At 60.7% G+C, this 461373-nt stretch carries 376 protein-coding genes, 1 tRNA gene, 6 pseudogenes and 1 riboswitch (1 of these 384 only partly in view); of the genes and pseudogenes, 179 read left to right on the forward strand and 204 right to left on the reverse strand.

Annotated elements, in window-relative coordinates:
• The first annotated feature begins 598 nt into the window (after positions 1-598).
• Positions 599-803: riboswitch (cobalamin riboswitch) on the forward strand.
• A 97-nt stretch (positions 804-900) separates the two neighbouring features.
• From ICY20_RS14670 to cobM, 4 genes are all read left to right on the forward strand, one after another.
• A complete protein-coding gene (locus tag ICY20_RS14670) occupies positions 901-1089 on the forward strand; it encodes a CbtB domain-containing protein (protein ID WP_033902252.1) in 189 nt (62 codons plus the stop codon).
• Between the two features lie 11 nt (positions 1090-1100).
• On the forward strand, positions 1101-1805 hold the full coding sequence (locus ICY20_RS14675) for a CbtA family protein (RefSeq protein ID WP_159962381.1): 705 nt from the start codon (positions 1101-1103) through the stop codon (positions 1803-1805).
• Positions 1802-2194 carry a cobalamin biosynthesis protein gene (locus ICY20_RS14680; RefSeq protein ID WP_159962382.1) on the forward strand — a complete coding sequence of 131 codons (393 nt, stop codon included), beginning with the start codon at positions 1802-1804 and terminating at the stop codon, positions 2192-2194. The genes ICY20_RS14675 and ICY20_RS14680 overlap by 4 nt, the downstream gene beginning before the upstream one ends.
• Positions 2195-2263: 69 nt before the next feature.
• Positions 2264-3010 carry a precorrin-4 C(11)-methyltransferase gene (gene cobM / locus ICY20_RS14685; protein WP_194937812.1) on the forward strand — a complete coding sequence of 249 codons (747 nt, stop codon included), beginning with the start codon at positions 2264-2266 and terminating at the stop codon, positions 3008-3010.
• Between the two features lie 209 nt (positions 3011-3219).
• On the opposite strand, the gene nfuA is transcribed toward cobM, so the two are convergent.
• Together nfuA and ICY20_RS14695 are read right to left on the reverse strand one after the other, a co-directional pair.
• Positions 3220-3804, reverse strand: coding sequence for a Fe-S biogenesis protein NfuA (gene nfuA, locus ICY20_RS14690; RefSeq protein ID WP_032887092.1), 585 nt, complete (start codon positions 3802-3804; stop codon positions 3220-3222).
• Between the two features lie 94 nt (positions 3805-3898).
• A complete protein-coding gene (locus tag ICY20_RS14695; RefSeq protein WP_194937813.1) occupies positions 3899-6190 on the reverse strand; it encodes a fatty acid cis/trans isomerase in 2292 nt (763 codons plus the stop codon).
• Between the two features lie 166 nt (positions 6191-6356).
• Between ICY20_RS14695 and metH the strand changes: the two genes are divergently transcribed.
• From metH to ICY20_RS14715, 4 genes are all read left to right on the forward strand, one after another.
• The gene (metH, locus tag ICY20_RS14700; protein WP_194937814.1) at positions 6357-10067 is read left to right on the forward strand and encodes a methionine synthase; all 3711 of its coding nucleotides are present in this window, start codon (positions 6357-6359) and stop codon (positions 10065-10067) included.
• 52 nt (positions 10068-10119) lie between these two features.
• Positions 10120-10338, forward strand: a complete 219-nt coding sequence (locus ICY20_RS14705) for a DUF2970 domain-containing protein (RefSeq protein WP_194937815.1) — start codon at positions 10120-10122, stop codon at positions 10336-10338.
• 471 nt (positions 10339-10809) lie between these two features.
• On the forward strand, positions 10810-12468 hold the full coding sequence (locus ICY20_RS14710) for a nitrite/sulfite reductase (protein WP_159962386.1): 1659 nt from the start codon (positions 10810-10812) through the stop codon (positions 12466-12468).
• On the forward strand, positions 12452-12946 hold the full coding sequence (locus ICY20_RS14715) for a DUF934 domain-containing protein (protein ID WP_048727764.1): 495 nt from the start codon (positions 12452-12454) through the stop codon (positions 12944-12946). The genes ICY20_RS14710 and ICY20_RS14715 overlap by 17 nt, the downstream gene beginning before the upstream one ends.
• A 40-nt stretch (positions 12947-12986) precedes the next feature.
• Here the strand turns inward: ICY20_RS14715 and ICY20_RS14720 are convergent, their stop codons facing one another.
• Positions 12987-13391, reverse strand: a complete 405-nt coding sequence (locus ICY20_RS14720) for a MerR family transcriptional regulator (RefSeq protein ID WP_159962387.1) — start codon at positions 13389-13391, stop codon at positions 12987-12989.
• A 71-nt stretch (positions 13392-13462) separates the two neighbouring features.
• Between ICY20_RS14720 and ICY20_RS14725 the strand changes: the two genes are divergently transcribed.
• A complete protein-coding gene (locus ICY20_RS14725) occupies positions 13463-14695 on the forward strand; it encodes an NADH:flavin oxidoreductase/NADH oxidase family protein (RefSeq protein WP_159962388.1) in 1233 nt (410 codons plus the stop codon).
• 77 nt (positions 14696-14772) lie between these two features.
• Positions 14773-16497 (forward strand): ubiquinone-dependent pyruvate dehydrogenase, encoded by a 1725-nt coding sequence (gene poxB, locus ICY20_RS14730; protein ID WP_194937816.1) that lies wholly within the window; start codon positions 14773-14775, stop codon positions 16495-16497.
• Between the two features lie 115 nt (positions 16498-16612).
• Here the strand turns inward: poxB and ICY20_RS14735 are convergent, their stop codons facing one another.
• A complete protein-coding gene (locus ICY20_RS14735; RefSeq protein WP_159962390.1) occupies positions 16613-17170 on the reverse strand; it encodes an NADPH-dependent FMN reductase in 558 nt (185 codons plus the stop codon).
• Positions 17171-17386: 216 nt separating this feature from the next.
• Between ICY20_RS14735 and ICY20_RS14740 the strand changes: the two genes are divergently transcribed.
• Positions 17387-17623 (forward strand): hypothetical protein, encoded by a 237-nt coding sequence (locus ICY20_RS14740; protein ID WP_159962391.1) that lies wholly within the window; start codon positions 17387-17389, stop codon positions 17621-17623.
• 61 nt (positions 17624-17684) lie between these two features.
• Here ICY20_RS14740 and ICY20_RS14745 read toward each other — a convergent pair whose 3' ends face one another.
• Positions 17685-18029 (reverse strand): hypothetical protein, encoded by a 345-nt coding sequence (locus tag ICY20_RS14745; RefSeq protein ID WP_194937817.1) that lies wholly within the window; start codon positions 18027-18029, stop codon positions 17685-17687.
• A gap of 109 nt (positions 18030-18138) precedes the next feature.
• Between ICY20_RS14745 and ICY20_RS14750 the strand changes: the two genes are divergently transcribed.
• Positions 18139-19032, forward strand: a complete 894-nt coding sequence (locus ICY20_RS14750) for a LysR substrate-binding domain-containing protein (RefSeq protein ID WP_159962393.1) — start codon at positions 18139-18141, stop codon at positions 19030-19032.
• Here the strand turns inward: ICY20_RS14750 and ICY20_RS14755 are convergent.
• From ICY20_RS14755 to ICY20_RS14775, 5 genes are all read right to left on the reverse strand, one after another.
• A complete protein-coding gene (locus ICY20_RS14755) occupies positions 19029-19598 on the reverse strand; it encodes a GNAT family N-acetyltransferase (protein WP_159962434.1) in 570 nt (189 codons plus the stop codon). The genes ICY20_RS14750 and ICY20_RS14755 overlap by 4 nt on opposite strands.
• Before the next feature lie 20 nt (positions 19599-19618).
• Positions 19619-21874, reverse strand: coding sequence for an Orn/Lys/Arg family decarboxylase (locus tag ICY20_RS14760; RefSeq protein WP_159962394.1), 2256 nt, complete (start codon positions 21872-21874; stop codon positions 19619-19621).
• 204 nt (positions 21875-22078) lie between these two features.
• Positions 22079-22819 carry a DNA polymerase III subunit epsilon gene (dnaQ, locus tag ICY20_RS14765; RefSeq protein WP_194938072.1) on the reverse strand — a complete coding sequence of 247 codons (741 nt, stop codon included), beginning with the start codon at positions 22817-22819 and terminating at the stop codon, positions 22079-22081.
• Between the two features lie 70 nt (positions 22820-22889).
• Positions 22890-23342, reverse strand: a complete 453-nt coding sequence (gene rnhA, locus ICY20_RS14770) for a ribonuclease HI (RefSeq protein WP_135288289.1) — start codon at positions 23340-23342, stop codon at positions 22890-22892.
• A gap of 29 nt (positions 23343-23371) precedes the next feature.
• Entirely contained in the window at positions 23372-24130 is a 759-nt protein-coding gene (locus tag ICY20_RS14775) for a class I SAM-dependent methyltransferase (RefSeq protein ID WP_159962396.1), read from the reverse strand.
• Positions 24131-24195: 65 nt separating this feature from the next.
• Between ICY20_RS14775 and gloB the strand changes: the two genes are divergently transcribed.
• The 18 genes from gloB to ICY20_RS14865 all read left to right on the forward strand — a co-directional run bounded on the left by gloB (position 24196) and on the right by ICY20_RS14865 (position 48746).
• Positions 24196-24963, forward strand: a complete 768-nt coding sequence (gene gloB / locus ICY20_RS14780) for a hydroxyacylglutathione hydrolase (protein ID WP_159962397.1) — start codon at positions 24196-24198, stop codon at positions 24961-24963.
• Between the two features lie 98 nt (positions 24964-25061).
• Positions 25062-26471 (forward strand): transglycosylase SLT domain-containing protein, encoded by a 1410-nt coding sequence (locus ICY20_RS14785; protein WP_159962398.1) that lies wholly within the window; start codon positions 25062-25064, stop codon positions 26469-26471.
• Between the two features lie 210 nt (positions 26472-26681).
• Positions 26682-28511 carry an extracellular solute-binding protein gene (locus tag ICY20_RS14790; protein WP_194937818.1) on the forward strand — a complete coding sequence of 610 codons (1830 nt, stop codon included), beginning with the start codon at positions 26682-26684 and terminating at the stop codon, positions 28509-28511.
• Positions 28508-30346 carry an extracellular solute-binding protein gene (locus ICY20_RS14795; RefSeq protein WP_159962400.1) on the forward strand — a complete coding sequence of 613 codons (1839 nt, stop codon included), beginning with the start codon at positions 28508-28510 and terminating at the stop codon, positions 30344-30346. The genes ICY20_RS14790 and ICY20_RS14795 overlap by 4 nt, the downstream gene beginning before the upstream one ends.
• Complete coding sequence (locus ICY20_RS14800; protein WP_159962401.1) at positions 30347-31423, forward strand: microcin C ABC transporter permease YejB; 1077 nt, start codon at positions 30347-30349, stop codon at positions 31421-31423. It begins immediately after the preceding gene.
• 1 nt (position 31424) lies between these two features.
• Complete coding sequence (locus tag ICY20_RS14805; protein WP_194937819.1) at positions 31425-32444, forward strand: ABC transporter permease; 1020 nt, start codon at positions 31425-31427, stop codon at positions 32442-32444.
• Position 32445: 1 nt separating this feature from the next.
• Positions 32446-34047, forward strand: coding sequence for an ABC transporter ATP-binding protein (locus ICY20_RS14810; RefSeq protein ID WP_159962403.1), 1602 nt, complete (start codon positions 32446-32448; stop codon positions 34045-34047).
• A 145-nt stretch (positions 34048-34192) separates the two neighbouring features.
• A complete protein-coding gene (locus ICY20_RS14815; protein ID WP_194937820.1) occupies positions 34193-34474 on the forward strand; it encodes a peptidylprolyl isomerase in 282 nt (93 codons plus the stop codon).
• Positions 34475-34605: 131 nt separating this feature from the next.
• Positions 34606-36453, forward strand: a complete 1848-nt coding sequence (locus tag ICY20_RS14820) for an extracellular solute-binding protein (protein ID WP_194937821.1) — start codon at positions 34606-34608, stop codon at positions 36451-36453.
• Positions 36453-37517 (forward strand): microcin C ABC transporter permease YejB, encoded by a 1065-nt coding sequence (locus tag ICY20_RS14825; RefSeq protein WP_159962405.1) that lies wholly within the window; start codon positions 36453-36455, stop codon positions 37515-37517. Before ICY20_RS14820 ends, ICY20_RS14825 begins: the two co-directional genes overlap by 1 nt.
• Positions 37517-38539 carry an ABC transporter permease gene (locus ICY20_RS14830; RefSeq protein ID WP_194937822.1) on the forward strand — a complete coding sequence of 341 codons (1023 nt, stop codon included), beginning with the start codon at positions 37517-37519 and terminating at the stop codon, positions 38537-38539. Before ICY20_RS14825 ends, ICY20_RS14830 begins: the two co-directional genes overlap by 1 nt.
• A gap of 10 nt (positions 38540-38549) precedes the next feature.
• On the forward strand, positions 38550-40121 hold the full coding sequence (locus ICY20_RS14835; RefSeq protein WP_194937823.1) for an ABC transporter ATP-binding protein: 1572 nt from the start codon (positions 38550-38552) through the stop codon (positions 40119-40121).
• Between the two features lie 138 nt (positions 40122-40259).
• Complete coding sequence (locus tag ICY20_RS14840; protein WP_194937824.1) at positions 40260-41669, forward strand: sigma-54 interaction domain-containing protein; 1410 nt, start codon at positions 40260-40262, stop codon at positions 41667-41669.
• Positions 41670-41941: 272 nt separating this feature from the next.
• Positions 41942-43333 carry a GntP family permease gene (locus tag ICY20_RS14845; protein WP_194937825.1) on the forward strand — a complete coding sequence of 464 codons (1392 nt, stop codon included), beginning with the start codon at positions 41942-41944 and terminating at the stop codon, positions 43331-43333.
• 7 nt (positions 43334-43340) lie between these two features.
• Entirely contained in the window at positions 43341-44114 is a 774-nt protein-coding gene (locus ICY20_RS14850) for a 3-hydroxybutyrate dehydrogenase (RefSeq protein ID WP_194937826.1), read from the forward strand.
• 98 nt (positions 44115-44212) lie between these two features.
• Positions 44213-46165: an acetoacetate--CoA ligase gene (locus tag ICY20_RS14855; protein ID WP_194937827.1), complete on the forward strand. Its 1953-nt coding sequence runs from the start codon at positions 44213-44215 to the stop codon at positions 46163-46165.
• Between the two features lie 141 nt (positions 46166-46306).
• Positions 46307-48427 (forward strand): PAS domain-containing hybrid sensor histidine kinase/response regulator, encoded by a 2121-nt coding sequence (locus tag ICY20_RS14860; protein WP_194937828.1) that lies wholly within the window; start codon positions 46307-46309, stop codon positions 48425-48427.
• A 43-nt stretch (positions 48428-48470) separates the two neighbouring features.
• Positions 48471-48746, forward strand: a complete 276-nt coding sequence (locus tag ICY20_RS14865) for a peptidylprolyl isomerase (protein ID WP_003174397.1) — start codon at positions 48471-48473, stop codon at positions 48744-48746.
• A 122-nt stretch (positions 48747-48868) separates the two neighbouring features.
• Here the strand turns inward: ICY20_RS14865 and ICY20_RS14870 are convergent, their stop codons facing one another.
• From ICY20_RS14870 to ICY20_RS14905, 8 genes are all read right to left on the reverse strand, one after another.
• Complete coding sequence (locus tag ICY20_RS14870; RefSeq protein WP_194937829.1) at positions 48869-49774, reverse strand: sugar kinase; 906 nt, start codon at positions 49772-49774, stop codon at positions 48869-48871.
• A gap of 134 nt (positions 49775-49908) precedes the next feature.
• The gene (locus ICY20_RS14875; RefSeq protein WP_194937830.1) at positions 49909-51117 is read right to left on the reverse strand and encodes an amino acid deaminase; all 1209 of its coding nucleotides are present in this window, start codon (positions 51115-51117) and stop codon (positions 49909-49911) included.
• 9 nt (positions 51118-51126) lie between these two features.
• Positions 51127-51891 (reverse strand): IclR family transcriptional regulator, encoded by a 765-nt coding sequence (locus ICY20_RS14880; protein ID WP_194937831.1) that lies wholly within the window; start codon positions 51889-51891, stop codon positions 51127-51129.
• Positions 51892-52059: 168 nt separating this feature from the next.
• A complete protein-coding gene (locus tag ICY20_RS14885) occupies positions 52060-52449 on the reverse strand; it encodes a RidA family protein (RefSeq protein WP_078742925.1) in 390 nt (129 codons plus the stop codon).
• Positions 52450-52464: 15 nt separating this feature from the next.
• Positions 52465-53247, reverse strand: a complete 783-nt coding sequence (locus tag ICY20_RS14890) for an amino acid ABC transporter ATP-binding protein (RefSeq protein ID WP_159962415.1) — start codon at positions 53245-53247, stop codon at positions 52465-52467.
• The gene (locus ICY20_RS14895; RefSeq protein WP_122488056.1) at positions 53244-53906 is read right to left on the reverse strand and encodes an amino acid ABC transporter permease; all 663 of its coding nucleotides are present in this window, start codon (positions 53904-53906) and stop codon (positions 53244-53246) included. The genes ICY20_RS14890 and ICY20_RS14895 overlap by 4 nt, the downstream gene beginning before the upstream one ends.
• A gap of 11 nt (positions 53907-53917) precedes the next feature.
• On the reverse strand, positions 53918-54580 hold the full coding sequence (locus ICY20_RS14900; protein WP_122488055.1) for an amino acid ABC transporter permease: 663 nt from the start codon (positions 54578-54580) through the stop codon (positions 53918-53920).
• 46 nt (positions 54581-54626) lie between these two features.
• Positions 54627-55475 (reverse strand): transporter substrate-binding domain-containing protein, encoded by an 849-nt coding sequence (locus ICY20_RS14905; protein WP_194937832.1) that lies wholly within the window; start codon positions 55473-55475, stop codon positions 54627-54629.
• Between the two features lie 333 nt (positions 55476-55808).
• Here ICY20_RS14905 and ICY20_RS14910 point away from each other — a divergent pair, with 333 nt between their 5' ends.
• The 3 genes from ICY20_RS14910 to ICY20_RS14920 all read left to right on the forward strand — a co-directional run bounded on the left by ICY20_RS14910 (position 55809) and on the right by ICY20_RS14920 (position 57614).
• Complete coding sequence (locus ICY20_RS14910; protein WP_122488053.1) at positions 55809-56057, forward strand: hypothetical protein; 249 nt, start codon at positions 55809-55811, stop codon at positions 56055-56057.
• 72 nt (positions 56058-56129) lie between these two features.
• Positions 56130-56465 carry a thioredoxin family protein gene (locus ICY20_RS14915; protein WP_159962417.1) on the forward strand — a complete coding sequence of 112 codons (336 nt, stop codon included), beginning with the start codon at positions 56130-56132 and terminating at the stop codon, positions 56463-56465.
• A gap of 69 nt (positions 56466-56534) precedes the next feature.
• Positions 56535-57614 (forward strand): GGDEF domain-containing protein, encoded by a 1080-nt coding sequence (locus tag ICY20_RS14920; RefSeq protein WP_194937833.1) that lies wholly within the window; start codon positions 56535-56537, stop codon positions 57612-57614.
• On the opposite strand, the gene ICY20_RS14925 is transcribed toward ICY20_RS14920, so the two are convergent.
• A complete protein-coding gene (locus ICY20_RS14925; protein ID WP_159962419.1) occupies positions 57595-59151 on the reverse strand; it encodes a TerC family protein in 1557 nt (518 codons plus the stop codon). The genes ICY20_RS14920 and ICY20_RS14925 overlap by 20 nt on opposite strands.
• Positions 59152-59576: 425 nt before the next feature.
• Positions 59577-60602 (reverse strand): protease SohB, encoded by a 1026-nt coding sequence (gene sohB, locus ICY20_RS14930; RefSeq protein ID WP_194937834.1) that lies wholly within the window; start codon positions 60600-60602, stop codon positions 59577-59579.
• 196 nt (positions 60603-60798) lie between these two features.
• Between sohB and ICY20_RS14935 the strand changes: the two genes are divergently transcribed.
• Both ICY20_RS14935 and ICY20_RS14940 read left to right on the forward strand, forming a co-directional pair.
• Entirely contained in the window at positions 60799-61509 is a 711-nt protein-coding gene (locus tag ICY20_RS14935) for a histidine phosphatase family protein (protein WP_194937835.1), read from the forward strand.
• A 55-nt stretch (positions 61510-61564) separates the two neighbouring features.
• The gene (locus ICY20_RS14940) at positions 61565-61879 is read left to right on the forward strand and encodes an SCP2 sterol-binding domain-containing protein (RefSeq protein WP_065880674.1); all 315 of its coding nucleotides are present in this window, start codon (positions 61565-61567) and stop codon (positions 61877-61879) included.
• Positions 61880-61944: 65 nt separating this feature from the next.
• On the opposite strand, the gene ICY20_RS14945 is transcribed toward ICY20_RS14940, so the two are convergent.
• From ICY20_RS14945 to ICY20_RS14960, 4 genes are read right to left on the reverse strand one after another with little or no spacing between them, the layout of a single operon-like run.
• Positions 61945-62439: a periplasmic heavy metal sensor gene (locus ICY20_RS14945; protein WP_194937836.1), complete on the reverse strand. Its 495-nt coding sequence runs from the start codon at positions 62437-62439 to the stop codon at positions 61945-61947.
• On the reverse strand, positions 62436-62867 hold the full coding sequence (locus tag ICY20_RS14950; protein WP_194937837.1) for a hypothetical protein: 432 nt from the start codon (positions 62865-62867) through the stop codon (positions 62436-62438). Before ICY20_RS14950 ends, ICY20_RS14945 begins: the two co-directional genes overlap by 4 nt.
• Positions 62864-63442, reverse strand: coding sequence for an RNA polymerase sigma factor (locus ICY20_RS14955; RefSeq protein WP_194937838.1), 579 nt, complete (start codon positions 63440-63442; stop codon positions 62864-62866). The genes ICY20_RS14950 and ICY20_RS14955 overlap by 4 nt, the downstream gene beginning before the upstream one ends.
• A gap of 37 nt (positions 63443-63479) precedes the next feature.
• On the reverse strand, positions 63480-63791 hold the full coding sequence (locus tag ICY20_RS14960; RefSeq protein WP_159962425.1) for a YXWGXW repeat-containing protein: 312 nt from the start codon (positions 63789-63791) through the stop codon (positions 63480-63482).
• Positions 63792-64016: 225 nt separating this feature from the next.
• Here ICY20_RS14960 and ICY20_RS14965 point away from each other — a divergent pair, with 225 nt between their 5' ends.
• Positions 64017-64157 carry a hypothetical protein gene (locus ICY20_RS14965; protein WP_194937839.1) on the forward strand — a complete coding sequence of 47 codons (141 nt, stop codon included), beginning with the start codon at positions 64017-64019 and terminating at the stop codon, positions 64155-64157.
• On the opposite strand, the gene ICY20_RS14970 is transcribed toward ICY20_RS14965, so the two are convergent.
• Positions 64154-64402: a DUF1652 domain-containing protein gene (locus ICY20_RS14970; protein ID WP_159962426.1), complete on the reverse strand. Its 249-nt coding sequence runs from the start codon at positions 64400-64402 to the stop codon at positions 64154-64156. The two genes, ICY20_RS14965 and ICY20_RS14970, sit on opposite strands and share 4 nt — an antisense overlap.
• A gap of 246 nt (positions 64403-64648) precedes the next feature.
• Between ICY20_RS14970 and ICY20_RS14975 the strand changes: the two genes are divergently transcribed.
• On the forward strand, positions 64649-65593 hold the full coding sequence (locus ICY20_RS14975; RefSeq protein WP_159962427.1) for a sensor domain-containing diguanylate cyclase: 945 nt from the start codon (positions 64649-64651) through the stop codon (positions 65591-65593).
• A 303-nt stretch (positions 65594-65896) separates the two neighbouring features.
• Here ICY20_RS14975 and ICY20_RS14980 read toward each other — a convergent pair whose 3' ends face one another.
• On the reverse strand, positions 65897-66946 hold the full coding sequence (locus ICY20_RS14980; protein ID WP_194937840.1) for an AbrB family transcriptional regulator: 1050 nt from the start codon (positions 66944-66946) through the stop codon (positions 65897-65899).
• Positions 66947-67055: 109 nt separating this feature from the next.
• Between ICY20_RS14980 and ICY20_RS14985 the strand changes: the two genes are divergently transcribed.
• Positions 67056-67955: a LysR family transcriptional regulator gene (locus ICY20_RS14985; RefSeq protein ID WP_194937841.1), complete on the forward strand. Its 900-nt coding sequence runs from the start codon at positions 67056-67058 to the stop codon at positions 67953-67955.
• Positions 67956-67959: 4 nt separating this feature from the next.
• Here ICY20_RS14985 and ICY20_RS14990 read toward each other — a convergent pair whose 3' ends face one another.
• Together ICY20_RS14990 and ICY20_RS14995 are read right to left on the reverse strand one after the other, a co-directional pair.
• Entirely contained in the window at positions 67960-68289 is a 330-nt protein-coding gene (locus tag ICY20_RS14990) for a hypothetical protein (protein WP_159962430.1), read from the reverse strand.
• Between the two features lie 80 nt (positions 68290-68369).
• On the reverse strand, positions 68370-70865 hold the full coding sequence (locus ICY20_RS14995; protein WP_194937842.1) for a TonB-dependent siderophore receptor: 2496 nt from the start codon (positions 70863-70865) through the stop codon (positions 68370-68372).
• 253 nt (positions 70866-71118) lie between these two features.
• On the opposite strand from ICY20_RS14995, the gene ICY20_RS15000 reads away from it, so the two are divergent.
• Together ICY20_RS15000 and ICY20_RS15005 are read left to right on the forward strand one after the other, a co-directional pair.
• Complete coding sequence (locus tag ICY20_RS15000) at positions 71119-75741, forward strand: RHS repeat-associated core domain-containing protein (RefSeq protein ID WP_194937843.1); 4623 nt, start codon at positions 71119-71121, stop codon at positions 75739-75741.
• A complete protein-coding gene (locus ICY20_RS15005; RefSeq protein ID WP_194937844.1) occupies positions 75738-76148 on the forward strand; it encodes a DUF6896 domain-containing protein in 411 nt (136 codons plus the stop codon). The genes ICY20_RS15000 and ICY20_RS15005 overlap by 4 nt, the downstream gene beginning before the upstream one ends.
• Before the next feature lie 37 nt (positions 76149-76185).
• Here the strand turns inward: ICY20_RS15005 and ICY20_RS15010 are convergent, their stop codons facing one another.
• Entirely contained in the window at positions 76186-76623 is a 438-nt protein-coding gene (locus ICY20_RS15010; protein ID WP_194937845.1) for a DUF3995 domain-containing protein, read from the reverse strand.
• A gap of 93 nt (positions 76624-76716) precedes the next feature.
• On the opposite strand from ICY20_RS15010, the gene ICY20_RS15015 reads away from it, so the two are divergent.
• Both ICY20_RS15015 and ICY20_RS15020 read left to right on the forward strand, forming a co-directional pair.
• The gene (locus tag ICY20_RS15015; protein ID WP_194937846.1) at positions 76717-77106 is read left to right on the forward strand and encodes a DUF2946 domain-containing protein; all 390 of its coding nucleotides are present in this window, start codon (positions 76717-76719) and stop codon (positions 77104-77106) included.
• A 94-nt stretch (positions 77107-77200) separates the two neighbouring features.
• A complete protein-coding gene (locus tag ICY20_RS15020) occupies positions 77201-79327 on the forward strand; it encodes a TonB-dependent receptor (RefSeq protein WP_194937847.1) in 2127 nt (708 codons plus the stop codon).
• 139 nt (positions 79328-79466) lie between these two features.
• On the opposite strand, the gene ICY20_RS15025 is transcribed toward ICY20_RS15020, so the two are convergent.
• Both ICY20_RS15025 and ICY20_RS15030 read right to left on the reverse strand, forming a co-directional pair.
• Positions 79467-80471 carry an ABC transporter substrate-binding protein gene (locus tag ICY20_RS15025; protein WP_194937848.1) on the reverse strand — a complete coding sequence of 335 codons (1005 nt, stop codon included), beginning with the start codon at positions 80469-80471 and terminating at the stop codon, positions 79467-79469.
• A 114-nt stretch (positions 80472-80585) separates the two neighbouring features.
• Positions 80586-81035 carry a hypothetical protein gene (locus tag ICY20_RS15030; protein WP_194938073.1) on the reverse strand — a complete coding sequence of 150 codons (450 nt, stop codon included), beginning with the start codon at positions 81033-81035 and terminating at the stop codon, positions 80586-80588.
• 398 nt (positions 81036-81433) lie between these two features.
• Here ICY20_RS15030 and ICY20_RS15035 point away from each other — a divergent pair, with 398 nt between their 5' ends.
• The 3 genes from ICY20_RS15035 (at position 81434) to ICY20_RS15045 (ending at position 82355) form a co-directional block, all read left to right on the forward strand.
• Positions 81434-81709, forward strand: coding sequence for a hypothetical protein (locus ICY20_RS15035; RefSeq protein WP_159959829.1), 276 nt, complete (start codon positions 81434-81436; stop codon positions 81707-81709).
• 110 nt (positions 81710-81819) lie between these two features.
• Positions 81820-82050 carry a hypothetical protein gene (locus ICY20_RS15040; RefSeq protein WP_159959827.1) on the forward strand — a complete coding sequence of 77 codons (231 nt, stop codon included), beginning with the start codon at positions 81820-81822 and terminating at the stop codon, positions 82048-82050.
• A 68-nt stretch (positions 82051-82118) separates the two neighbouring features.
• Positions 82119-82355: a DUF2789 domain-containing protein gene (locus ICY20_RS15045; RefSeq protein WP_159959825.1), complete on the forward strand. Its 237-nt coding sequence runs from the start codon at positions 82119-82121 to the stop codon at positions 82353-82355.
• Positions 82356-82358: 3 nt separating this feature from the next.
• Here ICY20_RS15045 and ICY20_RS15050 read toward each other — a convergent pair whose 3' ends face one another.
• From ICY20_RS15050 to ICY20_RS15105, 12 genes are all read right to left on the reverse strand, one after another.
• Complete coding sequence (locus ICY20_RS15050; RefSeq protein WP_200846434.1) at positions 82359-84041, reverse strand: methyl-accepting chemotaxis protein; 1683 nt, start codon at positions 84039-84041, stop codon at positions 82359-82361.
• Positions 84042-84137: 96 nt separating this feature from the next.
• Positions 84138-84542: a TraR/DksA family transcriptional regulator gene (locus tag ICY20_RS15055; protein WP_010564800.1), complete on the reverse strand. Its 405-nt coding sequence runs from the start codon at positions 84540-84542 to the stop codon at positions 84138-84140.
• A gap of 436 nt (positions 84543-84978) precedes the next feature.
• Positions 84979-86001: an ABC transporter permease gene (locus ICY20_RS15060; RefSeq protein WP_159959821.1), complete on the reverse strand. Its 1023-nt coding sequence runs from the start codon at positions 85999-86001 to the stop codon at positions 84979-84981.
• Between the two features lie 27 nt (positions 86002-86028).
• The gene (locus tag ICY20_RS15065) at positions 86029-87582 is read right to left on the reverse strand and encodes a sugar ABC transporter ATP-binding protein (protein WP_159959819.1); all 1554 of its coding nucleotides are present in this window, start codon (positions 87580-87582) and stop codon (positions 86029-86031) included.
• 64 nt (positions 87583-87646) lie between these two features.
• The gene (locus ICY20_RS15070; protein ID WP_159959817.1) at positions 87647-88582 is read right to left on the reverse strand and encodes a sugar ABC transporter substrate-binding protein; all 936 of its coding nucleotides are present in this window, start codon (positions 88580-88582) and stop codon (positions 87647-87649) included.
• 49 nt (positions 88583-88631) lie between these two features.
• The gene (locus tag ICY20_RS15075; RefSeq protein ID WP_159959815.1) at positions 88632-88817 is read right to left on the reverse strand and encodes a hypothetical protein; all 186 of its coding nucleotides are present in this window, start codon (positions 88815-88817) and stop codon (positions 88632-88634) included.
• A gap of 128 nt (positions 88818-88945) precedes the next feature.
• On the reverse strand, positions 88946-89974 hold the full coding sequence (locus ICY20_RS15080; protein ID WP_194937849.1) for a Gfo/Idh/MocA family protein: 1029 nt from the start codon (positions 89972-89974) through the stop codon (positions 88946-88948).
• A 158-nt stretch (positions 89975-90132) separates the two neighbouring features.
• Positions 90133-91143: a Gfo/Idh/MocA family protein gene (locus tag ICY20_RS15085; RefSeq protein ID WP_194937850.1), complete on the reverse strand. Its 1011-nt coding sequence runs from the start codon at positions 91141-91143 to the stop codon at positions 90133-90135.
• Positions 91144-91162: 19 nt separating this feature from the next.
• A complete protein-coding gene (gene iolD / locus ICY20_RS15090; RefSeq protein ID WP_194937851.1) occupies positions 91163-93094 on the reverse strand; it encodes a 3D-(3,5/4)-trihydroxycyclohexane-1,2-dione acylhydrolase (decyclizing) in 1932 nt (643 codons plus the stop codon).
• Between the two features lie 10 nt (positions 93095-93104).
• Complete coding sequence (gene iolB / locus ICY20_RS15095; protein ID WP_159959808.1) at positions 93105-93893, reverse strand: 5-deoxy-glucuronate isomerase; 789 nt, start codon at positions 93891-93893, stop codon at positions 93105-93107.
• Positions 93890-94783 (reverse strand): myo-inosose-2 dehydratase, encoded by an 894-nt coding sequence (iolE, locus tag ICY20_RS15100; RefSeq protein ID WP_194937852.1) that lies wholly within the window; start codon positions 94781-94783, stop codon positions 93890-93892. Before iolE ends, iolB begins: the two co-directional genes overlap by 4 nt.
• Positions 94784-94948: 165 nt before the next feature.
• Entirely contained in the window at positions 94949-96886 is a 1938-nt protein-coding gene (locus ICY20_RS15105) for a bifunctional 5-dehydro-2-deoxygluconokinase/5-dehydro-2-deoxyphosphogluconate aldolase (protein WP_194937853.1), read from the reverse strand.
• 283 nt (positions 96887-97169) lie between these two features.
• Between ICY20_RS15105 and ICY20_RS15110 the strand changes: the two genes are divergently transcribed.
• A complete protein-coding gene (locus ICY20_RS15110) occupies positions 97170-98078 on the forward strand; it encodes a MurR/RpiR family transcriptional regulator (RefSeq protein WP_017735816.1) in 909 nt (302 codons plus the stop codon).
• Positions 98079-98155: 77 nt separating this feature from the next.
• Here the strand turns inward: ICY20_RS15110 and pdxR are convergent, their stop codons facing one another.
• A complete protein-coding gene (pdxR, locus tag ICY20_RS15115; RefSeq protein WP_194937854.1) occupies positions 98156-99574 on the reverse strand; it encodes a MocR-like pyridoxine biosynthesis transcription factor PdxR in 1419 nt (472 codons plus the stop codon).
• A gap of 92 nt (positions 99575-99666) precedes the next feature.
• On the opposite strand from pdxR, the gene ICY20_RS15120 reads away from it, so the two are divergent.
• Positions 99667-100905, forward strand: coding sequence for a multidrug effflux MFS transporter (locus ICY20_RS15120; protein ID WP_194937855.1), 1239 nt, complete (start codon positions 99667-99669; stop codon positions 100903-100905).
• A 136-nt stretch (positions 100906-101041) separates the two neighbouring features.
• Here the strand turns inward: ICY20_RS15120 and ICY20_RS15125 are convergent, their stop codons facing one another.
• On the reverse strand, positions 101042-101947 hold the full coding sequence (locus ICY20_RS15125) for a hypothetical protein (RefSeq protein WP_194937856.1): 906 nt from the start codon (positions 101945-101947) through the stop codon (positions 101042-101044).
• Between the two features lie 411 nt (positions 101948-102358).
• On the opposite strand from ICY20_RS15125, the gene ICY20_RS15130 reads away from it, so the two are divergent.
• Both ICY20_RS15130 and ICY20_RS15135 read left to right on the forward strand, forming a co-directional pair.
• The gene (locus tag ICY20_RS15130; RefSeq protein ID WP_003219726.1) at positions 102359-103042 is read left to right on the forward strand and encodes a response regulator transcription factor; all 684 of its coding nucleotides are present in this window, start codon (positions 102359-102361) and stop codon (positions 103040-103042) included.
• The gene (locus ICY20_RS15135) at positions 103020-104414 is read left to right on the forward strand and encodes a sensor histidine kinase (RefSeq protein WP_194937857.1); all 1395 of its coding nucleotides are present in this window, start codon (positions 103020-103022) and stop codon (positions 104412-104414) included. Before ICY20_RS15130 ends, ICY20_RS15135 begins: the two co-directional genes overlap by 23 nt.
• Before the next feature lie 61 nt (positions 104415-104475).
• Here ICY20_RS15135 and ICY20_RS15140 read toward each other — a convergent pair whose 3' ends face one another.
• The 5 genes from ICY20_RS15140 to ICY20_RS15160 all read right to left on the reverse strand — a co-directional run bounded on the left by ICY20_RS15140 (position 104476) and on the right by ICY20_RS15160 (position 109559).
• Positions 104476-104886: an SRPBCC family protein gene (locus ICY20_RS15140; RefSeq protein ID WP_159959794.1), complete on the reverse strand. Its 411-nt coding sequence runs from the start codon at positions 104884-104886 to the stop codon at positions 104476-104478.
• 26 nt (positions 104887-104912) lie between these two features.
• Entirely contained in the window at positions 104913-105710 is a 798-nt protein-coding gene (locus tag ICY20_RS15145; RefSeq protein WP_159959792.1) for an SDR family NAD(P)-dependent oxidoreductase, read from the reverse strand.
• An 89-nt stretch (positions 105711-105799) separates the two neighbouring features.
• Entirely contained in the window at positions 105800-107092 is a 1293-nt protein-coding gene (locus ICY20_RS15150) for an NAD(P)/FAD-dependent oxidoreductase (protein WP_194937858.1), read from the reverse strand.
• On the reverse strand, positions 107089-108177 hold the full coding sequence (locus ICY20_RS15155) for a polyamine ABC transporter substrate-binding protein (protein ID WP_194937859.1): 1089 nt from the start codon (positions 108175-108177) through the stop codon (positions 107089-107091). The genes ICY20_RS15150 and ICY20_RS15155 overlap by 4 nt, the downstream gene beginning before the upstream one ends.
• Positions 108178-108200: 23 nt before the next feature.
• On the reverse strand, positions 108201-109559 hold the full coding sequence (locus ICY20_RS15160; RefSeq protein WP_159959786.1) for a glutamine synthetase family protein: 1359 nt from the start codon (positions 109557-109559) through the stop codon (positions 108201-108203).
• A gap of 143 nt (positions 109560-109702) precedes the next feature.
• Here ICY20_RS15160 and ICY20_RS15165 point away from each other — a divergent pair, with 143 nt between their 5' ends.
• Positions 109703-110590 (forward strand): helix-turn-helix domain-containing protein, encoded by an 888-nt coding sequence (locus ICY20_RS15165; protein WP_194937860.1) that lies wholly within the window; start codon positions 109703-109705, stop codon positions 110588-110590.
• A 258-nt stretch (positions 110591-110848) separates the two neighbouring features.
• A complete protein-coding gene (locus ICY20_RS15170; protein WP_159959782.1) occupies positions 110849-112999 on the forward strand; it encodes a TonB-dependent siderophore receptor in 2151 nt (716 codons plus the stop codon).
• On the opposite strand, the gene ICY20_RS15175 is transcribed toward ICY20_RS15170, so the two are convergent.
• The gene (locus tag ICY20_RS15175; RefSeq protein WP_194937861.1) at positions 112989-114119 is read right to left on the reverse strand and encodes an MFS transporter; all 1131 of its coding nucleotides are present in this window, start codon (positions 114117-114119) and stop codon (positions 112989-112991) included. The two genes, ICY20_RS15170 and ICY20_RS15175, sit on opposite strands and share 11 nt — an antisense overlap.
• A 100-nt stretch (positions 114120-114219) precedes the next feature.
• Here ICY20_RS15175 and ICY20_RS15180 point away from each other — a divergent pair, with 100 nt between their 5' ends.
• On the forward strand, positions 114220-114990 hold the full coding sequence (locus ICY20_RS15180) for an AraC family transcriptional regulator (RefSeq protein WP_194937862.1): 771 nt from the start codon (positions 114220-114222) through the stop codon (positions 114988-114990).
• Between the two features lie 4 nt (positions 114991-114994).
• On the opposite strand, the gene ICY20_RS15185 is transcribed toward ICY20_RS15180, so the two are convergent.
• Positions 114995-115432: a carboxymuconolactone decarboxylase family protein gene (locus tag ICY20_RS15185; protein WP_105523698.1), complete on the reverse strand. Its 438-nt coding sequence runs from the start codon at positions 115430-115432 to the stop codon at positions 114995-114997.
• Between the two features lie 97 nt (positions 115433-115529).
• Entirely contained in the window at positions 115530-116000 is a 471-nt protein-coding gene (locus tag ICY20_RS15190) for an Lrp/AsnC family transcriptional regulator (RefSeq protein ID WP_194937863.1), read from the reverse strand.
• A 123-nt stretch (positions 116001-116123) separates the two neighbouring features.
• On the opposite strand from ICY20_RS15190, the gene ICY20_RS15195 reads away from it, so the two are divergent.
• The gene (locus tag ICY20_RS15195) at positions 116124-117377 is read left to right on the forward strand and encodes a methionine gamma-lyase (protein ID WP_194937864.1); all 1254 of its coding nucleotides are present in this window, start codon (positions 116124-116126) and stop codon (positions 117375-117377) included.
• Here the strand turns inward: ICY20_RS15195 and pvdP are convergent.
• Positions 117347-118975 carry a pyoverdine maturation tyrosinase PvdP gene (pvdP, locus tag ICY20_RS15200; RefSeq protein WP_194937865.1) on the reverse strand — a complete coding sequence of 543 codons (1629 nt, stop codon included), beginning with the start codon at positions 118973-118975 and terminating at the stop codon, positions 117347-117349. The two genes, ICY20_RS15195 and pvdP, sit on opposite strands and share 31 nt — an antisense overlap.
• A 142-nt stretch (positions 118976-119117) precedes the next feature.
• On the opposite strand from pvdP, the gene pvdM reads away from it, so the two are divergent.
• The 5 genes from pvdM (at position 119118) to ICY20_RS15225 (ending at position 127051) form a co-directional block, all read left to right on the forward strand.
• Positions 119118-120467, forward strand: a complete 1350-nt coding sequence (gene pvdM, locus ICY20_RS15205; protein WP_159959770.1) for a pyoverdine-tailoring dipeptidase-like protein PvdM — start codon at positions 119118-119120, stop codon at positions 120465-120467.
• Positions 120468-120484: 17 nt separating this feature from the next.
• Positions 120485-121765: a pyoverdine-tailoring periplasmic protein PvdN gene (pvdN, locus tag ICY20_RS15210; RefSeq protein ID WP_159959768.1), complete on the forward strand. Its 1281-nt coding sequence runs from the start codon at positions 120485-120487 to the stop codon at positions 121763-121765.
• A 31-nt stretch (positions 121766-121796) separates the two neighbouring features.
• A complete protein-coding gene (pvdO, locus tag ICY20_RS15215) occupies positions 121797-122669 on the forward strand; it encodes a dihydropyoverdine dehydrogenase (protein WP_159959766.1) in 873 nt (290 codons plus the stop codon).
• Between the two features lie 110 nt (positions 122670-122779).
• The gene (locus ICY20_RS15220) at positions 122780-124432 is read left to right on the forward strand and encodes a cyclic peptide export ABC transporter (RefSeq protein WP_159959755.1); all 1653 of its coding nucleotides are present in this window, start codon (positions 122780-122782) and stop codon (positions 124430-124432) included.
• Positions 124433-124633: 201 nt separating this feature from the next.
• On the forward strand, positions 124634-127051 hold the full coding sequence (locus tag ICY20_RS15225; RefSeq protein ID WP_200846433.1) for a TonB-dependent siderophore receptor: 2418 nt from the start codon (positions 124634-124636) through the stop codon (positions 127049-127051).
• A gap of 50 nt (positions 127052-127101) precedes the next feature.
• Here ICY20_RS15225 and ICY20_RS15230 read toward each other — a convergent pair whose 3' ends face one another.
• From ICY20_RS15230 to ICY20_RS15245, 4 genes are read right to left on the reverse strand one after another with little or no spacing between them, the layout of a single operon-like run.
• On the reverse strand, positions 127102-128049 hold the full coding sequence (locus tag ICY20_RS15230; protein ID WP_194937866.1) for an alpha/beta hydrolase: 948 nt from the start codon (positions 128047-128049) through the stop codon (positions 127102-127104).
• A gap of 55 nt (positions 128050-128104) precedes the next feature.
• Positions 128105-139900, reverse strand: a complete 11796-nt coding sequence (locus ICY20_RS15235; RefSeq protein ID WP_194937867.1) for a non-ribosomal peptide synthetase — start codon at positions 139898-139900, stop codon at positions 128105-128107.
• Positions 139900-146298: a non-ribosomal peptide synthetase gene (locus ICY20_RS15240; RefSeq protein WP_194937868.1), complete on the reverse strand. Its 6399-nt coding sequence runs from the start codon at positions 146296-146298 to the stop codon at positions 139900-139902. The genes ICY20_RS15235 and ICY20_RS15240 overlap by 1 nt, the downstream gene beginning before the upstream one ends.
• Before the next feature lie 13 nt (positions 146299-146311).
• Complete coding sequence (locus ICY20_RS15245; RefSeq protein WP_194937869.1) at positions 146312-158539, reverse strand: non-ribosomal peptide synthetase; 12228 nt, start codon at positions 158537-158539, stop codon at positions 146312-146314.
• Positions 158540-158748: 209 nt separating this feature from the next.
• On the opposite strand from ICY20_RS15245, the gene ICY20_RS15250 reads away from it, so the two are divergent.
• The gene (locus ICY20_RS15250; protein WP_194937870.1) at positions 158749-159000 is read left to right on the forward strand and encodes a type II toxin-antitoxin system HicA family toxin; all 252 of its coding nucleotides are present in this window, start codon (positions 158749-158751) and stop codon (positions 158998-159000) included.
• On the forward strand, positions 158997-159362 hold the full coding sequence (locus tag ICY20_RS15255) for a type II toxin-antitoxin system HicB family antitoxin (protein ID WP_159959743.1): 366 nt from the start codon (positions 158997-158999) through the stop codon (positions 159360-159362). Before ICY20_RS15250 ends, ICY20_RS15255 begins: the two co-directional genes overlap by 4 nt.
• Here the strand turns inward: ICY20_RS15255 and ICY20_RS15260 are convergent, their stop codons facing one another.
• Positions 159363-160535 (reverse strand): MFS transporter, encoded by a 1173-nt coding sequence (locus ICY20_RS15260; RefSeq protein WP_194937871.1) that lies wholly within the window; start codon positions 160533-160535, stop codon positions 159363-159365.
• A gap of 140 nt (positions 160536-160675) precedes the next feature.
• On the opposite strand from ICY20_RS15260, the gene ICY20_RS15265 reads away from it, so the two are divergent.
• Entirely contained in the window at positions 160676-161263 is a 588-nt protein-coding gene (locus ICY20_RS15265; protein WP_194937872.1) for a TetR/AcrR family transcriptional regulator, read from the forward strand.
• Here ICY20_RS15265 and ICY20_RS15270 read toward each other — a convergent pair.
• From ICY20_RS15270 to ICY20_RS15285, 4 genes are all read right to left on the reverse strand, one after another.
• The gene (locus ICY20_RS15270; protein ID WP_194937873.1) at positions 161247-162602 is read right to left on the reverse strand and encodes an MATE family efflux transporter; all 1356 of its coding nucleotides are present in this window, start codon (positions 162600-162602) and stop codon (positions 161247-161249) included. The two genes, ICY20_RS15265 and ICY20_RS15270, sit on opposite strands and share 17 nt — an antisense overlap.
• 96 nt (positions 162603-162698) lie before the next feature.
• Entirely contained in the window at positions 162699-163046 is a 348-nt protein-coding gene (locus tag ICY20_RS15275; RefSeq protein WP_159959735.1) for an FmdB family zinc ribbon protein, read from the reverse strand.
• Positions 163047-163048: 2 nt separating this feature from the next.
• Positions 163049-164278 (reverse strand): formamidase, encoded by a 1230-nt coding sequence (gene fmdA, locus ICY20_RS15280; protein WP_122673366.1) that lies wholly within the window; start codon positions 164276-164278, stop codon positions 163049-163051.
• Between the two features lie 88 nt (positions 164279-164366).
• Positions 164367-165098, reverse strand: coding sequence for a GntR family transcriptional regulator (locus ICY20_RS15285; protein ID WP_194938074.1), 732 nt, complete (start codon positions 165096-165098; stop codon positions 164367-164369).
• A gap of 113 nt (positions 165099-165211) precedes the next feature.
• Between ICY20_RS15285 and ICY20_RS15290 the strand changes: the two genes are divergently transcribed.
• The 3 genes from ICY20_RS15290 (at position 165212) to ICY20_RS15300 (ending at position 169462) form a co-directional block, all read left to right on the forward strand.
• Positions 165212-166567, forward strand: a complete 1356-nt coding sequence (locus tag ICY20_RS15290) for a class-II fumarase/aspartase family protein (RefSeq protein WP_159959731.1) — start codon at positions 165212-165214, stop codon at positions 166565-166567.
• Between the two features lie 172 nt (positions 166568-166739).
• Positions 166740-168044 (forward strand): cation:dicarboxylate symporter family transporter, encoded by a 1305-nt coding sequence (locus tag ICY20_RS15295; protein ID WP_194937874.1) that lies wholly within the window; start codon positions 166740-166742, stop codon positions 168042-168044.
• A gap of 11 nt (positions 168045-168055) precedes the next feature.
• Positions 168056-169462 carry a class II fumarate hydratase gene (locus tag ICY20_RS15300; protein WP_194937875.1) on the forward strand — a complete coding sequence of 469 codons (1407 nt, stop codon included), beginning with the start codon at positions 168056-168058 and terminating at the stop codon, positions 169460-169462.
• Here ICY20_RS15300 and urtE read toward each other — a convergent pair.
• The 5 genes from urtE to urtA all read right to left on the reverse strand — a co-directional run bounded on the left by urtE (position 169440) and on the right by urtA (position 174376).
• Positions 169440-170129 (reverse strand): urea ABC transporter ATP-binding subunit UrtE, encoded by a 690-nt coding sequence (gene urtE / locus ICY20_RS15305; protein WP_048731452.1) that lies wholly within the window; start codon positions 170127-170129, stop codon positions 169440-169442. The genes ICY20_RS15300 and urtE overlap by 23 nt on opposite strands.
• Before the next feature lie 10 nt (positions 170130-170139).
• Positions 170140-170898 (reverse strand): urea ABC transporter ATP-binding protein UrtD, encoded by a 759-nt coding sequence (gene urtD / locus ICY20_RS15310; protein WP_194937876.1) that lies wholly within the window; start codon positions 170896-170898, stop codon positions 170140-170142.
• Positions 170895-172046, reverse strand: a complete 1152-nt coding sequence (gene urtC / locus ICY20_RS15315; protein ID WP_194937877.1) for an urea ABC transporter permease subunit UrtC — start codon at positions 172044-172046, stop codon at positions 170895-170897. Before urtC ends, urtD begins: the two co-directional genes overlap by 4 nt.
• A 10-nt stretch (positions 172047-172056) precedes the next feature.
• The gene (gene urtB / locus ICY20_RS15320; protein ID WP_060755338.1) at positions 172057-172974 is read right to left on the reverse strand and encodes an urea ABC transporter permease subunit UrtB; all 918 of its coding nucleotides are present in this window, start codon (positions 172972-172974) and stop codon (positions 172057-172059) included.
• A gap of 193 nt (positions 172975-173167) precedes the next feature.
• Positions 173168-174376: an urea ABC transporter substrate-binding protein gene (gene urtA, locus ICY20_RS15325; RefSeq protein ID WP_159959724.1), complete on the reverse strand. Its 1209-nt coding sequence runs from the start codon at positions 174374-174376 to the stop codon at positions 173168-173170.
• Between the two features lie 313 nt (positions 174377-174689).
• Between urtA and ICY20_RS15330 the strand changes: the two genes are divergently transcribed.
• A complete protein-coding gene (locus tag ICY20_RS15330) occupies positions 174690-178067 on the forward strand; it encodes an ATP-binding protein (protein ID WP_194937878.1) in 3378 nt (1125 codons plus the stop codon).
• Complete coding sequence (locus ICY20_RS15335) at positions 178048-178713, forward strand: response regulator (RefSeq protein ID WP_159959720.1); 666 nt, start codon at positions 178048-178050, stop codon at positions 178711-178713. The genes ICY20_RS15330 and ICY20_RS15335 overlap by 20 nt, the downstream gene beginning before the upstream one ends.
• Positions 178714-178833: 120 nt before the next feature.
• Here ICY20_RS15335 and nadE read toward each other — a convergent pair whose 3' ends face one another.
• From nadE to ICY20_RS15350, 3 genes are read right to left on the reverse strand one after another with little or no spacing between them, the layout of a single operon-like run.
• Positions 178834-179646, reverse strand: a complete 813-nt coding sequence (gene nadE / locus ICY20_RS15340; RefSeq protein ID WP_194937879.1) for an ammonia-dependent NAD(+) synthetase — start codon at positions 179644-179646, stop codon at positions 178834-178836.
• 1 nt (position 179647) lies between these two features.
• Positions 179648-180865, reverse strand: a complete 1218-nt coding sequence (gene pncB, locus ICY20_RS15345) for a nicotinate phosphoribosyltransferase (protein WP_159959716.1) — start codon at positions 180863-180865, stop codon at positions 179648-179650.
• An 11-nt stretch (positions 180866-180876) separates the two neighbouring features.
• A complete protein-coding gene (locus ICY20_RS15350) occupies positions 180877-181524 on the reverse strand; it encodes a nicotinamidase (RefSeq protein WP_194937880.1) in 648 nt (215 codons plus the stop codon).
• 146 nt (positions 181525-181670) lie between these two features.
• On the opposite strand from ICY20_RS15350, the gene ICY20_RS15355 reads away from it, so the two are divergent.
• A complete protein-coding gene (locus ICY20_RS15355) occupies positions 181671-182363 on the forward strand; it encodes an NUDIX hydrolase (RefSeq protein WP_194937881.1) in 693 nt (230 codons plus the stop codon).
• 139 nt (positions 182364-182502) lie between these two features.
• Here ICY20_RS15355 and ICY20_RS15360 read toward each other — a convergent pair whose 3' ends face one another.
• Together ICY20_RS15360 and ICY20_RS15365 are read right to left on the reverse strand one after the other, a co-directional pair.
• The gene (locus ICY20_RS15360; RefSeq protein WP_194937882.1) at positions 182503-183276 is read right to left on the reverse strand and encodes an L-iditol 2-dehydrogenase; all 774 of its coding nucleotides are present in this window, start codon (positions 183274-183276) and stop codon (positions 182503-182505) included.
• A gap of 18 nt (positions 183277-183294) precedes the next feature.
• Positions 183295-184554, reverse strand: a complete 1260-nt coding sequence (locus tag ICY20_RS15365; RefSeq protein ID WP_407692626.1) for an ABC transporter substrate-binding protein — start codon at positions 184552-184554, stop codon at positions 183295-183297.
• A gap of 262 nt (positions 184555-184816) precedes the next feature.
• Here ICY20_RS15365 and ICY20_RS15370 point away from each other — a divergent pair, with 262 nt between their 5' ends.
• The gene (locus ICY20_RS15370) at positions 184817-185707 is read left to right on the forward strand and encodes an AraC family transcriptional regulator (RefSeq protein WP_194937884.1); all 891 of its coding nucleotides are present in this window, start codon (positions 184817-184819) and stop codon (positions 185705-185707) included.
• Positions 185708-185921: 214 nt separating this feature from the next.
• Here the strand turns inward: ICY20_RS15370 and ICY20_RS15375 are convergent, their stop codons facing one another.
• Positions 185922-186377, reverse strand: a complete 456-nt coding sequence (locus ICY20_RS15375) for a DMT family transporter (protein ID WP_194937885.1) — start codon at positions 186375-186377, stop codon at positions 185922-185924.
• Positions 186378-186381: 4 nt separating this feature from the next.
• On the reverse strand, positions 186382-186870 hold the full coding sequence (locus tag ICY20_RS15380; protein WP_194937886.1) for a DMT family transporter: 489 nt from the start codon (positions 186868-186870) through the stop codon (positions 186382-186384).
• 117 nt (positions 186871-186987) lie between these two features.
• Here ICY20_RS15380 and ICY20_RS15385 point away from each other — a divergent pair, with 117 nt between their 5' ends.
• The 3 genes from ICY20_RS15385 (at position 186988) to ICY20_RS15395 (ending at position 188774) form a co-directional block, all read left to right on the forward strand.
• The gene (locus tag ICY20_RS15385; protein WP_159959700.1) at positions 186988-187920 is read left to right on the forward strand and encodes a LysR family transcriptional regulator; all 933 of its coding nucleotides are present in this window, start codon (positions 186988-186990) and stop codon (positions 187918-187920) included.
• 120 nt (positions 187921-188040) lie between these two features.
• Positions 188041-188400, forward strand: coding sequence for a type II toxin-antitoxin system Phd/YefM family antitoxin (locus ICY20_RS15390; protein WP_159959698.1), 360 nt, complete (start codon positions 188041-188043; stop codon positions 188398-188400).
• Entirely contained in the window at positions 188397-188774 is a 378-nt protein-coding gene (locus tag ICY20_RS15395) for a type II toxin-antitoxin system VapC family toxin (protein WP_159959696.1), read from the forward strand. Before ICY20_RS15390 ends, ICY20_RS15395 begins: the two co-directional genes overlap by 4 nt.
• Here ICY20_RS15395 and ICY20_RS15400 read toward each other — a convergent pair whose 3' ends face one another.
• From ICY20_RS15400 to ICY20_RS15410, 3 genes are all read right to left on the reverse strand, one after another.
• On the reverse strand, positions 188775-190094 hold the full coding sequence (locus ICY20_RS15400) for an Nramp family divalent metal transporter (RefSeq protein WP_122486451.1): 1320 nt from the start codon (positions 190092-190094) through the stop codon (positions 188775-188777). It lies immediately after the preceding gene.
• Between the two features lie 38 nt (positions 190095-190132).
• A complete protein-coding gene (locus ICY20_RS15405) occupies positions 190133-191689 on the reverse strand; it encodes a DUF726 domain-containing protein (RefSeq protein WP_194937887.1) in 1557 nt (518 codons plus the stop codon).
• 87 nt (positions 191690-191776) lie between these two features.
• Positions 191777-192559 (reverse strand): AraC family transcriptional regulator, encoded by a 783-nt coding sequence (locus ICY20_RS15410; RefSeq protein WP_194937888.1) that lies wholly within the window; start codon positions 192557-192559, stop codon positions 191777-191779.
• Between the two features lie 103 nt (positions 192560-192662).
• On the opposite strand from ICY20_RS15410, the gene ICY20_RS15415 reads away from it, so the two are divergent.
• Positions 192663-193586 carry an EamA family transporter gene (locus tag ICY20_RS15415; protein ID WP_159959690.1) on the forward strand — a complete coding sequence of 308 codons (924 nt, stop codon included), beginning with the start codon at positions 192663-192665 and terminating at the stop codon, positions 193584-193586.
• On the opposite strand, the gene ICY20_RS15420 is transcribed toward ICY20_RS15415, so the two are convergent.
• Together ICY20_RS15420 and ICY20_RS15425 are read right to left on the reverse strand one after the other, a co-directional pair.
• Positions 193534-193839: an XRE family transcriptional regulator gene (locus ICY20_RS15420; protein ID WP_159959688.1), complete on the reverse strand. Its 306-nt coding sequence runs from the start codon at positions 193837-193839 to the stop codon at positions 193534-193536. The two genes, ICY20_RS15415 and ICY20_RS15420, sit on opposite strands and share 53 nt — an antisense overlap.
• Positions 193832-194197, reverse strand: a complete 366-nt coding sequence (locus ICY20_RS15425) for a type II toxin-antitoxin system RelE/ParE family toxin (protein ID WP_194937889.1) — start codon at positions 194195-194197, stop codon at positions 193832-193834. Before ICY20_RS15425 ends, ICY20_RS15420 begins: the two co-directional genes overlap by 8 nt.
• 243 nt (positions 194198-194440) lie before the next feature.
• On the opposite strand from ICY20_RS15425, the gene ICY20_RS15430 reads away from it, so the two are divergent.
• Entirely contained in the window at positions 194441-196249 is a 1809-nt protein-coding gene (locus ICY20_RS15430) for a monovalent cation:proton antiporter-2 (CPA2) family protein (protein ID WP_194937890.1), read from the forward strand.
• Between the two features lie 73 nt (positions 196250-196322).
• Positions 196323-196877, forward strand: coding sequence for a DcrB/PsbP domain-containing protein (locus ICY20_RS15435; RefSeq protein ID WP_194937891.1), 555 nt, complete (start codon positions 196323-196325; stop codon positions 196875-196877).
• Positions 196878-197009: 132 nt separating this feature from the next.
• Here the strand turns inward: ICY20_RS15435 and ICY20_RS15440 are convergent, their stop codons facing one another.
• From ICY20_RS15440 to ICY20_RS15455, 4 genes are read right to left on the reverse strand one after another with little or no spacing between them, the layout of a single operon-like run.
• Entirely contained in the window at positions 197010-197729 is a 720-nt protein-coding gene (locus ICY20_RS15440; RefSeq protein WP_194937892.1) for an alpha/beta hydrolase, read from the reverse strand.
• Positions 197730-197740: 11 nt separating this feature from the next.
• Positions 197741-198496, reverse strand: a complete 756-nt coding sequence (gene cobF / locus ICY20_RS15445) for a precorrin-6A synthase (deacetylating) (RefSeq protein WP_159962633.1) — start codon at positions 198494-198496, stop codon at positions 197741-197743.
• The gene (locus tag ICY20_RS15450; RefSeq protein WP_159962634.1) at positions 198493-199080 is read right to left on the reverse strand and encodes a histidine phosphatase family protein; all 588 of its coding nucleotides are present in this window, start codon (positions 199078-199080) and stop codon (positions 198493-198495) included. The genes cobF and ICY20_RS15450 overlap by 4 nt, the downstream gene beginning before the upstream one ends.
• 47 nt (positions 199081-199127) lie before the next feature.
• Positions 199128-199676, reverse strand: a complete 549-nt coding sequence (locus ICY20_RS15455; protein WP_194937893.1) for a DUF4865 family protein — start codon at positions 199674-199676, stop codon at positions 199128-199130.
• Between the two features lie 93 nt (positions 199677-199769).
• Here ICY20_RS15455 and ICY20_RS15460 point away from each other — a divergent pair, with 93 nt between their 5' ends.
• Complete coding sequence (locus tag ICY20_RS15460; protein ID WP_194937894.1) at positions 199770-200636, forward strand: LysR family transcriptional regulator; 867 nt, start codon at positions 199770-199772, stop codon at positions 200634-200636.
• A gap of 81 nt (positions 200637-200717) precedes the next feature.
• On the opposite strand, the gene ICY20_RS15465 is transcribed toward ICY20_RS15460, so the two are convergent.
• The 19 genes from ICY20_RS15465 to gspG form a co-directional block, all read right to left on the reverse strand.
• Positions 200718-201689 (reverse strand): LysR family transcriptional regulator, encoded by a 972-nt coding sequence (locus ICY20_RS15465; protein ID WP_194937895.1) that lies wholly within the window; start codon positions 201687-201689, stop codon positions 200718-200720.
• A gap of 51 nt (positions 201690-201740) precedes the next feature.
• Complete coding sequence (locus tag ICY20_RS15470) at positions 201741-202682, reverse strand: peptidylprolyl isomerase (RefSeq protein ID WP_159962638.1); 942 nt, start codon at positions 202680-202682, stop codon at positions 201741-201743.
• Positions 202679-203152: a YbjN domain-containing protein gene (locus ICY20_RS15475; protein WP_194937896.1), complete on the reverse strand. Its 474-nt coding sequence runs from the start codon at positions 203150-203152 to the stop codon at positions 202679-202681. Before ICY20_RS15475 ends, ICY20_RS15470 begins: the two co-directional genes overlap by 4 nt.
• 20 nt (positions 203153-203172) lie before the next feature.
• Entirely contained in the window at positions 203173-203799 is a 627-nt protein-coding gene (locus ICY20_RS15480; RefSeq protein ID WP_194937897.1) for a DNA repair protein, read from the reverse strand.
• A 19-nt stretch (positions 203800-203818) separates the two neighbouring features.
• Complete coding sequence (locus tag ICY20_RS15485) at positions 203819-205519, reverse strand: putative porin (RefSeq protein WP_159962640.1); 1701 nt, start codon at positions 205517-205519, stop codon at positions 203819-203821.
• Positions 205520-205562: 43 nt separating this feature from the next.
• Positions 205563-206264, reverse strand: coding sequence for an energy transducer TonB family protein (locus ICY20_RS15490; RefSeq protein WP_194937898.1), 702 nt, complete (start codon positions 206262-206264; stop codon positions 205563-205565).
• A 3-nt stretch (positions 206265-206267) separates the two neighbouring features.
• Positions 206268-206693 (reverse strand): ExbD/TolR family protein, encoded by a 426-nt coding sequence (locus ICY20_RS15495; protein WP_065905942.1) that lies wholly within the window; start codon positions 206691-206693, stop codon positions 206268-206270.
• An 11-nt stretch (positions 206694-206704) separates the two neighbouring features.
• Positions 206705-208504 carry a DUF2341 domain-containing protein gene (locus tag ICY20_RS15500; protein ID WP_194937899.1) on the reverse strand — a complete coding sequence of 600 codons (1800 nt, stop codon included), beginning with the start codon at positions 208502-208504 and terminating at the stop codon, positions 206705-206707.
• Positions 208505-208528: 24 nt separating this feature from the next.
• Complete coding sequence (locus tag ICY20_RS15505) at positions 208529-210115, reverse strand: ShlB/FhaC/HecB family hemolysin secretion/activation protein (RefSeq protein WP_159962643.1); 1587 nt, start codon at positions 210113-210115, stop codon at positions 208529-208531.
• 59 nt (positions 210116-210174) lie between these two features.
• A complete protein-coding gene (locus ICY20_RS15510; RefSeq protein ID WP_159962680.1) occupies positions 210175-210768 on the reverse strand; it encodes a transposase in 594 nt (197 codons plus the stop codon).
• A gap of 721 nt (positions 210769-211489) precedes the next feature.
• Positions 211490-224053: a filamentous hemagglutinin family protein gene (locus tag ICY20_RS15515; RefSeq protein WP_194937900.1), complete on the reverse strand. Its 12564-nt coding sequence runs from the start codon at positions 224051-224053 to the stop codon at positions 211490-211492.
• Positions 224054-224239: 186 nt separating this feature from the next.
• Entirely contained in the window at positions 224240-225412 is a 1173-nt protein-coding gene (locus ICY20_RS15520; protein ID WP_159962645.1) for a substrate-binding domain-containing protein, read from the reverse strand.
• Between the two features lie 378 nt (positions 225413-225790).
• Positions 225791-227002: a type II secretion system inner membrane protein GspF gene (gspF, locus tag ICY20_RS15525; protein WP_159962646.1), complete on the reverse strand. Its 1212-nt coding sequence runs from the start codon at positions 227000-227002 to the stop codon at positions 225791-225793.
• Positions 227002-228420, reverse strand: coding sequence for a type II secretion system ATPase GspE (gspE, locus tag ICY20_RS15530; RefSeq protein WP_194937901.1), 1419 nt, complete (start codon positions 228418-228420; stop codon positions 227002-227004). Before gspE ends, gspF begins: the two co-directional genes overlap by 1 nt.
• Positions 228421-229186: 766 nt before the next feature.
• Positions 229187-231472, reverse strand: a complete 2286-nt coding sequence (gene gspD / locus ICY20_RS15535; RefSeq protein WP_194937902.1) for a type II secretion system secretin GspD — start codon at positions 231470-231472, stop codon at positions 229187-229189.
• Complete coding sequence (gspM, locus tag ICY20_RS15540; protein WP_159962649.1) at positions 231469-231981, reverse strand: type II secretion system protein GspM; 513 nt, start codon at positions 231979-231981, stop codon at positions 231469-231471. The genes gspD and gspM overlap by 4 nt, the downstream gene beginning before the upstream one ends.
• Positions 231974-233020: a type II secretion system protein GspL gene (gene gspL, locus ICY20_RS15545; RefSeq protein WP_194937903.1), complete on the reverse strand. Its 1047-nt coding sequence runs from the start codon at positions 233018-233020 to the stop codon at positions 231974-231976. The genes gspM and gspL overlap by 8 nt, the downstream gene beginning before the upstream one ends.
• Positions 233017-233886 (reverse strand): type II secretion system minor pseudopilin GspK, encoded by an 870-nt coding sequence (gspK, locus tag ICY20_RS15550; RefSeq protein ID WP_194937904.1) that lies wholly within the window; start codon positions 233884-233886, stop codon positions 233017-233019. The genes gspL and gspK overlap by 4 nt, the downstream gene beginning before the upstream one ends.
• 8 nt (positions 233887-233894) lie before the next feature.
• On the reverse strand, positions 233895-234344 hold the full coding sequence (gene gspG / locus ICY20_RS15555; protein ID WP_122486423.1) for a type II secretion system major pseudopilin GspG: 450 nt from the start codon (positions 234342-234344) through the stop codon (positions 233895-233897).
• Positions 234345-234492: 148 nt separating this feature from the next.
• Between gspG and gspI the strand changes: the two genes are divergently transcribed.
• Positions 234493-234858 carry a type II secretion system minor pseudopilin GspI gene (gene gspI / locus ICY20_RS15560; protein ID WP_194937905.1) on the forward strand — a complete coding sequence of 122 codons (366 nt, stop codon included), beginning with the start codon at positions 234493-234495 and terminating at the stop codon, positions 234856-234858.
• On the opposite strand, the gene ICY20_RS15565 is transcribed toward gspI, so the two are convergent.
• Complete coding sequence (locus tag ICY20_RS15565) at positions 234845-235276, reverse strand: type II secretion system protein N (RefSeq protein ID WP_159962653.1); 432 nt, start codon at positions 235274-235276, stop codon at positions 234845-234847. The genes gspI and ICY20_RS15565 overlap by 14 nt on opposite strands.
• 93 nt (positions 235277-235369) lie before the next feature.
• On the opposite strand from ICY20_RS15565, the gene gspH reads away from it, so the two are divergent.
• Together gspH and ICY20_RS15575 are read left to right on the forward strand one after the other, a co-directional pair.
• Positions 235370-235822, forward strand: coding sequence for a type II secretion system minor pseudopilin GspH (gene gspH / locus ICY20_RS15570; RefSeq protein WP_159962654.1), 453 nt, complete (start codon positions 235370-235372; stop codon positions 235820-235822).
• A complete protein-coding gene (locus ICY20_RS15575) occupies positions 235819-236415 on the forward strand; it encodes a type II secretion system protein GspJ (protein ID WP_159962655.1) in 597 nt (198 codons plus the stop codon). Before gspH ends, ICY20_RS15575 begins: the two co-directional genes overlap by 4 nt.
• A 12-nt stretch (positions 236416-236427) precedes the next feature.
• Here ICY20_RS15575 and ICY20_RS15580 read toward each other — a convergent pair whose 3' ends face one another.
• The 3 genes from ICY20_RS15580 to ICY20_RS15590 are packed head-to-tail and all read right to left on the reverse strand — an operon-like array spanning position 236428 to position 238578.
• Complete coding sequence (locus tag ICY20_RS15580) at positions 236428-237354, reverse strand: FecR family protein (protein WP_159962656.1); 927 nt, start codon at positions 237352-237354, stop codon at positions 236428-236430.
• A 37-nt stretch (positions 237355-237391) separates the two neighbouring features.
• Positions 237392-237937, reverse strand: a complete 546-nt coding sequence (locus ICY20_RS15585) for an RNA polymerase sigma factor (protein ID WP_159962657.1) — start codon at positions 237935-237937, stop codon at positions 237392-237394.
• Positions 237934-238578, reverse strand: a complete 645-nt coding sequence (locus ICY20_RS15590) for a secretin and TonB N-terminal domain-containing protein (RefSeq protein ID WP_159962681.1) — start codon at positions 238576-238578, stop codon at positions 237934-237936. The genes ICY20_RS15585 and ICY20_RS15590 overlap by 4 nt, the downstream gene beginning before the upstream one ends.
• Before the next feature lie 217 nt (positions 238579-238795).
• Between ICY20_RS15590 and ICY20_RS15595 the strand changes: the two genes are divergently transcribed.
• Positions 238796-239107, forward strand: coding sequence for a hypothetical protein (locus ICY20_RS15595; protein ID WP_159962658.1), 312 nt, complete (start codon positions 238796-238798; stop codon positions 239105-239107).
• A gap of 5 nt (positions 239108-239112) precedes the next feature.
• On the opposite strand, the gene ICY20_RS15600 is transcribed toward ICY20_RS15595, so the two are convergent.
• From ICY20_RS15600 to ICY20_RS15635, 8 genes are all read right to left on the reverse strand, one after another.
• On the reverse strand, positions 239113-240357 hold the full coding sequence (locus ICY20_RS15600; protein WP_159962659.1) for an OprD family porin: 1245 nt from the start codon (positions 240355-240357) through the stop codon (positions 239113-239115).
• Positions 240358-240435: 78 nt separating this feature from the next.
• Positions 240436-241821 (reverse strand): tripartite tricarboxylate transporter permease, encoded by a 1386-nt coding sequence (locus ICY20_RS15605; protein ID WP_194937906.1) that lies wholly within the window; start codon positions 241819-241821, stop codon positions 240436-240438.
• The gene (locus ICY20_RS15610; RefSeq protein WP_194937907.1) at positions 241821-242306 is read right to left on the reverse strand and encodes a hypothetical protein; all 486 of its coding nucleotides are present in this window, start codon (positions 242304-242306) and stop codon (positions 241821-241823) included. Before ICY20_RS15610 ends, ICY20_RS15605 begins: the two co-directional genes overlap by 1 nt.
• Positions 242307-242357: 51 nt before the next feature.
• On the reverse strand, positions 242358-242753 hold the full coding sequence (locus ICY20_RS15615; protein WP_194937908.1) for a hotdog family protein: 396 nt from the start codon (positions 242751-242753) through the stop codon (positions 242358-242360).
• A gap of 2 nt (positions 242754-242755) precedes the next feature.
• Positions 242756-243211, reverse strand: coding sequence for an FAS1-like dehydratase domain-containing protein (locus ICY20_RS15620; protein WP_159962663.1), 456 nt, complete (start codon positions 243209-243211; stop codon positions 242756-242758).
• A complete protein-coding gene (locus ICY20_RS15625; protein WP_159962664.1) occupies positions 243208-244434 on the reverse strand; it encodes a CaiB/BaiF CoA transferase family protein in 1227 nt (408 codons plus the stop codon). The genes ICY20_RS15620 and ICY20_RS15625 overlap by 4 nt, the downstream gene beginning before the upstream one ends.
• A gap of 17 nt (positions 244435-244451) precedes the next feature.
• Complete coding sequence (locus ICY20_RS15630) at positions 244452-245348, reverse strand: hydroxymethylglutaryl-CoA lyase (RefSeq protein WP_159962665.1); 897 nt, start codon at positions 245346-245348, stop codon at positions 244452-244454.
• Positions 245349-245350: 2 nt separating this feature from the next.
• Positions 245351-246637 (reverse strand): hydroxymethylglutaryl-CoA reductase, degradative, encoded by a 1287-nt coding sequence (locus tag ICY20_RS15635; protein ID WP_194937909.1) that lies wholly within the window; start codon positions 246635-246637, stop codon positions 245351-245353.
• A gap of 135 nt (positions 246638-246772) precedes the next feature.
• On the opposite strand from ICY20_RS15635, the gene ICY20_RS15640 reads away from it, so the two are divergent.
• Positions 246773-248149: an aminotransferase-like domain-containing protein gene (locus tag ICY20_RS15640; protein WP_159962667.1), complete on the forward strand. Its 1377-nt coding sequence runs from the start codon at positions 246773-246775 to the stop codon at positions 248147-248149.
• 225 nt (positions 248150-248374) lie between these two features.
• Here ICY20_RS15640 and ICY20_RS15645 read toward each other — a convergent pair whose 3' ends face one another.
• Positions 248375-249442, reverse strand: coding sequence for an NAD(P)-dependent alcohol dehydrogenase (locus ICY20_RS15645; RefSeq protein ID WP_194937910.1), 1068 nt, complete (start codon positions 249440-249442; stop codon positions 248375-248377).
• 147 nt (positions 249443-249589) lie between these two features.
• On the opposite strand from ICY20_RS15645, the gene ICY20_RS15650 reads away from it, so the two are divergent.
• Positions 249590-250408: an alpha/beta fold hydrolase gene (locus tag ICY20_RS15650; RefSeq protein WP_122486415.1), complete on the forward strand. Its 819-nt coding sequence runs from the start codon at positions 249590-249592 to the stop codon at positions 250406-250408.
• Positions 250409-250456: 48 nt separating this feature from the next.
• Here ICY20_RS15650 and ICY20_RS15655 read toward each other — a convergent pair whose 3' ends face one another.
• The 3 genes from ICY20_RS15655 to ICY20_RS15665 all read right to left on the reverse strand — a co-directional run bounded on the left by ICY20_RS15655 (position 250457) and on the right by ICY20_RS15665 (position 252833).
• Positions 250457-250843 (reverse strand): DoxX family protein, encoded by a 387-nt coding sequence (locus ICY20_RS15655; RefSeq protein ID WP_159962669.1) that lies wholly within the window; start codon positions 250841-250843, stop codon positions 250457-250459.
• Positions 250844-250897: 54 nt separating this feature from the next.
• Positions 250898-251881: an MBL fold metallo-hydrolase gene (locus ICY20_RS15660; protein ID WP_159962670.1), complete on the reverse strand. Its 984-nt coding sequence runs from the start codon at positions 251879-251881 to the stop codon at positions 250898-250900.
• Positions 251882-251957: 76 nt separating this feature from the next.
• Positions 251958-252833, reverse strand: coding sequence for a LysR family transcriptional regulator (locus ICY20_RS15665; protein WP_194937911.1), 876 nt, complete (start codon positions 252831-252833; stop codon positions 251958-251960).
• Between the two features lie 112 nt (positions 252834-252945).
• Between ICY20_RS15665 and ICY20_RS15670 the strand changes: the two genes are divergently transcribed.
• Both ICY20_RS15670 and ICY20_RS15675 read left to right on the forward strand, forming a co-directional pair.
• Positions 252946-254178 (forward strand): YbfB/YjiJ family MFS transporter, encoded by a 1233-nt coding sequence (locus ICY20_RS15670; protein WP_194937912.1) that lies wholly within the window; start codon positions 252946-252948, stop codon positions 254176-254178.
• A complete protein-coding gene (locus ICY20_RS15675) occupies positions 254175-255161 on the forward strand; it encodes an NAD(P)H-quinone oxidoreductase (protein WP_194937913.1) in 987 nt (328 codons plus the stop codon). The genes ICY20_RS15670 and ICY20_RS15675 overlap by 4 nt, the downstream gene beginning before the upstream one ends.
• Before the next feature lie 115 nt (positions 255162-255276).
• On the opposite strand, the gene ICY20_RS15680 is transcribed toward ICY20_RS15675, so the two are convergent.
• The 3 genes from ICY20_RS15680 to ICY20_RS15690 all read right to left on the reverse strand — a co-directional run bounded on the left by ICY20_RS15680 (position 255277) and on the right by ICY20_RS15690 (position 257781).
• Complete coding sequence (locus tag ICY20_RS15680) at positions 255277-256398, reverse strand: alkene reductase (RefSeq protein WP_194937914.1); 1122 nt, start codon at positions 256396-256398, stop codon at positions 255277-255279.
• A gap of 79 nt (positions 256399-256477) precedes the next feature.
• Positions 256478-257155 carry a type 1 glutamine amidotransferase domain-containing protein gene (locus ICY20_RS15685; protein WP_194937915.1) on the reverse strand — a complete coding sequence of 226 codons (678 nt, stop codon included), beginning with the start codon at positions 257153-257155 and terminating at the stop codon, positions 256478-256480.
• Positions 257152-257781 carry a TetR/AcrR family transcriptional regulator gene (locus tag ICY20_RS15690; protein ID WP_194937916.1) on the reverse strand — a complete coding sequence of 210 codons (630 nt, stop codon included), beginning with the start codon at positions 257779-257781 and terminating at the stop codon, positions 257152-257154. Before ICY20_RS15690 ends, ICY20_RS15685 begins: the two co-directional genes overlap by 4 nt.
• A 174-nt stretch (positions 257782-257955) precedes the next feature.
• Between ICY20_RS15690 and ICY20_RS15695 the strand changes: the two genes are divergently transcribed.
• Positions 257956-258900: a GlxA family transcriptional regulator gene (locus ICY20_RS15695; protein ID WP_194937917.1), complete on the forward strand. Its 945-nt coding sequence runs from the start codon at positions 257956-257958 to the stop codon at positions 258898-258900.
• Here ICY20_RS15695 and ICY20_RS15700 read toward each other — a convergent pair.
• From ICY20_RS15700 to ICY20_RS15720, 5 genes are all read right to left on the reverse strand, one after another.
• Positions 258878-259384: a GNAT family N-acetyltransferase gene (locus ICY20_RS15700; RefSeq protein ID WP_194937918.1), complete on the reverse strand. Its 507-nt coding sequence runs from the start codon at positions 259382-259384 to the stop codon at positions 258878-258880. The two genes, ICY20_RS15695 and ICY20_RS15700, sit on opposite strands and share 23 nt — an antisense overlap.
• 274 nt (positions 259385-259658) lie before the next feature.
• The gene (locus ICY20_RS15705) at positions 259659-260477 is read right to left on the reverse strand and encodes a sugar phosphate isomerase/epimerase family protein (RefSeq protein ID WP_159963437.1); all 819 of its coding nucleotides are present in this window, start codon (positions 260475-260477) and stop codon (positions 259659-259661) included.
• A 1-nt stretch (position 260478) separates the two neighbouring features.
• Positions 260479-261678 carry an NAD(P)/FAD-dependent oxidoreductase gene (locus ICY20_RS15710; RefSeq protein WP_194937919.1) on the reverse strand — a complete coding sequence of 400 codons (1200 nt, stop codon included), beginning with the start codon at positions 261676-261678 and terminating at the stop codon, positions 260479-260481.
• A gap of 2 nt (positions 261679-261680) precedes the next feature.
• Positions 261681-262001 carry a MocE family 2Fe-2S type ferredoxin gene (locus tag ICY20_RS15715; RefSeq protein ID WP_194937920.1) on the reverse strand — a complete coding sequence of 107 codons (321 nt, stop codon included), beginning with the start codon at positions 261999-262001 and terminating at the stop codon, positions 261681-261683.
• Positions 262002-262029: 28 nt separating this feature from the next.
• The gene (locus tag ICY20_RS15720; RefSeq protein WP_159963440.1) at positions 262030-263124 is read right to left on the reverse strand and encodes a fatty acid desaturase family protein; all 1095 of its coding nucleotides are present in this window, start codon (positions 263122-263124) and stop codon (positions 262030-262032) included.
• A gap of 162 nt (positions 263125-263286) precedes the next feature.
• On the opposite strand from ICY20_RS15720, the gene ICY20_RS15725 reads away from it, so the two are divergent.
• A complete protein-coding gene (locus ICY20_RS15725; RefSeq protein WP_194937921.1) occupies positions 263287-264336 on the forward strand; it encodes a LacI family DNA-binding transcriptional regulator in 1050 nt (349 codons plus the stop codon).
• A 128-nt stretch (positions 264337-264464) separates the two neighbouring features.
• On the opposite strand, the gene ICY20_RS15730 is transcribed toward ICY20_RS15725, so the two are convergent.
• Complete coding sequence (locus ICY20_RS15730; RefSeq protein WP_194937922.1) at positions 264465-266426, reverse strand: sigma-54 interaction domain-containing protein; 1962 nt, start codon at positions 266424-266426, stop codon at positions 264465-264467.
• A 185-nt stretch (positions 266427-266611) separates the two neighbouring features.
• Between ICY20_RS15730 and ICY20_RS15735 the strand changes: the two genes are divergently transcribed.
• The 5 genes from ICY20_RS15735 (at position 266612) to ICY20_RS15755 (ending at position 271297) form a co-directional block, all read left to right on the forward strand.
• A complete protein-coding gene (locus ICY20_RS15735) occupies positions 266612-267616 on the forward strand; it encodes a Gfo/Idh/MocA family oxidoreductase (RefSeq protein WP_194937923.1) in 1005 nt (334 codons plus the stop codon).
• A complete protein-coding gene (locus ICY20_RS15740) occupies positions 267613-268392 on the forward strand; it encodes a TIM barrel protein (protein ID WP_194937924.1) in 780 nt (259 codons plus the stop codon). Before ICY20_RS15735 ends, ICY20_RS15740 begins: the two co-directional genes overlap by 4 nt.
• 19 nt (positions 268393-268411) lie before the next feature.
• Positions 268412-269338 (forward strand): sugar ABC transporter substrate-binding protein, encoded by a 927-nt coding sequence (locus ICY20_RS15745; protein ID WP_194937925.1) that lies wholly within the window; start codon positions 268412-268414, stop codon positions 269336-269338.
• Positions 269339-269595: 257 nt separating this feature from the next.
• Positions 269596-269964 (forward strand): response regulator transcription factor, encoded by a 369-nt coding sequence (locus ICY20_RS15750; protein ID WP_159963125.1) that lies wholly within the window; start codon positions 269596-269598, stop codon positions 269962-269964.
• A 133-nt stretch (positions 269965-270097) separates the two neighbouring features.
• The gene (locus tag ICY20_RS15755) at positions 270098-271297 is read left to right on the forward strand and encodes an NAD(P)/FAD-dependent oxidoreductase (protein WP_194937926.1); all 1200 of its coding nucleotides are present in this window, start codon (positions 270098-270100) and stop codon (positions 271295-271297) included.
• A gap of 236 nt (positions 271298-271533) precedes the next feature.
• Here the strand turns inward: ICY20_RS15755 and ICY20_RS15760 are convergent, their stop codons facing one another.
• The 3 genes from ICY20_RS15760 to ICY20_RS15770 all read right to left on the reverse strand — a co-directional run bounded on the left by ICY20_RS15760 (position 271534) and on the right by ICY20_RS15770 (position 274280).
• Positions 271534-272718, reverse strand: a complete 1185-nt coding sequence (locus ICY20_RS15760) for a sugar transporter (RefSeq protein ID WP_159963123.1) — start codon at positions 272716-272718, stop codon at positions 271534-271536.
• 123 nt (positions 272719-272841) lie between these two features.
• Positions 272842-273195 (reverse strand): type 1 fimbrial protein, encoded by a 354-nt coding sequence (locus ICY20_RS15765; RefSeq protein WP_194937927.1) that lies wholly within the window; start codon positions 273193-273195, stop codon positions 272842-272844.
• 86 nt (positions 273196-273281) lie between these two features.
• On the reverse strand, positions 273282-274280 hold the full coding sequence (locus ICY20_RS15770) for a bile acid:sodium symporter family protein (protein WP_194937928.1): 999 nt from the start codon (positions 274278-274280) through the stop codon (positions 273282-273284).
• Positions 274281-274365: 85 nt separating this feature from the next.
• Here ICY20_RS15770 and ICY20_RS15775 point away from each other — a divergent pair, with 85 nt between their 5' ends.
• The gene (locus ICY20_RS15775) at positions 274366-275154 is read left to right on the forward strand and encodes an AraC family transcriptional regulator (RefSeq protein ID WP_194937929.1); all 789 of its coding nucleotides are present in this window, start codon (positions 274366-274368) and stop codon (positions 275152-275154) included.
• Positions 275155-275297: 143 nt separating this feature from the next.
• On the opposite strand, the gene ICY20_RS15780 is transcribed toward ICY20_RS15775, so the two are convergent.
• The 7 genes from ICY20_RS15780 to ICY20_RS15810 all read right to left on the reverse strand — a co-directional run bounded on the left by ICY20_RS15780 (position 275298) and on the right by ICY20_RS15810 (position 281871).
• Positions 275298-276533: a Zn-dependent hydrolase gene (locus tag ICY20_RS15780; protein WP_194937930.1), complete on the reverse strand. Its 1236-nt coding sequence runs from the start codon at positions 276531-276533 to the stop codon at positions 275298-275300.
• On the reverse strand, positions 276526-277005 hold the full coding sequence (locus tag ICY20_RS15785; RefSeq protein WP_159963119.1) for an L-2-amino-thiazoline-4-carboxylic acid hydrolase: 480 nt from the start codon (positions 277003-277005) through the stop codon (positions 276526-276528). The genes ICY20_RS15780 and ICY20_RS15785 overlap by 8 nt, the downstream gene beginning before the upstream one ends.
• A gap of 154 nt (positions 277006-277159) precedes the next feature.
• Entirely contained in the window at positions 277160-278299 is a 1140-nt protein-coding gene (locus ICY20_RS15790; protein WP_194937931.1) for a branched-chain amino acid ABC transporter substrate-binding protein, read from the reverse strand.
• Between the two features lie 63 nt (positions 278300-278362).
• Positions 278363-279079, reverse strand: coding sequence for an ABC transporter ATP-binding protein (locus tag ICY20_RS15795; RefSeq protein WP_194937932.1), 717 nt, complete (start codon positions 279077-279079; stop codon positions 278363-278365).
• Positions 279072-279845, reverse strand: a complete 774-nt coding sequence (locus ICY20_RS15800; RefSeq protein WP_194937933.1) for an ABC transporter ATP-binding protein — start codon at positions 279843-279845, stop codon at positions 279072-279074. The genes ICY20_RS15795 and ICY20_RS15800 overlap by 8 nt, the downstream gene beginning before the upstream one ends.
• Positions 279842-280927 carry an ABC transporter permease subunit gene (locus ICY20_RS15805; protein ID WP_159963116.1) on the reverse strand — a complete coding sequence of 362 codons (1086 nt, stop codon included), beginning with the start codon at positions 280925-280927 and terminating at the stop codon, positions 279842-279844. Before ICY20_RS15805 ends, ICY20_RS15800 begins: the two co-directional genes overlap by 4 nt.
• Positions 280924-281871, reverse strand: coding sequence for a branched-chain amino acid ABC transporter permease (locus tag ICY20_RS15810; RefSeq protein WP_159963115.1), 948 nt, complete (start codon positions 281869-281871; stop codon positions 280924-280926). Before ICY20_RS15810 ends, ICY20_RS15805 begins: the two co-directional genes overlap by 4 nt.
• Before the next feature lie 172 nt (positions 281872-282043).
• Here ICY20_RS15810 and ICY20_RS15815 point away from each other — a divergent pair, with 172 nt between their 5' ends.
• Positions 282044-282940, forward strand: a complete 897-nt coding sequence (locus ICY20_RS15815; protein WP_194937934.1) for a LysR substrate-binding domain-containing protein — start codon at positions 282044-282046, stop codon at positions 282938-282940.
• A gap of 116 nt (positions 282941-283056) precedes the next feature.
• Positions 283057-283482, forward strand: a complete 426-nt coding sequence (locus tag ICY20_RS15820) for a hypothetical protein (protein WP_194937935.1) — start codon at positions 283057-283059, stop codon at positions 283480-283482.
• An 87-nt stretch (positions 283483-283569) separates the two neighbouring features.
• Here the strand turns inward: ICY20_RS15820 and ICY20_RS15825 are convergent, their stop codons facing one another.
• Positions 283570-285687 carry a TonB-dependent siderophore receptor gene (locus tag ICY20_RS15825; RefSeq protein WP_159963112.1) on the reverse strand — a complete coding sequence of 706 codons (2118 nt, stop codon included), beginning with the start codon at positions 285685-285687 and terminating at the stop codon, positions 283570-283572.
• Positions 285688-285967: 280 nt separating this feature from the next.
• Entirely contained in the window at positions 285968-287059 is a 1092-nt protein-coding gene (locus tag ICY20_RS15830) for an NADH:flavin oxidoreductase/NADH oxidase (protein WP_159963111.1), read from the reverse strand.
• 79 nt (positions 287060-287138) lie between these two features.
• On the opposite strand from ICY20_RS15830, the gene ICY20_RS15835 reads away from it, so the two are divergent.
• The 4 genes and pseudogenes from ICY20_RS15835 to ICY20_RS28425 form a co-directional block, all read left to right on the forward strand.
• On the forward strand, positions 287139-287450 hold the full coding sequence (locus ICY20_RS15835) for an ArsR/SmtB family transcription factor (RefSeq protein WP_194937936.1): 312 nt from the start codon (positions 287139-287141) through the stop codon (positions 287448-287450).
• An 89-nt stretch (positions 287451-287539) separates the two neighbouring features.
• On the forward strand, positions 287540-288430 hold the full coding sequence (locus ICY20_RS15840; RefSeq protein WP_194937937.1) for a bestrophin family protein: 891 nt from the start codon (positions 287540-287542) through the stop codon (positions 288428-288430).
• Positions 288431-288574: 144 nt separating this feature from the next.
• A pseudogene (locus ICY20_RS28420) lies at positions 288575-289654 on the forward strand (HAMP domain-containing protein); the annotation flags it as partial.
• Between the two features lie 327 nt (positions 289655-289981).
• Positions 289982-290518 (forward strand): annotated as a pseudogene (locus tag ICY20_RS28425) (methyl-accepting chemotaxis protein); the annotation flags it as partial.
• Here the strand turns inward: ICY20_RS28425 and ICY20_RS15850 are convergent.
• Positions 290456-291787: a dicarboxylate/amino acid:cation symporter gene (locus tag ICY20_RS15850; protein WP_194937938.1), complete on the reverse strand. Its 1332-nt coding sequence runs from the start codon at positions 291785-291787 to the stop codon at positions 290456-290458. The pseudogene ICY20_RS28425 and the gene ICY20_RS15850 sit on opposite strands and share 63 nt — an antisense overlap.
• A gap of 88 nt (positions 291788-291875) precedes the next feature.
• The gene (locus ICY20_RS15855) at positions 291876-292931 is read right to left on the reverse strand and encodes a tartrate dehydrogenase (RefSeq protein ID WP_159963106.1); all 1056 of its coding nucleotides are present in this window, start codon (positions 292929-292931) and stop codon (positions 291876-291878) included.
• A gap of 136 nt (positions 292932-293067) precedes the next feature.
• Between ICY20_RS15855 and ICY20_RS15860 the strand changes: the two genes are divergently transcribed.
• Positions 293068-293988, forward strand: a complete 921-nt coding sequence (locus ICY20_RS15860) for a LysR family transcriptional regulator (protein ID WP_159963105.1) — start codon at positions 293068-293070, stop codon at positions 293986-293988.
• Positions 293989-294035: 47 nt separating this feature from the next.
• Entirely contained in the window at positions 294036-294857 is an 822-nt protein-coding gene (locus ICY20_RS15865; protein WP_194937939.1) for a DeoR/GlpR family DNA-binding transcription regulator, read from the forward strand.
• Positions 294858-294992: 135 nt separating this feature from the next.
• Here the strand turns inward: ICY20_RS15865 and otnI are convergent, their stop codons facing one another.
• From otnI to ltnD, 5 genes are all read right to left on the reverse strand, one after another.
• Complete coding sequence (otnI, locus tag ICY20_RS15870) at positions 294993-295778, reverse strand: 2-oxo-tetronate isomerase (RefSeq protein ID WP_194937940.1); 786 nt, start codon at positions 295776-295778, stop codon at positions 294993-294995.
• 15 nt (positions 295779-295793) lie between these two features.
• The gene (locus ICY20_RS15875) at positions 295794-297254 is read right to left on the reverse strand and encodes a GntT/GntP/DsdX family permease (protein WP_194937941.1); all 1461 of its coding nucleotides are present in this window, start codon (positions 297252-297254) and stop codon (positions 295794-295796) included.
• A 91-nt stretch (positions 297255-297345) separates the two neighbouring features.
• Positions 297346-297990 carry a 3-oxo-tetronate 4-phosphate decarboxylase gene (gene otnC / locus ICY20_RS15880; RefSeq protein ID WP_159963249.1) on the reverse strand — a complete coding sequence of 215 codons (645 nt, stop codon included), beginning with the start codon at positions 297988-297990 and terminating at the stop codon, positions 297346-297348.
• Positions 297987-299279, reverse strand: coding sequence for a 3-oxo-tetronate kinase (gene otnK / locus ICY20_RS15885; protein ID WP_159963250.1), 1293 nt, complete (start codon positions 299277-299279; stop codon positions 297987-297989). The genes otnC and otnK overlap by 4 nt, the downstream gene beginning before the upstream one ends.
• Before the next feature lie 10 nt (positions 299280-299289).
• Positions 299290-300195 carry an L-threonate dehydrogenase gene (gene ltnD / locus ICY20_RS15890; RefSeq protein WP_159963251.1) on the reverse strand — a complete coding sequence of 302 codons (906 nt, stop codon included), beginning with the start codon at positions 300193-300195 and terminating at the stop codon, positions 299290-299292.
• Positions 300196-300424: 229 nt separating this feature from the next.
• Here ltnD and ICY20_RS15895 point away from each other — a divergent pair, with 229 nt between their 5' ends.
• The 6 genes from ICY20_RS15895 to ICY20_RS15920 all read left to right on the forward strand — a co-directional run bounded on the left by ICY20_RS15895 (position 300425) and on the right by ICY20_RS15920 (position 305301).
• Complete coding sequence (locus ICY20_RS15895; RefSeq protein ID WP_159963252.1) at positions 300425-301015, forward strand: amino acid synthesis family protein; 591 nt, start codon at positions 300425-300427, stop codon at positions 301013-301015.
• A 43-nt stretch (positions 301016-301058) separates the two neighbouring features.
• The gene (locus tag ICY20_RS15900; protein WP_159963253.1) at positions 301059-301892 is read left to right on the forward strand and encodes an alpha/beta fold hydrolase; all 834 of its coding nucleotides are present in this window, start codon (positions 301059-301061) and stop codon (positions 301890-301892) included.
• Positions 301889-303370, forward strand: a complete 1482-nt coding sequence (locus ICY20_RS15905; RefSeq protein WP_194937942.1) for an aldehyde dehydrogenase — start codon at positions 301889-301891, stop codon at positions 303368-303370. The genes ICY20_RS15900 and ICY20_RS15905 overlap by 4 nt, the downstream gene beginning before the upstream one ends.
• Positions 303371-303382: 12 nt before the next feature.
• Positions 303383-303868, forward strand: a complete 486-nt coding sequence (locus ICY20_RS15910; RefSeq protein ID WP_194937943.1) for a flavin reductase family protein — start codon at positions 303383-303385, stop codon at positions 303866-303868.
• Positions 303869-303982: 114 nt separating this feature from the next.
• Positions 303983-304735, forward strand: coding sequence for a GntR family transcriptional regulator (locus tag ICY20_RS15915; RefSeq protein ID WP_159963256.1), 753 nt, complete (start codon positions 303983-303985; stop codon positions 304733-304735).
• Positions 304736-304737: 2 nt separating this feature from the next.
• On the forward strand, positions 304738-305301 hold the full coding sequence (locus ICY20_RS15920; RefSeq protein ID WP_194937944.1) for an NUDIX hydrolase: 564 nt from the start codon (positions 304738-304740) through the stop codon (positions 305299-305301).
• A 1012-nt stretch (positions 305302-306313) separates the two neighbouring features.
• Here ICY20_RS15920 and ICY20_RS15925 read toward each other — a convergent pair.
• Positions 306314-306604 carry a DUF1330 domain-containing protein gene (locus tag ICY20_RS15925; protein WP_194937945.1) on the reverse strand — a complete coding sequence of 97 codons (291 nt, stop codon included), beginning with the start codon at positions 306602-306604 and terminating at the stop codon, positions 306314-306316.
• Positions 306605-306674: 70 nt separating this feature from the next.
• Here ICY20_RS15925 and ribBA point away from each other — a divergent pair, with 70 nt between their 5' ends.
• From ribBA to ICY20_RS15950, 5 genes are all read left to right on the forward strand, one after another.
• Positions 306675-307784, forward strand: a complete 1110-nt coding sequence (gene ribBA, locus ICY20_RS15930; protein WP_194937946.1) for a bifunctional 3,4-dihydroxy-2-butanone-4-phosphate synthase/GTP cyclohydrolase II — start codon at positions 306675-306677, stop codon at positions 307782-307784.
• A gap of 226 nt (positions 307785-308010) precedes the next feature.
• The gene (locus ICY20_RS15935; RefSeq protein ID WP_194937947.1) at positions 308011-309036 is read left to right on the forward strand and encodes an ABC transporter substrate-binding protein; all 1026 of its coding nucleotides are present in this window, start codon (positions 308011-308013) and stop codon (positions 309034-309036) included.
• Positions 309033-309938 carry an ABC transporter permease gene (locus ICY20_RS15940; protein WP_194937948.1) on the forward strand — a complete coding sequence of 302 codons (906 nt, stop codon included), beginning with the start codon at positions 309033-309035 and terminating at the stop codon, positions 309936-309938. The genes ICY20_RS15935 and ICY20_RS15940 overlap by 4 nt, the downstream gene beginning before the upstream one ends.
• 6 nt (positions 309939-309944) lie before the next feature.
• Positions 309945-310754 (forward strand): ABC transporter permease, encoded by an 810-nt coding sequence (locus ICY20_RS15945; protein ID WP_159963261.1) that lies wholly within the window; start codon positions 309945-309947, stop codon positions 310752-310754.
• Between the two features lie 17 nt (positions 310755-310771).
• Complete coding sequence (locus tag ICY20_RS15950; RefSeq protein ID WP_159963262.1) at positions 310772-311926, forward strand: ABC transporter ATP-binding protein; 1155 nt, start codon at positions 310772-310774, stop codon at positions 311924-311926.
• A 143-nt stretch (positions 311927-312069) separates the two neighbouring features.
• On the opposite strand, the gene ICY20_RS15955 is transcribed toward ICY20_RS15950, so the two are convergent.
• The 5 genes from ICY20_RS15955 to glnT form a co-directional block, all read right to left on the reverse strand.
• The gene (locus tag ICY20_RS15955) at positions 312070-313380 is read right to left on the reverse strand and encodes an ammonium transporter (protein ID WP_194937949.1); all 1311 of its coding nucleotides are present in this window, start codon (positions 313378-313380) and stop codon (positions 312070-312072) included.
• A 195-nt stretch (positions 313381-313575) separates the two neighbouring features.
• Complete coding sequence (locus tag ICY20_RS15960; protein ID WP_159962544.1) at positions 313576-314898, reverse strand: FMN-binding glutamate synthase family protein; 1323 nt, start codon at positions 314896-314898, stop codon at positions 313576-313578.
• Positions 314899-314914: 16 nt separating this feature from the next.
• Positions 314915-315589, reverse strand: a complete 675-nt coding sequence (locus ICY20_RS15965; protein WP_194937950.1) for a GltB/FmdC/FwdC-like GXGXG domain-containing protein — start codon at positions 315587-315589, stop codon at positions 314915-314917.
• A gap of 11 nt (positions 315590-315600) precedes the next feature.
• Positions 315601-316506 carry a class II glutamine amidotransferase gene (locus ICY20_RS15970; protein ID WP_194937951.1) on the reverse strand — a complete coding sequence of 302 codons (906 nt, stop codon included), beginning with the start codon at positions 316504-316506 and terminating at the stop codon, positions 315601-315603.
• Positions 316507-316528: 22 nt separating this feature from the next.
• On the reverse strand, positions 316529-317863 hold the full coding sequence (glnT, locus tag ICY20_RS15975; RefSeq protein ID WP_159962546.1) for a type III glutamate--ammonia ligase: 1335 nt from the start codon (positions 317861-317863) through the stop codon (positions 316529-316531).
• A 267-nt stretch (positions 317864-318130) separates the two neighbouring features.
• On the opposite strand from glnT, the gene ICY20_RS15980 reads away from it, so the two are divergent.
• The gene (locus ICY20_RS15980) at positions 318131-318727 is read left to right on the forward strand and encodes a helix-turn-helix domain-containing protein (protein ID WP_194937952.1); all 597 of its coding nucleotides are present in this window, start codon (positions 318131-318133) and stop codon (positions 318725-318727) included.
• 4 nt (positions 318728-318731) lie between these two features.
• Here ICY20_RS15980 and ICY20_RS15985 read toward each other — a convergent pair whose 3' ends face one another.
• The 3 genes from ICY20_RS15985 to ICY20_RS15995 form a co-directional block, all read right to left on the reverse strand.
• Complete coding sequence (locus ICY20_RS15985; protein WP_194937953.1) at positions 318732-319094, reverse strand: hypothetical protein; 363 nt, start codon at positions 319092-319094, stop codon at positions 318732-318734.
• Between the two features lie 2 nt (positions 319095-319096).
• Positions 319097-320092, reverse strand: a complete 996-nt coding sequence (locus tag ICY20_RS15990; RefSeq protein WP_194937954.1) for a hypothetical protein — start codon at positions 320090-320092, stop codon at positions 319097-319099.
• Positions 320093-320252: 160 nt separating this feature from the next.
• Entirely contained in the window at positions 320253-321659 is a 1407-nt protein-coding gene (locus ICY20_RS15995; RefSeq protein WP_194937955.1) for a purine-cytosine permease family protein, read from the reverse strand.
• Between the two features lie 323 nt (positions 321660-321982).
• Here ICY20_RS15995 and ICY20_RS16000 point away from each other — a divergent pair, with 323 nt between their 5' ends.
• Complete coding sequence (locus ICY20_RS16000; protein ID WP_159962549.1) at positions 321983-322468, forward strand: flavin reductase family protein; 486 nt, start codon at positions 321983-321985, stop codon at positions 322466-322468.
• Between the two features lie 294 nt (positions 322469-322762).
• Here the strand turns inward: ICY20_RS16000 and ICY20_RS28430 are convergent, their stop codons facing one another.
• Positions 322763-323530: a methyl-accepting chemotaxis protein gene (locus ICY20_RS28430; protein WP_407692627.1), complete on the reverse strand. Its 768-nt coding sequence runs from the start codon at positions 323528-323530 to the stop codon at positions 322763-322765.
• A 138-nt stretch (positions 323531-323668) separates the two neighbouring features.
• Positions 323669-324709 (reverse strand): annotated as a pseudogene (locus ICY20_RS28435) (cache domain-containing protein); the annotation flags it as partial.
• Between the two features lie 187 nt (positions 324710-324896).
• Here ICY20_RS28435 and ICY20_RS16010 point away from each other — a divergent pair.
• From ICY20_RS16010 to ICY20_RS16020, 3 genes are all read left to right on the forward strand, one after another.
• Positions 324897-325940, forward strand: a complete 1044-nt coding sequence (locus tag ICY20_RS16010) for an LLM class flavin-dependent oxidoreductase (RefSeq protein ID WP_159962551.1) — start codon at positions 324897-324899, stop codon at positions 325938-325940.
• Positions 325941-326188: 248 nt separating this feature from the next.
• Positions 326189-328597: a glucose/quinate/shikimate family membrane-bound PQQ-dependent dehydrogenase gene (locus ICY20_RS16015; protein ID WP_159962552.1), complete on the forward strand. Its 2409-nt coding sequence runs from the start codon at positions 326189-326191 to the stop codon at positions 328595-328597.
• Positions 328598-328650: 53 nt separating this feature from the next.
• The gene (locus tag ICY20_RS16020) at positions 328651-329916 is read left to right on the forward strand and encodes a carbohydrate porin (protein WP_194937957.1); all 1266 of its coding nucleotides are present in this window, start codon (positions 328651-328653) and stop codon (positions 329914-329916) included.
• Between the two features lie 312 nt (positions 329917-330228).
• Here the strand turns inward: ICY20_RS16020 and ICY20_RS16025 are convergent, their stop codons facing one another.
• The gene (locus ICY20_RS16025; protein WP_194937958.1) at positions 330229-331401 is read right to left on the reverse strand and encodes a XylR family transcriptional regulator; all 1173 of its coding nucleotides are present in this window, start codon (positions 331399-331401) and stop codon (positions 330229-330231) included.
• Positions 331402-331540: 139 nt separating this feature from the next.
• On the opposite strand from ICY20_RS16025, the gene xylA reads away from it, so the two are divergent.
• The 4 genes from xylA (at position 331541) to ICY20_RS16045 (ending at position 336621) form a co-directional block, all read left to right on the forward strand.
• Positions 331541-332857 carry a xylose isomerase gene (gene xylA, locus ICY20_RS16030; protein ID WP_159962555.1) on the forward strand — a complete coding sequence of 439 codons (1317 nt, stop codon included), beginning with the start codon at positions 331541-331543 and terminating at the stop codon, positions 332855-332857.
• An 81-nt stretch (positions 332858-332938) separates the two neighbouring features.
• A complete protein-coding gene (xylF, locus tag ICY20_RS16035; protein ID WP_159962556.1) occupies positions 332939-333931 on the forward strand; it encodes a D-xylose ABC transporter substrate-binding protein in 993 nt (330 codons plus the stop codon).
• Positions 333932-333936: 5 nt separating this feature from the next.
• Positions 333937-335484 carry a D-xylose ABC transporter ATP-binding protein gene (gene xylG, locus ICY20_RS16040; RefSeq protein ID WP_194937959.1) on the forward strand — a complete coding sequence of 516 codons (1548 nt, stop codon included), beginning with the start codon at positions 333937-333939 and terminating at the stop codon, positions 335482-335484.
• Complete coding sequence (locus tag ICY20_RS16045) at positions 335485-336621, forward strand: sugar ABC transporter permease (RefSeq protein ID WP_194937960.1); 1137 nt, start codon at positions 335485-335487, stop codon at positions 336619-336621.
• 80 nt (positions 336622-336701) lie between these two features.
• Here the strand turns inward: ICY20_RS16045 and ICY20_RS16050 are convergent, their stop codons facing one another.
• Positions 336702-339128, reverse strand: a complete 2427-nt coding sequence (locus ICY20_RS16050) for a hypothetical protein (protein ID WP_194937961.1) — start codon at positions 339126-339128, stop codon at positions 336702-336704.
• Between the two features lie 333 nt (positions 339129-339461).
• Positions 339462-340961 (reverse strand): CoA-acylating methylmalonate-semialdehyde dehydrogenase, encoded by a 1500-nt coding sequence (locus tag ICY20_RS16055; RefSeq protein WP_159962560.1) that lies wholly within the window; start codon positions 340959-340961, stop codon positions 339462-339464.
• Between the two features lie 109 nt (positions 340962-341070).
• On the opposite strand from ICY20_RS16055, the gene ICY20_RS16060 reads away from it, so the two are divergent.
• From ICY20_RS16060 to ICY20_RS16075, 4 genes are all read left to right on the forward strand, one after another.
• A complete protein-coding gene (locus ICY20_RS16060) occupies positions 341071-342009 on the forward strand; it encodes a LysR family transcriptional regulator (RefSeq protein ID WP_194937962.1) in 939 nt (312 codons plus the stop codon).
• A gap of 68 nt (positions 342010-342077) precedes the next feature.
• A complete protein-coding gene (locus tag ICY20_RS16065) occupies positions 342078-343022 on the forward strand; it encodes an ornithine cyclodeaminase family protein (protein WP_159962562.1) in 945 nt (314 codons plus the stop codon).
• Positions 343019-344152 (forward strand): NAD(P)/FAD-dependent oxidoreductase, encoded by a 1134-nt coding sequence (locus tag ICY20_RS16070; protein WP_159962563.1) that lies wholly within the window; start codon positions 343019-343021, stop codon positions 344150-344152. Before ICY20_RS16065 ends, ICY20_RS16070 begins: the two co-directional genes overlap by 4 nt.
• Positions 344152-344781, forward strand: a complete 630-nt coding sequence (locus tag ICY20_RS16075) for a helix-turn-helix transcriptional regulator (RefSeq protein WP_159962564.1) — start codon at positions 344152-344154, stop codon at positions 344779-344781. The genes ICY20_RS16070 and ICY20_RS16075 overlap by 1 nt, the downstream gene beginning before the upstream one ends.
• Before the next feature lie 141 nt (positions 344782-344922).
• On the opposite strand, the gene ICY20_RS16080 is transcribed toward ICY20_RS16075, so the two are convergent.
• Both ICY20_RS16080 and ICY20_RS16085 read right to left on the reverse strand, forming a co-directional pair.
• Positions 344923-345699 (reverse strand): ABC transporter substrate-binding protein, encoded by a 777-nt coding sequence (locus ICY20_RS16080; RefSeq protein WP_194937963.1) that lies wholly within the window; start codon positions 345697-345699, stop codon positions 344923-344925.
• A 102-nt stretch (positions 345700-345801) separates the two neighbouring features.
• The gene (locus ICY20_RS16085; protein WP_159962566.1) at positions 345802-346824 is read right to left on the reverse strand and encodes a LacI family DNA-binding transcriptional regulator; all 1023 of its coding nucleotides are present in this window, start codon (positions 346822-346824) and stop codon (positions 345802-345804) included.
• 199 nt (positions 346825-347023) lie between these two features.
• Here ICY20_RS16085 and ICY20_RS16090 point away from each other — a divergent pair, with 199 nt between their 5' ends.
• The 8 genes from ICY20_RS16090 to ICY20_RS16125 all read left to right on the forward strand — a co-directional run bounded on the left by ICY20_RS16090 (position 347024) and on the right by ICY20_RS16125 (position 358236).
• The gene (locus ICY20_RS16090) at positions 347024-347983 is read left to right on the forward strand and encodes a sugar phosphate isomerase/epimerase family protein (protein ID WP_159962567.1); all 960 of its coding nucleotides are present in this window, start codon (positions 347024-347026) and stop codon (positions 347981-347983) included.
• 108 nt (positions 347984-348091) lie between these two features.
• Positions 348092-348589, forward strand: a complete 498-nt coding sequence (locus ICY20_RS16095; RefSeq protein WP_159962568.1) for an RNA polymerase sigma factor — start codon at positions 348092-348094, stop codon at positions 348587-348589.
• A gap of 53 nt (positions 348590-348642) precedes the next feature.
• Positions 348643-349602, forward strand: coding sequence for a FecR family protein (locus ICY20_RS16100; protein ID WP_194937964.1), 960 nt, complete (start codon positions 348643-348645; stop codon positions 349600-349602).
• Positions 349603-349691: 89 nt separating this feature from the next.
• Positions 349692-352076: a TonB-dependent siderophore receptor gene (locus ICY20_RS16105; protein ID WP_194937965.1), complete on the forward strand. Its 2385-nt coding sequence runs from the start codon at positions 349692-349694 to the stop codon at positions 352074-352076.
• Between the two features lie 144 nt (positions 352077-352220).
• Complete coding sequence (locus ICY20_RS16110) at positions 352221-353921, forward strand: AMP-binding protein (protein ID WP_194937966.1); 1701 nt, start codon at positions 352221-352223, stop codon at positions 353919-353921.
• Positions 353922-354213: 292 nt separating this feature from the next.
• Positions 354214-354669, forward strand: coding sequence for a (2Fe-2S)-binding protein (locus ICY20_RS16115; protein ID WP_159962572.1), 456 nt, complete (start codon positions 354214-354216; stop codon positions 354667-354669).
• Complete coding sequence (locus ICY20_RS16120; protein WP_194937967.1) at positions 354669-356888, forward strand: xanthine dehydrogenase family protein molybdopterin-binding subunit; 2220 nt, start codon at positions 354669-354671, stop codon at positions 356886-356888. Before ICY20_RS16115 ends, ICY20_RS16120 begins: the two co-directional genes overlap by 1 nt.
• Before the next feature lie 16 nt (positions 356889-356904).
• Entirely contained in the window at positions 356905-358236 is a 1332-nt protein-coding gene (locus ICY20_RS16125; protein WP_194937968.1) for a c-type cytochrome, read from the forward strand.
• A 535-nt stretch (positions 358237-358771) separates the two neighbouring features.
• Here the strand turns inward: ICY20_RS16125 and ICY20_RS16130 are convergent.
• Positions 358772-360829 (reverse strand): TonB-dependent receptor, encoded by a 2058-nt coding sequence (locus tag ICY20_RS16130; RefSeq protein ID WP_159962575.1) that lies wholly within the window; start codon positions 360827-360829, stop codon positions 358772-358774.
• A 555-nt stretch (positions 360830-361384) separates the two neighbouring features.
• Here ICY20_RS16130 and ICY20_RS16135 point away from each other — a divergent pair.
• Genes ICY20_RS16135 through ICY20_RS16175 form a run of 9 tightly spaced genes read left to right on the forward strand, consistent with a single transcriptional unit; the run spans position 361385 to position 370385 of the window.
• Positions 361385-362623 (forward strand): urea ABC transporter substrate-binding protein, encoded by a 1239-nt coding sequence (locus ICY20_RS16135; protein ID WP_122486353.1) that lies wholly within the window; start codon positions 361385-361387, stop codon positions 362621-362623.
• Positions 362624-362633: 10 nt separating this feature from the next.
• Positions 362634-363503: an ABC transporter permease subunit gene (locus ICY20_RS16140; RefSeq protein WP_159962576.1), complete on the forward strand. Its 870-nt coding sequence runs from the start codon at positions 362634-362636 to the stop codon at positions 363501-363503.
• On the forward strand, positions 363503-364528 hold the full coding sequence (locus ICY20_RS16145) for an ABC transporter permease subunit (protein ID WP_159962577.1): 1026 nt from the start codon (positions 363503-363505) through the stop codon (positions 364526-364528). The genes ICY20_RS16140 and ICY20_RS16145 overlap by 1 nt, the downstream gene beginning before the upstream one ends.
• Complete coding sequence (locus ICY20_RS16150) at positions 364525-365247, forward strand: ATP-binding cassette domain-containing protein (protein ID WP_194937969.1); 723 nt, start codon at positions 364525-364527, stop codon at positions 365245-365247. The genes ICY20_RS16145 and ICY20_RS16150 overlap by 4 nt, the downstream gene beginning before the upstream one ends.
• Positions 365240-365944, forward strand: a complete 705-nt coding sequence (locus tag ICY20_RS16155; RefSeq protein WP_159962579.1) for an ABC transporter ATP-binding protein — start codon at positions 365240-365242, stop codon at positions 365942-365944. Before ICY20_RS16150 ends, ICY20_RS16155 begins: the two co-directional genes overlap by 8 nt.
• 10 nt (positions 365945-365954) lie before the next feature.
• Entirely contained in the window at positions 365955-367469 is a 1515-nt protein-coding gene (locus tag ICY20_RS16160; RefSeq protein ID WP_194937970.1) for an amidase, read from the forward strand.
• Positions 367466-368590 carry a transporter substrate-binding domain-containing protein gene (locus ICY20_RS16165; RefSeq protein WP_159962581.1) on the forward strand — a complete coding sequence of 375 codons (1125 nt, stop codon included), beginning with the start codon at positions 367466-367468 and terminating at the stop codon, positions 368588-368590. Before ICY20_RS16160 ends, ICY20_RS16165 begins: the two co-directional genes overlap by 4 nt.
• Positions 368587-369195: an ANTAR domain-containing response regulator gene (locus tag ICY20_RS16170; protein ID WP_194937971.1), complete on the forward strand. Its 609-nt coding sequence runs from the start codon at positions 368587-368589 to the stop codon at positions 369193-369195. The genes ICY20_RS16165 and ICY20_RS16170 overlap by 4 nt, the downstream gene beginning before the upstream one ends.
• A gap of 38 nt (positions 369196-369233) precedes the next feature.
• Positions 369234-370385 carry an iron-containing alcohol dehydrogenase gene (locus ICY20_RS16175; RefSeq protein WP_194937972.1) on the forward strand — a complete coding sequence of 384 codons (1152 nt, stop codon included), beginning with the start codon at positions 369234-369236 and terminating at the stop codon, positions 370383-370385.
• Between the two features lie 243 nt (positions 370386-370628).
• Here ICY20_RS16175 and gbdR read toward each other — a convergent pair whose 3' ends face one another.
• Positions 370629-371702 (reverse strand): choline metabolism transcriptional regulator GbdR, encoded by a 1074-nt coding sequence (gbdR, locus tag ICY20_RS16180; RefSeq protein WP_194937973.1) that lies wholly within the window; start codon positions 371700-371702, stop codon positions 370629-370631.
• Positions 371699-373108, reverse strand: coding sequence for a GABA permease (gene gabP, locus ICY20_RS16185; RefSeq protein ID WP_159962585.1), 1410 nt, complete (start codon positions 373106-373108; stop codon positions 371699-371701). Before gabP ends, gbdR begins: the two co-directional genes overlap by 4 nt.
• A 269-nt stretch (positions 373109-373377) precedes the next feature.
• Here gabP and ICY20_RS16190 point away from each other — a divergent pair, with 269 nt between their 5' ends.
• The 3 genes and pseudogenes from ICY20_RS16190 to ICY20_RS16200 all read left to right on the forward strand — a co-directional run bounded on the left by ICY20_RS16190 (position 373378) and on the right by ICY20_RS16200 (position 374712).
• The gene (locus tag ICY20_RS16190; RefSeq protein ID WP_194937974.1) at positions 373378-373623 is read left to right on the forward strand and encodes a type II toxin-antitoxin system ParD family antitoxin; all 246 of its coding nucleotides are present in this window, start codon (positions 373378-373380) and stop codon (positions 373621-373623) included.
• Positions 373616-373907: pseudogene (locus ICY20_RS16195) on the forward strand (type II toxin-antitoxin system RelE/ParE family toxin). The gene ICY20_RS16190 and the pseudogene ICY20_RS16195 overlap by 8 nt, the downstream one beginning before the upstream one ends.
• A gap of 214 nt (positions 373908-374121) precedes the next feature.
• Positions 374122-374712 (forward strand): glutathione S-transferase family protein, encoded by a 591-nt coding sequence (locus ICY20_RS16200; protein ID WP_194937975.1) that lies wholly within the window; start codon positions 374122-374124, stop codon positions 374710-374712.
• Here the strand turns inward: ICY20_RS16200 and ICY20_RS16205 are convergent.
• The 4 genes from ICY20_RS16205 to galB form a co-directional block, all read right to left on the reverse strand.
• Positions 374693-378214: an NACHT domain-containing protein gene (locus tag ICY20_RS16205; RefSeq protein WP_194937976.1), complete on the reverse strand. Its 3522-nt coding sequence runs from the start codon at positions 378212-378214 to the stop codon at positions 374693-374695. The two genes, ICY20_RS16200 and ICY20_RS16205, sit on opposite strands and share 20 nt — an antisense overlap.
• A 95-nt stretch (positions 378215-378309) precedes the next feature.
• A complete protein-coding gene (locus tag ICY20_RS16210; RefSeq protein ID WP_194937977.1) occupies positions 378310-379365 on the reverse strand; it encodes a 4-oxalomesaconate tautomerase in 1056 nt (351 codons plus the stop codon).
• The gene (locus ICY20_RS16215) at positions 379362-380072 is read right to left on the reverse strand and encodes a 4-carboxy-4-hydroxy-2-oxoadipate aldolase/oxaloacetate decarboxylase (protein ID WP_194937978.1); all 711 of its coding nucleotides are present in this window, start codon (positions 380070-380072) and stop codon (positions 379362-379364) included. The genes ICY20_RS16210 and ICY20_RS16215 overlap by 4 nt, the downstream gene beginning before the upstream one ends.
• The gene (gene galB / locus ICY20_RS16220) at positions 380069-380803 is read right to left on the reverse strand and encodes a 4-oxalmesaconate hydratase (RefSeq protein WP_194937979.1); all 735 of its coding nucleotides are present in this window, start codon (positions 380801-380803) and stop codon (positions 380069-380071) included. Before galB ends, ICY20_RS16215 begins: the two co-directional genes overlap by 4 nt.
• A 170-nt stretch (positions 380804-380973) precedes the next feature.
• Between galB and ICY20_RS16225 the strand changes: the two genes are divergently transcribed.
• Positions 380974-382200, forward strand: a complete 1227-nt coding sequence (locus tag ICY20_RS16225; RefSeq protein WP_194937980.1) for a LysR family transcriptional regulator — start codon at positions 380974-380976, stop codon at positions 382198-382200.
• Here the strand turns inward: ICY20_RS16225 and ICY20_RS16230 are convergent.
• The 3 genes from ICY20_RS16230 to ICY20_RS16240 form a co-directional block, all read right to left on the reverse strand.
• Positions 382179-383426 carry an OprD family porin gene (locus ICY20_RS16230; RefSeq protein ID WP_194937981.1) on the reverse strand — a complete coding sequence of 416 codons (1248 nt, stop codon included), beginning with the start codon at positions 383424-383426 and terminating at the stop codon, positions 382179-382181. The genes ICY20_RS16225 and ICY20_RS16230 overlap by 22 nt on opposite strands.
• Positions 383427-383516: 90 nt before the next feature.
• Positions 383517-384779, reverse strand: coding sequence for a gallate dioxygenase (locus tag ICY20_RS16235; protein WP_194937982.1), 1263 nt, complete (start codon positions 384777-384779; stop codon positions 383517-383519).
• Positions 384780-384801: 22 nt separating this feature from the next.
• Positions 384802-386139: an MFS transporter gene (locus tag ICY20_RS16240; protein ID WP_194937983.1), complete on the reverse strand. Its 1338-nt coding sequence runs from the start codon at positions 386137-386139 to the stop codon at positions 384802-384804.
• Positions 386140-386436: 297 nt separating this feature from the next.
• Between ICY20_RS16240 and ICY20_RS16245 the strand changes: the two genes are divergently transcribed.
• The 5 genes from ICY20_RS16245 to ICY20_RS16265 all read left to right on the forward strand — a co-directional run bounded on the left by ICY20_RS16245 (position 386437) and on the right by ICY20_RS16265 (position 393182).
• A complete protein-coding gene (locus tag ICY20_RS16245) occupies positions 386437-387276 on the forward strand; it encodes a helix-turn-helix domain-containing protein (RefSeq protein ID WP_194937984.1) in 840 nt (279 codons plus the stop codon).
• A gap of 133 nt (positions 387277-387409) precedes the next feature.
• Positions 387410-388741, forward strand: a complete 1332-nt coding sequence (locus ICY20_RS16250) for an MFS transporter (protein WP_194937985.1) — start codon at positions 387410-387412, stop codon at positions 388739-388741.
• A 35-nt stretch (positions 388742-388776) separates the two neighbouring features.
• Positions 388777-390345 (forward strand): alpha-L-rhamnosidase-related protein, encoded by a 1569-nt coding sequence (locus ICY20_RS16255; RefSeq protein ID WP_228758451.1) that lies wholly within the window; start codon positions 388777-388779, stop codon positions 390343-390345.
• 163 nt (positions 390346-390508) lie between these two features.
• Positions 390509-391759: a maltoporin gene (locus ICY20_RS16260; RefSeq protein ID WP_194937986.1), complete on the forward strand. Its 1251-nt coding sequence runs from the start codon at positions 390509-390511 to the stop codon at positions 391757-391759.
• A 61-nt stretch (positions 391760-391820) separates the two neighbouring features.
• Positions 391821-393182 (forward strand): MFS transporter, encoded by a 1362-nt coding sequence (locus ICY20_RS16265; RefSeq protein WP_194937987.1) that lies wholly within the window; start codon positions 391821-391823, stop codon positions 393180-393182.
• Positions 393183-393224: 42 nt separating this feature from the next.
• Here ICY20_RS16265 and ICY20_RS16270 read toward each other — a convergent pair whose 3' ends face one another.
• Positions 393225-394634 (reverse strand): amino acid permease, encoded by a 1410-nt coding sequence (locus ICY20_RS16270; protein WP_228758452.1) that lies wholly within the window; start codon positions 394632-394634, stop codon positions 393225-393227.
• A 94-nt stretch (positions 394635-394728) separates the two neighbouring features.
• Between ICY20_RS16270 and ICY20_RS16275 the strand changes: the two genes are divergently transcribed.
• The 10 genes from ICY20_RS16275 to ICY20_RS16320 all read left to right on the forward strand — a co-directional run bounded on the left by ICY20_RS16275 (position 394729) and on the right by ICY20_RS16320 (position 404622).
• The gene (locus tag ICY20_RS16275; protein WP_194937988.1) at positions 394729-395859 is read left to right on the forward strand and encodes a succinylglutamate desuccinylase/aspartoacylase family protein; all 1131 of its coding nucleotides are present in this window, start codon (positions 394729-394731) and stop codon (positions 395857-395859) included.
• A gap of 86 nt (positions 395860-395945) precedes the next feature.
• Positions 395946-396716 (forward strand): ABC transporter substrate-binding protein, encoded by a 771-nt coding sequence (locus tag ICY20_RS16280; protein WP_194937989.1) that lies wholly within the window; start codon positions 395946-395948, stop codon positions 396714-396716.
• A gap of 37 nt (positions 396717-396753) precedes the next feature.
• Positions 396754-397710 (forward strand): ornithine cyclodeaminase family protein, encoded by a 957-nt coding sequence (locus ICY20_RS16285; RefSeq protein WP_194937990.1) that lies wholly within the window; start codon positions 396754-396756, stop codon positions 397708-397710.
• A 29-nt stretch (positions 397711-397739) separates the two neighbouring features.
• On the forward strand, positions 397740-398858 hold the full coding sequence (locus ICY20_RS16290) for an aminotransferase (protein WP_194937991.1): 1119 nt from the start codon (positions 397740-397742) through the stop codon (positions 398856-398858).
• A 136-nt stretch (positions 398859-398994) separates the two neighbouring features.
• The gene (locus ICY20_RS16295; protein WP_194937992.1) at positions 398995-399615 is read left to right on the forward strand and encodes a helix-turn-helix transcriptional regulator; all 621 of its coding nucleotides are present in this window, start codon (positions 398995-398997) and stop codon (positions 399613-399615) included.
• 127 nt (positions 399616-399742) lie between these two features.
• Positions 399743-400900 (forward strand): GGDEF domain-containing protein, encoded by a 1158-nt coding sequence (locus ICY20_RS16300; RefSeq protein WP_194937993.1) that lies wholly within the window; start codon positions 399743-399745, stop codon positions 400898-400900.
• Between the two features lie 253 nt (positions 400901-401153).
• The gene (locus ICY20_RS16305) at positions 401154-401840 is read left to right on the forward strand and encodes a 3-oxoacid CoA-transferase subunit A (RefSeq protein ID WP_159960189.1); all 687 of its coding nucleotides are present in this window, start codon (positions 401154-401156) and stop codon (positions 401838-401840) included.
• 3 nt (positions 401841-401843) lie between these two features.
• A complete protein-coding gene (locus ICY20_RS16310; protein WP_194937994.1) occupies positions 401844-402497 on the forward strand; it encodes a 3-oxoacid CoA-transferase subunit B in 654 nt (217 codons plus the stop codon).
• Positions 402498-403023: 526 nt separating this feature from the next.
• Positions 403024-403617: a hypothetical protein gene (locus ICY20_RS16315; RefSeq protein ID WP_194937995.1), complete on the forward strand. Its 594-nt coding sequence runs from the start codon at positions 403024-403026 to the stop codon at positions 403615-403617.
• A gap of 159 nt (positions 403618-403776) precedes the next feature.
• Entirely contained in the window at positions 403777-404622 is an 846-nt protein-coding gene (locus tag ICY20_RS16320; RefSeq protein ID WP_194937996.1) for an aldo/keto reductase, read from the forward strand.
• 27 nt (positions 404623-404649) lie between these two features.
• Here the strand turns inward: ICY20_RS16320 and ICY20_RS16325 are convergent, their stop codons facing one another.
• Together ICY20_RS16325 and ICY20_RS16330 are read right to left on the reverse strand one after the other, a co-directional pair.
• Positions 404650-406458 carry an ABC transporter ATP-binding protein gene (locus ICY20_RS16325; protein ID WP_194937997.1) on the reverse strand — a complete coding sequence of 603 codons (1809 nt, stop codon included), beginning with the start codon at positions 406456-406458 and terminating at the stop codon, positions 404650-404652.
• Between the two features lie 31 nt (positions 406459-406489).
• A complete protein-coding gene (locus tag ICY20_RS16330) occupies positions 406490-407413 on the reverse strand; it encodes a LysR family transcriptional regulator (RefSeq protein ID WP_194938077.1) in 924 nt (307 codons plus the stop codon).
• Positions 407414-407581: 168 nt separating this feature from the next.
• Here ICY20_RS16330 and ICY20_RS16335 point away from each other — a divergent pair, with 168 nt between their 5' ends.
• The 4 genes from ICY20_RS16335 to ICY20_RS16350 all read left to right on the forward strand — a co-directional run bounded on the left by ICY20_RS16335 (position 407582) and on the right by ICY20_RS16350 (position 413461).
• A complete protein-coding gene (locus tag ICY20_RS16335; protein ID WP_194937998.1) occupies positions 407582-408592 on the forward strand; it encodes a zinc-dependent alcohol dehydrogenase family protein in 1011 nt (336 codons plus the stop codon).
• Positions 408593-408743: 151 nt separating this feature from the next.
• Positions 408744-411296, forward strand: coding sequence for a PAS domain-containing protein (locus tag ICY20_RS16340; RefSeq protein ID WP_194937999.1), 2553 nt, complete (start codon positions 408744-408746; stop codon positions 411294-411296).
• 48 nt (positions 411297-411344) lie between these two features.
• Positions 411345-412916: a sensor domain-containing diguanylate cyclase gene (locus ICY20_RS16345; protein WP_159960177.1), complete on the forward strand. Its 1572-nt coding sequence runs from the start codon at positions 411345-411347 to the stop codon at positions 412914-412916.
• Positions 412917-412948: 32 nt separating this feature from the next.
• The gene (locus ICY20_RS16350) at positions 412949-413461 is read left to right on the forward strand and encodes a GNAT family N-acetyltransferase (RefSeq protein WP_159960175.1); all 513 of its coding nucleotides are present in this window, start codon (positions 412949-412951) and stop codon (positions 413459-413461) included.
• 6 nt (positions 413462-413467) lie between these two features.
• Here the strand turns inward: ICY20_RS16350 and ICY20_RS16355 are convergent, their stop codons facing one another.
• Entirely contained in the window at positions 413468-414373 is a 906-nt protein-coding gene (locus tag ICY20_RS16355) for a tetratricopeptide repeat protein (RefSeq protein WP_194938000.1), read from the reverse strand.
• Between the two features lie 169 nt (positions 414374-414542).
• On the reverse strand, positions 414543-416066 hold the full coding sequence (locus tag ICY20_RS16360) for an SEC-C metal-binding domain-containing protein (RefSeq protein WP_194938001.1): 1524 nt from the start codon (positions 416064-416066) through the stop codon (positions 414543-414545).
• Positions 416067-416336: 270 nt separating this feature from the next.
• Between ICY20_RS16360 and ICY20_RS16365 the strand changes: the two are divergent.
• From ICY20_RS16365 to ICY20_RS16395, 7 genes and pseudogenes are all read left to right on the forward strand, one after another.
• A pseudogene (locus ICY20_RS16365) lies at positions 416337-416474 on the forward strand (aldo/keto reductase); the annotation flags it as partial.
• Positions 416474-417064: a flavodoxin gene (locus ICY20_RS16370; RefSeq protein ID WP_194938002.1), complete on the forward strand. Its 591-nt coding sequence runs from the start codon at positions 416474-416476 to the stop codon at positions 417062-417064. The pseudogene ICY20_RS16365 and the gene ICY20_RS16370, both read left to right, overlap by 1 nt.
• A gap of 30 nt (positions 417065-417094) precedes the next feature.
• The gene (locus ICY20_RS16375; RefSeq protein ID WP_194938003.1) at positions 417095-417559 is read left to right on the forward strand and encodes a (R)-mandelonitrile lyase; all 465 of its coding nucleotides are present in this window, start codon (positions 417095-417097) and stop codon (positions 417557-417559) included.
• Positions 417560-417627: 68 nt separating this feature from the next.
• Positions 417628-418398 (forward strand): carboxymuconolactone decarboxylase family protein, encoded by a 771-nt coding sequence (locus tag ICY20_RS16380; protein ID WP_159960163.1) that lies wholly within the window; start codon positions 417628-417630, stop codon positions 418396-418398.
• Positions 418399-418525: 127 nt separating this feature from the next.
• Entirely contained in the window at positions 418526-419470 is a 945-nt protein-coding gene (locus ICY20_RS16385) for an alpha/beta hydrolase (protein WP_194938078.1), read from the forward strand.
• Between the two features lie 49 nt (positions 419471-419519).
• A complete protein-coding gene (locus ICY20_RS16390; protein ID WP_194938004.1) occupies positions 419520-420575 on the forward strand; it encodes an alpha/beta hydrolase in 1056 nt (351 codons plus the stop codon).
• Positions 420576-420656: 81 nt separating this feature from the next.
• The gene (locus tag ICY20_RS16395) at positions 420657-421550 is read left to right on the forward strand and encodes a LysR family transcriptional regulator (RefSeq protein WP_159960159.1); all 894 of its coding nucleotides are present in this window, start codon (positions 420657-420659) and stop codon (positions 421548-421550) included.
• Between the two features lie 54 nt (positions 421551-421604).
• Here ICY20_RS16395 and ICY20_RS16400 read toward each other — a convergent pair whose 3' ends face one another.
• The gene (locus ICY20_RS16400; RefSeq protein ID WP_194938005.1) at positions 421605-422708 is read right to left on the reverse strand and encodes an alkene reductase; all 1104 of its coding nucleotides are present in this window, start codon (positions 422706-422708) and stop codon (positions 421605-421607) included.
• 184 nt (positions 422709-422892) lie between these two features.
• Here ICY20_RS16400 and ICY20_RS16405 point away from each other — a divergent pair, with 184 nt between their 5' ends.
• Both ICY20_RS16405 and ICY20_RS16410 read left to right on the forward strand, forming a co-directional pair.
• Positions 422893-423795, forward strand: coding sequence for a LysR family transcriptional regulator (locus ICY20_RS16405; protein ID WP_194938006.1), 903 nt, complete (start codon positions 422893-422895; stop codon positions 423793-423795).
• Positions 423796-423899: 104 nt separating this feature from the next.
• On the forward strand, positions 423900-424889 hold the full coding sequence (locus ICY20_RS16410) for a zinc-dependent alcohol dehydrogenase family protein (protein ID WP_194938007.1): 990 nt from the start codon (positions 423900-423902) through the stop codon (positions 424887-424889).
• Positions 424890-425339: 450 nt separating this feature from the next.
• On the opposite strand, the gene ICY20_RS16415 is transcribed toward ICY20_RS16410, so the two are convergent.
• From ICY20_RS16415 to ICY20_RS16465, 11 genes are all read right to left on the reverse strand, one after another.
• Positions 425340-426281 (reverse strand): sugar-binding transcriptional regulator, encoded by a 942-nt coding sequence (locus ICY20_RS16415; protein WP_159960151.1) that lies wholly within the window; start codon positions 426279-426281, stop codon positions 425340-425342.
• A 105-nt stretch (positions 426282-426386) separates the two neighbouring features.
• Positions 426387-428051: a glucose-6-phosphate isomerase gene (gene pgi, locus ICY20_RS16420; RefSeq protein ID WP_194938008.1), complete on the reverse strand. Its 1665-nt coding sequence runs from the start codon at positions 428049-428051 to the stop codon at positions 426387-426389.
• Positions 428052-428087: 36 nt separating this feature from the next.
• Positions 428088-428843, reverse strand: coding sequence for a GolD/DthD family dehydrogenase (locus tag ICY20_RS16425; protein ID WP_194938009.1), 756 nt, complete (start codon positions 428841-428843; stop codon positions 428088-428090).
• A 17-nt stretch (positions 428844-428860) separates the two neighbouring features.
• Positions 428861-429778, reverse strand: a complete 918-nt coding sequence (locus ICY20_RS16430; RefSeq protein WP_194938079.1) for an ABC transporter permease — start codon at positions 429776-429778, stop codon at positions 428861-428863.
• Between the two features lie 55 nt (positions 429779-429833).
• Positions 429834-431336 carry a sugar ABC transporter ATP-binding protein gene (locus ICY20_RS16435; protein ID WP_194938010.1) on the reverse strand — a complete coding sequence of 501 codons (1503 nt, stop codon included), beginning with the start codon at positions 431334-431336 and terminating at the stop codon, positions 429834-429836.
• Positions 431337-431416: 80 nt separating this feature from the next.
• Entirely contained in the window at positions 431417-432331 is a 915-nt protein-coding gene (locus ICY20_RS16440; protein WP_194938011.1) for a substrate-binding domain-containing protein, read from the reverse strand.
• Between the two features lie 90 nt (positions 432332-432421).
• Positions 432422-433774, reverse strand: coding sequence for a D-tagatose-bisphosphate aldolase, class II, non-catalytic subunit (locus tag ICY20_RS16445; protein WP_159960140.1), 1353 nt, complete (start codon positions 433772-433774; stop codon positions 432422-432424).
• Positions 433767-434717 (reverse strand): sugar kinase, encoded by a 951-nt coding sequence (locus tag ICY20_RS16450; protein WP_159960138.1) that lies wholly within the window; start codon positions 434715-434717, stop codon positions 433767-433769. The genes ICY20_RS16445 and ICY20_RS16450 overlap by 8 nt, the downstream gene beginning before the upstream one ends.
• A 25-nt stretch (positions 434718-434742) precedes the next feature.
• Positions 434743-435519, reverse strand: a complete 777-nt coding sequence (locus tag ICY20_RS16455; protein WP_194938012.1) for an L-iditol 2-dehydrogenase — start codon at positions 435517-435519, stop codon at positions 434743-434745.
• Between the two features lie 209 nt (positions 435520-435728).
• Positions 435729-436889: an MFS transporter gene (locus ICY20_RS16460; RefSeq protein ID WP_194938080.1), complete on the reverse strand. Its 1161-nt coding sequence runs from the start codon at positions 436887-436889 to the stop codon at positions 435729-435731.
• A gap of 157 nt (positions 436890-437046) precedes the next feature.
• The gene (locus ICY20_RS16465) at positions 437047-438207 is read right to left on the reverse strand and encodes a metallophosphoesterase (RefSeq protein ID WP_194938013.1); all 1161 of its coding nucleotides are present in this window, start codon (positions 438205-438207) and stop codon (positions 437047-437049) included.
• A 126-nt stretch (positions 438208-438333) separates the two neighbouring features.
• Here ICY20_RS16465 and ICY20_RS16470 point away from each other — a divergent pair, with 126 nt between their 5' ends.
• The gene (locus tag ICY20_RS16470) at positions 438334-439254 is read left to right on the forward strand and encodes a LysR family transcriptional regulator (RefSeq protein WP_194938014.1); all 921 of its coding nucleotides are present in this window, start codon (positions 438334-438336) and stop codon (positions 439252-439254) included.
• Between the two features lie 227 nt (positions 439255-439481).
• Here ICY20_RS16470 and ICY20_RS28160 read toward each other — a convergent pair.
• A pseudogene (locus tag ICY20_RS28160) lies at positions 439482-439606 on the reverse strand (AAA family ATPase); the annotation flags it as partial.
• Positions 439607-439935: 329 nt separating this feature from the next.
• On the opposite strand from ICY20_RS28160, the gene ICY20_RS16475 reads away from it, so the two are divergent.
• The 3 genes from ICY20_RS16475 (at position 439936) to ICY20_RS16485 (ending at position 444090) form a co-directional block, all read left to right on the forward strand.
• A complete protein-coding gene (locus ICY20_RS16475) occupies positions 439936-441912 on the forward strand; it encodes a flavin monoamine oxidase family protein (protein WP_194938015.1) in 1977 nt (658 codons plus the stop codon).
• An 80-nt stretch (positions 441913-441992) separates the two neighbouring features.
• On the forward strand, positions 441993-442880 hold the full coding sequence (locus ICY20_RS16480; protein ID WP_159960128.1) for a nitrilase family protein: 888 nt from the start codon (positions 441993-441995) through the stop codon (positions 442878-442880).
• Positions 442881-442893: 13 nt separating this feature from the next.
• Positions 442894-444090, forward strand: coding sequence for a hypothetical protein (locus tag ICY20_RS16485; RefSeq protein ID WP_228758454.1), 1197 nt, complete (start codon positions 442894-442896; stop codon positions 444088-444090).
• Between the two features lie 22 nt (positions 444091-444112).
• Here ICY20_RS16485 and ICY20_RS16490 read toward each other — a convergent pair whose 3' ends face one another.
• The 7 genes from ICY20_RS16490 to ICY20_RS16520 form a co-directional block, all read right to left on the reverse strand.
• Positions 444113-445024: an ADP-ribosylglycohydrolase family protein gene (locus ICY20_RS16490; protein ID WP_194938017.1), complete on the reverse strand. Its 912-nt coding sequence runs from the start codon at positions 445022-445024 to the stop codon at positions 444113-444115.
• A 134-nt stretch (positions 445025-445158) separates the two neighbouring features.
• Positions 445159-445404 carry an Arm DNA-binding domain-containing protein gene (locus ICY20_RS16495; protein WP_194938018.1) on the reverse strand — a complete coding sequence of 82 codons (246 nt, stop codon included), beginning with the start codon at positions 445402-445404 and terminating at the stop codon, positions 445159-445161.
• A gap of 214 nt (positions 445405-445618) precedes the next feature.
• Positions 445619-445694, reverse strand: a tRNA-Gly gene (locus tag ICY20_RS16500).
• A gap of 60 nt (positions 445695-445754) precedes the next feature.
• Positions 445755-446315: a CDP-diacylglycerol--glycerol-3-phosphate 3-phosphatidyltransferase gene (gene pgsA / locus ICY20_RS16505; protein WP_034119069.1), complete on the reverse strand. Its 561-nt coding sequence runs from the start codon at positions 446313-446315 to the stop codon at positions 445755-445757.
• A gap of 32 nt (positions 446316-446347) precedes the next feature.
• Positions 446348-448171: an excinuclease ABC subunit UvrC gene (gene uvrC / locus ICY20_RS16510; protein WP_159960089.1), complete on the reverse strand. Its 1824-nt coding sequence runs from the start codon at positions 448169-448171 to the stop codon at positions 446348-446350.
• A gap of 1 nt (position 448172) precedes the next feature.
• A complete protein-coding gene (gene gacA / locus ICY20_RS16515) occupies positions 448173-448814 on the reverse strand; it encodes a response regulator transcription factor GacA (protein ID WP_032886613.1) in 642 nt (213 codons plus the stop codon).
• 150 nt (positions 448815-448964) lie between these two features.
• Positions 448965-449330, reverse strand: a complete 366-nt coding sequence (locus ICY20_RS16520) for a helix-turn-helix domain-containing protein (RefSeq protein ID WP_159960087.1) — start codon at positions 449328-449330, stop codon at positions 448965-448967.
• 81 nt (positions 449331-449411) lie between these two features.
• Here ICY20_RS16520 and ICY20_RS16525 point away from each other — a divergent pair, with 81 nt between their 5' ends.
• On the forward strand, positions 449412-449651 hold the full coding sequence (locus ICY20_RS16525) for a DNA-binding protein (RefSeq protein WP_159960085.1): 240 nt from the start codon (positions 449412-449414) through the stop codon (positions 449649-449651).
• A gap of 23 nt (positions 449652-449674) precedes the next feature.
• Here the strand turns inward: ICY20_RS16525 and ICY20_RS16530 are convergent, their stop codons facing one another.
• On the reverse strand, positions 449675-450127 hold the full coding sequence (locus ICY20_RS16530) for a GNAT family N-acetyltransferase (protein ID WP_194938019.1): 453 nt from the start codon (positions 450125-450127) through the stop codon (positions 449675-449677).
• Between the two features lie 655 nt (positions 450128-450782).
• Here ICY20_RS16530 and ICY20_RS16535 point away from each other — a divergent pair.
• Together ICY20_RS16535 and dkgB are read left to right on the forward strand one after the other, a co-directional pair.
• Positions 450783-451862: a 3-deoxy-7-phosphoheptulonate synthase gene (locus ICY20_RS16535; RefSeq protein ID WP_194938020.1), complete on the forward strand. Its 1080-nt coding sequence runs from the start codon at positions 450783-450785 to the stop codon at positions 451860-451862.
• Between the two features lie 255 nt (positions 451863-452117).
• Positions 452118-452936 (forward strand): 2,5-didehydrogluconate reductase DkgB, encoded by an 819-nt coding sequence (dkgB, locus tag ICY20_RS16540; RefSeq protein WP_194938021.1) that lies wholly within the window; start codon positions 452118-452120, stop codon positions 452934-452936.
• 8 nt (positions 452937-452944) lie between these two features.
• Here dkgB and ICY20_RS16545 read toward each other — a convergent pair whose 3' ends face one another.
• From ICY20_RS16545 to mgtA, 5 genes are all read right to left on the reverse strand, one after another.
• A complete protein-coding gene (locus tag ICY20_RS16545) occupies positions 452945-453367 on the reverse strand; it encodes an ANTAR domain-containing protein (protein ID WP_159960077.1) in 423 nt (140 codons plus the stop codon).
• A 133-nt stretch (positions 453368-453500) separates the two neighbouring features.
• Complete coding sequence (locus ICY20_RS16550) at positions 453501-457118, reverse strand: transporter substrate-binding domain-containing protein (protein ID WP_194938022.1); 3618 nt, start codon at positions 457116-457118, stop codon at positions 453501-453503.
• 1 nt (position 457119) lies between these two features.
• The gene (locus tag ICY20_RS16555; RefSeq protein ID WP_159960073.1) at positions 457120-457749 is read right to left on the reverse strand and encodes a response regulator transcription factor; all 630 of its coding nucleotides are present in this window, start codon (positions 457747-457749) and stop codon (positions 457120-457122) included.
• Positions 457750-458050: 301 nt separating this feature from the next.
• Entirely contained in the window at positions 458051-458767 is a 717-nt protein-coding gene (locus tag ICY20_RS16560) for an MgtC/SapB family protein (protein WP_122488225.1), read from the reverse strand.
• Between the two features lie 16 nt (positions 458768-458783).
• Positions 458784-461373, reverse strand: the 3' portion of a protein-coding gene (gene mgtA / locus ICY20_RS16565; protein ID WP_194938023.1) for a magnesium-translocating P-type ATPase. Its footprint extends 116 nt past the window's final position; the window shows 2590 of its 2706 coding nt (coding positions 117-2706); its start codon lies off the right edge, out of view; the stop codon is at positions 458784-458786.

Below are 461373 nucleotides of genomic sequence, written 5' to 3' on the forward strand. Positions count from 1 at the left end.
CACCATACTGGCTGCCTTGAGTTTGAATTCACTGGAATAAGATTTGCGCATATTCAAAACACCTCAAATTTAGGCGCCATCATAGCGCCCGATTAAAGTGTCCAAAATCATTAGGCCAGATCAGCTTACCCGCGAATGCAGTGGGCCAGTGGATGCAGGTGTTGGCTGACCCACCGCTTTCGCAGGCAAGCCAGCTCCCACATTTGAATTGTGAACGACCTGAAATACCGGTCGGCTCTAAGGCCGCCGCGCTCTTGCTGTTGATCTGGGGCGCCCCGTCAAACACGCTGGCCGAACGCAGGCTTGAATCCGTGGGTAACCCGGCAGGACGCCGGGTTAGCCGCCCCGCGCCATGGATGGCGCGTGGCGGCGGCCCACGGATTCAAGCCTGCGTTCGGGCACACCGAGCCTAAGCGAGGTGCCGAGTGTTGGGGCGAAGGCCTTTTGCTTACTTTTGGGCCTTTCCAAAAGTGAGTCGCTGTAAGAGCGAAACCCTAAGCGGCCGTTACCGCAGCAACGGATATGTACACCACCACCACCACAACAACACTAACCAAAAACCACATCCCAATTGACTCCCCACCAAACCCCATGCTCTCCTACACATCTTGTTTCGGGTGCCCTGCAAAGGGTGAAACGGGAAACCGGTACGTCATAGCGATATGACCAGTCCGGTGCTGCCCCCGCAACGGTAAGCGAGCGAAGCGTCAGATCCACTGTGCCTGCAGGGCATGGGAAGGCGATGCTTTATAGACCCAGTGTCCCTCGCAAGCCCGGAGACCGGCCCGAAAAAATCAGATAACAAACCCGCGGTGGGCGGGCGCTGTTTAAAACCCTGCGTGCCCGGCTCGCGGGGTTTTTATGCGCTCGTTTCACCCTGACACCTGAAAGGGACGCGCCATGTCGATCATCAGCAGCACTTCGCACTCCGCCAGCAACACCTCCACCTTGAGCCAACGCCTGACCGCCGCCATCGGTGCGTCGATCCTCGGCGCGTGCCTGGTGTATTTCGCCGGGTTCTCGCATATCGAGGCCGTGCACAACGCCGCCCACGATACCCGCCACAGCGCCGCGTTCCCGTGCCACTGAGACCTGCCGACATGATCAAGCGTATTGCGCAAACCGCAGGTTTCACTGGCCTTGCGGCCGCCCTGCTGCTGACCCTGCTGCAAAGCTTCTGGGTGGCACCGCTGATTTTGCAGGCGGAATCCTTTGAAAAAGCCCCGGCTGCCACCGAAGTGGTGCATGAGCACGCCGCTGGCGCCGCAGCCCACACTCACGACGCCGAAGCCTGGGAGCCGGAAGATGGCTGGCAGCGTGTGCTGTCGACCACCGGGGGCAATCTGGTGGTTGCCGTCGGCTTTGCGCTGATGCTGGCCGGTCTCTACACCCTGCGAGCGCCCACCCGCACAGCTCAAGGGCTGCTGTGGGGCCTGGCCGGTTATGCGACCTTCGTTCTGGCGCCCACGATGGGCCTGCCACCGGAGTTGCCGGGCACGGCCGCCGCTGATTTGGCCTTGCGCCAGACCTGGTGGATTGGTACTGCCGCGTCCACTGCGGCCGGTATCGCGCTGATCGTGTTTGGTCGCAACTGGCTACTCAAAGTGCTAGGCGCCGCGATCCTGGCCGTGCCACACGTGATCGGCGCACCGCAACCAGAAGTGCACTCGATGCTGGCCCCGGAGGCACTGGAAGCACAGTTCAAAATCGCTTCGCAGCTGACCAACGTCGCGTTCTGGCTGGCCCTGGGCCTGATCAGTGCCTGGCTGTTTCGCCGCAATCGTGATGATCAATACTCGGCATGACGCTGGTCGTCGGCCTGGGCTGCCAGCGGGGCTGTGATGTTCACACCCTGCTGGCCCTGTTTGAGGCTTCCCTCGCCGAGAGCGGCATCGAACGCCAGCGCATCACTGCGCTGGCCAGTCTCGACCTCAAGCAAGATGAACCAGGGTTGTTGGCACTGGCTGCGATGTTGCGCCTGCCGTTGCACTGCTTCAGCGCCGCGCAATTGGCAGCGTTTGAAGACCGCCTGAGTCACAAATCCGAAGTCGCCTTCGCCCACACTGGCTGCTACGGCATCGCCGAAAGCACCGCCCTGGCCTTGGCCGAACACCTCACCGGCAGCCCTGCTCGCTTGCTGATCCCCCGCAAAAAAACCACCCAGGCCACCTTTGCATTGGCGTGTGCCGACTGAAAACCCGATAATCGCCCTTCCCGATCATGAGCAATCTTCATGCTCGCCCGCTTTTCAACAGGAATCCCCATGACCGTCTACTTCATCGGCGCAGGCCCCGGCGACCCGGAACTGATCACCGTCAAAGGCCAGCGGCTGATCCGCAGTTGCCCGGTGATCATCTACGCGGGCTCGTTGGTGCCGGCGGCGGTGTTGGAAGGTCATCAGGCGCTAACGGTGGTCAATAGCGCCGAGCTGCATCTGGAGCAGATCATTGACCTGCTCAAGGCCGCACACGCCAAGGGCCAGGACGTGGCTCGGGTACATTCGGGCGACCCAAGCCTGTATGGAGCCATTGGCGAGCAGATCCGCCATCTGCGTGAATTGGGCATCCCCTTCCAGATTATCCCCGGTGTCACCGCCGTGGCGGCGTGTGCGGCGCTGCTTGAGACTGAACTGACCCTGCCGGATATCGCCCAAAGCGTGATCCTGACCCGTTATGCGGATAAAACCAGCATGCCCGCCGGCGAAGATTTCAACAGTTTGGCGCAGCACGGCACCACGATGGCGATTCATCTGGGGGTTAACCACCTGGAGAAAATTGTCGCCGAACTGCTGCCGCACTACGGCGCCGATTGCCCGATTGCCGTGGTGCACCGGGCGACGTGGCCGGATCAGGATTGGGCGATTGGCACGCTGAGTGATATCGCTGAAAAGGTCGCCGCCAAGGGGTTTCGGCGTACGGCGTTGATTGTGGTGGGTCGGGTGTTGGCCAGTGATAGTTTTAGCGAGTCTTCGTTGTATCGGGCAGGGCATGCTCATCTTTACCGCCCCTGACGGAACGCGGTAAGAAATGTGGGAGGGGGCTTGCTCCCGATGACGGTGTATCAGCCAAAGATGTATCAACTGACACTCCCTCATCGGGAGCAAGCCCCCTCCGACAGTTAATCTGCTGTGCTAGGTATATAGTGCAAGACATTGAATTTTAAGCATAAAAAAACGGCGCTCACGGGGCGCCGTTTTTTTGTTCGCAGTGAACACCTTACTCAGTAGTAGGCGTTTTCTTTCTGCGTGTGGTCAGTCACGTCACGTACGCCCTTGAGCTCTGGAACACGCTCCAACAGAGTGCGCTCGATGCCTTCACGCAAGGTCACGTCCGCCTGGCCGCAGCCCTGGCAGCCGCCGCCGAACTTGAGCACGGCGATGCCGTCATCCACCACGTCGATCAAACTGACCTGGCCGCCATGGCTGGCCAAACCGGGGTTGATCTCGGTTTGCAGGTAGTAGTTGATACGCTCGTTTACCGGGCTGTCAGCGTTGACGCTCGGCACTTTGGCGTTCGGTGCCTTGATGGTCAACTGGCCGCCCATACGGTCGGTGGCGTAGTCGACGACCGCATCGTCAAGGAAGGCTTCGCTGAAGTGGTCGATATACGCGGTGAAGCTTTTGAGCCCCAGCGCGGTATCTTCAGGTTTTTCTTCACCCGGCTTGCAGTAGGCAATGCACGTCTCGGCGTACTGGGTGCCGGGCTGGGTGATAAAGACGCGGATACCGATGCCTGGGGTGTTCTGCTTGGACAGCAGATCAGCCAGGTAATCGTGGGCGGCGTCGGTAATGGTTATGGCAGTCATGGAAACTCCTCACAGGCTTGCCGGCAGTTTACGCCAAAATATTACGCAGGTACAAAGTCCGAGTAATTTTGTCGGAAAAGACTTATTCACCCTGTCAGAGGTTTTCATAGCGATTCATATCCAGCACGCCCTCTTCCACCGGCGTGGTTTCGTGGATGTATTGCGATAAATCGTGGAAGTACTGCCAGAACAGCGGATGACTGCGGCGTACGCCCCAGCGATCAACGATCTGCTCAAAGCGCTTGGCGTCCTTGGCCTGCTCCATTTCGGCGACAAACGCCGGCACTTCCTGCGCCGGGATATTGAACATGAAGTTGGGGTAGCTGCTGAGCACGCCAGGGTAAATGGTCACGGTGTCCAGGCCCGGTTGGTAGCGATAGGCCTCACCCAGCAAAAACGCCACGTTACTGTGGGCACGGTTGCGCAGCATGCTGTAGACCTCACGCTTGCCTCGGGGGGTTTCGATACGCAGCATCGTCGCTTCGGGCAATTGGTCGATAACCTTGAGCCCCGCTGCTGGCCGTGAAGTCAGGCGGCTCAGTGCCTGCTCCGCGTCTTGCAGTGCCGGGTCGATGCCGTCGCGGGAGCAATAAGCACCCGTGCAACGGTTGATCGGGTCGGGGCTGGCATTCAAATCGCCGTAACGGGCGAGCAACTGGTTGGCAAAGTCGCGTTTCGGGTCTTGCTCGTTGAGGTGCAGGCCGGTGGGTTTGTCATCGTCGACGGCTTCATAGTCCAGCCACAGCTTGAGTTTGCCGCTGTTCTGGTACCAATCATCCATAAAGTCTTCGCGACTGTCGGCCGGCATCAGGCGCAGGAAGTTCTGCTCGGCGCCATTGCGGATCAGGTCAAAGTACAGTCGCGTCTGGGCCTGGTGCGAGACGTTGCCAAAAACGTCGAAGTTCACCGCCAGTTGATAGTAGGTGCGCTCCAGCAACGGGTAATCGAACAGCCACATCGTTTGCGGCACTTCACCGATCAGGCCCTTGCTCACCGAGGCGCTGTCGAAGTGACGAAAAATGCTCAGCAGCGCGTTGTCATTACCAGCCCACAGCGATGACCAGCTTGGCGCGGGCACATCCGCATAGTTGTCGCGGCGCAGGGCCTCGTAGGCGTTGCGCTTGTCACGATAGGCCAGCCACAGGCTCAGCACGCTGCCCACATCGTCATTCTGCCCCGGCATCGCCAGCAGCGGCGTGGCCTGGCCGCGATAACGCGCATCGGTGATGTAGAGGTCGTGGTCCGGGTCTTGGAACAGCGTCCAGAAGTTGTCACGGATCACGTCCGTGGCAATCTGGCCACGGCACACGGGCCCGCGAATAAAGGTGCGCACGAAATACTCGGCGTTATCCAGCATGAACTGGTAGCGCGCCTTGGCCGGGATGGCTTCGAAGGTCTCGAACGGGTTGGCACGACGGCCTGGGCCATAGCCTGGCAAGGCGTTCACCTGCCAGTTACCGGCGTAAAACAGGTCTTTGATACGCGCCATTTTCGCGGCGCTGAAGGGGTACGTGATGTGGGTTTTATGCACGATCACGCCCTGCACCGGCCATAGGCGGTAGTAAATCCGGGTACCTGGGTCGTCATTCGGACGGCGGGTGGCGATCAGGTCGATAGGCTGGCCGCTTGGCGTGCGCGAACGCACCCATTGAAAGTAATGCCCCGGTTCGCCGTTCTCGAAGTAGATATGGGCCAGGAACAGATGTTCGAACAACCATCGCGCCACCAGGCTTTCCCGTGCGCCGGGTTGGTTGAGCAGGTTTTCCCACTGCTGAACCTGCAAGGCTTCCTTCGCGCTTGGCGCCAAACCTTGCTCATCGATAGGTGCGCCGGACGCCAGCCAACGTTGCAACGTCTGGTATTGCTGGTCGGTCAGGCCCGTCACCGCCAGCGGCATGCCTTCTTTGGGATGAGCACCGGCGTAGGCCGTGAACTCACCGGGGGTGGCGCACATGTTTTCGCGGTTCAAGCCCAGCACAATGTTGTCGGGCAGCTTGGCATTAGGTTGCAGCGGTGCGGTGTGACCCAACTCCAGCATGCGCGCCATCAACGCAGCCTGGCTGCCTTGTGCGTCCAGCACCGAATAGAAGCCCTTCTGCTGCCAGGCGTGCTGGCCAAAGGCGTCATAGAACAAGCGTGTCGTCGGTGTAGCCTGGCCACGCTCGCCGTCATAGACCGGCACTTTGCTCGCACCACGGGCCGCGCCTTCGCCACTGCCCAGGTTGAGCTGGCAGGCGGAGTCGTAGCAGGCGTGGCAGGCCACGCACTTCTCGGTGAAGATCGGTTGGATATCGCGGGTGTAGGAAAGCGCGGGGGCAGCGCTTTGTGCCTGGAGAGTGCTGGCAATCAATAACAGCGCGGCGCTGAAAATAAGGCGAAGTGACATGTATCCGGTTCCAATCCGATGCGTACGCTGAACATTTGCCGGTGATTCTACCGGGCCATACCCCGCAGCAACATGAACGATATTCATGCAAAACCTGCACATGCTCTAAATCGGCACAGGTTTGTTATGATTCACGCCCTCCGAAATGCCTGACCAGAGTAGTCCCATGTCCGATCGTAGCGTTCGTCTGCAAGCCCTTCATCAAGCCCTCAAGGACCGTATCCTGATCCTCGACGGCGGTATGGGCACGATGATCCAGAGCTACAAACTGGAAGAAGTCGACTACCGTGGCAAACGCTTCGCCGACTGGCCAAGCGACGTCAAGGGTAACAACGACCTGTTGGTAATCACCCGTCCCGACGTGATCGGCGGCATCGAAAAAGCCTATCTGGATGCCGGCGCCGACATCCTCGAGACAAACACCTTCAACGCCACGCGCATTTCCATGGCCGACTACGGCATGGAAGAACTGGCCTACGAACTGAACGTAGAGGGCGCACGCCTGGCGCGCAAGATCGCCGACGCCAAGACCGCCGAGAACCCAGCCAAGCCACGCTTCGTTGCTGGCGTGCTCGGCCCCACCAGCCGCACCTGCTCGCTGTCGCCAGATGTGAACAACCCCGGCTACCGCAACGTGACCTTTGATGAGCTGGTAGAAAACTACACCGAGGCGACCAAAGGCCTGATCGAAGGTGGCGCCGACCTGATCCTGATCGAAACCATCTTCGACACCCTCAACGCCAAGGCGGCGATCTTCGCCGTACAAGGTGTGTTTGAGGAGTTGGGGTTCGAACTGCCGATCATGATCTCCGGCACCATTACCGACGCCTCCGGCCGTACCCTGTCGGGCCAAACCACCGAAGCATTCTGGAACTCGGTGGCCCACGCCAAACCGATTTCCGTGGGCCTGAACTGCGCCTTGGGCGCCAGCGAACTGCGCCCGTATCTGGAAGAGTTGTCCAACAAGGCCAACACCCACGTATCGGCGCACCCCAACGCCGGCCTGCCCAATGAATTCGGCGAATACGACGAGCTGCCATCGGAAACCGCCAAGGTCATCGAAGAGTTCGCCCAGAGCGGCTTCCTTAATATCGTCGGCGGTTGCTGCGGTACTACGCCAGGCCATATCGAAGCCATCGCCAAGGCCGTGGCCGGTTACGCACCGCGCCCGATTCCAGATATCCCCAAGGCTTGCCGCCTGTCGGGCCTGGAGCCGTTCACCATCGATCGCAGCTCGTTGTTCGTCAACGTCGGCGAGCGCACCAACATCACCGGTTCCGCCCGCTTCGCTCGCCTGATCCGTGAAGACAACTACACCGAAGCCCTGGAAGTCGCCCTGCAGCAGGTGGAAGCCGGCGCCCAGGTGATCGACATCAACATGGACGAAGGGATGCTCGATTCGAAGAAGGCCATGGTGACCTTCCTCAATCTGATTGCCGGCGAGCCCGACATCTCCCGCGTGCCGATCATGATCGACTCCTCCAAGTGGGAAGTCATCGAGGCCGGCCTCAAGTGCATCCAGGGCAAGGGCATCGTCAACTCCATCAGCATGAAGGAAGGCGTGGAGCAGTTCATTCACCACGCCAAGCTGTGCAAGCGTTATGGCGCTGCCGTGGTGGTGATGGCCTTCGACGAAGCCGGCCAGGCCGACACCGAAGCGCGCAAAAAAGAAATCTGCAAGCGCTCCTACGACATTCTGGTGAACGACGTTGGCTTCCCGCCGGAAGACATCATCTTCGACCCGAACATCTTCGCGGTCGCCACCGGTATCGAAGAGCACAACAACTACGCCGTCGACTTCATCAACGCGTGTGCCTATATCCGTGACGAGCTGCCGTATGCGCTGACCTCCGGCGGCGTGTCCAACGTATCGTTCTCGTTCCGTGGCAACAACCCGGTGCGTGAGGCAATTCACTCGGTGTTTTTGCTGTATGCGATCCGCAACGGCCTGACCATGGGTATCGTCAACGCCGGCCAGTTGGAGATCTACGACCAGATCCCGGCCGAGCTGCGCGACGCGGTGGAAGACGTGGTGCTCAACCGCACCCCGGATGGCACCGACGCCCTGCTCGCCATCGCCGACAAGTACAAGGGCGACGGCAGCGTCAAGGAAGCCGAGACCGAAGAGTGGCGCGGCTGGCCGGTGAACAAGCGCCTGGAACACGCGCTGGTCAAGGGCATCACCACCCATATCGTCGAAGACACCGAAGAATCGCGGCAGTCGTTTGCACGCCCTATCGAAGTGATCGAAGGCCCGTTGATGTCTGGCATGAACATCGTCGGCGACCTGTTTGGCGCGGGCAAAATGTTCCTGCCTCAGGTGGTTAAGTCCGCTCGGGTGATGAAACAGGCCGTGGCCCACTTGATCCCGTTCATCGAGCTGGAAAAAGGCGACAAGCCCGAAGCCAAGGGCAAGATTCTGATGGCCACGGTCAAAGGCGACGTGCATGACATCGGCAAGAACATCGTCGGCGTGGTGCTGGGTTGCAACGGCTATGACATCGTCGACTTGGGCGTGATGGTGCCGGCAGAGAAGATCCTGCAGGTGGCCAAGGAGCAGAAGTGCGACATTATCGGGCTGTCCGGCCTGATCACCCCGTCGCTGGATGAAATGGTGCACGTGGCCCGCGAGATGCAGCGCCAGGACTTTCACCTGCCGCTGATGATCGGCGGCGCTACGACGTCCAAGGCTCACACGGCGGTGAAGATCGAGCCGAAGTACAGCAACGATGCCGTGATCTACGTAACTGATGCCTCCCGTGCGGTGGGCGTGGCCACGCAGTTGCTGTCCAAGGAATTGAAAGCCGGCTTCGTCGAGAAAACGCGCCTGGAATACATCGACGTGCGTGAGCGCACCTCCAACCGCAGCGCCCGCACCGAGCGCCTGAGCTATCCGGCGGCCATCGCCAAGAAGCCGCAGTTTGACTGGAGCAGCTACACACCGGCGGTGCCGACCTTTACCGGCGCCAAGGTGTTGGACAATATCGACCTCAAAGTGCTGGCCGAGTACATCGACTGGACCCCGTTCTTTATTTCCTGGGACCTGGCGGGCAAATTCCCACGCATCCTCACCGATGAAGTGGTAGGTGAAGCCGCCACTGCGTTGTACGCCGACGCCCAGGAAATGCTCGCCAAACTGATCGACGAAAAGCTCATCAGCGCCCGTGCGGTGTTTGGTTTCTGGCCAGCCAACCAGGTGAAGGACGATGACCTGGAAGTCTACGGTGACGACGGCCAGCCCCTGGCAACCCTGCATCACCTGCGCCAGCAGATCATCAAGACCGACGGCAAGCCCAACTTCTCCCTGGCCGACTTCGTCGCACCTAAAGACAGCGGCGTGACCGACTACGTGGGTGGCTTTATCACCACCGCCGGCATCGGCGCCGAGGAAGTCGCCAAGGCCTACCAGGACGCGGGCGACGACTACAACTCGATCATGGTCAAGGCCCTGGCCGACCGCTTGGCCGAAGCCTGCGCCGAATGGCTGCACCAGCAAGTGCGTAAAGACTACTGGGGTTATGCCAAGGACGAAGTGTTGGATAACGAGGCGCTGATCAAAGAGCAGTACAGCGGCATCCGCCCTGCCCCTGGCTACCCGGCCTGCCCGGATCACACCGAAAAAGGCACCTTGTTCCAACTGCTCGACCCGCAAGCTCGTGAGATGGAAGCCGGCCGCAGCGGCGTGTTCCTCACCGAACACTACGCGATGTTCCCGGCGGCGGCCGTTAGCGGCTGGTACTTCGCCCACCCGCAGGCGCAGTACTTTGCCGTGGGCAAGATCGACAAGGACCAGGTGGCGAGCTACACCGCGCGCAAGGGCCAGGACCTGGCCGTGACCGAGCGCTGGCTGGCGCCAAATCTGGGTTACGACAACTGAGGCCTGGTGGATTGTCTATGCTGTCCCTGACACATGTCGTGTGGAGGGACACATGGACGATCCAGCCAATAACAAGCCCCCAACCTTCTGGCAGATGCTGCACAGCGTGATGGCGGCGGCGTTTGGCGTGCAGAGCGGGAAGAATCGCGCACGTGACTTTACCCACGGCAAGCCGAGTCACTTTGTGCTTCTGGGCATCGTGTTTACCACGGTGTTTGCCCTGACGCTGTTCGGCATCGTCAAGCTGGTATTGCACCTGGCCGGGGTGTAAACCCAATCAAAAATGTGGGAGGGGGCTTGCCCCCGATGACGGAGTGTCAGTCAGTGAAATATTGACTGATCTGCCGCTATCGGGGGCAAGCCCCCTCCCACATTGAGTTTCCTATTGTGCCTGCTTACTGGTGGCTCACCCAGAACACAGCAGTCCCCACCACCAAAATAATCAAGAACAGAATGGCCCAGGCGTCCACGGTACTGTCGGGTTTACGGGCTTTTGTCGGATTGCTCATCGCATCGCCTCTTGTCGGTTTTATAGGTGATTGCACTAAGACTCGACCTCATTAAAGTCGATGATTGTCCGTATGACAAATAGGGTTATCGCAAGAACCAGTCTCATTAGTCATTTTGGTTATTTGCATATACTCAAACATCACTTTTGCGCATAAACGCAAACTGGTATCGTGCGCCGGCTCCGTTGGGAGTGCGCGGCCGTGCGCGCAGATTTGCCGAGAACAGGACCTATATGTACGTATACGACGAATACGATCAGCGCATCATCGAGGACCGCGTCAAGCAGTTCCGTGATCAGACCCGACGCTACCTAGCAGGTGAACTGAGCGAAGAAGAGTTCCGCCCTCTGCGCCTGCAAAATGGCCTTTATGTTCAGCGCTTTGCGCCGATGCTGCGGGTAGCCGTGCCTTACGGCCAACTGACTTCGCGCCAGATGCGCATGATGGCCAAGATTGCCCGCGACTTCGACAAAGGCTACGCCCACATCAGTACCCGCCAGAACGTACAGTTCAACTGGCCGGCCCTGGAAGATGTGCCGGACATCCTGGCTGAGCTGGCGACCGTGCAGATGCACGCCATTCAGACCAGCGGTAACTGCCTGCGCAACGTGACCACCGACCAATTCGCCGGCGTCGCCGCTGACGAACTGATCGACCCGCGCCCCTGGTGTGAAATCGTCCGTCAATGGACCACCTTCCACCCGGAATTCGCCTACCTGCCACGTAAGTTCAAGATCGCCATCAATGGCTCGACCTCGGACCGCGCGGCCATCGAAGTACACGATATCGGCCTGGAGCCGGTGTACAACGAAGCAGGCGAGCTGGGCTTCCGTGTACTGGTAGGTGGCGGTTTGGGCCGTACCCCGGTCGTCGGTGCGTTCATCAACGAGTTCCTGCCGTGGCAAGACCTGTTGAGCTACCTCGATGCCATCCTGCGGGTCTACAACCGCTATGGCCGTCGTGACAACAAATACAAGGCCCGGATCAAGATCCTGGTCAAGGCGCTGACCCCTGAGGTGTTTGCCCAGAAAGTCGACGCCGAGATGGAACACCTGCGCGGTGGCCAAACCACCTTGACCGACGCCGAAGTGCATCGCGTCGCCAAGCACTTCGTCGACCCTGAGTACAAGGCCCTGAGCAATCAGGACGCCGAGATCGCAGCGCTTGATAAAGAGCACCCAGGTTTCGCCCGCTGGCGCGGCCGCAACACCCTGGCCCACAAGAAGCCAGGCTACGTGGCCGTGACCCTGTCGCTCAAACCGACCGGCGTTGCACCGGGCGACATCACCGACAAGCAGCTGGACGCCGTCTCTGACCTGGCCGACCGCTACAGCTTCGGCCAGCTGCGCACGTCCCACGAGCAGAACATCATTCTGGCCGACGTTGAGCAGAGCCAACTGTTCACCCTGTGGGGCGAGCTGCGCGAAGGCGGTTTCGCCACGCCGAACATCGGCCTGCTGACCGACATCATCTGCTGCCCGGGCGGCGATTTCTGCTCCCTGGCCAACGCCAAGTCGATCCCGATTGCCGAATCGATCCAACGTCGTTTCGACGACCTGGACTACCTGTTCGACATCGGCGAGCTGGACCTGAACATCTCCGGTTGCATGAACGCCTGTGGTCACCACCACGTCGGCCACATCGGCATCCTGGGCGTGGACAAGAAAGGCGAAGAATTCTACCAAGTGTCCCTGGGTGGCAGCGCCAGCCGCGATGCGAGCCTGGGCAAGATCCTCGGCCCGTCCTTCGCCCAGGAAGCCATGCCCGAGGTGATCGGCAAGTTGATCGATGTGTACATCGAACAGCGCACCGAAGATGAGCGTTTCATCGACACCTACCAGCGCATCGGCATTGACCTGTTCAAGGAGCGCGTCTATGCAGCGAATCATTAAGAACAACGAAGTCCTCGACGAAACCTGGCACCTGCTGCCCAAGGACGCGAGCTTCGACGGCATCTCCAACTGCGACGACCTGATCGTGCCGTTGGCGCTGTGGCGCGAACATGGCCACGCCCTCAAGGCTCGCGATGGCGGCCTGGGTGTGTGGCTGGACGCCGATGAAGAAGCTGAAGAGATCGGTGATGACGTGGAGCACTTCCAGGTTATCGCGCTGAACTTCCCGGCCTTCACCGACGGTCGCAACTACTCCAACGCGCGCCTGCTGCGTGACCGCTACGGTTACAAGGGCGAGTTGCGGGCGATTGGCGATGTGCTGCGTGACCAGCTGTTCTACCTGCGTCGCTGTGGGTTCGATGCCTTCGCCTTGCGCGCCGACAAAGACCCGTACGAAGCGCTGGAAAGCCTCAAGGACTTCTCGGTGACGTACCAGGCTGCAACGGATGAGCCGCTGCCGCTGTTTCGTCGTCGCTAAGTCTGCGTGAATAAAAAAACCCTGGCCTGCCAGGGTTTTTTTATGGGTTGGTTTTGATCGACGCCAACACCTGCTTCTGCCCCATGCTGCACGGCACTCCTTCCGGCTGCGCCCGTACCGCTTCAATCACCCCCAGCAACTGCGCCTTGCTGTGGGCGAGCTGCGCCTGCATCTCTTCGATCTGCGCCACCTTGCGCTCCAACGCGTCGATCAGTTCCTCGCGCTTGTGCTCCCCCGGCGCAGGCATCAACGCCTTGAGCTCCTGCAAGGTGAAACCTGCCTGCTGCGCGCTCTGGATCAACTGCAAGGTCATCAGTGCTTCGGGCGCATAGCGTCGATAACCGTTGGCCTGACGCCCGACCTGGCTGATCAGCCCCTCGGCCTCGTAAAACCGGATACGCGACGCCGCCAGCCCGCTCTGTTTTGCCAACTCACCAATATTCATCGCTGCGCCTGCTTGACATTAAAGTTAACTTTAAGCTTAGCCTGACGCCTCCCCCGCTCAGGAGTCAACCCATGTCACCCTTTGAAGCCTTGCAACTGCCCAATGGCCAAGTCATTTCCAACCGTGTCGCCAAGGCTGCGATGGAAGAGAACATGGCAGACATCCATCAGGCTCCGTCCCGAGAATTGAAGCAGTTGTACAAGGCCTGGGCAGAAGGCGCGCCTGGCTTACTGATCACCGGCAACGTGATGATTGACCGTCGTGCCATGACAGGCCCCGGCGGTGTGGCCCTCGAAGACGAACAGCATCTGGACAGTTTTCGCGAATGGGCGGACGTGGCCCGTGCCAACGGCGTGCATTTCTGGGTACAGCTCAGCCACCCAGGCCGCCAGACGCCGGCCAACCTGCGCCAGCAAGCCTTGGCGCCTTCCGCTGTCGCCCTCGACCTGGGCGGCTTCTCGAAGATGTTCGCCAAGCCCAAGGCCATGACCGAAGACGACATCCAGGACGTGATCAGGCGCTTCGCCACCAGCGCCCAATTGGCCGAGAAAGCCGGGTTTACCGGCGTGCAGATCCATGGAGCCCATGGTTATCTGATCAGCCAATTCCTGTCGCCATTGAGCAATCAGCGCACCGACCGCTGGGGCGGCTCGCTGGAAAACCGTGCACGCTTGCTGCTGGAAGTGATCGCCGCCGTGCGGGCCAGCGTCAGCCCGTCATTCTGTGTAGGGCTCAAACTCAACTCGGCAGACTTCCAGCGCGGCGGCTTTGCCGAGGCGGATGCCCGTGCCGTGGTCGAGATGCTTAACCCGCTGCCCATCGACCTGCTGGAATTGTCCGGCGGCAGCTACGAAGCACCGGCCATGCAGGGTGAAGCACGAGACGGCCGCACCCTGGCCCGCGAAGCGTACTTCCTGGACATGGCCAAAGAACTCGCCAGCATCGCCAAGATGCCGGTGATGGTCACCGGTGGCATACGTCGCCTCCCCATCGTGCAACAGGTGCTCGACAGCGGCATCGCCATGGCCGGCATCGCTACCGCCCTGACCCTGGAACCGCACCTGATCAAACACTGGCGCGAAGGCCGCGACCCCAACCCGCAACTCAAGCCCATCGACTGGAAGCGCAAACCCCTGGCCTCACTCGCCATCCTCGCCGTGGTGCGTTACCAGATGCACCGTTTGAGCCGTGGCCACTTACCCAAAGCCAAGGTCGCGCCGTGCATGGCCCTGGTACGTGACCAATGGTTCATTGCCCGGCGTACCCGCCAATACCGCGCCGCCATGACGCAATCTTCACAATAAGGGCGGAGCATTCGCCATGATCGAAGTGTCCCCTATTGATCAGCAGTTTTTAACCTCACTGACGATTGGAGTTCTTCATGGCGAAAATCAACCTGGCCCAACAGCTGGCGACCACCCTTGAACAGGCGGGCATCAAGCGCATCTGGGGCCTGACCGGCGACAGCCTCAACGGCCTGACCGACGCCTTGCGCACCATGGACAGCATCGAGTGGATGCATGTGCGCCACGAGGAAGTCGCCGCCTTCGCCGCCGGTGCCGAAGCCGCTGCCACCGGGGAACTGACGGTGTGCGCCGGCAGTTGCGGGCCGGGCAACCTGCATTTGATCAATGGTCTGTTCGACTGCCATCGCAACCATGTGCCCGTGCTGGCGATTGCTGCGCAGATTCCCTCGACCGAAATCGGCCTGAATTACTTCCAGGAAACCCATCCCCAGGAACTGTTCAAGGAGTGCAGCCACTTTGTCGAACTGGTCACCAGCCCGGAGCAGATGCCGCACGTGCTGCACCGCGCCATGCGCTCGGCGATCCTCAATCGCGGCGTGGCGGTGGTAGTGATTCCGGGGGATGTGTCACTGCTGGAAGTAGATGCCAAGCTCAAGCCCTGGCCCGTGCTCAACGCGCCGCGCACGTTGCCGGCGGAGCACGATTTGCAGCGCCTCACCGAGATCCTGGACGGCAGCCAGAAAGTGACCCTGCTGTGTGGCAGCGGTTGCGCGGGCGCCCATGACCAAGTGGTGGCCCTGGCCGATGCCTTGGGCGCGCCCGTGGTACACGCCTTGCGCGGCAAGGAACACGTGGAGTGGGACAACCCGTTCGACGTGGGCATGACCGGCCTGATCGGCTTCAGCTCGGGGTACCACGCCATGCTCGACTGCGACACGTTGATCATGCTCGGCACTGACTTCCCTTACCGCCAGTTTTACCCCACCGATGCGCAGATCATCCAGGTCGACCGCGACCCACAAGCATTGGGCCGTCGCGCCACGCTGGACCTGGGCATTGCCGCCGACGTGAGTGAAACCATCGACGCCCTGCTGCCGCGCCTGACGCGCAAGACCGATCGCAGCTTTCTCGAGACCTCGCTCAAGCACTATGAGAAAGCCCGTCAGGGCCTGGATGACCTGGCGCAGCCCTCAAAGGCCAACCGGCCCATTCACCCGCAGTACGTGGCGCGGTTGCTCAGTGAGTTAGCGGACGATGACGCGATCTTCACCGCCGATGTCGGCTCACCCACCGTCTGGGCGGCGCGCTACCTGAAGATGAATGGCAAGCGTCGGCTGATCGGCTCGTTCAACCACGGCTCGATGGCCAACGCCATGCCCCAGGCCATCGGTGCGCAGGCGGCATTTCCCGGGCGGCAAGTGATCTCGATGTCTGGCGACGGTGGCTTTGCCATGCTGATGGGGGATTTCATCTCGCTGGCGCAGTTGAAACTGCCGGTGAAAGTCATCGTCTTCGATAACTCGTCACTGGGCTTCGTGGCCATGGAGATGAAAGCCGCAGGCTACCTGGACGCCGGCACCGAGCTGAAAAACCCCGACTTTGCGGCCATGTCCAACGCCATGGGCATCCTGGGAATTCGCGTGGAGCAATCCGAAGACCTGGAACCCGCCCTGCGCCGCGCCCTCGCCCATGACGGGCCGGTGTTGGTGGATGTGGTGACGGCGACTCAGGAACTGGTGATGCCGCCGACGATCAAGCTGGAGCAGGCCAAGGGGTTCAGCCTGTACATGCTCAAAGCGGTGATGAGTGGGCGTGGCGACGAGGTCATTGAGCTAGCACGGACTAACTGGTTGCGCTGAACCCAATGTGAGAGCGGGCTTGCTCGCGAATGCGGTGTGTCAGTCGGTGTATATATCAACTGACAGATTGCATTCGCGAGCAAGCCCGCTCCCACATTTTGATCTCATTACCAATTCAAGATTTCTGTTTGGCTACCCACTGGCCGTAGGCATCGATAAAGGCTTGCAAGAACGGCTTGGTCTTCTCCGACACCTTGCCGGCCTCATCAAACACACTCCCCGCCCCACCCAGGTAAGCCTCCGGCTGCTGCATGCACGGCACATCCAGAAACACCAATGACTGGCGCAGATGATGGTTGGCACCAAAACCACCAATGGCACCCGGCGACACACTGATGATCGCCCCCGGCTTGCCGCTCCAGGCACTTTTGCCGTACGGGCGCGAACCCACGTCAATCGCGTTCTTCAAAGGTGCCGGTACAGAGCGGTTGTATTCAGGGGTCACGAACAGCACCGCGTCGGATGAACTCACCTGTTGACGGAAAGTACTGTAGGCTGCCGGCGGTGTTGCACCGTCGATGTCCTCGTTGTAGAGCGGCAAGTCGCCAATTTCGACAATGGTCAACTTGAGGTTGGCCGGGGCCAGTTCGGCCAATGCCAAGGCAACCTTGCGGTTGATCGACTCTTTTCTCAAGCTGCCAACCAGGACGGCAATCGTGTAGACCTTGCTCATGGAGGTTTTCCCGACGTCTGACTAAAGGAGCTAGTAGTTATAGAGTCTTCGCGACGGGTTAACCAGAAGGTTTTGAAAATCCTCCGAGCGTTTACGACGTAGGAATAATCTGTAAACACCAGCGAATAGTATTTTTTTCACGTAGGTAAACTACCCCGCTCCATAACGGTCTACAGAACCGCAAATCGAGTGATTATCTCCAGAGGTTCTAAACAGATGGCAGCAGTATTAGTCGGACAGTTTCATGCCAGAGACGCAGAAGGCCGCGTGTATTCGGTGCATGAGTTCCAGGAATCCAACCCGGCGCAAGGCGACCTGGCTGGCTCGGCGCCCACCACCACCTACAAGCTGGCCATTGGCGACCGTGTAGAAAAACTGGAAGGCGATGAGTTCAAGTTGATTCAATCGGGCACCATTCTCGTGCGCGAATCGCAAACCGTCCTCGCGTCGTAAGATCCCGCCTATCGACCTGCTCAGTCCTGGCCATTGACGGCATTGACTGGGCTGGGCGTGATCAAGGCCGATGCATCTGCGTAACTTCTATCGTCGACTCCCCTTCGACGCTTTTGAGCGTAACCATCAATTTTCCCCGCTCGCCTTCAACGGCGTACATCGAACGCGTATAGCCCGCTGCGTTATAGCCGGGATACGCCACCACCTGTTTGACCAATGCCATACCCACCACGGCGCCCACCTGTTCGTGCACCTGCTCCTGTGAGCGGATAAAAGCTTCGAGCGCGAGGTTTTGCGCTGAGGTATCGGTTTGATCGTTGAAGAGATAAGCAGCCGCGCACCCGACGGTCACCAGGACCAACAGTTGCTTGGCCGTTACCCCGAGGAATATCGAGGGTAGAGGCATATGAGACCAGACCTGTTTTTGTTGTAGTTGCCGGTAGCCGGCTTTGGTCGTTGATGATCAGCGCAGCCATTCTATTGAATACACAGCGCGCTGCACATAGACTCCGGCGATGCGTTTACGTCATATCGAAGTGATTCAGGCCATCTTGCAGACCGGACAGCCAGGCTTGGCCGCCGAATGGTTGCAACTCCCCGTGGGCGATGTGGATGCAGCGCTCAAAGAGGCCGAGCAACAACTGGGTTTCATGTTGTTTGCCAGCGTACGCGGGCGTTTGCAGGCCACCCGCGAAACCCTGGAGCTGCAAGCCGAAATCGCTCACGTGTATGAGGCGCTGGAACCCGTGCAGCGTCTGGCCAGCCGCCTCAAACACCATCACGCCCCAACCCTGCGCGCGCTGTGCACCCCGCCCCTGGCCAATCAATTGCTGCCGCAGAGCATTGCCGTACTGCGTCGCCGCTTTCAGGACACACCGTGCAACCTGTCGAGCCAGCCGACGCGGGAGATCGTCAGGAGCCTGCTGCTGCACGAGGCCGAAGTGGGCCTTAGCCTGCATGACCCGGAGCATCCACAGATACACAGCACCGTGCTGGCCCAGGGCAAGCTCCAGTTGCTGGCGCCCCATGGCTGGCTCAAGCCAAAGCAGAAGTACATTGCGCTGCAAGACCTGGCAGGCCAGTCGATGATCGGCCTCGAAGGCCACGACCCGCTGAGCCGCCTACTGGACGCCAAGCTGCAAGCCCTGCGCCCACTGCCGGTGATTCAAACCCGCGTGCAGACCTACCAGATGATGCGCAGCATGGTGGAAGCAGGAGAGGGCCTGGCGATTGTCGACCCGTTTACCGCGTTCGGCGCACGGGAAGCAGGGCTGGATGTATGCCCGCTGTCGCCGCCGATCCTGGTCAGCCTGTATGCGCTGACCCTCAAGGACGGCGCGGCCTCGCCCGCGCTGAATGCGCTGCTGGAGATCGTCACGCAAAAGGCCGGAAGCCTGTTGGCGAGCTAGACCTTTTCGACCTCGGCCTTGAATAGCCGATACCAGAAAATCGCCACTTCGCGGGTCTGCGGGTCAATGCCGCGATAACGCAGGTGGTCGATACCGCCCATCACATAACCGCAGCGCTCGTACAAGCGGCAGGCCCCGAGGTTGTTGTTCTGGGTTTCGAGCATCATCCCCGGCAGGCTTTTCTTACGGCTCCAGAACTGCGCCACATCCAACAACGCCTTGGCCACACCGTGGCGCCGCGCCGGCAAGGCCACCGCCAACTCATCGACATGGGCAAAACCGTTCCAGTTGGTACTGACCACGATATGCCCCACCGGTTGATCATCCAGGTAGGCCATGAAGATCGCGCTGTCGGGTGCATCGCGAAAACTGGCGAACTCTTCAGGGTCAATGCCATAACACTTACGGTACGGCACGATGCGCTCCACGGGCCATTGATCGACCCGCTTACCCATCTGCGGCTCACCATAGGCGCTGACTTCAAAGCTGAAATCATTGCCCCACACGTAGGCGTCAAAGCCCTCGTCGGCGACCCGTACACTGAGCCCTGGATACTTCGGGTTCATTACAGCTTGCATAACCATCCTTAACCCTTGATGCAATCGACGGTGTAACAACGACCACTGCCGTCGTCTTCGTGTTGCAGCCCATGAACATCAGCCACAAACCCTGGGAAACTGCTATCGAACGTGCGGGCAAACGCCAGGTAATCGATGATCGAGCGCGTCGACTCGGTAAAGCGCTCGCCCGGCATGATCAACGGAATGCCCGGCGGATAAGGCACCAGCATTACCGCTGCGATGCGCCCTGGCAAGGCATCAATGGGCACCGCTTCCACTTCGCCCCTCACCAATTGGTCGTAGGCGTCGGCCGGTTTCATGGCGATTTCCGGCAGCACCGTGTACATGCGCTTAAGGTGTTTGGCGGTGGCATTGCTGCGATAACAGCCGTGCAATTGGTTGCACAGATCGCGTAAACCCAAGCCTTGATAACGTGCCGCCCCCTGGGCAAACACCGAGGGCAAACAACTGGCCAGGCTCACATTGGCGTCGTAGCTACGCTTGAACTCCAGCAACTCGGTGAGCAAGGTACTCCATTTACCCTTGGTGATGCCCATGGAAAACAGTACGAGGAAGGAATAGAGCCCGGTCTTTTCCACCACCAACCCACGCTCCCAGAGGAATTTGCTGACCACCGCGGCGGGGATGCCGCAGTCGCTCAAGGCACCACCGGCGTTGAGGCCGGGCATTACCAGGGTGACTTTGATTGGGTCCAGCAGCACGTAGTCTTCGGCCACATCGCCAAAGCCGTGCCAGTCGTCCTGCGGGTGCAGAAGCCAGTCCGCTGTGACGACGCGGTCGATGCCCGCCACCGACGGCGGCTGCCAGATGGAAAACCACCAGTCTTCAGCGGCGATATGCTGGCGCAGGTTGGCCAGGGCGCGACGAAAACTCAGGGCCTCGTCGAACATTTCCTGCAACAGTGAGCGCCCCGCAGGCCCCTCCATCATGGCCGAGGCTACGTCCAGCGAGGCGATGATGCTGTATTGCGGCGAGGTGGAGATGTGCATCATGAACGCTTCGTTGAAACGATCACGGTCCAGCTGGCGGGCGCCGCCGTCCTGCACATGGATCATCGACGCCTGACTGAACGCCGCAAGCAACTTGTGCGTGGAGTGGGTGGTGAACACCAGCGGGCTGTCCGGGGTTCGCGAGGTGCCCATGCCGTAGCGCCCGGCGAAAAACTCGTGAAACGCCGCGTAGGCGTACCAGGCTTCGTCAAAGTGCAGCACCTCGACACTGTTGCCCAATTGCTGCTTGATCAGCTCAGCGTTGTAGCACAAGCCGTCGTAGGTGGAGTTGGTGACCACCGCCATCTTCACTTTCGGCGGGCGGCCTCGGGTCAGCGGGCTGGCGTCGATCTTGGAGCGGATCGACTCCGGGCTGAATTCACTCAGGGGGATGGGGCCGATGATCCCCAGTTCGTTACGTTCCGGGCATAGGTACAGCGGGATGGCACCGGTCATGATGATCGAATGCAGCACCGATTTATGGCAATTGCGATCCACCAACACCAGGTCATCACGGCCGACCATGGAGTGCCACACGATCTTGTTCGCCGTGGACGTGCCATTGATGACGAAGAACGTATGGTCAGCGCCGAAGTTACGTGCGGCGCGAGCTTCGGCTTCGGCCAGCGGGCCGGTGTGGTCGAGCAGTGAACCCAGTTCGGGTACTGAAACCGACAAGTCCGAACGCAGGGTGTTTTCCCCGAAAAACTGGTGAAACGCCTGCCCCACCGGACTTTTGCGATAAGCCACGCCGCCACCATGACCTGGGGTGTGCCAGGAATAATTGGAATCGGCTGTGTGTTGCACCAACGCCTTGAAGAATGGCGGCAACAGGCCATCCAAATACGTACGCGCCGCACGGGCCACTTGCCGGGCCAGAAACGGCACGGTGTCTTCGAACAAATACAGAATGCCACGCAGTTGGTTGAGCTCGCTCATGGCATCGGCGGGGGCGTTTTCCAGGGTGACTTGCTCGCCCAAGGCAAAGATCGGCAGGTTGGGCGCTCGCAGCCTGGCCAGGCGGATCAGCTCAACCATGTTTTGCAGCAAGTGGGTATTGACGCCGGCGCCTTCGGCGGCGATCAACATGCACGCAAGGCCATGATGGGTAGACGCTACTAGCCGACCTTCGGCGTAGTCCACGGCAGAGAAGATGCTGAAGCCCTCTTGTTCCAGCTCCCGGGCGATGCCTCGGACCCGGTCACCGGCAACAGTGTCGGCCTTGATGTCGCGGTGCACGATAAGAACAGGGAACTTCAGGTCTTTGTACATGAGTGCGTTCAGTCCTGAGGGCTATGCACTCAAGGGTAGAAGCTGGAAGCGGATGTCGCGAATGAAGATTTTGAAAGCAATGGAGATCAAGTGTGGGAGCTGGCTTGCCTGCGATGGCGGTGTACCAGCAACAGTCAGGCTAACTGGACCACCGCTATCGCAGGCAAGCCAGCTCCCACATTAGCCCGTGTTCAGTCTTGGGGATTATTGCTGAGTGAGGGTCGACCACAACGCCGGCGCACCCGCCGACTTGGCAATCGCTTCCAACCGCGCCGCATGCTCAGCCATATCCTGTTCACTGGCGCGAATAATCACGCTCGGCTTGCGATCTGCCGGCAAACGGCGGATTTCCGAAGGACGGTTACCCGAGCCTTCAGCCGAGCCGCTGCCGTCGGAGGCGTTACCCGCCAGTGACAGGCTGGTCTGCCCGCCAGTCATGGTCAGGTAGACGTCGGCAAGAATCTCGGAGTCGAGCAAGGCGCCGTGGAGTTCACGGCCGGAGTTGTCGACGCCATAGCGTTTGCACAAGGCATCGAGGCTGTTGCGCTGGCCCGGGTGACGCTCACGAGCCATCATCAGGGTGTCGAGGATCGAGCAGTGCTGGGAAATGTCGGCGCGATCGGCCTGACCCATCAGGGCAAATTCGTTGTTGATAAAGCCAACGTCGAACGCCGCGTTGTGGATGATCAACTGGGCGCCGTTGATGAATTCGAAAAACTCATCGGCCACTTCGGCAAAACGCGGCTTGCCTTTGAGGAATTCGTCGGTGATGCCGTGGACGCCAATCGCGCCCTCGTCACTGTCGCGGTCCGGTTGCAGGTAGACATGAAAGTGACGCCCGGTGAGGCGCCGGCCCATGAGTTCGACACAGCCGATTTCAATGATCCGGTGGCCATCGGTCACCGGCATGCCGGTGGTTTCGGTATCGAGTACAACAGATCGGATGGCCATCAGGGTTCAGCTCTCAACGGTATGGTGTGTTTCAAAAGTCGCGATGTTAACACGTGAGCCGCCCTCAGCTCTGTTTGTAGCCCCGCACTTCATCCACGCCACGGTTGGCCAACTGGTCAGCGCGTTCGTTGCCAGGGTGGCCGATGTGGCCGCGCACCCATTTCCAGGTAATGTCATGGCGATTGCATTGCTCATCGAGCAATTGCCACAGGTCGGCATTTTTTACCGGCTCCTTGGCCGCGGTTTTCCAGCCGCGCTTCTTCCAATTGACCATCCACTCGTTGATGCCCTTCATCACGTATTGCGAGTCGGTCACCAGCAGTACGTCACAGCGCCGCTTGAGCTCTTCGAGGCCACGGATGGCACCCATCAACTCCATGCGGTTATTGGTGGTGTTGGGTTCACCGCCCCACAGCTCTTTCTCCACGCCCTTGCACACCAGCAAGGCGCCCCAGCCGCCGGGGCCAGGGTTGCCCTTGCAGGCGCCATCGGTGAAGAGTTCTACGGTATCGGTCATCGGTTGCTCGATCTGAAATCAAAAAAGTTTTACGGTTCGTTCTGCTCGCGGTTGACCTTGGCCATTGGCATCGGCACCAGCTTGCCCATGGGCTCGCGGCGTACCTGCTGCACCGGTCGCAGCCCCACCACGATCTTGCGCGCCACTAATAAGTAGAAGCCGCCACCCGACAATTGCCAGGCCCCTGCGCGGCGCTCCCAGCCCGCCAGGCGGGCCTGCCACTTGGTCGAGGCAAGCGGCGGACGATAGCACCCGAAGCGGCGTTTCTCCAGCGCGAAGCCCAGCAGGTTCAGCCAGTCAGCGACCCGTGAAGGCGAGATACAGCGCGCCTGTCGCAGCCCGTCATGAGCGAAGACATGACGCAGCCCCCAACTGCTCCAGGGGTTGATACCGACAATCAGCAAATGGCCACCAGGGCGCACGCTGCTCGCTGCCTCCCGCAATAAACCGTGGGGCGACAGGCAGAAATCCAGCCCATGCTGCAACACCACCACATCGGCAGCATGCTCACTCAATGGCCAGGCCTGCTCCTCGCAGACAATCTCTACCCCCGGCAGGGGCGCCCCCAGGCGCACATTGCGTTGCACTTGCGGCGCAGGCGGCGGCGTTTGCGCCGACGGGCCGTAATGCACAAGATAGCCGCCAAAGAACCGCCCCAGCTCGTCTTCGAGCATGCGCCGCTCTTCGTCCAGCAGAAATTGCCCGATGGGCCCCGACAGCCATTCGCGGGCCGCGCCGATAAGGGCCAGCCACTCAGGATCGGCCTGGGCGAACGCTTTATCAGTCATTGCATTCTCCAACTCGCCTAGACGTTCTAAGATGCACCAATGTGTTCAGCTTGGCGAATCGAAGAATGATACAGATCAGTGCCCTGCCCGCCTTTACCGATAACTACATCTGGTTGTTACAAGACCCACACACCCGGCGCTGCGCCGTAGTCGACCCCGGCGACGCGGCCCCCGTGCTGGCCTGGCTTGAGCAGAACCCAGGGTGGGCCCTCAGCGACATCCTGATCACCCACCATCACCATGACCACGTCGGTGGTGTCGAACAACTCAAGGCGGTTACCGATGCCAAGGTCTACGGCCCGGCGAACGAAAAGATCCCGGCGCGAGATGTGGCGCTGAACGATAACGACCGCATCAGCGTGCTGGGCTGGGATTTCGACGTTTATAGCGTGCCCGGTCACACCTTGGGGCATATCGCCTTTTATCACCAAGGCGTGCTTTTCTGTGGCGACACCCTGTTCGCCGCCGGTTGCGGGCGTCTATTCGAGGGCACCCCAGAGCAGATGCACACCTCCCTCGAACGCCTGGCCGCCCTGCCCGCGGACACCTTGGTGTACTGCACCCACGAATACACACAAAGTAACCTCAAATTCGCCCAAGCAGTAGAACCGCACAACGCTGATATTGCCGACCGTGTGGAGAATGTCCGCCAACTGCGGGCGCGTGGCGAGATCACGCTGCCGTCCATCCTGGCGCTGGAAAAACGTACTAACCCTTTTCTGCGTACCTCTGAAACATCCGTTAAACAAAAAGCTGACGAACGGAATGGCCGCGACAACCGCTCTGGGGCCGAGGTATTTGCTAGCTTGAGGGCCTGGAAAGATAAGTTCTAAGCGCACGCATTCTGATACGTATTTTCTGAATGGTTGACCGGAACCAAAGCGCTTTCTAGAATCGCCCGACATTTTTGCCCGGAACTTACTTCCAGCCAATGTCGTCATCTATTCGTAAATCCATTTCTTCAGACGCATTGACCCGCCTGGCTCAAGCCGTGGCGGTGGCTGTGTCCGCGACTCTGGCGGGCTGCCAATCGACAAATTACGCTGCACAATCCACCGTGCAACCCAAACCGAATCTTGCTGCCAAGATCAAGCAAAAACCCGTTATCTGGCTTTCAGAGAAGCCTGCCCCACAAGTGCCCCAGGATGTCTGGGAACGCATGCGCCGGGGCTTTCAATTACAGGATGGCGTAGGCGTCAACCCACGCATCGAGCAACAGCGCTTGTGGTTCGCCAGCAACCCTTCCTTCCTGGAGAACGCCGGCGAACGCGGCAGTCTCTACATTCACTACATCGTCGAACGCCTTGAAGAGCGCAACATGCCGCTGGAGCTGGCGCTGCTGCCAGTGATTGAAAGTGCCTACAACCCGATGGCCTATTCGCGCAGCGATGCGGTGGGTTTGTGGCAGTTCATCCCCTCCACGGGGCGCTACTTCAACCTGCGCCAGACCCGCGCCTACGACGGCCGTCGCGATATCACCGCCTCCACCACCGCCGCCCTGGACTACCTGACCCGTCTGCACGATATGTTCAACGGTGACTGGCTGCTGGCACTGGCCGCCTATAACGCCGGTGAAGGCACGGTTAGCCGGGCCATCGAGCGCAACGAAAAGCTCGGTTTGCCTACCGACTACTGGAACCTGCCGCTGCCCCAGGAAACCAAGGACTACGTGCCCAAATTCCTGGCGCTGTCCCAAGTGGTGCTGGCGCCCGAGGCCTACGGTGTCAACCTGAACCCGATTGCCAACACCCCGTACTTCGAAGTGGTTGAAGTCAAGCAAAGCATGGACCTGTCACGGGTCGCCGCGCTGGCCGAGATCGACGAAGACGAACTGTTCCAGCTCAACCCGGCCCTGAAACAACGCACCACCCTCGACGGCCCCCAGCATTTGCTGGTGCCAAGCTCCAAGGCGCAACTGCTCACCAGTACGCTGTCGACGATGAAGCCTGAAGAATTGCTGGCCATGCGCCCGAAAAAGCAGGTGTTCGACGAAGTCGAGACCGCTCGCGTTGCTGGGCGTTCGCGCAGCTACAAGGTGCGCAGTGGCGACAACCTGACGCTGATCGCCAAGGCGAACAAGGTCGACGTGCACGACCTGCAACGCTGGAACCAGCTCAACGGCCAGGCCCTCAAGGTCGGCCAGACCCTGGTGATGCAGGACACGCGCCGTGCGGTGGCCAGCAATAAGAAGCCAACGCAATACAAGGTCAAGAAAGGTGATTCGCTGTACATCGTCGCCAAACGCTTCAACGTTGAGATGCAACATCTCAAGCGCTGGAACCCACGTACTGGCCAGGCGTTGAAGCCGGGGCAGATGCTGGTGGTTTCGGGGCCGCGCTAAGGCCTCACGTACACCGAGGACTCAATGTGGGAGGGGGCTTGCCCCCGATAGCGGAGTGCCAGCCAGCCGATTCATTGGCTGACACACTGCCATCGGGGGCAAGCCCCCTCCCACATTGATCGGCTGTGCTTTCAGCAACCTTTTTCCAACCGGAACAAGCTGTTACTGTACCGATCATAAAGCCCAAGCTGCCTGGATCGGATCCCTGATTTGAAGCGTCCCCTCCTTCTATTAATAAGTCTGGCCTTGAGCTTTGCTGCGAACGCGACGATTACCGAGAGCCACGGTTACACGCAGTTCGGCACGCTCAAATACCCGGCCAAATTCACCCATTTCGATTGGGTAAACCCTGCAGCGCCCAAAGGCGGGACGTTGCGGGTCATGGCATTTGGCACGTTCGATACGCTCAACCCCTACACCTTCAAGGGCTCAAGCCCGGTTTCAACCCCCAATTTCCTGCAGTACGGCGTCAATGAGCTCAATGAGCCGTTGATGGTCGGCACCGGCCAGTACGCGCCGTCCGGCGATGAGCCCACCTCCAGCTACGGGCTGATTGCCCAGTCCGTGGAGTACAGCGAGGACCGCAGTTGGGTCGTCTTTAACCTGCGCCCCGAAGCGCGCTTTCATGATGGCAAGCCGATCACGGCCTATGACGTGGCGTTTTCCTATCGCACCCTGCTGACCGAAGGCCACCCCCAGTACCGCACCAACCTGCAAGAAGTGGCGCGGGTCGATATCCTCAACCGCCATCGCATCCGCTTTGTGTTCAAGCGTGCCGGCAACCCGTTGCTGATCCTGCGCCTGGGCGAGTTGCCGGTGCTGCCTCAGCATTACTGGAAGAACCGCGACTTCAAGGCCACCACCTTCGAACCACCTTTGGGCAGCGGGCCGTATCGCATCAGCAAAGTCAGCCCGGGCCGTCAGTTGGTGTTCGAGCGGGTGAAGGATTACTGGGGCAAGAACCTGCCGGTCAACCAGGGCTTCTACAACTACGACAAGGTCGAAGTGGAGTTCTACCGCGACAGCGACGTGGCCTTTGAAGCGTTCAAGGCAGGCGAGTTCGATATCTATATCGAACACCAGGCCAAGAACTGGGCCAATGGCTACAACTTCCCGGCGGTCAACCGGGGCGATGTGATCAAGGCGCAAATCGCACACAAAATCCCGACCCAGAGCCAGGGCCTGTTCATGAACACGCGGCGGCCGGCCTTCAGCCAGACCAAGGTGCGCGAGGCCCTGGGGTTGATGTTCGACTTTGAGTGGACCAACCGCACCCTGTTCAGCAGCGCCTATAAACGCACCTTGAGCTATTACCCCAACAGCGAGTTCTCGGCGACCGGTGTGCCGGTGGGCCACGAATGGTTGATGCTCTCGCCCTACCGCGACGCATTGCCGCCCAACCTGTTCACCCAGGCGTTCAGCCTGCCCCAAACCGACGGGCGCGGCATTCCCCGCGAAACGATGCGTCGCGCCCTGGCCCTGTTGGGCGAGGCCGGCTGGAAGCTGTCAGGCCAACGCCTGCTCAACAGTGACGGGCAACCGCTGCGTTTCGAGATTTTGCTGGTCAACCCCAACCTGGAGCGCATTCTGCAGCCCTATGTGGAGAACCTGATCAGCATCGGCATCGACGCGCGCCTGCGCACCGTCGACCGCGCCCAATACAAGCAGCGTTTGGATCAATTCGACTTCGACATGATCCTGATCACCCTCAACCAAACCTTGAGCCCGGGCCTTGAGCAGTGGCAGTACTTCCACTCCAGCCAAGCCGCGATCAAGGGCAGCAAGAACTATGCAGGCATCAACAACCCGGTGGTCGATCACCTGCTCGAACAACTGCTGGCCGCACAAACCCGCGACGAGCAACTGGCCGCCGGCCGTGCCCTCGACCGGGTACTGCTGTGGCAGCACTACAGCATTCCCAACTGGTACCTCAACTATCATCGCCTGGCCTACCGCAACCGGTTCGCCTTTGTCACGACGCCGCCCTACACCCTGGGCCTGAGCGCGTGGTGGCTGAAAGCTTCGGAGAAAGCCCAATGATGTCTTTGCGTACTGCCCTGCTCGGCGGCTTGCTGCTGTGCACCGTGGCCCAAGCGGCGCCGCAACATGCGTTGACGCTCTACAATGAACCGCCCAAGTACCCCGCCAACTTCAAGCACTTTGACTACGTCAACCCGGATGCGCCCAAAGGCGGCACCTTCCGCGAGTCGGCCATGGGCGGCTTCGACAGCCTCAACCCCTATATCAGCAAGGGCGTACCAGCCGACAATCTGCCGCTGATCTACGACACCCTGGCCATGCAAAGCCTGGACGAGCCCATCACCGAATATGGCCTGGTGGCCGGCAAAATCGAAAAAGCCCCGGACAACAGCTGGGTACGTTTCTACCTGCGCCCCGAAGCCCGCTTTCACGATGGCCACCCGATTCGCGCCGAAGACGTGATATTCACCTTCCAGACACTGATGAAAGAAGGCTCGCCCATCTACCGCACCTACTACGCCGATATCGACGAAGTGGTGGCTGAAGACCCGCTGCGGGTGCTGTTCAAGTTCAAGCGCACCAACAACCGTGAACTGCCGCTGATCCTCGGGCAATTGCCGGTTTTGCCCAAGCACTGGTGGGCCACCCGCGACTTTGCCAAGGGCAACCTGGAAGTGCCGCTGGGTAGCGGCCCCTACAAGATCGCCGAGGTCAAGGCCGGGCGCATGATCCGCTACGAGCGCGTCAAGGACTACTGGGCCAAGGACCTGCCGGTGGCCAAGGGTTTCTACAACTTCGACAACCGCATCACCGACTATTACCGCGACAGCACCGTCTCGCTTGAAGCCTTGAAGGCCGGGCAGTTCGACTACTGGCTGGAGTTCAGCGCGAAGAATTGGGCCAATGCCTACAACATCCCGGCGGTGGCCGAGGGGCGATTGATCAAGGAAGAAATCCCCAACGGCAACCCCACGGGCATGCAGGGCTTCGTGTTCAACACACGCAAGCCGATGTTCCAGGATGTGCGCGTGCGCAAGGCCATCAGCTTGTTGCTGGATTTCGAGTGGAGCAACAAGCAGCTGTTCAACGGCGCCTACACCCGCACCCGCAGCTACTTCGAGAACTCGGAGATGGCCGCCACCGGCCTGCCCGGGCCGGATGAGTTGAAGATCCTTGAGCCCCTGCGCGACAAGATCTCGGCCGAGGTCTTCACAAAGGCGTTCGAGCCCGCCAAGACCGACGGCAGCGGCATGATCCGCACCCAGCAGCGCGAAGCCTATCAACTGCTGCAAGAGGCCGGCTGGCGTATCGTCGACGACAAGATGGTCGATACCAGCGGCAAGCCGGTGACCATCGAGTTCCTGTTGGCGCAGACCGAATTCGAACGCATCCTGCTGCCGTTCAAGCGCAACCTGGCGGACCTGGGCATTGACCTGGTGATTCGCCGCGTGGACGTCTCGCAGTTCATCAACCGTATTCGCTCGCGCGACTTCGACATGCTGGTGGGCAGCTTCCCCCAGTCCACGTCGCCGGGTAATGAACAACGTGAATTCTGGGCGTCTTCCAGCGCCGACAAGCCCGGCAGCCGTAACTACATGGGCCTCAAAGACCCCGCCGTCGACCAACTGGTAGAAGAGTTGATCGATGCCGACTCGCGCCAAAGCCTGATCGCCCACGCCAAGGCCCTCGACCGCGTACTCCAGTTCGGCTATTACGTAATCCCCAACTGGCACATCAAGACTTACCGCGTGGCGTATTGGGATCACCTCGGCCACCCCAAGGTGCCACCGCGTTATGACGTGGGCACCGCCACCTGGTGGAGCAAGCCCAACGTCAAGCCGGCGGTGACCCTGGACACTCAAACGAGCGCCGACCCGGCGAGCGGAGGCGACTAAATGCTGGCCTATATCTTTCGCCGCCTGTTGCTCATCATCCCGACGCTGTTCGGGATCTTGCTGATCAACTTCGTCATCATCCAGGCCGCCCCCGGTGGCCCGGTTGAGCAGATGATCGCCAAGCTTGAAGGTTTTGAAGGCGCCACCAGCCGCATTGCCGGCGGCGGTGCCGAAGTGTCGGTGGCCGGCTCCAGTAGCTACCGCGGCGCCCAGGGCCTGGACCCGGCGCTGGTCAAGGAAATCGAGAAGATGTACGGCTTCGATAAATCGGCGCCGGAACGCTTGTGGATCATGGTCAAGAACTACGCCCGGCTGGACTTCGGCGACAGTTTCTTCCGTGATGCCAAGGTCATCGACCTGATCAAGGAAAAGATGCCCGTGTCCATCTCCCTCGGGTTATGGAGCACGCTGATCATGTACCTGGTGTCGATCCCCCTGGGGATCGCCAAGGCCACGCGCCACGGCAGCCACTTTGATGTGTGGACCAGCTCGGCGATCATCGTCGGCTATGCGATCCCGGCGTTCCTGTTTGCGATCCTGTTGATCGTGGTGTTTGCCGGCGGCAGTTATTTCGACTGGTTCCCCCTGCGCGGGCTCACCTCCAACAACTTCGATGAGTTGAGCTGGGGCGGCAAGATCCTTGACTACTTCTGGCACCTGGCATTGCCCATTACCGCGCTGGTGATCGGCAACTTCGCCACCATGACCTTGCTGACCAAAAACAGCTTTCTCGACGAGATCAACAAGCAGTACGTGGTCACCGCCAAGGCCAAGGGCCTGACCAACCACCGCGTGCTGTACGGCCATGTATTCCGTAATGCGATGCTGCTGGTGATCGCCGGTTTCCCTTCGGCGTTCATCGGTATTTTCTTCACCGGCTCGTTGCTGGTGGAGGTGATCTTTTCCCTCGACGGCCTGGGGCTGATGAGCTTTGAAGCGGCGATCAACCGCGACTACCCGGTGGTGTTCGGCACGCTGTTTATCTTCACCCTGCTGGGGCTGATCGTGAAACTGATCGGCGACCTCACCTACACCCTGGTCGATCCGCGTATCGACTTTGGCAGCCGGGAGCATTGAGATGAATCTATCCCCCCTCAATCGCCGTCGGTTCGAGCGCTTCAAGGCCAACAAACGTGGCTGGTGGTCGCTATGGCTGTTCCTGATTCTGTTCGTGCTGAGCCTGGGCGCCGAGTTGATCGCCAACGACAAGCCGCTGGCGGTGCACTTCGACGGCGACTGGTATTTCCCGGCGCTCAAGCGCTACCCGGAGACCACCTTTGGCGGCGAGTTCCCGCTGGAGGCCAACTACAAGAGCCCGTATATCAGGGAACTGCTCAAGGCCAAGGACGCCTGGGCCTTGTGGGCACCGATCCCGTTCAGCTACCAGAGCATCAACTACGACCTCAAAGTACCGGCCCCGGCGCCGCCCTCCTCGGCCAACTTGCTGGGCACCGATGACCAGGGCCGCGATGTGCTCGCGCGGGTCATCTATGGTTTTCGCGTGTCGGTGCTGTTTGCCCTGACACTGACCGTGCTCAGCTCGATCATCGGCGTGATCGCCGGCGCCTTGCAGGGTTTTTATGGCGGCTGGGTGGATTTGGCTGGTCAGCGCTTTCTGGAGATCTGGTCCGGGCTGCCCGTGCTGTACCTGCTGATCATCCTCGCCAGCTTCGTGCAGCCCAACTTCTGGTGGCTGCTGGGCATCATGCTGCTGTTCTCGTGGATGAGTCTGGTGGACGTGGTACGCGCCGAGTTTCTGCGCGGGCGCAACCTGGAATACGTACGCGCAGCCAGGGCGCTGGGCATGCAGAACGGCGCGATCATGTTCCGCCACATTCTGCCCAATGCCATGGTCTCGACCATGACCTTTATGCCGTTCATTCTCACCGGCGCCATCGGCACCCTCACCGCCCTGGACTTCCTCGGCTTCGGCCTGCCAGCCGGTTCGCCGTCGCTGGGTGAGCTGGTGGCCCAGGGTAAATCCAACCTGCAAGCGCCGTGGCTGGGCATGAGCGCCTTTGCGGTGCTGGCGATCATGTTGAGTTTGCTGGTATTTATCGGCGAGTCCGCTCGCGATGCCTTCGACCCGAGGAAATGAGATGAATCAGGACAATCTGATCGAAGTCCGCGACCTCAGCGTCGAGTTCGTCACGGGCGAACACGCCCACCGCGTAGTGAACAACGTCAGCTTCGATATCAAGCGCGGCGAAACCCTGGCGCTGGTGGGCGAAAGTGGCTCGGGCAAATCGGTGACCGCGCATTCGATCCTGCGTTTGTTGCCCTACCCGCTGGCGCGGCACCCCTCCGGCACCATCGGCTATGCCGGCCAAGACCTGCTGACGCTCAAGGAAAAATCCCTGCGGCACATTCGCGGCAACCGCATTGCAATGATCTTCCAGGAGCCGATGACCTCGCTGAACCCGCTGCACAACATCGAGAAGCAGATCAACGAAGTACTCGGCCTGCACAAGGGCCTGCAAGGTAAGGTCGCGACCCAACGCACCTTGGAACTGCTCGAACTGGTGGGCATCCCCGAGCCGCACAAGCGCCTCAAGGCCCTGCCCCACGAGCTGTCCGGCGGCCAGCGCCAGCGGGTAATGATTGCGATGGCCCTGGCCAACGAGCCGGAGTTGTTAATCGCCGATGAGCCGACCACGGCCCTTGATGTGACGGTTCAGCTGAAAATTCTGGAGCTGCTCAAAGAGTTGCAAGCGCGCCTGGGCATGGCGCTGCTGCTGATCAGCCATGATTTGAATCTGGTGCGGCGCATTGCCCACCGCGTGTGCGTGATGCAGAAAGGTTGCATCGTCGAGCAAGCCGATTGCGAGACGCTGTTCCAGTCGCCCCAGCATCCGTACACCCAAGAGCTGTTGGCAGCCGAACCGAGTGGCGGGCCAGCAAGCAACGAAGTGGGCCCACCGCTGCTGCAAGTCGATGATTTGAAGGTGTGGTTCCCGATCAAAAAGGGCTTTTTGCGCAACACCGTCGATTACGTCAAGGCGGTGGATGGCATCAACTTCAGCCTGCCCCAAGGGCAAACCCTGGGCATTGTCGGCGAAAGCGGCTCGGGCAAATCCACCCTGGGCCTGGCGATATTGCGCTTGATCGCCAGCAAGGGCGGCATCCGTTTTGAAGGCCAGCAACTGGACAAGCTCACTCAGCAGCAGGTGCGCCCGTTACGCCGCGAAATGCAGGTGGTGTTCCAAGACCCCTTCGGCAGCCTGAGCCCACGCATGTGCGTCAGTGAGATCGTCGGCGAAGGCCTGCGCATTCACAAGATGGGCACCCCGGCTGAGCAGGAAGCGGCGATCATCGCAGCGCTCAAGGAAGTGGGCCTGGACCCGGAATCCCGCCACCGCTACCCCCACGAATTCTCCGGAGGCCAACGTCAGCGTATTGCCATCGCCCGTGCGCTGGTGCTTAAGCCGCGCCTGATTTTGCTGGACGAACCCACCTCGGCGCTGGACCGCACCGTGCAGCGGCAAGTAGTGGAGTTGCTGCGCAGTTTGCAGGCCAAGTACAACCTGACTTATCTGTTTATCAGCCATGATTTGGCGGTGGTTAAGGCGTTGAGCCATCAGTTGATGGTAGTGAAGCATGGCCAGGTGGTGGAGCAAGGAGACGCCAAGGCGATTTTTGCTGACCCACAGCATGCCTACACTCGCCAGTTGTTGGAGGCCGCATTCCTCGTACCCGCCTGATGTACGCAGAACAAAGGTGAAAGCTCACCACAGCAAGCACGCTCCCAACATTTAAACCAGAGCCCGCGTAGCCAACGGAACTTTGCCAGGAAATAACCGCCTGAATCCGGTAGGCTCACCCTTTTTATTCAAGGAGTTATTCCCCATGGCCAAAGCCACCGCCCGTCACATCCTGGTTTCCACTGAAGACAAGTGCAACGAACTCAAGACCCAGATCGAAGGCGGCGCCGATTTCGCAGAAATCGCCAAAGCCAACTCCAGCTGCCCTTCCAGCCGCGACGGCGGCAACCTGGGTTCGTTCGGCCCAGGCCAGATGGTTAAAGAATTCGACACCGTCGTCTTCAGCGCCCCGGTCAACACCGTGCAAGGCCCGGTGAAAACCCAGTTCGGCTTCCACCTGCTGGAAGTCACCAGCCGCCAGGACTGATTCAGTCTGTGCTGATGCCTTAAACAACGGCCCGCCTTTTGGTGGGCCGTTGTGCATGTGATGACTGGCGAGGCTGATGCCGTTAGCGTACAAACCCCTATTCTTTTACACGCGGCGTTCAAGGCTGATTAATGCGACTGGCTTTTTCTACCCTGTTTAGCTCGACCCTGGCCCTGCTGCTGGCCAGCACCGCCGTGATCGCGGCGCCCCAGGCATCTCTGACGGTGTACGGCGAACCGGCCAAGTACCGCGCTGGTTTCACCCATTTCGACTATGCCAACCCCAAGGCCCCCAAGGGAGGCACCCTCAAGCGTTCGGCGATCGAGATCGGGCGTTTCGACCATGTGCTGCCCTATATCGACAAAGGCATCGGCGTGTCCCAGGTCGACGGCTGGCTGTATGCACCCCTGGCCCTGCGCTCGCTGGATGAGCCCTACACGGTCTATGGGCTGGTAGCCGAGAAGATGGAGCGCGCCGAAGACGGCCTGTCGCTGCGCTTCTACCTCAACCCCAAGGCGCGTTTTGCCGACGGCAAGCCCATCACCGCCGAAGACGTGCGCTACAGCTTCGACCTGCTGATGACCCAGGGCAGCCTACGCTTTCGTACTCTGTTTGCCGATGTGAAACACGTCGAAGTCGAAGGCGAGCGCCAGGTACGCTTCGATTTCTCCAGCAACGAGAACCGCACCCTGCCTCTGGACATCGCCACCCTGCCCGTCTTCCCCGAGCACTGGTGGAAAACCCGCGACTTCGCCAACGGCGGCGGCTACGAGGCCCCGCTGGGTAGCGGCCCTTACAAGGTCAGCAAAATCGACTCCGGCAGCACCATCACCTTTACCCGCGACCCCGACTGGTGGGGCAAAGACCTGCCCGTCAGCCGTGGCCTGTACAACTTCGACCACCTGAGCCTGGAATACTTCGGCGACACCGAGGTGGCGCGCCAAGTGCTGCGCGGCGGTGCCTACGACTTCAACCGTGAGTTTTCCGCCACCGGCTACTCCATCGGCTACAACGGCCCGGCCCTCGACGATGGTCGCCTGCAACGCGCGCACCTGGCCAAGGAAATGTCCCAGGCCTCCCAAGGCTACGTGTTCAACGTGCAAAAGCCGCTATTCAAGGACCGCCGCGTGCGCCAGGCGCTGGCGATGCTGTGGGACTTCGAATGGGCCAACCGGCAGATGATGCGCAATATGTACATCCGCCAGCAGAGCTTCTTCTCCAATAGCCCATTGGCGGCCACACAACTGCCCACCCAGGCAGAACTTGAAATCCTCGAACCGTTGCGCGGGCAGATTCCTGACGAAGTATTCACCCAGGTCTTCAAGGCCCCGGTCACCGACGGCAGCGGCATGATCCGCGACAAGCAACTGCAAGCGCTCGGCCTGCTGGAAGAAGCCGGCTGGATGCCCAAAGGCGACAAGCTGGTCAACGCCGAGGGTGAGGCGCTGGAGTTCACCTTCCTCAATGCCCAAAGCGGCATGGAGCGCCTGTTGTTACCGTACAAACGCAACCTTGCGCAGATCGGCATCACCCTCAATATCCGGCGTATCGACTCCTCCCAGTACGTGAACCGGGTGATGGCGCGGGACTACGACATGATCGTCACCGGCTTTCCAGTCACCACCTCACCCGGCATGGAGCTGTACAACTACTTCGGCTCCGCCGCCGCGTTCGACCCCGGTGCCAACAACTACATGGTGCTCAAAGACCCGGCCGTCGACAGCCTGATCAAGGGGCTGGTCAAGGCCGATAGCCAGGCCCAGATGCTCACCTACGCCCACGCGCTGGACCGGGTGCTGCAATGGAATTACCTGTGGATTCCCAACTACTACCCGCCGGGCACTTCTGCCGCGTGGTGGAACCGCTTTGGTCGCCCGGCCATCGAGGCGAAGAACGATGAAGCGCTGGAAACCTGGTGGGAAATCAGCCCCACGCCGCTGACCAACGAACAGATGAAACAACGCGCAGGGAGCCACTGATGTTTGCTTATATCGTGCGGCGCCTGCTGCTGATCATTCCAACACTGGTGATCATCCTGCTGGTGAATTTCGTCATCGTCCAAGCGGCACCGGGCGGCCCAGTGGAACAAGCCATCGCCCACCTGCAAGGCATCGGCGGCAGCGGCGCTGTCGGCGGGTCATCCGGTGACAGCGTCAGCAGCGGCTCCCGCGCCAGCCGTGGCCTGGACCCGAAGCTGATCAAGGACATCGAAAAACAGTACGGCTTCGACAAGCCTGCGCCGGAACGCCTGTGGCTGATGCTCAAGAGCTACGCCCAGCTGGATTTCGGCAACAGCTTCTTTCGCGGCAAGACGGTGATCGACCTGATCCTGGAAAAAATGCCTGTCACTATTTCCCTCGGCCTATGGGCCACGTTGATTACCTACCTCGTCTCGATCCCCTTGGGCATTCGCAAAGCCGTACGCCACGGCAGCAGCTTTGACGTGTGGAGCAGCACCGCCATCGTCATCGGCTATGCAATGCCGGCGTTTCTGTTTGCGATGTTTCTGATCGTGGTGTTTGCCGGTGGCACCTCGCTGAACTGGTTCCCGGTGCGCGGGTTGGTGTCGGAAAACTTCGAGGAGCTGAGCACTGTCGGCAAGATCGCCGATTACTTCTGGCACCTTGTGTTGCCGGTGACGTCGCTGGTGATCGGCGGCTTCGCCACCTTGACCATCCTTACCAAGAACTCGTTTCTCAATGAAATCACCCGCCAATACGTGGTCACCGCTCGCGCTAAAGGCCTGAGCGAACGGCGCGTGCTGTACGGCCATGTGTTCCGCAACGCCATGCTGCTGGTGATCTCCGGCATTCCCCAAGCGTTTATCGCGGTGTTCTTCGCCGGTTCCTTGCTTATCGAGGTGATCTTCTCCCTCGACGGCCTGGGCCGCATGAGTTACGAAGCCGCCGTGTCCCGAGATTACCCGGTGGTATTCGGCTCCCTGTTTATCTTCACGTTGTTCGGCCTCTTGATAAAACTGATCGGTGACCTCTGCTACACCCTGGTGGACCCGCGTATCGACTTCGCCGCGAGGAACGCCTGATGCTTGATTTGTCTCCTGTGGCGCGTCGACGTTTCGAGCGCTTCAAGAAGAACCGCCGTGGCTGGTGGTCGCTGTGGCTGTTTATCGGCCTGTTTCTGCTGACGTTGGGCGGTGAGTTGATCGCCAATGACAAGCCGCTGGTCTTGAGCTTCAAGAACGAGCTGTATTTCCCGGTGTTCAAGCGCTACACCGAGCAAGCGTTCGGCGGCCAGCTGCCGTTCCAAGCGGATTACCGCAGTGACTACGTGCAAAAGCTCATCAAGCAGGACGGCGGCTGGATGCTGTTCCCGCCGATACCGTTCAGCGACGACACCCCCAACTACGAACTCACCCGCCCTGCCCCCAGCCCGCCCTCGGCGGTGAACTGGCTGGGCACCGATGACCAGTCGCGGGACGTGTTGGCCCGGGTGATCTTCGGCGCTCGGGTGTCGATCCTGTTTGCCTTGGCGCTCACCGCCATCAGCGCAGCCATTGGCATAGCGGCCGGGGCATTGCAGGGCTATTACGGCGGTTGGGTCGACCTGATCGGCCAGCGCGTGCTGGAAGTGTGGTCGGGGCTGCCGGTGCTGTATTTGCTGATCATCCTGTCAGGCTTTGTCGAGCCCAACTTTTGGTGGCTGCTGGGGATCATGGCGCTGTTTTCCTGGCTGGCCCTGGTGGACGTGGTGCGCGCCGAGTTCCTGCGCGGGCGCAACCTGGAATACGTCAAGGCCGCACGGGCGTTGGGGTTGGGGGATGGCAAGATCATCCGCCGCCACATTCTGCCCAATGCCATGACTGCGACGTTGAGCTACCTGCCGTTCATTTTGACCGGCGCCATCTCCACCTTGAGTGCCCTGGACTTCCTCGGCTTCGGCATGCCGGCGGGCAGCGCGTCCCTGGGAGAGTTGATCGCCCAGGGCAAGCAGAACCTGCAAGCCCCGTGGCTGGGGTTGACGGCGTTTTTCACCTTGGCGCTGATCCTGTCGCTGCTGGTCTTTATCGGCGAGGCATTACGTGATGCCTTCGACCCACGTTCATGAGTGATTGCAGATGAACCTGATCGAAATCCGCGACCTCAGTGTCGCCTTCAGCGGCCAGACCGTGGTGCGCAACTTGTGCCTGGACGTACGCCCCGGCGAGTGCCTGGCCTTAGTGGGCGAGTCAGGCTCGGGCAAGTCGGTGACGGCCCACTCGATTCTGCAATTGCTGCCCGAGGCCGGCACTGAAACCAGCGGTTCGGTCAAGTATCGCGGCCAGGAGCTGGTTGGCGCGTCGACCACCACCTTGCAAAAACTGCGCGGCAACCGCATAGCAATGATCTTCCAGGAGCCGATGACCTCCCTGAACCCGTTGCACAGCATCGAAAAGCAGATCGGCGAAACCCTGCTGCTGCACAAAGGGCTGGGCGGCAAGGCGGCGCAGGCGCGCATCCTCGAACTGCTGGAACTGGTGGGCATCCAGAAACCCCGAGAGCGGCTTAAAGCCTACCCCCATCAGCTTTCCGGTGGGCAACGCCAGCGGGTGATGATCGCCATGGCCCTGGCCTGTGAACCCGAATTGCTGATCGCCGACGAACCCACGACCGCCCTGGACGTGACGGTGCAGCGCAAGATCCTGCTGCTGCTCAAATCGCTGCAACAACGTTTGGGCATGTCGCTGCTGCTGATCAGCCATGACCTCAACCTGGTGCGCAGCATTGCCCAGCGCGTGTGCGTGATGCGCGAAGGCCAGATTGTCGAGCACGCCGACTGCGAGACCTTGTTCACCGCGCCACAACACCCCTATAGCCGCCTGCTGCTCGATGCAGAGCCCGCAGGCGATGCACTGTGCAGTGACGAACGCGAAACGGTGTTGCAGGTCGACGACCTGAGCGTGCAATTCCCCCTCGGCGGCGGCTTGTTTCGACGCAAGACTTACCTGCGCGCGGTCGATGGCATCAGCCTCAGCGTACAACGCGGCAAGACCCTGGGGATTGTCGGCGAATCTGGCTCGGGCAAGTCCACCTTGGGCCAGGCGATTCTGCGCTTGCTGGATTCCACCGGCAGCATCCGCTTCCAGGGTCAGGCCCTCGACCCGCTGAATCATCAGCAGATGCGCCCTTGGCGCAAGCAGATGCAGGTGGTGTTCCAAGACCCCTACGGCAGCCTCAGCCCGCGCATGACCGTGGAGCAGATCATCAGCGAAGGCCTGGAAGTGCACGCGCCGTGCAGCCTGGCCGATCGCGATGCGCAGGTGGTGCAGGTGCTCAAGGACGTGGGCCTCGACCCCGCGAGCCGGCACCGCTACCCCCATGAATTTTCCGGTGGGCAGCGCCAACGTATTGCCATCGCCCGCGCCCTGGTACTCAAACCGGCGCTGATGCTGCTGGACGAACCTACGTCGGCCCTGGACCGTACGGTGCAGAAACAAGTGGTGGCGCTGCTGCGTGAGCTGCAAGAAAAATACGGCCTGACCTACCTGTTTATCAGCCATGACCTGGCGGTGGTGCGGGCCATGGCTCACGATATGATCGTGATCAAGGACGGCAAGGTGGTGGAGGCTGGCGCAAGTCACGACGTGTTTGAAGCCCCGCAGCATGCCTATACCAAAGAACTGCTGGCCGCAGCCCACATCCCCCTGTAAACGCGTCCCCTGTGGGAGCTGGCTTGCCTGCGATGGCGGCGTGTCAGTCGACATATCGGTACTGATACACCGCCATCGCAGGCAAACCAGCTCCCACAGGATCGCGTCCTACTCCCCATTTGCGTTGACGGCATACCTATGAACATCACCGAAAGCCTCAAGGACTACCAACAGGTTCGCGGCCTGGCCATCCAGTCGCTATTCGAGATCATCGAACAGTCCAGCGAAGGCACGGTGATTGTCGATCGCGACGCCAATATCGTGTGGATGAACGAGCGCTACGCCAAGCGCTTCGGCCTCAAGAGCGCCGACGAAGCCATCGGCCAACCCTGTGAGCAGGTGATTTCCAACAGCCTGCTGCGTCAGGTTGTACGCAATGACCAGCCGATCTTGCTGGACATTCAGGACACCCCCAAAGGCCCGTTGGTGGTGATGCGCCTGCCGATCCACAACGATGCCGGCACGGTGATCGGCGCCATCGGCTTTGCGCTGTTTGATGAGCTGCGCAACCTGTCGCCGTTGATCGAGCGCTACCTGAGCATGCAGCAGGAGCTGGCTTCGACCCGCTCGTTACTGCGCTCACGCCAGAGCAAATACAACTTCGCGCACTTTATCGGCACCAGCGCAGCCAGCCTCGAAGTCAAACGTCGCGCACGGCGCAGTGCCAGCGCCGAGTCGCCGGTGTTGCTGCTGGGCGAAACCGGCACCGGCAAGGAGTTGCTGGCTCAGGCGATTCACGGCGCGTCACCCCGAGCACATAAGGCATTTGTCAGCGTGAATAGCGCTGCAATTCCCGCCGACCTGCTGGAAGCCGAGTTCTTCGGCACCGCGCCGGGCGCGTTTACCGGCGCCGACCGCAAGGGCCGCCCCGGCAAGTTCCAGATTGCCCAGGGCGGCACGCTGTTTCTCGATGAAATCGGCGACATGCCCCTGCCGTTGCAAAGCAAATTGCTGCGGGTATTGCAGGAAAAGGAATTCGAGCCCGTAGGCTCCAACGAGATGCTGCACAGCGATGTACGGGTGATCGCGGCCACGTCCATGGACCTGGAGGCGGCGATCAAACGCGGTGAATTCCGTGCCGATTTGTATTACCGGCTGAACGTGCTGCCGATCCAGGTGCCGCCCTTGCGTGAGCGCTTGGAAGATATCCCGGCGTTGAGCGAGGCGATTTTGGAGGAGTTGCGCAGCCAGCATGAGCTCGACCGTGAGGCCCTGGCATTGCTGGCCCAGCATGCGTGGCCGGGCAATATCCGTGAGCTGCGCAATGTGCTGGAGCGGGCGGCGTTGTTGAGTGATGACTTGGTGTTGGATGCTCGGGAGATTCGTGCGGCGATTGGCACCTTTACTCCCGTCGAGCGCAATGCTGTGACGGCGGTAGAAGGCGAAAACTTCAGCGCGGCGCGGGAGCGGTTCGATCGGCAGATCATCGCGGCGGCGTTGGCGGCCTGCGGGGGGAATGTGGTGGAGGCGGCCAAGCGGTTGGGGCTTGGGCGGTCGACGTTGTACAAGAAGATGGTGGCCCTGGGCATCGCCCAGTCTCCATATTGAGACGCCACTCTCAAATTCAAGACAATCCAATGTGGGAGGGGCTTTCCCCCGATGGCAGTGTGTCAGCTAGCAGATTTGATAACTGACAGTCCCTCATCGGGGCAAGCCCCCTCCCACATTTGCTCATCACTTTTCTCAAGATAGAGACAGCCTTCAACACCATTTTAAAATTATCCATATATATCAATCACTTAGATGTTTGGCACATATTTAGCTATAGCCTCTCCCCACCGCACCACCCCACAAAAATAACAATCTGATGGAGACACACCATGAGTGTGATCATTGCCCTGGCAGCCCTGGCGCTGCTGATGCTGGCTGCCTACCGTGGCTATAGCGTTATCCTGTTTGCCCCCATCGCCGCCCTCGGCGCAGTCCTGCTTACCGACCCTTCCGCCGTCGCCCCTGCCTTTACCGGGGTGTTCATGGAGAAAATGGTTGGCTTCATCAAGCTGTATTTCCCGGTATTCCTGCTCGGTGCGGTGTTCGGCAAGCTGATCGAGCTGTCGGGTTTCTCGCGCTCTATCGTTTCTGCCGCGATCCGTTTGCTCGGCACGCGCCAGGCGATGCTGGTGATTGTGTTGGTGTGCGCCCTGCTCACTTACGGCGGCGTGTCGCTGTTTGTGGTGGTGTTTGCGGTGTACCCGTTCGCGGCGGAGATGTTTCGCCAAAGCAATATCCCCAAGCGTTTGATCCCGGCGACCATCGCCCTGGGTGCGTTCTCGTTCACCATGGACGCCCTGCCCGGCACGCCGCAGATCCAGAACATCATCCCCAGCACTTTCTTCAACACCACCGCTTGGGCTGCGCCGTGGCTGGGTTTGATCGGCACGATCTTTGTGTTCTGCGCTGGCATGCTCTACCTGGCGCGCCAACGCAATAAGGCCCAGCGTGCTGGCGAAGGCTATGGCACTGAACTGCGCAATGAGCCTGAGACCGCAGAAAACCTGGCGCTGCCCAACCCATGGGTCGCCCTGTCGCCGCTGATTTTGGTCGGGGTGATGAACCTGCTGTTCACCCACTGGATCCCCCAGTGGTATGGCAAGACCCACAGCCTCGCCCTGCCAGGCATGAGCGCACCGGTAACCACCGAAATCGCCAAGCTCACCGCGATCTGGGCGGTGCAGGCGGCGTTGTTGGTGGGCATTGTGATGGTGCTGGTATTTGGCTGGTCGGCCATCAAGAGCAAGCTGGCCGAAGGCAGCAAAAGCGCTGTGAGCGGCGCGTTGCTCGCGGCGATGAATACCGCCTCGGAATACGGCTTTGGTGCAGTCATCGCGTCGCTGCCAGGCTTTCTGGTGCTGGCTGACTGGCTCAAGGGCATCCCCAACCCGCTGGTCAACGAAGCGATCACCGTAACGCTGCTGGCCGGTATCACCGGTTCTGCGTCGGGTGGCATGAGCATCGCCCTGGCGGCCATGTCCGAGAGCTTTATTTCGGCGGCCCATGCGGCCAATATTCCCCTTGAAGTGCTGCACCGGGTTGCGGCCATGGCCAGCGGCGGCATGGACACCCTGCCCCACAACGGCGCGGTGATTACCTTGCTCGCGGTTACCGGCCTGACCCACCGTGAAGCCTACAAGGACATTTTTGGCATCACGATCATCAAGACCCTCGCGGTGTTCGTGGTGATCGGTACTTTCTACGCCACCGGCATTGTGTGAGGTTTGTATGACGACATTGAACGGCAAGACCGCCCTGGTTACCGGCTCCACCAGCGGCATCGGCCTGGGGATCGCCTTGAGCCTGGCCAAGGCCGGCGCGAATCTGATCCTCAACGGCTTCGGCGACGCCAGCGCGGTGATCGCCCAGGTGCAGGCGTTTGGCGGCAAGGTCGGCCATCACCCGGCCGACGTCAGCGACCCGGCGCAGATCGCCGACATGATCACCTACGCCGAGCGTGAGTTCGGCGGCGTGGATATTCTGGTAAACAACGCGGGTATCCAGCATGTGGCGGCGGTGGAAGACTTCCCCGCCGAGCGTTGGGACTCGATTATTGCTATCAATCTGTCGTCGGTGTTCCACAGCACGCGCTTGAGTTTGCCGGGCATGAAGGCCAAGGACTGGGGGCGCATCGTGAATATTGCCTCGGTGCATGGGCAGGTGGGGTCGGTGGGCAAGGCAGCGTATGTGGCCGCCAAGCATGGGGTGATCGGGTTGACCAAGGTGGTAGGCCTGGAGACGGCTACCAGCAATGTGACCTGCAATGCGATTTGCCCCGGCTGGGTGCTGACGCCGCTGGTGCAGAAGCAGATTGATGACCGCGCCGCCAAGGGTGTGAGCCCGCAGCAGGCGCAGCATGATTTGTTGGCGGAGAAGCAGCCGTCGCTGGAGTTTGTGACGCCGCCGCAGTTGGGGGAGTTGGTGTTGTTCCTTTGCAGCGAAGCCGGCAGCCAAGTGCGCGGCGCCGCGTGGAACATTGACGGCGGCTGGCTGGCCCAATAACTCAGACACTGAAGATCCAAATGTGGGAGGGGGCAAGCCCCCTCCCACATTGGCCCTGTGTTGTTTGGAAGGCTCAATACATAAAAAGAGACGTGCTTATGTCCGACATCCTCTGGCAACCCTCCCCGGAACGCATCGCCGCCACGCGCATGGACCAGTTCCGCCGCTACATCAACGACCGCTACACCCTGCAACTCGCTGACTACCCCGCCCTGCACCAGTGGAGCATCGACCAGCGCCCCGACTTCTGGCAGGCCATCGTCAGCTTTTTTGACGTGCAATTTCGCAGCCCGCCTCGCGCGGTGCTGATCGAAGGCATCGAAATGCCCAGCGCCCAGTGGTTCCCAGGCGCCACCCTGAATTTTGCCGAACACCTGCTGCGCCGCCGTGATGATCACCCCGCCGTGGTGGCCATCAGCGAGGACGGCCAGCGCGAACAACTGACCTACGCCGAACTGGCCGCCCACGTCGCCGGCCTGCAAAACAGCCTGCGCGCCGCTGGCGTGACCCAGGGCGACCGCGTAGCCGCCTGCATGCCCAACACCTGGCAAACCCTGGTGGGCATGCTCGCCACCACTAGCCTGGGGGCGATCTGGTCGTGCTCGTCGCCAGACTTCGGCACCCAAGGGGTGATCGACCGTTTCGGCCAGATCGAACCCAAGGTGCTGATCACGTGCGCCGGTTACCGGTATGGCGGTAAAGAGATCGACCAGACGGCCAAGCTCAATGAGATCCTCGAACGCCTGCCGTCCCTGGAGCAACTGATCATCGTGCCCTACGCCAAGCCTCAGGCACGGGTCTCGGACTATCAGACCCCGGCGAATGTGGCGCTGTGGAACGACACCTACCAACCCGGCGGCGAACCCGAATTCGTTGCAGTGCCGTTCGATCACCCGCTGTATATCCTCTATTCCAGCGGCACCACGGGCGTACCCAAGTGCATCATCCACGGCACCGGCGGTGTGCTGCTCACGCACCTCAAGGAACACGGCCTGCATGCCGACCTGTCGCGGGATGACTGCCTGTTCTACTACACCACCTGTGGCTGGATGATGTGGAACTGGCTGGTGTCGGTCTTGGCCATCGGCGCCACGGTGGTGCTGTATGACGGCTCGCCTTTTCATCCGGGGCCGGAGCGCTTGATCGACCTGATCGACGCCGAAAACATCAGCGTATTCGGCACCAGCCCCAAGTTCCTCGCTACCCTGGAAAAAGCCGGGCTGCAACCGCGCCTGAGCCATGACCTGGGCAGCCTCAAGGGGCTGATTTCCACCGGCTCGCCGCTGTCGCCCCAGAGCTACGACTACGTCTACCGTGAGATCAAGGGCGAGCTGTGCCTGTCGTCCATGTCCGGAGGCACTGACATTGTCTCCTGCTTTGTGATCGGCAACCCGGTATTGCCAGTGCGACGTGGCGAAATGCAGTGCAAGAGCCTGGCAATGGCCATCGAGGTGTGGGACGACCAGGGCCGGCCGCTGGTTGGCGAAAAAGGTGAGTTGGTATGCACCCGGCACTTTCCGGCGATGCCCATCGGCCTGTGGAACGACCCCGACCACAAGAAGCTGCGCGCCTCGTATTTCAGCCAGTTCCCCGGCGTATGGGCCCAAGGCGATTACGCCGAGCAGCGCCCCAATGGCAGCCTGCTGATTCACGGGCGCTCCGACGCGGTACTCAACCCCGGCGGCGTGCGCATTGGCACGGCCGAGATCTATCGCCAGGTGGAAAAGGTCCCGCAAGTGCTGGAAAGCTTGGCCATCGGCCAACGCTGGCAGGATGACGTGCGGGTAGTGTTGTTTGTACGCCTCGACGAAGGGGTTGAATTGGATGAGGCGCTGCAACAGCAGATTCGCCAGGTGATCCGCGCCAACACCACACCGCGCCATGTGCCGGCCAAGATCCTCGCCGTCAGCGATATCCCTCGCACCATCAGCGGCAAGATCGTCGAATTGGCGGTGCGCAACGTGGTGCACGGCGAGCCGGTAAAAAACACCGACGCCCTGGCCAACCCGCAAGCGCTGGAGGAGTTTCGCAACCGCCCCGAACTGGCCTGAAGATGAAAGGTTTCAGCCCTGACGCACTCATTTGAAGACAAAACCCCAATGCATGCTATTTTTCGGGGGTAGTCACTCGTTCCCGACTCACGGGATAATGGGTGTTTTCATCTTTCAAAGCGTTACGCTCAGGGCTTTTTCATGAATGGAACATCCACCGTCAGCGAAGCTGGCGCATTGATTGCGCAGCTGGACTGGGCCAAAAGCCCCCTCGGTGAGGCCAATGATTGGCCGCAAAGCCTGCGCACCGCCGTGGACATCGTCATCCACTCGCCCATGCCGATGCTGTTGCTGTGGGGCAGCCAACTCACCCAACTCTACAACGACGGCTTCGCGGCATTGGCGGGCAACAAGCACCCCGAGGCCTTGGGCCAGCCTGCGCACCAGACCTGGCCGGAACTGGAAAGCTTTACCGCACCGATCTACAACGCGGTGCTCGACGGCCAGGTGCGCACCTTCAGCGAGCAGCGCTTCATCCTGCAACGCAACAACCGCGACACCGAAATCTGGCTGGACCTGACCTACAGCCCGATCCGCGACGAAACCGGCAGCGTGGCCGGTATCCTGGTCACCGCCATCGAGACCAACGAGCGGCGCACGGCGCGGCACAACACCGAGCAACGCTTGCAGCTGGCATTGGCGGCAACTGACGCGGTGGGCACCTGGGACTGGGATATCGGTGAAGACCGCTTTATCGCCGACGCCCACTTCGCCTACCTGCACGGCGTCGACCCCAGTGACGCCAGCGTGCTGCCCATCAGCGACTACCTGCAAGGCGTGCATCCCGAAGACCGAGGCATGGTGACGCGCAGCATCAAGCACTGCATCACCTTCGGCACCGAATACGCCGAGGAATACCGCCTGCTGCAAGCCGATGGCACACTGCGCTGGGTGTTTGCCCGGGGCCGCTGCTACAAGGACCATCAAGGCCGCCCGGCCCGCTTCCTGGGGGCGGCGCTGGACCTTACCGAGCGTAAAGACACCGAACAGGCCCTGCGCCACCTCAACGAAAACCTGGAAGAACGCGTAGCCCAGCGCACCCAGGCCCTGGCCGAAGCCAATCAGCGCCTGCAAAACGAGATGTTCGAGCGCGAGCGCGCCGAAGACGCCCTACGGCATGCGCAGAAGATGGAAGCCGTGGGCCAGCTAACGGGCGGCATTGCCCACGATTTCAACAATATGCTCACCGGCATCATTGGCAGCCTGGATTTGATGCAGCGCTACATTGCCGCCGGGCGCAGTGATGAGATCGGTCGTTTTACCGATGCGGCCGTATCCTCAGCCCATCGCGCCGCCGCCCTCACCCATCGGTTACTCGCGTTTTCGCGTCGCCAGTCGCTGGACCGTCGCCCGCTGGACCCTAACCAACTGGTGGCGTCCCTGGAGGAGTTATTCCGCCGCACCAAGGGCGCCCATATCGCCCTCAAGGTGCAATTGGGCCACGACATCTGGCCAGTGAATACCGACGCCAGCCAACTGGAAAACGCCCTGCTCAACCTGGTAATCAACGCCCGCGACGCCATGCCCGACGGCGGCGAACTGTTGATCGAAACCGCCAACAGCTACCTCGACGGCACCGACATCACCACCCTGGAGCCGGTGAAGGCCGGCGACTACGTGATGCTTGGCGTGTGCGACAACGGCACCGGCATGGCGCCCAAAATCCTGGCCAAGGCGTTCGACCCGTTCTTCACCACCAAGCCCATCGGCCAGGGCACTGGCCTGGGGCTGTCGATGATCTACGGGTTTGCCCAACAGTCCGGCGGCCACGTGACCATTCATAGCGAGCCGGGCCAGGGCACCTGCGTGCGCCTCTACCTGCCGCGCCTGTATGGCACCGCGCTCGAAAGCAGCCTGCCTCCCAACTTGAGCGAAGCCCCGGTGGCCCTCGCGGGTGAAGCCGTGGTCGTGGTTGAGGACGATTCCGCGGTGCGCATGCTGGTGGTCAACGTATTGGATGAGCTGGGCTACACCGCCCATCAGGCCGCTGATGCACGCACCGCATTGCCATTGCTCGAATCGGATTTGCGCGTGGACTTGCTGGTGACCGACGTCGGCCTGCCCGGCATGAATGGCCGGCAACTGGCAGAGATCGCGCGCCAGCATCGCCCAGGCTTGCGGGTGCTGTTTATGACCGGTTACGCGGAAAAAGCCGCCGAGCGCCAAGGCTTTCTTGAAGATGGCATGGACATGATCGCCAAGCCGTTTTCCATCGACCTGCTGGCCACTAAAATCCGCAGCATGATCAACGTCGTCGAATGAGTTCAGGCATAATCGCGCGCCGTCGCACACCTGGTAGAGATCAATGAAAGCCCAAGCCCGTCATATCCTGGTGAAAACCAGTGAAGAAGCCGAACAACTCAAGCAGCGCATTGCCAAGGGCGAAGCCTTTGATGTGCTGGCCAAAAAGTACTCCACGTGCCCGTCGGGCAAACGCGGCGGCGATTTGGGTGAAGTGCGGCCAGGGCAGATGGTGGGGGCGATTGATGCCGTGATCTTCAAGAAGCCGGTGAAGGTGGTTCACGGGCCGATCAAGAGCAAGTTTGGGTATCACTTAGTGCAGGTGTTTTACCGCGACTGATTGGCTGACTTAAGACCGCTATCGCAGGCAAGCCAGCTCCCACAGTTGACCAAGCTCCTTCAGAAAAAAACTCCGTCAACTGTGGGAGTCGGGCTTGCCCGCGATCCGCCGCAGGCGGCCATTCACCGAGGGATCAAAGCCCCAGGCACCTGAATCACCCGGCTCGCCAACCCATGCCCCGCCACCGCCGCCTGCTCCGGCGACCCGCCCTTCAACCGGCTCGCCAAATACGCTGCACTGAACGAATCTCCCGCCGCCGTGGTATCCACCACTTTCTCAACCTTCACGGCCGGCACCGAAAACCGCTCACCCGCATAGCGAATCAAACACGCATCCGCCCCACGCTTGAGCACCACCTCCTCAATCGCCGGGTACGCGGCAAACACCTGCTCGCTGTCGGCATAACCAAACAATGCCGATTCGTCATCCTCGGTCAGCAAGGCCATATCCACCTGCGCCAATACCATGTGATACGCCGCTTGTGCCACCTCGACACTGGCCCACAAACGCGGCCGGTAGTTGTTGTCGAACACCACTTTGCCGCCGCGCTTGCGGGTTTCAATCAGTGCTTGCAGCAAGCGCTCACGCCCCACCGCCCCCAGCACCGCGAGAGTGATGCCACTGAAATACACCACGTCGTAACCCGGCAACGCGGCCAGGATGGGTTCGGCGGCGGGCGTGGTGAAGCAATCGCGAACGGCGGCTTCATTACGCCAGTAGAGGAATTTGCGCTCGCCGTTGCCATCGGTTTGGATGCAGTACAACCCCGGCAAACGCCCTGGCAGGCGCTGAACCATGGACAGGCCAAGGCCTTCGTCGGCCCATTGCTGGCACATGGCATCGCTGAAGCTGTCATCGCCTAACGCCGTCACGTAGTCGACGTGGCCGATATCGCCCAGTTCACGGCGCAGGTAGACCGCGGTGTTCAGGGTATCGCCGCCGAAGCTTTGGTGCAGAGTGCCGTTGGCGCGGTATTGCAGTTCGATCATGCACTCGCCGATGAGGGCGATGTGGGGGGTGGTGTTCATGCCTGAATCTCTGGTGTGGCTGATGGCCTCATCGGGGGCAAGCCCCCTCCCACATTTGACTGTATTCACAAATAGACAGATGTGAACCCAATCTAGTGTGGGAGGGGGCTTGCCCCCGATGGGAACGACTCGGTCTAGAAGCAGGTATGCAAACTCTCGATCACCTGCAACTGCTCATCCACCAGGCAACCCACCTGCCATTTATCAAAGGTCAGGCACGGGTGGGACGTGCCAAACGAAATGATGTCGCCAATCCGCAACTCAACCCCTGGCGCCACCACCATAAACGCATGCTGGTCCATCACCGCCGTGACCTTGCACGCGGTCACATCATCGCCCTGGGCGGGCACAATGCCAGCCTTGTAGCGTTTGAGCGGCACCGGCAAACCTGCGTCATAGGCGACGTCGCGCTTGCCCAAGGCGATCACCGCAAAGCCAGGCTCCGGCAGCGATTGCACATGGGCCCAGACTTCCAGCGCCGGGCGCAGGCCTTCACTCAAGTCGCTGCGACGGTCGAGCACGCAACATTGCGCTTCTTTGTAGATGCCATGGTCGTGGGCCACGTAGCTGCCGGGGCGCAGCACACTCAGGAAGCGGCCCGCCGCGTTTTGCGCTTCGAACGACTCGGCGATCAAGTCGTACCAGGCCGAACCCGACGCCGTGACGATGGGCTTGGGCAAGTCGAAAGAGCCGTTGTTTTGCAGGTCGACCGCCAAGCGTACCAGGCTGGCAGCAAAGTCGCGGATGCCACTGATGGCGTGTTCGCCGTGGATCACCCCTTCATAGCCTTCGATACCGGTAAGGGCCAGGGCTGGCTGGGCCTTGATCGCCTTGGCCAGCTCGCGCACCTCGTGCTCACTGCGGCAACCGCAACGCCCCCCGACCACGCCGTATTCGATCATCACGTTCAGGCGCAGGCCACGGGCGGCGAAGAACAGGCCCAGGTCAGCCACGTTGTCCGGGTGGTCGACCATGCAGTGAAAATCGAAATCCTTGTCGGCCAACAGGTCGGCGATCAACGCCATGTTCGGCGCGCCCACCAGTTGGTTGGCCATCAGCACACGACGCACGCCACCGGCATAGGCGGCGCGGGTCTGCACGGCATTGGCCAGGGTAATGCCCCAGGCGCCAGCAGCGATCTGACGCTCAAACAGCGCCGGCATCATGCTGGTCTTGCCGTGGGGCGCCAGTTGCGCGCCGCTGCTGCTGACAAAGTCCTGCATCCAGCGAATGTTGTGTTCCAGTGCATCGCGGTGCAGCACCAGGGCTGGCAGGCTGACGTCACGGACCAGGTGGGAACCGACGGCGGCGGCGCCCTTTTCAACGGCATTGATGGCAGACATGAAATGCTCCTATTCGTTGATGCGACGGGCCAGGTTGTTGGCGCTGTCGATCAACACCCGGCGATAGTCGTTGTAGTGTTTGATGGCATCGGCACGCGGCGCGACGATGCACAACGTCGCAATGCTGATGCCCTGCGCGTCCCGCACGGGAGCGGCAAAGCAATGGGTAAAGGTGTCGGCCACGCTGTCGAAGGAAAAGAAACCATCGAGGGTGGCCTGGCGGATTTGCGCCAGGAAGGTGTCCAGTGGCAGGCGCTGGCCGTCCGGCAGGATGAAGTCGTCGAGGTCGATCAAGTCGATGATCTGCTGGTCGCTCAAGTGCCCCAGTAGCAGGCGCCCGGAAGCGGTCCAGGGGATCGGTGCGTTTTCGCCGATATCCGACGAGATACGGAAATGCCGCTCCCCTTCGCGCATCAACGCCACCGTGTATTTACGCCCGTTGAGCAGGCACATCTGCGCGGTTTCGTGGGTTTGGCTGACGATCTCCTGCAAAGCGTGGTCGGCCTCGCGGGTCAGGTCGAAATGCCGCAAATGGGCCTGGCCGAGAAAGTACAGCTGGCGCCCCAGGTAGACGTGACCGTCCTTGCCCACGGTTTCCAGGATGCGTCGCTCAAGCAACGACGCGACCAATTCATAGACCGTGGACTTGGGGCTGCCGATGCCGCTGGCGATATCATTCGGGCGCAGGGGCTGGCCGACTTCCTTGAGAAAATCGAGGATATCGAACGCCCGGTCCAGGCCTTTGGCGCGGCGTTTGATGGTGTCTTCGGTCATGGCAGTAGTCGGTCCTGTTCGAAATAGTGCTAACAACAGAGGTCCACTGTGGGAGGGGGCTTGCCCCCGATGGCGGTGGTTCAGTGATAGAGGTGCTGGCTGACACACCGCTATCGGGGGCAAGCCCCCTCCCACACTTGATCTTCAGTGGTTTTAAGATCGGGGCATTTAGCCTTTTTTCTTGTAGGCCACGCAATCGATCTCGACCTTGCAGTCCACCATCATATTGGCCTGCACACAGGCGCGCGCCGGGGCGTGTTCGGGGGTGAAGTATTCGCCGAAGACCTTGTTGAAACTCCAGAAGTCCCGTGGGTCTTCCAGCCAGACGCCCACGCGCACTACGTCTTTGAGTTCGTAGCCGGCTTCTTCAAGAATCGCCACCACGTTGCGCATGGTCTGGCGGGTTTGCTCGACGATGCCGCCGTTGATGATTTCACCGTCCACCGCTGGCACTTGGCCCGAGACGTAGAGCCAGCCGTCGGCTTCCACCGCGCGGGCGAAAGGACGTGGCTGGCCGCCGCCGGCGGTGCTGCCGGTGCCGTAACGTGTAATGCTCATAAAATAGGCTCCTGATTAAAAACGAATGTTCTTCAAAAATTCCGCCAGGCGCGGCGACTGCGGGCGCTCGAAAATATCCTTCGAGGTGCCCTGCTCCTCAATACGGCCTTGGTTCATGAATACGATTTTGTCCGAGACTTCATAGGCAAAACGCATTTCGTGGGTGACCAGCAACATGGTCATGCCCTCTTCCGCCAGGCCTTTGATCACACTGAGCACTTCCCCCACCAGCTCCGGGTCGAGGGCCGAGGTGACTTCGTCGAACAGCATCAAGCTGGGGTTCATGGCAATGGCGCGGGCAATCGCCACACGCTGTTGCTGGCCGCCGGAAAGCTGGCCGGGGAAATGGTTGCGTCGCTCCAACAGTCCTACACGGTCTAGCCATTTTTCCGCTAATGCGACCGCCTCGTCCTTAGGCATTTTCTTAACTTTCAATAAGCCCAGGGTGACGTTCTGCAACGCCGTCAGATGCGGAAACAAATTGAACTGCTGGAACGCCATGCCCGTCATCGCACGGTGCTGGGCGATCACACGCTCGGGATGACGCACGCGCTTGCCGGCGACTTCGCTGTAGCCGATGGACTCGCCGTCCAGGGTGATTTGCCCACCCTGGAACTCTTCCAGCAGGTTGACGCAGCGCAGCAGCGTAGTCTTGCCCGAACCGCTGGAGCCGATCAACGTGACCACGTTGCCGCGCTGCATGGACAGGTCAACGCCCTTGAGCACTTCGACCTCGCCATATTGTTTACGCAGGCCGCGAATATTCAGCAGCGGTTGGTTGGTGTGAGGTTGGTTCATGGCAAGGCCACCCGCTTTTCAATGTAGCGCCCGAATAACTCGATGGCGTAGTTGATGACAAAGAACAAAAATCCGGCGAACAGGTAGAACTCCAGAGTCATGAAGGTGCGCGCGATCACTTGCTGGGTACTGAGCAGCAACTCGGCCACGCCGATCACCGAGAGCAACGTCGAGGCCTTGACGATTTCGGTGGAGGAATTGACCCAGGTCGGCAATATTTGGCGCAGCGCCTGGGGCAGCAACACATAGCCCAAGGACTGGTAGAACGTCAGGCCAATGGCCCGGCCCGCTTCCAGCTGCCCACGGGGAATGGCTTGCAGCGCGCCGCGCACGATTTCCGATACGTGGGAGCCGCAAAACAGCGTCAACCCGACCGCACCGGCTTGGAACGCGGTGATCTGCCAGCCGAGCGCCGGCAGCATGTAGAAACACGCCAGCACCAGCACAAACACCGGTGTGCCGCGGATCAAATCCACGTAGAGGCGAAACGGTGCACGCATCCAGAATTTGCCATAGGTCAGCACCAACCCGGCGACGATGCCGATCAGGGTGCCGAAGATAATCGCCAGCGCAGACACATAAACGCTGGCCTGAAAGCCCGCCCATAGGGTGTCCCGGGCGATCCACAACTCATGCAGCCAGCTTGGGGACTCGTACATGACAGCCCTCCTTAACGACGTATCGCCAGACGCTGTTCCAGGTAGCGGAGCAGCATGGCAATGAGGTAACAGGCAGCCACGTAGAGCGCGGTCGTGACCAGCCAGGTTTCAATCACCCGGTAGCTTTCGACGTTGATCTTGCGGGCGTAATAGGTCAGCTCCGGCACCGCGATGGCGGCGGCGAGCGAGGTGTCCTTGAACAGCGAAATAAAGTTGTTCGACAACGCGGGCAACACGTTGCGCAGCATCACCGGCACGGTGATATAGGCGCGGATACGCCACTCACCCAAGCCGATGGCCAAGCCGGCTTCGCGCAGGCCCTTGGGAATATTCAACAACCCGGCGCGGAAGACTTCCGTCAGGTAAGCCCCGGCGTACAACGACAGAGTGATGATGAACGAAGGGATTTTGTCGAGCCGAATCCCAAGGCTGGGCAACGCGAAGTAGATCAACAGAATCAACACGAGGATCGGCGTATTGCGCACCACCGTCACGTACACCGACGCAACGATGCGCAAGGCGCGGTGCTTGGACAGCATGGCAAACGCCGTCATCAAGCCGATCACGCAGCCGATGGCGATCGACAGCAATGCCAGTTGCAAGCCCAGACCGAGCCCCGCCAGCAAGGTGTCGAAATCGCGCCAGACGGCGGCAAAGTTCAACTGATAGTTCATGGTCAGCAGTACCTGAATGGGGCGCCGCAGCGGGCGCCCCGGTTATTCACTTGAATTCAACCGGGAAGCCAATCGCTGGCTCTGGCAGGTCTACGCCAAACCACTGCTTGAACGAGGCCTTGTAGGTGGGGAACTCCACACCGGTCATGGCTTCATGCAGGGCGGTGTTGACGAAGTTCAGCCAGTCCTGGTCGCCACGCTTGACGGCGCAGGCGTAGGTTTGCGGGCTCCACGCATAGGCCGGGCTGCGGTAGCGGCCAGGGTTCTGCACCATCAGGTATTTGACCGAGGACTGGTCGGTGGCGGCCGCATCGGCGCGGCCGGAGTTCACGGCCTGGTACATCAGGTCGACGCTGTCGTATTGGTCGACCTTGGCTTTTGGCAAGGCCTGGTGCACCAGCTCTTCGGCGTACACGTTTTGCAGCACGGCTACGGTGACGCCGTCGCCGGCGGCTTGCAGGTCTTCGATTTCTTTGTACTTGCTGTTGGTCGGCAGCAGCAGGCCCACCCCTTCGCGGTAGTACGGCAAGGTGAACGCCACTTGCTGCGCACGGCTGGCGGTGACGGTGATGAACTGGCAACTCATGTCGACCTTATCGGTCAGCAGGTTGGGAATACGTGCATCAGAGGACTGCACCACAAACTCGACCTTGGTCGGATCGTTGAACAAGCCCTTGGCCACAATGCGGCCGATGTCGATATCAAACCCCTGCAACTTGCCATCCGCTCCCTGGAAGTGCCACGGCGCATTGGTACTGCCTGTACCCACGATGAGATGCCCACGCTTGAGCACATCATCGAGCTTGCTGTCCGCCGCCTGCACAACGCTTGCGAGGGAAGCCGATGCGGCGAAGAGAAAAACACACGCTTTGAACACGGAAGGTCGGTGATGCATGACAAGCACTCCAGGGGTTGTGTATTCCGCTATACCGGAACTTAGTATGTAACAACGGAATAGACAGCAGAAAGTGTGCCACAGGCAGTAACAGAAAAATACGAGAGGAATAAAAAGCTTATAAATCAGCGAGATAAATATTTTGAGCCAAGAGGGCCTTACGCCAGCAGTGGTCACTGACTTGCTACCCAAGGCCACACACTGCGGTGACAGGCCTCACACGCTCGCACCACAACGGCGTTAGTGCGCACCAGTGCGGGGCAGGCCCCCACGTTGAAAAAACCTCACGCTGGGCTAGCCTTGACCTATTCCTGTCGACAAGGCCCCGCCCCGATGAAGCTTCGTCTTACCCTGGTTTTGCTGTCTTTGCTGGTGGCCGCAAGCGCCAACGCCAGCAACGACCGCCGTGACTGTAAAGAAGAACTGCGCAAGCTCAATAAAGCCCTGAGCACCAACTACACCAGCCAGAATCACCACGGCTACCGCAAGGCCAAGGCCTCCCGGGATAACGAGGAATACAAGAAGTGCGCGGGCCAGGCACGCAAGGAGCGCGAACGCCTGGAGCGTGACGCCAACCTGTGAAGGTTGACAGTAGACGGCTGCAATACCCCGGTTTAGCGTGGGCAAAACCCAAGCCGCCAAAGGGAGATCGCCATGGGGATTGCCACTGCTATCATCGACACTGACGAGGAGTTCCAACGGGTGCTGGACACGCCAGTGCCGGTGTTCATGCTGTTTGTCTCACAACATTGCCCTGCTTGCGCTGACGCAGGCCCTCTGTTTACACGGGTCGCCAGTCAATATCCCCAGATCAAGAGCATGGTACTCGATACCGCAGAAACTCTCAGGCGCTCCGAAGTGACGGGTACCCCCACCCTAGCGGTCTACCGAGACGGGGCACTGATGGAAACATTCAAGGGGCTCGGCCCAGAGGAAGACCAGCCACAACTGGTCGAAGAGATCTTCAAGCGCTACGCCGAGAACGCTTAACCGCACCTTGCACGCCCCTGACAGACGTCTACGCTGCTCAAAGCCGTCTCAGCCGAATCAGGGTCAGCAATGTTCAAGACCATTGAAGCCGAAGTCCTGAAGAAACACCCCTCACCCGCCTTGCAGCTTGAGTTCGCCCAACATGATTTCGAGCGACTCAAGCCATTCTGCCTGCTGATCTACCTGGCCAGTATCAGCATCTGGCTGGTGTTCAACCTGATCGTGAGCTTTCGCGGTGGCCAGGGTTTTACCGCCTATTCGGTGATGTTTTTAAGCGCCTTGTTGATCACCGTGCTGGTACTGACCTTCAACACACAAGCCCGCCACTTCCAGTGGATCAACCTGATATTCGTCAGCATCATCGCCATCGGCATCCGCCTGGTGATCGAAGGCCTGCCCATGGACCTGCACTCCGGCTGGCTGATCCTCGGCGCCTCGACCATTCTCTACAGCGCATCGGTGCTTCCGCTGTGCCGCTGGTCATTCTCGGCCACGCTGCTGATCACCTGGGTGGTGCTCAACCCGTTCTATCTCACCGACACCTCGCTGCTGGAAGTCAAAGGCACCACGGTGTTGTTTTACGCCGCCTTTCTCAGCCTGCTGACCCTCTACAGCTTCCTGAAACTGCGCCAGCTCAAGCTGAGCAACTACATCATGGCCAAGCTGCTGCTGAACCAAGCCTACGTAGACCCGCTGACCGATATTCCCAACCGCCGCGCCTTCATGACCAGTGCCGGCAAGAAACTCGACCACCGGCCGCGCGCGCACGACCATTACCTGGCGATGATCGACATAGACAACTTCAAGAAAGTGAATGATCAGTACGGCCACGACATCGGCGACGAAGTGCTCAAGCGCGTCGCTCAGGATATCCAGGCAGTGATGGTCGACTTCGACTACGCGCGCCTGGGCGGTGAAGAGTTCGCGATCTACCTGGCAGGCGTGCGCCGCGAAGACGCGGCGCACCTGGCAGACCTGCTGTGCGCCCGCGTGCGCGAGGAGGCCAGCCACCACCCGGTGACCATCAGCATCGGCCTGGCCAGGGTGGAGGATGGAGAAACCCTGAACCAGGCGCTGATCAAGGCGGACCAGGCGCTGTACGTGTCAAAGCATGCAGGCAAGGACCGGTTTACGTTTCACGCACCATAGACACCTGGGTCACGCGTCGCTCCTCAACAGCTGCCACGGTCAGGCGCCAGCCCTCATACACCAGGCTGTCGCCCACCACCGGCAGGCGGTCCAACAGGCTCATCACCAGGCCTGCCAAGGTCTGGTAGTCCTCGGTGGCCACGGCCTGCAAGCCGGTGCGTTGACGGATATGGTTGAGGTTGAGCGCACCATTGACCCGAAAGCCTGCGCCCTCCTCGACAATATCCGGCCCTTCGATTTCGCTGGCGTCCGGCAGCTCACCGGCGATGGACTCGAGAATATCGGTCATGCTCAACACCCCCATGAAGTCACCGAATTCGTTGATCACGAAGGCGATGTGGGTGGACTCCTGACGCATCTGCTCCAAGGCGTTTAGCACCGAGAAGCTCTCCAGCAGGTTGACCGCCCGGCGCGCCAAGTGCTCCAGGTTTGGCTCGTTGCCGGCCAGGTACTCCTTGAGCAGCTCTTTTTTGTGCACAAAGCCCAGCGGCTCATCCACCGCACCATCGCGGATCAACGGCAGGCGTGAGTAAGACGAATGCATGAGTTTCAGACGAATACTCTCGGGGTCGTCGGCCAAGTCGATAAAGTCGACCTTGGCCCGCGGCGTCATCAAGGTGCGAATCGGCCGCTCGGCCAGTTGCAGCACGCCACTGATCATCACGCGCTCACGTCGATCAAACAGCGGGCCCTGGTTGGCATCCGCCTCGCCCAGCAAGTCGGCCACGTCTTCGCCCACTTCTTCTACCGCCAGGCTGCGGCCGCCAAGCAAGCGCATGACCGCATGGGCGGTGCGCTCACGCACCGGCAACACGCCTTGTGCCGACTTCTTGCGACGGGCGCGGGCAATCTGGTTGAACACTTCAATCAGGATCGAGAAACCAATGGCCGCGTACAGGTAGCCTTTCGGAATATGGAAGCCCAGGCCTTCGGCCGTCAGGGCGAAACCAATCATCATCAAGAAGCCCAGACACAGCATGATCACGGTCGGGTGCGCGTTGACGAAACGGGTCAGCGGCTTGCTCGCCACAATCATCACGCCGATGGACACGATCACCGCGATCATCATCACCGCCAGCTCGTCCACCATGCCCACGGCGGTAATCACCGCATCCAGGGAGAACACCGCATCGAGCACCACGATCTGCGCCACGATCGGCCAGAACATCGCATAGGCGGCATTGCCCGTGCGCTGGGCCACATGGCCTTCGAGGCGCTCGTGCAATTCCATGGTGGCCTTGAACAACAGGAACACACCACCAAACAGCATGATCAGGTCACGCCCCGAGAAGCTCTTGTCGAACACCTCGAACAGCGGCTGCGTCAGGGTCACCAACCAGGAAATACTCGCCAGCAGGCCCAGGCGCATCAGCAATGCCAGGGACAAACCGATCAACCGCGCACGGTCGCGCTGCTCCGGCGGCAGCTTGTCCGCCAGGATCGCGATAAACACCAGGTTGTCGATACCCAGCACCAGTTCCAGCACAATCAAGGTCAACAGGCCGAGCCAGGCCGTTGGATCCGCTAACCATTCCATTTATTAAAATCTCTATCTAGTTTTCAGAATGCCGGACACGGCAAAGCGCGATCAGTGGACCGGGACAAGGTTAGCAGTCGGAATACGGGATGCTTCAGCGGGAACGGCAGCAGCGAATGTCTTGGGGAAAGACGACTGGGGGGCTCCGAGAGGGTGTTCATGCAAGTCCTGCAATTGAAAAAGGACTTGAATCCTACAGCCGAAAGCCTGTTCTCCTACAATCCAAAACTATTACAAAATCTGTAACACCCCTCCACCTGACCCTTCACAGACCCAATGTGGGAGGGGCGGTGCGACGATTCGACTTGCCCCCGATAGCGGTGGATCAGTCAACAAATGCAGTGACTGACACACTGCAATCGGGGGCAAGTCGAATCGTCGCACCGCCCCTCCCACAAAGAGTCATCTGAGTAGTTGAGATCGGGTTACCAGAACCGCTGCTGGGTCAACCGGCTCCACCAGGTCAACAACACCCGGTCCACCGACCCGCTGGCTGCCAGGCCCACGCGCTCCTGCAAGCTCTTGCGCTCGGCGTAATGCAGATGGAACACCTCGGCAGTCTTGGCCTTGGTAGCCAGGTACTCGTCACTGGTTTGCAGCTCGTCCACCAGCTGTTTATCCAGCGCTGCAACACCCAGCCACACTTCCCCGGTCGCTACATCATCAATCGCCAACTGTGGGCGGTAGCGCGACACGAAGTTCTTGAACAGTTGATGGGTGATGTCCAAGTCTTCCTGGAACTTCTCGCGGCCCTTCTCGGTGTTTTCGCCAAACACGGTTAGGGTGCGTTTGTACTCGCCGGCGGTGAGCACTTCAAAGTCGATGTCGTGTTTTTTCAGCAGGCGGTTGACGTTGGGCAACTGCGCCACTACGCCGATGGAGCCGAGGATGGCAAAGGGAGCGCTGATGATCTTCTCGCCGATGCACGCCATCATGTAGCCGCCACTGGCCGCGACTTTGTCGATGCACACGGTCAGCGGCACACCCGCCTGGCGGATACGCGCCAGCTGCGAAGACGCCAGACCATAGCTGTGCACCATGCCGCCGCCGCTTTCGAGGCGCAGCACCACTTCATCCTTCGGGGTCGCCAAGCTCAGCAGCGCGGTGATTTCATGACGCAGGCTCTCGGTGGCCGACGCCTTGATATCGCCGTCGAAATCCAACACGAACACCCGTGGCTTGGCTTCAGGCTTGTGCTTGCCTTTCTTCTTTTCAGCCTTGCCTTCGGATTTGCGCAAAGCCTTGAGCTGGTCTTTGTCTAGCAGGGTCGACTCCAGGCGCTCACGCAGGCCTTTGTAGAAGTCATTGAGTTTGCTGACCTGCAATTGGCCGGCGGATTTGCGACGGCCTTTACTGCGCAGGGCCGCGAAGCTGATCAGTACCACCAGAATAGCGACCACCAGGGTGACGGTCTTCGCCAGAAAGCTCGCGTATTCGGCCAGAAAATCCATAGTTCTCCTTACAAGTGCAGTGCGCCAGGCGCGGAATCGCCCAAGCATACCGACGGCACAGCGTTGGGGCCAGTGATCAAACCGCCAGCAATATCGGGTTCCAACACGCTTTTAAAACAAGCGTATGTTTTTTCATTGACAGCTCGCAGGCATCCTCATAACCTCGCCAGACTTTCAACGTACCGGGAAAACGGACGTGGGCAGCATCTATCTGATTCGACATGGCCAAGCCTCCTTCGGTGCAGACGACTATGACGTGCTGTCCCCGATAGGCGTGGAGCAGGCGCAAGTGCTCGGTCGCCACCTGGCCGACATGGGCCTGGTGTTCGACCGCTGCGTGGCCGGCGACCTACGCCGCCAGCAGCACACGGCCACGGCTGCCTTCGATCAATACAGCGCCCTTGGCCTGCCGGTACCGGCGCTTGAGGTCGACAGTGCCTTCAACGAATTCGACGCCGATGCAATCATCCGTGGCCTGCTGCCCGACCTTCTCAGCAGCGAGCCCAATGCTCTTGAGACCCTGCGCAATGCCGCGCAAAACCGCAGCGAATTCCAGCGCATTTTCGCTCTGATCATTGAACGCTGGTTGGCCGGCACCTATGACCCACCTGGCCTGGAGAGCTGGCTGGGTTTCGTGGAGCGTGTCCAGGGTGGCCTGCAACGTATTCTTGAAGCGGCGGACAACGCGCAGAAAATCGCCGTGTTCACCTCCGGCGGCACCATCACCGCCCTGCTCCATCTCATAACCCACATGCCTGCCGCGCAGGCCTTCGAACTGAACTGGCAAATTGTTAACACCTCGCTCAACCAGCTGAAATTCCGTGGTCGCGAGGTGGCACTGGCTTCCTTCAACGGTCATACCCACTTGCAACTGTTGAAGGCGCCGCAGCTCATCACGTTCCGATGAACTGCGGCCAACCGTGACCCCAAGGTCACTGGACTCTACCCTAAAGGATCGAACCATGACTGACGTAGCCAAAGCTGTAGAAGCAATGAAAGCCAAATTCAACCCAGCCGCCGCTGACGGCCTGGACCTGGTGTTCGGTTTCCGCATCGACGACACCAAGAACTTCTCCCTGGTCGTCAAAGACAAGACCTGTGAACTGCAGGAAGGCGAGAACCCTGACGCCCAAGTGACCTTGGTGATGGACAGCGAAACCCTGGAAGGCATCGTCGACGGTTCCACCGACGGCATGCAAGCCTTCATGGGCGGCAAGCTGCGCACCGAAGGCGACATGATGCTGGCGATGAAGCTGAGCGAGCTGTTCCCTTCTTGATTCACGGGCAACCCTGAATTGCGATCCCGCCCCTCAAGGCGGGATTTTTTTTGCCCTCTTTACACTCACGAACGCGGTTTATTCCCGGCAGCTTCGATGAGTGTGCCCTGGCCGTTGGCTTGGCCGCGCAAATACAACGCGTCCACCAGTTGTTGCCGTTCTTCCCGGGGCAAGGTGCTGGCAAACTGCGCCAGCGTCGAGTCCACCAGGGCGCGCAGCGCTGCATCGGCCTCACGAGCCTTGGTCAACTCGCTCATCAGGGCATCGCGGTCCAGGGTCGACGCCTCCATTTGCTTGATCACGCCCATGCGCGCCTCGCGGCCGGCCATGATCAGCGGCTGGCTGTCGGCGCGGTTATGCCGTAGCAGTTGGCGCAGCTCTTTGCGGCGTTCCACAGGCAACTTAAACATGGCCTGGCGCAGGCCGTGCTGGTTCACCACGGCTTCGGCAGGCGCGGCGCGGGCCATCCAATGATAGAGGCCGCCGCCCACCCCGCCGATCAGGAACACATTGAGTAGCAGCGACACCAGCAACCACGGCTTGAGGGATCTGACGGTCATTGCTCGACTTCCTCGGCGTTGACGGAAAAGACAACTTGCGCATCGCCTTGATCGAAGACACTGGGCAGCACGTCGGATGACAACATCGGCAGCGGAACGCTCATGGATGCCACCAGTATTCCGGTGATCATCCCGGCAATGCCCACCCCCACAACGCCGACCGGCGACAACCAACGGGCATAGCGCGACCAGAATGAAACACGCGCAGGGGCAGATTGGCGTATCTGGCGGGCCAGCGCTGAATCGGCCAAAACCAATGGATGGCTATCCAACTGAGCATCCAGCCAACGGGCCTCGTCCCATGCCTTGCGGGCAAGACTGCTACCGCTCTCCAGCAGCGTCTGGGCCGATGCTTGTTCGGCAGCAGGCCAGCGGTGCAGGTCGGCGCCATAAGCTTCAGCCAAGTGAACAAATCGTTCGGGTGTCATGGTTTTCCCCTTCCTGGGCGGGCGAGCCCGGGTGTATCGGCGAGTTGGCTACGCAACTGACGCCTGGCCCGCGATAGCAGGCTCTCCAATGCCTCGACGCTGATATTCATCAACGCGGCGGCGTCGATGTTCGACAGCTCCTGGTAGTACTGCAGCACAATGGCCTCGCGCTGGCGCTCGGGCAGTGCCGCCAATGCAGCGGCCATGCGTGCACTGCGGTCCAGCGCTTCAAGCTGTTCGTCCGGGGACGGCGCGCTGTCGGCCAGTTGCAGCGCAGCCACCTCGTCCAGCGGACGCTCCTTGCGTCGGCGCAGGCGGTCATGGCACAGGTTGAGCGCTACGCGGTGCAACCAGGTATCAAAACGCGCCTCGCCACTGCGCCAACTGGCCGCCTGGCGCCAGATACGCAGGAAGCTTTCCTGGGCAACGTCCTTGGCTTCGTCGGCATCGCCCAGTATCCGGCTGGCGAGCGCCAGCAGGCGCGGCAGTTTGCGCGTCACCATTTCGTTGACGGCTGCGGGTTCGTTGTTACCGATACGCGCCAGCAGCTCAACGTCCGGATCAGTGTCTTTCAATCGGGCAACTCTCGGGACAAAGGCCAAGTCTCAGGTTTCAGCGCACCCAATGCCCTTCACGCCAGTACCAGTTGGGCCCGCGTGATTGCCAGTGGCCCGGCTCCCAACGCGCGTTATGCATCACAGGCTGCCAGTGGCCGGGCATCCAGGCGTACCCGCCCCGCGCCCACTGCCAGTGGCCACGGTCCCAGGCGTAGCCAGGGCGCTGCGCGGGGATAATCTCCACCCGTTCCGCCGGCGGTGCCTGGCGAATAATGATTTCGGTCTGGGCAAAGCTTGGGGTGCTCACAAACGCGGTCAACACCAGCGGGGCAAGCAAGGCATAGCGCAATTGGGCCAGGGGTCTCATGGCAACTCCTTCATGCAATAGGCAAAAGTGCCGAGTGCTGATGGGTTGAACGGTGGGGGCCAAAAAAATCCGTCGCACCCCGCGAGATTTATTTGCGGGCTGCGATCAAGGGCAGTATTGCGCGGGAAACCCAGGGGCTTGATGAAATGTTTGAAAGCATCGCGACGGATTTATGCAGGCGCCAACGTTGAAGGATTAACGCCGATCACCCCAAGAGGAAACATCATGTACCGCCGACTTTCCATGCTGGTTGCCGCACTGCTGATCGTCAGCCTCAGCGGCTGCATTATTCTGCCGGAACACCGCCATTGCTGCTGGCGCTACTACGGCGCGGCCGATGCGCCCACTCACCAGGCCAACGGCTAGCCTACTGCCGCAAAACCACGGCGCCCGGCCTTGATCTCGGTGCGCAGTTCGCCAATCAGGTTTGAGATGGAACGGATGCTGTCCAAACCGTCGGGGGAGACACAAGTCAGCAGCAAGTCGACACGACCAGACTCCGGCTCGAAAATGCTGATGCGCAGTGAGCCATCGCTGTTTTGCGTGCAATCGCACGCCAGCGGCAGAAAACCCGATGCCATGATGCGATTGAATTCGACGATTGAAATCATGCTCCGCACCCTTCCCCGGGCCCCACCCACTTGTTGTGATGCCAGCAGCGTAGACGAGGTTTTACGCGGCCTCCAGCCCTTAATCCAAAAGTGTTATACACGCCTCATTTTGCCCCGAAATCGCCGAAATACTGGCGCCATAAAAGTTGTTTGGCGACCTCTCGTCTGCTCGCCAGGCCAGCACTTGACTCAAGGCGAAGATCACCAGAGGCTCTTGGCTTTTGCCCCCACACCCGAGCATCGCCCATGAGCATCGACCCCCCGAGCCAGCCCGACAGCGACGTGTACAAGACGCTGCTGGAGTCGACCAAGGCCATCCCCTGGCGCATCGACTGGCAGACCATGACCTTCAGCTATATCGGCCCGCAGATCGAGACGTTATTAGGCTGGACGCCGCAAAGCTGGGTCAGCGTGGACGACTGGGTCGAGCGCATGCACCCGGATGACCGTGAGTACGTGGTGAATTTCTGCGTGTCCCAGTCCCGCGCCGGTGTGGACCACGAGGCCGACTACCGGGCGCTGACGGTGAAGGGCGACTACGTGTGGATTCGCGATGTGGTGCACGTGGTGCGCAAGGACGGCGAGGTCGAAGCGCTAATCGGTTTCATGTTCGATATCAGCGAGCGCAAGAAGACTGAAGAACACCTGGTGCGCCTGCAAAAACAACTTGAGGAGTATTCCTACCAGGACGGCCTCACCGGCATCGCCAACCGCCGGATGTTCGACACCGTGCTCGAACGCGAGTGGGCCAGTGCCCAGCGCAGCCAACTGCCGCTGTCATTGATCATTCTGGATATCGATTTTTTCAAGCAGTACAACGATCACTACGGCCATATCAAGGGCGACGAATGCCTGCGCCAGGTGGCCCACACTCTGTCCAAGGCAGCCAACCGGCCACGGGATTTCATCGCACGTATCGGCGGCGAAGAGTTTGTGTGGTTACTGCCGGAAACCGACGCTGCCTCCGCCAGGCAAGTGGCGCAACGCTGCCTGCACTTGGTGCGCCAGCAGCAGATCGAGCATGGGTTTTCAGCGGTCTCGAACCTGTTGACCCTGAGCCTGGGCGTAGGCACCCGAACCGTCACGCCGGATAGCCCGATGCTGGGTTTTGTCGAAGAGGTCGACAAGTTGCTGTACCGGGCCAAACACAATGGGCGAATGCGTGCGGAGTTTGGCGAAGAGCAACTTTGATAATCGGGCCAAATCGCAGGCAAAAAAAATCCCAAGTAGCTGATGGAAACTTGGGATTTAAAAATGCATAAACCGTGGGAGGTGAACGCCCGCGCATCATAACGACAGTGAAAAGCTGTCACAAGACTATTTCACTCCTTTCGTCGGAATAAAACAGCCGTAAGTCATTCAATAACCACACTTTTTTAAAGGTATGGCGTTATATCGCTGCCACTTTTTGGTGCAATAAGGTTCGCTATTTCCACTAATAAAACGTGGTTATTGATTAACGTTTGTTTGCACTTCCCGCGCCTCCCTAGTTATTCAAGGGTGCAGCGGGATCGGGGTTTGCCGCTGTGTTTCCCGACCCAGCAAACGATACAGCGGCAGGCACGCCACTTGGATCAACAGCATGCGGATCACCTGCATCGCCGTCACCAGCGTCACCCCCAGGCCTAACGCTTCGGCAGTGAGGCTCATCTCTGGCGCACTGCCGGGCATCATGCCCAAGGCCAGCGACAACCATGGCATGCCCAAACCGAGCCCCAGAGCCCATGCGGCCAGAGCAGTGGTGACCACAGAACCTGCGAGCAGCAACAACACCTTGCTCAGCAGGCCCGGTGCGCGACGCAAAAAGCTGCGGTCAAAGGCCACGCCGAGTGCGCAACCGATCAGTAATTGGCCGCCGCCACTGAGCCAGCCTGGCATGCTCATCGCCAGGTTATTGCAGCCCACCCCCACCGCGCAGATCAAGAAAGGCCCGAACGTCCAGGGATTGGGCAGTTTGCACTGCTTGAAACCAAGCGCCGCCAGCCAGCCCATCGCCAGGATGAAGATCAGCCAGGGCCAGATCACAGGCAATGGCGCGGGGGCGTTAACGGCGGGCATGCCGAAGGTCGCAACCGCAGGCACCGTCAACACGATCAACAACAGCCGAATGCTATGGGACGCCGCGATAAAACTGGTGTCTGCCTGGCGCTGGCGACCCAGGTGCACCATCTCGCTGGAGTTGGCTGGCATCAGGGCGAAAAACGCAGTGCCAAAGGGCACGCCCCAGCGATGCAGGATCAACACCGAACACACCGCCAGTACCAGCGTCAGCAACACAGCCGTGACGATCAGCCCAAGATGGGCCGCCACTTGCTGCATCACCGGCAAGGTGAAATGGCAGCCAATGGCGACCGCCACAATCAGTTGCCCAGCTTGGCGGCCGTAAGGAATTTCCGGTACCGAGCCGCCGGCGCAGCGGGTCAGCATCACCGCCAGCAGCGAGCCGATCACCCAGGGCAATGGCCACCCCGCCCAACTGGCCACAACGCCGCCCAATGCGCCTACGATCAAAGTGATGAGCCAATACTGGCGAAGGTTGAACATCGTGTTGATCCCGGTCTGGAGAAGAGTGCCGACAGGTTATAGACTTGCCACCATCACAAAAAATATCCATTTGTGAAGCAAGTCATCACTCTTTGTTATGCGAGCCGGTATGAACCTTAAAGCCCTGGAATACTGCGTCGAGATCGCCCGCCAAGGCAGCTTCACCAAGGCGGCGCAGGCGCTGCACGTGGCACAACCGGCGTTGAGCATGGCGGTGGGCAGGTTGGAGGATGAGCTGGGCGTGGCGCTGTTCAACCGTGCCACACGCCAGATCAGCGTCACCGCCGAAGGCCGTTTGTTCCTGGCCCGCGCTGAGGCGTGCCTGGAGGGGTTGGCAGGTGCCCGGCGTGAGCTGCAAGACCTGACGCACTTGCACAGCGGCGAAATTCGCGTTGGCATTCCGCCGATGTACGGCATCCGCCATATTCCCGAACTGCTGATGCAGTTCCGCGCCCAATACCCCGGTATTGCCATGCACGTGGTGGAAGGCAGTGCCGATGACATCAGCGAGCGCCTGGCCACGCGGGCTATTGATGTGGCGCTGCTGGAGTCGCGACGGGTTGACCCGGATTGGGAGTCGGTGTTGCTGGGCAGTGATGAGATGGTGTTGTGCATGGCCCAACAGCACGCGCTTGCAGGGGCTTCATCGATCACCCCAGAGCAACTGCGGGGTGAGCCGATGCTGGTGTTCGATAACACCTTTTTGCAACGCCACCTGCTGGATGGGTTTTGCAGCCATGCCCGCGTGCGTTTCAACATCGCCCTGGAAAGCAACTTCGTACCGCTGGTGATCGCTGCCACCCGCAGTGGAATGGGTGTCTCCACCCTGCTGCGTTCGGTTCAAGAGCAAGAGGCGGGGCTGGTCGGGGTGTCGTTCGAGCCCGCGCAGTTCATGCATTTCAACCTGTGCTGGCGCGCCAGTGAATACCTGTCCCAGGCCAATCGGCGGTTTATTGAAACGGCGAAGGTGTATTTCCAGGAAGATGCCAGCTCGCCGCTCTCGCATTGAGCCGCTATTTGCGCGCGACTTTGTAGCGCACGCAATCCTGATAAAAACCCTGGCGGATCGCTTCGGGCTTGAGCCGTGAACGGCTGTCGTAGGTCTGCTCGGTGATGCCCATGGCCATCATGCGCATCCACGATTTGTTGAACTTGATGGTTTGGATCTTCTGCCGCGCCGCGTACAGCGACACCCCCGAAAGCTTGAGTTCCTGGGCCCTGGCGGCGGTGCCGGCGCCCCAACTGCACATGTACTTGTCACCTTCGCGCAGCTCCCGTGCCTGCACGGTAGCTGCGCCGCCGGCCAGGGAGCAGGCGATCAGCATGATTCCAACATTGCGCATTTGCATCCCCACCTAACCACCTGAAAATAAACGCGATTCTGGCGAGGATTTTGTTACAAGGGGGCCATTAAATTGCCTTATTACCACTGATAAGTGGCACTCGCCTGCACAGTGCGTTGTGAGCCATACCAGCACCACGAGTAGGAATAACACGACGCGACGTACTCTTTATTCGCCAGGTTGGTAGCGTTCAGGGCCAGGCGCAGGTTGTCCTTGAGGCTGGTGATGTTGGGGATGTCGTAATGCACCGCCGCGTCGAACAAGGTGTAGCCCGGCACTTTCAGGGTATTGGCGGTATCGCCCCAGGACGAACCGACATAACGCGCACCGGCACCGGCGCCAAAGCCTTTGAGGTGGCCGTCGTGGAAGGTGTAGTCGGCCCAGGCCGAGGCTGTGTGGCGCGGTACGGCGTAGGTGGTGGTGCCTTTGGCCGAGAGCGTCGGGCCTTCGCCAATGTCGCCGATAGGTGAGTAGCGTACGGTGTTGTTGGACTGGCTGATGCGGTTGTCCAAGTACGCATAAGCTGCCGTGATATCGAGGTTGTCATTGAGGCTGGCCTTGCCTTCCAGTTCAAAACCACGCGATTGCACTTCGCCGTCCTGACTCTGGCAGCGGCCGCTGCCGCAGATGTGCTGAGGGTCCGGGTCGGTGGTCAGTACATTGGTCTGGCGCAGGTCGAAGATTGCCGCACTGATAAAACTATTGCTGCCTGGCGGCTGGTACTTGATGCCAATTTCGTATTGCTTGCCTTCGGTCGGCTGGAACACCGCCCCTTCATACCCCGTACCCGACTGCGGCTGGAACGACTCGGAATAGCTGGCATAAGGCGCCAGGCCATTATCGAATAGGTAGACCAGACCAATTCGCCCGGTAAAGGCTTTGTCATCCTGCGACGATTTGGACTTGGCGCCCGCCCTCAGCGTGCTGCTATCGGTGCTTGCCCAGTCATAGCGGCCTCCCATCAACAACACCCACTTGTCCCACTTCATCTGCTCCTGCAAGTACACGCCCGTCTGTTCGCTACGCGACGTGACGTCGGAGGTGTAAGCCGGTACCGGCACCGCAGCGCCGTACACTGGGTCGAAAATATCGAGGGTCGGCCCAGCCTTGTACACGCCCGAGCCCGACAAGGTATCGGTGTTGGTGTATTGGTAGTCCAACCCCATCAACAAGGTATGTTGCAACGGGCCCGTATCGAATTTGGCCTGAAGCTGGTTGTCGAGCGCGTAGGCATCCATGTCGACATCACTGGCGATGGTCGAACGCTGGATGGTGCGGTAATCCGACAACAACACATTGCTGTAGAGGCTGCGGTACTGCCCTTCGGTATGCAGGTAGCGCGCGTTCTGGCGTACGGTCCACACATCGTCGAAGTGATGTTCGAAGGCGTAGCCGATAGAGTAATACTCGCGGTCGCTTTTCTCGAAGCCCTTCTCACCGTCATAAAAATCCACATCGATGTCGCGCCCCACAGGGCTGTGCAACACCGAGCCCCAAGCCGGTACGGAACCGTAGGACGCGCCCTTGGGGTCCTTCTGGAAATGCCCGAGCAGGGTCAGCGAGGTGTTTTCATCCGGCCGCCAGGTAAAAGCCGTGGACAGCGACTGGCGACGGGTTTCAGTGTGTTCGACCTGCCCATCTGCATCGTCGAAAAGGCCGGCCACGCGGTAGGAATACACACCCTGATCGTCAATCGGCCCACTCAGGTCAAAGGTGGTGCGCTTCTTGTCGAAGGTGCCGTATTCCACGCCAATCTCATGGAACGGCGTGTCCAGCGGGCGCTTGCTGACCATGTTGATCACACCGCTGGGCGTGCCCTGCCCGTACAAAACCGAGGCCGGGCCACGCAGCACTTCAACGCGTTCCAGGTCGAAAGCATCCTTTTGCGGCAAGGCGTCACGGCTTGATGGCATGCGCAGGCCATCAAGGTAAGTCGCCGGCGAGAAACCGCGGATGGTCAACTGGTCGAGACGCGATGCGGTGGCACCACGGGTTTCCGGGACCACAGCGGCGCTGTAGCGCAGGATCTGATTGAGGCTCTCGGCGTTTTGCGCACGCATCTGGTCTTTGGTGACGACCGAGATCGACTGCGGCGTTTCGATAATCGGCGTATCGGTCTTCGTGCCCGACAGGCTGCGCGTTGCTACATAACCCGCCACCGGCCCGGTCGGGCTCTCGGCCTGGTAGGCGCCGCTGATGGTGGTGGCCTGAAGCTCCATGGCGCCACCGTTATCCGGGATGGTTTCAAGGCGGTAGCGATCGGCGGAAATCTTCACGGCTTGCAGGCCACTGCCGGCCAGCAATTGGTTCAGGGCCACGTCGGTGTCGTATTGCCCACTCAGGCCATTGCTGCGCTTGCCGCGGGTCAGGCTTGCATCAAACGCCAGTACCAGCCCCGCTTGCTCGGCCAGGCTGTTAAGGGCCTGGCTCAGGTCACCGGCAGGAATCGAGAAGGCGCGCACAGCGCTGCTGGTTTCTGCGGCGAAGGAGGACTGAACGGTGAGCAACGGTACAGCGGCAAAAGCCATCGCCACGGACAAGGCCAGTGGATGCAAGGGACGAGCAAGGCGCGACATGGGAAATCCTGCGTAATGGAGGTTCTATTAACCATGACGGCCAGGTCGAGAAATCGGGCAAGGATGAGATCTACTTTTATTTGAGAAAGTGTTCGGCAATCAGCGGGATCGGTTTTTTGTGTAGCTTTTTGAGTGGCTTTCTTGCGGTTTTGCCCCGTCCCCGGTGAGCCTTTTCTGATTTTTCCTGCCGTTCATCCAGCCGCTTTTTACTGCGGCATTCTCCGACGCCTTGCCCTCTGCCGAGACGTCACGGATGACCAACGCTTCCCACATTGCCCTTATCGAACATGAACTCGATGGTTTTCATCAGAGCCTGGGGATCTATCGCCAGCAGATGAACGCCTGGTATGCGCGTGCGTTGGATTCGGTGAGTCATGCGGCGGACTTGCCGTCGTTGCTGGGGATGGATCGGGTGCTGCGGGTGGGGGATTCGCAGCGGTCGGTGAGCATGACTGATCCGGATTTTATCGGCGCTGTTGCCATGTGCGAGCTCGGCGGTGAGCTGAAGATCGAAAGCAAATTCGAGTCAGTGTATGACGTGCCGATTGGTGAGATTCCGGTCGAAGTGATCGGGCTCGATGACGGCAGTTCAACCGTGATCATGCTCGATGAGCACGGTAAGGGCTCACACCACTGCGCGGCTGGAGGGCATTACCAAGTAAGGGTTCAGGGCGGGGTTTCTGCTGAGCAGGTGGACGCGTTGTTTGCCTCCTACGCCGGGCTGACGGCGGATCTGGAGCAGTGGCTTCGCGGGCAATGGAAAGATTTTCGGCCCTACTGGGAACAGTCCACCGCCAGCGCGATTGGCAGCGGGTTACTGGCAGGCAGTTGGGCGGCAATTCGTGATGTGTGGGACAGCATCAAGCTGGTGCAGGCGATTCTTGCAGACCCGTTGAAGTACGTCGAAGAGCTGGGCGCGCAAGCCGCTTCGTTGGCAAAAATCGCCACCGATGCACCCAAGGTCATGGCGCAGGCGATGCTGCTGGCCAGTGATGAAGCGGCGCTGTTTCTGCTGCTGCGCACGGCGATGGTGTGGCTCGACGCTTTGCCGCCCAGTGCGCTCGCCGAGGTCGCGGCGGGGTTGGTGGTGTCGTTGTTGATTGATCTGGTGATTGCGGTGGTGCTGACCATCGCGTTGCAGGCGGCAGGTGTGGCGTATTTGACGTTGCGATTGGTCAGGTACGGCAAGCAGATTCTTCAAGCTGCTGTGAGTTTTGTTAAAGGGCTGCTGGAGATTCTGAGCAAGTTTATGCAGGCGGTGGATCGCTACAAAGCGGTGGCGGTTCGCGGGGTGGTTGGCGGGTTAAAGCAAGGCACGATGCAGATGCGCTGGAAGGCGCGGCAGAACGCGGCGCCTGTAAAAAAAGAACACGTTGACGATGTGCCTGCTTCTGGGAAAAACCAGAACGGCGAAGCGGCTTCAAGTGCGGATAAAACCGCTACCAACGGCTGCCCGGTGTCGATGGTTACCGGGGAAGAATTGTTGACGTTGGTTGACGGTTCGCTGGACGGGATTTTGCCGTTTGAGTGGACCCGGTTGTACCGCACCAGTGCCGTGGAAGTGGATTGCGGGTTGGGGTTTGGTTGGAGCCACTCGCTGGCGCATCGACTTCAGGTTTCCGGTGAATCGGTGGTGTGGACGGACCATGAAAATCGGTCGATTGTCCTGCCCTTGCCCTCTTCTTCTCGGCCTGCGATTACCAATAGCTTGGCCGAAGCGGCAATCTATCTGGGCGAAAAGCCGGATGAATTGGTGCTGGCTCAAGCGTCGCGTTTTTACCATTTCGTTAACGGGTCGCTGACAGCGATCAGCGATGCGTATGGCAACCGCCTGCGTGTTTCCCGTGACGTTTTGGGGCGTATTGAGCGAATAGATAACGGTGTTGGGCGCTCGTTGTTTTTGCGCTACTCGGCCGACCGCATCGTGGCGGTGGATTACCAGATTCAACGGGCAAAGGGTTATGAGCCCTACGTCTGGGTGACCGAACAAAGCGTTGTTTCCTACGCCTATGACGCACTTGGAAGGTTGGTTTCAGCGACCAACGCTGTAGGCGAAAGCGAGACTTATCGATACGACGACCAGCACGTCATTCTTGAGCGCGGCCTAGCCGGTGGGGCGAGTTTCTTCTGGGAGTGGGAAAGATCTGGCAAGGCGGCGCGATGTGTCCGGCACTGGGCCAGTTTTTCGCAAATGGACACGCGCTACACCTGGGACGACAGCGACCACGTAACAGTGTTTAACGCCGATGGCAGCCAGGAAGTCTATGTGCATGACCAGCGCGCAAGGCTGGTGCAGCGGGTTGATCCGGACGGTGCGGAGCACTTCAAGTCCTACGACGACAAGGGCCGGCTGACGGTCGAGCAAGACCCGCTGGGAGCGGTGACGGCGTATCAGTACGACGACGCCGGGCGTTTGGTTGCGTTTTTTCCGGGGGATGATGAGCCGACGACCTACGAGCATGACAACGGTTTCGTACGGGTTGTTCGGCGTGGTGAGGCGGTTTGGAAGTATGAAAGAAATGATCAGGGCGATATCACGCGCAGGATTGATCCTGATGGGCATTTCACCGATTACACCTACAACAAACACGGGCAGCTGATTGGGGTTTGGTACCCGGATAACAGTAGCCAGCGGCTGGTCTGGAATTCGCGCGGACAGCTCACTGAAGAACATTTGCCCAACGGCGGTATCAAGCGCTATCGCTATGACGATATTGGGCGGCAGGTTGCGCGTGAGGACGAGCACGGTGCGCTGACCCAATATCAGTGGGACAGCGTCGGGCGCTTGGTTCGAATCGTTTTACCGGGCGGTGCTTGTAGGGAATACAGCTACAACCCCTACGGAAAAATCACCGCCGTGCGCGATGAACTTGGGCGCGTCACGCGCTACGAATACGCGGATGGGCTGCACCTGATCAGCCGTCGCATCAACGCTGACGGCACCCAGGTTAAATACCGCTACGACAACGTTCGGTTGTTGCTGACCGAGATTGAAAACGAGGTCGGTGAAACCTACCGGTTGCAGTATCACCCTAGTGGCCTGATCCAACAGGAAACCGGATTCGACGGCCAGCGCACTGCTTACGTCTACGACCTCAATAGCAACCTCCAGGAAAAGACCGAGCATGGCGATGACGGCAGTCAGCTCATTACCCGCTACGAGCGGGATCACGCCGGGCGACTCGTACGAAAAACTCTTCCCGACAGCAGTGTTGTTGACTACGCCTACGACCGCCAGGGCAATCTCCTTAGCGTCGACGACAGCCACTGGTTTTTAGCCTACGAATACGATCAACAAAACCGTCTCACCGCCGAGCACCAAGGCTGGGGCACCTTGCGTTACGGCTATGACGCCTGCGGTCAGCTCAAAAACCTGCGCCTGCCCGACAACAATCGCCTCGTCTTCAATCACGCCAAAGGCGGCCACCTCGCCACTGTAGAACTCAACGGTTCACCCCTTACCTCGCACCTCTTCAAATCCGGCCAGGAACACCAACGCCAACAAGGTCAACTCCTTAGCCACTACCACTACGACGACCAACAGCGCCTCCACGCCCACGCCGTCACCCAACAAAATCACTACCTCTACCAACGCCAATACGACTACGACAAATCCAGCAACCTCACCCGCCTGCTCGACACCCGCAAAGGCGAGCACCGTTACCAGTACGACCCACTCAACCGCCTGACACGCGCCGATCATTGCCAAGACCTGCAAGAGCGCTTCGCCCACGATCCAGCCAGCAACCTGCTAATGCAAGACCGCCCCGGCCCCGACATCGTGGCCGGCAATCGTCTGCTGATACAGGGCGACAACCACTACGACTACGACGCCTTCGGCAACCTCATCCGCGAGCGACGCGGCAAGGGTCATCAACTCGTCACTGAATACCGCTACGACTGCCAACATCGGTTAGTCGAAGTCAAAAAACCCAACGGCCAAACCGCCAGCTACCGCTATGACCCATTTGGCCGACGCGTCAGCAAAACCATCGATGGCATCACCACGGAGTTCTTCTGGCAAGGCGACAAACTGATCGCCGAACACCACAAAGATAAATACCGCAGTTATATCTACGAGCCCGACAGCTTTCGCCCGCTGGTACTACTGGAAGGCTACGGCCCCAAAGCCACCAAACCTTACCACTACCAACTCGACCACCTCGGCACACCCCAGGAACTCACCACTCCCGAGGGCGAAATAGTCTGGTCTGCCCACTACCGCGCCTACGGCGAAATCTCCCGACTCGACATCGGAAAAATCGACAATCCACTGCGTTTCCAAGGCCAGTACTTCGACGAAGAAAGCGGCCTGCACTACAACCGCCATCGCTACTACAATCCGGACCTTGGTCGTTACCTGACGCCCGATCCGGTTAAGTTGGCGGGTGGGATCAACGGGTATCAGTACGCATCCAACCCTACGGGATGGATAGACCCGCTCGGGCTGAACGCTTGTCCAGGTGGAGATGGTTGTAAACCAGAAACAAGTGTTGAGCCCTCGACCCATAAAGCCAGTGTGGATGAAGGGCTTCCTTCTACCCCTCTTGTCCATGGAGTCGATGCTAAAACTTTAGACAGAACCCACAGCATTGAAGGAAAACGGTCAACCAAGAAAGTTGAGGAAATTTCCCACAAAATGCGAAGCAACGGATATGACATTAACGAACCCATTGAAGTGGTCGAACATAATGAGCGGCGCTATATTATTGACGGGCACCACAGAACTGCTGCTGCAAGACAGACACATACACCTGTTACGATAAAGCTAATCAGGGACATCGAAACCCACAAAAGCACGTTCAACAGCACGCAAGAAGTTATAGATGCGTCAAATGCGGTTGGACTCGATAGATTGGATAGGCCAAGGCGATGAAAACACCAACCTTAGAAAACTTGATCACGGAGTATTTAGCGCAGGTACAAAAAGCGACAGACCTGCTTGAGCAGTCATTTGGAACCAAAAACATTCTGAGGCTTTGGCGATCCAACAAAATCCCACAAAGAGGTTCAGTCACCGACGACGTAACTTACGAACTGCATGGGATTGGTTGCAGCGTTTGCCTGTCTGAGATATGTGTTGACTTTGATTACGGCCCAGACGGTAGGGTTGACGGATTCGACCCTTGGCGACTGTATATGTACGCATGTGAAGTGCCACGAAAGTTTAAGAAATATACTGATAAAGAATTTCTGGATCGTGAGTTTGACGAGTATTTGAAAAAAGGCAAAGCTCAAAAAATTAACGAATCCATATCCAACTTGTACTTTATGCAACCTTAACCGCTGGACCTGATCGCTTGATCAGGTCGAAAAGCCCTCACCCCCACGCCACCACCAACAACCCCACCCCCAACACCAAACACAACGGCGAATAAAAATACGTATCCCACCTGGCAAACCTTGACCCACCCACCTTCTTGAAAAACCCCACCAACTCCGAATCCCCAATCGCCCTGGCAAACATCACCACGGCAATCGCGCTGATCCCCCACTGTAACGCCCCGTGAGATACCGCCGAAAAATACAGCCCGGCCCGCAGGCACACCAGTAGCGCAATGGCCACCAGCCCCATCGCCACCAAAAAAGTACCCAGCGCTGAAGGTTTGAACGCCGGCCTCGGCCCGCTGGCAAACTCGCCGGGCAGTTGGGGAATGACCGCCTGGAAGCCCAGCTTGCCGCCGGCCGCCCAGTACAGGTGAACCATGCTGATGCAGGTGAAAACCCCGACGATCCATCGCGCGATGACAAAGCTCATGGCTGACGCTCCCTGAAAATGTGCGAATGAGGATAGTCGCCCAGTGATTTTTTGCAGGCATTTCGTCGGGCGCTGGTGGTAAAGTTGCGCCCCATGAAATTCGCCCGTGCCGATCGCTCGCTCATTGCCTGGATGCTTTATTGCTGCGTCCTGTTCAATGCGTTCGCCTGCAGCATTGGTCATGGGCAGATGGTGGGGATGCAGCTTAATGGCATCGGCGGCCAGTTCTGTACGGTAGACCCGCGCACGCAAGCGCCCAAGCCGTCCAACTCCATCGATGAGAGTCTGCCGACGCTGTCCAAGGCGTTTGGTTGCCCGCTATGCTCCACTGGGGGCATGGGCCCGGCGCTCAACTCCAGCCTGAATGTGGCGGTGTTACCGCAACCCCATGCGCCACCGCCTGCGATCATCGCCAGCGCTGACATCCCTGCCCGCTTCACCTGGCCCACGGCTCACCCGCGCGCGCCGCCCGCCTTCGCCTGATTCCTTCGCTTTCTGATCTGCACCGGCCACGGTTTCCATTAGGAAAACGGGCGGCTGTGCGTTGTTTTCAAGCCAAGTTTTTCAGGATTCAACCATGAAACATCTACCTCTGTTAGCGGGCCTGTTCGGCTGCCTGCCTGTTTGCGCCTGGGCCCTCGAATTGGCCCCAACCACCATCGACGGCGAGCAAAGCGCCGAGCCCGGCCTGGCACTGGACCAATCCAGCGGCGTAGCGTCGCGGCTGGGACTGAGCGTGCGGGAAACCCCGGCGTCAGTGGCCATCGCCAGCCGCAATGATATCGAGCGCCATGGCGCCAAGACCTTCCGCGATGCGGCCAACACCCTGCCGGGCGTCAACGCCAGTGCGCCGCCGGGGTTTGGCGGTTTTGTGTCTTATCGTGGATTTACCAGCAGCCAGATCACCCAGATGTTCAACGGCATTAACGTCGCCACCGGGCTGGCACGGCCGGTGGATGCCTGGATCTATGACAGGGTGGAATTGGTAGGCGGCCCCTCCTCGCTGATCAACGGCGCAGGCTCTGTGGGCGGTTCGCTCAATTATGTGACCAAACTCGCCACCCGTGAGGAACAGGCTGGCGAAGGCCAACTTACCTACGGCAGCTACGACACGGCCGGCATGGCATTCGGCGTCAACCACGCTCTGACCGAGCCCGGCGCCGAAGTGCAGCATTACGCGCGCCTGGATGTGAGCCGCAATACCAACCACAGCTACATCGACCGCACCCAGCGCGAGGCCTGGAGCCTGGCGTTTTCCCTGCTCAGTGACCTCACCCCCAACCTGTCCCACACCTTGGCGCTGGAGTACCAGGACGAGCATGAAGACAGCCCCTACTGGGGCACCCCGGTGCTCAACCCCAAGGCAGGCGAGTTGAAGATCGACAAGCACAACCGCTTTAACAACTACAACGTGGCCGACGGTCGCTATGAACAGCGCACGATCTGGGCGCGTTCGATCATCGACTACCGCATCAATGACAGCACCACGCTGAAAAACACCCTCTATCACTTAGACAGCCAGCGCGATTACCGCAACCTGGAAACCTACCAGTACAACGCCGACAACAGCGCGGTAAACCGCTCCACCGCCTATCAAGTGCGTCATCAGGGCGAGCAGAACGGCAACCAGTTTGAGCTGCGCCACGACGACAATGTCTTCGGCTTGTCGACCACCTGGTCCGGCGGTTTCGAGTACAAGGTCAACAGCACTACCAATAGCCCATTGAACGTGTCCGGCAACAGTACCGTGGACCCGGGCAACTACAACCCGGGCGACTTCTATGACATCCCAGGCACAAAGCCCGGCTTTATCAAAGACAAAACCAACGAGGTCACCACCAAGGCCCTGTTCGTGGAAAACCGTCTGGGCCTCACCGATGAACTGTCGCTGTTGACCGGCCTGCGTTATGACGCCATCGACCTGGATGTCACCAACCACCGCACCGTCACCGCTACCAACCCTCGGCACTTCAAGCGCAGCTGGGAGCCCGTGACCGGCCGCGTGGGCCTAACTTACCAGTTCATCCCAACCGCCAATGTGTATGTGCAATACAGCACCGCTGCCGAACAACCGAACACCACGACGCAAGTGTTCGATGTGTCTACCGGCAAGCAATGGGAAGTGGGCAGCAAGTTCGACTACTTGGACGGGCGTGGCTCTGCCACCGTCGCCGCCTACAAGATCGAGCGCAAGGATTTTGCCGTCACCGACCCTCAGGACCCGAACAACAGTATTCCAGTGGGCGCCCAATCATCCAAAGGCGTTGAGCTAGCCAGCTCGCTTCGCATTACCCCAAGGCTATTGGCAGAAGGCAACTTCGCCTGGGTGGATGCCGAATACCAGGACTTCAATGAAAAAATCGCAAGTGGCGCAGTAGTGTCGCGCAAGGGCAACACGCCGACCAATGTGCCCAAGCGCGTGGGTAACCTGTGGCTGACCTATGACTTTGCCGAGGACTGGCAAGGTGGTGTAGATGCTCGGTATGTGGCCGAAGTGTATGCCAACAACGCCAACACTCAGACGGTGCCGGCGTACACGCTGTTCGGGACGTTCTTGCGTTACAAGGTGGATGCACATACGTCGGTCACGGGGCGCATACGTAACTTGACCAATGAGGTGTATGCCGAGTTTGCCCATGTGTCACCGGCTTATTATCTAGGGTCGCCGAGAACCTTCGAGTTGGCGGTAAACACCCGGCTCTAACCTGAAATACAATTAAAAATGGGGGAGCGGGCTTGCTCGCGAATGCGGTGTTTCAGCTAAATATTTTGTATCTGACAATCCGCATTCGCGAGCAAGCCCGCTCCCACATTTTGATCTCCATTCTGCGGGAAGATTGTGGTTATTTGAGGCTTGCCTCAACCTTCAGCGCCACATCCTCCGGCAACCATGCCTTCCACACTTCAGGATGTTCCTTGAGAAACACGTGGGCCACTTCTCGCGGCGCCGTGTGCTTCTCGCTCATGGTCGCCAGGGCTTTATTCAGCGGTTCGATCGGAAACTCGACTTTCTCGAAAAACGCGGCAATCTGCGGGTGTTCCTTCTGGAACGGTGTTGAGACGCCGATGCTCAACTTGGAAGCCAGCGAGCGCGTGGGCTTGGGGTTCGGGTTGTCGGCATCCGTCAGCGTCTTCCAAGCCTCGGCATCAAACGGTGGCTCTTGCAACTGGATCAACTTGTAGCGACCCATCAACGGCGTTGGCGACCAGTAGTAGAACAACACCGGCTTGCCCCGGCGGATCGACGAGGCTATCTCGGCATCCAGCGCCGCCCCCGAGCCGCTGCGAAAGTTCACATAGCTGTCATCCAGCCCGTAGGCCTTGAGCTTTTGCTTGTTGACCACTTCTGAGGTCCAGCCGATGGGGCTGTTGAGAAAGCGCCCCTTGCCGGGGGATTCAGGGTCTTTGAACACGTCCTTGTAGCGCGCCAGGTCATTGACGCTCTTGAGTTCCGGCGCCAGCGGTTTGATGCCTTTGGCCGGGTCACCCTTGACCACGTATTCCGGCACCCACCAACCTTCAGTGGCGCCCTTGACTGTGTCCCCAAGGCCAACCACCTTGCCTTCTGCCTCGGCCTTGACCCACACCGGGCTGCGGCCAGCCCACTCTTCGCCGATCACCTGGATGTCGTTCTTGGCCAGGGCGGTTTCCAGGGTGATGGTAGTGCCGGGCAAGGTGTCGGTGGGTAAGTCATAACCCTTCTCGACGATGACTCGCAGCACTTCGGTGATCAAGCTGCCACTTTCCCAGTTAAGGTCGGCAAAGTGCACTGGCGTCTGGGCGGCCGATGCCGTTGAAAGGCAGAGGGTCGTCATGGACGCAGCCAACAGGGTCTTCAATCCTTTCATGCCTTAGCACCTCGCGATATCGCAGCCAATAGCGAACGGCTTTGCTGCGGATGCGCGAAGCCTCTGAATAGTTAAGTCAACTCAACTGTAGTAGAGGTTCCGGGAGTTATAGCGTTACTCACTGGCCTTGAACGTTACCAACTCACCCTTGCGCCACTTGGCGGCCTTGCCGGTGACGGCTTTCAGGGTTTTGGTCAGGCCTTCTTGCAGTTGCTCGTTGGCGGCGAATACCAGCATCACGCTGTGGCCTTCCTTGAACACGATGCCCTGGCCTTCGGGTGAAGAAACAAAGGCGTAGTCGCCCAGGCCATACACCGTCAACTTGATGTCGCGGAACTTCAACTCGAACTTGCCACCCTCACGGCTGGGCAATACCGCTGCACGAAAATGGTCACCCACTTTGAGCTCCAGGCGCGGCTTGTCATCCACCACCAGCGCCGTTTCGGTATCGATCTCGGCAATGTAGATGCCTTCGGGCGTTTGCTCGGTGATGTATACAAAACGGGATTGAAACTGCTTGACCAACTTTGCGCGCAAATCACCCAGCACGAACAACGCGTGCATATCCAGATTACTGACTGCCAAGGAAACGCCCCCACATCGAAAAAAGCGCTGTCCGTCAGAGCGGGCAGCACAAAAAAACGGCCGTTACGGCACGATCACACAACACATTCATTGAAAAAAACTGAAGAAGATCCGCTGCAGCGCCATAAGACTAGTACAGACGTACCCGATGGCCTTACACAGGAGATCACAGGTTCAACGGCCCGAGAACACGGGCCGACCAACTTCAGAGAATAACCCTATTAAAAACGTAGTTTTCCGACAGCGCACACAAAACCACATACCTGAGCATGGAACCCGGCGGCAGTGGCTGACAACAATACTAAAACAGCAGCACCAATCAAAACCAGCCAAACCGCAGCCATTGACTCAACCGGATCGATCGACAGGAGCAGGCCATGCAACGACCCCTTTACGACGCCATGCAGTCGCGCACTCGTTCGCCATGTCAGGACGAAGCCCAATACTACCGCTTGCGCGGCTACGACGGGTACTTGGATTCGATTCTTTACCAAGTCGTACCTGCCGGCCGAAACTTCTTCCATATCCGCGAAGTGCTTAGCGGCCGGGTCAAAGGCTTTCGCAGTGACCATATTCAGGCATGCGAACTGGCGAAAAAACTCGAAGCCCGCCTGCACACCCACCACGGCGGGATCGTTTCGTCACCCGGATGACTTTACTGCGCCGCAGCCCCCCAACAACTGCCATACTGGCCCGTCCACTGAAGTTTGTGCCCCGCGGGCCAGGTTTCTCCAGTGCAGTTATCTCCAAGGGAAGGCTCTACGTGACGGAATTTGATATCGGCGAATTTTTCATCCATGGCGACGCTAGGGAAATAGACGGTGAGTTTCAGGCGGTGATCGTGATGCGGGCCAAGCCACCGCTCAAAACAGTCACAACGCACCAGGTGGAGAAAGATCGCTGGTTCAAAACCGCCGACGCCGCCGCCACTGCAGGCAAAGACGCTGCCAAGGCGCTGAAAACCGCCGTGGACGCCGGGGCGCTCAATTCCTGATCCGATAGAACTCTGCCGCGTCGATACCCTCCCATGCTTAACCCCCCCCCCCCCGCATGGAGAACGATATGGACGCGCCAATCCCGACACTCGAAACCCTGTTCGCACAACTTGGCCTGGATTCAACGCCTGACGCCATCGACGCCTTTATTGCCGCTCATCCGTTGCCGGAAGACGTCAAACTGATCGATGCGCCCTTCTGGTCGGCACAACAAGCCCAATTTCTCAAAGAGGAACTGCGCGAGGATGCCGAGTGGGCAATTGCGGTGGATGAATTGAACCAGCGCCTGCATCAACCGCACTGAGCCTCAGCGCGTACCCTTTGCGCCTTCAGGCTTGTAGCCAAGGCGCAACCCGCCCCAATGCCTTCCCTTGACCATGATCGGTACCGACAGGTCGTGCATTAACTCGCCGGTATCGCGGGTATAGGTTTGTAGCAAGACGGCCTGTTGGTGGCTGCCGCAACGGGTGCCTGTACGGTCGTCGAACTTGCGTTTGGTGCGGTTCTGCACGGCATCCACTTGCTCATCCCCGGTCAAGGCCTGGGAAAACGCCTTGTTGTGGGTCGGTACGTAGCCCTGCGGCGTGCAGGCGATGGCGAATACCAAGCCTTCATGACGGGGCAACAAAGCCTCTTGAATCGTCGGCAGCACTTGGTCGGCGTAGCCATCAAAACGCGTGTGGTATTTGCTCGGGCGAGTGTTGGGGATCAGCGTGTAGCTGCGGTCGAACAGGTCGTCCAGGCCAATGCGGTTCTGCTGCACATCGGCCTCGAACTGCGCGGCAATACGGCTTGCGCCTTCGCGGGCCAGGTCGTAGATGCGCTGGTGATAGTCATCCAGGCCCACTTGCGCCAGGCGCTCGCTGATAGTTTCGGCTTGGCCTTCCATCTGCACGGCTGCATCGGCTAGCTGACGAGTTTGCTGGTCACTGACAGCCAGGTCGCTGCGCATTTGCTCCACGGCATGGAACAGGCTGTCGAGTTGGGCGCGATTGGTGTCGGTGCCCTGGGCGATTTCATTGACTTGACCCTCCACGTCCGCCGCCAGCCTGGCAATGCTTTGCAATTGCTCGCCCGCGTGTTCGACCTGCTCCACGCCGGTATGCAGGTCGGCCGAGAGTTGGCGGATCTGCTCCACTACCTGGGCAGTACGTTGCTGGATATCCGCCACCATCACCCCGACTTCGTCGGTGGCCGTGGCCGTACGCCCGGCCAGCCCGCGCACCTCATCGGCCACCACGGCAAAGCCGCGACCATGCTCGCCTGCGCGTGCCGCTTCAATCGCCGCGTTAAGCGCCAGCAGGTTGGTCTGGCTGGCGATGGACTGGATCACCAGGGTGACCCGCTGGATTTCCTCACTGCGCTGGCTCAGCGCTTCGATGAGCTCCCGGCTGGCATTGGCGCGCTGGCTGAGTTGGTGCATCTGAGTGATCGACTGGGCCAACACTTCGCGGCCTTCGGTGCTGCGCTGGTGAGCCTGGCTGGCAGCTGTCAGGGCTTCACGACTGAGTTGGGAGGTGATTTTTTCGGTGCCAATCATCACTTCGGCACTGCTGACAATTTGCTTGGCCGCGCTCAATTGCGACTGCAAGCGAGCCGCCAGTTGCTTGACTGAATAGGCCACACCGGCAGCAGACAGCGCGTTATGGCTGGTGGTGTAGGACAGATCGCGGGTTAGCTCACCCATGGCATCGGTGCCGTCGGGCAGCGCGACAACCGGCGAATGATTTTTCAGGCGAGGCAGCCAGATCACCAGCAACGCCAGTGGCAGGCAGAGGTATATCGGCAGGTAGGCATTCGCCAGGCAGAACAGTACAAGCGCCAGGGCGGCACTCTGCACGAGGGGCGTCAGCCAGCCGGGCATCCCGCGTGCCACCGTTTGTGGTGGCACTGCAGCGCCCATCAGAGATCCGTCTCCAGCCATTGTCGTTACCCCACTGTTTGTCATTATTGTCGCTGCATTAAACGCCACTATCGGGCCATTATCCATGGGCCTTTAGTGGGGTAACTTGCAGTAGATCAATAGACTGGGTGTAACGGGTGTTTCCCTGGGGGACCGTGTGGGCGATCCCCCAGCTTCAACGCATCAGGCTTGGCGCTGGTGCTTGTCGATCTGCTCGTGGCGCTCTTGGGCTTCGATGCAGTACTTGGTGGTCGGGCTGATCAGCAGGCGTTTGAGGCCGATAGGCTCGCCGCTGTCATCACACCAGCCGAAGGAATCTTCCTTGATACGCTCCAGAGCACGCTCAAGCTGCGGCAGCATGCGCTGGTCGCGATCGATGGCGTTTACCAGCCAAGTGCGCTCTTCTTCCACGGAAGCGGCGTCGGCAGGGTCGGCCGGGGTGTCCAGGCTTTCAATGGCGATACGGTTCTGTTCAATGCGCTCGTGGTGTTCCACTTTCATGTCTTGCAGCAATTGCTCAAAAAAAGCGTGCTGTTCGGCATTCATGTAGTCATCCGCCGGCATGGCCAGCAACTTTTCCTTTGTCATTTATTTCTCTATAAAAAATACGTGCATTAAGGCGAATAAGGGAGCGTTCCGGCCGACCTCTACAGGTCTCGGAAGGGCGCCATCCATTCCAAGCGCCACCCGGCACTCAATTTACGAGGGGCGGCAGTCTAAGGCCGACTTGAGGGCGCAGCAACTGAAAAGACAGGCAATTTTTCCGAGATAACCCCCAAAAGCACCAGGACGGGCTCGGCGATTGGTTATCGGAGTGCGTTTATAGCAAGAAATTCAGTGTTGTGGAGCTATATAGAAGACAAACGGCTTTTCCTGATGAGAAATTACTGAATGTGGGAGGGGGTTTGCTCCCGATTGCGGTGGGTCAGCCATATCTAAGCTAGCTGACACTCCGCCATCGGGGGCAAGTCGAATCGTCGCACCGCCCCTCCCACATTTGGTACTCATTCTGCGCCGGAAATTTCTAGCGTTTGAGCTTGCGCTTGTTACGGTATTGGTCGATGACCACCGCCACGACGATGATCAAACCCTTGATGATGTCCTGGATATAAGCATCCACCCCGACGAAGGTAAACCCGCTGGCCATGACGCCCAGGATCAGCGCGCCGATCACAGTACCGGTGATACGCCCTACCCCGCCCGCCAGGCTGGTACCGCCGATCACTGCCGCAGCAATCGCGTCCAGCTCATAAGACATGCCCATGCCAGCCTGGCCAGTAGCAGCACGTGCCGAGGCCACCACACCAGCCAAACCTGCGAGCAACCCGGCGATGCTGTAGACAATGATGAGGTGGCGCTTGACGTTGATACCCGAGGTGCGCGCCGCCTGCATATTGCCGCCGATGGCGTAGGTGTACTTGCCGTACTTGGTGTAGCGCAGGGCGATATGGAAGATCACCGCCACCACCAGGAAGATGATCACCGGCATCGCGCCATGGCCGATCGCCGTGTACGAGTCCGAGAGCATGCTCACCGGCTGGCCTTCGGTGTAGTAACGCGCCAGGCCACGGGCCGAGACCATCATGCCCAGGGTGGCAATGAACGGCGGGATGCCGGTGACGGCGATGATGCTACCGTTGATCGCCCCCGCCAACAGCCCCACGCCAAGCCCCATCGCCACCGGGATCCACACCGGCAAGTCGGTCAGGCTCGGGAACACGGCCCGGGAAAAATCGGAGGTTTGCGCCAAACTGGCGGCGATCATCGCCGACAACGCCAGTACCGAACCGGATGACAAGTCGATACCCGTGGTGATGATCACTTGGGTCACGCCAATCGCCAGCAGGCCGATGATCGACACTTGCAGGATCATCAGCACCAGTCGCTGGGAGTTCATCAAGAAGCTCTGATCACGCACGATCCAGCCGAACAATTCAAACACCAAACCGATGCCGATCAGCACCAGGAAGATGCTCAGCTCGGTCGGCATGCGCCGGCGTGTCTTGGTCGGCACAGTGGCCGGTTTGTTATCCGTTATTGCATTCATAGCCCATCACCTTTTTTATTCTGTACGTCAGTGAACTGCCGTCATTCCGGAAGCCAACTGCATGACTTTTTCCTGGGTCGCCTCATCGCGGCTCAGGGTGCCCATCAATTCGCCTTCATGCATCACCATCACCCGGTCGCTCATGCCCAGCACTTCCGGCAGCTCCGAAGAGATCATGATCACCGCCATGCCTTCGCTGGCGAGGAAGGCGATCAAGCGATAGATCTCGGCCTTTGCGCCGACGTCGATGCCACGGGTGGGCTCGTCCAGGATCAACAACCGCGGGTTGGTCATCAGCCAGCGTGCCAACAGGGCTTTTTGCTGGTTGCCGCCCGACAAGGTGTCGATGCACTGCTCAAGGGACGGGGTCTTGACCCGCAATTTCTTGCACATGTCTTCGCACAGCACGCGCAGGGCTTTTTGCTGGATGAAACCGTTGCCGGTGTAGTGCGGCAGCACCGCCATTTCCATGTTCTCCAGCACCGACAGGCACGGGAACAGGCCACTGAGCTTGCGGTCCTCGGTCAACAGCGCAAAGCCCTTCTCAATGGCCATGTGCGGGTCGGTAATGCGCACCGGCTTGCCGTCGAGGCTGATCTGGCCGCTGCTGCTGGGGGTGATGCCAAAAATGGTTTCGGCCACATTAGTACGGCCCGAGCCCATCAGCCCAGCGATGCCAAGGATTTCGCCGGCATGCAGGTCGAAGGACACGTCTTTGAACACACCGTCCAGGGTCAAATCGCGCACCGACAACAGCAGCTCACCGATAGGCGTTTCGCGCACCGGGAACAACTGGCTCAGTTCGCGCCCGACCATCATCGAGATCAGGCTGTCGCTGTTCATGCTGTCGGCGCGTTGCAGGCCGATGTAGTGGCCGTCGCGGAACACCGCCACTTCATCGGCGATGGCGAATACTTCGTTCATCTTGTGTGTGATGTAGACGATGCCTTTGCCCTGGGACTTGAGGTCGGCAATGATCGAAAACAGGTGGGCCACTTCCTTGTCGGTGATGGCCGAAGTCGGCTCATCCATGATCAGGATGTCGGAGTCGTAGGACACGGCCTTGGCAATCTCGACCATCTGCCGCTCGGCGATGCTCAGGTTGCCCACATGCTCCTCAGGGTCGAGGTTGATGCGCAGGCGCGCCAGCAACTCGGCGGTGCAACGGTGCATCTCGCGGTGGTTGACCATGTGCAGGCCGTTAAGCTGCTCACGGCCGATCCAGATGTTCTCGGCGATGCTCATGTGGGGCATCAGGTTGAGTTCCTGGTGGATCATCGCGATCCCGGCCTTCTGGGCCGCCAGGGGTGTTTCAAACACAATCGGCTTGCCACGCAGGCGTATCTCACCGGCGTCGGGCTGGTAGATGCCGGCGATGATCTTCATCAACGTCGACTTGCCCGCACCGTTCTCGCCCATCAGCGCCAGCACTGTGCCGGGGCGCACCCGCAGCTGCACATCGGCCAGGGCAATGACGCCAGGAAAGCCTTTGCTGATATTGCTGATTTCCAACAGGTAGGGTTCTTCCAGCTCTACAGGCTGGATACCGGGTGGCTGCGAGGCAGTGGCTTGAGCAAGCATAGGGAGGTACTCCATCTGCAGGGCGGCCTTAACCGCCCTGCCGGCTTTTGTTGTTATGTCAGGGCTATTTGAAGTCTTTGACGTTTTCCGGGGTGATCAGTTGGAACGGGATGACGATGTTCTGTTCGATCGTCTCCTTCTTCGCCAACTGGCGTGCCGCGTCTACCGAGCCGACCCCTTGGCCCTTGGCATCCTGGAACACCGACACGGTCATTTCGCCTTTGCTGATGGCGTTCAAGCCATCCTGCGTGCCGTCGACACCGGCAATCAACACGCTGCCCGGCTTGGACCCGGCCGACTTAAGGGCCATGGCCGCGCCAATCGCCATTTCATCGTTGTTAGAGAGCACCGCGTCAAACTGACGGCCCTGGGTCAGCCAGTCGTTGACCAAGGTCATGCCGCGATCGCGCAGCCAGATACCGGTCTGCTCTTGCTCGATCTTGATATCCGGGTATTTTTTCAGGACATCCTTGATGCCCTTGGTGCGGTTAGTCGTGGAGTTGTTTGCCAGGTCACCCAGCAGAATCACGATATTGCCCTTGCCGCCCATTTTTTCGGCGATGTACTGCATCTGCAGCCGGCCGGCCTCTTCATCATCGGAGGTCACAGCGGCTACGCCTTTGGGCAAGTCCTTCTGGTCTGGCCGGCGATTGACGTAGACCAGTGGAATGCCGGCCTCGGTTGCGGCCTTGCTGATGCGCGCCGTGGAAGCGGTATCCACCGGGGTCACGATAATCGCATCGACCTTCTGGCTGATGAAATTCTCGACCTGGCTCAGTTGCTTGACCACATCGGCGCGCGCGTCTTCGAACTGCAATTGCACGCCGTCGCCCTTGGGCAGGGTTTTGACGTGCTGTTCCATATAGCCGCGAACACTGGTCAGGTAATTGTCATCAAAACTCGAAAAAGTCACGCCGACTTTCAGGTCGGCAGCCAGCGCAGCACCGCTGGCCAGCAGCATGGATAAGGCCAGCGCGGTAAAACGGATCGGGGTCTTCATGAACGGTCTGTCTCCACTTTCTTGTTGGTTTTGTTGGACGTTGCGTTGATCAGAGCGGGTCTTGCGAAGTCGCCAGTCGAACGATGGGTGCGCCGGGAATGCAGCAGACCAGCGCGCCTTTGTTTTCGACGCACAGCACATTAAGGAAGGAGAAGTAGAACGGCCGGGCGCGGGGCAGAGCGCGGGGCGTTGAGGCAAGGCGGAAAATTTGCAGTACAGCGTTGAAGATTTTCATCTGACGGTACCTGGTTGTTTTCGATCTTGTTTTTGTTTGAGTCGTGCGGGTCGAGCCCGAACGTACTTATTGCAACCTGGAAAAGACTTTATTGGAAAATAATTTCCATATCAACATCTTTTAGAATTTTATTCTATTTTTATTGAAATCACCTGCTGACGCTCGGCGCTCAGGCGTGCGGCGTCCAATATACGGGTGGTTTCGAGCGCATCATAGGCGTCCACAGGCAACGGTCCCTGACCTTGCACGGCACTTTGCAACTGCCGATAGAACTGCGTCCAGCAGCCCTTCTCCGACGGCACCCGCTCGCGTTCATCACCCTGCTCGAACCAGCCCCAGCGTCGGTGTTCTTCGGCGCCCCAGTGCTCGCCTTCGGTCTTCGGCGACTTGCCGGCCATCAGCGCCTCTTCCTGACCATCCAGGCCATCGACGGTGTAGCAACCCGAAGTACCACTGACACGAAAACGCGGTGCCTGGCTGTTTTGCAACGCGTTGCCCCACAGGTGTGAAACTACGCCGTTGGCATGGGTCAGGGAGACAAAGAAGCCGTGGTCAAGGGTTGGGTGTTCGGGGCTGAACTGCAATTGTGCGAACACCCGGTCCACCGGGCCGAACAGTTGCAGCGCCTGGTCCACCAGGTGGCTGCCCAAGTCCCGCAGCCAACCGCCGCCACTGGCATTGCCCACGGCTTGAGGGCTGTAGCGTTCCACGCGGGATTCAAAACGGGTGATGGTGCCCAGGGCGCCAGCGTCGATGAGTTTGCGCAGGGTCAGGTAGTCGGAGTCCCAGCGGCGATTCTGGTAGACGCTCAGCAGCACCTCATGGCGTTCGGCGGCGGTGATCAAGGCTTGCGCCTGTTCGGCATTGGCGGCGAACGGTTTATCGCTGACCACGGTGAGGCCGTGCTCGATGGCTTCCAGCACCAGCGCCGGGCGGCCTTTGAGGGTGGTGGAGATGACCAGGGTGTCGACGCCGGCTTCGACGATCTGGCCGATGCTGTCAAACGCTTTGAGACCTGGGTGGTCGCTCGCCAATTGCTTACGGCGTTCGGGGGATCGTGTAACGACGCCAACAAACGTGGCGCCGGGCAGTGTTGCAATCAGCGGCGCATGAAAAAAGCGCCCTCCGTGGCCGTAGCCGACTAGTCCGATTCGCATGATTTCACTCCATCTAAACGTGAAAACCCAATCTAAATGTGGGAGGGGGCTTGCTCCCGATTGCAGTGTGTCAGCCAATTAATGAATGTCTGAACCACCGCCATCGGGAGCAAGCCCCCTCCCACATTTTTGACTGCATTCCACCTGTGGGATTGTGGTTAGCCGTAGAAGCGTGGGCGATCCGGCAAGCTGACTTTCACAATCTGCTCACTGCTCTGCGCTTCAATACACGCATCCGCCGCAACCGCTGCGGCAAACCCATCCCACGCCGACGGCCCACCCACTTGCCCGGCGCGCACACTGTCGATGAAGGCTTGCAGTTCGACGTCATACGCACCGATAAAGCGATCCTTCCAATCCATCAAAATCGCATTCGACAGCTTGGCGCCACTGCGCAACTGCACCTGGGACGGTTCCGGCAGTTTGGCAATACCGGTCTCCCCCACCACTTCGCACTGGATGTCGTAGCCGTATTGGCAGTTCACAAACACTTCCACGTCGATACGGGTGCCCTTGGCGGTTTCCAGCAGCACGATCTGCGGGTCGCGCAGGTGGGCCAAGGCCTTGCTTGATTTGCGCGGGAACACCACTTGCACCGAAACGTAGTCATCGTTGAGCAACCAGCGCAACACATCCAGCTCGTGGATCAGGGTGTCGGTGATCGCCATGTCGGTCTTGTAGTTCTCGCCCACCGTCGGGTTGCGGTGCGCGCAATGCAGCATCAGCGGCTCGCCGATCTGGCCGCTGTCGATCACGGCTTTGAGGGCACGATAGCCTTCGTCATACGGGCGCATGAAGCCCACCTGCACCAGGCGCTTGCCGTAGGCGACTTCGGCGTCGACGATCTTGCGGCAGCCCTCGGCGGTGACGGCCAGGGGTTTTTCGCAGAACACCGGTTTGCCGGCAGCGATGGCGGCCAGCACGAACTCTTCGTGGCTCGGACCCCAGGAAGTGACGAGGATGGCCTCGACCTCTGGCGAATTGATCAGCGCATGGCCGTCGGCGTACACCTCGGCACCGATATTCAAGTCAGCAACAACCTTGGCGGCTGACTCAAGGTTGATGTCGGTCACCGCCACTACCTGGCTATTGAGCAACGTCTGGCTGCAACGACGGATATGGTCCCGGCCGATAGCCCCTGTACCGATTACGCCTAGCTTCAACGACATACAAAAACTCCTCTTGTTATTAGTACTGCCGGGCCTTGGCCAGCTGTTCATTGAGTTTTTTGGCAGCAGCATTGGTGCGTTCGCTGGTGGACACCTGCGCCACGCCCACCCGCCACCACGACAGGTAGCCGTGGATCATGGTTTTAGGCAGCACCTTGATATCGATCAGCGTCGACACGGTTTGGGTACGCGCATCGGCCAGCGCCGCTTGCAGTTGCTCCACGGTGCTGACCTTGTAGGTCTTGCAGCCATAGGCCGCCGCGCTCATGGCGAAGTCCACCGGCACCAGGCCGCCGTCGAGCTTGCCGCTCTCGGGGTTGCGGTAGCGGAATTCGGTGCCGAAGCTGTCCATGCCATTGCCGATCTGCAGGTTGTTGATGCAACCAAAGGCCATGTTGTCCAAGAGCACCACGTTGATCTTGCGCCGCTCCTGAATCGAGGTGGCCAGTTCCGAATGCAGCATCATGTAGGAGCCATCGCCGACCAAGGCGTACACCTCTTTGCTCGGCTCGGCGAGTTTCACGCCCAGCGCGGCATTGATCTCGTAGCCCATGCACGAATAGCCGTACTCGACGTGGTAGGTGTTGACGCCCTTGCTGCGCCAGGCACGTTGCAAGTCGCCAGGCAGGCTGCCGGCAGCGGCGACGATGATCGCGTCGTCGGCCAGGGTTTCATTGAGTACGCCGAGCACGCGGCTTTGGGTCAGGCAGGAGCCGGTCAGCTCGATGAATTCGCGCAGCACGGCGCGGTCGAGGTGGTCGTCAACCTCGGGCACGAAGCCGTCGCCGTCGTATTCCACCTGATGCACGCGGTCCACTTCGGCATCCAACTGCGCCTTGGCATCCTGAATCTGCCCGCCCCAACCAGAGCGGTAATCGCCCAAGGCATCGGCCAGCGCATCCAGAGCCACTTGCGCATCAGCCAACACTTGCACAGCGTCGAGTTTCAACACGTCGGCAGGGCTGATATTGAGGTTGAGAAACTTCACATCCGGGTGCTTGAACAGCGACTTGGACGAGGTGGTGAAGTCGGTATAGCGGGTGCCGACACCGATGATCAGGTCAGCCTCTGGGGCCAGCAAGTTAGCCGCCAGGCAGCCGGTTTCACCGATGCCACCGACGTTCAACGGGTGATTGGATACCACAGCGCTTTTGCCCGCCTGGGTTTCTGCGAACGGAATATCAAAGCGCTCGGCAAACGCTTGCAGCGCAGCATTTGCGCCAGAGTACTTAACCCCGCCACCGCAGATGATCAGCGGTTTGCGCTTGCCCCAGAAGGCGGCCAGCGCATCGCCGATCATCGCGGCGGTGGCCGGGCGACGGTCGATACGGTGCACACGTTTTTGCAGGAAGTAGTCCGGGTAGTCCCAGGCTTCAGCCTGTACATCCTGAGGCAGCGCCAAGGTCACCGCGCCGGTTTCCGCAGGGTCAGTGAGCACGCGCATGGCGTGGATCGCGGCGCTCATCAACTGCTCGGGGCGGTTGATGCGGTCCCAGTATTTGCTCACCGAACGGAAGGCATCGTTAGTGCTGATGCTCAGGTCGTGGAACTGCTCAATCTGTTGCAACACCGGGTCCGGCTGGCGGCTGGCGTAGACATCCCCCGGCAACAGCAGCAGCGGGATGCGGTTGGCGGTAGCGGTGGCCGCAGCGGTGAGCATGTTGGCCGCACCGGGGCCGACCGAAGCCGTACACGCGTAAATTTTGCGGCGCAGGTGCTGCTTGGCAAAGCCGATGGCCGCGTGGGCCATGCCCTGCTCGTTGCGGCCCTGGTGCACCACCAGGTCGCCGGCATCTTGCTCCAGCGCCTGGCCCAGGCCCAGCACGTTGCCGTGGCCAAAAATGGTGAACACGCCGGCGACAAACTTGCTCTCTACGCCATCGACTTCGATGTATTGGTTGTCCAGGAACTTCACCAGGGCCTGGGCCATGGTCAGTCGGGTTGTGGTCATGTCGCGCCCCTTAAAGGTCCAGTAGCCAGCTGTGCTGCGGGTCGTTGTGGAAGTGCCAGGCACGCTTGGGGCCGGCCATCACGTTCAAATAGTAGGACTCGTAGCCGTACGGCACGCTGACCGGGTGATAACCCTTGGGCACCACCACCAGGTCGCTGTTTTCTACCGCCATGGCCTGGTCGATACTGCGGTCATCGGTGTAGACGCGCTGAAACACAAAGCCCTGGGGCGGGTTGATCTGGTGGTAATAGGTTTCTTCCAGGAAGCTCTGGTGCGGCAGGTCATCGGTGTCGTGCTTGTGCGGCGGGTAGCTGGACGAATGCCCCGAGGGCGTGCGTACTTCCACCACCAGCAGGGAGTGGGCCGGCGACGTGTCCGGCAGGATATCGCACACGTAGCGGGTATTGGCGCCCTTGCCGCGCACACTGCGCTTGCAGTCTTGCGGGCGGATCAGGCGCGGCTCGTAGCCGTCTGTACCGGGGGCTGCGCACACGGCAATCTGCACATCGCTCAACGCGGTGACCTGGGCGGTGGTACCGGGCGGCAGGTAGGCGGCAAAGGGGGATTTGTCTTCGAACACCGACTGGCGATCCCCCAGGTTCTGCCAGTTGAAGCCCTCGCCTTCGATATTTACCCGGCCGCTGAGCAGCACCAGGCACAGTTCTTTATCGCCTGCGTTGACCGGCAGGGTTTCCCCCAGGCTCAGGCGGTAGGCTTTAAACCCTACGTATTCCAGGCGCCCGTCTTCCAGGGCGACCATGGTTTGCCCGCGTTTGTTGCTCTTAACCAGCAGGCTCATGCTTTCGTCCTCTCGGTGAGCAGCGCACGCAGGGTGTCGTAGCCCTTTTTTGCGTACTCATAGCTGGGCGCCACCGCCGGGTCCTGCTCGGCTTCCACCACCAGCCAGCCTTCGTATTTCGCGGCCAGCAGTACATCCAGCAGTTCGGCAAAGTCGATATCGCCATCACCGGGCACGGTAAATGTGCCGTTGACGATGCAATCGGGGAAGCTCCACATCTGGTTGCGCGCCAGTTGCACCACCGGTTTGCGCACGTCCTTGAAGTGTACGTGGCACACGCGGTCGATGTGCTTGCGCAGCACTTCAAGAGGATCGCCGCCGCCCATGTAGCAGTGGCCTGAATCGAACAGCAGGCCGACCTCCGGGCCGGTGCGTTGCATCAACTGGTCGATGTCTTGCGGGGATTCGACATAGGCGCCCATATGGTGGTGGTACGCCAGGCGTACGCCTTGAGACAGGGTGAAACGCGCCAGCTCAGTGAGCTTGTCGGCGTAGTCCTGCCAGGCCTGCTCGCTGTGAAAGCGCGGGCGTTCGATCAGGCGGATGCGCGAGCCCTGGATGGAGTCGGCGACTTCGCCGTAAACCAGCACTGTGGCGCCGTTTTGTTTGAGCAGTTCGACGTGACCGGCGATGGCTTCGATTTCTTCGGCCACCGAACGCTGCGCCAGGCGGCTGGAGTACCAGCCGGAGACGAGCGCCAGGTCGTAGGGGCGCAACACGTCGCCGACGCCCTTGGCGTCTTTAGGGAATTTGCCGTTGAGTTCGAAACCTTCGTAGCCGATTTGCTTGCCTTCGGCGAGGGCGGTACTCAGAGGCGTTTCACCGCCCAGGGCCGGCAGGTCGTCGTTGCTCCAGGAAATCGGGTTGATGCCAATTCGGATTGCGGGCATGGCTGCACCTTTTGTTTTTATCTAGAGATCGCTTGGATCTGCTTTATGTGGGAGGGGGCTTGCCCCCGATGGCGGTGTGTCAGGTAACACATCCATAACTGAGCCACCGCTATCGGGAGCAAGCCCCCTCCCACATTTGATTGCATTTCATATTGAAGGCTGTGTTCAGCCGCGAGCACTGCGCCAGGCATTGATCAACTGTTCAAACGTCGCCTGAACCCGCTGAATCAACGTCTCATCATCAATCTCCCCCGCCAGCCACGCACGGCTTGGCTCCTGGAAGATCGTGCGGCCCACGGCAAAGCCGCGGCAAGTGGTGCTCTGGCTGGCTTGCTGGAAACCATCGGCGAGAAACTCCGCCGAGGCATTCAGGCCCAGCAGGACCACGCCACGGCAGTACGGGTCGCGTTCCTGGATCAGTTCGTCGAGCTTTTTCCAGTCTTCGGCCGACTGCGCCTCGATCTTCCACCACGCCGGGTAGATGCCCAGGTTGTACAGGCGCTTAAGGCTGCGATACAGCACGTCCGGGTAGGTGGATGGGTGATCCTTGGGCGGGATGACTTCCAGCAGCAGCTCATGGCCACTGACCAGGGAGGCCTCGTACACCGCCTTGAGCTGGGCTTCCTGTTCTAGGCGCAGCAGGGGTTCATCGTCTGGGTGGTATTGCACCAGGCACTTGATGATCTGCTCTTGCGGCCAGGCAATCAGGTTGCTGCCAAGGGAACGCCCGTGTTCAAACGCCAGCGGGCGTGAGTTCTGCACTTCCACCGGGCGGGCGATCCACCAGCCGCGACCGCTGGCGGCGTTGAGGGCGTCCTGACCGAAGCGCTGGTCGGCCAGCAGGCCCACATCGGCGGCAACGCCTTGCTCAGCGAGCTTTTTCTCTACGCGCTCGATGGCTTGGATAAACAATTGCTTGGCCGCACTGATGCGCGTGGTGTCCTGGCCGCCGCGTTGGGCCAGGTCTACCAGTTGCCAGCGGTGGTCGAAGGCAAAGATGAACAGTTGCTTCCATTGCTTGCGCGGCACCGACACGCGGTGCAGGCGTTGCAGGGTCACGTCCTGGTCGGGCCGGGTGATCGGCACCGGGCTGTTGAACAGGTATTCCAGTTCGGCCAGCGTTGGCATGGCCGGGGCGCAGGCGTGGCGCGAGACCACCAGGCCACCGCAAGCGTTGGCCAACTGGCTGCAACGTTCGTCGCTGGCGTCGTTAATCCAGCCGCTGAGGAAGCCCGACATAAAGGCATCACCGGCGCCCAGTACGTTGAGTACTTCAACCCGCACACCGGGGTAGATCGCACCGTCCTCCAAACGCGCAGGGATCGCGCCATGAATCACCGTGCAGCCCTGCGGGCCAAGCTTGACCACCAGGGTGGCGGGGGTCAGTTCGCGCACATTGCGCAAGGCCGTGAGCAAGTCTTCACTGCCGCCCGCGATCAAGAACTCTTCTTCAGTGCCGACGATCAGGTCAAAGCGCGGCAGGATCTTCTGCACGTGCGCACTCACATTCTGGTCGGCAACAAACCGGGTCTCACCGTCGGCCTTACCCGCCAGGCCCCACAGCACCGGGCGGTAATCGATATCCAGCACACGTTTCACATTGTGCTTGGCCGCATAGTCCAGGGCCTGGATGCTGGCCTTGTACACGCTGTCGGTGGAGAAGTGGGTGCCGGTGATCAGCAGGGCTTTGCTGGAGGCGATAAAGGCTTCATTGATGTCTTCGGCGCGCAGGGCCATGTCGGCGCAGTTTTCGCGGTAGAACACCAGGGGGAAGGTTTCGCGGTCCTTGAGGCCCAGCAACACCAGGGCGGTGAGGCGTTCCGGGTCAACCTTGATGCCGCTGACATCGCAGCCTTCGCGGGCCAGGGATTCCACCAGGAAGCGACCCATGTGGTCGTCCCCTACCCGGCTCAACATCGCCGACTTGAGCCCAAGCCGAGCGGTGCCGAAAGCGATATTGGCGGAGGAACCGCCGAGGTATTTGGCGAAGCTGGACACGTCCTCAAGCCGCGCACCCACTTGCTGCGCATAGAGGTCGACGCCCAGGCGCCCGAGGCAAATCAGATCCAATTGACGCCCACTGGCAAAACGAGTCTGGCCCATGCTGGCTCCTGTTATTTTTATCAGCCTGCGTTGTACCGCCGTGGGGCGGCAAACGCTCTTGGTGGGTGCAGACTAGAACGTCCAGCGGCGGCAATCAATATTTATTCCATAATTATTTTTGGTGGAATATATTTTCCAATACGTCAGCATAGGGGCACGCCAGCCACCGTGCATCGTTTCAGCAGCCCACGCGGGCCGTGATGCCGGGGTATTTTTTTGCGCCTACCCTGTAGACTTGCGTCACCCATCAGCGCAACAGAACAACACGCCAGAAGGATTGCCCATGTCCCGCACCGATCCCGAGACCACCCTGGAAGACACCGTCGCCAGCCCTCCGATCAATGCCGAACGTCTGTTGCAGCTGATCACCGACGAATACGAAAGCCTGCCGCGCCAGCTCAAACGCATCGCCAGCTACATGAGCCAGCAGAGCGACCGCATCATGGTCGACCGCATCAGCGACATCGCCCGCGAATGCGAAGTACACCCTTCGGCCATCGTGCGGTTCTCCCAGCGCTTCGGCTTCAGCGGGTTCAGTGAGATGCAGGCGCTGTTTCGCGAGGCCTACACCCACAAGACCACGCCGGTGCAGAACTACCAACAGCGCATCCGCAGCATGATCGCCAACAAGTCGCAGAAGGCCAGCGGCGGCGATCTGGCGCGTGAGTGCGTCAACGCCACCTTGTCTGGCATCGAGCGCCTGGGGTTGGAACTGGACGATGTGGCCTTCGACAAAGCCGTCGACCTAGTGGTCAACGCCGACAATATCTATGTGGTCGGCGTGCGCCGCTCCTTTGCGGTGGCCGATTACCTGGTCTACAACCTGCAACACACCAACAAACGCATCCACCTGATCTCAGGCCTGGGCGGCAGCTACCGCGAGCAGATGCGCAGCGTGCGCGCCAATGACCTGGTAATCGCCATCAGCTTCACGCCCTACGGCAAAGAGACCCAGCACTGCCTGCGCATTGCCCAGCATCACCAGGCCAAGACGCTGATCATCACCGACAGCAACCTGTCGCCCCTCGCCAAGCGGGCAAATGCGGTGTTGCTCGTCAATGAGGGGTCGTCGTTTGCCTTCCGCTCATTGAGTGCCACCTTGTGTTTGTGCCAGGCGCTGTTTATTGCGGTGGCGTATCGCTTGGAGTTGAAGGTGGATGAGATTCACGAACAGGTCGGCTTTGACGACTGATCTACTGTGGGAGGGGGCTTGCCCCCGATGAGGGAGTGTCAGTTGGCACATTTGTCGCTGACCCACTGCAATCGGGATCAAGCCCCCTCCCACACGTTGAAAAGCGCACGCCCGTGAAAGCGGATTTGGGCCAAGGTCAGCGCGGTGTAACCAATAATCACCGCAGGGGGCAGGCTTACGTGAACACAGAACTTGCCCAGCGGTTGCAGCGTTAAACCCGCCTCGGCGGCACGCCTGCAAAACGCGCCCTCCTCCACACCCGTCGGCAACCACAACACAAAGTGCAACCCGGCCTGCTGGCCGCTGACCGTGCAACCCGGCAAGCATTCGAGCAAGGCATCGCGCCGCGCCTGATACGCTTGGCGCGAAGCACGTAAATGGCGCACAAACCCACCGCTGCCCAAGAATTCCACCAACCCCAACTGATCCGTAGCCCCCACCGAATGCCCGGTCAGTTGCAACGTGCACAGCAACGACCGGCGCAACACCTTGGGCACTACCATGAAACCCACGCGCAAACCGGGGAACAGGTTCTTGTTGAAGCTGCCGCAGTAGATCACCCGGTCGGCGCCGTCCAGGGACTTGAGCGCGGCCAGGGGTGCGGTGTTGTAGTTGTATTCGCTGTCGTAGTCGTCCTCGACCACCCAGGCATCGGCGCGCGCGGCCCAGTCCAGCAGCGCCAGACGGCGCGATACCGAAAGGGTCATGCCCAGCGGCGCCTGATGGGCCGGGGTGACGTAGGCCAGGCGTGCCGTGGCGGGCAGTTGGAGGGTGTCAAGGCCTTCGGCAGTGACAGGGGTTGTGTGGATATGCGCACCCGCCAAAGCAAACAAACGGCGCGCCGGAGGGTAGCCGGGGTCTTCGACGCAGGCGGTGTCGCCGGGCTGGATCAGGGTACGTGCGATCAGGTCGAGGGCGTGGCGGATACCGGTGGTAATGATCACCTCGTCCGCTTCGCAGCGCATGCCGCGATAACTGCGCAGATAGTGGGCGATCTGTTCGCGCAAGGCTGGCAATCCGGCGGGGTGGGATGCTTCCAGCACACCCGGTGGCGCAGCCAGCAGGCCGCGAGAGATGCAACGGCCCCAGGCTTTGAGGTCAAACAAACTGGCATCCGGGCGCCGCGCCACGAAGGGCACGTGGCTCTGTACGCCAACAGCGGGCCGGTCTGGCTCTACCGAGCGCCGTACGAGGGCCGTGGCCGTCGGCGCCGCAATGAATTGCTCGGGGATCACAGCGCACACCCGCGTGCCGGAACCGGCCACCCGCTGTACGTAACCTTCACTGTGCAGTCGGTCAAATACCGCTTCCAATGTGCCGCGCGACACACCCCAGCGCTCGGCCAGGCTGCGGGTAGACGGCAAGCGGCTGTCCGAAGGCAACTGCCGATTGAGGATGGCGGCGCGCAGGGCTTCGTAGGCGCCCTGCTGTTTACCGGCGCCCAGGCTGTCGGGGCGTGGCAGGTCCAGGGTAGATGCGGTTTTTCCTCGGCTCATAGTGGTCCAGTTAGTCCAGGCCTAAGTGGCTCTGAGGATTAAACCACAAAGCCGATAGAGTTCCAGGCCTCTACCTTGTGAAGGCCTCTCTCATGACTCAACGCACCCTTTCCACCGGGTTCTGGTTGGTGCTCCTGACCCTGCTGATCGCCTTGCCGCGTATCACTCTGGACCTGCACCTGCCGGCCCTGCCCGCAATGGCCGACTACTTCCAAAGCAGCGACAGCCAGCTGCAACTGACCCTGACGCTTTACACCCTCGGCTCAGCCGTTTCCCTGCTGGTGGCCGGGCCGCTCACCGACCGTTTTGGCCGCCGCCCGGTGCTGCTCAGCGGGCTGTTTTTGTACGTACTGGCCACCGTGGCGTGCGCAATGGCCGACAGCCTTAGCGTGCTGATCATCGCCCGTTTGTTCCAGGCGCTGGGCGGTTGCTGCACCACGGTGATTGGCAGGGTGATCGTGCGCGACTACTTCGACCGTCACGAACAGGCGCGCCTGCTGGGGCTTATTTCGATGGCCATGGCCGTATCCCCCATGGCCGCGCCGGTGTTGGGCAGCCTGGTGTTGCCCCTTATCAACTGGCGCGGATTGTTCGTCGTACTGGGAGTGATAGGCGCTGGGCTGTATATCGTTGTGTATCACCGCCTACCGGAAACGCGCCCGCCTGAGGTGGCTGCCGCGCCGCCGAGCAACCTGCTGCGCATCTACGCCCAACTGCTGCGGGACCGACATTTCCTGCGCTATTCACTGGCGATCGGCTGCGTCTACAGCACTTATTTCCCGTTTATCGCCGAATCGTCCGCGCTGTTGCAACGGGGCTTTCACCTGACGGCCACGGGCTACGCCTGGGTGTTTGCCGCGACCATCAGCGGCTACATGCTGGGCGCCAATCTGTTCCGCCGCCTGGTGCTGCGGTTCGAGCCCGACCGTTTGATCGCCAGCGCCATCGGGCTGAACGTGCTGGGCAGCCTGATACTCGCCGCAGCGACCACTGCGTTGCCGGGTGAATGGCTGGCGATTGTCGTGCCGATGGTGGTGATCATGGTGTCAGTGGGCATGGTGATACCGGCCTGTCAGCTGGCGGTGTTGCAGCCCTATGGGGCGATTGCGGGGACGGCGTCGGGGTTGTTCTTTTTTACTCAGATGTTTTTGACGGCGCTGAGCAGTTGGGCGACAGGGTTGTTGTCGGATGGTACTTCGCAACCGCTGCTGATCATGACCGCAGCAGCCAGTGCATTGCTGGCGACGACTTGGCTGACCCTATGCAATACCCAATGTGTGAGGGGGCTTGCCCCCGATGGCAGTGCGTCAGTCGCCAACTCCATTGACTGACCCACCGCTATCGGGGGCAAGCCCCCTCCCACATTGTTTACCGTGTCTAGTGCATGAAGAGGGCAATCAGGATGATGATCGGGATAGGTACGCCGAGGAAAAAAAGCAGGATTGAGCGCATGGTGTTCTCCTTGAATTAACGTACGAAGTGTTCGGTTTCGACATACACCACTGCATCGCGACGGCGACCGCCGTAGGTTGCAGCGAAGCTGGCAAAGAACGCGCCGATCAACAGGGCAATGAAGGTCCACAGCGACGTATAGGCAGCCACTTTCGCAGCAGTTTCAGCGGCTTGCTTGGCTTTGAGCTTGGCGTCTTCGACGGCTTTACGGGCATCACCGTAGACTTTGTCGATACGCGCCTCGGCTTCGGCCTGGCTGAGGTTGGTACGTTGGCTGATCAATTGGGCCAGGTAGGCACGGTCTTCAGCAGCCAACTGGCCGTCGTTGCTCAGGGTGCGGGTCAAGATGCGGGCAACCACACCGTGGGCGGCGTCATCGCTAACGGCAACCGGGCGGTCGTCGCGGAACAGGCTGTCGACGTAGTAATCGAAGTCGCCGCCGTTGACACCTTTGGCCGCACTGCCAGCCGCTTGGCTGATGCCACTGGCCGCACCTGCTGCGACGCTGGCTCCGGCTTTAACGCCACCGCTGACGACACTGCTCACCGAGCCTACGACCAGCACCGCGGTCACCAGCGTCGCGACAGCCCAAGCCAGGAAGCCGTGGGCGGTGTCGCGAAAATACACCTCATCGCCATGCATATTGGCCCACTTCACTCGCAACCGACCGGCGATGTAGCCGCCCAGGCCCGATGCAACGATCTGGGTGAACGCCAGCCAGATAATCGTGGAAATGCCCAGGCCCTTGGCGCTGATACCGCTGTCGACCCACGGCGACACCGCCGAAAAGCCCAGGCCGAAACCCAGCAGTACCAGGATCAGGGACAATGCAGCCGCCGCAGCGGCCCCGGCAAAAATCGCCCCCCAGGAAACCCCGGAGCGCGTGCTCGACTCTTGCAGCGTGGATGAGGATGTGATCATTGTTGTTGTGCTCCCGGCAGGAAAAATAATGTTACAAGTCACGGGAGGGAGAGTGCAGCCGGCGTGCCAGTCTTCGGAAAATTAAATATTCAACATTTTCAACAAGTTAAATAACTTGAACTTCCCAGGACCATGCAACTTGCAAGAAATGACCGCCTCAGACGGGCGTTATGCAACCTTTGGTCAAACGCGGTCAATGTGGGAGGGGGCTTGCTCCCGATAGCGGTACACCTGCCATAAAAGTATTGGCTGACACGCCGCTATCGGGAGCAAGCCCCCTCGCACATTGTTCAGTGCCAGCCGCACGAACTCGGTTGGTTTTGACAACATGAAGTTTAATTTAGGAAGCGTTCAGGCATTTGTTGGCAAAATGGCCGCACTTCTAGTGTGAATCGCTCACCAGGTAATCCTATGACCCGCATTTTGACCATCGAGGATGACGCCGTTACAGCCCGCGAGATTGTCGCCGAGCTGAGTAGCCATGGACTGGACGTAGATTGGGTAGACAACGGCCGCGAAGGCCTGGTACGCGCCGTGAGTGGCGATTACGACCTGATCACCCTCGACCGCATGCTCCCGGAACTCGATGGCCTGGCCATCGTCACTACCCTGCGCACCATCGGCGTATCGACGCCGATCCTGATGATCAGCGCCCTTTCCGATGTAGACGAGCGTGTGCGTGGCCTGCGTGCCGGTGGGGATGATTACCTCACCAAGCCCTTCGCCTCCGATGAAATGGCGGCGCGCGTGGAAGTGCTGCTGCGGCGCAAAAGCACGGTCAAGGAATTCGAAACCGCCTTGCGCGTGGCCGACCTGGAGTTGAATCTCATCAGCCGCGAAGCCAGCCGTGCCGAGCAGCCCCTGAGCCTATTGCCCACCGAATACAAGTTGCTTGAATTTCTAATGCGCAACACCGGGCAGATCCTGTCGCGCATGATGATCTTCGAGGAAGTATGGGGTTATCACTTCGACCCGGGCACCAACCTGATCGATGTGCACATCGGCCGTCTGCGCAAAAAAATCGACCCGCCGGGCCTCACGCCGCTGATCCGCACGGTACGAGGTTCCGGTTATGTCATTGCTGAACCCCTCTAAGGGCTGGCGCTCTTCCAGCAGCCGTTTGCTGGCGTTGTACAGTTCGTTGTTCGTGGCGTGGAGCTGCATCCTCATGGGCGTGCTGTACTACGAGGTGTCCGGGTACCTGAGCGATCTGTCGCGGCATTCGCTGATGCAGCGCCAACATCTGTTTCAACGCTTCAAAGGTGAAGCCCTGGTGGACGCATTGAGCACCAGCATGACCTTCGACATGAAGGGTGTGGACGCCTACGGCCTGTTCGACGCGCAATACCGACCGCTCAGTGGCCCGATCACGGCCGTTCCGAGCGACCTGCCACTGGACGGCAAGATCCACACCCTGGCCAATTGCGTTGACTCCGACGACCCCAAGCTGCCCAAGGACAGTTGCGATGCCGTAGCCACCCACACCGACGACGGCCGTTGGCTGGTGCTGGTGCGCGCCAACGGCTCATTGTTTGGTGTGACCCGCATCATCTGGCATGCGCTGCTGTGGGCGTTGTCGTTGACCATCATCCCAGGCGCCGCCGGCTGGCACTTGCTGCGCCGCCGCCCGTTACGGCGGATTCGTGGTATTCAAGCCAGCGCCGAAGCCATCGTCGCCGGCGACCTCACCCACCGCTTGCCGCTGTCGAATCGGCGCGATGAATTGGACATGCTCGCGGCCATCGTCAACGCCATGCTCGACCGTATCGAGAAGCTTATGAACGAGGTCAAGGGCGTGTGCGACAACATCGCCCACGACCTGCGCACCCCGCTGACCCGGCTGCGGGCGCAGTTGTATCGCATCCGGCAGGAGGCCGAAGAGGGTTCGGGCTACGCCGTGAAGCTCGATGATGCGATTGCCGAAACCGACACCTTGATGGCGCGTTTTCGCGGGCTGCTGCGCATCTCTGAACTGGAAGACCATCAACGCCGTTCAGGCTTCCTGGTGATGGACCCGCTACCGCTGCTGCGCGAGCTGCATGACTTCTACCTCCCGCTGGCTGAAGAAGGTGAGTTGCAACTGCTACTGGAAACCCCGGAGTCCTTGCCGTGGATCACCGGTGACCGGGCGTTGTTGTTCGAAGCCCTGGCCAACCTGCTAAGCAACTCGATCAAGTTCTCTCCTGCCGGGGGCGTGGTGATCTTGCGGGGTGTCAACGATGCTGGCAGCACGCGTATCGAAGTGCACGACTCCGGGCCGGGTATTCCCACGGCGGAGCGCGATGCGGTGTTCCAGCGGTTCTATCGGGTGGATGAAAGCGATCAGCAAGGTGGGTTCGGCTTGGGGTTGTCGATTGTGGCGGCGATCATCAACTTGCATGGGTTCAAGTTGGAGGTGGGGAGCAGTGAGCGTGGCGGTGCCAGATTGGTATTGGAATGTCGCCAGCAACTGATGCCCGAAGCCTGACCCTTAAAGTCAGTGGGATCAAATGTGGGAGGGGGCAAGCCCCCTCCCACATTAAACCGGGTCAGAAGTTAGCCCGAAGTGCCGCAACGCCACCGCTGTAGACACCCGCAAACAACTCTTCCACCGCCTCATCCGTCACCCCCGCCGCTGGAGTGAACACCCCAGACCAGGTGACTTTGGCCGACGAGTCGGTCAACGCTTCAACCTGCAACGTCGCCAGGTACGCACTCACCGGAAACGGCGATTCTTCGATGGTGTAGCTGTAAGTACGCCCAACGTTATCAAACGTCTGCAAACGCTCGACAATCACGGCGCCGTCGGCCGCTTGCAGGTGACGCACGCGGCCGCCCTCGCCTGGCTCGCTCTTGACGATCAACGGCAGCCATTTGGGCAGGTCGTTGAAGCCGCCCACCAGTTCCCAGACTTTATCGGCCGAAACCGGGATTTCAATTACAGAAGACGCTGTTGCCACGATAAGTACTCCAGAAAATAAAAAACTCAGATCGCCATGCTGTCGACCACACCACCGTCGACCCGCAACGCGGCACCGGTGGTGGCAGACGAAAGCGGTGAAGCAATGTACGCCACCAGGTTGGCGACTTCATCCACATTCGCCGCGCGTTGGATGATCGAAGTCGGCCGTGCTTGGCGCACAAACACATCCGCCTCGTCCCGCGCACTGCGCCCGGACTTTTGCGTTGCGTCCTTGAGCATCTGCTCCAGGCCGTCGGTAAACGTCGGGCCTGGCAGCACAGCATTCACCGTCACTCCGGTGCCCGCCAGGCGCTTGGCCAAGCCATGGGACACCGCCAAATTGGCGCTCTTGGTCACGCCGTAGTTGATCATGTCGGCCGGCGTCGCCACGCCAGACTCCGACGACAAGAAGATCACCCGCCCCCAGCCCTGCTCCACCATCCCCGGCACATAATGCCGCGACAGGCGCACACCGCTGATCACATTGACCTCATAGAAGCGCGCCCACTCGCTGTCGGGTGCGTCGAAGAAATCCACATCGTTGTAGATGCCCAGGTTGTTGACCAGGATGTCGGCGCGCGGTTCGGTGGCGAAGAGTTTTTCTGCACCTTCGGCGGTGCCCAGATCCGCCACCAACCCGCGCAGATCGGCACCGGGGACCGCCTGGCGGATACTCGCCAGCGCGTCATCCACCTTGCCTGCTTCACGCCCGATCACCACCACAGTGGCACCGGACTGCGCCAGCGCCAGGCTGATACCCAGGCCAATCCCGGCGGTGCTGCCGCTGACGATGGCTACTTTGCCGCTTACATCGATTTTCATGGCTGGAACTCCTGACGTGAGTGTCTTCGGCAATTCGCCGGCGATGACTGGGGAATGGAGTGTAGCCATGGCATTAAATGTGGTGCCGGTTAGATCAACTCCCGCAACCGGTACCACAACATCCCCAACGCCAACAGCGGCGAGCGCAAGGCCTTGCCGCCGGGAAACGTCATGTGCGGCACCTGGCTGAAAACATCCAGGCCCTGGCTGTGCCCGGCGTGAATCGCTTCGGCCAGCAGGCGTGCGCACCAGTGGGTCACGTTCAGCCCGTGGCCGGAATAACCCTGGGCATAGAACACATTGGGGTATTGCTGTAATCGCCCCACCTGCGGGAAGCGGTTGGCGGTAATGCCGATCTTGCCGCCCCACTGGAACTCGATCGCGGTGTGCGCCAATTGCGGGAATACCTTGAGCATTTTCGGCTGCATATACGCAGCGATATCCACCGGGTCACGCCCCGAATAATGGCAGGCGCCGCCGAACAACAGGCGACGGTCAGCAGACAAGCGGTAGTAATCCAACCCGACTTTCTGGTCGCAAAGCGCAAGGTTCTGCGGGTTCAATTCATGCGCCAACGCCACCGACAACGGTTCGGTGGCGATGATGTAGCTGCCCGCCGGCAGCACCTTGCCGCTCAACCGTGGCTCCAGTTCCTCAAGGTGCGCATTGCAGGCCAGTACCAGGCTCGCCGCGCGCACCGTGCCACCGGCGCAGCGCACGTGCACCGTGTCGCCGTGGATCAGCTCCAGCACTTCGGTGTGCTCGAAGATCCGCACACCCAGGGACTCGGCCACCTGCGCCTCGCCCAGCACCAGGTTCAGCGGATGCAGATGCCCGGAGCCCATGTCCATCAGGCCACCGGCATACACTGTCGTGCCCACCACCTGTTGCATGTCCTGCGGGCCTACCAGGCGGGTTTCATGGGCATACCCCATGGCCGCCAGGTGTTGCTGTTCGCCCTTGAACGCGGCGAACTGCGCCGGGGTGTTGGCCAGTTCGCAAAAGCCCCAACGCAGGTCACAGTCAATGCCATGCTCGCGGATGCGCTCGCCCACCAGTGCCACCGACTCAATGCCGGCCCGCTCCAGGTAGCGCACGCCCTCCTCGCCTACGTACTTGGCGAACCCCGACACATCGTGGCCGATGCCACGAATCAACTGCCCACCGTTGCGCCCGCTGGCGCCCCAACCAATGCGGCGGGCCTCCAGCAGGATCACCGAGAGGCCGCGCTGGGCCAGTTCGATGGCGGTGTTCACGCCGGTAAAACCACCGCCGATCACACACACATCGGCGCTCAGGTCGCTACCCAGCGCTGGGCGATCGGGCATGGCATTCGCCGAAGCGCGGTAGTAAGACTGGGCGTGGTCGCTGGATTGCATCATTTGTTGGTCTTCACTTTGCTCCACGCACGGGTCATCAGGCGCATGGTCGCAGGCGTCGGCGTGGTGGAAATATAGAGTTTGTCGAGCACCTCCTGAGACGGGTACACCTCAGGGTTGTTCACCAGCTCAGGGTCCATAAAGGCCTTGGCCGCCGGGTTGGCGTTGGCATACCCCACCGAGGCGCTGACCTTGGCGATCACCTCAGGGTCCAGCAGGTAGTTGATGAACGCGTGGGCTTCTTTGGGGTTGCCCGCGTCAGCCGGGATGGCCAGCAGGTCGAACCACAGGTTGGAGCCTTCCTTGGGAATCGAGTAGGCGATGTTCACGCCGTTCTTGGCTTCCTTGGCACGGTTGGCCGCTTGGAACACGTCGCCGGAATAACCGAAGGCCACGCAGATATCACCGTTGGCCAAATCCGAAATGTACTTGGAAGAATGGAAGTAGGTGATGTACGGGCGCAGCGTCAGCAGCTTGGCCTCGGCCTGTTTGTAGTCCTCGGGGTTCTCGCTGCGCGGGTCTTTGCCCATGTAGTTGAGGATCGCCGGGAACAGCTCATCCGCCGAATCGAGGAAGGCTACGCCGCACTGGTTGAGCTTCTTGATGTTCTCTGGCTCAAACAGCACGGCCCACGAGTCGATATGGTCGATGCCCAGCACCTGCTTGACCTTATCGACGTTGTAGCCGATCCCGTTGGTGCCCCACAGGTAGGGCACCGAGTGGGCGTTGCCTGGGTCGTTTTTCTCCAGCAAGGCGAGCAGTTTGGGGTCGAGGTTCTTGAAGTTGGGCAGTTGCGCACGGTCGAGTTTGAGGAACGCACCGGCCTTCACCTGGCGTGCCAGGAAGTGGTTGGACGGCACCACCACGTCATAGCCGGTACGCCCGGCGAGCAACTTACCCTCCAGGGTTTCGTTGGAGTCGAACACGTCATAGATCGGCTTGATCCCCGTTTTGGCCTGGAAGTCCGCCAAGGTGGTTTCGCCGATGTAGTCAGTCCAGTTATAGATACTGACCGTCGGCGCTGCCTGGCTGGCACCGCTGAATGCGGCCACCAGGGCCAGCGGGAGAAGCTTGTTCACAAGACGCATATCGACACCCCTTTTATGGATTTTTAGACGCTCAACAGCAGGAACTCACGCTCCCAGGAACTGATCACCCGCTTGAAATTCTCATGCTCGGCGCGCTTGACCGCGACGTAGCCGCGCACGAATTTGTCGCCCAAGTACTGCTTGACCGTGTCGCACGCCTCCATCCGCGCCAGGGCGTCCTCAATGGTGATGGGCAAGCGCAAGTTGCGCCGCTCATAGGCGCGGCCTTCCACCGGTGCACTGGGTTCGATCTGCTCGATCATCCCCAGGTAGCCACACAGCAGACTAGCGGCAATTGCCAGGTACGGATTGGCATCGGCGCCGGGCAGGCGGTTTTCCACGCGCATTGCGTCAGGGCTTGAGGTGGGCACCCGCAGGCCAACGGTGCGGTTCTCTTCGCCCCATTCCACGTTGACCGGTGCCGAGGTGTCCGGCAGGAAGCGGCGGAACGAGTTCACATTGGGCGCAAACATCGGCAGCAGCATGGGGATGTACTTTTGCAGGCCGCCGATGTGATGCAAAAACAACGGGCTCATGTTGCCGTCGGCATCGACAAACACCGGCTTGCCGGTGGCAATGTCCACCACACTTTGGTGCAAGTGCATGGCGCTGCCCGGCTCGTCAGCCACCGGCTTGGCCATAAAGGTGGCGGCCACGTTGTGCTTGAGTGCAGCCTCGCGCAGGGTGCGCTTGAACACGGTGATCTGGTCGGCGAGGTCCAAGGCGTCGCCGTGGCGGAAGTTGATCTCCATCTGCGCCGGGCCGTCTTCGTGGATCAGCGTATCGAGGTCCAGGCCCTGGGCTTCGCACCAGTCGTAGACGTCTTCGAACAACGGGTCGAATTCGTTGGCGGCGTCGATGGAGAACGACTGACGCCCGGTTTCGGCGCGGCCAGAGCGACCCACCGGGGTTTTGAGCGGCAGGTCCGGGTCTTCGCAGCGTTGGGTCAGGTAGAACTCCATTTCCGGCGCGACAATCGGCTGCCAGCCCTGGTCGGTGTAGAGCTGCAAGACCTTCTTGAGCACATTGCGCGGCGACAGTTCGATGGGGTTGCCGTGCTTGTCAAAAGTGTCGTGGATCACAATCGCGGTGGGCTCGATGGCCCACGGCACCACATAAGTGGCGTTGGACACCGGGCGGCAGACCATGTCGATGTCGGCCGGGTCCAGCAGGTCGTAATAGATATCGTCGTCGACAAAGTCCCCGGTCACCGTTTGCAGCAACACACTTTCCGGCAGGCGCATGCCTCGCTCATGCAGGAACTTGTTGGTGGGCGCAATCTTGCCGCGTGCGATGCCAGTCAAATCACTGATCACGCACTCGACCTCGGTAATCTTGTGTTCTTTCAGCCAGGTGGAGAGCTGATCGAAGGGGGCGTTCATAAGGACCTCGTCCATGGTTGATCGACATAGTTGCCCGACTTGTATTGCCGGCGCATTGAGGTCTATCTTGAGCCGGCCCTTGATCGGCATCTATCCACTTTGCACGCAGCACAACGCACCAATAGAGTGCGCACGGATAACCCATGACACAGGCAATCGCCTCTCGCGTACAGGCCTTCACCACCGGTGATGTGGCCGCCCAATGCAGTGCGACACCCGGCTGGGTGCAGCAGTACCAGCAGATGTCCCCGGGGCATTTTGCCGGGCAGATCCGCTACCTCGACCTGCACGGGGTGCAGGTGTACGAAGAGTGCATGAACACCCGCGTAGAACAGCACTTCAACGCGCCGCCGGGCTCGCTGGCGTTCTGTTTTGACGGCAGCGACAACGCGCTGTACCTGCTCAATGGCGAGAGCCGTAACACCTGGATCACCCCGGAAAACTACCGCGAAGTGGCCGTGGTGTTCGGGCCACAATTTGTGCAACGCCAGGGGTTGGATGTGGCGCAGTTGGAAGGCCTGTTCATGGCGCCGCTGAGCGGCCAGCGCAATGCTTTGTTCACCCGCTGGCTCAGTGGCACGCTGACGCGCCTGTCCACAGAGATCGACCCTGTCGCCCTCACCCAGCAACTGTTGGACGACTGCTTGTTTATCCTCGACAACGCCAGTGAATGCCTGGACCGCAGCTCATTGCAAAAGCGCAGCGAAGAACGCCGCTTGATGGCGCGAATTGGCGAGTGGGCAGCGGATGCGCCGGATGAGAGCGTCAACCTGCTGGAGCTGGCGCAGATTGCCGGCGTGCCGTTGCGCCAGCTGCAGCAAGGGTTCAAGACCTACACCGGGATGAGCCCGGCGCAATGGTTAAGATTGCGCCGGTTGAATGGGGCGCGACGGGAGTTGTTGGCAGGCAGCGACACGACCGTCGCCGAGGTGGCAATGAATTGGTCGTTTTGGCATTTGGGGCGGTTTTCCAACAGTTATCGGGCGTTGTTCCAGGAACTGCCCAGCGAAACCCTGAAACGTCACTGCTAAAACGCGGTTAAACCTGTGGGAGCTGGCTTGCCTGCGAAAGCGGTGGGTCAGCCAGCAATTGCACTAACTGACACGCCACCTTCGCGGGCAAGCCCGCTCCCACAGTTGGTTCGGTTAACACCCGATAAGACCAGCTCGCCTGCCAGCAAGCCACAGCCCGGCGGTCTCAAGCCGCGAATCATTCTCGAAAACTTGTAAAACCGCGCGCTTATGCCTAGCTTATGCGCCCCCCGCCCTGCGCTTTAAGGCCCTGCCCCCATGGTTTTGCGTTTTCGTCCCGTTGTCACTTCACGTGTTGCCCTTGGCCTGCTGCTCAGCGGCGGTATTGGCAACAGCTTTGCGGCTGAGTTGGTGCTGCCCGAGGTCAAGGTCCAGGGCCAGGATGAATCCGGCTACCGCAGCGACACCGCATCGGTGGCAGGCTTTGGCGAAGCCCCGCTGCTGGACACGCCAGCCTCGATCACCGTGCTTAACGCCGCACTGATCAAGGACCAGCAAGCGCGCCTGCTCAGTGAAGTGCTGCGCAACGATGCCTCGGTGGGCGACAGCTACGCGCCCATCGGCTACTACGAAAACTTTGTGGTGCGCGGTTTCTCGCTGAACGCGGCGAGCAGCTACAAGATCAACGGGCGCACCATCACCGGCGAGCAGAACGTGGCGCTGGAAAACAAGCAACAGGTTGAAGTGCTCAAGGGCCTGGCCGGTTTGCAAAGCGGGATTTCCGAGCCCAGCGGCGTGATCAACTACGTGACCAAGCGCCCGGAGGATGTACGCTCGGTGACCGTTTCCACCGATGACCGGGGCAGCGGCTATATGGCCGCCGACGTCGGCGGTTGGTTCGGCAGCGAGCAGCAGTTCGGCCTGCGCGCCAACGTGGCTCATGAAGACCTGCATTCCTATGTGGAACACGCCAACGGCCAGCGCGATTTCTTGTCCCTGGCGTTTGACTGGAACATCAGCCCCGACGCCGTGCTACAACTGGACGCCGAATACCAGAACAAGCAACAGCGCTCGGTGCCGGGTTACCAACTGCTGGGCGGCACTGAGGTGCCCAACGATGCCTCGCCGAAAAAACTGCTGGGGCACCAAAGTGGCTCCAAGCAAGTGGGGATTGATTCGCTGAACCTTAACGGCAAGTTTGAGTACCGCTTCAGCGATCAGTGGAAAGGCAATGTCAGCGCCGCCCGCAGCAAAGTGGTGATCGACGATTACAGCTCGTTTGCCTACGGCTGCTTCTACGTGACCGGTTGCGAGGCCGCCACCTTCGGCCCTACCGGCGACTACGACGTCTACGACTACCGCAGCCCCGACGACACTCGCCGTGACGACGAAGTGCAGGCGGCAATGACCGGGCTGTTCGACACCGGCGGCCTGGGCCATGAACTGACATTCGGCACCAGTGCGTTCCGCCGAGTGGTCGACAAGCGCAAGTCGGTCAACGAATACATCGGCAGTACCAATATCAACGTCGACGCCCCGACGTTCGCCCCCACGGACGTGCCGTTGAACGACAAGAACCGTCGCCTCGACAGCCGTCAATACGGCCTGTTTGTCACTGACCGCATCCGCCTCAACGAGCAATGGCAAACCATCATCGGGGGCCGCGAAGTGCGGCTGGATGAAAAAGCCTTCGATAAAAATGGCGATCAGGAACGTCACACCCAGCGCTACGAGTTCCTGCCACAGGCATCGTTGATCTACAAACCGGTGGAGAACGTGTCGCTGTACACCAGTTACAGCAAGGGTTTGTCGTTGGGCGGTGAAGCACCCTGGACGACTTCGAATGACGGTGAAACTCTGGCCCCCACCACCTCACGCCAAATCGAAGCCGGGGTGAAATACGACTGGCGCCGCATCAGTTTCGCCGCTGCCGTGTTCCAGACCCGCCAGGCGTACCAGTACGCCAAGCCAAACGGCCCGGATACGTTCATCTATGTGCAGCAGGGTGAACAGAAAAACACCGGCCTGGAATTGTCTGCCAATGGCTGGGCCACCGAACGCTTGCAGATCGCAACCAGCGTCGCGGCGATTCGCGCACGCGTCACCGGCAGCGGTACGTCAGAATACGAGGGCCACCAAGCGCTCAACGTGCCCAAGCTGCGCGCCAGTGTGTATGCCGACTATGCGCTGCCGTGGGTGAACGGCCTGGCAGTGCTCGGCGGCGTGCAATACAGCGCCAAGAAGTACGCCAACCGCACCGGCACGGTGGAGGTGGGAGACTACGCAGTGGTGAATGTGGGCAGCCGCTACACCACCAAAGTGGACGGCTATGAAACCGTGTTCCGCCTCAGCGTCGACAACCTGTTCGACAAGCGCTACTGGCGCGACGTGGGCGAATACATGGGCGATGACTATCTGTTCCAGGGCGCGCCGTTGACAGCGCGCCTGAGTGCTTCGGTCAACTTCTGAGCATACGCGGCGCTGCCAGCCACAGCGCCGCCAAGCCACAGGTCAACAGGCTCCAGCCAAGGTCCTGCGCCCAGGCTACCAAGGCCAGCCCGGCGCCTATCACCAGATAATAGAGCAAGCCAAACACAGCGGCGGCGGTGCCCAGGCGGTCGTGATAAGCCACCAGCGCCGCTCCCAGTACATTGGGGATCGCCATACCAAACGCCAACACCACCAGCAGCATTGGCCATACGAACAACCCGCTGTCTTGCAACAGCAATACTGATAACCCGCCCAACACCGCCACTCCAGCAGCCGTCAGCACCAATTGCTCGCCGTTCATGCCGCGTTTGAGCAATAGCTTGTTCAGCCACGCGCCAAGCCCCGACCCCAACGCCAGCAACACGCCGCTGTAGCCGAATGCTGCAGCGGACAACCCCAACTGCGCGAAAACAAACGGCCCCACGCTGTAGTAGCTGAACAACGCAATATTGAACGCAGCCACCAAGCCGACGGAACGCCACACCCCAGCGTCCTTGACCATAACGCGCAAGGTCTCGACCAGCGAGACCCCCGGCAACGAGGCAGGGCGCGTCTCGGGCAACACCAACAGGCAACTGGCCCACAACGCTGCCGCCAATAACAACAAGCCCGTGAGCATGCCGCGATAACCAAAGTACTGCACCAGGATTGCACCGCTGAACAGGCCCAGCGCCGGGCTGGCAGCCAGCGCAATGCCCATCACAGAAAACACCTGACCCAACTGCGCGCCTTGGTAGCGGTCGCGCAACACCGTCTGCGTGACCACCGAGCCGACGGCCGCGCCAAAGGCCGCGATGGCCTGCGCCCCCAACAAGCCGTTGAACGTGCTCACACTCAACGCCAGCACAGAGGCCGCGACATACAACCCCAACCCGGCCAACATCACCGGGCGCCGGCCCCAGCCATCACAGGCCCGGCCCCACACCACCACGCCGAACGCAAATGCCAGAAAGTACACCGACAGGGTTTGCCCGGTGCGTTCGGGGCCCACCGAAAAAGCCTGGCCGATATCATTCAGGGCCGGGCTGTAGAGGGTTTGAGCCAGTTGCGGGAACATCAGCAAAGGCACGGCCAGCACCAGCATATTTTTAGCGTTCATCGTCAAATCCTTTTCCCGTAAAACAGCCCGGGGATTTTAAGGAGCGACGACTGGGGTATTATCCAAACTTCGACAGTTTATTCATCAAATCGGACAACCCATGGCCTGGCTCGCCGCCGACGCAACGTTCGACCCCGACCGCCTGCCAGCACCGGTCATTGGCATCGCAGCGCTGCTCGGCGACCACGACTCTGGCCTGCACCTACACCAGCGTGGGCAACTGCTGTTTACGCAGCAGGGCTGCACCCGCATTACCCTGGACAATCAACTGTGCCTGCTGCCACCCACCCGAGCGGCGTGGATACCTTCTGGCGTGCCCCACCGCGCGGTGATGCAGCAGACGGTTGATTACCGTTCGGTGTACGTAAGCCCAGCGATAGCCGCCCAGTTGCCGACACAGGTGCGGGTAATCGAAGTCAGCGTGTTGCTGCGGGCGGTATTGGAACCGATGGCAATGGCGCCCTTCGAGACCGATTGGCAGACGGGCCGATATGCCCATTTATTAGCGTTATGCCTGGAAGAAATCAAAGAAGCGGCCGAACAGCCGATGTTGCTACCCCTGCCCCGGGACAAGCGCTTGGCGCCACTGCTGGCCAATCTCGACAGTTTGCCGCCGACGCTGCAAGACCTGGAAAAACAGATCGGCGCCAGCACCAAGACCATCGGCCGGATCTTCCTGCGGGAAACCGGCCTGGGGTATCAGCAATGGCGCCAACAGTGGCGTTTGATGCGCGTCATCGAGTTACTCGCCACCGGGCGTAGTATTGGCTACTGCGCCTTTGACTTGGGCTTTGCCAGCGAAAGCGCCTTGATCGCCTTCTTCAAAGGCATGACGGGTACCACGCCGCGCGGCTATTTCAAATCACGCTGAAGCCTTATTTAGGCATCTTGCGAAAACCTACCGCCAAACGGTTCCAGCTGTTGATGGTGGCAATGGCCACGCTCAGGTCGATTTGCTCCTGGGCACTGAACTCAGCCGCCAGTGCGTTGAAGTCTTCATCCGGGGCGTGGGTTTGGCTGATCAGGGTCAGGCTTTCAGCCCAAGCCAGCGCTGCGCGTTCACGCGGGGTGAAGAACGGCGTTTCGCGCCAGGCCGACACGGTGTACAGGCGGCGCTCGGTTTCGCCGCCCTTGCGGGCGTCGGCGGTGTGCATGTCGAGGCAGAAGGCGCAGCCGTTGATCTGCGAAACGCGCAGGCGCACCAGCTCCAGCAGTGGCAGCTCGATGGACAGTTTGCCCACGGCGGCTTCCAGGGCGAGCATGGCTTTCATGGCGTCTGGGGAAGCGGTGTAGAAATCGGTACGGGTTTGCATGGTATTGCTCCAGAAGGGTGGGAACTGGTGGCTAGATTAGTCACCACAGGGTCTGGGAGAAATATCCAATTGCGGGGAAGATCAGGTAGCCAATGTTTCAATCCGGCAACGGGATCATCCGCAACGGCCGTACCGACTTGTAAGAGAAACTCGAATAAATCTCTTTGACGTAAGGCAACGTCTGCAACACCTCCCGCGCAAACTCGCCAAACGACTCCAGGTCTTTGGCCACCACCTCCAGCAGAAAGTCATAACGCCCCGACACGTTATGGCAGGCCACGATGTGTGGAATGTCCAACAGCCGCTGCTCGAACGCCCGAGCGTTTTCCTGGGTGTGGCTCTCCATCATGATGCTCACAAAGGCGGTCACTCCATACCCCAAGGCCTTGGGCGAGAGGATCGCCTGGTAACCGCTGATCACGCCGCTCTCTTCCAGGTTGCGTACCCGGCGCCAGCACGGCGACGTGGTGAGGGCGACGCGGTCGGCCAATTCGGCAACGGTCAAGCGGGCATTGCCTTGCAGCGCGTTTAGAAGGGCTTTGTCGGTGCGATCCAGACTGACGGGCATGATTTGCCTCTATTCGTTGTTTTTATGAGTTTTTGATCCCATAACGCGGGATTTATCAGCAGATATCGCAAATTTCAGCCGTGGGTATGAGCATAGCATTGTAGGAAATAAGGAGCGTCTGACATGAACAATAAACAGCCTGCCTTCGGTTTTTCCACCCGTGCCATCCACCACGGTTACGACCCCAAAGACCACCACGGCGCGCTCGTACCGCCGGTTTATCTGTCGGCGACCTTTGCTTTTCCTACCGTCGAATACGGCGCGGCATGTTTTGCAGGTGATGCAAACGGCCATTTCTACACGCGAATTTCCAACCCGACCCTGGCGCTGTTGGAATCTCGCATGGCCGCCCTGGAAAACGGCGAGGCCGCCGTGGCGTTCAGCTCCGGCATGGGCGCGATTGCCGCGACGTTCTGGACCCTGCTGCGCCCCGGCGATGAAGTGATCGTCAGCCAGACCCTTTACGGCTGCACCTTCGCCTTGTTGCACCATGGCATCGGCGAGTTCGGCATCAAGGTGCGCCATGTGGACCTCACCGATCTGGACGCCCTCAAGGCTGCGCTCTCCCCGGCCACCCGCATGGTCTACTGCGAAACCCCGGCCAACCCCACCCTGCGTCTGGTGGATATTGCCGCCGTCGCCGCCCTCGCCCACCAACAACCCAATGTCACTGTGGTGGTCGACAACACCTACTGCACACCCTACCTGCAACGCCCCCTCGAACTCGGCGCCGACGTGGTGGTGCACTCGGCCACCAAGTACTTGAGCGGCCATGGCGATATCACTGCCGGGATCGCCGTCAGCAACCAGGCCCTGGCCCAACGGATACGCTTACAGGGCCTCAAAGACCTGACCGGCGCAGTGATGTCGCCCCAGGACGCGTCCCTGTTGATGCGCGGCCTCAAGACCCTGGCCCTGCGCATGGACCGCCATTGCAGCAACGCCCAGGCGGTGGCCGAAGCCTTGCAGGCACACCCGGCGGTGCAGTGGGTGACCTACCCTGGGCTACGTTCTTTCCCGCAGTTTGAGCTGGCAACGCGGCAGATGAAAATGCCCGGCGGCATGATCGCCTTTGAACTCAAGGGCGGGGTTGAAACCGGTCGGCGCTTTATGAATGCCCTCAAGCTGTTCACCCGTGCGGTCAGCCTGGGGGATGCCGAGTCATTGGCCCAGCACCCGGCGAGCATGACCCACTCCACCTACACGCCAGAAGAGCGCGCGGCCCATGGCATCAGCGAAGGGTTGGTGCGCTTGTCGGTGGGGCTTGAAGACATTGCCGACTTGCTGGCGGACGTGCAGCAAGCGTTGGCCAAAAGCACGCGTGCGCAAAATGATGGCGTGCGCCGTCAGGCATCGCGGGGCTTAACCTTGAGGTGACGTGCATACCAGGGCCTCCTCGGCACCCGCTTGAACAGGCCCTTCAATAAATCATCGTCCGCACCAAAAGTAATGCGCAGCGCCAGCTTCATGGTTTCAGGGTCCATCTCCATGGACTTACCCATCTGCAAGCCGGGCGTGGTACTGCAACCATGGGTATCCGGCCCCAGCCAAGGGTCTCCCACTTCCACCCAGCGCCCCGGTGCAAACCAGGCCACGCCGTTGACGTCCAGGCGGCTGACTTCGCCGGGGTTGAAGCGCTCGTGGGCGCGAAACCAATCTTCGATACGGTCATCGATCCAACCGTGGAAGTGCCAAAACACCGGGTTGACGTGGGATGAAAACGGGTCACCCAGGAAGTCATTCTCCGCCGCGTACCAACGTGCCGAAAAGTCCGATGGGTCGCGGGCAAAGGGCACCGGGGCACCATTGGAGGGGTCTCGCGGCACCGAGGCCCAGCGCATGTGCAGCCAGTCGTGCAGGCCCAGCTCCATCTCGGAGCCCAATTGGCCCAGGGTCATCTTCGCGAGGTAGCGCGGGTCACGGTATTGGGACTCCCACACTTGGAAGTTGCTGTGGTAAGTCTCTGCGGCCTTGATGTCGCTGACCCATTGGGTATAAGCGCTGTCGCGCGGCGCCGACCAGGTGGGTGGCAAGGCAAAGCCATCGCTGTTATCGAAATAGCGCACAAAACCCAGGCGGTCACGTTCCAGCGGCGGCTGGGGCTCCGGGAATTGCGGCCAGGACGGCAAAGGCTGCATGGCACGCGCGGCGCCGAGCATGTGCCGGTGCATGAAAAAAAAGTCGATACCCGAGCCGTTGCGGTCCTTGCGTTTGCCTCGGGCGTCGCGCTCCTGGCCGCGCGGGCCAGGCTGCCAGCCGATGCCGCGCAGGGCGTCGCGCTTGTCTTCGGAGAGTTTGTGCCACTGGTCGCGGGTGGCGTGCCACAGCTGGTGGAACAGCCGATGTTCCGGGGCGATCAGCCAGGCCAGCAAGGTCGGGTTGAGGCCGATGCGCTCGCGGGCTTCGGGGAACAGGTGTTTGTGGGCAACAAACCGATGGTCGCGCTCGGTCAGCGCCAGCGGGCGGTCGAGGTTGAGTATCTGCCCGCTGAGGGTGCCGCTGCCAGCGTTGCCGAAGGTGCCCCAGACCTCGTCGAGGGTCATTTTGAACTCATAGGCGGGGGCGCCGTCGACCGAGTCGCGGTCGATCAACCGCCAGTAGAGCAAGGCACCTTCGCCTGTCAGCAAATCACCCAGCACGCGGTAGCGGGGTTCGCCCTCAGCCCGCAGGTTGGCGGCGGTGTCCAGGTAACCCCGCAGGCCACGCCCACGGGGAGCGATATCAAGCAGCAGTTCCAGGCCTTGCAACGGCAGCCCCTTGAGGCCCGCGTCATGACCTTCAAGCCGCAGGCTCCAGACACCGCGCAAGGTGTCGGCCAACCGTTGGCCGGCAGTGTCGGCCAGGTCGACCGTGGCTTCGCCGGGGGTGATCGGGAATTCTTCACGCGTCAGCTCGCGATGGGCGTAATAGGCCGCCGGCACGGCAGCGCCGGTCAGCGCCAGGCCTGCGATGAACCCACGTCGAGAGATCGTCATTGTCTACCTTAGGAAACGGCTTAATCAGAGCTAGAACGTTTGCAGCCCGATGAAATTTACCGCCGTGGGCCCACCGCCTAAATTTCCCCGTTCATCGCTCGTTCTCCCCAGATAGCAAAGGCCTCAACTGACTGAGATGGCAATGACAAAACCACGTTCGAAAAAGGCGCTGTATATCGGCCTGCCACTGGCATTGGCCATCGGCGCCGGGGCTGGTTTCCTGGTCTGGGATCACTGGTTCAAGGGCAACGCCGGCTACCCGCTGGAAGTGATCAAGCAGGCCAATGAAATGCAGGACCGCTTGCTGTCCTTCGACAGCCACATCACCGTGCCGCTGAATTTCGGCACCGCCCACAACGAAGCCGACAAGGATGGCAGCGGCCAGTTCGACCTGGCCAAGGCCAACCGCGGACGCTTGTCGGGTGCGGCCCTGACGATCTTTGGCTGGCCGGAAATCTGGAACGGCCCGAACGCCCCCCACAAGCCCACCGAGGGGTTTGTCGAAGAAGCCCGTCACGAACAGGAAGCGCGCTTCAAGATCATCACGGGCATGGTGCGTGACTTTCCCAACCAAGTTGGCATTGCCTATACCCCGGATGACTTTCGTCGCTTGCATGGCGAAGGCAAGTTCGCGATTTTCATCAGCATGCTCAACGCCTACCCGCTGGGCAATGACCTGAACCAGCTGGACCTGTGGGCCGCCCGCGGCATGCGCATGTTCGGTTTCAGTTACGTCGGCAACAATGCCTGGGCCGATTCGTCGCGCCCCCTGCCCTTTCTTAACGACACCCCCGATGCCCTCGACGGCCTGTCCGACATTGGCAAGCAGGCCGTGCATCGCCTCAATGACCTGGGCGTAATCATTGATGTGTCGCAAATGTCGACCAAGGCCCTGGAGCAAGTGGCGCAGTTGAGCCGCACGCCGATGGTGGCCTCTCACTCAGCACCCCGCGCAGCCGTGGATATCCCGCGCAACCTTAGCGACAAGGAGCTGCAACTGATCAAGCGCAGCGGTGGCGTCGTACAGGTCGTGGGGTTCCCCGCGTACCTGCGCCCACTGAGCCAGCCAACCCAGAACAAGCTCAACGCCCTGCGTGCCCGCTTTGACCTGCCGCCACTGCCCAATCTGGCCATGGCGTTGATGCCAGGCGACCCGATCATCACCGCCTGGCCCGAGCAAAAGTTCGGCCAGTACGCCAGTGCGCTGTACGCCATCCTTGAAGAGGAACCCAAGGCGACCCTCAAAGACCTGGGGGACGCCATCGACTACACCGTGCGCAAGATCGGCATCGACCACGTCGGTATCGCCTCCGATTTCAACGACGGCGGCGGCCTCAAAGGCTGGGAGAACGTTGGCGAGATACGCAATGTCACGGCCGAACTGATCCAGCGCGGCTACTCCGAAGCCGACATCGCCAAGCTGTGGGGAGGCAACTTCCTGCGGGTGTGGGACCAGGTACAAAAAGCCGCCAAGCCATTGGCCAACCGCTAACCCAATGAAGTAAGTCCATGACCGACCGCCGTACATTTCTCAAACAGGCCGGCGTGCTCGCCGCCAGCCTGCCGCTGGGCTCAGGGCTCCTTGCCCAGGCCCAGGCGGCGAACTTACCGCCCTCGACCCAGGCCTCATGGGCGGGGCTCAAGGGACTGTTCGACCAAGACCCGAGCTACATCCACTTTTCCAACTTCCTGGTGACCTCGCACCCCAAGCCAGTGCGCGACGCCATCGAGCGTTATCGCCAGCAGATAGACCGCAACCCCGGCCTGGCAATGGACTGGAACCTGGAGGAAACCTGGAAGCGCGAAGGCCAAGTGCGCGAATGGGCCGGCCGCTACCTGAACGCCACCCCTGCCCAAATCGCCCTCACCTCCAGCACCTCCGAAGGCCTGGCCATGATCTACGGCGGGATAGAGGTACGCCCCGACCAGGAAATCCTCACCACCGTCCACGAGCACTACGCAACGCAGCACAGCCTGGATTTTCGCGTACGCAAACAAGCGACCCAGGTGCGTCGCATCAAGTTGTTCGAACACGCCAACAGCGTGTCGGCCGACGAGGTGCTCGGCAACATCCAGCGCAGCATTCGCCCCAACACCCGCGTGCTTGGCATGACCTGGGTACACTCCGGCAGCGGCGTGAAGCTGCCCATCGGCGAAATCGGCAAGCTGGTGGAGGAACACAACCGCAACCGCGACGACAAGGACCGCATCCTCTATGTCGTCGATGGCGTGCACGGCTTTGGCGTGGACAACCTCGACTTCCCGGGCATGCACTGCGACTTTTTTATCGCCGGCACCCACAAATGGATGTTCGGCCCACGCGGCACCGGCCTGGTGTGCGCCCGCGACGCCGAAAACAAGTACGTGGTGCCGATGGTGCCGACCTTCTCCGAAGACACCAATTTCGCCACCTCCATGACCCCCGGCGGTTACCACGCGTTCGAGCACCGCTGGGCGGCGGACGAGGCCTTCAAGCTGCATTTGCAGTTGGGCAAAGCCCAGGTGCAGGCGCGTATTCATGCCCTCAACAGCGAACTAAAAAGCCAGTTGCTGGCCCACTCGCACATCGAGCTGGTCACACCGCGCAGCCCCGAATTGTCGGCAGGTTTTACCTTCTTCCGGGTCAAGGGCCAGCGCACGGGGGACGTGGTCGAACACATGATGAAAAACCGCGTGGTCATCGATGAGGTAAACCGCGATGCAGGCCCGGTGATCCGTACCGCGCCCGGCCTGCTCAATTCGTCCGACGAGATTTCGCGCTTCATGGCATTGCTCAGTCAGCGCGTGTGATGCCCTTTTTTCCTTTGAACGAGATGTTTCCATGACTCCATCACACCTCAAACCGTTGGCCGCCCTGGCGTTGAGCGCCTTGTGCGGTGCGCTGCTGCCGGGCCTGGCCCAAGCCGCCGAGCCACAGCCGGGCAAAGTGTTCAAAGACTGCAAGGACTGCCCGGAGATGGTGGTCTTACCCGCCGGCACCTTCACCATGGGCACCCCGGAAGATGAAGCCGGCCGCGAACCGGATGAAGGCCCCATGCATGCCGTTACGTTCGCCAAGCCTTTCGCGATGAGCCGCTTTCATATCACCGCCGGGGAGTGGGACAGCTACATCCGCCAGACCGGCGTGAAAATTGCCGACGGCGACACCCGCCCCGGTCGTGAATGCATCGCCAGCAAGCCTCGCTACCCCCAAGGCCCGCGCCAGCCGGCGGTGTGCATGGACATGGATGACATCAAGGCCTACGTGGCGTGGCTGTCGAAAAAGACCGGCCAGCAGTACCACATGGTCAGCGAGGCTCAGCGTGAGTACGCCGCGCGTGCCGGGTCCACCGGGCCGTTCCCCTTCCCGTTCGATGAGGGCAAGGGCTACAGCATCGCCAAGCATGCCAACACCTATGGGCCAGCGGACGGCTACAGCTATTCGTCGCCGGTGGGCAGCTACCCGCCGAATGCGTTCGGCATGTACGACATGCATGGCAATGTCTATGAACGGGTTGCCGACTGCTATCACACCAGTTACGACGGCGCGCCCACCGATGGCAGCGCCTGGGTTGAGCCCGGCTGCAAGCTCTACCAGATACGCGGCAATGACTGGGGCGAAGCGCCGGTGTTTTCACGCTCGGGCAACCGCAACAACATTTACCCGAACGGGCGCGGTGACTGGATCGGCTTTCGCGTGGTACGCGACCTCTGAACAACGCCTGCCAGTACCAGGTCGCCGTTAATCGGCGACCGTCTAAATTAAGCGCGTGACCAGACGTTCTACAGGGTATCTGCCTCTGCGACCCAAGGAACAGTCCCCCCATGAACCATCCTCCACGCGGCGCCCTCCACGAATTGTTCGTGCTGCTCAAACCCTTCCGTTTTATTGTCAGCCTGTCGATCCTGCTCGGTATGGTCGGCGGCTTGAGCGTGACGGTGTTGCTGGCGACGATCAACAGTGCCCTGCACTCCCAGGACGGCCTGACCCAGGGTGTGGTGCTGCTGTTCGCAGGGCTCTGCGTGCTGGCGCTGTTCAGTTCGATCTGCTCCGACATCGGCACCAACTATGTCGGGCAGCACATCATTGCCAAGCTGCGCAAAGAGCTGGGTGAAAAAGTGCTTTCAGCCCCCATGGAGCAGATCGAGCGCTACCGCAGCCATCGCCTGATCCCCGTGCTGACCCACGACGTGGACACCATCAGCGATTTCGCCTTCGCCTTCGCGCCGCTGGCCATTTCCCTGACGGTCACCCTGGGTTGCCTGGGTTACCTGGCGATGTTGTCGTGGCCGATGTTCCTGATGATGGTGGTCGCCATCATCATCGGCACCGCCATTCAATACCTGGCCCAGGGCCGTGGCATCAAGGGCTTCTTCGCCGCACGGGACGCCGAGGACGAGTTGCAAAAGCACTACCACGCCATTGCCGAAGGTGCCAAGGAACTGCGCATCCACCGCCCACGTCGCCAACGCATGTACGACTCGGGCATCAAGGCAACGGCCGATTTCATCTGCAAGACCCAGATCAAGTCGATCAACACGTTCGTGGTCGCCAAGACGTTCGGTTCCATGCTGTTTTTCGTGGTGATCGGGCTAGCCCTGGCGCTGCAATCGTTTTGGCCAAGCAGCGACAAAGCCGTGATGAGTGGCTTCGTCCTGGTGCTGCTGTACATGAAAGGCCCGCTGGAACACCTGATCGGCACACTGCCCATCGTCAGCCGCGCACAAATTGCGTTTCGCCGCATCGCCGAGCTGTCCGAACAATTCTCATCGCCTGAACCGCACCTGCTGCTCGCGGACAAAGGCTTCAAGGCCAGCCCCGTGCACCACCTGGAACTGCGCGATGTCAGTTTCGCGTTCCCGCCGGTGGCCGGCAGTGATGCGTTCCGCCTCGGCCCGGTCAACCTGACGATCAAAGAAGGCGAGATCATCTTCATCGTTGGCGAGAACGGCTGCGGCAAGACCACTTTGATCAAGCTGTTACTGGGCCTGTATTCACCCCAACAGGGCGAAGTGCGCCTCAATGGGCAGCCGGTGGACGCGCTCAACCGTGACGATTACCGCCAGTTGTTCACCACCATCTTCGCCGACTACTACCTGTTCGACGATGTGGTCCAGGGCGACCAGCACATCCCGGAAGATGCCAACCAATACCTGCAACGCCTGGAAATCGCGCACAAGGTCAGCGTACAGGACGGCAAGTTCACCACCACCGACCTGTCCACCGGCCAACGCAAGCGCCTGGCCCTGGTCAACGCCTGGCTCGAAGAACGCCCGGTGCTGGTGTTTGACGAATGGGCTGCCGACCAGGACCCGACGTTCCGGCGAATCTTCTACACCGAGCTGCTGCCCGACCTCAAGCGTCTGGGCAAGACCATCATCGTGATCTCCCACGACGACCGATATTTCAACGTCGCCGACCAACTGGTGCGCATGGAAGCCGGCCGGGTGCACAGCGAAAAAACCGTCGCCGCCTGACAGTCACCGCATCGCCAAGGCCGGGTCATTGACCCGGCCTTCGGCCATTTCGGGCAGCGCAAACACCCGCCCTTTCGGCTCAACATCTTAGTTTTATTGAAAAAAACTCAAAGAATTCATCCGGTTTTCACGTGTTCGTTCGTTCTATAAAGAATAAGAACCACTCCCAACAACACAACCTTCACAAAAGAGCACCTGTTAATGCACGTCTTCCCCAAGATGACCCCGCTGGCGACATTGCTGGTCAAGCAGTGCCTGAGCCGTCACCGCCTCCCCACGTCGTTGCTGTTGGGTGCCTGCGTCTCCTTCCCGATCATGGCCCAGGCCCAGCAAGTCAACTTCGACATTCCTGCACAGTCCCTGGGCAGCGCCCTGCAACGTTTTGGCACTCAGGCCAACACCCAGTTGCTGTACAGCCCGGACCAGACCAAGGGCCTGAGCAGCCAGGCGGTACACGGCAGCATGGAACCGGCCAAGGCCTTGGCACAGATGCTCGCCGGCACCGGGCTGTCGTTCGACATCCAGGGCAATGCCGTGACCTTGATCGCACCCGCCGGCGCCGCGGTACAACTGGGCGCCACCACGATCACCGGTGCCGGGTTGGCAGCGACCACCGAGGGGACGCATTCGTACAGCACAGGCAGCACCAACACGGCCACCAAGCTGCCGATGTCGATTCGTGAAACCCCGCAGTCGGTCACCGTGGTGACGCGCCAGCGCATCGAAGACGAAAACCTGGTCAACCTGGATGACGTGCTGACCAACACCACCGGCGTCACGCTGACCAAAAACGGTTCGGAGCGCTCCAACTACTACGCTCGCGGCCAGCAGATCGACACGTTGCAGATCGACGGCGTGCCGACCAACATCTCCAACTCCTACTCCCTCGACGCCATATCCAAGCCCAATACCGACTTGTACGACCGCATTGAAGTCGTGCGCGGCGCCAACGGGCTGATGCAGGGTGCAGGCAACCCTTCGGCGGCGATCAACCTGGTGCGCAAGCGCCCAACGGTTGAGCCCCAAGTGCAGATCACTTCGTCGATGGGCTCTTGGGACACTTATCGCAATGCCGTTGACGCCAGCTCCGCCCTCAACGATGCGGGTACGCTTCGTGGCCGCACCGTGGTGGCTTACAGCAAGGGGCATAGCTACCGCGACGAGGCCGAAAAGGAAAACACCCTGGTCTACGGCATCCTTGAGGCAGACCTGGATGACACCTCCATGGTCACCGTGGGTTTCAGTTACCAGAAAGACCGTAACCCGGGTTACGACTGGAGCGGCCTGCCGACCAAGACCAACGGCACGTTCTACCCGTTTTCGCGCTCCACGGCGTTGACGGCTGACTGGGCCAAGCTGAACAAGACCAACACCAACGTGTTCGCCGACTACCAGAAGCGCTTTGACAATGACTGGAAGCTGGTGCTGTCCGCCAACCAGATCTGGGCCAAGTCCGACTTCCTCGCCAACTACACCTGGCCCGTCGCCGGCAGCCCCGACTCGTTCACCCTCAACCCGCGTGGTTTTCGCTACAACGATACCCAGACCAGCGTCGACGGCTACCTGAGCGGGCCATTCCAGATGCTGGGCCGCCAGCATGACCTGATCTTCGGCATCAACGCACGCCACGATGACTTCGACTACCACGGCGGGCGTGATGCCAGCTACAGCTACATCTTCAACGTCAACGACCTGAGCGGCTTCAACCCACCGGCACCGAACATCAACTACAGCCAGTGGAAGTACAACTACACCACCGAACAGGAAGGCGCCTACCTGGCCACCCGCCTGAGCCTGACCGACTCCACCAAGCTGATCCTGGGCTCCCGTGTCAGCTGGTACAAAACCACCACCGACCTGGTCGGCGTCAAGGGTGAGTACGCCAAGAACGGCAACGTGGTGCCGTACGCCGGTATCGTTCAAGACCTGAACGAAAACTTCTCGGCCTACGCCAGCTACACCGAAATCTTCAAGCCGCAGAACAACGTCGACGTCAACGGCTCGCTACTTGACCCGGCCACCGGCAGCAACTACGAGATCGGCGTAAAAGGTGAAACCCTCGACAAGCGTCTCGGCGGTTCGGTTGCGTTGTTCCAGACCGACCTGACCGGTGTGGCCGAGACGACCAGCCCGTGCAGCGAAGGCGTGCTCAGCTGCTTTAAACCGTCGCAGAAAATCCGTACCCGCGGTATCGATGTCGAAGCCTACGGCGAGCTGCTGCCTGACTGGAACATTTCGGCCGGCTACACCTACAGCGCACCCAAGTATGCCGGTGGCGCCAGCAAAGGCACTGCCGCCTCGACGTACATCCCGCGCCACCTGTTCAAACTCTCCACCGACTACCGCTTGCCGGCACCGGTGAACAATGTACGCATCGGCGGCAGCGTGCTGGCGCAGACTCACATGTACGAAGAAACCGGCACCTTCCGGGTTGAACAATCCGGTTACGCGCTGACCAACTTCCATGCGGTCTACGAGTTCAACAAGAACTACGAAATGCAGTACAACTTGAACAACGCGTTCGACAAGAAGTACTACCAGACCGTGCAGTACAACAACTACAACAACTTCTACGGTGACCCACGCAACTTCACCGTTACCCTGCGGGCCAAGTTCTAAGGCCTGATCATCGCCGTGCCACCCGGCACGGCGATTCTGCTTCCCCCCGCCTACACCTCTGCTACTGCCCGCCGGATGGCTTCGGCAATCGCCAGGCGCACATCACTCGCTTCATCCACAATCGCATCCATGCGCAAAAAATCATGCACCATGCCCTCGCACACTTGCAATTGCACAGCCACGCCCGCCTGGGTCAAGTGCTGAAAGTACGCCATGCCCTGATCAAACAGCGGGTCGCAATCGGCCAGTACCAACTGCACGGGCACCTGCGGCGTTGCAACGGGCCCCAGCAGTGGCGACAACCGTGGGTCCAGTCGCTGGCTCAGGTCAGGCGCATAGTGCTGGTAAAACCACTCCAGGGTGGCGGTCTCCAGCAAGTGCCCAGTGGCGAAACGTTGCAGTGATGGGGTCTGGCTGGTGGCATCGGTGACGGGATAGATCAGCACCCGCAGGCGCGGCAACACGCCCGTGGTACCGACCTGTGCCGCCAGGCTGCCGCCGACGCTGTCCCCCGCCACCACCAGGCGCTGAGGGTCAAAACCCAACGCGTCGGCCTGCTCGACCACCGCGGCCCAGGCATCCTCGGCATCGTGACTGGCAGTCGGAAAGCGCCATTGCGGTGCAAGTCGATAGTCAACGGCCAGCACCGGCAAATCACAGTCAAGGGCCAAGTCCCGGCACAGCGCATCGTGGGAATCCAGGCTGCCCACCACATAACCACCGCCATGCAAATACACCACGGCCGCCGAACGCACGCCGGCCACCCGCGTGCCCGGGGCATACAAACGCGCCTGCAACGCATACCCGTCACGTGCGGTAAAGCTAAGGTGCTCGACCTGGACCTCTTCATCACCGCCCAGGCTCATCAAGGCCGAGGACTGATCGAAAGCATCACGGGCCTGTTGCGGGGTCATCTGGTGCATGGCCTGGACCTTGCCACTGTCACGCGCAGCGTTGACCAGTTGAAGGTAGGCCGCAATATCAGGATTAAGATTCAAAGGGAAACTCCAATGCCCGGCCGAATGGCCGGGCATGTTCAGGTTGGAAGAAAAGTCAGTCTGCGGCCAGCACGGCCAGTTGCGGGCTCAGTGCATCCACCACGGCGTCAAGCCAGACCTCATTGCGAGGTAGCTCGAAGTGCCCACAGGCCAGTGTGCCGGCTTGATCGAGCGTCTGGCCCAATTGCTCGGCCATGGCCTGGCGATGAACCTGACGCCCTGGCACCCACCAGCTGTGAACGTCCGCCCGCAACGGCAGGCAATGGTCTTGCGCGAGGGCCAGGCGCTTGAGTTGACGCGCCGTATTGAACAGGTTCAGCCACTCCTCCAGGCTCAAGGCAATGTACGCACCGCCTTGGCGATCAGCCTCGCGCATGGCCTGACGCAGATAGTCGAGGGCGGTCGCTTCATTGGCCTCACGCCCCTGGTCGACAACCGGTGCATCCGGCGCCATCCAGCCAAGCAGGCTTTGCAGGTCGGCATGCCAATCCCCTGGGGCATCCATGTCGACCTGTTCGGTGCCGGGCACAAAGCTGTCCGCCAGGCCGATAAACGCCACGTGCTGGCCCTGACGCTCCAGTTCGGTGGCCACCAGTGCCGCCAACGTACCGCCCAGTGACCAACCCAGCAGGTGGTAAGGCCCTTGCGCCTGATAGCCACGAATGGCGGCGGCGTAGTCGATGGCCATGGCGTGCAACGACAGATCCTGGTGTGCAGGGTCCAGCAACATTCGGCATGGCAGACCCACGACGGTGCGCACGCCTTGCAGGCGGCGGGCCAGCGGCTCGTAGTCGAACACGGTGCCAAAGCCCGCGTGCAGGCAGAACAGCGCCGGCACCTGCGCCACTGCGCTATTAAGCGCTAAGGTCGGCGACAACGCCGGCCCGGCCGCGTGTTCGGCGGTCAACTCGGCGATGGTCGGTCGGCTCACCAGGTCACGCAGCTTCAAGCGCAGCCCCAGGCGGCTGAGACTGCGGGACTTGGCCACCACTTGCAGGCTGAGGATCGAGTCCCCACCCAGCTCGTAGAAGTTGTCGTGCAAGCCTACCTGCTCCACCTTGAGCACCTGTGCCCAGATCGCCGCCAGGGCTTTTTGCAGCTCGGTCTGCGGTGCCACATAGTGCCGCTGCTCAGTGCCAGGCACCGGCAGGCTGCGACGGTCAATCTTGCCATTGGGGGTCAAGGGCAAGCTGTCCAGTACGGTCAGGCTTGATGGCCGCATGTAGTCGGGAAGTGCTTGTTCCAGGGCCTGATTCAAGGCGTCCCGAGGGTCGCCAGGCTGGCCGGGCTCAAGCATCACCACATAACCGGCCAAGCGTTGACCGCTGACCGAAGGATGCGCCACGACTACCGCATCGCGCACCCCGGCGCAGCGTTTCAGGCACGCCTCGACTTCACCCAGCTCGATACGGAACCCACGCACTTTGACCTGTTGATCAAGACGGCCCAGGTAATCATGGCCGCCATCGGCACGCAGGCGCACCAAGTCGCCCGTGCGGTACAAGCGTTGCCCCGGGCCACCGAATGGGTCAGCGACAAATCGCTCGGCGCTCAGCCCCGGACGGTCCAGGTAGCCTCGCGCCAGGCCTTCACCGCCCAGATAAAGCTCACCGGCCAGGCCCTGTGGCAACAGGTTCAGGTCGGCATCCAGTACATAGGCGCTGCGCTGGCCCACAATGGAACCGATAGGGGCGTAGGCCGTGTCACAGGGTTGCGTGTGGCCGGCTTTCCAGATCAGCGGCGTCACCACGGTTTCGGTCGGGCCATAGCCATTGATGATCCAATGGGGCGCCAGCGCGGCCTTGACCCGTTCGAACGACGCCTTGGGCACCGCGTCGCCACCGAAGCAGTAAACCCGCACAGCAGGTGGTGCCTCCGCCTCCTGCTCGGCCTGTTCAGCCAGTTGTTGCAGGTACACCGGCGGGAACGCAGCCACGGTCACGTGATGCCGACGCATCTGATCCAGGGTCTGCGGGGCCGTCCATAAGCTGTCGCCACGCAACAACAGGCGAGCACCGTGGGTCAGGGCGGTGAGCCAACGTTCATGGGCACCGTCGAAGGCAAAGGACATGAAATGCAGCTCGCAGTCCGCCGGGCTCATTTCATACAGCGCCCCCACGGCCTGGCAATGCATCGCCAACGGGCCATGGCTGACCGCGACACCTTTGGGCAAACCGGTTGAGCCAGAGGTGTAGATCACATACGCCAGGTTACGCGGATCAACCGTCACCGCGACCTCATGACCCGGCTGTGCCGCCAGGTCCAGACCGGGCACATCCACCGCCATGACCCCTTGCGGGATCGGCAAACGCTCGCGCTGCACGGCATCGGTCAACACCAGCGCAACACCCGAGTCCTGCATCTGCCAGGCGAGGCGGTCGCGTGGGTAATCCACATCCAGCGGCACATAGGCGCCACCGGCCTTGAGCACCGCCAGCAAGGCGATCAACAGGTGTTCATCGCGTGGCAACGCCACCGCGACCCGTACTTCTGGCCCCACGCCCTGGCTCACCAGCCAGTGCGCCAAGCGATTGGCCCTAAGGTCGAGCTCGGCAAAACTCAAGCTGGCACCCTCGGCACAGATCAGCGCCACCGCCTGCGGTGTCTCACGCGCCCAGTCGGCAATGCGCTGGTGCACCGCCGACTCGGCCACTGCCACGGCTTGTTTAATCGGATGCTGCGGTGCCAGGCAAGGCAGGCCGATACCACCCAAAGGCCGCTCGGCATTATCGGCCAGTGCCAACAACAGGCTTTCCATCGCAACGCGAATCGCCGCTACGTCCTGCTCATCGAAGTGCTGGCGCAGGAACATGTACTCGATCACCAACACATCGCTGAGGGTGACCATCAGGTCCATCGGCAGGTTGGTCAGGCCGACACTGTCCATTTCGCCAAAACGCAGACTCTCGTCCTGCCAGTCGCGCAGGGTTTGGTCGACCGGCTGGTTCTCGAACACGATGATGCTGTCGAACAACCCTTGGCCGGCACGTCCGGCCCAGCGCTGGATATCTGCCAACGGCGTGAACTCAAAATCTCGCATGGCCAAGTTGCGCGATTGCAGGTCGCGCAGCCACTGGCCCACCAATCGGGCCGGATGAACTTCATGGATCACCGGCAAGGTGTTGATGAACAACCCGAGCATCGCGTCGCTATCGGCCAGGTTCGCCGGGCGCCCCGCCACGGTCGCGCCGAAAGCGACGGTGGCCTGGCCGCTGTAGCGGCTGAGCAGCAGCAACCACGCACCTTGCACCAAGGTGTTGAAGGTGATGCGCTGGTGTTGGGCGAAGGCTTTCAGGCGTTCGGTGACGTCGCGGTCAAGGCGCGTGTAGAGCGCCTGATGGCCCTCCCCCGTGGCGCGCCGTGGCTGGCTGGCCGCCAGCAGGGTCGGCTCGGTCAGTTGCTCGGTCTGCCCGCGCCAGAAGGCTTGCCCGGCCGCTGCGTCCTGGCTGCGCAACCAACCGATGTAGTCACGATAAGGGACGGCCGCCGGCAGCGATTTACCGGCGTACAACGAAAGAATCTCGCCCATCAGCTGGGAGGTGCTCCACCCGTCGATCAACAGGTGATGGTAGGTCCAGATCAACTGATGCCCACCACTGGCCAAGCGTACCAGCATGACCCGTTGCAGCGGCGGCTCAGCCAGGTCGAAGCCCCGTTCGCGCTCGATACGTGCCAGGTCAGACACCTGCGCAGCGTCGCGATCACTGCCGTCGAGCTCGGTAAAGTCCAGCACTACGTCTTGCAGCACGAACTGTAGCGGCTCTTCCAGGCCTTGCCAGAGGAAGCCGGTGCGCAGGATATCGTGGCGCTGCACCACCTGGGCCCACGCAGCGCGCAGGCGTTGCGGGTCGAGGCCGTCGACGGGCAAGCTCAGTTGGTTGACGTAAAGCTGCGCGTCCGGGCTATCGAGGCCAAGGAACAACATGCCCTTCTGCATCGGCGACAGGCTGTAGAGCCCGGTGACCTGCCCGTGAGGCAGCGGCAAGGCATCGACTTCGGCCTGGCTCAAGCCATGCCAGCTCTGAGGTACAGGCGCAGGCGCCGGTGCCGACGCCGTGCCGACTTTCAAGGCCAGGCGGGCGACGGTCTGTTGCTCGAAGATATCCTTGGGTTCGATCACCAACCCCAATTGGCGGGCCCGATTGACCACCTGGATCGACACGATGGAATCGCCGCCCAGTGCAAAGAAATTATCCTCGGCATTCACCTGTTCAAGGCCCAGCACCGCTTCCCAGATGCGCGCCAACGCGACTTCGTTCGCCCCTTGCGGTGGGCGCGAAGGCGCCAGCAGCACTTCGGGATCAGGCAGTGCCTTGCGGTCGAGTTTGCCGTTAGGGCTCAGTGGCATGCAGTCGAGCACCTGGAGATGCGCAGGCACCATGTAGTCGGGCAGTACCGCTTGCAACTGCTTGGTAATGGCCGCGATTAGTTGCAACCGATCTTGTGGGGCTTGTGCCGTGGCAACCAGGTACGCAATCAGGCGCTTGCCATCACGTGCTACCACCACTGCCTCACGCACCCACGCGCTTTCCAGCAAGCGGGCTTCGATTTCGCCCAACTCGATGCGCAAACCACGGATCTTCACTTGATGGTCGATGCGACCCACATATTCAATCACGCCATCGTCGCGCTGGCGGGCCAGGTCGCCGGTGCGGTACAGGCGCTCACCGTCGCCGAACGGGCTGGCGACGAAACGCTCGGCCGTCAATGCCGGGCGCTGATGGTAGCCGCGCGCAAGGCCAATGCCGCCCAGGTACAACTCGCCGACAAGGCCGGGTTGCAGCGCACGCAGGGCACTGTCGAGCACGTAGGTGCTCAGGTTGGCAATGGGTTGGCCGATGGGCACGCTGTCGCTGTTCTCATCGCGGCATTGCCAGAACGTCACGTCGATGGCCGCTTCGGTCGGGCCATACAGGTTGTGCAGTTCGACACCCGGCAGTTGCTCGAACACTTGCCGCTGGGCTTCCACCGGCAGTGCTTCGCCACTGCAAATGATGCGGCGCAAGCCTGTGCATCGGGCAGCCTGAGGGTCTTGCATGAAAGCCTGGAGCATCGAAGGCACGAAGTGCAAAGTGGTAATGCCCTGCTCGATGATGCGCGCCGCGAGACGAGCCGGGTCGCGGTGTTCGCCCGGCAACGCGAGCACCAGAGGCACGCCCATCATCAACGGCCAGAAGAACTCCCACACCGACACATCGAAGCTGAACGGCGTCTTCTGCAACACTTTGTCGCCTGCACCGAGGCCATAGGCCTCCTGCATCCAGGCCAGGCGGTTGTACAACGCGCCGTGACTGTTGCCGGCCCCTTTGGGCAGGCCGGTGGAGCCGGAGGTGTAGATGACATAGGCCAGGTTTTCCAGGGCCAGTGAGACCTGCGGATCATGTTCGGGGTAGCCCGCTGCGATATCCGCCAAGCCATCGAGCCACAGGCACGCCTGAGTACCCGCCAACGGCAGGCGCTGACGCAAATGGGCCTGGCCGATCACCCAATGCGCAGCACAGTCCTGTACCAGGTAGGCCAGGCGTTCGGCGGGCAGTTCCGGGTCGATAGGCACGTAAGCGCCGCCGGCCTTGAGCACCGCCAGCAAGGCCACCACCATCTGCGGGCTGCGCTCGGCAATAACGGCCACACGGCTTTCGGCGCCAACGCCCTGCTCGATCAATTGATGCGCCAGACGGTTAGCCAATGCGTTGAGCTGGCCGTAGTCGAAGCGGTCCTGGGCAAACACCAGCGCCTCGGCACGCGGGTTTGACCGTGCCCGCGCTTCAAACAATCGATGCACGGGCTGCGCAGCCGGGTAGTCCCGGTGCGTGGCGTTCCAGTCGCGTACCACGCGCTGATCATCGTCACGGCTCAGTACCTGTAGCTCACCGAGGCAACGGTCTGGGTGCTCACACAGGTGCTCCAGCACGGTAGCCAGTTGCGCCAACAAGCGCTCGGCGCTCATGCCGTCGGCCAAGCCCACGCAGCTCAAGCCCAACGCCAACACGTGGCTGTGGTGCACGGTGAGGGTAAAGGGCAGGTGCGTCTGTTCACGGCTATTGACCGTGGAGAAGCGCAACCCCGCCGGCGCGCCAGCGCTAAGGGCCTCGGCAACCGGGTAGTTTTCAAACACCAGCAAGCTGTCGAACAGCGCCTGGGGCTCGAAAGCGGCACAGCGCTGGATATCCGCCAGCGCGCAGTGCTCATGCTCGCGAATCGCCAGGTTGCGGGCTTGCAGGCCTTGCAGCCAAGTGCCGACCGGCACCGCCTGATCGACCTCGACCACCACCGGCAAGGTATTGATGAACAAACCCACTTGCTGTTCGATGCCTGCCAACTCCGCCGGACGGCCCGCCACCGTGGCCCCGAACGCTACCACCGGTTGGCCGGTGCAACGTTGCAGCAACAAGCTCCAAGCGCCCTGCACCAGCGTGTTAAGCGTGACTTTACAACCACGGGAAAACTGCGCCAGACGCTCGCAGGCGCGCTCATCCAGCTGGTATTCGGCCTGGTGCCTTGCCACCTGGGCCGGGTCGACCGGTGCGCGATGGGCAAACGCGTCGGCCAGCAGTGTCGGCGCCGGCAACGGCGCCAGTTGGGCCTGCCAGAAGCGCTGGCTGGCCGGGCCGTCCTGGCGCTGCAACCACGCAATGTAATCGCGGTAACGCCCGCGAACCGGCGCGGCGACTTGCCCGGCGTAGGCCTGCAACACCTCGCCGAACAACTGCGAACTGCTCCAGCCATCCATCAAGACATGATGGTTGGTGTAGATCAGGTGAAAGCGCTGCTCTGCCAGCCGCACCAAGACCATGCGCAGCAACGGTGCCGCCGCCGGGTCAAAGCCCGCTTGACGTTGCGCCAGGGCCAAGGCATCAAGCGCATCGGCATCGAATGGGCGGTCGCGCCAATCCACTACCTGCAACGGAAACACCAGGTGCTTGTGCACCAGTTGCACCGGCTGCTCAAAAGCACCGCCCCAGAGGAACGCGCTGCGCAGGATGTCATGGCGGTCCATGGCCTGTTGCCAGGCCTGTGCGAAGCGCTCTACCTCCAGGCCTTCGACATCGGTGCGCAATTGGTTGATGTAGTCACCGGCGCCCTGCTGATAAAGGCTATGGAACAACATGCCTTGCTGCATCGGTGACAACGGATACAGGTCCTGCACGTGACGCGCGGGCACTGGCAAATGATCAAGCTGAGCCTGTTGCACGTTCAGCAATGGGAAGTCGGACGGGGTCAACGCGCCCGCCTCCGGCTGGCAGCAGTGGTCGACCAGGGCCTCAAGATGGCGCAGGTAGTCATCTGCCAGACGCGCGATCGCAAATTCGTCGAACTGACGGCTGGAGAATTTCCAGGTCATCGACAACTTGCCGCCTTCGACACGCCCGTTGATCGTCAGCCAGTTACCCAGTGGTGCGTCTTCGTCCTGGTTGCTGCCGGCGGTCTGCTCGGCGGGCTGGAACAAGGCGCCGGCATCCTCGGCAAAGCCCCCATCGACCTGCCCCAGGTAGTTGAACGTGATGCGCGGTTGCGGCAACGCCGCCAGGCGCGCCTGGGTGGGCGCATCCGCCAGATGGCGCAACACACCAAAGCCCAAGCCTTTATCGGGCACGGCACGCAGCTGCTCCTTGATGCACTTGAGCGTGGCGCCAAGGTCGGCCCCCACACTCAGGCGTACCGGGTAAGTGCTGGTGAACCAGCCGACGGTGCGGGTCAGGTCGATGCCGTCGAAGGTGTCTTCCTCGCGACCATGGCCTTCGAGTTGAACCAGCGTATCGGCGTGCCCGGTCCAGCTGTGTACTGCCAGGGCCAAGGCCGCCATCAACAGGTCATTGATCTGGGTACGGTAGGCCGCTGGCGCTTGTTGCAGCAGGCGTTGGGTCTGTAGCGCGCCGAGTTCGACGTGCAACTGGCAGGCATCGTGGTTGCGCGCGACAGTGCCCGGGGCCTTGCATGGCAAATCGGCGAATTGGCCAACGGCCAACTGCTCCCAGTAGCCGATCTGGTCTTGCCAGCGCGGCTCAACCAGCGCCTCGGCAAGGCGCTGGGCCCAGGCCTTGACGCTGGATGTGCGGGCTGGCAAGGCCAGTGCCTGGCCTTGAGCGAGGCGGCGGTAGCTGTCTTGCAGGTCTTCAAGCAGGATGCGCCAAGACACCCCGTCCACCACCAAATGGTGCACCACCAACAATAGACGCTGCTCGTTATCGGGCAGGCTCACCAGCACTGCACGCAGCAGCGGGCCTTGGGCCAGGTCCAGGCTGCGCTGGGCTTTTTCGGCGAGTGCCGGCCATTGTTCCAGACTGTCCAATTGCTCATGCCAGAGCCATTGCGCTGGGTCGCTGGCTTCGCTGTAGTGCGCGACCATCTCCCCGCCGACCCGCTCGAAACGCAGGCGCAGGCTGTCATGGTGTTGCACCAGTGCTTCTAGAACCTGCCCCAGGTGCCGGGCGTCCAACGCCTGGCGGGGTTTGAGCACCAGCGATTGGTTCCAGTGCTGCGGCTTGGGCATCGGCTGTTCAAAGAACCATTGAGCAATCGGCAACAACGCTGCCGGCCCCTGTTCCGGGCCTTGCTCGACCAGCCCGTGCGACTCGACGGCACGGGCTACCAACGCAAGCTCGCGGACACTCTGATGCAGGAACATATCCTTGGGTGTGAAACGAATACCGGCCTGGCGCGCACGCCCCACCACCTGAATGGCCACGATCGAATCGCCGCCCAGTTCGAAGAAGTTGGCGGTTGCGCTGATTGCCGTACGCCCGAGGATGTCTTGCCACAGCGTGGCGATTTGCAGCTCCAGGCCATCGGCCGGCTCGACGTGGTCTTCGGCCCGCGCGCTGAAATCCGGCGCGGGCAATGCCTTGCGGTCCAGCTTGCCGTTAGGCGTGAGCGGCAAGCTGTCCAGCAACATGAAATGCGCCGGCACCATGTAGTCCGGCAACTCGGCCTTGAGCGCAGCACGCAAACGCGTCACCAGTGTCGACGGCTCCTGGCCCTGGCGCGCCACCACATAGGCGACCAGCTGTTTGCCAGCGTGACTGTCACGCGCCTGCACCACGGCATCTTCAAGTGCAGCGTGGGCCAGCAGACGCGATTCAATTTCGCCCAACTCGATACGAAACCCACGGATCTTGACCTGCTGGTCGACACGCCCCAGGTAGTCGTATTCGCCATCGGCCCGCAGGCGCACCAGGTCGCCGGTACGGTAGAGACGCTCGCCGCGAGCGCTGAACGGGTCGGCGACAAAACGTTCGGCGGTCAGGCCCGGGCGATTGAGGTAACCCTGGGCCAGCAGGCCGCCCAGGTAGAGCTCACCACTGGCGCCGGTCGGCACCAGGTTCAGTTCGGCATCCAACACACAGGCGGTGCGCAGGCCCACCGGGCTGCCGATGGGCGCATAGGCGCTCGGGCAAGCCTGGTCGGCAGGCGCCTTCCACAGCAGCGGGGTGACCACCGTTTCGGTCGGGCCATAGCCATTGATGATGTGCTGGGGGCGCAATACCTCACGCACTCGCTCAAAGCTGGCATTGGGCACGGCGTCGCCGCCAAAACAGTAGATGCGAACCGCGGGAACCGGGCCGTGCAAGGCGGCGTGCTCGGCCAGTTGCTGCAGATACACCGGCGGGAACGCGGCGACGCTCACGCCGTGGGCGTGCATGGCGTTCAGCGTCTGCTCCGGTGTCCACAGGCCTTCTTCACGCAGCAGCAGGCGGCCGCCATGGGTCAGGGTGGTCAGCCAGCGCTCATGGGCACCATCGAACGCCAGCGACATGAATAGCAGCTCGCAATCGGCCGGCGTCATGACGTAGCGCTCACCAATGGCTTGGCAATGCTGGGCAATGGGTCGGTGGGCGACTTCCACGCCTTTAGGCTCACCGGTCGACCCGGAGGTATAGATCACGTAAGCCAATTGCTGGGCCGCTGTCGGCAGCTGCGGCGCCTGGCCGTCGGGGGTGGCTTCGGCCAACAGCGTGTCGATGTCCAGCGCAACCACCGCCGTGTCCGTCGGCAGGCCGGCACTGACGCTGGCATGGGTCAGCAGCAACGGCATGCCGGCATCGCGCATCAGGTAGGCCAGCCGCTGTGGCGGATGTTGCAGGTCCAGGGGCACGTAGGCGCAACCAACCTTGAGCACTGCCAACAGGGCAACGAACACCTGCTCGTCACGCGGCAGCGCAATACCGATACGCACCGCTGCACCCTGGGTGTGCAGATACAAACGCGACGCCAGGCGTTCGGCTTGTGCATCCAGCTCGGCGTAGCTGAGGGTACGGTCCTGGCAGATCACGGCGGTTGCGTCTGGGGTCTGACGGGCATGTGCGGCGATGCGTTGGTGCACCGGCACAAACGCCGCCTCGGCCGGGTCGCGCTGCCAGGCTTGCAGGGCGAGGTTGCGCTCGGCGTCATCAAGCAGCGGCAGGTCGCCCAGGGCACAGTCGCTGTAGGCGACGATGGCGGCCAACAGGTGTTGCCAGTGCTGGGCCAAACGTTCGACAGTGGCCGCCTCGAACAGGTCGCTGGCATAGGTGAAGCGTGCGCTGAGCTGACCGTTGGCTTCGCGTGTGTCGAGCGCCAGGTCGAGTTTGGCGGTCTGGTTGCGCCAGGCGACACCTTCGATACGCAGGCCAGGCAATTCCAGCAGGCTTTGCGCTGCGCTTTCGCGTTGATGGTTGAACATCACCTGGAACAGCGGCGAGTGACTGAGACTGCGTTCCGGGCTCAGGTGCTCGACCAGTTGTTCAAAAGGCAGGTCCTGATAGGCCTGAGCCTGGATGGAACGCTGCTTGACCTGCTCCAGCAAGGTGCTGAAGCTCAGCCGCCCATCCAGTTGCGACTTGAACACCTGAGTGTTGACGAAAAAGCCAATCAGGCCTTCGATTTCCGGGCGGTTGCGATTGGCAGACGGCACGCCGATGCGCACATCGGCCTGGCCGGTGTAGCGATACAACAGCGTCTGGAACGACGCCAGCAGCAGCATAAACACTGTCACGCCCTGGGCCTTGGCCAGCGCAACCAACGCCGCACTGAGCGCTGGCGGCAACTGCAACTCTACGCCGGCGCCGCGACCACTGGGAAAGGCCGGGCGCATATGGTCAGTTGGTAATTGCAGTACCGGTTGCTCGCCACCCAGCTCGCTCTGCCAGAACGCCAGTTGCCGTTCAAGCTCGCCCGCTTCCATCCAACTGCGTTGCCAGATCGCATAGTCGGCGTATTGGATCGGCAAGTCAGCCAGCGGCGCGCCCTGCCCTGCGCCGGTACGGGCCAGGTAGCCCTGCACCAGCTCGTCGACCATCAACTGCATCGACCAGCCGTCCGAGACGATGTGGTGCAGGGTCAGCACCAATACATGATCGTCAGCCGCCAGACGCAGGAGGCGCACCCGTAGCAACGGGCCGGTCAGCAGGTCGAAGGGGCGGTGGATTTCAGCTTCGATATGCGCCTGCAATTGACTGTCGGACTGCGCAGACGCGGTGAGATCCTCAACCTCAAGGGTGACCCGCGAAGGTGGCTGGATGACCTGACAGGCCTTGCCATCGCGCAAGGCAAATACCGTGCGCAACGGTTGGTGGCGCTCCACCAGTGCGTCGAACGCCTGGCCGAGGGCATCCAGGTCGAGTTGCCCGCGCATGCGCAAGGCGCGTGGCAAGTTGTAGGCCGCGCTGTCGGGCTCCAGCTGCCAGAGAAACCACAGGCGTTCCTGTGCATAGGACAGCGGCAGTGTCTCCAGGGCCGACTGGCACTCGGGCACTGGCAGGTTGGCCGGCGAGATATTTTCCTCGGCCATTTTTTCCAGGTACAGGCGCCGCTTGTCTTGCGCCATCAAGACAAAACGACGGGCGATACGGTGTGCAGCCGATTGATTGTCCATTACGCATCCACCTCGTCGAACAGGTCTTCCAGGCGGCTCAGCCGCGCCGCATCCAGGGGAGCGGAGTGTGGTTCCAAGTGTTCGACCAACGCCCCAAGCGTCGGGTAGGTAAACAGCAACTGTGGGCTCATTTTTATTCCAAGTTCCAACTGCACACGCGAGACCACGCCCATGACGAGCAATGAGTGGCCTCCCAATTCAAAGAAATTATCCTGACGCCCAATGCGTTCGCACTTGAGCACCGCCTGCCAGATGGCGGCCACCTGCACTTCACGTTCGCCCTCAAGCGCCTCGAATGGGCGCGCACTGAGCGAGTAGTCGGGGGCCGGCAAGGCGCGTCGGTCGGGCTTGCCATTGGCGGTCAACGGCAACTGATCGAGCACCACGCAATGGGCGGGCACCATGTAGTCCGGGAGCTGCTGCGCCAGTTGCCCCAGGATCGTCGCGGGCAAGGGCAACGGGCTGCCCGCACGCGGCACCACCCATGCGACCAGGCCGCCGGCAACATTGGCGTTCCACACGCCAACCACCGCATCGCTGATACCGGGTAGCGCCTTGATCGCGGCGGCGATTTCGGCAGGCTCGATACGGTGCCCGCGCACTTTGATCTGGTCGTCCAGGCGGCCGGCAAACACCAACTGGCCGTGCTGCAAGCGAACACGATCGCCCGTGCGGTAGCGGCGAGCCCCCGAAGCCGTCGGAATAAACCGCTCAGCCGTCAGGCCTGGCTGGCCCCAATACCCCTGGGCCAACCCGGCACCGCTGACGAGCAATTCGCCGAACACGCCTTCGGGCTGTGGGTTCAACTGTGCATCGACAATGTCCAGGCGCAGGTTGGCCATCGCTTGACCAAGCGGTACCGAAGCGTCACCAGAGATCCCGGCCAGAGACGTGCTGAGCACGCCAATGGTGGTTTCAGTCGGGCCGTAGTGATTGAAGACTTCGCAGCCTGGGCTCGCTTCGGCAACCCGTTGCAGCAACTCCGGTGACGTGGCTTCGCCCCCCAAGACCAGGGCACGCAGAGGCAGCACATCCGCGCCCGCCCCCTCAAGCAGCGCTTGCAAGTGCGACGGCACCACCTTGAGCAGGTCAATGCGCTCGGCCTTCATGTAAGCGCCCATGGCCAGGCTGTCGAGCGCCAGCTCGGCGGCGAGTAGATGCAGCGTGCGCCCATGGCACAGCGCACCGAACAGGCTGGTGTAGCCCAGGTCTGCGGCCACGGTGGAGACCAGCGCCACCGAGTCAATGTCGGCCCACGGCAACCATTGCCCCAGTGCCTGGATGTAGTTGACCAAGCCACCTTGACGCACTGCCACACCTTTGGGCGTACCGGTGGAGCCTGAGGTGTAGAGCAAGTAGCACAACTCATCGGCCTCGACGGCAACCGGCGTCAGCGATTGACGCTGGTGCTCACCCACCGGCACGACACCGGCCGGGTCGAGCACGCAGCAGCCCTGCCCCGCATAAGGCGCCAGCAACTGGGCCGAGCCGATCAACAACTGCGGCGCACTGTCACCCAGCGCTTGCAGGGTACGCTGCCCGGCTTGGCGCGGGTCGACGGGAATGAACACCACGCCTTGATGCAAGCAGGCGAGCACGGCAGCTACAAAGTCGATGCTGCGTTCGGCCACCACGGCCACTCGGCCCTGGCGTGCAACCCCTGCATCGGCCATGGCCTGCGCGAGGCCCAAGACCCGCCCGTGCAACTGCTCATAGGTGACACGCTGCTGCCCATCGACCAACGCCACGCGTTGCGGCGCCTGGCGGGCCTGTTGTGCAAACAGGTCAAACACCCCGGCCTGGGACGGCGCAACCGTGGCACCCAACAGCCGTGGCTGGCTGTGGGTTTCCAGAGTCACGGCGCCCAGCAATGTCTCGGGCTGCCCGACGAGCACGTCGAGCAACTGGCGATAATGCCCGGCCATGCGCTCGATAGTCGACGCGTCGAACACGTCACAGGCATAGATGAGCGTGGCGGTGATCTCGCCGTTGGCCTGCTGGGTTTCCAGGGTCAGGTCAAACTTGGCGCTGTCTTGCGGCCACGCCAGCGGCTCGGCCTGCAACCCGCCCAGCGGTGCCTGCCAAGGCGTGCTGGCGCTGTCGGCCTGGTGGTTGAACAGCACCTGGAATAGAGGGCTGTGTGCCAGGCTGCGCTGGGGCTGCAAGGCTTCGACCAACTGCTCGAAGGGCAGGTCCTGGTGCTGCTGGGCCTGCAATGCGGTCTCGCGTACGGCGTGCAGCACCTGCGCAAAGCTCTGTTGGGCATCGAGCTGGCTGCGGTGTACCTGCGTGTTGACGAAGAAGCCGATCAAGCGTTCGGTTTCCAGGCGATTGCGCCCCGCCACGGGCACGCCGACCCGCACATCCGCCTGGCCGCTGTAGCGCCACAACAGCACTTGGTAGGCCGCCAGCAGCAGCATGAACGGCGTGCATCCCTGCTGCCGGGCCTGAAGCGCCAGTGCGGCACTCAGTTCGGCGCCCAGTGCGTGGCGCACCACAGCGCCGCGCCGACTCGGCTGAGCGGGCCGTGGGCGGTCGAACGGCAGGTTCAATACCGGCTGTTCTTCACCCAGCTGTTCACGCCAGTACGCCAGTTGCTGCGCTGCGCCACCGGCGGCCATCCACTCACGTTGCGACCAGGCGTAATCGGAGTAGCTGATCGGCGCGTCTACCAGTGTTACGGCACGACGCTCGACCCGTGCGGCATACATTTCCAGCAGCTCTTGGACCATGATCTGCATCGACCAGGCGTCGGAAACGATGTGGTGTTGGGTCAACACCAGCACGTGTTCTTGCGCGCCCAGGCGCAATACGCCCAGGCGTAGCAACGGCCCTTGGGCCAGGTCGAAAGGTTGGTGTAATTGTTCGCCAATAACGGTGCGCACTTGGCTTTCATCGACCGACGTCACGGTCAGCGTCAGCGGCGTGTGATCCTGTACATCGATTTCAACCCCATCGGCCGTCGCGATGAAGCGGCTGCGCAGAGGTTCGTGACGCATGATCAGTTGGTCGAATGCTGCGCCCAGCGCCTCAAGATCCAGCGGCCCATGTAGATGCAATGCCGCCGGCAACGTGTAGGCATGACTGTCGGGTTGCAGGCACCACAGCAGCCATTGGCGCTGCTGGGCGAAGGATGGACGCCTGCGCTCTTGCGCCGGCGCCCGCAGCAACGGCAGGTTGCGCGATGCGCCGCCAAGTGACTGGACAGCCAGGGCGAAGCCCCCCAGGGTGGAGTGCTCAAACAGGGTTTTGAGGGGCACGTCGACCCCCAGGCTTTCGCGCACGCGTGAGGTGATGCGGGTCGCCAGCAGGGAGTGCCCGCCGCGCTCGAAAAAATCAGCATCAAGGCCCAGCTGCGTAACATCCAGCACCCGCTCCCAGATTGCGGCGATGGCTTTTTCCTGCTCGGTGCCGGGCATGCGAGCGGGGCCGGCGGCAACCCATTCAATGGCCGGCAGTGCATTGCGGTCGAGCTTGCCGTTGGGGGTCAGCGGCATGGCGTCGAGTACCGCCCATTGGCTGGGCAGCATATAGGCTGGCAGACGCTGGCCGAGGCCGTGCTTGAGCGACTCGATCAGCGCGGCGGGCTCCGAGGCCTCGGCCGCGACGACCCAGGCGGCCAGTTGCGCGCCACCCGCGGCCTGCACCACCTTGACCGCGGCCTCGCGCACCTGCGACAGCAACAGCAGCTGCGCCTCGATATCGCCGAGTTCGATGCGAAAACCACGGATCTTCACTTGCTGGTCGGCACGCCCCAGGTAGTCGAGCTCCCCACCCTCGCGATAGCGCGCAATGTCACCGGTGCGATAGAGGCGCTGACCTGGGCGGGCCGGGTCCGGCACGAAACGCTCGGCAGTCAGGGCGGCACGCCCCAGGTAACCCCGTGCCAGGCCCAGGCCACCAATCAACAGCTCGCCCGCGGCACCCAGCGGCGCTGGGCCGAGGTCCTGCCCCAATACTTGCAGCACGGTGTTGTCCAGCGGCTGGCCGAGCAGCACTTGCGCCTGGCCAGGCAGGATCCGTTGCGCCGACGACCAGATGGTCGTCTCGGTCGGCCCATACAGGTTCCACACCTGATCACTCAGCGCCTGCAAGCGCGCCATCAGGTCTGGGGCCAGTGCTTCACCGCCACACAGCACTAGTACATTTTTCAGTACCGACTGCAAGCCACTGTCGAGCAGCATGCGCCAGGCCGAAGGGGTCGCCTGGATCGCTTTCACCGGGCACTCCTGGAGCAGGTCGCGCAAGCGCAACGGGTCTTTTGCCTGCTCTTGGGAGGCGAGCACGACGGTCGCACCGACCGTCAGCGGCAGGTACAGCTCCAAACCGAAAATATCGAAGGAAAAGGTGGTCATCGACAGCAGTCGATCACCGGCCACCAATTGCAGGCGTTGATCCATGGCCGCGATGAAGTTGTTCAAGGCCCGGTGACTGACCATCACGCCCTTGGGCTGGCCGGTCGACCCGGACGTATAAAGGGTGTAGGCCAACTGATCCGGGTCAACGCAGGCAACGTCCAACACGGCATCACCGGGCGCACGCTGCAACCAGCCATCGATGCACAAAGTTTGTACCCCGTCGGGCACAGCCAGCTGCGCCTGCACCGCTTGCTGGGTCAACAGCAGGCGTACGCCGCTTTGTTCGAGCATGTAGGCCAGACGCTGCGCCGGAAACTCCGGGTCCATGGGCACATACGCCGCCCCCGCACGCAGGATCGCCAGCAACGCAACGACCAGTTCCGGCCCACGTTGCACCGCCACCCCGACCAACGACTCGGGGGTCACGCCCGCTTCCAGCAGCGCCAAGGCCAGCGATCGACTGGCCTGCTCCAACTGGGCGTAACTCAGGGACTGCCCGTCAAACATCAATGCAGTGGCGTTCGGTGTGCGATGGGCCTGCTCGACAAATTGCGCGTGAACCGGCAGTGGCACGGCGAGCGCCGTGGCCGGCGGGTTCCAGGCATGGAGCAATTGTTCACGCTCGCCCGCCGCCAGCAACGGCACTTCATCGAGGCGCTGACCATCATCACCGATCACCGCGTGCAGCCAAACGAGCCAGTGCTCCAGCAAGCGCTGCACGGTGCCTGCATTGAACAGCGCTGTCGGATAAATGAATTCGGCGCTCAGGCCTTCTGCGGTTTCACGCATGTACAATGTCAGGTCAAAGGCCGCCGAGGGCGCCGACCAGTCCAGGTGCTGAACGTCGAGCCCTGGCAGCACTGCGCTGGGGGCCTGCTCGCCCTGATAGTTGAAAAAGATCTGGAACAGCGGGCTGACATTAAGCTGGCGCTGGGGCTGCAAGGCTTCGACCAACTGTTCGAACGGCAAGTCTTGATAGGACTGGGCCTGGCGCGCATCGGCCATGACCTGCTCAAGCAATTGCGCGAAACCCGCCTGGCCATCGACCTGCGCCCGGTAGACCTGGGTGTTGACGAACAACCCGAGCAAGCTGTCCAGCTCACCCCGGCTACGCCCGGCCACCGGCACGCCGACACGTACGTCAGCCTGGCCGCTGTAGCGATACAAAAAGCCCTGGAAGGCCGCCAGCAGCAACATAAACAAGGTTGCGTCATTAGCCCGCGCCCGCGTTTTAAGGGCTTGCACCAGCTCGACAGGCAAACGCATACCCAGCGCCGCGCCACGCGTATCAGCCTGCACCGGGCGCGGTTTGTCGAACGGCAGCGGCAACACCGTCGCCTCACCTCCCAGGCGTTCGCGCCACCAGCCCAGTTGTCGCTCGCGCTCGCCGGCATCCAGCCACTGGCGTTGCCAGGCGGCATAGTCGGCATATTGCAGGGGCAACGGTGGCAACGCCTGCGCAGCGTAGAGCGCCATGACCTCTCGGATCAGGGTTTGCGTCGAGCTGCCATCGGAGATGATGTGATGCTGGGTCAGTAACAGCAGGTAGTCGTCGACGCCGCGCTCAAGCACCGCAACCCGCAGCAACGGCCCGGTTGCCAAATCGAATGGGCGGGCGTGGAACGCCTGCGCCGCCTGCCGATCCTGCTTATCATCGCCCGCACTGGGCAGCCGCTCAATCAGCAACTCACCCTGCCCTGCGATCACCTGCACAGGCCCGCTGGCCTGCTCGGCAAACGTCGTGCGCAACACTTCATGGCGCTGCACCAACGCCTGAAACGCCTCGCCCAGGCACGGCAGATCAAGGCTGCCGCGAATGTGCAGGGTGGCCGCCATGTTGTAGGCACAGCTGTGCGGGTCGAGGCGCCAGAGAAACCACTGGCGCTCCTGCGCAGGGGACAACAACGCCGGCTCGTCCCGGTCACGCGGCTGAATCGGAGTAATGCCGAAGAGATTGATCCCCTTCTTGCCCAGCATCGCTGCCAGCGCTTTGCGCTCGCGCGGGCTGAGTGATGCTACCGATTCCAATAGATCTTGCACGCGACCTCTCCTGTCAATGAGTCATATTTTCAAGCTCTTCGCTAGATAGACGTTTGAGTGCCTCCAAGGATTTAGCCAATTCATCCAGAATCGGTTGTGAGGCCCCGCGCAGGGCCTCGATCCGCGCGCAGAACGCTTCGAGATCGGCCGTGGCAAACAGCGCTTCGAGTGGGATGTCCACCGCCAAATCCTTGCGCAGGCCCATGACCAGGCGTGTGGCCAGCAACGAATGACCGCCCTGCTCGAAGAAGTTGTCGTCCAGGCCCACCTCTTGCACCCCGAGCAGTTCACGCCATTGCTCAGCAACCTGGCGCTGCAAGTCGCTGTGCGGCGCACGGTACTGCCGGCTGGCGGCCTGAGGTTGCGGCAACGCCTTGCGATCGAGCTTGCCATTGGGGCTCAGCGGCAGGCTGTCGAGCAGCACGATCTGGGCAGGCACCATGTGTTCGGGCAACACTGCGCGCAGCTCGGTCTTGAGAGTCTCCAGCGCTGGCGTACCGGTGACGTAGGCCACCAGTTGCTGATCTATCGCCAGTACCGCCGCCTCGCGCACCTGGGGTTGCTCCATCAAGCGGGCTTCGATTTCACCCAACTCGACGCGCAAGCCGCGGATCTTGACTTGATGGTCGATACGCCCGGCGTACTCGATCACGCCGTCTGGCCGGTAGCGCGCCAGGTCACCGGTGCGATACAGCCGCTCGCCCTGACCGAATGGGCTGGTGACGAAACGTTCGGCGGTCAGGCCCGGGCGACGATGATAGCCACGCGCCAACCCTTCCCCGCCCAGGTAAAGCTCGCCAATGACACCGGGCGCCAGGGGTTCAAGGTTGGCGTCGAGCACCCAGGTGGAGACGTTGCTGATGGGCTCGCCAATCGGTACGTGGTCCACGCCTTCTTCACGGCAGGTCCAGTGGGTGACATCGATGGCGGCCTCGGTCGGCCCGTACAAGTTGTACAAGGTCGCCGCCGGCAGGCTTGCCAGGCAATGGCGCTGGGTTTGCACGGCCAGGGCTTCGCCACTGCAGATGATGCGCGTAAGGCTTTGGCAACGAGGCACGTCGTCGTCCAGCAGGAAGACTTGCAGCATCGATGGCACGAAGTGCAACGTGGTGACCTGGTGCCGCTCGATCAACGCCACCAACCGCGCAGGGTCACGGTGATCACCCGGCGCCGCGATGGCCAACCGCGCTCCAAACATCAGCGGCCAGAAGAACTCCCAGACCGAAACGTCAAAACTGAACGGAGTCTTTTGCAGCACCGTATCGCCCGGCGTCAGGCCATAGGCACGTTGCATCCAGCACAACCGGTTGGTCAGCGCCGAATGGCGGTTGGCGGCGCCTTTGGGTTGGCCGGTGGAGCCGGAGGTGTAAATCATGTAGGCCAGGCTTTGCGGGGCGATCTCAACCTGCGGTGTGGTCGCCGGGTAAGCCGACCAGTCCGCCTCGATATCCAGCCGCGGCACACCTTCGGGCACTGGCAGGTCCAGCCCAGGCTGCGCCAGCAGGCACTGCACGGCGCTGTCTTCGAGCATGTAGGCCAGGCGCTGGGCCGGATACTCCGGGTCCAGCGGTACATAAGCCGCAGCGGTCTTAAGCACAGCGAGCAAGGCCACCACCAGTTCAAGGCTGCGCTCAGAGGCAACCCCGACCAGCGTTTCAGGCCCGACACCCTGAGCAATCAAGCCGTGCGCCAGGCTATTGGCCCGAGCATTGAGTTCGCCATAGCTGAGGGTGCGATCGCCGAACAGCAAAGCGATCTCGTCAGCCGGTTGCGCCTCGATCCAGCGCTGCACCGGCACGTCCAGCGTGAAGTCTTCAGCAGTGGCATTCCAACGCGCCATGCGCTGGCGCTGCGCGTGGTTCAGCGCCGCAGCCATTTCGCCGACACGGGCATCGGGGTTATCGATAAAGCCTTGCAGAATGTCGCGCAAACCTTCGGCCAGACCCTGCATGGCAGCCTCGCTGAAACGCTCGACCGCATAGCGCAAGGTCACGCTCAGCCCTTGGTCTTGGGCGATCAGCACCGTCAACGGGTAGCTGGTTTGCTCCGGGGCTTGCAAGTTGGCGAACTGCAGTTGCTGCGGCGCCCCTTCGCGCAGCGCTTGGGCAACCGGGTAGTTTTCGAACACCAGGATATGGTCGAACAAGGCCTCGCCTGGCTGGCCAGCCCAACGCTGGATATCCGTCAGCGGGGCGTGCTCGAACTCGCGCAAGCGGGCATTGTTTGCCTGCAATTGCGCCAGGCACTCGCTCAGGGGCTGCTCTGGCCTTGGTGCACAGGTCAACGGCAAGGTGTTGATGAACAGCCCGATTTGCTGCTCAACCGCCGGCAGTGCCGCAGGCCGGCCAGCCACGGTGGCGCCAAAGGTCACGGCGGTCTCGCCCGTCAGGCGCTGCAACAGTAAGCCCCACGCCAACTGGACAACGGTATTGAGCGTGACCTGACGCTCACGCGCCAGGCGCTGCAAGCCTTCGCTCAGGCCGCTGTCGAGCCGCAGCTGATGGTCTTGTTGTCGCCCTTCGAGCTCTTGCGGGTCGGCCAAGCCAATCGCATCTGCCAGGCAGGTCGGGCCTTGCAACACGGCCAACTGCTCTTTCCAGAAGGCTTCGGCGAGCGGCATGTCTTGCCCCGCCAACCAGCCGATGTAGTCGCGATAACGGCCCTGAGGCGCGGGCACGCCAAGACCGGCGTAGCGCTGTAGCACCTCGCCAAGCAACTGCGAAGTGCTCCAGCCGTCGAGCAAGGCGTGGTGATAGGTCAGCACCACGTGCTGACGGCCCACCGCCATCTGCGCCAGGTGCAGGCGCAACAGCGGCGCCTGCAACACGTCGAAGCCGCGCTGGCGCTCAGCCTCGGCCAGCTCATCGAAAGCCTGCGGTGCCTGGCCACTCAAGTCGCTGTAGGTCAGGGGTAAGGTTGCCCGGCGCATGACCAGTTGCTGTGGCTGGTGCGTATCGGCCGCCCAATGGAAGGCGCTGCGCAGGATGTCGTGGGCATCCAGGCTGTCCTGCCAGGCTTGCACGAAGCGTGCGGTGTCCAACCCGGTCACATCCAGGCGAATCTGGTTGATGTAGTCGGTACGCCCGGCATCGAACAGGCTGTGCAACAACATGCCTTGCTGCATGGGCGACAGCGGGTAGATGTCTTGCACCTCTGCCAACGCCACGGGCAAAGCGTCCAGCTGTGCCTGGGTCAGGCTGGATAATGGGAAGTCTGCTGGCGTGGCACTGCCCTGCCCCGGCTCACAGCAGTGCTCGATCAGGGCCGATAGCTCGCGGGTATAGGCGTGAGCCACCGCCTGGATGCTTGCGCTGTCATAGCGCTCGGTGCTGAAGGTCCAGACCAGGTGCAGTTGGCCGGCCTCGACCCGCGCATCGATGGACCATTCGCTGGCCAACGGCGCGTCCAGCGACTGTTCACGCCCACCGGCATGTGCCGCGAGGGTGAACAGCGCGTCCTGCTCGGCGAAGCCGGCGTCGAACTGGCCCAGGTAATTGAAGGTGATAGCCGGTACCGGCAACGCTGCAAGCACGGCACGCGCCGACTCATCGCCGAGGTAGCGCAATACGCCAAAGCCGCTGCCTTTACCCGGCACCGCACGCAACTGCTCCTTGATCGCTTTGAGCGAGCCCCCCAGCCCGCCGACAGGCGTGAGGCGAACCGGATAGAACGCGGTGAACCAGCCAAGAGTACGGGTCAGGTCGAGCTCAACGCCTTCGACCTCACGACCATGGCTTTCAAGCTGCACCAACAGCTCGTCACTGCCAGACCACTGGGTGACCGCTCTGGCTAGGGCCGTCAGCAACAGGTCATTGACCTGGGTGCGATAGGCCGTGGGCGCCTGCTGCAACAGGTTGCGGGTCGCCAATGCATCAAGGCTGACTTCGACCACGCCGAGGTGACGACGCTCACGGCTGCCCTGTGGGCGCGGGCAAGGCCACGCAGGCTCGGCGCCCGCCAGCAGGGTTTGCCATTGTTGTACTTGTGCGGCCAGGGCCGGGCTCGCCGCATGTGCGGCCAGGGCCGTGCGCCATGCCTGCAACGAGTGGGTCTTGGCGGCAAGCCCAGAGGGCTGGCCTGCCAGTAGATTGAGGTACGTGCTTTGCAGGTCTTCCATCAGCACCCGCCACGACACCCCGTCGATGACCAAGTGATGGGCCACGAGCATCAAGCGCTGTTGACCCGCCACCGTGGCCAAGACCGCACGCAGCAGTGGCCCATCCTGCAGGTCGAGACTGCCCTGGGCCTCATCGGCGAGCGCCACCCACTGGCTTTCATCGGTCAGGGTGCGTTGCCACAGGATGGGCGCATTGCCAAGATCGAAGCGTGCAGCCCAGACACTCTGTTGCCGCGTAAAGCGAAGGCGCAGGCCGTCATGGTGCTGCACGATCAAGCGCAAAGCCTGGGCCAGCACGTCGGCGTCCAGATGTTTTTGCACATCCAGTACCAATGACTGGTTCCAACGCCCAGGCTCTGGAATCGCCTGCTCAAAGAACCAATGCTGTGCGGGCAACAACGCCAGCTCACCGGTCACGGCCCCTTGCTCAACCTGTACCAGGGCACCCTGCGCAGCAATGCCGGCCAAGGCCTCGACGGTAGGATGACGAAACAGGTCGTTTGGCGAGAAATGCAGGCCCAATCGTCGCGCCCGGCTCACCACCTGAATGGAAATGATCGAGTCACCACCCAGTTCGAAGAAGTTGTCGTGCAGGCCGACATCGGCGATTTTCAGCACCTGTTGCCAGATCTGCGCGAGGGCCTGCTGCGCCGGCGTGACCGGGGCAACATAGTGTTGCTGGTGCTGCTGGAAGTCCGGCTGCGGCAGGGCTTTGCGATCCAGTTTGCCGTTGGCGCTCAGCGGCATGGCCTCCAGCACCAGCAAAGTGGCAGGCACCATGTGTTCAGGCAGCATGGCACGCAACCGCTCCTTCAGGGCCTCCACATCTACGGGACCGGTGACATAACCGATCAGTTGCTGACCCAGCGCGACGACTACCGCTTCATGTACCTGCGGCTGTTCCAGCATCCGCGCTTCGATCTCGCCCAACTCAATACGCAGGCCACGGATCTTCACCTGATGGTCGATACGCCCGGCATATTCGATTACCCCGTCGGCGCGCTGGCGCGCCAGGTCGCCGGTGCGATACAGCCGCTCGCCCAGGCCGAACGGGCTGGTCACGAAGCGTTCGGCCGTCAGTGCGGCGCGACGATGATAACCACGCGCCAGGCCTTCACCACCCAGGTACAACTCGCCAATGACGCCGGCCGGCAGCGGGTTGAAATCCGCGTCCAGCACATAGCAGCTCAAGTTGGCGATGGGCTGGCCGATGGGCACGGTGTCACTGCTTTCTTCGCGGCAGGTCCAGTGGGTAACGTCGATCGCCGCCTCGGTCGGCCCGTACAGATTATAGAGCGCGGCATCGGGCAGGCGTGCAAACACCTGCTGCTGGGCATCCACCGGCAGTGCTTCGCCGCTGCAAATGATGCGGCGCAGCGAGCGGCAGTTGCCGACCTGCTCATCCTGCATGAAGGCCTGCAACATCGATGGGACGAAATGCAAGGTGCTGACCTGGTGCTGTTCGATCAAGGCCACCAGGCGGGCCGGGTCACGGTGATCACCGGGTGCGGCAATCACCAACCGGGCGCCGGTCATGAGTGGCCAGAAGAACTCCCACACCGAGACGTCAAAGCTGTACGGGGTTTTTTGCAACACCGTATCGCTGCTGCCCAGGCCATACGCCTGCTGCATCCAGCACAGGCGATTGGTCAGCGCTACATGCCGGTTGGCCGCGCCTTTGGGCTGGCCGGTAGAGCCGGAGGTGTAGATCACATAGGCGAGGTTTTCACGCCCTACGCTGACCTGCGGGTCATGCGCCGGATAGCTCTCCAGCGCGTGTTCGAGTACCAGCGTCTGCACCGTCGCGGGCACTGGCAGGCGGTCACACAGGTGCTGCTGGGTCAGCAGCAGTTCGATACCGCTGTCGGCAAACAGATACGCCAGGCGCTCGGCCGGGTAATCCGGGTCTACCGGCACATAGGCACCACCGGCCTTGAGCACGGCCAGTAAACCGATGACCATGTCGAGGCTGCGTTCGGCGGCGATCCCTACCAACACGTCGGCCCCCACGCCTTCGCCAATCAAGCGATGTGCAAGGCGGTTGGCACAGGCGTTGAGCTGCGCATAACTGAGTTGTTGTGTGCCAAAAATCAGGGCTGGGGCATCGGGCGTACGCGCAACCTGCGCCTCGATCAGCGCCTGTACGGTTTGGTCAAGGGGGTAATCGACGGCCGTTGCGTTCCATCCCAGTAGCGTGCGCTGCTCGTCAGCCCCCAGTAGCGGCAACTCACCGAGGCGACGCTCGGCACTGACACTCAGTTGCTCAAGCATGTGCACCAGGTGGCGAGACAAGCGTTCGACGGTATCGGCCTGCAAATGCATCCGATCAAAACTCAGGTGCAAAGTAAGGCCCGTGTCCTGCCCTACCACCAACGTCAACGGGTAATGGGTGCGTTCGCGGTTACGCACGGCACCGAACTGCAACGTGTCGCCCGCTTCACGCAGGGCCTCGGCCACCGGGTAGTTGTCGAACACCAGGATGTTATCGAACAACGCCTCGCCCGCCTGCCCGGCCCAACGCTGGATATCGGCCAGCGGCGTATGCTCGAAATCACGCACTTGCAGGTTGACCTGCTGCACGCGTTGCAACCACTGCGCGACGCTAAGCTCACCACGCGGCGCGGCAATGATGGGCAAGGTATTGATGAACAGCCCGATCTGCTGCTCGGCGCCTTCCAGCTGCGTCGGACGCCCGGAAACGGTGGCACCAAAACACACGCTGTCTTGCCCGCTGTAGCGTTGCAACACCAGCAACCACGCGGCTTGCAGCAAGGTATTGAGGGTCACGTGAGCCGCTGTCGCAAAACGCTGAAGCCGCTCGGTGTTGGGCGCATCGAGGCTGACGTGACAGTCCCCATAGCCTTCCTGCGCCAACGCCACGGGTAGGCAATTGACCAAACGCGTAGGCGCCTGCAAACCCGACAGTTGCTCGCGCCAGAACGCTTCGCTGGCGGCGCGGTCCTGGCGTTGCAACCAGCCGATATAGTCGCGGTACTGCGTAATCGCCGGCGCCGGCGCCTGCCCGCTGTAACGTTGCAATACCTCGCCGAGTACCCGCGAGTTACTCCAGCCATCCATCAACACATGGTGATGGGTGTAGATGATTTCCCAATCCAGCTCCGTCGTCTGCACCAGCACCAGGCGCAGCAAGGGCGCCTGCAGCACGTCGAAAGGCCGCGCTTGCTCCTCATCTGCCAGTGCATCCAGCGCCAGCATGGCATCCGGTCGACCCCGCCAGTCTTCAACGCGCAAGGGCAACGCACGCTCGCGGTAGACCACTTGCACCGGGTGCTCCAGGTCGTCTTGCCAGATGAAACCGCTGCGCAGGATCGGATGTGCCTGCAAGGTCGCTTGCCAGGCGGCCTGGAAGCGTTGCGGGTGCAAACTCTGCACGGCCAGGCGCATTTGGTTGATGTAGCTGCCGCCCTCGGCTTGTATCAGGCTGTGAAACAAAATGCCTTGTTGCATGGGTGACAGCGCGTACAAATCCTCAAGCTCGCGCAGGGGCACTGGCAAACGGTCCAGGCCGGCCTGATCGATAAGCGCCAACGGGAAATCCGAGGGGGTGGCCTGGGGCTGCGCCAACGCGCAGCAATGCGCAACCAGGGCCCGCAACTCGGCCTGATAGGCATCGGCTAACGCCTGAATGGTTGCCGGCAGGAACATCTCGTGGCTGAAGCCCCATTGCATCGACAATTCACCGCCATACACCTGACCTTCGACGGTCAGCCAGTTGGCCAGCGGCGCCTCACTGTCCTGGGCTTGGCCGCTGCCTTGAGACGCCGGCACAAACAGCGCCGACTCATCAAACTGGCGGTCGAATTGACCGAGGTAGTTAAAGGTGATTCGCGGCGCGGCCTGGCTCGCCAGGGTTTCACGCACAGCCGCCGTGCCCAGGTAACGCAGCAGGCCATAGCCAATACCTTTGGCGGGCACCGCACGCAGTTGCTCCTTGACCGATTTGATTGCATTGCCCAGCTCGCCATCGGCCTGCAAACGTACCGGGAACAAGCTGGTGAACCAGCCAACGGTGCGGGTGAGATCGAGGCTGTCGAACAGGTCTTCGCGGCCATGGCCTTCCAGCTGGATCAGCGCTGCCTGCTGGCCACTCCATCGGCTGATGACTCGGGCCAATGCCGTCAACAGCAGGTCATTGACCTGGGTGCGATAGGCCGCCGGGGCGTCTTGCAGCAATTGGCGGGTCAGTTCGGCATTCAAGCGGGTTTCAAGCTTGGCGCCCAAGTGGTTTTGCAGGCCACCCTGCGGGTTGTCGCACGGCAAGTCTGCATCGATGGACTGCGCCTGCCAGAACGCCAGCTCGTGATCAAGGGTGTGCGCATGGCTCTGCAACTGTTGAGCCCAGTGCTGGTAGGCACTGGTCTTGGCTGGCAGGGTTTGATCGCGATACGCCTGTTGCAGATCTTCAAGCAGGATGCGCCAAGACACACCGTCTACCACCAAGTGATGGATGACCAGCAGCAGGCGCTGGGTGCCATCGGCCATTTGCACCAGGGCAGCCTTCAACAGCGGGCCCTGTTGCAAGTCGAGGCTGCGCTGGGCTTCGTCGCAGAGCGCCGCCAGCTCGGCATCACTGCCCACCTCGGACAACCACAAATCAGACTCGACAACCGACACGGCGTGGGTTTGCTGCCACCCTTCGGCCTGCTGGGTAAAGCGCAGGCGCAGGGCGTCGTGATGGTTGATCAGGCGGGTCAAGGCCGCGTCCAGGCGTGCCGGTTCCAAGTGCTCACGGGGCGTCAACAGCAACGACTGGTTCCAATGGCCGCGTACCGGGATGGCCTGCTCGAAAAAGCTCGCCTGCACCGGAGTCAAAATCACCTCGCCAGTGACCGGCCCCTGGTCAATGACGGTGGCCTGCTCAAACGTTGCCACCAGCGCCAGGCTGCGCACGCTCTGGTACTGGAACAGGTCACGCGGGCTCAGGCGAATCCCGGCCTGGCGCGCACGACTGACCACCTGGATGGAGATGATCGAATCACCACCCAGCTCAAAGAAATTATCGTCCAAGCCAACCTGCGGGGTGCCGAGCACATCGCTCCAGATGGCGGCCAAGGCTTTTTGCAGGGCATTTTCGGGTGCGCTATACGCCTGTTGCGGTGCCGCATCCGGCAATGGCAGGGCCTTGCGGTCAAGCTTGCCGTTGGCGGTCACTGGCAGCTTGGCCAAGTGCACCATGTGGGTCGGCACCATGTACTCGGGTAAGCTCTTGAGCAGCCAGGCCTTGAGGTCGGCGGGCGCTTCACCCTCCAACACCAGGTAGGCCACCAGTTGCTTGCCACCTTGTACCAGCACCACCGCCTCACGCACCGCAGGGTGCTGCATCAGGCGGGTCTCGATTTCACCCAGCTCGATACGCAGGCCACGCAACTTGACCTGATGGTCGAGGCGACCGAGGTATTCAATAACCCCATCGCCACGCTGGCGCACGCGATCGCCGGTACGATAAAGGCGCTCGCCTTCGACAAAGGGGCTGGGCACGAATCGCTCAGCCGTCAGCGCCGGTCGGCGGTGATAACTACGGGCCAGGCCGACGCCACCCAAATACAATTCGCCGGACACACCGGCCGGCACCGGGTTGAGCTGGGCGTCGAGTACCCAGGTGCCAAGGTTGGCGATGGGACGACCAATGGGCACGCTGTCGGCGCCTTCGTCGACGCACGTCCAATGGGTCACGTCGATGGCTGCTTCGGTCGGGCCATAGAGGTTGTACAGCCCAGCCTGGGGCAGCTTGGCGAACACTTGCAGTTGTGCGTCCAGTGGCAATGCCTCGCCGCTGCAGACAATGCGTTGCAGGCTGGAGCACGCCTGCACACCTGGCTCATGAATAAACGCCTGAAGCATCGACGGCACGAAATGCAAGGTGGTGATGCCGTGACGACCAATCGTCTCGATCAAGCGCGCCGGCTCGCGGTGTTCACCGGGAGCGGCAACCACCAGGCGGGCACCGGTCATTAGTGGCCAGAAGAACTCCCAGACCGACACGTCAAAGCTGAACGGGGTTTTCTGCAACACCGCATCGCTCGCCTCCAGGCCGTAGGCCTGTTGCATCCAGCACAGGCGGTTGACCAAGGCACGATGGCTGTTGCCTGCCCCCTTGGGCTTGCCGGTAGAGCCCGAGGTGTAGATCACGTACGCCAGGTTCAGTGCGTGGATATCCACGGCGGGCGCCTGCTGGCTGTAGCCGTCCAGCCAGTCAGGGGCTTGGTCGAGGACGATCACCTGGATACCTGCAACAGGCAGCAGCGGCAACAGGCTGCGCTGGGTGAGCAGCAACTGGATACCACTGTCTTCGATCATGTAGGCCAGGCGTTCCTCGGGGTACTCCGGGTCCAGTGGCACGTAGGCGCCGCCAGCCTTGTGAATGGCCAGCAGGCCCACCACCATCTCAATGGAGCGCTCGACGCAGATCCCCACCAGCACGTCCGGACCAACGCCCCGCTCACGCAAGGCATGGGCCAGTTGGTTGGCGCGGGCGTCAAGCTGGGCGTAGGTCAGCATCGTGCTGCCAAACACCAGTGCTGGCGCATCGGGCGTGCGCTGGACCTGGTCCTGGATCAGGTGATGAATGCCGCGCTCGGTCGGATAAGCCTCGGCGGTGTGGTTCCAATCGCGTACCAGCACCTGTTGTTCCGCGCCGTCGAGCATCGGCAACTCACCGATGCGCTGTTCGCCATCGGCAACCATCGCCTGCAACAGACGGGTCCAGTGCAGGGCCATGCGCTCGATGGAGGGCGCGTCGAACAGATCGTTGGCGTAGGTCAACGCGGCGTGCAAGGTGCCGGATTTTTCGTAGGTGTCGAGGGTCAGGTCGAATTGGGTGGTGCGGCTTTGCCACTCCACCAGTGCCAGTTCCAGGCCGGAGGCGGTGCTGACCGAGGCGATATCTGCCACCACCGGCTGGTGGTTGTACATCACTTGGAACAGCGGGGTATGACTGAGGCTGCGCTCGACCTTGAGGGCTTCCACCAGACGCTCGAACGGCAGTTCCTGATGGGCCTGGGCGCCGAGAGCATGTTCCTTGATACTTTGCAGCAACTCGGCAATGCGGGTTTGCCCGGTCAGCTCGGTACGCAGCACCTGGGTGTTGACGAAGAAGCCAATCAGCCCCTCGACTTCACTGCGGTTGCGGTTGGCAATAGGTACGCCAATGCGAATGTCGCCCTGGCCGGTATAGCGATGCAACAGCACGTTGAACGCGCCGAGCAACAGCATGAACAAGGTCACGTTGTGCTTCTGGGCGCAGCCGCGCAGTTGCGCGGCCAACGCGGGCTCAATCGCAAAATTATGGCGGGTGCCCTGATAGCTGGGCATGGCCGGGCGCGCGTGGTCGGTGGGCAGTTCCAGCACCGGATGCTCGTCACCCAGGCGCGCCTGCCAGTATTCCAATTGCCGCGCCTGCTCCCCCGCCTCCAGCCAGCGGCGTTGCCACAGGGCGTAGTCGCTGTATTGGATCGGCAGCGCCAGCAGTTGGGGCGCCTGGTTGCGCTCATGGGCGTCGTAGAAACGAATGAACTCGTCGATCAACACGTTCATCGACCAGCCATCAGAGACGATGTGGTGCAGGGTCAGCAACAGCACGTGCTCGTGCGCATCGAGCCTGAGCAATTGCACCCGCAGTAGCGGGCCGTTGGCCAGGTCGAACGGCAACAGCGACTGGCTGATCGCGGCGTCATTGACGGCCTGTTCGCGCGCCTCAGGGGCCAGATGGCTTAGGTCCAGTTGCTCGACCGCCAGCTCGGGCTCGATCGCCACCTGCAACAGGCGCTCGTCCGCCTGCCGCTGGAACACGGTGCGCAGGGTTTCATGTCGCGCCACCAGGCTGGCAAAGGCCTGTTCCATTGCTGTGATGTCCAGAGCGCCTTTGAGCCTTACCGCGCCGGGTAGGTTGTAGGCGCCACTGGCAGGGTCCAACTGCCACAGGAACCACATGCGTTGCTGCGCGTAGGACAGCGCCTGACGGTCCTCGGCCTCCACCCCGGCCGGAATCGGAAAACGAGAAAAATCCACCCCTTCTTTCTGCAAGGCCTGCAGGAACAGCTGGCGTTTTTCCAGGGGCAACCCGATAAACCGGCGAGCAAGTTTCAAGGAGTCTTCAGCATTCATTTGTTGGAGTCCGGAGCAATAGGCAGGAAGCACAAAGGCACGTCGTCCCTATAAAACGAATCGGGCGGGGAAAAATTAGCGAGGGATGGGGGAAGTGCAGCGACGTGTCATCAAGGGTTACATCAATCCCGGACGAGCACTGCGAACTCGAGCTAGCATTGACGAACACCACTTTTTGCAACTACATTTAGTTACACGCAGGGATCGCCGTGTCGAAAAATGAAAAGCTGCTCGCCAAATTGCTTAACGAACAAATGGCCTTCACTTGGCCCGAACTTGTAACGCTGCTGCGTTGGCTGGGTTACACACACATTGAGGGGGCAGGAAGCCGCGTCAAATTCGACATCGGCGACCCCAGTGCAATGATCACGCTGCACAAGCCTCACCCCGGCAACGAATTGAAACACTACATTCGGTGCCAAATCATCGAACAATTGAAATCAGGAGAACTGATTCAGTGAACAACCAACTGAAACACAATGGCTACATCGGCTCCATCGAAGCCAGCCTCGAAGACAACTGCCTGTTCGGCAAAGTGCTGTTCATCAAGGCCCTGGTGAGCTACGAAGGCAAAACCGTCGCCGAACTGGACGCCGCGTTCCGCGAGGCGGTGGAAGATTACCTGACGACCTGCCAGGCCCTCGGGCAAACACCGGAGAAGCCTTGCAAAGGCTCATTCAATGTCCGCGTCGGCCATGACCTGCACCTGGCGGCAGCCCTGGCGGCGACGCGTAAGAAAGTCACGCTCAATGACCTGACCCGCCAGGCACTCAATGAATTCCTGCAACACCACAGTGCAGATACTTGCCCGGCGATAGGCTGATTACCCCAACCGCCGATACCCCAACACCGCTGCCCCCATGACCACCGCACCCGCCACCAGCGCCACCCAGAACCCGCTGGTGGCGCCAAAGTGGTCGATCATCCAGCCGGAGCTGGCCGCGCCGATGGCCACGCCGATGCTGAGGCCGGTGATCAACCAGGTCATGCCCTCGGTCAAACGGCTCGGCGGTACGATGCGCTCCACCAGGGCCATCGACACGATCAACGTGGGGGCAAAGAACAGCCCGGAGATAAAGATCGCCACCGCCAGCCCAGGAATGTTGGTCACCAGCAGCAACGGTAAGGTGGTCAGCGCCGTCGCCACGCCGCAGAACAGGAACTGCCGGGGTAACGGCGCCTTGAGTTTGAGGGTGCCAAAGGCCAACCCGGCCAGGCACGAACCAATCGCGTACACCGAGAGCACGATGCTCGCTGCCGCTGGCTGGCCCTGATGCTGGGCAAAGGCCACGCTGACCACATCCACCACGCCAACGATCACGCCCATGGCCAGCAACTGGACCATCAGGATCAACACCGACGGGGAAGCAATCAACCAGCCGCTGTGATGCTCGTGGTGCTCATGCACCGGCGGCTCAGTCTCGCGTTGCAGCACGAAGGTGGTGACACCCACTGCCAGCAACAACGCCGCCACCAATGGCCCGGCTTCAGGGAACAACACCACACTAAGGCCCACTGAAATCGGCGGGCCGACGATGAAACACACCTCATCGAGCACCGACTCCAACGCGAAAGCGGTTTGCAGCTTGGGTTGCCCCCGGTACAACTCGGTCCAGCGGGCCCGCACCATGGCTGACATGTTCGGTATGCAGCCGGCCAATGCGGCGAACAGAAACAGTGTCCAGTTCGGCGCCTGCAAGCGCGTGCACAGCAACAGCATCAACAATGCCCCACCGCCGATCAGCGCAGCGATAGGCAACACTCGGCCTTGCCCATAACGGTCTACCAGGCGCGAAACCTGCGGCGCACAAAACGCCGTGGCCAAGGCAAACACCGCCGCCACCGAACCCGCCAGGCCGTAGCCGCCATGCACCTGGGACAACATGGTGATCACGCCGATGCCGGTCATCGACACCGGCATGCGCGCCAGCATGCCGGCCAGTACGAAAGCGCGAGCGCCAGGCACTTGGAACAACGCGGCGTAAGGGTTTGCCATCCTGAGTCCTCTTCCTGAATGCCCTGAAACTTGCTATCGGCAATGATCAAGGCAAAATACATACGGTGCGTATGTGACCAATCATGCGTAACATACGCAGCGTATGTCAATCTGCCAATTCCCCAACAAGAGTGCTGCCCATGAGCCGAGCCCGTGCTGAAATGATCGAAGACACCCGCGCCCGCCTGATCGCCAGCGCGCGCCAGGCATTCGCCACGCAGGGTTACGCGAACACGTCGATGGACGATTTCACCGCCCGTGCCGGTCTGACCCGGGGTGCGTTGTACCACCACTTCGGTGATAAGAAAGGCCTTTTGGCCGCCGTGGTCGCACAGCTCGACAGTGAAATGGACGCCCACTTGCAACACATCACCGATGAAGCAAGCGACCCATGGAGCGGCTTTTGCGAGCGCTGCCACACCTACTTGCGCATGGCCCAGGACAGTGAGATCCAACGCATCGTGCTGCAAGACGCCCCAGCTGTACTGGGCGACACCGGCTCGCAGCAGCACTGCGTCGAATCCTTGCGCCAACTGCTGGAGGCCCTGATGCAGGCAGGTGTCATCCACCGCGCCCCGAGCCTGGCGTTAGCTCAGTTGATCAATGGCAGCCTGGTCAATACCGCCCTGTGGATCGCCCGGGATGAACACCCGGGCGAACGCCTGGAGCAGGGTTTGCTGAGCTTGGAACTGCTGTTACAGGGCCTGCACCTCACACCAAACGCTTGATCTGCTTATGCCGCCACACCAACCGGTAATACGCGACCTGCAACCCCAGCATTGCCAGGTAGGTCACCGGAAATGCCATCCACACCCCTTCCAGGCCAAAGTGGGCGTTGAACAGATAAGCCATTGGCAGCTCAACGCAGAGCACGCAGAAGATCGAGATCACCACCGGCATCAACACCACACCGCTGGCGCGCATGATCCCGCCCACCACTGCTTGGAAACCGAACACCAGGATGCTCCACAACATGATATGCAACAGGTGCTCAGCCTTGACCCGCGCCGTGTCGTCGGTGATGAACAGGCCCAGCAACCAGTGGGACAACACATAACCGAGCACGATCAGGCCGCCGGTCAGGCAGGTGTTGATCAACAGGCCCGTGCGCAGGATCGGCCCGATCCGCTCCAGGCGCCCGGCACCAATGGCCTGGGCCCCGAGGATCGAAGCGGTGATGGCAATTGAGAGCGCCGGAAACTGCACGTAATTAACGATCTGTGTCACCGCACCATAGGCCGCGGTGGCTTGGGAACCATGGCCGTTGACCAGGGCGAGGATCACCAGCTCCGATAGCGACAGCACCACCATCTGAAGGCCGGTAGGCAGCCCGATACGTAGTACTTTTCCTAAGATTACGCGGTCCAGCCGCAGGGCCCCGACCAGTTCCCGATCAGGCGCCATCACATGGTTTTTATGCCGCAGCCGCAGGATCAGAAACAGCATCGCCAACGCGTTACCCACCAGCCCCGCATACACCGCGCTCTGGATACCCATGGGCGGCAGGCCGACCCAGCCACGAATCAACGCCGGTGTCAGCAGCAGGCCCACCAGGGTCGAGACCACCAGCGCCAACAACGGTGAAATCGTGTCGCTGACGCCGCGCAACAGTTGGGTATAGAGAATAAACACCAGCAGCAACGGCATGATCAGCATCATCTTCTGGGCATAGCCGACCGCATCGTCCAGCACGTCAACCGGCGTGCCCAACGCCTGCAATGCAGGGCGCGCAAACAGGCTGCCCAACACGGCCGCGCCCAAGCCGACCAGCGCCCCCAAGGTCAGGGTAGCGCCCGTGATCGCCTTGACCATCCCCGTCTCTTGAGCGCCCCACGCCTGGCCAATCAACACCGACGCGCCCGCCCCCAAGCCGATCACCAGGGCGATAAAGAAAAACACAATCGGGAACATGCCCGACACCGCCGCCAGCGCCTGTGTGCCGAGCATTTGCCCGACATAGATGCCGTTGAGGGTGCCGGAAAAACTCTGCAGGAAGTTGGACAGCACCATCGGTGCCAAAAAGATCAGATAGACCTGCCACAGCGGGCGTTGCAAAGGGCTTTGCATGAAAAACGGGGCCTCGGAGAACTAAACCGTCCGAGGGTTATACCGTAGTTGGATCCCATCTTCCCGTGCTTTTGGGTTCAGCCCTTCTGCCCTGCCCTAGTGACTGATCATCCACGGCCGTGGCCCGGTCTTGGTCTTGAGGCCCAAGGGGTTTGCCTTGCTGGGCACGACTTTCTTGCTGGTACCGCAACAACTGCAACCCGCCGGGTGCCGACGGCTTTCCTGGTATTCACCGACCGTTTGCGGCGCGTTGGCGCTGCGCTCGTTACCGGCGATGGCCTTGCGTTGGTTGGCCGACAAGGTTTGCAACGCCGGGGCGGACACCAGCAGGTGCCCCCCCGGCCCTTCACAATAAGGGCACTGGCTGGGTTCGTTGCGCTGGGCGATGGGCCGCAACATCGTGAAGGTGCCGCACGCCGCGCAGGCGTATTCGTAGGTCGGCATGGCTACAGGTCCGGGGCGATGGGCAGGTCGATGCTGCCGTCGAGGAACTTGGTGGGGCCATTGGCGTTGGGGTTGATATCGAATTCGAAGATTTCCGTTGGCAGCCACAAGGTCGCGCAGGCGTTGGGGATATCCACTACGCCGCTGATATGCCCTTGCACCGGCGCCGAGCCGAGCAACGCGTAACCCTGGGCCGGCGAGTAACCGAACTTGGTCAGGTAGTTGATCGCATTCAGGCAGGCCTGGCGGTAGGCGACGTTGACGTCCAGGTAGTGCTGCTGGCCCTGTTCGTCCACCGAGATACCTTCAAAGATCAGGTAGTTCTTGTAGTTCGGCGTGATCGGGCTTGGCTTGAACACCGGGTTCTTGATCCCGTACTTGGCCATGCCGCCTTTGATCAGCTCGACCTTCATGTGCACCCAGCCGGCCATTTCAATCGCGCCGCAAAAGGTGATTTCGCCGTCGCCCTGGCTGAAGTGCAAGTCGCCCACCGACAGCCCGGCGCCGTTGACGTAGACCGGGAAGAAGATCTTCGAACCCCGGGACAAATCCTTGATGTCGCAGTTACCGCCATGTTCACGCGGTGGCACGGTGCGCGCGCCGGTCGCCGCCGCATCGTCGCGGGCCTGGCCCTGCATCTTGCCCATATGGGCCGTGGCGGCCAGCGGTGCGTTGGCCAGCGGGGGCACGCGGGTGGGGTTGGTGTCGATCAGCTCCTGCTCGCGGCGGTTCCAGTCGGCGAGCATTACCGGGTCGGGCAGGCAGCCGATCAAACCGGGGTGAATCAGGCCAGCGAAGTTAACGCCCGGAATATGCCGGGAGCTTGTGAACATGCCCTTGAAGTCCCAGATGGCTTTTTGTGCGCTGGGGAAGTGATCGGTAAGAAAGCCACCGCCGTTCTGACGTGAGAAGAAACCGTTGAACCCCCACTGGGAATCGGCCTTCGCGCCGATATCCAGCAGGTCTACCACCAACAAGTCACCCGGCTCTGCACCGTGCACGCCAACGGGGCCAGACAGGTAGTGCACGGTGGACAGGTCCACATCACGCACGTCGCTGGCGTCGTCGTTATTCTTGATCGCGCCGGCGGTCCAGTCGTAGGTTTCGAGGATGAAGTCATCACCCGGCTTGACCCAGCAGGCCATCGGGATATCCGGGTGCCAGCGGTTGTGGATTTGTTCGTTTTCGGTGACAGGCTGGTTGAGGTCGACTTTGATCAGCGTTTCGGTCATGGGCTGGCTCCTGGACGGATGACGATTGCGTGCGATCCAGTCTCGGGGAGCCAGGTAAAACGGGGAATACGTTGGATGACGTATGGGGTCAGAGCTTGTCGCGTTTCATCTGCATGGTCAGGGTGAAACGGTCGGCGGGGTACACCGATTCCGCGACGGCAATCAGCACGCCATGTTCATCGCGATACTGGCGGATGATCGCCAAGCCCAGCGCGCCGTTTTGCGCCTTGAGGCTGGCGGCCAACTCGGCGGATAGCTGCACCGGGCGCACCTGTTGGTCCACCACGTCGATGTGCCGCGAGTAGGCTTTGCCGATCAGGGCGGCAATCAGTTCATCCGGGTGTTTGCGGGCCTCGGGGATCACGTCGACAAAGGCTTGCTCGGCGTAGACATCGGTCCAGCACAATGGCGCGTTACCGTCGCCGGCATCCACCTTGATGCTCGACACGCAGAAATAATGCCCGCCCGGCTCCAGGCCCAGGCGGCGGGCCAAGGCGATGTCGGCGACAAATTCGCGTACGTCCTGGATGTCGCGGATGTGGGTTTCGGCCACCTGCACCAGGTCGGCCACCGAGGCCATCGCCTGGGAATAGCCGCCCTTGGGCATTGAGGCCTCGACCCGCGTGCCCACGCGCTTGCGCCGCGAGACCATGCCTTGGCCCTGCAACTGGTCGATGGCGGCACGTACGGTGTGCCGGCTCACCGCATACAGCGAACATAGCTCGAATTCCGTCGGCAACAGCGACCCCACCGGGTAATGGCCGCTGCCGATGTGCTCGATCAAGTCCTTGGCAACCGCCGCATAACGCCTCTGGCTCACGCTTTCCATTTTTACCCTCGTCGTCGAGTTGACAGTGTATCAGCACAAGCGTAATCATAATGTACGGACATATTAAATATGTATGGTTTAAAAATAACAATTAGGATTTTCCCATGTCGAGTACCGTTTTTGATTCCGCCCTGTTCCGCGACATGTTCGGCACCGCCGAAATGCGCGGTGTGTTTTCCGATAAAGCGCTGATTGAGCGCTATATCGAAGTGGAAGTGGCCCTGGCCCGCGCCGAAGCGCGTTGCGGTGTGATCCCTGCTGAAGCCGCCGAGCAAATCGCTGCGCTGTCGCAGTACGAAGCCCTGGACCTGGCCCTGATGCAGCACGAGACCGAGATCGTCGGTTACCCGATCCTGCCGCTGGTGGAGCAACTGTCGAAGATCTGTGGCGAAGCCGGCCGCTACGTGCACTGGGGCGCCACCACGCAAGACATCATGGACACCGCCGTCGTGCTGCAAGTGCGCGCCGCCCTGGCCATCGTCGAGCGCGATATCCAGACCGTTCGCGGCCTGCTCGCCGGCCTCGCCCAGCGTTATCGCGACACCCCGATGGCCGGCCGCACTCACTTGCAGCACGCGCTGCCAATCACCTTCGGCTACAAGTGCGCGGTATGGCTGAGCATGTTCGATCGCCACGCCGAGCGCCTGGTGGAGCTGCGCCCGCGGGTCGAGATCGGCCAGTTCGCCGGTGCTGCCGGCACCCTCGCCTCCCTCGGTGACAAAGGTCTTGAAGTACAAGAAGCGCTGATGGCCGAATTGGGCCTGGGCGTACCGCAAGCCACCTGGCACGTGGCCCGCGATGGCCTGGCCGAGACCCTGAACTTCCTCGGCCTGGTCACAGGCTCCTTGGGCAAGATCGCCCTGGACATCATGATGATGATGACCAGCGAACTGGGCGAAGTGTACGAACCCTTCGTCAAGGGCCGTGGCGCCAGCAGCACCATGCCGCAAAAGCGCAACCCGATTTCCTGCGAGCTGATGTACGCCGCCGCCAAGGGCGTGCGCCAACACGCCGGGTTGATGCTGGACGCGATGATCCAGGATTTCGAACGCTCCACCGGCCCTTGGCAAGCAGAGTGGATTGCGATTCCGGAGGCCTTCGCCCTGAGCGCTGCGTCTCTGGGCCAGGCGACCTTTATGCTCGCAGGCCTTGAAGTACGCCCCGAACGCATGCGCAAGAACCTCGACATGACCCAGGGCCTGATCGTCGCCGAAGCCGTGATGATGGGCCTCGCCCCGGCGCTCGGTCGCCAGGTCGCCCACGATGTGGTGTACGCCGCCTGCCGCATGGCCAACGACCAGGGCACCAGCTTGCTCGACGCCCTGCTCGCCCAGGGTGAAGCCACCGCGCAACTCGATGTGGCCGAGCTGCAACGCCTGACTGACCCGACCAACTATTTGGGGCTGGCGCCGCAGATGGTGGATATCGCGTTGGCGCGCCAAGGTGCCGTGAAACGCTGATCCCAAACCCAATGGAGATCCAATGTGGGAGGGGGCTTGCCCCCGATGGCGGTGTATCAGTCAATACATCTGTTACTGAACCACCGCTATCGGGGGCAAGCCCCCTCCCACAGGGGATCTCCAACATTTTCAGAAGTGTCATCCGAATCATAAAAACAATGAGATCACAGACATGTCATCCACTCCCGCCAAAAAACCGCTCTACAAAGACCTGACCTTCCAGGTCGTCGCCGCCATGTTCCTAGGCATTGCCTTCGGCTTTCTCGCCCCCGAGCTGGCCGCCAGTTTCAAGATTCTCGGCGATATCTTCCTCAAGCTGATCAAGACCGCCGTCGCGCCACTGGTGTTTTTCACCGTGGTTCACGGCATTGCCTCGGCCGGTGATATCAAGCGCGTTGGCAAAGTCGGCCTGCGGGCGCTGATCTACTTCGAAGTGGTGTCCACCATTGCCCTGGCCATCGGCCTGTTGTGGGGCAACCTGCTACAGATCGGTTCTGGCATGCACGACGCCCACCCGAGCAGCGCCGCCGCTGCCGCCGCAAGTGCCGCCGTCGCCAAAGGCCATGCACCCGCGTCGACCATGGACTTTATCTACGGCATCTTCCCCGACAATTTCGTCGGTGCCTTTGCTGGCGGTCAACTGCTGCAAGTGCTGGTGATCTCCGTATTGTTCGGCTTCGCTCTGCTGGCACTGAAACCCGAGCGCCGTGAAGTGATCGAAGACGGCCTGAACCGTATCTCCGAATGTTTCTTCGAATTCATCAACCTGATCATGAAGTTCGCGCCCCTGGGTGCCTTCGGTTCGGTGGCCTACGCGGTGGGCAGCAACGGCACGGCGGTGCTGATGTCCCTGGCCAACCTGGTGTTGATGTTCTACGTCGGCATCGCATTTTTTATCTTTGTGGTGCTGGGCGCGGTGTGCCGCTTGAGCGGTTTTAGCCTGTGGCGCTTCCTCGTCTACATCAAGGATGAAATCTTCATCGTGCTCGGCACCGCTTCATCGGAAAGCGCCCTGCCGCGCCTGCTGCAAAAACTTGAGAAGTTCGGTTGCTCCAAACAGAGCGTCGGCCTGGTGCTGCCCACCGGTTACGCGTTTAACCTCGATGGCACCTCGATCTACATGTCGATGTGCGTGCTGTTTATCGCCAATGCTTACGGCGTGCCGCTGAGCTGGGAGCAACAGTTGGGCATCATCGCAATCATGCTGGTGACCTCCAAGGGCGCAGCCGCCGTATCGGGTGGCAGCTTCGTGGTGTTTGCCGCCACCGTCACCGCTATCGGCGTGCTGCCGGCCGAAGGCTTGGCGCTGCTGTTTGGCGTGTACCGCTTTATGTCGATGGCGATTGCAACCTGCAACACCATCGGCAACAGCGTGGCGACCGTAGTGGTGTCGAAGTGGTCCGGGGAATTCTCCGAGCAAACCGCCCAGGTCGAATATCAACGTGTGCTCGGCCGCCCCGCCGGCGCTGCGCTGTAACGGAGCTGTTGATGACCACTCTGCGAATCGAACACGACGCGTTCGGCCCGGTGTCGATACCGGCCGAGCGCTACTGGGGCGCACAGACCCAGCGGGCACTGGAGGTGTTCGGCAGCAAGCAGCCATTCGGGCCAAGCCTGATCCGCGCTTTCGGCCAACAGAAACGTGCCTGTGCCCGCGCCAATGCAAGGCTTGGCGTACTGGCGCCGACACTGGCGCAGGCGATCGATGAGGCGGCCGAAGAACTGGCCAACGGCGCCTTTGACGCGCATTTCCCACTGTCTATCTGGCAGACCGGCTCTGGCACCCAGACCAACATGAACGCCAACGAGGTGATTGCCAACCGCGCCAACCTCGCGTTGGGCGCAGAACTAGGCAGCAAGTCACCGGTGCATCCCAACGACCACGTGAACTGCTCGCAGTCGTCCAACGACAGCTTCCCCACGGTGATGCACCTGACCACCGTGATGGAACTGCGCGGGCGCCTGCTACCGGCCCTGGGTCACTTGCGCAACGGGCTGCAAGCCAAGGCCGACGCCTGGCAGGACGTGCTGAAAATCGGCCGCACTCACCTGATGGATGCGGTGCCGATGAGCCAGGGCCAGGCCTTTGGCGCCTTTGCCCAACAGATCCAGCATGGCATTGCGCGCATTGAAGCGTGCATGCCGCGCCTGCGCCTGTTGCCCCAGGGCGGCACGGCGGTGGGCACAGGGCTGAATACGCCGCAGGGTTTTGATGGGGCGTTCTGTGAAGAAATCAGCCTGCTCACCGGCGAGGCATTCGAAACCAACCCCTGCAAGTTCGAAGGCATGGGCACCCACGATGCCCTGGTGGAAGCTTCCGGTGCGCTGAATGTGCTGGCGGTGTCGCTGACCAAGATTGCCAACGATATCCGCCTGCTGGGCTCCGGCCCCCGTTGTGGCTTGGGGGAATTGACTGTACCGGATGACGGCCTGACCTCCTCGATCATGCCCGGCAAACGCAACCCGACCATCGCCGAAGTGCTGGTGCAGGCGGCGATGCAGGTGATGGGCAACCACACCACCATCACCCTGGCGGGCGCGTCCAGCACGTTCGAATTGAACGTGGCCAAGCCGGTGCTGATCCACAACCTGCTGCAATCGATAGAAGTACTCACCGACTGCATCAGCCTGTTCACCCACAAGCTGCTGCACGGCCTGGAAGTGAACCGCCCGCAACTGGCGCGCAATGTGGAGCACTCGCTGTTGATGGCCACGGCGCTCAACCCGCTGCTGGGCTATGACCGCGTGGCGCAGATAACCCGCAAAGCGGCAGATGAGGGGCTATCGCCCAAGGAAGCGGCGGTGCAATTGGGCTTCATCACGGGCGAGGCATACGCGCAACACGTACGCCCCGACGCAATGATCCGCCCCACTACACCGACAGATACCGACTGATCGTCGCCTCATCCACCCGGTCACGGGTCTCTTCGATCACGAAGCGGCCCTTTTCGATCACCAGGAACCGGTCGGCGATTTCCAGGGTGAAAGACAACACCTGCTCCGACACCACGATGGTCAAGTCCCGCAGGTTGCGGATCTCTTTGAGCGTGCGGGCTATGTCCTTGATGATCGATGGCTGGATGCCTTCGGTGGGTTCATCCAACAGCAGTACCTTGGGGTTGGTCGCCAATGCGCGGGCGATCGCCAACTGCTGTTGCTGGCCGCCCGACAGGTTGCCGCCCTTGCGCGACTGCATGTCGTAGAGCACCGGAAACAGCGCGTATAAATCCTCCGGCACCTTGCCCCGTGCCGACGCTGGCAAGCCGGTCTGGATGTTTTCCAGCACGCTCATGCTGGGGAAAATCATGCGGCCCTGGGGCACATAGGCGATACCGCGTTCCACCCGCTCGTGGGTCTCCAGCGCCGACACATCGTGGCCGTCCACACTCACCTGGCCCTTCCACTGCGGCAGGATGCCCATCAGGCTCTTGAACAAGGTGGTCTTGCCCATGCCATTGCGGCCCATCACCGCGACAATCTCGCGCTTGGCCACGTTCAGGTCCAGGTCGTGGAGGATCTGGCTCTGCCCGTAGCCGCAGGACAACTGGTCGATCTTGAACATGCCTGCTTCCTCAGTGACCCAAATACACTTCGATGACTTTAGGGTTGCTTTGCACCGACTCCATGCTGCCCTCGGCCAGCACCTTGCCCTGGTGCAACACCGTGACTTTGTGCGCGATGCTTTTGACGAACTCCATGTCGTGCTCGATCACCAGCACCGAACGGCCCTGGCTGATGCGGTTGAGCAACTCGGCGGTTTGCGCACGCTCGTTGACGCTCATGCCAGCCACCGGTTCGTCGAGCATCAATAACTCGGGGTCTTGCATCAGCAGCATGCCAATTTCCAGCCATTGCTTTTGCCCGTGGGACAGCAGGTCGGCTTGCTGTTGCAGCAGATCGCCAAGGAAAATCTCCCGTGCCACCTCTTCTACTCGCGCAATCACCTGGGCATTTCGCTTGAAAAACAGCGCGCCCCACACCTTGCGGCCCGCCGGATAAGACATCTCGAGGTTTTCAAACACGCTGAGGTTTTCGTAGATCGAGGGGTTCTGGAATTTACGCCCCACACCGGCCCGCACAATGTTGTACTCGCGCATCTTGGTCAGCTCCTGCCCATCGAACTGGATGCTGCCGCTGGTAGCGCGGGTCTTGCCGCAGATCAGGTCGAGCACGGTGGTCTTGCCGGCACCGTTGGGGCCGATCACTACGCGCACTTCATTGCGGTCGATATACAGGTTGAGGTTGTCGACCGCCTTGAAGCCGTCAAACGACACGGTGAGGCCTTCGATGGCCAGCACCGGTTTTTTCATTTCAAAGCCGACGGCGGTCATGGTTGGGTCTCCAGGATTTTGCTTTTGGCCTTGGCCTTGACCGGGGTTTTCACCACGGGTTTGCGTCGCAGCAGTTTCGCCAGGGCCTGGCGACCGTGGCTGTCCCACAAACCGGCCAAGCCATTGGGGAAGTACATGACCACGGCAATAAACAGCCCGCCCATCAGGTACAGCCACAGCTCGGGGAAAGACTCGGAAAAGTAGGTCTTGCCGTAGTTCACCAGCAGAGCGCCATACACCGCGCCCAGCAGCGACATACGCCCGCCCACCGCCGCGAAGATCACCATCTCGATCGACGGCACGATGCCGACGAATGAAGGCGACATAAAGCCCACCTGCAAGGCAAACATCGCCCCGCCAATCGCCGAGAATGCAGCCGCCACGCAGAACACGAAAATCTTGAAACTGGCCACGTCGTAGCCAGAGAACCGCACGCGCTCTTCCTTGTCACGCATGGCCATCAACAGCCGGCCGAGCTTGGATGCGAGGATAAAACGCCCGATAAAGATGCAGCCAAACAGCAAGCCGGCACTGATGAAATACAAGATCAGCTTGGCGCTGTCGGTGCGCAGGTCCCAGCCCAACAAGGTCTTGAGGTCGGTGATGCCGTTAACGCCGCCGGTGAGGCCCTGTTGGCCGACGATCAATACCGTGAGAATCAAGGCAATCGCCTGGGTCACGATGGAGAAATACACATCGCCCACGCGCCGTTTGAACAGCGCCATGCCGATGATAAAGGCCAGCAGCACGGGCACCGCAATCACCGCAAACACGGTAAAGCCGAAACTGTGGAACGGCTGCCATAGCCACGGCAGTTCGGTGATCTGGTTCCAGTCCATAAAGTCCGGAATGCCCGGTGTGGATTGGATCTTGGTGCTCTCCGGGTCCGAGGCTTCGAGCTTGAGGAACATCGCCATGCAGTAGCCGCCGACGCCAAAAAATACACCCTGCCCCAGGCTGAGAATGCCGCCATAGCCCCAGCACAGCACCAGGCCCACCGCGACGAACGCGTAGGTCAGGTACTTGCCGACCATGTTCAGGCGGAACGCGTCGAGGGTCAGGGGGAATACCACCAGGATCAACACCGCCAGCAACGCAATGCCGATCAGGTTTTGCTGGCCACCCAGCAGCTTGTCTAAAGCCTTCATCCGGTCGCCTCTACTTGCGCACTTTGATGGAAAACAACCCTTGCGGGCGCAGCATCAGGATCAGAATCACCGAGGACAAGGTGAGCACCTTTGCCATCGAGCCACTGAGGAAAAACTCCGACAGCGATTGGGTCTGGGCGATCACGAACGCCGAGGCGATGGTGCCGAACAGGCTTTGCGCGCCGCCGAACACCACCACCAGGAAGGTGTCGACGATGTATTGCGAGCCGGCCGTCGGCCCGGTGGAGCCAATGGTGGTGAACGCAGCGCCCGCTACACCGGCCACGCCGCAGCCGAGGGCGAAAGTCATGCGGTCGACCTTGCGTGTGTTGATGCCCACTGCGCGGCTCATCAGGCGGTTCTGCACCGTGGCGCGCACTTGCAGGCCCCAGCGCGAGCGGTAAAGCATCAGGAAGATCGCAGCGGTAAGCAGCAATGTCAGGCCCATCATGAACAGACCGTTGCGCGGGATCTCGATGGCGTCGGTAAAGTTCACCGACCCCATCAGCCAGGCCGGCGGTTCAGCGCTGACCTCGCGGGCGCCAAACACTGATCGGAAAGTTTGCTGCATTACCAGGGACAAGCCCCAGGTGGCGAGCAAAGTGTCCAGCGGGCGCTTGTACAAGCGGCTGATCATCGCCCACTCCACCAGCCAGCCGATGGCACCGGCGACCAGGAATGACAGGGCAATGGCGAAGAAGAAGTAATAGGGTTGAAAGCTCGGCGCAAAGTGCGCGGTGAGGCTGGAACACACGTAGGTGGTGTAGGCGCCGATGGTCAGGAACTCACCGTGGGCCATGTTGATAACGCCCATCTGACCAAAGATGATCGCCAGCCCCAATGCCATCAGCAACAGCACGCAGAACACGGACAAGCCGTTAAACCCCTGCATTGCCGCGATGGCTCCAAATTCCGATAGCCATTCCATGATGATGGTCTCCTACAAAAGAGATGAAATGCAGACTGCTTTTGCTGTGCTGTGCTTGGCTTTATGTGGGAGGGGGCTTGCCCCCGATGGCGGTGGGTCAGCAACAAATCAGGGGACTGACACTCCCTCATCGGGAGCAAGTCGAATCGTCGCACCGCCCCTCCCACATTTGAATCTCATTTAGTCAGGGGGGTTATTGGTAGCCCTTTGGAAACGGATTCGGCTCAATCAGATCCGACTCATAAATCACCTTGAACTGACCATTGGGCAGCACTTCACCAATGCGCGACTTGCTCCACAGGTGATGGTTCTCGTGAATCTTCACGTAGCCTTCAGGCGCGGTTTTCAGCTCAATGCCTGGGGACGCCGCCACAACTTTATCCACGTCGAAACTGCCGGCCTTCTCCACCGCCGCTTTCCACAACCAAGGGCCGAGGTACGCCGCCTGGGTCACGTCGCCGATCACCGAATCCTTGCCGTACTTGGCCTTGAAGGCTTCGACGAAGGCTTTGTTGTTGGGGTTGTCCAGGCTCTGGAAGTACTTCATGGAGGCGTAGAAACCGGCCATGTTTTCGCCGCCGATGCCGAGCAGTTCGTCTTCGGTCACCGACAGAGTCAGCAGGGTTTGCTTGGCCGAGTTCACACCGGCTGCGTTGAGTTGCTTGTAAAAAGCCACGTTGGAGCCGCCCACCACCGCTGCGAACACCACGTCCGGTTTTTTCAGCTTGACCTTGTTGATCAGCGAACCGAACTGGGTGTTGCCCAGCGGGTAGTAGTCTTCGCCGACCACGGTGCCGTGCAGCACGTTTTCAATGTGCTTGCGTGCGATTTTCATCGAGGTGCGTGGCCAGATGTAGTCCGAACCCACCAGGTAGAAGGTCTTGGCGCCTTTGGTCTTGGCGATCCAATCGAGGCTGGCGAGGATCTGCTGGGTGGCCTCCTGGCCGGTATAGATCACGTTTTTCGACTGTTCCAGGCCTTCGTAGAAGGTCGGGTAGTAGAGCAGGCCATTTTCTTTCTCGAAGATCGGCAACACGGCTTTGCGCGAGGCTGAGGTCCAGCAGCCGAACACGGCGGCGACTTTGTCGTTGACCAAGAGCTTCTTGGCTTTTTCGGCGAAGGTCGGCCAGTCGGACGCGCCGTCTTCCTGAACCACCTTGATCTGCCGGCCCAAAATCCCGCCCGAAGCGTTGATCTGCTCAATGGCCAGGCGTTCAGCCTGGATCGAACCGGTCTCGGAAATCGCCATGGTGCCCGTAGCCGAGTGCAACTGGCCAACGGTGACTTCGGTAGCGGTCACGGCCAGGCCTTCGTTATCGGCCAGCACGCCCTGGCTGAACAGCGCGGCGGCCAGTAATGACAAGGCCAACAGCGGTTTGGAGCGGATCAATCTTTGTGCCATGGGGCGACTCCTCTGCAATGAGGGGCCCAGCATGGCGGCAAGGGGCCAGCGCGGGTATACGCAGCCTGACGTAACGGGGTACGTCATTTGACGTATGCCGTTGCGCACCAATCCAGGGCAGGATCGCGATCCCCGCTGACGATGCAATCCAATGTGGGAGGGGGCTTGCCCCCGATAGCAGTGGGTCAGCCGACTGATTTGCCACTGGTACACCGCTATCGGGGGCAAGCCCCCTCCCACATTTGGGCCTCAGCGTCTCCCAGGGCATGGAACTTGCTCACCCAACCTCGCCCTCTCCCCGGAGCCTCCCACCGTGCAATCCCCTCCCGGCACCCAGCGCATCGTCAAGATCCGCCGCGACTACAACACCTGGGTCGCCGACGAGACCATGGAAGACTATGCCCTGCGTTACACCCCCAAGTCCTTTCGCAAATGGTCGGAGTGGCGCATCGCCAATACCGCCCTCGGCGCGGTGTCGTTCCTGGCGCTGGAGGCCATCGGCGGCGTATTGGCCCTGAGTTACGGTTTCACCAATACCTTCTGGGCGATCCTTGCCATCAGCCTAGTGGTGTTCCTCACCGGCTTGCCCATCAGCTATTACGCCGCACGTTATGGCGTGGACATGGACCTGCTCACCCGTGGCGCCGGCTTCGGCTATATCGGTTCCACCATCACCTCGCTGATCTACGCCAGTTTCACCTTCCTGTTCTTCGCCCTGGAAGCGGCGATCATGGCGTTGGCCCTGGAGCTGTATTTCCATATCCCGCTGGCCTTCGCCTATGTGATCTGCTCGCTGTTGGTGATCCCGCTGGTAGCCTACGGCGTGACCCTGATCAGCCGCCTGCAATTGTGGACGCAACCCCTCTGGCTGCTGTTGCTGGTACTGCCCTACGGCTTTGTGGGGTGGAAAAACCCCGATGCCTTCAGCGACTGGACCAGCTTTGTCGGGCGCAGCGGCGATGGCGGCGACTTCAACCTGTTGGCGTTCTGCGCAGCCTGCACTGTAGCGCTGTCGCTGGTGACGCAAATCGGTGAGCAGGTGGACTACCTGCGCTTTCTCCCGGAAAAAACCGCCGCCAACCGCAAGCGCTGGTGGGCCGCCCTGCTCTGCGCCGGGCCCGGCTGGATCATCCCCGGCGCGTTGAAGATGTTTGGCGGTGCGTTCCTGGCGTTTCTGGCGCTGCAACATGAGATCCCCATGGAGCGCGCCGCCGAGCCGACGCAAATGTACCTGGTCGCGTTCCGCTACGTGTTCAGCTCGCCGGAGTGGGCCCTCGGCGCCATGGTGCTGTTCGTGTTCATCTCGCAGATGAAAATCAACCTGACCAATGCCTACGCCGGTTCCCTGGCCTGGTCGAACTTCTTTGCCCGCGTGACCCACAGCCACCCCGGCCGTGTGGTGTGGCTGGTGTTCAACGTGGCCATCGCCCTGATGCTGATGGAGCTGGGCGTGTTCGATGTGATCGACCAGGTGCTGGGGCTCTACGCCAATATCGCGATAGCCTGGATCGGCACGCTGGTGGCCGACTTGGTGATCAACAAGCCGCTGGGCCTGTCGCCCAAGCACATCGAGTTCAAGCGTGCGCACCTCTACGACATCAACCCGGTGGGCGTCGGTTCGATGCTGATCGCTTCGTTGCTGTCGATCCTTGCCCACTTCGGCCTGTTTGGCACCCTGGCCCAGGCGGCGCCACCCTTTGTTGCCCTGGGCACAGCATTGGTGATGGCGCCGCTGTTAGCCTGGCTGACCAAGGGCAAGTACTACATCGCCCGCACCAGCGACCCGCAGTTGATTCACCCCGTAGCGCCCGCCAGCCATGCAGTGTGCGGGCTGTGCAGCAACCCGTTCGAAACCGCGGACATGGCGTTCTGCCCGGCCTACAGCACGCCGATCTGTTCGTTATGTTGCTCGCTGGATGCGCGTTGCGGCGATCGCTGCAAACCCAATGGGAGGCTGGTGAGCCAATTCGAAGGCGTATTGCGCTGGTTGCTGCCCAATACCATGATGCCGCGCCTGCATACGCGTCTGGCCCACTACCTGGGCTTATTGATTGCGCTGGTACTGATGCTTGCCGGCGCGTTGGCCTTGATCTACGTGCAGGCCGCCCAAGGCTTGCCCCATTCGCAAACCTTGTATCAGGCGTTCTTCAAGGCATTCCTGACGCTCTGCGTACTGGCAGCCGTACTTGCCTGGTGGGTGGTGCTGACCCGCGAAAGCCGGGGCGTCGCTCAGGAGGAGTCCGACCGCCAGACCCTGCTGCTGATGCAGGAAATCGCCGCCCACAGCCTCACCGACCAGGCGCTGCAACAGGCCAAGGAAGCCTCTGAAGCAGCCAATGCCGCCAAGAGTCGCTACGTCACCGGGCTGTCCCATGAACTGCGCACGCCGCTCAACAGCATCCTCGGCTTCACCCAGATTTTGCAGCGTGACAGCGCCATGCCCGAACAGCATCAAGATGCCCTGGCGACGATCTTGCGCAGCGGCTCGCACTTGGTGTCGCTGATCGATGGCTTGCTGGATGTAGCCAAGATCGAGGCCGGCAAGTTGCGTTTGGAACTCACCGAAATCCCCTTCCCCGAGCTGCTCCACGACTTGGAGCAGATGTTCACCCCACAGGCCCAGGATAAGGGTTTGCGCTTTCAGCTGGACTGCGTGGGCAAGATCCCGGCAGTGGTGCGCGGCGATGAGAAGCGCGTGCGCCAGATCCTGATCAACCTGCTGGGCAACGCGGTGAATTTTACCGACAGCGGCGAGGTCCGCCTGCGGGTCAGCTATATGCGCGAAACAGCCAACTTCGAGGTTATCGACACCGGCATCGGCATTGACCCCGGGCAGCTGGAGCGAATTTTTCAACCCTTCGAGCGCGGCGACCTGATGCGCCAGGACAACGGCGTGGGCCTGGGCCTGACCATCACGCGCATGCTCACCTCCCTGATGGGCGGTGAATTGCGGGTAACCAGCGAGCTGGACAAGGGCACCTGCTTCCAGGTGCGCTTGTTTCTATCCCAAGTGCGCGCGCCGCAAGCGGTGGTGCATGTGGAGCACGACATCATCGGCTATCAGGGCGAGCGTCGACGCGTCCTGGTAGTGGACGACCATGTGGACCACCGCAAGGTACTCAGCGGCATGCTCACGCCCTTGGGTTTCGAGGTGATCCAGGCGAGCAATGGCCAGGAGGCGATTCGCCAAGTGGCGTTGCTGGCCCCGGACCTGATCCTGATGGACCTGTCGATGCCAACGCTGGACGGGTATGAAACCAGCCGTTTGATCCGCCGCAATGCGCTGTCCACCGCGCCGATCATCGTCATCTCCGCCAACGCCTTTACCGACGACCGCGAACGCAGCGTCAAAGCCGCGTGCAACGACTACCTGGCCAAGCCGGTGCGTACCCCGGAACTGCTCGGGTGTGTGCAACAGCACCTGGGGTTACAGTGGTTGCGACGTACCCAAAGCCTTGTGCCGCCGCCCCCACCCAGCGTATTGCCCAGCCCCGAAGACCTTGCCGAGCTCGCCGACCTCAGCGCCATCGGCTATGTGCGCGGCCTGCACGCCAAACTCGACAGCATCCTTGAGCAGCGCCCAGACACCCAAGCGTTCATCAGCAAAGTGCGTGGGCTGCTCAAGGGGTTCCGCCTGGATGAACTCAACCGAACACTCAAGGAGGCCGAAGATGAATGCACTCACCCATAGCACTGAACCCGGCGTCGTGCTGATCGTCGACGACACGCCGGACAACCTGGCCATGCTCTCCGACGCCCTCGACGACGCCGGCTACATGGTGCTGGTGGCCCTCGACGGCCTCAGTGCCCTGAACCGCGTGCAACGCCGACGCCCGGACCTGATCCTGCTGGACGCGATGATGCCTGGCCTGGACGGCTTCGAAACCTGTCGCCGGCTCAAGGCGCAGCCTGCCAGCGCGGATATACCGGTGGTGTTCATGACCGGGCTGACGGACACCAAGCATGTGGTGCAGGGGTTTGAGGTGGGTGGCAGTGATTATGTGACCAAGCCGATCCAGACCGACGAAGTGCTGGCGCGGGTGGCAGCGCATTTGCGCACCTCGCGCATTTTGTTGTCGGCGCGGGAGGCCAGGCAGCCGAGCGTGTTGACGCTGGAGGATGAACCGGCGCAGCGCTTGTTGTCGGCGCGGTTTGCGCTGACGGAGCGGGAGGTCGAGGTGTTGCGGTGGGTGGCGTGTGGCAAGACCAATCGGGATATCGGGGATATTTTGGGGTTGAGCCCCAGGACGGTGAATAAGCATTTGGAGCATGTGTATGTGAAGCTCGGTGTTGAAACCCGTACCGCCGCTACATCAGTCGCCCTGGCCGCAATCTGAATGTAGGTGAGGCTTTTGTGGGAGGGGGCTTGCCCCCGATAGCTGTTTGTCAGTTGTAGATGATGTGACTGAACCACCGCTATCGGGGGCAAGCCCCCTCCCACATTGGATTTGTGGTGGTTATGAAAGTGGAGTAATTGGCAGCGCCCGTTTGTGAGCGGTCTTGCTGTAGGCACCCTCGACAATCCCCCTCACCCGCTCACTCACCGACTCGCCCATCAAGTACGCGTCGATCTCTGCATAAGAGCAACCATAGGCGTGCTCATCCAACTTGCCCGGCACCCGTTCTTCCAAATCCGCCGTGGGGGGCTTGTGCACCAGGTTGTCCGGTGCGCCGAGGGCCGTGGCCAGCAGGCGTACTTGGGTCTTGGTCAGGCCCGACAACGGTGCAAGGTCACAGGCGCCATCGCCGAATTTGGTGAAAAACCCCATCAACGCTTCAGCGCCGTGATCGGTGCCGACCACCAGGCCGTTATGCAAATTGGCCACGGCGTACTGCGCGATCATCCGCGTACGCGCCTTGACGTTGCCCTTGATGAAATCGACATGGGCGGCGCTGGCTTCGGTGGCGGTGAGGCTGGCCATCAGGCCGTCGACGCTGGCGGCGATGTTGAGGGTGTCCACATGGTCGGGGGCGATGAAATCCAGGGAGGCCTGGGCATCGTGTTCGTCGGCCTGGGTTTTGTAGGGCAGGCGCATGGCGATAAAGCGGGCGCTGTAGCCTTCGCTGCGCAACTGCTCCACCGCACGTTGGCACAGGCGGCCGGCGGTAAGTGAGTCGACACCGCCGCTGATGCCCAGCACCAGGGCCTTGCAGCCTGAGTCGCGCATGGTGGTCTTGATAAAGTCGATGCGCCGTTGAATTTCCTTGGCTTCGCCGCCTTTCACCAGTTGCCGATCGATATTGAGTTCCTGCGCAATACGGTCTTGCATGTCACACCTCCACACTGGCGACGTTGAACACCTTGGCCGCGTACTGCAAAAACGAAGCGTCTTCGCAGACATTCTTGATCGGGTCATCGGAGAATTTCACCACCGGTTCGCCGTGTACCCGCACCAGTTTCATCACGATGCTCAGCGGCTCAACCCCTTCCACATCACAGGCCAGGCTGGTGCCCATGCCAAAACCGAACTTGGCCTTGCCACGCACGTGACGCAGGATCGGCAGGCTTTTTTCGAAGTTCAGGCCGTCGGAAAACATCAGGTCTTTCGTCATCGGGTCGATGCCCAGTTGCTGATAGCGAGCCAGCACCTTGTCGGCCCAGGCAATGGGGTCGCCGGAGTCCTGGCGCAGGCCGTCGTAGAGCTTTGCGAAGTACAGGTCGAAGTCCTTGAGGAAGAAATCGGTGCTGATGCAGTCAGTCAGGGCGATGCCCAGGCGGCCGCGGTACTCACGCACCCAGTTTTCCAGCGCCGCGTTCTGGCTTTCGCGCAGGCGCCCCAGTTGCTGGTGCACCATCAGCCACTGGTGGGCCATGGTGCCGATCAGCGGCAGGTCGAATTCGTACGCCAGGTGCGCGTTGCTGGTGCCGACAAACTGGCCGGGAAAGTCGCGGCGCATGATGTCGACCACTTCGCGCTGAGCTTTGAACGACAGGCGACGGCGGGTGGAGAAATCGGATACGCGCAGGTCGGCCAACTCGTCGCGGCTGAGGTTTTTTTCCAGCCAGTCGAACTTCTGGTAGAGCTTGCGGGTGACGTCTTCCAGGGTCACGTCGGGGTACTTGTCGCGGTTGCGCAGTTCGCTGACCAGCGCCAGTACCGGTTGCTCGAACATGATGCAGTGCAGCATCGGGCCGATCACGCGGATATTCAGTTGCCCGTCGATTTCGCTGACGTGGATATAGCGCAGGTTAAAACGGTACAGGCCCAGGAAACGTTCGTAATCGGGCGTGAGGTACTCGCGAAAACGCGGGTTGAACAGAAAGCGCAGCTCGCCTTCACGCATGTTCAGGCCGGCGAGTTTCTCCAACTCGTCGCGCAGTTGCGGGATCAAGTGGCCGAGTTTCTCCTTGGAGCGAACGATGAAGTTGTATTCCACTTCGACGTTGGGGTACTGGTGCAACACGGCCTGCATCATGGTGAAGGTGTAGTAGTCGGTATCGAGCAGCCCCTGGATCACCGGGGCATCAAAATCGTAGGCACTTTCCATGGTGAGTCTCCTTAACGCGCGGCCTTCGTGGCCAGTTCTTCGCGGGTGCGGCTGATGACAGCACCGGCCTTGAGCAAATCGTTGACCGCCTGGGTGCTGCCCTCCTCGCTGATACCTCGGCACGCCGGCAGGTGCAGCACCACCTCGAAACCGGCCCTGAGCAGTTGCAATGCGGTGGTCTTGACGCAGTAGTCCAGCGCCAGGCCGCCGACGATCACGCGGGCAACGCCTTGGGCTTTCAAATACTCGATGACGCCGGTGGACAGCTTGTCGTGAAGGTCGTGGTAGCAGGCGCCGTAGGGGTGCAGGTCAGGTTCTACGCCTTTCCAGATGAAGTAGTCGTAGTCATAGGGCGTGGGCAGCTCATCCAGCAGCGTGAAACCCTCGGTGCCCGGTACGCAGTGGCTGACCCAGGTCACATCGGCGTGCGCCAGGCCGGTGGGTTGCAACATCTCACTGTGCTGTGACACCACCCAGGGCGCGTGCGGGGTGTGGGCGTCCTTGCTGCCGACGCGGTGGCCGGCGAGGCTGGCCATGTAGTTCAGCTCGGCGCCAATCTGGTCGCCACCAACCACCGGCAATTCGTTGGGGCACAGCGGCGTGAAGCTCTTCTGTGCATCGACGTCGAATGAAGCAATGGCGGTTTTTGCGAGGGTCATGGTGGTTCTCCTGTGGCCTGAAAACAAAAGTACACGTCATGTACTTTCATTGCAAGAAACATTTATTTATCTATGCTCTGCCAAGTACATGACATATCAGCCCGATCCGTTAGACTGTGCCCCGCTGCCGTTTATAAGGATTTCAAATGCCACTGAGCGCCTACCTCCATACCGTTGACCTGTGCGTGCTGTGTTATTGCCGTACTGGTGGCGAACTCAAGTTGCTGCTGAACAAGCGCGACGCCGAACCCTTCGCCGGGCACTGGGCGCTGCCGGGGGTGGTGGTTAACGGCGGCGTGCAAGACCTCAGCCTCAAGGATGCGGTGGAGCGGTTGCGCGCCAGTGACAAGGTGGGGTTAAAGCTGGCCTGGAGCGAACAGGTGGGCACCGTGGGCGACGCGTTTCGCGACCCGCGCTGTTGGTCGTCATCCACTTATTACCTGGCGATTGTTGCGGATGAGGTGCAATTGGCTGAGCATCAGGCCTGGTTTGCGTTGGACGCGGTAGCCGATGGCAGTATCAAGCTGCCGTTTGATCACAACCTGATCGTGGCGGCGGTGCAGGAGCGGCTGTTGTCCAAGTCGCTGTACAGCAGCTTGCCGTTGATGTTTTTGGGTGATGAATTCAGCGCTCCGGAGGCGACCACTATTTTTTCCGTGGTGTTGGCGCGGCCGGTGCTGAAGACCAGTATTCGTCAGCGGTTGTTGAAGCTGACCGAGGCGGGGTATTTGCGTGAGACGGGGCGCAAGAAGAATGGTGAAGGCGGTAGGCCGCAGGCGACGGTGGAGAGCCTCAAGCCTGGAGAGGTCTACTTTTTTGATCGTAGTTTTGCGGACTAGGCCCTACCCCAAAAACAATGAAGATCCAATGTGGGAGCGGGCTTGCTCGCGAAGGCGTTATGTCAGTCAACTCATCCTTCGACTGATACACCGCCTTCGCGAGCAAGCCCGCTCCCACATTTTTGCTCTGCGTATGCCTTTAGTTCATCCAGTTGCCACCATCGACGTTGTAGGTCTGGGCCACCACATAGTCGGCATCTTTTGACGCGAGAAAAATCGCCATCCCGGTAAGATCCTGCGCCGTCCCCATCCGCCCAAACGGCACCTCCTCCCCTACCCGCCGTTTCTTCTCCCCAGGCGCCAGCCCTTCATGCTTGGCAAACAGCGCGTCCACCCCATCCCAATGCTCTCCATCTACCACGCCGGGGGCGATGGCATTGACGTTGATGCCCTGCTTGATCAGATTCAACCCCGCCGACTGAGTGAGGCTGATCACCGCCGCCTTGGTCGCGCAGTACACCGCGACTAGCGGCTCGCCACGCCGCCCGGCCTGGCTGGCCATGTTGATGATCTTGCCGCCGTGGCCCTGGCTGATCATCTGCCGCGCGGCGGCTTGCAACGTAAATAACGTACCGGCGACGTTGATCGAGAACAGCCGGTCAAAGCTGTCGCGAGTGATGTCGACGATGGGCGCCAGGTCAAACAGCGCCGCATTGTTGATCAGGATATCCAGCTTGCCGGCATGCGCCACCACAGCGGCAATTGCGTCGTCGATAGAGGCTTGGTCGGTGACATCCATGGCCACCGCATAGGCCTGTGGGCCCAGCTGCGCCGCGGTCTCCTGCGCCCGTTGCAGGTTGATATCGGCGATGGCAACGGTGGCACCTTCGTCGATGTAAGCCTGGGCAAAGGCGCGACCGATGCCCCGCGCCGAACCGGTGATCAGCGCGCTTTTACCTTCAAGTCGTTTCATGGCGATGTCCTGTAAAAATCACTTCGGGTAACCGGCGCGCTTCATCTCGCGCTCGGTGGTGGCCTGGGCTTGCAGCAAGGCTTGGTCAACCGACATGCCGCCGGTGAGCGCCGCCGAGAAGAACTTGCCCACCGACGTGCCGATGGCCTGGAACTCGGGGATGGTCACGTACTGGATGCCCACATAGGGCACCGGCTTGGCAGACGGGTGCGCGGGGTCGGCGTGTTTCATCATCTCCAGGGTCACCTGGGCAAACGGCGCGGCCTTCAAGTAGGCGTCGCTGTAGGTGGACTGGCGCGTGCCCGGCGGTACGTTAGTGATGCCGTCTTTATCGGCGACCAGTTGGATGTAGTCCTTGGAAGTGGCCCAGGCAATAAAGGCCTTGGCCGCATCCTTGTGCTTGGAGGTGGCCGGGATCGCCAACGACCAGGCGTACAACCACGACGAGCCCTTGTCGGTGACTTCGGTCGGCGCGGCGGCGAAACCGACGCTGTCGGCGACTTTGCTTTGGCTCTTGTCGGTGGTGAAGGAGCCGGCCACGCTGGCATCGACCCAAATCGCGCATTTACCGCTGTTGAACAACGCCAGGGTTTCATTGAAGCCGTTGCTGGAGACGCCCGGAGGGCCATATTGCTTGAGGGTGTTGACGTAGAAGTTGGCGGCGGCGGTCCACTCGGGGCTGGTCAGTTCGGGCTTCCACTGCTCGTCGAACCAGCGCGCACCAAAGGCGTTGGCCATGGTGCTCAGCAAGGCGACGTTTTCACCCCAACCGGCCTTGCCGCGCAGGCACAGACCGTATTGGTCCTTGGACTTGGCTGTGAGCTTGGAGGCGAATTCGCCGAGCTGGGTCCAAGTGGGGTGCGCGGGCATGCTCAGGCCAGCTTGCTTGAACAGGTCGGTGCGGTAATAGGTGACCGTGCTTTCGCCATAAAACGGCAAGGCGTACAGGGTGTTGTTAACCGACAGGCCCTGGCGTACCGAGGGGAAGATGTCGTCGGCATCATAATCGGCCGGCAGTTCGGTAAGCGGTTCCAACCAGTGCTTGGCGCCCCACAGCGGGGTTTCGTAGGTGCCGATGGTCAGTACGTCGAATTGCCCGCCCTGGGTGGCGATATCGGTGGTGAGGCGTTGGCGCAGCACGTTTTCTTCGAGCACTACCCAGTTCAGTTTGATGTCGGGGTGCTGCGCTTCGAACACCTTGGACAGGCGCTGCATGCGGATCATATCGCTGTTGTTGACCGTGGCGATGGTGACGGTATCGGCGGCGTGACCGGGCATGGCCAGCGCCAGGCCAGAAAGCAGGAACAACGCTTGCGGGAGCTTGGACATAGCGGTTTCTACCTGTTGTTTTTGTTGTTGAGGGCCGATTACAGCAGCTTGCCCGCCCCCTCACAAACCCGTTGCGGATGCTCGACTGGTACTTTTTTAACCGGCGGTCTCAGGTTAAAAAAGTATCAGTGCAGGGTAAAACCAGCAGTAGCGCTCAGCGCACACAGGCGCGTATTTTGAAGCGATCCCAAGAACGATAAGAAGTCTCGCCATGCCTGCCAGCCGCGCCCAGCTGTTCGAGCACCGCCCCGCCGAGCTGGAAGTGATCCTGCCCGAGCCAGACCACTGCTTTCGCTGGTTCGAGCACGACTACCCCTATGATCTGGCACGCTGGAACCACCATCCCGAGTTCGAAATCCACCTGATCCGCCAAGGCAGCGGCAAGTTGGTGGCAGGCGACTACATCGGTGCCTTCAGCGCTGGGCATGTGGCGCTGATCGGCCCAGACCTGCCCCACGACTGGATCGGCGAACTGGCCCCTGGTGAACACCTCGCAGGCCGCGACGTAGTGCTGCAATTTGATGGCGCCGCCCTCCTCACGTTGCGCAAGGCCCTGCCAGAGCTGGGCGATTTACAGCCGCTGTTTGAACAGGCCCGGCGCGGCCTGGAATTCAGCGGCGACACGGCCATGAAGGCAGCACGCCTGATGGAAAACATCGGCCAGGCCCACGGCCTGCAACGACTGATCCTGTTCCTGCAACTGCTCGACACCCTGAAAAACGCCCCGCCGCCCCAGATAAAGGCCCTCGCCAGCCCTTGCTACGCCCCCACCCTGGACGCCCGCAGTGCCGAACGAATCAACCGCGCCTTCGACTACCTGATGCGTGAACTCACCGGCGACGTGCGCCTGTCGGTGATTGCGCAACGACTGGAGATGAGCGAGCCAGGCTTTTCGCGCTTCTTCAAACGCAACACGGGCCACGGTTTTATTGACTTGATGCGCAAGTTCCGCGTGCAGCGCGCCTGCCGGCTGCTGCTGCAAAGCGAGATGTCGGTGGCGGCCATCTGCTTTGAGGTGGGCTACGCCAACCTGTCCAATTTCAACCGGCACTTTCGGATCGAGATGCAGCAAACGCCGAGTGAATATCGGCGTGCGCGATAGCGTTGGGTGTAGGGAAAGCGCTGGTACAGCCAGCCCATGCATCGACTGACACACCGCCATCGCGGGCAAGCCCGCTCCCACATTTTGGCCAATTGCATCCTTTGGAATGCGGTTAACTGTGGGAGGGGGCTTGCCCCCGATGGCGGTGGGTCAGCCACTGAATTTCTTAACTGACAGCTGCAATCGGGGGCAAGCCCGCACACTTTTATCGTCGTCAATCCACCTGGCGGGTATTGCTGCGATACATGAACACCAACGCCAACGCCAACAACAGCATCGCAACGATGCGGCTACCCGACAGCTCGATCGCCGGGTTACCCAGCCAGCCAAAGTTGTCGATCAACATGCCCATGCCCAACTGCCCGACAATCACCGCCACCGTCGCAACCGCCGTACCCACGACAGGCACTGCGCCGACCATCACGATCATGTACACCACGCCGAACAACGCGCCGGTGAGTTGCCATTTCGGCACATCCAACAGGCTGATGGCCTGGGTCGGTTCGAAGAAGAAAATCAGCAGTGCCGTAGTCAGCGCCCCCACGGCAAACGTCAGCAGGCTACTGCGCAACACACCCACCGACTGCCCCAGGCGCCCATTGATCGCCGCCTGTACGCTCAACACCGCGCCGGCAGCAATTACCAACACCAATAACAGAATCAAATTCATCGCCTTACCCTCGTGCAATCAGAACAAGTGCCGCCACAATCAACGCCAGGGCTATCCAACGCTCACCGTTGACCCGCTTGCGCGCAGTGCCAAACCAGCCGAAGTGGTCGATCAACACGCTCTTGCCCACTTGCCCCGACAGAATCGCAATCATGGTCATGGCAATGCCGATATGGGGCGTGGCCAGGGTCAGCACCACCACATACATCGGCCCCAGGAAGCCACCGATCAACTGCCAGCGCGGCAGGTCAGCCAGTGCCGGGCCTTTTTTGGGGCCGCTGAACAGCAGCAGCAAATACAAGATCGCCGAGCCAACACCAAAGATGCTCAACGTCGCCCACAAATGCCCCACCTGCACACCCAATGGCCCGAGCAAGCCAGCCTCTACCGACAGGCCCATGCCCGCCAGGATCACCAGCGGCAACAACAGCAGCCGCAACAGATTTTTCTTCGGTGTAGCGCGCGCCACACCGTCCACAGAACTCGCCTGCATACATCACCTGCATTTCATTAAAGGAAACATGGCGTGCATTATCCGGTGGCCGTGCTGTGCGATAAATGGGAGCATGCAGACAACACCTTTGCGAGAAACGCACAGCCAGGAGCCGCAATGCAGGGTTTGAATGAACTGAGTTTCAAGGCACTGCGCCTGTTCGTCGCCGTGTTGGACTTTGGCAGCTTCTCCGAAGTCGCACGCCGCGAGGGCCTGGCGCCCTCCTCCATCTCGCGGCAAATCCAGTTGATGGAACAGGCCCTCGGCCAACAGTTGCTGTACCGCCACACCCGTGCCGTCAGCCCCACCGAAGCTGGTCGCCTGCTGGGGCGCCATGCGCGGTTGATGCTCGAACAACTGGAAGCCGCCGGCCAAGCCCTGCAGGAGCAGGAAAGCGAACCCAGCGGCCTGGTGCGCATCAATGCGCCGATGGTGTTCGGCCAGCGTCACCTGTCGCCGTGGCTGGGTGAGTTGTGCCGCCGCTACCCAAAGTTGCAACTGGATATCCAGCAAACCGATACGTACGTCGACCCCCTGCAAGACGGCACCGACCTGCTGTTTCGCATCGGCGTGCTTAACGACTCCGGTATGCAGGCACGCATCTTCGCGCCTCAACGCTTTCGCATCGCCGCCAGCCCCGCCTACCTGGCCAGGCACGGCACGCCCCAACACCCCGACGAACTCCTCCACCACCAGTGCCTGGCCTATAAAGGCATCACGGGCCAACAGCGCTGGTTCTTCCGCCGTGAAGGCGGCGACTGGACGCCCTACAGCGTCAAAGGCCCCATCACCGGCAACCACGCCGACACCCTAACCCACGCCGCCGAACAAGGCCTGGGGCTGGTGGTGTTCCCTTCCTGGCTGATTGGCGAAGGCCTGCGCGCCGGCACGTTGCAGGCGGTGCTGACAGAGTACGAAGTGGCGACGACGCTGGAGCCGCAGCAGATTGCAGCGCTGTGGCCCGGCAGCCGACGGTTGTCGCTGAAGGTGAGGACGGTGATTGATTATTTTGTAGAGTGTTTTGGGGTGGTGCCGTATTGGGATCGGTAGATCCGCACCTGACGAAATTTCTGACTGGTAAAAGTAGGTCCGTTCTGAATTTTCGGGCCACTATTTTTAGTGAGCAGCACGCTAAGGCAGACTTTGGCGACATCTTTTTGGAGATACGCCATGGACGTTTTGTACCGCAAGCAATCACGTGCCGAACGAGTGGCTTCTGCCAGCCGTCAGGCCGTCTTTGATAGCTCATCAAGTTTTGGCTATATTTGGCCAAAACATGGAGAGAATCCCATGATTACCGTGCCTTTGGCTGAAGCGAAGAATAATTTGTCCAAGTTGGTCGATGAGGCTGCATCCGGAAAAGTCATCACCATTGCAAAGCACGGGCGTGCGATGGCACAGCTTGTTCCTGTGAGCAGGCTCAAAGGCTGCAGAATCGGAGCCATGAAAGGACAGCTCAGCATTCCTGATGACTTTGACGCACCTTTACCTGACGACCTGCTGGATGCCTTTGAGGGCAGCCATTCATGAGAGTGTTGCTGGATACCCATATCCTGCTTTGGACACTGAATGACGATCCAAGGCTATCCGGCAAAGCGAGGAAGGTGATTGAAAATGCTGCTGAGATTTACGTCAGCGCGGCCACCTTCTGGGAGATGGCAATCAAGGTCGGCTTGGGGAAACTCAAGGTCGACCTGGACGATATTCGTGAGCACTGCCTGGAAAGCGGCTTCGTCGAGTTACCCATCACATCGGAACACACCATTGCGGTGAAAGACCTTGAGCATCATCACAAGGATCCGTTCGATCGACTCCTCGTCGCGACGGCCATCAGCGAACCGATGAAGTTACTTACCGCCGACCCACAGATTTCCCAGTACACCTCTTTGGCGATCCAGGTGTGATCAGAACACCCACTGCCCAATCAACCAAGCATTCGCCCCACTGATCACCGCAAACAGAAACCACGCCAACACCCTCGTCGGCAGCCGGTTCACAAACGGCCCCATCAGCTGTTCATCACCGGTCATGCGAATCAACGGATACAACGCAAACGGCAACTGCAGGCTGAGCACCACTTGGCTGAGGATCAGCAGTTTACCGATGGCATCGTCGCCCATCAGCCACACGCCAAGAAACGCCGGGATCAGCGCCAGCCCGCGGGTGATCAGGCGGCGCTGCCAGCAGGGAATACGCAGGTTGAGGTAACCCTCCATGATCACCTGGCCGGCGATGGTGCCGGTGAAGGTAGAGCTTTGGCCGGAGGCCAACAGGGCTACGCCGAACAGGATGCTGGCGAAGGCGCCGCCGACCAGGGGGTCAAGCAGGTGATAGGCGTCCTGGATTTCGACCACATCCGCATGGCCGGTGTTGTGGAACGCGGCCGCGGCCAGCACCAGGATCGCGGCGTTGACCAGCAGCGCCAAGGCCAGTGAGCCGATGGTGTCGATGCGTGCCAGCTTGACGGCGTCCTGCTTGCTGGCCAGGTCCTTGCCGATCATGCGGGTCTGCACAATGGAGGTGTGCAAGTAAAGGTTATGGGGCATCACTGTAGCGCCGAGGATACCGATGGCCAGGTACAGCGGTGCGGCATCGCTGATGGCTGAGAGTGAAGGGGTAAAACCACTGAGCACATCCGGCCAATAGGGTTTGATCAGCACCAGCTCGATAAAGAAACACACGCCGATCGTCGCCACCAGCGCCAGCATGATCGCTTCCAGGCGGCGGAAACCACGGTTTTGCAGGGCCAAAATCAGTAACGTGTCGAAAGCGGTGATCACAATGCCTGTGGTCAGCGACACGCCCAGCAACAAGTGAAAGGCCAAGGCGCAACCCAGCACTTCGGCCAGGTCGGTGGCGATGATGGAGATTTCCGCCAGCAGCCATTGGGTACGCGCCGAGCGCTTGCTGTAGCGTTCGCGGCACAGTTGCGCCAGGTCCTTGCCGGTAGCGATGCCCAATCGCGAGCACAGGCACTGCACCGCCATCCCCGCCAAGCTGGCCAGCAGCACGACAAATAACAGGTTGTAGCCGTAGCGCGACCCGGCCTCGATGGCCGTGGCCCAGTTGCCGGGGTCCATGTAGCCAATGGAGATCAACAGGCCGGGGCCGGCGAACATCAGCGCGCGCTTGAAAAATGAAGCCTTGGGGTCAACGGCGACGGAGCCGGCCACTTCCGGCGGGCAGAACGGAGCAGTAGCGATTTTCGGCAGGCTGAATTTCACGCGGTATCCCAGGCAAACATACTCGATAGACGCGCAGCTTAGCAGTCGGACGCAACCGTGCGCATTACCGTGTCACGCGGCAGATCGAACGCTTCCACCACTTGCACCACCAGGTCCATCTCCTGGTTCAGCGCCTCGCGCTCCATGCGTTGGCGAATCACCCCGACCACCAACACCGCCAGGGTCGTGATCGAATAAGCTGGGCCAGAAAACGCGCGCACTCCACTGACCAGCAGCATCGCCGCAGCGAGCGCCTGGCCCACCACCGGAATCGCCGTAGCTGCGCCGCGCCGCAGCATAAAACCAGTAAGGCCCGCCAATGCGGTGCCGCTCAAGGCAGTAGTGGCCGAGCGGCCAACGTCAAAGCGATGGAACAGACCCTGTTCTTTTTGCGCGGCTGCCTTGAGCTCGGCATCGAACACTTGCCGGTCGGCGCTGCTGAGTTTGTCCTTGTATTGCTCGATGAGTTTTTCCGCCACCTGGGCTTCGAGGTCCGCCAACGCGACAGTCTCCAGCGGCTCATCAAACTTGATCCCCAGCCGCTGCGCCACGTCTTCGGCGATCTGGCGGTAACTCACGCCATGCCCACGGGCCAGGTTCATAAAGGTGTCGCCGCCCATGCGCTGCAACTCGATGGCCAGCTTGAGCGGCTCGCGCACGTTGGCGTCTATGGATGTACTGCGTTTCTGCGCCATGAGTTCGGCGAGAAACTTCAACTCTTCCGGCCGCGCCTGAACCAAGGCCGGGAACAGTTCCGCGTCCTCCTCGGCAAAGCGCACCTCTGCGCTACGCTGATCAGAACGGATCATGCCGCGCCGCTCGTGCAACAGGTCGGTGTACTGCACCACCGTCTGCAATTGCGGCCAATAGGCCGCGTGATCGAACGATGCCAGATGCACATTGGTCACCTTGGCCTTCAACGCCGGTGTCAGCGGGATCGCATAACGGCCAATGCAGCGCTCGGTGTCCGGTTTCATCGCCAGCGCCCAATCCTTGCTGGAATGGCAGTTAATGACCCGCCCCTTGAGCGGTGCGGACACCTCATCCCACGGGTTTGACGTACAGATCGCGCCGCCCATCAACAGCAGGTTGTCCAGCGGCAGCTCGCGAGCGGTGTCGGGGTTGGCCAGCAAGCTTTTGACCAGAATCCGCGCGCCCAGGGAATGGCCGATCAGGTTGATGCGACGCACCTCCAAGGATTCGCCGTGCAGGTAACTGGCCAGCTCTGGCAGCAAGCTCCTGGCCACCTCATCCACCCGTGCCTCGACGCTTTTATAGTGGTCAAGAAAGTACGCAATCGCCTTGCCAACCCCCACGGTCGCCGCACCCAGGCTGCCGCCGCCGAGCATCGCCCCCATCACATCCTTGAAGGGAGCAAAGAGATTTTCCAGGAAATGCCCCGCCGGCCAGAACAACATCAGGTTGGTCGAGCCTTCAATGCCCGCCAACTGCTCCTTGAAGTTGCCCAGTTGCTGGCGGTTGAAGAACGCCGAATAACCGTGAACATAGAGATTGAGCACATCCCCTTGGGGCTCGCCACACAGCACGAAGGTGGGCTTGCGGGTGCGGTGCATTTCATCCCACTGGTGTTGCATGGGGCGGTGACTCCTGGTGACGAAGGATGGCGATAGTAACAAAGCGTGGCAAGGCGCGAGATGAATCCTGACCGAAGTGTAAAGCGGTCAAAACAGCGAAGCGGCCTTGGACTTGGCCAGGTAGCGAGCCGGGGAATCCCCCAGGTTGCGCCGAAATACCGAGGTAAATGCACTGGAACTGCTGAAACCCAATGCCAACGCCACCTCAGTAATAGACGCGCCATGGCTGAGCTGTGCAGTGGCTTCCAGCAGGCAGACCTGCTGGCGCCAGGCGACGAACGTCATGCCGGTGTGTTCGAGGAACTGACGGGTAAAGGTGCGTCTGCTCATGCTCGACCACTGCGCCATCGTATCGAGTGAAAGGGTTTGAGTAGGCGCATCCAAAAAGCGCTGGCAGGCGCGGGCCAGACGAGGTTCGGTCGGCAGCGGCGCGCTGAGCGGTAACTCGGGCATGGCGCCGATTTCATCGATCAACAGCGTCAATATGCATTGCTGCCGAACACTGGACGGTGCGGCCAGGTCGATCGTCAACGCCGCTTCCAGCAAATGCCTGAGCAACGGTGACACCTCAAATACTTGGCAGTGCGCCTGCAAACCAGCGCTCCGGGCGGCGGCATCGTCGAGATAGGTGTTGAGCATCACCACATCACCGCGCATATGCATCTCGTGGGGGACGCCTCCGGGCACCCAAATCGCGCGCTGCGGCGGTACGACCCAATTACCCAGGTCGGTATACATCTTCAACGCGCCCGTGGAGGCGTAGGCAAACTGGCCACGGTCATGGGTGTGGCGCGCAAACACGGTGCCAGACGCAAATTCGCGCAGCGTCACCAATGCAGTGGGGTCATCCGGTGTAAAAGTCAGGCTCATGGCCCGATATTGTCAAACTATGACCTGGTAGAGCAAGCGGGCCAATGTCTTGCGCATTAACCTCAACACCTTCGAACCTGCCTGCTTGCTCAAGGGACTGACCATGCTGAAAAAACACCTGGTACTCGCCGTACTCGTGACCCTGGTCTGGGGGCTGAACTTCCCCATTACCAAACTGGGCCTGCACGGCATCGACCCGTTTGTGCTCACTGGCATCCGCTTTACCCTCGCCGCTTTACCGCTGGTATTTTTCATCAAGCGCCCCGCCGTTCCCTTCCGCTATGTAGCCGCCTACGGCGTGATTTTCGGGCTAGGCATGTGGGGCGTGATCAACTATGGCATCCAGGCTGGCGTCAGCCCGGGGATCGCCTCGTTGATCATCCAACTCAGCGTGTTTTTCACCCTGGGTTGGGGCGTCGTGCTGTTCAACGAAAACCTGCGGGACGCACAACTGGTCGGTGCCGGCCTGGCCTTGGTCGGCCTCTCGGGCATCATCCTCACCCAAAACGGCAGCCACGCCGTGCTCGGCGTCATGCTGATCGTACTCAGTGCGCTGGCCTGGAGCGTCGGCAACGTCATCATCAAAAAATCGGGGGTGAAGGAAATCTTCTCGTTTATGGTGTGGGCCAGCCTGTTCCCGCCGATCCCGCTGTTCCTCATGGCGTGGTGGATGCACGGCAGCACCGTCTTCGAAACCCTGCCCGCCAGCCTCGACGCAACCGCCATCGGGTCGATCCTGTTCCAGGTTTACCTGGCCACGCACTTTGCCTATTGGGGCTGGAACTCGTTGCTCAAGGCTTACCCCGTTTCAACCGTGGCACCACTGTCGCTGCTGATTCCAGTCTTCGGCATCGCCAGCTCAGTAGTGATCATCGGCGAACAGGTCTCGACGCCAGACCTGATTTCAATGTCGATCATCCTCACGGGGTTGGCGGTAGGGTTGTACCGCAGACCGGCGAACGGCTGGGCGGTGTTCAGCAAGCGAAGTTATCGATCTTCACCTGACCATCAGGAAACGTCGCGATAATTTCCAGCTCGCCGCCCATTGCCCGGATGTAGTCACGAAGCGTGCTGATGTACATGTCGGTACGCCGCTCCATCTTGGAGACAGCCGCCTGGTTGATGTTCAAGGCCTTGGCCAGGCTTTGCTGGCTCAACTGCTGAGCCTTGCGCAGCTCGTGCAGAGGCATTTCTTGCAGGTGTTGCTGGAACAACAGCTTGGCTTCAGCGCGGGCCTGGGGCGTCATGCGCGCCTGAAGTTCAGCGAATTTCTTAGCCATGGTTACGGCCCTCGTTACGCAATGTCTCTAAATGCACGTCATACAGCTTTTCTGCCATCGGGACGTGCTCTTCATACCATCGATGTCGCCCGGTCTTCTCCCCGCCGATCAGCAATAACGCGCATCGCCGTGGGTCAAATGCATACAACACTCGATAGGGCCGCCCTGCGTGCTGTATGCGCAGTTCCCGCAGGTTGCCATGCCGGGAGCCCTTGATATCGCTGCTGTGGGGGAATCCCAAACCTGGCCCTAACAGCCCATGCAGATCAACGCTGGCGGAGACCGAAATCTGCTCCTTCGTTCCCAGCGCTTCCCACCAGCCTGCGAATTCATCCGTGTATTCAACTTCCCAGCTCATGAAATATGCCATCCAAGGAATATAAATTCAAGAACCTAAAAGCTAGAAGATGAAGTACTCAGGCTCCACCCGTCCTCCTTGGTAAATTGTTTGTACATCCTTCTGACGTGGCTGCTGAAGGCTCCCCACTCTGTAAAAAAGCAGCGCCGACAGGCCAAAACGCAGCAAAAACACAATTTTCAAAATGTAAAAAGCGCTCTAATACCCGCCTATTGATTGGTTTTGAAGATCCTGGAGTGTGCAATGCCCCATGAAGGCAACCTGTTACAAGCAGCCGTGGTGTTTCTGCTCGCGGCCGTGCTCACCGTGCCGCTGGCCAAGCGCCTGCAACTGGGTGCGGTGCTGGGCTATCTGTTCGCCGGGGTGATCATCGGCCCGTCGGTGCTGGGCCTGGTGGGCAACCCGCAAAGCGTGGCGCAGTTCTCGGAATTGGGTGTGGTGTTGTTGCTGTTCATCATCGGCCTGGAGCTGTCACCCAAACGCTTATGGGTGATGCGCAAGGCGGTGTTTGGCGTGGGCCTGGCCCAGGTGTTGCTCACCGGCCTGGTGATGGGCGTGGTGGCGTTGTGGCTGTTTGGCCAATCGTGGAACAGCGCCATCGTGCTGGGCCTGGGCCTGGCGTTGTCGTCCACCGCGTTTGGCCTGCAAAGCCTGGCCGAGCGCAAGGAACTGAACCAGCCCCATGGCCGCCTGGCCTTTGCGATTTTGCTGTTCCAAGACATCGCCGCGATCCCCTTGATCGCGATGGTGCCGCTGCTGGCCGGCAGTGATCACCCCACCACTGAAGCCCAGGGCTTGCAGCATGTGCTGCAAATCCTCGGCAGCATCGCCGTGGTAATCATCGGCGGGCGTTACCTGTTGAGGCCGGTGTTTCGCATCGTCGCCAAGACCGGGCTGCGGGAAGTGTCCACCGCCACCGCCTTGCTGGTGGTGATCGGCACGGCTTGGCTGATGGAACTGGTGGGTGTGTCCATGGCCCTCGGCGCCTTCCTGGCTGGCCTGCTACTGGCGGACTCGGAATACCGCCACGAACTCGAATCCCAGATCGAACCCTTCAAGGGCCTGCTGCTGGGCCTGTTCTTTATCAGCGTGGGCATGGGCGCCAACCTCAGCCTGTTGCTCAGCACGCCGCTGGTGGTGATCGGCCTGACGCTGCTGCTGATCGGCTTGAAGTTGCCCCTGCTGTACGCCGTGGGCCGTTTGGTGGGCGATCTCAATCGAGAAAGCGCCCTGCGCCTGGGCGTGGTGTTGGCGGCAGGCGGTGAATTTGCCTTTGTGGTGTTCAAGATCGGCCGCGATCAGGGCCTGTTCGAACCCCACCTCTATGACGTGCTGGTACTGACCATCACGTTGTCCATGGCGGTGACTCCACTGCTGTTGCTGGTGTGCCCGAAGCTGTTCAAGCCCAAGGTCAAGCCGGTGGAGATCCCCGAGGAATACCGCACCATCGAAAGCGATGCGCCCCGTGTGGTGATTGCCGGCATGGGCCGCATGGGCCAGATCGTCGCGCGTATCCTGCGGGCACAAAACATCTCGTTTATCGCCTTGGACACTTCGGTGGAAACCATTGAGCTGACCCGCAGTTTTGGCGGCATGCCAGTGTTCTATGGCGACCCGCAACGCCCCGAGATCCTGCACGCGGCCAAGGTAGACCAGGCCGAGTTTTTCGTGATCGCCATGGACGATCCGGAGATCAACATCAAGACCGCCGAACTGGTGCGCAACCTCTACCCCCACATGAAGATCATCGCCCGCGCCCGAAACCGCCAGCACGTGCACCGCCTGGTGGACGTCGACGCGTCACCGGTGCGCGAAACCTTCTACTCCAGCCTGGAAATGAGCCGCCGCACCCTGGTAGGCCTCGGTTTAACCCAGGCCCAGGCCGATGCGCGCATCACCCGTTTCAAGAACCACGACCTGCAACTGCTGGCCGCCCAACACGCGGTGTACGACGATGCGGCCAAGGTGATGCAGTCCGCACAAGAAGCGCGTGCGGAACTGGCGAGGCTGTTTGAGATGGACCGACTTGAGGAAGAGTCCGACAAGGTGTGAGGCTACAGACGAACGATCTTGCGAATTTTCTGACAGAATGTGCCGCAATTTCGTTCATCCCTTGGAGCGCTTCATGGCCACTTTCACCAAGACCGCTGCCCTGCTGGCCTTAGCGCTAACCGCCGGCAGCGTGTTTGCTGCGACTAAACCCACAACGCAGACGATCTCCACCCTGGGCGGCAAATTTACCTTCGCCTTGCCCAAGGCCTACGCCGCCGACACCCTGCCGGTCAGTGCGGCCGAAGATGCCAGCGCCGCGACCCAGGGCACTTTGTATGCCAACAAAACCACGAAAAGTGTGGTTATCGTCGCCGAAACGGTGCGTACCGATGGGGTAGCCATCGGGGATAACGATACCCAGTTCCTCGACGGCGCCGTGGCCGGTTTCGTCAAGGACCAGAGTGCTGCGCTGCCGGACTTCAAAAAACAAGGCGAGAAGAAACTGACGCTCAAGGGCCTGGGCCTGCGCCAAGTGGACAGCACCGCCACACAAGGCGGCGGCAAGACGCTGAACAGCACGTTCCTGGGCGGTTCGGGCAACCATATGCTAGTGATCCAAGCCATTTCCCGTGGGGATGATGCGAAGGGGCATGCTGCGTTGGTGAAGCAGATTACGAGCAGTAAATAACCCAACCTCCCAAACAACACAAAAACCAATGTGGGAGCGGGCTTGCTCGCGAATGCGGTGTATCAGTCACACATGTACCGACTGACACTGCGCATTCGCGAGCAAGCCCGCTCCCACATTTATTAACCGTGCTCACTTCAAGCTGTTTTCCAGCCAGGCTTTCAAGTCCTGCACTTCGGCCTCACTGATGGTATGCGGCATCCCCACATACCCATGAAACTCAGGCTTCAACCCCAGCCCCTCCAACAACTCTTTCGCACGGGTGGCCGAAACATACGGCAGCGCCTGGTCCAAGGTGCCGTGGCCGATAAAGATCGCCAGTTTCTCCAGTGACGCATCCGCTTTCAACTCAGCCTTCAACACGGGCAATACACTGCCGCTCAACGCCGCAATCCCACGCACCAATGCAGGCTTACGCAACCCAAGCTCGTAGGACATGATCGCGCCCTGGCTGAATCCCACCAGGAACACTCGGTCACTTTGGGTGTGGTATTTGGTGGTGGCCTGGGTCACGAAGTCTTCGATCAACCGGGCGCTTCGTTGCAGGTCTGGCGTCTCGCCGTTGTATTCGTCTTCACCTGAGGTCTTGGTAAACCAGCGATAACCGCTGGAACCCACTGGCATTGGCGCCCGCACCGACAAGTAGGTCCAGGTGGGCGGCAACGCGTCCTTGATGCCAAACAGGTCTTGCTCGTTGCTGCCGAACCCATGCAGGAAAATCACCAACGGCTCGTTGCGCGCATCGTCCTGAGTCTGCTCAAGGTACGACAGCGGCAAATCAGTGCGCAGCACATCATTGGCATGAGCGACGCCGGCGATCAGCGCCAGCGCCAGGGCAAACAGCTTTAGCATGAGACGGTACCTCAGGGTTTGCGCAGCAGATAGGTGTCCATGATCCAGCCATTTTCCAGGCGCGCGGCCTTGCGCACCCGCTCGATTTCCCCTGCTACTTCAGCCACTTTACCGCTGATGAGAATCTCGTCCGGCGTGCCCAGGTAGGCGCCCCAGTAAATATCAAGATCCTGATCGGCCACCGTGCGATAGGAATCTTCGGCATCAAGCATCACCACCAACGTATCAGCATCACTCGCCTGCCCCGCCGCCAAACGGCGCCCGGTGGTGATTTCGATGGAGCGGCCGATGCGGTTCAGCGGCACTTTGTGCTGGGCCGCCAGGGCCTGCACGCTGGTAATGCCAGGGATCACTTCGAATTCAAAGTCGCTACGGCCACTGGCCAGAATTGCCTGCAGAATGCGAATGGTGCTGTCGTACAGCGCCGGGTCACCCCAGGCCAGGAATGCGCCTACTTCACCGTCGGCCATTTCTTCGTTGATCATGCGCTCGAAGGTGTGTTGCTTGTCGCGGTTCAGGTCCTGCACCGCGGTGGTGTAGTCGATATCGCCGCGCACACGCTCGGGGCAGTCGGCCTCGACGAAGCGGTAGCCGGGCTCGGTGATATAGGTTTCGCAGATCTCGCGACGCAGGTCGATCAGCTTGTCTTTGCTCTGGCCCTTGTCCATCAGGAAAAACACGTCGGTGCGGTTCAGCGCCTTCACGGCCTGCATCGTGATGTAGTCAGGGTTGCCGGCGCCAATGCCGATGATCAGGATGCGTTTCATGGGTTGCTCTCATTGCGGGGCGTGGATTTTGCCATGTGCGTTTCCAAGCGCAAGCGCCAGACGCTGTTGAAACGCAGCTCGATGGTCGACAGCGGCTCAACATCGATCAGATAAAACATCGCCACCGGGGACTGCATGACGTACAGCAGTGCAGCGCGAATCACAAAGGGATGGGTGATGGCCACCACATGACCGGGCTGAGCTTCAAGGGACTTCATCCACTGCCCAACCCGGGTGCATACCTGTTCCACCGACTCACCGCCATGGGGTGCACTGGTGCTGTCGGTGAGCCAGGTATTCAACGGGACGCTATCGAGCTGGCCTATGTCCTGGCCCCTCCAGCGTCCCACATCAATATCGCGCAGCGCGGGCTCGATGACGCTATCGTCACCGAACAAACCTGCCGTCTGCCGCGCTCTGGCCTCCGGGCCGCACAGCAGGCGCCCGCTTTTCTTATAGCGGCCAACCAGGGACAGCGCCTCGCCTTGCCAATCCATCGCCACCGATTCGTCATCGGGAAAGCGCCCCTGTTTCTGCAAAGGGGTGACGGCATGGCAGATCAGTGTCAAACGGGTAGCGAGCATTGCCGGAGTCTTCAACTTGAAGCGTGAGGGCTTCAAGACTGGCGCAGTTACCCCGGTAGTGCAACGCCTTGCGCCAAGTAGAGCACCTGGTAACCGATCCCGGGATGCTCAGGGGCCAGCGCCTTGGCAGACAAGGTGACACGAACCAGACGCCAAGCCTGCACGTCCAGCGCCAGGAACACGGCGAATGCATCGCTGTTATCTGCCAACTGCCGATTGCGCTGTTTTTCCTGCGCCACTATCGCCGCCCGATCCGCCCCTGGCTCGATCGGCCACTCCTCGCGGTACAGGCTCAACGCTGTGGGCGCCGGCCCACGCTGCACATCCAGCGGCAGCCAGCTCTCGATATGCGGGCGACCAAAGCTGTCGAGCACCTTCTGAAAACGTTCCCCCAGTAAAAAGTCGGCGGCCTGCAACGGGTCGGCCCACAGGTACAGCGACGAATACACGTTACCCCCACGCTCCTGGGCGATAAACGCCTTGAACAGCAAGCCTGCGGTGTGATCCCACAACGGCCCCAATTGCCCGGCTCGACGACGAATCACACCCATGTCGTAGTCGGCAGGCAAGCGGTGTGAATACTGTTTGGCGAACATAAAAAAGCTCCTGTGCAAGATGAGCGTCCAGCTTGCGCAGCGGCTATGATTTCAACAAGATATGGCCTGATATATATGCGATAAGGATTGGATATGACTGATGCGCCCAGGCCCTTGGATATCGATACCGTGCAGGCCTTCGTCCTGGTGGCTGATTTCGCCAGTTTCACCCGTGCGGCCCAAGCGCTTGATACTTCCCAGGCCGCCATTAGCCTCAAGCTCAAGCGTCTGGAAGAACGCCTGGGTTATCGCTTGCTGGAGCGCACACCACGGCATGTGCGGCTATCGCCCCAGGGTGAGCACTTCATCGTCGCCGCCCGCGCGCTGCTCAATGCCCATGAACGCGCCCTGGGCGATATGGGTAGCCATGCACCCCGCCGCCTGGTGATCGGCATCAGCGACCACGTGGCCGGGCCAGACCTACCGCTGTGGCTCAGCCGCCTCGCGGCCTACGACCCGCTGGTGATTCTTGAAGTGCGCATCGCCTCATCGCGCGACCTGGTGGCCGCCTTCGACCGCAATGAACTGGACGCCGTGATCGTGCGCAACGAGGGCGACCGCCAGGACGGCGAAGTGTTGGTAGTGGAACGCTTTGGCTGGTTCGCATCGCCCAACTGGCAACACACACCGGGTACTGCGCTGCGCATGGCAACCATGGCCGCGCCCTGTGGAGTTAGGCATTTGGCCACACGAGCGCTGGATGACGCCCACATCGACTGGACCGAAGTGTTTGTCGGTGGCGGCGTCATGGCGGTGGGTGCGGCAGTCAGCGCCGGGCTGGGAGTCGCTGCCCTCGCCCACCGTGTGGCGCCGCCGGGGTCTGTGGAGGTCAGCGAGCAGCATGGCCTGCCGCCCTTGCCGGTGAGTGAGGTGGTGCTTTACAGCCGCATCAGCGATGCGCGCTCGCGGGAGACATTGCGCGCGTTGAGTGCAACGTTTCGGGGAGTGTTGCAACGCTGAGGCATACCGAATGGGTGGGTACACCGCCGCTCCCACATGTTGAACTGTGTTCGGCAAATAATTTCGGTTGGTCAGCCCATCTCAATCAAACCAGTCGCGCCGCCCCTCAAACGTGCTGACGATCAACTCCACAATCATCTGCACCGCTTCGGCATGCTGCACCTGGGCATTCACCGCCAGCCACACCTGGCGCTGCATGCGCTCGGCCAGCAACCCCGGCAGCGCCACCAGGCCACGGTCAAAACTGCTCATATAGTGCGGCAGCAAACCGATGCAAGCCCCGCACCGAATCATCTCCAGCATCAGCGAATAGGCATGCACTTGCACCACGGCAGCCACGCGTTGCTCTATCACTTGATTCCAGGGCTTTAAGGCATTGACCTGGGCATCGGGCTGCCATTGCACCAGCATGTAGTCGTCCAGGTCGCCCACGCTGTCCGGGCGGGTGATCAGCCGTGAGTAGCGTTTGGCGATATGCGGCAGGTATTCCAGGCGCGCCAGGGCTCTGGGCGGCTGTGTCGCGAAGCTCGGGCCTGGGCTGTCGGCGTCCGCCAGCCATAGCACCACGTCCACTTCCACCGCTTGCGCAGACAAGTGACTGTCGAGGGAGATGATTTCCAAGCGCACGCTGGCGTTGCGACGCAACAAGGCAATCAAATCGCGACCCAGAATGTCATGCAGGATCGGCTCGGCCACCGCCAGGCGGATCAGCGGTTGCTCAACCACTGGCAAGCGCCGCTCATGGGCCAGGGCGATCAGTTGTGCCTGAAGTTGCAGGCCGTCGCGACTGAGCACCAGGCCCGTGCCCTGGTGGGTGAACAGCGAATGACGCAGGTGTACTTCCAACTGCGCCAGACGCTTGCGCAACAGCGTCGCCTTGATATTCAAGCTGCGCGCCGCCTGCATGAAACAGCCGCAGCGCGCACTCACCAGAAAGTAGCGCGCCACCTCCGGGTCGATCTCTTGTGCCAAGGCCAGCCAGCTGTCGCGGGCTTCGCCCGGGGCACTGTAAGCAGCGGCTCCGTGGGGGGCAGACGGTTCTAGAAATGCCATGAGAGACTCCCTGTCTTGTTGGTCTGTGCATCCAATGCGGGTTGTCGCGTATTACTCCAGCACCTTGTTCAACTCGGCACCGTCGATGCTCAACGTGGCCGTATTGAGCATGCCTTCCAGGTAGGCCTTGGCGATCTGTTCCTGGCGCTGGTCACGCAAGGCCTGGGTGAGGCGTTCGCGCAACTCATCCAGGGTCGCGGTGCGCGCCGGTTGTTGGCCGGTCAGCTTGAGCACATGGAACCCGGCGGCGCTTTGCACCACGTCTGAAACGGCACCGACCTTGAGGCGCGAGACGGCGCCGCGCACCTCCGGCACCAGTTGCTGTAGTGGCTGCATACCCGAATCCCCGCCTCGGGCAGCCGTCTGCGGGTCTTGGGAAAACTGCGTAGCCAAGGCAGCAAAATCACCCGGTGCAGCCTGGGTGCGACGGCTCAGCTCCTGAGCCTGACGGCGCACGGCATCAACACTCTGCGGGTCGTTGACCGCAAGAAAAATCTGGCTCACCCGGTACAACGGCGGCGTCACCCACTGCGCCTTGCCGCTGTCGTAGGCTTGCTGCAACTCGGCCGCGCTGGGGTAATCCGCCGGTACTTGACTGACCGACAGCATGTAGTCACGGAACACAATCTGCTCGGCGGCGGCGCGGGTTTGTTGCTCCACCTCCGGGCGTTGGCGCCAGCCTTGGGCGTCGGCCTGTTCCAGCACTGCCTTTTGCGCCAAGCGTGAGCGAATCCACGTCTCCAGCGCGCCACGGTTGCCACGCAATTGCTCGCGGGACTCGGCCGGCAGGCTGGCCAGCACGGTCTTGAGTTCCGGCAGGTCGATTTGCTGATTGCCCAAGCGTGCCACCGCCGGCCCCATCGGTTGCGGGGTGAGCACGGGTGCCGGCTGCTGCGCCGCCACCGGGTCGCTGCCCGGTCGCAGGCTCAAGCCCACCGCCACTACCAGCAAGGCCAGCGCACCCGCGCCGACCATCAGGGTTGGTTTTTTCACAGTACAGGTGCCTCTTCGCCAACCGCCTCAACGCCCGCCTGTGCCTGCAACTGCGCGGCTTGCTGGCTGTATTCACGCAGGTACACGATGAACTCCTGCAACAGGCGGTCCCACAGTTCGAGCTGGCTGCGCAGGTGAGTGGCGCCGACGCCGGCCACCACCACGTCCATTTCCATCAACAGGAATTCACCCTGCACCGACAACCGCGCAAAACGGCGTGAGGCGTTCCAGACCTGAGCCAGCCCTTCGGGCAACTCGCCCTGAATACGCAGCGCGCAGCTGTAGGTGAAGTCCACATAGCTGCCCTGCTCTGCCGCCGGGTTGCCGAAACGTACGGCAAAACCAATGCCCTGGCTGGCGCTGAGCAATTGCACGATGCCGTTCTGCTCAGTCTGGTTGACCCGGTAACCGGCCTCTTGAAGCAATTCGGTGAGGCTCTGGATGGTAACGCTGGCGATCAATTCGCTCATGGTGATCTCTTCCGTGTCTATCAGTGATTGGCGGTTGCCTGGGGCGCATCAAAGCGGCTCTTGTACAGATCGTCGCCAAAGCCTTGGGCCAGTTCCTCGAACTTGACCCGCGCGCTGCTGGCGAAGGGCTGGCGAATACTCATCACCTCGGCCACATCGATTTTTTCGTAGGCCGTGAGCAACTGCTGGGCCACGCCGTACATCTGTTGATTCTTGACTGAACATTGCTGCACTTGCGTGTCACGTTCGCCCAACTGTGCCTGCAAGCGGGCGCGCTCGGTTTCCTTGCCTTTGGCCAGTACCAGCAGCTCGTCATAGGCCTTCTTGAACTTGCCGATCTGCTCGTTGCTCGCCGCCACCTGGGCTTGCGCCTGGCTGTGCAGGCTTTGTTGCTGGCCGGCCATTTGCTCGGCCACCCCACGGGTTTTTTCCAGCTCGGCGGTCAGTTGCTTGATTTGTACCTGGGCCTGTTTGGCCTGGGCTTCAGCGGCGATACGCGCGGCACTGGCCTGGGCCTGTTCACTTTGCAACGCCTGCAACTGCTGGGTGGTACTGCGCAGTTGAGCACGCAGGCGCTCTTCCATGCCTTCGGCGCTGGCGCCGGTGGCGACAAATAACAGCAGCAGCCCGCAGATTCGCGTGTTCATGTGGCATCTCCTGTGCGCATCAGAAGCGCGTGTTGAGTTCCAGTTGCATCACGTCGACGTCGAACCGCTTCCCATACACTTGCGAGGCGCTCAACCAACGCGCACTGGCGTAGATGTTCTTTTCGATGCCGTAGTTGGCGCCAATGAAGTAACCCTTGGCGTTGGTGCCGCCCAGGTGGAACGACGAGTCATTGAAGCCGTCAGGCAACGCGTCCGGCTGGATGTACTTGTAGCCGGCCAGCACGTTCCAGTCGCCGCGCTTGCGTAACTCCAGCGCGCTGCCGAGGGTGAACGAGACCATCAGCGCATTGCCGCCACTTTCAAACTGGCCATCGCTGTTGATGTTGGTGACGATCTCGCCTTCGCTACGCCGCAGCATCTCGCCTCTGTCGTAGGCCAGGTTGTGGATGAAGTTGCCTTGGGTGCGCAGTTTGAAATCGCTGGGCAGTTCGCTGTCCCACACGGCGTTGAGGTCCAATACATTGAACTTGGAGGCCAGGCCCACAAACTGCGGGTCCGGGGTCGTGCCTGGCGTGGCCGGGTTCGCCGTGTTGTTACGCAGGTGGAATACGGTGTTGCCCTTTTGCATGAAGGCCACTCGCGTTCCGTCCGTGTCGCAACCAGGGTCGCCTTGCCATGTGCTGCAGGGGCTGGAGCGCTCACCTTCGATGTCCTGGAACTGATAGTAAGCGGCAGCGAGCTTGAGTTTGTTACTGCGATTGATCTTCCAGTCAGCCCCCACCTGCCCGCCGAACAACCATTTGGTCTCGCTGCTGTCTTTATCAAAGCCATTGCTGCTGGCGGCGTCGGCGGTGTACTCGACCGGAAATGCACCAAGGGTGCCGAATAGCCCCCAGTCGCTATTGAGTCTGTGATTGAACAGTGCTGCCACGCCATCGAAGTTCAGGTCGTTGGAATACATCATGTCGGTGGAATAGAACGGGTTGCCAATGCGCCCACCGGTCAAGGTCAGCGCATCGGAGGCTTTCCAACTCAGGTAACCCTGATCGAGCCAGATGTCCTTCTTGCCAAAACCACCGCCCAGCGTTTGCGTCGTGGAGACGGGGTTGTTGTCCGAGCCGGTTCCCAGGCGGATGCCGGCAGTCCACTCTGGCGAGAGCACGGCTTTCATGCCCAGGCGAGCGCGTAGACGGAACAGGTTCTCACGGTCCTCCCGGGTGTTGATCAACGGCGGATACTTGAAATTGGACCCGTTGTTGACGTCGTAAGGGCCTGAACTGTTCATCTTGGCGTAGTCAGTGATCGTGTTGTCGTTACGACCCGAGAAGTAGCGCGACTCGTCACGCAAGCGAATGTCGCCATCAAAGGTCACGCGGGACACCCAGTCCGGAAAGGTATTGGGTTGGGCCCAGTTTTCCTGCTTGGCGGTGGCCATGACTTCGGCCTTGACCTGGTCGCGAATCTGGTCACGCACCGCCTGCGGTACGTACTGCACACGCACATCACCGGGCGCTGCAGCGGGGCCTGCGGCAACCACCGGCGCAGCATTGGCCTGACGCGCCTGCTGGGCTTCTTTTTCGGCCTGGGCGATCAGCCCGTTGGCGGTGTCCTGGGTTAACACACCTTGCTGCACCAGCAGGCGGATGAGGTTGACGGTGACGTTTTCCGAGGGCGCAACCGGGGCTGCCGCCGCTTGGCCGACCAAGGTCGCGATGACCATGCCAACCGCCAGGGTCAGTCGATTCACGGGGGAAATCATGTGTACGCAACTCCTGTAAAAAAATGCCAAAAATAAGGTTCGATCAATCCGGGCGACGGCCCTTGAGAGACAGGCGTACCGGCATATTTATGGAGGCCGGCACCCGCTGCGTGGCATGGGGCGCACGCAACGCGGCCAGCACTTGGGCATCGGTCTGGGCATCGCCACTGGACTTGGTCAGTTCCGCACGCGTGACCTGGCCATCGGCGCTCAACCACAGATCCGCCTGTACGGTGTAAGCCTTCTTGCGCAACTCCGGGTCTTCGCGCAGCAGGCGCTGAAACACCCCGGCCAGGTATTGCTTGTAAGTGCCGGCACCCAGGCCACCACCGGAACCGGCCATGCCGCTGCCTTTGCCCGCGCCGATGTTGAAACCGTCGTTGCCGGACTGGGCATCGCCATCGATCTGCATCGGGTTAGCCAAATCGTCAGCGGGTGAAGGCGGCGCTTCTTCCGCCGGTTTTACTTCTTCAGGTTCCGGCGTAGGCACCGGTTCAGGGACTTTCTCCTCCACCTGAGGCTCAGGCTCCTTGGGCTTTTCCGGAGGCGGTGGCGGCGGTGGCGGCAACGGGATAATCGTCGGCACCTTCGGCGCTTCACGGCGCACGCCACTCATGTCATTGGCCCACTGCCATAAAAACCAGGCCGCCACCGCGCCCAGCAGCAGGCCTGCGCCCCACTTGAGCGGGCGCAACGGCGGCTTCTTTTTTACCGGCAACGGCGTGATCGGGATCTGTGCGGTCATGACTTAGCCCTGGCTCGGTTTGCCAGTGACCAGCCCGACCTGGGACAGCTCCAGCCGTCGCAGCAAATCGAGTACCTCGATCACCTTCTGGTACTGCACCAAGGCATCGCCGCGCACGATCACCGGGAAGTCCGGGTTCAGGGCTTTTTCGATGCGCAGGCGCTCTTCCAACTCGCCAAGGGTCACTGGGTAGGCATCAAGGAATACCTGGCCGCCATCGTTGACAGAGATGGCCTTGGTCTTGGCTTCCGACAGCGACACCGAGGCGCTGGCCTTGGGCAAATGAATCTGGATGCCCGAGACCTGGGCAGTGGCGGTGAGGATAAACATCACCAGCACCACCATCAGCACGTCCACCAGGGGCGTGATGTTGATGCTGTCGACGGCGGCATCATCGTCATCGTCGTGGGAGGCATTTACAGAAGCCATGCTGATTCTCCTCAGGCCGGTAAGGCGGCGTGATGCTCGCGACGGTGCGCGGCTTCGCTGGATTGGCTCTCGCCGTGCATCTCCGCCAGGCGGGTGATGAACTCGTCGACGAACACGCGCATATCGGCGCTGACTTCCTTGTTGCGCGTGATCAGGCGGTTGTAGCCAAACAGCGCCGGGATCGCGACAAACAGGCCCATGGCCGTGGCCAGCAAGGCCGCCGCCATACCTGGCGCGATGGCGTTGATGTTGACGTCACCGGCCATGGCCGTACCGAGGAACACCACCATGATCCCCAGCACCGTACCGAGCAGGCCGATATACGGGCCGCCGGCAATGGCGTTGGACAAGGTCGAGAGCTTGGAACTGAGGGCCTGGTTTTCGCGGGTGCGCACGCCGTCCATGGAGCAGCGGATGGCTTCGATGGTCGCCGCCGAGACCGACGAGGTGTCGGCGCCTTGGGCGCGACGGGTACGAATTTCTTTGACCGCCACCAGGTACAGGCGCCACAGCGAAGAATGGGCCAGTCGCTCGCTCAGTTGCGCGTCGTCGGCGTACATTTCCAGGCGTGTGCCGATCTGCGCGAAGTGCTCACGGAACACTTCGTTGGCACTGCTGACGCGGCTGACCTGGCGGTTTTTGCGCAGCATGATGACCCACGACTGGACCATCATCCCCACCAGCACCAGGATGATCACCCAGGCGTCCACCGGCACGGCGTTGAGCAAAAAGCCCAGGCTGCCGAAACCGAAACCCGACTGTTCTTCATCCACGCCGTACGCCACCAGCTTGGACTCGGCGCCCTGTGCCGACGCGTCAGCCAACAGCAACGTGGCCGGGCGTGCCACCTTCGAGAGGCGCAGTTCGTCCATGGCCCCAGCGAACGGCAGATGGGTGCTGCCCGCGTCGGGCAGATCTGCGCCCAGTGCCAGTTGAGTATTGAATGCCGGCAACGCCACAGCGAGGATCGCGGTTTCGCGGCCATTGACATACAGGCTGATTTTTTCACCTTCGGCGGTGAATGCCAGGTGCTGCCATTGACCGGGGTTCAGCGGTTGGCTCGACACGGCACGCTGGCCGTCTACTTCCACAAACGGCGTGCCCTGATTCAACCCCAGCAGCAGGCTGTGGGGGCCGTCACGACGGGCCAGTACCACTTGTTCGCCACTGGCCTGGTCCAGGCGCAGCCATGCGCTAAAGGTGAATGCACCACCGGCGGCATGTTGCAGCGACGGGCTGGCTGGCAGCATCAATGGCTGGCCGCCGAACTGCAACGCGCGGCCGATCACGCCGTCAATGCTCGCGCCAGTGGCGTTGAGCGCGGTGTTGGCGTAGGCCGTGGCGTCACGTGGTGGCGTGCCATTGGCACCGTCAAAGTGGTAGAGCGCGGTGTAGCTCGGGTCGAACGCCAACTGGCCGTTGCTGGTGGCCGGGGCCTTCTGGTTGCCGTAGTACATCCACAGGTCCTGGCGCTGGCCGCCTTCGACCTTGGGCACATCCACCCAAATCAACGCCATGCCCATCAGCGGGTCGAAACTCTCGATCTGGTGGTTGAACACGGTCTTGTCGTCGGCACTCACAAAGCGCAGGTCTGCGCCGTCATCCTTCACCCCATCAAAGGTGAAATTGCCGGTGTGCAGGCGTACCAGCAACGCGGTGCGGCCCAGAGCCTGGTTGATCGCGGCGCCTTGCGCGGTGGTGTCGACAGTGATCTGCTTGCGGTAGTACCAGTCGTCTTGCCACCAGGCATGGGCAGTGGCCGGGAGCGTGAAGCCCAGGCAGATCAACAGGCTCAAAAATAGGCGTTGCATGGGTGAAATCTCCGGGAGAAAAAGTCAGAAAGTCGCCTGCACACTGAAGTGCAGTCGCGAGTCCTGTTTCTGGGTGTTCGGTCCATCGAGCAGCGGGTAACCCCAATCCAGGCTGCCGGACAACCATTTGCTCAAACTGGCGCGGGTGCCGAGGCCCACACTGGCCAGGCTGTATTCGTCTTCTTGCTCGGGCAGTGGCTCGTGCAGCCGCAGGCGTGCCCCTTCGGCGAACGCATAAAAACGCCACTCTTTCACGTAGCTGCCCAGGTACTTGGCCACCGACGGCGTGCGCAATTCCTGGGAGAGCAAATAGCCCTCATCACCGGTGCGTTCCGCCGCCAGATAGCCGCGTACCGAGGTAGCGCCGCCGGCGGAATACTGTTCGTTGGAAACCAGCGGCCCCGAGGCCAACTGGAAGGCAGCTTTGGAGGCCGACTGCCAATCGTTGGCGAACGTGTAGCTGTAATTGAGGTCGCCCTTGAGCACGGCGAAACTGGCACTGGCCTTATAGCGCTTGTAGTCGAACTCGTCGGCATCGCTGCCGTAGCCGAAGAACGCACGGGTGCCCACCACCAGGTTCAAACCAAGGCCCAGTTGCGACTGCTCGGTGTAGCGGTAGCCGTTGTAACCGAAGGTGAACGGCGCGTATTTGAGCGGCACCTGGTCGCTGCTGGAGCCGAATTTCAGCTCTTCATCGAAATCCTTGAAGTCGATGCCGAACGAGAACGAGTTGGCCCAATTGCCCGCCGCCGGCAGGCTGTAGATCGCCGAAACGCCATAGGAATTACCCTTGCCCAACACGTTGCTGCCGCCGAGGGTGGCGATATTGCTGTCGGACTGGTAACCGGAGAACTGCAAGGCCCAACGCTCATCCAGCGGCGCGGTGTAGGAGCCGGACCAGACCTTGGCGTTATTACTGTCCTGGGGTGCAGTGAAGTAGGTCAGCGAAATGCTGTGGCCCAGTTGCCAGAGGTTGTCGTAGCCGAGGGTGGCGACCGAGCGCAGCTTTTCGGTGTCGGCACTGTAGTCGTTGTTCAGCCCGAGGCTGGCGTGCCAGGGGTTTTGGTCTTCCACCTGCAAGTCGACGTCCATGGTGCCGGGGCGCTGGCCTTCGCGCACGAGGGGCGTGACTTGGCGGCCAGCACCACGATTGAGGCCTGCGAGCTGGGTTTGCACCGTGGCAAAATCCGGCACCGCGCCTTCCTTGAGCCCCGGCACTTCATCGCGAATTTCCACCGGCGAGTAATGCTTGGCGCCGACGACACGCACGCGGCCGACCTTGGTTTCGCTGACTTGCAGGTAGACGATACCGTCATCGACCTTTTGCTCCGGCAGCTCGACAAACACCGACTGGTAGCCGCGCGCCTGGTAGATCTTTTGCAGCGCGTCACGGGCGCCTTCGATATCGCCCAGAGTCTTTTGCGGGCCAAGAAACGGGTACACCGCTTCTTCGATGGCCGCCGCATCCAGCACGGTATTGCCGCGCACGAAGTACTCGTTGACGTCGACCCGGCGTGCCGCGCCCTCTTGCTCTTCAGCCAGCGCGGGGTGGGCCAAGGCCCCCAGCGTCAGGCAGCACAGCGCCAGCGTTGACTTGAACAGATGCTCCACACCGCCCCCTGATTCTCTAAGATTTTGCGCCATCGCCGTGTACACGACGTCTGGCCTGCTCAATTTGCGGTGGTCGAAAGATGGCTGTGCCGGGCCAGCCAGGTATGCAGCAAGGCGAAGTTCAGCGAGAACTCCGGCATGTGCAGCAAGGCGCCACAAAACACTTCACCGATGATGGTCTGGATAAGTTGCACCGCACGCGGGTTGTCCAGCAGCGTGGCGAGATCGCGGGTCATTACGTGGATGCCCCAGACCTTCTGGTTCAGGTCCAGGCCGACAAACCAGCGAAACAGCAGGTTGTAGTTCAGTTGCTCATGCATTTGCTGTTCGCTGGGCACCGAATACAGCAGTTGCAGCAACAGGATGTGCACCAGGGTGTGCGGCGCGATCAACACGCCGGGCGTTGCGAGCAACCAATCGCGGTGCTGGTCGAGCACCTCATCGATCTGCGGGCGCAGCAACACCAGCGAATGCCCCGCCGGGATGAAGCTGGACACTTCTTTGCGGGCGCCCTGCCAGTCTTCCTGGGAGACGATCCACACCCACGGTGCGCCGTAGCGATACACCGACACGGGCTTCTTGCGCGCGGCTTCGACGATCTTCGACAGGCGCTGATCGAGCTCCTGCATGCCGACTTTCGAGTAACGTTCCATAGTTCCCATTGCCCCACTCCTGGCATCCTGCTGACGGCTTTGGCGACGACTTTTGATCGTATCCAGCGCGTTACATAGGCAAGACGGGCGTGGGTGAGAGCTACCGAACTTTTGTCATGAAAGCTTCATTTTGGATTGGCTGGGGGGCAATTTCTGGGCTGATCCTGGAGGGCTGTACTGGGTCAAAATGTGGGAGCTGGCTTGCCTGCGATGACTATGTGTTAGGCGCTAGAGGGGTTTGGGCGGAGTACATATCCATTATTTGGGTGAAGGCTGATATGGGTTCCGCCCTTACGGCGGGTCACTTTTGGAAAAGAGCCCGGAATGCCGGCCCAGCCAAAAGTAACCAAAAGGGCTCTTGCCCCACCACTCGGCACCTCGCCTAGGCTCGGTGTGCCCTCACTCCGGCCAGCGTGGTTAAAGGGGCGCCTGAGATCAAGATCAAAAGCCAAATCAAGAGCCAGAGCCAGAGCCAGAGCCAGAGCAAAACACTCTCTACCTGATACATGGAGATCAAAATGTGGGAGCGGGCTTGCTCGCGAATGCGGTGTGTCAGCCAACGAATCAGTTAACTGACCCACCGCATTCGCGAGCAAGTCGAATCGTCGCACCGCCGCTCCCACAGGGGTTTTGCGTACATTCAAATGTATCAGGCTGCTTTCAAAAAAAAGGGACGATCAGTGATCGCCCCAAAGCTACATCGAGAGGTTCTTCAAAAACGTTACAAACTGATCTGCTTGCGCTCCTCATCCGTCAACCGCGCCCGTGCCTGTTCACTCAGCGGCCCTGCGCCCAGCACTTGCACCGGGCTGTCAGGGTTGTAGCTGGAGCTCTTCTGCTCGGGCTCACGCGGCACCGGTTCGCTACCGAAGCTCAACACCTCCACCGTCACGATGGACGGCCGCCCCTGCTTGGCCGCCGCCTGCTGGTTGCGCGCTGCGTCTTCGGCTGCTTGGGACGCCGCCGCCCCGGCCGCACTGGCCGAGCTCATGGCACCGGTATTCACCGCCGCCGTCACCGGCACCCCGGACGACTTGCCCTGGGTCTTGATGTTGGCCGCATTCTCCACAAATGGCGCGACAATGTTGATATCGCCCGACGTCCGAATCCCCGCCTCGCCCGCATCAATGGTGCCCAACGGCGCGATCAGGTCGATATCCCCCGCCGGCACTTCCGGAATCGGGTTCAACGTGGCGATCCCCGCACCAGTACTCGGCACCGACGGCGACAGGCTCACGTTGCCCCAGTTGTCGTAGACACGCTTGGGCGGCGTGTACACCACGGTGGTCTTGGAACCGCGACCGGCGTTGATGTCGCCCTCGGCGGTCCAGCCCATGATCGAGCCGCCAAAGGTGGTCATGAGGCGGCTCTGGCCCAGCAGGATGCTGCCCATGGAATACAGCTGGATATCGCCTGCACCCTGGGTGATCACCCCCGCCGTCGACGGTGGTGCCTCGCCTTCGATGCCGAAGGTCTGGCTGCCGCCCGGCGTCAGCATCTGGATCTCGCCACCAAAGTTGGTGTGCACGCCCGAACTGCCGAACATCGTGATATCGCCCTGGTAGGTGATCGGGTTGCCGGCCACGTCTTTGTCCGGGAACAGCGCAGCGATGGCGGCACGGCCACGCAGGTAGCTGCCCTGGCGTACGTTGCCTTCGGTGTTGTACTCACGGCCGCCGGCCTTGAGTTCGGCGAAGTACACGTCGCGGGCAAATACCCGCTGTTGTTCGGCGGGCAAGGCGGCGTAGTAGGTACGGGCCTGCTCGGTGTCGCCAACGAAACCGAAGCGCTCGGCGAGCCAGCTGACCAACTCGTTCTCGTAGGTCTTGGCAACCTTGCTGCCTTGTATCGACTCACCCGGTTGCGCCAGGTTGACCGGGTTCAAGTAAGCCTCGACGAAGCGCTGGTAATCCGGGCCGTTGGGGCCAACACCCGCCTGCATCACGATGCTCGCGCCTGGGCGGTTATCGCCGGCGACTACCGCACCGAGGCTGGTTACACTCACCTCGCCACCATTCGCCGCCGCCCGCCCGGACATCAGGATATTGCGACCCGCCGTCAGCTCCAGCAAGCCAGGGCCTGCGACCTGGAAGTTGCTGTAGAGGATGTCGCGACCGGCGGAGACGATGGAGATGTCGTTGGGGTTGTTGTGAATGAACAGGTTACCGGTCTGTGTTTCCGACGCAGCCCCTTTGGTGTTGTTGAACGCGCTACCGCTGCTGACAATGTCACGCCCGGCCATCATCCACACCGCTCCGTTGCCCTCGTACCACACCTGCCCCGAGTTGCGAGAGGACGGTCCCGTGTCGAAGGTGATAACCCGGCCGCTGCTGACACCCACCAGGTCGCCGGTCAACGCATAGAAGCGTGCCGGCGAATGAGGCACATACCCTGCAGCCGAGGCCGTAGAGGAACCAAAGGTAAACAGGGGGCGCGGATTGGAATAGCCTCCTGTACCCGCCGTCGGCAAGCCACTGTTGGCCGAAAGATTGTTGCCACCGGCGACTATCTGGGTGCCAAAGCTGCCGACGAAAGCCGGCTGCCAAGGGGTCGCCATGATCGTCGGGTTGGCCGCTGATGGCGTGACGAACATGCCACCGGCGTAGATCGAGTCACGGGCCAGCAACTGCAATTCGCCGTCAGCACCTGGAGCGAGTAGCAGATTGGCGACGTCAGTAACGTCGATCGCCGACGCGCGTATCGCACGGCCATAGTAGAGATTGCCGCCTGCTGCCGTCGCACGAAGAATCGAGGGGTAGACAATCGCCATGTCCGACGCGATACCACTGACATTCGGCGTTAAGTTACCGCCTGCCGAGAACAGATCGACGGCCGTGTGGCCTGTCCACAACGTGAACCAGCTATCCCCACTCCCCTGTTGCGCACCGCGACTGAAAGCAGATTTATTCCAGACGTTCACCCGCCCCGGGTCAAGCACATCCTGTATGACAAGATCGCCAGCAGTCGCCAGACTAAAGGTGGCGTCACCCGGTACCAGGGTGATGCCGCCGGTGGGAGTGCCACGGGTTGCTTGCAGTGGGTCGAAGGCCCGCGTCTCGCCGGGGCTGTGATCACGTGCGATGCTGCCGTAGGTCAGGTTGACGCCGCCCAGCGCGCCGCTGCGCACCTGCACATTGCCGCGCAGGTCCACCAACACACCATTACGCGAATCGAGTGCGGTATTGGCCTGCGGGTTCAACGTGCCACCGATGCGCAAGCGCAAGTCGCCCCCGCCAGTGAGTGTCAGGCTGCCGTCGTTGGCCACGCGGCCGGTGCTGCCCACCGCCAAGACCAGGCCTTGGGTGCGCGGGTTCAACATCGGATCGAGGGCGCTCGCCGCCAGGCTGTCCTGCATCCCGGCGTTGCCGCGCACATTCACCTCCAAATCACCACCCCCGAGGGTGCCGAACCCGGTGAAGCCAAGCATCTGATCGGCTGAACTCGTGCCGACGTAAGTGCCGAAGTTGACCCACCAGGCCGTGGGCTGGGCCTGCCCACCGGTGGCGACATCCGCACTGCCTTGGCGCCACAACCAATTGCCGACAGCAGTGGAGTCATAACCTCGATCCTTGGTGTCGGGACGGCCAAAAGTACTTTCAGAGATGCTCGTGATATTACCCGTCAAATTGCCCCCCACACTCAGCGTGAGATTACCGCCCGCATCCGGATACCAGGCACGGTACAGGCTGTCGGCAGAGCCATTGACGAACTTCTCGAATTCACTGGCAGGGTCGGCCAGTACGGTTTTTGTGCTGCCCACGTTTCGCGGCTGGTTATAAGGGTCGCCCGCCTGAGTCGCCACCGAGGACGTGCCGGCGGTGTAAACGCCATACAGCGAGTCCATGCTCAGGTTGCCGGCGCTCAAGAGCTCCAGGTCGCCGGTGCCGGTGCGTATCACACTAAAGCGTGTGCTGGATGGCGCCGATTGCTTGCTGCTGGGCACATAGCAATAGGTCGGTGAATTGGCGCAGAAGTCTGCAATGCTTCCTGCCTCAAGCTGATCCAGCAGGCTTTGTTGGATCACATCGCCCTTGGCAACAGTGAAGCCCATGGCCGACAGTTCCTGGGCTGCGGACTCGGTCCATAGCTGGTTGACCTTGACCACACAATACGCACCGTAAGCGCTGCAGAAATTCTCAATGGTGTCGATGCCAACCATATCGACGATGGCCTGGTCGATCGGATCACCCTCTAACACGGTGATGCCGTTGAGCGCCAAGTCCTCCACGGCGAACGCCGTCCACGTCTGGTCGCCCTTGAGCGGGACGTCCTTGGCGAACATGCCGTAGTGACTGTCCGCCAGGCGCAAGTCGCCACTGCGCGGATGGGCTTGCAGGATACGGCTGTCCGCCGCCTCGGTATCGGCCCCCGCCACCAGGCGCAACGACCAGGACTGCGAACCCTCGGCCAGCATCGGCGCGATGGCCCACAATTTACCCTGGCGCCCTGCTACTTCCGGGCGTAGCGCAATGGATTCGACCCCGTCGGGCAACTTGATGTTGGTGCCAGCAGGAATCAACGCGCCTCGTGGCAAGGCGCGGCTGCCGTCGAGCAACACCACGCTGGTCATCAACGCCCCCAGGTGTACATCGGGCAGGGGCACGCCTTTGGGCCACACCATGCTCCGCAGTTTCGTGCCTTGGGTCAGCAGGCTGCCGGCCTCCAACTGGGTGCCGGCTGGCAGGGTGATGGCTTGGCCGAGCAACGTCCCGGCGGCATAAAGCACATTGCCCGCCGCATCGCGCACCGCCGCCGCCAATACCGTGCCAGCAGGCAGCGTCAACACTTGGTCCAACACGGCGGTGACCGGCAACCGTGTGCCCGCCGCCACCGTCAGGCCCTTGATCGGCAGGTCATAGTTCAAGGTGCTGCCCGCCGGGAAGGCCGTGCCGTCCGCCAGGGTCACACCATTGCCCGGCACCACGATGTCGCCGCCGCTGAAGTCTTTACCGGGCAACAAAACCCAGCCCTTGTCATCCACGGTTTCCGGTGGTGGTGAAAAACCATCGTTGATGCTGCCGTAAATGCTCAGGTCGCCGCCCGCGCGCAGGGTCAGGCTGCCGGACTCGCCGGAGCCGTACACCGAGGTTTTCGGGCTGTGGGGGTTGAGGCTGGCATAGCGATAGCCGGACAGGTCGAGATCGCCCTGCACCACCATGTCGCCGTCCGCTGTGTTGCTGACGATTTCCACACCGGGGCGCAGGTGGAACGCGTCCGCATAGGTGCTGTTGTTAAGCCCGGCGAGCTTGTTGTTCAACAGGTCTGAATTGAGCAATGCGCCGTTGATAAACGCAGCGCTCATCGCATGTTTTCCGTCGAGGTAGGCCTGGTCGATTTGCTGGTACGGGCGCCCGCTGGCCGTCGGGTCGGTGACCACCGGGGCGTCGTCATAGGTGACCATGCCGTTGAGGGTAATCGAGCGAGCACCGTCGATGGCCAGGCGGCCACGGGCATCGATATCGATGTCGTTGCTGCTGCCATCGGCATTGACCAGCCGGGGCGCGTTCAGCTCCAGGGTGCCGCGATTGCGCCCGTCATTGCCGGCGGAGCCGTCGGTGCCATGACGCAGGTCGATGCGCGCGCCGTCGGCGAGGGTCAAGCCGCCATCACCGGAGCCGAGCACCACCATCGCACGGTTGGGCGAGTCGATGATCTTGCCGTAGCTGTCCACACGCAGTTTGCTGCCATGGGCATCGAGTACCGCGCTGCCGTCCAGGGTCAGGCCCTGCTTGCCGGCCAGGGTGATACTGCCGACACGCTCGCCGCTGGCGTCCACCAGGCCGGTGACCCGCAGGCTGCCGTTGTCCACCGACACGCTGATGGTGCCGGCCTTGAGGCCGTTGCCGATGGTCAAGTCGCCCTGTTTGAGCTGGAAGCTGCGCGAACCGAAGACCTGACCAGCGTTGAGGCGTTGGTTGAGGTCGGCGAATTGCTGGTCCAGGGTACCGCTGCCGCCCAGGCGCTGGGCCTGGATCTCCACGCCACCGGCCTGGTACGGCATCAAGGTGCCGCCTGCGTCGTAATAACCGCTGCTGCTGCCGAAGATCTTGCCTTGCAGGTCGACCGTGCCCGCCGCTGCATCCACCGCCACGGCGCGCAATTTGCCAGCGTGGTTGTACTGGGCGGACAGGTCGATGGTCGAGCCTGCCGCCTGGTGAATATTGCCGCTGCGGCTGTCGAGCAGTACATCGCCGCCCCAGCCGTATTTCGTCACATCATTGAAGGTGATTGCACGCCCGGCGACATCGATCAATGCCGTGTCGGTCAACAGCACATCACCGCGGGCACTCAGGCTGACCTTGCCGCTGGGCAGCACTACCGCGCTGGCCAGGCGAATACTGTCGCCTTTGAGCGACAGCTCGGCGCCCTGGCCATCCGCTGTACCCCGCAGCCCGGCAGAGGCCGCCACATCAATGGCGCCGCCGGCAGTCATACGGTTGACGGAACCGGCTTCACCGGTCATCAACGGCGTGAGGATATTCAGGTTGCCGCCGCTGTACGCGAAGCCCTTGACCGGGTCATAGGCACCCTGCTGTTGATAGACCGACAGGCTACCCTTGTGATTGGCGGTGATGCGCTCGCTGGCGTTCAGATTGACGTTGGCAAAGCCCAACACCAGGCGATCGAACGATTGGGTGGCGTTGGGCTGAGCAAACGCCCCATAACCGAACTCGATGCGCTCGGCGTTGATGTCCAACCGCCCGCTGCCGGTACCGGCACCGCCATTCACTACGGCGCCAGCCGGGTTGGTCGCGCCTTGCCAAATCAGGTTGGCGGTGTGAATGCTGGCCACATCGCCAGCGCCACCGACACCGTAGATGGCCGGGGTGGCGATCATCAGGTTAGTCAGCCGCGATTTGCCCGTCAGTGGGTCGTAGGTGTCCAGTGAGGTACTGCCGTAGAAATTGAAGCTGTCGCGGGCTGAAAGTTGCAGGGTTTCCAGGGCCGGCGCACCGAACTGGGTATCGCCGCGCAACAGGCGGTCGAGCAGTGCCTGGGTCAACGTCAGGCCGGCCGGCACCTGGTTTGCCGCCACCGCAGCGGCCAACGCTTCAGCGCTGCCCAGGTTGATCGCACTCACCCCCAGATTGAGATGGCGCGTGCCGTAGCGCACCTGGTCGCCCAGTGAGAAGCTCGCGTCGGTCAACGCCACGATGCTGCCTTCGGAGTAGAGGTTGGTCTGCCCGCTGCAGGGCGTGGCGTTGCAGGTGCCGATGCTGATGCCCTGACTGACCTCGCCGCCAATCACCGTCGCCGCGATCACATTGAGCAGGCCATTGGACACCGCCAGCATGTTCGAGACCTTGTAGATAAAACCGTCGCGGGCGTCGAAGCCTGCGCTGCCACGGCCGATTGTGTTGATCGAGGCCCCCTGCTCAACGACGATCGAGCCAGTTTGACTGACTAACAACACCTCGGGCGCGGCCAATACAGCACCCTCGCGCAGCACAATGTTGCTCCTGGCGCCGTTCACCCCTTCCGCAAACGTGATGTAGCTACCCGACTGGCCATAGGCAACGTAGGGCAAGCCCCCAATGATCAGGCGCGATGCGCCCAGCGCATTGAGGCTGTCGGCGCTGAAGGTAATCCCCCTGAAACCCTGGGTTGCCGCTTGATCTGCCGCGACCACCTCAATGCCGCCCCTGGCCAGGTCGACCACGGCAACGGTGCCGCCGTAACCACCCGCCGCCGCATCGAAACGACCCATGCCCTCAAAGGTGAACGCACTCGCCCCGCCCCCCGCACGCATGGCCAGCTTCAACGTCTTGGCATCGACTTCAAGCATCGCGCGCGGCACCCCAAGTTTCGCCGCATCCGCACGGGCAAACTGCGCGTAGCTGGTTTCGTTGTATTGGGAATAACGGCGCAAGGTGTCGGCCGACGTCAAGATCAACTGGCTCGCCAGGCTGTCGCGGATCCCCGTATTGGCAATCGACAAATGCCCGGCGGTAGACCACGAGCCATTGCGCATCAACTGCGTGGCCCCGCCGCCGACACCGGCCAGGCCGTTGATCTCGACGCGGAAGGCGCCCGGCAGCAACGCATAGGTCGACGGCATCAGGGTGTAGGTGCCCGCCGGCAACCCCGGTACGCCGGCGCCGATGGTGATTTGCTGGCCAATCAACGGCGCAACCGCACCGCCCTCACCGCCCGCAGGCGCAGCGACCGGCTGCACCCCCGGTACGATCGCGTAGACCGGGTTGGTGGACAGGCCCGGCAATACAAACCCGCCGTTGGCGCCAAATTGCACCAGCGGGTTAAAGCGTGCGTCCGTCGAACCACCGCGCCCAGACACAAAGCCTGCCCCCAGCAGCTCACCACCGCCGGAAAGATCCAGCGTGGCATCCGCCAGCACGGCGACCGACTTGCCGCCCAATATCACGCCAACCGCGAGTTCGCTGCCATTGGTACCCACCCCGCCTTGCCCAATGAACACCACTTGCTTGCCGTTGTACTTGTAGATTTGGCCGTCCACCGTGCCGCCATACGGCAACACCAGGCCCTTGCCACTCACCGAGGTCACACTGCCCGGCATCAGTTGCACACGCTGGCTGCCCATGCTGCCGATATCGATCAGCCCCAGCGGCGCACGCACCACGCCGCCCTGGATCACGTTCGCAGCCCCCAGTTGCAGGCGCCCGAACACCGAATACGGCAGCGCTGCATCGGTGGTGCCGACGCGGCCGATGGTCAAGCTGCGCGAAGGATCAAACAGCAAGCCAAGGGAGATGCTGGAGTCGGCGCCCAAGTAGCCGGCGATAACCCGAGCACCGACTTCGGTGGCCGGGTACAACTGGGCAGCCCGCAGGGTCATATCACCTTGGGTCAGTAACTGGGTGCTGACGCCGCTCATGACGTCGTTCTCGCTGGTGCCGGCGAGAAAACGCAGGTCGCCCTGGCTGGTCACGTTGACGTGGTCAAACCCTAGGCGCTCCAGGTTTGTCAGGCTGTCATTGGCTTGGCGCAGACGGCTGCTGTTGCCGAAGATGACATTGCCGCGCACTTCGACCAGATTGCCATCGGCGTTGAATTGGGCCTGGGTGGACCGCAGGGAGGGCGCCGGCAGCACCGGCACTGGCCGCACGTAAAGCTCCTTGCCTGGCTCTTCGGGGGCGAGAATGCCCGCCAGCAACAGATGAGGCGCCCGCAGGTTGATACGCGAATCAGCCGCTGCGTTTTCGCTCAGACCGTAGCCGCGACTGTACAGGCGCAGGCTCTGGCCCATGTTCAAGCTCACGTCGCCGTCAAAGCTCAACACGCCATTGCTCAACAGCGCCAGGTTATCGAAACCGCCCGCGCGAATCTGGTCCACGCCCAAACGGCCGTGCCCATACTCCAGGCTGCCGGCGGCATCTGTGGCGTTGCCCGCCAGCGCAGTGGGCTGATGCACCTGGCCCAGTATCAATTCACGCAGGTTGAGCACGCGATCCGTCACGCCGGCTTTTTGGTAATACGGGCTTTCCAACGCCACGTTGAGACTGCCGCCTGCCGCACCGGCACCGCCAGCGTTGGCCACAAAGCTGCCATCCAGGTACAGGCCATTGTTGGAGGCCAGGGTGATACTGCCGCCGTTACTGGCGACCTGCACCGCGCCTTGCCCCGGGATGTTCAGTAAGGCCTGGGTGCCCGAGGCGTCCAGGCGTGCGCCGTCACGCACCACCACAAACAGGTCGCTGGCCTTGGCGATGCCGGTGTTCAGGTCGAAGGTGCCGCCGATGTTGATGCTGCCACCGTTGCGCACCGAGCCGAAGCTGCGACCATTGTTGCCCACCGCCGTGGCGGCACGCGCGGCAACATCAATCACCGCATGCTCGCCGAGCCAGATCGAACGGCCATGCCCGACGGCGTTCACTGCCTCCGAGGCGGCCGTGGTCAAGCCACTCAGGCTGACATTGCCGCCCCAGGCGTTCAGCGTGCCGTCCAGGGTCAACTGGCCAACGCTGCGCAGGTTGATGCCCTGGCCAGGGTCCACGTTGATCACCGCGCCCTGGCCCACCGTCAAAGACGTGGTCGCCAGTTGCGCAGCCGTGCTCTCTACAGTGCCGGCTGTCAGGCTTAAGCTTGCCCCTCGGCGTTGAGTCACGACGCCCTTCGCGAAGTCTTCCAGATACAGCGGCGAAACCCAGCGCTCCAGGGCCGTCGCGGGATCGCTGCCGGTGGGCAGGTTCAATGCCTGAGCGCCCAGGCGGTAGCCCGGCACCGTGACGTCGACCTGCGTGCCCTCGGTGACGAGCAGGCCTTCATTACCGGTGATGTCATAGGCCGAAAAGCCCTTGTTGAAGAAATCACCCGCCAGCTTCAAGGTGTCGGCGGCCGGCACATCGGCGCTGTCGCCGATCTGCACCCGGTGCGCCTGCAACGCCAACGTGCCGCCACCGCTCACGCCGTAGCCACGGATTTCACCGTCAAGCCCCAGTACGCCCTGGGCTGCCAAGGTCACGCTGCCGCCCTTGCCACCGCTGAGTTTGCGGTCCACGCCCAGCGTGGCGCCGGAAGAGGCGTCCACCACACTGCCCGCTGCCAACTGCACATTGCCCGTGCTACGCAACGAGATCGTGCCGCCATTCACGTACGCCACACCAGCGCCGCCGGCAGGGTTCAATGCCAGGTTGTTCCAGCGGCCGGTCGTGTCCAGCCGCACCCCCGTCGCCACGTCGACTCGGCCGCTACCGGCCAGGGTCACATCCCCTACGACGTTGCTTGAGTTGAGGTTAACCTGCTTGAGGATGTTGCCCGCATTGAGGCTACCGCCATGGGCGGTCAGGTTGGCATTGACGCTGACCTGTGGCCCAAACAGCGTGATATCGCCGCCGTCGGCGACCTGTAGCGCGCCATTGACGGTGATCTGCTGCTTGGCGCCAACCTTGATCGCACCCAACTCAAAGCCATTGAGCTGGCCACTGTCGAGCACCACTTTGCCTTGGCGATCTGCCGGCAGCGCCGTGGTGAGGTCCAGGCCCTCGGCGATCTTCTGGGTATTGGCATCGATCAGCACCTGGTCAGTGCTGGCCCCCAGTGCGTAACGCAAGGTGCCGGTGGTTTTGTTGTAAATCGGGAGGTACTGGCCAATGATCAACTGCGCGCGCTGGGCCATGGCTTTCTGCGATTGCTGGTAACCGTCGAGGTTGATGTTCGGCGCCTGGGTCTGGCGCTCACCCTGGAACACATCGCTGACCACCTGGCCTTCAAGCACCGCGCTGGCGGTACTGACCACCAGCTTGCCGGCGTCGCGGCCCACGGTGTAACCGGCCTCATAGCGGCGTTGCGGGGCGATCGACGGGTTGTAGTAGTACTCGGTCTGGCCCCAGCGGGCGCTGGTGCTTTCAAAGCCTTTGTAGATGCCGGAATAGAGAATATCGCCCGGCGCGTTGGACAGCAGGTACAACCGCCCATTCGGGCCCTTGAGCCAGGTCTGCTGGATATAACCGCCTTGTACATCCACGGTGCCGCCGGACAGGTTGACCTGGGCGCCCTGCTGGGTCACCACATCCTTGCCGGTAAAGGTCACGGTGCCGCCCTGGGCCATCCATTCGCCCACCGAATGCCCTTGGGTGCCAAGGTAACCGCCCACTTCCAGCAGGCCGCCTGCGGTGTACCAGCGGTCAGTGGCATAGCCATTGGTGCCCGCCGGCACAAACACCAGCTCGCGCAAATCGACCCATACGTCATTGTTGATCAGTTGCCCGTTGTCGCGGTTGACCGGTGCATCGCGCTGCTCGTTGCCCTGCACGTTGACCTTGATGTTGTTGGCTTCCATCGCCACCTTGACGCCGACCGCGCCCGACACATCGATTATCGCCCCGTCACGCGCCAGGCTGCGCTGGCCAGCACTGACCGCCACCTGGCCGCCGGTGGCCAACGTGATCGAGCCTTTCTGGAAGTCCACGGTGCCGCCGCTGACGATCTCGATGCGTGACTGGTCGGTGCGGTCGGCCACGGCGCTGAGGTTGTTGAACTGGCCGGTGATCAGGTTGGCGGCCAGGCCGTCGTACTTGATCAACCCGGCACCTTGCTGGCTGTCGAGGGCGGTGCTGCCGCTGGCGTCCAGCAGGACTGCGGTGGTGCTCCCCTCGCCCAGGGTCACGCTGCCGGTGGTGTCGCTGGCGGCATTGAGCAAGTGAAGGGTGCCGCGGGTGTCCACCGACGTGCTGGCCAGGGCCACGCCGTTTTGCTGCACCTGGTGACCGGTCAGGGTGATGTCGCCGGTCGAGGCCATGATCAGGCCACTGTTGGTGACTTTGCCCGCCGTGCTGCCGGCCTTGAGGCTGGTGGCGACCTCGTTGCCACGGGTGGTGGAGCGTTCATTACCGGCGGTGCCGACGCCTTTGCGGATGTAAAAGCTGTCGCCCGCCGCCAGGGTGGTCTGGCCTTTGGCAGTGATGATAGTGCCGGCGTTTTCCACTTCGGAACCGAGCAGCAACGCATAGCCGCCCGAGTCGGTGGAGGTGGCCGGGGCATGGGTCTGGATCACCGCGCCGCGCTGCACCTGGACCTTGCCGGCCGCGTCGGTGAAGGTCGGCTGGGTGCCGTTGGTGTCCACGTAAATGCCGCGTTGGGTGAACTGGTCATCGGTGATGTTCGCCGCAGCGGCGACCAGGTTGCGCACGTTGACCTGGCTGGTGCCGGTAAACACCACGCCGTTGCGGTTCATGATCATCACCGTGCCGGCGCCGTTGATCTGGCCCTGGATCTCGCTGGGGCGCGCATTCGGATCGTTGACGCGGTTGAGCACGGCCCAGTTGGATTGCTGCTGGAAATCCACAGTGGTGTTGCGCCCGACGTTGAAGGTCTCCCAGTTGAGGATCGCCTTGTCGGCGGTCTGCTCGATGGTCACCGTGGTCTTGCCGCCAGACTGGGTCTGGGTGGGGTTCTTGGCGTTGGTCCAGCCCTGGGTCAGGCTGTTATCGACTTGCAGGCCGCCCTTGCCGAGCCCGTCGGGAATCGTCGAGACCTGGCCGAATGCGGTTTGCCGACCTGCCGCCTGCGCCGCCTGCTGGGCGGCAATCGCCGCCACGGTTGTGTTCAAGGTGCTGATGGAGCGCGCCAACTGCTGCTTGACCTGCGCCTGCTGGTTCAACGAAGGGATCCCCGGCACCTGCCCCGCATTCACCCGTGCCGCAGTCGCGGCCTGGGTTGCGCCCTTTTCGGCAAACCAGGCGGCACTGTACGCCGGTGCGGCCTGGGCATTGCCCGCCACCATCAACAAGGCAATGGCCTGGGCCAAGGGCTTGAGGCGCAACACTGTCGGGGCTTTGCGGTTAACCGTAGGTTTGCAGCGGACCATCTGGGATCTTCCTTCTTTGTTATGGCGCAGGAGGGCAAGACACACTCACGTATGAGGGTTAGGCCGTTGGCGAGGGGTGCGACTGAACTTTTGTCATGGAAAGTTCATACAGGGCTGGTAATGCAAAAAAATCAGCAACGGCACGGGCCGTTGCTGATCGGTGTTGCGGGTCGTTGAAAGCGTGGGTTACAGCGGACGACCGATGGCGTTGCAGACGTCTGGGTTACCGATGCTCAGTGGGCTGGAGGCGGTCAGGAAGTTATCGTTGATAGCGGTTTTCCAGGTGTTAGGCAGGGTCACGAAGCGGTTGTTGCGGATAGCGGTGTCGTTGCTGCTGAAGGCGCTGAGGTTGTAGTGGCGAGTCAAGAACGTGCGCACTTGAGCGGTCTGGTTAGCGTCGGCGTAGCACTGGCTGAAGATCAGGTTAGTGAAGCCCAGGATCGGGTAGCCGGTGGTTGGGTAAGCCGCAACGCTTGGGTCAGTGGCGCTGGTAGTTGCGGCAAACGTTGGCACCCAGGCGTTCTGGTTGGCAACGTTGAGTGCCGAAGGCACTTGCACAGCGGCGATGGCCACCGAAACGTTGGCCGGGGCCGGCGAAACACCCGCTACTTTGGCAACTTTGGTGGCGTCATCCAGACCGGCCAAGGTGGTAGCCGCGTAGTCCGGGCTCATGTAGGTGATACCACCGTCGGTGGAACCCAGGGTGGTCATTACGCCCTGGCTGCCGGTGGCGGCAACAGCGGAGGCTGGAACGCCGGCGCCGTAGCTGGACGAGAAGGTGGTGGTCACCGCGAAAGGCAGTGCCTCGGAGCACTTGGCATTGAGGAAGCGCGTGAACAGCTCAGTAGTGCCGCTGGACTCGCTGCGGTAAACGATTTTGATCGCGCCGGTACGGCCTGAACCGGTGATCTCGCTCCAGTCAGTCAAACGGCCGGAGAACACGCCGCACAGTTGGCTGACGCTCAAATCAACAGCAGCCGAACCTGCCTTGTTGAAAGGTACAGCGACCGAAGTGGCCACCGACGGCACCTGAATCAGCTTGCCCCAACCGGCTTGTTTTTCGGCTTCGTACTTGTCCAACTCAGCTTTGGTCAGCTTCGAGTCGCTACCGGCCCAGTGCACGTTCTTGTTGGTCACGCCGGTCACAAACTTCTGGTAGTCGTTAGTGAGGAAGGCAGCCTTGCCATTGCCGCTGCCCACGCCGATGTAAGGGGCGAAGCCAGCAGTGAGTACGCCTGCGGTCTGATACAGCGGTTGTGGCAGAGTTGCGCCGCCGCCGTTTACGTCTGCGAATGCAGCCTGGGCCGAGCACAGTGCAGCGAGGGTCATGGATACCGCGAGAACGTTGCGCTTAAACATGAAGAAGCTCCTTTCGTCGTGTTTGTACGTTTGGGGTAGATGGCGCTTGCTTGACGCTATGGCTTCGGTCCCAAGCCTGAAGCGGGGGTGGCCAGGGGTGAAAACCATGGAGAGAAAGTCGCAGTTTCCGATGACGTTTGTGGGAAAAAACCTCGGGAGGAAATGCTTGATTTTTAAAAAGATTCTCGGGTGTTTTGGTCATGGTTTTGGGTGGTTTGGGGGGGAGATGACAGCGGGATTTCAGCGAGCGTGGCTGGAGCCCGCGCAGGGGGGGGGTGAGATGTGACGGAATGAGGAACCCGAGGTTGGTCAGGAGCCCAGAGATATCACTGGAAAAATGTAAGTCCAATGTGGGAGGGGGCTTGCCCCCTCCCACATTTAAGTAACGAGCTGGTTGATTTCGATGATGGGCAACAACACAGCCATGACGATCACCAACACCACCGCCCCCATCACCACAATCATCAGCGGCTCCAGCAAGGCCGTCATGCCCATGGCGCGCCGCTCGATATCCCGCGACAACGTCTGTGCCGCGCGCTCCAGCATCGGCGGCAACGAGCCGGTTTTTTCGCCGCTGGCGATCAGATGAATCAACACCGGCGGAAACACTTTCTCCACCGCCAGCGCGGGCGCCAGGTTGACGCCTTCGCGCACCTTGGCGGTGGCGTCAGTGACGCATTGGTCGAGCCGGTCGTTGGACAAGGTCTGGCGCGCCGCTTCCAGGGCTCGCAGCAACGGCACACCGGCACCGCCGAGGATCGCCAGGGTGGAGGCGAATCGCGCCGTGTTCAAACCCAGTACAAATCGCCCGATCAGCGGCAGGCGCAACACCCGACTGTGCCAGTTCAAGCGCGCCACCGGGTTGCGCAGGTACAAGCGCCAGCTCCAGAAACCGCCAACGATCCCGGCAAAACACAACCAACCCCAGGCGCGGATAAAGTCGCTGGCATTGAGCATCGCCAGGGTCAGCCCCGGCAGGTCCTGGCGCGCCTGGGAAAACGCGCTGACCACCTGGGGCACCACGTAACTGAGGAGAAAAATCACAATGCCGATGGACACCAACCCCACCACACCGGGGTAGATAAACGCGGTGAGAATCTTGCCCCGCAGGTTGTTGCGCTCCTCGATGTAGTCGGCCAGGCGCTCCATCACCTGGGCCAGGTCACCGGACTCCTCTCCCGCCGCGATCAACGCCCGGTAGATCGACGGAAAGTCCCGAGGCCGCGCCGCCAACGCATCCGCCAGGCGCATCCCGCCGCGCACATCGGCGCGCACGGCACTCAAGGTCTGGGCGATGTGTTTTTTCTCGGCCTGTTCCACCGTCGCGCTCAACGCTGCCTCCAATGGCAGGCTGGCGCCGAGCAGGCTCGCCAGTTGACGTGTGGCCCAGGCCAAATCATTGTCCGAGAGTTTGGGGCTGAACAGGCTGCTGCCGTTGGCCGTTGGCTGATTGCCCTCCAGCTGCATCAGCAACGCAGTCAAACCCCGCCCCCGTAATTGGGCAAACGCCGCGCTCTGGCTGTCGGCCTCAACATGCCCGGCCTCGACCTTGCCGCTGGCATCGGCGGCTTCATAGCGATAGCGATTCATCAGGCGTCCCGTGTCACGCGCAGGATTTCTTCGGGCGCGGTGGCGCCACTGCGCACCCAGCGCTCGCCGTCTTCACGCATGCTGAACATCCCGGCGCGGCGGGCCGCCACGCGCAGGTCCTGCTCATTGGCGCCCTGATGGATCAGGCTGCGCACATCGTCATCAACGCAGAACAACTCATGGATACCGGTACGGCCGCTGTAGCCGATGCCGTTACACTGCGCGCAGCCCACCGGGCGCCAGGTGCCGGGGGCCGCCGTGTCTTCCTGTTTGCAATGAGGGCACAGGCGACGCACCAGGCGCTGGGCCAATACCCCCAACAACGACGACGCCAACAGAAACGGCTCGACGCCCATGTCGATCAGCCGGTTGACCGCCGACACCGCATCGTTGGTGTGCAGGGTTGCCAGCACCAGGTGGCCGGTGAGCGAGGCCTGCACAGCGATTTGCGCGGTTTCCAGGTCACGGATCTCGCCGATCATGATGATGTCCGGGTCTTGACGCAAAATCGCGCGCAGGGCCAGGCCAAAGGTCATGTCGATCTTGGCGTTGACCTGGATCTGGCTGATACCCGGCAGGTCGTATTCCACCGGGTCTTCCACGGTGAGGATATTGCTGGTGCTGGCGTCCAACCGGGCCAACGCCGCGTACAGGCTGGTGGTCTTGCCGCTGCCGGTGGGGCCGGTGACCAGCACGATGCCGTGGGGCTGGCGGATCAAGGTATCCAGGCGCGCCAGCAGTTGCGGTTCCATGCCCAGGGTCTCCAGTTGCAGGCGCCCGGCTTGCTTGTCCAACAGTCGCATCACCACTCGCTCGCCATGCCCGGTGGGCACCGTGGACACCCGAATATCAATCGGCCGCCCCGCTACGCGCAGGGCAATACGGCCGTCCTGAGGCAGGCGTTTTTCGGCGATATCGAGTTGGGCCATGATCTTGATGCGCGACACCAGCGCGCCGTGCAATGCCTTGCGTGGCGACACCACGTCGCGCAGGGTGCCGTCGACGCGGTAGCGCACCACGGAGTGGGTTTCGTAGGGTTCGATATGGATATCACTGGCCTCGTCGCGCGCGGCCTGGGTGAGCAAGGCGTTGATCATGCGGATCACCGGGGCGCCGTCCTGGGTGTCGAGCAGGTCGGTGACTTCGGGCATGTCTTGCATCAGGCGGTCGAGGTCGACTTCGTTTTCGGCGGCGCCCACCACGGCGGCGGCGCTGCCCGTGTCGGCGTAGGCGCTGGTGAGCAGGCCGTCGAGTTCGTCATCGCGTACGTGTTCGATGTGGGACTGGCCGAACTGGCGTTGGACTTCGCTGATGGACCAGCCGGGGGTTGAGGGGCAGACGGTGAGTAGCATGCCCTCGGTGCTGGGGCGTAGGAGGATGCGTTGGGATTTGGCCCAGGCGTAGGGCAATAGGCTCATGGTGTTGGCCCTGTTTGTATGTGTACATATCCATTATTTGGGTAACGGCGGCTTAGGGTTTCGCCCTTACGGCGAGTCACTTTGGAAAAGCCCCAAAGTAACCAAAGGGCTCTTGCCCCAACACTCGGTACCTCGCCTAGGCTCGGTATGCCCGTAATCCGACATGGATTTGGGGGGCCGCCGCCACGCGCCATCCATGGCGCGGGGCGGCTAAACCGGCATCCCTGCCGGTTTACCCCCCAAATCCATGCCGAATTCCGGCCAGCGTGTTTAACGGGGCGCCTCAGATCAAAATCAAAAGCAAAGCGAGGCGGCCTGACAGCCGACCTGAAAGCTGAAGCCTGCGCGGTTCCCTGTGGGAGCTGGCTTGCCTGCGATGGCATCAACTGGGTGTGCCTGATATACCGAGTTGTCTGCATCGCAGGCAAGCCAGCTCCCACAGGTCGGTGTACACCTGACCAGCTCTTGATCTGCTTTTGATCTGCTTTTGATCTTGATCTGAGTCGCCCCGTTAAACCACGCTGGCCGAACGCAGGCTTGAATCCGTGGGTAACCCGGCAGGACGCCGGGTTAGCCGCACTGGGCCATGGATGGCCCATTGCGGCGGCCCACGGATTCAAGCCGGAGTGAGGGCATGCCGAGCCTAAGCGAGGCACCGAGTGGTGGGGCGAGGACCTTTTGGTTACTTTTGGGTCCTTCCAAAAGTGACCCGCTGTAAGAGCGGAACCATAAGCCGCCGTTACCCAAATAACGGATATGCCCCCCATCACTGCGGCACCGCCCTGATCACCGCCCGAGGCCCCAACGACTGAGGAATCGCCTTCTCCACCGAAGGCAACTGCGGCGCCTGCACATCCGGCATCGCCCAACTATGTTCCGGCTGTAACCCACCCTGGGCCCGACGCATAAACTCATAACGATTCAACGTAATACTGCGCCCCGCACCACTGTCACGAATGATATAGGGCCGCAAAAACACCATCAGGTTGGTCTTGTTCACACTGCGTTTCTCATTGCGAAACAACGCCCCCAACCCCGGAATATCCGACAACCACGGCACCGCATCATTGCTCTGGCTGTAGCCATCCTGCAGCAACCCACCGAGCACCATAATCTGCCCGTCGTCCAACAGAATGCTGGTATCGATGGCCCGCTTGTTGGTCACCGTGCCCGCCTCCACCGACGCCCGCTCATCCACGCTGCTGACCTCTTGGTAAATATCCAGCTTCACCGTGCCACCTTCGGAAATCTGAGGCCGTACATTCAATTTCAGCCCCACTTCCTCACGCTGCACAGTCTGGAACGGGTTATTGCTCGTACCGCCGCCCCCGGTCACATAACTGCCGGTGACAAACGGAATGGTCTGCCCCACAAAGATGCTTGCCGCTTCGTTGTCCAGGGTCAGCAGGTTCGGCGTAGACAACACGTTGGTACCCCCCTTGCTCTTCAAGGCGCGGGCCAGCACCTTGAGGTCGAGCACCTTGCCAATCCCCGGAATATCCACGGTGCCGTTAACCAGGCCAATGTTCAGGCCCTTGGGCAACACATCGATACTGGTCGGGCTGGTGGGCGTGCCGTTGACCCCACTGCCGCCCAGGTTGACGCCGCCAAACCCGCCCTTGCCCGCCAGATTGCCGGCCTGCCATTGCACGCCAAATTCGGTGGCATCGTCCTCGTTGACTTCGACGATCAGGCTTTCGATCACCACTTGGGCGCGGCGCTGGTCGAGCATGTCGATCACTTCCCGCAGGTTGCGGTACAACGGGTCGGGCGCGGAGATCAGCAAGGTGTTGGTGGTGGCGTCGGCCTGGATGGTCACGCCGCCGGCGCTGAAGGCGGTGTCCTGATCCTTGCTGGTGCTGCCGGTGGATGGGGTGTTCTGGTTATAGCCCGATTGCACGCCGCTGCCGGTAGGTGTGCCGCTGCTGTTTTGTGCGTTGCTGGCACCTTGGGTGTTTTTGTCGGTGCTGCCCATGGCACTGAGCTTGCCCCGTGCCTCATCGCTGACCCCGGAGTCGCTCTCGCCGGTGAGCAGGCCACGCAGCGACTGGGCCAATTTTCCCGCTTGGGCGTTGCGCAGGTACACCACATGCATATTGCTGGGGTTGCTCTGGGCGTTGTCGAGCTTGTAGATCAGGTTGCGCGCCAGCTCCGTGCGCTCGGGGCTGCCGGACCGGATGATGATGGAGTTGGAACGCGGATCGCCCACCACGTTGATCTTCTGGGTTTGGTCGGCGCCCCCGGTCTCCAGCAGCTCGGCGACCATGGCGGCGATGTCGACCGCAATGCCGTTCTGCACCTTCACCACGTCCGTGTCGATGGCGCTGGGGGTGTCGATGCCGTTGATGATCTGTGCCACCCGCGCAAGGTTTTCCGCGTAGTCGGTGATAACGATGCTGTTATTGCCGGGGTAGGCATTGATCGGGTTGTTCGGCGACACGATGGGGCGCAGCACCGGGATCAGGTTGACTGCATTTTCATATTGCAGGCGAAAGGTGCGGGTCTGCATGCCGCTGCTGCCAGCGCTGTAGATCGGCCCGCCGAGCAACTTGGCATCGGCCTCAGGCACCACCTGGGCCACGCCACCCACATCCACCACGCTGAAACCCTGCATGCGCAGCGCCGCCAGCAGCATGTCGTAAGCCTGATGCGCCGGCACCTGGCCTTCGCTGACCAGGGTCAGGTTGCCCTTCACCCGCGGGTCTACCAGAAACTGCTGGCCGGTTGCGCGGGAGAGCGCACGCACCACCGCCTGGATATCTGCATCGACAAAGTTGAGCTGCACCGGCTGGTCCCCCAGCGGGTTGCGTGCCTTCACGACGGCGGGCGCATGCCCACGCGCACTGTTGGTGACCCGGTGTTGTACGGGGGGTTGGGGGGCGGGTTCGCGTTGGCGGTCCAGCGCGGTATCGCTGCGCCGGGTCTCGGCCAAGGGTTGGCCGAGTTCGCTGTCCACCAACAGCGGCTTGGTGGGCTGACTGTTGCTGCACGCGCTCAGGGCCAGTACCAGCAACGGTGCGGCCAAACGAAAAGGCGGGACTGACCACTTCATGAAGCTTCCTTAGCGCCAAGCGCCTGATCCATGCGAACGGTCCCGGACACAGTGCCGGCCGAGTTGTCGACAGCATCCGCCGCGCGCTGCAAACGCGCCTCGGACACCTCCAGGGAAAACGAACGAGGGTTGCCCAGCAACCAGCCCACCACAGCGTCAGCCGGGGCGTTATCGAAGGTCAGGCGCCAGCCGCCGGGGGCCTCGGCCTGCAACTGATAACGGCCCTGCAAGCCTGCCCCATCCAGGGCTTGTCGCAGCGCGGCTTCATCGGCTGCTTTCGGTGCGACGACGCCCTGCAACACAACCTGCAAAGCCTCGGCCTGGGCGCGCAACTTGGGGGTTTCAGCCTGCCAGTAATCGATTTTTTTCAACGCAGGCTGCACCAGTACCAACCAAGTCAATAAGCCCGCCAGCACCAACCCGGCGCCACTCACCATGCGTTTTTCGCGCACGGCCAGCCCGCGCCAGAACACTTGGGATTGGCTACGTAAGCGTTGAAATTTATTCATCACGGGCCTGCGGGTTTACCGGGCCAATAGTCCAGGCGTGAGCGTCCCGCGAGGCCGTAAAACCAGCCTGGGTCAAAGCTGCTTGCCAGTCGCCCTCGGCTGTCGGGTTGCGGCTGTCAGCGAGTAATTTGAGCTGCAAACGCCCCTGCTCAAAGCTCAAGCTGTCGACGCTGGCCACCATAAACGGCAGGTTGCTGCCCACCAGTTGCAGCAGGCTGCTGAAGCGCTGGCCGGGGTCGGCGGCGGCGCCAGTCTGGCGGGCAGTCAACTGCTGACGGGCCTGCTGCAAGGGGTTTAGCACCACCGGCAGTTCAGGAAACGCCTGGCGCACCTGTTGGCTCATCAACGCCTTGAGACGTTGGCCTTCATCCACTTGGCGCGCTGCGTAGACGTTCAGGCCGAGGGTCCAGATGGCGGCGGCCACTGCGACACAGCCCAGCGCCCTGCCCCAGCCGCCACTGGCGGGCTGGCTGAGGTGGCCGTGCAAGCCCCAGGCCGGTGTCGGCCCACTCCAACGCTGCGCCATGTCTACCAATGGCAGGTCCAGCGCCTGCTGCCCCAACGGATGCACCGAGCCTTGTTGCAGGCTGTCACGGGTCAACAGATAGCCTTCGTCCAGCGCCACCGCGCCGACCGGCAAGGCGTAAGGCGCCGGATACAAGCCCCGCAGTTTCAGTTGCAACTGGCCCAGCCGTTCCAGCCCCGCCTTGGACACCCAAGCCACCTGCACGCGCCCATCGTTTTCGCGTGGCCCGTGGGCTACCTGCATCTGTTCGACCGGCCCGAGAATCAATGCTTGAGCGGCGCAGGCCACAGCCGCATCGGTCTTCGCCGCCGGCAGCGGTGGCAGCTCCAGGCTGGTGAGCAGGCTGTCAGAAGGATGCAGGAAACAGTCCATCGCTACCCGCGCCTTGCCCAGTTGCGCAAGGCTTTCGGTGCCCTCGTCCACCACCACACCCCGGTCCAGCCAGGCAAACCGCACCTGGCTTTGTGCAGTCAACTGAGCCAGCGGCACCAGGCCAATACGCAAGCGTTTCATACACCCACCCGCGACCAGATCACCTGGGGCTGACGTTCTTCGGGCCTGTGCAACAACGCATCAATCGTCACCCGCCGCTGCTCACGGCGCGCCTGGCCCTGCAAGCGAAACCATTCGCTGGTAATGCCCACCTGCACGGCATCCACCGCCACCTGAGGCAGGCGCAGCCGGTTGACGAAATCACCCCGGTTGATAAACCACTGCCCACTGTCACGCTCGGCCACTAAACCATGGGCCTGGGACAGGCTGAGTTGGGGCACCACGGCACTGAGCACTTCGGCGCTGGCGGTGTTGCCGTTGACCCAGGTCGGCGCGGGCAACACGCTGATATACGCCTGCAAGCGCTGGAGCAGTAACGGGTCGAGCCCTTCAAGGCCACCGAGGTCTTCGAGGCTGCGCAGCATCGGGTATTTGGCGGGCGGCACATAGGACGCGACGACACGTTGGCTGATCCGGCGACTCAGCGCCGGGTCGACACCCAAGGTGCGGCACAGCCGCTCAAAGCGCTGCAACTGTTCGGCATCCGGCTGCTCGCGATTGACCAGGTTGCGCAGGTTGAACTTGCCCTGCTCGTCCACGATGCGCCCCTCGAATGCACCGCCTTGGGCACGGGCCCAAGGCTGATCCAGACGCGTCAACACGTCTTTTTGACGCGCCTCCCAAAGCAGCTGTCGACTGCGCTCAAGACCACCCAGCAACAACCACTGGCCCTGGAGGCGCAGTTGCTCGGCCTCCAGGCTGCGGGTGAACACGGTTTGACGGGTGAGCATGCTGCCGGCCAGCACCGCCACCACGGCGGCGATCAGCAATGCACTGATAATCGCCATGCCGCGCTGCTTCGCCGCTGTGGGCGAATACCGTTTCATGACGCGCCTTACAACTGCCAGGAGCCGATATCGGCATTGACGCCGTCACCATCCGGCTGGCCATCGGCGCCAAGAGAAAATATATCCACCTCGCCGTTGGCCCCCGGATTCAAGTAGTGATACGGGTTGCCCCATGGGTCATTGGGCAGGCGTTCGAGGTAGGCGCGCCAGTTGCTGTTTTTCGCATCTGCCGGGCGCTCCACCAGCACCTTGAGGCCCTGGTTCATGTTGGGGTAGGTGCCGTGGTCGAGGCGATAGAGTTTGAGCGCCTGCATCAACCCGCCAATATCCTGTTTGGCTGCGGTGGCGCGTGCCTGGTCCGGCCGGTCGAGCACCTTGGGGACCACCATGGCAGCCAAAATCCCGAGAATCACCACCACCACCATGATCTCGATCAAGGTGAAGCCACGCTGCCCACGAGGGCCTGGCAATGGGGACGTTAGGCGCGCGATATCCATCTCGACATTCCTTGGCTTGAGTGCAATTCGTGGCGCAGTGTTGCAAGAACACATGTCAGTCGTATTGAAAATCCTCGGGAGTTTCGGTCGCCAATCGGTCAACTGGCGGCGCTAGTCTGCGGGCCTGTTTCCCGGCTTTGAGAGCGCCATGTACGGCCGTCGCAACGCGCAAGGTTTTACCCTGATCGAAGTGTTGGTGGCGCTGGCGATCATCGCCGTGGCCATGGCCGCCGCCGTACGCGTGGCCGGGCTGATAACCCAGAGCAATGGGCTGCTGCGGGACAAATCCGTCGCGTTGCTGGCGGCCCAGAGTCGCCTGGCGGAACTGGGCCTGGAGGGCCATTTACGCAGCGGCAAAAAGAACTTCGACTGCGATCAAGGCCGCCTGAAACTGCGTTGCGAACAGACCATCAACGCCGACGGCCGCCTGTTTCAGGTGACCGTGCTGGTGCTGGATGCGAGCCGCGACGCGCCGCCCCTGGCGCGCCTGGACACTCAGGTCATGGCCGAGTGAGCAGCGGCAGTGCCGGCCCATCCGGCAATTTATCGAGACTGACGCGGACCTTTTCGCCACCGTGCTCAACCTCCACGCCGTCGCCTTCGATGGCCGTCAGGCGCACGCCGGGGCTGAGACGCTCACCGACTAAAAAACTGCGCGGCGGGCCGTCGTTGAGGCTAAGGATCGCCACCGCACCACGGGCCCCGGCAAGCACGCCAGTGACTTTTATCTGCGGGGCCGCCGCCACATTGGAAAACCACTGCAACGCCGGGTTATCGCTGCGCGCCGCCAATGCCTGGGGCGTGGCTTGGGGCGTGTGGGACTCGGCGGATGTCAGCAACAGCGGCGTCCACACCACCGCGCCAGCCAATGCCGCCAACAACGCCAGCGCCTGCACGCCTTGGGCCGGTGTTACACGAAGGGCGAATGCCATGGGGAGAACCTCCTGTTTGTCCGTGGCATCAGCCTACAGGCCAATTCGCACGCTTTTATTTCACAGACTCCCCAGTTCTCCAGGAAGCCAGCGATGAAACAGCAAGGTTTCACTCTGATCGAACTAATGGTGGTGCTGGTGATCATCGGCATCGCCAGCGCGGCCGTCAGCCTCACCATCAAGCCCGACCCCCTGCACCTGCTGCGCAAAGACGCCGAACGCCTCAGCCAACTGCTGCAAGTGGCCCAGGCCGAAGCCCGTGCGGATGGCCGGCCGATCCGCTTGCAGGCGGACGCCAAGGGCTTTCGCTTCAACCGTCGCAGCGATGATGGGTTGGGTGTGGAAGCGTTCCAGAGCGACGATCAACTACGCCCCCGCCTATGGGAAAGCACGCCGATGCAAATCACCATCGAACCCCGGCAAACCCTGGTGCTCAATGCCGAATGGATCAACCCACCGGTGCGCGTGGTGCTGTCGGACGGGCAACACAGCCTGAGCCTGCAACGGGATGCAGCTGGCCTTTTGCGCGTGGTGAGCCAACCATGAATTCATCGCAAAAAGGCTTCACCCTGATCGAAGTCATGGTCGCGATCATGCTGATGGCGCTGGTCAGCGTCATCGCCTGGCGCGGGCTCGATAGCGTGACCCGTGCTGATCACCATCTACAGGCCAGCACCGAGCAAACCGAAGTCCTGCTGCGCGCCTTGAACCAGATGCAGCGGGATATCAGCCTGCGCGCCAGCGTCGAACTGGTTGCACCCGGCGCACCGGAAGTCGAAGGGCTGGCGGCGGTAACTGTGCGCAGTTCCGACACCAAAGGCTTTCGCCTGGACATAATCCGCAGCGCCCCCGTTGCGGGCGATGGCTTGCAACGGGTGAGCTGGTGGCTCAAGGGCGATTCGCTGTACCGGGCCGTCGCGCCAGCGAGGGATCGCTTCCCGCTGCCGGCGGCGAAGGATGGCGTGGAGGTGCTGACGGGAGTGAGTGACTTGCAGGTGCGAGTGTGGGAGAAGGACAAAGGTTGGCGGCAACTGAGTGGCAATCGGCGCGAGGCCCCGCAGGGCTTGGAGGTCAGCTTGGTGCGCCAGACACCGCAGGGGGTTGAAAAGTATCGCCAGGTGGTGGGGCCGTTGAAGTAAAAACGCTCGGGCTCAACTCAACAACACCACCCCCCCCGGCAACTCCGTGCACTTGGCCCCATACGCATCCCGAATCAACAACGCCACCCCCGCCAGTTGCTGCAAGCTGAACCGCGCCTGCACCCGGCGCTGGCCCAGTTGCTTGTTCAGCAGCACCAGCATTCCCGGCCGATAGCGGTTGATTTCATCCACGACCGTCGCCAGCGTCGCGTTGTTGAACACCAATATCTGCTGACGCCAGGCCACCACTGCCTGGGTGTCCACCGTGGCGACTTCACTCACCCCGGCTGCGCCGTAGGTCAGTTGCCGGCCACTCTCCAGGCGCACGCTACGCCCGGCCACATCGACCGAGAGCCAGCCCTCGATGCAGGTCACGCACACGCTGTGATCGGTATTGCGCACATTGAAGCGCGCCTGCGCCGCGCTCACCCAGCCTTCACCGGCCTGAACCATTAGAGGTTGTGCGACGTGGGCCAGCACTTCGACTTCGCCTTCAAGCAGTTCAATGCCCTGCCCTACGCGGCTGATACGGGTCTGGGTATTGAGCTCCAGGCTGATGCCGTCGCTCAATTCCACCTGGCGTTGTTCACCGACGTCGGTGCGGTAGTCAGCCGTGAGCCCCGAGAAACCGCCGGGCACGCCAACGCTCACCATCACCACAGCAGCCGAGGCAGCAATGGCGCCGCCCAGGAACGCACGACGGCCATAACTGCGCGGTTGCGACACTTGATCGAGGGCCGGTGACAGCTGCTGCCACAGCACCTTGGCCTGTTCGAACGCCTGGGCGTGTTCCGGGCTCTGGGCGCGCCAGGCGTGCAGGGCCTTGGCGTCGGCGACGGTGGCGCGGCCCGAAGTCAGCAGCACCAGCCAGTCGCGGGCTTCATCGTGCAGGGGGCTGGCAGCGGTTTGCCGGGCGGTGGGGAAGCTAAAAATATTCAAGCGCGCACATACTCACGGATTTATCAGGGACTCAACACTAAGACGGTTTTCCGGCCCCGGGACCGAACCGCTGAATCACTTTTCTTTCCAGACGCTTGGCGCAATGCCCCAGGGCAGCCTTGATTTCCTTCTCGACCATGCGCGTAGAAATGCCGAAACGCTGGGAAATTTCCAGGTGGGGAGCTTCTTCAAGGCGGGCGGCAATCAGGATTTTGCGACGGCGCGCCGGCAGTTCATAGAGTGCCTTGACCAAGGACTGGATCTCGCGCTGGCCGCCCACCACCCGTGAAGGGTCCTGGGCTTCGTCAGCGGTTTGCAGCAGCTCCTCGACTTCGCTGCCAGTGAGCAAGCGGGCATCGGCCTGACGGCGATCGGCGGCGATGTTCAGGGCCATGCGGTACAGGTAAGCGTTGGGTTGTTGAAGGTTCGGCGGCACGTCCATGCGGTCGACCCGCAGGTAGGTTTCGTGCAGGACGTCATTGGCCAAATCCTCCGAGCCCAGACGCTTGCGCAGACGCACCTTGAAGTCTTCGTAGGACGCCAGAAATAGGCTGACCATTGCACTGTGCCCGGTATTTTTCATCCGCCCGAGGCTCCCTTCCCTACTGTGCATTCCATGCGCATTCCTGTTGTGTCAGGCATCAAAAGTAAAGTCACGGGCTGGCGCAGTGAACTCGGCGCCGGGCGTTCCACCCGGGTCGTGCTCAGGCTGCGCACCAGTGCTTCATCGCGTTGTTCATCGCCGGTGGAACTGACCAGCCGACTGTGTTCGATCAACCCTTCACGGTTGACCCATACCTGCACCAACGCGCGAAAACTACCGGGCCGGGTCAGGGGCGTGCGGCACAGGCTGGCCTCGATGGCCTGCTGCAACGCCGTGGCGTAGCTGTTATTGATGCGCGCCGCACTACGGGCCGCCGCACCACGGGTCGCGGGCGGCGGGCTGACGTCCGGCAGTTGCAAGGTGAATGCGTCAACGCGTGCATAGCGCGCCATCAAGCCACTCCCTGTCAGCAACATCGCCAGTGCCTCTTGCGCCGTAAAGCGCCCGCGCACGCCGATGGAGCGTCGGCCCTGCGTCAACTCGCGGTCCACCAGCACGGCGATCCCGGTGGCGCGGCTGTACGCTTGCAGTGCGTGTTCCAGGTCCTGGGCCGGCAGGTTCAAGCTCAGCAGCGGTGACTGCGCCTGCGCTGCCTGGCCTGCGCCCAGCAGCAACAGCAAGACCAGGGCGCATACGGCGCGCCGCCAGGCCCCCTGCTCACCCCCTGCATGGCATCGCTGCACGGCCGACGTGTCCTAGAAAACCGTCATCCTGAGGCCCGTTTATGAATCTGATGTTACGGTGATAGCAAAAAAAACATCACGGTGACGAGAAGCCCGCTGCACTACACTTTCACGCCATACCGGCCCACTCCCTCGGGCCCGCCAGGAGGCCCCGATGAAGCGGTTACCCACCCTTGCCAGCCTGTTGCTGTGCAGCGTCCTACCCTTGTTTGCCCATGCCGACAAGGCCGCAAGCACCTGCACCGAAGTCTCGGTGGATGGCTACAAGGCACCCGACTATGGGTGCCTGAGCCAGCAGATGGGCAGCGATACGAATGCGACCAAGGCCGCGAAGAAAAACCGTGAGGCGCAGATGATTCCCGTGGACAAGCGCGCACCCAACGCCGTGGGGTTATCCACCCCCGCCGCTACCAGTGTGCGCATGGGCAATACGTTCGGCACCTCGGTGAAGCCGCAGCGGCCGTGAGTCCCCTACAACAGCGACAACGGGTAACTGATGATCACGCGGTTTTCATCAAACTCATTGGTGCTGAAGTCGCGGCGCAACGTGGAGTTGCGCCACCGCACATTCAGGTTCTTGGCGGGCCCGCTCTGCACCACATAGGCCAATTCAGACTCGCGGCCCCACTCCTCGCCATCGGTGATCGTGCCGACATGGGCATTGCTGCCCCGGATATAGCGCGTCATCAAGGTCAGCCCCGGCAGGCCCTGGGCGGCGAAGTCGTAGTCGTAGCGCAGTTGCCAGGACCGCTCCTTGGCCGCGTCGTAGCTGGAGTTGTAGCTGTCATTGGCCAAACTGGTACCCGCGGTGCCGTTGACGCGCATCCACCCGTTGTCACCAGACAATCGCTGCAGGCCGACGTAGACCGTATGCGCGCCAGTCCTGGCCGAGAGCATGGCCGACAGGGCGCGGTTTTCCAGGTTGCCGGCCAGGGCCTTGCCATTCTCCTCACCCGAGAAGTACCCGAGGTTGGCACCCAACACCCAGCCGCCCACAGGCTGACTGTGGGTCAGATTGAAAAAGCGCTGCTGGTAGATGTCCGCCAACTCTGAATACCAGACACCGACCTGGGTTTTCTTGTCGTTGAATTGATATTCGCCGCCGCCAAAGTTGAAACGGTCGGAGGTGGCATCGGGGCGACCGCCCATGAACATGTCCTCCATGCTCGCATCGTTACGCGGGCTGTTGGCTCGGAACTGGCCGCCATACAGGGTCAGGCCGCTGATTTCTCGGGAGGTGACCTGTGCGCCGCGAAAGGTCTGGGTCAGCGAGCGGCCGTCGTCCGAGCGCAGTACCGGCAACGCCGGCGCCCATTCACCGGCCTTGAGTTCGGTGTTCGACAGCTTGGCCTTGAGGGCCACCCCAAGTCGGCCAAAATCATCCGCTGGGCGCCCGTCGTCATGCACCGGCAGCAACTGGGTGTTGGCAGTGCCCTTGCCGCCATCGAGCTTCACCGAGTACAGCCCCAGCACGTCCACACCAAAGCCCACCAGACCTTCGGTGTAGCCCGAGCGGGCATCGAGGATAAAGCTCTGGGTCCACTCCTCGGCCTTGGCCTGAGGGTAATTGCCGTTGACGAAGTTGCGGTTCAGATAAAAGTTGCGCAGGTTCAGCGAGGCCTTGCTGTCGTCCAGAAAGCCCTCAGCATGGCTGCTGCCGGCGGTAAGGGCCAGGCACGTGAGTACGACCGGGTTGGAGCGCAAAAGGATCTTCATTTTTATTATTCCTTTTTGGGAGGCGAACGCCTCCCGTCGCAGATAACGGGTATCCGCTGGCTTGAGGGGTAAAAAGGTTTAGTTACCGGTCAACGCAATGATCGCGGGTACCGTGAGTACCGCCGTGTAGTAGCCCATGAACTGCACGCCGATATTGAAACCGAGGAAGCGTGCGAGAAACCCGCCGAGCAGGCCGATGGTGACAATCACCATCAACCCCAGCAGCCCGCCTTCCCAGATACCGATCACCAGCACCAGACCGATAAAGGTCGCGATCACCGCTTCATGGCTGATCTTGCGCACCACGAACGCCGCCGCGCCGTGGGCAAAATTCATGGTGAACGGGTACGCCACCAGGATCGCCACGATCACTGCCAGCATGCCGTAGCCGAGGAACTCCCAAGTGTTGAGCAGGTTATGCAGGTTATTGATTTCGCCGGTGGCGTTGTCGACGAAAAAGCGCGGCGGCGCATTGAACAACGGCGCAGCCGGGCCGGCGGCTACCGGGCTTAGTGGCAAGCCGAACGCCATCAACGGGATCAGGGTTTCAGCGATATAGGTGGACTCGGTCACGCCATTACGGGCCGTGATCACCGTGGTCAGGCGGTCATAGGCATGCTTGATCCGCGAACCGATCACTTCACCTATGATCACCGTCATCGCCACCGGACTGAACACAAACGTCGCGCTGGAAACACTGGCCGCCATGGCCGTCACCCGCACCTGACGCGGGTTGATGACCTTGAACGGGTTGGGGAAGTAGCCACTCCAGCCCTTCACGTCCGGCGCCAGGGAAAACACCCGGTACTGGTCTCGGCGCATGCGTTGGCGCTCGCCGGGAGCCAGCAGGGAAAACAGCGAGGCAATCAACGGCGCCACCGCGATACCGAGGAAGTAACTCACCGACAATTTGACCCCGTACTGCCCGGTCAACGCTTGCAGCGCCACGATCACCACCACAAACGGCACCAGGGCCAGTACCGCCGCCCAACGGCCAGCGGAGAAGTAAGCGATGGTGAACGCGGCGCACAGGAATACCCACGGCGCGAACTGCTTGATCACTGCGCCGAACGGCGCCAGCAACACCGCGAACAACACCGACAACGGCACCGCGATCAACGCCGCCACCGCCCCACCGGAGATCATCTTGCGCAGGGCGATATGCGGTACACCGAGCTTGCGCAGGTAATTGGCATCCCCCAGCAGCGCGGTGGCAGAGGTATCGCCGGGGATCCCCAGCAGCGCAGTGGGCACTGCGTGTGTCATGTGCTTGGCCACAGCGCCGGCGAGAAAGAACGTGAGCACCCCGGCCGGCGGTGCACCGAGCAGCACCACCAACAGGGTCAGCGGTGCCAGCGTGGTGGTTTCATCCGTGCCGGAGACCAGGCCAATGGCAGCAAACACCACCGCGCCCAGCAACCCCAGGGCGAAGGCCATCATGATTTCGTGCAGTAAGACCTCCATCACCCGCGCCCTCCGCTGAGGCTGGCGGTCAGTGTCGGTTGCGGCGTTTCCTGGGCACGCTCCTCACGGGCTTGCGCCTCGCGAAACAGCTCATACAGCTCCAGCTCACGCAGCTCGGCAATCACCTCGGGCGACAAGTCTTCCAGGCGCCCGAGGGTGCCGTATTCCTTGAGCAGGTCGGCCACCACCTGTTCACGAAAGCCCTGGTCGGCGACGTTTTCTTGCACGTCACGCTTGGGCGCAAAGAGCTTGGCGCTGATCGCACCACCGGCCAGGCAGCCGAGGATGCCGATCAACATCGCATAGGCCCGGGCCATCTGCGCCGACTCCACCAGATAGTGCAGCAGATAATGCGCCGCAAAATACGCGCCGAGGCTGACCACCGCGCCGATGCCGATGGACAGCGCCAGGTCGCGTGCATCGATGGTGTCGCCCCAGACCTCGTACAGGTGTTGCTCTTTCGGCGGTAAGAGAGGTTGTTGCATGGTGCCCTCCGGCCCTTTCGGGCTTGTTGTTTTTATGTGGGGGTAAAGCAATCAGGCGCGATGAACCTTGGCGCGCCCCACCGTGGTGGGCTGGCCGTGTTGATTGACGATGCGCAGGCTCAAGGTGATATGGGACGCTTCGATCGACTCGATCTCACCGCAGGCCGTCAGCACATCGCCGACATAAGCTGCACGGCGGTTGCTGTACTCGAATGCCAGCAGTTCATCGCCGGCGTCCATCCAGTCGTAGAGCAATTGAGTCAGCCAATCGCCTTGCAATGGGCCGTCCACCAACAGCGCCGGGTGCCCTTCGCCGTCTTGGGCGTAAGGCAGGTCGTAGTGGATGCGATGGGCGTTCCAGATTGCCGCGTTGTACAGGAACAACTGCACGGTACCCGGGGTGTACTGGCGCTCAGGCAAGGCCTGGCCCACTTCAACAATGGCCATGATTACCTCGCTATCCGGGTCAGGTGTTCGATCACCAGCGGTTCGCCGGCGTCGTTTTCAAAACGGTTTTCGAACACCAGGAAAATCAACGGCCCGTCGCTGCCCTGTTTTTCGTGAATGTCCACCAGGCTTTGGCGGCACACCAGCACGTCGCCGGGATAGATGCGCCCGTGCACCTGGTAGCGGCTACCTCCGGCCAGAATGCGCTTGAGGGGCAGTTGGGGCAGCAGTGGGTTGTCGGGGCAATGGCCGTCTTCGCGCAGTTGGTCGAGGGGCAGCACCGGCATCAGCACGCTGAACAGGAACATCAACGGCGCCTCGTCACCGGCCAGGAATCGCGCCTGGCGCTGCCCCGTGGCGACTGCGTACTTACGGATATCGTTGCGGCTGACTTCAAAGCGCACCGGCGGCAAGGCCAGGCCAATGCAGGCTTTGATCGGTGCGGTGAGCAGGCTCAAATCACACCTCGCGCGACCAGGTCGTCATATTGGCTTTGATCCAGGCCCAGCCATTCGCGGTAGATCGACTGGTTGTGCTGGCCGACACCCGGCGCGCTGGCGCCCTTCTCCAGGGTGCCGCCAGACAGCTTGACCGGGTTGCCGAACACCTCGAAATGCGCGCCCTGGCATTCGACACTGACCACCATGTCTCGCTCGCGCACGTGGGGGTCGGTGACCACTTCGTCCATGCTTTTGATCGGCGACAGCGGGAAGCGGTCGCCGGTCAGGGCTTCCAGTTCAGCCTTGGTGTAGGCCGCGCACCACCCTTCGACGATGGGTTTGACGCGCCGCAGGTAGGTGGCCTGCTCGAAGCGCTTGGCCATGGTGTCCAGTTCCGGGTCTGTGGCCCATTGAGGCTCGCCGAACGCCTGGCAAGCCTCGCGCCAGAACTTGTCGGTGTAGGCACCGAAAAACACGAAGCCGTCCTTGCAGGCGTAGCGGCCGTAGGGTTTGACGAAGGGATGCCCATTGCCGGTGGGGCCGACCACTTCACCGGTTTCGGTGTAGGTGACCAGGGCGTTTTCGGTCAGGGAGATGATCGAATCCTGCTGGGACACGTCCACCAGTTGCCCCTGGCCGCTGCGTTCGGCCTCGCGCAGCGCGCCGAGAGTGCCGATGGCCGCATACAGCGCTGCCGACAGGTCACCCAAAACCGTGCCGACGCGCATCGGCTCCTCCACCGTGCCATTCATCGACCACAGCCCACCGGACGCCTGGGCACTGCTGTCGAACGCCGGGCGTGATGAGTTGGGCCCGTGCTGGCCAAAGCCACTGATGGCGGTGAACACCAGCGCCGGATTGACCGCTTTCAACACCTTGTAGCCCAGGCCGAGCTTGTCCATGGTGCCGGGGCGAAAGTTCTCGATGACGATATCGGCCTTGCGCACCATCTGCAGGAACGTGGCCTTGCCGTCCGGGTGCTTGAGGTCCAGGCACACCGCCTGTTTATTGCGGTTGAACTGGGCAAAAAAGCCGCTGACCGGCGTCTCGGCGCTGCGGCTCATGGGCGGGAATTCGCGGGTCAGGTCCGGGTCGTTGGGGTGCTCGATCTTGATCACGTTGGCGCCCATGTCCGCCAGCAGCATGGCGCAATACGGGCCGGCGACGACGCGGGTCAGGTCAAGAATGGTCACGCCCTTGAGCGGGCCGAAGCTGGCCAAGGTGTCGGTAAGAGGGCTCATGGTGTCTCCGCTTATTGTTATTGGATGCGTGCGCGCAATGCCTTGGCGACCCGCGATTCACCGCTGCGTTGCAGCTGGCTATCAATAAAGACGCCTACCTCGATCAATTTTGCAAGATCGACGCCAGTGGCGATGCCCTGCCCTTCAAACAGATACACCAGCTCCTCAGTGGCAACGTTGCCGGTGGCGCCCGGTGAGTAAGGGCAACCGCCGAGCCCCGACACCGAGCTGTCGAACACTCGCACCCCAGCAAGCCAGGCCGCCTGCACGTTGGCCACGGCCATGCCGTAGGTGTCGTGAAAATGCCCCGCCAACGCACTCAACGGCACCGCATCGGCACAGGCGTCGATCAAGCGTGTAGTCGCGCCAGGCGTGCCGGTGCCAATGGTGTCGCCCAGGCTGATTTCGTAGCAGCCCATGGCATACAGCGCCTGGGTGACTGCCACCACCTGGGCGACGGGGACCGCACCGGTAAACGGACAGCCCAGCACGCAGGACACGTAGCCACGTACCGCAACACCGGCCTCCCGCGCCTTGGCAAGCACCGGCTCGAAACGCGCCAGGCTCTGGGCGATCGAGCAGTTGATGTTTTTTTGCGAGAACGCCTCGGACGCCGCCGCAAACACCGCCACCTCTCGGCAGCCGGCCGCCAGGGCCATGTCCAGGCCTTGCAGATTGGGCACCAGCGCGGTGTAGGTCACGCCGTTGCGTTGGTTGAGCCCGCGCAGCACCGCCGCCGAATCAGCCATCTGCGGCACCCAGCGCGGCGACACGAATGCTCCCGCTTCGATAGTGCGCAAACCGGCATCGGCCAAGCGCTCTACCAGGGCCACACGTGTTTCCACGGGCAGGCAACGGGCTTCGTTCTGCAGACCGTCCCGTGCGCCGACCTCTACCAGCCTGACGGCGTCCATGCTCACTGGCCGCGCTTGTCGAGCAACAACGCACGCGCACTGTCGGCACGCACGTCATGGGTGGCGACCATGCGTTCCACCAACCACTGCACCTCATCACCGCAAGCACCGGCCGACAGCGCCACATTGCGCGCATGCAATGCCATATGCCCACGCTGGATACCTTCGGTGGCCAGGGCCCGCAGCGCGCCGAGGTTTTGCGCAAGGCCCACGGCGACGGCGATCTCGCCCAGCTCCTGGGCGGTTTTCACCCCAAGGATGCGCAGCGACAACTGCGCCAGTGGATGGGTTTTGGTCGCGCCGCCCACAAGGCCCAGCGGCATCGGCATTTCCAGGGTGCCCACCAAGTGGCCCTGGCTGTCTTTTTCCCAGGTGGTCAGCGACCCATAGTGGCCGCTGCGACAGGCATAGGCATGGGCGCCGGCTTCAACGGCGCGCCAGTCGTTGCCGGTGGCAACCACCAGCGGGTCGATGCCGTTCATGATGCCTTTGTTGTGGGTGGCGGCGCGGTACGGGTCGATAGCCGCAAAGGTGTAGGCGTCGATCACGCCTTCGATCACCTCTTCACCGCTGTACTCCGCCGTGGCCAGGTGTTCCGGGGCGATACGCAGTTGGGCGCGGCACAGGCGCAGGTCTGCCAGGTTGGACAGAATGCGCAGGCGCACCTTGCCACCGGTGAGGCGCTCCATCAGCGGCGCCACGGCTTCGGCCATGGTGTTGACGGTGTTGGCGCCCATGGCGTCGCGCACATCGACAATCAGGTGCGCCACCAGCATCGGCCCGCGAGGGCTGTCGGCAAAGGTGTGTACTTCGATGTCGCGGCAGCCGCCGCCGAGGGTGTTCAGCAGTTGGTCCTTGCTGTTGGCCAGGGCGATGATTTCGTCCTTGTTGCGCAGCAAACTCAGTCGCGCATTGAACGGGTCGCTGATGCCGATGATCTGCACTTGCGCACGCATCAACGGTGCGCTGCTTGAGGTCTGGAAGCCGCCGGTCGGGCGAGTCAACTTGGCCATGAACGACGCGGCCGCGACCACCGAGGGCTCTTCGACCACTAGCGGGATCACCACATCGCGGCCGTTGATGCGGAAGTTGCTCGCCACCGCATAGGGCAATTCGAATTTGCCGATGACGTTTTCGATCATGCCGTCGGCGATTTCCAACGGCAACGCACCGGCATCACGCAACAGCGCCACGTCTTCATTACTCAGGCCGAGCAAGGGTTGCAGGTGTTCGAGACGCTGGCTGGGGGACAGGCTGCGGAAGTTGGGCAAGCGGGAATCGATGGACATTCGGGAGCTCCTCAAGGAGTCATTTGTTATTGGATGCCGCCAAATTGCCCCATCTGTAGCCTTGAAAGAAGGTACAGTTTTGCCGGACAGTTCACTGAACTGTACCCATAACAAAAACTCACGAGGAATTGCAGCATGTCGCGCCCGACCCTCGCGCACCAGGTGGCCAGTGCCATTGCCCAGCAGATCACCGATGGCGCCCTCAAGGCTGGCGAGAAGCTGCCGTCACTGCGCGAATACATGCGCCTGCATGGTCATTCGAAAAACACGGTGATTACCGCCTACGAGCACCTGGCCGCCGACGGGCTGGTGGAGGCGCGCCATGGCCAGGGCTTTTTCGTGATCAAACGCGTCGCCCACACCAGCGAAGACGAAGACAGCCTGCCGTACAACCGCGCACTGGATACGATCTGGATGATGCGCCAACAATTTGTGCGCGACCCAGGCCATTCCCACCTTGGTGAAGGCTTCCCGCCGGTGGAATGGCTGATGGACATGCGCCTGGACAAATTCCACCGCCAAGTGGTGCGCGCCGGGGTCACTACGCTGTTTCGCTACGGTACCCGCCTGGGCAATGCCGGGTTGCGTGCTCGGTTGGTGCAAAAACTCGCCGACTACGCGCTGCCTGTCTCCCCCCGGCAACTGGTGACCACCCTGGGCGCCAATCACGCCATGGACCTGATCATCCGGCGCTACCTCAACCCCGGCGACCCGGTGCTGGTGGAAGACCCCGGTTACTACCCGTTGTTCGGCAAACTGCAATTGCAAGGTGCACGCATGCTGGGTGTACCCCGCGAGCCCGATGGCCCGGACCTGCAAGCGCTGGAGCAACTGATCAAGGCCCATCGCCCGCGTTTGTTCTTCTTGCAGTCCATCGGTCATAACCCCACCGGCTCAGACCTGTCGCCGGCCAAGGCGCACCAACTGCTGCGTATTGCCGAGACCTACGACCTGCTGCTGGTGGAGAACGACGCGATGGCAGACTTCAAGCCCAGTTCGGCGATCAAGCTGTCAGCCCTCGACCAACTCAACCGCACCCTGTACGTGGGCAGTTTTTCCAAATCGGTGTCCGCGGCCCTGCGCGTGGGGTTTATCGCCGGCAGCAAGCAGCGCGTCGAAGAGCTGGCGGATATCAAGATGATCCTGCACAACAGCGGCGCCGAATACAGCGAGCGCACCATTGATGTGATCCTGGGCGAGGGGCACTTTTTACGTCATTTGTCGCGCCTGCAAGACCGCCTGCGCCAGGCTACTGCACGCGGTCTCGACCTGCTCGACGAGCTGGGCGCAGAAGTATTTTGTCGCCCGGAGCAGAGCCTGTATTTGTGGGCGCGTTTCCCCAGTATTGAAGACGCCAACACCCTCACCCGCCACTGCCTGACGCAGGGGGTGATGCTGGCGCCAGGGTCGATTTTCTCGACCCAGCCCAAAAATACATCGCCGTGGACGCGGTTGAATGTGGCGTATTTGGATGACCCGGTGTTCTGCCGGATCATTCGCGAGTTGCGATAGCGGTGTTCCAGGCGATGCATATGCTGGCTGAACCACTGCTTTCGCAGGCAAGCCAGCTCCCACATTTTGGACGGTGTCGAGCCTGAGCCCCTTTGCAAACCCAATCCCCTGTGGGAGCGGGCTTGCCCGCGATGGCGGTGTGTCAGGCGATGCATGTGCTGGCCGAACCACCGCATTCGCGAGCAAGCCCGCTCCCACAAAAAAGCAGCCCCCCGCTCACTCAAATCAAGCGGCGCTGCTTTCTCTTTTCAAGCTCTGCATATCAATCACAAATCGATACTTCACATCGCCCTTGAGCATCCGCTCATAGGCCTCGTTGATGCCCTGGATATCAATCATCTCGATGTCCGAGACAATCCCGTGCTTGGCACAGAAGTCCAGCATCTCCTGGGTCTCTTGAATCCCACCGATCAACGACCCCGCAATACTGCGGCGCTTGAAGATCAGGTTGAACACCGCCGGCGACGGGTGCGGGCTGTCGGGTGCACCGACCAGGGTCATGGTGCCGTCGCGCTTGAGCAGGCTGACAAACGCGTCGAGGTTATGCGGCGCGGCGACGGTGTTGAGGATGAAGTCCAGGCTGTTGGCGACCTTGGCCATTTCGTCGGCATTCTTGGACACCACCACGTGGTCGGCGCCCAGGCGCAGGCCGTCTTCGCGTTTGTTGGGTGAGGTGGTGAACAGCGTCACGTGCGCGCCCATGGCATGGGCAATCTTTACTGCCATATGGCCCAGGCCGCCGAGGCCGACCACGCCGACCTTCTTGCCGGGGCCGACGTTCCAGTGGTGCAGCGGTGAATAGGTGGTGATGCCGGCACACAGCAACGGCGCTACGGCCGCCAGGTTGGCGTCGCCGTGGGAGATGCGCAGCACGAACTTCTCCTTGACCACGATGCTGTCCGAATACCCGCCGTAGGTGTTCTCACCGCCAAACATCGGCCCGTTGTAGGTGCCGGTGAAGCCGTTCTCGCAGTATTGCTCCTCGCCCTCGGCGCAGGACGCACAGTGCTGACAGCTGTCGACCATACAGCCCACGCCCGCCAGGTCGCCCACCTTGAAGTTGCGCACATTGGCGCCCACCGCCGTCACGCGGCCGACGATCTCGTGGCCCGGCACCGAGGGATACAGGGTGTTCTGCCATTCATTGCGCACGGTGTGCAAGTCGGAGTGGCAGACGCCGCAAAAAAGAATGTCGATCTGCACGTCATCGGCCCCCGGCGCACGGCGCTCGAAGGTAAAGGGCTTGAGCGAATCCTTGGAGTCCCGAGCGGCGTAGCTGTAAGTCTTGGCCATTTCGTTCACCTGTGTGATCTGACGTAGGAGGTCAGTGGACCAGCATAGACGCTGAACCGTTCAACCGAGCACACCCGTACAAGCCCTTCGTCCGGTTTAACGCAATAGTGGGCTAACGTTCTCTGTCCACTCACGCAGGAGATTTCCATGAGCACATTCGTTGCCAAAGACGGTACCCAGATCTATTTCAAGGACTGGGGCAGCGGTAAGCCCGTGCTGTTCAGCCACGGCTGGCCGCTGGATGCGGACATGTGGGAATACCAGATGGAATACCTGAGCAGCCGCGGCTTTCGCACCATCGCCTTCGACCGCCGTGGCTTTGGCCGCTCGGACCAGCCGTGGACCGGCAACGACTACAACACCTTCGCCGACGATATCGCCCAGTTGATCGAACACCTGGACCTCAAGGACGTGACCCTCGTGGGCTTCTCCATGGGCGGCGGCGACGTGGCCCGCTATATCGCACGCCATGGCAGCGCTCGCGTGGCCGGCCTGGTGCTGCTGGGTGCAGTGACGCCGATTTTCGGCCAGAAACCCGATTACCCCGAAGGTGTGCCGACTGAAGTGTTCGATGGCATCAAGGCCGGCCTGTTGAAGGACCGTGCGCAGTTTATCGCTGACTTCAACACCCCGTTCTTCGGCATCAACAAGGGTCAGGTCGTCTCCGAAGGCACACTGACCCAGACCCTGCAAATCGCGATGCTGGCGTCCCTCAAGTCCACTGTCGATTGCGTCACGGCGTTCTCCGAGACCGACTTCCGCCCGGACATGGCCAAGATCGACGTGCCGACCCTGGTGATCCACGGCGACGGCGACCAGATCGTGCCGTTCGAAACCACCGGCAAAGTCGCTGCTGCCTCGATCAAGGGCGCCGAACTGAAAGTCTACAAAGACGCGCCGCATGGTTTCGCCGTGACTCACGCCCAGGCCTTGAATGAAGACCTGCTGGCATTCCTGAACCGCTGATTCACCCTCTCCTTATTTGGCCGGGCTTGCCCGGCCGTTTTTTTGCGCTCACGAAAACCGCTGACTCAACGCCAGCCGCCCCGGCCCGCCGATCAGCAGCGTGGTGAAGATGATCAACAGCAGCCAGCCGAACTGCGCTTCAAACAGCGTCCATTCCGGGTGCACCACCAACAGCGCAACCAACAACACACTCAGGATCGGCAGGCACGCCAAACGCACCAGCACCCCGGCGATAATCAACAGCGGGCACAGCACCTCGGCAAAAATCGCCAGCAACAGAGTGATATTTGCCCCCAGGTGAAACGGGTCTTCGATCAGCTTGAGTTGCTCGCTGTAGTTGAGCAATTTGGGCAAGCCATGCACCCACAGTAAAAACAACGCCCCGCTGACCCGCAGGAACAGCAGCCCCAGGTCTTGAGTTTTTGATTCGTTCATAAGCGACCTTCACCTGTAGAAACCGCCGGCCAGTGCACGGCGGTAGAAAGCGGTTCAATCAATCAGCGGCACATGCGCAGCGCGCTTGTAAGGGCCGTATTCCACGGGCACCCATTGGAAATGCTTGCCCTCGGTGGCGATATGACCAATACCCGGAAATGGCAGGTGCGCCGCCGTCACCCATATCTTGCTGGCCGCCGCCGCGCTGAATACCGCTTCACGGCTCTTGATCGCTTGCTGGCCATTGACGTCAAAGCCGATGGACACTTCGGGGTGCTCAAACTGCACGGCAAGGTTGTGCACCAAGTCGCCCATAAACAGGATGCTCTGGCCCTGGGAGTTGAAACGGTAGGTCGTACTGCCCGGGGTGTGCCCTGGTTCCTGAGCGGTCTGAACGCCGTCGACCGGCAACTTGCCGGGCTCAAACGTCTTGAAACGACCGGCGGCAATGTAAGGCGCGGTCGAGTCCTGGGCAATCTTGAAAAACCCTTTGGCGGCTTCCGGCGCCTTGGCCAGTGCCTGGGGGTCAAGCCAGTAGTCGGCCTCGGCTTTGGCCGCGTAGACGGTGGCATTGGCGAAAATCGGCTGTTGCTGGCCGTCAACCAGGCCGCACACGTGGTCCAGGTGCAGGTGGGTCAACAAGATCGTATCGACCTGAGAGGGCTCGTAACCAGCGGCTTTCATATTGGCCGAGAGTTGCCCGGCCGTGGCGCCGATGCACTGGCCGGCGCCGGTGTCCACCAGGATCAACTGTTTGCCGGTATTGACCAAAAACGCGTTGAACGCGGTCTGCACGCCCGGCGTTTCAATCGAACGGCGTGCCAGCAGGGCGCGGATCTGGCTTTGGGTCATGCCTTTGAGCAGCTTGGGCGACAGGTCGTTGTAGCCATCGAACAAGGCGGTCACTTCATACTCGCCCACCGCCAGGCGGAAGTAGCCCGGCACTTGGGTGCCGACCTGGGCCGGTGCTGCGGCAAATGCAGTGGCCGTCGCTATCGCCACAGCAAGGCCTACCGCACACGTTAGTTTTCTTGTCATGTTGTCACCCCTTAACCTGCATAAAGAGGGTGATTGTGAGCGCGCCTCGCGGCAGGAAATTGCAAGCCTGTGCTGACTACTCCCCCGTGCCGGCAAACGCCGCGACGATTTCATCGATTACCACCCGTACCCGCGCGGTGTGGCGCAGGTCTGCGTGGGTTACCAGCCAGACGTCATACGGCATGGGCCGGTCGCGCTCCGGCCACAGGCGCACCAGCCCATCGCGCTCACCGGTGTACACCGGGATTTCGCCGATGCCGATACCGGCCGCAATTGAGCGGCGCACCAAGAGGCTGGAGCTCAAGGCCGCAACAATCCGCCCACGCCCCAAGGGTTCACACACCAGCGTCATGTCCTTCTGGCTTTGCAGGTAGGGTTGATAAACCACCAGGTCATGACCTTCAAACAGGCTACCCGGCTCGGGTGTGCCGTGGCGGTCGATATAGGCTTGGGAGGCAAACAACCCCACCGGCCAGCGGGCGATGCGTCGGGCAATCAGGTCGGGGTTGTCGGGGCGTTGGTTGCGCACGGCAATGTCGGCTTCGCGCTTGGCCAGGCTGAGGATCTGGGTAGAGGCGTCCAGTTGTACACGCACATCGGGGTGTTTGGCGTGCAATTGCGCGATGGCCGGGATCAGGAAGTCGATAGCCAGGGAGTCGGTGGTGCTGACGCGCACGGTGCCGGTCAGGCGGTCGTCCAGGCCCTGGATCTGACGTTGCAGATCGAGGGCCGAGTGCTCCATTTTTTCCACCGACAGCAAGGCGGCTTCACCCACGGCGGTGAGCGCGTAGCCCTCGGAGGTGCGCAAGAACAAGGTTGCACTGAGGGATTTTTCCAGGGCGTTGATGCGCCGGCCCACGGTGGCCTGGTCTACCCCCAATACCCGTGCGGCGCCGCGCAATGTGGATTCGCGGCACACCGCGAGGAATACCCGTGCATCGTCCCAATTCATCTTACTCTCCAGTGCTGCACATATGCATCAGCGTGACGACAATTCGCAGCATTATTGCATCACCAAAGCTGGATATGCTGGGCGCCAGAGAAAAATACCCAGGACAGCCATCATGCTCGACACCCATGCTTCACCGCGCAGCCCGATCTGGCTGCCGATTTTCGCCGGCCTCTGTGCCAGCCTGGTCAGTATTGGCCTGGCGCGGTTCGCCTACACGCCGTTGATTCCCACGTTGATCCAGGCCCAGTGGTTTTCCGCCAGTGATGTGGTGTACCTCGGCGCCGCGAACCTGGTGGGTTACCTGATCGGCGCGCTGATCGGCCGGCCCATCGCCCAACGCACCTCCAATAAAACCGCCCTGCGCCTGATGATGGTCGCCGTGACCCTGGCGTTTTTCGCTTGTGGCTTCCCGTTGTCGGTGACCTGGTTCTTCGGCTGGCGCCTGCTGTCGGGCATCGCCGGTGGCGCGATCATGGTGTTGGTGGCCGCGACCGTATTGCCCCATGTGCCGGCGGCGCGCCGGGGCCTGGCCAGTGGCGCGATCTTCCTGGGCATCGGCTTGGGTATCGCAGGTTCCGGCACCATCGTGCCGCCGTTGTTGAGCCTGGGCTTGCAACAGACCTGGTTTGGCCTGGGCCTGTTGGCGCTGGTGTTGACGGCCGCGAGTTGGTTCGCGTGGCCTGCCAGCACACCTCATGAAGCACCGATGCAAGCGGGCGTTTCGGCTCCGACGCCCTCCGGCGTGTACCTGCTGTTTGCGCAATACGCGTTTATGGCGGCGGGCCTGGTGCCAGCGATGGTGTTCCTGGTGGACTACGTAGCCCGCGGCCTGGGTGACGGGGCGCATATCGGCGCGATGATCTGGGTGATGTACGGCCTGGGGTCGATTGTGGGGCCGGTGACCTACGGGTTTCTGGCCGACAAACTCGGTGCCCGCGTGAGTATCCGCGTGGTGCTGGTGGTGCAGGCGCTTGCGGTTGGCCTGCTGCCGTTTGCCGGTTCGTTCACGGCCCTGGCCGTACTGGCGGTGATCCTCGGCTCGTTCCCACCGGGCATTGTGCCGCTGGCTCTGGCGCGGGTGCATGAACTGCTGCCCAACCATCACCAGCAACAAGTCGCATGGAGCCGTGCCACGGTGTCTTTTGCATCATTCCAGGCGCTGTCTGGCTTTGCCTATTCGGCCTTGTTCAACAGCAGCGGCGGGCAGCATGCACTGCTGTTTATGATCGCCGCCGGCGCAATTGTGGTCGCGCTGTTGCTGGAACTGGGCATGCTGATGCTGAACCGCCGACCGTCCGCCACGGTCCCACTCCATACGCTCACCGTTACAGGACTCGCAAAATGACCCTGCCTACCGACATGACCCTGATTGAAATCACCACCCCCGGTGGCCCTGAAGTGCTCAAGCCGCGCCAGGTGCCCGTGCCCTCCCCGGCCGCCGGCGAAATTCTGATTCGCGTGCACGCCGCCGGGGTCAACCGCCCCGATGCGCTGCAACGCGCAGGCAAGTACCCGATGAAACCCGGCATGAGCCCCTACCCCGGCCTGGAAGTGGCCGGTGAAGTGGTAGCGTTGGGCGCAGGCGTGAGCGAATACGCCGTGGGTGACAAGGTTTGCGCCCTGACCAATGGCGGCGGCTACGCACAATATTGCGCGGTGCCCGCCGGCCAGGCGTTGCCGGTTCCCGAGGGTATGGAGTGGATTCAGGCAGCAGCGATCCCGGAAACGTTCTTCACGGTATGGGCCAATTTGTTCAGCATCGGTGGCGCGCACAAGGGCCAGCGTGTGCTGATCCACGGTGGCACCAGCGGTATCGGCACCACCGCACTGATGCTGTGCCGCGAGTTCGGCATCCAAGCGTTTGCCACCGCTGGCAGCGAAGATAAATGCGCGGCCATCCGCGCACTGGGCGCCGAGGCGATCAACTACCGCGAGCAAGACTTCGTCGAGGTCATTGGCGACGGGGGCGTGAATGTGGTCCTCGACATCATGGGTGCCTCGTACCTCAACAATAACCTCAAGGCCCTGGCCATGGACGGGCGCCTGGTGATGCTGGGTTTTCTCGGCGGCGCCAAGGCCAATGAGGTGGACTTGCTGACCATCCTCGGTAAGCGCGCAATCGTCACCGGCTCGCTGTTGCGGGCGCGGACCCAGGATGAGAAAGCCGAGATTGCTGCGCAATTGCGTGAGCATGTTTGGCCGACGCTGTCGGCGGGGCGTTGCTTGCCGATGATCGACCAGGTGTTTGATTACACCGAGGCGGATCAGGCCCATGCGCGGATGGAGGGCGGGGAGCATATTGGCAAGATTGTGTTGCGGGTCAGCTAATCTGAAACTACCACACATCAATTGTGGGAGGGGGCTTGCCCCCGATGAGGGAGCATCAGTTATTGCATCTGTGGCTGATACTCCGCTATCGGGGGCAAGCCCCCTCCCACATTAGTCAGCTGTAGACGGGGTAATCGGTGTAGCCCTGCTCCGAGCCGCCGTACATCCCCTGCGCCTGCAACGGGTTCAATGGCCAGCCGTTGAACAACCGCTGTGGCAAGTCCGGGTTGGCAATGAACGGTCGGCCAAAGGCGATTAAATCCGCCAGCCCGGCTTCAACAAGTTTCGCCCCACGCTCAGCGGTGTAGCGCCCGGCATAGATAACCCGCCCGCTGAAGGTGTCGCGCACGGCACGGCGGAAGGTTTGCGGCAGTTCCGGGGCGTTGTCCCAGTCGGCTTCGGCGATGGAGACGTAGGCGATGCCGGATGCCTCCAGCACTTTGATCGCTTCGATATAAGTGTGGTGAGGGTCTTCTTCCACCAGGCCGATGTAGACGCGGTCTTGGTCGGTGCCGCTAAACAACGGTGAAAAGCGCACACCCAAACGTTGCGGGCCGACGGCGTCACTCACCGCTTCGACGATCTCCCGCAGGAAACGCAGACGGTTGCCCAGAGAGCCACCGTATTCGTCGTCACGCTGGTTGGCGTGGGCCGAGATGAACTGGTTGACCAGGTAACCGTTGGCCGAATGAATTTCCACCCCATCAAACCCAGCGGCTATCGCATTGCGCGCCGCTTCGGCATACAGCCCGACCAACTCCTTGACCTCTCGCGTGCTCAGCGCACGGGGCACCGGCGGTTGCACCAACTCGCCTTCGCCCGGCGCGGTTTCGATGAAGGCCTTGACCTGCTTGGGCTGGATCGCCGACGGCGCAACCGGTGCCGCCCCCTCAGGCTGCAAACCGTGGTGGGACACACGCCCCACATGCCACAACTGGGCAAAGATCACCCCGCCTTCGGCATGCACGGCGTCAGTGACCTTGCGCCAGCCCTCGATCTGGGCGGCGCTGTAGATACCCGGTGTCCATGCGTAACCCTGGCCACGGGGTTCAATCTGCGTGCCTTCACTGACCATGAAACCAGCCGTGGCGCGCTGACGGTAGTACTCAGCCATCAAGTCGGTGGCGATATTGCCCGGTTGAGCGCTGCGCTGGCGAGTCAACGGTGGCAGCACCACACGGTTTTTCAATGTATGAGCACCCAAGTTCACCGGGTTACTTAGAACGTTGTTAGCCATTTGAATATTTCCAAATTCTGGGCGAGCAAAAGCGTTGGCGACTCTTGAGAGTCGCCAAGCCATAACGCGGTTAATTAATTTAAGCGGTGAGTTTCAGCAGGGCTTTGGCGACATCGCTGGAGCTGCCAGGGTTCTGGCCGGTGACCAACAAACCATCGTCGATCACAAAGGATTGCCAATCGGCGCCCTTCTCGTACTTGCCGCCCAACCGTTTGAATTCATCTTCAATCAAAAACGGCACCACATCGGTCAACTCCACGGCGGCTTCTTCCGAATTGGAGAACCCGGTGACACGACGGCCCTTGATCAGTGGCTCGCCGTTGACCGCCTTGACGTGGCGCAAGGCGCCCGGGGCATGGCAGACAAACCCGATGGGTTTACCGGCGCGTTCGAAGGCTTCGATCAGCGCGATGGAGGTCGGCGACTCGGCCAGGTCCCACAGCGGGCCGTGGCCGCCTGGGTAAAACACGGTGTCGAAGTCATCGGCGTTGACCGTGTCCAGCTTGACCGTGTTAGCCAGCGCTTGCTGGGCCGCAGGGTCGGCGGCGAAGCGGTGGGTTTGCTCGGTCTGGAAGTCCGGCAGGTCGCTCACCGGGTCCAGCGGCGGCTGGCCGCCGGCCGGGGATGCCAGCACGATCTGCGCGCCGGCGTCCTTGAAGGCGTAATACGGAGCGGCAAACTCTTCGAGCCAGAAGCCGGTCTTGCGCCCGGTATCGCCAAGCTGGTCGTGAGAGGTCAGTACCATTAATACTTTCATTTTCCAGTGCCTCGATAGGTGTGAGTGACGGTGTGTTCGGGCTGGCCCAACAGGTGCCGGGTCAGCAACAGCGCCTCGTCGAAAGGCGCAGGTGTACGGGTGATCTTGCTCATGACGCTGGCGCCAAGCCATAACGCGTAGAGCTGGTGGGCCAGGTGCTGCGTGCTGTGGGCCAGCAACAACGAGCCATCTTCAACGCCGCGCTGCATCGCCACGGCGAGTAACTCAATGGTGCGCGACGTGCCGCGTTGCAGTGCCTGGCGCATGGGTTCTGAAAGGTCTGACACCTCCGCACCGAGTTTTACCGCAAGGCATTTGCCCGCATCGGTGCAGCCGGTCTGGTTGTCGATCCAACATTGCCAATAACGCATCAACTTGGCCAAGTGGGTTAAACCCGGCTGGTCAAACAGCTGCTGCATGCCTTGCACGTAGTGATCGAAGTAGGTGTCGAGCAGTACGACGCCAAAGGCATCCTTGGAATTGAAGTGGTGATAAAACGAGCCTTTGGGCACGTCGGCGGCTTGAAGGATTTCGTTCAGGCCGACCGCAGAAAACCCTTTGCGACCGACAATCGGCAGTGCGGTCTCCAAAATGATCTGCCGTGCAGTTTTGGTTTCGTTATTCATGTTTCACTCCAAGCGATTAGACCAGTCGGTCTAGTGCGTTGGGTGAATCTTAGGAGTTGGGCTAAACCCTCACAATGTCATATCCGCAAGGATTCCGGACACGCCCCACTGCCCAGTTGCCGTTTGCCTGGCACACGCCGACAATCCCCCCTCCCACGCCCTTGGAGAACGACGATGCACAGTGTTGCGCTGATGGTTTACCCGAACTTCCAATCCCTGAGCCTCAGCCTGGGCTCGGTGTTTGAGTGCGCGAACCTGCTGCGGGGCGAGCCGGCGTATGAGTTTCACCTGGTGTCGGAGTGCGGCGGCGCGGTGATGACGTCCCAGGGGTTTTCGGTGAACACCACGCCGATCCGACCCGAGGGCTACGACACGCTGGTCGTCAGCGGCTATTTGGAATTTCGCCTGCCGGAAGCCAATCTGCTTGAGCTGGTCAAGGCCGCCTCCGCGCAATCGCGGCGTGTGGCCTCGCTGTGCATGGGTATTTTCGTGCTGGCCGAAGCCGGGCTGCTGGACGGCAAGCGCACCACCACCCACTGGATCCACGCGCCGGCCTTTCGCAAGCGCTACCCGCATATCCATCTGGAAGAAGACAAGTTGTTCGTGGTGGACGGCCAAGTGTGGACCGGCGCCGGCATGAGCGCAGGCGTGGACTTGGCACTGGCGATGGTGGAGAACGACCTGGGCAGCGACCTCGCCCGACGCATTGCACGCAAACTGGTGATCGCCCAGCGCCGAGGCAGCGAGCAGTCGCAGTTGTCAGCGTTGTTGGAGCTGGACCCAAAATCAGACCGCGTGCAACTGGCCCTGGCTTACGCCCGCGAGAACCTCACGCACGACTTGTCGGTGGAGGCCCTGGCCGATGTGGCGCGGCTCAGCCCACGCCAGTTCAGCCGCGTGTTTCGCGAAGAAACCGGGCAGACGCCGGCCAAGGCCATTGAGTCTCTTAGGGTCGAGGCTGCCCGGGCGATGATGGAAACCAGCCGCCACCCGGTGGAAGTGGTGGCCCGCGAAACCGGCTTCGGTGATCGCGAGCGCATGCGCCAGGCCTTTCTACGCGCCTTCGGCCAACCGCCGCAGGCAATGCAGCAGGCGTTTAATGCAGCGCCGCCCGCGTGATCAGGTAGCTCACCAACTGCGGGTCATCATCCAGCTCAAGTGTTTGCACCGGGCGCGGCAGGTTATCCAGCACCGTGCGCCAGAACGCTTGCGACACTTCATCCTGATCATAGAACCGCACCAGCCAATTGGCCTGCCCGCTGCACAGCACCTGGCTGGCAATGGCGCGGCCAATGCCCTTGCGGCGATAACGCTTGAGGATAAACAGATCGGCCAGCTCCAAAGCGTCGATGCCTGGCAACTCGCTGCCTTCGATCAACAGGAAGCCCGCTATATAGCCATCCACCAACAGCAGATTGGCGCTCCATTGCGGGTCTTGCCAGTAGCGAGCCAGGTGTTCGTCATGGATGTAGAAACGGCCATCTTCTTCCACATCTTCCTGCTCCCAGTCTGACGACTCATAGGCGTAGTACTGGTAGAGATTGCGGATCAGCGCGGCTTCTTCAGGGCCGGTCTGGATCAATTCGACGGTGGTTTCGGACATGGGGCTCTCAGGTGAAAAACGCAGGGCGCCATTGTTCACAAAACCTGGGGTCAGTCCAATAGGGCAGCGTACCTTTCTGCTGGCTGATGGGCGATGCGCAGGGCTTGCCTGATCGGTCACCGTTCCAACATCACCGATAATCCAGTGTGGGAGCGGGCTTGCTCGCGAAAGCGGTGGGTCAGTAGATGTAGATGGTGGCTGACCCACCGCGCTCGCGAGCAAGCCCGCTCCCACATTTGAATTTGTGTCAGGTTCAGAAAATGTCTCCACCGCATCATTGCTGGCAACTGCGCCACACCTCACGTATCAACGCCTGCATCTTCACGGCTTCAGCCCACCGATCACTGATCTCGCGACCATCGGCCCCGGTGATCGCATAGGGTGGCGGGCCCAGCTCGCACGTGAAGGACAGGCTTTGCGGCGTGTTGGGGCGCGCGAGCCAGTCTTCAATCCCGTAGCGCCACCACTCGGTGAAGCGCTGCACCCAGGCTTGATGCTGAGGAAACTCCAGCGAGACCTGCACCTGTTCGCTGCTGGCCACACGGCCATGAAAACCCCAGCTGTGACGCAGAATGGTACGGATCTGTTCATCGTCCTCGGCGGCACCTGGCTCAGGCAGTTCGCGACCGACAACGTAGTGGGACAGGTCGGCCAGCAATTTCAAATCGGGCATCTGCGCCAGCAGGTCGAGGGTGAACAGCAAATCGTTGGTCAGGCGATAGCGGTGGGTTTCCAGCAACACCGGAAAGTCCACTTGCTCGGCCAGCCGTTGCCAGCCTTCCACCAAACGCCCGGCCTCCACCTGCGTGCGCGGCCGCACATCGGCTTGCAGGGTGAGGTGGTGACAGCCATAGCGGCTGATCACATCCAGCGCGGCCGCCAAGTCATCCACCGATTGCGGGAATAGCTGACCTTCGATCTGCAAGCCCCGTTCAGCAGTGGCGGCGTGCAGGCGCGCGACGTCGGCGGGCTTCCAGTAGTGGTCGGTGATGCCGTCGAAACCGGCAGCCTTGATGCGGTCGAGCTGGGCTTCCAGCGGGCCGGGCTCGGTCTGCATCGCCCACAGGGATTGGAACACCAGAAATTGGCGCATATCAGCCTCGCAACAGTGGCTTGAGGGACAGCTCGGGATCGGCCAGGCTGGTCGGGTTGAGTGGGGTGCGTGCACTGATCAAGCGTTCGCAGAGCTTGATGTCCTTGGCCACGCTGTTGCCCGGCGCCCAGCCGCAGGCGCCTTGCAAACGCTGATCGGCATCGAGGTAGAACAGCAAGAGACCACCGCCGGGCAATGCACGCGTGATCACGGAATCCGTCATCATACCCACGGTCAGCAGGCCCCAGTGGTACTGGTCGGACCAAAAACCGGGGAGCGCATCAAACCCAATCTCGCGCCCCAGCAGGTTCAATGCGGCGTGCCGGCCCTGAGCTTCGGCATTGCGCCAGGTTTCCTGGCGCTGATAGAGACCATCCAAACGAAACTCACACACATCGCCTGCCGCATAGATATTGGGGGCGCTGGTACGCAGGTACTCATCGACGCGAATGCCCTGCCCTACGTCCAACCCGGCCGCTGTGGCGAGTTCGATATTGGGTTGCATGCCGATGCCCACCACCACCAGGTCGCAGGGCAGCCGCTGCCCATCCACCAACAGCACGGCATCGGCCTGGATGGATTCGAGTGCCACATTCAAGCGCACGTCCACACCTTGTTCACGGTGCAAATCCAGCAACGCCTGGGAGATCACTGGCGCCAGCACCCGGCCGGCCAGGCGTGGGCCAGCCTCCAGCACCGTCACCTCGCAACCGAGCCCGCGTGCAGTCGCCGCCACTTCAAGGCCGATAAAACCGCCGCCCACCACCACCAGCCGCGTGCCGGGCTTGAGCGCACTGCGCAAGGCCAGCGCTTCATCATGGGTGCGCAGGTAAAGCACGTTGGCGTGTTGCTGGGGCAAACGCCGCGCCCGGCCGCCGGTGGCCAGCAGCAAGCCGGCGTAGGGCAACCACTGGCCGTCGGCGAGTTGCAGACGGTGTTGGTGTGGCTCTAACCGGGTGACGGGGTTGGCGCCGATATGCTCGATGCCCAACTCGGTCAACCGGTCGTTATCGAACAGGCTGTAACCCGCCAAATCCGCCGTGCCTTGCAAGAGCCCCTTGGACAGTGGCGGGCGCTCATAGGGCAGGTGCGGCTCGTCGCCGATCAGGATCAGGCGCCCGGTGTAGCCTTCTTCGCGCAGGGTGAGCGCCGCACGGCCACCGGCATGGCCGGCGCCGACGATGATCAAGGGAGCGTTCATGTTCAGGCCGTGACAGCGAGCAATACCCGCCCCGCTTCGACCCGTACCGGGTAGGTCTTGAGGTTGACGCACACCGGTGCGCCCATGGCTTTGCCGGTGCGATAATCAAAGCGTCCGTTGTGCTTGGGGCACTCGATCACGTGGTCCATCACCAGGCCGTCGGCGAGGTGGATTTTTTCATGGGTGCACAGGCCGGCGGTGGCGAAAAACTCATTCTCGGCCGAACGGTACACCGCATACGTATGGGACCCGTGATCGAAGCGCAGCACGTCTTCTTCGTCGATATCGTCCATGGCGCAGACGTCGATCCATTCATCGTTCATGGCGTTCTCTCTTATTTTTTAAAGATGGTCAGCTGACAGCCGCTTGCGCATGTGACGGAACATCGGCAGACGGCTCTGCACTCGGCCGAATCGGGCGTTGGACGAAGTAATTCGGATCGCTGCGCTGCTTCCAAATGGTCGGCAGGATCTCCTTGTAGGCCTCGAAGATATTCGCGTACGGCGGTGGGCAGTCGTTGCGGATTTCTTCGTGCAACTGCTCGAGTGCGTGGTACGGCACCATCGGGTACATGTGGTGTTCGAGGTGGTAGTTCATGTCCATGTAGATAAAACGCAGCACACGGTTCATGTAGATGGTGCGGCAGTTGCTGCGATGGTCCAGCACGTCTTCGGCCAGGCCCACATGCTGGGTGAGGCCGAACAGGTAGCCAAGCCAGGCGCCGTAGATACTCGGCAGGCCTATCAACATCAGCGGCAACCAGCTGTGCAGGTACAGGGCGCTGCCGATGATCACGGCATAGATGGCGACCCAGATACGTGCGGCGCGGAACACCTTGGGCCACTCGGACTCAGGGATGAAGTCGGCCTCTTGAGCACTCATCTGGCCCATGGCATGGCGCGCCACACCGCTGAAGGTCTTCCAGGCCAAAGGCAGGTTGAACACGCTGAGGAACATCATCAAGAAGCTCGGCGGGCGCGGCTCGACGATCTCCGGGTCACGGCCAACGACGATGGTGTCGGTGTGGTGCCGTGCATGGCTCCAGCGCCACACATGGGGCTCGAAGATGCACATGAAGCTGGCGACCTGGTACAGCACGTCGTTCATCCAGCGAGTCTTGAACGCCGTGCCGTGGCCGGTCTCGTGCCAGCGTGGGTTGGAGGCGGTGCCGTAGAGCACGCCGTAGGCGAGGAAAAACGGCACGCAGGCCCACGTGCCCCAGAACCAGTAGCCGCCAAACCCGGTGGCGAACAACGCGCTGACCCAGATTGCAGTGTCGCGCAGTGCCGGGCCGTCGCGGCGTTGCATCAGTTCTTTCATGCGTTTACGGGAAATCGGCGATTGGTACCAACTGGCCGAGACCAGGCCTTTTTCGGCGGCGCGGGCGGCTTCGGGGCCGGTGAGGCTGTAGTCGCGCCGTTGGGAGTGAGCGGTGTGTTCAGGCATTGTTATTGTTCTCCGCAAGCGTGGGGTTTCAGGTGCTTTGCTGGAGAAAATATAGAGAGCGCACAAATGCGCCTCAAGGGCTTGAATCCATTCCCTATCAAGCTATCATCCAGGCCCAGCGGGGCTTGATAGTTTTCTATCAAGACGCAATAAGGGCTTGTCATGAACAATAATAAACGCCCAACCATCGCCACCGTGGCCGCGCAGGCGGGCCTCAGCGTGGCCACCGTCGATCGGGTATTGAATGCCCGTGCACCGGTTAATCCGGAAACGGCCGAACAAGTGTTCCAGGCCGCCGAAGCCGTGGGTTACTTTGCTGCCCGACTGATTGGCCAGCGCATTCGTGAACGCCGCCCTACCTATCGCTTCGGCATCCTGTTGCTGGCCACCGCTCAAGCGTTCTACGCGACCCTTGCGCAGTCGATTGCCGCGGCAGCCGAGCACCATGCCGGCGCCAACCTCACGTGCCAGTTCGAGTACATCGTGGACCGCAGCCCCAGCGCTATCGTCGCGCAGATCGAACAACTGGCCGTGCAGTGCGATGGCCTTGCGGTGGTCAGCTTTGCCCACCCGTTGATCAACGCCTGCCTGGCGCAGATCCGCACAGCCGGTGTGCCCGTGGTCGCGTTACTGTCGGATATCCACGAGCAGGCCGATGAACCCTACATCGGCCAGGACAACCACGTCGTTGGCCGCACCATGGGCTGGCTGCTCGCCCGCACCTGCGGCGCACGCAAAGGCAGCGTGGGGATTCTGCTCGGCGGCCACCGTTTTCTCGGCCACCAGGCCCGGGTTGAAGGCCTGCACAGCTACCTCGCCGAGCACGCGCCAGGGCTCAAGCCACTTGAGCCGCTGATCAACCTCGACAACAGCGACATCACCGAAGAAGCCACCCTCGACCTGATCACCCGTCACACCGACCTGCGCGGCCTGTGCGTGGTTGGCGGGGGTGGCGACGGCATCATCAATGCCCTGGCGCAGCTGCCCAAGCGGCCTGATTTGTGTTGCATCCTGCAGGAGTCCACCGAGCTGTCCCGCCAGGCGCTGAGCCAAGGGTTGATTGATGTGGTGATGGACTCACAACCGCGCCAGACAGGCGTGGCGTTGATTGAGTTGCTACTGACGTTGCAGACCTGCGACGCCTTTGATCCGGTGCGGCATCGGGTGTATATACCGCCGCAAATCGTGACGTCGGAGAACCTGTCTGCATGACACACAGAGATCAAATGTGGGAGCAGGCTTGCTCGCGAATGCAGGGTGTCAGTCACTGCATCTGTCACTGACCCACCGCATTCGCGAGCAAGCCCGCTCCCACATTTGAACTGCGCCAGCCTTAAACTTCAGTGCCCGCGAAAGTCCCCGGCATTCAAACCAAACCGGCTCATCTTGTTGTACAGCCCGCCCCTCGACACATTCAGCTGTTGCGCAGCCAAGCGGATGTTGCCACCGGTGGCTTGCAGCGCGGCGACGATGGCGTTCATTTCATGACTGCTCAAGTCTTGAGCCGGTTGCGGCTCGTGCAAGCGTGTCGGTGAGCGGTGCCGGGCTTCCAGTGGCAGGTCGGCCGGCTGGATCAGCTCGCCCATGGCCAGGTTGGTCGCGCGCTCGATGCTGTTTTCCAGCTCGCGCACGTTGCCCGGCCAGCCGTAGGCCGAGAGCAATGCCAGGGCATCCGGGGCGAAACCCTGCACCGATTTGCGCAGCGAGCGGGCGCAGCGTGCAAGGAAGTAACGCGCCAGCAGCGGGATATCTTCACGGCGCATGCGCAGCGGTGGCACGGTCAAGTTCAGCACGTTGAGGCGGTAGTAAAGGTCTTCGCGAAACGCCCCTTCGGCCACCGCTTGGCTCAAGTTGCGGTGGGTCGCCGCAATGATGCGCACGTCTACTTGCCGCGAGTTTTTCGCGCCGACGCGGGTCACTTCACCCTCCTGCAATACCCGCAGCAGGCTGACCTGGGCGTCAAACGACATGTCGCCAATTTCATCGAGAAAAATAGTGCCGCCATCCGCCAACTCAAACTTGCCCGCCGAACCGCCTCGGGTGGCGCCTGTAAACGCGCCCTCGACGTGCCCGAACAGTTCGCTTTGCACCAGGTCCCGTGGAATCGCGCCGCAGTTCACCGCCACAAACGGGCCTTTGTGACGGTCGCTGCCATTGTGGATTGCCTGGGCAAACAGCTCCTTGCCGGTGCCGCTTTCGCCAAGGATAAGGGTGGTGGAATCGCTGCGACTGGCGATGCGGCCCAAGTGCAGCGCGTCCTGGATCGCCCGCGAGCTGCCCTGGATGGTGTCGAAGGTGTATCTGGCCTGGGTGCCGATGATGCGCCGGGTGATTTCGCGGATACGGCGGTTCTCGCGCAGCGACACGATCACCCCGCCCTGCTCCAGTGGGCACACTGAGACCAGGCAGGCGAGTTGACTGCGGTCGTGCAGGTGGAAGGTGCAATCGAGGTCGCGCACCGGCTCGCCAAGGCTGTCGCTCAGTTCGCTGCGGCCCAGTTGCTGGAATGGGCTGCCGATCAACTCCAGCCCCACCCCGAACAGTTGTCGCGCATAACGGTTGAGCGCCTTGATGCAGCCGCGTTCATCCAGCACCACCAGGCCTTCGTTGAGTACTTCGAGCACGGTTTGCTGTTCTTCCAGCAGCCCTTGTAAGGCCATCTGGCGTGACACGGCATCGGCCGCCGCCTGAACGGTGCCCAGCGTATGGAAATGAAACCAGCCAGGTTCGGCAGTCAGGGTGAGCATGGCCAAGGTCTCGCCCTGGGCATTCTTGATCGGCGCGGCGGCGCAGTGCATGCGGCGCTGGCGCAGGCCAATGCCGAAGTTTTCTTCGGCGAGCACATACACCAGATGATCTTGGGCCAATGCCAGCCCGGTGCAGTTGGTGCCTTGCACAGCCTCCAACAGGCGACTGCCCACCGGGGTGATATCCAACCCACAGAAATACAGGGTGGTGCCCTGGGCATCGGTAAGGTTGATATGCCCGCGCGGGTTGTAGGCCAACAGGCCATGCATGACTTGCGCAGCGGCGGCGATCAGCACGCGATGTGTCGCCAACGTTGCGACCAAGGCCTCGGGGCTGACGAAGCGATAGGCGTTGTCAGCAGGGTCGATACCCGCCTCGACACTGCGCCGCCATGAGTCCCAGATCACTTGCCGCACTTGAGGCGGGCGCTCGACCTGACCGGCCAGGCAATCGCGCCATGCCTGCTCCAACGCGGCGACCGGGCCTCCATTAAGGGCCGCCGGCCCCAAGGCCGTGAGGTAGTCGAGGTCTTGTACGCTGAATGCCATGGTCATTGGGGGTATCCATGTTCATGTTTTTGACATGTCAGTATAGGCATGTCATTGAAATGAACACTTTTTGTTTTTTGATTTTAATTATTCTATAAATATCAACGAATTAAAAACTGGCACAACCTTTGCTCTTACCTCTTTGCCCATCAGGACCGTCCTGAGGCCAACAATAAAAAAGGGGTCATTTCATGAGTACACAGAACATCCGCCTGGGTTTGATCGGTGCCGGCCGCATGGGCAGCTTCCACGGTTTGACGGCGGCTCGGCACATCCCCGGCGCCAGCCTGACCGCCATTGCCGACCCGACCCCAGGCCAAGCCGCCCGCCTCGCTGCCGAGCTGGGGGTGGCCAAGGTCTACACCGACCCACAGCAACTGCTCAACGACCCGGATATCGACGGCGTAATCATCGCCGCCCCCGCCCGCAGCCATGCTGAACTGGTCATCAGCGCCGCCCGCGCCGGCAAGGGGATCTTCTGCGAAAAACCGATGGCCATCACCCTCGATGAAGCCGACCGCGCCATCGCTGCCGCCGCCGACGCTCGCGTGCCGTTGCAGGTCGGCTTCAACCGCCGCTTCGCCAAGAGCTTTCGCACCGCCCATCTCGATGTCGTGGCTGGCCGTATCGGCACCCCGCAATTGCTGCGCTCGCTGACCCGCGACCCGGCGCTGAACAACCCGGCCAACTCGCCGCAGTGGGTGATCTTCCTCGAAACCCTGATCCATGACTTCGACACCTTGCGCTATCTCAACCCCGGCGCCGAAGCCGTGCAAGTGCACGTGATGGCGGACGCGTTGATCGCCCCGGACTTCAAGAGCAAAGGCTTCCTCGACACCGCAGTGGTCACCATCCGCTTCGATAACGGCGCGATTGCCACCGCCGAGGCCAACTTCCAGGCGGTGTATGGCTACGACGTACGCGGTGAAGTGTTCGGCAGCGCAGGCATGCTGACCATGGGCGGCGTCAACGAGTCGGACCTGGTGCGCTACCTGGCCCAAGGCATCCAGGCCGACACCCAGCGCCTGGACACCGACCTGCTGCGCGACGCCTACATCGCCGAGCTCAACCACTTCGCCGAGTGCCTGCGCACCGGCGCCAAGCCCCTGGCCAGCGGCGAAGACGCCCGCGCCGCCCTGGCGATTGCCCGTGCGTGCATCGAGTCCTTCCAACAAGGCCAGGCGGTGGCCGTATGAGCCCGTTCAAACTGGCAATCAGTGCCGAGATGGTGTTTCTCGACCTGCCGTTTATCGAGCGCGTCAAACGCATCCATGCGCTGGGCTTCAGTGCCGAAATCTGGAACTGGACCAATAAAGATATCGGCGCGCTGGTGGCGACCGGCGCCGACTTTACGTCGATGACCGGCTACATCACCGGCACCCTGACCGACCCGGACGGCATCCGCCAATTGCTCGACAGCGCGCGTGAGTCCATCGGGGTTGCCGAGCAGCTCAACTGCCCGAGCCTCAACCTGCATGGCACCGGCCTGGGCGAAGGCGGCCTGCCCGTTCAACCCGTGAGCCAGACCACCGGGCGCATGTGGCTGAGCGCCTGCAAGGCCCTGGAAAAAATCGCACGCCTGGGCGAAGACGCCGGCCGCGTGTTCCTGCTGGAAAACCTCAACACCGAAGTCGACCACCCCGGAACCCCGTTCGCCCGCGCCGACGACACCCTGGCGCTGATCGAAGCCGTGGGCAGCCCGTACCTGAAGATGAACCTGGACCTGTACCACGCGCAGATTGGCGAAGGGAATTTGATCGAGCTGATCCAGCGTGCCGGCAACGCCATCGGCGAAATCCAGGTGGCCGATGTGCCGGGTCGCAAAGAACCCGGCACCGGTGAAATCCACTACCCTGCCATTGCCAGGGCTTTGCATGCCATGGGCTACAGCGGCGTGGTCGGCCTCGAAGGCTGGGCCAGCGGCGACAGCGAATTGGCCCTGGAGCGATTCCGCCAAGCGTTCACCCTATAACAATAAAAGGAACACCCTTATGAACCGCTATGCATTGATTGTTGCCTCGCTGTTAGTGCTGTTCAGCCCCTTGTCGTTCGCCGATTACCGCATCGGCGTGAGCATTGCCCGGGTGGACGATAACTTCATGACCTACGTGCGCAACGGCCTGGACACCGCCGCCAAGCAACAAGGCGTGAAGATCCAGTTCGAAGACGCCCAGGGCGATGTGGTGCGTCAACTCAACCAGGTCGAAGGCTTTCTGAACCAAAAGGTCGACGCGGTGATTGTGTTGCCGGTGGACACCTCCGCCACCGCCAACATCACCCGCGCCGCCGTGGCGGCCAAGACGCCGCTGGTGTACGTCAACCGCCACCCGGATGAGCGCACCCTGCCCAAGGGCGTGGTCACCGTGGCCTCCAACGACCTTGAAGCCGGGCAGTTGCAGATGCGCTACCTGGCAGAAAAACTCGACGGCAAAGGCACCGTGGCGATCATCATGGGCGACCTTGCACAAAACGCCACCCACGACCGCACTGAAGGCGCCAAGCAGGTGCTCAAGGACTTCCCCAACATCAAGGTGGTGGAACAGCAGAGCGCCGAATGGCAGCGCAGCAAGGGCATGGACCTGACCAGCAACTGGCTGCTGGCGGGTACGCAGTTCGATGCGATTGTCGCCAACAATGATGAAATGGCGATTGGCGCGGGGATGGCGTTGCAGCAAGCGGGCAAGGCCAAGGGTGAAGTGGCGATTGTCGGTATTGATGGCTTGCCGGATGGCTTGGCGGCGGTCAAGCGTGGGCTGCTGGCGGCGTCGGTGTTCCAGGACCCGAAAGCCCAGGCGGCCAAGGCGGTGGAGTCGGCAATCAAGATGATCAAGGGCGAGCCGATTGAAGCGGAGGTGTGGGTGCCGTTCGAACTCATCAAGCCCGAGCAGGTGGCGATGTTTGAGCAGCGCTACAAATAAGCCCAGAGGTGAAGATCCCAATGCGTGCGGGCTTGCTCACGATGAGCATAGGTATCTGCACAACGTTGAGCATTGCGCTGGAGCTATGGCAGCATCACGGTCGAGCGAGTTTTACCACGTGTAAACCAGCTCAACCGTGTGCCCCACCACGCAGCGCCCGCTATACGCACGTATAGTATTTTGCCGATAAGGACGGCGTATCTTGAGGTGATGGCGGGTTGCTTCCATGTGCAGCCCGATAGCCTCCAGGTATTGAAATGTCTGACACCAAGATAATTGCCGTCGTCGATGATGATGAGTCCGTTCGCATGGCATTGGATGGGCTGCTGCGCTCCAACGGCTACACCGTTCGGTTGTACGCCAATGCCGAAGCGTTCCTGGGCTCCGAAGGCCCGCGCACCTGCGCCTGCCTGATCAGCGATATCCAGATGCCCGGCCTGTCGGGCATCCAGCTTTACGAAACCCTGCATGCCCAAGGCATCGACATCCCGGTGATCTTCATCACGGGGTACTCCGGCCCATCGCCCACCCTCGCGCCCACTCTGCCGGCCCCGATTGCGTGCTTTCCCAAGCCGTTTTCCTGCGCGCAACTGATGGCCTGCCTCGAACGCCTGTTAGGTCGTTAATACCTTGGTATAGCCGCCTCACACTTACGCATGCCCGCGCTGACCCTAGGTAGAAGTGTTGAAGGCAGGCGGCCTGGTTAGTCTTTCTACACGCAGTCCCACTCATGTAACGAAGAGTCTCCAGGAGCAAACCATGAAACAGCACATTCTTATTATTGGCGCAGGGTTTGGTGGTGTGTGGAGCGCATTGAGCGCGGCCCGGCTGCTGGACAAACATAACCGCAACGACGTGCAGATCAGCCTGCTCGCCCCGCAACCCGAGCTGCGCATTCGCCCACGTTTCTACGAGGCCGATGTGCACACCATGATGGCGCCCCTTGGCCCGCTGTTTGAGGCCGTCGACGTGAATTTTATCGAAGGCGCGGCCGACAGCATCGACGAAAACGGCAAGCAGGTGACCTACCGCAACGCCGCGGGCACCTCTACCACGATCAAGTACGACCGCCTGGTGCTGGCCGCCGGCAGCCGTTTGAATCGCCCGCAGATGCAAGGGATCGAGCACGTTTTCGATGTGGATCAGATTGAAGACGCCACGCGCCTGGAAGCCCACATCAAGGCCCTGAAAAACCAGCCAGAGAGCGCCGCGCGCAATACGGTTGTCGTCGCCGGTGGCGGCTTTACCGGTATCGAAACGGCTACCGAAATGCCAGCGCGGCTACGTGAAGCCCTCGGTGACAGCGCTGACATACGCGTGATCGTGGTAGACCGCGGCCCACAGATCGCGGCATCCATGGGCGATGGCATCCGCCCATCGATCATCGAAGCAAGTACAGAACTGGGCCTGGATTGGGTGCTCAACACCTCAGTGGCATCGGTGGACGCGGGCGGCGTGACCCTGGCGAACGGCCAGCGGATTGATTCGAGCACCGTGATCTGGACCATCGGTTTTCGCGCCAACCCGCTCACCGAGCAAGTCAGCGGCACCCGCGACCCACAAGGCCGCCTGCACGTAGACGGCAACCTGAAAGTCAAAGGCCAGGCCGATGTGTTCGCCGCCGGTGACGTGGCCTACGCCGCGACCGACGAGCTGGGGAACTTCGCCGGCATGTCCTGCCAGCACGCCATCGCTCTGGGGCGCTACGCCGGCAACAACGTCGCCGCCGACCTGATCGGCGTGGCCCCGATGACGTACAGCCAGCCCAAGTACGTGACCTGCCTTGACCTCGGCGCCTGGGGCGCGGTGTTTACCGAAGGCTGGGACCGCCAGCTGAAACTGGTGGGCCAGGAAGCCAAGGAGCTCAAACACCAGATCAACACCGTCTGGATCTACCCGCCAGCCGCTGATCGCGCGGCGGCACTGGCGGCGGCAGATCCGTTGATTCCAGTGGCCTGATTCAAGCAATCCCTACACCGGGCAGCCCCCTCCTTGCTGCCCCGGTCACTCCCGAGCGCCCGCCGATGATGTTTTGGTGGGCGTTTTTTTGTAAGCGCACTCGGTCAAATGTGGGAGCTGGCTTGCCTGCGATAGCAGTCTGTCAGCCAGCACATCCGGCACTGAAAGACCGCCATCGCAGGCAAGCCAGCTCCCACATTTAGAAAGGGTTCCACTCTATATTTGTGTCGCCTGTGTCAGGTGGGTGATACACCCTGCCCAAACCGACGAATCGCCAGGCAATACATCACCAATGCCAGCACCGCCAACAACCCGCCCGCCGCGCCGATCCAGGCGAAACCAAACTGGCTGCCGACCCAGCTGCCCATCAGGGCGCCGCCGCCGATGCCGATGTTGTAGATGCCAGAAAACATCGCCATGGCCACATCCGTAGCATCCGGCGCCAGCACCAACACCTTGGACTGCATCGCCAGGCCAAAGCCCATGATCGCCATGCCCCAAAAAATGCTCAGCACCACCAGGTAGGATTCGGCGCCGCTCAACGGCAGCATCAGCGCCAGGCACGCCGCCAGGATGAATACGGCGCCGACCACAAACAGGTGCGGGTTGAAGCGGTGCACCAGGCTAAACAGCAGTGAACCGATGATGCCCGCACCGCCAAACACCAGCAGGATCAGGGTCACGGCGCTGCCACTCATGCCGGCCACGCCTTCGACGAAGGGTTCGATGTAGCTGTAGGCGGTGAATTGTGCGGTGACGGTCATGGCGGTCAGCACGTAGAGCGCCACCAATGCCGGGCGTTTGAACAGCAACGGCAGGCTGCGCAGGGAGCCGGAGTTCTGACTCGGCAGTGGCGGCAACGTGCGCGCCAGCCAGAACACCAGGGCAGCGGCAAACGCGCCGATCACCAGGAACGTGGTGCGCCAGCCCATGGCTTCACCCAGCAGGCGGCCCAGCGGAATGCCCAGCACCATCGCCAACGAAGTGCCGGTGGCCAGCAAGCCAAGGGCTTGCACCTGCTTGCCCTCCGGCGCCAGGCGTACCGCAAGCGACGCGGTGATCGACCAGAACAACGCATGGGACAAGGCAATGCCGACCCGACTGACCATCAGCAGGCCAAAACTATTGGCCACGCTGGAGAGAATATGGCTGACGATAAACATGCAGAACAACACAATCAGCAGCTTGCGCCGCTCGACGTTGCGGGTCAGCAGCATCACCGGCAGCGAGGTCAGGGACACGATCCACGCGTAAATCGTCAGCATCAGGCCGACGCTGGACACCGGCATGTCGAAGCTCGCACCAATGGCGCTGAGCAGCCCGACGGGCACGAATTCGGTGGTGTTGAACACAAAGGCGGCCAACGCGAGGGCGATGACCGGTTGCCAATTGGCTTGGGGGGTTGCGGCTGAAATGCTCATTGAAGGGCGCGGTACTCGGACGATGATCAAACGGCCACCCAGGACAAGCGCCGCCGCCGAGCATTCTATAGGTTTCTCGGCGGTGTGTTGACGCTGATCCTGATCAAAAAGCCATCAGTTTCGTCACGGTGCGGTCATGGTGACGATGTAAGCCCCCGACTGAACGGGCTTGCCGCCGGCATCCACCAGCATGTACCGCTGGTCGTAAAAACGGCCTTCACCACTGTCGGATACCAGCTTGATGTTGACGGGTGATTTGCCTACCGCCTGCACGCTGCGGACGGTCTGTACATCAAATTGATTACCACGGTAGGCCTGCGGGCACCCCTTCAATTCCAGAGTCGAGCCGCCCGAGGCGCCAGCCGCACAGCTTGGCGAGACAATACGCCCCTGAAACTGGATCACACCGCTGGCCATGCAGCCACCGGCCCACATTGCAAGAAAGCCTGAAACCACTGACAAACCTTTAACGTTCATAGCGACATTCCTTCTTGGAGTCTCAAGAAGTCAGTCGGCTTGTCAGGCGTTAACTTAAGGCCATTCGTCAGTCACTGAAGGAAAAGTTACGGGTCGACTCGCCCCATCAACTCCGGAATCGATTCCGGCCGATTGGCGTAGCGCTGCGCCAACGCCGCACAGACCATCAACTGAATCTGATGGAACAACATCAATGGCAGAATCAGCACGCCCATGCTCGCCCCGGCAAACAACACCTGCGCCATCGGCACGCCGGTCGCCAGGCTCTTCTTCGAACCGCAGAACAAGATGGTGATGCGGTCTTCCTGGTTAAACCCAAACGCCTTGGCCAGTACCGTCGACGCCACCAGCACCAACGCCAGCAACACACAGCACGCCACCACCAGGCCGCCCAGCTCCCACAGCGGGATCTGATGCCAGATGCCTTCGTTGACCGCTTCGCTGAACGCGCCGTACACCACCAGCAGGATCGAGCCCTGGTCGACGAATTTCAGCCAGGCCTTATTGCGCCCTACCCACGCACCAATCCAGCGACGGGCAATCTGCCCGGCGATAAACGGCAGCAGCAGTTGCACGCTGATTTTCAGGATGGCGTCGACGGTGGAGCTGCCCTCCCCGTGTACGTTGAGCAACAGCGTTACCAACAGCGGCGTGAGGAAGATCCCAAACAGACTGGACGCCGCCGCGCTGCAAATGGCTGCCGGGATATTGCCCCGCGCCAGTGAGGTGAAGGCAATCGCCGACTGCACCGTGGCCGGCAACGCGCAGAGGTAGAGCATGCCCATGTACAGGTCTTTGCCGATCAACGGCGACAACACCGGCTTGAGCGCCAGGCCCAACAGCGGGAACAGCACGAAGGTCAGGCTGAACACCAGCAAGTGCAGGCGCCAATGGCCCGCACCGGCAATGATGGCCTGGTTGGACAGTTTGGCGCCGTGCAGGAAAAACAGCAGCGCGATGGCCAGGTTGGTGACCCAACCAAACGCCACGGCGGTCTGGCCGCTGGCGGGCAGCAAAGAGGCGAGGATCACCGTGGCGATCAGCGTCAGGGTGAAGTTGTCGGGCAGAAAGCGGGGCCGAGTCATCAGTGGGTTCTTCCGGGGTTGCCAAGAGCGTGCTGACGACTCTAACGTAATGGTTTGTTACCGACTAACGCCAATGAGCCAGTAAATGCCGCCTAAAGGACATGACAAAACCGTGCGCCGCACGGTGCCTGGGCTTTCCAGCCTGCCCCGGCCGGTGTATGGGCGCACCGAATCTTTGCCCAATCGAGCGTTGACCCGCCGGCATAGCCACCCGTGGGTGCAATTGTCGTACGCGATTTCCGGGGTGCTGGAGATCCAAACAGCCGTCGGCCGCTTCGTCGCCCCGCCCCAGCGTGCGGTGTGGATCCCGGCCGGTGTGCCGCATCGGGTGTTCAGCTCGCCCCACACAGAAATGCGCAGCCTGTACCTCGATTGCAGCGTCACCGCCTGGGCCAGCGAGCACTGCCATGTGCTGGAAGTGAGCTGCCTGCTGCGCGAACTGATCCGCAGCTTCAGCGAGTTGCCGGTGGAATATGCCGAGGACGGCCCGGATGGGCGCTTGGCCCAGGTGGTGCTGGATCAGTTGGCAGCGGCGCCGCAAGTGGATTTGATGTTGCCGCTGCCGCTGGACCCGCGCTTGCGGCAGATCTATCGCAGTTTGAATCTGCACCCGGAGCAGCAGACCACGCTGGGCCAGTGGAGCCAGAAGCTGGGGGTGAGTGAGAAGACGTTGAGCCGGTTGTTCCTGAGAGATACCGGGCTGACCTTTCGCGCGTGGCGCCAGCGCTTGCGGCTGCTGAGCGCCCTGCCCGCCCTGGAGCAAGGCGAGCGGGTGACGGATGTGGCGTTGGGGTGCGGGTATGAGTCGACGTCGGCGTTTATCAATGCGTTTCGCCAGCAGTTTGAGGCCACGCCCGGGGAGTTTTTTCGCTGACCACCCAGATGCATCCGATGCAGGAGATCTAAATGTGGGAGGGGGCTTGCTCCCGATAGCAGTGTGTCAGCCAACAGAAATATTGACTGATACACCGCTATCGGGAGCAAGCCCCCTCCCACATTTTGATTTGTGCAGGCCTGTTAGAGGTGGGCCTTGGCCAAAATCGCCTGAAGCAACACATCCGCCCCTGCCGTCGACCATTCCTGGGAAATCTCTTCCGCTTCGTTGTGGCTTAACCCATCCACACACGGCACAAAGATCATCGCCGTCGGCGCGACTTTATTCAGGTAGCAGGCATCATGCCCCGCCCCGGAAATCATCGGTCGATGGCTGTAGCCCAACGCTTGGGCAGAGGCCCGCACCACGTCCACGCACTCGGCGTCAAAGGCAATCGGCGCGTACTGGAAGATCTGCTTCACGCTGTGCTGCAAGCCAATCGCCTCCGCGATACCCGCCACCGCTTCGCGCAGTTGCTGATCCTGACGTGCCAACACGGCTTCATCCGGGTGACGGAATTCGACGCTGAAAAACACCCTGCCCGGCACCACATTGCGCGAGTTGGGGAAGATAGTGGCCATGCCCACCGTAGCGCGTCCTTCTGCACCCTGTTCCAAGCCCAAACCATTGACCGCTTCGACCACGCGGGCAAAACCGAGCAAGGCATCCAAACGATGGTCCATCGGTGTGGTGCCGGCGTGGGCGCTGCGGCCGGTCAGCTCGACTTCGTACCAGCGCTGGCCCTGGGCGCCGGTGACGACGCCAATGGTGAGGTTTTGCGCTTCGAGAATCGGGCCTTGTTCGATATGCAGCTCAAACGCGGCGTGTATCTCTTGACCACCGACAGGATGGGCACCGGCATAACCGATTGCTTGCAGGGCCTGGCCGATGGTCACGCCGGCCTTGTCTTCTCGGGACAGGCCGTATTCCAGGTCAAACACACCGGCGTAGACCCCCGACGAAATCATCGCCGGCGCAAAGCGCGAACCTTCTTCGTTGGTCCAGTTGACCACTTCAATTGGCCGGTCGGTTTCTATCCCGAGGTCGTTCAAGGTGCGCAACACTTCCACGCCCGCGAGTACGCCGTAGATACCGTCGTATTTGCCGCCGAAGGGTTGGGAGTCACCGTGGGAACCAGTCAGCACTGGCGCCAGGTGGTCATGGCGCCCGGCGCGACGGGCGAAGATGTTGCCCATGGCGTCCACGCGAATGCTGCAACCGGCTTCTTCGCACCACTGCACAAACAGGTCGCGGCCACGGCGGTCTTCATCGGTGAGCGCCAGGCGCGACACACCGCCTTTTTCGGTGGCGCCGATTTGCGCCATTTCCATCAGCGAGCTCCACAAGCGCTGACCATTCACCCGCGCCAAGTTACTCATGAGGCTTGGCCCGGTAGCGGAAATCACAACGGTGATCGCCGCCCATGATGGTTTGGGTGCGGGTCAATTCGATGTCCGGGTTGTAGCCAACGATAAACAGCTCATCGCGGTTGCATGACAGCAAGTGGCCGATCTCGCCCAGGCCCATCTCGTTGTACATCTCGGCGTAGCGGCAGCGCTTGACGTCGTAGTCGTAGTGCTCGGCATCGCTGGCGATGATCTCGACTTTCAGCGCGTCGTCTTTCTCCCACAACACTTGCAGCTCGACGAAGCTTTTGAGGTCGGCGTTGGCTTCCAGCGAAGCAAAGTGCTTGCCCGCCTGGATCGCCGCGTTGCCTACGGCTTCGCCGATCACGGCGGCGGCAAAGTCCTTGCCCTGCTCGCGCTTCAAAATCTCGTAGATCGGCTTGATGATTTCGGCCTCGATGCGCCGCCGGGCAAGGATGCCCAGTTCACCTTCCAGTTTGCTCATTTCATCTCTCCTCCAATCCAATGTGTGCACACTGTCGACTATGTACACACCGTCTAATGTGGGAGCTGGCTTGCCTGCGATGCAGACAACTCGGTACATCATGCACACCGCGTCGATGCCATCGCAGGCAAGCCAGCTCCCACACTAGACCCAGTTATTTACCGCCTGCGACGCTTACGGGCTGCCATTGGTTGGCCTTGACCTGGTAAACAGTGAACGACGGCTTCTTCAAGTTGCCTTCAGCATCGAACGCAATGGTGCCGGTCACACCCGAGTAGCTGATGGCGCGCAGTACCGGCAGGTAGTTCTGCGGGTCCACCGAGTCGGCCTTTTCGATAGCGGCCACCAGCACGCCGACGCCGTCATAGGCGAACGGGGCATGCAGCTCGATATTGGCCTTGTAGCGCTCTTTGTAAGCCTGCTCGAAGGCCTTGCCGCCGGGCATCTGCGAGATCGCCAAACCCGGTTCCAGGGCAATCACGCCCTCGCCTTCGTTTTGCGCCAATTCCAGGAAGGTCTGGCTGACAAACCCACCGGCGCCCATCAACGGCGCCTTGATGCCCAGTTGCTTGATGCGACGGGCCAGCGGTGCCGCTTGGGAGTCGACGCCGCCGAAGAAGATCAGGTCGGGGTTTTGGCTGCGGATATTGGTGAGCACGGCGCTGAAGTCGATGGTCTTGTCGTCCACGTATTCACGGCCAACGACTTTGGCGCCACCGGCTTCAATCGATTTGACGAACTGGTCCGCCAGGCCCTGGCCGAAAGCCGTGCGGTCGTCGATCACCGCGATGCGCTTGGCCTTGAGGGTGTTCAACGCATAGTCGCCGGCGACCTGACCGCCATCGTCGTCATGGCCCATAATGCGAAAGCTGGTGTCGAAACCCTGCTGGGTGTAGGCGTGACCGGTAGCCACCGGGGCCACCTGGGCGATGCCGGCATCGTGGTAAACCCGCGCCGCCGGGATGCTGGTGCCGGTGTTCCAGTGGCCAACCACGCCCACTACGCCTTCATCCACCAGGCGCTGGGCCACGGTGACGGCGGTGCGCGGGTCGGACTGGTCGTCTTCGGACACCAGCTTGAAGGTCACGGCTTCACCGTTGATCTTCGGGTGCTTGGCGTTGGCCTGGTCGATGGCGAGCTTGGCGCCATTTTCCAGGTCTTTGCCGATACGGGCCGACGGGCCGGTCAGCGGGCCAGCCAGGCCAATCAGCACGGTCTGGTCGGCTTGGGCGACGGCGCTGGCCAGGCTGCTCAGGGCCAGGCCGATCAGTGCGGTTTTTTTCAAAGTGTTCATGTGGGGTTCCTGCTTCTTTTCAGGCGGGTCGGAACACGCCGGGCGTCCGGTAGCGTCATGGGGTTATTCGCCGAGGTACGCGCTGCGCACTTCGGGGTGTTCAAGCAAATCCTTGGAGGGGCCGGTGAGGCTGATGCGGCCGGTGTCCATCACGTAGGCACGGTCGGTGACTTGCAGCGCCAGCCGTGCGTTCTGCTCCACCAGCAACAGGGTCATGCCCTGGCGGCAGACGTCGTCGATCACTTGGAAAATCTTCTCCACCATGATCGGCGCCAGGCCCATGGACGGTTCATCCAGGATCAGCAAGCGCGGGCGCGACAATAGGGCGCGGGCCAAGGCGAGCATCTGTTGCTCGCCGCCAGAGAGCAGGCCGGCGGATTGGTGCAGGCGTTCTTCCAGGCGCGGGAAGTGTTCGAACAGTTGACGCATTTCGCGCTGTACCTGCTCGTGGTCACGGCGCAGAAACGCACCGGCCTGGAGGTTTTCCAGCACGCTCATGCGCGAAAAAATGCCACGGCCTTCGGGGACCATGGCGATGCCCTCGCGCAACAGTTTTTCGGGTGCCTGGCCGAGAATCGACTGCCCGGCAAACCGAATCTCGCCCCCAGCTGCCGGCAGCAAGCCAGTCAGAGCCTTAAGGCTGGAGGACTTGCCGGCACCATTGGCGCCTATCAGCGTGACGCGCTCGCCTTCATTGATGTACAGGTCGAGGGATTTGACCGCTTCGATGGCGCCGTAGCGCACCTGCAAGCCCTCGACGCTCAAGAGTGTTTCAGACATGGGCACTGGCTCCCAGATAGGCCTGGATCACCGCCGGGTGCTGGCGCACCTCGGCCGGTGGGCCCACGGCAATGACTTGGCCGTAATCCAATACGCTGATGCGGTCGCACACGCCCATCACCAGCTTTACGTCGTGTTCGATCAACAGCAGGGTGTGGCCGTCGTCGCGGATCTTTTCCAGCAGGCCGCGCAGTTGCACTTTTTCGCTGGCGTTCATGCCGGCTGCCGGTTCATCCAGAGCCAGCAGGCGTGGCTCGGTGGCCAGGGCGCGGGCGATTTCCAGGCGGCGTTGATGGCCGTAGCTCAGGCTGTCGGCGCGGTAATTGGCATAGCCGGCCAAGCCCACATAGGCAAGCAGACGATGGGCATGGGCGCGGGTTTGCGCTTCTTCTTCCCGCGCACGGCGGTGCTGGCTCAAGGCGGCCCACAGACCGTTGCGGGTGCGCACATGGCGCCCGACCATGACGTTTTCCAGGGCGCTCATCGCGTTGAACAGACGGATATTCTGAAAAGTACGGGCGATGCCCGCCTCGGCCACCTGATGCACGCTGGTGGGCTGGTAGTCGCGGCCATCGAGCTGAAAGCGACCGGAGTCCGGCGTATAGAGGCCGGTCATCACATTGAAGAAGGTGGTCTTGCCCGCGCCGTTAGGGCCGATCAACCCGTAAATCTCGCCGGGCTCAATGCTCAGGCTCACGTCAGTCAGCGCCGCGACGCCGCCGAAGTGTTTGTTGACCTTATCGATCTGCAACAACGGTGCGTTCATCGTGCCACTCCTTTGGGCCACAAACCGGCGGGTCGATAGAGCATCGCCAGGATCAGTGCCAGGCCGTAGAACAGCTGGCGGATGATTTCCGGGTCTACCAGCACCTGGCCGAACAACGCCTGCTGCAACGGCCCCATGCTGGCGCGCAAGGCTTCGGGCAAGGCCGCCAGCAAGATGCAGCCGAGGATTACGCCGGGGATATGCCCCATGCCGCCCAGCACCACCATCGCCAATACGGCGATGGATTCGTTGAGGGTGAACGACTCCGGCGACACAAAGCCCTGGAACGACGCAAACAACGCCCCGCTCACCCCGCCGAACGCGGCGCCAATGGCAAAGGCCAGCAGCTTGAGGCGCACAGTGTTGATGCCCATGGCTTGCGCTGCGTCTTCGTCTTCACGAATGGCCACCCAGGCGCGGCCGATGCGCGAACGCTCCAGGCGAATGCAAGCAAACAGAATCAGCACCACCAGCGCCGCGAACAGGTAGTAATAGAGGTACACCGAGGGCAGGCGCAGGCCAAACAGCTCCTGGGTACGCCCCAGGTTGACGCCAAACAGGCTGACCGGGTCGACCTGGGAAATGCCTTTGGGGCCGTTGGTGATATTCACCGGGCGGTCGAGGTTACGCAGCAGGATTCGAATGATCTCGCCAAAGCCCAGGGTGACGATGGCCAGGTAGTCGCCACGCAGGCGCAGAGTCGGCGCCCCCAGCACCACGCCGCACCCGGCCGCGAGCAGCGCGCCCAGCGGCAGGATCAGCCAGATCGAAGTGTGCATGCCCGCTGGCAACATCGCCGCCAACGCGGGGAACTGTTGCAGCAAATGTGGCGACGAGAGCAACGCAGCGAGATAAGCGCCCACTGCGTAGAACGCGATAAAGCCCATGTCCAACAGCCCGGCATAACCGACCACGATGTTCAGCCCGAGGGCGAGCATGATGTACAGCAGGGCAAAGTCCAGGGTACGTACCCAGGTGTTGCCGCCGGCATGGCCAACAATCCACGGCGCCAGCACCAGGGCCACAGCGAACAGCAGCAGGCCGAGGCTCGCGCGTTTATTGGGGGTCAGTGAGTTGATCATGCGCGGGTCGCCAAACGTTCGCCCAACAACCCTGAAGGCCGGAACACCAGCACCGCGATCAACACGATAAAGGCGAACACATCCTGATAATTACTGCCGAACACGCCGTTGGTGGCGGCCCCCAGATAGCCGGTGCCGAGGGCTTCGATCAAGCCCAGCAAGAGACCACCGAGCATGGCGCCCTTGAGGTTGCCGATACCGCCCAACACCGCTGCGGTGAAGGCTTTGATGCCCGGCAAAAAGCCCATGTAGAAATGCGCGCTGCCATAATTGCTGGCCATCATGACCCCGGCCAGTGCTGCCAACGCGCCGCCGATGGCGAAGGTGATGACGATGACGCGGTTGGGGCTGATGCCCATCAGGCTGGCGACCTGGGGGTTTTCGGCCACAGCGCGCATGGCCCGGCCAAAGCGCGTGCGCTCCACCAACACCAGCAGCGCGACCATTACCGACAAGGCAATAGCAATGGTGGTCAGTGCCGTGACATTGGTGATCGCCGGGTGTGCCGAGGCTCCAGCCAATACTTCAATAGGCGCCAGCGGCAGCAATTGCGGGAACATCTGCGGGTTGCGGGTCCACACCAACATGGCGACGGTTTGCAGCAGCAGCGATACGCCGATGCCGCTGATCAAAGGCGCCAAGCGCGGGGCATGGCGCAGGCGACGATAGGCAACACGTTCAATCACTACCGCGAGCACCGCGCAGAACGCCATGGCGACGACGGTGGCACATAGCAACACCAGTACCGGCGGCAACGCTGGCCAGGTCGCTTGCAGCAGACGGATCACCGACAAGCCCACCAATGCGCCGATCATCAACACATCGCCGTGGGCGAAGTTGATGATGCGCAAAATGCCGTAGACCATGGTGTAACCCAGGGCCACCAGCGCGTAGAGACTGCCCGTCATCAAACCGTTGAGCAGTTGTTGGATAAACCCATCCATCGAAACCTTAAACCTCAGTGCGTACAAGGGCGGCACACTAAGCATCTATTCTGTTTTTATCAAATATCAGAAAGTCATATGGTTATATCAAAGCAATAACACGCCGTTTATGCCGAAAATACGGCACTTATGGCTCTTTATTTAAGAAAATAGTTGGTATTTAATTCAACACATGAATAAATCAGAACAGTTAGCCAATGACCCTCCCCTGCGCGCCGTACGCTCCTTCGAAGCCTTTGCGCGCCATGGCGGGGTAAATGCCGCTGCCCGCGAGCTGGATGTTTCCGCTTCGGCCATCAGCCATCAGTTGCATTTGCTGGAGGATTTTTTGCAGCAACCGCTGACCTTGCGTCAGGGCCGTAACCTGGTGCTCACCGATGAAGGTCGCGAGTACTACCGCGCGATTCGCTCGGCGTTTGCGGTACTGCGCAGCGCCACCGAACACGTGCGCGAAAAAAGCGCCACGCGCCAGGTGACCATCAGCCTGATCCCGTTGTTTGGCATCAACCTGTTTATCCCGCGCCTGGCGAGTTTTCTGAAAGATCACCCAGCGCTGGACATCAACGTTACCTACGCCAACCACCGCAGTTACCCCAGCGATGCGGCCGACCTGTCGATCCGCTTCGGCACCGGGCATTGGCCGGGGTATCACAGCGAACCGCTGATCTCTGGCGCCGTCACGCCCTATTGCAGCCGCGCCTTCCTGGCGCAATACGGGCCGATCGACACACCTGAGGCGTTGAGCCAATTGCCGCTGCTGCACGACGAGGAGCGCGGCACGTGGGGGCAATGGTTCCAGGCGGCCGACGTGGATACCACCGCGTTGAATGGGTTGCTGCTGGAGGATGGTCAACTCGCGCTCACGGCTACCCTCACCGGTTTGGGCTGCGCGTTATTGCGCGAACCGTTGGTAGCACCGTTGGTGGCCAGTGGTGAGTTGGTGAAGCTGTTTGATTTTGAGGTCAATGACGGCCGCCAGTATTACCTGTGTCGGCGCGCTAATAGTGAGCTGTCGAGCGAGGGCAATGATTTGTATGACTGGATCAAGCGCAGCTTGATTGCAACGTAGAACGCCACCGCACACGACTATCGGGCTCTATTGTTCTGCAAATTACCCACAAAACCGCGCCCGGCTGGTATTGTGCCGCGCTTTGAAATACTGCCGAACCTGCGAGGAAATGGACGTTGAACACTGACGAAAAAATGACCGGGGATCTATTCGAGGTGGATAAGCGCCTGTCACTCAAACCCGTGGTGGACTTCAACGCCTACCTGCGCAGCGCCTTTGGCGACGGCCCCTGCAGCTGCATCCGCTGCACCGCCAACACTGGCGATGAAATGGGCTATGCGTATCAACACACCTTTACTTTCGACGGCAAACCCACACACCGCCGCTTCGCTACTACGACAGGCAGTGACGTGTTGCAGGTGTTGAAAAAGGCGTGGCTGTCGTATACCAAGGCCGAGCTGGCGCTGAGCGGCGTGCTGGGGCTGGAGACAGTGAAGGAGTTTGTCGAGCCGCAACTGCACAAGCGGTTGGCGCCGCTGTTTCTGGCCAGTGGGTTGGTTAAGGATGTGGACGGTGAGTGGCTGGTTCAACCGCAGGACTAGCAGAAACAACGCTCTAAATGTGCGAGGGGCTTGCCCCCTCACACATTTTACCGAGTAACACGTTGCTTCAATGCAAGCCGCGAGGGGTTACAGGGTGTAGGCGATGCCGACCTGGACGGTGCGCGGTGCCCCTGGGTAGGCGTAGAAGTTGCCGAATGCGCCTTCTTCAAAGTCGCGGTTGAACAGGTTCTTCACGTCGAGGTTGAGGCGGACTTTGTCGTTGACCTTGTAGTAGCTGAGCAGGTCGACGACGGTGTAGCCGTCCATGGTAAACGCGGTGTTGGACGTCTGGCCGACACGCTCATCGACGTATTTGGTGCCTGCCCCAAGGCCCAGGCCTTTGAGTGTGCCGTCCTGGAACTCATAGACGTTCAACAGGCTGAAGCTGTTGCGCGGGATGTTCGCCAAATGTGAACCGACGCGGATCGTGTTGTCCTTGGTGACTTTGGCATCTACGTAGGCATAACCGCCGATGACACGCCATTCAGGGGTCAGGTTGCCAGCTACGTTCACGTCGAAACCACGGCTGCGCACTTCGCCCGCTGCCACTTTGTAGTTGGAGTCGACAGGGTCGGTGGTCAGCACGTTTTTCTTGTCGATCTGGTAAATGGCGGCGTCAACACTCAACTGGCGATCAAAGCCTTCCCATTTGATGCCCATCTCATAAGACTTGCCCTTCTCCGGGTCGAACCCACCCCCCTGAAGGCTCGCACCTGTGTTGGGCTTGAACGAGCGTGCAGCGTCGGCGTAGACCGCCACCGTGTCGGTGAGGTCGTAGGTCACACCCACGCGCGGGGTGACGGCGTTATCGCTGGCATTCCAGGGTTTAACGCCCGTCACGTAGCTTTGGTACTCATGCTCAAACCGCTCGAAACGCGCACCTGCCAACACCTTCAGGCGCTCGGTCAGGGCAACTTGATCCTGGACAAAGGCCGAGTAGGTTTTCAGGTTTTCGGTGTCGTGGGTTGGCGTGCTGGTCAGCGCAGGACGCGGCTTGCCATACACCGGGTTGAAAATATCGCTGGTGTAAGGGGCGCTGGAACGCTGGATGATCGACTTGTAGTCGTAGTCCTCAAACTCGACGCCGGTGAGCAGGGTGTGTTCAAACCCGCCCGCCGAGAAATGCCCGGTGAGGTTGAGCTGGGTGTCTTTGTCGGTCCACTCCAACTTGCGGTAGTTGAAGTTACGGTTGAGGGTGTGGCCGTCGGCGGCCAGGCTATTGGCTTCAATACCATTGCCTTGCAGGGTGCCGTCCAGGTACTGGAAGCCGCCACCCAAGGTCCAGTTATCGTTGAGCAGATGCTCGAAACGCAACTGCGCCACGCTGTTGTCGTTATGCAGCTTGCCCACATCCTTATCACCCCAGAACGTATCGCGCGATGCGGTGCCTTTTTGCGTGGCAAAGCGCGTCAAGCCACGATCCAGCGGGTGGTTGTTACGCATGAAATCGCCTTCGAAAATCACCTTGGTCGCATCGGTTGCCTGCCAGGTGATCACCGGGGTTACGCCGTAGCGCTCGGTCTCGACATGGTCACGGAAGGTCTCGCCGCCCTCGCCCACCACGTTCAGGCGATAGGCCAGGCGGCCTTCTTCATCCAAGGGGCCTGAAGCATCCAGCGTGCCGCGTTTCATGCCCTGGTCATTCAACTGGCTGCCCAGAGTGACGGTGCGCTCGGCCAGCGGTTGCTTGGACACCACGTTAAACGTGCCGCCAGGATCGCCACGGCCGTAGAGCATGGTGGCCGGGCCACGCAGCACTTCGAGGCGCTCGATGGTGTTGGCGTCCGGCATGTTCGGGTAACCGCGATTGATCGGGAAACCGTTGCGGTAGAACTCGCCGGTGGTGAACCCGCGCACGGTGAACGTGGTGAGGCCTTGCCCGCCAAAGTTGTTGGCACGGCCGACGCCGCCGGCATAGTCCAGGGCGTCCTGCAAACGGGTGGCGCCGATGTCTTCGACGGCGTCTTTGGTCACCACGCTGATGGACTGCGGGGTTTCATGGATGGAGGTATCGGTACGCGTCGCACTGGCTGAACGTGTGGCGAGATAGCCCTTGACCGGGCCTTGGGCGGTCTCGTAGTCGGCCGTGCCAGTAATGCTGGTGGCCTGCAACTCAAGAGCGGCCTTTTCAACCGGCTCGACTTCTGCCCAACTCAAAGGGGAAAACGCCTGAAGCACACAAATGGAAACCAGGGTACGACGCATGAATGATGAACCTAGTGAATGAGCCAGATGGGGTGGCATACCTGCCAGTTTTTGCGGCGCGATGGTATACCAAGATATCGACGATTGATATCTATTCTCATTCACTGATTTTCTAGTAACCTCTTGGTATCAAGACTGACGCAAAGCAAATGTGGGAGGGGGCTAGCCCCCGATGAAGGTGCGCCAGTCAAAACAGCTGTGACTGACACGCCCTCATCGGGGGCAAGCCCCCTCCCACATTGGTTTTTCATACACCGTTAGTCGGTTTGCTTATTCCCAATCAGCGATAGCGTTCCAACCAATGCGCATACGGCGCAGGCAAGGTCCAGGACGATTTCTCAACCCCCAGCTCCTTGGCCGCAAAGTACGCCCAATGCGGGTCAGCCAAATGCGCACGGCCCACCGAAACCAAGTCCAAATGCCCTGCCTGCAACGCCCCTTCAGCCAGTTGCGGCGTACCGAACCCCCAAGCCGAAGTCACCGGGATGCCCGCTTCACGGCGCACGCGCTCAGCGATCGGGCCCATAAAGGCCGGGCCCCATGGGATGTTGGTGTCGGGGATGGTAAAGCCTACGCTGACGCTCAGCAGGTCCAAACCACCGGCCTTGAAGCGACGGGCCAGCTCGATGGATTCGACGAGAGTCTGCTCGTCGCGGCCGTCGTATTCGAGCACGCCGAAACGCGCGGTGAGCGGCAGGTTTTCAGGCCAGACTTCACGCACAGCCGCCAGGGTTTCCAGCAGGAAGCGGGAGCGATTGTCGAAGCTGCCGCCATAGGTGTCGGTACGCTGGTTGGAGTGTTCGGAGAAGAAGCTCTGGCCCAGGTAGCCGTGGGCGAAGTGCAGCTCGATCCACTCAAACCCGGCGTCACGGGCGCGGCGGGCAGCGTCGACAAAGTTCTGTTTGACCCGGGCGATGTCGTCCAGGGTCATGGCGCGGGGCACTTGTGGCAGGTTGGCACCAAAGGCGATGGCCGATGGCGCGATGGTTTCCCAGCTACGAGCATCGGAGGCGGCCATGTGATCATCGCCTTCCCACGGGCGGTTGGCGCTGGCTTTGCGACCGGCGTGGGCAATCTGGATGCCTGGCACGGAACCGGCCGCTTTGATGGCCTTAACCATCGGCACAAAGGCTTCAGCGTGCGCGTCGCTCCAGATGCCGGCGCAGCCCGGCGTGATACGGCCTTCGGGCGCCACCGCCGTGGCTTCGACCACCACCAGTCCTGCCCCGCCACGGGCCATGCTGGCTAGGTGAACCTGGTGCCAATCGTTGACGATGCCGTCATCGGCCATGTACTGACACATCGGCGGAATCGCGATGCGGTTGCGCAGGGTCACGTCTTTAAGTGTGAACGGTTCGAACAAAGCGGCCATGGTGAGCTCCAGCAGATGAATAAGTGATTCGATAGTTCGATGGTAATCGAACTATGGTATTCAGCGATACCCCCCTGTTATGATTCGGCCCATGCGAGCCTTCAAACACCCCCCCCTTCAAGACCTGACCCTCGAGCGCGTGCTCTACGCCCTGAGCGACCCGGTGCGCCTGGAAATCGTGCGATGCCTGGCCGGTGTGCCCGAGGCCACCTGCGGCGAACTGGACGGCGGGCGGCCCAAGTCCAGCATGTCTCACCACTTTCGCGTGTTGCGTGATGCCGGGTTGGTGCAAACCCGCAGTGTAGGCACCACCCATTTGAACGCGTTGCGCGCGCAAGACCTTGAAGACCGCTTCCCTGGCCTGCTGGCGAGCATCCTGGCGCAGCATTAAGTTTTGCTTCAGGTAGGCACCGAACCTTCCCCGCAAACCCGCGTCCGAGCTAAGGCACTGTTGCTTACCGCTCGCCGCGAGGTCCTCGTTTGAAAGCCGCCATCGTCAAAAAATACCGCCTGATCATCAAGACCATGGGCTATGTAGGCTGGGCCCTGTTCTGGCTGTTGCTGTGGGATATCGCCGTTACGGTGGATTTCATGCTGTTTCTCAACGCCAAGCTTAATCTGCCGCTGATGCCACTGACGCTGCTGGGCTCGGCACTGATTGTGCTCATCAGCTTTCGCAACAGCAGCGCCTACAACCGTTGGTGGGAAGCCCGCACGCTGTGGGGCGCGATGGTCAACAACTCCCGCAGCCTTGCGCGCCAGGTGCTGACCTTGCTCGATGACCCCGACAACGAAGTAAACCCGGTCAAGGCCACCCTGCTGCGCCGTCATGTCGCTTATGTAAATTGCCTGGCCGCGCACCTCAAGGGCCAGCCGTGCCCCGACGAAGTGCGTGCGTTTATCCCCGCCGATGAATTCGCCCGCAGCGGCGCCACCAACAACTTTGCCAATGACATCCTCACCGGCTCCGCCGCGTTGCTGGCCAAGGAATACAAGGCCGGTCATCTGGACAGCATCCGCCTGGCGCGGCTGGAGTCGACGCTGGTGGATTTGTCCAACGCCCAGGGTGGCATGGAGCGTATCGCCAACACCCCGCTGCCCTACCCCTACGTGTATTTCCCGCGCTTGTTCATCTCGCTGTTCTGCCTGATCGTGCCGGTGGGCCTGGTGGAGTCTCTCGGCTGGTTCACCCCGCTGGCGTCCACCGTGGTGGGTTTTATGCTGCTGGCGATCGAGCGCATCGGCACCGACTTGCAAAGCCCGTTCCGCTCCAGCGAACACCAGATTCAGATGGAAACCCTCTGCGAAACCATCGAGAAAAACCTGCAATCGATGCAGCGTGATGCGCTCGGTGGCGAGCGCATCGGTTAAACCTTCTCGGCGCCCTCAAGTGCGTGACCCCGCAGTCGATATAGCGGGGGTACGCATGGCTTTCACCCCCTCATAACAACGCATGCGACGCCCACCGCTACTGTTTCTGCCTTGCCAAAACTATAAATACCCGCAGGAGAAATCATGAACATCAAGCAAAAGCTGACCTGGGCGTTTGCGGCTATCGCGTGCCTGCCAGTCATCCTGGTGGCCGTGTTGGTCGTACTGAACCTGCGCGACGGAGCCCTGGCCAACTTCCTCGACAGCAGCGGCCGCGAGATCCGCCAGATCGATAATGGCATGCAGCAATTCTTCGACGGCATCAGCCAGAACGTCGACTTTGTTGCCAAGGACCCGCGCGTTGTCGCGGCCAAAGACCTCAAGAGCTACGCCGGCGCCGACGCCGCGCAAATCCCCCTTACCCCTACAAATAAAGAGCTGCTGGAGATTTTCGACCAGTTCGCCAAAAGCCATCCGAGTACCGCCTACCTGTCCCTGGGCCTCGCCGACGGCGGCTACGCCAGTTGGCCGGACGACACCAAGCTGAACAACTACGACCCGCGTGTACGCCCGTGGTACAAGGCCGCCATCGCCGCGCCGGGCGCCACTGTGCGCACTGGCGCCTATTATTGGGCGCCGGATGACGTGGTGTTGATCGGCACCGTGCACACCGTGGCCGATGCCACCGGTAAAATCCTCGGTGTGGTCGGCCTGGACGTGTCGCTCAAGCAACTCACCGAGTTGGTGCGCAACATCAAGCTGGGTGACAGCGGCTACCTGATGCTGGTGGAAGCCAATGGCAACGTGCTGGTCGACCCCAGCGACGCCAAGCACAACTTCAAACCCCTGGCCGACCTGGGCCCCAACTATGCCGAGCTGGCCAAACGTGGCGATGGCGTGACCCAAATCGACATCGATGGCGTGGCCTACATGGCCAACGTGGTCAGCTCCAAAGACCTGGGCTGGCGCTTTATCGGCCTGATCAAACGCGACGAAGTGATGGCCGGCGCCACCAGCCTCACCTGGTTGATCGCCGCCATTGCCGCCGCGTTGGCCGTGGTATTTGCGATTGTCGGTGCCAGTTTCGCCAGCGTGATCGTGCGCCCGATCCGCGGCGTGGCCGACGGCCTGCAAGAGATCGCTGAAGGTGAAGGCGACTTGACCCGCCAGCTCAAGGTGCAAGGCAAGGACGAAACCGCGAGCCTCGCGGGCTGGTTCAACCAGTTCCTGAGCATGATCGCCCAGCTGGTACAGCGTATCGGCAACGCCTCCTCCGACCTGCAAACCGCCGCCGCCGACACCAGCCAAGTGGCCAACAACATGAACCAGGCCGCCGGCCGCCAGCGCGAAGCCGTGGAACTGGTCAGCACCGCGTTCAACGAGATGGTCGCCACCGCCAACGAAGTCGCCCGCTCTTGCAGCGCCGCCGCCACCAGTGCCGATGAAGGTTACCGCGACGTGCACGACGGCCAACATCACATCGGCGAAGCCACCGGCAGCGTGCTCAAGTTAAGTGAAGACCTGCAAAAGTCGACTCAGACCATGCAGTTACTGGAGCAAGACAGCAAAAACATCAACACCATCCTCGACACCATCCGCTCGATTGCCGAACAGACCAACCTGCTGGCCCTCAACGCCGCTATCGAGGCTGCCCGCGCGGGTGACCAGGGCCGAGGTTTTGCGGTAGTTGCCGACGAAGTACGCGCCCTGGCGCGCCGCACCGCCGACTCCACCGGTGAAATCGACAGCCTGCTGGGCAACCTTGCGCGGCGCACCCAGGAAGTGACGCAGCAGATGCAAGGCAGCCTGCTGGTGTCCCACACCAGTGTGGAACGCATCCAGCAGGCCCGTGACAGCTTCGACAAGATCCGTGGCTCGGTGGACTCGATCCGGGACCAGAACACCCAGATCGCCACCGCCGCCGAAGAGCAGCATCAGGTGGCCGAAGAGATCAACCGCCACATCGCGCAGATCCATGCCGATGCGCAACTGGTTGAGGGCTTCGCCCACTCGGCACAGACCGGGTCAGGCCGGCTTACGGATATCTCGGGTCAGCTCAAGGGGTTGGTGGGGCGGTTCAAGTTCTGACACTGGCTTGAGGCTCTCGACTTCACCGTCGAGGGCCTTGCGCATTTTGACCATGTCCAGGGCACCTACCCACTTGGCAATCGCCATGGTGCCCACGCCATTTCCGATGGTGTTGGTGATCGCCCGCGCTTCCGACATAAACCGGTCCACCCCCAGCAACAGCACCATACCCGCCACCGGAATCGTGCCAAGGGACGATAAGGTCGCAGCCAGGATGATAAAGCCAGAACCGGTCACCCCCGCCGAGCCTTTTGACGTGAACATCAACACCGCCAGCACGATCAACTGATCGGTCAGGGTCAACGGCGTATTGGTGGCCTGGGCAATAAAGATGGCAGCGATGGTGTAGTAAATCGCCTGGCCGTCGGGGTTGAAGGTGAGCCCAGAGGGAATGATCATCCCCGCCACTGGCTTGGACACCCCTGCCTTCTCCATCTTGGCGATCATCTGCGGCAACACCGACTCCGACGAACTGGTGCCGAGCACCGTGAACAACTCCTCCTTGATGAACTTCAAGAATTTCCACAGGCTGAAACCGCTGTAGCGGCAGATCGGCCCCAGCACAAAGATCACGAACACCGCGCAGGTCAGGTAGACGCAAGCCATCAGCTTGCCCAGGGAAAACAGCGAGCCAAAACCGTATTTGCCGATGGTGAACGCAATCGCCCCGAACGCACCGATGGGCGCCAGGCGCATCACCATATTGACAATGCGAAACATGCCCTGCATCAGACTGTCCAGCGTATCGACAAAGGGTTTTCCCCGCGGCCCCACCGCGGCAAGCGCCACGCCCAGCAGGATCGAAAACAGCAGGATCTGCAACACATTGCCCTTGGCGAAGGCATCCACCAGGGTGTCGGGAATGATGTTCATGATGAAGTCCATGAACGACGCATGCTTCACCGCCGTGGTGTAGGTGGCAAGGCTTGAGGTGTCGAGGCTGGCCACGTCGATGTTCATGCCGGCACCTGGCTTGAACACATCCACCACCACCAACCCGACCACCAAGGCCAGGGTGGACACCACTTCGAAGTAGATCAGCGCGCGAAAGCCCACGCGCCCCAGTTCTTTCATGTTCTCCATCTTGGCGATGCCGGTGACCACGGTGAGGAAGATCACCGGCGCCAGGAGCATCTTGATCAGCTTGATGAACGCATCGCCCAAGGGTTTGAGCGCGGCGCCGGTCTCGGGGACGCAGACTCCGACAATCGCGCCAAGGATGACCGCCAGTAGAACTTGTACATAGAGTTTGCCAAAGATTCTTTTCATGACAGGGCCCTGATTCTTATTGTTGTCAGGAAATGCCAAAGGGCCGAACGCGCAGCCCCTTGACGTTATGCCGCAGTACTACTGTGAATTAGCGGTTGATCAGCGCGATGACCGCATCGGTGATCTGGCGGGTGGTCGCGGTGCCGCCCAGGTCAGGCGTGTGCAGGCCACTTTCGGTGACGGCTTCGATGGCCGACATCAGTTGCCGGGCTGCCGTAGGCTCGCCCAAATGTTCAAGCATCATCGCGGCGGTCCAGAAGGTGGCGACCGGGTTGGCCACGCCCTTGCCGGTGATATCGAACGCCGAACCATGGATGGGCTCGAACATCGATGGGAACTGGCGCGACGGGTTGAGGTTGGCCGTGGGCGCAATGCCCAGGCTGCCGGACAGCGCAGCGGCAAGGTCGGAGAGGATGTCGGCGTGCAGGTTGGTCGCCACAATCACGTCCAGGGTCGCCGGCTTGAGCACCATGCGCGTGGTCACGGCGTCCACCAGTTCCTTGTCTACTCTCACGTCCGGAAAGTCTTTGGCGACTTCATAGAAAATCTCGTCCCACAGCACCATGCCGTGGCGCTGGGCGTTGGACTTGGTCACCATGGTCAAATGCTTGCGCGGGCGACTGCGGGCGAGCTCGAAGGCAAAGCGATGAATGCGTTCCACACCGGCGCGGGTAAATACCGAGACTTCGGTGGCCACCTCTTCCGGCAGGCCCCGATGCACCCGGCCGCCGTTGCCGGAGTATTCGCCTTCGGAGTTCTCGCGCACCACCACCCAGTCAATCTGCTCGCCGTTGTGCAGCGGGCTTTTCACCCCTGGCAACACCCGCGCCGGGCGCACGTTGGCGTACTGGTCGAAGCCTTGGCAGATGGGCAGGCGCAGGCCCCAGAGAGAAATGTGGTCCGGCACGTTCAATGCACCGACGGCGCCGAAGAAGATCGCGTCGAAGGTCTTCAACTCCGCCAAACCGCCTTCGGGAATGTAGTAGCCGTTCTTCAGGTAGTTGTCAGAGTTCCAGTCGAAATGCTTGAAGTTCAGGGCGAAGCCGGCCTTTTGCGCCAGGCTTTGCAGCACCTCGACACCGGCGGCGATCACTTCCACGCCGATGCCGTCACCTGGGATTGCTGCAATGTTGTATGCGTTCATCGTTCACTCCACTTCGTCACGTTGTTGTTTTTGCCGTCGGCGCAGACTGTCCAAACGGGGTGTGATCGGAGTATATGTAGCGATCCAAGCAGCGTGATCGACTCGAAATCACTACATAAATAACTTTGAGTTACGAATGAGCCAGACCCTGGATTTGTCGTTTTTCTATCTGCTCGCCAATAAAGGCAGCCTGGTCGCTACCGCACGCGAGCTGGGCGTCACCCCGCCGGCGGTGAGCAAACGCCTGACCTCGCTGGAGGCGCGCCTGGGTGTTCGACTGGTCAATCGCACCACCCGCTCCATGAGCCTGACCTCAGAAGGCGAACTGTATTTCAACCACGCGGCGCGCATCCTCACCCAGATCGACGAGCTGGAGCAGTTGCTCAGCAGTAGCCGTGCCGCGCCCAAGGGCTTGATCCGAGTGAATGCGTCGCTGGGGTTTGGCCGTCGGCATATAGGTCCTGCGCTCGCGGCATTTTTTGCCCAGTACCCGGAAGTGGAGATCCAGCTGGAAATCAGCGACCACCCGCTGGACTTGACCACCCACGGCTTCGACCTGGGCATCCGCTTCGGCAGCTTGCCGGACGCGGCCTTCCATGCGCGCAAGATCGCCTCCAACCGCCGCCTGCTGTGCGCCTCGCCGCTGTACCTGGACAAATACGGCACGCCGCAAACGCTCGCCGACCTGCACCGGCACAACTGCATTTTCATTCGCCAGAACGAATCGCCCTATGGCGTATGGTCATTCACCCACGGTGGCCACACCGAGAACGTCAAGGTCCAAGGTGCGCTGGGCTGTAATGACGGCGAAGTGGCCCTGAACTGGGCGCTGGAAGGCTACGGGATTCTGCTGCGGGCCGAATGGGACATCGCCCGCTATGTGCGCAGTGGCCGCCTGCGCCTGGTGCTGGAAGACCAGACCCCTACTCGCGCCGATGTGTACGCGGTGTACCCGCAGCAATTGCACCTGTCGGCACGGGTACGCAGCCTGATCGACTTTCTGATCGAGCGCTTCAAGCACCTGGATAAGGTCGATGACGCGCTGATGACGGACTGAATATTCGCTACTATGTGCCCCTGCCCCCACACCGCCCCGGAGCCTCAATGCCCACCCCCAAGGACACCGCCCCCGACAGCAGCGCCCCGATGATCCCCGAGCAGCGTCGCGAGCAAATCCTGCGGCAACTGCGCAAGCATCAGGTGATGAGCGTGCACCAGTTGATGGAGATGTTCGATTGTTCGCACATGACCGTGCGCCGCGATATCGCGTTGTTGGAGCAGGAAGGCCTGGCCTATTCGGTCACCGGTGGCGTGCGCATCGCCAGCCAGTTACACAGCGAGCCGAGCCATCAGTCCAAGGCCGTGGTGGAACTGCCGCAAAAGCAAGCCATGGCCCGCCTGGCATCGCGCTTGCTGCATGCGGACATGACGGTGTACCTGGACGCGGGCACCAGCACCCTGGAAATTGTGCCTTACATCAAAGCACTGTCGGGCATGACCGTGGTGACCAACGACTTCGGGATCGTGCAGGCGCTGATGGATGCGCAGCACGTGACGGTGATCCATACCGGCGGTCAACTGGACCATGACAATCACTCATCCGTCGGCGGGCTGGCGGTGGCGACGTTGCGCCAGATAGTCACCGATATTGCGTTTGTCTCTACCAGTTCCTGGGATCTGCATCGCGGCATCACCACGCCTTCGGCACTGAAGGTGGAGGTCAAGCAAGTGGCGATGCAATCGGCGTCCCAGGTGGTGCTGGTGGCGAGCAGCTCCAAGTACGGCACGTTCAGCATGTACCGTATTGCCGGGCTGGAGCCGTTCGACGTGATCATCAGCGACGACGGCTTGGCGCCGGCAGCGGCGGATGGGATTCGCAAGCGAGGAATTGAATTGATGTTGCCTGGGGATCAGTTGCCCGCCTGATCTTCCCTTTGGAATGCAATCAAATGTGGGAGGGGGCTTGCTCCCGATAGCAGTGGTTCAGTCAACACATGCAGTGACTGACACACTGTCATCGGGAGCAAGCCCCCTCCCACATTTGAACCCACTTCGGCTCGGTTATCGGGTCGCTTTCCAGTCCCGCAACCATTGCAGGCCCGCCGAGGTGTCACCCTTGGGTCGGTACTCGCAACCCACCCAGCCGTTGTAGCCCAACTGGTCCATCAGGTCGAACAAGTAAGCGTAATTCAGCTCACCCAAATCCGGCTCATGCCGATCCGGCACGCCGGCAATCTGGATATGGCCAATCCCCGCGAAATCCCGGCGCAACTTGGTCGCCACATCACCTTCGACAATCTGACAGTGGTAGCAATCGAACTGCACCTTGAGGTTGCTCGCCCCCACTTCACGGCAGATCGCCTGAGCCTGGTCCTGGCGATTGAGGAAGAACCCCGGCATGTCGCGGGTGTTGATCGGCTCCAGCAACACCGTGACCCCCACCCTGGCCGCTGCTGCGCTGGCGTAGGCCAGGTTCTCCAAATACACGGCGTGGTGGCGCTGGCGCAGGGACTCGGAGGGCAGCAGGCCGGCCATTACATGCACGCGGTCATTGCCCAGCACAGCGGCGTATTCCAATGCGCGGTCGAAGCCGATGCGAAACTCGGCCTCGCGCCCCGGTAAAGCTGCAATGCCCCGCTCCCCCGCCGCCCAGTCACCCGGTGGTGCGTTGAACAGCGCCTGGACCAGCCCGTTATCACTCAGGCGCTGCTTGAGGTCAGCCGCGCTGTAGTCGTAGGGAAACAGGTACTCCACCGCGTCAAAACCGTCGGCCTTCGCCGCAGCGAAGCGATCAAGAAAGTCGTGTTGCGGGTACAGCATGCTCAGGTTGGCAGCGAAACGAGGCATAAAAACTCCCAGGAGTCAGACAAAAGGCCAGATCAGCAAGGTAATCAAGAAACCCAAGGTGCCGAGCAAGGTGGTGATCACGGTCCAGGTGCGCAGGCCGTCCGCCACATTCAGCCCGGCGAGTTTGGTGAAGATCCAGTAGCCGGCATCGTTGATATGGGACATCGCCAAGCCGCCACCACCCATGGCCAGGCACAACAGCGCCAGGTGGTTGGGGGTGAGGTTCAGCGTAACGATCAACGGGCTGATGATCCCCGCGGTGGTCACCAGCGCCACGGTGGTGGAACCCTGCACCGCACGCAGCAGCATGGTCAACAGAAAGCCCAGGGCCAACACCGGCAGGCCGGTGGTGCGCAGCATGTCGGAGACTACCGCGCCGATGCCGGTATCCACCAGCACCTTGCCGAACACCCCGCCGGCGCCGGCAATCAGGATCACCATGGCCACGCCCGGCAAGGCCGAGCCAATCACATCCGAGACCTGGCTGCGGCTCCAGCCACGGCGTGAGCCCAGCAGCCAGGCGCACAGCAAGGTGTCGATCAGCAACGCCACCAGCGGCGCGCCGAGTACCGTCATCACCCCACGCAAGGTGGATTCCACCGGCAACAGCGAAGTGGCCAAGGTGCCCAGCAGGATCAACACAATCGGCAGCAGGATCAGGCTGACAATCAAGCCAAAACCCGGCGCAGGGGCTGGCGGCAACTTGGACGCGATGGCGCTGGTGGATTCTTCCAGGCCCATGTGGGATTCGGCCACGGCGGCCTGCTGCACCGCGTGGTCATTGCCGTTGGTCCAGGCCTGCAAGTCTGCATTGGTGACGTGCGGCCCATAGACTTCGGCGCGGATATCGTCGGTCATCGGATAGAAGCGACGGGTCATGCGCCCCGCGACGCGGTAGCCGATGTAGCACAGCAATGCGGTGATCGGCAGGCCGAACATCAGCACCCGGCCCAGGTCCGCACCCAGTTGGCTGGCAGCGGCCACGGCCCCCGGATGGGGCGGCAAAAAGGCATGCACGGTGAGCAGCGCGGCACACATCGGCAACGCGAACACCAGCAGCGGCTTGCGCGCCCGGCGGGCCACGCCATAGGCCAGCGGCATCAGGATGATCACGCCGACTTCAAAGAACACCGGCACCCCAATGATGAACCCGGCGATGGTCAGCGCCAGTGGCGTGCGGCTGTTGCCGAAGCGCTCGATAAGCGTCTTCGCCAACGCCTCGGCACCGCCGGACAACTCGATGATCCGCCCGATCATCGCGCCCAAGGCAATGATGATCGCGATATGGCCCAAGGTCTTGCCCATGCCGCCTTCGATGGTTGCCACCAGGTCAGCGGGTTTCACCCCGGCCACCAGCGCCACCACGATACTCACCAGCATCAGCGCGACAAACGGCTGGAATTTGTACTTGAGAACCAGGAACAGCAGCAGCGCGATACCGGCGCCGGCAGTCAACATCAAAATCAGTGGGCTCATTCGAGAATGTCCTGTTGTTATTGTTTTTCAAGCAAGCCGGGGCCGTCGAACGCCTGGGCAGGTGTTCGGGGCAACGCGTGCGATGTGGGTATTACCAGTGCGCGCCGAACGTCTCGCGCAGCTCATCCAGTGCAGCCTGGTCCATCGGCGCAGGCCTGGGGTTGCTCATCAACCACAGCCGTGCGGTTTCTTCCAACTCTTCAAGGGCGTAGCTGGCCTTGGCCACCGAACTTTCCCAAACCACCGGCCCCAGGCGCTCAAGCATCACGCCGCGCACGCTGTTGGCCAGTTGCGCGACCTGCTCGGCGACCTTCGGCGAACCGGGGCGCTGGTAGCCGATCAAGGGGATGTGCCCGACCTTCATCACCTGGTACGGCGTGAGCGGCGGCAAGATATCGTCCGCACGCCACACCCCGGCCAGGGTCAGCGCCACCAGATGGGTGGAATGGGTGTGCACCACGCCGCCCACCGTAGGGTTGCGGTCATACACCTGGCGATGCAGGGCCAGGGTCTTGGACGGTTTGTCGCCAGAGACCCACTCCCCTTTGAGGTTGACCTTGGCGATCGCCTCGGGCGTCAGGCGCCCCAGGCACACGTCCGTCGGCGTAATCAGCCAACCATCATCGAGGCGCGCACTGATATTGCCGGCGCTGCCGACGGTATAGCCGCGCTGATACAGGCTGCGGCCAACGTCGCAGATTTCTTCGCGCTGGGCCTGTTCGTCGATGCCGCTCATTGGGCACCTCCGGCCAGTTGCACGAGGGCTTTGGCGAAGAAATCACGGCCACCGAAGTTGCCCGATTTAAGCGCCAACGCCAGGGGCTCGGCAGAGCTGCTGACCGTGGCCGGTACGCCCGGATCGATCTGCGCGCCGATCTGCAACAGGTTGACGCCCAACGCCTTGACCACCGCGCCAGAGGTTTCGCCGCCGGCAATCACAAAGCGCCGTACGCCGCTGTCGCGCAGGCCCCGGGCAATCTCGCCCAATGCATCTTCCACCAACGCACCGGCACGCTCGACGCCCAGTTGCTGCTGCACCGCCTTGACCTCGTCCGGGGTGCTGGTGGCGTAGATCAACACGGTTTGCGCGCTGTCGCGGGCAAAGGCCAGGGCCTGTTCTACCACCGGCTCACCGGCCGCCACGGCCAGCGGGTCGATGCGCAGCGCCGGGCGCCCGGCTTCACGCCAGGCCGCAACCTGGCCGAGGGTAGCCACCGACGCACTGCCGGCCAACACCACTTCACCACCACCGACCACCGGCAACGACGCCACATCGAAGTCACGCAACTTGCCAGCGCGACGGAAGTTATCCGGCAAACCCAGGGCCAGGCCTGAACCGCCGGTGAGCAACGGCAGGTCGGCGCAGGCGCTGCCGAGGGTGTAGAGGTCTTGATCCGACAGCGCGTCGGCGATGGCAATGCCCACGCCTTGGGCGCGCAGTTCGGCAATCTTGTTGCGGGTGGCTTCGACTCCGGCGGCAACGCTGTCGTAGCGCAGCAGGCCGACCGGCAGCTGGGTCTGGCTTTGCAGCACACGCACCAGGTTGGCGTCGCCCATCGGCGTCAGCGGGTGATGCTGCATGCCGGACTCGCTGAGCAACTGGTCTTGCACAAACAGGTGACCACGGAAAATCGTGCGGCCGTTTTCCGGGAACGCCGGGCACGCCAGGGTGAAATCGCTGCCCAGGGCCTTGAGCAACGCTTCGCTGACTTGGCCGATATTGCCGGCAGCAGTGGAATCAAAGGTGGAGCAATACTTGAAGAAGATCTGCTCACAGCCCTGCTCACGCAGCCAGGCCAGCGCGGCGAGGGACTCCTCGACGGCTTCAGCGGCCGGTGTGGTACGGGACTTGAGGGCGATGACAATGGCGTCCGCATCCAAACCGGCCGCGACTTCGCGACTGGGGATACCGATGCTCTGCACCGTGCGCATGCCGCCACGCACCAGCATGTTGGCAAGGTCGGTGGCGCCGGTGAAGTCGTCGGCGATGCAGCCCAGCAGTGGGCGCGCGTGGGTAGTGGTCATGACGCGTTCCTTAAACTGACTCGGGCTTGGCGGTCGGCAGGTCGATGCCAGGGAAAATCTTGATCACCGCCGAATCGTCCTCGCGACCGAAACCGGCACTGGAGGCCTGCATGAACATCTGGTGCGCGGTGGCCGACAGCGGCAGTGGAAATTTGCTGGCGCGGGCGGTATCGAGCACCAGGCCCAGGTCCTTGACGAAAATATCCACCGCCGACAGCGGCGTGTAATCGGCCTTGAGGATGTGCGGCACGCGGTTCTCGAACATCCAGGAATTGCCCGCACTGTGGGTGATCACCTCGTACAGGGCATCGGCGTCCACGCCTTCGCGCAGGCCCAGGGCCATGGCTTCGGCGGACGCAGCGATGTGCACACCGGCCAGCAATTGGTTGATGATTTTGACTTTGGAGCCCAGGCCGTGGGCGTCGCCCAGGCGATAGACCTTGCCCGCCATGCCCGCCAATACAGCTTCGGCCTTGGCATAAGCGGCTTGCGGGCCGGAGGTCATCATGGTCATTTCGCCGGCGGCGGCCTTGGCCGCGCCACCGGAGATCGGCCCGTCGATATACAGCAGGCCTTGGTCGGCCAGGCGCTGGCCCAACTCGACGGCGTAGGTGGGTGCCACGGTGGCGCAACCGATCACCAGGCTGGCAGGACGCAAGGCCGCGACGGCACCGTTTTCGCCGAATAGCACGGTTTCGGTCTGCTCGGCGTTGACCACCACGGTGATGATCACATCACAGGCTTGCGCCATCTGCGCAGGCGACGCGCACGCCACCCCGCCTTCGCTGGCGAACTGCTGGGTGACGGCGTCACGCACGTCACAGGCATGCACATTAAAGCCGGCACGCAGCAGCGAGCGGGCGATGCCCAGCCCCATCGCGCCCAGACCAACAACACCGACATTCTTATTATTCATGGGGTACTCCAGGGGAAAACGGCGGCACACACCACACCGGCGAGCCGCGTTGGAATTGGAGTCGATCATCCACCAATGAACAGATTATGTGAAGTATTTTTTCGATCTAACATTTTTTAACATCTAGTCTGTTAACCACAGCCGTCGAGCAACTCATCGCAATGCTTGTGCTTTACGTATTATGGTATACCATCATACGCAAACCACCCCACATCAGATGGAGCCGCTCATGAGTTTCGAAATTCGCAAAATCGTCAGCTATGTAGAAGAAACCTTTATCGAAGGCGGCAAAGCCTCCGACACCCCCGTGAAAATGGTCGGTCTGGCCGTGGTGCTGAAAAACCCATGGCTGGGCCGTGGTTTTGTCGAAGACCTGAAACCTGAAATCCGCGCCAACTGCTCCGACCTCGGCGCGCTGATGGTCGAGCGCCTGGTGGGCATCATTGGTGGTGCCGAAAACATCGAGGCCTACGGTAAAGCGGCCGTGGTCGGGGCTGATGGCGAGATCGAGCACGCCTCGGCAATCATCCACACCCTGCGTTTTGGCAACCACTACCGTGAAGCGGTCAAGGCCAAGAGCTACCTGAGCTTCACCAACAAGCGCGGCGGCCCGGGTACCTCGATCCAGATCCCGATGATGCACAAGGACGACGAAGGCCTGCGCTCGCACTACATCACCCTGGAAATGCAGATCGAAGACTCGCCGCGTGCCGACGAAATCGTCGTGGTGCTGGGTTGCGCCGACGGCGGCCGCCTGCACCCACGTATCGGCAACCGCTACATCGACCTGGAAGAACTGGCCGCCGAAAAGGCCCAGTAAGAACGGCTTGACCCCCAATAAAAAAGGCATGCAGGAGCGCTCCATGATTCGGCTCACCGCTGAACGCACCCCGGCTGGCACCAGTTATCTGGCGACCGGCCAAGGCCAGCCTGTGGTTTTGATCCACGGCGTGGGCCTGAATAAAGAAATGTGGGGCGGGCAAGTCGTTGGCCTGGCCACGAATTACCGCGTGATCACCTATGACATGCTCGGCCACGGCGCCAGCCCGCGCCCGGCCGCCGGCACGCCACTGTTGGGCTATGCCGACCAATTGCTGGAACTGCTCGATCACCTGGAACTGCCCCAGGCCACGGTGATCGGCTTTTCCATGGGCGGCCTGGTCGCCCGGGCGTTTGCCCTGCATTACCCCGAGCGCCTCAAAGGCTTGGTGGTACTTAACAGCGTGTTCAACCGCAGCCCCGAGCAGCGTGCCGGCGTGATCGCCCGCACCGCCCAGGCCGCCGAACACGGACCGGATGCCAACGCAGAAGCGGCGCTGTCGCGCTGGTTCAGCCGCGAATACCAGGCGGCCAACCCAGCGCAGATTGCGGCACTGCGCCAAACCCTGGCGGGCAATGATCCCCAGGGCTACCTCACCACCTATGAGCTGTTTGCGACCCAGGACATGTACCGCGCCGACGATCTCAAGAGCCTGCGCGCTCCCACTCTGGTCGCCACCGGCGAACTCGACCCCGGCTCAACCCCGGAAATGGCCCGGCAACTGGCCGATCGTATTCCCGGCGCCACCGTTGCAGTGCTGGCCGAACAACGGCATATGATGCCGGTAGAATCGCCGCGCCTGGTCAACCAGCTGCTGCTGGGCTTTCTTGACACGGTGTACGCCCAAAACACTCCAATAAAGGGGATCGTTGCATGACGCTTGAACGCTTCCAGATGTGCATCGGCGGTGAATGGGTCGATGCCCTGTCCGGCAAGACCTTCGACAGCCTCAACCCGGCCCTGGCCGAACCTTGGGCGCAACTGCCCGATGCCGACGAAGCCGACGTGGAGCGCGCCGTACAGGCTGCGCAAACCGCCTTCGACAGCCCGGCCTGGCGCGGCCTAACCGCCACGGCGCGGGGCAAATTGCTGCGTCGCCTGGGTGATTTGATCGCCGACAACAAAGAACACCTGGCCCAGCTGGAGAGCCGCGACAACGGCAAGCTGATCCGTGAAACCCGTGGCCAGGTCAGCTACCTGCCGGAGTTTTTCCACTACACCGCAGGCTTGGCCGACAAGCTCGAAGGCGGCACCCTGCCGCTGGACAAGCCCGACCTGTTTGCCTACACCGTGCACGAAGCCATGGGCGTGGTTGCCGCGATCATTCCGTGGAACAGCCCGCTGTACCTAACCGCGATCAAACTCGCTCCAGCCCTGGCAGCGGGCAATACCATCGTGATCAAACCGTCGGAGCACGCCTCGGCAACCATCCTCGAACTAGCACGCCTGGCCCTCGAAGCCGGCATTCCGCCTGGCGTGGTCAACGTGGTCACAGGCTACGGCCCCAGCACCGGCGCCGCCCTCACCCGCCACCCGCTGGTGCGCAAAATCGCCTTTACCGGTGGCGCCGCTACCGCACGCCATGTAGTGCGCAGCAGCGCGGAGAACTTCGCCAAACTGTCCCTGGAACTGGGCGGCAAGTCGCCGAACATCATCTTTGCCGATGCCGACCTCGACAGCGCCATCAACGGTGCGATTGCCGGTATCTATGCCGCGTCCGGGCAAAGTTGCGTGTCCGGTTCGCGCCTGCTGGTGCAGGATGAGATTTACGACGAATTCGTCGAACGCCTGGTAGCCCGCGCCCAGCGCATCCGCATCGGCAACCCCCAGGACGATGCCAGCGAAATGGGTCCCATGGCCACCGCGCAGCAGTTGGCTGTGGTCGAAGGCCTGGTGGCCGATGCCATCGCCGAAGGCGCACGCCTGCGCACCGGCGGCAAACGCCCGCAAAACCTGGGCGAAGGCTGGTTCTATGAGCCGACGTTGTTCGAGTGCGACCGCAACTCGATGAAGATCATGCAGGAAGAAGTGTTCGGCCCGGTGGCGTCAGTCATCCGGTTCAAGGACGAAGCCGAAGCCCTGGCCATCGCCAACGACTCGCAGTTTGGCCTCGCCGCCGGCATCTGGACCCGCGACCTCGGCCGCGCCCACCGCCTGGCCCGGGACGTGCGCTCAGGCATTATCTGGGTCAACACCTACCGCGCCGTGTCGGCGATGGCGCCGATTGGCGGCTTCAAAAACAGTGGCTATGGACGCGAAAGCGGCATCGATTCGGTACTGGCCTACACCGAGCTGAAAACGGTGTGGATCAACCTGTCCCAGGCGCCCATGCCTGACCCATTTGTGATGCGCTAAGAGGCCCCTGCCATGATCGAACCCGGCATTTACAAAGACGTGATGAGCTCGTTCCCGTCCGGCGTCACGGTGGTCACCACCCTCGACCCGGACGGCGGCATCGTCGGCATTACCGCCAGTGCGTTCAGCGCGCTGTCGATTGACCCGGCGCTGGTGCTGTTCTGCCCCAACTACGCCTCCGACACCTACCCGATCCTGCGCGACAGCAAGCGCTTTGCAATCCACCTGCTGTCCGCCGACCAGACCGCCGAAGCCTATGCCTTCGCCGGTAAGGGCAAGGAAAAGGCCAAAGGCATCGAGTGGCAGTTGAGCGAGCTGGGCAACCCCTTGCTGGCCAACGCGACGGCAATCATCGAGTGTGAACTGTGGCGTGAATACGACGGCGGTGATCACGCGATCATCGTCGGCGCGGTGAAGAACCTGATTCTGCCTGCGCAGCCGGTCACGCCGATGGTCTACCACAAGGGTAAGCTGGGTCCGTTGCCAGCCCTGGCTTAAGGCGTATTGGGGGCTGTGCGGGCTTGTCGCTTAAAGAACGCAGCGTGATAAACTCGCCGACACTTTCGGCCCATAGTCGGCCCCCAGTTAACCGTTACAGACAGAGCAGCCCCCATGAAACGCGCGCCCCTCGACGACAGCTTCAAGGTCAACCACAACCCGGTCACCCTGCGGGAAATCGTGCTGGAGAAACTGCGCAGCGCGATCATGAACTTTCAGCTGCTGCCGGGCGACCGCCTGGTGGAGCGCGACCTGTGCGACCGCCTTGGCGTCAGCCGCACTTCGGTACGCGAAGCCTTGCGTCACCTGGAGTCCGAAGGCCTGGTGGAATTCGCCGATGCCAAGGGCCCGCAGGTGGCAATCATCACCCTGGCCGATGCGGTCGATATCTATGAACTGCGTTGCGTGCTCGAAGGCTTGATCGTGCAGCTGTTCACCCTGCGCGCCAAGGCCAAGGACATCAAGGCCCTGGAAAAAGCCCTGGAAGACAACCGCAAGGCCCTCAAGGACGGCGAGTTGCAACAGGTGATCGACTCGGTGCAAGGCTTCTATGACGTGCTGCTGGAAGGTTCCGGCAACCACGTCGCCGCCACCCAGCTGCGTCAGTTGCAGGCGCGTATCAGCTACCTGCGCGCCACCTCGGTGTCCCAGGAAAACCGCCGCGACGCCAGCAACCAGGAAATGGAACGCATGGTCGAGGCGATCAAAAGCCGCGACCCGCTGGCCGCCCACCAGGCCTGTGTCGACCACGTACGCGCCGCTGCCGCCGTGGCCCTGGACTACCTCAAGCGCAAACAGGAAGAAACCGGCAAGCTGCCGGAAATCACCCTGCCCATCGCCCTCAAAGAACCACGCATAGGTCACTGACCGTGCCTAGCCCCAGTTTTTGCCCGACCTGCGGCGGCAGTGACTTAGGTCACCAGCTGCCACCGGGCGACACCCATGAGCGCCTGATGTGCCGGGGCTGCGGCTATATCCACTACATCAACCCCAAGATTATTGCCGGCTGCATCATTGAGCAGGACGGCAAGTACCTGTTGTGCCAACGGGCTATCCCACCGCGCCCCGGCACCTGGACGCTACCGGCCGGTTTTATGGAAGGTGGTGAGACCACCGAGCAGGCTGCACTGCGGGAGGTCTGGGAAGAGAGTGGCGTGCGGGCGGAGATCGTTTCGCCCTACTCTATTTTCAGCGTGCCCAGGATTAGCGAGGTGTACATCATCTTTCGCGCCATTGCGCTGGAGATCACTGGGCAGTTTGGGCCGGAGACGTTGGACTACAAGTTTTTCGCGCCTGAGGAGATTCCGTGGGAAAGCATCTACTACCCGGCGATCCGGCAGATTCTTGAGCGGTATATCGAGGAGCGGCAGGCTGGGGTGTATGGCATCTACATTGGCAATGATGACAGCGGTAAGATCCATTTCATCCGGTGATTTCCAGGCTCAATCGGATCCAAATGTGGGAGCGGGCTTGCTCGCGAAAGCGGTCTATCAGGCGACTGGTTTTTCTTGGATGTACATCGCTCTAATGTGGGAGCTGGCTTGCCTGCGATAGCTATGTGTTGGGCGCTAGAGGGTTTGGGTCGGAGTACATATCCGTTATCTGGGTAACGGCAGCCTATGGTTCCGCCCTTACGGCGGGTCACTTTGGAAAAGCCCCAAAGTAACCAAAGGGCTCTTGCCCCACCACTCGGTGTCTCGCCTAGGCTCGACATGCCCTCACTCCGGCTTGAATCCGTGGGCCGCCGCCACGCGCCATCCATGGCGCGGGGCGGCTAACCCGGCGTCCTGCCGGGTTACCCACGGATTCAAGCCTGCGTTCGGCCAGCGTGGTTTAACGGGGCGCTTAAGATCAAAAGCCAAATCAAAAGCCAGAGCCAGAGCCAGAGCCAGAGCCAGAGCCAGAGCCAGAGCCAGAGCCAGAGCCAGAGCCAGAGCCAGAGCCAGAGCCAGAGCCAGAGCCAGAGCCAGAGCCAGAGCAGATCACTTTCTACCTGATACATGGAGATCAAAATGTGGGAGGGGGCTTGCTCCCGATTGCGGTGTGTCAGCTACAAATTTGTTAGCTGAAACTCCCTCATAGGGAGCAAGCCCCCTCCCACATTTAAATGGTGATCGGCACACACTAACCGGTCGGCTCTAAGGCCGCCGCGCTCTTGCTTTTGATCTGGGATCGCCCCGTCAAACACGCTGGCCGAACGCAGGCTTTGGAGCGTGGGTAACCCGGCAGGACGCCGGGTTAGCCGCACTGGGCCATGGATGGCCCATTGCGGCGGCCCACGCTCCAAAGCCGGAGTGAGGGCATGCCGAGCCGAAGCGAGGCACCGAGTGTTGGGGCGAAGGCCTTTTGCTTACTTTTGGGCCTTTCCAAAAGTGAGTCGCTGTAAGAGCGAAACCATAAGCAGCCGTTACCTAACCAACGGATATACACCCAACAACCAAGCCCCTAAACAACCCCTTCCACAATGATGATCTGCGCCTGCGCCACGCCCTCACGATGCGCCTTCGCATCCTGGTACTCCTCAGACTCATAACACGCCACCGCCTGCTCATAGCTATCAAACTCGATCACCACATTACGCGCCCGCGCAGGCCCGCCCTCCATCGCCACACTGCGCCCGCCCCTGGCCAGGAACCGCCCGCCATACTTGGCAAACGCCGCCGGCGCGCGGCTGGTGTACTGGGTGTATTGCTCAGCATCCGCCACATCCACATGGGCAATCCAGTAAGCCTTCATTGGAGCATCCTCTTATTCAAATTTTGTGGTATACCATAATACATACAACCAACAAATCGAGCACCCTACTATGAGCTTCAACAGCATCGCAGAAATCATCGAAGACTACCGCCAGGGCAAGATGGTGCTGCTGGTGGACGACGAAGACCGTGAAAACGAAGGCGACCTGTTGTTGCCCGCTGCCTGCTGCACCGCCGAGACTATCAGCTTCATGGCCCGCGAAGCCCGTGGCCTGATCTGCCTGACCCTCACTGATGAACACTGCCAACGCCTAGGCCTGGAGCAGATGGTGCCGAGCAATGGCAGTGTGTTCAGCACCGCGTTTACCGTGTCCATCGAAGCCGCCACCGGGGTCACCACTGGCATTTCTGCCGCCGACCGCGCACGCACGGTCGAGGCTGCCGTCGCCCCCGATGCCGGCCCTGCCGATATCGTGCAACCCGGCCACATCTTCCCTCTGCGCGCCAAGGACGGCGGCGTGCTCACCCGCGCCGGCCACACCGAAGCCGGTTGTGACCTGGCACGCCTGGCCGGGCACACGCCAGCCTCGGTGATCGTCGAGGTGATGAACGACGACGGCACCATGGCCCGCCGCCCCGAACTGGAAGTGTTCGCACGCAAACACGGGATCAAGATCGGCACCATCGCCGACCTGATCCACTACCGCCTGAGCACCGAACGCACCGTGGTGCGTATCGGCGAACGCGACCTGCCGACGGTGCACGGCACCTTCCGCCTGATCACCTTTGAAGACCGCATCGACGGTGGTGTGCACATGGCCATGGTGATGGGCCAGTTGCGCCGCGATGAACCCGCCCTGGTGCGGGTGCATGTGATCGACCCATTGCGCGACCTGGTAGGCGCCGAATACAGCGGCCCGTCGAACTGGACGTTGTGGGCGGCACTGCAACGTGTCGCCGCCGAAGGCAGTGGCGTGGTGGTGGTGTTGGCCAACCACGAATCCTCCCAGGCACTACTTGAACGTGTGCCGCAACTGACCCAGACACCCCGCCAATTCAACCGCTCACAATCGCGCATCTATTCCGAGGTCGGCACCGGGGCGCAGATATTGCAAGACCTTGGCGTCGGCAAGTTGCGTCACCTCGGCCCGCCCCTCAAATACGCCGGGCTGACCGGCTACGACCTGGAAGTGGTCGAGAGCATTCCCTTCACCGAATGACGGATAACCGGTAAGGCAAAGTGCTTGCACAAAGTTTGGAATACCATAATATGATATTCCATAGATCGAACGCTCCAGCCAAGTGCGCCCGCCAGGGAAAGCACCTAATAACAGCCCTTGGCACGGTCGCCTTTGGGCCCTGATGAAAGGCCCCGTTTTACCTACTGCTCCCGATAGGCGGGCATTACCAAGCCCGCTCAATAACAAAACAAATGAGGGCGTGAACATGGTGTTGAACAAACGTACAACCGCGGTACTTTTCGCGGGTTTATTGGCCACGGCCAGCCACGCGGCGGTGGCAGCTGAAAGCGTCAATTTCGTCAGTTGGGGTGGCAGCACCCAAGACGCGCAAAAGCAGGCCTGGGCAGACCCGTTCAGCAAGGCCAGCGGCATCACAGTGGTACAGGACGGCCCCACCGACTACGGCAAACTCAAGGCCATGGTCGAGAGCGGTAACGTGCAGTGGGACGTGGTGGACGTAGAGGCTGACTTCGCCCTGCGCGCCGCCGCTGAAGGCTTGCTTGAGCCCCTCGATTTCTCGGTGATCCAGCGCGACAAGATCGACCCACGGTTCGTCACCGACCACGGCGTGGGCTCGTTCTTCTTCTCCTTCGTGCTCGGCTACAACGAAGGCAAGCTCGGCGCTGGCAAACCGCAAGACTGGAGCGCGCTGTTCGACACCAAGACCTACCCCGGCAAACGTGCCCTCTACAAATGGCCCAGCCCGGGCGTGCTCGAACTGGCCCTGTTGGCCGACGGCGTGGCCGCCGACAAGCTCTACCCCCTGGACCTGGACCGCGCCTTCAAAAAACTCGACACCATCAAGAAAGACATCGTTTGGTGGGGCGGCGGGGCGCAGTCGCAGCAGTTGTTGGCCTCCGGTGAAGTCAGCATGGGCCAGTTCTGGAACGGTCGTATCCACGCGCTTCAAGAAGACGGCGCACCGGTGGGCGTGAGCTGGAAGCAGAACCTGGTGATGGCCGACATCCTCGTGGTGCCTAAAGGCAGCAAGAACAAAGCCGCCGCGATGAAGTTCCTGGCCAACGCCAGCAGCGCCAAGGGCCAGGCCGATTTCTCCAACCTGACCGCTTATGCCCCGGTGAACATCGACAGCGTGGCGCGCCTGGATTCCGTCCTGGCGCCGAATCTGCCGACGGCGTATGCCAAGGACCAGATCACCCTTGATTTCGCCTACTGGGCCAAGAACGGTCCGGCCATTGCGACACGGTGGAATGAATGGCTAGTCAAATGAAAATGACGGCAACCACACCCGCCGGGAGCGCCCTGGGCGCTTCTGGCGCGGTACCCGGCAAAGCCCTGATGCAACGCTGGAAAGGCTCCAGCAACCTGATCCCTGCCCTGCTGTTTCTGGGCCTGTTCTTTCTGGCGCCGCTGATCGGCCTGCTACTGCGCGGGGTGCTGGAGCCGGTGCCGGGGCTGGGCAACTACGAGCAGCTGTTCGCCAATTCGGCCTATGCGCGGGTATTGCTCAATACCTTTTCCGTCGCGGGTTTGGTGACCCTGTTCAGCCTGTTGCTGGGCTTTCCGCTGGCCTGGGCGATTACCCTGGTGCCGCGCGGCTGGGGCCGCTGGATGCTGAGTATCGTGCTGTTGTCGATGTGGACCAGCCTGCTGGCCCGCACCTACTCCTGGCTGGTGCTGCTGCAAGCCTCGGGGGTGATCAACAAGGCGCTGATGGCCATGGGCATCATCGACCAGCCCCTGGAGATGGTGCACAACCTCACCGGCGTGGTGATCGGCATGAGCTACATCATGATCCCGTTTATCGTGCTGCCGTTGCAGGCGACTATGCAGGCCATCGACCCGATGATCCTGCAGGCCGGCTCCATTTGCGGCGCGAGCCCCTGGACCAACTTCTTCCGGGTGTTCTTGCCACTGTGCCGGCCGGGGCTGTTTTCTGGTGGCTTGATGGTGTTTGTGATGTCCCTCGGCTACTACGTCACCCCGGCGCTACTGGGCGGGGCGCAGAACATGATGCTGCCCGAGTTCATCATCCAGCAGGTGCAATCGTTCCTCAATTGGGGCCTGGCCAGTGCCGGTGCCGCGTTGCTGATCTTCATCACGCTGGTGCTGTTCTACTTCTACCTGAAGCTTCAGCCGGAATCCCCGGTTGGCGCCAGCAACGCGAGGTAAGCCGTCATGCTCCTGACCCCCAATGCCATGAGCCGCAGGATGCGCTTGGGCCTCTACACCACGACGGGCTTGATCGGGCTGTTTTTGCTGTTGCCCATCGTGTTTATCGTGTTGCTGTCGTTTGGCTCGTCCCAGTGGCTGGTGTTCCCACCACCGGGCTGGACGCTGAAATGGTACGGCCAGTTCTTCTCCAACCCCGACTGGATGAACGCCGCCGTGGCCAGCCTCAAAGTGGCGGTGCTGACCACAGTGTTCGCCGTAGCGCTTGGTTTACCGACTGCGTTTGCCCTGGTGCGCGGGCGCTTCCCCGGCCGCGAGTTGCTCTACGGCCTGTTCACCCTGCCGATGATCGTGCCGCTGGTGATCATTGCCGTCGCGGTCTACGCGCTGTTTCTCAAGCTGGGCTACACCGGCACGATGTTCGCCTTTGTGGTCAGCCATGTGATCGTCGCCCTGCCGTTCACCATCATCTCCATCATCAATTCGCTCAAGCTGTTTGATCAGTCGATTGAGGATGCGGCGGTGATCTGCGGTGCGTCGCGTTTGCAGGCGGTGTTCAAGGTGACGTTCCCGGCGATTCGCCCTGGAATGGTGGCAGGTGCACTGTTCGCCTTTCTGGTCTCGTGGGACGAAGTGGTGCTTAGCGTAATGATGGCCAGCCCCACCCTGCAAACCCTTCCCGTGAAAATGTGGACCACCCTGCGCCAAGACCTCACGCCTGTGATCGCCGTCGCCTCGACGTTGCTGATCGGCCTGTCGGTGCTGGTCATGGTGATTGCCGCCGTCGTTCGTCGACGCTCCGAAACCCGCGCTTAAGCGCTGAGGATCAAGACATGAGTGCAGTGATCAAAGACCCCGCACAGAGCCCTGGCCAACCCCTGGTCAGCCTGCGCAACCTGAACAAGCACTATGGCGAATTTGCCGCCGTGGACAATATTTCGCTGGATATTCAAGACGGCGAGTTCCTCACCTTCCTCGGCTCCAGCGGCTCGGGCAAAAGCACCACGTTGTCGATGCTTGCCGGGTTCGAAACGCCGAGCAGCGGCGAGATCCTGGTGAGCGGCCAATCCCTGGTCAATGTGCCGCCGCACAAGCGCGATATTGGCATGGTGTTCCAGCGTTACTCGCTGTTCCCGCATTTGTCGGTACGCGACAACATCGCCTTCCCGCTGGCGATCCGCAAACTGGCCAGCGCCGAACGCGAGAAACGCGTCGACGCCATGCTCAAGCTGGTGCAGTTGGACCAATTTGCCCATCGCCGCCCTTCCCAACTCTCCGGCGGCCAGCAACAGCGAGTGGCTATCGCCCGGGCGCTGGTGTACGAACCGCGCATCCTGCTGATGGACGAACCCCTCGGCGCCCTCGACAAGAAACTGCGTGAAGACCTGCAGGATGAGCTGCGCCAACTGCATCGGCGCCTGGGCATCACCATTGTCTACGTGACCCACGACCAGGAAGAAGCCATGCGCCTGTCCCAGCGCATCGCGATTTTCAGCCACGGCAAGATTGTGGGCTTGGGCAGTGGTTTTGATTTGTACCAAAACCCGCCGAATGCGTTTGTAGCGTCGTTTTTGGGTAACTCAAACTTTCTCAAGCTCAAGGCGCAGGGCAATGGGGCGGCTTCGTTTGAAGGCCAGGGGTTATCGATTCGGCTGACGACCGGGTTACGTGCTGAGCAGGATGTGTTGTTGATGGTGCGGCCGGAGAAGGCGTTGGCGCTGAGCGTGCAGCAAGCCGCTGAGCAACCGTTGGCGGCGGGCTGGAATGAGGTGCCGGCAATTGTCGGTGAGGTGTTGTTCTTGGGCGAGAGCCAGACCTGCACCGTGAAGACCCTGGGCGGCACCTCGATGACGGTCAAGGCGCTATCTGCGGCAGGTATGCCACTCAAGGCAGGTGACCCGGTGCGCGTGCGCTGGGCGACGGCGGATGCGTGTGTGTATACCGAGTGGGCTGAAAGCGATTTGAACAAGGCGGCTGGGGCCCACTGACCTGAAGCCATGCAGAGGGTAAATGTGGGAGGGGGCTTGCTCCCGATTGCAGTGGGTCAGCTATAAATAAGCTGACTGACCCACCGCTATCGGGAGCAAGCCCCCTCCCACATTTAAAAGCCTGCATTCATTCAGGAGGAGGCTCAGTGGTTATAGGCCCGCTCGTTATGCTCGGCCATGTCCAACCCCATCTCTTCAACCGACTCATGGGCACGCAAACCGATCAACGCATTCACTACCTTAAGGATGATCCAACTCACCACAAAGCAATACACCGTGGTCAACAGCACGCCCTTGATCTGCGCCAGCACTTGGGCGCCCATGGTCACGCCTTCCACCAGCCCGCCCATGGACGGCACACAAAACACGCCGGTCAGCACTGCGCCGATCATGCCGCCAATGCCGTGCAAGCCAAATACATCGAGGCTGTCGTCGTAACCGAAGCGACGCTTCAATACGATCACGCTCAGGTAGCAGAACACCCCGCACAGCAAGCCAATGGCCAATGCACCGCCAACGCCCACATAGGCGCACGCCGGGGTAATCCCCACCAGACCGGCCAACGCGCCGCTGGCCAAGCCCAATGCACTCGGCTTGCCGACCTTGAACCACTCAGTGAACATCCAGCCCAAAATCCCCGCGCAGGCGCCTAGTTGGGTGTTGAGCATGACGATGCCCGAAGTGCCGTTAAGCCCGCCGCCGGAACCAATATTGAAGCCAAACCAACCCACCCACAGCATCGCCGCGCCGACCATGGTCAGGCTCAGGTTATGCGCGGGCATCGGCGTATTCTGGTAGCCCTTGCGCTTGCCCAGGATCAGGCACGCCGCCAGCGCCGCCACACCGGCGTTGATATGCACGGCAGTGCCGCCGGCAAAATCCAGTACGCCCCAGTTGTGCATCAGCGCGCCTGAACCGCCCCAGACCATATGCGCCACTGGCGCGTAGACCAGGGTGAACCAGATGGCCATGAACAGCAGCGCCGCCGAGAACTTCATGCGTTCGGCAAAGGCGCCGGCGATCAGGGCTGGGGTGATGATGGCGAAGGTCATCTGGAAGGTCACGAATACGCCTTCCGGAATATCCCCCACCAGGCTGTCGGGGGTCATGCCCGCGAGGAACGCACGGCTTAGCCCGCCGACAAAGCTGTTGAAGGTCACCTGCCCTTCCACCATGCCGGTGCTGTCGACCACCATGCTGTAGCCGTAGATCACCCACAGCACGCCGACTAAGCCTGCGATACCAAAGCACTGAGTGAACAACGACAGCATATTTTTTGCCCGGACCAGGCCGCCATAAAACAGCGCAAGGCCTGGCAGGCACATGAACAGCACCAGCACGGCCGCCATGACCATCCATGCGGTACTGCCGGTGTTCAAGGTGGGGGCATCGGCGGCCTGGGCCAACGGCACGAATGCACTGGCCGCCACTACAGCAAGAAGACGATTGACCATGTTCAAAGCTCCTGCAAAAGAAATGGGAGGTGTCTGGCAGCGAGCAATGGTTAATTGAGGCGACCTCTTAGCGGGTCCGTCGTCTGTGGCGAGGGAGCTTGCTCCCGTTCGACAGCGAAGCTGGAGCCGGCTCTTTTGGGGGCGCTTCGCACCCCAGCGGGAGCAAGCTCCCTCGCCACAGGGTTTACGCCAGGGTTAGTAACCGGAGCCGGGAATCCAGCTGGTGCCCGCCAATGGCACCCGTGCCATGGCGGCCGACTCCACCGTCAACGCCACCAAATCCTCCGGATCAAGGTTGTGCAGGTGCGACTTGCCACACGCACGGGCCATGGTCTGGGCTTCCAGCACCATCACCCGCAGGTAGTTGGCCAGGCGGCGACCGCCTTCTACCGGGTCGAGGCGCTTGGACAGTTCCGGGTCCTGGGTGGTGATGCCCGCCGGGTCGCGGCCGTTTTGCCAGTCGTCGTAGTAACCGGCAGCGGAGCCAATTTTCTTTAGCTCTTCATCCAACCGAGGGTGGTTGTCACCCAGGGCGATCAGCGCGGCGGTGCCAATGGCTACCGCATCCGCGCCCATCGCCATGGCCTTGGCCACGTCTGCGCCGTTACGGATGCCGCCGGAAACGATCAACTGCACCTTGCGGTGCATGCCCATCTCCTGCAACGCCTGCACCGCCTGCGGGATGGCCGACAGGATCGGGATGCCCACGTGTTCGATAAACACTTCCTGGGTCGCCGCCGTGCCGCCTTGCATGCCGTCGAGCACGATCACATCGGCACCTGCCTTCACCGCCAGTTTCACGTCGTAATACGGGCGGCTGGCGCCGATTTTCACGTAGATCGGCTTTTCCCAATCGGTGATCTCGCGCAGCTCGGCAATCTTGATCGCCAGGTCGTCCGGGCCGGTCCAGTCCGGGTGGCGGCAGGCGCTGCGCTGGTCCACGCCAATGGGCAAGGTGCGCATGCCGGCCACGCGTTCGGTGACCTTCATGCCCAGTAGCATGCCGCCACCGCCGGGCTTGGCGCCCTGGCCGAGCACGATTTCGATAGCATCGGCCTTGCGCAGGTCATCGGGGTTCATGCCGTAGCGCGACGGCAGGTATTGATAAACAAGATGTTGGGACTGGCCGCGTTCTTCCGGGGTCATGCCGCCGTCACCGGTGGTGGTGCTGGTGCCGGCGATGGTCGCGCCACGCCCCAGCGCTTCCTTGGCATTGGCCGACAGCGCGCCGAAGCTCATGCCGGCGATGGTCACCGGGATCTTCAGGTGGATTGGCTTCTTGGCGAAACGGTTGCCGAGGATCACATCGGTGCCGCACTTCTCGCGATAGCCTTCCAGCGGGTAGCGCGACACGCTGGCGCCCAGCAGCAGCAGGTCATCGAAATGTGGCAGCTTGCGCTTGGTGCCGCCGCCGCGAATGTCGTAGATGCCGGTTTCGGCGGCACGCTGGATTTCCTGGATGGTCAGGCGGTCGAAAGTGGCCGACTCGCGCAGTACCGGAGGGGTTTGTTCACTCATGGTTGAAGCTCCTGAATCAGTACGCGGAGGCGTTATCGACTTTGAAGTTGTAGAGCTGGCGGGCCGAGCCGTAGCGCTTGAAGTCCGCCGCCTGATGGGCAAAACCGGCCTGGTCCAGCAGGGCTTGCAGCTCTTGCAGGTGCTCGCTGCGCATCTCTTTTTCGATGCAGTCCGAGCCCAGGGACTCCACCGTGCCTTTGACGTAGATGTGGGTTTCGTACAGCGAATCCCCCAGCGCATCACCGGCATCGCCGCACACCACCAGGCGACCGGCCTGGCCCATAAAGCAGCTCATATGGCCGATGCTGCCGCCGACCACGATGTCGATGCCCTTCATGGAGATACCGCATCGCGCGCCCGCGTCGCCTTCAATCACCAGCAAGCCGCCATGGGCCGTGGCGCCGGCCGCCTGGGAGGCGCTGCCCTTCACACGTACCGAACCGGACATCATGTTCTCGGCGCAGCCCACGCCCACGTTGCCATGCACGGTGATCGACGCCTGTTGGTTCATGCCCGCGCAGTAATAACCGGCGTGGCCCTCGATATCGATGGACACCGGTTGGTTCACGCCCACGGCCAGGTTGTGCTTGCCGTTGGAATGGGTGACGCGCCATTCGCTGTCGATGGCCTGGCCGTGCAGCGCCTGGTTGAGGTCACGCACGGTGGCGGTGGAAAGATCGATGGTTTTCATGTGTGCGTTCCTTAAGCTGACGGGCGTTCCCAGATGTACAACGTGGCCGGTGCCGGCTCCCAGATGCGGGCGTTCTCGATACCCGGCAGGCTCGACAGCGCCTGATATTCGGAGGCCATGGCCACGTAGTCGTCGGTTTCGGCGAGGATCGACGGTTTGCAGGCGATGGGGTCGCGAATCACCGCAAAGCCATTGCGGGTGCCGATGGCAAAGGTAAAGAAGCCGTCGAGGTCTTCCAGGGCATGGTCCAGGGCTTCCTTGAGGGAGTCGCCCCGTTGCAGGCGCCAGGTGAGGTAGCCGGCGGCGACTTCGGTGTCGTTGTCGGTCTCGAAATGGATGCCTTCGCGCTTGAGTTCCTGGCGCAGGCGGAAGTGGTTCGAGAGCGAGCCGTTGTGCACCAGGCACAGGTCGGCGCCAGTGGAAAACGGATGGCTGCCTTCCATGGTTACCGCGCTTTCGGTGGCCATGCGGGTGTGGCCGATGATGTGGCTACCCTTCATGCCTGCCAGGCCGAAGCGCTGGGAGATCTCTTGCGGCAGGCCCATGCCCTTGAGGATTTCGATGCTTAGCCCGGCGCTCATGATGCGCACGCTCGGTGCCAATTCAGCCAGGGCCTGGCGTACCGAGGCTTCGTCAGTGTGAATCTTCAATACAGCGGCGCTGGCGTTCTGGAACCAGTCCAGCGAACAGCCCAGGCGCCCTTCCAGCTCGCCCATCAGGGCCTGCCAGTCAAAAACTTCGATGGTGGCTTGCAGGGTCAGCTTGACCCAGCCATTGGCGACTTCATCGCCGTAGATGGCAAAGCCCGCGCTGTCCGGGCCACGGTCGGTCATGGCTTGGAGCATCGGTTCAAACAGTTGGCCGAGTTGGGCTTCCAACTGCGGGTTTTTCAGGTACAGGCCTACGATTCCACACATAACAAGTCTCCGTCACACGGTGTCAGAAAAATTCGGTGTAGCGCTGGATTTCCCAGTCGCTCACATGGCGGCTGTATTCCACCCATTCCATGCGTTTGAGCTTGATGAACTCCCCCACGATCTGCGGGCCCAGCACCTCGGCGAACAGCGGGTCGGCTTCCAGCGCGTCGCAGGCTTCCTTGAGGGATTGGGGCAGCGTCTTGATGCCGCGCGCGGCGATCTGCTCAAGGCTCAGGCTGTAGAGGTTTTCGTTGCAGACGTGGTCGATTTCCAACTGGCGGTCGATGCCGTCCAGCCCGGCGGCGATGATCGCCGCGCTGACCAGGTAGGGGTTGCAGCCGGCGTCCGGCAGGCGGAATTCCAGGCGGCCATAGGGCACCCGCACCATGGCCGAGCGGTTGTTGGCCCCGAAGGCGATAAACGCCGGGGCCCAGGTGGCGCCAGACAGCGAGTTGCCCACCACAAGACGCTTGTAGGAGTTGACCGTGGGCGCGGCGAAGGCACACAACGCAGGGCCATGGGCGAGCAAACCGGCGGCGAACTGATAGGCCAGTTTGGACAGGCCCATGCCGCTGGGATCGCTGGCGTCATGGAACAGGTTTTTGTTTTCGGCACTGCTGATGGACAGGTGAAAGTGCATGCCGTTGCCGGCGCGTTTCGGGTCCGGCTTGGGCATGAACGAGCAGATCATGCCCAGGTCATTGGCGATCTCGCCGGCCGCCATGCGAAAGAACGTAAAGCGGTCGGCCGAGGTGAGCGCGTCGCTGTAGGTGTAGTTGATCTCGAACTGGCCGTTGGCGTCTTCGTGGTCGATTTGGTAGACCTCGAAATCCACCGCTTGCAGGGCTTCGGTCAGGCGCTCCAGGAACACCCGCGAGCGGGACAGGCCTTTGTAGTCGTAGCACGGTTTGTCGAGGTTATCGCTGGCGTCCACCAGTTGCAGCTTGCCCTGCTCGTCGCGGCGCATCAGGTTGAATTCGGGTTCCAGGCCGGTGTTCAGCGTCCAGCCCTTGTCTTGCAGGCGCTGCACCTGTTGTTGCAGTACGTAGCGGCTGTCATAGGGATGGGGCTTGCCATCGACGTGCCCCACGCACACCACCCGCCCGTAACCTGGCTGCCAGGGCACCGGGGTCAACGTGGAAAGATCGCCCCTGGCCATGAAATCCGGCCCATGGGGCTCCATGCCCATGCCGCTGATGGCAAACCCGGCAAACCCCGCGCCCTCTTCGGCCACCGTCTTCAGCCCGCAGATGGGCACCGACTTGGTCTTGGCGGCGCCGTGTATATCCACAAACTGCGCAAGCACGTATTTGATCCCGTGCTTGTCGATGATGCGCTGGGTTTCTGCTGGCAACATTGCTCGTCACTCCTGGCGAAAAGGCTGGATGGGCCACACCGTCTTTTTATTCTTAAAAAGAAAGTTAGTTTCTTTACAGGAATGCAATAGCCTTGCCAGATTCACCCTGGAATTACGCCGGAGAGCGCAATTGTGGGTTATATATGGGAATATTCTTTTCCCCTTGGGAATACACTCCCCCAGGGATGGCCGCCAAGAGCCATGGCTTGCACTTTCCCAGTGCGAAACTAATATTACCGAGCAGAAACCGTGCAGGATCCGACGCCCATGCCCACCGAAACCGCCCCCCGCCTCAAGCTTGAGCAATACCTGGGCTTGCAGATCAAGCGCCAGCGCCAGGCCCAAGACCTCAAGTTGTCCGATGTGGCGAAAATCGCCGACATCAGCCAGGGCATGCTGAGCAAGATCGAAAACGCCCAGGTCTCCACCAGCCTCGATACCTTGAGCCGTTTGTGTGATGTGCTGGGGTTGCCGCTCTCAAAGCTGTTCGGTGAGTACGATCAGCAGGATGGCAGCGCTTTATTGGTCAAGGCCGACCAAGGCATGGAGGTGGTGCGCCGGGGGACCGAGAAGGGGCATACCTATCATTTGCTCAACCATACGCGCGGGCCGAAGAAGAGTTTCGAGGCGTATATGGTGAGCATGGATGATGCGAGCGAGGAGTTCCCCACGTTCTCCCATCCGGGTACGGAATTTTTGCACTTGCTGGAGGGGGAGCTGATTTATCGGCATGGCAACCAGCTGTATCGGATGGAGGCTGGGGATAGCCTGACGTTTGAGGGTGAGGTGCCTCACGGGCCGGAACAGTTGGTGCGGGTGCCGATTCGGTTGTTGTCGATTATGAATTATGGGGAGAAGGAGTGACTGGCTACCAGTTGTACCAAACAACCCAAATGACGGTTGCGACCGCCCAAACATGACAGATGCGATATGGCCACACTGCCCAGCGCTTCAACGCCAGAGGTACGGATGCCAGTTCGGCCTCGGTCACAATGCCAGCTTTCACAAAGCGCTTTGAGTCGGAGAGGAAATCCACCATCAGGCCCATGCGATGAGACCTATCGATACGCTGATTTCTTTTCCAAAAACGCTTATGCCTGCGAACCCTTTCGTTTTCGCTGAAGTAACTTTCCAATTCGTCTAGTTTTGTATATTGGGCAAACAGGATCAGCCCCAAGAGAACGAACATCCCAGTCATATGCACAATGCTGTAGAAGAGAAAAAATGACATCGTTAAGCCCCTTCTGATTGAAATAAAAACACACCATCAACCTCTACGACTTTCCCCCCCAAAAAAGCACCCTCATCTCCAAAAAATGAACCGCCCGCATACCCTCCCGCAGCGCCGCCGATAATTCCACAGGCCAACTCAGCGCGCCCCTTGGTAGTAATGCCCAGAACGATCCGACAAAAACCTCGCCCAACCTTCGCACCGTACTCGCCCACGATAGCCGCCCCCGCCACACTCCCCACCAACCGCCCCGTCTCCACATACTTCGCACTCCGACACTGCGCCTCCCGCCCCGTCACACACGCCTCCTTGATCTCCAACCCCGCCGCCCCCACGTCCATCGCCAACCCCACATACGTGCCCTTGCCCAACCACTTCGAGACCTTCGCAACCGCCCCTACCCGCTCGGCATACCCGGCAATTTCACCTTTATGCAGATAGCTGTTGGTGGAAATCCCCAGCACCTTTTTCAACGACTGATTACCCCGCAGCCCCGTGCCGAACCGCGCGGCGCCGCGTAGCTGTGTGTCCAGCACCTCAAGCAGCATTTGGCGCTGGCGAATAAACGTCTCGCGATTTATCTCACCCACCTTCAAGCGCCGATGCAGCTGTTCGATCTCCTCCAGGGTTTGCACGATTTCATCCAGGTGCCGCGCCCAGGCCGACGTCGCGCTACCCACACCCAGCGAGCCATAGGTCAGCAGGCTTTGCAGCAAGTCATAGTCATTGAGCACTGCTGTGCCCTTGGCTGAATCCTGTTCCAAGTCGCGCCGCACTTGCTCGGCGCGGCGCATCAACCAGGCCTCCTCCCAGGAACATTCCACACTGTAGGCGTCGGGGATAACCACCAATTGCCCAGGCGTTACCAGCCCATGGCGCAGGTGGTGGTTAAGCACGTCGTAATGGTCAGAACGCTGACGACTCAAGCTGCCGCCCATCAGGCGGGATTTCAAGCTGCTGTAGTCGATGGTTTCAGGGTTGATATAGCTCTGCGCCATGCCCTACATCCGAGATGCAATGGAGATGGCGTCGAAATATAAGCATGCGGACGCACGTCGGGAGGGCCGAACAAAAATAGGGAAGTTGCCTACCAGGCAGAGGAAAACCGACTACAGAAAAATGCCCGGCAAAGGCCGGGCATTTGAGTTAAAGCGCTGATCAGTCGGTGTAACCCAGCTTCAACGCTCGGATTTTCTGGGTTTTCTGGCGCGTCGCCAGGCAGTAATACAGCGGGCAGGTCACCACCAACCCCACCAGCCACGACAGGTCGGCGCCTTCCACCAGGTTGGCCCAAGGCCCCACGTACAACGACGTGTTGGCAAACGGCAGTTGCACAAAGATCCCAATGAAGTACGCAACGATGGCATGCAGGTTGAAGCGCCCGTAGATGCCGCCATCGGCACGGAAGATCGAGGCGATGTCGTAATGGCCGCGCTTGATGATGTAGAAGTCGATCAGGTTGATCGACGCCCACGGTACCAGCACGAGCAGCAGCGCGAGGATCAGGCCAATGAATTGCGAGATGAAGTCGGCCGACGCCCCCAATGCCACCACGCAGCAACCGGCCAGGATCACGCCCGACAGCACTACGCGCACCTTGATGCTGGGGGTCCAGTGGCTGGCGAAGGTCTGGATCGAGGTCACGATCGACAGCACCGCACCGTACAGATTCAGGGCGTTGTGGCTGATGATATTGAGCAGGAACAGCACCATCAGGATGGGTCCCAGCCAGCCGGTGGCCTGCTTGACCGCAACCATGGCTTCGGTGCCTTCGGGCGTGGCCAGTGCGGCGACCAGGCCAAAGGCGAAGGACAGAATGGTGCCGAGGGTGGCGCCCAGGTACGTGGCGATAAACGGCCGGGTGATGCCGATATCCGCCGGCAGGTAGCGCGAGTAGTCGCTGGTGTAGGGCGAAAAGCTGATCTGCCAGATCACCCCTAGAGACACGGTGGCCAGCCAGCCCGCCAGGTTGAAGCCGCCACGGCTGAGGAAGTCGGCCGGCAGGTCATGGGCAAAGATGTAGATAAAGCCCGCGAGCAACGCGCTGCCCATCACCCAGGTGCCGATGCGGTTCAAGGTATGGATAAAGCGGTAGCCGATCACCCCAATGGCGGTGGCGCTGAGGGCGCCGATCAGGATACTCGCCGGAACCGGCACCTCAGGCACGATACCGACGATGGACTTGCCCGCCAGCACGATATTGGAAATGAAAAAGCCGATGTAGATCAGCGCCGCGAAGAACACGATCAATAGCGCGCCATATCGCCCGAACTGCCCCCGGCTTTGCACCATCTGCGGGATACCCATGCGTGGGCCCTGGGCTGATGCAAGGGCAATCACGATACCGCCGAGCATGTGCCCAAGGGCAATTGCCAGCAGGCCCCACATCAGGTTGAGGTGGAACACCTGGGCCACCATGGCGCCAGTGACGATAGGCAGCGGCGCAATGTTGGTGCTGAACCACAAGGTGAACAGGTCGCGGGCCTTTCCATGGCGCTCTGCGAGAGGAACGTAATCGACCGTGTGATGCTCGATCAGGGGGTCTTGCCGTGACATCTGGGGCATGGAAATGAACTCGCGTTGGTCTGATCTTATAGTTGTTTGACGCCAAACCGGGGGAGCTCTGTGGCCGCCCCTCAGATGAACACCATATTATGGTATTCCAACATTTTCACAAGACTGATCCGTAGTCTTTGCACGTATCTGATCTGCAAGTGTGCCACATGGCGCACTGCCCATTCTCGCTAAAAGCCCCGTATTTATTGGTTATAAGACCAAAGGCTGACGCCTGTCGGTCGCTTGAAAAAGATCTTGCACAGAATGTATTACGGTATACCATCAGACCTACAAATTCATAAAAACCCGCTGTACCGCCAGAGGACCGCCCCATGATCGATGCCGCCATCTACAAACAAGTGATGGGTTCGTTTCCGTCCGGAGTCACCGTGATCACAACCCTGGATGACGATGGGCAAATCGTCGGGCTGACGGCCAGTGCGTTCAGCTCATTGTCCATGGACCCGGCGCTGGTGCTGTTCTGCCCCAACTACAGCTCCGATTCGTACCCGGTGTTGATCAAGAACAAGCGCTTTGCCATTCACGTGCTGTCCGGTGGGCAGCAGAACGAGGCCTATGCGTTTGCACGCAAGGGTAAGGACAAAGCGCAAGGCATCGAGTGGACGTTGAGTGAATTGGGCAACCCGATATTGGCCAATGCCACGGCGGTCATCGAGTGTGAGTTGTGGCGCGAGTATGAAGGCGGTGACCACGCGATCATGGTGGGGGCAGTGAAAAACCTGATCGTGCCTGCGCAGAATGCCGGGCCGTTGGTATATTGCAATGGGAAGATGGGGGCGTTGCCCGTCGTTGCCTAACCGCTATTTTGAAGGCTACACACATCAAAATGTGGGAGCGGGCTTGCTCGCGAATGCGGTGTTTCAGTCAATGTATTCGGTGACTGACACTCTGTATTCGCGAGCAAGCCCGCTCCCACATTTTTGATTGCATTCCAACGGGTTTACTCGATTGACTGTGGGAGCTGTCGAGCTTTAGCGAGGCTGCGAAGGCGGCGGCACTGGTGATAGAGATGCTGCACCTGGAACACCGCTTTCGAAGGCAACCCAGCTCCCACACTGGATTGCATTTCATAGGGATGCCGGGGGTAAAACTCAGGTCCGGAACCGGCTGACCAACTGGTTCAACGTCTGCGACAACGCCGTCAGTTGCTGCGCATCCTGGCGCGTAGAGTCGGCCAGGCTCGCCACTAACTGCGCATCCCCGTGAATCTGGCTGATGTGCCGATTAATGTCCTCGGCCACTTGGTGCTGCTCTTCTGCCGCCGTAGCGATCTGGGTGTTCATGTCGCGGATCACGTCTACCGACTCACGAATCAAACCAAAGCTGGCCCGCGCATCATTGATCGACACCACCGTCTCCTGGGACACCTCCAGGCTCGCGTGCATCTGCTTGCCCATCTGATGGGTGCGGCGCGCCAGGTTACCCAACAGCCCGTCGATCTCCCCGGTAGAGTCCGCGGTGCGTTTGGCCAATGCGCGCACCTCGTCCGCTACTACGGCAAACCCACGCCCCTGCTCACCGGCACGGGCGGCTTCGATGGCGGCGTTGAGCGCCAGCAAGTTGGTCTGCTCGGCAATGGAGCGGATGGTGCCGAGGATCGACTGGATATCGTTGCTGTCCCTTTCCAACTGCTCCATGGCTTGGGCGGAATGCCCGATTTCTTCGCTCAGGCGCCCTACGCTACTCACCGCCGCGTCAATCTGCTGCTGCCCGGTATGAGCCTGGCGCTGACCGTTGTCGGCCGAATCGGCAGCCTGGCTGCAAGAGCGCGCCACCTCGTTGGAGGTGGCTACCATCTCATGAAACGCCGTGGACACCATGTCCACCGCCTCACGCTGGCGCTCGGCGACTTCCGCCATTTCCACCGAGACCTCGGTGGCACTGCCGGAGCTGCTGTGGATCTGCCCGGCCGCCTGGCCGATGCGCTGGATCAACGTACGGATAGCCTCCAGAAACTGGTTGAACCAGCCCGCCAGTTGCGCCGTCTCATCGCGGCCTTTTACCTCCAGGCGCGCAGTCAGGTCGCCTTCGCCCTGGGCAATGCCTTCCAACCCACTGGCCACGCCGCGAATGGGCTTGACGATCAACCCGGCAAACCACGCACCCGCCACCGCAAACAACACACCACACACCAACGCAATGGCCGCGATCAGCCAAGTGAGCCGCGCCGCACCCGCCATCACTTCACTCTCACGCACCAGCCCGACAAAGCGCCAGCCCAACGCCTTGGACGGCCACACCAGCGCCATATAGCGCTCACCCGCCAACTCCACTTGCACCAGGCCCTGGCCGGCTTCGCTCAGCTGGCGATAGCCATCGCCCAATTCACCGAGCTTTTTGAAGTTATGGGACGGGTCATGCGGGTCTACCAGCACCGTGTTGTTGGCCTCCATGAGCATCAGGTAACCGCTCTCCCCCAGCTTGATCTGCTTGACCAGGTCGGTGAGTTGCTTGAGGGACACGTCAATATTCACCACCCCGCTCGTCTTGCCCTGAGCGTCGTTGAAGCTTTGCACGGTACTCACCAGCACCACATCATCGGCCGCCCAGTAATAGGCTTCGGTACGTTGGGTCTTGCCCGGTTGTGCCATGGCGGCTTTGTACCAGGGGCGTGTGCGCGGGTCGTAGTTGGCAAGCTTTGCGTCGCCGGGCCAAAACACATAGCCGCCGTCTTCCGTACCCAAAGAGAGATAGGTGTAGGCCGAATGACTCTTGGCCAGCCCTTCGAACAGTTTGAACAGTTGTCCGTCATGCTCGCCGGGTGCGATTTGCGCCGCATCGCTGGCCAGGTAGCGCTTCACGTCGCCATTGATGCTATGCAACTGCGGGTGCGCCGCCAGGTACGCGACGTTTTGGCTGATGCCTTCGAAAAACAGCTGCATGGCATTGTCGACCTGGCGGATCTCACGCCCACTGCTGTCGACAAAACCGTCCCGTGCCTCGTGGCGCACATTGAGGATAATCAGCACCGCCACCAGTATCACCGGCACACTGGCGATGACCGCAAAGGCCAGGATCAATTTTTGTTTTATGTTCATCAGGCTCGCCTTCCTTGTGAGGTGAGTGTGTAACCGTTGGAGAGAAAAGTTTTGCGGATATTTCGTATTATGGTATACCAACAATCAATCCGCCGAACAGCTGTCTTCCAAGGCACGCTCACATTGGCGAGAGCACTTAAGGGCCCGCAGTCGACAGGCCGATCACAATAGATCCGAGGTAAGCGTCATGAAGTTTTCCCTGTTCGTACACATGGAACGTTGGGATGAAAGCGTCAGCCACCGTCAGTTGTTCGAAGACCTGACCGAACTGACCCTGATGGCCGAGGCCGGTGGTTTCAGCACCGTCTGGATTGGCGAACACCACGCCATGGAATACACCATCTCGCCAAGCCCGATGCCGCTGCTGGCTTACCTCGCAGCCAAGACCACCACCATTCATCTGGGCGCCGGCACCATCATCGCGCCGTTCTGGCACCCGCTGCGGGTGGCGGGCGAATGCGCGTTGCTTGACGTGATCAGCAACGGCCGCATGGAAGTCGGCCTGGCCCGTGGCGCCTACCAGGTGGAATTCGACCGCATGGCCGGCGGCATGCCCGCTTCCAGCGGCGGCCAGGCCTTGCGCGAGATGGTGCCGGTGGTACGCGCTCTGTGGCAAGGCGACTACGCCCACGACGGCGACATCTGGAAATTCCCCACCTCCACCAGCGTGCCCAAGCCGATCCAGCAGCCTACCCCGCCGATGTGGATCGCCGCCCGTGACCCGGACTCCCACAACTTTGCGGTAGCCAACGGCTGCAACGTGATGGTCACGCCGCTGATGAAGGGCGACGAAGAAGTGCTCGACCTGAAAAACAAATTCCAGGCCGCCCTCGACAACAACCCGGACGTGCCGCGCCCGCAACTGATGGTGCTGCGCCACACCCACGTGCACGCCGAAGATGATCCAGAGGGTTGGAAAGTCGGGGCCAAGGCGATTTCGAAGTTCTATCGCACTTTCGATGCCTGGTTCGGCAACAAGACCGTACCGGTCAATGGTTTCCTGGCGCCAAGCCCGGAAGAGAAATTCGCTGGCCGCCCGGAGTTCGAACTCGAAAGCCTGCACAAGACCGCCATGATCGGCACCGCCGCCGAGATCATCCCGCGTATCCAGTACTACCAGGAACTGGGGGTGGATGAGTTCAGCTTCTGGTGCGACAACAGCCTGTCCCATGCCGAGAAGAAGAAGTCGTTGGCGCTGTTTATCGAGCAGGTGGTGCCGGCGTTTCGTTGATTGAGGTGAATCGCAGGCGTGGTTTTTTAGCCCCGCAAAAAAAGCTGCGTAATAAAAAAGCCGTCTAAAGTCTTTAACAGACGCGTGCAGCAGTAGGGTGCGATCTCTATCGCACCCTGGGCGACATTTAGCCACACTCCATCATCTCAGCACCTGTAATAGTCTATTGCAGGACTCTAATGTACTAACTAGTTACTTTACTTGCTAAAATCGCGTCTTTGCCCTCTCACCTTCGAGCATTTATCGATATGAAACGAGCATCGCGCGCCGCTGGCGTCTCTAGAATTATCCTGCTGGGCCTGGGCGTAATCATCGCCCTGCTCGGCGTGGCGCTGGCCGTTGGCGGCGTCAAACTGGTCAGCCTGGGAGGTTCCTGGTACTTCCTGATCGGCGGCGTGGCCATGGCGATTGCCGGCCTGCTGATCGCTTGCCGCAAGCCTGCGGGCGCCTGGCTGTTCGCGGCCTTCCTGGTCGGCACGGCCATTTGGGCAGTCGCGGATGTGGGCCTGGTGTTCTGGCCACTGTTCTCGCGCATCTTCATGTTTGCGGCCATCGGCATGGTGGTAGCCCTGGTTTACCCACAACTGGTGGGCCGGCCTGCACGCGGCGCCTATGGCGTTGCCGCTGTGTTGGCAGTGGGCGTAGCGGTCGCGGCGGGCAATATGTTTGTCGCCCACCCAAGCGTTGCACCGACTGGCACTGGCCCAGGCATCACGCCGGTGGCTGCGGCCGACGCGCAGAAAGATTGGGCGCACTACGGTAATACCGAAGGTGGCAGCCGCTTCGCAGCGTTGGACCAGATCAACCGCGACACCGTCAACAAGCTCAAGGTTGCGTGGACCTACCACACCGGCGACGTGGCCATCAGCGACGGCAACGGTGCAGAAGACCAACTGACCCCGCTGCAGATCGGCAACAAAGTGTTCATCTGCACCCCTCACAACAACCTGATCGCCCTCGACGCCGACACCGGCAAAGAGCTGTGGAAGAACGAAGTCAACGCCAAATCGGCGGTGTGGCAGCGTTGCCGTGGCATGGCCTACTTCGACGCCACTGCGCCGATTGCTCAGCCGACCCAGCCCAACAGCTCGCCGATCATTGCCGCCAGCGTGCCTGCCGGTGCGCAATGCCAGCGTCGTCTGCTGACCAACACCATTGATGCACGCCTGATCGCAGTGGATGCCGACACCGGCAAGTTCTGCGAAGACTTCGGCACCCATGGCCAAGTGGATTTGAAAGCTGGCCTGGGTAACGTGCCAGACAGCTACTACCAACTCTCCTCCGCCCCGCTGATTGCCGGCACCACTGTAGTGGTAGGTGGCCGCGTGGCTGACAACGTACAGACCGACATGCCTGGCGGCGTGATCCGTGGTTTCGACGTAATCACCGGCCAAATGCGCTGGGCTTTTGACCCGGGCAACCCCGAGGACAAACAAGCGCCAACCGGCGACAGCACTTACGTGCGCAGCACCCCAAACAGCTGGGCGCCGATGTCTTACGACCCGCTGATGAACACCTTGTTCTTGCCGATGGGCAGCTCGTCCACCGACATCTACGGTGTGGAACGTACCCAGCTGAACCACAAATACGGCGCTTCGGTACTGGCGCTGGACGCCTCCACCGGTGCCGAGAAGTGGGTGTACCAAACCGTTCACAATGACCTGTGGGACTTCGACCTGCCGATGCAGCCGAGCCTGATCGACTTCACCGCACCAGGCACCGACAAAGCCGTGCCTGCGGTCGTGATCGGCACCAAGGCCGGCCAGATCTATGTACTGGACCGCGCCACCGGCAAGCCGCTGACTGAGGTTAAAGAAGTACCGGTCAAGGCCGCCAACATCCCGAACGAGCCGTACTCGCCAACCCAGCCGAAATCAGTGGGCATGCCGCAAATCGGCGCGCAAACCCTGACCGAATCGGACATGTGGGGCGCCACGCCGTACGACCAGTTGCTGTGCCGCATTGACTTCAAAGGCATGCGCTACGACGGCCTGTACACCGCGCCGGGCACCGATAAATCCCTGAGCTTCCCGGGCTCCCTGGGCGGCATGAACTGGGGCAGCATCTCTACCGACCCGGTGCACGGCTTTATCTTCGTCAACGACATGCGCCTGGGCCTGTGGATCCAGATGGTCCCGTCGCAGAACAAGGCCCAAACCTCGTCCGGCGGTGAAGCGCTGAATACCGGCATGGGCGCCGTACCGCTCAAGGGCACGCCGTATGCGGTGAACAAAAACCGCTTCCTGTCGGTGGCCGGCATTCCGTGCCAGGCGCCGCCGTTCGGCACCCTCACCGCGATCGACATGAAGACCCAAAAAGTCGCGTGGCAAGTACCGGTAGGCACCGTTGAAGACACCGGCCCCCTGGGCATCCGCATGCACCTGCCGATCAAGATCGGCCTGCCGACCCTGGGCGGAACCCTGTCGACCCAAGGTGGCCTGATCTTTATCGCTGGCACCCAGGACTTCTACCTGCGCGCCTTCAACAGCGCCAACGGCGATGAAATCTGGAAAGCCCGCCTGCCCGTCGGCAGCCAAGGTGGCCCGATGACCTACGTGTCGCCGAAAACCGGCAAGCAGTACGTGGTCATCACCGCCGGCGGCGCACGCCAGTCCACTGACCGTGGCGACTACGTGATCGCCTACGCCCTGCCATAACCCTCTGTTAGCGCGGTGCCCCCCGCACCGCGCTTTTCGTTTGGAAGACCCGCATGACCCCCACTTCTCATATCCCCTTTGGGCGCTTGCTGCTGGGCGTAGCCCTGAGTGCCGCCCTGCCCGTGCAAGCCGATGACACCACCCTGACCGGTGACTGGGGCGGCCTGCGCCGCGAGCTGGAAGACACCGGCATCCGCTTCACCGGCGACTACAGCGGTGAAACCGCCTACAACGCCCACGGCGGTCTGCACCGTTCGGCACGCTACTCGCAAAACCTCAAGCTTGGCGTGCAGTTCGACCTGGGCAAGCTCTACGGTTTCAACAATGGCGACCGCATCCAGGTCACCCTCAACGACCGTCGCGGCAACAGCGCTTCCGAAGACTTGGTGGGCAACCGCCTGCCAATCCAGGAAAACTACGGCGGCCTCTACACCCGCCTGACCGAATTGAGCTACGAGCGCACCCTGTTTACCCCGGCGCTCAACGTGAAGCTCGGCTACATGGCCATGGGCAATGACCTCGGCGGCCTGGACAGCGGCATCCTGTGCAACTTCATGAACGCCGGTTTCTGCGGGCACCCGCTGAACATGTCCGGCGGCAGCGGTTGGACCAACTACCCCAACGCCCGCCTGGGCGCACGGATCAAATACGACTTCTCGCCAAGCTGGCAATTGCGCGTGGCGGCGTTCAACGTCGACCCGGATAGCAATGGCGACTCCAGCCGCGCCTGGAAGCTGAGCCCCAAGCACACCACCGGCACCGTGGTACCCATCGAGTTGGTGTACAAACACGCGGGCACCCTGCCGGGTGAATACAAGCTGGGGTATTACTACGACAGCTCCGACGTCAAGCGCATCGGCAGCAACAAGGACGTCAGCGGGCGCAGCGGGCATTACCTTCTGATCGACCAGGCGGTATGGGCTTCCGATTCCTCCGCCGGCCGTGTGCTGCACGCCTTCGGCCAATACTCCGCCGCCAGTGAAGCGGCCTCGCCGTTCAGCAAGTGGTATGGCGCGGGCGTAGTGCTGTACAAACCGTTCGAAGGCCGCCCGCGTGACACCGTTGCACTGGGCTACGGTCGCGCAGTGCCGAACCCGCGAAGCCGCGAAGTGCAGGAATTGGCAGCCTTGGATGCGGGGACGGACTACCCGAACCTGAACAACGCCGAGCAGTTGATCGAACTGAGCTACGGCTACCAGGCCACGCCTTGGCTAAGCCTGCGCCCGGATGTGCAATACATCATCGAACCGGGGGCGTTTTCCGGTGACAACATCGACAACGCCCTGGTGCTGGGCCTGCAGGTCAAAGCCGTGTTCTGAACCGGCTCCCCCATTTGAATCTGTGCCAAACCCAGAAAATGAGTACACCGCCTATCCCCTGTGGGAGCGGGCTTGCCCGCGAAGGCGGTGTACCAGTTGGCACACAGGCTGGCTGACCCACCGCTATCCCAGGCAAGCCAGCTCCCACATTGAGTCGGTGTTGAGCCTGCGCCAATTTGCAAACCCAATCCCCTGTGGGAGCGGGCTTGCCCGCGAAGGCGGTGTATCAGTTGGCACACAGGCTGGCTGACCCGCCGCTATCGCAGGCAAGCCAGCTCCCACATTTTTCTCTGAACCTGGCCGGCAAAAAGTCTAGCGGCCCTGCTGGTATTGTCGTGGCGTACAGCCGAACTCCCGGCGAAACACCGTGTGCAGGTACTGCGCGGATTTGAAGCCACACTGCTGGGCAATATCGGCAATCGCCAAGCGGTTGCCCTCCAAGCCTTTGGCGGCGTTGGCCAGTTTGAAACGCAGGATCTCGTCGTGCACGCTGCACCCGCGGGCCTTGCGAAAGTGCGCCTCCAACGACGAGCGTGACACGCCCACATACGCCGCGACCTGGGCGGTCTTGATGCCTTGGCAAGCGTATTGGCGGATAAACAACAGCGCCTGCATCACGTAGGTGTTACCCAACGGTTGATGCGAGCTCGAAGCCTGCACATTGATCGCCTCAGGCGGCACCAGAATCTGCTCCGCCTTGCAGGGTTTGCCATGCAGCATCCGGTGCAACAACGCGGCGGCGGTGCGGCCCATGGTTTCTGTGCCTTGAATGACTGAACTCAGCGGCACTCGCGTGAGGGTGCGGGTCAGCGGGTCATTGTCGATGCCGATCAATGCCACTTGCTCCGGCACCGCGATACCCGCGGTCAAACAAGCCTGCAGCAACTGCCGGGCACGGGCGTCGGTGACGGCGATGATGCCGATGGGTTTGGGCAGGCCTTGCAGCCAGGCAATCTGCTGCTCCACGGCGCTGTCCCAGAGCGGAGCACTGGTGCCAAGGCCGCGATAGACCTCGACCTGCAAACCATCCCTTTGCATCAAGCTGCGAAAGGCTTTTTCCCGTTCCTGCGCCCAACGATTGGCCTGGGCTTCGGGCAGACTAAAACAGGCAAAGCGCGTCAGCCCGGCGTCGATCAAGTGTTCGTAGGCCAACCTCATCAATGCATGGTTATCGGTGGCTACATAGGGAATGCCCGTGGGATAGGCGCGCGCATCCTCATAAGACCCACCCACCGCCACCACCGGCAGTTTGCTCCCCGCCAACGCCTCGCCGATCAGCGGGTCATCGAAGTCGGCAATGATGCCGTCGCCCTGCCAGCGCTCGATACCCTTGAGGCGACACAAAAAGTCTTCTTCGAGAAACAAGTCCCATGACGCACGAGTGCTGCTCAGGTAATTGCCGATACCGGCGATGATGCCTCGGTCGTAGATCTTGCTGCCGTTGAACAGCAGGGCAATACGGTGCACGGGCGGTAGGGTTTTCATTGTTTTTATCCTGGGGCCGGTCGACACAGACTAGACCTCGCTACTCAAAATCGCACCATCCCTTGGTGATTTTCATAATTTTTGGCCCCCACCCCGTTGCTAGTATCCAGACACCGCCAAGAACAATAAGGAAAGCGCCATGCCGTACTTCCCAGGTGTCGAGAAGGTTCGCTTCGAAGGCCCCAACAGCGATTCCCCCCTCGCCTTTCGCCATTACGACGCCAACAAACTCATCCTCGGCAAACCTATGCGAGAACACCTGCGCATGGCGGCCTGTTATTGGCACACCTTTGTCTGGCCGGGGGCGGATATGTTTGGGGTGGGCACCTTCAAACGGCCGTGGCAGCGCAGTGGCAACCCAATGGAGTTGGCCATCGGCAAGGCAGACGCAGCCTTTGAGTTCTTCTCCAAACTGGGCATCGACTACTACAGCTTTCACGACACCGACGTCGCCCCCGAAGGCAGCTCGCTCAAGGAGTACCGCAACCACTTTGCGCAGATGGTCGATCACCTGGAGCGCCACCAGGAACAGACCGGCATCAAGCTGCTGTGGGGCACCGCCAATTGCTTCAGCAACCCGCGTTTTGCCGCCGGTGCTGCCAGCAACCCAGACCCTGAAGTGTTCGCCGTTGCGGCCGCCCAAGTGTTCAGCGCAATGAATGCAACGCTGCGACTCAAAGGCGCCAACTACGTGCTGTGGGGCGGCCGTGAAGGTTATGAAACCCTGCTAAACACCGACCTCAAGCGCGAACGCGAACAGCTCGGGCGCTTTATGCGCATGGTGGTGGAGCACAAGCACAAGATCGGCTTCAAAGGCGACCTACTCATCGAGCCCAAACCCCAGGAGCCCACCAAACACCAATACGATTACGACAGCGCCACGGTGTTCGGCTTCCTGCATGAGTACGGCCTGGAGCATGAGATCAAGGTGAATATCGAAGCCAACCACGCCACCTTGGCCGGGCACAGCTTTCATCATGAGATTGCCACCGCCGTGTCTTTGGGGATCTTCGGCAGCATCGACGCCAACCGGGGCGACCCGCAGAACGGCTGGGACACCGACCAGTTCCCCAATAGCGTTGAAGAGATGACCCTGGCCACTTATGAAATCCTCAAGGCTGGCGGGTTTAAAAATGGCGGCTATAACTTTGACTCCAAGGTACGCCGCCAAAGCCTGGATGAGGTGGACCTGTTTCACGGCCATGTAGAGGCGATGGATGTGCTGGCCCTGGCGCTGGAACGCGCTGCGGCAATGGTGCAAAACGATCGGCTTCAGCAGTTCAAGGACCAGCGGTATGCCGGTTGGCAGCAGCCGTTGGGCCAGGCGGTGTTGGCGGGGGAATTCAGCCTGGAGTCGTTGGCCGAGCATGCGTTTGCCAGTGAGTTGAACCCCCAAGCCGTGAGTGGGCGGCAGGAGATGCTTGAAGGGATCGTCAATCGGTTTATCTACCGGTAACCGTGTGGCGAGGGAGCTCTTTCCCCACGGTAACAGTGTTTGTTTTGAGTCTTTCCAACAACAATAAAAGGACGCACAACCATGAAACGCACCCTTATCGCCACTGCCCTGGCCCTGCTCGCCCTCCCGGTGATGGCTGACCCGGCCCACCCAAAAATTGGTTTCTCCATCGACGACCTGCGCCTGGAACGCTGGTCCCGCGACCGCGACTATTTCGTCGCCGCTGCCGAAAAACTCGATGCCAAGGTCTTCGTGCAATCAGCCGATGCCAACGAGCAGAAGCAAATCTCGCAGATCGAAAACCTGATCTCCCGTGGCGTCGATGTCATCGTCATCGTGCCGTTCAACGCCACCGTGCTCACCAATGCCGTTGCCGAAGCCAAGAAGGCCGGGATCAAGGTGGTGTCTTACGACCGCTTGATTCTCAACGCCGACATCGACGCGTATATCTCCTTCGATAATGAAAAAGTCGGCGAAATGCAGGCCAGCGGCGTATTGCAGGCAGCGCCGAAAGGCAATTACTTCCTGCTCGGGGGCGCACCCACCGACAACAACGCCAAGGTGCTGCGCGAAGGCCAGATGAAGGTGCTGCAACCGGCCATCGACAAAGGCGACATCAAGGTCGTAGGCCAGCAGTGGGTCAAGGAGTGGAACCCTACCGAAGCCCTGAGCATCGTCGAAAACGCCCTGACCCGAAACGACAACAAGATCGACGCCATCGTCGCCTCCAACGACGCCACCGCCGGCGGTGCAATCCAGGCCCTGGCCGCGCAGAAACTGGCAGGCAAAGTTCCAATCTCGGGCCAGGACGCCGACCTCGCCGCCATCAAACGCGTGATCGACGGCACCCAGACCATGACGGTGTACAAACCCCTAAAGTTGATCGCCACCGAAGCCGCCAAGCTCTCGGTGCAACTGGCGCGCAATGAAAAACCAACCTACAGCTCGCAATACGACAACGGCAGCAAAAAGGTCGACACCATTTTGCTCACCCCTACCCCGCTGACCAAAGCCAACATCGACCTGCTTGAGAAGGACGGGTTCTACACCAAAGAGCAGATCGCCGGGCAGTGACCGCCATGGCCGACTACCTGCTGCAAATGAACGGCATCGTCAAAACCTTTGGCGGTGTCAAAGCGCTCAACGGCATTGATCTCCAGGTTCGGCCGGGGGAATGCGTGGGCCTGTGCGGCGAGAACGGTGCCGGCAAATCCACCTTGATGAAGGTGCTGTCAGCGGTCTACCCGCACGGCACCTGGGAGGGCGAAATCCTCTGGAACGGGCAGCCGCTCAAGGCCCAGTCCATCCGCGAAACCGAGGCCGCAGGCATCGTGATCATCCACCAGGAACTGACCCTGGTGCCCGACCTGTCGGTGGCCGAAAACATCTTTATGGGCCACGAACTGACCTTGCCGGGTGGCCGTATGAACTACCCGGCCATGCTCCACCGCGCCGAAGCCTTGATGCGCGAGCTCAAGGTGCCGAACATGAACGTGGCGCTGCCGGTGTCGCAGTACGGCGGCGGCTACCAACAACTGGTGGAAATCGCCAAGGCCCTCAACAAACAGGCGCGCCTGTTGATTCTCGACGAGCCCTCCTCGGCCCTGACCCGCTCCGAAATCGAGGTGCTGCTCGACATCATCCGAGGCCTCAAGGCCAAGGGCGTGGCCTGCGTGTACATCTCCCACAAGCTCGATGAAGTGGCGGCGGTGTGTGACTCCATCGCCGTCATCCGCGACGGCAAGCACATCGCGACCACGGCGATGGCCGATATGGACATCGCAAAGATCATCACCCAGATGGTTGGCCGCGAGATGAGCAACCTCTACCCCACCGAGCCACACGCGGTGGGCGAGGTGATTTTCGAGGCGCGCAACGTCACCTGCTTTGACGTCGACAACCCCAAGCGCAAGCGCGTGGATGACATTTCGTTTGCGCTCAAGCGCGGTGAAATCCTCGGCATCGCAGGGCTGGTGGGTGCCGGGCGCACGGAGCTGGTATCCGCATTGTTCGGCGCCTACCCCGGGCGCTACAGCGCCGAGGTGTGGCTGGACGGCCAGGTGATCGACACGCGTACGCCACTTAAATCGATCCGCGCCGGGCTGTGCATGGTGCCCGAAGACCGCAAGCGCCAAGGCATCATCCCCGACTTCGGCGTAGGCCAGAACATCACCCTGGCGGTGCTCGACACCTACGCCAGCATGACCCGCATCGACGCCGAGGCCGAACTGGGCAGCATCGACCAGCAAATAGCACGCATGCACCTCAAGACGTCGAGCCCGTACTTGCCGATCACCAGCCTGTCGGGGGGCAATCAGCAAAAAGCTGTGCTGGCGAAGATGTTGATGGCCAAGCCCCGTGTACTGATCCTCGATGAGCCCACACGCGGCGTGGACGTAGGCGCCAAGTATGAGATCTACAAGTTGATGGGCTTACTCGCGGCCGAAGGCGTGGCGATCATCATGGTGTCGTCGGAGTTGGCCGAAGTGCTGGGGGTGTCCGACCGCGTGCTAGTGATCGGCGAAGGCCGGCTGCGGGGCGACTTCGTTAACCAAGGGCTCACTCAGGAACAGGTGCTCGCCGCTGCGCTCAGCCATAACAACAATAATGATCGGAAGACCGCGTAGATGAACCAGGTAAAACAGCTGTTTACCCGCTACAAAATGCTCGCCCTGGTGATCGCCGTGGCGGTGATCTGGGTGTTTTTCAGCTGGCAGACCGAAGGTGGGTTTCTTACGCCGCGCAACTTGTCGAACTTACTGCGGCAGATGTCGATCACCGGCATTTTGGCGTGCGGCATGGTGCTGGTGATTATCAGCGGCGAGATCGATTTGTCGGTGGGTTCGTTGCTGGGGTTGCTAGGTGGGTTGGCGGCGATTCTGGATGTGGTCTATCACGTGCCGTTGCTCGCCAATCTAAGCCTGGTGGCGCTGTGTGGCCTGATGATTGGGTTAGCCAATGGGTATATGACGGCTTACTTGCGCATCCCTTCGTTTATCGTCGGTTTGGGCGGGATGCTGGCGTTTCGCGGGGTTTTGTTGGGGGTGACCGGGGGCACCACGATTGCGCCGGTGTCACCGTCGCTGGTGTATGTGGGCCAGGGGTATTTGCCGCATTCGGTGGGTGTTGGCCTCGGGGTTTTGTTGTTTGCGCTGACGGTTTTTTTAACCTGGAAACAGCGACGCAACCGCGCACTGCACGGGTTGGCGGCGCACTCGCTGGTTCGCGATCTGGTACGCGTGGCAGTGATCGGCGCCGTGTTGGCGGGGTTCGTCACCACCCTCAACAGCTATGACGGCATTCCCGTGCCGGTGCTGCTGTTGCTGGTTCTGTTGGGCATATTCAGCTACGTCACCAGCCAGACCGTGTTCGGCCGCCGGGTATATGCGGTGGGCAGCAATATGGAGGCTACACGTCTGTCGGGCATCAACGTGCAGGCGGTGAAGTTGTGGATCTTCGGCATCATGGGCGTCATGTGCGCGCTCGCCGGCTTGGTAAACACTGCACGGCTTGCGGCGGGCTCGCCGTCGGCGGGGAACATGGGCGAACTCGACGCCATCGCCGCGTGTTTTATTGGCGGCACCTCGATGCGCGGCGGATCGGGCACAGTGTATGGCGCGTTGCTCGGGGCGTTGGTGATCACCAGTTTGGACAACGGTATGTCGATGCTGGACGTTGACAGTTACTGGCAGATGATCGTCAAAGGCAGCATTCTGGTATTGGCGGTTTGGGTGGATGTGAGCACGCGCACGGGGCGACGTTGATTCACTTGCCTGCAACTCTCCAGGCGCCATGTTGGTAGACGCCTGGAGAGCGTTGGGTCACGCGCTAACCCGGCGAGGACTCAATGCTCATCGTCGCTCAGGTCGGAACCGTTGTCCTCTGCGCCAAAGGTGTCTTTCATCTCTTCGTTAAGCATTGCTTCCTCCGACCGGGTGAGAGAAACACTCGCATCCCATGTCGTTCGTTGTCGCCCCGTCATCTTCTCTTCATCCACGAATTTGTCCTCAGTGAGCATTGTTTTGATGCGCGCAGAAAGATTAGTGTGGCGTAATTCAGCGGACGACGCGTAATGACCACTCTCGTTGGTCCAGAATTCGGGGCGCCCGTCTTTAAAGTGAACGGTCCCGGCATACAACACATCGGTCGTTCCGCCCCGCTGCTCTCTCAAGCCATGGGTCACCGATGAATGCCCTTCCACGACGTCGGGGTTCATTCGGTTATTGAAGGGGTAGGGCCTCCCCGCCTGATTGAGCCTTTTATTCTGTGAGCCGATGTATATTTTGTCCGGCTCGTCTGCACGCACTACATATACATAGGCGCCCTCTGGGAGATAAGAGTCCTGATCCAGAGTCGTCGCAACGTAGCGCCCACTGGGGCTCAAGTTGAGCTCCGCGATCTGGTCAACCCTGGCGGGCCGCTGATCAATAAGCCTGACCTGAGTGGATTCTTTTATACGAACAGGTGCGAGTACGTTTCCACCCTCAACCCCTCTACGCTTCCAAACACCCTGCGCATCCGGCTTGGCAATTTTCCCGCTACTCGCCAGTTTTGACGTGTCATTCGGGTCTCTCACACGCAATACGTAATGCTGCCCATCTCCCGCATCAGGCTTGTCCGCGACAAAGTACTTTTGCCCGTTAAACTCCACTTCCTGCATTCCCGGGAAGGGTGCTGCGGTGATACCGGATTCCTTGGGTGCTCGCACTAATTCAAAACTACTGGCCTGCGAATTATATCGCCAGTTGTAATCGCTCGCGGAAGGTGCATTCAGAGTTGCTCGCCCAGCCTCCATCCCATTGGGCGCAAGCTCATGCGCCAGTTGCAGGCCCGATATGACGGCGGCGCAATTACCGCCAATACGCTCGTTCGCGGACATGCCATAGAGACTGTCGTGGACGCCAAAAACAATATTGCCAGTGTTGCCAATGACTGGAATGTACCCAAACGTATTGTCCCAAATGTCTTTCGCAGCCTTCCAACCTTGCTGCGAAGAGCCAAACACCTCGGTTTTGTCGGACCAGACAGCATTATTGGCGTTCAACGTTTGGTACTTTGAAGCAAGGCCGCGATTCAGGTCGCCATACTTCAGCTGATAAGCATCGCCTCGCGACCGGGTAAAATTAAATGTTTCCCTGACGGGTATCTGTTGATCCGACAACAGCGAGGAATACCCCGGATAGCGCGACGTGTGGCCCAAAATCAAACTATCAAGCACATGCTGCGCCTTTGGCCAATGCGCATCCAAACCGCCTTGCCTGTCACTGGCATTAAAACTGCGAAGCAGATTATCGCGATTGTTTTTTGCCCACTGCGCAAAACTGTCGTCCCCATGAATTTCATGAAGCGCACCGTTTTTTAAATCAATCATCATTCCCTGATTGGGCCGGTGTTCATAATTACCGTCATAAGGAGTATATGGAACAAACGCATAGCCACCCAACGGATAGCCGTAGACATTGGGAATAATGACTTGGCCGTTTTGTCTATTGAGCGTGCGATTGATTGCTGCTTGCCCTTCAGGGCTTAGCATTTCGAACCGCGCCTTGTCGCTGCGCAGGCTTTGCAAGGTTCCTCGTACTACATAGGCATCTGCTTTTCCTGAACGTTTCGTCAATGCGCCCGACGCGTCGCGCATCGGAGCAGATATTTCATTCTCCCAATGCCTCTGAAGGGAGTTGCCGACCGCTTCCAGCTCCTTGACTCTGCGTCGTTTTGTTGGCTCGATGGTCATACTGTGAAAATTAATCGCGCCGCCTGGCCCTACTTTATCGTGCGCAAAAACACCCGCTGCAATTTCCCATGCGAAGTAGGTGCGTTTGTCAGTATTGCTCAGCTTTTTATCGACCCCCATGCCAACGTAGGTATCGAACTTGACCGTGATTTTTTCATGAGGGTCGAACCCTGCTGCCAACAAACCAGCACTGAAGTATCCCGAGGGCTCCATGAACAGCCGAACGTTCTGGAACTTGATGTTTCTGTCACCTTCGCTACCACTTTCTATTTTTTTGATCTGACTCACTACGCGATTGGCATACCCTTCGACACGCTGCTCCCGTTCATTAATCGTCAGGCGGTCGGAGGGCGCAGTAACGATGCCTGACTTGAAGATTATCTGCCTTTGGCCATTGAGCTCAGGAAGGGTGGCGATAGCATTTCCAGGCCTCTCTGTTGTGCCTGCACCAGAAATACTTACATCCGGCTGAATTTCCGTTCGAGGAATGTTTGCTGGGCTGGAAAAAGGACGCGGAGAAATTTGATGCACATTCATTACAGGCTCGCTTAACTTATCGTTTGACAACACACCTGCCGACTCGCTGTCAGCAGTTTAAATAACCAACTTCACAGTCGGATAAGTCGTACGTTAAAATCGATAGGTTCCACGAATATTTATTTCGTTTGTCACATGACGTTTGGACTGATACACCGCTGTTGTCGTGATATCACCCAAGCTTCGGTGGTTAACTCCAGCTAGCACACGAAACACAGTACAACGTAAGAGGGGGCTTGCTCCCGATAGCAGTGGGTTAGTCATAAAAAGCTGACTGACACTTCGCTATCGGGGGCAAGCCCCCTCCCACATTGGATCTTCTACACCTGTGGGTTATTTGGAGACCGGCATGGCGAACTCGGCGCCTTGCTCAATACTCTCCGACCACCGCTGCATGATCGACTTCTGCTTGGTATAGAACCGCACACCCTCAGTGCCGTACGCATGCATGTCGCCGAACAAACTCTTCTTCCAGCCACCAAACCCGTGCCACGCCATCGGCACCGGGATCGGCACGTTGATGCCGACCATGCCCACCTGGATGCGGCGTGCAAATTCGCGGGCGATGTTGCCGTCGCGGGTGAAGCAGCTCACGCCGTTGCCGAACTCGTGGTCGTTGACCAGCTTGATCGCTTCGCCGAAATCGTTGACGCGCACGCAGGCCAGTACCGGGCCGAAGATTTCTTCGCGGTAGATGCTCATCTCTTTGGTCACGTGGTCGAACAGGGTCGCGCCGAGCCAGAAGCCGTTTTCCAGGCCCGCCTCGGTGGGTACATAGTCGCGCCCGTCCAGCAGCAGCTTGGCGCCGGACTGTACGCCTTGTTCGATGTAGCCGCTGATGCGTTCCAGTGCAGCACGGGACACAATTGGCCCCATTTCAGCTTTCAAATCGCGGCCATCGGTGATGCGCAGTAGCTTGGCGCGTTCGGTCAAGGCGGCGATGACCTTGTCACCTACATCACCCACCAGCACCGCCACCGAGATGGCCATGCAGCGCTCGCCAGCACTGCCGTAGGCAGCGCCCATCAGGGCATCGACGGTTTTTTCGATGTCGGCGTCGGGCATCACCACCATATGGTTTTTCGCGCCGCCCAGGCCTTGTACGCGCTTGCCGTTACGCGCGCCTGTTTCGTAGATGTACTGGGCAATCGGCGTCGAGCCGACGAAGCTCAAAGCCTTGACGTCCGGGTGTTCGATCAGCGCATCCACCGACTCCTTGTCGCCCTGTACCACGTTGAACACGCCTTTGGGCAGGCCGGCTTCACGCAGCAGTTCGGCCATGAACAGCGAGGCACTTGGGTCGGTAGGGCTTGGTTTGAGGATGAAGGTATTACCCGCCGCGATGGCGATTGGGTACATCCACATCGGCACCATCACCGGGAAGTTGAACGGCGTCACGCCCGCGACAACACCCAGCGGCTGGCGCATGGTCCAGTTGTCCATGCCACGGGAAACCTGGTCGGAATGCTCACCTTTAAGCAGGTTGGGAATGCCGCAGGCGAATTCGAGGATGTCGATACCACGGTCCACTTCGCCCTGGGCGTCGGTGAAGACCTTGCCGTGCTCGGCCACGATGATGCGCGCCAGGTCGTCTTTGCGTTCACGCAGCAGGTGCAGGTATTGGAACAATACGCGGGCGCGGCGGATCGGCGGGGTGTCGGCCCAATCGTCGAAGGCGGCTTGGGCGGCGGCGACGGCTTCGCCGACGGTCTGGCGGCTGGCCAGGGCGACGCGGCCGGTTTTCTCGCCGGTGGCGGGGTTGAAGACGTCCTGATAGCGATCATCGCGGGACACGCGCTGGTCGTTGATGTAGTGCTCGATTGTATTTGTCATGGCAGTCGATCCCAGGTGGATAAGCAGTGAACACACGATAGGCTTTCGCTTTGTTCCAAACCAGAGCAGAATCCAGAACTTATTGTCCATACAGGCGAACAATCAAACCATGGAAAAGGCCGAGATCGAGGGGCTGTGGACCCATATCCACTGGCTGTCGGTGCTGGAAGAGCACGGCACCTATACCGCTGCTGCGGCACGTTTGGGGGTGAGTAAGTCAGCGGTAAGCCAGCGGATTTCCGACCTGGAAAAAGCCACCGGCACACAACTGGTGACCCGCACCACGCGCAGCGTACGGCTGACGGATGCGGGCTTGTCGCTGACCCGTGAAGTACGCAGCGCCTACGAACAGATCGCCCGCAGCTTCTCGTCGGTGCGCGATTCGGTCGGCGAGATTCGTGGGTTGGTACGCCTGACAGCACCGGTGGCGTTCGCCCGTCAGCAACTGGTGCCACACCTCTCGGAATTTTTACAGCGCTACCCACAAGTACGCATTCAACTGGACGTATCGGACGCCCTCAGCTCCCTCGCCGCCGAAGGCTACGACCTCGCCGTGCGCCACGGTTTCCAGGTACCCGAAACCCATGTCGCCTGGAAGCTCTGCGATACCGGCTCGGTGCTGGTCGCGACCCAGGATTACCTGCAACACCACGGCGAACCCCGCGAACCCGGCGACCTGTCGGCCCACAACTGCCTGTTCTACCCACGCGGCACTGATCAACCGGCCTGGACCTTCGAGCGCGGCAGCAAAAACGTCGAGCGCCTCACCGTGCCGATCTCCGGCAGTTTCGCCACCAATAACAGCGAAGCCCTGCGCGACTCGGCCCTCAACCACCTGGGCATCGCCCTACTCCCCGACTTCAGCGCCCATGCCGCGTTGGCCAGCGGCAAGTTGGTGCAGGTGCTCAAGGGCTGGACACTCAAGGGCGCATTTGCTGATGAGATCTACTTGATTCGACCGTATTCGCCCCATGTGCCGAAGTCGGTGAGTGTGTTGGTCAGCTATTTAAAGGAGAAGCTGTCGGATGGATTTCGTTTCGTGGGGTGAGGTTTGCCCCTTGCCCAACAGAACTAAATGTCCATAATGGACAAATTAGTTTAACAGCGGAGACTCTTATGCCCAGCACACCTCAAGTAATCAACCAGGCCCAAGCCCGTGAACTGCTGGCCCTGGTCGATGTACCGCAGATCCTGCGCAAGCTGTTCCGCGACCTGGCCGCAGGGCTTGCCGTGCAGCCAGCGCAACAGCTGGTGGAGTTTCCCCAAGGCGCCGGGGACTTTATCAATTACCTGGGGGTGTTGGCTGAAGACGGTGTGTATGGGATGAAAACCTCGCCTTATATCGTGCGCGAGCAAGGCCCGCTGGTGACGGCGTGGACGTTGTTGATGTCGATGCACACCGGCCAACCGCTGCTGCTGTGCGATGCCGCCGAGTTGACCACCGCGCGCACCGCCGCGACCACGGCGCTGGCGGTGGATGCGCTGGCACCGCCCTCGGCACAGCGCCTGGCGATCATCGGCAGCGGCAAGGTGGCGCAGGCCCACTTGCACTACGTGAAAAACTTGCGGGACTGGCAACACATCAGCGTGTATTCCCCCAGCCTGGCCACCGCTACGCCCGAGGCCATCGCACACCTCAAAAGCCTGGACCCGCGCGTCGTCATCGCCAACAGCTGCGATGTTGCCCTAGCGGACGCAGATGTAATCCTGCTATGCACCTCATCCGCCGGCCCGGTGATCGACCCGGCCCGTTTGAGCAAGCCCGCACTGATCACGTCCATCAGCACCAACGCACCCCGTGCCCACGAAGTGCCGCCGCAGTCCCTCAACGACATGCAGGTCTTCTGCGACTATCGCCAGACCACCCCCGGCTCGGCTGGCGAAATGCTGATCGCCGCCGAACAACACGGTTGGGACAAACGCCACATCATTGGCGACCTGCCAGAACTGCTCAGCGAGCACGTGCAACGCCCCACTTATGATCGTCACGTATTCTTCCGCTCCATCGGCCTGGGCCTGGAAGACATCGCACTGGCCAACGCCCTCTGGAGACAGTTATGAGCCACGCAGACTTCATCATCATCGGCGGCGGCATTGCCGGCGCGTCCACGGGTTTCTGGTTGTCACAGCACGGCAAGGTGATCGTGCTGGAGCGCGAGAGCCACCCGGGTTATCACTCCACCGGGCGTTCGGCGGCGCTGTATACCGCTGCGTACGGAACACCCCAGGTGAGGGCCTTGACCCTGGCCAGCCGTGCGTTTTTCGACAACCCGCCGCAAGGTTTCTGCGAGCACCCATTGCTAACGCCACGGGGCGAAATGACCGTGGACTTCATCGGCGATGCCGCCGAGTTGAACGTGCAATACCTGAGCGCCAAGGCCACGGTGTCTCAAGTGGAACTGCTCAGCGCCGACGAAGCCTGCGCAAAGATGCCGATCCTGCGCCGCGAAAAAGTCCATGGTGCGCTGTATGACCCCACCGCCAGCGATATCGACACCGACGCCCTGCACCAAGGCTACCTGCGCGGCATACGCCGCAACGGTGGCGAGGTGTTGACCGACCACGCCGTACAAGGCTTGAGCCGTGACGCTTCGGGCTTGTGGCAGGTGAACACCGGCGAAACAACCTATAGCGCACCGATCATCATCAACGCCGCTGGCGCGTGGGCCGACACCATCGGCGCGCTGGCCGGCGCGGCTCCTATCGGCCTGCAACCCAAGCGGCGTTCGGCCTTCATCTTCGCCGGCCCCGAAGGCGTCGACAGCCACCACTGGCCGATGCTGGTGGCGCTGGACGAATCGTTCTACATGAAGCCAGACGCGGGCATGTTCCTCGGCTCCCCCGCCAACGCCGACCCGGTGGAGCCGCAAGATATCCAGCCCGAAGAACTGGACATCGCCATGGGCATCTACCAGATCGAAGAAGCCACCACCCTGACCATCCGCCGCCCCACCCGCACCTGGGCCGGGCTGCGCAGTTTTGTACAGGACGGTGACTTGCTCTCTGGCTTCGATTCCAAAGTGCCCGGCCTGTTCTGGGTCGCGGCCCAGGGCGGTTATGGCATCCAAACCTCACCGGCCATGGGCCAGGCCAGCGCGGCGCTGGTACGCGGCGCAGCATTGCCCGAAGCCCTGACACAGTTCGGCCTGGACGCTGGTATGCTCTCGCCCGCCCGCCTGGAGCCCTATTGATGAACACCGCTGAACAAGACAAGGTCATGCAGAACTTTCGTGCGATGGCCGACGCCATCGCCACGCTGTTCTTTCCCCACGCCGAAGCGGTGCTGCACGATCTGCGCTCGCAAAAAGTCGACTACATCGCCAACAACCTGTCCAAACGTGCAATTGGCGATGACTCGGCGTTGGAAGACATGCTCACCGACGACGTCAGCGACGTGAACATCGGCCCCTACGAAAAGCTCAACTGGGACGGCCAGAAGATTCGCAGCCTGAGTACCGTGCTGCACGACCACAAGGGCCAGCGCCTGGCGGTGCTGTGCATCAATCTGAATATTTCATTGTTTGAAAACGCCAAGGCGGCGCTGGATTTGTTCCTGTCGCCGAGCAAATTGATCCCGCAGCCGGACTCGCTGTTTCGCGATGACTGGCAGGAGCGTATCAACACGTTCTTGCATGCGTGGATGCGGGAGCGGCAGCTGAGCCTAAACCTGCTGAACCGGGACCATAAACGCGAATTGGTGCTGGCGTTGCATGCCGAGGGGGCATTCAAGGGCAAGAGCGCGTCGAACTATGTGGCCAATGTGCTGGGTATGGGGCGGGCGACGGTCTACAAGCACCTCAAGGAATTGAAGGGGTCTTGATAACTCCGCGGTCAAATGTGGGAGCTGGCTTGCCTGCGATGCAGACACCTCGGTGTATCAGGTCAACACCGTCGATGCCATCGCAGGCAAGCCAGCTCCCACACTTGATTCGTGGCGCTTGAGCTTGCCTGTTCAGACCCCTTAATTGCCGTAGATATCAGCCTTGAAGTACTGCTGCGAAATCTTCTGGTACTCCCCGCTCGCGCGAATGCCGTCGATGGCCGTGTTCAACTCGCTCACCAACGCCGCATTACCCTTGCGCACCGCAATCCCCGCGCCCTCGCCCACGTATTTCGGGTCTTTGAGCTCCGGCCCGACAAACGCATAACCCTTGCCCCGTGGCATTTGCAAAAAGTCATTGAGCGGGATGGTGTCGGCAAAGATCGCATCCAGCCGCCCGGCGGCCAAATCCATGTAGATTTCTTCGTTATTGCTGTAGCGCTTGACGGTGATGCCCTTGGGCTCGAACACCTCGGTGGCGTAACGGTCGGTGGTGGTGGCGCGCTGCACGCCCACGGTCTTGCCCTTGAGGCTGGCGTACCCGTCATCTACCACCGCGCCGTCCTTCATCACCAGGCGCGAGGAGGTGAAGTAGTACTTGTGGGTGAAGTCCACCGACTTCTTGCGGTCTTCGTTGATGGTCATGGATGACAAGGCCATGTCGATTTTCTTCACCTTGAGGGAAGGAATCAGACCATCGAACTCGCCTTCGACCCACACGCACTTGACCTTCATCTGCGCACACAGCGCATTGCCGATGTCGTAGTCAAAGCCGACGATCTTGCCTTCTTCGGTCTTGGATGCGAACGGCGGGTACGCCGCCTCGATGCCGATGCGCAGGGTCTTCTCGGCGGCCAGCAACGGGCCGGCGGCGATCAGGCCAAGCGTCAGGGCGGTGATGAGGGGGAGTTTCTTCATGGGGGGATCTCGCAAGTTGTTGTTGGTTTGGCAAGAGTGAAGAAAAAGACGCAGCTGTATTTTGTACTTATAATTCCATACTGGACTTTTACGTATTCCCCGTCAATCACAGTTGTAGCGCGTGTGCACCAGCACCCGCGTAAAGGGCGGTGCCGCCTTGGCGCCCTCCCGTGCGCCGCGAATCCAGCGCACTGCGGCCGCCATCTCACCGACAAAATCGTGCGACACCACGTAGTCCATCACCCCCGACTCCAGCATGCTGCGGGTGTGCACGGTCAATTCATGCCCAACAAACACCGGGCGTTGTTCGGCATCGAGGGTGCCAATGGCCTGGGCCACGCCCCGGTTAGCGCCGGCCACGTTGTAGATGGCCGCCGGGTAGTCGTGTTTGGAGAAGTAGCGCATCAACTGCTCGGCCGTGGTTTCGGGACTGTCGTCGGACATCATCCGCTCATCGATTTTCAAGTGAGGGAACTCCGCTCGCAGTACTCGTCGAAAACCCATTTCACGCTCTTGCTGGCAGCGAAATGCCATGCTGGTGACCAGCAAAATCTTGGCCTTCTGCCGCGCCAGTGCATTGCCGATCAACAGCCCCGCGACGCTGCCGGCGGCGTACTGATCGTTGCCTACATAGGCGCTGCGCCCGGAGTTGGGCAGGTCGGTGGTCAGGCACACCACCGGTATGCCTTGGCGGCACAAGGCGCGGATCGCCCGGTTGATCGCAGGGTGCTCCCGGGACACCACAATCACGCCGTCCGCCGAGGCGCCATCGGCCTGCACCCGGTCGGCAAACGCTGCCGGGTCGACCTGGTTGGTGGGCTCGTAGTGACCGTGCACGACCACACCGGGGGTGGTGCTATTGATCACCCCCTCCGCTGCCGCCAAGGTGGCGTTGAACGTCTCTCCCGAATCGCAGAACAACTTGATGTGCAGGGTCGCCGTGCCGTTAGCCAGGTCCTGCTTGAGCTTATCCAGTGCGGCCAGCACTTTGAGACGAGTGTTTTCGCGCACGTTCGAGCGGTTGTTGAGCACCCGGTCCACGGTGGCGACGCCCACCCTGGCGACCTTGGCGATCTGCTCGACGGTGGGGCCTTTCCAGGCTTGCGCGGCGGTTTTCGGCGACATGAAAGGCGTGTCCTTATTGATTGAAATACCATCAGTTATAAACCGTAAGCCCCAATTCCATGAATAATTTTGGCTGATGAATTTGATGTATTTCCTATCAAAGTTACCCCATGCTCGTCCTTGAACCCAGTGTCTGCGCTGCCAATAATCCCCCCATAACAACCACAACAACTCGTCTGGATCACCAAGGATCGTCTCTATGAAGCTGGGATTTGTCACCGATACCCTGGGCAACCTGCCTTTGAGCGATGTGCTCAAGCACGCTGAACGCATGGGCCTGTCAGGCCTGGAAGTGAACACCGGCGGCTGGTCCACCGCGCCGCACTTCAACCTCAAGCAGATGCTCGAAAGCAATGCCGCACGCCGGGATTTCACCCGCAGTTTCGAGCAGCACAACCTGGAAATCATCGCCCTCAACGCCAACGGCAACCCGTTGCACCCCACCCAGCCGGAGCAGGCTCAGTGCCTCAAGGACACGATCCGCCTGGCCGGTGAGCTGGGAATCAAAACCGTGTGCACCATGTCTGGCTTGCCCGAAGGCCAGGCCGGCGACCGCATGCCCAACTGGGTGGTCGCCTCTTGGCCGCCAGAAACCCAGACCATCCTGCGCTATCAATGGGAAGAACGCCTGCTGCCGTTCTGGAGCGAAATCGCCGACCTCGCCAAGGCCAACGGCGTAGAACGCATCGCCCTGGAACTGCACGGCAGCCAGTGCGTGTACAACGTGCGCTCGCTGCTCAAGCTGCGTGACGCCATCGGCCCGGTGATCGGCGCCAACCTCGACCCGTCCCACCTGTTCTGGATGGGCGCCGACCCGCTGGCCGCCGCCGACGCTCTGGGCGATGCGCTGTACCACGTGCACGCCAAGGACACGATGCTCAATGCGCCGGTGCAGGCGGTGGATTCGTTGCTGGAAAACGGCTCACTGATGGAGGTGTCGGCGCGCAGTTGGTCGTACATCACCCTCGGTTTCGGCCATGGCGAAGAGTGGTGGCGCCAGTTCTGCTACCGCCTGAAAATGGCCGGCTACGACGGCTGGCTGTCTATCGAGCACGAAGATGTGCTGCTCAACAGCCTCGAAGGCCTGGAAAAATCCGTGGCCTTGCTCAAAGGCGTGATGCCGGTTGCAGCCAGCGACTTCAAGCCCCAGGCCATCTGACCGGCCGCCTGCGGCGTGATGGCGAAAAAAGCCATCACGCCGCTATTAACAATCATTCTCGTTTGTTATATTGCGCCGCGCTTGCTTCCATGGCTGTCAGGTAGCTTTATGTCCGGCTCAGATCTCAAGGCGCTTTATCTCGCCCATCGCGGTGAAATCCAGGCTTACCTGGACCGCCGTCTACGCTGCAAGGAAACCGCAGCCGACCTGACGCAGGACGCGTTCATCCGCCTATCGGAGCAGATGGGCCGCACCCGCATCGAAAATTTCCGCGCCTATTTGTTCTCTGCCGCACGCAACCTGTTCATCGACCACACCCGCCGCCAGGAACACCGCAAGGGCGAGCCGCTGGACCAACAAGAACCCGGCACACTCGAACAACCCAGCCCCACCCTGGAGCAAGCCGCCATTGCCAACCAGCAATTGGCAACCCTCAACGACGTGCTGCACACCATGCCCGAGCCCTGCCGCGACGTGTTTTTGCTGGTGCGGGTCGAGGGCCTCACCTACGTCGAGATCGGCGAACGCCTGGGGATTTCCCCCAAAACCGCCTACAGCCGCATGGTGCGCGCGCTGGACTTGTTGAAGCTGGGCATGCCCGAGTGAACGCCTTCACTTATACTCGCCGCCTGACTGGTTTTTGTTGAATTGATTAGCCCATGAGTGTTGAACCGCCGCGCCTGCTCCCGCCCCTCGCCCGCCCCGATGACGCCAGTCACCAGGCCAGCGAGTGGTTTGCCTTGCTCCAGGCAGGCTCGCCAACCCTGGCCGAGCGCGATGAGTTGGCGCGCTGGCTGGCTGCCGACCCGCGCAATGCCCAGGCCTATGCCCACCTGGAGAAGGTATGGGCGGCGACTGCGCTACTGGCACCGCCCAAGGTTCAAGCACCTCAGCTGTCTCGACGCCGCTTTGTCGGCTTGGCCGTCGCCGCCAGTGTCGCAGTCGTTGCCACCAGCACTTGCACCCTGTGGCTCAAGGGCGTCAGCTCGCCCTTTGCCGATGTGCGCACCGCCGTGGGCGAACGCCGCAGCGTGCAATTGCCCGACGGCTCGACGGTGGAACTGGCCGGCAATACCGCACTCAACCTGAATTTTTCCACCACCCAACGCTCGGTGGAACTGCTGCAAGGCGAAGCGTTTTTCACGGTGCGGCCTAAAGCCGCTGGTGAGTTTTCAGTACAGACCCAAGCCGGTCGCGTGCTGACGCCCGAGGCCGACTTCTGCCTGTCCTGTGACGGTGCCAACGCGCAGTTGAGCGTGAGCCGCAACACAGTTCGCGTGATCACCCCCAACCAACAGACCGACCTGGGCGAAGGCCTCTCGCTGCGTTTCAGCGCCACCCAGACCGGCGCCATCCAACGCGCCGAACTGGAACAGGTATTGGCCTGGCGCAACGGCCGCCTGGTGTTCTTCGACACACCGCTGCTGACCGTGGTCAACCAGTTGCAACGCTGGCGCGAAGGCAAGATCTTCATCCCCGACCAACAACTGGCGGCGCGCCGGGTCAGTTTGATCCTCAATCTAAACCGCCCGGACCAGATGCTCGACGTGCTGTCCAAAGCCCTGGCCGTGCGCATGACCCGCTACACCGACCTGATTACCCTGATCCAACCGGCCTAATCGCAAATAATTCACATCGCCATCAGGTATCGCCGAGTTTCATCCGTCCTAGAGGGATTGATAGCGCGACCTCATAGGGAACCACCTGAATGGCAAAGCAACCACAACCCACCGCACACTGGCGCGCCGCCGCCCTCGCCTGCACCTTGCTCATGGGCGCAGCCCCGGTGTACGCGGCGCCTGCTCCCGGCGCCTCGGTGGGTAAGCTGTCGCTGAACATCCCGGCGCAACAACTACGCCAGGCGCTGCTGGTGTTCAGCCAGCAATCCGGGCAGAACGTGCTGCTGGACGGCAACCTCGACAGCGCCCTGCGCAGCTCGGCAGTGGTGGGGGTGTACTCGCCGGAACAGGCCCTGGCTGAATTGCTCAAAGGCAGCGGCTACAGCTTTGCGCGCACTGATGCGGTCACCGTGTATTTGGTACCGCTGCCCCAACAGGCTGAAGGCATGACCCTACCGGCCATCCACGTTCAGGACTACGCAGGGCAAGACGGCGGCCAAAGCGTTGGTTACCTGGGCAAGCCAAAATCCACCACCACCAAGCTCGGCCTCACCGACAAGCAAACCCCGCAGGCCGTCACCGTGGTGACCCGTGAGCAACTGGACGACTTCAAGCTCAACAGCGTCAAAGAAGCCCTGCGCAGCGCGCCCTCGGTCACCGTCGAACAATTCGAAACCGACCGTACCGCCTTCACCTCCCGTGGTTTCAAGATCGAAAACTTCGAGTTCGACGGCATGGGCCTGCCCTTCTCCGGCGGTGTGCTGGTGGGCGAGCAAGACATGACCGAGTTCGAACAGGTCGATGTACTGCACGGTGCCAACGGTTTGATGAGCGGCGCGGGCGACCCATCCGCCACCGTCAACCTGGTGCGCAAGCGCCCCACCGACACCTTCCAGGCCCACATCGATGCCAGCGGCGGCTCCTGGGACAACCGGCGCCTGGCTCTGGACGTATCCGGCCCGCTGACCGACAGCGGCAACGTGCGCGGGCGCTTTATCACCTCCCACGACAAGGGCAATTCCTACCTCGATCACTACAGCCACGAAGTCAACGTGATGGCGGGGTTGCTGGCCTTCGACCTGTCCGATGCCGACACCCTGACCGTGGGCTTTTCCCAGCAGGACAGCTATTCCAACGGCAGCACCTGGGGCGGCCTGCCGATTGCCGACTACTTGGGAAACCGCATCCACTACAGCAGCCGCAGCAGCAGCGTGGGCCAGCCGTGGACCTACTGGAATATCCAGACCCAGCGCGCCTTCGCCGAGCTGGTCCACGCCTTCGACAATGGCTGGACCAGCACCCTCACCGTGTCCGGCATGAGCCAGCACTCCGACACCAAAATGCTCTACGCCATCCCGATCACCGCCGACACGGTCGCCGCATATATCAACCGCACCACCAGCACCGAACATCAGGTGGCGGCCGAGGGGCAGCTGTCCGGGCCGTTCAACTTGCTGGGCCGCGAACATGAACTGACCCTTGGCGCCAACTACGGCCGCCTGCACCACACCGAGCGCGGTCACTACCGCACCTCGTCGGGTAATCAAGTGGAAAACCTGGAGGACGTGCTGGCCGGCAACGTGGTGGAGCCGGCGATGAACTACACCGACGACCTCAACACCCAGCTGTTCACCGACCGCCAGAAAAGCCTGTTTGCCGGTGCGCGCTTCAGCCTCACCGAAGACCTGCACTGGATCGCCGGTGCGCGCATGCTCAGCGCCGATGGCGACGGCATGGGCTACGGCTCGCCCCACAACACCCGGGTACATGGCAAAGTCACGCCGTACACGGGCCTGGTCTATGAACTGACGCCACAGTGGAGCCTCTACACCAGCTGGACCGAGATCTTCAAACCCCAATACCTGCGCAGCACTGCCGGCGGCATTATCGAGCCGCTGGAAGGCAAAAGCATGGAAGTCGGCGTGAAGGGTCGGCTGCTGGATGAGCGCCTGGGCGTCACCGCCGCCGTGTTCAAGACCGAGCAGCAGAACGTCGCCGAGGCCACCGGGGCCATCGTCAACGGCCAATACGTGTATCGCGGCGTGGACTACAAGAGCCGTGGCGTGGAGCTGGAAGCCAACGGTGAAATCCTGCCCGGCCTGTCCCTGGCCGGCGGCTACACCTACGTGCACATCGAAGACAACAACGGCGAAAAAGCCCGCCAGTACGTGCCCACTCACAGCGTGCGCGGCAGCCTGACCTATCGCCTGCCCGGCGTGCCCCAGGCCAAGATCGGCAGCCGCGTGCAATGGCAAAGCCACACCGAGGTCGACAGCAACAGCCGCGTGTACCAGAGCGCCTATGCCCTGGTGGACCTGATGGGCAGCTACGACTTCGACGAGCACTGGAGCACCTCGCTGAACCTGAACAACGTCACCGACCAGAAGTACCTGCTGTCGCTGTACCAGGCCGCCGGTTCCACCAACTATGGCGCGCCGCGCAACCTCACCGCGTCGGTGACCTGGAAATACTGAGCATGAGTTTTTTGCACAAGCCATCGGTGTTTCTGCGGGTTCATCTCTAGATTTATGCGTGCCTATACTCGGTTCAGCCACCCGGCTGAGCCGGGGGGCAGTCGCTACAACAAGTCCCTATAACAATAATCAAGGACACCGACCATGACGCACCCCTTCCTGGCCGCCCGGGATTTCCTGCTTGCCCACCGCACCGACTATGTCACCGCCGCACGGGACTTCCGCTGGCCGCAGTTGGATGTGTTCAACTGGGCGCTGGACTACTTCGATGTGATGGCCGAGGGCAACTCGGCCAATGCGCTGTGGATCGTCGAAGAAGACGGCAGTGAACAACGCTACAGCTTCCAGCAACTGGCCACGCGCTCCAACCAGGTGGCCAATCACTTGCGTTCGCTGGGCGTGGGTCGCGGTGACCGGGTGCTGTTGATGCTGGGCAACGACGTGGCGTTGTGGGACACCATGCTCGCCGCGTTCAAGCTTGGCGCCGTGGTCATTCCGGCCACGGCCCTGCTGAACCCGGATGATTTGCGCGACCGTATCGAACGTGGGCAGGTGCGTCACCTGGTGGTCGGTGAAGCCCATGTCGGCAAATTTGCCGGGCTGGCCGAGGGTTGCAGCCGCATCTGTGTCGGCGCGGCGCCCGCTGGTTGGGTGGCCCATGACGCCGCCTTTGAGTATTCAGAGCAGTTCGAAGCCGAGGGCCAGACCCACGCCACCAACCCGATGCTGTTGTATTTCACCTCCGGCACCACCTCCAAACCGAAGATGGTGCTGCACAGCCATCAAAGCTACCCGGTGGGCCACCTGTCGACCATGTACTGGATCGGCCTGCAACCGGGCGACCTGCACCTGAATATCTCCTCCCCCGGCTGGGCCAAGCATGCCTGGAGTTGCCTGTTTGCACCGTGGAATGCCGGGGCGTGCATCTTTATCCATAACGTCGCGCGGTTCAGCGCACCGGCGTTGCTCAACGCGTTGGAACGCTACGGCGTGACCAGCCTGTGCGCGCCGCCCACGGTGTGGCGCATGCTGATCCAGGAAGACCTGGCCAGCTATAAATCACGCTTGAACCTGCGTGAACTGGTGGGCGCCGGTGAGCCGCTGAACCCGGAAATCATCGAACAGATCCAGCACGCCTGGGGCTTGCCGCTGCGCGATGGCTTCGGTCAATCGGAAACCACCGCGCTGGTGGGCAATACGCCGGGCCAGTTGCTCAAGCCCGGTTCCATGGGCCGCCCGTTGCCGGGCTATCAAGTGGTGTTGCTCGACCCGGATGGCGTGCCCGGCACCGAAGGCGAAGTCGCCCTGCCCTTGGTCGCGCGCCCCCTCGGCCTGATGCTGTGCTACGAAGACAGCCCGGAAAAAACCGCCGAAGTGATGCGCGACGGTTATTACCGCACCGGCGATACCGCGCAGATCGACGCTGACGGCTACATCACCTTTGTCGGCCGTGCCGATGATGTGTTCAAGGCCTCCGACTACCGCATCAGCCCGTTCGAACTGGAGAGCGCGCTGATCGAGCACCCGGCGGTGATGGAAGTGGCCGTGGTGCCCAGCCCCGACCCGCTGCGGCTGGCGGTGCCCAAGGCCTTCTTGATCCTGGCCCACGACGCCCCCGGCAGCCATGAACTGGCGCGCCATATCCTCGCGTTTGCCCGCGACAACTTGGCACCGTACAAACGGGTGCGGCGCATCGAGTTTGTCAGCGAGCTGCCCAAGACCATCTCCGGCAAGATTCGCCGCGTGGAGCTGCGGCAGATGGAGGTGGTGCGGCGCCAGAGTGAGACGCGGGGGGAACAGGAGTACTTCGAAGAAGATTTTGTAGTGACTACCCCCACGGTGTAACCGCCTGACTCGGTTAAAAATGTGGGAGGGGGCTTGCTCCCGATAGCAGAGTGTCAGTCAACAGACTCATCGACTGATACACCGCTATCGGGAGCAAGCCCCCTCCCACATTTTGGATTGAGGGGTGTCAGCAGCACTCTGAGCAGCTGACCTAATCCTCTTGAATACTTGCCTGATCCTGCGAACTTCTCGACCACTGGATACTTACCCCTTGCACAGTGGTCTAGAGTTCGACAATAAGCGGCCGCCGCATTCATAAAGGCCGCATCTACCGTCGATCAGCAGGTGAGCCATGGAACTAAGCATTAACCAACAGGCCTATCAGGTCGATGCAGACGCGGACACGCCCTTGTTGTGGGTGATCCGCGATGACCTGGGGCTGACCGGCACCAAGTACGGGTGCGGCCTGGCCCAGTGCGGCGCCTGTTCAGTGCTGGTGGATGGCAACGTCGTGCGCAGTTGCGTCACACCGGTGGCGGCAGTGGTCGGGCGCGAAATCACCACCATTGAAGCCATCGAGGCCGATGACGTGGGCAAACGCGTGGTCGCGGCCTGGGTAGAGAACCAGGTGGCGCAATGCGGCTACTGCCAATCCGGGCAGGTCATGGCCGCCACCGCGCTGCTCAAGCACACCCCCGTTCCCAACGATGCGCAGATCGAAGCGGCAATGATCAACCTGTGCCGCTGCGGCACCTATAACGCTATCCGCACCGCCATGCACGCGCTGGCCAAGCCGGAGCGTGCCTGATGAACACACCCAACGATCTATTCGATGCGCCGGTGAATCTGTCGCGCCGACGCTTTTTGGCCAGTACCGCCGTGGGCGCGCTGGTGATCGGTTTCGGGCTGCCGCTGGGTACGTCCAGGGTGCAGGCTGCCACCGCCGCTGAACGCGGCACTCAAGTGCCGGCCTTCCTGGAGATTCGCCCGGACGGCAGCGTGCGTTTACTCAGCCCCTTTATGGAAGGTGGCCAGGGCACCCACACCGCCATGGCGCAGATTGTCGGTGAAGAGTTGGACGCCGACCCCGCCACGTTTATCGTCGAGGCCGCCCCTCCCGGCGAAGCCTATGTGGTGATGGAAAACGGCATGCGCATCACCGGCGGCAGCATGTCGGTGCGCATGAGCTACCCCGTGATGCGCCGCCTGGGCGCCCTGGCGCGCACCATGTTGCTGCAAGCCGGTGCCGAGCAGCTCGGCGTGCCGATGGCCGAGCTGACCACCCAGCCTGGCCGCGTGGTGCATGCCGCGTCCGGCCGCTCCTTGGGTTACGGTGAATTGGCCAGTCGAGCCCTGGACATGCCAGTGCCCGACCCGGCCAGCATCACGTTGCGCGACCCGAGCCAGTTCCGCTGGATCGGCAAACCGGTGAAACGCCTGGACGCCTACGACAAATCCACCGGCAAGGCCATGTACAGCATCGACCAGAAAGTCGACGGCATGCTCCACGCCGCCGTGCAGCACGCGCCGCGTCTGGGCATGACCGTGGGCAGCCTGCGCAATCAGGCGCAAGTGGAAGGCATGAAGGGCGTGCATTCGGTTCACCAGCTACCCGGTGCTGTGGCGGTGGTGGCCGAACGTTGGTGGCACGCCAAACGCGCGGTGGAAGCGATTCAGGTCGACTGGCTGGAGCCCGGGGCCGACTCTCAAGTGCGAGCCATGCCGGCGGACTTTTCCAGCGATGGTTTCCGTGATTTTCTCGCCGCCCAACAAGGCCCGGCGCGTGACGACGAAAACGAAGGCGATGTGGCCGCCGCGCTGTCCGGCGCCAAGACCAAAGTTGAAGCGACCTACCACAACCAATACCTGCACCACGCCCAACTGGAGCCGCCATCGGCCCTGGCCCGCTTCAACCCTGACGGCACGCTGGACGTGTGGCTGCCCAACCAGGCGCCCGACATGTTCCGCGCCGATATCGCCAAGCGTACCGGCTTGGACATCGCGCAAATCAACCTGCATTCACCCTTGCTCGGCGGTTTTTTCGGCCGGCACTTCCTGTATGACTCGGCCAGCCCGTACCCGCAGGCCATCGCCTTGGCCAAGGCAGTAGGCCGCCCGATCAAGCTGATCTGGAGCCGTGAGGAAGAGTTCCTGCGTGACGTGCTGCGTCCGGTGGCGGTGGTCAAGTTCCGCGCCGCGCTGGATGACAAGGGCCTGCCGGTAGCCATCGAAGCGGTGAGCGCCACCGAAGGCCCCACCGAAGCCATCGCTGGCAAACAGGGCGATAAACTCGACCCCACGGCCCTTGAAGGGTTGTCGGGCAAGGCCTATGCGATCCCCAACAAACGTATCGCGCAGATCTACGTCAAAGGCCCGGCCATGCTCGGCTACTGGCGTTCGGTGGGTAACTCGCTGAATGACTTCTTCTATGAGGCGTTTCTGGATGAGTTGGCCGACAAAGGCGGTCACGACCCCTACGAATTACGCTTGCACCTGCTGCGCGACAACCCTCGCCTGACCACGCTGCTGCAGGCCGTGGGCGAACTGTCCGGCGGCTGGAAACGCGGCCCCTACACCGCCGAAGACGGCACCCGCCGTGCACGCGGCGTGGCTATGGCGTCACCGTTCGGCTCTCATGCGGCAGTGATCGCCGAAGTGTCGATTGAAAGTGGCCAGGTGAAAGTGCACCAAATCTGGGAAGCCATCGACCCGGGCAGCATCGTCAACCCGGCGATTGTCGAGGCGCAGGTCAATGGCGCCGTGGCCCTGGGCTTGTCCCAGGCGTTGCTGGAAGAAGCGGTGTACGTCGACGGCAAGCCACGGGCGCGCAACTACGACCTATACCCGATTCTGCCGCCGTCGCGCATGGCGCAGGTGCATGTGCGGATCGTCGAAAGTGGCGAAAAGATGGGCGGCATCGGCGAACCACCGTTGCCCGCCGTGGCGCCGGCCGTAGCCAATGCGGTAGCGCAATTGACCGGCCAGCGTATCCGCAGCCTGCCCTTGAGCCGACACACCTTCAGCTAACCGAGCGAGACCGCCCATGAACAACCGTCGATTCGCAAGAACCGCAGGCTGGCTGGCGCTGCCCTGCCTGGTCGCCGCAGGTGTGCTAGCTTGGTACGTTACTCGCCAACCCGCCTCACCGCTTGAACAAACCCCTACTGTGGACGCCGCCTTGGTCAGCCGTGGCGAATACGTAGCGCGTTTGAGCGACTGCGTGGCCTGCCACAGCCTGCCGGGCAAGACACCATTTGCTGGCGGCCTGGAAATGGCCACGCCGCTGGGGGCGATTCACGCCACCAACATCACCCCGGATCGCGAACACGGCATCGGCGCCTATAGCCTGGCCGACTTCGACCGCGCCGTGCGTCACGGCGTCGCGCCCGGTGGCCGCAGGCTTTACCCGGCCATGCCCTACCCTTCGTATGTGAAGCTCAGTGACGATGATGTGCGTGCGCTGTACGCGTTCTTTATGAAAGGCGTGCAACCGGCCAGCGAGCCGAATATCCCCAGCGACATTCCCTGGCCATTGAACCTGCGCTGGCCGATTGCACTGTGGAATGGCGTGTTCGCCCCCAGTGAGCCTTACGCCGCCAAGCCCGATCAGGATGCACTGTGGAACCGTGGCGCGTATATCGTCCAAGGCCCCGGCCATTGCGGCAGTTGCCACACGCCGCGCGGCCTGGCGTTCAACGAGAAAGCGCTGGATGAATCCGGCAAACCCTTCCTCGCCGGCGCGCTGCTCGACGGCTGGTATGCACCGAGCCTGCGCCAAGACCCCAACACCGGGCTGGGCCGCTGGACCGAGCCGCAGATCGTGCAGTTCCTCAAGACCGGCCGTAACCAACATGCAGTGGTCTATGGCTCGATGACAGAGGCGTTCAACAACTCCACCCAGTTCATGCAAGACGACGACCTGGCAGCCATCGCCCGCTACCTCAAGTCACTGCCGGGCGATCCGCAACGTGACGGCACGCCTTGGCAGTACCAAACGGCGTCCACCGACAGCGGCCCGGGTGCGCACACCTATGCGACTCGCTGCGCGTCCTGCCATGGCCTGGACGGCAAGGGCCAGCCCGAGTGGATGCCGCCGTTAGCCGGCGCAACCTCGGCACTAGCCAAGGAAAGCGCCTCCGCGATCAATATCACCCTCAACGGCTCACAACGCGTGGTGGTCGCCGGAGTGCCGGATGCCTATCGCATGCCGGCGTTTCGTGAGCAGCTGTCTGACCAGGAAATCGCCCAGGTGCTGAGTTATATGCGAAGCACCTGGGGGAACACAGGGGGCACGGTGGATGCAAAAGCGGTAGGCAAACTGCGCGGGCATACGGACCCGGCGAGCAGCAGCCCGATTATTTTGCATATGCGCTAGCTGACTGAACTCGGTCAAATCTGCGTGGCCTGCCCAAAACTGCTTTTGTGGTGAGCGGGCTTGCCCCGCGCTGGGTGGCGAAGCCGCCCTAAACCCAGGCACCACGGTGTTTCAGTGAGTCCTAAGTGGATGGATTTGTGGCGGCTTCGCCACCCAGTGCGGGGCAAGCCTGCACAGTGTCGAGATGCGTGGTTTTTTGGCGCCGCTGTTTGGTCGTGTTATAGGTTCAAAAATTCAGATGCATCTGCGCCAAGCCATGGAGAAGCTTTCGCGACTTGCGCAAAGGCAATCGCAGCAGCAGATAATTAGAGAGGTTGAATGATGCATTCAGTTTGAATAATCGTCATCCGACAGCGTGGGTTGTGTGTTTTGGTGTGGATTGCCCGACCCACAACTCAAGCGTAATCCGAACCAAATGTGGGAGCGGGCCTGCTCGCGAAGGCGGTGTATCAGTCAATAGATCAGTCGACTGAAACTACGCTTTCGCGAGCAAGCCCGCTCCCACATTTGAACCTATTCCAATCTAGGATCGGGTTTACATGTCGTACCGCACCGCCATGCCAAACGTACGCGGTGCACCGGCATCGATGATTTCATCGTCCCGGTTGTTGGTGACGTATTGCTTGTCGAAGGCATTCTTCACAAAGCCCGACACCGCGACGTTCCTGGTGACCTTGTACTCGCTGCTGAAGTTGGCCAGCACGTAGTTGTCGCTGCGCCGCTCGCCGGTCACCTTGCCCGCTGTGTTGAACTCATACGCAGACGGTGCCGAGCTCTGGTACGTGACGTCGGTGTTGAGGGTCAGGCGGTCGTTGACACGATAAATAGCCCCCACCGATGCCTTGTACTTGGGCGCATACAGGAACGCCTCGCCGCTGCGGTCCTGGCCTCTGTCGGTGATGAAGTCCTTGTACTGGCTATCGGTGATCGCGCCACCGGCGGTCAGGGTCAACTGCTCGCTGAGGTCTTTCTCGACGAACACTTCCAGGCCCTTGATGTCACTGCGGCCAGCGTTGTACACGTTTATGATATTGCTGTTGGCCTCGCGCACGCTGACCTGCTGGTCTTTCCAGTCGGTGTAGTACAGGTTGGCGCGGGTGCGCAGGGTGTCGTCGAAGAATGAACCGCGATACGAAAGCTCGTAGTTGGTGGTGTATTCCGGGTCATACGCCTCGTGGCCGCTGCCGGAACGCACGTTGACACCGCCTCCGCGATAGCCCTTCTGCACCATGAAGCCCAAGTACTGGCCTGCGGCGAGTTCGTAATTGATGCCCAATTTGGGTAACAGGGCCGCGAACGACTTGCTGACTTTGGCTGGGCGGGACAGTTCGTCCTGCTTGATGTCAGTGTCGTTGGTCTCGTGGTCATAACGCAGGCCGGTGATCAACGTCCAGCGCGGTGCGAAGGTCCAGTCGACTTCACCAAACAGCGCCTTGTTTTCGATGGTCGTGTCGCCCCTGACGGTCCTGGCCAGCACGTTATCGAACAGCAACTGATCGTGAAAATTGTTGGTGTTGTGGCCGTAGTAGGCGCCGACAAAACTCTTCACGGTGTCCGAGCTGTAGTTCAGGCGCAGCTCCTGGCTGAACAGGTTGCCATCCTGGCGGCGGCGGATCACTTCGTTGTCGACGGCGTTCTGGTCGAAGTCCAGGCGGTTGTTGTAGTCCGAGGCGGTGTTGGCGGTGAGGCTGGTCAGCGACCATTGGTCGTCGAGGCGGTAATCGACCTTGGCGCTGACGGTGTCCTGGATCAGGTTGTCGTAGGCCTGGGTGTCGGACGAAATCTTGTAGTAACGCACCTTGTCCTTCGTGCGCATCACCGAGTTATCGCCCTGGCGATGCTCGTTGTGGGCATAAGTGAGCAACACATCGAGGTCATCGGTGGGCACGATCAGCAATTTGCCACGGGCATTGCTGGTGCGGTGGGGGTTGGCATCTTTGCCCAGGGCGATGTTGTCGATGTATCCGTCACCGTCCTGGTAATCCAGGGCGATGCGCCCGGCAATCTTGTCATCGACGATGGACCCGCCACCGGCCACGGCCGCGCCCTTTTCACCGTAGTTGCCCACGTTGGTCTGCGCCGAGAACGTCGGCTGGAAGGTCGGGTTGCGAGTCTGGATCACCACGGCGCCCGCCAGGGAGTTGCGCCCCTGGGTGGTGGATTGCGGGCCGAGGAATACTTCGACCTGCTCCACATCCCACAATGTCGTCGGCGAGAGGGTCAGTGTGCGGTTGGGCTGCACGGCGCCGTCGACATACACCGACACCGCGCCATTGAGGGTGGCCGGGCCCTGGTCGTCAAAACCGGACACCGGCACCCCGCGAATGCCCCAGTTTTCGTTACCAGCCTGGCTGTACACACCCGGTGTGCGTGCGAAGACATCCACCAGGCTGTGGTCGGCCTTGTCGCGTAGCTGCTGCTCGGTGACCACCACCACGCTGGACTGGGTTTGCTCAAGGGTACGGTTGATTTTTTCACCGCTGACCGTGATCGGCGCAATTTCCACAGCCTGCGACTCGTCGGCCCAGGCGCTGCCCGCCATGCACGCCACTGAACCGACCGCCAACGCGATTGTATGTTTTTTGAAATTCACGCCCTGCTCCCCTGCCCCGGATAATTATTGTTGTTGCGGCGGGCCAAATGCGGCCAAACGCCAGCGGGGCGGAGTCTAAGGGATAACAAATACGAATGGAACACTATTGATAACAGATCTCATTTGAGAGCTTTTAACGCAATGTAATGTTTTGCATACATCTAGCTGATGCTACCACCTGAATAAATGCGCACCCCAAACGTGCGTCATTTCTACCCAGGTGACGGTTTTTGGGGCACAGCAACAGCGCCAACACACCAGAACCCCCTTAAAAATCATAAACATAGCGTTTATGGCCTGAAGCTTGCTTTTGAAACAGCGCCGCGCCTTGCGGTACTCGTTTCCCCCATCCCCTTGCGATGGGCGACCCAGCCTCAACGATGCGGCTGATGTCTCCAAGCGAAACGACTCACACATTCAGCCGACAGCGTCGTCGGTATGTGAAATCAGGCCCTCCTTCCCCCGCCTGCATTTCTTCCCAGACCTTTCCTCTTCCAGCGCATCTGCCTTCAGGCAGCGGTGGACGTTTGGGCCTGGGTTCCAGGAGTCTTCCGAATGGCTATGAATCGTCGTGCTTTCCTGCGTACGTCCGCTATTTCTGCTGCTGCGTTGTCCACCTTGAGTTTGAAGAGTTTCTCGGCATTTGCTGCCGATGACGCGATCAATATCGCCTCGCTCTACGACAACTCCGGTGGCCTGGACATCTATGGCAAACCCATCGTCGACGCCCTCACCTTCGCGGTCGAAGAACTCAACGGCGCTGGCGGCCTGCTCGGTCGCCCGCTCAACCTGATCAAGTACGACACCCAGTCGAACATGCAGCTCTACGCCCAATATGCCCAGCAGGCGGCGCTCAAGGACCGTGCGGCAGTGGTGCACGCCGGTATCACCTCGGCCTCGCGGGAAGTGGTGCGCCCGGTGCTCGACCGCTACAAGACCCTGTACTTCTACAACAACCAGTACGAAGGCGGTGTGTGTGACCGCAACGTGTTTGCCACCGGCGTTACTCCCGGCCAGACCGTGGAAAAACTGGTGTCCCATGTCACTAAAAAATGGGGCAAGAAGGTCTACATCGTCGCGGCCGACTACAACTACGGACAAATCGTGACAGCGTGGGTGAAGAAATACGTCGAGCAAGCCGGTGGCGAAAGCGTGGGCATCGAGTTCTTCCCGCTGGACGTGACCAACTTCGGCGCCACCATCTCCAAGATCCAGGAAGCCAAGCCGGACTTCGTCTGGTCGGCCCTGGTGGGTGGCGCACACATGTCGTTCTACCGCCAATGGAAAGCCGCGGGCATGACCGGCAAGCTGCCGATTGCCTCCACCACCTTTGCCGGTGGCAACGAGCACATCGTGCTGTCGCCGGAGGAATGCAACGGCATCCTGATCTGCCAGAACTATGTGCAGGAACTGGCCACCCCGCAAAACCAGGCGTTCGTCGAGCGTTTCCACAAACGCTTTGGCGCCGACTACCCCTACATCACCGAACTGGCGATGGGTGCCTATCAGGGCATGATGCTGTGGGCCGAAGGTGTGCGCCAGGCTGGCACGGTGGAGCGCATGGCCGTGACCCAGGCCCTGGAAAAAGGCATCAGCCTCGACCTGCCCAGCGGCAAGGTCAGTGTCGACCCGGCCACCCACCACTGCATCCTTGACGTGCACATCGCCGAGGTGCGCGACCGTCGCCTGGAAGTGGTCGAAAGCTTTGCCCAGCAAGCGCCGTCCGACACCGCCGCAGTCTGCGACTTGGTGAAGAACCCGCGTGACGCCAAACAATACAGCATCGCGCTGTAAGGGGGCCGACATGGATTGGGCTGCTATTTTTTCCCTGCAAATCGTGGGCGCCATCGCCACGCTGGTGCTGTTGAGCATCGGCCTGGCGGTGGTGTTCGGGATGATGAAGATCATCAACCTGGCCCACGGTGAATTCATGATGCTCGGCGGTTACGTCGCCGTGCTCGCCACCCATCACCTGCATGTGCCGATCTGGATTTCGATCCTGGTGCTGGCGCCGTTGACCGTGGGGTTGTTCGGCATGCTGGTGGAGCGCCTGCTGGTGCGGCACCTGTATGGCCGCATGATCGACACCATGCTCGCCACGTGGGGCCTGAGCCTGGCCCTGACCGGCGCGGCCACCATGCTGTTTGGCAACACCACGGTGGGCATTAGCTCGCCATTGCCGGGCATCACCATCGGCGCTTATCAAACCAGCGGCTACGGGCTGTTTGTGATCGGCGTGGCCGTGGCGGTGTTGCTGGGCATGTGGGCGTTGCTGCGCTTTACCCACTTTGGACTGTGCGCCCGCGCCACCATGCAAAACGCCAAGATGGCAGCGGCGTTGGGGGCCAATCCCGGGCGCATCTACAGCCTCACGTTTGGCCTGGGCGCGGCGCTGGCCGGTTTGGGCGGTGCGGTGTTGGCGCCGCTTACCGGAGTGATTCCGACCTTGGGCGCCAGCTACATCGCCAAGGCCTTTATCACCGTGATCGGCGGCGGCAGTGCAGTGATCACCGGTACCCTGAGCGCCGCCGGTGGCTTTGGGGTGATCAGCCAGGTGGTGACGTTTTTCAGCACCCCGGTGTTCGGTGAAGTGGCATTGCTGCTGGCGGCCATTGTGTTGATCCGGGTTCTGCCCCAGGGCATTACCGGTCGTTTCTTTCGGAGGGCGTTCTGATGCCTGTTGATACTCGCACCCTGCTGCCCGTGCTCGGTTGTGTCATCGCCGCCGTGCTGGTAGCTGTCCTGCCGCAATGGCTCGACCTGTTTACCTTGCTGTCCCTGACCATCTACCTGGTGATGGCGCTGTTGGCCCTGAGCCTGGCGTTTATCTGGGGTTTCGGCGGCATCCTGTGCTTTGGCCAGGCGGCGTTTTTTGGCCTGGGGGCCTACGCCTATGCCATCGGCGTAATCAACCTCGGCGACAGCACCTGGCCGGTGTTGCTGGCCATCGCAGTACCTGCGTTGGTCGCGGCGGCCATGGGTTACTTCATGTTTTACGGCGGCATCAGCGATGTGTACCTGGGGGTGATTACCCTCGCGGTGACGCTGATTCTGTTCAATGTGATGAACTCCACGTCCGGTTCCGAGTACCACATCGGCAGCGCCTTGCTCGGTGGTTTCAACGGGATACCTGCGATCCCCACATTGAATGTGCCGTTCAACCCGGACCGTGTGCTGGAACCGGAAACCCTGTTCCAGGTGATCGGCGGCGCATTGATCCTGTGCTACCTGGGCCTGCGCGCACTGCTCGCCAGCCGTTTCGGCAAAGTCGTAGTAGCGATTCGTGAAAACGAACAGCGCGCCGGTCTGCTGGGTTATGACACGCGCCTGCACAAGCTGATCGTGTTCAGCCTCGGTGGCGGTATCGCTGGTTTGGCCGGTTGCCTGTTCGCCAACTGGGGCGCGTTTGTCAGCCCCGGTGTGTTTGGGCTGGCGCAGTCGGCGCAGATCATCATTTGGGTGATCGTCGGCGGGCGCGGCACCTTGTTCGGGCCGATCCTGGCGTGCATCGGCATCCAGGCGCTGATGGCGCGGCTGGGTGAGCAACAGCATGTGGACAGCGGCTTTGTGCTGGGTCTGATTTTGCTGGTGTTTGTGATGCTGTTGCCGCGTGGTTTGCTGCCGACGTTGAGCGGTTTTCTATCGCGTGTTTTCCAGCGTCGCCCACGATCCATGCCTGCACAGGAGCGCGCACTATGAGCCTGTTGCAAACCCAAGGCCTGGGCGTGAGCTTCGGCGGCGTGCATGCGGTAAAGGAGGTGGATTTCACCCTGGAAAGTGGCGAACTGCGCTGCCTGATCGGCCCCAATGGCGCCGGTAAAAGCACCTTTTTCAAGATGCTCAGCGGCCAGCTCAAACCCACCCGTGGTGTATGCCACTTCAAGGGCCAGCGTATTTCCGGGCTGGCGCCGCATAAAGTCGCCCAGCTCGGCATTGGCATCAAGACCCAAGCCCCCAGCGTGTTCGACGGCCTGGATGTGCTTGAGAACCTGCGCCTGGCCGCCAGCCGTCGGCAAACCCCAAGCGAAGCGCGCAACACCGCCGAACAAACCCTGGAACGCATCGGCCTCACAGAGCTGCGCACACGCCTGGTGGGCGATTTGGCCCACGGCCAACGCCAATGGGTGGAGCTGGGCATGATCCTCGCCTCGCGCCCGGAGTTGGTGCTGCTGGACGAACCGGCGGCCGGCATGACCTATCAGGAAGTGCGCAAGACCGCCGCGCTGATCAAGGAAATCAACGCCCACAGCACCGTGGTAGTGGTGGAGCACGACATGGAGTTTATCCGCCTGATCGCCGGCACCGTCACCGTGTTCAACAGAGGCGAGATCCTGGCCCAAGGCAGTTTTGCCGAAGTCACCCAAGACCCCGCCGTGCGCGAAGCCTACCTGGGCAAGCAGGAGATCAAACATGCTTGAAGTCATCGGTTTATCCGCCGGTTACGGGCGTATTCCCGTGCTGCGCGACATCCGCTTGAGCTGCACGGCCAACACCTGCGTGGGCGTACTGGGGCGCAATGGCATGGGCAAGACCACCTTGCTGCGTGCGCTGATGGGGGAAATTCCCACCATGGCTGGCAGCCTGCATTTCGATGGCGAGGACTTGAGCCGCGCCGCCGCCCACCAGCGCGCCCGCGCCGGTATCGGCTATGTGCCCCAAGGTCGGCAGATCTTCCCTTTCTTAAGCGTGCGGGAAAACCTGCGCATGGGCTGCGTGAAGGATTTTGCCAAGGCCGACGCCACCATCGAACGCATCCTCGCGTACTTCCCGCGCCTGCAACGCTTGCTCGACCAACCGGGCGGCGCGCTATCCGGCGGTGAGCAACAACTGCTGGCCCTGGCCCGCTGCCTGTGCGGCGAGCCGAACATAATCCTGCTGGACGAGCCCACCGAAGGCATCCAGCCCTCGATCTGCGATGAAATCATTGAAACCCTGCAACGCCTGCGGGTGGAGCAAAGCCTGGCGGTGATCCTGGTGGAGCAAGACATTGAATTCTTGAGTGCCTTGTCCGACCGCATCCTGATCATCGAGAACGGCCAACTGGTGGACGAGGTCGACCCGGCCCACACCAGTGCCGAGGCCATTGCCGAGCGCTTCATGGGCTTTCATGCATAAGGAACCTGCTATGTCGATTCAACGCCCTACCCTGGCCGATCTCACTGAAGTCGGTCGCAGCCTTGGCCTGGAACTGGCCGAGCCGCTGCTGGATGAATACGCACACATTCTTGAAGCCGTATGGCAGGACTACGACCGCCTCGACGCCATCGCCACCCCGCCCGCACCACAGCGCTACCCACGCGGCCCGGGCCAGGTGCCGACGGACAATCGCTACAACGCCTGGTACGTGCGCACCGATATCCAGGGCGCCGCCAGCGGCAAACTGGCCGGCAAGCGCGTGGCGCTCAAGGACAATATCTGCCTGGCCGGCGTGCCGATGATGAACGGTGCCTCGACCCTGCACGGCTATGTGCCGGACCTCGACGCCACCGTGGCCACCCGCGTGCTGGATGCTGGCGGGCAGATCCTCGGCAAGGCCCATTGCGAGTTTTTCTGCGTGTCGGGCAGTAGTCACACCAACGCCACCGGCGCGGTGCACAACCCGCGTAATCCGGGGCATTCCACCGGGGGCTCGTCGTCGGGCTGCGCGGCGTTGATCGCCGCTGGCGAGGTGGACCTGGGCATCGGCACCGACCAAGGTGGCTCGGTGCGTATCCCGGCGGCCTATTCCGGCATCTATGGTATGAAACCGACCCACGGGCTGATCCCCTACACCGGCATCATGCCCATCGAAATGACCCTGGACCACGCCGGGATCATGAGCGCCAACCTGGCCGATAACGCCCTGCTACTGGAGGTGCTGGCTGGCGCCGACGGGCTCGACCCTCGCCAGGATCGCGTCGTGCCTACCGAGGCCTATACCCAGGCATTGGGCAAGGGCTGCAAGGGCTTGCGAATCGGGGTGGTGCGCGAAGGCTTCGGCCACGCCAACTCCGAGGCGGATGTGGATGCGGCGGTGCGGCGTGCTGCGGCGATGTTCGAAGACCTCGGCGCCAGGGTCGAGGACATCTCGATTCCGCTGCACGCCCTGGGCCACGCGATCTGGACGCCGATTGCGGTAGAAGGCACCACCCAATTGCTGCGCGGCTACAATTACGGCTCGAACTGGAAAGGCCTGTACGTGGAAAGCCTGATGCGCGCCCAACAAGATTGGCAGAGTAAGGCCGAGCAATTCCCCCACGACCTGAAAACCTGCCTGCTGGCCGGTGAGTATGCCTACCAGCGCTTTGGCGGCCAGTACTACGCCAAGGCCCAGAATGCCGCCCGGCAACTGCGTGCGGCTTACGAACAGCACTTGCAGGATTTCGACGTGTTGCTGATGCCCACCGTGCCGCTCACGGCGCCCAAACTGCCCACCGCAAATGCCTCGCCCAGCGAGTGGGTACAACGGGCCCTGGAAATGAACGCCAACACCGCGCCGTTCGACGTGACCGGCCACCCTGCCCTGTCGATCCCCTGCGGGCTTGCCAGTGGCCTGCCAGTAGGCATGATGCTGGTAGCGCAGGACTACGACGAAGCCATGCTGTATCAGGTAGCGCACGCGTTCGAACAACATATCGACTGGGAAAGCCTGACGTCATGAGCACCCCCGACTACAAAGTCGGCCTGTTGTTTTCCGAGAGCAGCCTCACCGCTGCCTCGGAGACCACCCAGGCCAATGCCACCCACCTGGCCATCGCCGAGGTCAACGACGCGGGCGGCATCCATGGCCGGTTGCTGGTGCCGGTAGATGGCCACCCCGGCGCCGAACCTGCGGACTATCGCGACAGCGCCGTGCGCCTGTGTGACGAACACCAAGTGCAGGTGCTGTTCGGCACCCACATGTCGAGCACCCGCAAAACCGTGCTGCCGGTGGTCGAGAGCCGTCGCCGCTTGCTGTTCTACCCCACGCTCTATGAGGGGTTTGAATACTCGCCGTGGTGTTATTACACCGGTTCCGCACCGAACCAGAACTCGGTGCAACTGGCGCGGTATGTACTGGAACACTTCGGCAACCGCGTGCTGTTTGTTGGGGGCTCGTACGTGTACCCGTTCGAGTCCAACCGCATCATGCGCGAGCTGTTCGAACAGGCCGGCGGCGAAGTGGTGGATGAAATCTACCTGCCCTTCCACGCCACCGCCGAGGACTTCGAACGGGTGATGCAACAGGCGCGCGCCACGGCGCCGGATGCGATCTACTCGACCATCGTCGGCAGCGATATCCCGGCGCTGCACCGGGCCTATCGACAGGCCGGTTTCGACCCGGCGCGCATGCCCATCGTTAGCCTCGCTACCAACGAGGTGGATGTGTTGCGCATGAGCGCGGAGGAAGCCGAGGGGCACGTGTCGGCGGCGCCGTGGTTTTCCACTTTGCAGACGCCCGCCAGCCAAGCCTTCGTGGCGCGCTACCGGGCACGTTTTGGTGATGAGGCACCGCTGACAGCGGGGGCCGAGGCCGCGTATTTCCAGGTGCATCTGTTTGCCGAAGCGGCGCGGCGCGCGCAGGGTTCATCCGTCGAAGCGCTGCGCCAGGCCTTGGCCGGCGCGCAGTTCGACGCCCCCCAGGGCCGCGTGCAAATTGACGCAGACACCCAACACACCTGGCTGTGGCCACGCATCGCCCGCCTCGATCATCAGCGCCGTTTCGAGCTGGTAGTGCACAGCGAGCAACCGGTGAAACCCAGCCCCTATATGGTCGACTACCAACTGGAAGCGCAGCCATGAGCGGCAGCAGCGCACCTTCGTTGCTGCGCGAACTCAAGGGCCTGCGCGTGCTGGTGATCCACCCGGTGGACGCTGAAGCCCGCGTGGTACTGGACCAGTTGCAGCGCATCGGGTGCATCGTCGAGCAATGCTGGCCGGTGCCTGCGCACTTGCCAGAGCACACCGACGTGGTGCTGCTGGCCGTGGAACTCAGCCAGCGCCAGAACACCCAGGCGCTGGTGGAAGGCCTCAGCGAACAAGCGCCGCCGATCATCGCCGTGGTCGGCTATGAAAACCCCTCGATGCTGCAACTGGTACTGGAAACCCAGCCGGCTGCCGTCATCGAGCGCCCGCTACGGCCGTTTGGCCTGCTGACCCAGTTGCTGATGGCTCGCGCTGCCTGGCGCGCACGCATCGACATGCTGGCGCAACTGCGCAAATTACAAACCCGGCAACCGGCGGTGTCCAAGATATCCATGGCCAAGGCCTTGCTCATGGCTCGCCATCGTATCGGTGAAAACGACGCCCATCGCCGCCTGCAACGCGATGCCATGGCCAGCCGCAGCAGCATGGAAGCGGTGGCCCAGGCTATTATCGAAGCCGGCCTGCCCCCTCAACCCGAATAAGCACCCCGGTGCATCCAAGAATACGTAGAGGTTCTTTAATGCAAGCTTTCAATTTCAGCACCACCGCCCACCTGATCTGCGCCAGCGGCGCCGCCGCCCAACTCGCCGAACACTGCGCCGCCCGTGGCGCGCGTAACGTCTTGCTGGTGACCGACGCCGGCATCCTGCGCCACAACCTGCTGGATTCGGTGTTGCCCGGCTTCACCGCCGCCGATATCAACGTGCAGGTGTACAGCGAAGTCCTCGCTGACCCCGCCGAAGAACTGGTGCTGGCCGCCACCGCCCAGGCTCGCGAAATGGCTGCCGACCTGATCATCGGCTTCGGTGGCGGCAGCTCCATGGACACCGCCAAGCTGGTCGCCTACCTCGCACACCCCGAGCAACGCCAGGGCCTGAGCGATATCTACGGCGTCAACCAGGCCAGCGGCACCCGCTTGCCGCTGATCCAAGTGCCGACCACCGCTGGCACCGGCTCGGAAGTCACGCCGATTTCCATTGTCACCACGGCCACCGGCAAATCCGGCGTGGTGTCGCCACAGTTGCTGCCGGACCTGGCGATTCTTGATGCGCAACTGACCGTCGGCCTGCCCGGCCCGGTCACTGCCGCCACCGGTATCGATGCGATGGTGCACGCCATTGAGGCCTACACCAGCAAGCTGCGTAAAAACCCGATCTCCGACCTGCTGGCCCGCGAAGCCTTGCGCCTGCTCAGTGCCAACCTTGAGCTGGCAGTCCGCGAGCCACAGAACCTGGAGGCACGCCAGGCCATGCTGCTAGGCGCGTGCCTGGCCGGCCAGGCCTTCGCCAACGCCCCGGTGGCGGCGGTGCATGCGCTGGCGTATCCGTTGGGGATTACGTTTCACTTGCCCCATGGGCTGTCCAACGCGCTGGTGCTCAACCCGGTGTTGGCGTTCAACTTGTCCCACGCAGGCGCGCTCTATGCCGAACTCGCGCCATGCGTTTTGGGGCAACGGCTGGAAGCGGGAGATGGCGCGGCGCAGTTCATTGCCGAGATGCAGCGCATACATGCCGCCGTGGGCCTGCCGCTGCGCCTGAGAGATGCGGGCGTGACCCTGGAAAGCCTGCCCGAACTGGCTCGCAGTGCGATGCAGCAACAACGACTGTTAGTGAACAACCCGCGTGAAGTGAATGAGGCGGATGCGTTGGCGATCTACACCGCTGCGTACTAAAAGCCCGGCGTAACACAGTTCAAATGTGGGAGGGGGCTTGCCCCCGATTGCGGTGTGTCAGCACCAGATGTATTGGCTGACCCACCGCTTTCGCGAGCAAGCCCGCTCCCACATGGGACTGGTGGTGTGCTTGTTTCCTGTGCCAGGCACAAATCCAAAAGTGGGAGCTGGCTTGCCTGCGATGACGCTCTCACGGTCGACCCGTTACTTGGTCTGCCCACAGTAAAGCGCATCACGGGTTCATTACTTCAGCTGCTTGACACTGGCAAACGTCGACTCCCCCCGTGCCTGCTCCAAAGGATTCATCGGCGCTGCAACGGGCTGACGATGAATGATCGGTTTGACCACAATCGAGCGCTCACTGTCTGTCGCCGAACGCTCATCACTGGGCGGCACGCCGAAGTATTCGCGGTAGCATTTGGAGAAGTGCGGCGTGGACACAAAGCCACACAGCACCGCCAATTCCACGATTGAAATAGGCGTTTGCTTGAGCAACTGCCGCGCCCGAATCAGGCGCAAGCGCAGGTAGTAACGTGAGGGCGAACACAGCAGGTATTTCTGGAACATGCGCTCGAGCTGGCGGCGCGACAAGTCAACAAATGCCGCCAATTCATCCAGGTTGATCGGTTCTTCAAGATTGGCCTCCATCAACGCGACGATTTCCTGCAACTTCGGTTGTTGGGTGCCGAGCATGTGCTTGAGAGGGACGCGCTGATGGTCCTGTTCGTTACGAATACGCTCGTACACGAACATGTCCGAGATCGCCGCCGAGAGTTCATGCCCGTGATCGCGGCCGATCAGGTGCAGCATCATGTCCAGGGGCGCGGTGCCGCCGGAGCTGGTGAGGCGGTCACGGTCGAGGCTGAACAGGCTGGAACTGACCGTCACCCGTGGAAAAGCCTCCTGCATGGCCGCCAACCATTCCCAGTGCACGCTGCACTCGAAACCGTCGAGCAACCCGGCCCGGGCCAACACCCAACTGCCGGTACAAATGCCCCCCAGGCGCTTGGAATATCGCGCCTGGCTACGCAGCCACTTGACCAACTCAACCGTCACCGTGCCTTGGATATTGGTGCCACCGCACAAGATCACGGTATCCGCTGGCGGCACGCTGCTGATCGAACCATCCGGCGTGATGGGCACCCCGTCACTGGCCCACACCGGGTGGCCGTCAACGCTCGCGGTGTGCCAGCGATACAATTCCTGCCCCGACAGTTGGTTGGCCATGCGCAAGGGCTCCAAGGCAGAGGCCAGGGAGATCAGGGTGAACTGGTCCAGCAGCAAGAACACCAAGCTGCTGACAGGCCGCACACTCATGGCCGCGAGACTGCAGGCACCGACTTCGGCGCACCCTCGGGATGCCGCGCGGTGATCAACCCGATGAAGGAAATGATCAGGGCCAGGCCAATGGTCGACGACACTTCAAAGCGGTGCTCGGGCGTTACCAACATCACCGTCAAGGCCGTGCAGATAAAGGCGATGACCAGCCAGGTCAGCCAAGGAAACAGCCACATCTTGAAGGTCAATTTGACGTTGCGGCGCAGCAGGATCTTGCGCATGCGCAGTTGGGAAACGGCGATCACCAAGTACACCAACAAGGCGATGGCGCCTGAGCTGGCAAGCAGGAACTGGAACAGCCCGGCCGGCATGAAGTAGCTGAGCAACGTCACGCCCGCTCCCAGGATGGTGCTGGCGATTACCGCGGCCCGGGGCACACTGGCCGCCGAGGTCTTCTTCAGCATGGCCGGTGCATCACCGCGCTTGCCCAGGGAAAACAGCATGCGCGAAGCAATATAGATCGATGAGTTCATGCAACTGGCCACGGCGATCAACACCACGACGTCCACCAGCAGCTTGGCGTGGGGAATATTCATCAATTCCAGCGCCCGCTGATACGAACCGACCGAGGCCAGCAGCGGGTCATCCCACGGCACCACCGAGATCACCACAAAGATCGACAGCACATAAAACACACCGATGCGCCACATTACCGAACGCGTTGCGCGGGCGATGTTCTGCGCCGGGTTGCTGGACTCTGCCGCCGCGATGGTGACCGCTTCAGTGCCGATAAAACTGAACATGATGGTGATAAACGCCCCCACCACCGCCGACAACCCGTTGGGTGCGAACCCGCCATGGTCCTGCATCAACTGGCTGAGCCCACTGGCCTCACGCTCAGGCACCCAGCCCATCAGCACCGCAAAGCCCACACCGATAAACCCAATGATCGCCACCACCTTGGCCATGGCAAACCAGAACTCGAACTCGCCGTACTTGGATACGCTGAACAGGTTGGTGACCACCAACAAAAAGATCGACAACAAGGCAAACAGCCAAGCGTCGATCTGCGGGAACCATTGATTGAGGATATGCCCGGCGGCCAGGGCCTCGATGGGGATCACCAGCACCCAGAACCACCAGTACAACCAACCGATGGTAAACCCGGCCCAGCGGCCGATGGCCTGGTCGGCATAGGTCGAGAACGACCCCGTGTCCGGGTTGGCCACCGCCATCTCCCCGAGCATGCGCATGACCAGCACCACCAACAGGCCGGAGAAAAAATACGCCAGCAGCACTGCCGGCCCCGCCGCCGCAATGGCATGCCCGGAGCCGACAAATAACCCCGCACCGATAATGCCGGCAATGGAAAGCATGGTGACATGGCGCGGCTTGAAGCCCTGCGCCAACTGGGCGTTGGTATCCTTCGGGGTCGGGCTATTCATTGTTTTCTTATTCTCGGTGATCGACGTAAGGCCTACTGACTGAAGAGTCAGGCGATCATCATTTTTAATGATGGGGTCACCTTACGCGGCCAGCATCGACCGAAAATAGCCTGGGTGCGGCATGGTTTGGTCTGATATCGACATATCGGCCCATTTCCTCAAATCTTCGAGCGGGTGCGCTGGCGTTATCGCCACTCATCACAGATACGCAATTTCGCACCAATAGTATGATAGCGTTATCTCGCCATTTTCTTTTCTGGGAGTTCTTCATGGCTACTGTGCGAAAAACTATCACTGTGACTGATCAGCAAGATGGCTGGATAAAAGCGCAGATCGAGGCCGGCCATTACACCAATGACAGCGAGTACATCCGGGACTTGATCCGCCGCGAACAGGAACGCAGCACTGAGGTAGAGGCCATTCGTGCAGCACTGCTTGAAGGAGAGGCCAGCGGTAAGCCGCGCCCTTTCGACGCCGAAGCCTTCAAGAAAAGGATGCTGAAGATACATGGCTGAATACCGCCTTACCCCCCGCCGCCGAGCGCGACCTCGAAGCGATCTGGGTTTATACCGCCCAGCAGTGGAGCGCAAAGCAGGCAAACCAATACATCGAAATTTTGACTACGATGTTTTCAGATTTGGCGCAGCACCCGAAAACAGCTCCCGCCTGCGACCACATTCGACTTGGCTATCGAAGACGAAGCATTGAGCAGCACATGATTTACTTTCGGATCACTGCCTATGGGATTTCGATCATCCGCATCCTTCATGACAGAATGGATGTGCCGCGCAAGCTATGACGCTATCGACACTTCACAGGATAGAAAGCGGCGATAGACCCCAACTAAAGCCAACTCAAATTTTCACGAATTCACAAAAACTCCGCGATTCCCGGATCGTTCCCCGAGTACGTCTTGTATTGACCGGATTTGCCCGCTCACTACAACCGGCCTCGCTCACCGCAGTGTCGTATCGATACCGATGCCCCAATAGCCAAAAACCCCAGGCAGCCAAATGAAACTGTTCGTAAGCCCCACCTCCCCCTTTGCACGCATCGTGCGCATATTGCTGCGGGAGAAAAACATCCCCCATGAAGAAATCATGGTCGACCCCTGGGCCTGCTCCGAGGCGTTGATGAAGGCCAACCCGGCGTGCAAGGTACCAGTGTTGGTCATCGACGATATGGCGATCAGCAACAGCCTGTGTATCGCCCAATACCTGGAAAGTGCCTACCCCGACCGAACCCTGCCACGCAGCACACCTGCCGAGCTGGCCCAGACGGCGCTGGCCTTCGAGCTGATCGAAGCGTTCGCATCCATCATCATCGGGCGCCGGTCGCTCGAGAATTTCGATGAGTCATTCGTAGGCCTGCGCCGCCGGGATACGTTGATAGAGGGCCTGACACGGCTGAACCTGAACCCGCCGCGTTACCACGGCGAGGGTGTTCCAGGCATGGCGCCTCTCGTGGTGACGGTATTGCTGGACGCGCTGCGGTTCCGGTTTGGCCGTGCCGATTGGATGCCGGATACGCCCTGGCTGGATGAGCTTTGCCAGCGGCTCAATCAGCGACCAACCTTTGGCTCAACTATTCCACTGCAACCATAGCCTCCCGTAGGTCCTTGAGCTCAACGCGCACATCCCGATCGAAATGAGTATAAAAGTTGGTGCGGCCCTCCCAGCGTTTCAACGCCTGCTCAACAAGCACTACTCGCGAAAAGTGTTCATCTTGCACCCAGACCTTGACGAGGTCGACAGCGCTGACCACGACCTCAGGGTTGGCATGAGTAAGGTAACCAAAGGTAAGGCTTTCAAGTTCATCAGTTAGAGAAGGCCGTAAACGCTCCAAACTTTGTAGGATGTAATCAGGCTGTTGGCAGTCGGAGCGCTGTAAATAACTTACAAGCAGCTCAATGGCCCGGTCAGGGCGGTTTCGCTCAATCAGCAAGCAGACCAGTCCTAAAGCTAGACCCTTGGCGTCATTTAGTAGCTTAGAAAGACTTTCCTCGCATAGCGTGATTTGCAGCAGCAGTACAGCGGCCAAGTGTTGAGCTTTCTTGGAGCCTGCGAGCAAATTACGCTTGGCATGTTCCACGTTCACTTTGGGCGTCGAGCAACCAGCTCCCCCGTTGAGGTCAACGTCCACAAGGGGCAGTTCATCGAACAGTGAGAATTGTGGCTCCGTATCGAGACGATAAAGCACTGCCCTGGCTTCTTCTGCGAGCTCAACCAGATCGAGCCCTTGGAATAGTGCGAAATCTCTCAAAGTCGAGCCGAAGCTGATAGTGTCCTCTGGTTCTTCGTCCCCAAACTCTTCATGCAGGTTGTAGTGGTCTATTTCAGCAGAAGCGATAAACGCCGCGAACTGAGGAAAGGCACCACATTGCTCCTTCGCTGCACCTCTGCAAAATGCCTGCGCCAATAGCGTTGACACGCGACGCTTACGATCTCTCAAGCGATCAAGCCCCTTAGGGTCTGGTTCAACGCTTGGAAAGAAATCAGCCCAAGTTTTAGCCGGGCCTTCAAATTTCCGCTCAATGCCCAGATCATCACGAATCGCCATAATCTGCAGCCGGAATTCTAACGATTTCTGCAGGCGTCCGTCGGCTGACAAGTCGTCCGTGAACGCCTCTATCTCCTCCTCACTGCAGGACTTGAGCGCCACCAGCGCGGCGTACTCAAGAAGCACCGCTTCATGGCGCACGCGCGTTGAGAGAATATCGTGCACGTCAAAAGGCCTACCGTGAATAGTCAACAGATCAAAAAAAGCCGGGCGGGCCAGCAAGGTCCCCGGTAACGTAATGGCACACTGCGAAGCGATACCCCAGGCGATCAGTCGAAGGGTGGGGTCAGCAGATTCAAGGTGGCGACTTACCCACGCGTCCAGGAGGCCGTTGGCCTTGGGCGCGATTTTACACAACCCAAGCCCTGCCTTTAAATGAAGCGAAGCGGATGCCGGTGGAGAGCCGTCAAGAACTTTAATGGCTGCACCGACCAACCTCTTGATTGACTCTGCACTGGCGGCGGCCTCGAACTTCGAGGACCAGAGCAAAGCATAATAAAGCGCCTCAGAGTCACCCTTTTCATGACGCACCAAAAGGTCATCTTCGAGTGAGGGGGACAAACCAAGCTCGACTGCGTAGCCCAAGACTTCCTGCCATTGCGAGTCATACACCACATCCCCCAACAATCGCGGCTGATGCTCCAACAGGTGCCTTGCAGCGAGAAACTCAGCAAAAGACAGATGTGTGAAGGTCAACAACTCTGTGCACTGATGACTCAGTTGTTCGATTAACCCTAACGCCATCCAGTGTTCGAGCGCGATATGAACCTGTTTTTTTGCCTCCGACAGAGAATAACCTTCAAAACCCAACTCACGAACGCATTGACTTTCAAGGGCGGAACGCTCGTCGGCAGGTTTTTTTCGAAGCAACCAACCGAGCGTGTTCAGTACGGTAAGGGCGGGTACTTTACTTTCAACAGTGAGTTCAGGTGGAAGCTTGTCGTAAAGCTGCAAGAACTTAATATAGAGCTCAGTCTTGCTCTCTGGCAGATCATGGTATTGAAGCAGGAGGCAGGCAGACATCCCAAGCAGCAGCGGGCTGGTGCTGATCGCTGCCGACGCGGGTGACTTGCGTAGTTGAGCCTCGGCAATTGCTTCACATTCCCGCATCGATCGACTGCCGTGCGCCGCAGCCAGCATCAGCTTCGCCAGATTGGAGGGCCCTTCCTCCTTTGCCGGAGGAATGATTTCATAGTGTGCCCACTTTTCGAGTTCGTGGGTTTCGTAACCCACACGCCTTGTGGTGATGACGGCTCGCATACCAGGGTGGCCCGACACAAACGTCCTCAGTTGACGCGCAATGGAACCGTGCTCAGTCCCGCACTCATCCAAACCATCCGCCAGCAAAACCCACCGACCCGGGTCAATCGACAAAAAAGCTTCGCGACTGAGGCCTGAATTTTCCACAGCCGTCTCAATCAATGCGAACGTGAAGGTATTGCCTTCGGCCAACACCTTGGCAACCTGTTTGAGCCGCACCGACAGCACGAAATAACCATCCACCGAGTAGCGATGTGCAAGCACTTTCAACGCCATTGTCTTGCCAAGACCCGGACCCGCGACAACGACTGCTCGTTTCTTGAAACGAGAGAGCCAATCCATGGCGAATTTATCCGAATAACGTTTAGCTTGCGCTCCATCACGATAGCGTTTCACTGCGGAGTAAACACTTTCGTCAGAAGACCTGGAGTGTTCGTATCGACAGACCTGCAAGGGCAGTCGGCTGTCCAATGGCAAGCCCTTTCTCGCGCCCGGCCAGGCAAAGTCCGAATTCTGATCTTTCACCCAATCACGATACCGTGCATACAGAGCAGCCGAGCATACCTGGGAATTCAGGGCAAACCCATTGCGAGAAAACATGTCCGCAAGTGAGTCGTTGGTCATTCGGCCGCTGAATTCCATTTCACAGCCCACTTCTTCGAGAAGCGTGGCCCAAGCTTTTTTGGATACGCCGTCCGATATCATCAACTGACCCAGGGCCCTTCGCGCGCGCTTCACATCACCGCTATTTTCTTCTGTGCCATGGAAAATCTTGATCCGAATCCGCTGGCATACAAACTCGAAAGGGATGTTCAAAGACTCAAGCCGGAGTTTCCACGTACTAAAAAGACCATCCGCTAAAAAATCCTGCCCCTTGGCCGCGCGAATAATATCCTTGGCGAGGTCGGTGCGGATCGCTTTGCTCGACTCGGGATCAACGACGAGCACACCATAGGCAAGCGTCCTCTCGTGAATTGCCTTCGCCAACGCATCCAAGGACTTCCATAGAGGCTCGGCCGCCCTTAGCCCCTTCTTCACCTGCACTTCAGCAACGAAACCGCCCTTGAACTCAATCCGAATATCATCTCCAGGGCCACCGCTCTCAGGGATGACGGCTACAGGCACAGGCGGTTCGGCGCACAGCTTTTCCAACCAGGCGAGGGGTTCCTCCTCAAGCATACAAACACAGGCATACGCCGTAGCAGCGGCCTGAAAATTCATTCCCATTGCGTTGGCCGCACCGCCAGCCCGCTTTTTTTTCTGAATCCCTGGCGCATTTCCGGACATATCGCGAGCAACTCTTCCATTCTGAAAACTGCGCAAGAGTGCCACTCAAGCAAACGGTTGCCAAGAACGTACAGATCATCGATAGAACCGGCTCGTCATACGCACACCACCCCATCAAACAACAACCGCGCCGTACGCATCAGCCCGCAGCTCACCAGTCGCCCCTCACTCAGGCGCAACTCAACCGTGAACTCGCCCGTTGGATGCTCAACCGCCAGCTGTCGCACCTCGCCCTCCCCCACACGGGCCACACCCGCCGCGACGCTGCCGTCGACCAGGCATGCGGCCGCGACGCTGACCGCACCAAACACGCCAATACTGGTGTGACAACGATGGGGGATAAAGCTACGGGTACTCAGCGCGCCGCCCTTCTGTGCCGGCGCGATCAGGCATATTTTCGGCACGTTGCGCTGGGCCACGTTCCCCAGGTTCATCAGTGGGCCGGCTTGCAGGCGGATCGACTCCAGGCGCGCTTTGAGCGGGGTGTTTGCCTCCAGTTCGGCGGGGCTTTCATCGCCGTTGCGACCCAGGTCTTCAGCGCGCAGCAACACCACCGGCATGCCGTTGTCGATGCAGGTCACTTCGATACCGTCGATCACGTCCAACGCATTGCCGGTCGGCAGCAGCGCGCCACAACTGGAGCCGGCGATGTCTTCAAACTCGACAATCAGTGGCGCGGCACACCCCGGCACGCCGTCGATACGTGCCTCACCGTCGTAGCGCACTGCGCCGTTGGCGGTGGGTACATGGGCCACCGCGATCTGCCCGGTGTTTTCCATGTAGATTCGCACCGCCGTAAGCGCCCCGGTCACCGCCACCAGGCCACGCTCGATGGCAAACGGGCCGACACCGGCGAGGATATTCCCGCAGTTCTGGCCATAATCGACACGGGGTTCGTCCACCAGTACTTGGGCAAACAGGTAGTCCACATCTGCCCCGGCGCGGGTGGACGGTTGGATGATCGCGACCTTGCTGGTCAGCGAGTCACCCCCACCAATGCCGTCGATCTGCCGCGCATCCGGTGAGCCCATGGCCGCCAGCAATAGGCGGTCACGCAGCGCAGGCTGTTCAGGCAAATCACTGGCCAAAAAATACGCGCCCTTGGACGTGCCACCGCGCATCAGCAGGCAGGGAATGCGGCTCTGGCTCATAGGTCGTCAAGGCTGTCGATGTAGCGCAAGCCTTTCTCCTCCAGGCGCCCGCGCATGGTGTAGATGTCCAGGCCGAGCTCGCCGTTGGCCAGGCGCACGGCCTTTTGCTCTTCCAGGTCGGCGCGTGCACGGCTGGCCTCGACCACCTGCGGCACCTCGGTACGGCGCACGATGACCACGCCATCGTCATCGGCCACCACCACGTCGCCGGGGTAGACCAACTGGCCGCCGCACACCAGCGGCACGTTCACCGAGCCAAGGGTCTCCTTGATCGTGCCTTGGGCGCTGACCGCCTGGGACCACACCGGGAAGCCCATGCCACGCAACGTGAGGGTGTCGCGTACACCGGCGTCGATCACCAGCGCCCGCACGCCACGGGCCTTGAGCGAGGTGGCGAGCAGGTCACCGAAATAACCGTCAGTGCACGGCGAACTCGGCGCCACCACCAGGATGTCGCCAGGGCGGCATTGCTCCACCGCCACATGGAACATCCAGTTATCGCCGGGCGCCACCAGCACGGTGATGGCCGAACCACTGATCGCGGTGCCCTGCTGGATCGGTCGGATGGCCGGGTTCAGCAGCCCCTTGCGCCCCTGAGCCTCATGGATAGTGGCAACGCCGTAACGCTGCAACTCATCCACCAGCGCCGCGTCGGCACGCGCCACGTTGCGCACCACAATGCCGGTCTTGCCGATATGTTCACTCATGCCAGGTTCTCCGTAACGCGGGGGAAAATACTCTGGTAACCCTCGCCGTAAACGATGTTGCGGCTGGAGGCGATACCGACGTTGCGCTTGGCCTGCACGCCGCGTTGCAGGGCGACGCGGGTGTAGTACTCCCACAGGTGTTCCTGGCCGGCCATGCACTGGATGGCGGCGTACTTTTTGTCCCACACATCGGTGATGTCCAGCAGCACGTCGGGGCGCCATTCGCACTGCTCGGGCTGGTGCGGTTCGAAGCTGTACACGGGCGGTGCGCCGATGATTTTCTCCCCCGGCTTGTAGCCTTCGGCCTGGGCGATGATGCGTGCTTCTTGCGCCAGGTGCATGGCCAGAGGGTGGTCGTAGTTGTAAGGATCTTTGAGGGAATGGCTGAGCACGAACTCCGGCTGCACGCGGCGGAATACGTCGGCCAGGCGGAACAAGGTGTCCTTGTCGGCGCGCATCGGGTAGTCGCCGATATCGAAGAACTCCACGCTGGCGCCGAGAATATCGGCGGCGGCTTGGGCTTCTTCGCGGCGGGCGGCCTTGACGACGGCTTCATTCATCTCGCCCTTGCGCCACAGCTTGGCCGACTCGCCGCGCTCGCCGAACGACAGGCAGACGATGTGCACGCGGTAGCCTTGCTGCGCATGCAGCGCGATGGCGCCGCCCGCACGCCAGACAAAATCGGCGGAGTGGGCGCTTACAACCAGCGCGGTTTTAGGTGATTGGGTCATTGCGGATGCTCCTCCTGCGGTTGCAATGAGCATCGCATCGGCCCGGCCAACCGAGTAATGCGTTCGAGTGTTCGAGGTATGCGTTTTTTTTATTGCCACACTTTTTATTGCCACACTAAAGGGGCACGGGCATAGTCCGGCTCGAACGCCGACCTGCGGAGCATGCCCCCATGGATTCCCACGAACTGCCCAGCCTGATGCACGTACGCGCCTTTGTGCGGGTGGCCGACCACGGCAGTGTGTCCAAGGCGTCGGTGGCGTTGTTTCGTGCACAATCGGTGGTGACCCGCTCGATCTGCGAACTGGAAGAGCGCCTGGGCGTGGCGCTGTTCGAACGCCATGCCAATGGCATGCGCCCGACTGATTTTGGCGTGCGCCTGCTGCCACGGGCGCGACGGGTGCTGGCGGAGCTGGACACGGTGCCCAAGCTACTGGACGTCGGCGACAAACACGCTGTGGAGCCGTTGTACCTGTTCCAGGCCCGACGCCTGCAAGTGTTCGTCAAACTCTGCGAAACCCGGCACATGCAGACCGTCGCCGGTCTGCTCGGCCTGAGCCAGCCGGCCGTCAGCTCGACCCTGAAGGTGCTGGAAAGTGGCTGCGGGCAAACCCTGTTCGAACGCACGCCGCGTGGCCTGCAACCGACCCGGGCGAGCCATGAAATCCTGTTCCCGATCCGCCGCGCACTCAACGAGCTGCGCCATCTCGAAACCGATATCACCGCTATCCGTGGCACCTTGCAGGGCGTGGTGCAGGTCGGCGCCCTGCCCCTGGGCCGCACGCGTATCCTGCCCGAGGCCATCGTGCGTTTGATGGACGAGCACCCTGGCATCCAGGTGATCACCAACGAGAGCCCTTTCGACCTGCTGGCCACCGAGCTGCGTGCCGGTGATGTGGACTTTATTTTCGGTGCCCTGCGTTCCGCCGCCTATGCCAGTGACCTGGTGGGCGAAGCGCTGCTGACGGAAGAGATGGTGGTGTTGGCGCGCCGCGATCACCCGCTGTGCACCCACACCGCTGTTCAAGAAGAGCTGGCCCGCGCCCGCTGGGTGCTGCCGCGCGCAGGCTCACCGGCGCGGCAGATGCTCGACGCGTGCTTGACCGGGGTCGGCATCGCCGCGCCCCGGCCGGTGGTGGAAAGTGCCGACATGGCGATCATACGTGGCCTGCTGTTGCGCTCGGACATGCTCGCCGCCGTGTCCGCCCACCAGTTGGAGCAGGAAATCGCCTCTGGCGAGCTGTGCATCCTGCCCTTGGAACTCAAGCAAACCAGCCGCGCCATTGGCTTGACCTACCGCAACGGCTGCCTGCACTCACCGGTGGCGGAGGCCCTGATGGGCATGATCCGCCGGGTGACCCACGAGCTGGCAGGTGGTCAAAGCAGGCTCAACGGGTAGCTGACGATCACGCGGTTTTCGTCGAACTCGTTGCTGCTGTAGTCGCGGCGCAGGCTGGAGTTGCGCCAGCGCAGGTTCAAGTCCTTGAACGTACCGCTTTGAACGGTGTAGCCCAGTTCGGATTCACGTCCCCACTCCTTGCCGTCGGTGACGCTACCGCTGTGCACGTTGTCGCCGCTGATGTAGCGGTTCATCAAGGTCAGCCCTGGCAAACCGAGCACCACGAAGTTGTAGTCGTGGCGCAGTTGCCAGGATTTTTCACGGGCATTGTCATAACTGTTGTTGTAGCTGTCGTTGGCCAGGGTGCCGCCGCTGGTGCCGTTGACCCGCATCCAGGCATCGTCACCGCTGAGTTTTTGCAGGCCCACGTAGAAGGTGCTGCCGCCGTAACGGGCCGAGAGCAGCGCCGAGAAGGTGCGGTTGTCGAGGTCGCCAGCGCGGGCGCTGCCATCCTCGCGGCCCCAGAAGTAGCCAAGGTTGGCGCCCAAGGTCCAGTCCCCCAGCGGCTGGCTGTGCACCAGTTGCAGGTATTGCTGCTGGTAGATGTCCTTCAACTGCGCGTTCCACAGGCCGACCAGGGTGCGCTTGTCGTTGAAGCTCAATTCGCCACCGACAAAGTTGAAACGGTCCGACGTGAAGGCGGTTTTACCCTGCATGAACATGTCGCCCATGCTCGAATCATTGCGCGGGCTGTTCTGGCGAAACTGACCGCCATAGAGAGTCAGGCCGTCGATATCCTTGGACGTCAACTGCCCGCCGCTGAAGGTTTGCGGTAACGAGCGGCCATCGTCGGAGCGCAGGATCGGCAACACCGGCATCCACTCGCCCACCTTGAGTTCGGTCTTGCCGATCTTCATCTTGCCGGCCACCGCCAACCGGCCAAAGTCGTCTGCCGGGCGGCCATCTGCGTCGAGGGGCAACAACTGCGAGCCACCGGTGCCCTTGCCACCGTCGAGCTTGACCGAGTACAGGCCCAACACGTCCACGCCAAACCCCACCACGCCTTGGGTGAAGCCCGAACGGGCATCGAGGATAAAGCTCTGGGTCCACTCCTCAGCCTTGCCTTGGGCGTAGCCATCGTTGGTGAAGTTGCGGTTGAGGTAGAAGTTACGCAGGTTCAGGTTGACGCTGGCGTCTTCGACAAAACCCGCTGCCGAAACGTGCAGGGGCAATACGGACGCGACGGCGAAGGTGAAGGCGGTACGGGCGTTAGCGGGGATTTTCATTGTTATTGTTATCCGTTTTTTGGCTGAAAAAATCCGCTGCGCCTGGAAATGCCAGGCACAGGGAAGTCGATCTGAGGGACGGTTAAGGTGTTAGCGCGGGGTTTTGCCCGCCACCGAGTAGAGCACTTGCTGGTTACGGGTTTTCATGAAGTCTTCAAGGCTTTCGCCGCGCATTGCTGCATAGACGTGCAGGTTGGGTACTCCGAGGACAGCGGCAAGTTTTTCCAGCACAAAGAAGATCGCGCCGTAGTGGATCAAGCCACGCCAATCCCGGCGGCGCAGCAGGTCGCGCTCTTCTTCGCTGAGTGCGCCTTCTTCGAACAGTACTTCCTGGGTCTCGAGGAAGCGCTGGCGCCATTCGGGCTCGATCATGCGGTGTAGGAACTTGTTCAGCCGGTAGCCCTTGGCACTGCGCTCCAGGGTGAACGGGTAGGTGCCTTCGAGCTTCTCAATGCCCGCCAGTTGGTAACCCATGTGCTGCAAGTGGCGCGCGTTGACCTCGGCAGGCACTGGCGGGCCCTGGTTCTCCAGCAACAAGGTGGCGATGCCGGTCATTGACGGCAGGTAGTAGTCCTGGTGCAGGTTGTTCACCGTGGCCGACAACGCACCGCGCATGATCAGCCAGGTGATCACCTCGGCGCCTTCCATGCCGCCCAGGGTGGCGAATTCAGCCAGGGTCATTTGCGTGAGACGCACCGGGTCGTTGACCAGCAGGTCGATGAACTGCGCATCCCACTGCGGGTTGTTGAAGCCGCAACGCTCACCGTGTACCTGGTGGGACACACCGCCGGTGGCGACGATAGCCACCTTCAAGTCCTCGGGGTAGCTCTCGATGGCACGGCGCAACGCCAGTCCCAGCTTGTAGCAACGCAAGGCACTGGGCACCGGGAACTGCAACACGCCGACCTGCAGCGGCACGATCTGCACCGGCCACTCGGGATCACAGGGCAACAGCGCCGACATTGGCGAGAAGAAGCCGTGGTCCAGCGGTTTGTCGCGGAAGAAACTCATGTCGAACTCGTCCGCCACCAGGCTTTCGCCGATATGCCGTGACAACGCCGCATGCCCGCTCACACCCGGTAATTCACGCGGGTTGCCGCCTTCGTCGGCGACCTCGTAGCGCTCATCCACGCCCAAGGAAAACACGCCGTAGTGATCAAAGAAGAACGAAGTCACGTGGTCGTTGAAGATGTAGAACAGCACGTCCGGCTGCTGCTCTTTGAGCCACACCTTGATCGGCTCGAAGCCTTCGAAAATCGGCGCCCAGGCAGCCTCGTTCTGTTTGTCGTGATCAACGGCAAAGCCGATGGTCGGGGTATGGGATACAGCGAGGCCACCAATGATGCGTGCCATGACGAATTCCTATGTGAATAAATTAGTGCGCCAGCAATGCCCGGCCAACCCGGCGGCGTGCATGCCCGTTGGCCAATATCGCCAGCGCAGCGATAAAGGCCGGCACGCTCAGCAGGGCGAACAGCAGCGGCAGGCCAAGCCCGAGGCTCAGTACCGCCCCCCCAATCAGTGAGCCGAATATAGCCCCGAAGCGGCCGATGCCCAGCATCCAGCTCACCCCGGTGGCGCGAAAGTCCGTGGGGTAGTAACCCGGCGCAAAGGCGTTGAGACCGGTCTGTGCGCCGCTCATGCAGAAGCCAGCGGCAACCACGCCAAACGCCAGCAGGCTCGACTCCAGGCTGAACGCCCCGAGTAACAGGATGAATGCACCGCCCAAGGCATACGACGTGGCGATCACCGCGTTCGGGTTGCGGCGATCCATGGCCCAGCCGACCACAATCGCGCCCACCGTGCCGCCAATCTGGAACAGGCCGGTGATGGTTGCCGCACGCTCAATGGACAAACCACCTTCACGCAACAGCGTCGGCATCCAGCCCATGGTCAGGTAGATCACCAGCAAGCCCATGAAGTAGGTGGCCCACAGCGCCAAGGTGCCAAAGCGGTACTGCTCGGAGAACAACATACGCAACGGGGCTTTTTGCTGGGCCTGGGGCTCGGCCAGGACAAAACGGGTGGCCGCGTTAAAACTGCCACCCAACTTGTTCAGCACCTTGGCGATCTGTGCGCTGGAGGCGTTACGTGCCGCCAGGAAACGCGCAGACTCCGGCAACAGCGACCACATGAACGGCAGCAGCAACAGCGGCAACACCCCGCCGGCCAGCAACACCGACTGCCAGCCGTGTTGGGGAATCAGCCAGGCCGCCAGAAAACCACCCAGCCCCGAACCCATGTTGAAGCCAGTGAACATGATGGTGATAAACAGCGAGCGATTGCGCTCTGGCAGGTACTCGGACAACAACGTGGTGGTGTTGGGCAACGCCGCCCCCAGCGCGATGCCGGTGAGCAAGCGCAACCCTGCCAGTTCATAGGGGTTGCGAGCAAAAGCACAGGCCAGGCTCAACACGCTGAAACCAGTCACGGCAATCAGCAGCACCTTCTTGCGCCCCAACCGGTCGGCGTAAGGGCCGGCAGTCAAGGCGCCAATGGCCAGGCCGATCATGCCGGCGCTCATCACCGGGCCGAACGCCGCCTTGGACAGGCCCCACTCCTGAATCAGCGACGGCGCAATAAAGCCCATCACCGCCACATCAAACCCATCGAACAGCACAATGAAAAAACACAGGGCCATGATCAACCACTGGTAGCGGGCAACCGGCCGGTTGTCGATCCACGCTTTGATATCGACCGTCTCGTTACTCATGCTCTCACCTTCTTATTTTTGTAGAAATTCCGAGCGGTCATGCCTCAACCGGGAACGTTGGGCATGACTCTAAGGCCGTAGGGGCCTATACCGCCTCTGGGAAATCTTAAAGGGGGTATCGGTTTTTCTTATGAGAAGGTGGTGAATCTGGACACAATGCCTCTAGCGAACACGTTACAGCGATGCACCCAGCGATAACTTAAAGGTATCCCGGTGCAAGGCATTGGCAGTGGCGCCCGTATCGACGGATTGATAAATTGCGCCACTGTTTATTCAGCATGATGCTGGAGCCTAAAAATGCATAAGCTCAGTTGGCACAACTACATTGCCCACGAAGACCAAGCGCTGGCCATCCATGCCACTTACCCCGAAGTCAACGTCACCGAACACGAGCATGAGTTCGATGAACTGGTGATCGTCGACAGTGGCAGCGGCACCCATGTGTGCAACGGTCAGCCGCGCTTCATACAAACGGGCGATGTGTTTTTCGTACGCCATAGCGATGCGCATTTCTACAGCGACATGGGTCAGTTGTGTTTGACGAATGTGCTAAGTACGCCCAACAAACCGTTTAATTGCATCCCTACTTTCGCTGAAACCTTGAGCAAAAGCTGCGCCGGGGACTTGCATCACGGGCTTTGGGTCAGCCGTGGTGACAGGCCGGCGATCAAGTCGGTGCTGACCGAGCTGAGCCAGAACCTCGGTATCGCCGGGCCGCGCCAAGCCGTCCGGCGTGAGGGTTACATCCTCCAACTGCTCTCGATGATCAGCCAGCGCGCGCAGCCGGTGGGGCAACAGTTGGCGTTGGATGCACGGAGCAATGTCGATCGGCTGCTGGCGTATATCAATGCTCAATGCACCCAGGACTTCGACTGGGAGCAAGTCGGCATCAACTTCGGTATTTCATCGCGCAACCTTTATCGCATCCTGAAAAGGGAAACCGGTCGCACACCTGACGCCTACCTCAACCATCTAAGGCTCAGCTACGCGCAAGCACGTTTGGTCAGTAGCCAGGCCTCCATTACAGAAATCGCCTTCTCAAGCGGCTTCAAAAATATCTCGCACTTCTGCCGCTCTTATCGAAACACCTTTGGGCTGACGCCCAGCGAACAACGTGGCCTGCGACAAACCACCTGACGTCTTGCACCAAACAGGCCCATTGTTCTGCCGCTGCCAACCACCTGAAAATATTGGCGCCCCCAGCAAAATATCTTCTTCGCTGCATCAGTAGACTCGCCAACACAAGAATAAACATAGCGAGTCATGCACCTTGAAACTCTCATTCAGAGAAAAACTGAGCTTTGGCGTTGGCGCCTTCAGCAAGGACATTTTCAGTGTCGTCACCGTCTCCTACTTGATGGTGTTCTACACCGACGTGTTTGGACTGACCGCTTCACTGGCTGGCCTGGTGCTGCTGATTACCAAGCTGATCGATGCGGTATCCAACCCGATCCTGGGGGCGGTGATGGACCGCACCTACACGCGCTGGGGCCGTTTTCGGCCGTATATCGCCTTTGCCACCCTGCCCTTTGCCTGCACGACGGTTGCGGTGTTCTTCGTACCGGACCTGCCCCTGCCCTTGAAATTCCTGTATGCCCTGGTGACCTACAACCTGGCGGGTTTGTGCTTTACCTGCATCGACGTGGCGATCTGGGGCATGGTGCCCAGCCTGACCAAACGCCTGGATGAGCGCAGCCAACTGATCGCCAGTGGCCGGGCCTTTTCCAATATCGCCGGGATGATCGTGGCGCCGCTGGTATTACCGTTCGTAGTGCTGATGGGCAATGGCAATGACCAACGCGGCTACCTTTGGCTAGGGGTTGCAGTAGCGGTGCTGGGCAGTCTGTTCGCCTTGTTGCTGGTGAGCAACGTCAAGGAACGTCATGTACAGCGCAACGATACGCCGCTGAAAATGAGCCACTACCTGGCATTGCTCAAGCACAACCCTGGCGTGTGCTGCGTGATTGTTTGCATGCTCTCCTTCGGCCTAGGGGTGGGTTTGCAGAACAGCGCCGGTATCTACTACATCAAGTACTACCTGCTGCGTGCGGACCTGGTGCCGACGTACATCTTCACCAGCTACACCTTCAAGGTGGTGGGTGCCTTCCTCGCGCCGTTTTTCATCGTCAAGTTCAAACTGGGCAACCGCCTGACCGCAGCGCTGGCCTTCACAGTATTGGGCATTGCCAGCCTGAGCATGTGGTTCCTGCCGATTCACCAGGTTGAGCTGTATATGTGCCTGGCAGCACTGGCCAGCACCGGTATTGGTGGTTTGCTGGTGTCCATCACCGGCTTGATGGCCGAGATGGCGGACCGGGTGGAGCAACAGACCCAACAACGCGCCGATGGCGTGCTGTTTTCCTTCAATGCACTGTCCATGCAAGCCGGCTTTGCCTTGTCGGCGGCATTCGCCGGAGTGCTGATGGACGCCTTTGGCTATGTGCCCAATTCCCTGGCCCAGACAACCGATGCGCTCGCGGCGATCAAGGGCATTCGCTGCCTGGGGCCGGCGCTCATCTGCCTGATGGGGTTGCTGGCCGTAAAAGCCTATGCCGGCAACAGCGCCGCACGTTCAGGCCTGCCCCACAGCCCTCGTGCCTGATACCGCACATCTCCCACACCGAGGATGACCTTTTGTTGAACACTGCCATCACCCATGACACTGCCGATCGCCATCCCCATTGGATAGAGACCGCAGAAAGCCTGACCCCTGTGCTGATCGAAACGGCCCAGACGCCGTTGGCCGTGGTCACGGCCCAAGCCGATGCCGGCGCCGCCCTGGGCTATCGCATGCTCAAGGTTGCAGACATCGGCGAACTGGAACACGCAAGTTTCAGCGACGGCGACAGCTTCATCCTGGACTTCGGCGGGCACCGCACCGGGCACCTGTCGTTCTATTTGGGCTGGACCGGAAAAGGCGTCGACGCACCGGCGCGGTTGCGCCTGACGTTTGGTGAAGTCCCCAGTGACGTTGCCGAATCAGCGTATCCACATCAGGGTTGGCTTAGCGGTGCGTGGATTGCCGACGAACTGATCAATGTGGATTTCTTGCCACAGCAGGTGCGGTTGCCCCGCCGGTATGCCTTTCGCTATGTGAAAGTCGAGGTGATCTACACCTCACGCAATTTCAACGTGACCTTCAGCCAGATCAAAGCGCATGCACTGACCAGCGCCGGTGAAGATCGCGGGCGCCCCGCAGGTTTTGCATCACCGCTGTTGCAGCGGATTGACGAAGTATCACTGGCGACCCTGCGCGACTGCATGCAGACCAGCTTCGAGGACGGCCCCAAGCGCGACCAGCGTTTGTGGATTGGCGACCTGCGCCTGCAAGCATTGGCCAACGCGGTCAGCTTCGAGCAGTACGGCCTGGTCAAGCGCTGCCTGTACCTGTTTGCCGGGTTGCCCCGTGAAGACGGGTTCCTCACCGCCTGCATCTACGAAAAGCCCGCGCCACGCCTGGGCCAAGTCATGATCGTTGACTATGCGGCATTGTTCGGCAGTACCGTACTGGAATACTGCCGCGCTTCAGGGGACTGGGGGACAGGCCATGAGTTATGGCCGGTGGTTGCCCGGCAAATGGACCTGGTGTGTCAGTACCTGAATGCCGATGGCCTGTTTATCGTGCCCGAGGACGAATGGGTCTTTATCGACTGGCGTGAAGGCCTGGACAAAAGCGCCGCGATCCAAGGATTGACGATCTACACCTTGCGCCATGTCTACGAATTGGCGTGCGCGTTGGACCTTGAGCATGAGGTCGCCGATTACCCGGCGCGCATCGAAAAGATGGTAACGGTCGCTCGGGAACGTTATTTCGACGCCACCCTGGGTTGCTTCGTCAGCGGGCCACAGCGCCAGATTTCCTGGGCCTCGCAAATCTGGTTGAGCCTGGCACGGGTTGTCGATGACGCCACCGCCGCCAGGGCGATGACCACCGTGATGCGCTTGCCCGAGGCCGTCAAACCCCAAACCCCTTACCTCTATCACTATTTGCTTGAAGCGTTATTCGACGTGGGTGCTGACGGCGAGGCTCGGACGCTGATTGAACAGTACTGGGGCGCGATGGTAGACGCTGGCGCCGACACATTCTGGGAAGCCTACGACCCCCAGGACCCACTCACCTCGCCCTACGGCAGCAAGCACGTGAACAGCTACTGCCATGCCTGGAGCTGTACGCCGGTGTACTTCATCCGCAAGTACTTGAGCTGACCCTTCCCGGCCCGAGACCCGGGCCACGCTTCACCTGAAAACGCATTGATCGGCCCGCTAACGGCGCGAGATTCACTCGCGCCCACGGACGGCGTTCGCCTGCGTTTCAGTAGCAATGCCTTCTGACAACAACCAATAAAAATATCAGCAAAGGTTGCAAGACATGCACAAGCCTTCCACCGCAAATCACTGCCCTGCCGCGTTCTTCAAAAGCTTACTGTGTGTCGGTGCACTGAGTGCCTCAGCCAGTTCCCTCGCCTTGGAAACAAACGGTTACCTGCGTACAGGCACTCTTTTCAACCAATCGGGTGCACAAGGCGCTTGCTTCAAACTGCCAGGGGCTTCGAGCAAATACCGTTTGGGCAATGAGTGCGAGCAATACGCCGAAATCATGCTCACGCAAAAATTGCTCAGCCTCGATGACGGCTCCGTGGTCGCGGTGCAAGGCATGCCGGCGTTGCTCAACCCCTATGACCGCGAATGGACTTTCAACGGCGAGAGCGGCGGCCGCATACGCATGGCACAGATGTTTGTGGACTGGCGCAATGTCGCGGCGCTCAATGGCGGCAATTTCTGGGCGGGGCGGCGCTATTACAAGCGCAAGAACATCGGCATCTCGGACTTCGTCTATTGGAACCAGAGCGCCACGGGGTTTGGCTTCGACGAGGTGCGCATCGGCGACCTGCGCTACAGCTACGTCTACTCGCGCAAAGACAGCGTGTTCCAGAAAGACGCCGTTACCCGCCAGGACTTCAACGTCGCCGGTTTTCGTACCAACAAGGATGGAGACGTGGAGGTCGGCGTCAACCTGTTAAAAAAGCCGTCCGGCACTGAGAACGCCCACTCCGGTTGGTCGCTGGGGGTCCAGCACAACCAGAAAATCGGCGACACCGGCCGCAACAAGCTCGCGTTCCAGTATGGCCAGGGACCGGGCATCGGCCTGGGGCTGACGGGCAGCGTAACGGCCGATGCAAGCAGCCGCAGTTACCGATTGATTGACGGCCTGGAATGGCAACTGTTGCCCCGCTTTGGCGTGCAACTGGAGGCGCTTTACCAGCGTAACCAGGGCCAGCCTGAACGCGGCGAAGACTGGCTGTCATTGGGCGGGCGAACCACCTACGGCGTGAGCGAGCAGATCAAGCTGATCTCAGAGTTGGGCTACGACCGCATCCAGTCTCGGGAAGGTATTCGCTACTTGAACAAAGTGACGCTGGCCACCGCCTGGTCGCCCAAAGGCCCAGGCTTTGCGCTGCGCCCGGAGTTTCGTCTGTTCTACACCTATGCCAGCTGGAGCAAGGCTGCGCAATTGGCGGCCAATGACAGCGCGCCGGGCTCCGCACTGTCTGACACCGGCTCGTTTGGTTCGGACCTGCACGGTTCGATTGCCGGCGTGCAATTGGAATATGGCTGGTGATACCCACCCACCCGTGACCGCGCTTTGACTTTTTTGCACCCGACCAACAAGGATAACCACCATGAATACCACGCCAGGTCACTTTCGAGATCTGATGAAGCAACGCCTGGGCTTCGGTGCCGCAGACTTCTCCTGCAACCTGATCTGGGGCATTACCGCCACCTACCTGATGTTTTTCTACACGGACGTCATGGGGCTGGCGGCCGCGGATGTCGCGTTGTTGTTTCTGCTGGCGCGTTTACTTGACGGCGCCGCAGATGTCGCCGTTGGCTTATGTATCGATAAAACCAACACACGCTGGGGTCGCTCACGCCCCTACATCGCCTTCGGCGCCATTCCGCTTGGGGTGTTCGCGGTATTGTCGTTCTACAGCCCGGGCCTTCAAGGCCAGGCGCTATGGGCCTATGCCTTCATCACCTATCTGATGCTGTCGATCTGTTACAGCGTGGTCAACATCCCCTTGGCGTCGATACTGCCGAGCCTGACCCGCAGCGCCAAGGAACGGACAGTGCTGGCGACCTACCGGATCATCTTCGGCGCATTGGGGGCCACCGCCGCCAGTTTGCTGGTGATTCCCCTGGTGGACATCCTGGGAGGAGGTTCACAACGGCACGGGTTTTTCCTGATGATGACAGTCATCGCCGTGTTCGCCAGTGTGCTGCTGTTGGTCAGCTTCTTCACCCTCAAGGAGCGCGTGGATCAACCCACCGAACCTGTGAGTCTGATGCGTGTCTTGCAGTCGTTGAAGCACAACCGGCCCTGGCAGATCTTCACCCTCAATGTGTTTTTCATGTGGGGCGCATTTTTTCTGTACCAGGGTGGTTTGATCTATTTCTTCACTTACGCCGTGCAGCGCCCTGACCTGGTGCCGCTATTTGCCGGCATTTCCACCTTTGTACCGCTGCTGGGTACGGCACTCACCCCGTTGTTGGCGGCGCGCTGGTACAAGCGCAGCGTTTTCACCCTGGCAAGCCTGGTGAACATGCTGGGCATGCTACTGATGATCGGCAGTGGCTTGAACCTCACGGGATTGCTGGTGGGCTCGGTCATCGCCGCCGTGGGGCAAGGCATGCGGCTGGGCATCTACTACTCGATGCAAGCCGACCCGGTTGACTACGGCGAATGGAAAACCGGCGTCAGTGCGGCCGGCGCGTTGTCCTCGATCATCACGTTTGTCGGCAAGTTGACCATGGCCTGCGCCGGCGCCGCCTCGGCCTTGCTGCTGGGCTGGGGGGGATACGTCGCCAACCAACCGCAAAGCCCCCAGGCGCTGGAGGCGATCAGCGCCGGTTTTTTGTATCTCCCCACCCTGTTGGTTGGCGTGTCGATCCTGGTGATGCAGTTTTATCGGCTGGATAAACTCTACCCCGACATTCGCGCCGAACTGGATCGGCGCGCAGCCAGGCAACACGCATCAATCTGAGGGCAGCCCGCTGGCCGGCGAGCACTAGATATGCTCACAAACTCACCCGGCCAGAGAGCGGCTGATCCCCCTTCTGTATTGCCCGACATAGTACGCAAAGTAGCAGAACCCGATGAAGGGCACGCTGAAGTACAGGGCAATCCGCTGTTGTGGGTCGAAGGCAATCCCCACGCACGCCAGCCCGCAAGACGTCAGCGCAATCAAAGGTACCCAAGGGTACCAACGCACTTTGTAGCCCAAACTCGCCAACTGCCCACCTTCGGCCAGGAAGCGTCGTCGAAACGCCATCTGGCTCGCAGCAATCGCCATCCAGACGATCACAATGGCAACACCGGCAATCGATACCAATGCCAGATACACCGTGTCGGCGGCAAAAAAACTGCTGAACAAGGATGTCAGGCCGCCCAGCATGCTGAAGATGATGGCATTGAGGGGAATGCCCGCCTTGGTCAGTCTGCAAAAAATTTTGGGCAGTTGCCCTTGGTCACCCAACGTCCAAAGCATCCTGGCCGATGCGTAAAGGCCAGAGTTGGCGGCGGAGATCAGCGCAGTGATGATCACCAGGTTCATGATGTCGGCGGCATAGGGAATGCCAATCTTGCTGAATACCGTGACGAACGGGCTTTCGGACAGTCCGGCCTGCTCACGGGGTAACAAGGTGGCGATGACGATGATGGTGCCCACAAAGAAAATCGCCAGACGCATCATCGTGGCTTTCGACGCGCGCGGTACGTTTTTACGTGGGTCACTGGTTTCGCCCGCCGCAATACCGATCACTTCGGTGCCGGCAAAAGCAAACGCCACGGCCAGTAACGCCATGCCGATAGCGCTGAATCCCGTGGGGAACCACCCCTCACGCGTGAAGTTGGAAAACCCGGTTTGATGCGCATCGGGGAACGGCACAAACCCAGTGATCGCCGCTGCCCCGATGAGGATGAACACCAGTACGGTCAGCGCCTTGACCAGCGAAAGCCAGAACTCTGTTTCAGCAAATACGCGTACCGACAGCATATTGCTCGCCAGCACCACCACTGAAAAGACTGCGGACCATATCCAGATCGGCACACCGGGAAACCAGCGTTCCATCAATACCCCGGCGCCAATCAGTTCCGAGCCAATCGCGACGGTCCAACTCAACCAATACAACCAGGCCACCGCATAACCTGTGCCCCCTCCGAGGTAGCGCGTGGCGTAGCTACTGAACGAGCCTGTTTCGGGCATATGCACAGCCAGTTCACCCAGGCACATCATCACGCAATACACCATCAACGCGCCCACCAAGTAGGCAATCACCGCGCCCAACGGCCCGGCCTGGCTGACGGTATACCCCGAGGCCAGGAATAGCCCAGTGCCGATGACGCCTCCCACCGCCAACATCACGATATGCCGCGCCTGCATGTCCTGGCGAAACCCGGTGGGGTTTTGCCGCGTGTCTTGTTCATGGTTGTTCATTGTTATTTTCCAGGAATTGTCAACGACAGGGCTTGAACTATATAGAATAAAAGTACAGCATGGAATAAATGTACACAAAAAGCAGGCCCGGATCATGGCGATAACCGAAGCATTCGTCCTCCCTTCTCAGACGCCTGGGACGACGCACACCCTGTTCAAACACAGCTTCGGCCCTGCCGATGCCAAGCGCAGCGCTTACCTGCAAGCGGGCATCCATGCTGATGAACATCCTGGCCTGCTGGTGATCCAGCACGTCATGACGCAGCTTCAAGCACTGGAAGCGCGAGGGCGCGTTATAGGCCGGATCGTGATCGTCCCCTTCGCCAACCCGGTAGGGTTGGGCCAGCAGGTGTTCGGGCAAATGGTGGGCCGCTACAACCTGGCGAATGGGGAGAATTTCAATCGGAATTTCCCCGACATCACCCCGCAACTCAAACGTGAGCTCACGAGCAACCCGCCCGCAACAAATGACGTCGCAAGCATCAAGGCGCTATTTGCCAAGGCGATGAATAGCGTCGCGCCCAGCGAGGCCGTGGCCGCCAATAAATATTGGCTGCTCAAGCAAGCCCTTGAGCACGACATCGTGCTCGATCTGCATTGTGATACCTCCAGCATCCTGCACATCTACGCCAACCTGAATCAGCGCCAGCGTGCGTTGAATCTGGCCGCCGCCACAGGCGTCGACGCCGTGTTTCTAGAAGATGAAGCCGGTGGCTTTCCGCTGGATGAGTGCTACGCCAAGGCCTGGAAAGAGCTGCTCAAGCTCGGGCTGGTGGACACCGCGCACCTGGGCTTTTCAGCCACCTTGGAACTGCGCGGCCAGGCCGATGTGGAAGACGATATCGCCGCCGAGGATGCGCGGGGAATCGTACGGTTCTTCCAGCAGCAAGGCCTGATCGAGGCTGAAGGCGCAGACGAGTCCAGCACTCACGCCATCACGGTTTACCCACTGGAAGGCGTGTCTCACCTCATGTCCCCCGCCACAGGAATCATCGCCTGGAAGAAAAAGCTCGGCGACGCCGTCGAGGTGGGCGAAGTGGTTGCGCAAGTCGTGCCTGTGGACGGTAAACCCGGCACCTCTCGATACCCAGTGCTGAGCAATGTCAGCGGCAGGCTGATCGCCCGGCATCACGTAAAGCTCGCCCGAACGGGCCAAAAGATAGGAATGCTCGCCGGCACCACGCCCTTGCCGGAGAGACAGACAGGGAAGCTGATGGGCCTATAAAAAATACCACTGCTGCACTTTTTGCACTGCCTTTGCCCTATGAGCATACCGCTCGCCACAACAACTACAGACAGGTAAAGAACACGATGAAACGCACTCTGTTAGTCACCGGCCTTTTACTTGGCCTCTCCAACGCCCATGCCGCCGACGCGGTGCTCAAGATTGGGATTGAGGCCGCCTACCCACCCTTTGCCTACAAGCAACCCAATGGTGATCTCGCAGGCTTCGACTACGATATTGGCAATGCGCTGTGCAAACAGATGCAGGTGCAATGCAAATGGATCGAGCAGGAATACGACGGCCTGATTCCATCACTCAAAGTGCGCAAGGTGGATGCCGTTCTCTCCTCGCTCTCCATCACCAATGACCGCAAAGAGTCCGTCGACTTTACCGTCCCCTACTACAAGAGCGCTGCGCGCCTGGCGATGAAAAGCGGCACTGCCGTGGGCGACGATTTGTCTGGGTTGTCGGGCAAGCGTATCGGCGTGCAGCGCTCCAGTATCCATGATCGCTTTGCCTCGCAGGTATTGGCAGCCAAGGGCGCCGAGATCGTGCGCTACAGCTCGCAAAACGAGGTCTACCTGGACCTTGAGTCCGGCCGCCTGGACGGCACACTCGCCGATGATGTGATCCTCGACCAGACCTTCCTGAAGAAACCCATCGGCAACGGGTTTGCCTTTGTCGGCCCCAAGCTCACCGACCCCGACTACTTCGGTGACGGTATCGGCATTGCCGTGCGCAAAGGCGACACCTCACTGGCCGAACGCTTCAACAAAGCCATTGGTGAGCTGCGCAGTGGCGGCACCTATCAAGCGATCAATGCCAAATACTTTGACTTCGACGTATACGGCGAATAACCCAGCGTCAACCTGACCTTAACAAGAGCAACCGCACATGGCTGATAAACACCCTCACCCGCATATTCTGTATGAGGAAGACATCAAGGACCTGATCCAGCAGATCGACGTGCGCGCCGCCATGCGCGCACTGTTCAAGGCCTTGGCTGCCGGCACTGCCGTGCAACCGCCGCAGCAGGTCGTCGAATTCCCCCAAGGCGGCGACTTCATCAACTACCTGGGCGTGATGAACGCGCAGCAGGTGTATGGCATCAAGACCTCTCCTTACATTCCGACTGAGGGCCGGCCAATCGTCACCGCCTGGACCCTGCTGATGTCGATGCAGACCGGACGCCCCTTGCTATTGGCAGACTCGGGGTACCTGACCGCACTGCGCACGGCCGCAACCACGGCATTGGCTGTTGACCATCTGGCCCCCAAAGGCGCCAAGCGCCTGGCGATTGTCGGCAGCGGCCCTGTTGCCCTGGCGCATTTGAAATTTGTACAGGACCTGCGTGACTGGGAAAAGATCTCTATCTATTCCCTTGAGATCGGCGCCATGGAGCCAGCCCAACGCGCCGCAATCGAGACGCTCGATTCGCGAATTTCGCTGTGCGAAGTGCAATCGAAGGCCACCGCCAATGCCGATGTGGTGATGCTGTGCACCTCTTCGCCAAAACCTGTGCTCGCGCTCAATACGCTGAGCAAACCGACCTTGGTGACGTCCATCAGCACCAACGCGTTTCGCGCCCACGAAATTCATCCGGACGAATTACCCAAGATGGATGTGTACTGCGATTACCTCAAGACCACGCCTGCCTCAGCCGGTGAAATGGTATTGGCCACCGAAAGCGGCCTGTGGAACGAGAAGGCCATTTTCGGCGACCTCGTTGAACTGGAAGCAGGCACTGCGCCCCTGCCCGACTACAGTCGCCACGTGTTCTTCCGCTCCATTGGCCTGGGCCTGGAAGACGTCGCCATCGCCCTGGAACTGCACAAGCTGCTCCTCAACTGATAACCCCAATCTACTGATCAGGAATTGCCATGAAAATAAAAGAGTTCGGCGTTGAAATCTGGATGAACGCCTATGAAACCAAATGCCAATACAACCTCGCCGAGACGTGCGTAGAGTCCATGACCCTCGAACAGTTGCTGGACTTCGCGGGTAAGAAAGACACCATTCTCAGCGAACTGCTGCCTATGAAAATGACCTATGGCGCGATCGAAGGCTCGGACCGCCTGCGCAACAACGTCGCGCAGCTCTATACGCACCAACGCAAAGAGAATGTGATCATTACCCACGGTGCCATCGGCGCGAACGCGTTGATCCATGAAACCCTGGTTGAGCCGGGTGATCATGTGATCTCGGTGTCTCCGACGTACCAACAGCACTATTCGATTCCTGAGAGCTACGGCGCCGAGGTATCGATCTTGCGCCTGCGCGAGGAGAACGCCTTCTTGCCTGACCTGGAGGAGCTGCGCGCCATGGCACGCCCAGGCACCAAGCTGATCGCGATCAACAACCCGAACAACCCGACCGGCTCGCTGATGGACCGAGCCTTGTTGGAACAGATCGTGGAAATCGCCCGCTCGGTCGGTGCCTATCTCTTGTGCGACGAGGTCTACCGCGGCATCGACCAGGAGGGTGATGGTTTCACCGTGGCCATTGCCGACCTTTATGAGAAAGGCATCAGTACTGCCAGCATGTCGAAGGCGTTCTCCCTGGCGGGCCTGCGGTTGGGCTGGATTACCGCACCGGTCGAGGTCATTCACGCGGTCTCCATCCACCGCGACTACAACACCATCAGCGTAGGCATGCTGGACGACCATTTCGCGTCCATCGCCCTGGAAAACAAAGACAAGATCCTGGCACGCAATAAACACATCACCCGTACCAACCTTGCACTGCTGGACCAGTGGATCGCGGCCGAGCCTAAGGTTTCCTATGTGAAGCCCAAGTCAGGCACCACCGCCTTGCTGAAAATCGACACCCCCCTGTCGTCCAAAGACTTCTGTGTGAAACTGCTGGAAAGCAAGGGCGTGATGTTTACGCCGGGCAGTGCACTGGATATCGAAGGCTATGTGCGTATCGGCTACGCCAATAACACCGACGTGATCAAAGAGGGGCTGCAGAAAGTCTCGGAGTTCCTGGCAGAGCAGTGATGTGCACATGACCGCATCGCCTTGAAACCCTGTGCCGGCTGCCACCACAGCCGGCACTTTTCATCGCGGCCCAGCTGATATGATGCCCTCCGAGGTCCGCAGGCCATCCGTCAAACCAAGGACGTTGTCGTCAAACATGAAAAAATTTGAAAACTACAAAGTAATCGCCGACAGCATCGCCACGCTGCTTTTTCCCCATGCCGAAGTGATCTTGCACGAAGTGCAGACCCAGACAGTCGTGCACATCGCCAACAACTTTTCCAAGCGCAAGTTGGGGGACGATTCGGCCCTGGATGAACTGCCCGGTGACTTCACAGAGGTATCAACGCTTGGTCCCTACGAAAAGCTCAATTGGAACGGCCAGAAAATTCGCTCCATCACCGCCGTGCTGCGCAATGAGCAAGGTGCTGCTGAAGTGTTGTTGTGCATCAACATCAACTTTTCCGTACTTGACCAAGCCAAGGACGCGCTCAATGCGTTTTTCCAGATCAGTCGCCTGATTCCACAACCTGACGCGCTGTTCCGTGACGACTGGCAAGAACGCATCAACACGTTCCTGCACACATGGCTCAACGAGCGTCAGTTGTCCCTCAATACCCTGCGGATGAAAGAGAAACGCGCACTGATCGAGGCGCTGTATGCCGAGGGGGCATTCGACGGCCGCAGCGCCGCAGACTACCTGGCCAATGTGCTGAACATGGGCCGGGCGACGGTCTACAAATACCTCAAGGAATTGCGCGAGGCCGAGGCTGGGTGAGCTCGCGGGCTGACCTGTAGGAGGCGACCATAGAAATACTCACACCTGCCCCCTATACTCAGCGTCTCCCCCCAGGATCAACCCCCGCATGGAAGCCGTGCGGCCTGCCATCGCTCGGTGAGACGCCATGATCGCCCATACCCCTACGCTGTTTGGCTGTGTTGCTCTGGTCGCGACGATCATGGCGTTTTGTCTGATCCTGGTCGGTCAATTCAACCAGCGTGATGGGTTGCTGACCATCGGCTTTGGCCTGTTGGCGCATGCCTTGGCCTATGTGGGTTATACCTTCTACGGGCACGCGCCACTGTGGTTCACCTACGGCGCGGCCAACTCCCTGCTGGCGGTGGCGCTGGCGTTCTATGGCGCCAGCCTGTTTCGGATTGTCGAGTTGCCGGTGTCCTGGTGGCGGGTGTTCACACCAGCGGCGTTGATGCTGGTGTTGATGGTGACCCTCATCGACACACTGGAGCCGCGCATGCTCGCCGCTTCGCTGGTGTTGATGCTGCAATGCGCCTTGATCATCTACTGGACCCTTCGCCACGTTCCCGCCCTGGGCCGTGCGCGCATGCTGTTGATCATCGGGTCCAGCATCAGCCTGATCGGGCTGGGCATGCGGGTGATCGCGATACTGGGCGGTGGCGCCGCGGAAATGCGGTACGACGTCAGCAACCTCAAGCAAACCATCTCGGTCAGCATCGGCACCTTCACCGCCATGATGATTTCCCTGGGCCTGGTGCTGCTGGCCAAGGAGCGCAGTGAGTCGTTGCTTAAACACATGGCGCTGCGCGATGTGCTGACGGGCATTCTCAACCGGCGCGCGATTCTGGAGCGGTTCGCCAAAGAGCTGGAGCGCGCACGTCGGGACGGTGCCTGCCTGGCGGTCGCCATGGTCGATATCGACCATTTCAAGCAGATCAACGATGTGCACGGGCACCTGGCGGGTGATGAAGTGATCCGCCACTGCGCCAGCCACCTCAGCCAGCGGCTTCGTGCTACCCACAGCATTGGCCGGTACGGTGGCGAGGAATTTCTGTTGCTGTTGCCGTGCACTGCCCCTGAGGCAGCGGAAACGGTGCTGGATGAACTGCGCATGTCGTTGGCCGCGGCGCCGGCGCTGTATGGCGGCTCAAGCATTGCGCTGCGCATCAGCATCGGGGTGTGTTGCGAAGTACCGCGTGACGGCGACACGACCGCCAGTTTGTTGGCCAGGGCCGATGCGGCGCTGTATGACGCCAAGGGCTTGGGGCGTGATCGTTTGCGGTTTGCGGCGGTGGCTGAGAGCTAGGCACAACGGTTGTGAGCAGGCCAATCAATTTGGGCGATTATCGAACAACTCCCCCCTCGGGCGCTTGTCTGCCCGCCTTGCAAAGTTATGATGATCCTCAGCAAAACAGCCCCAAACAATCACAATCGAACAGTAGATAAACGTCATTAATCTGCTGCGATCAGTTGGTCATGGGTATAACTTTTTCGTCGTCGTTATATGCACTTGCGTGCGAAAACGACGCCGGCGGTATTGGCTCTCCCAGGAGGAACACGTGCTCGATAAAACCAATTCATCCGTGACGGCTGCAATCAGCCAGATCCGAGATGGCGCCACCATCATGATTGGCGGCTTCGGCCCCGCCGGGCAACCGGCTGAACTGATCGACGCCCTGATTGAGCACGGTGCACGCGACCTGGTGTTGGTCAGCAACAATGCAGGCAATGGTGACTACGGCCTGGCCGCTTTGCTCAAGTCCGGCCAGGTGCGCAAGATCATTTGTTCGTTCCCGCGCCAGGCGGATTCCTGGGTATTCGACGGCCTTTACCGTGCTGGCAAGATCGAGCTGGAGGTGGTGCCCCAGGGCAACCTCGCTTGCCGTATCCAGGCGGCCGGTTCCGGCCTGGGCGCGGTGTTCACGCCCACCGGCTACGGCACCCTGCTCGCCGAGGGTAAAGAGACTCGCGAGATCGACGGCAAACACTATGTGCTGGAGTTTCCGATCAAGGCCGACTTCGCTTTGATCAAGGCGTACCAAGGGGATCGCTGGGGCAACCTGGTGTATCGCAAGTCGGCGCGCAACTTCGGCCCGATCATGGCCATGGCCGCCACGACGACCATCGCGCAAGTGGGCGAGATCGTTGAGCTGGGCGCCCTCGACCCGGAACATATCGTGACGCCGGGCATTTTTGTCCAGCACGTGGTGCGCGTCGGCTCAGCCCAACCGGCTCAGGAGGTTTAACCCATGCCTTACACCAAGCTTTCCCGCGATGCCATCGCCCAGCGCGTCGCCCAGGACATACCCGAAGGTGCCTACGTCAACCTGGGCATTGGCCTGCCGACGAAGATTGCTAGTTACCTGCCCGCCGACAAGGACATCTTCCTGCATTCGGAAAACGGCCTGCTCGCGTTCGGCCCGCCACCGGCCGAAGGTGAAGAAGACCCCGAGCTGATCAATGCCGGCAAAGAGTTTGTGACCATGCTCAAGGGCGGCAGCTTTTTCCACCACGGTGATTCGTTTGCGATGATGCGCGGTGGGCATCTGGATATTTGTGTACTCGGTGCCTTCCAAGTGGCCAGCAATGGTGACCTGGCCAACTGGCACACCGGTGAGCCTGATGCGATCCCAGCCGTGGGTGGTGCCATGGACCTGGCCATCGGCGCGAAGAAAGTCTTTGTGGTGACCGAGCACCTGACCCGCCAGGGTGAAGCGAAGATTGTTGATCAACTGAGCTATCCGGTCACCGGTATGGGCTGTGTCGACCGTATTTACTCGGACCTGTGCGTCATCGACGTCACCACTGACGGCCTGCTGGTGACCGAAATTATCCCGGGGCTCGGCTTTGCCGAGTTGCAAGCGCTGACGGGTGCACGCCTGATCGATGCCACACAAGGATAGCTTCTGTGGCGAGGGAGTCTGCTCCCGTGACAGCCTGACAGACGACTGAGTTTGATGGGTTGTAAACCGAATCTCCTGTGGGAGGGGGCTTGCCCCCGATGGCTATGTGTCAGGCGCTAGAGGGTTTGGGCGGGGTACATATCCGTTATTTGGGTAACGGCGGCTATTGGTTCCGCCCTTACGGCGGGTCACTTTTGGAAAAGAGCCCCAAAAGTAACCAAAAGGGCTCTTGCCCCACCACTCGGCACCTCGCCTAGGCTCGGTGTGCCCGAACGCAGGCTTGAATCCGTGGGCCGCCGTCATGGGCCATCCTTGGCCCAGGACGGCTAACCCGGCGTCCTGCCGGGTTACCCACGGATTCAAGCCTGCGTTCGGCCAGCGTGGTTAACGGGGCGCCTAAGATCAAGATCAAAAGCAAAGCAAAGCAAAGCAAAGCAAAGCAAGAGCCTCGCCTTCTAGATCAGAAGTTGCGGGAATAGATTGTTCAAACCGTGGTCTGTAGATCAACTCAGACCAGGAACTGACCATGCTTTTTCCCCGTTCACGCCTTTTGCTGATCCTGCCCTTCTTTGCCGGCTGCCAATATCTACCCAAGACCTATTACTTCACCGCGCCCGAAGACGAGCCGAACCCGGCTTATGTTCGCATCGTCGACTTCACCCAGCATGCCGACATCTACCAGTACGAAAACGGTGTGCGCTCCGGCGGTGTGGTGCGCAGCGGGCCCCTTCCCTTTATTCATACCCAAGACATCGGCATGCCCAAAGCCGGCCAGGACCTGACGTTCGATTATTACGAAACCAAAGTGCGGCCCGGTATTGAAACGCGCATCGGCACGTATTGGGAAGGCGAGCGTACCCAATCGTGCTCTGTCACGACGGTCTTCACGCCGCAACCGGGCCGTTATTACCAGTTTGAGATGACCTCGGGCTCAAGCGGCACCTGCAAGGTCTACCCGTCGCTGATAGAACGCGACGAGGGTGGTACCGGCTGGCACCTGACGCCCAACCTTGAGGTGACCTACCCTCACGATGGTCCCAGGGCCAAGACCTATTACCGCGACGATCACTACAAGGATTCCAACTACAAGCCGTTCACACCAGGGCAGCCGCCGTACTAGGAGGCCTGATGCAGGCGCCACTCACCTGATCATGGCGAGCAAAACCCGCGTGATAGACGCCTTGGTAGTCACTGGAAAGCCGAGGTAACCTCGGGCAGCCCACGCCCTCAAAAAGTTTCAATCCTCGTTCGACTCACGTCCCAACAGGAGGCATCTGCGATGTCTGAACCACGCATACCCACCCTCGAGCTCAACGATGGCACCTCCCTGCCGGCGATTGGCTTTGGTACCTATAAGCTCAATGGTTCTGAGGGCGTTGAGGTCATACGGGCTGCCATCGGCTGCGGCTACCACTTGCTCGACAGCGCGGTGAACTATGAGAACGAAGGCGCGTTGGGTGAAGCGGTGCGTCGCAGCGGTGTGCCCCGCGAGCACCTGCGCATCACCTCCAAACTGCCCGGTCGACACTATGAATTTGAAGCGGCGTTGACAACGATTGAGGAGTCGCTTTATCGCAGCCAGCTCGACTATTTCGATCTTTACCTGCTGCACTGGCCTAACCCGAGCAACGGCTTGTACGTGCAGGCCTGGCGGGCACTGGTGGAGGCTCGCAAACGTGGCTGGGTGAAGAGCGTTGGCGTCTGCAATTTTCTGCCGGAACACCTGGAGACGCTGATCAAAGACAGCGGCGTGACCCCGGCCGTAAACCAGATCGAATTGCACCCGTTTTTCCCGCAGCGCGAGCAATTGGCCTGGAACAAAGCCCACGGCATTGTCACGCAGTCGTGGAGCCCCTTGGGGCGAGCCAATCACCTGCTCAAGGACCCCTCGCTGCAAGGCATCGCCGAGCGCCTGGGTAAAAGCATCCCGCAAGTGATCCTGCGCTGGCATTACCAACTCGGCACAATTGCCTTGCCCAAGGCGAGCTCGGTGCAGCGTCAGCGCGAAAACCTGAGCCTTTTTGATTTCGCCTTGTCTGCCGATGACCTGGCCGTGATTGCCCGGCTCGCCAGCCCCACCGGCCGAATAAACAATCAGGATCCGGCGGTGTACGAGGAGTTCTGATCGCTATCGCAGGGGCTGTCGAGCTGTTTAGCGATAGCCCCGCGCCTGAACGTCGAACAACTCGGCATAACGCCCTCCCGCCGCCATCAGTTGGCGGTGACTGCCCTCCTCCAGAATCTGCCCAGCCTCCAGTACGATAATGTGATCGGCACTGCGCACACTGGAGAATCGGTGGGAAATCAACAACGTCATGCGGCCCTTGGCATGCTCACGAAAGTGCTCGAACACCGCTGCCTCAGCGCCGGCATCCAGGGCCGCCGTGGGTTCATCGAGGATCAGCAGGTCGGCATCCTGACGCATATAGGCCCGTGACAAGGCGACTTTCTGCCACTGCCCACCCGATAGCTCCTGGCCGCCGAACCAGCGCCCCAGCTGCGTGGAATAGGTTTTGCTCAAGCGCTCAATAAATTCGGCCGCGACGCCTTGGGTGGCTGCGCTGCGCCAGCGGGCCTGGTCGTTCATGGCGTCGACATCGCCCACGCCAAGGTTCTCGCCGACGGTCATCTGATAGCGGATGTAATCCTGGAATATCACCCCGATACGCTGGCGCAGGGTCTGTTCATCCCACGCTTGCAGGTCGCTGCCGTCGAGCAGGATACGGCCCTCATCCGGGGTATACAGACGGGTCAGCAGCTTGATCAGGCTGGTCTTGCCCGAGCCGTTTTCACCCACCAGCGCCAGGCTTTGCCCCGGCGCCAAGTGCAGGCTGATATTACGCAGCGCAGCGGATGAGGCGCCTGGGTAGGTGAAGCTCACCTGCTCGCAGCGCAGGCCATCGCCCGGTCGGGCCCCTTGGGTGAGCCGGCCATGGGGAATGATCACGGGGGTTTCGAGGTATTCATACAAGTCAGAGAGGAACAGGCTGTCGTCATACAGCCCGGCGATTGCGCTGAGGCTGGCGGTGATCGCGCTTTGGCCCTGTTTGAACAGCACGATGTACATGGTCATCTGGCCAAGGCTGGTCTGGCCGCGCACGGTGTCGAGCACCACCCAGGCGTAGGCGAGGTAAAACGCTGCGGTGCCCAGCAGGCCCAAGCCAAAGCCCCAGGCGTCACGGCGCACGGTCAGCAGGCGATCTTCTGCATACAGGCGGTCAGCGTTGTCGCGGTAGCGCTTGAGCAACAACGGCGCCAGGCCAAACAGCTTGACCTCTTTGGCATGGGCCTCGTGGGACAGCAGCGATTCGAGGTAATTCTGCTGACGCGTCTCGGGGGCGCGCCGGTGGAACAGGCGGAATGCATTACCTGAAAAATGCGTTTCGGCGAAGAACACTGGCAACGCGCCGACCACCAGGATCAGCAGCGCCCACGGCGAAAAATGTACCAGCAACACCGCAAAACTCACCAGCGAGATGAGGTTCTGCACCAAGCCCAAACCTTTGGTCACCAGGCTCAGCGGTCGCGTCGAAGCGCCCTGGCGCACGCGCACCAGCTTGTCGTAGAACTCGGCGTCTTCAAATTGCAGCAGCGAAAGGGTCTGGGCTTTTTCCAACACCATCAGGTTGACCTTCACCCCCAATCTCACCCGCAATAGCGACTGCTGCATCGACAGCGCCCGTTGTGCAGCGGCCAACAGCGCCAGCACGCCGGCTTCGGCCAAAACGTAACGCATCACCGGCCACACCGGTGCCTGGCTGCCGGTGGCGTGCACCTGCATGGCGTGGACCACCCCATCGACAATGCGCTGGCCGATCCAGGCCGCAAGTGCTGGCAGCAGCCCCGCTACTATTGTCGCCAGCAGCAAGCCCAGGAACAGGGGGCGTGAGGTGCCCCACACCAGCCCGAGTGCCCTGCGCGCCTGGATGGAGAATGCGCTCAACCGTTTGAACAGCAGCATCAATGGGGTGGGCTCCTTGTGAAGTGTGGGATCAGTCAACCGCTTGCTCCAGCCAGCGTGAATACAGGCGAGGGAAGCGCTGACTCAACCAGTCGACAAACGCCTGAACCTGTGGGGCAAGTTGCGACCTGCTGGGGTACAACACCGAGACCGGACGCGCTCGTGGGCGGTACTGATCAAGCACCTCAACCAAAGAGCCGTCCGCCAGATAACGCTCCAGCGTAATACCGGGGGCCTGAAGGACACCGAAACCTGCGACCCCGCATTGCACGTACGCATTGGACTCATTGACGATGATCCCATGACGACTGACGTGACTTATATCCTGCCCATCCTGCAAGAACTGCCACGGCAATGGCCGATGATTTTGACCGGACAAAAAACTCACGCCCCGATGTGCGGCCAAGTCATCCGGGGTCGCAGGCGCCCCGTGAGCCTGAAGATAGGCAGGTGCGGCGCAGGTGACCATGGTTGCCATACCGATACGCCGAGCGATCAGGCTGGAATCTGGCAAATCACCGATCCTGATTACGCAATCCACGCCCTCTGCCACCAAGTCCACCGCCCGATCTGTCACGCCCAATGCCATCTCAACCTCCGGATGGCTATCAGAGAACGCCAACAGACTCGCGATAAAAGCGGGCTGGGAAAACGCCGTGGGAATGTCGATGCGCAGTTTTCCGCGAAGTGAAGCACCTGAGCGGGCGAACATCGACGTCGTCTCGGCGACACTGCCTAGAATGCCGACTACCCGCTGATAAAACTGCTCACCTTCGGTCGTCAGCCTGACCTTTCGCGTGGTGCGCTGGAACAGTCTTACCCCCAGGGAAGCCTCCAGATCCTGAATGGCCCGCGTGATCTGTGGACGGCCCAGTTGCGCCGCATCTGCCGCTTTAGTAAAGCTGCCCAGTTCAGCTACGTGGGCAAACACCTGCATTGACTGGAGCAGTTCCATGACGGGCCTGTAGTGGTTTTGTTGCGAAGAAATGGCTTTATCCATAAAGGATTGTTGCGCCCGATGATAACAGTGCGTTGATGCCGGCGGCATTTATCCCGCGCCGTTGAGGGAGAAAAATAGCTGCACCTCATCGGAAATCGCCGGTGACTCTCTTGGAGAAACGATATGAAAGCCTGGCTCCTCAAAGACTTCGGCCTCGACAACCTGACCCTTGGCGAAACGCCGACCCCCGAACCGAAAGCAGGCGAACTGCTGGTGAAGGTTGGCGCGGTGTCGCTGAACTTCCGTGACAAAGCCATCGTGGACGGCATCTATGAGCCCCATAAGGTGCCGAAGTCGCTCATCCCGGTCAGTGATGCCGCGGGCACAGTCGTGGCGGTGGGCGCAGGCGTGAGCCGCTTCGCGATTGGCGACCGCGTTAACTCGCACCTCTATTCGCGCTGGATCGAGGGGCCGCCCGGCCCGAATGAACCCGACTATTGCTTCGGCTCTCCCCTGCCCGGCGGCCTTGCCGAATACATGATTATTCATGAAGACAGTGCCGTGAAGGCCCCCCACAACCTGTCCGATGAAGAAGCCTCGACCCTGCCGATCGCTGCACTGACGGCTTGGTATTCACTGGTGGATTACGGCCAGATCAAAGCCGGTGACACCGTGTTGGTGCAAGGCACAGGCGGCGTCTCGATATTCGCCGTGCAATTGGCAACCGCACTGGGTGCCAAAGTAATCGTGACGTCGAGCAGCGATAAAAACCTCGAGGCCGCCATCGAACTCGGCGCCGTGGCAGGCGTGAATTACCGCACCCACCCCGACTGGGAGACCAAGGTGCTTGAACTGACCGAGGGCAAAGGCGTTGACCTGCTGTTGGATGTGGCCGGTGGCAAGGGCGTCAACCAGTCCATTGCGGCGACCAAAGCGGCGGGCAAAATCGCACAGATCGGCTTTTTGACCGGCCAGACCACCGAGCTTGCGTTGATGCCATTGATCTTCCGCCAGACCACCCTGCGTGGCATCGCTGTAGCGCCCCGCTCATCCTTTGATCGAATGAACGCATTCCTCGGCGAACATGCGATTCACCCAGTCATTGAGAAAGTCTATGCGTTCGAGGACGCACGACTCGCCTACGAACACCTGGCGAAAGGGGCGTTTGGCAAGGTTGTGATCAAAGTTTCCTGACGCCACAGGCGCACATGACACCTTAAAGAAGCAGCCTCCTCTACCGAGCCCTCGGCAACCGCTTTACCAGCGCCCGGAACCCTGTGCACAGCGCGCGTGTCACTATGGTCTCTGACCTTCTTCGCGCCTGACGCGGCTACCTGAGCGAAACATGGAAAAAGCATTGAGTGAACTCAATCGTGATCAGCTCGAAGCAGAGATCGCAAGGCTGCGCGCTCAGCTGGCAGAAGGAGCTCGCGACCGATTGCCAGACGTCGCCGATGCGCACGTCCAGGGCATTTCGATTGCGCAAACCCAAGAACGTTATCGACTGGCGGTCAAGGCCACCAGCGATACGATCTGGGACTGGGACATGCAAACCGACCAGATCCTTTGGAACGAGGCACTGCAAAGCACTTTCGGCTATTGCCTGGCAACGTTGGACACATCGGGTGAATGGTGGATCAGCCAGATCCACCCCGAGGAGCGTGAGCGCGTACGCACTTCTATCTTTGCCGTGATCAACGGCAGCGGCACGGCCTGGACCGAGGAGTATCGATTTCGCCGCCTGGATGGCAGCTACGTCGATGTACTCGACCGCGGGCATGTGATCCGCAATGCCGAGGGCAAGGCCCTGCGCATGATCGGTGCGATGCTCGACCTGTCGCGCATGCGCATTGCCGAATCCGCATTGCGTCAGAGCGAGGAACGTTTTCGCACGATTCTGGAGACGGTGGAATCCGCCTTCGCCATCGTCAAAGTCAAGTTCGACGCCGATGATCAACCGATCGACTACTGCTTCGTGGAAGCCAACCCCGCGTTCGAGCGTCAGGCCGGGGTGAACCTGCGCGGTAAATGGGTCACCGAGTTCGCCCCAAACCTGGAGCGCTTCTGGTTCGAAACCTACGGGCATGTGGCCAAGACCGGCGAGCCCGCCACCTTTGAAAACTACGCCGAAGCCTTCAAGCGCTGGTTCGACGTGCGTGCGGTGCGCGTGGGTGCGCCGGCCGACCGGCAGATCGCGATCATTTTCAGCGATGTCACCGAACGCAGGAATGCCCAGGAGCGCCTGTGCATCAGCGAAGCCGTTGCACGGCAAAACGTCCAGCGTGTGCAGCTTGCGCTGGCGGCTGGCGCAATCATCGGCACCTGGCACTGGGACGTGCCCAACGACCGTTTCACCATTGATGAGGCCTTCGCCTGCGCATTCGGCCTGGACCCTGCGCTGGGCCACGAAGGCCTGAGCATGGCCCAAGTGGTAGCGTCAGTGCACCCGGAGGACCGCGAGGGGCTGTCGACCGCCATCACCGCCGCGCTGCTCAGGGGCGGCGCCTACGCTCACCAGTACCGGGTACGCCGGGCCGACGGCAAGTATTACTGGATCGAAGCCAACGGCCGCGTCGACCTCGGCGAAGACGGCTCGGCCGTGAGCCTGCCGGGTGTGGTCATCGATGTTGAGGGCCGGCGCTCGGTTGAAGCCGAGCGCGACCGTGCCACGACGGCACTGCGAGTGTTGAATGAAACCCTCGAACAGCGGGTCGCCGAACGCACTGCCGAATTGATACAGGCCGAGGAAAAACTGCGTCAGTCGCAAAAAATGGAAGCCGTCGGCCAACTGACGGGGGGCCTGGCCCATGATTTCAATAACCTGCTGGCCGGCATCTCGGGCTCCCTGGAGTTGATCGCGATGCGGATCGCCCAGAATCGATGGCCGGAGGTCGACAAATATATTATCACTGCCCAGGGCGCGACTAAACGGGCGGCGGCATTGACCCACCGGCTGCTCGCGTTCTCCCGCAGGCAGACCCTCGACCCCAGGGCCACGGATGTGAATCGGCTGGTGGAAGGCATGGGCGAACTCATCCAGCGTACGGTGGGCCCAAGCATTGCCGTCGAGCCCCTGTGTGCGGTGAACAGCTGGCCGACCCTGGTGGATGCCAGCCAGCTGGAGAATGCCCTGCTGAACCTGTGCATCAATGCCCGTGACGCCATGCCCCACGGTGGACGCATCAGCATCGAGACCGCCAATGTCATTGTCGACGCAGAAATGGCCGTCGCCCATGAGATCGCTGCCGGGCAATACCTGTGCCTGAGCGTCACCGACACAGGCATGGGGATGACACCCGACGTACTGGCCAAAGCCTTCGACCCGTTCTTCACCACCAAGCCCATTGGCCAGGGCACCGGCCTGGGTCTGTCGATGATCTACGGCTTCGCCAAACAGTCTGGCGGCCACGCCCGCATAAGCTCGCAGGTTGGCCAAGGTACATCGATCAATATTTACCTGCCGCGATTTGACGGCAGGCCGTCTGAAGACAATCGTGAGATCAATCATGCCTCGGCCACTCCCGCCAAGTCCGGAGAAACCATTCTGATCGTGGATGATGAACCAAGCGTACGCATGCTGCTGATGGATGTGCTGGGCGGGCTCGACTACAGCTTGATAGAGGCCGGCGATAGTGTTGCTGGCCTGAAGGTACTGCAGTCCGACGTGCATATTGACCTGCTGATCACTGACGTCGGCTTGCCCGGCGGCATGAATGGCCGCCAGATGGCCGACGCCGGTCGGGAGGTGAGACCCAACCTGAAAACCCTGTTTATCACCGGCTACGCCGAGAACGCCGCCATCGGCGAGGTGAGCCTTGGGCCGGGCATGGAAGTGCTGACCAAACCTTTTGCAATTGAAGCGCTGGTGGCGCAGGTAGACACGCTGATCAAGCGTTGAGGCGCGTGGTTTTGAGCTATCGTGTCACACCAGTACAAGGACATTTCGATGCTCGGACGCAAACAGCCAAAGACCCAGGCGCACAACATCACTGAAGCGGTCCCCTTCGCGGCCGTCAGCCCCGGCGCTGCGTTCCGCCTGACCGTCATCTTTATGCTGACGGTGATCCTCGCGTTCCTGGCCGTTGAAGGCTGGCGGACCTGGCGTGACTATCACGCCGCCTTCGCCTCCGCCCGCGACTCTGTCACCAACCTGGCGCGGGCAACGGCGCAGCACGCCGAAGATGCAATTCGCCAGGTCGATGTGTTGACGGCAGCGCTGGGTGAGCGAGTGGAAGGCGACGGGCTGCAAACCATCAACGTGCCGCGCATCCACAACCTGTTGGTTCAGCAGGCCAAGCTGATGCCGCAATTGCATGGCTTGTTTATTTATGGCCCGGATGGGCACTGGATCGTGACCGACAAAGAAGTGATTCCGGAGCCTGCAAACAATGCCGACCGTGATTATTTCCAGTACCACCGCAACCACACCGATCGAAACGTGCGCATCGGCGAGGTGGTCAAAAGCAAGTCCACCGACGACCTCATCATCCCCATTTCGCGCCGCCTGAATAACCCCGACGGCTCATTTGCGGGGGTGCTGCTCGGGACGATAAAGGTCAGTTATTTCGTGGACTACTACGGCGACTTCAAGATCGATGACAAAGGTGCATTGGTGCTCGCACTGCGCAGTGGAACGATCCTGGTGCGCCGCCCGTTTATCCCCGCCATCGTCGGTAAAAGCTTGGCAGACAGTGCAATCTTCAAGCGTTTCCTGCCCCTTTCCAATGAAGGCATCGCTGAGGTCAAAGCGGTGGTGGATGACACCGAGCGCGTGTACGGCTACAGAGCGTTGACCACCTATCCGCTGGTGGTTGAAGCCGGTCTCTCGCGCGAATCCATCATTGCCCCGTGGCGCTGGGACCTGTTCAAAACCGGGTTCGTGCTGTTCTTCCTGATCAGCGCCTTCACGGTGTTCGGGCTGATTGTGCTGAACCAATTGCGCCAGCGCATGGTGATGGAAAAAGCCTTGCGCGTGGCCCATCAATCCATGCGCGACATGGCCTTGACCGACAGCCTTACAGGGCTTGGCAACCGTCGACGCCTGGACAGCGCCTTGGTGGATGAGATTCTGCTGGCCAAGCGGCAACGCTCCCATCTGTCATTGATCATGCTGGATGTCGACTATTTCAAACGCTACAACGACACCTACGGGCACGCCGCCGGTGACGACTGCCTCAGCGCCGTGGGCCAGGCGATTGCACGCGCGGTAAAAAGGCCCGGCGACCTGGCCGTGAGGTATGGCGGCGAAGAGTTTGCCGTGCTGCTGCCCAATACCGACAGCCTGGGCGCTGCGGTAGTCGCCAAGGATATCCTGGAGGCCATCCGGTCCTTGAAGATCGAGCACAGTGCCCACCCACAGGGCTACGTGACAGCCAGCGCCGGTATTGCCGGCAGCCAACCCTGTGAGCAGCCTGTGACGCCCAGCCTGTTGATTACCTCGGCGGACAAAATGCTCTACACGGCCAAGCAGAACGGCAGGGATTGTTATTGCGTGGCGTCCACGCCCATTCTTCAATGAAACATTGCCGACATTGATCGAAGGACACACCGATGGCCCTTTCCAGCTCACGCCTGACTTACCGACAGCCTGAACCCGCAGACCTCACGCGGCTGTTCGAGATCTACGGGGACCCCAGGACCCAGCAGTTCAACCCCGCCGGCCCGCTTGTGAATATCAATGACGCGCAGCGCGTATTGGATACCTGGCTTGCGCACTGGCAGCAGCACGGGTTTGGCTGGTGGGCTATAGCGCAGAGTGAATTGCCGGAAACCGTCATAGGCTTTGGCGGCATCGCTTACTACAACTATGGGGACGAGCCCAGGCTAAACCTGGGTTACCGATTCGCCGTGGAGGCTTGGGGCAAAGGATTTGCGACGGAATTAGGTGCGACCGCTATCAGCCACGCCTTTGAATCCCTCGGCGTTGAGCGCATTTGGGCACTGGTGCGACCCAGCCACAGTGCCTCGATCAACGTCCTGGAAAAGCTCTCGATGAAGCAGTGCGGATACCTGGATGACGTACCGGGGCAAGCTCCGAGCCTGGTCTATGCGCTCGGAGGGTAAGCGCAATCAATTGCAGGGTTTTCTGCCGCATATCCAATTCATACGTTGGGTATCGCGCTGCGAGAATACCAGCGGCGCAATGATCTCCTGCACGCCCGAACTGTCCGTTATGGGTGCGGAATCACCCATCGAAATGTGCGACGCTGCTTTCATGACCCAACTGTCTACATTGGCATCGCCCGAACGTTGGACCAGTGTCACCTGCGGTGTACCGCTGTCTGACGTGAAGCGATAAAACAACTTAACGTTCCTGGTTGCGCCCGAGTCATTGACCGCGTCGAACACTTCCCGAACAGCCATTCGACGGTTTTGCTCCCTGAGGAAACCTGACATCCAGATTTGCCGGTAGCGAACCGCCTGCGCCTCACTCAACACTACCCCTTGTTTACGCAAGCGGACTACCGCCTCCCAGGGATTGTCGCGCCAGCGCTCGCTCGACTCCAGATAGAGTGCCAAGGCGCCCGGTAGGTCCTGCGGGCCACCTTTGCCCTCCTCCATCAAGCGCCCCAGCGGTATCACCGCGTTCTTGCCCGAGAGGCGATAAAACTCCCGCGCCTTGGCATAGTCCACCGGCTCGCCTTCACCGCGCTCGGCCATCTGCGCCAGCAGGATATTGGTGGCTGGATCAAGCTTGGCAGACTCGACGAACAGTGCACGGGCTTTGGTGAAGTCCTGATCGACGCCGTACCCGCCCTCCTGATACATCTTGCCCAACGTGGCCTTGCACCGAGCGTTGTCATAACCGGCGTAGCGCTCGATGTACAGCAGATTGTCGCGTTTGAACGGCTTTTCACCGGCGATCCACATGCAGCGCAACCCAACGAGCGGGGAGTCGACATCCGCCGGACGGGTCAGGGTCTGGCAGCCGGTGATCGTGGCACAGAGCAATAGGAGGGATAGGGGTTTGAACATGGCGTCCTTGCATCCGTTGAACAGAAAAGGAGGGGATTATGCCATTGATTAAACAGAGGGCTGTTCATTGCAACTCCTTGGAATGTGCTCGGCCACGGCGTTATGCAGAAACTCCAGCACCGCTTACCATGACTGCTCGTTAGCTTGGGCGTTGGCCTCAGGCTGGCCGTCAACGGCAGCAGTGCTTGTACTTTTTATCAGAGCCGCAGGGACATTGTTCGTTCCGGCCTACCGGCGAGCCAAGGTAGACCCGTTGGGACGGTTCGATTGCGACTGGGGGTGTCGGGGTACTTATTTGGAAAGCAAAGTTAGGGTATGCGTTAGCCATGGCCCCCTGCATCTTCTCCCAGATATATACGGCAAGCCTTTGGCAAGCAGGAAGCAGATCCTCATGTTGTGACGTTGCAATGATTTCATCCTGGCAGTTAGTAATGTGCGCCAACGCTGATTGCAATGCGTCCAGATCGTCCAGTTGCTTTACCAGGCTGTGAGCCAGTGCATACCGGGCTTTTATTCGAGTTTTTTCGCTGTTGATGCATTGCTCATAAAGCCCTTGTGCCTCAATTTCGCTTCGGCCCGGAATGAGCTTCTGGCTGATCAGTTTGCCGAGCTCCAGCATCGCTTCTGGGTACTTTTGTTCCGCCGCTTCGACTAGCCAGGCAATAGCTTTCAAGCGGTCACTGGCGAAGGCGTGACCTTGTTGATGCAGCGTGTACAAGTGAAATTGCGCCTGCGGAAATCCAGCCTCGGCAGACTGTAGAGAGCATTCGAATGACGCGTTGAAATCTCTCGGGCCGCCGAGCCCCCGCTCATGCATCGCGCCCAATTGAGCAAGTGCTCCTGGGTGAGACTGGGCGGCAGCCTGCTGATACAGCTCTCTTGCACACTCGAGATCTTGCTCGTATCGAGCCGACCCCCAAAAGTAGCAGTCGCCAATAAAAGCCAACGCATTGGCATAGCCTCCAGCACTTGCCCGCCAAACCCAATGCTCACCTTTTTGGCGCTGTTCTTTAAACGCATCGCCCTGGAGATGCGCATGGTAGATCCCGTACTCGTACATTGCCTCGACATGCGAACTGTCGGCAGCGAGCTGAAACCACATAGTGGCTTGATCAATAGATTTACGGGATTCAAAACCGTAGCCGTCATCAGTTCTGAACACAACCTCCGCGGCTTTTAGAGCATCAGCTTTTTCTTTGAAATGGACTCCGAGCGTGTAGCGCGCCTCAGCGTCTTCCTCGAAAACAGCGCTGTAGCACAACGCTTGAAGGTTGTGCTGTGTGAGCGGCGTGACCGTGTATTCAGGAGGCTCACCGAGCACTGAACTTCGGAAATGTAGATGCTCAAGCAATTCGAGGGCAGCGGGCAGCGCCTCGTTAAGCATTTCAGTGGCGTCGTGGGAGGTATAGCTAAACGCCTTGGGGTGAGCCGCAACATTCCCGTTTTTTTGCAGGGTGCGTAACGGGCTCAGCACCCTGTGGTCTACCAAACATCTATCTCGCAGGTACGCGATCTTGCGATCCAGATTCAGAGCCCGATCCCTATTCGGAACCAGCGTTTCGCAGAACGCCTCGGCGAAGCTTCGCAAAAAAGTAACGGCATAACCCGGCGTCGAAGCACCCAGGTTCTTTGCCTGTTCATACAAGTTGCCCAACTGAGGGCTGACGCTATGCGCAAACTCAATATCGTTCATCGTATGGCCTTAAATGCAGGCTGAATTTACCGGCAATATTGCTTATCCAGATCGGGGGCACAAGAAAGCGCATTTGAAGATACCCCGTGCCGCTTCGATGGTCACACAATGTGTAGTGGCCGACTCAATCAACCCGCCTTTTTGCTTAAAGCCACCCCACACTTCTGGTACTGATGAGCAAACTTCATAAACCCTTGCCGATTTACCCGTCTAGTCCCCACTCGTAAGCTCGCTTACTGTTCTCCCAACGCCACCTGTCGGGAGATACGCATGCACAAGCGCACACTCGGAAACAGCTCACTCGAAGTCTCAGCCTTGGGCTTTGGCTGCATGGGCTTGAGCCATGGCTACGACCCGACGACTGATACCCCGCAAGCCATTGCGCTGATCCGTTCGGCGGTTGATCGATGAGTAACGATCACGATCCACTTCGGCGCACGGTCATCGCCGCGCTTGCGAGTGCCCCGCTGCTGTCACTCGCCGACACGCAAACCGACAGCGAAACGCCGCGTTCGGGGTCGCGGATTCTGGTGGCGTATTTTTCGCGCTCCGGCAATACCCGCGTGGTTGCCGGGCTTATCCAGCGCGGGCTCGGTGCCGATCTCTTTGAGATCCGCCCGGCCAACGCCTATCCAGAGGATTATCTGCAAACCGTGGAGCAGGCACGCCACGAGCGCGACAGTGGCTTCGAACCCGAGCTGCAAAGCAGCGTTCGTGCACTGGCCGACTACGACACGCTTTATCTGGGCTTCCCGATCTGGGGCGAAACCACCCCGCCGATTGTGCGTGCATTTCTGAGCACCCACGACCTGTCCGGGAAAACCCTTATTCCCTTCAACACCCACGGTGGATATGGACTGGGCAATAGCCGCCGTGTCCTCGAAACGCATGCGCCGAAGTCCAAACTGATGGACGGTTTTGTGATGGAGGGCGAGCAAGAGCGCAAGACCATGGAGCGCGTGAATGAATGGTTGAGCGATAGCCACCTCACGCGTTAGCAGCTTCACTGTCTGACCGGAGTACATTCAATGAACCGTTTGATCGCGCCACTGATTGCCTTATCGCTCATGAACGTAGAGGCCCACGCCGCCAGCGACATCCGTATCACTAAAAATGGCGCTCAGCCCTCGATCACGGGCGCGGCGCAAAACTTCACCGGCGCCGTACGCGTTGACGGCCTGTTCAAGGGCGATCTGCCGGCGCGCATCGGCGGCGGCACGGTGACCTTCGAGCCGGGTGCACGCACCGCGTGGCATAGCCATCCGTTAGGGCAAACACTGATCGTCACTGCGGGGGTCGGCTACGTGCAGCAAGAGGGTGGCCCGCGTCAGGAAATCCGTCCGGGCGACATCGTCTGGATCCCGCCGCATACCCGTCACTGGCACGGCGCCACCACCAACAACGGCATGACCCACATCGCCATCGCTGAAGCCGAGGACGGCACGACCGTGACCTGGGCGGAGCACGTCTCGGATGCGCAATATGGGGGTTAATCGCCACAACCCTCCTGCGTACGATCCAGCGACAACGCAGTGACCCGCAATGAACGGAGCCTTTCACGATGACTGACGCACGCACAAACACGGCCCTGCCCGCAGTGATGACGCTTTTTTTCAGCCTTGGCGTGATGTTCAGCGTTACCACCCAAACCGCCGAGGCATCGCCAACCGTGACCCGCACACACGCCAGCGCAGAAACACTGTCGAGCCAACAACAGGCGATTCCACTGATCGCAGCCTTCATGGCGACCAGCGACATGCCCAATCTCAATGCTGCCCTCAACAGAGGCCTCGATGCTGGCCTCACCGTCAGCGAAACCCGGGAAATACTGGTGCAGCTCTACGCCTATGTCGGCTTCCCGCGCAGCCTCAATGCCTTGAACGAGCTGATGACCGTGGTACAGGCACGCAAACAACGCGGCATCGACGATGCGCCGGGGCGTGAACCGAGCCGGGCGATTCCGACTGGCGATGAGCTGCTGGCGGCAGGCACGGCGAATCAAACGAAAATTTCCGGTGGCCCGGTCAAGGGGCCGGTGTTCGAGTTCGCCCCGGTGATCAACCGGTTTCTGCAAACCCACCTGTTCGGTGACATCTTCGAGCGCGACAACCTTGACTGGCCGAGCCGCGAACTGGCGACCGTCGGGGCGCTGGCTGCGACGCCGGGCGTGGAATCGCAGTTGCGCTCGCACATGCTGGCGAGCCTGCGCGTGGGGCTTGGCGCGGCACAGTTGCGTCAAGCCATAGAAGTGCTGAAGGCGCACGGCGATGCGCAGACTGCCGAACGGGCGAACACAGCACTGACCCAGGCACTCGCGGCTTCGGGGAAATAATATGAGCTGTGTAAAAAACCTGTTGAGCATCACCCTGCTGTGCCAGTTGGCCGCCTGTGCGAACCCGCCCGATGGCTCAGGCCCCTTGCAGATTCAGGCGCAAGGCAGCTTCGCCGCTGGCGGAACGATGACCACCGCGCCGGGGGTATTCAACCCGCGTAAACCGATGGCGCCCGACGGCCAGACCTACCACGGTGACCACGCCTACGCGTTCTACCAGATACCCGTCGATGCACGAAAACTGCCCATCGTGATGTGGCACGGCGCGGGTCAGTTTTCCAAAACCTGGGAAACCACCGCCGATGGTCGCGAAGGCTTTCAGACCCTCTTTTTGCGCCGCCACTACGGCGTCTATCTGATCGATCAACCTCGGCGTGGCGATGCAGGGCGGAGCATGGTCGAGACAACCCTCAAACCTGTGCCGGACGAACAACTGTGGTTCAACCAGTTCCGGCTCGGCCTGTGGCCCAATTACTTCAACGGCGTGCAAGTGGCTCAGGATGCGCCAACCCGAGAGCAGTTTTTCCGCGCGATGACGCCAAACACCGGGCCGTTCGACATGGGCGTGGTGGCTGATGGTGTGTCGGCGCTGTTCGACAGAATCGGCCCGGGCATCTTGTTCACCCATTCGCAGGGGGGCGGGCCGGGTTGGTTGACGGCAATCAAGAACGATAAGGTCAAAGCCATCGTCGCATTCGAGCCTGGCAGCAGCTTCGTGTTTGCCGAGGGTGAAGTGCCAACGCCGATTGCCAGTGCGTTCGACACGGTGCAAGGCGCCGCAGTGCCGCTGGAACAATTCATGGCGCTGACGCGCATTCCGATTCTGATCCTTTACGGCGACAACATCCCGGAACAGGCCGTGGACCTGCCCGCTCAGGACAGTTGGCGCGCTCGCCTGAAAATGGCCCGGCTATGGCGTGATGCGGTCAATCGGCACGGCGGTGACGTGAGATTGATCCACTTGCCGCAGATCGGCATCAACGGCAATACCCACTTCCCCATGTCGGACCTGAACAACGTGCAGATCGCCGACCTGGTGTCGCAATTTCTCAAAGAAAAACAGCTGGATTGACCCGCCCGCCTGTTGAACTGCCTCCCTTTCGATTGCTCAGGAGCTTCACTTGAAAACCCTCTTTTTCAAAGCCACCTTCATGTCGGCATTGCTTGGCCTCTCGGCCGGCGAGGCGTTGGCCGCCGACTACAAAAAGAACCCGTTTGCCTTGGCTTACGACGGTGCCATTTCCAAGAATGAGCCCGGTAAGGTGAACATCCACCCGGTCAGCTACAAGCTCAATGGCCTTGATATCGCTGCCAACGTTTACACCCCAGCCAACTACGATGCGAAGAAGGCTTATCCAACGGTCGTGGTGGCGCACCCGAACGGTGGTGTGAAAGAACAAGTGGCCGGCTTGTACGCGCAGCGGCTGGCTGAACAAGGCTATATCACGATCACCGCCGATGCGGCCTATCAGGGCGCAAGTAGCGGGCAGCCGCGCAGCATCGACAAACCTGCGAACCGTATCGAGGATATCCACGGCATGGCGGACTTCATCACCCAGTATGCGGGCGTCGACGGCCAACGACTGGGCCTGCTCGGCATCTGCGGTGGCGGTGGTTACTCGTTGGCCGCCGCGCAGACCGACAAACGCTTCAAGTCGGTGGCGACCGTGAGCATGTTCAACTCGGGGCGGGTTCGTCGCAATGGCTACAACGACTCGCAGCTGGACACCGTCCAGCAACGCCTGCAACAGGCCTCCGTTGCTCGTGCCCAGGAGGCGGCTGGCGGTGCCGTGCTCTATTCGGGTGATGCCAACCTCACCGACGAGCAGATCGCCAAACTGCCGTTCGCGTTGTATCGCCAGGGTTACGAGTACTACTGGAAGACCCATGCCCACCCTAACTCGACCTTCAAATACACCACGAGTAGCCTGTTGGATCTGATGCGCTTCGACGCTATCAACCAGATCGAACTGATCAACCAGCCATTGCTGATGATCGCGGGCAGCAAGGCCGACAGCCTGTACATGACCCAGGATGCGTTCCCCAAGGCCACGGGCACCCAGGACAAGGAGTTATTCATCATCGACGGCGCCACACACATCGAAACCTACTGGGTGCCCAAATATGTGGACGCTGCACTTGGCAAGTTGGCGCCGTTCTACGCCAGAACGTTGTGATTGGCTCGTTGAGGGTCGCGCATCGATGCGCAACCTGATTACATGGAATAATCCCGCGCCCCGCATGAGAGGTTCTCAGCAATGTCCCGCGCCAACCTCAACGACCTGCAAGCCTTCGTGGTCATTACCCGCGAAGGCAGCTTCACGCGCGCGGCTGCACAGCTGGGTGTCTCGCAGTCCGCGCTTAGCCACACCATGCGTGCACTTGAAACCCGGCTCGGGGTGCGCCTGCTGACCCGAACCACACGCAGCGTCTCCCCCACCGAGGCAGGTCAACGGTTGTATCAGTCCATGGCGCCGCGGTTCGACGAGATTGAACTTGAACTGGCGGCGGTCAGCGAGTTTCGCGATACCCCAGCGGGCAACGTGCGGATTCAAGCCTCAGAGCATGCGGCGAACAACATTCTTTGGCCCAGGCTGGTAAAGGTGCTTCCCGATTACCCGGATATAAAGGTCGAAATCACCATCGACTATGCCCTCTCCGACATCGTCGCACAGCGCTACGACGCCGGCGTGCGGCTGGGTGATCAGGTGGCCAAGGACATGATCGCCGTGCCAATCGGCCCGTCGTTGCGCATCGCGGTCGTAGGGTCTCCCGGGTATTTCAAACAGCGACAAATACCCAGGGAACCCAAAGACCTGGCTGCGCACAACTGCATCAACCTGCGCCTGCCCACCCACGGGAACCTGATGCAGTGGGATTTTGAGAAAGACGGGCACGAACTCAAGGCGCGCGTTGAGGGGCAATGGACGTTCAACAGCAGCGTACCGATCCTGCGTGCGGCTGTGGCGGGATGCGGTTTAGGCTTTCTGCCAGAAGATATGGTCGCGAACGAGCTGGCTGACGGCAGCCTGCTGCGAGTCCTTGAAGACTGGTGCCAACCCTTTGCGGGCTACCATCTTTATTATCCGAATCGCCGTGAGCAATCGTCAGCGTTTGGCGTGGTGGTTGATGCACTGCGCTATACGGGCTGAAAGGATGGCTAACCAGAGCACCAATCGCTAACCGCCCCATAGCAGGCCTCAAGACTACGCCGTCGCTCTACCCCAGTCCGTGTACCCCTTCGCACCACCACCGTAATAGTCGTCACGAGTCGACTCTGTTAGCGGCAGGTTTTGCTTGAGCCGCTCGACGAGATCAGGGTTGGCAATGAATGGCCGCCCAAATGCCACAAGGTCGACCAAACCGGCTTCTCGGCGCTCGATGGCCAGTTCGAGGTCATAGCCATTGTTGCCCATGTAAACGCCCTTGAAGCGTTTGCGCAGAGTATCCAGATCAACGCCTTCAGGCAGGTCGCGGGAGCCTGCTGTAGCGCCCTCGACAAAGTGCAGGTAAGCAAGATCATAGTCATTGAGCTTGTCGATCAGGTAGCCGTAAGTCTCCATGACCTGGCTGTCCATCGGCGTGTTACCGGCATCCGGCGTTGTGGGCGAAAGCCGGATACCAACGCTACCGCTATCCCACACTTCAAGCACCGCTTGCACAATTTCGCGCGTCAGGCGTGTACGGTTTTCGATGGACCCACCGTAACGATCCGTGCGCTTATTCGTGGAGTCTCGGATGAATTGGTCGAGTAGGTAACTGTTCGCCGAATGCACCTCGACACCGTCGAAACCTGCCCGCTTTGCGCACTCAGCGGCATGCTTGTATTGCCCGGATAGGCTGGCGACCTCGTCCGTGGTCAGCGCCCTGGGGACCGAGACGCGCTCGAAACCGTTTTCGGTGAACGTATGCCCTTCAGCTTGAATCGCAGAGGGTGCGACTGGCGCACCACCCTGCGGCTGAAGCGAGGTATGGGAAAATCTACCGACATGCCAAAGCTGGCAAACAATCTTCCCTCCCGCCTCATGCACCGCATCTGTCACCTGTTTCCATCCGGCGACCTGCTCATCAGTCCAAATACCTGGGGTGTAGGCATAACCTCTGCCCTGCAAGGAAACATTCGTGGCCTCGCTGATGATGAGCCCGGCAGTCGCCCGCTGGGAGTAGTAGGTTGCGTGCAAAGCCGTCGGCACGCCGTCTGAGCCCATGCGGCTCCTGGTCAATGGAGCCATCGCTATCCGGTTTGAAAGCGACAGATTGCCCACGGTGACAGCGTCGAAAAGATCGGTAGAGCGGGAGGGAGTCGACATTTTTGATCTCAAAAGATGTATTTGCCGCACACCCTACGTACCCATCCCGCGCTAGTGAAGATCGTCCCGGAGCACAACACTTGTTCCCTACAATTACCAATCTGCGAGGTGATACCCGGCAGCGTATGACAAGTCCCCTCTGGATCTTTGCTAATCTAGATGCCTATTCCCGTGGGTCTCTCTGATGGATGTCTTTCACTCGATGCAGGTTTTTGTCAGCGTCATCGAAACCGGCAGCTTCACCAAAGCCGCGCAAGCGCTACACCTGCACCGCCCCGCCGTGTCCAAGACGATTCAGCTCCTTGAGCAGCAACTGGGTGCTCGGCTGCTCAACCGGACGACGCGTCAGGTCAATTTGACCCCTGAAGGTGAGGCGTTTTATGAGCGCTGCAAAACGATCCTTGCTGACGTTTCGCAGACGATGTCTTCTTTGGGTAATCGCCCTGCCCGCCTGACCGGAAAGCTACGTGTAGACATGCCGGTCAGCCTTGCGAAGCTATTGATTATTCCTGCACTGATGGGCTTTCAAAGCCAGTACCCAGGAATTGAGCTCACCATCGGCGCGAGTGACAAACCCATCGACATGCTCAGTGAAGGGGTAGATTGCGTGGTGCGGATGGGCGAGCTTGAAGACTCCAGCCTGATCGCCAGCAGTATCGGCTATCTACCCATGCTGACGTGCGCTGCACCCTCCTACCTTGAGCGCTTTGGCACACCTCAGACCCTCGCCGACCTGCAAACACACCGCGCCGTAAATTACTTCTCAGGCAACAACCCGCGCCCTATCGAGTGGGTGTTCACGTTGGATGGGCAAGTGAAAGGAATGCGGTTGGCGTCAGGCATCAGAGTCAATGACACCGAGGCCTTTGTGGCTTCGGCGTTGGCTGGCTTTGGGTTGCTTCAGGGCCTGGAAATTTCTGTGCGCAGCCATTTGCAGGAGGGTTCGCTTGTACAGGTGCTCAGCGAGCTTGAGGTTCCAGCAAAGCGGGTTTCGATCCTGTATCCGCACCGCGAACTCTTGCCACCGAAAGTGCAAGTATTCATTGAATGGTTGAAGGCGCTGATGGCTGCCCACCGATTGACGTGATTGCGATTGGTATTGTCTGGATAACAGTCTGTGTCCGCAGGCGGTCTTCTTGAAGCCAGTGCGAACGATTAGTTTTGACCTTTTCCGTATCGCAGGAACTGGCAATGTCTAAAGTCGTTCGTTTCCACCGCATGGGTGGCCCAGAAGTCCTACAAATTGATGACGTGACTGTGCGAGCGCCTGGCGCCGGCGAAGTGCGCATCAAGGTAAAAGCACTCGGGCTGAACCGTGCCGAGGCCATGTACAGGTCGGGCCAGTATACGTTCACCCCAGAGATGCCAGCGATCCTCGGGTACGAAGCAGCGGGCACCGTTGAATCAGTCGGGGAAGGTGTCTCTGAATATGCCGTAGGTGACGAGGTGAACGTCATACCGGCGTTTTCTTTTGCCGATTACGGCATGTATGGGGAACTCGTCGTCGCGCCGGTTCATGCGCTTGTGAAGCAGCCAGCAGGGCTTACCTCAGTGCAGGCGGCTGCGACATGGATGAAGTACGTGACCGCGTACGGCGCGTTGGTCGACATCGGCAACCTGCAAAAAGGTGAGACCGTATTGATTCGTGCGGCATCGAGTAGCGTTGGGCTGGCGGCCATTCAGATCGCAAACTTCTTGGGCGCCATTCCCGTGGCGTTGACCCGCACCCGTGAAAAACGACAAGCACTTATGGATGCCGGCGCTGCGCACGTCATCGCAACGTTGGAGCAGGACCTGGTTGCTGAAGTGGGCCGTATTACTGAGGGTAAAGGCGCGCGGATGGCGTTCGACCCCGTTGGCGGCCCTGAGGTCGCCAACATCCTTCGGGCCCTGTCGTATCTGGGTATCTTCTTCCAATATGGAGCGCTTGAAACCGCCGACCTGAGTGTTCCCGTCATGGAGGTGCTGGGCAAAGATCTGACCATTCGTGGCTATCAGCTGTTTGAGATTACCCAAGATCCTGAACGCCTGAGCCGTGCCAAGGGCTTCATCACCAAAGGCCTTGAAAGTGGTGACCTGCAGCCGGTGGTTTCTAAAACATTCCCGCTCAGCGAGATAGTTGAAGCGCACCAGTACATGGAGTCAAATGCGCAGATCGGTAAGATTGTGATCGAAATATAAACACGCGCGATATTGGTTAGTCGTCCAAACCCGCTGGCTCGGATTGCTCCATAAAGAGGCATAGGTATCTACACAACTATCGACGCTTACTAAACTCGCCATGCTTTGGCTCTGGCTTTTGATTTGGTTTTTGATCTTAGGCGCCCCGTTAACCACGCTGGCCGAACGCAGGCTTGAATCCGTGGGCCGCCGTTAACTAAATAACGGATATGTACTCCGACAAAAAACCTCTAGCGCCTGACACATAGCTATCGCAGGCAAGCCAGCCCCCACAGTCGATTCGGTTTCAACCCATCAACCTTACTCGACTGCCAGGCCGTCACGGGAGCGAGCTCCCTCGCCACAGGTTCAGCGGCAATGCTCAAGGTTGTGTAAATACCTATGCATAAAGCGCAGCAGCCCGAGCCGCTGATGCGTGTACCGTTCAGCAGCAGCCAGAAACGTCATGAATCAAAGCGTCGCGAGCTGTTGTGCTGTCTGCTGATCGGTAATCAGGCCCGATATCCATCGCCCGCGCAGTGCAGCCAGGATCGCAGGTATCTTGCGCTCCCCGCCCGCGAACGCGATGACCGGCCGCTCAGCCAACCTCGGCAACGGAAGGCTCGTTACGCGTTCCGACCACCCCTCGTTGATGGGCGCGCCTTGACGATCCATTGCCCAGCCCAGGATTTCCCCGACCGCGCCCTGCTCGGCCAGCGCTTTGGCCTCCTCGGGGGACAGGAACCCGTTCTGGACCAGCGCGCAATTAACCTGCACCTCACCTATGCCGACAAAGGCCACTTCAGCTTGGCTGTACAGGTCTTTGATCAGTGGCGTCAGGCGATTATCAAGCCACTGGTCTCGCTCATCGGCTGTATTGGCGATGATCGGCATCGGCTGCAGAAAGGCTTTACCGCAGGTTTTGTCGGCAAGCCTCAACCCTACGTCGTAAGAGTTGAAAGAGCCGTCGCGCGCGACGCTGCCCGCCAGAGAAATAATGCTCAGCTGCGGAGCGCGCAGCTCAGTAATTTCGTCTACCACCGCTTTGAGGGTGCGACCGAATCCGACAGCCATTACTCTCAGAGAGGGGTCGGCCAGGTAGCGCTCCATCATCGCAGAGCCCAGGACGGCGATCCGTCGCTGACCGGCAGCTTCGTCAGGCGCTTCCAGAGGCGCGACCTCACACATACTGAGCCCGAACCGCTGCTGGATCCTGGACGCGAGATCCATGCACTCTCGAATAGGATGGTTAATCCGAACTTGAACCATCCCGGATTCAGTCGCGAGGGAGATCATTCGATTAATGGTCGGGCGCGAGATATTCAGGCGCTGCGCGATCTCTTGCTGCGTGTTATTGCCCACGAAATAGAGCCACGCCACCTGCGCCATCAGTTCTTTTTTAGTCGACTGCATTCCCAACGCCTTGCTCCATTCCGCTTACGTAACGCGGCTCAACGAATGTAAGTACCTTATCAGATTTGCCAATCCACCCGCATGAACGGCCCCCTTTTTGCCCGTTTAGCCACGATGACGGCTGCGAAAATAACTGATCAGGCCTTGAGTAGAGGGGTCTTCCGCTGGCGACTCCTCCTGCCCCACGAGTCGGCTATAGACGCCTTTACCCAACTCCTTGCCGAGCTCGACACCCCATTGATCGAAAGCATTGGTGCCCCAAATGACGCTCTGCGCGAAGACCTTATGCTCGTACATCGCTACCAATGCGCCCAGCCGACGCGGGCTAATGCGTTCAACAACGAGGGTATTACTTGGACGATTCCCAGGAATCACCTTGTGGGGTGCAATCGCCCGGATATCGTCCTCATCAACGCCTTTCTCACGCAGTTCTGACTCAGCCTCAGCACGGGTTCTTCCCAGCATCAGTGCCTGGCTCTGGGAGAGGCAGTTGGCAAATAGCCACTGATGGTGATCAGAAACCGGATTGAAGCTAACAACGGGCACGATGAAGTCCGCCGGAATTAACTGAGTACCCTGGTGCAGCAGTTGGTGATAGGCATGTTGACCATTGCAACCCACACCGCCCCAGATGACCGGCCCGCTATCAACGCAGACGGGGGTTCCGTCCTGGCGAACGCTTTTGCCGTTGGACTCCATATCCAATTGCTGCAGGTGTTTGGTGATGTTACGCAGGTAGTGATCGTACGGCAGGATTGCATGGCTCTTAGCGCCCCAAAAATTGCCATACCAAACACCGAGCAGGGCTAACAGCACCGGCATGTTTTCTTCAAAAGGTGCGGTTTGGAAATGCTGATCCATGCTGTAGGCACCGGACAGCAACTCTTTGAAGTTGGACATGCCGATGGCCAAGGCAATGGGCAGCCCAATCGCCGACCATAACGAGTAGCGCCCGCCTACCCAGTCCCACATCGGGAAGATGTTCTCTTCACGAATACCGAAAGCCACCGCTGCTGCGTTGTTACTGGATACCGCGATGAAGTGACGATGGAGCTCCGAGGGCGTGCCACCCTGCGCCAGGTACCAAGCCCGTGCTGCATGGGCGTTTTTAAGCGTTTCGAGCGTATTGAAGGTTTTCGAAGAGACGATGAACAGCGTGGTTTCGGCGCGCAGCATCATTGTCAGTTCGTGAAATTCGCTACCATCGATATTCGCCAGGTAGTGGCATCGCACGCCTTTCTGGGCGTATGACAACAGGGCTTCTGAGACCAGCTCGGGGCCCAGGAACGACCCGCCAATACCGATATTCACAACATCCGTGATAGGTCGCTCGGTGTAACCACGCCACAGCCCGTCGTGAATCCGACCTACCAGGTCGGTCATTTGGTTCAGCACTTTGTGGACATCGGGCATTACGTCCAGGCCATTCACCAAGAGTTTGTCGCCCACCGGACGACGCAACGCGGTGTGCAGTGCTGGCCGCTTCTCGGATGGGTTGGCTATCGCCCCCTCAAATTGGGCATTGATAGCACCGCGCAAATCTACCTGATTGGCCAACTCAACCAAGAGCTGTCGAGTCTCGGTGGTGATCAGGTTCTTCGAGTAATCAAGAAATAGCCCACTGCTGCTCAACGTGAACTGCTCGAAGCGCACTGGGTCGGCATTGAAGGCCTCACGCATGCTGAAATTTGCCATCACGCCTTTGTGGTGATTGAGCGCCCTCCAGGCGGGCAGTTGCGTAACATCATCAGTGCTTTCGTGGTGTGTCATTCAAGTGCTGCCTATTTTATTGTTGAGCATCAGTCATCACTGGATGGTGTACCCGCCATCCACCACAAGGTTCGCTCCGTTGATCATCGACGCCGCATCGCTGGCAAGGAACAAGGCCGCCAACCCAATTTCCTCAGGCTGGGCGAAACGCTGAGTGGGTATCTGAGCACGCGCGCGAACACCGATTTCGCCTGACCAACCCTTGTTACCCATCTCCGTTTCCACAACGGTGGGTGAAATGGTGTTGGCGGTCACCCCTCGTGGGCCCCACTCCACCGCCAAACACTGATTCATGCCAATCACCGCAGCCTTCGAGGCGCTATACGCCGTATGCCCTGGGATGCCAATCAAAGCGGCCTGAGAGGCCAAGGTAACGATCCGGCCCTTGCCCTGCTTAAACATGTAGGGCGCAACGGCCTGGGCCATCAGGAACTGGCCTCTGAGGTTGATCTCCATCGTCGCGTTCCATGCATCCGTGGTGAGCTCTTCGGCAGGTGCGGTGATAGCAATACCTGCGTTGTTAATCAGAACGTCTATCTGACCAAAGTGATTGGCCACGGCGCAAATCACGTCGGTGATCTGAGAGGGTTCACGGATATCAACCACCCACCCCTTCCCATCCAGTTCTCGCGCGACTGACTCGACCTGTGGGTCGCGATCCAGCAAGGCGAGTTTTGCCCCCTTTTCGGCGAACAATTCAGCGGTGGCGCGGCCAATACCTGTTGCTGCCCCCGTGATGACGACCACCTTGCGGGTAAAGTCAAAAGCTTTGGCGAACGTAAGCTTGCTCATAGTGACTCCTGTCTGAATCAACGATTGTGGTGTTTGCGGCTGACGAAAATCGCCAACAGGATGATCGCGCCCTTGATGACGCTCTGGACGTAGGGCGAAACGCTCATCAGGTTTAGCCCGTTATTGAGCACACCCAACAGCATCGCGCCGACCAAGGTACCCAGGATCGCGCCACGGCCGCCTGCAATGGCGGCACCACCCAGTACAACGGCAGCAATCGCATCCAGCTCGAAGGAGACGCCAGCATTGGGTTGGCCACTCATCAGTCGCGATGTCAGCAACAGCCCCGCCACCGCAGCAGTCAGCCCGCTGATACCGTAAACCAGCAATTTGTAGCGGGGAGCGCGGACACCTGAAAGACGCACCGCCTCTTCGTTACCGCCAATCGCATAGATGTAGCGCCCAATCGGGGTGTGCTGGAGCAGGATAAACGCCGCGATGTAGACGAGTACCATCGCCAGAATCGGAATCTGAATGCCCAGGAATTCGCCACGGCCAAAAAAGCTGAACCACTCAGGCAGCCCCGAAACGGGATAACCGTTGGTGTACATCAGGCCAAGGCCACGGGCGATGCCCATGGTGGCGAGCGTGACAATAATGGGGGGCATCTTGAGGTAGGCAACGAAAATACCATTGCCAATACCGAAGGCTGCGCCGAGTAGCAGGCCAGCCATTATCGCGATGGGGCCAGGCACACCTGCAACCAGTAACGCGGCGGTCAGTGTTCCACTCAGGGCCATCACCGGGCCGACGGACAAGTCGATCCCCCCGGTCAAAATCACGCACGTCATGCCGACGGCGATGATCGCGTTGATAGAAACCTGCCGTGCGATGTTCTCCAGGTTGGCTGGGGTCAAAAACTTATCGCTGGCGAAGATCATGCAGACGGTCACGACGATCAACCCGACCAAAGGGTAGAACGCTGGCGAGCGCATGAAGCGGGTAAACCACCCTTGTGGTGCCTTGGCTTTTGTTGCTTTCAAGACGTCGTTATTTAACGCTTGCGGTTGCATGGCGCATTACCTCTTCGGAATTGATGAACTCGGCCTCTAGCACCTTGACGATGGAGCCCTTGTTGAAAACGGCAACGCGGTCACACATGCCAACGATCTCCGGCAACTCGGAAGAAATCATGATGATTCCAAAGCCCTGAGCGGTCAGTCGGCGCATCAGCGTGTAGATCTCTGCCTTGGCCCCCACATCGATACCTCGGGTAGGCTCATCGAAAACCAGGACGGTGCAGTGGTGGTTCAACCAGCGGGCAATGACGACCTTCTGCTGGTTACCGCCGCTCAAATTGACCACTCTCGACTCACTACTCGGAGCCTTGATGGAGAGTTGGCTCATCAATTCGTCGGTCTGTTTGTTTTCACGGGCGTGATTGATCAGGCCAAGTGCGCTGCTGTATTTGCCGAGGTTGTTCAGCGAGATATTTTCCCTGATGCTGAAGTCTGTGATCAGGCCCTCGCTCTTTCGACTCTCAGGCAGTAATCCGATGCCTTGCTGCAAAGAATCAGCTGGATCTTTGAGAGATACGACTACACCGTTGACGCTGACATCTTTCGAGTGAGTTGGAATTGCGCCGAGCACGCCAAGGGCCAGTTCTGTGCGCCCTGACCCAACCAGTCCCGCGAATCCCAGGATTTCTCCCGGACGCAGTTGGAATGAGTTACTTGGCCCATTGCGGTGAAGGCTGATCTCACGAACGTCCAGTAGCGGTGGGCGTATTTCCAACACCGGCTTTGGTGGGAAATTCGACTCCAGTTTGCGTCCGACCATCATCTCGACCAGGGTATCAATATCGCATTCGTCGACACGGGCCACGCCCGCATTGGCGCCATCCCGGAGCACGCTGATGCGGTCGCAAACATCGAATATCTCGTCTAGATGGTGAGAGATAAAAATGATGGTCACGCCTTGGCCTTTCAGCTCGCGCATGATCTGAAACAGCAGATCGCTTTCTGCCGGCGTCAACGTTGCAGTGGGCTCATCCAAGATCAGCAAGCTGACGTCGAGCGCCAATGCCTTTGCGATCTCGACAAACTGCTGCTCAGCCACACTCAGGCGTGCAACCGGACAATCCAAGTCGAGCTCTACACCAAGCCGCGCAAACAGCTGGGATGCCTTCGTGCGCATTTCCTGTTTGCGAAGCATGCCCCAACGATTGGTTTTCTCACGGCCCAGAAAGATATTTTCGGTCGCATTTAAATAAGGGATCAGACTGAATTCCTGGAAGACAATCCCGATACCTGCTTCGACCGAGTCATTGTAAGAACCGAATCGCTGGGTAACGCCGTTGAGCGTGATCGTGCCTTCATCCTGGGGCTGAATACCGCCGAGGATTTTGATCAACGTCGACTTACCTGCACCGTTTTCTCCCAACAGCGCGTGAATCTCGCCACGCTCGATGCTCAGGTTGATTTGTTTGAGCGCCTTTACTCCGGGAAAACTCTTGGATACCTGCTCAAGCACGAGCAATGTGTTCTGTTGCATATTGAATCCCTCTGCCGCTCACGCGAGGCGCATTGACGCCCCGCGTGCCAACATCAACGTTGCCGCGAAACCCGCGAGGCTTACCAGCTGAAGGTCTTGGCTTTAGTGGCGTCGATGAGCTCGACGTCAACCGGGAAGCGGCGAGGGATAGTGGCGCCCCAGTGCTTTGCCAAGGCAAGTGCCAGGCCCAGGCGGGCCTGCTCACGAGGGAACTGCGCTGAAGTAGCGATGAAGTGCGAGCCAGGTTTCAAGATGGCTTGAATCGCCTCAGGAGCACCGTCAACGCTCACGAGTTTGACATCCAGCCCACTGGACTCGATGGCGGCCAAAGCACCCAGCGAACCATTGTCGTTTACGCTGAAAATGCCCTTCAGGTCAGGGTTTGCTTGCAGCATGTTTTCAGTCACTGAAAGTGCCTGATCCCGTTCCTGCTTACCATTCTGTACGCTGGCAACCTTGACTTCGGGATGCTTGGCCAACGCTTCTTTACAGCCTCGAACACGCTCCAGAATACCCAGCGACGGAATGCCATCGAGAATCCCGACATTGCCTTTTTTGACCGTGGTTGCCAGATACTCACAAGCCTTGAAACCTGCGTCGTAGTCTTTGGAACCGACATAGGAATCGATAGGCCCTTTAGCCTCTGCATCGATGGAAACGATGGCGACTTTCTTTTCATGGGCGCTGATGACAGCCGACTGCACCCCCGCAGAATCAGTCGGGTTCAACAACAGAATATCGATGCCCTGTTGAAGCATGTCTTCGACGTCGCTGACTTGTTTGGACACGTCATGGCGAGAGTCGGTGACGATGAGTTCGGCGCCAATGCTCTTGCTCGCCTGCTCCAAGGCCTCCTTCATCGTCACGAAATAGGGGTTGTTCATCTCCTGGAATGACACGCCAATTTTCAATGGTTCGGCGTTCACGGATGCACCGGCCAAACCCGCGACAATACCGGCTACAAACAGGCTTATTACTTTGCGATGGTTTTTCATCAGAGTTACCTTTTATTGTTGTTTTGAGCGCACGACGTCGCCGCGTTGAATTAACAATGCGATTGCAACAGACGATAAAGTTGAAACTTTTTAAGCGGCTTTGACTTCTGGATGACTCAGGCCACAGGCCCTGGCATAAGAAGCAATCACCTGGCGAACTTCGAAACGCAGCCAGTCCAGAGGATCATCACCGACCAGTCTTCCAGCGCGCCGCGCGGCCTGAACCTGCGGGAGGTATTGGCTCAACAAGGTGTCGGCTGGCCGCTTCTTGCGAACGTTGTCGATCAGGCGATCGACGGCTGCCAATACATCTGGCTGTTGCCAGTAGTAACGAATGCGGTCGCTATAGCTGTAACGACGGGCTAAACGCTGAGCCTCTTCGCTGCCGCGATAGTACGGCGCCCAGTGTTCCGGGTCAGCGAGCATTCTGCGTTCAACGACGCCACGTAAATCGGAGCGCTCTTCGATGTTGGCGAAAAGCTCGTCCTCGATATGGCTCAACGCGAACAATGCTTCACGCCAAGCAAAGGTAACGCCCGGCCCGACCTTGAGAATCGCAAAGTGATCTCGCACTAACGCACTCAAGGCTGCCTCTGTTTGATAGTCCGTGGAATGCGCCTCGAACACCAAGCCCGGGAATGCGAGGATTGCCTTACTCAGCGCCTGTGCTTGCTCAGGCTGGTAATCAATGACGCTTTGATCATCGAACTCCACGCCTGGCTGAGTCACCAGGGCCACAACCCGAGTCAATGCACCTTCCAACCCCTCGGCCAAGAACGCTTTACGATGAGCTTCGAGCGTTTCAGCCACATCAGCAACGGCCGTCACTTGAAGCACCTCTTCCTCGCCTGGGGTGTGTTGAGCACCGCCGGGCACAGGCACTTCAGTGCCGATGACATAACGAGGCAATGACGCTGGTGCCAGGTTGAGCTGCGAGGCGGCTTGCTCGGCAGCAGCACATAGCCGTGCAGCGCGCTGCGCGATGGTTGCAACAGACAGCGGCTGCTCATCGTCAGCACACGCCATGCTGGCATCCAGGTGGATCTTTCGAAACCCTGCCCTCACGTAGCTGATGACGAGGATTTCGGCTTGCAGCAAAGCCTTTTCCGCAGGCAGGTGTCGCCAAGGATTAGGGCCAAGATGATCGCCCCCCAACAAAAGCTGATCTTTTGGAAAGCCCTCGGCCTCCGCCAATTTGTGCACTTGGCCAAAGAAGTCTGCAGGCTGCATTCCGGTGTACCCACCGTATTGATTGACCTGATTGCACGTCGCTTCAATCAATAACGGCGAGCCGTCTGCGAGCGCCTGCTGCATGGCTGCACGCAGAACTTGCTCATGAGCGGAGCAAATCGAATAGATCCCCTGGTGGCGACCATTACGGTTAGCGGCAGCCAGCGCTTGCAACACTGCCGCGCCCGTTGATGTATCAGCATGATTAGGCATGATCAGCGTGTTCCTTGATGAACAGGTTGATGTGAGCGGGGTCGCTGTTACCTTCCATTGGCCCTCTACGCGTAACGGCCAAAGCGCCGGCAGCGTTGGCCATTTCCAAGGCGTCCTCAACCGGGCTACCCAGCGCCAGCGCACCGACGAAAGCACCACCGAAACAGTCACCGGCGCCGGTAGGGTCAAGCTCAACCACAGGGAGTGGTGTGGCCTCGATTCGACGTACCCGGTCGATGTAGGTACTGCCTTTGGCGCCGCGTTTGAGAACCACGCGCTCGATATTCGCTTTCTCGAAGACGAGGGCAATGCTCTCCTCTACCGGAAGATCCGGGAAGAAGAACTGCAGGTCTGACTCGCTCGGCAAAAAAAGATGGCAGCGATTGAATACGTTGTGCAATGCCGCGCTCATCGGTTTGAAATGCAGCATTTCGGTACGGATGTTCGGGTCAAAACTGATACGTACGTCATGGTCGCGCGCTTGCTCAAGCAGGACGTCCAGTGCAGCTATCGCACCGGCGCTGTTGAGCGAAGAGCCCATTACATGCAGGTACTTCGCGCCCTTCAACACATTGGCAGGAATGCTCCCGGCGCCCAGAAGCCCGCTGGCACTGGCAGTAATGTTGAACACGTAGCTGCGGCTACCATCATGTTCGTAAGCGACAAATGCCGTTCCGGTAGGCAGCTCGGCGTGCCTAACGATATTGCTGACGTCCACACCGTTCGCTCGAAGTCGCTGAATGATGCAGGTGCCAAATGCATCTGTGCCTATATGCCCGATGTATGAAACGGACGCGCCCATGCGCGCTGCCTGGTCGGCGAAAATCGCTGGAGCACCGCTGGGAAACGGGCCCGCAAAGGTGCTCGGTTCCAAGTACCCACGACCCACCTCTTCAGCCACGAACTCGGCCAGAAGCTCACCAAATGCAACTATGGTAGCCATCGTTAATATCCTCGCGCAGGTTGACTCAGCTCATCCAGTTACCGCCGTCGACATTCAATGTCTGGGCGGTAACGTAATCGGAATCCTTGGATGCGAGGAATACGGCGGCACCTACGAAATCTTCAGATGCGCCCATTCTGCCGAGTGGAACGGCGGCACCTACCTGGCGTTTCTTCTCGCCTGGAGCAAGGTTTTCATAGCGCGCAAACAGGCTATCTACCTTGTCCCACATCGGCGTATCGACGACACCAGGAGCGATGCCGTTGACGTTGATGCGATCTTTAGCGAGAGCGAGCGCGGCGGATTGGGTGTAGCTGATAACGGCGGCTTTACTGGCGCAGTAATGCGCGACCAAGGCCTCTCCACGACGACCCGCCTGGGAAGCCATGTTGATGATCCTGCCACCCTCCCCCTGCTCGACCATTTGCCGCGCGGCTGCTTGCATCAGGAAAAACATGCTGCGTACGTTGACGGCAAAAATGCGCTCATAGGCATCCCACGACTCATCGAGGAACGGGCCCATGTCGAAGACGGCAGCGTTGTTGAAGAGGATATCCAGGCGACCAAAACGCTCGACGGCGGTATTGACCACGGCCTGCAGATTTTCTTTGGAAGACAGATCGGTGCTGAGCGTGGAGAGGCGACGGGTGTCTACACCCGTAAACGGGGCCAGCAGTTCTTCATCAGTCTTGATGTCAACGAGCAGGCAGCTCGCACCCTCAGCAAGGTATCCCAGCGCAACGGCCTGACCGATCCCGCTACCGGCACCGGTGATTACAGCGACTTTATTGACGAGCTTCATGGATAGACCTGCATATTTGTTTTTATGTGACGCCAGATTTACATATGTTCACACACCTAACAAATGTAATGTATTTATCAGCAACAGGTAATCGATTGAGAAAATGATAAATCCGGATGCGCCTCCTTCTTTTGGACTGACGCCCATGGAAATGGGGGTGACGACAGCGGGATGCTCTGAGCTCACCGAGCAGTGTCTTGCCCTCGTGATTAGGAAGCTGCATCGCTGGTCGACATGCAACGCTTTTCAACACCGATGGATATGGCGAAAAAAATGATGCCGAGAACGGCCAGACCGGCACCAACCCAACCCGTTGATGCCCAGCCGAGCCCACCAGCGATGGCGAGCCCGCCTAGCGATGCACCGACGGCGTTAGATACATTGAATGCACTGTGATTGAGGGCAGCAGCCAGGGTTTGAGCTTCACCCGCGACATTCATCAGGCGCACCTGAAGGGCGGGAACCAGCGCGAACCCGCAACCGATGAGAAACAGTACAGCCAAAGTGCCAACCCCGGAGGATGCAAAGATAGAGAAGCCCGCCAGGAACATCGCATTCCAAATCATGATGTAGAAGATTGCAGGCACTAGCGCGCGGTCTGCCAACCACCCGCCTATCAGGTTGCCCACGATCATCCCGATCCCCCAGAGCGCCAGAACCATAGGCACTTGGCCGGATGAGAACCCTGTGACCTCGGTAAGCGTCGGGGTGATGTAGCTATACACCGAAAACATCCCGCCGAAGCCGATTGAAGCGGTGGCCAGCGTTAGCCAAAGCTGAGGCTTTTTGAGACCGCTGATCTCGGATTTAGGGCTCGCAGACGCGTCGCGCGGGATGGTTGGGATAAATACCCAAAACAGAATGATGGCAATGGCCCCACCCGCAGCGAGCGCCGCAAACGCGCCCCGCCATCCGAAGAGCTGACCAATCCACGTGGCAGCAGGTACACCGACGACATTGGCCGCTGCCAACCCCGCCATGACATAGCCGGCAGCTTGGGCTTTGCGGTTTTCAGCCACCATGGTCGCGGCCACTAGACAGGCGACGCCGTAATAGGCGCCATGCGGCAGACCGGCCAGGAAACGTGCGCCCAGCAACGTTGCGTGATTACAAGCAACAGCGCTGGCTCCGTATCCAACTGCAAATAGCGCAAGAAGCGCGATCAGCAGTGCCTTTCGCGGCCAACGCGCGGCGAGAATCGCAATGAGCGGTGCACCGACCACGACGCCAAGTGCGTAAGCGGTGATGTAACCGCCCGCAACAGGTATGGAGACGTCTGTGCTCGACGCCAAACCTGGAAGCAGACTCATGGAGGCAAACTCACCGGTTCCGATAAATAGACCGCCCAGGCCAAGCATGGTGATGGCCATGCCTGTGCCGTGCGGGACGTCGATTGCCGGTTGAGACTGCGAAATGTTTGTATGGATACTGGACTGACTGCTCATCAACGATGCCTGCAATGAAGCGGCACCGAGGGCACCCTATAACAATGAAGAGAAATGGCACCTTCACGAATGGCTGGATGATTCATAGGAATGTTCCCCTGGCTGTATGCTCGTTAAGCGTTGGGCCGGCCCGCAGGACAATCTCGGTAATTTCTGCAGGGACACCGAGACGGATCGGAAAACCATTCCACAACGCAGTGCCGTTGCTGACGTAGAGCTTCATTTTGCCGACGTCATAGCGGCCCGAAATAAAGCCTTGATTGGCGTACCCCGCTACCCAGTCCAAGCCGCTGATCATGCCGCCATGGGTGTGTCCCGAGAGCTGCAAACCAACCCCGGCAGCAGCCGACTCCGACGCACCCACCGGGCGATGTTTCAACAAAATCGTCGGGGTATCCTTCGGCGCGCCGTCAAGCGCCTGGGCCAAGTCAGGGCCCCCATAGCCGTAAGTTGGAGCAACCTCATCTGTCACCCCTGCAACCACTAACTGATCAGCGCCTTTACGAAGAACGACGTGCTCATTCACCAGCACGCGCATACCCAAACGCTCGAACTGCGCAATCCATTGTTCGGCATCGAAGTAATATTCGTGGTTTCCGGGAACAGCGATGACACCCAAGGGAGCACTCAGTTTGCTCAGCGGCGCCACGTCCTTCTTCCGGGCGTCGACGGTGCCGTCAATGAGATCTCCAGTGATAAAAATTGCATCGGCGTTGAGTGCATTGGCACGCGACACAACACCCTCTACCCAGTCAGCCTGGAAAAGACGACTAATGTGCAGATCAGTGAGCTGCACTATGCGCAGCCCCTCAAGCGATCTAGGCAGGTTCTCAACCGTCACATCAATACGTCGAACCCCAGGCACCTGCACCGCCTGATAAACACCCACTGCCGACAGTAACAACGCCGTCACTGCGATAGCGGAACGCAGTCGCCCACCAACCACATTTTTCCAAGGCATCTTGCGACAGGCAGCGACAATGCCACTGACCCCATCCGTTAACAGCGTGAGCACCAGCACCAGAACAAAAGTGCAGAAAAGCCAGCCTGCAATCAAGACAATCGCGCGCGGCACCTCAGGAGAAAACATCGTTCCGTAAACGGCGATGAGAACGAGGTGATACTTTGAAATGATGAGCAGCGCTACCGCCAAAAGCACACGCCAACCCCGACCGATGGGTAGCGCAACGACGAAGCGCCATAGCACGTACAGGTACGCGACGGTCAGGTAGATATGGAACACAGTAAAAACACCCCCGTGGGTTGACGCAGCAATTATTGAGTGGAATTAATAGTAACCGCGATGAATCCCGCAATTGATTAGCGAGATTGCATAAGCCATTGAATTACGCTCAACCATGGATGTGTCATGCCTGTACTGCCTACTACACGGCTTTCTCGTGCAGACCTCGCCGATCTGAACGCCTTTCTCGCAGTGGAGAGGATGCGAAGCTTTACCCGTGCGGCAGTCGAACTCGGTATCACGACCTCCGCGCTGAGTCATGCCATCCGCAATCTGGAAAGTCGGCTCGGGGTTCGGCTGTTGAATCGCACGAGCAGGACGGTCTCTCCAACCGACGCAGGAGCTGTTCTTGCCAAGCGATTGGCCGTGGGCTTTACCGAGATAAGCGGCGCTCTGGCGGCGCTGGATCGACACAGAGACAGGCCTTCCGGCAGGCTTCGTCTTAACGTGTTGGCCGATGGCGCACGTTTACTGTTCACGAAGTTTCTGCCTCCATTTCTGGAGGCCTACCCTGAGGTATCAGTCGAAGTCGCAGTTGACGACAAGATGGTCGACATCGTGGCAGCAGGCTTCGATGCCGGAATACGCTTCGGCAACACGATCCCGGAGGATTACATCGCCGTTCGACTCAGCGAAGAGTTGCGATGGGTGGCAGTAGCCTCTCCTCGATACCTGAACGCCAATGCTCGCATCCTGATCCCAGAGGATTTGAAGAACCACAACTGCATTCAGATTCGCACGGGTAATGGCGTGATTTACAGGTGGGATTTTGAAAAAGATGGCGAACACCAAGCCATTGATGTCCCTGGGCAACTGTGCGTAAACGAAACCACCTTCGGCATTGAGATGGCGCTCGCGGATCGAGGGATCACCTACTGCCTCGAAGAACGCGTGAGTGGGCACCTGGCTCGCGGGGAATTACAAATTGTTCTCCCGGACTGGGCCCCCATCGAACCGGCGTTTTATATTTACTACCCTGGACGTCGGCAAATGCCGCCTGGTCTTCGAGAGTTGGTGGACCTGTTTCGAGCAGGACGCCCCTCTTGATCCCGTGATCAATGCTGTAACGTCGACGCTGCACTGCTGGCGCCCTTCACGGTCATAGCGAAATAGCCACAGTGTATTGCGCGCCTTGGTGACACAAAGGGAGCCAGTCAAAATACGGGCCCGAACGGGCCCGTGATGTCTTACCTAATCCTGCCTTTGTTCGCAGGCAAAAAAAAACCACTCTATTGAGTGGCTTTTTAGTGTTTGGAGCGGGAAACGGGTCGTTTACCAGAGTTTCGAATCGCTTGCTCAATCGTATCGATCCTTAAATACACAGCACCTGTCGTAGCGGCGAGATCCTTGGCGATAGTCGTTTTCCGGTGCCTGGCAGGCCGGTGAAGACAATTAGCATTCTACGTCCTTCGGTTCATAACTTAGCCCAGTGTAGGCTGCGATCAGTTGTGCGGTAGCAATTGATAGATCTCACTCGCCCGCTGCGTAGGGAGCCGGCGAACAGCCAATCTTTGCTCCCGAGCGCCCTAGCAAGATCAATTGCTCTGCTATGCCAGATGTTTCTGCGCAAGACGCGTTGACTCGTCATGAGTGATCCCCCTTTCCTCGACAAAACGATCGGGCAAGTATCACCACAACCTTCTACCCCCCGACAAAGAGCCGACCGAATAAATTCACCCACCCTTGCCATCGGCCCGTGCCGATCGTGCAGACTCTGGAGCGTGAACCATGACCATCGGATCCACCTACGACTACCCTGCCCTCATCGCAAAACGCTTACCGCCCCACGATCCCTCAGTATGGCGAGGTCGCTTTCCCAGCCCGCCAGACCTATGTTTCAACTACCGAAAACTGGTTGAGCAAGAATCCGGTATCGCTAATGCCACTCGGCCTGATTACAAGATCTGCATCGTCGGCGCCGGCGTCACGGGCTTGACCGCCGCTCGGGAATTGCTTCGATGTGGATTCAATAACGTGACATTGCTCGAGCAATCCCATCGCGTTGGCGGCCGGCACTTATCGGTGCTCAACTCCGGCCAATCTCCGCTAATCGGCGCTACGCCCTTCGAAATGGGCGCGATGCGCATGCCACTGTTCAACAAGGCGGGTGAATCACCGTTGGAGGGCCAGTCGTTACTGGCTTATTACTGCAAGCGCTTTGAACTGCGGCTCTCCGACTTCCCCAACCCAGGCTCAGCGCATGTGCGCAGTACCGGCATTTACCTGCGTGAAGGGCTGCTTGAAGGGCAGTTAGAACCGCAAATGCTGATCTGGAAAAATCCGAAAGGTGATACCCCGCCGCCCACTGAAAAACTGCAGCAGGTGTATGCCAAGTGGCGTCACTTTGCAGATCAAATGACCCGCCAAATCGCACAAAGCTATGGCACGGCGCGATGGGAATCCCTGTGGGCTGCTATCGTCGCGCGCTACCACAACCTGTCCTTTCGTGACCTGGTCACCTTGCCGAGCCAGACCTGGAACGCTGATCACCCCGATGATTTTGGTGGACTCGGCATGAGCCCGGAAGAATCCACGACTTTCTATTCCATCGGGATTGGCGACGGCAGTTGGGGAGCGTTCTACGATGTCTGCTGCCTCTACCCCATTCGCACGGCGATCTTCGGATTTAGCAGCCAATTGCAACTCGTACATGGCCGTGTGGACGCCGAAGGCAACCCCATGCCATCGCCGTATCTGGGCGCCCCGTCACTGGATGACTGCAACGGCTTGGCGTTTGCCCCGCCGCGCTATCTCGGCCTGGCTGCACTGGATGAGTGCCTGTTATTTACGCCAGCCGAAGCCAATGGCTCTTCGTTTTATGACCATTGCCGGCAGCGCGGCGAAGGCTTCCTGACCGACACTTCGGTGACCCGACTGACCAAACTTGAAAACGGCCAAATTCGCGTCGCCTACGACTGGAACGTCAGCAGTCCCACCGGCAAATCCGAACGCCATGAAGACTTCGATGCCGTGATCATGACCCTGCCCTCCTGGATCATCGAAACCCACATCCAACTGGAAAATTTCAGTCAGGCAATGCTGCCGTACGCCATCACCAACGCCTACAAAACCGCGCACTGGGAAACCAGTTGCAAGGTCTACGCCCCGCTGAAAAAGAGCTTTTTGTCTAAAAACAAAAAGATCCCGCAGATCCTGGTCACCGACAGTTTTGTCCATGATGTGTATGCCTACCGCTACCACGACGCCTATCCCTACGACTGCATTCTGCTCAGTTACACCTGGGAGGATGACGCCACCAAACTTGCATCCTTCGACGATCAAACGCTGGTCAGCAAATGCGTAGCAGAACTGGACCGTATCTTGTTGCGTTGCGCCAATATCAAAACGCTGATTTCGCCCTACATCGACACGCAGAACGCGGTGGTTCAACGTTGGGTAACTGACAAAAACGCCTTGGGCTGCGCCAAACTCTATCGTGCTGGCACTTACTACGACGCCGTCAACTTGATGAAGTACAACCGCGACTACGCCCATGTTTCAGGGCTCTATCTCTCGGGAGAATCGTTTTCCGTGGATGCCGGTTGGACCGAACCCTGCCTGCGGGGCGCCATCGACGCGGTGATCCACCTCTGTAACACCACCCATGCCAACTTCAACGGCGGCTTTACTTTGGACGACTACCCGACCTACCAGGCTCAGCCCTTTGGGCATCAACCTACGCCCCAAGCAGAAACGTACTACTGACGACCACACAACAAAGACCTCTTACTTAAGCATCCGCCTACAAACGGCGGGTCCAAAACAATAAAAAAGAGGTCTGAGCCATGAACGAAGCTACCAGTCTCGCATGCGTCGCCGTTGTGCAATTCGATCCGCAAGTCGGCACTCAAAACCGCCAATCCAACCTCGACACCAGCCTAAGTCTGGCCCTGCAAGCCATTAACAACGGGGCCAACCTGATTGTTCTGCCGGAGTTGGCCAATACCGGCTACCTGTTCTGTAATCGCCAGGATGCCTTCGAGCATGCCGAGCCGGTTCCGGACGGGCCGAGTACGCGGGCCTGGATGGACTTTGCGCAGAATCATCAGGTCTACCTGGTCGCAGGCCTGGCAGAACGTGAAGGCATGCAATTGTTCGACACCGCTGTGCTGCTGGGCCCGGATGGTTTTATCGGCAAGTACCGCAAGACGCACCTGTGGAACAAGGAAAAGCTCTGGTTTACGCCTGGCAATCTCGGTTTTCCGGTGTTTGAGACGCCCATCGGCCGCATTGGCTTACTGATCTGCTGGGACATCTGGTTCCCCGAAGTCCCACGCATCCTGACCCAGCAAGGCGCCGATATCATTTGCAGCCTGAACAACTGGGTGTGGACCCCACCGCCGCTGTTCGACGAAGCCGGCAAATGCATGGCCTCCTACCTGACCATGACCGCTGCCCACGTCAACAATGTGTTCATCGCTGCCGCCAATCGGATCGGTGAGGAGCATGGCGGGCGCTACCTCGGTTGCTCGTTGATTGCCGGCACCAACGGCTGGCCCATCGGCAAGGTCGCATCGCCCAATGAACAGGCGATTCTGTACGCCGATATCGACCTGAGCAGCGCCCGCAGCGCACCGATCTGGAATGACCTGAACGACCTGCAGCGCGATCGTCGCGTGGACCTGTATGACGGCATGCTCGGCTATTGCCAGCACCCGTGCCTGCCGCGCTGATTGGGGCACGATCATGGACTCTATTTCGGCAAATCCGTCGCAGGGCTCGGCTGTTCGTTATTTGGTGATTTTGGCTGCAGTGACAGTCGCTACGGTCGGGCTGATCGCCGGCCTATCGGTGGTGTATTCAGCTTCTGCAACTGCTTACTGGCCCGGATATAACGATATGGTGAGCAGCCTGCCCTCGCCCATTGCCTGGCTGCGGTGGGTGGTCGGCGATATCAGTGAAGTGGCGTTTTACAAACATGAGTTTGCCTCCATTGGTTTGCTGCTGGGCGCCGCATTCGGCTACTGGACCAGTCGTTATGCCCAGGGATGGCAGGGCTTCAGCATCGCCTATGGCACAGGACTTTGGCCCTGGCTGGTGACCAGTTCATTGCTGGGGCTATTGCTGAGTAATGCGTTGTGGGGCTGGACGGTGACCGCCGAGTCCTGGCAGCCCACGTTCGCGGCGTTTGTGTCGTTGCCGGCGGCGATGGTGTTGCTGTTTGGTGGCGGGTGGAAGGTCACGCTGAATGGTGCCGTGCTTGGTGCGGTTCTGGTGACGCCGAGTTGCCTGTTGTTCGTGAATTACCTGTGTATACCGCTGGGCTTGCCGGTGGTGATCGGCAATGTGCTGGGTATGGCGCTGGGTAGCGTGGTGGCGTTTTTACTATGCCGGGCGTTGCCGAGGTTGATCAGCCGTCCACCTGAGTCAAGTGTTAATGCCCCTCCTCCCATACCGGTTGCGCCACCTGACTACGGCATACGCTGGACAGTGCGTCGCGTGCTGGCAGATTTTTCCGAAGCGCCGTTTTTTGGTAATGAGTGGGCCAGTTTGGGTTTGCTTGCCGGGGTGTTTCTGGCCTATGCGTTGAACCCGCTTAGCCCTGCCTATGGTTCAGGCTGGTTGCCGCATCTGGTCGCGGGTCAGGCATTGACCTCACTGCTGGGTATTCTGGTGTGGCGTCAGCAATGGCGAAAGCGCGGGTGGTATCCGACCTATGTGCCGTTGGTGTCGGTGGTGCCGGCGGCGGTGTTTACCCATGGTGGGAGTGCGGGTGTGATTGTGATCAGTGCCGTGCTGGGGGCGTTGATTGCCCCACCGTTGGCTTGCGCGATTGCCGGGAGGCTGCCCACTTACATGCATCCGTATATCGGTAACGTGCTTTCGATGGCAATCAGTACGGTGCTGATCGTGCCTGCGATCGGTCTGCTGATCGCAGATTAGTCCGCACCGATGGGTGAGCTTCCTAATCAAGTTCGCCCATCTGCCTCAACGCATCGGCAGTCGCCTGGATATGCTCACGCATCCACACCTTGCCCAGCCAATCCTGCGGAATACCTTGCACACCGTAATACGCACCGGCAACCTGCCCAGCGATTGCCGCCGTAGTGTCAGCATCATCCCCTAAATTCGCAGCCATCAGCACAGCCTCAGCAAAGGTACTCGTCTGGTGAAAACACCAGAGTGCCGCTTCCAGCGACGCGACTGCATAGCCAGAGCCTACAATGTCTGCGCGAGACTTTTCCCGGTAGGCCCCTTCAGCGATTGCAATCACGTTTGGCTCGATCAAACCGGAGCGTTCTACCTGCAGCAGCTGCTCTTTTGCCTCACCATTTAGCGCATTGGCAATCACCATCGAAAGCACCAGACAACACTCCACCGCCTCCGGAGCGGCGTGTGTCGTGCGGGAACTGTCGGCCGTAAAGGTTTGGATTCGATGGGTATCAGGGTAGTAAAACAGCACGACGGGGGCAAGACGCATCATTGAACCGTTGCCGGCCGAGTAGCGATCCGTAGAGCCAGCAAAGGGATCGCCATTTCTTTGAAAGTCAGCCAATGCCTGGCGCACCGTCAAGCCGATATCGAAGCATTCTCCAGTAGAGCTCAAGTAACCCGACGTCCACCAGTTCAGATAGCGCTCCATCTGATCGACAGCGTTAAAACCACCCTTTTGCAGCAAGCTTTCCGCCAAGCAAAGCGCCATGGATGTATCGTCGGTCCACTGCCCAGGCTGAAGATTAAAAGGCCCTCCGCCAGTCATGTCCGTGACCGGCGTAAAGGACTCGCGCGGCATAAACTCGACAGTTGTTCCGACGGCATCGCCACAGGCTAGGCCAAGTAGGCAGCCACGAAAACGATCCGACAGAGAGATAGGCATTTGTGATGAGCTCATAAACAGATTCAGGTCACGCCACTATTCCAGTTCCGCCCTGCTCGGTCTGTAGGACGCGACTGGCTAAGTTGTGCGATGCGCGTAATCGCTGCGGCGTCCTTGAGGAATGGATATCGCCACTATGGATTGATGTACCGGGCAATGAGCTTACGCGCTTCATCACGTCGCTCGCGCGCTTGCTTTAAGCTGACTTCAGGATAAGCGCCAAAAGACATGCGCTGCTGGCGCCCTTCCCAGTAAGAGCGAAACAGCCACAGCTTACTGCCCGCTTTGGTGACCCAAAGGGATGAGCCATCAAAGTCGCAGAGAGTGTAGTTTTTACCGGTGATTCGGGCATGCCGAATGGTGAATTCCGAGAGAGGCATGGTGAGCTCCTGTGAGAGAGTCAGCACCTGATGCTCGTCTGGAGACCCGAGGGGTGCCAGTCAAAATAAGGACTTGAACGGGCCCGTAATGTTGTACTTAATCCTGTACTTGTTCGCACTGGATTTCAGTGGTTTTCCGCAGAAACGAAAAAAGACGCCTAAGCGTCTTTTTTCGTGAATCCCAGCGCCCAGTGGACATCTGTGGATCTATGTTTGGAGCGGGAAACGAGACTCGAACTCGCGACCCCGACCTTGGCAAGGTCGTGCTCTACCAACTGAGCTATTCCCGCTTGGTGATGCGCATTCTATAGAAATCTCAGAACTCGTCAACCTCTTGATTCAAAAAAGTTTTATTTCTTTTCCACGGTAGTGCGCAAATGCGGCCAGGCAGCGCGCAGATACTGGAGCATCGACCACAACGTCAGGCCGGCCGCGATCAGCAGCAAGGCGTAGCCGGTGAGTACCCAGAAGGAGAAGTCCGACGGGTTGGCCAGCAGGATCACCAACGCAAGCATCTGCGCAGCGGTTTTCCATTTGCCCATGTTGGACACTGCGACGTGAGCGCGGGCGCCGATTTCGGCCATCCATTCGCGCAGGGCCGAGACGACGATCTCGCGGCCGATGATCACCGCTGCGGGCAATGTGAGCCACAGGTTGCCGTGTTCCTGCACCAGCAGGACCAGGGCGACGGCCACCATGAGTTTGTCGGCCACCGGGTCCAGGAACGCGCCAAATGGCGTGCTCTGTTCCAGGCGGCGGGCCAGGTAGCCGTCGAGCCAATCGGTGGCGGCCGCAAAGGCGAACACCGAACTTGAGGCCACATAGCTCCATTCGTACGGCAAATAGAACAACAGAATGAAAATCGGAATAAGCAGGACGCGTAGAACGGTGATCAGATTAGGGATATTCATCGGCACAACTGGCTACGAGGTGGAAAGGCATTCTATTCGCTGTGCAGATTGGCATAAATCAACTCAGCGAGCTTTTTACTGATACCGGGAGCTTTGGCTATTTCGTCAATGCTGGCACGGGATAGCTCCTGCAAGCCACCAAAATGTTTAAGCAAGTCGCGGCGGCGCGTCGGCCCTACCCCTGCCACCCCTTCCAGGGTTGAGGTTCGCCGGGTTTTGCCACGGCGGGCACGGTGCCCGGTAATGGCGAAACGGTGGGCTTCGTCGCGGATCTGCTGGATCAAATGTAATGCGGGTGAGTCGCCCTTCAAGGTGAACTCATGGGCGGCATCATTCAAGTACAACGTTTCGAAGCCGGCCTTACGGGTGGCGCCCTTGGCGACGCCGAGCAGGATCAGGTCGGGCACCGCCAGTTCGTTGAGCACGTCACGGGCCATGGACAGTTGGCCCTTGCCACCGTCCACCAGCAGGATATCCGGTAGCTTGCCCTCGCCGTCCTTCAACTTACTGAATCGCCGCGTAAGCGCCTGGTGCATCGCCGCGTAGTCATCGCCGGCGGTGACACCTTCGATGTTGTAGCGCCGGTAGTCGGACTTGATCGGCCCTTCAGGCCCGAACACCACGCAGGATGCCACGGTGGCTTCGCCGCTGGAGTGGCTGATGTCGTAGCACTCCAGGCGCTGCGGCGGCTCGTCCAGGTTGAGGACTTCGGCCAGGGCATCAAAGCGTGCAGCAACGTGCTGTCGATTGGCCAGGCGTGCGCTCAGGGCCTGTTCGGCGTTGGTTACCGCCAACTGCTGCCAACGGGCACGGGTGCCGCGTACGCGGTGGCTGATGTCCAGCTCGCGGCCGCGCAGTTCGTGGATCGCCTCGATCAGCGTGGGGAAGTCTTCATGCACCACGTTGACGATCAGCTCCGACGGCAGGTCGCGTTCGGGGCTACTGACGTAGTACTGGCCGAGGAACGCGGCCATGACTTCGGCCACTTCTTCATCGATACCGGTCTGCGGGAAGAAGTTCTTGCTGCCCAACACGCGGCCGCCACGCACGCTGATCAGGTGCACACAGGCGCCGCCCGGGTTGACGAAGGCGGCGATCACATCGACATCGCCGGTGCCGCCTTCCATGCTTTGCTGGTCTTGCACACGGCGCAGCAGGGAGATCTGGTCGCGCAACTCGGCCGCACGTTCGAAGTCCAGCGTGCTGGCGGCCTGCTCCATGGCGCCCGAGAGTTCATCGGTGAGCGCATTGCTGCGCCCTTCGAGGAACATCACCGAATGGCGCACATCCTCGGCGTACTCCGCTGGCTCAACCAAGCCTACACAGGGCGCCTTACAGCGTTTGATCTGGTATTGCAGGCATGGTCGGGTGCGATTCTTGTAGAAGCTGTCTTCGCACTGGCGCACAAAAAAGGTCTTTTGCAGCAGGCTCAGGCTTTCTCGGATCGCACCGGCACTCGGGTACGGGCCGAAATACTTGCCCTTCTGTTTCTTCGCGCCCCGGTGGATGCTCAGGCGCGGGAAGTTGCCGTCGGATAAAAACACATAAGGGTAGGATTTATCGTCACGCAGCAGGATGTTGTAGGGCGGCCGCCATTCCTTGATCAGCGTCTGCTCAAGCAGCAGCGCCTCGGTTTCGTTGGCCGTGATGGTGGTTTCGACCTGGGCGATACGCGCCACCAGCGCGGCCGTCTTGGGCGCGAGGCCGCTTTTGCGAAAGTAACTCGCCAGGCGGTTTTTCAGGTTCTTGGCTTTGCCGACATAAAGCAGGCGCGCCTCGCTGTCGAACATGCGGTACACGCCGGGGCGGCCACTGCAGGTTGAGAGGAAGGCACTTGGATCAAACGGTGTGGTCATGTCAGGCGCTGGCGTCCACCATGCCGTGGCGCACTGCGAGCAGGGTCAATTCAACATCACTGCTGATGGCGAGCTTCTCGAAAATGCGATAGCGGTAGGTGTTGACGGTCTTGGGCGACAGGCACAGCTTGTCGGAGATCGTCTGCACCTTCTGGCAGCCGACAATCATCAGGGCGATCTGGATTTCCCGCTCCGACAACGCATCAAACGGCGAATCGCTGACGGGCTGAAAGGACTTGATCGCCAACTGCTGGGCGATCTGCGGGCTGATGTAACGTTGGCCGGCAAATACCAGGCGAATGGCTTGCACCATTTCGGCCAGGCCTGCGCCCTTGGTCAGATACCCGGCCGCACCGGCTTGCAGCAGGCGCGTTGGAAACGGGTCTTCCTCGCACACGGTCACCACCACGACCTTGATGTCGGGGTGACTGCGCAACAATTTGGTCGTGGCGCCAAGACCGCCGATGCCCGGCATCTTGACGTCCATCAGCACCACATCGGGCTTCAATTCCCGGGCCTTGATCAGGGACTCTTCCCCGGACTCGGCCTGACCGACTACTTGCAGGCCATCGATGTCAGCCAGCATTCGTGTAATGCCTGTACGAACGAGATCATGGTCATCGACTACTAGCACCCTAATCAAGCAGACACCTCGCGATATGGTCTTATAGGTTGCGCAACACCTTAGCAAAAAACCAGGGGGCAGACCTAGCTGCAAGCGTCATATATATAGAGTTTGCCCGCACTAGAGCCCCTGCTGATGCGCAGGCCGCCAATTGTGCGGGATAAATGCTCAGCTTTGCGGGAATGCCGGCTTGGGTTTTCCGTTATGCAACACGGAGTGTTCCGCCAGCGTGGTGGTCAGTCGGCGGATGGCATCCTGATCTTCCTTGAACATGGCCCGGTAGTTTTCGAGGATTTTTTCTTCGAGCTGGCTGAGGTTGTCCAGTTGGATGGGCGTCGGCGTGCCCGTCAGCACATACAGCACATCCACACCGCGCTCGGCCACGCGCGACAGATAGTCGGCCTTCGGCGCCCGCCCACCACTCTCGTACTTGCCTTGGGCGTTGGCTTCAACGCCGCCGATTTCACCAAAATTTTTCTGCGAGAGGCCGAGGCGCTCTCTTTCCTGCCTTAAACGCGAACCGATTCCACTCATTTGGATGTATGATCCTTTTTGGCACACCCCAAGAGGTGACACACTCATCTCGTTTTACACAAACTTGAACGGTTTTGAACTATGCCCGGAATCCGTACTGCTGCACAAGCCAAGGCCTGGCTGGAACATCAAGGGAAGTCAGTTCAAGCGTTCGCCCGTGAACATGGCGTCGATCCGGCAACCACCTATCAAGTGCTCGCGGGGCGTAAAAAGGGACGGCGTGGGGAAGCCCATAAGGTGGCGGTCCTGCTGGGCATGAAAGAAGGGATTATCGTGGACGAGCCGCAGGCTGCGCACCGCGATCCGCAAGCGGCTTCTTGATGCCAGTATGCGCCAATTGAAAATCAGCGCAGGTTTAACTCACGTGGAGGGCAAATGCGCTCCATCTGCCAGAAGCAATTCTCTTCAGTGACCACACTGAACCCCTGCCGTCGATAGAGCGCGCTGGCGGGATTGATCTTGAACACGGTCAGCCGCAACAACCCCAAACCCAGCGCGCCAGCCTGCTGGACCATCTGCTCCAACACCCAAGTGCCAGCGCCCTGCCCTCGGTGCGCCTCGATCATGTGCAGTTCGCGGATGAACAACGCATCGTCGTCCCGGCTAAGGCTGATAAAACCGATGACCTCGTCGTGGAGACAGATCAACCAGTTTTTGCGCACGGCCCAAGCCGTATCAAAGCCATCGTTGGACCACAAAAAGCCGTAGTGCTCGTAGTAGCGATTCATCGCTTGACGGGTAAGCGCGCGCGCAAATGACCGGTCCTGGTCTGTTGCGGCGCGCAAGTTGTAGGTCATTGCTTAAGATCCTCTCATTCAAATGGGTATCTGCCTTCCGGTGCAGTGCCCACGACCCTATCAGCCTCCGATTCTGCCGCAGCGCGCGCAAGACCGACATGGGAGAAATCTGCGTAAACCCTGAAATTACTGATTGAATCCTGTTGCGCGCCTCTAGTAAGCTCCCCTCATCATTTGGAGACACAACATGTTGCAACTCACCCACACTCAGGTTTGTCCTGCTGCCAGCGCCCCGCGCTCGGTGCTGGCTACCCGCGTGCACGGTTCGAGCGCAGCTGTAAGCTTTTATTTTGGGTATTGGTTTAGCCACTGGCGCGCCTGATACCTGAAATCGGCGCCCACTGTTCAAGGGGTCGCCTACCAGAGAAATCTAACCCCCGGTCGGCTCCCCGACCGGGGGTTTTGTTTTTCAGGCCTTCTAAAAACTTTGCAAGAACACTCAAGGAATTACGACATGAACTACGCCACCTATTACCGCTACGACACCTGCACTGCATGGCGATTTAGCAAGCTCCGTTCGGGACAGCCTGCCGCCTCCGATCGGTCACCTCTTGGTGGCAAGCCAACACACGTAGCCGATACGGCCAATTGTCGAACACCCCAGTAGGGCCAAGCGCGCGGGAATAGCCCGCCGCTTGCCCAGGAAGCCTTGAATATGAACTCTGCCACCGCCGCTCTGCCTGTCACCGCACTGACCTGCGCCAATGAAGCCCTGTCCCAACGCCTGCCCAGCGCCCTTGAGCTCAAGCACCAGTTGCCCCTCAGCCCGTTCCTCAATGAACAGATTCACGCCCATCGCCAGGCCGTGCGCGCCATTCTCAATGGCGAAGACTCACGCTTGCTGGTGATTGTCGGCCCGTGCTCGATCCACGACCCCGAATCGGCTATGGAATACGCCCGCAACCTGAAGAAGCTGGCCCTGGACGTCAGCGATCAGATGCTGTTGGTGATTCGTGCCTACGTCGAAAAACCGCGCACCACCATCGGCTGGAAAGGCCTGGCCTACGACCCGCACCTGGACGGCAGCGATGACATGGCCGCCGGCCTCAGCCTGTCCCGCCAATTGATGCGCGAAATGCTGCGCCTGGGCCTGCCGGTCGCCACCGAACTGCTGCAACCCATGGCCGCCGGCTACTTCGATGATCTGCTCAGTTGGGTCGCGATTGGCGCACGCACTACCGAGTCACAAATCCACCGTGAAATGGCCAGCGGCCTGGGCATGCCCGTGGGCTTCAAAAATGGCACCGACGGCGGCGTAGCGATTGCCTGCGATGCGATGCGCTCAGCGTCCCACCCGCACCGCCACTTCGGCGTCGACAGCCAGGGTCATCCGGCAATCATCCAGACCCCGGGCAACCCTGACACGCACCTGGTGCTGCGCGGGGGTCACCGTGGGCCAAACTACGATGCGCACAGCGTGGCGCAGGTGAAGCTCGACCTGGCCAAGTCCAAGGTCGCGGCGCGGATCATGGTCGATTGCAGCCATGCCAACAGCGGCAAAGACCCATTGCGTCAACCGGCGGTGTTCAACGAAGTGTTGGAGCAGCGCTTGCAGGGCGATACGTCGCTGATCGGCATGATGATTGAGAGTCACCTGTTCGAAGGTTGCCAGCCACTGAGCACGTCGATGAAGTACGGCGTGTCGGTGACGGACGGCTGCCTGGGTTGGGACGCTACCGAGCAGTTGCTGCGCGATGCTGCTGAGCGGTTGCGCGGGCAACACAAAACCGACTGACCGGTGAAGGTCAACATGTAGGAGCTGGCTTGCCTGCGATAGCGGTGTGTCAGGCTGCATCTCTGTAGCTAATAGACCGCCTTCGCGGGCAAGTCGAATCGTCGCACCGCCGCTCCCACAGGGGGGTTGGGGTGTCTGTAGCGACCGCTATTCGTGACCTGCGGTAAAGACTCCTTTTCGGTTTGGGCGGTTTTTCCGAAGGAACGACGGGCGGATACTCGACTCCATTGTTCACACGCCCTTCTGGAGTTACCGATGTCTACCCCCCTGAAAAACGTACCAGCTTTTGGCCTTGGCACCTTCCGCCTGCAAGGCCAGGTGGTGATCGATTCGGTCAGCACCGGCCTGGAACTGGGCTACCGCGTCATCGATACCGCACAGATCTATGAGAACGAAGCAGACGTTGGCCAGGCCATCGCCAGCAGCGGTATTTCCCGGGATGAATTGTTCATCACCAGCAAGATCTGGATCGCCAATTTTGCCGAAGGGCAGTTGATCCCCAGCCTCAGGGAAAGCCTGCGCAAGCTCAAGACTGACTACCTGGACCTGACCCTGATCCATTGGCCTTCGCCCGAAGACCAAGTGCCCGTCGCCGAATTCATGGGCCAATTGCTCGAAGCCAAACGCCTCGGCCTGACACGCCAGATCGGCATTTCCAACTTCACCATCGACTTGATGAAACAGGCCATTGCCGCCGTCGGCGCCGAGCATATCGCCACCAACCAGATCGAACTGCACCCCTACCTGCAAAACCAGCAGGTGGCGGATTTCGCCACCGCCAACGGTATCCAGATCACCTCGTACATGACCCTGGCCTACGGTGAAGTACTCAAGGACCCGGTGATCCAGCAGATCGCCGAGCGCCACCAGGCGACTGCGGCGCAAGTCACGCTGGCTTGGGCGATGCAATTGGGCTATGCCGTGATCCCCTCCTCCACCAAACGCGCCAACCTGGAAAGCAACCTCAAGGCCCTGCAACTGACCCTGAGCGCTGACGACATGGCGAAAATTGCCGGCCTGGAACGTGGCCACCGTTTGACCAGCCCCAAGGGCATCGCACCGAAGTGGGACTAGGCGCGGGGCTAAACCCTGGCCACCGGGGCACGTGACAGCTCGCGCAGCCACGGCAACACCCGCAGCCCGGCTGCGGCCGCGGGTGGGTCGATGATGTCCATGAAGTGTTCAAGATTGACGTTATCCGGCACGCCGGGCAGGCGTACCAGCACGGCCGGGCTGTTACCGGGTGACGGGCCAAGGTCCAGATGATCGTAGACCAGCACATGCCGCGCCTGGGGTTGAGACCCGCAGGTCTGCACCGTGAGCCCGGCATTGATGATCAACACGTCAAACGGCTCAGCCGGGATGGCCGTGAGAATCTGGACCTCTTCGAAGGTCTGCACCGGGACAATCCGGTGATACCCCAGCTGGTTGAGCATTTTTTCGATGTACAGCCGTTGCAGGTGCTGTTCGTCGGCAATCAGGATGGTCAGTGCTTTATTCGGCATGGCAAACCCCGGGCAGGCAGCGCTCGTCAGTGAGCGTGGCCCATTCTCCAGACATACCCCGAAGACAAAATCAGGCTTGTTCCCGTTCCTTGTAGGAGTTCTCCCAAATACACCAAATGGCTATCAACCCGAGTCAAACCTGATTGCTGTAACGCTCGAGGCTGTGATGCAAATCATCGATGGCCACACCTACCGCATCGACAGCAGCGCCCAGCGCCACACGATCCCGTTGCTCACAGACTTTTTCCAATGCTTCGCAGCAGGCGATCAGCGTATTGGCCTTGACCATCCGCGCGCCCCCTTTGGCACGGTGGGCCAGATCGTGCAATTGGGCGAAGTCCCCATGATTCAGCAGGCCAGGCAACAACTCACGATCGTCCTTGAGGCTGCCAAGCAACGGCACCAGCAATTCATTGAGCGCCCCCTGATCTGCCCCGGTCAGGGCGATCAGTGAACTCAAATCGAACAGCGGCTCGGCGTCATCGCTTGATGCTTTGGCCGTACGCGAGGCCAATGCCAAGCGCAAGTCCTCAAGCCCAGTAGGCTTGAACAGACAACCGTCCATGCCCGCTTGCCGGCAGCGCTCGGCCTCTTCCCGTTGGGCGTTGGCCGTAAAGCCCAGCAACAGGCACGGCTCCAACCCACGTAAACGCTCTTGTGCACGAATATCGCGCGCTAGGGCATAACCGTCCTTAAGAGGCATATTGCAATCGGTGATCACCCCATCGAAGTGCCCAGCCTGCCAAAGTGCAAGCCCTTGCACGCCCTCTTCGGCAGTGACGATGCTGTGCCCCAGAAAGTTCAACTGGCGCGCGAGCAGAAGGCGGTTGGCCGGGTAGTCGTCAACCACCAGGATGTCGAGCGCACGGGTTGTTGGCGTGTGCTGCACGGGCGAAAGCGTCGGCGCCGCAGAGGCCAGCGCCAGCGTCAATGTCACGTCCACCCGCGTGCCCTTGCCCAGTACGCTGCTCAAATGCAGTTGGCCGCCCATCATCTTGCACAGGCTTCGACTGATCACCAAACCCAACCCCGAACCGCTACGCGCCGATTGCTCGTTGTTGCTGCCTTGGGTAAACGGGTTGAACAACCTTAATTGGTCCTCTGCGCTGATACCAATGCCGGTGTCTTCTACCCACAACCTCAGGCTCAACTCTTCGCCAACCAGCGACGGCGTGCCCTCAGCCCCCAGGCGTACCACGCCAGTCGACGTAAACTTGATGGCATTGCCCAGCAGATTCGACAACACCTGCTTTAGACGCAACGGGTCGATCAGCACCGACTGGTTGATCAATGGATCAAGCTCCACTTGCAGCACCAACCCCTTGTCCCGTGCAAGCCCTTCGAACACCCGCGCTACCGACGCCAGCAACTCCCGCAGATTGGAAGGCTCCAGCGTCAAAGAGAGGTGACCGGACTCGATTCGTGCAACATCAAGAATGTCGCCGATCAGCTCCAGCATGCTGCGGGACGCCACCGAGGCTACTTCCAGCGCATCTCGGTCAGCACGGCCCTGTTCGGCGTTTTTCAAGGCCAACTCGATCATCCCGATCACCGCATTCATCGGCGTGCGGATTTCGTGGCTCATCGTCGCCAGGAACGTGGTCTTGGCCCGATTGGCGGAGTCAGCTTCCTCCTTGGCGTCCTGCAACTGACCGAGCAGGCGCTGGCGTTCGCTCACGTCGACCCAGCCGGCGATCATGCCCACCACCTTATCGTCACCATCACGGTAAGGCAGCATCCATTGGTAGATGGTCAATACGCCGCCGTTGGGCACCTTGAGCACGCGGTCCTGGATCTGCGGCTCGCCGCGTTCCATCAAGCGCAGATAATCAGCATGAAACGATTGGGCTTGCGGCGGGTTACCCGTATCGGTTTGCACCACGGTCTTGCCGATCACGTCTTCGAGCTTGAAGCCAAACACGTCCAGGTAGGCGTTATTGCAGGCCATCAACCGGCCCTGGCGGTCGCGCACATAAATCGGGTGGGGGGTGCCGTCGATCAATACGCTCATAAAGCGCATCTGGTCGCTCAAGGCCCTTTCGGCCTGAGTGCGTTTGTGTATCAAATTGCGCAGGTAGAAGACCCAGCCCAGAGTGATCAGCAACAGCATCGTGGCCAAGACAAACCCCTGGATAATCACATTACGGTGACGCTTCCAGTAGCTGTCTTCGATGATGATTTCGCTGCGCCAATGGTTGGTCATCTCATCCATTTCTTCGGGTGTGATGCTCAGCATCGCCTTGTCGAGGATTGAATAGAGTTCCAACTGACTGCGATTGACACCAAAGGTAATGCGGGCGAGGTCTGTGCCCACCGTGCTGGTGATACGCAGGCGATCGCGGTAATTGCGCGCGATCATGTACCGCGCACTGATCAGCGAAACAACCGTCGCATCGACGCTGCCTTTGGCGACCAACTCCATCGCTTGCTCGGGGTTCTCGACGTCAACAAACCCGATGCTGGGGTAGTCGCGGGAAATTTGCGCTGCGAGACTGTTGCCACCGATGAATGCCAGGCGCTTTGCGCCCATGTCTTCCAGGGTAATCACGTGATCGTCGTCGGCGCGCACCACCAACACATAAGGGTTGGACAGGTACGGCCGGGTAAAACGCAGCTTCTCGCTGCGCTCGACGCTGGGGGTAATCACCGCGAGCATGTCCACCTGGCCGCTGCTGGCCTCGTCAATTTGACTGGGCAATGAACTGCCTTGCACCACCTCAAATTTCAAGCCCGTACGCAGGCTGATTCGCGATAACACCTCCGCGCTCAAACCCTCGAACTGCCCTCGCTCGTTGAAGAAGGACAGCGGCACGAACTTGTCGAGCACTGCCACTCTCACCCGCGGATGCTTTTCGAGCCAACGCTGCTCGCGCTCACTCAAGCGCAATCGATCAGCCTCCAGGTAACCACTGCCCCCTGCACTCCAACGGCGCAGGATTTCCATCTGCTGATTAGCGGGTATAGCGGCCAACGCGGTGTTGATGATGTAAAGCAGTCGGGCATTGTCCTTGATCATCGCAAACCCGAATGGGTTGACTTCCAGCCCGGAAAAGTCCGCCAGGCGCACGTTATTGAGATGGTTCTTGTTGATCAGGTACCGGGCGCTGATGGCATCGCCCAGGTAAACATCCGCTTGGCCAAACGCCACTGCGCCGATCGCTTCGAAGGTCGAGGCAAACAGCAGCAACTGCGCTTGGGGGTAGAAGGCCTGGACGGCGCCAGGCTGCATGTAGTGGTAGAGCATCGCCAGCCGTTTGCCGGCCAGGTCGGGGCTCAATGAATGGCTGTCACCCGCGCGTGTCACCAGCACAGGTTGATCATTGGCATATGAGCGCGACAGTACCAACTGCGGGTCGGCGGCTTCATAACCATTGGCCGAGCCCAGAAAGTCCAGCGCGCCGGACTTGAGCGCATTGATGACTTCATCGCGGGTGTCATAACGCCGAACCTCGATCGGGACGTTCAGCATCAAGCTGATCAACCCCGCATAGTCAGCGGTGATACCTTCGAAATCGTCGTTATTGTTGCTCATGTCGAACGGCGCATAATCGGGTGCCGACACCCCCATCACCAACCTGCGCCGCTCACGTAGCCAGCGCCAGTCGGCTTCTTCAAGCGGTACGTCAGCGTTTTCGAGGGCAGAATGGCCGAGCAGCCGCAAGGGATGTGGTTCATCCAGGGCCATCGCCACACAAGGCAACAGCCCCATCAGCAGGATGGCTATGAGTCTCGCCAGCCGAGGGACGGTCATTTCAGATCAGATGGTTGCGCTGGGCGAACTTGGACAGGTGCACCACCGAAGACATGTGCAGTTTTTCCTTGAGGCGGGTCTTGTAGGTACTAATAGTCTTGTGGCTCAGCAACATATCTTCAGCAATCTCCTTGTTGCCCAATCCCAGGGCCAGCTTTTGCAGCACCGTCAACTCCCGATCCGACAGGGACTCCACCAGCGCCTGCTCCGTGGTCTGCAAATCATCGCGCCGTACCGAACTGGTGGGCAGGCTGGGGAAGCAACTGTAGTTGGACATCACCGCCTTGATCGCCTTTTGCAACTCGTCCAGCTCGCCGGTCTTGGCCACAAACCCCATGGCTCCGGCACGCATGCATCGGGTGGAGAAAAACACGGCCAGATACGAGGTGAGTACCAAAATCTTGCAAGGCAGTTCCAATGCCTTGATCCGGCTAATGACCTCCAACCCCCCGAGCTTGGGCATCGCCAGGTCGAGAATGACCAGGTCAGGGCGTTCCTCTCGCGCAATTTGCATGGCGTCGGCACCGTTGCCCGCTTCATAGATCTTATCGAAGCCTTCCTGCTTCAACAGGTACTTCACGGTGGCGCGTATAAAAGGGTGATCGTCCACAATTAAAGCTTTGTTGCTCATAAGACTCCCCTGGGAGGATCAGTACGCTGACACATCACGCGGGGCCTCTCTACCTGTCATAAATAACAGTTCCGACAAGCGGTAACTATTACGCTGCGCGGCACCTCAGGCAGTACAGGCCCCCTCTTGAAAAAACACGGTAAACACGTAAAGCCGCCCCCTGACTCCTGAGCAGGCGCAAGCGCGCAACCTTACCAACGGCGCGTTTTTTCAAATGAAGGGATAGTCTCGAATACTTGTAGGACTTTTCCTCACAAGAGCATAGCCAGCTTTGCGCAATGCAACGCTGGGTTTCAGGAGATTACTCGGTGGTACTTGGGCTCCAGAATGCCTGTACGACCAGGGTCGACATCGAGATTCGCGCCACCAACGCGTCCAGCTCGTCACCGTCCACCGAGGTCACCGCCAGGGTGGCCTCGATTTCCACTTCATCCGTACCGAATGGCCGCACGTCCACATCGCTGGCGGGGTAGTTACAGCGCGCCAGCTCAGCCTCCAATAACGCCAGTACGGCCTTTTGCTGGGTACGCCTTGCGATGACATACAAAATATTGGTGACCTCCGCCGACACCACATCCAACGGCTGGCGGTTGATGTTATTGACGATCGGCCGCAGCAGCGTGTTGGCCGCCAGTACGAATAACGTGCCCAGCAGCGCCTCGAGAATCAGATCGGCACCGGCACAGGCCCCCACCGCCGCCGAGGCCCACAGGGTGGCGGCGGTGTTGAGCCCGCGTACATTGCCTTCTTCGCGCATGATCACGCCGGCACCAAGAAAGCCGATACCCGACACCACATAGGCCACCACCCGTACCGCACCTTCCGCACCGCCCAAGCGGTTGGCCATGTCGACAAAGATCGCCGCGCCCACCGCCACCAGCACATTGGTGCGCAGCCCCGCCGTGCGCTGGCGATACTGGCGCTCAAAACCGATCAGGCCGCCGAGGATAAAGGCCGAGCTGAGGCTGACCAGGGTATCGATCAGGGAGTTGAGGTTGATGTTGTCGATTGCTTGCATAGGACGCCTTCCCTGTTCACTGCCAGCCAAACTTACGGATATAAAAGCCCTTCACTGCCTGGGTCAGGGCCATGTACGCCAGCAGGATCACCGGCAAAAACACAAAGTACAGCGACGGCAATGCCTGCAATTTGAAGTAATGCGCCAGCGGCCCCATCGGCAGGAAGACCCCCACCGCCATGATCACCCCCGTCATCACCATCAACGGCATGGCCGCACGGCTTTGCAGGAACGGGATCTTCGGGGTGCGGATCATGTGCACGACCAGCGTCTGGGTCAGCAGCCCCACCACAAACCAGCCGGACTGGAACAGCGTCTGGTGGTCAGGGGTATTGGCATCAAAGACGTACCACATCAGTGCGAACGTAGTGATGTCAAAGATCGAACTGATCGGCCCGAAGAACAGCATGAAGCGCCCCACCTCCCCCGGCTGCCAGCGCTGCGGCTTGGCCAGCATCTCGTCGTCGACATTGTCGAACGGGATCGCAATCTGCGAGATGTCATACAGCAGGTTCTGCACCAGCAGGTGCATCGGCAGCATCGGCAGGAACGGGATAAACGCACTGGCCACCAACACCGAGAACACGTTGCCGAAGTTGGAGCTGGCGGTCATCTTGATGTACTTGAGCATGTTGGCGAAGGTGCGCCGCCCCTCCAGCACGCCCTCCTCCAGGATCATCAGGCTTTTTTCCAGCAGGATGATATCGGCGGCTTCCTTGGCGATGTCCACCGCACTGTCCACCGAGATACCAATGTCAGCGGTACGCAGTGCTGGCGCATCGTTGATGCCATCCCCCATAAAGCCCACCACATGCCCGTTGGCCTTGAGCAACCGCACGATGCGCTCCTTGTGGGACGGCGTCAGCTTGGCAAACACGTTGGTGGTTTCCACCGCCTTGGCCAGCTCGGCATCGCTCATGCCCTCGATGTCATTGCCCATCAGCAGGCCTTGTTGCTCCAGGCCCACTTCGCGGCAGATCTTGGCGGTGACCAACTCGTTGTCGCCGGTCAGCACTTTGACCGCAACACCGTGCGCCTTCAGCGCTTTAAGGGCCGGCGCGGTGCTTTCCTTTGGAGGGTCGAGAAAGGCGACGTAGCCGATCAGTGTGAGGTTGTTTTCATCTGCCAGGCTGTAGGTGTCACGCCCCGGCGCCATCGGTTGCGCCGCCACCGCCACCACACGCAGGCCTTCTTCGTTAAAGGCTGCGGTGACTTGGCGAATGCGCGCCAGCAGCTCATCGGTGAGCGCCTCGTTGGTGTCGCCATGGCGCACGCTGTTGCACACCGAGAGCACCTCTTCCACCGCGCCCTTGCAGATCAACAGATGGGGCAAGCCTTCCTGGGCCACCACCACCGACATACGGCGGCGATTGAAGTCGAACGGGACCTCATCGACCTTCTGGAAGGCCGTGCCGACTTTCAGCTCACGGTGAACGTCCACATGCTCCAATACGGCCACGTCCAACAGGTTTTTCAGGCCGGTCTGGTAGTAGCTGTTGAGGTAGGCCATTTCCAACACATCGTCAGACTCCTGGCCCCACACGTCCACATGGCGTGCCAGGAAAATCTTGTCCTGGGTCAGCGTGCCGGTCTTGTCAGTGCACAGCACGTCCATGGCACCGAAGTTCTGGATAGCGTCCAGGCGCTTGACGATGACCTTCTTGCGCGACAAAAACACCGCGCCCTTGGCCAGGGTCGATGTGACGATCATCGGCAGCATTTCCGGGGTGAGGCCCACGGCAATCGACAACGCGAACAGCAACGCTTCGGTCCAGTCACCCTTGGTGAAACCATTGATGAACAGCACCAGCGGAGCCATCACGAACATAAAGCGGATCAGCAACCAGCTGACTTTGTTGACGCCGTGCTGGAACGAGGTGGTTGCACGGTCAGTGGCGGTGACACGTTGGGCCAGTGCACCGAAATAGGTGCTGTTGCCGGTGGCCAGAATCACCGCAGTGGCTGCGCCAGACACCACGTTGGTGCCCATGAACAGGATGTTTTCCAGGTCCAGGGGGTTGCGGGTATGGGCGTCCTGCTGGTGGGCGAATTTTTCCACCGGCATCGATTCGCCCGTCATGGCCGCCTGGCTGACGAACAGGTCTTTGGCGCTGAGCACGCGGCAGTCGGCCGGGATCATGTCACCGGCCGACAGCACGATCAGGTCACCCGGCACCAGTTGCTTGATCGGCAGTTCAATGCGCTTGGCTACATCCCGACGCAACACGGTCGCGGTGTTGCTCACCATGGCCTTCAAGGCATCGGCAGCCTTGTTGGACTTGGCTTCCTGCCAGAAGCGCAGCAGGGTCGACAGCACCACCATGGAGAAAATCACCGTGGCGGCCTTCATGTCTTCGGTCAGCCAGGAGATCACTGCCAGCAAGGTCAGCAGCAGGTTGAACGGGTTTTTGTAGCAGTGCCACAGGTGCACCCACCACGGCAGCGGCTGCTCGTGCTCCACTTCGTTGAGCCCGTGTTGTATGCGCAGGGCGTCGGCTTCTTGCGTATTCAGGCCCTCGGCACAGGTGCCCAGCGTGCCCAATAATTGGACGGTATGACTGTTGGCCGCCGCCACCAGGGTTTGCGCCAGGGATGGCGGGACTTCA

Origin of the sequence: Pseudomonas pisciculturae (assembly GCF_015461805.1) — a bacterium.
Classification (GTDB): domain Bacteria; phylum Pseudomonadota; class Gammaproteobacteria; order Pseudomonadales; family Pseudomonadaceae; genus Aquipseudomonas; species Aquipseudomonas pisciculturae.

Bases quoted from the DNA above. Each gene is read 5' to 3' on its own strand.
- ICY20_RS14670 (WP_033902252.1), top strand. From the start codon at position 901: ATGTCGATCATCAGCAGCACTTCGCACTCCGCCAGCAACACCTCCACC.
- ICY20_RS14675 (WP_159962381.1), top strand. From the start codon at position 1,101: ATGATCAAGCGTATTGCGCAAACCGCAGGTTTCACTGGCCTTGCGGCC.
- ICY20_RS14680 (WP_159962382.1), top strand. From the start codon at position 1,802: ATGACGCTGGTCGTCGGCCTGGGCTGCCAGCGGGGCTGTGATGTTCAC.
- cobM (WP_194937812.1), top strand. From the start codon at position 2,264: ATGACCGTCTACTTCATCGGCGCAGGCCCCGGCGACCCGGAACTGATC.
- nfuA (WP_032887092.1), bottom strand. From the start codon at position 3,804: ATGACTGCCATAACCATTACCGACGCCGCCCACGATTACCTGGCTGAT.
- ICY20_RS14695 (WP_194937813.1), bottom strand. From the start codon at position 6,190: ATGTCACTTCGCCTTATTTTCAGCGCCGCGCTGTTATTGATTGCCAGC.
- metH (WP_194937814.1), top strand. From the start codon at position 6,357: ATGTCCGATCGTAGCGTTCGTCTGCAAGCCCTTCATCAAGCCCTCAAG.
- ICY20_RS14705 (WP_194937815.1), top strand. From the start codon at position 10,120: ATGGACGATCCAGCCAATAACAAGCCCCCAACCTTCTGGCAGATGCTG.
- ICY20_RS14710 (WP_159962386.1), top strand. From the start codon at position 10,810: ATGTACGTATACGACGAATACGATCAGCGCATCATCGAGGACCGCGTC.
- ICY20_RS14715 (WP_048727764.1), top strand. From the start codon at position 12,452: ATGCAGCGAATCATTAAGAACAACGAAGTCCTCGACGAAACCTGGCAC.
- ICY20_RS14720 (WP_159962387.1), bottom strand. From the start codon at position 13,391: ATGAATATTGGTGAGTTGGCAAAACAGAGCGGGCTGGCGGCGTCGCGT.
- ICY20_RS14725 (WP_159962388.1), top strand. From the start codon at position 13,463: ATGTCACCCTTTGAAGCCTTGCAACTGCCCAATGGCCAAGTCATTTCC.
- poxB (WP_194937816.1), top strand. From the start codon at position 14,773: ATGGCGAAAATCAACCTGGCCCAACAGCTGGCGACCACCCTTGAACAG.
- ICY20_RS14735 (WP_159962390.1), bottom strand. From the start codon at position 17,170: ATGAGCAAGGTCTACACGATTGCCGTCCTGGTTGGCAGCTTGAGAAAA.
- ICY20_RS14740 (WP_159962391.1), top strand. From the start codon at position 17,387: ATGGCAGCAGTATTAGTCGGACAGTTTCATGCCAGAGACGCAGAAGGC.
- ICY20_RS14745 (WP_194937817.1), bottom strand. From the start codon at position 18,029: ATGCCTCTACCCTCGATATTCCTCGGGGTAACGGCCAAGCAACTGTTG.
- ICY20_RS14750 (WP_159962393.1), top strand. From the start codon at position 18,139: ATGCGTTTACGTCATATCGAAGTGATTCAGGCCATCTTGCAGACCGGA.
- ICY20_RS14755 (WP_159962434.1), bottom strand. From the start codon at position 19,598: ATGAACCCGAAGTATCCAGGGCTCAGTGTACGGGTCGCCGACGAGGGC.
- ICY20_RS14760 (WP_159962394.1), bottom strand. From the start codon at position 21,874: ATGTACAAAGACCTGAAGTTCCCTGTTCTTATCGTGCACCGCGACATC.
- rnhA (WP_135288289.1), bottom strand. From the start codon at position 23,342: ATGACCGATACCGTAGAACTCTTCACCGATGGCGCCTGCAAGGGCAAC.
- ICY20_RS14775 (WP_159962396.1), bottom strand. From the start codon at position 24,130: ATGACTGATAAAGCGTTCGCCCAGGCCGATCCTGAGTGGCTGGCCCTT.
- gloB (WP_159962397.1), top strand. From the start codon at position 24,196: ATGATACAGATCAGTGCCCTGCCCGCCTTTACCGATAACTACATCTGG.
- ICY20_RS14785 (WP_159962398.1), top strand. From the start codon at position 25,062: ATGTCGTCATCTATTCGTAAATCCATTTCTTCAGACGCATTGACCCGC.
- ICY20_RS14795 (WP_159962400.1), top strand. From the start codon at position 28,508: ATGATGTCTTTGCGTACTGCCCTGCTCGGCGGCTTGCTGCTGTGCACC.
- ICY20_RS14800 (WP_159962401.1), top strand. From the start codon at position 30,347: ATGCTGGCCTATATCTTTCGCCGCCTGTTGCTCATCATCCCGACGCTG.
- ICY20_RS14805 (WP_194937819.1), top strand. From the start codon at position 31,425: ATGAATCTATCCCCCCTCAATCGCCGTCGGTTCGAGCGCTTCAAGGCC.
- ICY20_RS14810 (WP_159962403.1), top strand. From the start codon at position 32,446: ATGAATCAGGACAATCTGATCGAAGTCCGCGACCTCAGCGTCGAGTTC.
- ICY20_RS14815 (WP_194937820.1), top strand. From the start codon at position 34,193: ATGGCCAAAGCCACCGCCCGTCACATCCTGGTTTCCACTGAAGACAAG.
- ICY20_RS14820 (WP_194937821.1), top strand. From the start codon at position 34,606: ATGCGACTGGCTTTTTCTACCCTGTTTAGCTCGACCCTGGCCCTGCTG.
- ICY20_RS14825 (WP_159962405.1), top strand. From the start codon at position 36,453: ATGTTTGCTTATATCGTGCGGCGCCTGCTGCTGATCATTCCAACACTG.
- ICY20_RS14830 (WP_194937822.1), top strand. From the start codon at position 37,517: ATGCTTGATTTGTCTCCTGTGGCGCGTCGACGTTTCGAGCGCTTCAAG.
- ICY20_RS14835 (WP_194937823.1), top strand. From the start codon at position 38,550: ATGAACCTGATCGAAATCCGCGACCTCAGTGTCGCCTTCAGCGGCCAG.
- ICY20_RS14840 (WP_194937824.1), top strand. From the start codon at position 40,260: ATGAACATCACCGAAAGCCTCAAGGACTACCAACAGGTTCGCGGCCTG.
- ICY20_RS14845 (WP_194937825.1), top strand. From the start codon at position 41,942: ATGAGTGTGATCATTGCCCTGGCAGCCCTGGCGCTGCTGATGCTGGCT.
- ICY20_RS14850 (WP_194937826.1), top strand. From the start codon at position 43,341: ATGACGACATTGAACGGCAAGACCGCCCTGGTTACCGGCTCCACCAGC.
- ICY20_RS14855 (WP_194937827.1), top strand. From the start codon at position 44,213: ATGTCCGACATCCTCTGGCAACCCTCCCCGGAACGCATCGCCGCCACG.
- ICY20_RS14860 (WP_194937828.1), top strand. From the start codon at position 46,307: ATGAATGGAACATCCACCGTCAGCGAAGCTGGCGCATTGATTGCGCAG.
- ICY20_RS14865 (WP_003174397.1), top strand. From the start codon at position 48,471: ATGAAAGCCCAAGCCCGTCATATCCTGGTGAAAACCAGTGAAGAAGCC.
- ICY20_RS14870 (WP_194937829.1), bottom strand. From the start codon at position 49,774: ATGAACACCACCCCCCACATCGCCCTCATCGGCGAGTGCATGATCGAA.
- ICY20_RS14875 (WP_194937830.1), bottom strand. From the start codon at position 51,117: ATGTCTGCCATCAATGCCGTTGAAAAGGGCGCCGCCGCCGTCGGTTCC.
- ICY20_RS14880 (WP_194937831.1), bottom strand. From the start codon at position 51,891: ATGACCGAAGACACCATCAAACGCCGCGCCAAAGGCCTGGACCGGGCG.
- ICY20_RS14885 (WP_078742925.1), bottom strand. From the start codon at position 52,449: ATGAGCATTACACGTTACGGCACCGGCAGCACCGCCGGCGGCGGCCAG.
- ICY20_RS14890 (WP_159962415.1), bottom strand. From the start codon at position 53,247: ATGAACCAACCTCACACCAACCAACCGCTGCTGAATATTCGCGGCCTG.
- ICY20_RS14895 (WP_122488056.1), bottom strand. From the start codon at position 53,906: ATGTACGAGTCCCCAAGCTGGCTGCATGAGTTGTGGATCGCCCGGGAC.
- ICY20_RS14900 (WP_122488055.1), bottom strand. From the start codon at position 54,580: ATGAACTATCAGTTGAACTTTGCCGCCGTCTGGCGCGATTTCGACACC.
- ICY20_RS14905 (WP_194937832.1), bottom strand. From the start codon at position 55,475: ATGCATCACCGACCTTCCGTGTTCAAAGCGTGTGTTTTTCTCTTCGCC.
- ICY20_RS14910 (WP_122488053.1), top strand. From the start codon at position 55,809: ATGAAGCTTCGTCTTACCCTGGTTTTGCTGTCTTTGCTGGTGGCCGCA.
- ICY20_RS14915 (WP_159962417.1), top strand. From the start codon at position 56,130: ATGGGGATTGCCACTGCTATCATCGACACTGACGAGGAGTTCCAACGG.
- ICY20_RS14920 (WP_194937833.1), top strand. From the start codon at position 56,535: ATGTTCAAGACCATTGAAGCCGAAGTCCTGAAGAAACACCCCTCACCC.
- ICY20_RS14925 (WP_159962419.1), bottom strand. From the start codon at position 59,151: ATGGAATGGTTAGCGGATCCAACGGCCTGGCTCGGCCTGTTGACCTTG.
- sohB (WP_194937834.1), bottom strand. From the start codon at position 60,602: ATGGATTTTCTGGCCGAATACGCGAGCTTTCTGGCGAAGACCGTCACC.
- ICY20_RS14940 (WP_065880674.1), top strand. From the start codon at position 61,565: ATGACTGACGTAGCCAAAGCTGTAGAAGCAATGAAAGCCAAATTCAAC.
- ICY20_RS14945 (WP_194937836.1), bottom strand. From the start codon at position 62,439: ATGACCGTCAGATCCCTCAAGCCGTGGTTGCTGGTGTCGCTGCTACTC.
- ICY20_RS14950 (WP_194937837.1), bottom strand. From the start codon at position 62,867: ATGACACCCGAACGATTTGTTCACTTGGCTGAAGCTTATGGCGCCGAC.
- ICY20_RS14960 (WP_159962425.1), bottom strand. From the start codon at position 63,791: ATGAGACCCCTGGCCCAATTGCGCTATGCCTTGCTTGCCCCGCTGGTG.
- ICY20_RS14965 (WP_194937839.1), top strand. From the start codon at position 64,017: ATGTACCGCCGACTTTCCATGCTGGTTGCCGCACTGCTGATCGTCAGC.
- ICY20_RS14970 (WP_159962426.1), bottom strand. From the start codon at position 64,402: ATGATTTCAATCGTCGAATTCAATCGCATCATGGCATCGGGTTTTCTG.
- ICY20_RS14975 (WP_159962427.1), top strand. From the start codon at position 64,649: ATGAGCATCGACCCCCCGAGCCAGCCCGACAGCGACGTGTACAAGACG.
- ICY20_RS14980 (WP_194937840.1), bottom strand. From the start codon at position 66,946: ATGTTCAACCTTCGCCAGTATTGGCTCATCACTTTGATCGTAGGCGCA.
- ICY20_RS14985 (WP_194937841.1), top strand. From the start codon at position 67,056: ATGAACCTTAAAGCCCTGGAATACTGCGTCGAGATCGCCCGCCAAGGC.
- ICY20_RS14990 (WP_159962430.1), bottom strand. From the start codon at position 68,289: ATGCGCAATGTTGGAATCATGCTGATCGCCTGCTCCCTGGCCGGCGGC.
- ICY20_RS14995 (WP_194937842.1), bottom strand. From the start codon at position 70,865: ATGTCGCGCCTTGCTCGTCCCTTGCATCCACTGGCCTTGTCCGTGGCG.
- ICY20_RS15000 (WP_194937843.1), top strand. From the start codon at position 71,119: ATGACCAACGCTTCCCACATTGCCCTTATCGAACATGAACTCGATGGT.
- ICY20_RS15005 (WP_194937844.1), top strand. From the start codon at position 75,738: ATGAAAACACCAACCTTAGAAAACTTGATCACGGAGTATTTAGCGCAG.
- ICY20_RS15010 (WP_194937845.1), bottom strand. From the start codon at position 76,623: ATGAGCTTTGTCATCGCGCGATGGATCGTCGGGGTTTTCACCTGCATC.
- ICY20_RS15015 (WP_194937846.1), top strand. From the start codon at position 76,717: ATGAAATTCGCCCGTGCCGATCGCTCGCTCATTGCCTGGATGCTTTAT.
- ICY20_RS15020 (WP_194937847.1), top strand. From the start codon at position 77,201: ATGAAACATCTACCTCTGTTAGCGGGCCTGTTCGGCTGCCTGCCTGTT.
- ICY20_RS15025 (WP_194937848.1), bottom strand. From the start codon at position 80,471: ATGAAAGGATTGAAGACCCTGTTGGCTGCGTCCATGACGACCCTCTGC.
- ICY20_RS15030 (WP_194938073.1), bottom strand. From the start codon at position 81,035: ATGCACGCGTTGTTCGTGCTGGGTGATTTGCGCGCAAAGTTGGTCAAG.
- ICY20_RS15035 (WP_159959829.1), top strand. From the start codon at position 81,434: ATGCAACGACCCCTTTACGACGCCATGCAGTCGCGCACTCGTTCGCCA.
- ICY20_RS15045 (WP_159959825.1), top strand. From the start codon at position 82,119: ATGGACGCGCCAATCCCGACACTCGAAACCCTGTTCGCACAACTTGGC.
- ICY20_RS15050 (WP_200846434.1), bottom strand. From the start codon at position 84,041: ATGGATAATGGCCCGATAGTGGCGTTTAATGCAGCGACAATAATGACA.
- ICY20_RS15055 (WP_010564800.1), bottom strand. From the start codon at position 84,542: ATGACAAAGGAAAAGTTGCTGGCCATGCCGGCGGATGACTACATGAAT.
- ICY20_RS15060 (WP_159959821.1), bottom strand. From the start codon at position 86,001: ATGAATGCAATAACGGATAACAAACCGGCCACTGTGCCGACCAAGACA.
- ICY20_RS15065 (WP_159959819.1), bottom strand. From the start codon at position 87,582: ATGCTTGCTCAAGCCACTGCCTCGCAGCCACCCGGTATCCAGCCTGTA.
- ICY20_RS15070 (WP_159959817.1), bottom strand. From the start codon at position 88,582: ATGAAGACCCCGATCCGTTTTACCGCGCTGGCCTTATCCATGCTGCTG.
- ICY20_RS15075 (WP_159959815.1), bottom strand. From the start codon at position 88,817: ATGAAAATCTTCAACGCTGTACTGCAAATTTTCCGCCTTGCCTCAACG.
- ICY20_RS15080 (WP_194937849.1), bottom strand. From the start codon at position 89,974: ATGCGAATCGGACTAGTCGGCTACGGCCACGGAGGGCGCTTTTTTCAT.
- ICY20_RS15085 (WP_194937850.1), bottom strand. From the start codon at position 91,143: ATGTCGTTGAAGCTAGGCGTAATCGGTACAGGGGCTATCGGCCGGGAC.
- iolD (WP_194937851.1), bottom strand. From the start codon at position 93,094: ATGACCACAACCCGACTGACCATGGCCCAGGCCCTGGTGAAGTTCCTG.
- iolB (WP_159959808.1), bottom strand. From the start codon at position 93,893: ATGAGCCTGCTGGTTAAGAGCAACAAACGCGGGCAAACCATGGTCGCC.
- iolE (WP_194937852.1), bottom strand. From the start codon at position 94,783: ATGCCCGCAATCCGAATTGGCATCAACCCGATTTCCTGGAGCAACGAC.
- ICY20_RS15105 (WP_194937853.1), bottom strand. From the start codon at position 96,886: ATGGGCCAGACTCGTTTTGCCAGTGGGCGTCAATTGGATCTGATTTGC.
- ICY20_RS15110 (WP_017735816.1), top strand. From the start codon at position 97,170: ATGTCCCGCACCGATCCCGAGACCACCCTGGAAGACACCGTCGCCAGC.
- pdxR (WP_194937854.1), bottom strand. From the start codon at position 99,574: ATGAGCCGAGGAAAAACCGCATCTACCCTGGACCTGCCACGCCCCGAC.
- ICY20_RS15120 (WP_194937855.1), top strand. From the start codon at position 99,667: ATGACTCAACGCACCCTTTCCACCGGGTTCTGGTTGGTGCTCCTGACC.
- ICY20_RS15125 (WP_194937856.1), bottom strand. From the start codon at position 101,947: ATGATCACATCCTCATCCACGCTGCAAGAGTCGAGCACGCGCTCCGGG.
- ICY20_RS15130 (WP_003219726.1), top strand. From the start codon at position 102,359: ATGACCCGCATTTTGACCATCGAGGATGACGCCGTTACAGCCCGCGAG.
- ICY20_RS15135 (WP_194937857.1), top strand. From the start codon at position 103,020: ATGTCATTGCTGAACCCCTCTAAGGGCTGGCGCTCTTCCAGCAGCCGT.
- ICY20_RS15145 (WP_159959792.1), bottom strand. From the start codon at position 105,710: ATGAAAATCGATGTAAGCGGCAAAGTAGCCATCGTCAGCGGCAGCACC.
- ICY20_RS15150 (WP_194937858.1), bottom strand. From the start codon at position 107,092: ATGATGCAATCCAGCGACCACGCCCAGTCTTACTACCGCGCTTCGGCG.
- ICY20_RS15155 (WP_194937859.1), bottom strand. From the start codon at position 108,177: ATGCGTCTTGTGAACAAGCTTCTCCCGCTGGCCCTGGTGGCCGCATTC.
- ICY20_RS15160 (WP_159959786.1), bottom strand. From the start codon at position 109,559: ATGAACGCCCCCTTCGATCAGCTCTCCACCTGGCTGAAAGAACACAAG.
- ICY20_RS15165 (WP_194937860.1), top strand. From the start codon at position 109,703: ATGACACAGGCAATCGCCTCTCGCGTACAGGCCTTCACCACCGGTGAT.
- ICY20_RS15170 (WP_159959782.1), top strand. From the start codon at position 110,849: ATGGTTTTGCGTTTTCGTCCCGTTGTCACTTCACGTGTTGCCCTTGGC.
- ICY20_RS15175 (WP_194937861.1), bottom strand. From the start codon at position 114,119: ATGAACGCTAAAAATATGCTGGTGCTGGCCGTGCCTTTGCTGATGTTC.
- ICY20_RS15180 (WP_194937862.1), top strand. From the start codon at position 114,220: ATGGCCTGGCTCGCCGCCGACGCAACGTTCGACCCCGACCGCCTGCCA.
- ICY20_RS15185 (WP_105523698.1), bottom strand. From the start codon at position 115,432: ATGCAAACCCGTACCGATTTCTACACCGCTTCCCCAGACGCCATGAAA.
- ICY20_RS15190 (WP_194937863.1), bottom strand. From the start codon at position 116,000: ATGCCCGTCAGTCTGGATCGCACCGACAAAGCCCTTCTAAACGCGCTG.
- ICY20_RS15195 (WP_194937864.1), top strand. From the start codon at position 116,124: ATGAACAATAAACAGCCTGCCTTCGGTTTTTCCACCCGTGCCATCCAC.
- pvdP (WP_194937865.1), bottom strand. From the start codon at position 118,975: ATGACGATCTCTCGACGTGGGTTCATCGCAGGCCTGGCGCTGACCGGC.
- pvdM (WP_159959770.1), top strand. From the start codon at position 119,118: ATGACAAAACCACGTTCGAAAAAGGCGCTGTATATCGGCCTGCCACTG.
- pvdN (WP_159959768.1), top strand. From the start codon at position 120,485: ATGACCGACCGCCGTACATTTCTCAAACAGGCCGGCGTGCTCGCCGCC.
- pvdO (WP_159959766.1), top strand. From the start codon at position 121,797: ATGACTCCATCACACCTCAAACCGTTGGCCGCCCTGGCGTTGAGCGCC.
- ICY20_RS15220 (WP_159959755.1), top strand. From the start codon at position 122,780: ATGAACCATCCTCCACGCGGCGCCCTCCACGAATTGTTCGTGCTGCTC.
- ICY20_RS15225 (WP_200846433.1), top strand. From the start codon at position 124,634: ATGCACGTCTTCCCCAAGATGACCCCGCTGGCGACATTGCTGGTCAAG.
- ICY20_RS15235 (WP_194937867.1), bottom strand. From the start codon at position 139,900: ATGGACAATCAATCGGCTGCACACCGTATCGCCCGTCGTTTTGTCTTG.
- ICY20_RS15245 (WP_194937869.1), bottom strand. From the start codon at position 158,539: ATGAATGCTGAAGACTCCTTGAAACTTGCTCGCCGGTTTATCGGGTTG.
- ICY20_RS15260 (WP_194937871.1), bottom strand. From the start codon at position 160,535: ATGGCAAACCCTTACGCCGCGTTGTTCCAAGTGCCTGGCGCTCGCGCT.
- ICY20_RS15265 (WP_194937872.1), top strand. From the start codon at position 160,676: ATGAGCCGAGCCCGTGCTGAAATGATCGAAGACACCCGCGCCCGCCTG.
- ICY20_RS15270 (WP_194937873.1), bottom strand. From the start codon at position 162,602: ATGCAAAGCCCTTTGCAACGCCCGCTGTGGCAGGTCTATCTGATCTTT.
- ICY20_RS15275 (WP_159959735.1), bottom strand. From the start codon at position 163,046: ATGCCGACCTACGAATACGCCTGCGCGGCGTGCGGCACCTTCACGATG.
- fmdA (WP_122673366.1), bottom strand. From the start codon at position 164,278: ATGACCGAAACGCTGATCAAAGTCGACCTCAACCAGCCTGTCACCGAA.
- ICY20_RS15290 (WP_159959731.1), top strand. From the start codon at position 165,212: ATGTCGAGTACCGTTTTTGATTCCGCCCTGTTCCGCGACATGTTCGGC.
- ICY20_RS15295 (WP_194937874.1), top strand. From the start codon at position 166,740: ATGTCATCCACTCCCGCCAAAAAACCGCTCTACAAAGACCTGACCTTC.
- ICY20_RS15300 (WP_194937875.1), top strand. From the start codon at position 168,056: ATGACCACTCTGCGAATCGAACACGACGCGTTCGGCCCGGTGTCGATA.
- urtE (WP_048731452.1), bottom strand. From the start codon at position 170,129: ATGTTCAAGATCGACCAGTTGTCCTGCGGCTACGGGCAGAGCCAGATC.
- urtD (WP_194937876.1), bottom strand. From the start codon at position 170,898: ATGACCGCCGTCGGCTTTGAAATGAAAAAACCGGTGCTGGCCATCGAA.
- urtC (WP_194937877.1), bottom strand. From the start codon at position 172,046: ATGAAGGCTTTAGACAAGCTGCTGGGTGGCCAGCAAAACCTGATCGGC.
- urtB (WP_060755338.1), bottom strand. From the start codon at position 172,974: ATGGAATGGCTATCGGAATTTGGAGCCATCGCGGCAATGCAGGGGTTT.
- urtA (WP_159959724.1), bottom strand. From the start codon at position 174,376: ATGGCACAAAGATTGATCCGCTCCAAACCGCTGTTGGCCTTGTCATTA.
- ICY20_RS15335 (WP_159959720.1), top strand. From the start codon at position 178,048: ATGAATGCACTCACCCATAGCACTGAACCCGGCGTCGTGCTGATCGTC.
- nadE (WP_194937879.1), bottom strand. From the start codon at position 179,646: ATGCAAGACCGTATTGCGCAGGAACTCAATATCGATCGGCAACTGGTG.
- pncB (WP_159959716.1), bottom strand. From the start codon at position 180,865: ATGGAAAGTGCCTACGATTTTGATGCCCCGGTGATCCAGGGGCTGCTC.
- ICY20_RS15350 (WP_194937880.1), bottom strand. From the start codon at position 181,524: ATGACCCTCGCAAAAACCGCCATTGCTTCATTCGACGTCGATGCACAG.
- ICY20_RS15355 (WP_194937881.1), top strand. From the start codon at position 181,671: ATGCCACTGAGCGCCTACCTCCATACCGTTGACCTGTGCGTGCTGTGT.
- ICY20_RS15360 (WP_194937882.1), bottom strand. From the start codon at position 183,276: ATGAAACGACTTGAAGGTAAAAGCGCGCTGATCACCGGTTCGGCGCGG.
- ICY20_RS15365 (WP_407692626.1), bottom strand. From the start codon at position 184,554: ATGCCCGGTCACGCCGCCGATACCGTCACCATCGCCACGGTCAACAAC.
- ICY20_RS15370 (WP_194937884.1), top strand. From the start codon at position 184,817: ATGCCTGCCAGCCGCGCCCAGCTGTTCGAGCACCGCCCCGCCGAGCTG.
- ICY20_RS15375 (WP_194937885.1), bottom strand. From the start codon at position 186,377: ATGAATTTGATTCTGTTATTGGTGTTGGTAATTGCTGCCGGCGCGGTG.
- ICY20_RS15380 (WP_194937886.1), bottom strand. From the start codon at position 186,870: ATGCAGGCGAGTTCTGTGGACGGTGTGGCGCGCGCTACACCGAAGAAA.
- ICY20_RS15385 (WP_159959700.1), top strand. From the start codon at position 186,988: ATGCAGGGTTTGAATGAACTGAGTTTCAAGGCACTGCGCCTGTTCGTC.
- ICY20_RS15390 (WP_159959698.1), top strand. From the start codon at position 188,041: ATGGACGTTTTGTACCGCAAGCAATCACGTGCCGAACGAGTGGCTTCT.
- ICY20_RS15395 (WP_159959696.1), top strand. From the start codon at position 188,397: ATGAGAGTGTTGCTGGATACCCATATCCTGCTTTGGACACTGAATGAC.
- ICY20_RS15405 (WP_194937887.1), bottom strand. From the start codon at position 191,689: ATGCAACACCAGTGGGATGAAATGCACCGCACCCGCAAGCCCACCTTC.
- ICY20_RS15410 (WP_194937888.1), bottom strand. From the start codon at position 192,559: ATGAGCCTGACTTTTACACCGGATGACCCCACTGCATTGGTGACGCTG.
- ICY20_RS15415 (WP_159959690.1), top strand. From the start codon at position 192,663: ATGCTGAAAAAACACCTGGTACTCGCCGTACTCGTGACCCTGGTCTGG.
- ICY20_RS15420 (WP_159959688.1), bottom strand. From the start codon at position 193,839: ATGGCTAAGAAATTCGCTGAACTTCAGGCGCGCATGACGCCCCAGGCC.
- ICY20_RS15425 (WP_194937889.1), bottom strand. From the start codon at position 194,197: ATGAGCTGGGAAGTTGAATACACGGATGAATTCGCAGGCTGGTGGGAA.
- ICY20_RS15430 (WP_194937890.1), top strand. From the start codon at position 194,441: ATGCCCCATGAAGGCAACCTGTTACAAGCAGCCGTGGTGTTTCTGCTC.
- ICY20_RS15435 (WP_194937891.1), top strand. From the start codon at position 196,323: ATGGCCACTTTCACCAAGACCGCTGCCCTGCTGGCCTTAGCGCTAACC.
- ICY20_RS15440 (WP_194937892.1), bottom strand. From the start codon at position 197,729: ATGCTAAAGCTGTTTGCCCTGGCGCTGGCGCTGATCGCCGGCGTCGCT.
- cobF (WP_159962633.1), bottom strand. From the start codon at position 198,496: ATGAAACGCATCCTGATCATCGGCATTGGCGCCGGCAACCCTGACTAC.
- ICY20_RS15450 (WP_159962634.1), bottom strand. From the start codon at position 199,080: ATGCTCGCTACCCGTTTGACACTGATCTGCCATGCCGTCACCCCTTTG.
- ICY20_RS15455 (WP_194937893.1), bottom strand. From the start codon at position 199,676: ATGTTCGCCAAACAGTATTCACACCGCTTGCCTGCCGACTACGACATG.
- ICY20_RS15460 (WP_194937894.1), top strand. From the start codon at position 199,770: ATGACTGATGCGCCCAGGCCCTTGGATATCGATACCGTGCAGGCCTTC.
- ICY20_RS15465 (WP_194937895.1), bottom strand. From the start codon at position 201,689: ATGGCATTTCTAGAACCGTCTGCCCCCCACGGAGCCGCTGCTTACAGT.
- ICY20_RS15475 (WP_194937896.1), bottom strand. From the start codon at position 203,152: ATGAGCGAATTGATCGCCAGCGTTACCATCCAGAGCCTCACCGAATTG.
- ICY20_RS15480 (WP_194937897.1), bottom strand. From the start codon at position 203,799: ATGAACACGCGAATCTGCGGGCTGCTGCTGTTATTTGTCGCCACCGGC.
- ICY20_RS15485 (WP_159962640.1), bottom strand. From the start codon at position 205,519: ATGATTTCCCCCGTGAATCGACTGACCCTGGCGGTTGGCATGGTCATC.
- ICY20_RS15490 (WP_194937898.1), bottom strand. From the start codon at position 206,264: ATGACCGCACAGATCCCGATCACGCCGTTGCCGGTAAAAAAGAAGCCG.
- ICY20_RS15495 (WP_065905942.1), bottom strand. From the start codon at position 206,693: ATGGCTTCTGTAAATGCCTCCCACGACGATGACGATGATGCCGCCGTC.
- ICY20_RS15500 (WP_194937899.1), bottom strand. From the start codon at position 208,504: ATGCAACGCCTATTTTTGAGCCTGTTGATCTGCCTGGGCTTCACGCTC.
- ICY20_RS15510 (WP_159962680.1), bottom strand. From the start codon at position 210,768: ATGGAACGTTACTCGAAAGTCGGCATGCAGGAGCTCGATCAGCGCCTG.
- ICY20_RS15515 (WP_194937900.1), bottom strand. From the start codon at position 224,053: ATGGTCCGCTGCAAACCTACGGTTAACCGCAAAGCCCCGACAGTGTTG.
- ICY20_RS15520 (WP_159962645.1), bottom strand. From the start codon at position 225,412: ATGTTTAAGCGCAACGTTCTCGCGGTATCCATGACCCTCGCTGCACTG.
- gspF (WP_159962646.1), bottom strand. From the start codon at position 227,002: ATGAATCGCTATCGCTATGAAGCCGCCGATGCCAGCGGCAAGGTCGAG.
- gspE (WP_194937901.1), bottom strand. From the start codon at position 228,420: ATGAGCCTATTGCCCTACGCCTGGGCCAAATCCCAACGCATCCTCCTA.
- gspD (WP_194937902.1), bottom strand. From the start codon at position 231,472: ATGAAGTGGTCAGTCCCGCCTTTTCGTTTGGCCGCACCGTTGCTGGTA.
- gspM (WP_159962649.1), bottom strand. From the start codon at position 231,981: ATGAATAAATTTCAACGCTTACGTAGCCAATCCCAAGTGTTCTGGCGC.
- gspL (WP_194937903.1), bottom strand. From the start codon at position 233,020: ATGAAACGCTTGCGTATTGGCCTGGTGCCGCTGGCTCAGTTGACTGCA.
- gspK (WP_194937904.1), bottom strand. From the start codon at position 233,886: ATGAAACGGTATTCGCCCACAGCGGCGAAGCAGCGCGGCATGGCGATT.
- gspG (WP_122486423.1), bottom strand. From the start codon at position 234,344: ATGGATATCGCGCGCCTAACGTCCCCATTGCCAGGCCCTCGTGGGCAG.
- gspI (WP_194937905.1), top strand. From the start codon at position 234,493: ATGTACGGCCGTCGCAACGCGCAAGGTTTTACCCTGATCGAAGTGTTG.
- ICY20_RS15565 (WP_159962653.1), bottom strand. From the start codon at position 235,276: ATGGCATTCGCCCTTCGTGTAACACCGGCCCAAGGCGTGCAGGCGCTG.
- gspH (WP_159962654.1), top strand. From the start codon at position 235,370: ATGAAACAGCAAGGTTTCACTCTGATCGAACTAATGGTGGTGCTGGTG.
- ICY20_RS15575 (WP_159962655.1), top strand. From the start codon at position 235,819: ATGAATTCATCGCAAAAAGGCTTCACCCTGATCGAAGTCATGGTCGCG.
- ICY20_RS15585 (WP_159962657.1), bottom strand. From the start codon at position 237,937: ATGAAAAATACCGGGCACAGTGCAATGGTCAGCCTATTTCTGGCGTCC.
- ICY20_RS15595 (WP_159962658.1), top strand. From the start codon at position 238,796: ATGAAGCGGTTACCCACCCTTGCCAGCCTGTTGCTGTGCAGCGTCCTA.
- ICY20_RS15600 (WP_159962659.1), bottom strand. From the start codon at position 240,357: ATGAAGATCCTTTTGCGCTCCAACCCGGTCGTACTCACGTGCCTGGCC.
- ICY20_RS15605 (WP_194937906.1), bottom strand. From the start codon at position 241,821: ATGGAGGTCTTACTGCACGAAATCATGATGGCCTTCGCCCTGGGGTTG.
- ICY20_RS15610 (WP_194937907.1), bottom strand. From the start codon at position 242,306: ATGCAACAACCTCTCTTACCGCCGAAAGAGCAACACCTGTACGAGGTC.
- ICY20_RS15615 (WP_194937908.1), bottom strand. From the start codon at position 242,753: ATGGCCATTGTTGAAGTGGGCCAGGCCTTGCCTGAGCGCCAGTACACC.
- ICY20_RS15625 (WP_159962664.1), bottom strand. From the start codon at position 244,434: ATGAGCCCTCTTACCGACACCTTGGCCAGCTTCGGCCCGCTCAAGGGC.
- ICY20_RS15630 (WP_159962665.1), bottom strand. From the start codon at position 245,348: ATGGACGCCGTCAGGCTGGTAGAGGTCGGCGCACGGGACGGTCTGCAG.
- ICY20_RS15635 (WP_194937909.1), bottom strand. From the start codon at position 246,637: ATGTCCATCGATTCCCGCTTGCCCAACTTCCGCAGCCTGTCCCCCAGC.
- ICY20_RS15640 (WP_159962667.1), top strand. From the start codon at position 246,773: ATGTCGCGCCCGACCCTCGCGCACCAGGTGGCCAGTGCCATTGCCCAG.
- ICY20_RS15645 (WP_194937910.1), bottom strand. From the start codon at position 249,442: ATGGCCAAGACTTACAGCTACGCCGCTCGGGACTCCAAGGATTCGCTC.
- ICY20_RS15650 (WP_122486415.1), top strand. From the start codon at position 249,590: ATGAGCACATTCGTTGCCAAAGACGGTACCCAGATCTATTTCAAGGAC.
- ICY20_RS15655 (WP_159962669.1), bottom strand. From the start codon at position 250,843: ATGAACGAATCAAAAACTCAAGACCTGGGGCTGCTGTTCCTGCGGGTC.
- ICY20_RS15660 (WP_159962670.1), bottom strand. From the start codon at position 251,881: ATGACAAGAAAACTAACGTGTGCGGTAGGCCTTGCTGTGGCGATAGCG.
- ICY20_RS15665 (WP_194937911.1), bottom strand. From the start codon at position 252,833: ATGAATTGGGACGATGCACGGGTATTCCTCGCGGTGTGCCGCGAATCC.
- ICY20_RS15670 (WP_194937912.1), top strand. From the start codon at position 252,946: ATGCTCGACACCCATGCTTCACCGCGCAGCCCGATCTGGCTGCCGATT.
- ICY20_RS15675 (WP_194937913.1), top strand. From the start codon at position 254,175: ATGACCCTGCCTACCGACATGACCCTGATTGAAATCACCACCCCCGGT.
- ICY20_RS15680 (WP_194937914.1), bottom strand. From the start codon at position 256,398: ATGGCTAACAACGTTCTAAGTAACCCGGTGAACTTGGGTGCTCATACA.
- ICY20_RS15685 (WP_194937915.1), bottom strand. From the start codon at position 257,155: ATGAAAGTATTAATGGTACTGACCTCTCACGACCAGCTTGGCGATACC.
- ICY20_RS15690 (WP_194937916.1), bottom strand. From the start codon at position 257,781: ATGAATAACGAAACCAAAACTGCACGGCAGATCATTTTGGAGACCGCA.
- ICY20_RS15695 (WP_194937917.1), top strand. From the start codon at position 257,956: ATGCACAGTGTTGCGCTGATGGTTTACCCGAACTTCCAATCCCTGAGC.
- ICY20_RS15700 (WP_194937918.1), bottom strand. From the start codon at position 259,384: ATGTCCGAAACCACCGTCGAATTGATCCAGACCGGCCCTGAAGAAGCC.
- ICY20_RS15705 (WP_159963437.1), bottom strand. From the start codon at position 260,477: ATGCGCCAATTTCTGGTGTTCCAATCCCTGTGGGCGATGCAGACCGAG.
- ICY20_RS15710 (WP_194937919.1), bottom strand. From the start codon at position 261,678: ATGAACGCTCCCTTGATCATCGTCGGCGCCGGCCATGCCGGTGGCCGT.
- ICY20_RS15715 (WP_194937920.1), bottom strand. From the start codon at position 262,001: ATGAACGATGAATGGATCGACGTCTGCGCCATGGACGATATCGACGAA.
- ICY20_RS15720 (WP_159963440.1), bottom strand. From the start codon at position 263,124: ATGCCTGAACACACCGCTCACTCCCAACGGCGCGACTACAGCCTCACC.
- ICY20_RS15725 (WP_194937921.1), top strand. From the start codon at position 263,287: ATGAACAATAATAAACGCCCAACCATCGCCACCGTGGCCGCGCAGGCG.
- ICY20_RS15730 (WP_194937922.1), bottom strand. From the start codon at position 266,426: ATGACCATGGCATTCAGCGTACAAGACCTCGACTACCTCACGGCCTTG.
- ICY20_RS15735 (WP_194937923.1), top strand. From the start codon at position 266,612: ATGAGTACACAGAACATCCGCCTGGGTTTGATCGGTGCCGGCCGCATG.
- ICY20_RS15740 (WP_194937924.1), top strand. From the start codon at position 267,613: ATGAGCCCGTTCAAACTGGCAATCAGTGCCGAGATGGTGTTTCTCGAC.
- ICY20_RS15745 (WP_194937925.1), top strand. From the start codon at position 268,412: ATGAACCGCTATGCATTGATTGTTGCCTCGCTGTTAGTGCTGTTCAGC.
- ICY20_RS15750 (WP_159963125.1), top strand. From the start codon at position 269,596: ATGTCTGACACCAAGATAATTGCCGTCGTCGATGATGATGAGTCCGTT.
- ICY20_RS15755 (WP_194937926.1), top strand. From the start codon at position 270,098: ATGAAACAGCACATTCTTATTATTGGCGCAGGGTTTGGTGGTGTGTGG.
- ICY20_RS15760 (WP_159963123.1), bottom strand. From the start codon at position 272,718: ATGAGCATTTCAGCCGCAACCCCCCAAGCCAATTGGCAACCGGTCATC.
- ICY20_RS15765 (WP_194937927.1), bottom strand. From the start codon at position 273,195: ATGAACGTTAAAGGTTTGTCAGTGGTTTCAGGCTTTCTTGCAATGTGG.
- ICY20_RS15770 (WP_194937928.1), bottom strand. From the start codon at position 274,280: ATGACTCGGCCCCGCTTTCTGCCCGACAACTTCACCCTGACGCTGATC.
- ICY20_RS15775 (WP_194937929.1), top strand. From the start codon at position 274,366: ATGCCGCCTAAAGGACATGACAAAACCGTGCGCCGCACGGTGCCTGGG.
- ICY20_RS15780 (WP_194937930.1), bottom strand. From the start codon at position 276,533: ATGAGTAACTTGGCGCGGGTGAATGGTCAGCGCTTGTGGAGCTCGCTG.
- ICY20_RS15785 (WP_159963119.1), bottom strand. From the start codon at position 277,005: ATGAGCAAACTGGAAGGTGAACTGGGCATCCTTGCCCGGCGGCGCATC.
- ICY20_RS15790 (WP_194937931.1), bottom strand. From the start codon at position 278,299: ATGAACACTTTGAAAAAAACCGCACTGATCGGCCTGGCCCTGAGCAGC.
- ICY20_RS15795 (WP_194937932.1), bottom strand. From the start codon at position 279,079: ATGTCTGAAACACTCTTGAGCGTCGAGGGCTTGCAGGTGCGCTACGGC.
- ICY20_RS15800 (WP_194937933.1), bottom strand. From the start codon at position 279,845: ATGAACGCACCGTTGTTGCAGATCGATAAGGTCAACAAACACTTCGGC.
- ICY20_RS15805 (WP_159963116.1), bottom strand. From the start codon at position 280,927: ATGATCAACTCACTGACCCCCAATAAACGCGCGAGCCTCGGCCTGCTG.
- ICY20_RS15810 (WP_159963115.1), bottom strand. From the start codon at position 281,871: ATGGATGGGTTTATCCAACAACTGCTCAACGGTTTGATGACGGGCAGT.
- ICY20_RS15815 (WP_194937934.1), top strand. From the start codon at position 282,044: ATGAATAAATCAGAACAGTTAGCCAATGACCCTCCCCTGCGCGCCGTA.
- ICY20_RS15825 (WP_159963112.1), bottom strand. From the start codon at position 285,687: ATGCGTCGTACCCTGGTTTCCATTTGTGTGCTTCAGGCGTTTTCCCCT.
- ICY20_RS15830 (WP_159963111.1), bottom strand. From the start codon at position 287,059: ATGGCCGCTTTGTTCGAACCGTTCACACTTAAAGACGTGACCCTGCGC.
- ICY20_RS15835 (WP_194937936.1), top strand. From the start codon at position 287,139: ATGATTCGGCCCATGCGAGCCTTCAAACACCCCCCCCTTCAAGACCTG.
- ICY20_RS15850 (WP_194937938.1), bottom strand. From the start codon at position 291,787: ATGAAAAGAATCTTTGGCAAACTCTATGTACAAGTTCTACTGGCGGTC.
- ICY20_RS15855 (WP_159963106.1), bottom strand. From the start codon at position 292,931: ATGAACGCATACAACATTGCAGCAATCCCAGGTGACGGCATCGGCGTG.
- ICY20_RS15860 (WP_159963105.1), top strand. From the start codon at position 293,068: ATGAGCCAGACCCTGGATTTGTCGTTTTTCTATCTGCTCGCCAATAAA.
- ICY20_RS15865 (WP_194937939.1), top strand. From the start codon at position 294,036: ATGCCCACCCCCAAGGACACCGCCCCCGACAGCAGCGCCCCGATGATC.
- otnI (WP_194937940.1), bottom strand. From the start codon at position 295,778: ATGCCTCGTTTCGCTGCCAACCTGAGCATGCTGTACCCGCAACACGAC.
- ICY20_RS15875 (WP_194937941.1), bottom strand. From the start codon at position 297,254: ATGAGCCCACTGATTTTGATGTTGACTGCCGGCGCCGGTATCGCGCTG.
- otnC (WP_159963249.1), bottom strand. From the start codon at position 297,990: ATGAGCGGCATCGACGAACAGGCCCAGCGCGAAGAAATCTGCGACGTT.
- otnK (WP_159963250.1), bottom strand. From the start codon at position 299,279: ATGACCACTACCCACGCGCGCCCACTGCTGGGCTGCATCGCCGACGAC.
- ltnD (WP_159963251.1), bottom strand. From the start codon at position 300,195: ATGAATAATAAGAATGTCGGTGTTGTTGGTCTGGGCGCGATGGGGCTG.
- ICY20_RS15895 (WP_159963252.1), top strand. From the start codon at position 300,425: ATGAGTTTCGAAATTCGCAAAATCGTCAGCTATGTAGAAGAAACCTTT.
- ICY20_RS15900 (WP_159963253.1), top strand. From the start codon at position 301,059: ATGATTCGGCTCACCGCTGAACGCACCCCGGCTGGCACCAGTTATCTG.
- ICY20_RS15905 (WP_194937942.1), top strand. From the start codon at position 301,889: ATGACGCTTGAACGCTTCCAGATGTGCATCGGCGGTGAATGGGTCGAT.
- ICY20_RS15910 (WP_194937943.1), top strand. From the start codon at position 303,383: ATGATCGAACCCGGCATTTACAAAGACGTGATGAGCTCGTTCCCGTCC.
- ICY20_RS15915 (WP_159963256.1), top strand. From the start codon at position 303,983: ATGAAACGCGCGCCCCTCGACGACAGCTTCAAGGTCAACCACAACCCG.
- ICY20_RS15925 (WP_194937945.1), bottom strand. From the start codon at position 306,604: ATGAAGGCTTACTGGATTGCCCATGTGGATGTGGCGGATGCTGAGCAA.
- ribBA (WP_194937946.1), top strand. From the start codon at position 306,675: ATGAGCTTCAACAGCATCGCAGAAATCATCGAAGACTACCGCCAGGGC.
- ICY20_RS15935 (WP_194937947.1), top strand. From the start codon at position 308,011: ATGGTGTTGAACAAACGTACAACCGCGGTACTTTTCGCGGGTTTATTG.
- ICY20_RS15940 (WP_194937948.1), top strand. From the start codon at position 309,033: ATGAAAATGACGGCAACCACACCCGCCGGGAGCGCCCTGGGCGCTTCT.
- ICY20_RS15945 (WP_159963261.1), top strand. From the start codon at position 309,945: ATGCTCCTGACCCCCAATGCCATGAGCCGCAGGATGCGCTTGGGCCTC.
- ICY20_RS15950 (WP_159963262.1), top strand. From the start codon at position 310,772: ATGAGTGCAGTGATCAAAGACCCCGCACAGAGCCCTGGCCAACCCCTG.
- ICY20_RS15955 (WP_194937949.1), bottom strand. From the start codon at position 313,380: ATGGTCAATCGTCTTCTTGCTGTAGTGGCGGCCAGTGCATTCGTGCCG.
- ICY20_RS15960 (WP_159962544.1), bottom strand. From the start codon at position 314,898: ATGAGTGAACAAACCCCTCCGGTACTGCGCGAGTCGGCCACTTTCGAC.
- ICY20_RS15965 (WP_194937950.1), bottom strand. From the start codon at position 315,589: ATGAAAACCATCGATCTTTCCACCGCCACCGTGCGTGACCTCAACCAG.
- ICY20_RS15970 (WP_194937951.1), bottom strand. From the start codon at position 316,506: ATGTGTGGAATCGTAGGCCTGTACCTGAAAAACCCGCAGTTGGAAGCC.
- glnT (WP_159962546.1), bottom strand. From the start codon at position 317,863: ATGTTGCCAGCAGAAACCCAGCGCATCATCGACAAGCACGGGATCAAA.
- ICY20_RS15980 (WP_194937952.1), top strand. From the start codon at position 318,131: ATGCCCACCGAAACCGCCCCCCGCCTCAAGCTTGAGCAATACCTGGGC.
- ICY20_RS15985 (WP_194937953.1), bottom strand. From the start codon at position 319,094: ATGTCATTTTTTCTCTTCTACAGCATTGTGCATATGACTGGGATGTTC.
- ICY20_RS15990 (WP_194937954.1), bottom strand. From the start codon at position 320,092: ATGGCGCAGAGCTATATCAACCCTGAAACCATCGACTACAGCAGCTTG.
- ICY20_RS15995 (WP_194937955.1), bottom strand. From the start codon at position 321,659: ATGCCCCAGATGTCACGGCAAGACCCCCTGATCGAGCATCACACGGTC.
- ICY20_RS16000 (WP_159962549.1), top strand. From the start codon at position 321,983: ATGATCGATGCCGCCATCTACAAACAAGTGATGGGTTCGTTTCCGTCC.
- ICY20_RS28430 (WP_407692627.1), bottom strand. From the start codon at position 323,530: ATGGCGGAAGTCGCCGAGCGCCAGCGTGAGGCGGTGGACATGGTGTCC.
- ICY20_RS16010 (WP_159962551.1), top strand. From the start codon at position 324,897: ATGAAGTTTTCCCTGTTCGTACACATGGAACGTTGGGATGAAAGCGTC.
- ICY20_RS16015 (WP_159962552.1), top strand. From the start codon at position 326,189: ATGAAACGAGCATCGCGCGCCGCTGGCGTCTCTAGAATTATCCTGCTG.
- ICY20_RS16020 (WP_194937957.1), top strand. From the start codon at position 328,651: ATGACCCCCACTTCTCATATCCCCTTTGGGCGCTTGCTGCTGGGCGTA.
- ICY20_RS16025 (WP_194937958.1), bottom strand. From the start codon at position 331,401: ATGAAAACCCTACCGCCCGTGCACCGTATTGCCCTGCTGTTCAACGGC.
- xylA (WP_159962555.1), top strand. From the start codon at position 331,541: ATGCCGTACTTCCCAGGTGTCGAGAAGGTTCGCTTCGAAGGCCCCAAC.
- xylF (WP_159962556.1), top strand. From the start codon at position 332,939: ATGAAACGCACCCTTATCGCCACTGCCCTGGCCCTGCTCGCCCTCCCG.
- xylG (WP_194937959.1), top strand. From the start codon at position 333,937: ATGGCCGACTACCTGCTGCAAATGAACGGCATCGTCAAAACCTTTGGC.
- ICY20_RS16045 (WP_194937960.1), top strand. From the start codon at position 335,485: ATGAACCAGGTAAAACAGCTGTTTACCCGCTACAAAATGCTCGCCCTG.
- ICY20_RS16050 (WP_194937961.1), bottom strand. From the start codon at position 339,128: ATGAATGTGCATCAAATTTCTCCGCGTCCTTTTTCCAGCCCAGCAAAC.
- ICY20_RS16055 (WP_159962560.1), bottom strand. From the start codon at position 340,961: ATGACAAATACAATCGAGCACTACATCAACGACCAGCGCGTGTCCCGC.
- ICY20_RS16060 (WP_194937962.1), top strand. From the start codon at position 341,071: ATGGAAAAGGCCGAGATCGAGGGGCTGTGGACCCATATCCACTGGCTG.
- ICY20_RS16065 (WP_159962562.1), top strand. From the start codon at position 342,078: ATGCCCAGCACACCTCAAGTAATCAACCAGGCCCAAGCCCGTGAACTG.
- ICY20_RS16070 (WP_159962563.1), top strand. From the start codon at position 343,019: ATGAGCCACGCAGACTTCATCATCATCGGCGGCGGCATTGCCGGCGCG.
- ICY20_RS16075 (WP_159962564.1), top strand. From the start codon at position 344,152: ATGAACACCGCTGAACAAGACAAGGTCATGCAGAACTTTCGTGCGATG.
- ICY20_RS16080 (WP_194937963.1), bottom strand. From the start codon at position 345,699: ATGAAGAAACTCCCCCTCATCACCGCCCTGACGCTTGGCCTGATCGCC.
- ICY20_RS16085 (WP_159962566.1), bottom strand. From the start codon at position 346,824: ATGTCGCCGAAAACCGCCGCGCAAGCCTGGAAAGGCCCCACCGTCGAG.
- ICY20_RS16090 (WP_159962567.1), top strand. From the start codon at position 347,024: ATGAAGCTGGGATTTGTCACCGATACCCTGGGCAACCTGCCTTTGAGC.
- ICY20_RS16095 (WP_159962568.1), top strand. From the start codon at position 348,092: ATGTCCGGCTCAGATCTCAAGGCGCTTTATCTCGCCCATCGCGGTGAA.
- ICY20_RS16100 (WP_194937964.1), top strand. From the start codon at position 348,643: ATGAGTGTTGAACCGCCGCGCCTGCTCCCGCCCCTCGCCCGCCCCGAT.
- ICY20_RS16105 (WP_194937965.1), top strand. From the start codon at position 349,692: ATGGCAAAGCAACCACAACCCACCGCACACTGGCGCGCCGCCGCCCTC.
- ICY20_RS16110 (WP_194937966.1), top strand. From the start codon at position 352,221: ATGACGCACCCCTTCCTGGCCGCCCGGGATTTCCTGCTTGCCCACCGC.
- ICY20_RS16115 (WP_159962572.1), top strand. From the start codon at position 354,214: ATGGAACTAAGCATTAACCAACAGGCCTATCAGGTCGATGCAGACGCG.
- ICY20_RS16120 (WP_194937967.1), top strand. From the start codon at position 354,669: ATGAACACACCCAACGATCTATTCGATGCGCCGGTGAATCTGTCGCGC.
- ICY20_RS16125 (WP_194937968.1), top strand. From the start codon at position 356,905: ATGAACAACCGTCGATTCGCAAGAACCGCAGGCTGGCTGGCGCTGCCC.
- ICY20_RS16135 (WP_122486353.1), top strand. From the start codon at position 361,385: ATGGCTATGAATCGTCGTGCTTTCCTGCGTACGTCCGCTATTTCTGCT.
- ICY20_RS16140 (WP_159962576.1), top strand. From the start codon at position 362,634: ATGGATTGGGCTGCTATTTTTTCCCTGCAAATCGTGGGCGCCATCGCC.
- ICY20_RS16145 (WP_159962577.1), top strand. From the start codon at position 363,503: ATGCCTGTTGATACTCGCACCCTGCTGCCCGTGCTCGGTTGTGTCATC.
- ICY20_RS16150 (WP_194937969.1), top strand. From the start codon at position 364,525: ATGAGCCTGTTGCAAACCCAAGGCCTGGGCGTGAGCTTCGGCGGCGTG.
- ICY20_RS16155 (WP_159962579.1), top strand. From the start codon at position 365,240: ATGCTTGAAGTCATCGGTTTATCCGCCGGTTACGGGCGTATTCCCGTG.
- ICY20_RS16160 (WP_194937970.1), top strand. From the start codon at position 365,955: ATGTCGATTCAACGCCCTACCCTGGCCGATCTCACTGAAGTCGGTCGC.
- ICY20_RS16165 (WP_159962581.1), top strand. From the start codon at position 367,466: ATGAGCACCCCCGACTACAAAGTCGGCCTGTTGTTTTCCGAGAGCAGC.
- ICY20_RS16170 (WP_194937971.1), top strand. From the start codon at position 368,587: ATGAGCGGCAGCAGCGCACCTTCGTTGCTGCGCGAACTCAAGGGCCTG.
- ICY20_RS16175 (WP_194937972.1), top strand. From the start codon at position 369,234: ATGCAAGCTTTCAATTTCAGCACCACCGCCCACCTGATCTGCGCCAGC.
- gbdR (WP_194937973.1), bottom strand. From the start codon at position 371,702: ATGAGTGTGCGGCCTGTCAGCAGCTTGGTGTTCTTGCTGCTGGACCAG.
- gabP (WP_159962585.1), bottom strand. From the start codon at position 373,108: ATGAATAGCCCGACCCCGAAGGATACCAACGCCCAGTTGGCGCAGGGC.
- ICY20_RS16190 (WP_194937974.1), top strand. From the start codon at position 373,378: ATGGCTACTGTGCGAAAAACTATCACTGTGACTGATCAGCAAGATGGC.
- ICY20_RS16200 (WP_194937975.1), top strand. From the start codon at position 374,122: ATGAAACTGTTCGTAAGCCCCACCTCCCCCTTTGCACGCATCGTGCGC.
- ICY20_RS16205 (WP_194937976.1), bottom strand. From the start codon at position 378,214: ATGTCCGGAAATGCGCCAGGGATTCAGAAAAAAAAGCGGGCTGGCGGT.
- ICY20_RS16210 (WP_194937977.1), bottom strand. From the start codon at position 379,365: ATGAGCCAGAGCCGCATTCCCTGCCTGCTGATGCGCGGTGGCACGTCC.
- ICY20_RS16215 (WP_194937978.1), bottom strand. From the start codon at position 380,072: ATGAGTGAACATATCGGCAAGACCGGCATTGTGGTGCGCAACGTGGCG.
- galB (WP_194937979.1), bottom strand. From the start codon at position 380,803: ATGACCCAATCACCTAAAACCGCGCTGGTTGTAAGCGCCCACTCCGCC.
- ICY20_RS16225 (WP_194937980.1), top strand. From the start codon at position 380,974: ATGGATTCCCACGAACTGCCCAGCCTGATGCACGTACGCGCCTTTGTG.
- ICY20_RS16230 (WP_194937981.1), bottom strand. From the start codon at position 383,426: ATGAAAATCCCCGCTAACGCCCGTACCGCCTTCACCTTCGCCGTCGCG.
- ICY20_RS16235 (WP_194937982.1), bottom strand. From the start codon at position 384,779: ATGGCACGCATCATTGGTGGCCTCGCTGTATCCCATACCCCGACCATC.
- ICY20_RS16240 (WP_194937983.1), bottom strand. From the start codon at position 386,139: ATGAGTAACGAGACGGTCGATATCAAAGCGTGGATCGACAACCGGCCG.
- ICY20_RS16245 (WP_194937984.1), top strand. From the start codon at position 386,437: ATGCATAAGCTCAGTTGGCACAACTACATTGCCCACGAAGACCAAGCG.
- ICY20_RS16260 (WP_194937986.1), top strand. From the start codon at position 390,509: ATGCACAAGCCTTCCACCGCAAATCACTGCCCTGCCGCGTTCTTCAAA.
- ICY20_RS16265 (WP_194937987.1), top strand. From the start codon at position 391,821: ATGAATACCACGCCAGGTCACTTTCGAGATCTGATGAAGCAACGCCTG.
- ICY20_RS16270 (WP_228758452.1), bottom strand. From the start codon at position 394,634: ATGAACAACCATGAACAAGACACGCGGCAAAACCCCACCGGGTTTCGC.
- ICY20_RS16275 (WP_194937988.1), top strand. From the start codon at position 394,729: ATGGCGATAACCGAAGCATTCGTCCTCCCTTCTCAGACGCCTGGGACG.
- ICY20_RS16280 (WP_194937989.1), top strand. From the start codon at position 395,946: ATGAAACGCACTCTGTTAGTCACCGGCCTTTTACTTGGCCTCTCCAAC.
- ICY20_RS16285 (WP_194937990.1), top strand. From the start codon at position 396,754: ATGGCTGATAAACACCCTCACCCGCATATTCTGTATGAGGAAGACATC.
- ICY20_RS16290 (WP_194937991.1), top strand. From the start codon at position 397,740: ATGAAAATAAAAGAGTTCGGCGTTGAAATCTGGATGAACGCCTATGAA.
- ICY20_RS16295 (WP_194937992.1), top strand. From the start codon at position 398,995: ATGAAAAAATTTGAAAACTACAAAGTAATCGCCGACAGCATCGCCACG.
- ICY20_RS16300 (WP_194937993.1), top strand. From the start codon at position 399,743: ATGATCGCCCATACCCCTACGCTGTTTGGCTGTGTTGCTCTGGTCGCG.
- ICY20_RS16310 (WP_194937994.1), top strand. From the start codon at position 401,844: ATGCCTTACACCAAGCTTTCCCGCGATGCCATCGCCCAGCGCGTCGCC.
- ICY20_RS16315 (WP_194937995.1), top strand. From the start codon at position 403,024: ATGCTTTTTCCCCGTTCACGCCTTTTGCTGATCCTGCCCTTCTTTGCC.
- ICY20_RS16320 (WP_194937996.1), top strand. From the start codon at position 403,777: ATGTCTGAACCACGCATACCCACCCTCGAGCTCAACGATGGCACCTCC.
- ICY20_RS16325 (WP_194937997.1), bottom strand. From the start codon at position 406,458: ATGCTGCTGTTCAAACGGTTGAGCGCATTCTCCATCCAGGCGCGCAGG.
- ICY20_RS16330 (WP_194938077.1), bottom strand. From the start codon at position 407,413: ATGGAACTGCTCCAGTCAATGCAGGTGTTTGCCCACGTAGCTGAACTG.
- ICY20_RS16335 (WP_194937998.1), top strand. From the start codon at position 407,582: ATGAAAGCCTGGCTCCTCAAAGACTTCGGCCTCGACAACCTGACCCTT.
- ICY20_RS16340 (WP_194937999.1), top strand. From the start codon at position 408,744: ATGGAAAAAGCATTGAGTGAACTCAATCGTGATCAGCTCGAAGCAGAG.
- ICY20_RS16345 (WP_159960177.1), top strand. From the start codon at position 411,345: ATGCTCGGACGCAAACAGCCAAAGACCCAGGCGCACAACATCACTGAA.
- ICY20_RS16350 (WP_159960175.1), top strand. From the start codon at position 412,949: ATGGCCCTTTCCAGCTCACGCCTGACTTACCGACAGCCTGAACCCGCA.
- ICY20_RS16355 (WP_194938000.1), bottom strand. From the start codon at position 414,373: ATGTTCAAACCCCTATCCCTCCTATTGCTCTGTGCCACGATCACCGGC.
- ICY20_RS16360 (WP_194938001.1), bottom strand. From the start codon at position 416,066: ATGAACGATATTGAGTTTGCGCATAGCGTCAGCCCTCAGTTGGGCAAC.
- ICY20_RS16370 (WP_194938002.1), top strand. From the start codon at position 416,474: ATGAGTAACGATCACGATCCACTTCGGCGCACGGTCATCGCCGCGCTT.
- ICY20_RS16375 (WP_194938003.1), top strand. From the start codon at position 417,095: ATGAACCGTTTGATCGCGCCACTGATTGCCTTATCGCTCATGAACGTA.
- ICY20_RS16380 (WP_159960163.1), top strand. From the start codon at position 417,628: ATGACTGACGCACGCACAAACACGGCCCTGCCCGCAGTGATGACGCTT.
- ICY20_RS16385 (WP_194938078.1), top strand. From the start codon at position 418,526: ATGACCACCGCGCCGGGGGTATTCAACCCGCGTAAACCGATGGCGCCC.
- ICY20_RS16395 (WP_159960159.1), top strand. From the start codon at position 420,657: ATGTCCCGCGCCAACCTCAACGACCTGCAAGCCTTCGTGGTCATTACC.
- ICY20_RS16400 (WP_194938005.1), bottom strand. From the start codon at position 422,708: ATGTCGACTCCCTCCCGCTCTACCGATCTTTTCGACGCTGTCACCGTG.
- ICY20_RS16405 (WP_194938006.1), top strand. From the start codon at position 422,893: ATGGATGTCTTTCACTCGATGCAGGTTTTTGTCAGCGTCATCGAAACC.
- ICY20_RS16410 (WP_194938007.1), top strand. From the start codon at position 423,900: ATGTCTAAAGTCGTTCGTTTCCACCGCATGGGTGGCCCAGAAGTCCTA.
- ICY20_RS16415 (WP_159960151.1), bottom strand. From the start codon at position 426,281: ATGCAGTCGACTAAAAAAGAACTGATGGCGCAGGTGGCGTGGCTCTAT.
- pgi (WP_194938008.1), bottom strand. From the start codon at position 428,051: ATGACACACCACGAAAGCACTGATGATGTTACGCAACTGCCCGCCTGG.
- ICY20_RS16425 (WP_194938009.1), bottom strand. From the start codon at position 428,843: ATGAGCAAGCTTACGTTCGCCAAAGCTTTTGACTTTACCCGCAAGGTG.
- ICY20_RS16430 (WP_194938079.1), bottom strand. From the start codon at position 429,778: ATGCGCTCGCCAGCGTTCTACCCTTTGGTCGGGTTGATCGTCGTGACC.
- ICY20_RS16435 (WP_194938010.1), bottom strand. From the start codon at position 431,336: ATGCAACAGAACACATTGCTCGTGCTTGAGCAGGTATCCAAGAGTTTT.
- ICY20_RS16440 (WP_194938011.1), bottom strand. From the start codon at position 432,331: ATGAAAAACCATCGCAAAGTAATAAGCCTGTTTGTAGCCGGTATTGTC.
- ICY20_RS16445 (WP_159960140.1), bottom strand. From the start codon at position 433,774: ATGCCTAATCATGCTGATACATCAACGGGCGCGGCAGTGTTGCAAGCG.
- ICY20_RS16450 (WP_159960138.1), bottom strand. From the start codon at position 434,717: ATGGCTACCATAGTTGCATTTGGTGAGCTTCTGGCCGAGTTCGTGGCT.
- ICY20_RS16455 (WP_194938012.1), bottom strand. From the start codon at position 435,519: ATGAAGCTCGTCAATAAAGTCGCTGTAATCACCGGTGCCGGTAGCGGG.
- ICY20_RS16460 (WP_194938080.1), bottom strand. From the start codon at position 436,889: ATGGCCATCACCATGCTTGGCCTGGGCGGTCTATTTATCGGAACCGGT.
- ICY20_RS16470 (WP_194938014.1), top strand. From the start codon at position 438,334: ATGCCTGTACTGCCTACTACACGGCTTTCTCGTGCAGACCTCGCCGAT.
- ICY20_RS16475 (WP_194938015.1), top strand. From the start codon at position 439,936: ATGACCATCGGATCCACCTACGACTACCCTGCCCTCATCGCAAAACGC.
- ICY20_RS16480 (WP_159960128.1), top strand. From the start codon at position 441,993: ATGAACGAAGCTACCAGTCTCGCATGCGTCGCCGTTGTGCAATTCGAT.
- ICY20_RS16485 (WP_228758454.1), top strand. From the start codon at position 442,894: ATGGACTCTATTTCGGCAAATCCGTCGCAGGGCTCGGCTGTTCGTTAT.
- ICY20_RS16490 (WP_194938017.1), bottom strand. From the start codon at position 445,024: ATGCCTATCTCTCTGTCGGATCGTTTTCGTGGCTGCCTACTTGGCCTA.
- ICY20_RS16495 (WP_194938018.1), bottom strand. From the start codon at position 445,404: ATGCCTCTCTCGGAATTCACCATTCGGCATGCCCGAATCACCGGTAAA.
- pgsA (WP_034119069.1), bottom strand. From the start codon at position 446,315: ATGAATATCCCTAATCTGATCACCGTTCTACGCGTCCTGCTTATTCCG.
- uvrC (WP_159960089.1), bottom strand. From the start codon at position 448,171: ATGACCACACCGTTTGATCCAAGTGCCTTCCTCTCAACCTGCAGTGGC.
- ICY20_RS16520 (WP_159960087.1), bottom strand. From the start codon at position 449,330: ATGAGTGGAATCGGTTCGCGTTTAAGGCAGGAAAGAGAGCGCCTCGGC.
- ICY20_RS16525 (WP_159960085.1), top strand. From the start codon at position 449,412: ATGCCCGGAATCCGTACTGCTGCACAAGCCAAGGCCTGGCTGGAACAT.
- ICY20_RS16530 (WP_194938019.1), bottom strand. From the start codon at position 450,127: ATGACCTACAACTTGCGCGCCGCAACAGACCAGGACCGGTCATTTGCG.
- ICY20_RS16535 (WP_194938020.1), top strand. From the start codon at position 450,783: ATGAACTCTGCCACCGCCGCTCTGCCTGTCACCGCACTGACCTGCGCC.
- dkgB (WP_194938021.1), top strand. From the start codon at position 452,118: ATGTCTACCCCCCTGAAAAACGTACCAGCTTTTGGCCTTGGCACCTTC.
- ICY20_RS16545 (WP_159960077.1), bottom strand. From the start codon at position 453,367: ATGCCGAATAAAGCACTGACCATCCTGATTGCCGACGAACAGCACCTG.
- ICY20_RS16550 (WP_194938022.1), bottom strand. From the start codon at position 457,118: ATGACCGTCCCTCGGCTGGCGAGACTCATAGCCATCCTGCTGATGGGG.
- ICY20_RS16555 (WP_159960073.1), bottom strand. From the start codon at position 457,749: ATGAGCAACAAAGCTTTAATTGTGGACGATCACCCTTTTATACGCGCC.
- ICY20_RS16560 (WP_122488225.1), bottom strand. From the start codon at position 458,767: ATGCAAGCAATCGACAACATCAACCTCAACTCCCTGATCGATACCCTG.